Below are 461,373 nucleotides of genomic sequence, written 5' to 3'. Positions count from 1 at the left end.
CCGCAAGCCAGACATAGAGATCGTAATTCAGTGTGCGATCAGGAAAGAGCGCAATCTCCGGCGGCAACATCAATGTCGCTTCATCGCGCAGGGGGTGGTTCAGTTTTTCCTCGCCCAAAGCCATACGCTGCCGTAAGCCCAACCGATGCCCAGAGGTTCGGGCACGGGCTGGCGCAATCTGCACGGCGACATCGCCACCAAAACCGCGGAAGCAAATCGCAAGTCGCTGACGAATATCGGCAAGCTTTACGGCCTGATCGGGATATTGCGGCCATGATCCGGTCTTGCCGATAAGCCGATGCCAGGCACGGCCAACTGTTTCTTCAAGCTCCAGAAAATCCAGCATGATGTGCCTGCCTATTTCAACATTGCATCGGCGATTTCGAGCAGTGCCGCCTTTACATCCGGCTCATCGGTCAGCGGTTCGATCATCGCCGCACGCGCGGCCTCGCGCTGCGGCATACCAGCATCAATCAATGACGCGCAGTAGACCAGCAGACGTGTTGAAACACCTTCTTCCAGATCGTGGCCCTTAAGCCCGCGCAGACGATGGGCAAGTGCTACAAGCGGCGCCACTTTATGCGCGTCAAGGCCGCTTTCGGCACTCACCACCGCAATTTCCTGTTCTTTGGGTAAGAAATCGAACTCAATTGCTACAAAACGCTGACGCGTACTTGGCTTCAGGGATTTGAGCAGGTTTTGGTAACCCGGATTATAAGACACGACGAGCATGAAGCGATCCGGCGCTTCAAGCAGCTCGCCGGTACGCTCCAGTGGCAGAATGCGGCGGTCGTCGGTCAGCGGATGCAGGACCACGGCCACATCCTTGCGTGCTTCAACAATCTCGTCGAGATAACAGATGCCGCCTTCGCGCACGGCGCGGGTCAAAGGTCCATCAACCCAATGGGTGTCTCCACCTTTTAACAGATAACGTCCGGTCAGATCGGCAGCCGCCAGATCGTCATGACAGGAAACCGTCGAGAGCGGCAAGCCGAGCCTCGCTGCCATGTGGCTTACAAACCGTGTCTTTCCGCAGCCGGTCGGACCTTTAAGAAGCAGTGGCAACTTGCGCTTCCATGCCAGTTCAAACAGGGCGCATTCATTGCCGGATGGGCTGTAAGCGGGGATGGATGTATCAATTGTTTCTATATTCTTGAGAACGCTATTCATGGCCGTCTTCCTATTTGTTTAAGTGAAAAAGCCCCACCTTCTGGCAGGGCTTTTGCGTCGATTATTCAGCGGGCTGTACGAAGCCAGAGGTGCTCTCGCGGCGTTCCTTACCCGGAACCAGCACGGCCCAGATGAACATGAAAGCCGAGATCACCACCACGACGCCGGAGCCGAGACGTATCCAGTAGAAAAGTGCCAGCTGGTCCTGTACGACCATGAAGCTCTCGCCCAGAACACGCTGCAGATGGGTCTGCACCACGCCTGCAAAAGTGAGCGCAAAGGTCATGACGGACATCGCCGTGCACATGGCCCAAAAACTCACCATGGAGAGCATCTGATTGTAAGGCGCCCGTCCGCGCAGCTCAGGAATGGCATAGGCCATGACTGCGAGATTAAGCATGACATAAGCGCCGAAGAAGGCGAGGTGGCCGTGGGCGGCGGTAAGCTGTGTGCCGTGGGTGTAATAGTTGACCGAAGACAGCGTGTGCAGAAAGCCCCATACACCTGCACCAAAGAAAGCCATCACCGAGCAACCGATTGACCAGAGAAGGGCTGCACGGTTTGGATGTTTGCGACCAGCCTTCCATGTCATCACGAAAGTAAAGATGACCATGGTGAAGAAAGGAGCGACTTCCAGCGTCGAGAACAGCGAACCGATCCACTGCCAGTAGCCCGGCGCGCCGATCCAGTAATAGTGGTGACCTGTTCCGAGAATGCCGGAGAACAGCGCCAGACCGACAATGACGTAAAGCCATTTTTCGACAACTTCGCGGTCGATACCGTTGAGCTTGATCATCAGGAAGGCGAGGATCGACGCCATGATGAGTTCCCACACGCCTTCAACCCACAGATGGATGACATACCACCAGTAGAGCTTGTCGATGGCGAGATTGACCGGGTTATAGAAGGCAAAGAGGAAGAACAGAGACAGTCCCCACAGACCAAACAGCAGAATGTTGGTAACTGTCGTCTTCCGGCCCTTCAATGCCGTCATCGTGATGTTGAACATAAACGTGAGACAGACGACGAGAATACCAACCTTGATGATGAATGGCTGTTCGAGAAACTCGCGGCCTTCATGGATCTTGAAGAGATAGCCCACCACCGCAACACCTGCTGCGACAAAGAACATCCAGAACTGAATGACGGCAAGCTTGGTGCTATAGAGCTCAGTCTCTGTCTCTTCAGGCAGCAGATAATAGGTCGAGCCCATGAAGCCCATCAGCAGCCAGACCACCAGCGCATTGGTGTGGATCATACGAACGATGTTGAAGGGCAGAAGCTCGGAGAGCGTATTGGGCAGGACATAGATCGTCCCGGCCAGCACACCGAACGCGACCTGGGCTACGAACAGGACGAGTGCTCCGTAGAAATAGAGCATCGCAACCTTTTGGCTTTCATATTTCATATCATAAAACTCCGTTCATCCCGCGCCTTAGCCTGCCTCATTGGGCGGCCAGTCCTGCGTCTTGATGCGGCTGGTCCATTCCAGGAAGTCAGCCAGATCGTTGAGTTCCTGTTCGCTCAGGTTGAACTGCGGCATCTGACGACGCCCCTCAATTCCCGTAGGCTGCGCCTGCATCCAGGCTTTCATCGTCTCGCGTGCGCCTTCGGGATCATCTACACCGCCATAACGCTTCCAGACATTGCCGAGTTCAGGAGCAAAGTAAGCGCCCTCACCCAGCAGCGTGTGGCAGTTGATGCAGGAATTTTTCTCCCAGACGTGCTTGCCTCGCGCGACCCCTTCGGTGAGCGTCGATTCATCCGTGGATGTGGTTTTCATGTAGTAGTGGCTGTGCGCCGTCAGTCCCACGAAGATCGCGAAAAAGAAAATAGAACCGCCGTAGAAGACGTTTCGGGCGCCGGTCTTGGTTAGGCGTTCTGCCATCCCCTTCGTCCTTTCATTGGCCGAAGGCGGAGCCCCGGCATCAAATCCCCCGTCGATAGTGCGGCTGGTCAATCCCCTCGCCAGCATCACGGGACTGCATCCTTCTATCGGGCAGAGAAAAGACGTCTTTGCGTTTTGGCAAAGACCGGAGCATTTCCAGCAAAAGTGCGAAGCGGTTTTGCGTCGGATAATGCGTAAAAACAAAGACCGGAGCAGTTGTTCAGAGGAGGAGGCGCACTGCGACAGAACGCACCAGCGCCAGTGTGAGCAGAACGGCGGGCCACATCAGCAAGACAGGCTTCAATGCACCTTTGGTGCCGCGCATTTCCATGAAATCCAAAATGACGAACCAGCCTTTTGCAAAGGCAAGAATCAGCACAACAACAATTGCTGTAAGCATGTCGCCGCTGAAACCGGCGATCAGCGCACCACTCATTGCAAGTGCCAGCAAAATGAGAAGCGTGCGGTTGAGGGACGTGTGTTCGTCACTTTTCATTTGATAGCCTCACGCAAGATAAAGCACTGGGAACATCACCAGCCAGACGAGATCAATCGCGTGCCAGAGCGTTGTGATGAGCAGAACATTGGAAGCGGACGGTCGCCATGCGACGAGCGCCAGAATGATTGATCCGAACAGAACGTGCATGAGGTGAAAGCCGGTAAGGAGAAAGTAGAGTTCGAAAAACGCCCCCACAGCTTCATCGCCTACGAATTGGATTTCGTGCGAATATTCGACGAATTTGACGACCACGAAAGCAAGACCGAAAAATGCCGCTCCCAGGAGCGGGCGTCTTATCGCCTTTGCATTATGTCGTTGTCGCACAGCGATTGCGGCCTGCCAGCCGCTTATCAGCAGCACAACGGTGTTGGTTGCAGCCAGACCCGGGCTGAGATGCGCCCGCAACTGTACAACGCCTTCGGAATTGATGATCGACATCACCATGAAGGCGATCAGTAAAATCGCAAAAGTGACAAGCTCGCTCCAGACGAGAATCCAGAGCAGGAGGTTGTCCGCCGGTTCTTCATCTGAAATTGTTGCCGCGAAGGCAGTGTCTTCTGTTCCAAGCATGGATCTTGCCTAGCCCGCTCATCCCCCATCTTCTTTGCGTTGTGACAAAGAAAAATCATGTGCGCGGATGCATCGTTCCTTTTCAACGCAAGGAATGTTTCAATGACGGATGCACAGATCGGACTCATGGTTGCCACGCCTGCAATCATTGGCTTTTCACTGGTTCTTTATCGTATGGGGGCCTTGCAGGGTGCGGGCACGCTTTCAGCAGTTGCAGCATCTATCGTGATCGCTATCGTGCTGTTCTTTGGTCAATAGAGCACTTCCATTCTATGATGAATCATAGGAAATGCTCTATCTGATTGTTTTTATGCATGTCTTTATCCCAAAACCGGTTCCCACTTTTGGGAGACATGCTCTAGTTGCGAACAGGGATTGATCCAGAACAAGGCAGCTCTGTCAGAAAGCCATTACGACAGCTCCAGTTAAGACTGAAACGTTGGAACCCCTGTAACTATTTTTTGCGCATTATCCTACGCAAAACCGCTTCGCATTTTTTACTGGAAATACGGGAATTCGTTGTCTTGTTTGAGATGCATCAAAGCAGCATCGCATCGTCCAGATTAGAATAGCTCTCATGATGGCGCTGGCTGTCGTCATCATCTTTCGACAGTGACGGCCTTGGAAAACTATAATGTCAATCGAACCTGTTTCGGTAAATCCTGTCATCGACGTGCGCACCATTCCGCCCATCACGCGACATGCGACGATCTTTTCCATGATCGATGCGCTCGAGCCGGGCGATGCGCTGGAGATTGTCAACGATCACGATCCAGTGCCTTTGCGTCGCCAGCTCGAAGCCCGCAATCCCGGCGACTTTTCGTGGGTCTATAAAGAGACCGGCCCTATCTGGCGTGTCGAAATTGCACGACGCAAGCTCCATGGTTCAGACCATGAATGCACTTGCGGCAATCACTAACCTTTTTTCATGAAGGGTTGAGATGATCGGTGCCGCGCTTTCCCGCTGGACTTTGTCCTATTTTGCAGCCTCCCTCACCTTCCTCATAATCGGGGTTGGACTGATGGCAGGCGGCTTTGGCTATCCGTTCCACGGAATTCGGGCACCGGAAACTCTCATCCTCGTCCACATCATCGCTATCGGCTGGCTGGCATTGCTGATGAGCGGCGCGCTGCTGCAGTTTGTGCCTGTTCTGGTTGCAAAACCCCTTTGGGGAAGTTCCGCACAGCTGCCAGCACTTTTGTTGTTGCTCACCGGGCTGCTCGGACTGCTTTCAGGCTTCGCAGGCATGGCCGGGCTGCTCGACGATACGATCTGGCTGCTTCCCATATCTGGACTGCTTTTGATCGCAGGCTTTTCGCTGATCGTTCTGATGCTCGGAGTGACCATCTGGAAAGCACGACCTATATCGCTACCTACACGCTTTGTTGTCGTCGGCATCAGCTGCCTGCTGATCGTCGCCTGCCTCGGGGGGCTTTATACTTTCGTCCTTTCAGGCGTGACCAATCAGGTATTGGCCCTTGATATCAGCGGTTCGACCATATCCATCCATTTGGCGCTTGCACTTGGCGGCTGGATGACTTTCACCGCGATGGGCGTAAGCTACCGGTTGCTCACCATGTTCATGCTTTCGCCTGACAGCAACACGAAACGAACCAGACTTCTATGGTTGTTCGGCCTCGTCGCATTGATGATCCTTGGCCTCAGCATCGCAGTTTTTGCTTTCGGTATCGGTCAGCCGGAGATCGCATTATCCATCGCGCTTATTCCGGGCATCGCTTGCATTATTCTTTATGCTCTCGACGTGCGCGCTATCTATCGGCAGCGCAAACGCAAAGTCATTGAATTAAACAGCACTGCCAGTATTTCTGCATTTGCATCATTGCTGATTTCCATGGCACTCGCCCTGACAATGCTCTCAACTGGTATGACCGATCAGATGGTCTCTGCACTCATTTATCTCTTTGTCTTCGGCTGGCTTTCAGGCCTCAGCCTTGCACAGCTTTACAAGATCGTTCCGTTTCTCACCTGGCTCGAATGTTATGGCCCCGTTATGGGCCGCGTGCAGACACCGCGCGTTCAGGACATGGTGCGTGAGCACAATGCCCGCCACTGGTTCATCCTTTATTATGGGAGCGTCGGGTTTGGCACATTGGCACTGATTTTCAACTATCCAATCATTTTCAGACTGTCATCTGCACTCAGCCTCATCGCTATTCTAGCTTTGAGCATTCACTTTTTCCGCGCCCGGCGGCTTCTGGACGTACCGACCAGTTTGCGCCTGCCCAACGGCGTGACCCTACCCAACCTTATCCATGCCGGTACGCCCGTCTTCAGGAGGTCGAAATGACATTATCCATTCAGGAAATTGCTCATCGTGAGCTGGATGTGCGGCCCTTGCTTAAAAGCGGGGTGGAGCCGTTTCAGGCAATCATGGATGCCGCGGAAAATCTGCTGCCCGGCCAAAGCCTTTTGCTCATAACGCCGTTCAAGCCGGTTCCGCTCTTTGCGGTCATGGAACGCAAAGGCTTCCTTGCAGAGCCGCAGCCAATCGGCGAAGGCGACTGGCAAACGCTGTTTTCTCCGTCGCAGGAAACTGTGCTGGAAATACAGCTTTCCAACAATGTGAGTTCACCCGATATCTGGCCCGAACCTTCGCATTATCTCGATTGCTCAGACATGCAGCCACCAGAACCGATGGTTCATATTCTGGCAGAACTCGAACGCATGACAGGCGGTCAGGTCTTGTTCGCTCTGCTGCATCGCGAACCGCTCTTCCTGTTTCCGGAGCTTGAAAGACGCGGCCATGAATGGGTCGGCAATTTTGATGAAACCGGCAGCGCCTACCGCATCATGATCCGTGTTGGTGAAGCGTGAGGACAAATCCATGCAAAGCGAGAACGATGGCCAACTCGAATATGCCATTCTTGATGCGCTGCGGCTGATACTCGATCCGGAGCTGGGCGTTAATCTGGTTGATCTGGGCATGATCTACCACATTGAGATCGTGGGCAACGGAACGGTCAATGTGCAGATGACCACGACGACACCGGGCTGTCCTGCTGCCGGATTTCTCATTGAAGCCGTGCAAACATGCGTGGAAGCCGTTGACGGCGTCTCACGTGCCAATATTGAGCTGACATATGAACCTCCCTGGATGCCGGAGATGGCACTGCCGGAAGTTCAGTCTCGCTTCACGGGTCTCTCTTTATAATAAACATCGGCTCCGACCGCTTCACGAAAACCAGCGATTGAAATTTATCAATCGCTGGTTTTACTTCTGACAACACGCGTCGGCTGTAATCGTCCTTTGTGCTATCGCAAATAAGCGCTCGCAAATTTGGTTGACTGCATTCAACACATTGTAAATAAACGATAATTATTTTGTCGATTTATGATCTATGTTGATTGTGGTCAAGGAAGGAACCTGCCCGATCTCCTATACATACAACGACAGAGCAAAGAGCGCTCGGTCCTATCGTATAGGAGAGAATCGATGGCAGACCAGATGCAGATCAACCGCCGCACAATACTTGCAGGAGCAGCACTCGCGGGTGCGCTTGCGCCGGTGTTCGCAACAACATCCGCCTGGGGTAACGGCGCGATCCGGAAGGCCAGTGCAGCGGAAATTGCAGCACTTCCCCGGCAGAAAGTGGAGCTGGTGGACCCGCCATTCGTCCACGCTCACAGCCAGGTCGCAGAGGGTGGGCCGAAGGTTATCGAGTTTACGATGGTGATCGAAGAAAAGAAGATCGTCATCGATGATGCGGGGACTGAAGTTCATGCCATGGCTTTCAATGGCACGGTTCCCGGCCCGCTGATGGTGGTGCATCAGGATGACTATGTTGAGCTGACGCTCATCAATCCTGAAACCAACACGCTCATGCACAATATCGATTTCCATGCGGCAACCGGTGCATTGGGTGGCGGTGGGCTCACCGAGATCAACCCCGGTGAAAAGACGATCCTGCGTTTCAAGGCAACCAAGCCCGGCGTCTTCGTTTATCACTGCGCACCTCCCGGAATGGTGCCTTGGCACGTTGTCTCGGGTATGAATGGGGCGATCATGGTGTTGCCACGCGATGGACTGCACGACGGCAAGGGCAACAAGCTCTCATACGACAAGGTTTATTACGTCGGTGAGCAGGACTTCTATGTGCCGCGCGATGAGGCCGGTCAGTATAAGAAATACGACGCACCGGGCGATTCCTACGAGGACACCGTAAAGGTGATGCGTACCCTGACCCCGACACATGTTGTCTTTAACGGTGCGGTGGGTGCATTGACCGGCGACAAGGCAATGACCGCCAAGGTTGGCGAGAAGGTGCTGATCGTTCACTCGCAGGCCAATCGCGATACCAGACCGCATCTTATCGGCGGGCATGGCGACTATGTCTGGTCAACCGGCAAGTTCAACACGCCGCCAGATCTCGATCAGGAAACATGGTTCATTCCGGGCGGTGCAGCCGCAGCAGCCTTCTACACGTTCCAGCAACCGGGCATCTATGCCTATGTGAACCACAATCTGATCGAAGCCTTTGAACTGGGTGCGGCTGCGCACTTCAAAGTCACCGGCGAATGGAATGACGATCTGATGACCTCGGTTCTGGCACCGTCGGGCATGTAACAAAGAGATCGCGCCTTCCCCAAGCGGAAGGCGCGTTCTCCCGAACTGAAACTTCTTTGGTGATTATCGAATGAGGAAAGGCTCGGGGCCGTATCTGTAAAAAGACACGGCTCCCTGATACCGAATGACCAAAGGTAACAAGAAAAAGCACCTGCGCGATTTGGCCGTAGCTGTGCCCGCCGTTCTGCTGGCAGTGGTGGCTGGTCTGTTTGTAGTCGATGCTGCAGGGCGAGTGGACCGCACGTCTCAGGATACAAAATTTGAGCGCCCACAGACTGTTATCGTCGCTCCACGCAGCATGACCTATCGCGCCGATGGTGACTTTCAGAAAAACAACTATCCGGTGGATGCGCCACTGACGACGCGTAAACTCGCGCGGTCTTTTGAGATCATGAAATATCAGGTCAGCGCATCCGATTATGAGCGCTGCATTGCCGATGGCGGTTGCCAGCCAGCTGAGGCGCTGCCGCATAATCGAGACGGATTAAGCGTGGACGCACCAATTGTCGGTGTGAGCTACGATGACGCCGAAAACTATGCAAAATGGCTGTCGCAAAAGACCGGTGAAGTCTGGCATCTGCCAACCGACGAGCAATGGGCTTTTGCTGCCGGTTCCCGCTTTACCGATAACGCTCTTGGCATTGAGGATGATGATGCTACCAATCCTGCTTTAAGATGGCTCAAAGACTACGAACAGCAAAGCGCGCGCAAGCTCGAACGCAGCCCTGAAGTCCGTTCTGCGGGGGCATTTGGTGAAAACGAACTTGGCATTGCGGATGTTGCCGGTAATGTCTGGGAATGGACGCAGACCTGCCATCGTCGTGTGAATATCGATGCCTATGGCAAGGTCGTTGCGGAAACACCAGTCTGCGGTGTTTACGTGGTCAATGGCAAGCATCGCGCCGCCATGAGCTCTTTCATCCGCAACCCCAAGACAGGCGGCTGCAGCGTGGGTGTACCGCCCGACAATCTGGGCTTTCGTCTGGTTCGTGACGGTCGCTGGTATGCGGCCGTTCTGAAACGGCTGAAAGAATTCTCAATATGATGGTTTATGCCTGAATGCCCTATTTTATGCCCCCGAGACTATCCCTTCTTCCTCTTGCTGTGCTAAAGCGACGATGGGGATTTTTAGTAGGGGATGCGTGATGGCCACGATAGATCGCGGGCTTGTCAGAAAACTATCGTTATTCGCTAAAATGAGCGATGACGAGCTGGACAAGCTTGTATCTTACGCCTCAACGCGGCGTGTCATTGCTGGCGAAACCATTTTTGAGCAGGGCGACGATGCCGTCCTGTTCTTTTTGCTGCTTCACGGTCGCCTCAAGGTCAATCAGGTAACACCGGACGGACAGCAGATCATTGTTCGCATGGTTCATCCCGGCGATCTGTTCGGCTTCGCTAAGGCTTTGCAACGCAGCGACTATCCCGGCACTGCAATGGCCGTTGCCGAAAGCATTGTTCTGGCCTGGCCGACGGAGCTTTGGGACTATTTCGTTGAGCAGAATCCCGGCCTCGCCATGAATGCGATCCAGACCATCGGCAAGCGGCTTGAAGAAGCGCACACCCGCATTCGCGAAATGTCGACCGAGGAAGTTGAACGCCGCGTTGCACATGCTGTTCTCCGTCTTGCCCGGCAAGCGGGTAAGAAGGAAGACGACGGCATCCGCATCGATTTTCCGATCACCCGTCAGGACATTGCCGAAATGACCGGAACAACCCTTCACACGGTTTCGCGTATTCTCAGCAGCTGGGAGACAAAAGGGTTCGTTCGCGGCGGACGTCAAAAACTCACGGTTATCAATATGTCCGGCATCAAACGGCTTGCGGACGGCGATTCTTAAGGCACGATGTCCGTTTTGGCTGTTCGTATGCTTTGTTCTTCAGGCTTCATAAAAAACGCCCTGTCGCCGCCGACTTCAAACATCAAGCTCCGTTCAATCGCCGCAACGTAATCCGGCGATGACGCAATCTTTGCGATTAGGTTCCCACCTCTCCCGGAAAATTCATTTTGTACGGCAATTATATTGATGGTCGCTGCGGACGGTCGGATAGTATCAACGATGTCCCCAGCCGATATGTTGACTATTCTTCTGTTAGAGCCCCAGGAAGCAGCTTTCAGCTCGGCTAAAGCCGCATCTATCGAAAGCGAAAACGACCTTCTTTCACGAAGAAGGTCAGTTTCAGAACGATCATAACCATAAAGCGCAATTGTTCTGGCGGCTGCATCGGCATCCGCTTCACTGCAAATTTGCGACCATGGCAAGACAACCTCTTCCCTTTGCACCTCAGACCATTCGCGATAGGTGACTGCCACACACTGGTTCGGACCGCTGGTCATGACATTGTGCAAGGAACGCAATGCCGTAACATGTCCAGCACGCACCATCTGCACAGTGTCAGAATCCGGCAGGGATGATCGATCGACGGCAAAGACAATTGCAGCATCGACACGATCCGAGTGCCCCGGCTGATCTGCCACGGCTCGTCCGCTCCAAAACAATAACGATCCAAGCAGCATTGCAGCACCTGAGATCAGAACTTTACGAAACATGGTTGCCGCCCCAATCACCATCACCGACGACCCGTCAGCGGATTGAGCGGGACCATAATCCCCTGATGCGACTGCTAAAATACGGCATGTGCCGTATTTCATCCCGTCAGGTCGATTGATAGCTTTCGATCAAGAACAAAAACGTTTCCACTTTTGAGAGACATGTTCCGGCTTGAATAACGGCTCTGGCAGTTAGGGTGGCTACGCCAGCGCCGCAAATAGAATGATTATGCGGAGGGCAATCCGAGGCGCACGGCATAGGCTGTCAGTTCAACGCTGCTGTGTAGGTTGAGTTTACGCATAAGGTTTTCGCGGTGCTTGCGGGCGGTGAAAACACTTATCCCAAGCCGATCTGCAATTTCTTTTGTTTTAGCGCCTTGCGGGATGAGCGCCAGAAATTGCAGCTCTCGTCTGGTGAGAGGAACGGGGGACAGGATACCGATATTGGGTTCCGGCTCATGACCGTTCGGTCGATTGAGTGCGGTGGCTTGACGTGCGGCACCGCCACTGTTTCCGTTCTGAAGATTGGTAACCGTAGTCAGCAGTTCACTCGGATCGCCATCTTTGGTGAGATAGGCATCGGCACCTGAGGCAAGCGCTGCCCTGATGGACCGAGACTCGCTGTTAGCCGACAGAATGACGATCTTCAGTTTCGGATAAGTAGTCCGCAATTGCTCAATAAATTGGAAACTATGAAACCCCGGCATTCCAAGATCAAGCAAGACCATATCACAAGGTGTTTGCATCAGAACAGCCAATAATGAAGAACAATCTCCGACTTCTCCAACCACAACTGTTTCGCTTATAGTCGAAAGAAGCAGTTTAAGTCCTTCGCGGACGATACTGTGATCGTCAGCCAAGATAATCCGGTAATTTACCCTCATCGAAAAGATGCCCCTCAAAACCACAAGCGAATACAGGATAGCATTATGGTCGCATTAGCGCTCTCTGAAAAAGACGAAAAATCTGCGAGCGTTAATCCTGCCGATGAAGCGCGCATCAGGCAAGCGCTCGTCAATATCCTTTACAATCATTCGGCCGGGGTGCTGCTGACCAATATCTTCGTACCGATCCCCTCGCTTCTGATCTTCTGGGGCAAAGTCCCCAATGCATGGCTCATTGCATGGTGCCTTTCGGTTTATCTGCTGACAATTACCCGTGTCATTGTCACACGCGCCTTTTTTCGCCGTCCCAAAACGTCGGGCTCCTATTCAAAATGGGCATGGACCGCTGCCGGATTTTCCTGGTTATCAGGCATGAACTGGGGCTTGCTGGGATTGATCGGCTTCATGTCGAACGAGCCGCATCTGCTGGCCTTTGCGATGATCGTCATGACAGGGCTGACATGCGGGTCAGTTCCCACCTCGTCTGCATTTCTGCCGGTCCTTGTCGGTTCGCTGTTTACCACAGTGCTGCCGAGCACAATCTATTGCCTTCTGGCGGAAGGCGAAGTCTACAATGCCTATCTTTTCCTCGTCGCCTGCCTTGTCATCATCAACCTGCATCACGGTCGTGTAACCCACCGGGATCTGGCTGAAACGATCCGGTTACGGTTTGAAAACGAGACGCTTGTCGATCAGCTCAAGAGCGAGCGAGACAGAGTGGCGGCGGCAGATCGTGCCAAAACACGCTTTCTGGCAGCAGCCAGCCATGATTTACGCCAGCCCGTCCATGCGCTCGGCCTTTTCAATTCGACACTGGCGGCACTTGCGAGCAGAGGAAATGTCAACGCAACAGACGCAGGCAATATTGCCGGAAAGATCAAAAAAGTCGTTGCCAATCTCAGCTATCTGCTCAATGCGCTGCTCGATGTTTCGCGTCTCGACGCGCAGATCGTAACGCCCAACCGGGATGTCATTTCAATCAACGACCTGTTCGACAACCTTCGCAACGAGTTCGCAGGCCTTGCTGAAAGTAAGGGCCTGGAATGGAGGATGGTGAAATGCGCCTATCATACGGACAGCGATCCGATGATGCTGCGGCAGATATTGGCCAATCTGATCACCAACGCCATTCGCTATACCGAAAGCGGACGGATCCTTTTCGGGTGTCGCCGCAGAGGCGATGGTATCGAGATACAGGTATTTGATACCGGCGTGGGAATTTCGGCAAACCAACAGGTCACGGTTTTCGAAGAGTTCGTGCAGCTTCACAATCCTGAGCGGGATCGCGACAAGGGCTTAGGTCTTGGCTTGTCCATCGTGAAACGAACAGCAGAGCTGCTCGGTCATCCGGTTCGACTGGTGTCACAGCCGGGCAAGGGATCAATGTTTTCGGTCATGGTTCCGCTCGTCGCCGACCAGCGCCGATCTGAAAAAACTGTACAGACCCTGCCTCAAACCGGCGGAAACATATTCATCGTCGATGATGAGAGCACCGTATTGGATGCCCTGTCCGGTCTCGTGGATGTCTGGGGATATCAGGCCTATGCAGGACGCAATGCGGATGAAACATTTGTCGCCTGGCAAACTGACGAGGCCGCCATACACTCGCCCGCGGATCTCATTATCGTTGACTATCGCCTTGAAGGCGGGATGACCGGAACAGAAGCAGCCAGTAAATTGTTCAGGCATCTTGGGCGTAAGCTGCCAGTGATTATCCTCACCGGCGACACATCGCCCGAACGGCTGCGCGAAGCCTCCGCAAGCGGATACATGCTGCTTCACAAACCCATCGATCCAAATGAGCTGCTGCAGGCTATCCAGAAGCCGTCGCAGACCCCGATCCTGACCGCTGAAAGAAAAATTCCAAACCCGGCTTGAAACTGAAATCTCGCTTACTAACTGTTGGAGAGTGGACCGGGCCCCTCTGGCGGTTTTTTCAAACCGTGATGTCGGACCACTTCGAGCGCGCTCGAGGTCAGCCCGGAAATTCCCAGCCGACCTTGTGATATTTTGAACAGAGGTCGGATATGGAACTCTTTGCATCACTTTTTATGGGAACACCGGTCTGGATGTGGCTGGTGTTTATCGGCATTGTTCTGGCTTTGCTGGTGCTTGATCTTGGCGTCTTCAACAAGGAAGACCATGAGATCGGAATCGCTGAAAGCCTGAAAATGTCGGCTTTCTACATCACACTCGGACTGGCTTTTTCCGGCTTCGTCTGGTGGCAGTTAAGCAGCGAGGCGACGGCGCAGTATCTTACCGCCTTCGTGGTCGAAAAGACGCTGGCGCTCGACAATATCTTTGTCATCGCGCTGATTTTCAGCTTCTTCGCTATCCCGCGAAAATACCAGCATCGTGTCCTTTTCTGGGGCATTCTCGGTGTCATCGTTCTGCGTGGCATCATGATCGGCCTTGGCGCCACAATCGTCGCTAACTATCACTGGGTTCTCTATCTCTTCGCAGTGTTCCTCATCATCACCGGCATCAAGATGCTGTTTTCACGTGAAGATGACGAGCCGGATATGAGCCGCAATCCGCTGCTGCGCTTTGCCCGCAAACACATGCGCGTCACGGATGAGCTGCGCGGCAATGCTTTCTTCGTGCGATTGAAAGACAGCGCAACCGGCAAGATGGTACGTTTCGCAACGCCGTTGTTTCTGGCGCTCATCATGATCGAAGTTGCGGATCTGATCTTTGCGGTCGACTCTGTCCCGGCAGTGTTCACCATCACCACCGATCCCTTCATCGTTTACACGTCGAATATCTTTGCAATTCTTGGTCTCAGAGCGCTGTTCTTTGCGCTATCGGCCATCTTGCATCGCTTTGCCTATCTTAAATATGCGCTGTCGATCCTACTGATCTTCATCGGCTCGAAGATGTTCATTGCCGATCTTATGGGTTGGGAAAAGTTCCCGCCTGCATGGTCGCTGGGCATTACCTTCGCAATCCTTGGCACAGGCGTTATCGTCTCGCTTGTGAAAACCAAGGATGCGGAGAAGCCGGTGAGCCATTATCAGTCGTAAAGAATTTGCCCGGACCACAGAGGTCCGGGCATTTTCATGAAATCAATAGATTATCTCTACACCTGCTCTCTCCAGCGCGGCATAGACCGCACTCGGCGGTGGCTGATCTGTAATGACAAGATCGATGCTTGAGGTCGGCAGGATGGAAAACTTGTCCGAGCGTTGCAGAGCCGTATGGCTGGCAAGGACGACAAATTTTCTCGTCTGACGCCGCACAACCTGCGCCAATTGCAAATGGCGATCTGAAGGCCCCAACAGACCACGCTCCACATCAAAGCCGCTTGCGCCCATAAAGGCGATATCAAAAACGCGACGTGAGATAATCTCCATAGCTTCAAAGCCGAACGAAGCGCGGGAATGCTTGTCGAACTGCCCGCCACAAAGCGTGAGGTCCGTCTGACCACCCATAGCGAGAACGATCATGATATCGACCATCAAAGAAGTAGCGATGATTGGCGGTTCATGACGTGCTTCCCAAGCCGTCGCCAATGCGGTGGAACCGCCGCTGAAAAACACCGACATTCCCGGTTTAAGCATTCCATGAGCAAGCCGCGCGATGCGCTCTTTGGCTTCGCGGTCTGCCCCGATACGCAGGTCGATATGCGGCAGCCCTTTCGCCGTTACTGCTCGTGCGCCGCCATGGACGCGCATCGCCTGCCCCTTTTCCTCCAGCGAAGCGAGATCACGCCTTATCGTTTCTTCTGAAACCGAAAACATATCGGCCAGTTCTGCGCAGGTAGCGTCACCAAGTCTGATGAGACGATCACGAATCCGGTCCTGCCGGTCCGAGGGGCGGATAGGTCGTTGTGCCATTCTGTGGCCCTGTCATTGTTGCGCTGCGACTGGCCTACAGGGCTTATCTCACAGGAATACGACAAAGTTTCACGCAAATGGTCATTAAACGGTCAGTTATCGCAAAATCCGGACGAAACCCACAATTCGCATGTCATTCATGCCCGATAGTTTGTGCCCAAATCGGACACAGGAGTGACGGACATGGTAGAACTTTCAAGGCGCAGTTTTCTGACGGCCTCCGCTGCATTGGCAGCCACAAGTACCTTTGGCATTTCTTCGGCTTTTTCCGCCGATGCCAAAATTGAAATCTCCAGCATCTGGGGGCCAGACAAACCGTTTCAGAAAGTCGTTGATGCTTTCAATGCGCTGAAGACCGGCGTTACCGTCACCAACCGTTTCGATGGTGATTACGAAACAGCGACTGCCAAGGCACTCGCCGGTATCGCGGCGGGCAAGCCGCCAGCAATCATGGTGACAGGCTGGAAGTTCGGATATTTCGCACGTCGCACCCTTGGCGCACGCGATCTCAACGAAATCGATGCAGCAAAGGCGAAGGCCATCATCGCGAACTTCGTTCCTTCGCTTATGCCGCTGGTCACCATCGACGACGCCGTGATCGGCCTGCCATGGGCAATGTCCACGCCGATCACTTTCATCAACAGCGCTCTTTGGGCGGAAGCCGGTCTTGATCCAAACCTTCCGGATTATCCGGATACAGATTGGCTCTATAAGGCTGCGCGCACGCTCGATGAAAAGCTCAAAGGCAAACACGCGACCTACCGTTCGGCACTGGCTCTTTCCAACAATGAATGGACCAGCCAGTCCTTCATCCAGAATGCGGGCGGATACATCATCGACCCTTCAGGCAAGCTTGCACTGAACAGCGACGAGGCCGCAAAAGGCATGGAGCTTTTCTGCCAGCCAGCCCATCAGGGCCTCTGGACACCCGTCAGCGGCAAAGAACAGGATGCCGCTTTTGAAGCTGGCGCGCTTGCGATCTGCACCACAAGCTCGACACGCGCTGCCAGCTTCCCGTTTGGCAATGCCAAAGCGATCACCGCTCGCTTCCCTGGCATTCCGGGCCATGCCCGAAACATGAACAGCGGCGGAAATTTCCTCGCTGTTTATGCAAAGAACGACGAACAGGCCAAGGCTTCGCTTGCGTTCCTTGAATTCTGCGCCTCGCCTGAAGGACAGAAGATCTGGTCGGAAGTTGGCTATCTCAACACATCCGTTCACGATATTCCGCTCATCAACGACTTCATGAAACCCGCTGCGGGTCAGCTTACCGATGGTTTGACTGCCGAAACCATCTGGCCGGGCAAGCGCGGTCTTGAAGGCCAGAACATCTGGCGCAAATGGGTTTCACGCATGTTGACGAAAGAGACAGATATCAAAACCGGTCTCAAATCGGCTCACGACGAACTTGCAACCGTGCTGGTGGATGCCTGACGCGAAATGTCGAAACCTCTGTTTGCAAAACTGGCTCCGTGGATTTTCGCGGGGCCAGCCGTCCTTTCCGTGATTGTTTTCCTTTATGGCCCGATTGTAGCCTCGGCGGTTCTGTCGGTTGTCGACTGGAACCTGCTTTCAACCGATGTCAGCTTCGTTGGGCTCGACAATTACAAAAGCATATTTGCCGATGCTGATTTCCGGCTCGCAGCCTGGAACACGGTGCTTTACTGCATCATTCTGGTTCCAGCACAGATCATTCTGCCGCTCATCATCGCGGTGATGATCCATGCTGTGCAGGGCTCTAAACTCGAACGCTTCTATCGCGGGGCTTTCTTCCTGCCGACCATATTGGCCTATTCGGTCGCTGGCGTGACCTGGTCGTGGTTGCTCAATCCCGTCAACGGGCTTTTCAATGAAGTTCTCGTCTGGTTTGGTTTGCCGACATCAATGTGGCACATGGACCCCGATCTTGCGCTTCTGTCTGTTTCGGTCGTCACCTTCTGGAAGAGCTTTGGCCTCAACATGCTTTTGTGGATCGCAGCCCTTGCCAATGTTCCGCAATCCTTGCGCGAGGCATCACGGCTGGATGGCGCTGGCGCATGGCGGCGCTTCTTCACCATTGAGCTGCCGCTGATTACCCCGACCGCGTTTTTCATTTCGGTCACAACGGTATTTTCGGTGCTCGACGATATTGTGGGCGTTGTTGACGTTCTAACGGGTGGCGGACCAGCGGGCCGAAGCTCCAATCTTCTCTACTTCCTCTGGCAACAGGGCTTGCAGTTCTTCCAATTCGGCAGAGCAAGTGCCGTCGCCATGGTCATCATTGTTGCGGTTCTTCTCATCACATGTGCGCAGTTCCGCTTCGGCGAAAAGCGGGTGCATTACCAATGACCGCCAATTCTTTCAGCGCCACACTGCAGCGTGGCACACTTCACATTCTTCTCATCGTCCTGTCACTTATCACGCTGTTTCCATTGCTATGGATGGTAACATCTGCGTTCACGCCGAACGCGCTGATTGCGCAAAAGGCGCTGCGGTTCTGGCCCGAAGAGATCACCCTGTCGAATTTCCAGCTTGCGGCGGATCGTTATCCGATCTGGTTGTGGTTGTTTAATTCCGTCATCACCTCGGGTGCCATCACACTGGGCAAGCTCATCATCAGTCTTCCAGCGGGCTATGCCTTTGCCCGAATGGAATTTCGCGGCAAACATTTCCTGTTCTGGGTGGTGATTGCCACCATGTCCTTTCCGACGGTTCTCGCGATCATTCCCACCTATATCGCGGTGGTGAAGATACAGGCCTTCGATACCTATTGGGCCATGATCATCCCTTCGATCCCCTATATCGGCTTTTACGTCTTCTATTTCAGACAGTCGTTCCGCTCGCTTCCTGACGAAATGTTTGAAGCAGCGCGCATCGATGGTTGCGGTATCTGGAAACAGTTCAAGGATGTGGCCATACCCAACGTGCTGCCAGCCATTGCAGCCCTTTCCGTGATTTCTTTCATGGGTGCCTGGAACATCTATCTTTGGGGGCAGCTTGTACTGGAAGATACTGGCCGAAAGACACTCACCACGGGCATTGCCATGTTTGCTGATGTGGACGGCGCTGAAACCCCATGGGGACCACTGATGGCGACCAGCCTTCTCTCCGTATTGCCCGTACTCGGCATGTTTCTTCTGGCGCAACGTTACATCGTTGAAGCATTCTCTGCTGGCACAGGAGAGAAATAATGGCGCGTGTTCTGGTAATCGCACATCTCAACCATGATCGGATCTGGGAGCTGGACGGGCCGCTGAAGTCCGGCTCACGCATTTCGTGGGGAAAGCGTGAGACAAGGCTCGGTGGCGGTGGGTATTTCACCGGCTCACCATTTCTGGCGCTGGGGCATGAGGTGGCGCTGGTCAGCTCGCTTGGCAATGATGCGCTTGCTGAAACAGCCCACTCTGAGCTCTCAGAACTCGGCTTCGACATGCAGCATGTTTGCAAGCGAGATAGCGGCACTCACATCACGGATATTCTGCTTGAGCCTTCAGGCGAACGCACGATTTTAACACCGAGCCAGGGGCCGATGCGATTGTTCCGGCTTGATGGCGATGTCAAAGCCGATGCTGCCTATATCAATTGCTTCAACCCAGATGCGACGATCCTGAGAGCGCTCGATTCAATAGGTTTGGTGGCGTCTCAGTTTCCCTTGTCTGAAACCTCCGTGCCGCGACCAGCGGATTTGATGATTGGCTCAAAAGGCGATTTTCCAGAGCTTGATGACGATGCGCTCTGGCGCAAAGCCCACCATTTTTGTGGTCCCCGCCTGAAGCATCTCGTCATGACCGACGGTGCGCGCTCCATCACCATTCATGATGGCAAACAGGCACGCATTGTCACGCCCACAAAACGCGCGGTTGTTAAAAACACGATCGGCGCGGGCGATCATTTCAGCGCCAATCTCGTATCCGCGCTGCTTGCGGGAGCAGCGATTGAAGATGCTGCGCGCAATGCCAGCAAAGCAACCGCCGATTGGTTGGAACAGCGGGATCAGGAAAAGTATTAAGCGCTTTGGTCCTGTGTTGAAATCTCAAATTTGAAGATGCAAAGCGCATGACATTTTGCTTTGCGGAAATGGAGAAAAATGGCCGGTATCATCATGAAGGACCTCAAGAAGGTCTATGCTGGTGGAGTGGAAGCCGTGAAAGGCGTATCCATCGATATCCGTGCAGGTGAATTTATCGTTCTGGTGGGTCCGTCAGGCTGCGGAAAATCAACGCTGCTGCGTATGGTCGCTGGTCTTGAAGACATTTCAGGTGGTGAAGTCAGCATCGGCGGGCGCATCGTCAACGACGTTGAACCTGCTGATCGCGACATCGCAATGGTGTTCCAGAACTATGCGCTCTATCCGCATATGAGCGTTTATAACAACATGGCCTATGGCTTGCGTAACCGCAAAACGCCAAAAGCCGAAATCGAGGCGCGGGTTGCAGAAGCAGCACGTATGCTTGAAATCGAGCCCTATCTTGATCGCAAACCGAAAGCATTGTCGGGCGGTCAGCGCCAGCGCGTTGCCATGGGGCGCGCAATCGTGCGCAAGCCTTCCGTGTTCCTTTTTGACGAACCACTATCCAATCTTGATGCCAAATTGCGCGTTACCATGCGCGGTGAAATCAAGCGATTGCAAAGACGGCTGGGCACGACCTCGCTCTATGTAACGCATGACCAGCTCGAAGCCATGACCCTCGCGCATCGTCTTGTCGTGTTGAACAAGGGCAGTATCGAGCAGATCGGAACCCCGCTTGAGGTTTATCACAATCCAGCCTCCACTTTTGTCGCGAGCTTTATCGGCTCACCAGCCATGAACCTCCTCAATGCCCGGCTCGACGGCAACCGTCTGATGATCGATGAAGCTGTTCTGCAACTTTCAGGCAGTCTTCCCTCATCCGGTCCGCTAACAGTGGGGATCAGACCGGAGGATCTCGTTTTGGCGCAGAACGGTGTGAATGCACTTAGTTTCACACTCGATCATGTCGAAGAACTCGGCGCCCAGCGCCTCGTTCATGGTATGGTTGGTGAGCAGCGGATAACTGCAGCCTTTCCGCCTCACATCCCGATCAGCGATCATATGCAATTGACGGCAGCCACCGATAAGCTGCATTTTTTCAGCGCAGACACCGGCAAGCGGTTGGTTACAGCCCCAAGTCCGGTTGTTTCGCAGAGAACATCAGGCCTGTCGCTCGTCTGACGTCAGATGTGCAAACAGGCTCCTTGCCAGAGGCGTTAACGTCGTCTCATCTCGCACACAGACTGCCAGCTGGCGTGTTGCCCAACTGTCGGAAAGCTTGATGATCGCTATCGAAGAAGATCGCCGGAAACGCCGCGCCGCCGTTTCCGGTATGATGGCAACGCCCACGCCCTCGCCCGCCATCTGGCAGATACCCTCAAAGGTCCGCAATCTGATACGTGTTTTAAGCCGCAGGCCGATTTTTAGAGCCTGTGCATCGACGTGATCCTGTAACGCGCCTGTACCGAGCGCGATAAAGTGCTGGTCGAGCAATTCGTCGAGCCGGACGCTGTTGCGTAGGGCGAGCGGATGATCCCGCGCGCTAACCAGCACCAGCCGATCAATGGCAAAGGGTTGCAGATGCAATCCGCTGGTATCGACGGCATCGGACAGAATACCGATTTCAGCAAAACCTCCGGCGATACTTCTGGCAATTTGAATGCTCTGGCGCTCTTTCAGGTCGATATCGGCCTGAGGGTTGCGTGCGAGCCAGGGAGCAAGTCGCGCCGGAAGAAACTCCGTCATCGCAGCAGTGTTGGCCAGAACGCGGATTGTCCCGCGCAGGCCTTTTGCATATTCGCCAAGCTCGCCCCGCATCTGCGCGATCTGATGCAGGATCGCGCGCGCATGATGGACCAGCGCATCGCCAGCTTCAGTCGTCGTGATGCCGCGTCGTCCACGTTCAAGCAACATCACTTCGCTGAGCGTTTCCATATCACGAAGCCTCTCACTGGCTGCCGCCAGAGAAAGGCCGACATCGGCGGCACCATGGGTGATACTTCCAGCATCTACCACAGCAAGAAACAAACGAAGATCAGTCAGGTCAAAGCGCATAAGGCAAGACTATCGCATAATCAGGCTTCGGACCAGCCGAAGCCATGTTGCGGAACTTCCACATTGTTCCAGTGCCTGAGATGGTCCATGCAAAGCCATGTTTGATTTATCAACGACACTGATATTGACGATTGCAGCCACGTTCTTTGCTGCCGGTATTGTCAAAGGCATCACCGGCATGGGCTTGCCGACACTGGCAATGGGCGTGCTGGGCAGCCTCATCTCACCACTGGCAGCGGCAAGCCTGCTGCTGGTGCCGTCTTTCACGACCAATGTCTGGCAGATGATTGCCGGACCAAATTCGGTCGCGCTGGTCAGACGGTTATGGCCGATGATGCTCGCAATCATTGTCGGCACAATGCTCGGTGTTTCCTGGCTGACGAAGGGTGATACCACTATCACGACCGGTACACTGGGTGCCTGTCTCAGCCTGTATGCAGCCTTCACACTGCTGGCACATCCCTTCAAGGTCCCTCAGAAGCTTGAGACCTGGTTGTCACCGGTCGTGGGCGCGATCACAGGCTTTATTGCCGGAGCGACTGGCGTGTTTGTGATTCCGGCAGTACCGTATCTGCAAGCACTTGGACTTGAAAAAGACGAACTCGTTCAAGCGCTCGGCCTGTCCTTCACCATATCGACAATCGCTTTGGCTTTAGGGCTCGGGGTTCAAGGAGCGCTGGTTTTTGATCAACTCGCGATCTCCACCATGGCGATTGTTCCGGCACTCGCTGGAATGTGGGCCGGACAAGTCATTCGCAGGAAAATCAGTCCCGTCATGTTCAGACGCGGCTTTCTGATCTGTCTGCTGCTGCTTGGTTTGGAAATGTTGCTGCGGCCACTTTTTTAGATCATGAACGCAAAGCAGATGCCGGGCTCATGCGCAGCGTCATCAACGCCGGAACCAGTGAAACCACTGCTGCAACAGCAATAAAGCCAATAGCAAGCCAGACATCGCTCATCGCAAATTCCACCGGCATCCTGACTGCTGTTGTTGCTGTGAGCCATGATGTGATGGCCCGCGCTGCCGCATAGCCGATTGCCAGCCCAAGAAAGATTCCAAGCAGCAGCAGGAAAAACAACTCGCCCCAGACAATCGCCATGATGGAGCGAACCGGCGTACCAAGCGCCCGCAGCGCACCGATCTGACGTTTTCGCGCGCCGATATGCATGACCGCAACCAGCAACAAGGCGAAAACCACAATCACCTGCGTAGCAATGGCGATCCCAAGCAGCAGGCTGCGGGCATCACCCAATGTTGAGTAGAGCCTTGTGAGAACTTCTGCCGGGAAGATCGCCAATGTGCGATCAGAACGATATTCCTGCCGCAACCGATAGGCATCCGCAATGGTCTTTGGCTTTACAAGAATAGCCGGAACACCGGGGCTATCGGCATCGAAAGCCTCGTCAAGCGGCGCATTGACGTCGATTTCGTGATCATGATCATGCGGCTTTTCATTGATAAGCACACCAAATCCGTTACCCGGCTTTTCAGCATGGTCGTCATGCTCGTGCTCTTCATGAGCTTCCATGCCATGCAGCTGCCAGACCGTGCGAATGGGAACCAGAATGGACCGATCCCATGCAGTGCCGGTCGGATCCATTTTGCCAGCTACATGATAGCTGATCTCGGTATGTGCATGTCCGCCGGTTTCAACCGTACCATGCATTGGATTGACTTTAGCCCCGACAGCTAGATCGACTGCCGAACCGATAATTGCCTCGCCCAGACGTGCGAACATCGTGCCTTCGGCGAGCTGTGGTGACAGGGCGGAAACAAGCTCGGTTGTCGTGCCGACAATGGGAAAGCCCATCGCGCTATCGCCAAAGCCTATGGGTGCTGCGAAGGCCACACGCTTGTCATTGGCAAGTTTTTCCAGCATCGCACCCGACATCAGCGGCAGAGGCGATGGCTGCAAAAAGACCGACGAAAGTGTGAGCTGCGTGTCACTTCCTGCAGCACCGATCACAAGGTCAAACTTGTCAGATGCCCGCGCTGTGCCAAGCCGCACAGCCCGTTCCTGCAAGGTTACGACTGAACTTAATGCAACTGACAAAGCCAGCAGAACGATGATGGCGACGGCACCACTCCAGAAACGGCGCAGATCGGCAAGAATGAATGCGATCATGACAATTCCATCTCCGCGCTGTCGCTTGCAATTTTTCCACCTTCAAGGCGAATGCGGCGCTGCAAATATTGCATCAGCTGCGGATCATGCGTGACGACCACCAATGTCGCCTTTCCTTCGGTCGCAAGCCGCACCAGAAGCTCGGCAACATCGGCACCGGTTTTCTGATCAAGACTTGCAGTCGGTTCATCGGCCACGATCACGCCGGGCTTAGAAAGAAGCGCACGCGCGATAGCAACGCGCTGCATCTCACCGCGCGACAGCGTTTCGATATGTTGGTCCGGGCGGGTTATTCCGACTGTTTGAAGCAATTGAAGCGCGCGTGCGCGATCATCAGCCTTCACCCCAAAACTCAGTTTGAGCGGCAATAGCACATTGGACAGTGCGGAAAGGCCGGGAAACAAGTGAAAATCCTGCATCACCAGACCGATGTTGCGCGCACGAAACGCATCGCGCCTGAAAGAAGACAGGCTGCTGATTGCCGTTTCGCCCCAAACTACTTTGCCGGCTTTCACAGGTTCGAGACCCGTTATAGCGTTGACCAGCGTGCTTTTCCCCGAGCCGGAGGCACCGGTAATTGCCAGATGACCACCAGCAACCAGATTAAACTTTTCAATGGAAAGCACAGGGAGAGCCAACCCCGGAAAGCGCACTTCCAGATCGGCAATATCGAGCGACAGGCCCGATGGCTTGGCAAGCATCATCATCAGACCGTTTTGAAAGAAGCATTACGCAGGCGAAGCTGGCTGACGAAGCCCGTTTCAGGGTCTGTCCATGAACCATATTCCAGCGTGCCGCGCGTAAGGATCGGTGCATTGAACTGCACGAATGTCTGTTTGGATGCCAGATAAACGACCATGATATTGTCGGGCCAATCGGAATCTGACGAGCAGAACGGGCAGATCGACATCGGAATTTCGGTCAAAACGAAGAAATTGGCTTCAGCCTTGAGTGGCGGTGCCATGAACCCGCTGATTGCCACTTCCTTGCCGGAAGCACTCTTGACCTGATCGGAAAACTCCAGACCCAGCACGCCAAAACTTATATACAGATTGTCAAAGCCAAGCTGCTCTGCGGCTTGTGCCCTGTTTGCAATCCACATCAAAGGCGCAGTTGCCAATGCACCAAGCATGAGTTGCCTGCGATTGAAATGCTGTCCTGCGCGCATTTTGTGCTCCTGATGGAAAAGTGGACAGGCGAGAAACCCGCCTGCCCTTAATCAAACGAAGATTACTCAGACTTTGCCTTGCCGAGCGCAAAAGCGTCAGCGAGCACGCGATAAACATCGCTCTGTTCCATATAGCCGCGAAGACCTTCGGAACCCGGACCCGTTGCCTGCAGAACAACGTCATCGACCGCGTGAACGCCGGTGTCATCTTCCTTAGGGATGTTGCCCTGAACGAAGACGGCACCCGGAACGTCCTTGTAAGCCTCATTGGCTACATATTCGCCCTTTTCGTTCTTAACGGCCGGTACGAAAGCGCCATCCATCTTTGGACGGAAGGTTTCGTAATGGTCCGGGCCGTTATTGGCGGCGAGGAACAGACGACGCGAAACATCGATGCGATCCGGATAACCGTCGCCATTGGTGTCTTCGTAATTCGGGAATCCGGCGGCATCATAGGTGCCAACCTTTTCGCGCATTTCTTCGCCTGGCTTTTCATCATCAACTGTGCCAATGATGGCAACGCCATGGGTATGATCGCCGGTGACGATAATCATCGTGTCCGGGTTCTTTTCGGCAAATTCGCGGGCAACGCCAACGGCCTTGTCGAACTCGATAGTTTCGACCAGCGCGCGATCCCAATCGAGCGGATGGCTCATCTTATCAACCGATGCGCCTTCAACCATCAGGAAGAAGCCTTCCGGGTTCTTGGAGAGCTTTTCGAGAGCAGTCTTGGTCATTTCCACCAGACCCGGCTGGTTCGGGAACTTGTCAACCGTGCCTTTCTTGAGGAACTCGCGATCAAGCGTCACGTCCATATTGCCGGTATGGAAAAGACCGAGCAGCTTGTCCTGATTGGATGTGCCTGATGCAGCAAGCTCGTCCTTACTTGTGACCAGCGCGTAGCCTGCATCCTTGAACAGCTGGATATAGTCCTTGTCGTCCTTGCGCTTGGAGCCCGGAACGTCTTTTGCAAGGAAGTAAGCGGAACCGCCGCCCAAAAGAACATCCGGCTTCACATCATAGATCATGCCGACAATATCAGCCTTATCGGAACGCTTACGCGTATGAGAGACCAGCGCTGCAGGTGTTGCATCCTGAAGCTCCGAGGTCGAGACGATACCGATCGACTTGCCGGTTTCGCGGCGCATTGCTTCGGCAATTGTTTCGACCTTCGGGTCGTCCTGGCTGTCAGGCGTGCGGTCGGCATAAACGCCGAGTGCATTCACGCGTGACTTGTGGCCGGTCATGTAAGCCGACATGGTGTTGGCGCTGTCGGTCGCAATCGAATGGGTCGAAGAGGTGCCGATGAAAGCAACTGGCGGGATGTCATCCATAGCAAGACGGCCATTGGCCTTACCTTCGCTCATGCCCTTGGACATGATGCGCGCACCGGTGCGGTGGGCAACCGAAAGACCATCAGCAATCAGGAAGATGATGTTCTTGGCCTTGGCTTCATTGCCGGTCGAGTAAACATCCCAGTTGACCGACTTTGTTTCATCGCCAGCAGAGACTTCAACCTTGTAATCGCCGGCCTTGCCGATTTTCAGACCGCGCAGAATAAGGGCAGAACCCAGAACCTTGTCTTCAGCGCCTTTTTCTTCAGCAGTGAATTCGGCCTTGCTGCCAAATACAGCTTCGTAGTCCTGGCCATTGACGGTAACTTTCACGTCCTCTGGCTTGACGACCTTATCGAACTCAACCTTGAAATCGAACGGCGAGTTGACAAGGATTGTCGCCCGGTCAATCGGATAGACGGTTGCAGCATCGGCTGCCGTCGTCAACATAGTTGCAGAGGCGAGATCAAGAAGCAGTTTGCGCATATCAGAAATCCCCACTGTGTAATGTGTGCGAGGCTCAAATAAGAAAATTAGATGACACTGGTATAACAGCCAGCTGTTTTATTCGTAAATTTTAGTTTGCCGGCTATTTTGATCGCTCGACAATTTTAAGCGTGCGTTTCATGCTGAAGTTTCATGCCTCCTTTCATGTCAGTGTAAAAAACGTCGGCTATTTGTCTGCGGATCAATCAGACTGGTGACATTATGATACGCAACACGCTCTCGATCATTCCTTTGGCTGCACTTCTGTTCGGCACAGCGATGCCTGTCTTTGCACAAGACCAGACCCCTGCTCTGATTGGTGAGTTTGTTCTGCCGACCGGGCTGAAACTCAATGGCATTGAATTTGGCGGCATTTCCGGCCTTGATTATGATCCGGCCCAGAATGTCTATTATGCGATTTCCGATGACCGGTCGGAGAAGGCTCCTGCCCGATTCTATAAGCTCAAGCTCGATATTGATGGAGCTGGCATTCATGGGTTGGATATTCTGGAAACGAATACCCTGCTTGATCCAGAGGGAAAGCCTTTCGCAATCAAGGATGTCGATGCGGAAAGCATCCGCTTTAATCCGGCGAGCCAGACGCTTTACTGGTCCAGCGAAGGCGATCGCACAGGAAAGCCGTCTGTCCGTGCAATGAAACTCGACGGCACTTTTGTTCGCGAGTTCAAACTGCCGGAAGCCTATCTGCCGGATGAAAATAAAACACGCGGCACCCGAAACAACCTGGCTTTTGAAGGTCTTGCCATCACTGCGGACGGTAAGACGCTTCTGGCTGGCACAGAAAACGCGCTGGCTCAGGATGGTGACATTGTCACACTCGAACAGGGCAGCAAATCGCGTATTATCTCGTTCGATATTGCGACAGGTGAGGCAACCGCCGAGCATGTCTATGAAACCGATCCCATTTTTGCAAAGGCAACGCTTCCACCTTTCTGGAACGATAATGGATTGAGCGAACTTGTAACGGACGGCCCGAACCTTCTCACGGTCGAACGAAGCTACGCTCACGGTGTGGGCAACCGCATCAGCATTTATCGCGCATCCTTCGATGGTGCGACTGATGTGAACGGCAAATCATCGCTTGAGGGGATCGCCGCAACACCGCTCAGGAAGGAACTGCTTCTGCGTCTCGATGAAGGTACGTTCGGTCTCGATATCGACAATATCGAATCCATCACTTGGGGCCCGGAAATTGATGGTGCCAAAACGCTGGTGATTGCATCCGACAATAATTTCAATGCCGGTCAGTTCACGCAGTTCGTGGCAATCAGAATTCCATAGGACCTGTCATCAAACCTTTATCGTGATGATAACCACGCGTCACAGGGCACCTTTAAGGACCATTGCGTTTGTTTCCGCAATTTGAGGGGTTCCCTATGCGCCTTGGCTATCTTCTTGCTTCCATTGCAACAATTGCTATGACATCTTCGGCAATGGCTGAAGAGACATTTACCGCAAAACTGGCAGGTCATGCCTATCTGCCAGCTCTGACTCTGATTACACCGCCTGCAGATGCTCCCCGTGATGCATGGGTTTCCGGCAAGTTCACCGGCAAGACCCGCAACGACAAGCCGATGACCGTCATGGGTGATGTCGGCAAGGCCTATGGCAGCCACACCACCGGCATCTCCCTTCCCTTCATCGGCCAGCCTGTGCAGGGCATGTCGGGCTTTGCGATGAACCGTGCAGCCGATGGTAGCATCTTTACCCTGACCGACAACGGTTTCGGCACCAAGGCAAACAGCCCCGATGCGCTTTTGTTCTTCCATCGCATGAAGCCAGATTTCGAAACCGGCAAGGTTGAGCGCGTGGAATCGGTATTCCTGCGCGACCCCGATAAGAAGGTGCCATTCCGTATCGCTTATGAAGGCACCGATGGTCGTTACCTGACCGGTGCTGATTTCGATCCGGAAAGCATTCAGTATCTCAATGACGAGATCTGGATCGGTGACGAGTTCGGCCCATACATCATTCGCGCTGGTCTCGATGGCCGTGTGAAAGCCGTCTACCCAACCATGCTCGATGGCAAGCAGCTGATGGGTCCGGATACACCGGGCATCGTGGTGCCTGCGGTTGCCGGCAAGGATTATCGCGTTCAGCGTTCGGGCGGTTATGAAGGCATGGCGCTACAGCCAAAGACCAATCAGCTCTGGGCCATGCTTGAAAAGCCGCTTTCTGACGAGAACGGCAAGCCGGAAGGCGATTTCCTGCGTGTGATTACTTTCGACACCGACAAGGGTGAATGGACCGGCAACAGCTACCGCTTCCGCCTCGCTGAAGGTGCGACTGCTATCGGCGACTTCAACTTCATCGACGACACCCGTGCGCTGGTCATCGAGCGTGACAATGGTGAAGGCGATCCGAGCCTTGAGTGCAAGACCGATGACCTTTCGGCCTGCTATCCGTTGCCAGCCAAGGTCAAGAACATCGTTCTCGTCGATACATCCAAGATCGATGCAGACGGCTATATCCACCGCATCGGCCATATCAATCTGATGGACATTCAGGACCCGGACAACAAGGCGATCCTGAAGACCGCAGCAGCACGCGACCTCAAGGGCAAGTTCACCTTCCCGTTCTTCACCATCGAAGACGTAATGCGCGTTGATGACACGCATATCCTGATCGCCAACGACAACAACCTGCCATTCTCAGGTGGTCGTCAGATCGGCGAAGCTGCGAACAACGAGTTTATCCTGCTCGAAGTCGCAGATTTTCTGAACGCCAAATAATCGCGCCGAATTGATCCTACTTTAAAATCGCTGACGGGCACTGCATCTTGCAGTGCCCGCTTGCGCATTCTGCGAAATGAAGACATTGCTCAAGCGCATAGCCGATGGACCGCAAAGAGCAGAGAAGCAAAATGAGCGTGAGAGAGATCCTCAAATATCCGGATGCAGGTTTGAAGGCGATTGCCGCGCCCGTCACGGTTTTTGATAAAGATCTGCGCATTCTCGCGCAGGACCTGCTCGATACGCTGCGGGCAGCTCCCGGCATCGGTATCACTGCCCCGCATATTGGTGTTCTGACACGCGTGGTGGTGCTCGAGCTTTCTGGCCCCGACAGTGCCAGGACCTACATCAACCCCGAAATCATCTGGGCTTCCGATGAGAAAATCCGCCATCAGGAAGGCAGCGTGTCCATGCCGGGTGTCGTGGATAATGTTGAAAGACATGCCCGCATCCATATCCGCTATCAGGACATGGACGGCAATGAGCAGACAGAAGAATCCGACGGTTTGCTCGCGGTCTGTCATCAACATGAGATCGACCAGCTTAACGGCATTTTCTGGATACAGCGTCTGTCAAAGCTCAAGCGCGACCGGCTCATCAAACGCTATCAGAAACTCGGAAAGTAAGCGTTCGGGAATCGCGCAAATAGCGTCTCTACGAGGAGTTTTTTGATCGTTACGCCTTAGCCGGGAGACACCGATGGTGCTGATTGTTCCAGTATGGGGGGTGTGATTTTTTGATCAGGAGACGCAATTAAAGGACCGAGATTTTCCTTGTTCGCCGTGACCTCAAAGTTTTGGAATGCAACAAAGTTTTGAATCATTCAGCGCCGACTGATTCAAAACATTCATTGGATATGATCTGAGCGGTAAATCAAACTCCCGTGTATGAATAATTCAAATTATCTGCACGTCGATCTGCTACGCAGAAATCCGTCACAAAACATGGCGCGTTTTTATGGCTTGTCTGTTGAGCCTGATCTGGTTGGTGTCTGGGTATTTACTCGTAACTGGGGGCGAATAGGCAGCTCCGGCCAGTCAAAGTGCCAATCATTTGATAGCTCGCAAGATGTCTAGGCTGCGTTAGATCGCTTACATCTTCAAAAAATAAAACGGGGCTATACGCCAGTCTGATCAAGCGTTCTTTGATATGCGATAATCCTGTGCCTAATTCGTGTTGGCCTGACACTGCTGCGAACACTTCAAATTTTCTAATGACCGAATTACCTCGACGAGTTAGATCGGGTGACAGAACATTCCCGGCATAGCGCAATCGCTACAAGTGTGCTAATGTGGGTTTGTAAAATTGTACGGAAATCGCCCATGAGCCGCCTGACGATTGATATTTCCGATAAGCAGCATCAGAGCCTGAAGGCCCTTGCTGCCTTGCAAGGAAAAACCATTAAACAATATGCTTTAGAGCGGTTGTTTCCCGGTGACAACGATGCCGACAAAGCCTGGCAGGAATTAAGAGCCATAGTGAAAACCCGGGTCGAAGAAGGACTTTTGGGAAAAGTTTCGAATAAGACTATTCGTGAGATTCTAGATGAAGAACTGATCGAAGGCCGCACTTGAAAAACTATCTTCTGACCGCGAAAGCCGAAGGCGATTTGAGAAGTATTATTCGGTATACGCGTAAAGAGTGGGGAGACACGCAAACCCGTCGCTACATAGACAAACTGGAGCAGGGAATTATGAGTCTCACTGATGGTAAAAGTGCGTCTCGAGATATTGGCGATCCGTATCGGTACATTCTATTTTAAACTGCAACATGCCAATGAATTCATGTGGTTAGCCATGGAGGAAATTGGATGTCAAATTGCTATTCACAGATCACTTGCCGGAACGTCGTCGGTTATTTGAGCTTAAACAGCTTAAAGTCCCTCTCGGCGATATAGCGCGACTGATGGGTCGTCATCGCTCAACAATCTATCGCGAGATCAAACGCAACAGCTTTCGGGATACTGAGATTCCAGACTATAATGGCTATCATAGCGTTGTTGCCGACAACATCAGCAAAGACCGCAGAACACGGTTGCGCAAGCTCAGACGTCACCCAGAGCTGCGCAAGTTCGTCATAGAACAATTGGAAGCCCATTGGTCGCCGGAACAGATCTGCGGACGACTGGTTAGCTATGGCCTGAGCGCGATACGACTGTGTGCCGAAACAATCTATCGCTTCATCTATTCAAAGGAAGAATACGCTCTGAAGCTGTATGAACACCTTGCCGAGATGCGAACAAAACGCTGCCCACGCGATACCAGACGATCGCGCAGTTCCCGCATTCCAGAAGCGTTTCGCATTCATCAACGTCCTGATTTTATTGGCAATCGGTTGCAATTTGGCAATTGGGAAGGTGATTTGATTATCTTTGAACGTGACCTTGGAGAAGCCAATGTCATGACGCTTGTTGAACGCAAAAGTCGTTATTGCGTCATCATCAAAAACAACAGTCGGCATTCAAAACCTATCATGAACAAAATCATTCAGGCCTTTGCAGCTCTACCTTATCATGCACGTCGCAGTTTTACTTTTGATCGCGGTTCCGAGTTTATGGGGTATAAAGCTTTGGAGGATGGAATGGGGGCCAGAAGCTGGTTTTGTGATCCAAACTCGCCATGGCAAAAAGGTGCTATTGAGAACATCAACAAGCGCATCCGACGCTACTTACCCAGCAACACTGACCTGACGCAGGTCAACCAGGCGCAGTTGACTGCCCTCGCCCATGATCTCAACGCAACCCCGCGCAAGTGTCTTGGATTCAAGACACTTGCTGAAGTGTTCGCCTCCCTTTTGCAGGAAGCAGCATAATCAGATAGCCTCATCAACGGTAGGATGCACTTGGGATAGCTTCTCCAAGTCTGCTGATCCATGTTATGGGGGAAGAAATTAAGAATTAAGACGGCGGCTTTCTGAGCGCTTCGTATTATTGATAGCCATCCAACAACGCTCATCGCTATAATCGTCTTGTCCCAGAAACGGTTCCTAGTTGTTTCCTTTCGAAAGGAAACCAGCTCTGTAGGATAAACGATCCTGTTCACGCAGGTCGAGCGAACTCCATGTGATCGCGCGATAATTCGAAGGTAGCTTCATTTCGTATGGGGCAACTCGCCCTTAGGTAGTAGCAACCAGCACAAATATCAGAACGCCGGTATAGACAGTAATCTGATTAGGTTGTGTACAATGACGAAACCGATGCCGCTGATGGCCAAAGTGGAAATCAACTGGTCCATTATGCCCTCCCTGCCTGAAGCGACAATTGTACTACTTTAGTCTAACATTGCAAATCGGGAAAACAATATCCGCTACGCTCCAACGCATCTTGTAAACTACTGATTAGAGCGAAAGTCTGACGGATAGGAGCGCGAACCAGCGGCTTGCATGATGCGGATCGTATGAACGAATTCCATCTATTCTCCTCGCCTTATCATCGTAGAATCGCTGGACATCGTAGCTTCAGCCATTTAATGGCCGCTTTTCCAAACCTCATTCCCAACGAAAATCGTATGCTTTGAAGTCGGACGGAATACCGTCCCACATAGTCTATGTCGCTGGCGCGCCAAACTGAAGAAAGCAGAACACATTGCCGACTATCGGATCTGGGAAAATCCCACACTCCACTCAAGCGTGAACTGATTTGATTAATTATAATTTTAGAGTTATTGTTCCGAAATGAAACGGGACGGGGAAAATACTTATCTAGTGCTCCTATATGCCGTGCGTGTGAACAGGTCTCTACAAGAGCCATTTACACCGAAAGACGTAAGGCGAGTTGCGCCTGGGTGGCCTTACCCAAGATATTTTTCTTATCTTGCGAACAACTGTAGTGATAATCGGCCTCCAAATGCTGCTTTATTTGTACGAGTTGCTAGAGGGAAATACATACTGGCCAAGTAAATCAATTGACCTGTTAACCCCGAGTTGATAAATCAAAACAGCGTCGATCCATGACTGTTGCTGGAAGCGGTTTATTCTGCTCGAAAATATTCATTCTGAAGGCTCACCTGTGACGCGAATTTAAGGACCTTTGCTTTCCTTCGTTGCCCCACCAGATCAACATGCGCGCTGTCTAAGGATATTCGGTGCAGGTGCCCAAGAATGGGCTTGTCCAAGCAATCACGGCTACAGCACAATCTTGCTGAATTTGGCGTGAGAAAAGACTGAAGATTCTTTTGCCACGCGCGCGTGGTGAGAGAATGGCGACAAGGCATGGAGCAAGTCTGCGACAACCACGCTTAAAAGATGTGGCACCAACACCGTACTAAACATAGATCAGCCATAACCGTCGCCATCCAAAAGCCCTGTTGGAATGGTCGCACCAAACTTGCCCCGCTTCGGGCGCGACTCAAGGTGAAAACAGATAAAAATCGCCACCAAATATGCGTCGGATCTAAATGTAAGTGGCGCGCTTCACATAAAAGTTACCTTCAGCGAGCGGCACCAGCGGATCAAAGAATACGAATGAATATATCCAGCTATCGTTGTGACTTCCAATGATGCATATCCCCACCTTCAACAGCCGCACGGCTTTGGTGTTAGCGCAAACATCTGTTGATATGCAGCGTCATGGTAACTTAACCTTGATTTTATTTAATGTTTGGATCCTTATTCATTCATCTAGTATTCACTCCTACCACCATACGTTCATATCAACACAAAAGGAGTGTTCCATGTTTAAGAAAGCTATTCTTGCTGCCATTGCATTTTTCATTTGTTGGCGCGCTTATTGCTCAGGCACAAAACTACAATCCACCACGTAAGCCGGTCATCCATAAGATAGAACCGTCTCGTGCTGGTATGGCCAAAGCACCTCAGAAGTTTGTTCAACGCAAACAGACCCCTTCAAGACATTTCAACAAAGGGCAGCATTATAGTGACTGGCGCCGCCATCAGGAAATCAAGGATCACAAGCGTTTTGGCCTTCGCAAGCCTGGTCGCGGCCAGCATTGGGTAAAGGTCGACAATCAGTATCTTCTCATTGCCGGTGCAACTGGCCTCATTGCTGGCATTCTTGCCACTCGATAAAATCAAGCGGGGCTTCGGCTTTACATCTGTGTAAATTGCATTAGGTTCAGTGTGTTGCAGGTCCAATCGCAACAGGCAGTCTCGGTCCCTTGAAGACAACCAAGTGGGGACTGTCGACCAATTCGAGACTGTAAATTGAAGTGTGTCCGAGCATTTTTTCATAGTTCAGCGATGGGCATTCTGTCGTCGTCGAACATGATGTGGAAGCTTTGCACAGCAGGCTTCCAGAAGTGAAGGGCCTTCCAATTCCTCGCAGCTTAATTGATAGCTGGATAGAGCAGTTTTAGCACGGAGAACGTCGTTTGGGAATATCCTTCAGTGGCAGGTGAGCTTCCGCATGGACATGTTAAGCGATTCAATAGCGTTCATGGTATAAATCACCTTGCGGATCTCTGGCATGAACTGGATGATGTTATCCGAATTGCCACGCCAAAGCCGCACGACAGACTTGTATTTGGTGCCCCACTTGGCCTCGAAAGCGTCGAGTTCCAAAATCGCCTCATCGGCTGTTGCCGACAGATAGATGCGCTTGAGAGCTGCCACGTGTCTGCCGTTGTCATATAGCGTAGGCTGGCGCGAACCAGATGCACGACGCAAAATTGCGTCAGCGTCTTAGGGAACACCGCATTGACGCCTCTGGCAAGCCATTCAGTCCTTCCATGCAGGCAATGAAGATATCGCATACACCGCGATGGCACAGTTCCGTCAAAACCGGAAGCCAGAACTTGGCGCCTTCATTTTCCGCAAGCCACAGGCGCAGCTGTGAGATCGTCACGCCCTAAAGCTCGACCAATGCCTCCTCTACATCGCGCGGGGTCAGCCATTGGCGTAAAGAGCCAGGATATTGTCTTCCATTCCGGCCAGCCGCACGTGCCGCTTATTGGCCGGGCTGCCCAATTCGCCATGTCAGCGCCAAGTTGCGCCATCAGTTCGGCATCCAGGCTGCGATTGATCATGTGTTGCAGCATCTGAGCGTAAACGCCGCTTGTCTCTTCGGGCGTTCATATATCCTTGGTTAGTGCTTCCAGCTGTGTCTTGTCCAACTTCCTAACAATTTCCGCACGGTTCAATCCGTCATAGCTGGGCGATTACTCGAACACACTTCATTTTACAATTTCACTAGTTCTTTAACATTTCCTACCGCATGTTCCACAAACTTTGCGCCCCAAGGTTGCTCACGACAGTCCTCTGGGATCTGTCTGGCGGGATGTTCCTACACTTCCAGCCACCATACTTCAGGTGTAGTCGTCCGCATTACTCAATTGTTCTTGGATGTTTCCTAAAGTTTTGAGGCTATGTTTAGGCGGCGGTTCGGTTTGACAGTCGATCAAGCGCAGCCCCTCTATAGCCCGCGCGAGCTCCTGACCTAGGGTTGAATGTTTGTCCTTATTGCAACATTATGATGCAGGGAGGCTTTTATCATGCAGTGGTATATGTGGGTTCAAGCGATAATGATCGCCGCATTCGTCGCTCTTCTTGCCTGGATGGTATGGACCGCGCGCAATCGCAAATGATCAGCATTAATCTTGTGGCCTCAGGTCACAATTTACTCATAATAATCGATCGTCAAGAGGAGGTTCAGCGAACTAAATGATGTTTCAATCCTGTTCCCTGTATGGGCATACTGTGACTGAAAACGGATCTTTCAAAAATGTTTCACTTCTTCCGCGTTAAGACGCAGTGACGCGATCTGAACGCATACTTCGATGGTTTAAGTTCTTATTCCGAGTCAACAACGTACCTTGGTGAAGCAGGTTGATGCTCAATCTTAGTCGAGAGCAACCGGACCGAGCAATCCGACCTTCAGCTGTTTCATACGCTATTGCAACCCTATTCCGGGGATCAGCCCTCGCCAGAGCGATTTTGTCTTTTCGATAAATTTGACAACCCGGATTAATCAAATGGCAAATTATATCCGATACTTTTTTCCAAATCGAAAATTACAGTTGACGATATGCGCAATATTGAAATATCAATACCTCACAAAAATAATAAGGGGCAACTGAATGCGTGCACTTTTAGATAAAATTGACCGGAAGCTTGTTAAGCTTCTGTCAGATGATGCACGCGATGGTGCCAATCAGATTGCTGACCGTCTGGAACTTAGCCCGCCAACGATCCGCGCACGCCTCAAAAGCCTGATCGAGAATAAGCTTTTTCGGATTTCGGGCGTCGTTAATGTTTCGGAGCGTCCTGAGCTTATCGTTGCAATTTTAGGTATTCATGCCAATGGGCATGGTCGCCTGAATGAAATTGCGCGGAAAATGTCCGAACTGCCATTCGTCACATCCGTCAGTATTGTAACCGGCCGATACGACCTTCTGTGCGAAGTGCTGTTTGAAGGCGACATGGAAGAACTATACCGGGTGACGAGCGAATTGCTTCCCGGCCTGGCTGAACCTGGTGTCATTCAGGGCAGCGAAACTTTTGTTGTCATGAAATCCCATAACAAATGGCTGAGTTTGCCACGCGGCGTATGGGAAGATGAAGAGAGCGACAAACCCGCTCCTTAGCCTAACGACACAATGACCATTCTAATTGGCCGCCTTGCGCGGACATGGACTACTACTGCTCAAATGAGGGAGAACTCAAAAAATGATGAAAAAAATCAATGCACTCATGGCGTCAGCTATGTTTATTGCGCTAATGGGAACCACTGCGCAGACCACTCCTGCGTATGCTGGAATGCTTGACGATATTGTCGCCCGCGGCGAGTTGCGCGTAGCTGTTCAGACGCAGGGCCCTCCTTATTCCTTTATGGACAAAAACGGCAATCGTGCAGGCAGTGCAATTGATATGACCGAGCTTATGGCCAAGGAGATGGGCGTTAAGGTTACATATCTTGATTTCGATTGGGATGGTCTCATTCCGGCACTACTTTCAGGAAAAGCTGACATTCTGGCAGCCGATATGACAGCCACCATGAGCCGCGCAACCAAGGTAGCTTTTACCCAGCCATGGATTCACGTTGGTTCAGTCGCTTTCACTGCTGCTGGTGGTGACTTCAAAAGCATTGAAGACTGCAAAAAGCCAGGAACGACTATTGCGGTCATTCTCGGATCAACTGCCGAAAAAAATATGCCTAAGTTTTTCCCTGAAGCCACCGTCAAGGCGTTCAAGGGTGGAGGAACAGTGGTGCTCGATGCAGTTGCATCCGGTCAAGCCCAGTGTGGCGTGAATGATAACACAGCCGTCGCTGCACAGGTTCAAAACTACCCTGAAGGTACGTTCGAAGTATTTTCTGAAATGCTCAGCTCAGAACCTCTTGCCTATGCCGTCAGATATGACTCGCAAGATCTGATGATCTGGACAAACCTGTTCCTCGACAACATCAAACTAGATGGTCGCTTGAAAGAAAACCTTGATTACTGGGTTAATTCAAACAAGTGGCAGGCTGATCACTGATGTCGACGGAGGTGCAGGAACCGTTCATTCTGCACCTCCGATCAAAATCCGAATGTTACCGGTGAACCATGTTTGGCAATCTGAACATAAGAGTCATATCGGAATATCTGCCTGAACTCTGGCAGGGTTTTCTGAATACATTGATGTTGTCAGCCGCAGGGTTTACCGGCGCGTTGATCATCGGCATCGTCGCTTGTGCTTTAAGCATTCAGCCTGTGCGCTGGCTGCGCAGGATCGGCATTGCCTATATCGACCTCGTCCGCGCGACGCCTTTGCTTGCACAACTCTACTTCCTCTATTTTGGCCTGCCACGTCTTGGCATCCTCCTTCCGGAGATCGTGATAGGCATTATAGCTCTCTCACTGAACTCCGGAGCTTATGTGGCTGAGATCATTCGCTCAGGCATTCTCTCTATTCCGCGTGGTCAGTTTGAAGCTGCTTTAAGCTCTGGATTTACCTATCTACAACGGATGAGGCTCGTTATTCTGCCCCAGGCGGTCAGGCCAACGATTTCACCAATGATCGGTCAGGCAATCGTGCTGGTGAAAGACTCCTCGCTTCTTTCGCTGATTTCCGTTGTTGAACTCACACGTGTCGGGCAACAAATCGCGCTTGATCGCTTCATGCCTGTCGAAGGCTTTGCCGCAACTGCCGCCGGATTTCTGTTGATCTATTATCTCCTCAAAGCGCTCGCCGGAACATGGTCGCGGTTCAACCGCATGCCGGAAAGATAACAGGGGAAGCATATGTTTTGGTTTCAAGTCGAACGCTTATGGAATTTCTGGCCCATTCTTTTGAAGGGCCTCGGAATGACCGTTTCGCTATCCTTGCTCTCTCTGATCATCGGGGTCATTGTGGGCCTGATATTTGGTGTGCTTCGCGCCAGCGGCAATCGATGGCTTTCGGGCGTAACCGGGCTTTATATTGACCTGTTTCGCGGCACGCCGTTTCTGGTACAGGTCTTCATCTGTTTCTTCATTCTGCCATCAATCGGCATCGAACTATCGGCCTTTAGTGCTGGAGTGATTGCGCTTTCGAACCTGTCGGCCTGCTTTATTGGCGAAATTATTGCCTCTGGCATTATGGCTGTTCCGCGTGGGCAAACAGAAGCTGCGATGGCATCGGGCTTCACTTATTCGCAGCAGCTTCGATTAATTGTCATGCCACAGGCATTACGCATTGTAAGACCATCTCTGGTGGGACAGTTCATTCTGCTGGTGAAAGATTCCTCCGTGGTTTCGGCCATCGGGATTATGGATCTTACACGCTCAGGATGGATGATCGTTCAGAACATCCCCAACGGCCTGCTGGTCTTTGGCGTCGTTGGCATCGGCTACTTCACCGTCTGCTATCCGATGATTTATCTCTCGCGCCGTATAGAGCGTGGCACTCAGTCTCCTATTTTGTAACTGGACAGGTGTAATGATTGAATTTCAGGGTCTGAACAAATGGTTCGGCAGCGCGCTTCACGTGCTTAACAATATTGATCTGACAGTCAGCAAAGGCGAAGTCGTCGTGGTTTGCGGTCCTTCCGGTTCAGGTAAAAGCACACTGATCCGATGCGTTAATGGATTGGAAGCCTTCCAGTCAGGTAAACTCATCGTTGATGGTATTGATCTCAGCGCGAAGAATGCAGCCTTGCGTGAATTGCGAATGGAAGTCGGCTTTGTTTTCCAGCAATTCAATCTATACCCCCATAAGACTGCGCTGGAGAATGTAACACTTGCACCTATCCACGTGCGGGGATTGTCAAAAGCTGAGGCGGAAAAGCGGGGCAAAGAACTGCTGGCTAAAGTCGGCCTCGCTGATCGTATGAACAATTACCCAAGCCAGCTGTCTGGTGGCCAGCAGCAGCGTGTGGCTATTGCACGTTCTCTTTGTATGCAGCCAAGAATTATGTTGTTTGATGAACCCACCTCGGCACTGGATCCGGAGATGATCAATGAAGTGCTCGATGTTATGGTTAGTCTCGCCAAAGAAGGCATGACGATGATGGTGGTCACCCATGAAATGGGCTTCGCCAGAAGTGTTGCTAATCGTGTTGTCTTCATGGATCGTGGGGCAATCCTTGAAAGCGGTGAGCCAGAGAACTTCTTCAGAAACCCTCAGAATGAGCGTACTCGCGACTTCCTGAGTAAAGTTCTCCACCACTGACGCGACCCAATTAGTCACGCAAATAAGATAGATTGATTATCATGGAGCATCGTCAAAAAAGCGGTGAGCGGCTTTCTGTTGCCATCATTGGCGCTGGAATTGTTGGCTGCAGCACGGCCCTTGCGCTTAGCAAAGCTGGCTATAGTGTCACCATATTCGGCAATGAAGAACCGGGCACTGGAACATCCTATGGTAATGCTGGAGCCATTGTCACAGGGTCAATAACACCGACAGCGACACCCGCGGTTATCAGGTCTTTGCCCAGCTATATGTTCAACCGCAATTCACCGGCAGTCTTGCGGCTTCATCATACGATCGCAGCATTGCCGTGGATAGGACGCTTCATCACAGCTGGTACAGCGAAAGCTGTCGATCGAATTGCTGCAGCAATGCATCCCCTTGTTTCAGAAGCACTTAAAGCGCATCGGGAACTTGCTACAATTGCCTCAGCAAGCGACATGCTCACGCAAGAAGGCTGGCTGAAAGTCTATAGTGACAGCATGGATTTCGAAGATTCGGCTCTTGAGCGCAGACTTATGAGCCGTCATGGTGTCGTTCACACAGTTCTTGATCGTTCAGCACTTCTGGACCTTGAACCTGCGCTTGATCCGGCATCCTGTTACAAAGGTCTCTACCAGCCAAATGCTGGTAATGTCCGCTTTCCTCAGAAGATCGCTCAGATTTATCTGGAAACGGCTCAGAAGTTTGGCGCGGTATTCATTCGTGACACTATTACCTCGGTTCAACCGGCAGAACACGATGTGTTGCTGAAATCAGAGTCCCTGAATAAGCGCTTTGATCGTATCGTCATCGCATCGGGTGCATGGTCCACCGCACTGACCAAACAGCTCGGTGATCGTGTCTCACTTGAAAGCGAACGTGGATACCACATCAGTTTTGGTCCAGGGTCGGAGACATTGCTACGCGGACCGGTGGTCTTACCCGGCAAGGGGTTTGTTCTATCACCAATGCATGACGGTTTGCGCCTGGTGAGCGGCGATGAACTCGCAGGCCTTAAAGCGCAGCCGAATTACAAACGCATTCGCAGTTTGCTGCCAGAAGCAATTGGAGTCGTGCCGGCTCTCAAGTCATGGAAACCCGCCACCGAATGGATGGGACACCGTCCATCGACCCCTGACACACTGCCCGTCCTTGGCAGATCGGGCAAATGCCGGAATGTCATTTACGCTTTTGGCCACGGGCATCTGGGGGTCACCCTTTCTGCAATAACAGCCAGACTCGTCAGTGAGCTCATCAGCGAACAAACGCCAGCTATCGATCTGGCTCCTTATAGTCCCAAGAGATTTTGATACTTAAATGTCCGAATTCCCAATCAGTATGAACAATCCAGCGCAGTTCGACGGCCCTCTCCCCGAGGCTGTCGATGTCACTATCATTGGTGGTGGCATTATCGGCATTATGACAGCCTGGGAACTTCAAAAGCGAGGATTAAAAGTCCTTGTTTGTGAAAAAGGGCGTATCGCCGGCGAGCAGTCAAGCCGCAACTGGGGCTGGATTCGCCAGCAGGGGCGTGATTACGCAGAGCTGCCAATTATGATGCACTCAATTCATCTCTGGAAAGGCATTAACGAGAAAATTCGCGAAAAAATTGGCTTTCGTCAGAACGGCATCACTTATCTGGCGCGCAATCAAACAAAGCTTGAAGACTTCACTCAATGGCTTGATGGCGCGCGCGCCTATGGTATCGATACGTGTATGCTGTCTCAGCGGGAAGTCAGAGCTATGGTGCCGGACAGTACGGCCTGGATGGGGGGAATGACCACGCCATCAGATGCGATAGCAGAACCATTCCTGACTGTTCCAACAATCGCAGAGGTTGCGGCAGAAGATGGCGTTCTTATTCGCGAGAACTGTGCTGTCCGGACATTGGATGTCACCAGCAATCAGGTGCAGGGCGTTGTAACCGAAAAAGGCTATGTAAGATGCGAGCGCGTACTTGTCGCGGCTGGCGCCTGGAGTACATTGTTCCTTAAACGGCATAATATACGTATTCCGCAGCTTTCTGTCCTTTCTTCCGTGATGCAGACCGAACCCATGAACTCGCTGCACGATGGCGCTGCCGGGGATGACCAGATAGCGTTTCGTCGGCGGGCTGATGGTGGATACACATTGACGCCATGGTCCACACATGACTTCTTCATAGGACCGGACGCTTTCAGAAACTTTTGCGCCTATATACCGCAACTGCGTGAAGACTTTACGAGCACGCGTTTTAAGCTTGCTGCTCCGCAGAATTATCCTGACGCGTGGCGAACAGCAAGACACTGGTCACAGAACGATGAGACACCATTCGAACGGTGCCGGATACTGAACCCCAAACCGAACCATAGAGAACTCAACCGTGTGCTAAGCCAGTTCACAAAGGCGTTCCCTCAAACAGACAAGCCACGTATTGTAAGAAGCTGGGCAGGTATGATCGATACAATGCCTGATGCCTTACCGGTGGTCGATTATACACCAATTGGCGGCTTAACAATCGCAACCGGAATGAGTGGCCATGGGTTCGGGATTGGTCCTGGAATGGCTCGCATCGTCGCCGATCTGGTCGAGCTACGCCAGCCGAAATATTCGATGGAACCATTCAAATGGGGACGATTTTCCAAATAAGCAGCAAGCTGCTACGCTTCAACCATAGCAGCAGTTCTTTCGCCGGTTCCACTGGTGCTTGGGCTAAGACTCAAACACTGGATTGACCATTTTCAGTAGTTGCGCTCTGCCGCTTCTCCAGATTGCCAGTCAAGAACCCATGCTCTTTCAATTCTGACGTCCGGAATAAGGTCCGAGGCGGCCATTCAGCTTTTTTGCTGTGAATTGGAATAGCTGCCGTCAGGATATAACGCCGCCAGCCCCGAATGCATAAAATCTCGCCTGGGTTTTCAGACGGGCTTGTGATTTGCGACTGGAGGGGTAATGGTCGGCTCCCGCCCTCTAGCCTGTTTTGCCTGTGACAGCCCTGGTACAGGCAAGCACCATACCTTGCGCCGTTTCCTAGGCTTTTATTCGCGGTCAACTTGTTATAAGGTTTTGGCAGAAACTTATAACGCTGCTAACGGTAAGACTGGCTATAAGGTTTTTGGCAAGAACTTATAACGACATAGTTCAACTCGCCGCCGGTACGACCAACTCATTCGAAAAGGCCAAGGATGAAAGAGATCGACATCAGCTATAGAACGATGTTCGCGGAGTTGGCGCAGCGGACAATGGATGCACAATTCGTAGCAGACTTCCCTTTAGAAGGATGGTTTGTGACCGTAACCGTCAAAGATCGCGATTATTGGTATTTCGATCTCCCCACCCCCGAGGGCAAAGACAAACGAAGCTACGTCGGCCCCGCGAGTGACGAAGCTATCACTAAGCGGGTAAGAGCCCACAAAGAGATCAAGGACAACATCCGAGAGCGCAGACGCATGGTTAGCACGCTGCGACGCGCCGGTCTTCCCGGTCCTGATCCCTTCGCTGGGGACGTCACAAAAGCCTTAGCCGATGCTGGGTTGTTTCGGCTGCGCGCCATCTTGATTGGGTCGGTGGCATTCAGCACCTATGCTGGAATGCTTGGTGTCCGGCTGCCCTCTGCCGCGCTGCAGACAGGCGACGCAGACTTCGCTCAGGACTTCGCAATATCGGCTAGTGTCCAAGATAGTCTCCCGCCAATCCTCGAAATCCTCCAGTCAGTCGACCCTGAATTCCGAGCGGTTCCGCACCAAGCCGATAAGGCTAAGGTGGTCGCCTTCGTGAACGCCAAAGGCTATCGGGTGGAGTTCCTGACCGGAAATCGGGGATCAGAAGAATACACTGGCAAGCCATCGCCCATGCCCGCCCTCGGCGGCGCGTCGGCGGAGAATCTGCGGTTCCTTGATTACCTGATCTACGAGCCTATCCGCACAGTGCTTCTTTTCCGCGAAGGCATAAACGTTCTCGTTCCTGCTCCCGAGCGGTATGCCGTCCACAAGCTGATTGTGTCGTCGCGAAGACTCACTGACACGTTGGGGCGTTTGAAGGCTGACAAAGATCTAACGCAAGCCGCTTTGCTCTTCGAAGCTCTCGTGGAAACGCGCCACGGCAATGAGCTAAGCGATGCTTGGGAGGAAGCATGGGAGCGCGGTGATGCGTGGAAAAAGGGCATCGTCAGTGGCTTATCTAGACTACCCAAAAACGGAGTGGAAGCGTTAAGAGAGGCACTCGGTTCCGATGTTGTAGAAGGCTTACTGAAAAGGTGATTGACAGATTTCGCGAGAAACGAAAGACGGCGACAGACCAGTCTATGATTGCCAGTCAAGAATCGCCAAGTCGAAGCGAAACTTGCAAAGGTTGAACATTTTTTGGGAGGGAAACGGCGACCAATAATCGCCGGGCATAAACTCACTGCTGAATGCGGGAGAGAGTTGGAACAGCGTCGATGTGTTTCCCCCTCAAGCTTTGATCGAGCCGACATCTTAGCGTAACAAACATACTTCGCCCGCCTACTTCAGAGGTTCACGGGTAGTTTGCCGCCGAGAACTGGGGTCCTTCTGGTCGCTGGCCCCAACGTCATTTCACTAAATAATGCAGCTTTCCGGCCAATCCCGGCAGGAGTGTCGTGCGCAACTTGTTAGCGAAATACCTGTAACCAAGATATCGGCGATCACGGCAATTCTTCATAGTGTGGCATTCTTCAATGCGTTGGCTCCCGTTCAAAAAGTGGTCTCGATTTGAACAAAGGTAAAAAGTTGCGACACCGGTCACGTCGGGTAACGCTGCGTTGTCATTTGGACAGAAAAACTGAAAGGATATTTCCGATTTTTCTCTGCATCTTGATGCATACAAGATATGAGACGCATAATTGCGGAGCGATTTTAGGGGTGAATTCAATCAAATCAGACGACACATTGCCACAATCAAAGCGTCAAATCGTTGTCGAACGTCCGGGCTAATTTTCGGGCAGCTCATTCTCCAGTCTAAGCAACAAATCATCCGAGAGATTACGAATTGCCCGCGTCACTTCGAGAGCCGTCCAACCGGCGTTTTTAGCGATATCAATGAGTTCGACTAATCGGGCAGAAATCGACACTTGGCAGTCTATCTCTCTGTCTGGGTATCCTCCATCCCTTTTGGGACCGAATATCATTCCTGGCGGTGCACTCACTAGAGCCTCCTCAAGAAAGTCGGCTTATCGATGATAGATCTCATGACGCTCACAAGCCGAATTTCTCCACTATGCAAGAGTTTAGCACAATTTTTTGTTGCAGCTATCTATACATATCCATTCAAGCCATATTCTGAACCATCATCGCGATGCATCAATATTTATATTAGCATAATCATCCCACGGACGCGTCCAGCAGATTAAGAATCGAGCTCGCACATTGCTATTTATTGTGAAGTTTGGGCTGGTGATCACGCAAACGCTAAATCATCACTGGGTAAACATCTAGAATTGTATGTGCAAAACCGTTATAAGCGGCTCGGTCCGAAGAAAACCAGTTCTCTTAACAGAAGTCGATAAGGCGCCGATGACGCAGCGGGCAGAACGCATTTCGTACGTTCTTCGCCCTTATTCGACGGGAATATTGAGGTTCAGCGTGCGCGCGCTGTCCATCAAATTGGCCTCAAAACCTTCCCTCTCCAATTTCTATAGCAGGCGGACCAAACCGATTTGCATAGTGATCGCCTTTAACGAGGCCCATCTCAATGATGGTCCATAGTGCGATCAGATTGCCGGCGAATCCTGCGTACCACAATTGAAAATAAATACTCGCGTATCCAGGCGCCAAGGCAGCCAACGGTCCAGCATTAATACCATATTCCTGACTTTCCGCGATCATGACAGCCCTTGATCCCAGCTGCCAAATACGGCCACGCGCAGGCAATCCAACCCAACGCGCTCATTCGCAAAACATGTATTGGGCCGTATGCATCCGAGCGGGTTGTGGCAAACAACCACCAAACAACCCAGTTCAGGAAAACGAAGGCGAGAGGGATTGTTATCGCAAGATAAAAAAGCCGTCCAATACGGCCTTGGAATGAAAACAGGGAAAACATTGTGTCTCCGCTTGGCAACAATCTTGGATTTAAATGGCCATCAAGGTATAAACATCGCCACCGCGGCGACTCCCATTACCAGGGTTGCGATCCAGCCCAAAATTATAAGCGGTAACCCTACTCGGTAGGCGCCCATCACGGATTTATTTGAAGCAATCAGAATGACCACTACCATCAAAGGAACGGCCACAACCCCGTTTATTACCGCGCTCCAAAACAAAGCCTTCATGGGACTTATAGGCGAATACTGAATTACAAGAGCGAGCAAAACACTAACTGTGATAACGCCGTAAAAGCCCCGTGCGTCAGTTGCTTTGAGTTCAAGACCGGATTTCCAACCCAGAGCTTCAGATAATGCGTAAGCACCGGATCCGGCCAGCACCGGCACGCCAATGAGACCGACACCAAGAATGCCGAGTGCGAACAGAATATAGGCAAAATTGCCCGCCAGCGGCTTAAGCGCAGAGGCCGCTTGGGCAGCGGTTTCAATGTTTGTTATGCCCTGTACGTTCAATGTGACCGCGGTAGCCAGTATGATAAAGAAGGCCGTGACGTTGGAATATAGCATACCACTCCAAGTATCCCACCGGATGCGCCGAAGCTCCCTAGGGGCGGCGGCGGCATCCCTTGAAAGAGGAGCTGCGTGATTTCTCCCATGCATTTCTTCCACTTCCTCCGAAGCTTGCCAGAAAAAAAGATAAGGACTGATCGTAGTGCCGAAAACAGCGACGATCATAGCAGCTGAATTAGAATTCAGGGCAAATGTCGGCCACATCGTCCGCCGCGCCACTTCCGCCCACGGAACGTGCACAGCGAATAAAACACCAGCATACGCCAGTAAGGAGAGTGTTAGCCACTTAAGGAGATAGACATAGCGATGATACGGGACGAAGATTTGAAGCAAGAGCGTCGCAACTACAAATAAGGCTGTCATCAGATGGCGGTCGACACCACTGACCAGTTCGGCAACTTCACCCATGGCTGCGACATCGGAGGCTATATTAAGTACGTTGGCGATTAAAAGCAGCAAGACAACGCTTCTGACAACAATCGGCGGATAGGTCAGCTTGATATTGGCGGCCAAGCCCTTTCCTGTCACGCGGCCAATGCGACCGCACATGGATTGCATTGCCGCCATCAGCGGGAAGGCAACAGGCATGGTCCACAGCATATTGAAACCGAACTGAGCGCCAGCCTGAGAATAGGTTGCAATTCCACTAGGGTCATCGTCCGCCACCCCAGTAATCAGTCCCGGCCCTACACGCGACAAGGGGTGCTGTTTTAATCGTGACCAAAGAAACTCAAACCGGCTCCCTGTTTGAGGCTTCTTCATGCTTTCTCTGCCAAGTGCCATGAGCCCGCCCCTAGATCAGTCTAAAACCAATTCGGGTATTCTTCGAATATCAGTTCTACCAGATTACAGACGTCAAAGTCCGCTTCGCTTTAGGAAAAAACCATCGCGACTGTATTCTGTTTAAGCTAGACCTTTGCGCATAGTTCTGGCAACCATACTCAAGGTAGATCCGTTTTTCGAAGGATCCGTGGGCCGTCGAGCTCGCTCTTAAGCGTGAACGAAGCGATCAACTCACAGAAACACCGCTTTATTGCAGTATATCCGCACAAAGGACGGCATTGCACACACGATTGAAAGCGATGGCACGAGCATGCCTGAATGTGCATATCGCTCCTGAGATCTAAAAGCTCTGATTTAATTTGATCTCATACAATGTGCCGCAATTTCGGAGCTGTTATTGCCTATGGTGTCGGCAGAAATTTCGGACTAAATTTATTAAAACGGAGCGTGAGAACAATAATCTAAATAGCATTGTGCTAGTGTAATCGATCTGAAGCAAAGGAAATGCGGCTTGGATAAGCAGCTGATTACTTTCAATGCCGGTTCTTCCAGCGTGAAAATCGGTTTTTTCGCCTATGATGGGGAACAGATCGTAAAATTCTCCAGAGGTGAGATCGATCTGAACGGCTCACCCTTAACCTTTCGCTTACGGGGAGAACTTTGCAACCTAGATATCGTATTAGATACATCTGGTGCAGATGAGGTCGCTGTAATCGTTGAAGAACTTTTCTCGAGGCTCTCGACGCATACAAATCTCTCCCGTATGCTGGCAGTTGGCCACCGGGTGATTTTCGGCGGTGACCAATTCATCCAGCCAATCTTGGTCGATGATAAGCACATCAACGCAATTGAAAGATTGTCTAGTTTTGCTCCGTTGCACCAAGCGAAAAGCGTCGCTTTGATCAGAGCGATCCAGCAACTCTTTCCGCAAGTCAAGCAAACCGTATCCTTTGATACCGCGTTTCATCAAACTATCCCGGAAGTCATTCGCCGCTTCGCGCTTCCGCGTGAATTCCACGAGCGTGGCTTAAAGAGATATGGCTTTCATGGCCTGTCCTATAAATCGATAATCGGCAGTTTTTCCCAAAAGGAGCCCAAGCTTTCTGTTGGAAGGATCGTTGTTGCCCATTTGGGTAGCGGAGCCAGTCTTTGCGCTATCGAAGGAGGCAAAAGTATGGATACCAGCATGAGCTTCTCAACACTGGACGGTATTCCGATGGCGACCCGTTGCGGGACACTGGACCCGGGCTTGCTTCTTTATTTTCTCCAACAAGAGAACATGCTTCCAGATGCGCTATCAGATTTGCTCTATCATCGCTCGGGCCTTTTCGGACTTTCGGGAATAAGCGGAGATACACGCGATCTCCTTGAAAGCAACGCACCGCAGGCCCGTGAGGCTCTTGAAGTATTCACTCTGCGTATAGCTGGTGAAATTGCCCGTCTTGTTTCCACGCTTGGTGGTCTTGATGCCCTGATCTTCACTGCCGGAATTGGGGAACACCAGCCAGAGATTCGCGCTTCGGTTTGCCGACGCCTCTCTTGGCTGGGCATCGATCTTAATACCAGTGCCAACAATCGAAATGCTTTCCGGATCACCACCAACTCGAGCCGTGCAGCTGCGTTTGTTCTTGCTACCGACGAAGAACGGATCATCGCCATGGAAACGCTTCAGGTTCTTGGGAACAGCTCCATGTAAACCGTATGTGATATGACTGCCAACAATCGTGAAGGAGACAAAGCATGAGTCGTACATCACCTCAAGGCCCTCTTAACTCCACGCAGCTTTCGCTAATTGACCGGTATTGGCACGCGGCCAACTATCTATCGGTAGGGCAGATCTACCTGATGGAGAACCCGCTCCTGCGCAAACCGCTTGAACCGGAACATATTAAGCCCAGATTGCTCGGCCATTGGGGTACAACACCTGGCCTCAATTTCATTTATGCTCATCTTAATCGCATTATCAAGCAACAGGCTGCCAATGTAATCTACATATGCGGCCCCGGTCACGGCGGTCCGGGCATTGTGGCGAACACCTATCTCGAAGGAGTGTACTCGGAGATATATCCCGCGATAAGTCAGGACGAAGCAGGCATGGGCAAGTTATTTCGCCAGTTTTCATTTCCTGGCGGCATACCAAGCCACGTCGCGCCTGAAACACCGGGTTCAATTCATGAAGGCGGAGAGCTTGGATATTCTCTGGTGCACGCTTACGGAGCCGCTTTCGACAATCCAAATCTGGTGGTTGCTTGTGTCGTAGGCGATGGCGAAGCAGAAACAGCAACGCTTGCTGCTTCATGGCATTCAAACAAGTTTCTCAATCCCTCGCGCGATGGCGCAGTCCTGCCGATCCTGCACCTCAATGGCTACAAGATAGCTAACCCCACTATACTCGCGAGGCTAGCAGATAATGACCTGACGAATTTGTTCATCGGTTATGGCTATGAACCGTTCTTCGTCGAGGGCAGCGAGCCTGAAGCTATGCATCAGAAAATGGCGCAAACACTTGATACGGTCTTCGAACGTATTGCTACGATCAAGAAGAATGCCGATGTAAAATCACCAGAACGTCCGTTTTGGCCCATGATCATCCTGCGAAGCCCGAAAGGCTGGACGGGTCCCAAAACAGTCGACGGTCAAATTGTAGAGAATTACTGGCGCTCGCATCAGGTGCCTGTTGCTAACTGCCGGGAAAACAGTGGACACAGACAAATCCTCGAAGATTGGCTGAAAAGTTACGCTCCGGAGGAACTCTTTGACGAGAAAGGTGCATTGAAAGCCGAACTGCGCGAACTCGCTCCAAAGGGCGAGCTACGCATGGCTGCCAATCCACATGCAAACGGAGGATTGCTGCGCATCGAACTTCACACACCCGATATCCGTGATTATGCTGTGGCTGTGGATCAACCTGGCATGATCCAGGCACAATCGACCAAGATTCTTGGTGAATATTTCCGGGACGTCTTAAAGCTCAACGAGCATGAAAAGAACTTTCGCATATTTGGTCCAGATGAAACAGCTTCCAATCGTCTCAGCGCTGTTTTTGACGTCAGCAACCGTGTTTGGATGGCGGAAACGCTTGATACAGATGATCATCTTTCGTCAGACGGGCGGGTAATGGAAGTATTAAGCGAGAACTTGTGCCAAGGTTGGCTCGAGGGCTATTTGCTGACCGGCAGGCACGGGTTCTTTTCTTGCTACGAGGCTTTTATCCATATCGTGGATGCGATGTTCAATCAGCATGCGAAATGGTTGCAGGTTGCGCAAAAATTAAAATGGCGAAAGCCTATCTCGTCCCTCAATTATCTCCTGACGTCTCATGTGTGGCGTCAGGATCATAACGGTTTTTCCCATCAGGACCCAGGCTTCGTTGATCTCGTCGCAAACAAAAGCGCGGACGTAGTTCGAGTTTATTTCCCACCGGACGCAAATACTTTGCTGTGGGTTAGCGATCATTGTCTGAAGACTTGGAACCGAGTGAACGTGATAGTGGCGGGGAAGCAGCCAGAACTACAATGGCTTGCAATGGAGGACGCCATACGCCATTGCGAAGCGGGTCTGGGCATATGGGACTGGGCTGGGACGGAAGACGGTCTGGAGCCAGACATCTTGATGGCTTGCGCGGGGGATGTCCCGACAATGGAAACCCTTGCTGCTGTTGATCTTCTACGCCAGTCACTGCCACATCTGCGAATCCGCGTCATCAATGTCGTGGACTTGATGGTTTTACAGTCACCGCAGCATCACCCGCACGGTGTTAGTGATGAACATTTTGATCAGATTTTCACAACCCACCGTCCGGTTATCTTCGCTTATCACGGCTATCCTTATCTCATTCACAGGCTCATTTATAAGCGCGTCAACCACCCTAACTTCCACGTGCGAGGCTTCATCGAACAGGGAACAACAACAACGCCTTTCGATATGGCGGTTCTCAACGAACTGGACCGCTTTCATCTGGCGATTGAGGCGATAAGACGTCTGCCATTGAATAACGACGTTGCGCTACCTCTGATTGCCAGTTTCGAGGAAAAACTGACATTGCATAAGAAATACGTTTGCGAGCATGGCGAGGACATGCCGGAAATCAGGGATTGGAAATGGCCTTACACCAGATGAACCAGGAAACCTCAAAACGGCCCACGAAAACAGTATCGAATGATTGAATCCTCTGGCCCCTTAAGAAGGGAGACAAACTGCGCTGGAGCTGTTTCGGCATCGGCGAGTATGTTGGAATAAACGTACTCGGCAAAAATAAAACCTATCAGGTTGATAGAGTTGAAAAGCGTTGAATGCATCTATTATATTGGCTTCAAGCAATTCTTCACTGAACGGACGCCGGCCAAGCATACGCTCTTAAAGGAGATCAGAATGTTCAAGCATATTCTTATTGCGACGGATGGATCCGAACTTGCAGAACGATGTGTTGGCCAAGGGCTCTCATTGGCCCAATTCCTGCGATGCAGGGTAACTATTGTAACTGTAACAGCACCATATAGCAATTCAGGCATATTTGGAGGTATGCTTGATGATGACGATATTGTCGTTAGATATAATCAAAGCTGGGAAAAATTTGCCTCCAAGGTTCTGGGTCACGCAAAGGACTTGGCAAACGACCTACAGGTTGAAACCGATGTTGTGCACCTTATAAATCCCATTCCATCGGATGCAATAAGCACGACAGCTGACTCGCTCCGCTGTGACCTAATTGTGGTTGCAACTCACGGTTATTCGGGAGTGCAACGCCTTGTTCTGGGCAGCCAAACCAATGAAATCATTACGCAAGCGAAAACATCAGTGCTCGTTGTTAGGTAGTCGCGAAAAGGCTTTCAACGACTAGCACGGCGGCTCCGGGATTAGAGTTATTTGTTCATTTTCATTTAAAAGTGATGGCGCTGGCCGCAAAAGAGTCCTTATTTTTTTCGCCAACCTTCGAGAATTGCCATACGGTTCGTCGAAACTGGCTCCGTTGCGATACAGGATATATGCCGCCACGATGAAGATGATCCCTGCGAATATGCTATTGAAGGCGTTCATGTATGCACTCAATCGCGTGGCGAGCATCATTCCGAATACCCCTCCTATGATGCCACCTCCGATAAACTCAGCTGCAAGCCACCAGTCGATTAGACCGGAACTGGCATAGTTCAAAGCCGTGGCCTGTCCGAAGGCCCCCACGGAGAGAAGGGACGTGCCGATTGCGTTGATCATCGGCATACCTGTTGCCAACATCAAACCGAGCACAATCAGGAAACCCCCGCCGATACCGAAGAATCCGGATGCTGCGCCAGAGGCAAGAGCTATAGCTGCTGTAACGAGACACATTCTTAAATCGATCGGGCGGCACTCGACGTCCAATCTCTTTTTGGGCTTCAACATGAACAGCCCAATGACGATCATGAGGATGCCGAACAGAAAGATGAGACGATCACCGTCTCAAGCTTTTCCAAGACTGGAACCGATAAGTGCCCCGATAACGCCTAGTGCTGAGAAGACAGCGCCACAGCGCCACCAGACGTGCCCCTTCAAGGCATGGCTCGTAAAATTCGCGAACGCGTTGAACGAAACCGCAAGTGCACCCCTACCGATGGCGACATGGGGCCGGCTCACACCGACAACATACAGGAGCAACGGTGTCGCAAGAATGGAGCCGCCGCCACCGAGCAATCCCAGCATAAAGCCGACAATACCGCCAGAACCTATTGCCAAAAAGATAGAATTGCTCAACTCTGCCTGCTCCAGATTCTGTCGTGCACGATCATCCCGACCAGCATGGCAATGACGAAGAGAACAGTTTGAGGCAGCCCCATCGACAATGACGCGATAGCGGGACCGGGACAGAAGCCGCCAATACCCCATCCCAGACCGAACAGTGCCGAGCCAATGATAAGAGGGGCATCGATCCGTCGACGCGTTGGCACATGAAAACTGTCGTCGAATGTTGGATGCTGCATCCGCTTCGTTATTTGAACACCAATGGAGGCGACGATAACCGCGCCACCAAGAACAAAGGCAAGACTTGGATCCCATACGCCGAAAATGTCGAGAAAGCCTCTTACACGAACGGGATCGAGCATTCCAGACATAGACAGTCCAAAACCGAAAATGGCACCTGAGGCAAGAGCGCTGCAGAATTGATAAAACTTTAGGTTCATAGCCCCAGACCTCGCAGCACAGTAACAGCAATCACTCCTGTTCCCAGAAAGGTAGCAACCGCTGCAATTGATCGCGGTGACAGACGAGCCAGCCCCATCACACCGTGCCCGCTCGTGCAGCCAGATCCCATGCGCGAACCGAAGCCGACAAGAAGTCCGGCGACGATGATCAGTGGCCACCCAGTAGTAATTTGAACGGTGGGCCAGGTGCCGAAAACGGTCAGATAAAGAATCGGCCCGATTACCAGTCCCACGACGAACGCAAGGTTTGTTAACGACGCGCTTCTCTGTAAAAGTCGCCCGACGATTCCGCTTACTCCAGCAATCCTGCCGTTAAGGATCAGAAGCATCGCTGCTGAAATGCCGATTAGCGTCCCGCCGATAAGCGAGGATAGATAAGCGATCATTCTACGTTCTCCTCGCAGAAAATGTCATAAAGGGAGGCGACCAGTTTCGCTGCCTTGTCTTCTGTGAGGCGATAAAAAATCTGTTTTCCATCGCGTCGCGTTTCGACTATTCCGGAGTTGCGCAACACTGTCAGGTGCTGCGACAGGTGCGGTTGACCAACCCCGATTTTTTCTTCAAATTCACCTACGGAATACTCGCCTTCCACAAGGCTGCAAACGATCATCAGACGCGCTGGATGGGACAGTGTCTTGAGCAGGTCTGCCACTTCGCCCGCGCGCAGAGATAGTTCAATGGAAGATCGCCCCGCTTTCATTATTGCCATCCTGTCCACGATCATTCCCATGCGGCCCCTTCCAACGCGTCCAGTGGAAACTTCAGATAGCGCTTACCGTTGGCTTCTGGCTCAGGCAGTCGCCCACCACGTGTGTTCACCTGCAGCGCATGCAGGATGAGCTTTGGCATTGGCAGCGTTTTGTCGCGCTTGGTCCGTAAGGCAACGAACGCTTCTTCCGATACGCCCGCCAGGTGCGGATTGTGCTTCTTTTGAACAGCCCCTGTGCTTTCCCACCGAGGCTCACGACCGCACGGCTGGTAATCATGTCCGGTGAATAGCCGCGTCTCATCGGGAAGTGCTATGATATTCTGGATTGACTCCCACAATGCTCGCGCATCGCCGCCGGGAAAATCGGCCCGCGCCGTACCGCTGTCTGGCATAAAAACTGTGTCATGCACAAAGGCGGCATCGCCCACCACGTAAGTGATGGAGGCGAGCGTATGCCCCGGCGAGAACAGAACCCTGGCATCAATGGAACCGATCTTGAACGTCTCGCCATCGGCAAACAGCCGATCCCATTGTGAGCCATCGGTGGCAAGCTCGGGCCAATTATATATCCCCTTCCACAGCTTCTGAACGTCGGTTACATGCTCACCTATCGCTGTCTTGGCGCCGGTTTTCTGCTTGAGGTACTGAGCTGCGGAAAAGTGGTCGGCGTGTGGATGGGTGTCGAGAATCCATTCGACTGTCAGTCCACTATCACGGACGTATTCGAGAATTGTGTCTGCATTGATCGTCGCCGTTGACCCCGACTTTTCATCAAAGTCGAGAACGGGATCTACAATTGCGCACATACCGGTCATCGGATCGGACACCACGTACTGAACACTGGAGGTTCGCTTATCGAAAAAGCCTTTTACCCGCGGGCGACGGTCAGCGAAGCGTTTAAGCCATACTGCAGCGACACTGGTATCAAAGCCGATCTGATGTCCGAAGTGTACAATATCGTCAACAGACATGCGTCCGTCCAATACTTCACCGATGAGATGAAGGGTGAGCGAACACGTACCTGTTTTGCAATGCGCAAGCACGGGACCCTCCGATTTTCTGACCACCGTCTGAAACGCATGCACATCGGCTTCCGTGATCGTATTCATCGTGACCGGAATATATGCATAAGAAAGATCGCGTTTGTGAGCCACATCTCGTTCAGCCTGGTTTCCGGGCTGGTCTGCGCTTTCATTATCGGGACGGTTGTTGATTAGCGTTTTGAAGCCGCTTCGATCGAGTACACTGAGTTCTTGCGCGTTTGGCTGCGTTGATATCGACAGTTTCTCAGTTATTTTCGTGACGGGCATCTTTGCCTCCGACGTTAACATTATATATAATATATTATAATGTATAATGTATTATATATAATGTGAAGGTTTTCAAGCCTGCCTCGAAAATGCAGATTTTCAAAATCCGCGCAGGAGCTCTAACAAAAACGGCAAAAAGCCCGATCGCCGGAGAAGAATTCTATACTTCTAATTTTCAGGCCACTGGCAAAGGGTCTCGATAGAGGTATGATGATATGTATACAATGTCCGGAGGTACCTCAATGAGCCGATTACATACAGAGAACCACCTCGTATCCCGGATCGGATGGCTTCGCGCAGCGGTACTCGGCGCCAATGATGGCATTGTCTCAACGGCCAGCCTCATTATGGGCGTCGCATCTGCTTCAACGGGAACGACGCAGATAATGGTCGCGGGCATCGCGGGCCTTGTCGCAGGCGCGATGTCCATGGCGGCGGGAGAGTATGTTTCTGTCAGCTCTCAATCCGATACGGAGTTGGCAGATCTTTCCAGAGAGCGCAAGGAACTCGAAACTCAGCCCGAAGCAGAGCTCGATGAATTGATACAAGCCTATATTGATCGCGGCCTAGCCCCGGAACTGGCGCGGGAGGTGGCAATACAGCTGACCTCACGCAATGCTCTGGATGCACATGCCCGTGACGAACTGGGAATTGTCGAACACATGGAAGCACGGCCTGTGCAAGCAGCGCTGACCTCAGCGGTCACGTTCTCGATCGGGGCCGCCCTACCCTTACTGATGGCGGTCATCGCACCTCCCTCGATCTTGCTTTACGCGGTTGCTATCTCTTCCTTGCTGTTTCTGGCGTTTCTAGGTGCAATCGGCGCCAAGGCGGGAGGAGCTAATGTGCTTAAGGCGACCGTTCGTGTTACTTTTTGGGGTGCTTTGGCGATGGCAATCACGGCTGGTATTGGGGCCCTGGTCGGCACAGCGGTCTGACCGTCAATCTGAGTATTAAGGGAATACATATGTAAAGAAGAATTATCGTAGTCGGTGAGAGGCGGGACCTAAAATTTACTCATTCTGTAGGTCGGGAAGACTATGAAGATGCTGTTCTCGGTTGAAGATCGATCAAAAACAATCCTGCTGGTTTTTGCCTTGTGCGGACTTGTGATGGGGCTCGGCCTGCACTTTTCCGGCTACTCGTCGGGAGCACGGATAATCTGGGCAATTGCCACTTTGCCAGTGCTGGCATCTTTGCTCGTCGAGATTCTCCGGAGTTTATGCCGAAAGGAGTTTGGGCTGGATATCGTCGCCGCGATGTCTATGTCGGCCGCACTGGCATTTGGGGAAATGCTGGCGGCTTCGATTGTCGCCCTCATGTATACTGGCGGAGCCTTTCTTGAGAGCTTTGCCGAGGGACGAGCACGCCGTGAGATGCATGCTTTGCTGTCCCGCGCACCGCGAACAACAATGCGATATGTCGATGATCATCTCGAAGAGATTGCCGTTGAAACTATTCGTCCCGGTGACCGCCTTCTGATCCGTCAGGGAGATGTCATCCCCGTCGACGGAAGTATCACTTCCGTAAAAGCTTTCGTAAACATGTCTGCTTTGACGGGAGAGTCACTTCCGATTTCGCTTGCGTCGGGAGCAGAAGTGCTAAGCGGTTCAATGAATGCCGGCGATGCTTTCGATATCCTTGCTAAGCACGAAGTGAAGGATAGTACCTACGCTGGCATCGTTCGCCTCGTGGAAGAGGCACAGCATTCCAAGGCTCCAATGTCCAGACTGGCAGACCAGTGGTCTGTCGGCTTTCTGATCGTGACCGTCATAATCGCCTTCGGAGCATGGTGGTTCACGGGAGACCCGATAAGGTCGGTCGCCGTTCTCGTCGTGGCGACACCATGTCCTCTCATCCTGGCCGTGCCCGTCGCCCTTGTTGCGGGACTGTCGCGTTCCGCTCATTTCGGCGTGCTGGTAAAGGGTGCTCGTCCATTGGAGAACATGGCTCGTATCAACACGTTGGTGCTGGACAAGACTGGAACACTGACAGATGGCCGCCCACAAATTACTTCAATCAACGCGCAGCCAGGATTGAGTGAAAATGACCTACTGCGTTTCGCCGCCTCCCTTGACCAGGTGTCCAAACACCCAATGGCACAGGCTCTCGTGGTGGCCGCTCAGGAACGGGGTATAGAGATTGTAATACCGACCGACGTGAGCGAACTGGCCGGGGATGGTGTGACTGGCTTCGTCGATGGCAAAAGCGTCATTGTCGGCGGACACAGCTTCGTTGAGAGACAAGCCAACGCAAAGCTTATCGAAATCCCCAATGCTGAAGCTGGCGCAGTCCTGGTTGCAGTCGCAATAGACGGCAGGCTTGCGGGCTATATCATTATGGCCGATCCCTTGCGAGCCGATGTGATCGATACGTTACGCGGTATACGCAAGGACGGCGTAAAGCGAATAGTGCTGGCGACAGGTGATCGTGCTGCAGTGGCCAAACGCATCGCCAAGGGTTTGGGGCTTGATGCCATCTACTCCGAACTTTCACCCGATCAAAAGGTGCTGACCGTGCTCAGCGAGCGTAAGAACGGCCCCGTGATGATGGTCGGAGACGGGGTCAACGACGCGCCCGCACTTGCAGCGGCTGATGTTGGCGTTGCCATGGGTGCGAGGGGAGCGGCAGCCTCGGCAGAAGCGGCCGATGTCGTTCTTCTCGTAGATAGAATAGACAGACTTCGCGCCGGGATAGAAATTGCCAAGCAATCAAGGCGCATTGCTGTCGAAAGTGTTGTGGTGGGGATTGGTCTCTCTGTAATTGCCATGATCGCAGCAGCGTTCGGTTATCTAAAACCTGTTCACGGTGCATTGCTCCAGGAGCTGATTGACGTCGCTGTCATCCTCAATGCGCTTCGGGCGTTGAGAACCTCACCCAACATTGGCTAAAGGACGTCATTGTACACCAGAATGTGAACGGGTGCACATGGACGAAATCTGTCTGTCAGCAAATGTCGACCCAAAATTTTCACCTGGCTACAGTTTTGTCCAGATTGCCTCGCAAACGATATTGATCCCTATTTTCGCACTGAATGGCGACTTGCAACACGCATTTCATATTTTTTTCATAGAAAACGTCTGCGTGATAGATGCCCCACTTGTCTGCGCGGAATTTCGCTCCTCGCTCAGAAGCGTCTCATACCGCAGCACGTTGGCTGGACGCTTTGATCGATGCGCAACTAAAGGCACGAGAAAGCACGGACTATTTCGGCAAGTTGCTACTTTCCCTACAAAAACTGCCGGCTCGCCTTAAACAACATTCGTCTTCGTCATTATCGAGTTTATCAACAGCAGCTCGTGCGCAGTGTTTCCAGAGCCTGGGTGAAGATGGGTTTGAGCGACTGTTCCACGGAACTGCAATGCCCAATTTCAGAAAGCACCCAAATGCCGCTGAGCATCCAGATCTTTGATTGACAGCATCGTTATATCCGTTATTCTCGATATATGGAAAACGAAGCTGCAATTACGGCGTTGGCCGCCCTCGCCCAATCGACAAGGCTCGACACCTTTCGACTGTTGGTGAAACACGAACCAGACGGTATTCCTGCCGGTGAACTGGCGCGTATGCTGGATGTGCCACAGAATACAATGTCTGCGCATCTGGCGACATTGTCTCGTGCTGGACTCGTGAATGGCGAACGTCAGAGCCGCTCGATCATCTATCGCGCTGATCTCGACCGGTTTCGAGAACTGACCCTTTTCATGATCAAGGACTGCTGTGGCGGTAGTGCCGAGCTCTGCGCACCTCTTATAAAAAGTCTGACACCCTGTTGCGAACCGAAAGCGCTCACCCAGTAACACAAGGCCGCTGAATTCGGCCTTCCATAAACGGACTGATAAAATGAAAGACCGGATCTACAACGTGCTCTTTTTGTGCACGGGCAATTCCGCACGCTCAATTTTGGGCGAGGCAATTCTGAACAAGGATGGCGAAGGACGTTTTCACGCCTATTCGGCTGGTAGTCGGCCAAAAGGCGACGTTCATCCTCTCGCAATCAAGGAACTGGACGCTCTCGGCTATTCCACCGAGAATCTGAGCTCAAAAAGCTGGGATGTGTTTTCAGTTAGCGACGCCCCTCAGATGGATTTCATTTTCACCGTCTGTGATAACGCAGCCGGAGAAGCCTGCCCTGTCTGGATTGGCCATCCTATGACAGCCCACTGGGGCATTGAGGACCCTGCCGCTGTTGAAGGAAACGACGCAGAAAAGCAGCGCGCCTTTGCACAGGCGGCCCGTTTTCTGAAGAACCGGATATCAGCATTCCTGAGCCTTCCCCACGCCACGATAGACCGCATTGCGATTCAAAATCATCTGAAAGAAATCGGCACCATGGAAGGTAGCACACAGACAAATGTGGAGAATAACTGATGTCCACATTCGAACGTTATCTGACTGTCTGGGTGGCTCTTTGCATTGTCGCTGGCGTAGCTCTGGGCCATTTCTTTCCAACAGTATTCCATGCAATCGGATTTGCTGAAGTCGCCAGGGTCAACATTCCAGTCGCTATTCTCATCTGGCTCATGATCATTCCGATGTTGCTCAAGATTGATTTCAACGCCTTGAGACAGGTCACTGAGCACTGGCGTGGCATCGGCGTCACGCTGTTTATCAATTGGGCCGTCAAACCATTCTCTATGGCGCTTCTCGGTTGGTTGTTCATTGGCTGGTTATTTCGCCCTTATCTGCCTGCAGACCAGATCGACTCCTACATTGCTGGGCTGATTATTCTGGCGGCCGCCCCTTGCACGGCAATGGTGTTCGTCTGGTCCAACCTGACCAAGGGCGAGCCGCATTTCACGCTGTCGCAGGTCGCCTTGAACGACGCGATCATGGTTGTGGCATTTGCTCCTATCGTCGGGCTACTGCTCGGATTGTCGGCAATTACCGTCCCGTGGGATACGCTCGTTTTGTCGGTTGTCCTTTATATCGTCATTCCGGTGATTATCGCGCAAATCCTGCGCAGAAGCATTCTCGGCAGCGGGGGAGAACGAGCTTTCGATGCAATGCTCAGAACGCTACAGCCGCTGTCTCTGATTGCGCTTTTGACGACACTTGTTCTGCTATTCGGGTTTCAAGGAGAGCAGATCATCGCACAGCCCATGATCATTGCGATGCTAGCCGTCCCGATCCTCATCCAGGTCTATTTCAACTCTGGCCTGGCTTATCTGTTGAATCGCATTACAGGCGAGCAACATTGCGTCGCCGGTCCCTCAGCGTTGATTGGCGCGTCCAACTTCTTCGAGCTGGCAGTAGCAGCCGCAATCAGCCTTTTCGGCTTCTCATCTGGCGCAGCACTTGCAACAGTTGTTGGCGTTCTTGTTGAAGTGCCTGTCATGCTCTCCGTTGTCTGGATCGTGAACCGTTCCAAGGGCTGGTACGAACGCGGTTCCAATCAAAAGCCAGTCACCGAAACAGGAAAACTCTGATGTCAGTTACGATCTATCACAATCCGAACTGCGGCACGTCTCGCAACACATTGGCCTTGATCCGTGCCAGCGGCGAAGAGCCTGTTGTCATCGAATATGTACAACATCCGCCTTCGCGAGAACAACTGGTCGAACTGCTCACTGCGATGCAGATGACGCCTCGCCAACTCCTTCGCGAGAAAGGCACACCATATGCCGAGTTGGGGTTGTCCGATCTAAACTGGACCGATGATGAACTGGTCAACTTCATGATGGCGCATCCTATCCTGATCAATCGTCCAATCGTGGAAACGCCGCTTGGCACCAATCTGTGCCGTCCGTCAGAACTGGTTCTCGACATTCTGGAAAACCCGGTGTCTTCATTCACCAAAGAGGACGGAGAAGTCATCATCTATGAAAGAAAGTCGCGCTGACATGGACCTGCCGAACCTCGATCAGAATTCCTTCGCATTGCCCAACCTGGATGCACTACGCGCCGACTTTCCAAAGCATAAGCCTCGTATCCTTTTGCTCTATGGCTCACTTCGTGATCGTTCCTATAGTCGGTTTCTGACGCTGGAAGCGCAGCGCCTTCTCGATGCAATGGGCGCTGAAACGCGTGTCTTTCATGCCAATGGTCTTCCCTTGCCAGACGATGGTTCAGCAGAGCATTCGAAGGTTCAGGAATTGCGTGAGGCAATGCTTTGGTCTGAAGGCCAAGTCTGGACCAGTCCCGAACGTCATGGAGCCATGAGCGCTGTCATGAAATCGCAGATCGACTGGATTCCTTTGCCGGGTGGAGCAATTCGTCCGACGCAAGGCCGAACTTTGGCATTGATGCAAGTTTCAGGCGGATCGCAGAGCTTCAACGCCGTCAATCAGATGCGCATTCTGGGGCGCTGGATGCGAATGATCACCATTCCAAACCAGTCATCCGTCGCAAAGGCATGGCAGGAATTTGACGACGCTGGACGGATGAAACCCTCGTCGTTCTATGATCGCGTGGTCGATGTGATGGAAGAACTAATGAAGTTTACACTTCTGACGCGCGGCATCTCGCATCATCTCACAGACCGTTATAGCGAGCGCAAGGAAGAAGCGGCCAAACTCGAAAAGCGTGTTTCGTTGAAATCAATATGAGCGCTGAACGGCTTCCCATTGCGGCCTTTGCCGGTCTCGGATTGACCCAGAATATCGGTTACGGCACTTTATATTATTCCTTCAGCATTCTCGCGCCGTCCATGGCGCGGGACTTCTCCGTTTCCAACGAATGGATTTTCGGAGCGCTGTCGGTTGCTCTGCTAGCCGGGGGCTTTCTGGCTCCCTGGTTAGGCAAATGGATTGATCGTTACGGCGCAGGTCGCATGATGACGATAGGCTCGATACTGGCCGCCGTCTCTCTCATACTGTGTTCGCTTTCTCCAAATGCTTTGATGTTTGCAGGTGCGCTAACGATCATCGAAATCGCCGCAAACCTCGTCCAATATGGAACAGCCTTTGCATTATTGGTGCAATTAGCTCCAAATGTTGCCCAGCGTAGCATCACCTATCTGACATTGATTGCAGGCTTTGCCTCGACAATTTTCTGGCCCATTACAACAACCCTTCAACATTGGCTTACCTGGCAACAGACCTATTTGCTGTTCGCTTGCCTCCATTTGTTTCTCTGCGTGCCGGTACACCTTTTGCTCGCGCGTTCTATTGCAAAGAGTGGTCGGAAACGATCAACGAATGAAACAGTCACAACCGCCTTTTCAGGTGATCTGCCTGCCCATCAACGGCGCAAAGGTTTCGTACTGGTACTCGTGGCATTCTCGACGCAGGCTCTCGTTGCAGCGGCCATTCTGGTCCATATGGTGCCGATGTTGAGCGCGCTCGGTCTTGCAGGTTCTGCAGCATTTATTGGCGCGATATTCGGACCTTCTCAGGTAGCCAGCCGCCTGATCAACATGCTCGGTGGCAAAAACCTCGCTCCGATCAGTCTGGCAGTAATCTCTGCCTCCTTGATGGGGCTAGCCCTCATTGTTCTGCTATTCGGAGCCCCATCCATTATTGCGACGATGATGTTTGCCTGTCTTTTTGGCTTCGGAAACGGTCTATTCAGTATTGTCTCCGGAACGTTGCCGCTGTCTCTATTCGGCAGTGACGGCTACGGTGCCATGCAAGGCAAGATCATGTCAGCCAGACTAATCATTTCGGCCACTGCGCCATTCGCGATGGCTTCCAGTATAACGAACGTTGGTGCGAGCTGGAGCCTTACTATTCTGGCTCTTACTGCCGCTTTAGGCGTCGCGTTTCTCACAGGATTGAAGTTGCTTCGTTGATGTCTGCTTACAGGCAAATGTGGTTGGAACGAAACCACGGCAGTAAAGCGCAATTCGCCCAACCCGGAAGCATCAAGCTGATCGATACAGTAAAAATCGAGGCCCAAGCCAAGCCGCAGACCCCCCATCCAAACCATCGAGGGACTTTCTGCTATGTCCACATCGCCTGCTTCTGCCAGTTTGCCGGGCGTGTAATTCGTTCATCGCCGTGACATAGTCACTTGATATTATCGAAATTCGATAACGATACTCGATGGAATGGATGCATTGGATCATGTGGGCATATGGAACATCAATATCTGCTGAATGGCCTCATTCGCCTTCACGTTCTGCATCATGCGACCGAAGGCGAGGGGCTCTGTCGCAAATTTTTTAGCGGGTTATAGTCTGCCTTCTCTGCGGACACACTTATGCTGCGAGTTCCGCAAAGACCTCGAATGGCGAGCGGTTGTCATTTGCAAATTGGTTCTTGCGGATCATATGTGCGACTTCGATGCCTGCGATTGTTGCTGAAGCTGAATGCAACGCTTTGAAGCCCATCATCGGCTTTGTGATCCGCTTGATGAACCGATGATCCTGCTCAAGGATGTTATTGAGATATTTGACCTGAAGAATTTCAATCATCTTGCTGTGCCCCGTGATTTTCAGGATATTGTTTACAGCCTGGGCTCCGGCGAGATTGGCGCCGCTTTTATCAATGACAATCTTCGTTGGGATGCCGTTGCTTGCCATGGCCTTCTTGAAAAAACGCCGTGCAGCACCGAGATTTCGGCGTTCAGAGAGCATGAAGTCCAGAGTTTGACCATCACGATCAACCGCCCGATATAAATATGTCCATTTCCCTTTGACCTTTATATAGGTCTCGTCAATACGGGTTCTGTCGCAAAATTTTGTGCTGGTTAAGTGCGCCTTATCACTGGGCACAATTATGCTGCAAGCTCTGCAAAGACCTGAAAAGGCGAATGGTTGTTGTTTGCGAATTGGCCTTTGCGGATCATATGTGCCACTTCAATGCCCGCGATTGTCGCTGATGCGCTGTGAAACGCCTTGAAGCCCATCATTGGCTTGGTGATCTTCTTGATGAACCGATGGTCTTGCTCAAGAATATTGTTGAGATATTTCACCTGAAGAATTTCAAACATCATGCCGACACCAGTGATTTTCAGGATCGTGTTTGCAGCCTGTGCACCGGCCAGGTTAGCCCCGCTTTTATCAATGACAACCTTGTGCGGAACACCATTGCTTGCGATGGCTTTTTTAAAGAAACGCCTTGCCGCACTAAGATTTCGGCGCTCAGAGAGCATAAATTCCAAGGTTTGGCCGTCACGATCAACAGCCCTATACAGATAGGTCCATTTCCCTTTGACCTTTATATAAGTCTCGTCAATACGCCATGAGCCAAGAGTTAAACGCTTACGTTTCTGTGCCTGCTCTGCAATCTGTGGAGAATATCGTACAACCCATCGGTTCAGTGTTGCATGGTCAACATCGACACCACGTTCAGCCATGATTTCCTGAAGATCGCGATAGGAAACTGGATAACGGACATAAAAGAACACAGCATAAAGAATGACACTTGTGGGGAAATGAGCTCCCTTGAAATCCACTGTCACCCGCTAAGACCTCATGCAGTTTCCCGTACTGATAATGACATAGATCACCAAAAGTGAAAAATTTGCGACACAGCCAGATCAATTGTTGGGTCCGGTGTCTAGGAAAATACCTTAGCTTCCCGAGGACAGTTTCATGAAATCTGTCGGCTTCTGTCAGAAAACTCTCACTTTACCGCCAACCCGGGCGCGCTTGTAAAGATCAATCACATCACTATTGGTTATGCGAAAGCAACCGGACGACGCGGCAGTCCCTATGGTTTCCGGCTTATTGGAGCCATGGATGCGATAAAGCGCTCTTGCACCAAGCGGATTATCGGGACCGCCAGCCATATGAGCGGGCAGGTCGGGCCTGTGTTCCCGCATTGATGCAGGTGGACGCCAGTCGGGCCATTCGCGCTTGGCGGTGTGGTCTGCCCCCATCGGGTGATCCGGGTTTACTGTTAGTGCATGCTGGGTCGACTTGCCACTGTTGGTGTTGACGCTGGGCCATTTTGTTTAGGCCAGACGACTGTTTCGGGTGCCGGTGGCTTGTAGCCCAGTGATGAATGTGGCCGCACTGTGTTGTAATGCTGTCTCCAGTTTTCTATGATGATCTTCGCTTCCTTGAGCGTGTAGAAGATTTCGCCGTTGAGCAGTTCGTCACGGAGTTTCGAGTTGAAGCTCTCGCAATAGCCGTTTTCCCATGGACTGCCCGGCATGATGTAGGCGGTTTTGGCACCGACTGCTGCGATCCACTCCCGAAGTGCTTTGGCGATGAACTCCGGGCCATTGTCCGAACGAATATGGGTGGGGATGCCGCGTAGGATGAAGAGGTCGGAAAGCACGTCGATAACATCGACTGCCTTCAGCTTTCTCTCGACCCTGATGGCGATGCATTCCCGCGTGAACTCATCAATCACGTTGAGCATGCGGATTCTCCTGCCGTTGTGCGTCCGGTCCTCGACAAAGTCGTAGGACCAGACATGATTTGGGTATTCCGGTCGAAGCCGAATGCACGAGCTGTCGTTCAGCCACAAACGGCTGCGTTTCGGTTGCTTGTGCGGCACTTTCAGCCCCTCCCGCCGCCAGATGCGCTCAACCCGCTTGACGTTCACGATCCAGCCAGCCTGGTGCAGCATCGCCGTGATGCGACGATAGCCATAGCGACCATATTGGAGGGCGAGCGCTGTGATGTCCGCAGTCAACGCTGCTTCATCATCCGGGGTCTTGGCGATCTTGCGCTGCGTGGAACGATGCTGACCCAAAACTCGGCACGCCCGTCTCTCGGACACCTTCAGTTCATTGATCACATGGTCCACGCAAGCGCGGCGACGGGAGGGGCTCAGAAGTTTCCCTTGGCAGCCTCGGCAAGAATCATCTTATCCAGCGTGAGATCAGAAACAGCCCGCCTCAGCCGGGCATTCTCTGCCTCCAGTTCCTTCAGCCGCTTTACCTGATCGCCCTTCAAGCCACCGTATTCGGAACGCCATCGGTAATATGTAACTTCTGTAACGCCTATCGACCGGATCGCTTCCGCCATCGATTTTCCTTGCGCATGTAGAACGTCAACCTGACGAAGCTTCGTGACGATCTCTTCTGCCTTATGTCTTTTCGCTGCCATTTCAATGTCCTTCTACGGCTCATAAGCCATACTTCATGAAGGATCACTTTTCAGGGGGCAGACCAATTCGCATCGAGCCTTTGCTACCAACGACGTGCACGGCAAGCCGCGTGTAGATTTACGCTTGGGCTAGTGTACGGATTAACTGTCTACGAAAACAAGATGGCCGGTGAGAAATGAATGTCTCACCGGCCACAACTTTGCTCAATAGGGCTTAGAACTTTACGCTAAGCTTGGCCTTACCCGAGTTCTGATTAAAGCTCGAACCATATTGGCCGGAATATTCAAGACCCAGCGTCGTCTGATTGCCCAGATCAATATCAAGGCCAGCCTTGATAATCGCGGTGTCCTTCGCAATTGGTGCACCGGCCAATTCAAATACCGTTCCGGCATCGAACGAGGCTGCTGTCGTCGGAATGGTATCGCCATAGGCGTGCTGCCAGCCAGCCGTACCGTTAAGCCTTGCATTCATACTGCCGAATACGACTGGAGCAGAAGCCCGAAGACCAATTGTGGTAAACGTGGTTGTCGCCGTTTCTTTTCCAATCCGGAGCGCGGCATTCCCCCCATGTTCATCGAACCGCCCAGTTTGCAGGCGCACCACCGCAACATTTGCAAATGGCTCAATCGCCGTTCCGTTCACATCAAAACGATGCGAGAGTTCGCCGAATGCCTGAAAGGTGTCTGCGCTGTAATCGGCATCAAGACTTTCTGAAAAGCCCGGGAAAGCGACAAGGCGATCAGTTTCGATCTTGTGCCAGCTATAGGCAAGACCTGCCTTGAGCGCAGTCGCGCTCCACTGGGTGCCCCCATAGATACCCAGATGATAGTTGTCACTGTGGCCAGACGAGTTGCGATCATTCACATCGAAACTGGTGCGGCTATAGCCCGCGAGAGCGCCCAGCCTCCAATTCTCGACGACTTCCGCGTCATAGCCTGCAACAAAGCCGCCCGTTGATTGCTTCAGCTTGCCAGCATTTCCATCCGCGCCGGTTTCACTCCACTGGCCAAGTGCCTGTCCCCAGATCGCGGCGCGCGGTGCCGAAACCTGCGATGAAGCCATGTCTGTTGCGACGGATGATGAGGCAGCACTCTGCCCACTACCGCCAAACGCCGCGTCAACGCGTTCCATGACGGCATTGCGAATGATCGAGCTGTCATTGATGATCGCAGTTCGCATCGATGCATGAACTTCACCTGAGAGTGCATTGAATGCGCGACGCGCATTGTCTTCGTTGTCCTGCATGACGACCGTGTCGTAAACAGCATTGCCAGCACCAAGCGCTTCGACAGCGACAGCTACCGACTTCTGATTGCCTGTCTTTGCCGTAGCAGCGAAGTCGATGTCGTTGCGTGCGATGTTGAGGTAGACTGCGTTGGGATCATAGGCCAGGCCAAGATCGACGAAAGGCATGTTCTGGCTCAAATCGCCAAACGTACCCACGATGCCGCCTTCAGCACTTAAAATGGTGTAGCTCTTGCCGGGCATATAGGTGCCGGCGGCTTTTTCTATATAGACCTTCGCGCCACCAAGCGTCGCCGTTCCACTCACATCGATGCGATCGCTTTTACCGGAAGCATCAATTTCCGCAACGTAATTGGCTCCCGCATCAAAGGCCAGATTGCCATCGACCTTCAGCGTGCCGATAGAATTGCCCGGTGCGATGATACTGCCAGCGCCGGCATAAAGGCCTCCGACTGAACCTGCGCCAGCCAGATATGCGCCGTTTTCAACGCTGGCTGTGCCGACAAGGAATGCACCTGAATGGGATGCATCGCCAATGACCAGCCCACCTTCTTTCACAGTCGTGCCGCCTGTATAGGTGTTGGCACCGTTCAGGACCAGAACACCAGTGCCGGACTTCGTGAGACTGCCAGTACCATCAATATTGCCGTCGAAACGGGTATTGGCGGACTGGTCTACGGTCAGAGCTGCCGAGCCGAGGCTCAATGTCCCGCCCTCGCCCATCAGCGACGACATGCTCACATTGAAATTGTTGAGATCGAGCTTGCCACCATTCACCGAGAAGGCCGTATTGTCGACGAATGCCCCGTCCACGCCAGCCTGAAGCACTCCGCCTTCCACCAAGGTTCCGCCCGTGTAGCTGTTTGCCTGGCCCAGAACGAGCGTACCGGCTCCGCGCTTGAGCAGCGCCCCCTCTCCTGTGGCTTGCTGCAGCAGCGTCACGCGGTTGTCTGCATCCGCGATGTCGATCCATCCAAGTCCCTCAAGGGACACGGTGCGATCCAGCGTTTTCATGTCGCTGCCCGTTATACGCAGACCGCCATCAATGAGACGCAGCCGAGCATCGGCATTGCCAAGAGCCGCATCTTCGCTGACGAGGATCGTCCCGCCGTCGGTGACAGCCGTTTCACCGATAAAGGAATGATCGTCGATACAATAGTCCTTGATGGCCTGCTGGAAGCGCGCATCCGTGCTGTCGCAGTTCAGCAATGTCTTCTTTTCGTCAAGCGTCAGATCGGTCAGAATCGGTTTGCCATTGGCATCCGAAATCTGGCCCAGATAGAGATCCCTGCGTTGATTGTTTCGGGTTAGAACAAATTCCTTGTTCTTTTCCGCGAAGCCGTAAGCATTGGCGCCCCAAACGAGACGCGTTTTGCTCGTTTCATTTTCCGAGTAAGTCTGGAGCTGCGGGCCAACCCATCGAAAATCATGCGCAACGGGTTCATGGTCGGAGATCGCTTCCGGCTGACGGCCCGGCCGAGTGACTTTTACGTCCTTGATCACTCCGGTGTAGGGATCATTGGGATCATCCACAATCTCATACCATTTTCCGAATGGCCGCGAGACGAGGAAATGATCGATCTTGGCACGGTCCCAGCTCGCCCAGGTATTGGTTGCGTCCTCGCCTGCCGACGGCCATGTGGTGCTGCCATCGTTGAGATCATGCGGCCTGAAGTCTTCGCGGACCGCATCCGTCTGGAGCAGCATGTACTGCTTCTTGAGCACATTCATCGTAACCGGCGTGTTGTTGGCAACCGCATAGGTTTCGTCTTGCAGCCCGACATTCTTCCCGGCCTTGTAGGCGGCGGAAAGAGCGTCGCCCCATTGCTTCCACGACAGGGTGTCGATGTCCTGTCCGACATATGCTTCCTGAATGACCGAACGCATCGTCTGCTGATCGGCGTTGAGAACATATTGCCGCGTCAGATCGCGATAAAAGGTGTTGCCGTCAGATTGCTGCATCAGTCTGATCTGCGCATCGATGTGATGAAGGCCGCGCTCGGAAACATCCCCCGCATTGAAGTCGCCCATGACCATGATCGGCTGGGTGGCTCCTTTTGCCCATGTGTTGAGGGCTTGGGCTTCATTCACGCGACCGGTCGATCCATCTGCATAATCGAGATGAACCGTGCCGATGAGTGTCTGCGGACGGGAGCCCTGGGCGTCCAGCTGAGTATAGCTGACATAGCGACCTTGCGTATTTCCGCCCAGATTGATCGTGCCGAATTTGCCCGGCAAACGGGAAATGATACCCACATCGCCGACCTGCACATTACCGTAAGTGCCGCGACCCGCAGTTTGAAGGAAATCCGGTATGCGCGTAACATAGGTACTACCGTTGACTTCCTGCATCCCGAGCACGTCGAAATTGGCTGCTGCCATAAAGTCCGCTGTCAATTCCGGGTTCTGTTTGAACTTGTTCCAGATGTTGATCGTCATGACGCGAATGTCATAGCTATCGGCTGCGCGCGCCGGAGCGGCAGCAATTCCTGCGACTGCGACACCGCATAAAAGCTGCGCAGTCAGAGCCAAAAGTTTTCCGTTGCGTTTGGTCGTCCCCGTTACCATCCCTCGGTCCTTTTCCTGGAAGATGCTTCCATTTCATCAATGTGACAGCCGGATTGATCATCCAACTTCAATCGATGCTGAAATGACAGAGTTCAATGTCACTTTTATTACATTTTACTCCCGACCGGGATGCGAGGACTCCAAAACCTGCGGTCCTTAATAGTAAATGTCATTAATATTACATTTTTATTCGCTAATCGATTCACCCAGATATTGCTATTTTAACCCCACGATTTCCTCGCCTCATTCAACCTGGAAATGAGAGATGGATCTGAGTGATCAGGCGCATAAGGACATAACGACAACCATGAGCGAACTTTCCGGTCCCGGTGGCAACAAGAAGGAAATCCGGCAGCAGGCGTTGTTGCAATGGATTGAAAACAGCCATTATGTTTCTCTTGAAGAGATCGCAGAACGGTTCCATGTCACCACTCAGACGGCGCGGCGCGACATTGCGGACCTGGAACATAGGGGCAAAGTCCGGAAACTGCATGGCGGCGTGTCGCAACTGACGCCACTCGATCCCGTGACCTACCGTCAGCGCAGACATGATCGGGCCGACGAGAAGGTGCGAATTGCCGAAGCTGTCGTCGCGCTCATTCCCGATGGCGCCACTGTTTTCCTCGATACCGGCACAACATGCGAAGCGATTGCCAATACCCTTATCAGCAGAGAGCGCCTGCATGTTGTCACATATAGCCTGCGATCAGCAGCCATTATCAGTGAGAAAACAGATTTCACGCTCGCTGTTCCTGGTGGCTTTGTTCGACCCATCGATGGCGGGATGTTTCAGGAAGATACACCGGAATTCATCCGACGCTTCAAGTTCGACTATGCAATCATTTCCGTCAGCGGCGTTGATGATGACGGTGATCTTTGTGACGACGACCATACGGAAGTGGCTGTCGTTTCAGCCGCATTGCGACAAGCGGCACACAAGCTGCTCGCAGTTGACAGCTCAAAATTTGGCAAACGAGCGATGGTCAGACTTGGATCGGTTCACGACATTACGACCGTGATCACCAATGAAATGCCTGCCCCTGCTCTATCAGCCGTTCTGAAAAAAGCCGCCGTTCATATCCATCTTGCTCCCGAACCTGACTGAAAATCAACCATATTCACAACCCGTAACTTTGGTTTGCCCGTCACGGTTTTATAATTGCGACATCCCGGATCAACGCGCTTGAGACAGAAGGAGTTTAAGTCGAGCAGATAGACACCGCAAACCAGCAAGAAAGCGCTATAGTTGGCATATTCTCGGGAAAACGCGGAGGCTCGCCTGCATCTGAACCAAGCCCGCCAATGATCAGAGCAGGAACCGCGACCGAAGGATAATCCTCGAGTGCTTCGCGCAACATGTCGATGCAGCCGACCACCAGGCTGACCCTGCTGCCTGCTGCTAGTCACAGCGCACTCGGAATCGATGAACGCACGTTCACCCACCGACAATGCCTAAAACGGAGTGGCTGCTTTCGACACTTCGGATGGTAGGTCCAACGCTGAAACGAACATGCAAAACTTCGACCGACTACCTCGCAACAATCTTATAATCTATCGCTTTCTTTCAGAAGCCAGGCCGATGTGATCTGTGCGGGCGTTGCGCCTTTCTCATCGGTGAATTTGACGAAAGACGCGGAGATGGTGCAGACGGGACACCGCTTGTCCCGTATTACGCTTGTCGGATGATGTGTTAGCTATCGCTGCCTTCTTCTGAGGCCAATACAACCGTCAATCCATTCCACTTTCTCAACAGACTTCGAGCTTTGTAGATCCGCCAATACGATATCTCGTAGCTCTTGCGGCATGTCTGCAGCCCGTGGATATTGTCCCTGTCGACTTATGTGCATCAGGAGCTGTTCACAGAGCGCCAATATTTCTCCATTCGCATTGAGCAATCTCATGAACACATGCAAACGCTTACAATCAGCATCGATCAGGGTCAGCTCTACCTGCAATGTTTCATCTGCATGGCACTCTTTCAGATAGCCGATACGGCTGTCGAGCGTGTAGAGCGTGGCCTTATTTGCCTCGCGATAGGTAGCATCGATGCCAATTCGATCCATATAAGCGGTCGCCGCATCAGAAAAAACAATGGCATAGGCATAGTCCCCCATATGCCCATTATAGTCGATCCAATTCGATGAGACTGTCGTGCTATAGGTGAATAAAGCGCCGTTCATTCTCACTTCCTCCGTTCAAACCAGGCATAGAACTCTCCGACGATACCTTTACGGAAGAGGATGACGCATGCCATGAAGATGAGGCCAGTGACGATTGTGACTGGGAAGTCGGATGTTGCGAGATAGTTCTGGAGGGCGACGACGAAGGCTGCGCCGACGATGGGTCCGATCAGCGTGCCGATGCCGCCAAGCAGCGTCATCAGGATGACCTCGCCCGACATCTGCCAGCCAACATCGGTCAGCGTTGCAAACTGGAAGACGAGCGCCTTCATGCCGCCTGCAAGGCCCGCAAGGCCAGCCGACATGACGAATGCGGCCAGCTTGTACTGATTGACGGAATAGCCGAGCGATATGGCGCGGCTTTCGTTTTCGCGCACCGATTTCAGGATCATGCCGAAGGGCGAGTTGGTGATGCGCCAGATGGCGAAGACCCCAAGCACGAACACGGCCAGCACGAAGTAATACATGTTCATCTGGTTGTTGAGATCAATGAAGCCGAACAGATATCCGCGCGGCACGCCCTGCAAGCCGTCCTCGCCATGGGTGAAGGCCGCCTGCAGGCAGAAGAAGAAGAACATCTGCGACAGCGCAAGCGTGATCATGGTCGAATAGATGCCCTGACGGCGAATGGCCAGATAGCCGATGACAAGGCCAAGCGCTGCGGCGGCAAGAACGCCGAGGATCAGCCCCACTTCCGGCGTCACGCCCCATTCCTTCACCGTATGCGCGGTGATATAGGCAGCGCCCCCGAAGAAGGCCGCATGGCCGAACGAGAGAATGCCGGTATAGCCAAGCAGAAGATTGAAGGCAGAGGCAAACAGCGCAAAACACAGCATCTTCATCAGGAAGATCGGATAGACCACGAAGGGTGCGGCGGCCAGTGCGATGATGGCGATGACGAGAATGACCGCCGACAGGCTGTTGATCGCAGGCTTGCGGGATGAAGCGGTGCCTTGGCTTGCAGCCGTTGCTTTAAGAGCGGTATCAGCCATATCAGGCCTCCTTCCCGAACAGTCCGGCGGGTCGCACCAGAAGGACGATAGCCATGATAACGAAGATGACGATGCTGGAGGCTTCCGGATAAAAGACCTTGGTGAGCCCTTCTGCCAGCCCCAGCACATAGCCGGTAATGATGGCGCCGAGGATCGATCCCATGCCGCCGACAACCACCACGGCAAAGACCACGATGATGATGTTGGAGCCCATCAGCGGGCTGACCTGATAGATCGGGGCTGCCATGATGCCGGCCACGCCTGCAAGACCCGCACCCAGCGCATAGGTGAAGGTGAGAAGCAGCGGCACATTGATGCCGAAGGCTTTGACCAGTGTCGGGTTTTCGGTGGCGGCGCGCAAATAAGCGCCAAGCTTGGTCTTTTCGATCAGAAGCCAGGTGCCAAGGCAGATGATCAGCGAGGCCACGACCACCCAGGCGCGATAGTTCGGCAGGAACATGAAGCCGAGATTATGCCCGCCAGCCAGCGATGGCGGCACCGCATAGGGCTGTCCGGCAGCGCCATAATAATAACGGAACGTGCCTTCGATCACGAGGGCAAGGCCGAAGGTGAAGAGCAGGCCATAGAGCGGATCGAGATTATAAAGCCGTGACAGCGCCACGCGCTCGACGATCGCCCCGCCAAGACCGACGATGATCGGGGCCAGAACAAGCGCTGGCCAATAGCCGATGCCAAGCCAGCTCAACAGCAGATAGCCGACAAAAGCGCCCAGCATATATTGTGCGCCATGGGCAAAATTGATGATGCGCAACAGCCCGAAGATGATGGCAAGGCCAAGGCTCAGCATGGCATAGAACGAGCCATTGATGAGGCCAACCAGCAACTGCCCGAGAAGCGCCTGCAGGGGAATACCGAAGATCATTGTCATGTCAGACTCCCAAGGCTTCGTTCAGGGCTGCCATGCGGTCGGGCAGCTCGGCGGTCGGGAAGTTCTCCGTCACCACGCCATGATCCATGAGATAGAAGCGGTCTGCGACCTTGGCGGCAAAGCGGAAGTTCTGCTCGACCAGAAGGATGGTCATGCCGCGCTTCTTCAATTCCACCAGCACATCGCCGATGCGCTGCACGATGACAGGCGCCAGACCTTCGGTCGGCTCGTCCAGCAGCAGCACCTTCACGCCGGTGCGCAGGATGCGCGCAATGGCCAACATCTGCTGTTCGCCGCCCGACAGTTTGGTGCCAGGGCTGTTGCGCCGTTCATGCAGGTTCGGGAAAAGCGCGTAAATCTCGTCCAATGACATCAGGCTCTGCTCGCCTTTTGCGACGACCGGCGGCAGCAGCAGGTTCTCATGCACGCTGAGCGAGGCGAAGATGCCGCGTTCTTCCGGCACGAAGCCCAGACCCGCATGGGCGATGCGGTGCAAGGGCACGCGCATGATATCCCGACCGTCCAGCGTGATCGTGCCGGTACGCTTGCGGATGATGCCCATGATGGCGCGCAAGGTTGTCGTCTTGCCGACGCCGTTGCGGCCCAGAAGCGTGATGGTTTCGCCCGGCCAGATGTCGAGATCGACGCCATGCAGGGCATGGCTTTCGCCATACCAGGCATTCAGTCCGCGCACGGACAGGAGCGGTTGGCCTTTATTCATGTTCGGTTCCCATATAGGCGGTGCGCACGCGCTCGTCCTTCGAGACGTCGGCATAGCTGCCGGAGGCGAGGATCTCGCCGCGTTGCAGCACCGTGACATGGTGGGCGATATCGGCCACCACCTTGAGATTGTGTTCCACCATCAGCACGGCGCGATCCTTCGCGACATCGGCAATGAGGGCGGCGATGGTGTGGACGTCTTCATGGCCCATGCCGGCCATCGGCTCATCGAGCAGCAGCACTTTCGGATCGAGCGCCAGTGTGGTGGCGATTTCCAGCGCGCGCTTGCGGCCATAGGAGAGATCGGCAGCCAGTGCATGACGGGCATCGGCAAGGCCGACGCGTTCCAGAAGCTCGATGGCTCTCGCGTCCAGCCGGTCCAGCGCCGAGAGCGCACGCCAGAATTGCGTGGCAAGGCCATTCGGGCGCTGCAACGCCACCTTGACGTTTTCCAATACGGTCAGATGCGGGAAGGTGGCCGAAATCTGGAACGAGCGCACCAATCCCATCCGCGCTACTTTGGCCGGATCGGTTTTGGTGATCGTTTCGCCCAGAAGCGTGATCTCGCCGCTTGTCGGCTGCAAAAACTTGGTCAGGAGATTGAACACCGTCGTCTTGCCAGCCCCGTTCGGGCCGATCAGCGCATGAACACGGGCATGTTCCACATCAAGATCGACATTCTTCACCGCGTAAAAGCCGCCAAACGACTTGCCAAGTCCCCGCGCCGACAAAACATGACGCCCAGAACCCTGCCGCGAATTATCCGAACCAGACGGCCCTGCCTCACGCAGAGCCGCATCTCTCACAGTCGAAGCTTCCATCCAATCAGCCTCTTACTGCTTTACCAATGGACAGCTGCCCTTATCGAGCGGACGGAACGCTTCGTCGCCCGGAATGGTGCGCAGAACTTTGTAATAGTCCCATGGTCCTTTGGATTCCTCAGGAGATTTGACCTGAACAAGATACATGTCGTGTACCATACGACCGTCTGCACGCAGCTTCGCATTGCGGGCGAAGAAGTCGTTGATATCCATCGTGCGCATCTTGTCGAGCACTACCTTGCCACTGGTGGACTTTGCCGCCTCCGACGCCTTGAGATAATTCATGACAGCCGAATAAACGCCAGCATGAACCATCGTTGGCATTTTGCCGTTCATTCGTTCGCCGAACCGCTTCGACCAGGCGCGGGTTTGATCATCATAATCCCAGTAAAAGCCGGTAGTGAGTGTCAGGCCTTTTGCCGTTTCAAGGCCGACACTATGGACGTCGGAGAGAAACAGCAGCATGCCCGCGATCTTCTGGCCGCCCTGAGTAATGCCATATTCATTGGCTTGCTTGAGAGCCGTCATCGTATCGCCCGACGAGTTGGCAAGAGCGATCACGTCAGCGCCCGATGCTTGCGCCTGAAGCAGGAAAGATGAGAAGTCAGTGGTTTCACGTGGGTGACGAACAGAGCCCACAACTTCACCGCCGCTTGCCTTGACAGCTTCTGTCGTATCCCGTTCCAGGGCATGACCGAAGGTATAGTCAACGGTAATGAAGTACCACTTCTTGCCACCTTCCTGCGTCATCGCGCGACCGGTGCCATTGGCAAGCGAATACGTATCCCAAGTCCACTGCGCCGTCGTTGGCGAGCAGGCTTTGCCCGTCAGGTCCGAGGAACCTGCGGTGGATGCCAGAAAAGCTACGTCCTTGTCGCGCGTGATTTCTTGAACTGCCATGGCGACCGACGATGTCGGCACATCGATAATGGCTTTGACATTCTTCTCGTCAATCCAGCTGCGCGCCAGCGTGGAACCGATATCCGGCTTGTTCTGATGATCGCCGACGATGACTTCGATGGACTCCCCATTCAACTTGCCCCCGAAATCCTCGACGGCCATCTTGGCCGCAACGACTGAGCCTTCGCCAGCAAGATCGAAATTCATGCCGGACATGTCCGTCAGCACACCCAGTCGAACTGGCTCCGCCAAAGCCGGGCTCGCAAGCATCATTGCGGCAAATGCACCCGAAAGCATCATTGATTTCATTGTCATGGTTTTCCTCCTCCCAAATAATAACGGTGTCAGCCCGACTGGCTGTTACTTTCTGCAATCAGCCTCGCCAGATAGAACTGGTCTGCTTCATAGGGCGCAGCCCAATTGGCGCGGTGTTCTTGATCAATGGCCCTCTTGGTCATCCGCAGGGCTAAAGGCGGGCATTCCGCAATTGTCTGCGCGAAGAGTTTTGCAGCTTCGACCGCGCCACCCGCAGGCGCAATCTTGTCGCAAAGCCCCATATTGAGCGCGTCCTGCTCGCCGATCCGCTCATTGGCGAAAAGCGCGCGCTTGGCACGTGTCGGACCGATAAGCGACGACAGGAGGGGCAAACCGCCCCAACCCAGCGTCATGCCCAGACGGACTTCGGGAAACTGAAAGAATGCGCCGTCAGCCATAACGCGAAAATCAGCAGCCAACGCGAGAATGCCGCCGCCACCAACAGCTGGGCCTTCGACCGCTGCGATGGTGATCTGCGGCAACAACCGCCATCGATCACACATGACACCGCCGAGCGACATAGCCGCGTGACGAGAAACGGCGTCCGCATTGTTGCGCCACAGATTATCGTCCTTCAGATCGACACCACCCGAAAAGCGACTTTCGGTGCCAGTAATAATAACGACCTGAACCGTGTCATCCGCCGATAACTCATCCGCCGCTTCTATGAGCGCCTTGATCGCTTCTTCATTGAGAGCATTGGCCTTGCCGCCACGGTCATAGCGCGCCACCGCAATCGGTCCTTCGCGCTGGATATCGACTATGGCCATTTCCATCCTCCCAATTGTTTTCGCTTTGACATACTACCGAGTATGTTGCATATTCCAAATAGGTTTGCAACTGCCCTCTTTTGAGGTTTAGTTGCGGCCCGGGTAGGAGGAATTCAGAATATGACGCCAGACCAGCGTGCGCTCGACCGCAACCATTCCGTGTTGCGATATCTTCTCGATCAATATGCAGCGGAGCGCCCCACAGCACCATTCGTGCATTTTTGGCCATCGACCGAATGGGATTACAAAACGACCCGGGACCGCGTTCGCCAGCGTGCGGCGACATTGAAATCCCACGGCGTGAAACGCGGCGATCACGTCCTTTGTTTTATGGGCAACGGGCCGGACCTACTCACCACCTGGTTCGCCATCAATTACATCGGCGCGGTCTATGTGCCGATCAACACCGCAGCCCTCGGTCGCCCGCTGGAACATATTCTGGATGACGCGGATGCGCCACTGATGGTCGCGCACGCCGATCTGGTAGAACGATTGCAGGAGGTCGCTCCGGGCAAACTGCGTAAAGTCTTGGTGGTCGAAGGTGTCGTAAACCACGCCATCTCTGGCGTGGAAATCCTGCCTTTGACTGACGTAGAAACCGTCAGCGAAACCGAACTCGTTCTCGACACGCCGATTGAGCCATGGGACACGCTTGCCATCATGTACACGTCGGGTACGACGGGCAATGCCAAGGGTGTCGTGACCTCTTATGTGCAGCTTTATACGATGGGGCCAGACGCCTTTGATTGCGTCGATGAAACGGACCGTTGCATGATCTGCGGTCCGATCTTTCATTGCGGTTCCACGCTCTATGTCTATGCAATGCTGGCGCGCGGACTATCGATTGGTATCATGCGCGAGTTCAAAACACAGCACTTCTGGCAAGCAGTGCGGGAAACAAACTCGACCTACTGTCTGTTGCTGGGTGTGATGGCCAGTTTTCTCTTAAAACAGCCGGTTTCATCGGATGATCGCAACCACCCGCTGCGTCGTGCCTTCATCACGCCATTTGGCGAAGACGGTCCATTATTCGCCGAGAGATTTGGCGTGGAGGCATGGACCATCTACAACATGACCGAAATCGCCAGTCCGCTTGTTGCCGGTCCCGGCATTACCCAAAAGGGCATCGCGGGGAAGCCGCGCCCCTGGTATCAGTTGCGTGTCGTCGACGAAAACGACATCGAAGTGCCGGATGGCACAGCTGGTGAACTTGTCATTCGCTCCGACCGTCCATGGGCTTTGATGAAAGGCTATTACAACAATCCGAAAGCCACCGTGGAAGCCATGCGCAATGGCTGGTTTCACACCGGGGACAGCTTTCGCAAGGACGAAAACGGCGTTTATTTCTTCGTTGATCGTCTGAAAGATGTCATTCGGCGACGCGGCGAAAATATCTCGTCTTTCGCGTTGGAGGCCGAAGTCCTTTTTCACGACAGCGTCAAAGAATGCGCGGCTATCGCAGTACCAAGTGAATTGAGCGAAGATGAAGTCCTGATCGCCGTGACGCCGGTGGACGGACAAGAAATTGTCGCCGAAGAGTTGCTGGATTTTCTTGCAGGCCGCCTACCCCGCTTTATGGTGCCGCGCTATGTGCGGATTTTGGAATCTCTTCCGAAGACATCGAGCGGTAAAATCCAGAAGCATATTTTGCGCAGCGAAGGGGTTACCGGAAACACGATCGATCGCGAGCTGAAGGTGAAGCGCGCAAGTTGATTTGCAGAAGCGCGACACCGATAAATCGAAAGAACTGAACACATGGAAAATTTCGTTTTCAACACAACGCCATCCATCGTGCTGCAGACCGGTGGTCTGGCGAAGATCGCCGATATTGCTGGGCACCTGTTGGGCAAGCGCGTTGTGATCGTGACTGACAAGGGATTGCGCAAGCTCGGACTTCTGGACCCTGCAATCAATGCGCTGGAACAGGCAGACATTGCCGTTTCGATCTTTGACGACGTGCAGGCTGATCCGCCAGAAAGCAATGTTCTCGCGTTGAAAGATCACATCCTGGCGCATGAAGCGACAGGCGTCCTCGCCATTGGCGGCGGCTCCTCAATGGATGTTGCAAAGGTTGCAGCCCTGATCGCAAAGAGCGGTGAAACGCTCAACGACATTTACGGCGTCAACATAGCGCACGGTCCGCGTCTCCCGCTTGTTCTGGTGCCGACAACAGCGGGCACCGGGTCAGAAGTCACACCGATTTCGATCATCACCACGGGTACATCGGAAAAGAAGGGCGTCGTTTCTCCGCTCCTGCTGCCGGACATGGCAATCCTCGACGCGGATTTGACCGTGGGTCTGCCAGCAGCGGTAACTGCCGCCACCGGCATCGATGCGATGGTGCACGCCATCGAGGCCTATGCGTCAGCGTCTGCCAACAACAATCCCCTGTCGCGCTCATTGGCACGCAACGCCCTGCAATTGCTTGGCTCCAATATCCGCACAGCGGTCTTTGATGGCCAAAACCGCGATGCACGGGCTGCCATGCTGCTTGGCTCGTTGCTTGCCGGTCAGGCCTTTGCCAATTCTCCGGTGGCTGCGGTTCATGCACTCGCCTATCCAATTGGCGGGCATTTCCATGTTCCGCACGGCCTGTCCAATGCGCTCGTGCTTGCGCATGTATTGCGTTTCAACCTGCCGGAAGCGAGCCATATCTACGCGGAAATTGCAGCGGATGTTTTCCCGGAACTTGGCGCCGTGTCGGCGGAGAAGCGCGCTGAAGCCTTTGTCGAAAAGCTCGCAGATCTCAGCCGTGAGCTTGGCGTACCGCAGACATTGCGTGAGGTGAATATTACCGAAGATGATCTGCCCCTGCTTGCGCGCGACGCCATGAAACAGACCCGCCTTCTGGTCAACAATCCGCGCAAGGTAACCGAGGCCGACGCTCTCGCGATCTATAAGGCCGCATATTGATCAAGCCTCAACTGGGATCAAAAAAAGGCCGGTTAAACCGCCCTCAGACTGCTGACAAACCCCTGGCTCTAACCAGGGGTTTGTGATTCACTGGGTCATGTTGAAGAAACCTGCTCCCGAACAGACGGCTCTCGAGATGGTGACGCTCGACAGCCTGGTGCCCAAGGATCATCTGCTTCGCAAGATCGATGCGGTGATAGACTTCTCCTTTATCCATGATCGGGTTGCGGGGCTTTATTGCGCCGACAACGGTCGTCCGCCGCTCGACCCGACCTTGATGTTCAAGGCGCTGTTCATCGGCTACCTGTTCGGCATCCGCTCGGAACGTCAGCTGGCGCGCGAGATCGAGGTGAATGTCGCCTATCGCTGGTTTCTGAGGATGAAGTTGACCGATGGCGTGTTCGATGCCTCGACGCTTTCCCAGAACCGCCGCCGGCGCTTCAACGACACTTCGGTCGCCCAGAACATTTTTGACCATATCGTCGAGCAGACGGTAGATCACGGTCTGGTCGACGGTACGGTTCTCTATACCGACTCGACGCATCTGAAAGCCAATGCCAACAAGGGCAAATACGATCTGGAGATGGTGGCCAAGTCGCGCTCCGACTACTGGGCCGATCTCGACCTGGCGATCGAAGCCGAGCGGGTGTTGCACGGCCAGAAGCCATTGAAGGAAAAGGAGCGCGAAGCCGAGGTCAAGCAGACCAAGGTCAGCCGAACCGATCCCGACAGCGGCTACATGGTACGCGACGGCAAGCCGAAGGGCTTCTTCTATCTGGATCACCGCACGGTGGATGGCCGTCTTGCGATCATCACCGACACCCATGCGACGCCGGCCAACGTGCATGACAGTATCGTCTATCTCGACCGGCTGGACCGCCAGCGTGAGCGGTTCGGCTTCGACGTCGGTGCTGTCGGGCTGGATGCCGGCTATGCGACGGCCGGTATCGCCAAAGGCCTGGAGAACAGGGATATTCTCGTTGTTACCGGCTACCGCAATCCGACCTCACCCAGAGCCGGCATGATGCGTAAGTCGAAGTTCGTCCATGACAGCGAACAGGACGGCTATCGTTGCCCGCAAGGCCAGCTTCTCACCTACGCCACCACCGACCGCAACGGCTACAGGCACTATACATCCGACCCCACCATCTGTGGCGGCTGCCCGCTTCTGGCGTCGTGCACATCCAACAGCAAGGCGGTGCGCACCATCACCCGTCATGTCTGGGCCGATGCCCGCCAGCGCATCGATAGCCATCGCCTCACCACCTGGGGCAAAGCGATCTACAAGCGCCGCAAGGAGACCGTCGAACGTTCCTTCGCCGATGCCAAGCAACTGCATGGCCACCGCTATGCCGCCTCCGAAGTCTCGTGCGCGTCCAATGCCAGTGCCTGCTGGCCGCAGCCGCCCAGAACATCAAGAAGATCGCAATCGCCCTCACCAAGGCCAGCCAACCAAGCCCCACATGAGAAAAGGGGCATCTGAACGGCCTGGTCAAAACAGCCGATCCATCTCGCAGCTCAACACAAAATAAAACCCCGCCAAAAAAATGACGAGGTTTGTCAGCGGTCTGAGGCCGCTTGAAGCGGCCTTTTTTCGTTTCAATCAACAAATCTCAAACAGGCCTGCTGCGCCCATGCCGCCGCCAACGCACATGGTCACAACCACATAACGTCCATTGCGCCGCTTGCCTTCGATGAGGACATGCCCTGTCATACGCGCACCCGACATTCCGTAAGGATGGCCAATCGAAATAGCGCCGCCATTCACGTTGAGCTTCTCATTGTCGATACCAAGCTTATAGCGGCAATAAAGCACCTGTGCTGCGAAGGCCTCGTTCAGCTCCCACAGATCGATATCATCGACCGTCAGGCCATGCTGCTTTAGCAGCTTTGGCACGGCATAAACCGGACCAATGCCCATCTCGTCGGGCTCGCATCCCGCAACGGCCATCCCGCGACAAATACCGAGCGGAGACAGGCCACGCTTTTCCGCTTCCTTCGCTTCCATCAGCACGGACGCGGAAGCACCGTCCGACAGCTGCGAGGCGTTACCTGCGGTAATAAAGCCACCCTGCGATATTGTTTGCCCCCCGGAAAAGACCGGCTTCAACCCGCGCAAGCCTTCCAGTGTGGTTTCGGGGCGATTACCTTCGTCCATGGCCAGCTCAACGGTTTTCGCGGAGACCTCGCCCGTAGCCTTGTCCTTGACAAGCATCGTGGATTGGATCGGGACAATCTCGGCGTTCAGGCGGCCTGCGGCCTGTGCAGCCGCAGTGCGCTGCTGCGATTGCAGCGCATATTCATCCTGCGCCTCGCGCGATATACCATACCGCGCCGAAACGATCTCCGCCGTCTCGATCATGCTCATATAGGTGGCGGGCAGATGCTCCGTCAGCCAGGGATCACGCCAGCGATAGACGTTCATATGCTCGTTCTGCACGAGCGAGATCTGCTCCACGCCACCGCCAATGGCAATCGTCATACCATCGCCGGTGATCTGCTTGGCGGCTGTTGCGATAGCCATCAGCCCCGACGCGCATTGACGATCCATCGACTGGCCAGGAACTGAAACCGGAAGGCCAGCCCGCAACAAGGACGTGCGGGCGATATTCATGTGGGTCGTGCCTTGCTGAAGCGCAGCACCGAGAACCACATCCTCTACTTCCGCGCCATCAATGCCCGCGCGCTTGACGGCAGCGGCAATCGCATGGCCAGCCAGCGCTGGCGCAGTCGTGTCGTTGAAGGCTCCACGATAGGCTTTGCCAATCGGTGTGCGCGCAGTTGATACGATTACAGCTTCTCTCATCAGAGCTCCTCCACTGACGCTGGAACGTAAAGCCTTTCAGCTAATTCTCTCAGTTCCGGGGTCAGCGGAACAGGCCGTCGCGTGTCTCGGTCTACATAGACATGCACATATTCACTTACAGCAGCGGTCAGCTCTTCGCTATCCTTGAAGATGCCAAATCCCCACAGCAGACTGGTATTGCCGATATGCTCGACACGAACCCCGACAACGACATTGTCAGGATAGGAAATCTCGGAGAAATAATTCGTTGAATTGCGTGCAACGATACCAATGGGGCTGGAGCCATTCAGCTCCAGAGCACCAGACGCAATAAGCGACCGGTTCAATGCTGCATCGCAATATTGCATATAGACCACATTGTTGACGTGGCCATAAATGTCCATATCGCTCCAGCGCGTCTGCATCTTGTAGAACTCCCGGTAGCCTGACCGGGGTTCAGCCTTCGGGCGCGCTTTGGAGGCCGTCATTCGATAACCTCATTAGCACGCGACGTCGCGATGATGCGATCCACATGCGCCAAACCAGCGTCAGTCTCGATGAAATTGGTCATGTCGTCAATCTTTGTGAACGCAGCAGCAACGGCTTCCGGTGTCCGCTCGCTTTTCGGCAGATAAACGCCTTCACTTTCCACAATCGCCATACGGGCCACAGTTCCGGCCCCTGCCAGAAGCACTGTGCGGCTTGGCGCCTGTTCGCTGACAAGGAAGAGAGCAGCGGGAACGACATTTTCAGGTGCGAGACGCACCAGCATTTCTTCATCCAGCACGTCACCGGTCATGCGCGTTGCAGCCGTGGGCGCAATTGCATTGACATGGATGTCGTATTTGTCGCCTTCAAAATGCAACACATTCATCAGGCCGACGAGTCCCGCCTTGGCCGCACCATAGTTGGACTGGCCGAAATTCCCATAAACGCCCGACGTGGAAGTCGTCATCAGGATGCGGCCATAGTTCTGGCCTTTCATGATGTCCCACACAGCGCGACTGGCATTGGCCGAGCCAATAAGGTGCACGTCTACCACGGCGCCAAAATCGCACATTTCCATTTTCGCAAAGCTCTTGTCGCGCAAAATCCCGGCATTGTTGATGAGAATATCAATGCGACCGAATTCTTCGACCGTGTGCTTCGCCAGCGCCTGCATGTCTTCGAACTTCGTGACGTTGCCAGCGTCGGCAATGGCGACACCGCCCTTGGATCGAATTTCCGCAACGACCTTTTCGGCTGCCTCCGATGCCCCGCCGGTGCCGTCGCGGCTGCCACCGAAATCGTTCACGACGACCTTTGCGCCGCGCGCTGCCAGTTCGAGGGCATAAGCGCGCCCAAGCCCGCCGCCTGCACCCGTTACAATTACAACACGATTTTCAAAAGAAATGGCCATGTGATCTTCAACCTACTGTCAGTATGAGCCAGTCAGCGGCGAGTGCTGGCTTGGTTTCGTCTTTGATTTCAACAGTCGCTCCAAGGATCTGGAGCTGGCCATTGCCCTTCGGCTGAACAGATTTCGAATTGAACGCACCACGAATGAAAGAACCCACCTTCACCGGCGCGAGAAAGCGGACTTTGTCGAAGCCATAATTGATTTCAACCGTACCCGCGGCAACCTCCGGCAAAACCTCGCGACTGAGCTTGGTCAACAGGCCAAGCACGAGAAAACCGTGTGCAATAGTGCCACCAAAAACACTTTCCGTCGCTGCGCGTTCCGGGTCTGTGTGAATGAATTGATGATCATCGATCACGTCCGCAAACCGATCCACAAGCTGTTGATCGATCTTGATCCAGTCCGAGTACAGGAGCTGGCGTTCTGCGTTTGCAATGAGTGCTGACGCAGCAGAATTAGGGCTAATTTCCAAAATTACATCCTCCAGGCGTCGAGAAATGGACTGTAGCCGCATTAATCAACAACATACTGAGTAGTATGCACTTGAACATGGCTTTGTCTAGTGGCATTTTGGCATCGAAATTTGCTAGGCTAGGCTGCCGCTTACCTATGCATAAATCGGAGTAGAAGATGGCTGACAGCCGCCGAAATAACCGAACGGACAGTACCGGAAATGTCTTAATCCTGGAAACCGCCGCTCAGTGCTTCATGGAGCAAGGCTTCGCCACAACAAGCATCGATGATGTGGCGCGCAGGATGGGTTCGACCAAAGGGCGCATTTATCACTACTACTCATCGAAGACGGATTTGTTCTTCGACGTGCATCGTGAAGGTATGGATCGACTGTTCAAGGCTGTCGAACCGGTCATGACGATGAACGGCTCGGGCCTGCACCGACTTGAGGAGATGCTCATGGCGCATGCGCTAGCCATGATGACCAACGTCGCTTTCGAAGCCGTGGTGGTGCAAGGCGTCCATATGCACAAACTGGCGGCAACCACGCCAGATCAACGCCGCACACTCAACGAGCTTATTTCCATCCGACGCCGGTTCGAGGATTTGTTCAAGCAGATAATTCGCGACGGGATCGATGACGGCAGTATTCGGGAGGTCGATGTATCGATAGCTGCCAAAGCCGTACTCGGCGCGATCAACTGGTTGTCCATCTGGTATCAGCCGAGAAGCATTCAAACTGAGAACGACAAAATTGCCTTGGCCAAAGAGATCGTGAATATCCAGATAAATGGGCTTCGTCCATCCAACTAGCTGTGAGCTTTCAAGAGGTTGTCCATTTGGAGCGGATTTAGGAGACTGAAGGGTAGCGTCGCCTTAACATTTGCGGGGGTATTTGCGGACATTAGCCCGACCCCACTGACCGATGTTACGACGCAGCGCTACAAGCGTCATTGTTTTCCCGCTGAGATCATAGCGCATGCGGTGTGGTTCTACTTCCGCTTTCCGCTAAGCCTGCGTCATGTAGAAAATCTGCTGGCGGAGCGCGGCATTGAAGTCTCGTTCCAGACTGTCGCGGAATGGGCTGCCAAGTTCGGCCAAGAATATTCCCGGTCCATCCGACGTCGACCCAGGGGAATTTTGCCGACAAATGGCATCTCGACGAAATGGCGGTTGCTTTCAACGGCAAGAGATACTGGCTGTGACGCGCCGTCGATGCCGATGGTTATGTTCTTGATGCTTTGATCCAGAGCCACCGCAACAAGAAGGCAGCCCTTCGGCTGATGCGAAAGTTACTGAAGGGCCAGTGCGTCACACCGCGTGTCATGTCACCGATAAGCTCAGATCCTAGGCTGCACCCAAAAGGGAAACCATACCCGGTGTCGAGCATCGTTCGCATAAGGGGCTGATTAACTGAGTGGAGAATTCGCACCTGGCTGTTTCAAGTCGACACAACAATGCCAGCGTTTCGTCTCCATCCATGGCCCGATCGCTAACCTCTTCCATCTTCAACGCAATAAGACGACCACTGCCGAACATCGAACACTGCGAAACGCTGCCATGAACATGTGGGGCGAAATCAACATGTCAATCGCAGCAAAACCGACCCCATCTTGGCCATCCTGTGCTCAATCCAAGTTAAGGCGACGCTACCCTTCGACGTGTTGGCTATTCCGTGGTTTTGAACCGTTGTTTGGTTGGATAACCAGCATTATCAACTGGCGATTGTAGAGCCGGGCATTCCAGTTCTTGGTCCATCTGCTTCATACTCCAAAACTTCGGTTCCAATGTTCCTGCACGAAGCATCTGTCTCGTCATCAACTGAACCTGTATTGGTAATCTCATCTGTCTGTTTTTCCATCTTGGTCCGAGAGCACGACATGTGAGGCACAACTGAATATCATCTTCCGCATGAAATCTTGTCAGCTTAGCCGACAATTCTTGTGGTTACTGATACCCCAAATAGGCTTTGCGAACTTCCTCATGATTGAGCAATGATGCGCTGTCGCCTGAGAGGCGGATTTCACCGTTCACCATCACGTAGGCACGTTGGGATAGTCTAAGGGCATGATTGGCGTTCTGCTCGACCAGAAAAATAGTCTTGCCCATCGCGGAAATTTCTCCCAGAACCTCGAAGACACGCTTCACCACAAGCGGCGCAAGCCCCAGCGAAGGCTCATCGAGCAGGATCAACTCAGGCCGCGCCATCATGGCGCGCGCAATGGCCAGCATCTGCTGCTCGCCGCCAGACATGGTGCCCGCAACCTGATTGCGGCGCTCCTTGAGGCGGGGAAACAACTCGAACATGGTCGCGCGGTCCGCATCAAAATGCGCCATGCCGACAGGTGTGGTGCCCATCATCATGTTCTCCTCGACCGACATTTCCTGATAGATCTGCCGCCCTTCCGGCACCAACGCCACACCCCGCCTGGAAATACGGCTTGTCGCCAGACGGGAAATGTCCTCGCCTCGATGCACGATCCTGCCTTTCGACGCGCGCGGCGTACCGAAAATCGTCGAAAGCAATGTTGTCTTTCCTGCGCCATTGGCACCGATCAGGCTGACAATCTCGCCCTTGGAAATATGCACGTTGACCGAGCGCAGCGCTTCCACCGCACCATATTGCGCGTGAACATCCACCAGTTCGAGAAGCTTATCCGATGTACCCTGACCGTTTGGTTCTGTCGCTTGGCTCACGATTGCACCTCTTCTTCGCTGACACCGAGATAGGCGGCGATGACCGCTGGATCGTTGGCCACCTGTTCGGGCGTTCCATCGGCAATGACCTCGCCGTGATCCAGTACAACAATGTGGTTCGATATGCGCATCACGAGGCTCATATCATGCTCGATCACCAGCACGGTCAGTTCCTGCTCGGCGCAAAGCCGCTGAATGATCTGGGAAAGCTCATGCGTTTCGGAAGGGTTGAGCCCCGCTGCCGGTTCGTCGAGACAGATGAGCTGCGGCCCGGTACACATGGCGCGGGCAATCTCCAGTCGCCGTTGCCGGCCGTAGGGAAGCTCACCCGCAAGCCGGTTTGCGTCGTCAAGCAGGTTCATCTGACCGAGCCAGTAATAGGCGCGGTCCACCGCCTCGGTTTCCGTCTTACGGAAGGCCGATGTTTTGAAGATGCCGCCCAACAGCCCGTTGCGGGTGACAAGATGCTGGGCAACGAGCAGATTCTCCACCACCGACATTTCCTTGAACAGTCGGATGTTCTGGAATGTGCGGGCGATGCCCGCCCGCGTCACCTGATGGGAGCCGCCAGTGATCGGCTTGTCCATATAAGCGCCGATGTCGCGCAGGCCTTCCGGACCGTTGAGCACGATGCGGCCTTCGCTAGCGCGATAAAAGCCGGTGATGCAGTTGAACATCGTCGTCTTGCCAGCGCCGTTGGGACCGATCAGCGCTGTGATACCGCCTTTCGCCACCGAGAAATTGACGCCGCGATTGGCGACGATGCCGCCAAAACGCATGGTAACATTCTGAACCTCGAGAATAGGCGCGTTCATCGGCTGGCCTCCATGGTCAATTGGTCCGGCTTGGAGGAAAACCCCACCGAAACCGCCGCCTCCGAGGACGGGAAGAACGCCGGGCGTGTGACCCGCACCAGTCCGCGCGGCTTCCAGATCATCATGACGACCATCAGCACGCCGAAAATGAAGACGCGATATTCTGCGAAGTCGCGCAGCAGTTCCGGCAGGATGGTCAGGACCAGCGCGGCCAGAATGACACCCACCGTAGAGCCGAGACCGCCCAGCACCACGATGGCGAGGATGAGCGCGGATTCGAAGAAGGTGAAGGATGTCGGGTTCACGAAGCTCTGATGCGCCGCGAAGAATACGCCTGCAATCCCGCCCGTCGATGCGCCAAGCATGAAGGCGGAAAGCTTGATGAAGACATGATTGACGCCAAGCGACCGGCAGGCAATCTCGTCCTCGCGCAACGCTTCCCACATGCGCCCCAGCGGCATGACGCGCAGGCGCTCCACCGTGTAGATCACCCCGCATACGACGAGGAACAGCACAAAATACAGGAACCAGAACTTGTAATCGGAATTATAGGCGATGCCGAAGAAGTCATGGAAAGGCGTGCCGCCCTGCTTTGCGGTCCGGCTGAACTCCAGCCCGAAGAGCGTGGGGGCGGGCGCGGGGGCGCCGTTCGGTCCTCCGGTGAAGTCCAGCCAGTTGTTGAGCACAAGGCGGATAATCTCGCCGAAACCCAGCGTCACGATAGCCAGATAATCGCCGTGCATCTTGAGCACCGGAAAGCCGAGGATCATGCCGCAAAGGCCCGCGAGAAACGGCGCGATAACCAGCGCGCTCCAGAAGCCCAGCCCCAGATATTGCGAGCCGAGCGCCAAAAGATAGGCACCCACCGCATAGAAGGCCACAAAGCCGAGATCGAGCAGGCCAGCCAGCCCAACAACGATGTTCAGCCCCAGACCCAGGAGGCAATAGATCAGCGCCAGAATGGCGATGCCGAGGAAATATTTGTCGGCTACGAAAGGCAGCGTCAGCCCTGCCAGAAAAATCACCGCCAGCAGCGGGACTGCGGATTTTTCCTTGCCGGTCCTGACGGTTACGCCGCCACTATTGCTGGACAGAAGGGCTTTCAGCCTCGCACCGAGCGGGCTCATGCCGATCAGCGAGAATATCAGCCGCCCGGCTGTGACGATGGCGGCCAGCGTGACGGCCCGCATCAATTCATTGCGGAAGGAGAAGCCGTCCAGCACGAGACCGGAGATCGGCCCAAGCAGGATCAGCGAAATGGTGAAGGTCAGCAGCGCTTCCTTGAAAAGCGCGAGAAGACGGTCGTTCAGCATGGTTTCCGGCCTCCCCTCAGACTTTCTGGATTTCCGGACGGCCGAGCAGGCCGTAAGGCCGGAAGAACAGAAGAACAATCAGCAAGGCAAAGGCGAAGACGTCCTTGTAGTCCGTGCTGACATAGCCAGCGAACAGCGCTTCGGTGAGGCCGAGCAATATGCCGCCGAGCACTGCGCCCGGCAGAGAGCCGATGCCGCCAAGCACTGCCGCCGTAAAGGCCTTGATGCCCATCACGAAGCCGATAAAGAAATTGAACGAGCCATAGTTGAAGGTCACCAGCACACCGCCGACGGCGGCTGTTGCTGCACCGATCACGAAGACCGTGGAGATGGTGCGGTCCGTATTGACGCCGAGGATTGCAGAAATGCGGATATTCTGCTGGGTCGCGCGGCACTCACGGCCAATGCGCGTATAGCCGATCACATAGGTCAGAATGCCCATGGCGACCAATGAGGCCAGCAGGATCACGGTCTGCATATAGGTGATCTGGGCAAAATGCTGTTCAGTGCCGAACCGGAAAGCGCCCTGGATCAGCGTCGGCACGCCCTGATCGCGCGCGCCTTGCGAAATCTGAACATAGCTTTGCAGCATCAGCGATATGCCGATTGCCGAAATTAGCGGTGCCAGCTTGGTGGAGCCGCGCAACGGCCTGTAGGCCACGCGCTCGATCACCCACCCATAGACCGCCGTGATGGCGCAGGTGATGATCAGGATCGAAATCAGCGCGAACGGAACCGACTGAACGCCGAAGAAGCCCAGCACCGCAAGCGTGATCGCGGCAATATAGGCCGACACCATATAGACGTCGCCATGAGCGAAATTGATCATGCGGATGACCCCATAGACCATCGTGTAGCCGACGGCGATCAGTCCGTAGATAGCGCCCAGCGTGACACCGTTGATCAGCTGCTGGGCCAGAATATAGAAGTCCATGGCAACCCCTTTTGCATTCAGAGCGACATGCGATCTGAACTCTTGGTCCGACGCATCCAGCCAACCAGCGTGACGTGCTGCGGATGCGGTTCAGGCAAGGAGGAACCAGCCAGACAGCAGGGTCTGGCTGGAGCTGGCAGAGCCTTAATTGACGAGAACTGGGGTTCCCTTGTCGTCGAAATTATAGAAGACGAACTTGAAGTCCTTGATGTCGCCCTTCTCGTCCCAGGTGATCTTGCCAATGGCGGAATCAACCGTGTTGTTGCGCAGCCAGTTAGTCTGGGTCTTGATGTCTTCGCCCGCCTTCAAGGCAGCCACGATGGCCTGCGCATTGGCATAGCCATAGAGCGTGTAGTTGGCTGGCGTGATATTCGCCTTCTTCAGCGCATCCTGAACGCCCTTGGTCGACGGGTCGGCCAGTGGGTCCGGTGTTGCCGAATAATAGACGTTCTTGAGGTGGCTCTGTCGCAATTTTTTTAGCGGGTTATAGTCGGCCTTCTCTGCGGACACACTTATGCTGCGAGTTCCGCAAAGACCTCGAATGGCGAGCGGTTGTCATTTGCAAATTGGTTCTTGCGGATCATATGTGCGACTTCGATGCCTGCGATTGTTGCTGAAGCTGAATGCAACGCTTTGAAGCCCATCATCGGCTTTGTGATCCGCTTGATGAACCGATGATCCTGCTCAAGGATGTTATTGAGATATTTGACCTGAAGAATTTCAATCATCTTGCTGTGCCCCGTGATTTTCAGGATATTGTTTACAGCCTGGGCTCCGGCGAGATTGGCGCCGCTTTTATCAATGACAATCTTCGTTGGGATGCCGTTGCTTGCCATGGCCTTCTTGAAAAAACGCCGTGCAGCACCGAGATTTCGGCGTTCAGAGAGCATGAAGTCCAGAGTTTGACCATCACGATCAACCGCCCGATATAAATATGTCCATTTCCCTTTGACCTTTATATAGGTCTCGTCAATACGCCATGAACCGCGTGTTGGGCGTTTACGTTTCTGTGCTTGATCTACGATCTGTGGCGCGTAACGAACGACCCAGCGGTTCAGTGTTGCATGGTCAACGTCTACGCCTCGTTCAGCCATGATTTCCTGCAGATCACGATAGGAAACAGAATAACGGACGTAAAAGAAAACAGCATAGAGGATGACGCTTTTGGGGAAATGTGCCCCTGTGAAATCGATCGCCATCCCCATTCTCCTCGCTCGAATATCCGCATCAAACGTATAATAGCGAAGAAAAGGTCAAAATTTTGCGACAGAGCCACCGCCCATCGGCATTTACCGGTCCGCCACCGAAATTGACGGCTTCCTTATGTCCTGCGGGATCGATCCTGGCGACGAAGTGGGTTCGCGACTGCCAAAGCTACGCGCCAACCTTGCCAAGGCTGCAAGCACGGACAACGGCCTCGGTCTTGACCGCATCAGCCGCTGTATCGAGAAAGTTACCGACCCGAGGGGGTATGTCGGCAAACCAGACAAAGCGGAAGCTGTGTTGGAGTCGATGAACATCAGTCTCAAAGGGGACGGCTACGAAGTTGTCGTCATCAATGGTCGATCCAACTTACGCCAGATCGGAGCCAGCAGCTCGGTTCTTCAGGAGCTATCGTCCAAAACGATGACTTTGGACTTCGATACCGTCAGCCATGAAATCGACCGCGCGCTCAAAGGCGTTGAAGACGACCCCGAGGACAGCGTAACCGCTGCTTGCTCGCTCATTGAAGCGGTATGTCGCTCGATCTTGATCGAATCCGGCCTTGATCTGCCCGCCAAGAAAGACGTGGACGGCCTCGTTAAAGCAGTTCAAGGTCCGCTTAACCTGTCCCCCGGACGGTCAAACTGTGATTAAGCATGGAATAAGGACCCCATTTAAGGGGTTATCGGCATCCAAACGGGACCCCTTATTTAAAGGGTAACATGACCTTCGATTTCAATCGGAGGTTTTCTATTGGATGCTTATTGTGGAGACTATTTCGAAGATACGACGTCTTGCTCATGTGCAGGGCAAAACGATCAAAGCGATCTGTCGGGAACTGGGCGTTTCGCGCAAGGTTGTGCGGAAGGTTCTGCGCAGTGAAGAGACTGAGTTCAAATACGAGCGCTCCCGTCAACCGCAGCCAAAGCTCGGTCCCTGGCGTCACCATCTTGATGGAATACTGCTAGCTAATGAGGCGAAGGCCTCGCGCGAACGCCTGACGCTGATCCGGATAATCGAAGATTTACGCGATCTGGGTTACGCGGGTGGCTATGATACGGTCCGGCGTTATGCACGCTCATGGTCGAAAGAGCGTGGGGCCGTGACGGCGGAAGCCTATGTGCCACTTTATTACGCACCGGGCGAAGCTTACCAGTTCGACTGGAGCCACGAGATTGTTGTTCTGGGCGGTGTGACGACGACCGTGAAGGTTGCGCATGTCCGGCTCTGCCACAGCCGGATGATGTATGTGCGGGCCTATCCGCGCGAGACGCAGGAGATGGTCTTCGACGCCCATGACCGGGCATTCGCCTTTTTTGGCGGGTCCTGCACGCGCGGCATCTACGACAATATGAAGACCGCAGTGGAAACGGTCTTCGTCGGTAAAGAGCGGCAATACAATCGACGCTTTCAGCAAATGTGCAGTCATTTTCTGGTCGAGCCGGTGGCCTGTACACCGGCGTCGGGCTGGGAGAAGGGTCAGGTCGAGAACCAGGTTAATCTGGTCCGGGAACGCTTCTTCACGCCACGGCTACGCTTCAAATCTTACGATGAGTTGAACGGCTGGCTACTGGATAAATGCATCAGCTACGCGCGCGCTCATAAGCATGTCGATCAGACGGAGCGCACGATCTGGGAGGTATTCGAAGAGGAGAAGGCTCATCTGGTCGGTTATCCCGGCAAGTTCGATGGCTTCCACGCAATACAGGCCTCGATCGGCAAGACCTGCCTCGTGCGTTTCGACAACAACAAATATTCGGTGCTATCGACTGCCGTTGGCCGCCCGGCCGAGATACATGCTTATGCCGACCGCATCGTCATACGGCAAAATGGTGTCGAGATCGGCCAGCATGAACGCTGCTTCGGCCGTGGCGAGACGATTTATAATCCATGGCATTATGTTCCGGTCCTGACGCGCAAGCCGGGAGCACTGAGGAACGGTGCACCATTCCTTGATTGGGTCCTGCCAGCCTCCATGGAGCATGTTCGGCGAAAGCTCAAGGCCATGCATGATGGGGACCGGCAGATGGTGTCGATCCTGGAATGTGTCAGTATCGACGGCCTTCCTGCAGTCGAAGCGGCCTGCCAGGAGGCGCTTGATCAAGGCGTATTCTCCGCCGCTGTGATCATCAACATTCTGGCTCGCAAGCGAGACCCACAGCCCGCCGCCATTCTTTCCATCCCCGATGCGCTGCGCCTGACCCATGAGCCTGTGGCAGACTGCGCACGTTATGACAGCCTCAGGAGGGCAAGCTGATATGGAACGATCCCAAATCTTCGACATGATGAGCACGCTGAAGCTTTACGGCATGCGAAGCGCCTATGACGAGATCATGGCCTCTGGCATCAAGCGCCAGCACGAACCACCGCGCATTGTCGGCGACCTGTTGCAGTCAGAGATCGCCGAGAAACAGGCGCGCTCGATTAAATACCAGATCACCGTCGCAAAGCTGCCGCTGGCCAAGGACATCGACGACTTCGACTTTACCAACACGCCGGTCAATGAAGGACTGGTGCGCCAGCTTGCGAGCGGAGCTTTCCTTGCCGAGCAGCACAATATCGTTTTCGTTGGAGGAACTGGCACTGGAAAATCCCATTTGTCCATCGCACTTGCCCGTGCCTTGATCCGCAACGGCGCGCGCGCGCGCTTCTACAACGTCGTCGATCTCGTCAATCGTCTTGAAACGGAAGCGCGTAATGGTAAGCAGGGGCGTCTTGCCGACTTTATCTCCAGGCTCGATTTCGTCATTATGGACGAGCTTGGCTATCTTCCGTTCGCCCAGGCCGGCGGACAGTTGCTGTTCCACCTCATCAGTAAGCTCTACGAGCGGACTTCAATCATCATCACCACAAACCTGACGTTCGGCGAATGGCCGACAGTCTTCGGCGATGCAAAAATGACCGCCGCTCTGCTCGACCGGCTTACCCATCATTGCGAGATCGTTGAAACGGGAAATGAATCGTGGCGCTTCAAAAACCGCTCTCAAAGCTCACATGAGGATTTCGTCGTCAAGATCAATCATTGTTCCATAGCTTGTCCCCTTCGATTTTGTATCGAACCCATGGTCTGAGCCATCTTGCTTGACGCGGCACGTTTCCGTCACCGGTTCAAACTCACATACGGTCGCCGTTTTGTCCGGCAGCACCATCATCCCGCTTGCGTAGCGGCAAGGCTCAGGAGAACGGGACCAATCTAAAGCGCGGCATTTGAAGCCCGACTTTGAGGCGGTTCGCTCACCTGGATCCGCCAGGAGTGATCAGTCCTGGAAGATTTGTGTATTCGGTAATTTTTTGGTCGTCACGCAGTCTTCATGACAGCCCCCTCGATGACAACACCCGCAGTGACAAACTTCCACAGCGCGATAAGGAGTTTGCGCGCCAGGGCAACTATCGCGGCTTTCTTTAAGCGTCCACCATTCGACTGAACCCGATCCACAAACCAACGGCTGAGCGCTGATGCTGGCTGATTGCGTAGCCACAACCAAGACAGTTGAATCATCGTGGTGCGCAGCCGAGGGTTTCCTGCTTTTGAGACACCCTGTTCGTGATCGATGGTCCCGCTCATCCATGGGGTTGGTGTCAAACCGGCATAGGCGGCAATCTGCCGCCTATTATCAAAACGCCGGGACAGGGCTTCGGTCCAAAGGACGGCGGCAAACTCAGCGCCAATCCCCTTCAGGGACAGCAGCATCGCCGCGGGCGAAGTTGCCTCAACCGCTGGCTGCTCATACGTTGACAGGAGAGAATTCCGCTCGCTCTCCACTGCAGCAATCTGTTCCAGCAGCAAGTCGAGACGGTCGAGTTCGCGATTAATTTGAGCCTTCAGGTGTTTCGGTAACTCACGCCCATCTCCGGTCTGGAGCTCCTCCAGCCGCCGACGGCGATCTTTACGGAGCGGTTGATAGCCGCTGACGCCTTGAGCAAAGAGTAGCCCCTTAACGCGATTGACATGCCTGACCCGCTCAGCAATCAAAACTTTGCGTTCCCGGCATATCCGACGCCGATCTTCGTCCTTCGGATCTGGCGCTTTAACCATCGCACATACGCGTGGCTCGCCGCGCTTGAACGCAAGCAATGTGCGCGTCAGAGCCTCTCCATCAATCTTGTCGGTCTTGGCACGCCGACGTCGACGAGACGTCGCGATCGAAGCTGCGTCTACGACGTGACTCTCGATACCATTGGCCTTCAGCACCCGGTGTATCCAGAAGCCGTCCAATCCTGCCTCTTGGATTGTTACGATAGGAAACAACGTTCCTGTTCTCAACCGCGCTTTGTGCTGTAGCTGCTCAAATCGATCCAGCAGCTCTGCCACATTGCCACCGGCCACTACATGCTTCGACATCTTCTCGCCACTGCCCGGCGACAACGAAGTGATCAACCAAGTCGATCGGCTTAGTTCCAATGACACAAAAATTGCGCCAAGATCAGTGCGGACAGCGGTCGGATGAATGGATGCGGGTTCCATAAATTGCTCCTCCTGAGCGAGTGTTTTGATGCAACCTCACTCTGCCAGAGCGACGGCCGCTGTTCACTCCTCATGGGATCTAAAGCCGAAGAACGCTAACGACCCGCGCGCGCAGACCCTGCACTAAATTTAAAGTTCCGGGCCCGCGCACGCTAAACCTTGCAACCTAAAGGAGGGGTACTTTTTGGACGCCGATAAGGGGTCCCGTTTAAACGCCGATTGACAGCCTGCTCGATCTTATGCACGACATTGAGCAGGTCGCGCGTGCTGCGGAGCGGGGTTGCGTGGAGCCGACAGCGTCAGCGGATTAGAGCCTGGCTCAAAGGCCAGCTTGTTCGTCCTCTTCAGTAGGCAGTCACAAGGTTGCCTTAGGATCGATCGGTTCGAATCGAGCCAATCTGTCAGATTGGGTAAAGGTTTTGAGTATAGTGCCCGTTGTTTGCGGACGGCAGCATCACTCGTCCCTCAATGCAACGGGAAGTTTGTAGCCGATGGAAGGGTCGATCGTAAGGACCACACTCTCACTGATAAGCCCTGGAATATTGCTGGTCTTTGGGATCGCTTTCATCTGCGCGTGGCTTATCGAACGAAAGCACAGTTACCTCCTTTTTTTGGCGAGTGCCTGCGCCCTATTCGCCTCCGGCGCTGTGTCCCAAATTTTAGGCTGGCCCTCGGACACCGGGTTGAATGCGATAATATCTAGCGCTCTCTATACGTCGGCCGTCTTGGCGGCAGTTGAGGGTCTTCTCCTGCGCTCAGGAAAAATGCTTGGCCTAGCGACGGACGCGGCGGTTGTGGTCGGGTTCACGCTTCTGCTGGCGTATTTCTTCTATGTTGACCGCAACCTTCTAGCCCGTGTCTACATCCAGAATTTCGGCTACGGCATCATCCTCTTCATTACCGCAATACGGCTCTTATCGTTGGCACGCGGCCGGTACGTCGACAGAGTGCTCTTTTGGGTTCTGCTTGCTTTTGCCGTGCATTTTTTCCCACGGACCTTGTTGACGATCGGATTCTCGGCGCCTTTTGACAAAGCCGCCTTTGGAAATTCGATGTTCTGGCAGGCACTTCAGCTTTCCCTCGCCGTGCTCGGCACAGGCCTTGCTTTGGCAATCCTCGCCGCCGCAATTGCTGACGTGATCGACGATCTTCGCCAGGAGCGCGATATCGACTCATTGACCGGCATTCTGAACCGGCGGGGGTTCGAAGAACGAGTCTTTGCCCATCTACAAAAGCATGAAACAGGCGGCGTATCGCTTGTTCTGTGCGACATCGACAATTTCAAAAGCATCAACGACACATACGGTCATGCCACCGGCGACAGTGTCCTCAGAGAGGTCGGACATGTGCTACGTAAATCGGCGCGCAGGGGCGATATCGTTGGCCGGCTTGGCGGCGAGGAATTTTCTGTGCTCCTTCCTGACACCGATCACCGGGAAGCCTATGAATGCGCCGAACGACTGAGGACCGCCATTGAGAGGAACAGATTTTCCGGGGTGGCAAGCAAAGAGCAACTCACCGCGAGCTTGGGTGTGGGGACGCTCAAATCAAAGGATACCTGGTTGAGCTTATACAAGCGGGTCGACGCAAGGCTCTACGAGGCGAAGCGGACTGGACGCAATCGTACGATTGCCCGTGTTGCTAGCTCCTAAGGCGGTGCCGAAATCAGATTTATGCACTGCGAGCCTTGGCGAGAAAGCGCGAAATGGTCGATCGCGAAACCCGCAACACCTGGCCGATATCCGCATGGCTCTTTTCCTCGCCGGCCAGGCGCAGGACCTCGGTCTGCTGAGCGGGCGTGAGAAGAGGACGCCGGCCTAGCCGCTTTCCCGCCTTCACAGCTCGGGCGCGGCCCTCGCTGGTGCGCTCCTTAATCAAGGACCGCTCAAACTCGGCGTGCCCCCCAAGAACCGTCAGCATCAGCTTTCCGGCTGGGGTAGTCGTATATCCGCTCGTCCTGAAAACCTTCCTGACCGGGAACGGCTATTGGCGGATCGGCTCCGCCATCGAGATCGGCGGGCAGTTGAAAGACCTCGCCCCTTCAATCAAGGAAACGGACGCTTGCGATGCGCTTAACGAATGGACCCGCATCCACGAAACATGGGGCTACAAGCTCTCCGGCAATCCGGGCGATCTTTGGGAATGGCTACTGGAACAGCCATTGCACGATCTTCTCGAACTGCTGGCGGTCGTCACCGCCGCCAATATCAACGCAGTCGAGGCCAAGCACGATCATGACCGCGAGCGGCTGGCCCATGCCGATCAGCTGGCCGCAGCCTTGAAAATCGACATGAACAAGCATTGGGAGGCTAGAGCACCCTTCCTCTCCCGCTTGTCCAAGGCGCAGATTGCCGAGGTCGTGGAGGATGCTGGTTGCGCAAAAACCGCCATCAAGGCGGCACTTAAAGCCACCAAAGCGGAAGCCGTGACGTCGGCCGAAAGGGCGCTGGTCGGAAAGACATGGCTCCCCGGTCCTCTTCGGCTCCCCATCGAAGACGACCATATCAATGAAGATTCGTCATCGTAGAGGCGTAAGGTTGGGTTATGTCGCAAATTTATCATGATGTTAGAAGCGGCCAGATCTTCAGACGCAATTATGCTGCGAGCTCCGCAAAGACTTTAAATGGCGAGCGGTTGTCATTTGCGAACTGCTTCTTACGGATCATATGCGCCACTTCTATGCCCGCGATTGTCGCTGCGGCTGAATGAAACGCCTTAAAGCCCATCATCGGTTTGGTAATTCGCTTGATAAACCGGTGATCCTGCTCAAGGATGTTGTTGAGATATTTAACCTGCAGGATTTCAATCATTTTGCTGTGACCGGTGATTTTCAGGATTGTGTTTACAGCTTGTGCTCCGGCCAGATTGGCTCCGCTTTTATCAATGACAATTTTGTCTGGAACACCGTTGGCTGCGATGGCTTTCTTGAAGAAACGCCGTGCTGCAGCCAGATTCCGGCGTTCGGAGAGCATGAAATCCAGTGTTTGGCCATCTCGGTCAACGGCTCGGTACAGATAGGTCCATTGACCACGAACCTTGATATAGGTCTCGTCAACACGCCAGGAACGGGCCGTGGGTCGCTTGCGCGATTGCGCCTGGGCAGCGATCAGCGGTGAGTACCGGACAACCCATCGGTTCAAGGTCGCATGATCCACAGCAATGCCGCGTTCTGCCAGAATTTCCTGAAGGTCACGATAGGAAACCGGGTAACGCACGTAAAAGAAGACTGCATGCAGGATGATACTTTTTGGAAAATGGGTACCTTTGAAAGCGACCGTCATTCGCATTCGCCTCACTCAATTATGCGCACTGACGCTCACATAGCTCAGCAGAAGTGAAAATTTTGCGACACAGCCGCTTCTAGCATCCGATAAGTATAGCTTATCGAAGCTTATTGATTTGAAGCCGCAGATCAGTGAAAGTCGTGCCCAATCCGCGTTGCTGAAGGCCCGTTTTCAGGCCCACCAAGTAGTTTTTTGCCCGTGTCATCACCGAAAGTTTCTTCTGAAGAACAGCGCGCCGAAACGCTCGACACAATTGCCGCCGTCTTGCCGATGAACCGGCGCGATATGCTGGCATGTATTCTAAGCGATGAAGATGTCGAAACGCTCCGCCATCTCGTCAATGAGGGCATGGGCGAAAACACCCTGCGCGCACTGACTTCAGACCTGGCCTATCTTGAAGCCTGGTCACAAGCTGCAACCGGCAGCCCCCTCCCCTTCCCCGCACCCGAAGCCTTGCTACTCAAATTCGTCGCGCATCATCTTTGGCGTCCACAACAACGCGAGATCGAACCTAATCATGGTATGCCTTCCGGCGTCGCAGAATAATTACGTCAACAAGGATTCTTGCGCGTATCCGGGCCGCACGCACCGGCAACCGTCCAACGCCGTCTGGCCAACTGGTCAACACTGACCCGCTGGCGCGGTCGGGAGGGTGCGTTTTCGTCACCAGCTGTCAAATCAGCCATCCGCCTTGCAGTGCGCGCGATCAACCGGCCTTAGAGCCCGCAAGAGTGCCAATGCCATTACCGGCGATATTCTGACCAAACTCTTAGCCACCTGTTCCGGCGAGGATCTCACCGCCTCGCGTGACCGAGCCATCCTGATGGTGGCCTTTGCGTCCGGCGGCCGTCGCCGCAGCGAAATCGCCGGTTTGCGTATAGAACAGCTCGTCAAACAGTCGCCTGTCACCGACGAGGATGGCCCCCCCTCCCCTCGCTCGCCATTCATCTTGGACGCACCAAAACCAGTGGCGTCGACCAAGACGAAGTCGTCTATCTGACTGGCCGTCCTGTTGAAGCCCTCACCCGCTGGCTAAAAGCAGCACGGATCGACAAGGGCAGCGTGTTTCGAAAGATTGATCGCTGGGGTAATGTTTCCGCACGTGCGCTGGAACCGAGCGCCATCAACCGGATCGTCAAGCAACGCGCGCAAATGGCTGGCCTGGATGCAAGGGAATTCTCTGCGCACGGGCTGCGCTCTGGCTATCTTACCGAAGCGGCCAATCGTGGCATTCCGCTGCCGGAAGCGATGGAACAATCCCGCCATCGCTCTGTGCAGCAGGCGTCCGATTACTATAACAATGCCAAACGGCGCAGCGGACGGGCGTCAAGGCTGCTCTGAAGCCCGAATGCACCATAGCAAGATTGATTTGCAGATGTCGGAAGTTGAGTTGTTATCGGTTTGGCAGGATTCCGGCAGCCGATCCTAAACGCCGACAAGACGACTTCAAACAAAGCGATTGTGCAGGTCATAGGATTGCCCAAGTGAGCGACTATCCTAAAGGCCTTTCTAGTGACCACCATTTCCTGCAAGTCCAATTCCAGCAATCAGCGCGCCCCACACCTTCAGGCGCAGGCCAACAGCCTTTATAACGCCTGTAGCCGCAATGAGGTGTCCTGTAAATCCACCAAGATTGTTGGTATAGGTTTGAACAAGGCAACCAGTGCCGTCGAGCATAATCTTCTCTTGTTCTTTATGCTCAAGCTCAAGGTAAACAAGTAGCGATCCGCGTGGTGCTCGCGCATTAAGTTCAACCAGTCTTCCTCCCGGCACGATCTGACCTGTTGAGATTGCGGGCTGGATGTGAACGACCCTTGCAGGCAGAACTGTGTTGCTGAAGGACAAGCCGATATTGCTGTCACACGCGATTTCTGCGGGCATCCCCTCATAGATTGTCGAGCGTGTCACTTGTGAAAAGCCCGCTGTAATCCTGAGCGGCAAATCGTCGGGACGATCGGGAATAATCACCATCGCTGGACTCAATATGAGAGTTGACGCGGGACTTCCTACGCTCAAGGATAATTGGGTTACGACACCGCCGGTGAACGAGCGAACCTCAGTCATGCTTAGCGCGACCCTGGCGCTTTCGACTGCCGTCTCGGTTACTTTGCGTTGCGCGGGAAGCGATTGAGAGATTTCCAATTGTGCCAGGCTCAGCTGGGCCTGTGCCGCCGCCAGATCTGCCTCGCCAATCTGGAAAGCCGATTCTGCTATGCGCACAGTATCCTTCGTGCCGGCGTTCTTGGCGAACAAGGCCTGCGCGTTCTTGAGATCACCTCTCAACTTTTCGAGCGATGCTCTCGACTCGACCACGCTTGCCTGCGCAACCTTCAAGGCGTCAACTGCTTTCGCTTCTGCGGCAGCAATTCGGTCGAGTTCAGCTTCGACTTGCTTTAGCGTCGCTTTCTGGGCGCTGTTTTCAATCCGGAAGAGTAAGTCACCGGCAGAAACCCTCTGCCAGTTTCGTACGGCGATTTCTGTTACAGGACCACTAGTTTGCGCCACGATTGACGCGGTACGAAAAGGTACCAGGCCAGAGTATGACTTGGGATGAAAGTAGAAGATCACGACAAAAAGGAAAAAGGCAAGCACGGCCCACAAGAACACCGCGGTCCGCATGTTCCATACCGTCATGGATTCGCCACGACGTCTCAATTGGTAGTACCGGATAATGACCGGAAAAGAAGTAAAGAGAAGCTCAAACATTCTGGGGGGCCTCCGGCGTGGCGGGGCCAATAACGTCGTCAGTCAGTTCCGGCGAGACTACCGCCGGCGAAGCAGTTGTGTCGGACGCTACTTCCTGAACACTGGGCAGATGGAAGCGCGACCAGTCCGCCAACAAGGCAAGAAGGATCGCGGTTAACGGAAGAAAAACGTGGAAATGCTCAAGCGGAAAGATCTCGTAGAGCAGGGCAATCGTCAACAATGTCGGGATTGTCTTAGCCAGGGGGGTGCCCTTCGACCTGTGTTCGGCCCAGCGATCGAACACTGCATAAAGGGTCACAATCCCATAGAGAGCGAGGCATATCAGTGTCAAAGCCACCCACGCCAGCATGTCCGCATCACCCGGAGCAGTAAACCAGGATGGACTTGCATGTCCGAGGCCATCTTCAATCCCCATCAATTAACCCCCAGAAAACAATTGCCGGAATTAGTATCGAGTAGTAGGACAATAATTACAATACTAAGATTAGCTTTAAAGTCGAGAACGAGTTTTTCTGTCGACTGGTGCGCAACATTTCCAAGCCACTGCGATACTTTTTAGATTTCTGCCCGGGCGACAAGAGCCAAAGGGTAATTACATGCGCTTTAAGCGAAAGTCGGTGAGCATCTCCTGTCGAGAATACAAGTGATCAACCATTCTTGACTATACGACAATGCCAGTCGGCACAGTTTTTCAAGGCTGCTTTGAAGTCAGGCAATCTGGTGCATTTGTCTAAAGCTTCTCCCATGCGCTAGTATCTGGATACCTGTTGCAACAGACTTTTATCGGTAGGATGCCACGCCAAACGTTATCGATAGCCGTCTCGTCAACGCTTTCCTTGATAATGCAAGCTTGTCGGAAACCGATCTTTTGCCGGATACAATCTCTGGTCAGATTGATGAGCGTCGTCATAGGCAAGGTGGATTGTGGGTAGGGGGCAAGTGCGAACTGACAGCCGCCACTCTGAGTTTCCGCCCAAACGACATGAACCGGGCATTGCATGCTCATCCTGACGAATTGCGTGTTGAAATACATTTGAATGACATCGTCGGGATTTCAATTCAACGCAGACTGATTACAGACGCCATAACCGTCAAATTTGCTAACGGGGTACTGAAAATCCGATGCTTTAGGGCCAAATCCTTTACTGCGGCAATCGAGGCTGCGCGACTGGCCATGCATGAACAGGCCGTCAAAACGGAGCAGGGACAGCCCAATCGATAGAAACACGATTAGGAAGACCAGACCGGAAGGGGGCTCACAACAGTGCCCCCTCCCCTTGTTGACAAAAGAAAAGCCGTTGAGTTTCTGAAACACCCACCAACGCGGAGATGGCATTCATCAGGGTGCGGCCAAAACGCAGGCCATTACCTATGCTCTCGAAGCAATAATCGAAGAAAGCCTTCTTGAGGATTTTCAGGTACAGGGAAAGTATGGCAAGAGGAGCGGTGGTCTTTTCGTTGGCGAGTAGAAAACGGACGGACGCCATGGCATTGTCGCGGCTATGACAGATGAACCCAATTTGCACTTTAGCGGCTTTTCGCTTTGGATAGATAGACGCCAGTTCCCGAATGTGTTGGACTTCTGGGATGGGAATTGGCTGATGGTTCGCGCGCGCATGGAGGCTAAGGGCGCACATGTCGAATGTGCAGGGCCAATCCTGATGACTACGGACATCAGGAAATTCTGCGATCAACTAGATGTGATGGCGACCCCTTTGGCAGGCGTAGCCACACTCAAGGGCTTGGAACCGGAAATCAATGTCGTTCTGACAATGCAGAAGTTGGGTCATGTTGAAGCGGTGATTGAAATTACTGCTGATCACATCAATCAATATCATCGTTTCATCGTGGAGGGAGACCAGTCCTACCTGCCCGGACTTATCCGTTCATGCGATGCCATTCTCTGCAAGTTTCCGGTCATCGGAAAGGAGAGTGTCTGATCGAAAGGCAACCAGCCAGTTTAGCTATTACTAACTAAAACCGCCGGGTTGAGGTGGGAAACGGTCAGTCGGCTTGCAGGCAGGGAGGGCAGAAGCGGCATGTAGTGCCGCAAAAATCTGCCGTGCAAGTCGGACTTTCACGTCCGACTATCGCGACAGAAGTTCCCGTGAGAATTCAAAGTTAGCGCGTCCCGATGCAAAGTTCAGGATTTCCGAGACAAGTTAGCCGCATACCGCACGGAGTTCGGCGATCATGTCGGTGAGAAATCCATCAGATGGCAGGATCAAACAACTAATTTTGCGGCGAACGGAGCAGGCAGAACTCTTCACCCCGGAAGCGAAGTGCAACATAGCTGCATTGGTTCATATGATCGATCAGACAGGATTGCTCTGGTGCTGCCATTTCTTCCATCGTGCAGCGCTCCTGCGCACATACCTTACTATAAATCTGACCGGTGGGAACATACGCGACGAAAAGAGAGGTCTTCGGACCCTTTGGGTCGAGGCTTTCATATGCGGCTATCAATCTCTCGAAAGTCGCACGATCCTGCCCCACAGGGTTAAGTTCGATCCCCATTTCACCAACTTGTCCGACCATTTTCATGTAGCGCAGATGCTCTAATTGAGAACAAACAAGTCGATCAGCCTCAGCCGGGATCGTATACGTCATGACAATGGCAGTGAGGATAATCGAAAACTTCCGCATCATTTCTCTTTCCGTCAGGTGCTTGAGGGCCGTGTAAAGTTTTGGTTTCGCTGTCTTTGCCACGTCAAACATCAAAATTCCGACAAACGGCCGCAATTAAGGTCGCCATCATCAGCTTGGACAACCCAGGAAGCAATCACTCCGTTTGCACGTTGGAACGAATGTCTCATTATAAGAATCATTCATTTTGCGAGCTTCTTAGGTGTATTCGAGAGGCATCTGTTCGGCGGCGGCCAGGTGAAAGCTTCGTTAGCGCATTTGCGAGCAGCTGCCCAACAGGCAAAGTTGCACGGATCCGACCCGTAGGACGAGATTCCGTTGCTAATTTTCCCCACTTGTGAAGCTCGCTTTTCAGCCTCTAACCACTGACTTGCCAGATGGTGAACATTCTTGAACTGAGAATGTCCATTCGGCGAAACGTGGCTCTGACGCACTTTTGCTGATGTACAGCCCCTACGAAACGCCGATCAAACGTGCCTGGAGCAGATCGAGTTTTACTCTCCTATACATCTGACGTTTGGTGAGCTTCAGTCGCGTGATCTAGTTTGACCAAGGTGAGATGATGGCGGTTCTGACCGCGGCGATGTCTCTTGCGACGCCGCCTGCAAACGATTCCACTAAGCTGTCCTTTGAGCTTGGAGCCATTCGCCGAGCCTTCCTGCCGTTTTCGAGCGGATCATGGATTGGAAGTCGCCACTAGACGTTCAAGCGATCACCAGTTCAGGTATGTTCACTTCCAGATCGCAGACGATCGTCCTGTAGGTTTGGCCCGACCTGAAGGCAAAATCATCAATGCCTATAACGCTGAGCTCATCGCTCTGATCGGCGATACGGCGGCGAATTACTCGCAACGGTGTATCGTTGCTCACTGGCACCCTCAGACAATCCGCAAATGCCGCTGCCGGTCTGCCGCCGAGCACCAAACCAAGGTGGTGCACGATGGACTCCAGCCGTTGGGTGCACCGACCGTAACGTGACAACACACCATTATCGAACTGTTCGAAGAAGATGCGACAACACAGAACGACATCGCACCAAAAGCGCCGCGCCACGATTAGCAGCTCCACTCGCTGACCACTAAAGGGTAAGTCAGCAGGCCGGCGTAGATATCGGCTTTAAACTCGGCGGCTCTGTCGCCCGCATGTCGGGCATGTCCCCGAGAGCGGGCGTGATCGATCCGAACTTGAACGCGTTCTGCGACAACCGTTACCTCATCGACTGCAAAGTCAGACGGAGCGAGGCTTGCCTGTTGAAATCGTCGTTGCATAGCCGATCCTCCAATGAATTGGCCAAAGCACCATCTGCAACAGCAGCAAATGTAACTCAGAGCCCAAATCTGCCCCGCTTACCCGGTTACGCGTGCGCATCGGATCAATATGTCATAGAGCTATCTTTTTGAAAAAGAACAATCTATCGCGCTTTAATCAATCTAAATGAGATTTTTGTTTAGCCACTCCGACAAGTGGGTGGGAGGCTTATTTTTCTCAGAATACGCGTGAAGAAGTCTCGGAAATGGCCAGTCTTCATTGAAGGGTAATATAGGACGATTTGGTTAAGAATGTCTACGCCTAACATGAATAACTTCACGCACCCCCCTCGCTCGTTCTAATGCTGTCTCTCTACCGTCACTTAATAACTGCCCCGCCTTTGAACGCTTTTCAGGAAATTGCTCAAAACATCCTGCCGCAATAATAATGCCATTTGCCGGGGATATCGCCTCGTGACGCGGCCAATCTGTGCGCCCTGTACAATAAGAGACCGTTTTGAAACTAAGCTGCGCATTCGAATATAACATTGGAGGATCGATCTACTTCAATCCTATAGCGTTGCGCTCCAACCGGCTTCTCATCAATCCTATTTTGCGCCACCGCCAGCATATTCAGTTTAGCCGTCTGTTCGATACGAATGCTGAGTGCGGGAAATTGCAGAGCACTTATTGAAGGGCATCTAAACAAGAGACTTCTACTTACTCCTTTGCAATAAGCTACTCATTGAGGAACGATGCCTACACGATAATTGTCCGCTAAGGCATGTCGCGCCCAAATGGATTCATTTAGCGTTTGCGGACATACAACAACTCAAAGAAGCTGGAGCGAGCGTTATGGGTGCGAGTGAACGCGGCATGCTCTGAGCTCCCTGACTACGCCAACAGAAGAACCTTTCCAACTCTGCCGCGACCAGCGCGTCCTATGCATAATGGGCTGTTTTACTGTTAACGGGATAGAAGACCGATTCTCCCACAAGTTTTGTTCCCCGTATTGCCGATCTCGCTTGAAAGCCGAAGAGAATCTCATAATTTTAAACCACAGCCTTGAATAGACTGCCGTCTATTATCCTTAATTCTCTTTATATTCAGTTAGATAGGGTTATTTCGATTCCAATGGACATAGATTCCAGACCGGCCCGCCCGCGATGCTAACTGTTTGTTAATATACGCCCCTTGCGGCAAAATAAGAATCGGACATAATGACGGTATTTAGACGGTATTAGTTCCAGTGCCGTCACTAGGGATCCCAAGTCTATGAATATCGCAAATAAAGCAGAGCAAGTGTCGTTTGACGACATGATATTGACGCAAGGGCGAGAGATCTCGCGTAAGCTCAATCTGCTGCGTCATGAAAACTTCCCGCCTGATGCGCGCAAAAACTTGCGCCAGTTTTCTATGGCTGAAGCGGCTTACTTCCTTGGTGTATCGCCGAGCAATCTGAAGAAACTGCACCTCGAAGGAAAGGGGGTTGATCCCATCATCCTTTCCGGCGGACGCCGTGCTTATACGATCCAGCAGGTTCAGGAACTCCGTCATTGGCTTGATCAGAACGGTCGTGCCGAAGTGAAGCGCTATGTTCCGCATCGCCGTGGCAATGATAAATTGCAGGTTATCGGTGTTGTGAACTTCAAGGGTGGCTCTGGCAAGACGACCACCGCCGCGCATCTGGCGCAGCATCTGGCGCTGACCGGCCACCGCGTGCTTGCAATCGATCTTGATCCGCAGGCGTCCCTTTCAGCGCTCCACGGCATCCAGCCGGAGCTTGATGAGTTCCCATCGCTCTATGAAGCTGTTCGCTATGACGAGCAGCGCAAATCCATCCGCGAAGTTATTCGCAAGACCAATTTCCCCGGCCTCGACATCATCCCTGCGATGCTTGAGCTGCAGGAATATGAATATGACACACCGCTTGCGATGCAGAACGGCGGCGAAGGCAAAACCTTCTGGAATCGTATTGCGTCAGCACTTGCTGAAGTGGATGCGGAATATGATGTGGTCGTCATCGATTGCCCGCCGCAGCTTGGTTATCTGACGCTGACCGCCCTTTCAGCGGCAACGTCGGTTCTCATCACAGTTCATCCGCAGATGCTCGATCTAATGTCGATGTCGCAGTTCCTGCTTATGCTTGGCGATATCCTCAAGACGGTGCGTCAGGCTGGCGGTGCAGTGCAACTCGATTGGTTCCGCTATCTGATCACCCGCTATGAGCCGACCGACGTACCACAGGCACAGATGGTTGGTTTTATGCAAAGCATGCTGGCATCCCACATGCTCAAGCATCAGATGCTTAAATCGACTGCGGTATCGGATGCAGGTCTGACAAAGCAGACACTCTATGAAGTTGAGCGTTCTTCCATGAACCGCGGAACTTATGATCGCGCTATGGAGGCTCTTGAGGGCGTTAATTCGGAAATTCGCGGGCTTATTCATGAAGCCTGGGGTCGTTAGACGGCAGTCTAATTCGGAAAATATAAAATAAAATCAGGCTTATGACTGGTTTGAGGATAAAAGAATGGCACGGAAGAACATTTTTCAGAGCGTAATGCAGACAGAAGAAGCGGAAGAAAAGCCCGTTTCTCCGGTCGAAAATGTTTCGCGTCGTTTTGGTGCTGCAAAGTCTCTCTCTGCGTCAATCGATGAACTAGCCAAGCAGGCTTCCCAGAAGCTTGATGGTGAAACCATCGTCGAACTCGATCCTCAAGTTCTCGATGCATCTTTCATTGCTGATCGTCTGCCTGAGGCTGATGATCAGGAATATGCTGAGCTTTTGGAAGCTGTTCGTGAACGTGGACAGGATAGCCCTATTCTTGCGCGCCCTCACCCCGAGACCAGCGGTCGTTTCATGATCGTATTCGGTCATCGTCGGGCAAAGGTTGCGCGTGAGCTTGGGATCAAGGTCAAGGCCGTCATCAAGCCTCTCGCTGATCTTGAACATATTCTGAGCCAAGGTCAGGAAAACTCTGCTCGTGCCAATCTCAGCTTCATTGAGCGTGTGCTGTTTGCAGCACGCCTTGAGGAACTGCAGTATAGCCGTGAAGCTATTCAGGCCGCTCTTTCCATCGATTACCAGACCCTGTCGAAGATGCTGACCATTCCACGCGCAATCTCCGAAGATATGCTCGTTGCTATCGGACCAGCGAAAGGTATTGGTCGTGACCGCTGGCTTGAACTGCGCAAGCTGATTGAAATGCCTGGTAAGGCTGATGCGGCGCGTGAGTTGATGGCAACCGATGCCTTCAAGGCAGCACAGTCTGGCACACGCTTTGAGCAGCTCTATGGTTATCTCAAAGGTTCGAACCAGAAGAAGCCCGTTACGAAGGCAGCTTTACGCCCCGGTTCGAGCTGGACTGCAGCTGACAAAAGCGTCAGTGCGACCATCAAACAGAATGGCAAAACAGCAACCCTGGCGCTCAGTGCAGCCAATGGTCCGCGTTTTGCTGAATGGATTTCGCGTAATCTGGATGCGCTTTATGCGTCATTCAGTGACGACGAGAAGTGAGTAAGCGTATCGGGTGAGGGCACTTATCCCCCACCTAATCAGCGTATCGTATAAAAGTGGAAGAGTGCAGGTGGTGGTCATCTGCATAATTTGACGAAGAGGAAACAGCAGCAAAAGAAAAAGGCCCCCAAACGTCGCCGCGTGGAAGCCCTTCTCATTGGTTTAGCAGCTAGAGAATCGCAAATCTACGAATCACTGTCAAGTGTAATTAGCGTCATTTTGGCGGGTGGATTTCTTTTGCCTTGTGGAAGGTGAAAGAAAATGGAGTCTCAATTCGGACTGACGCCTTTTGGCAGTCAGCGGATGACGCATGCCTTGTTAGCAGTGCATCAAAAAGCTCGGAAAATCCCTCAGGGAGCTGCTGCTGATAAGTGGCAGCTTCATCGTTGGCTGTGCGAAGGCAAAAATATCATCGGCATCAGTGATCGTTCTTTGGCGGTTCTGTCTGCTTTGCTGTCATTTTATCCTGAGAATATGCTGGTCGAAACCGGCGCTCTGGTGGTTTTTCCGTCCAACAAGCAGCTGGCCTTGCGCGCGCATGGCATGGCCGATGCAACATTGCGTCGTCATCTGGCAGCGCTGGTCGAGGCCGGTATCATCACTCGTCAGGATAGCCCGAATGGCAAACGCTATGCTCGTCGCAGCAAATCCGGTGAGTTAAAGGTTGCCTTTGGTTTCTCGCTTGCACCACTTTTGGCGCGTGCAGATGAGTTTGAGGCTGCTGCCGAGCAGGTCAAATCCGAGAAACTCGCTCTGCGTGAAATCCGGGAACAGCTGACTTTGCTGCGTCGCGACATATCAAAGCTGCTCGATTATGCAATCGAAGCATCGCTTGTTGGTCCATGGGATGAACTCAAGGTCGAGTTTCGTGCAGTTGTCGACAGCATTCCACGTCGTGCAGAGATGCTCGAGCTGACAACACTCGTCACAAAACTGCATGAAATTCGTGGTTCTGTTGATAAAGCTTTGAATAATAATCAAAAAGTTCAAAATCTGAGCGACAATGAATCCCAAAATGAGCGGCAGCTTAATGAATCAAAACCAGATTCCCATTTTGATAGGAACGTCACAAAGTCAGACACAGTTGCGATCACGACGATAACCGATTGCGCGATTAATGCCGGTATTTCTCTCGATATGGTTCTGCGAGCCTGTCCAGAGATCAGCACTTACGCATCAGTTCCGATAAGCCAATGGGAACATCTGATGGCCACAGCAGAGAAGGTGCGAAGCTTTATCGGCATCGATACCAAACTCTATGAAATGGCTCTGAAAATGCTTGGAAGGCAGAATACCGCTATCACAATTGCCTATCTGCTCCAGCGCTATAACGATATTCGCTCTGTGAGTGGCTATCTTCGCATTCTCACGGAAAAAGCTGCTGAAGACGCGTTTTCGGTAAAGGCGCTCATGGTCAGCGCTCTGCATATTCAACAAAGGCAACTGCAATGAATTGATACTTGCTCCTATGTCCTGATAGCAGTTGGAAACAGGATTTGAGGGGAATGTTGGCTCCGTCGCTGTGTGGAAACTTAACGAAGAGTTAACTTTCACAAACTGGTGATGGCCAAGCGAATAGGGGCTGATACGAACACGCCGATACGAACACCGGCCATTGAATTGTTTTGTACCAAATAAGGTCTAGACATAGGCAATGTGATTGTATTGATAATCTGTTCTGAGATTGCAGATCTGGTTATGGCTTAGGAGAAGAAAGTATGTATTTCCAATTGGGTAGCTTGATAAGCGCAAGCTTGATTTTTTTGACAGCGCCAGTGGCTGCCGAAACTTTGAAGGTCCGTGATATCACCAATAAGCAAGAGATATCAGAACGTGCCGCTGATTTTGAGAACGATCTCAATCAGCTTGGTATTGCAGCAAAGCTGAACTGCAATCTGCTCATTGGAAGTCAGGGCGAATCTGGCCACGAAAGCTTCGGTGCGATTTGCGATATGAATATTTCGGGCAAAAAGCCCACTTCCATAATGCTGTGTAACGATATGATGATCGGCAAGCTCACCATCAAAGCTTTCGGCTTTAGCGAGAATAAAAACGAGCTCGCTGCCTTTACCGAGATGAACTGCCAGCCAGGTGGCTAATGCTAACCATGAACCCTCCGGGCACATTGCGTTATCGCTGATAATGCAGGAACTTGTTTCCATGTGCTCTAGGAGGCGTGCTTATTCTTATAAAGAAGGCTCTTCTGCTAGATCTGCGTAAACGAGATAACGAAGCGGACCTTGCGTAACAGCATCAAAGGGATAGCAGGTCGCAAGAACCAGATGAGAGCCTGCCGCGTGAACATCGATCCGGGCTTCATCCCAGCGCGTGACAGTCATCTGAGTGGCGCGATATGTATATGTTTTGCCGTCATTGCGGGTAACGCGGATAAGGTCGCCTTGCTCAGTATCTTTGAGAAAAGCAAAATGCGTGTCGCGATGCGCAGCATAGACTGCGGTTCCCTGTTCACCAGCTTGCGGTGTGTTTTGCAGATGGCCCGGACCAAAAGCCAGTGCTTGTCCACTTGCACCATTAAGAGCGATTGCTGACGCAGCCAGTCGTGGTGCCTCGATACGCGCTACCGGCCATGTGTCCGCCCATGCCCAGGGCTTAACCTTTTCACCTGTCGCAATGCTCTCGGAGAAAGCGCGCTCAAGAAGAATTTGAGCCGCATAAGCTTTGGCGTGAATCCAGAGGCCTTGACCGAGAAGAAAGAGGCCGCAGACCATAACAGCGATCGAAAGAAGGGCGAGGGGGGAGCGCAACCAAGCGCGCTCCTTTGCCTTTGAGTTCTGTGCTACGATGACACTCATCATGCATTCTCCTTGCGGCGTGAAAACCAGAAGATGAGAAACCCAATCGACAGAGCGACCGATCCCTGAAGCATATTAAGCGTTGCCGGAGTTGCGGTTTGCGGCAGAGGCATTGCAGGGGCTGAAACATCGGGCGATGCAGGACGATCATTGCTTCGAGCCAGTATCTGCTCCTGACCTGCATCGGCATGATCAAGCACATTACGGTCAGCACGGATACCAAACAGCGCGTCAAAATCCCATCCGGCAGGAAGTTGCAAAGGAATGTCTGCACGGGTGAGGGGGGTATTCGCCGGGCGGGTTGGCGTCTGATCCACTGCAACAAGGCTTGTAAGACGCGTTACCAGATGATGCTCAAGCGCAAGGTTGAGGATACGCGTGTCGGCTGCCAGTCCTGTGATCTTGCCAAGCTTCATGTCCACCTCAGCATCATCGATCTTGCGACGGGCCCAGATCTTGGAAATGCCTTCGGCGGGGCTTGCCGCATCAAGCGGTAAGGTCACTGTCCATGGGCGCCGTCCAACTGTACCTTCAATTGTAATGGTGCCAGTTGCCTGTTTTGTGCGGGCAGCGATCACCAACGGTTCGCCCTGATAAAGATCGGGAAGAAGTCCTGGCGTCAGATTGACACCCTCTTGCGAGAAGCTGGCTTTTACGTTTGTTACGACCGGATTTTCGAGCTTAGCGAACAGTTCACGCATGCGCTGGTCGACCTCTTCAACAGAGCCGATATGTGTAAAGGTGCCACGGCCAAGTTCAGATGCCTTGTTCATCAGATAGGTGTTGGGAGCTGAACCAATACCGACCATGAAGAGGCGCGAGCGATCCCGGCGCGATGCGATGACATCAAGCATTTGCTGCTCGTTGCTGATCTCGCCATCAGTCAGGAACACGATCTGGCGCAAACCATCCTTCTGGTGGCTGTCATCAAGAGCCGCATGCAATGCGGGCAGCATTTCTGTTCCGCCGACCGCGTCAAGCGTGGCCACATATTCGCGGGCATCGGTAATATTGAGTGGTGTAGCAGGGACAGAGTCATCAAATACCTTGGTCAAAGTGTCATCGAAACGAATGACGTTGAAACGGTCGGTGGGTTTTAAGCGAGAGAGGGCATAATCAAGACTGGCTTTGGCCTGCTTGATCGAAGTTCCGCCCATCGAACCTGAATTGTCGATGACAAACACGATTTCTCGCGACTGATTTGCAGAGCTTTTGACAACCGGCGGCGTGACATAGGCCAGCACATAGTCGTCATTTCCCACGCCTTCGCGAAACAGGCCGACATTGGGCATAGCGGTTTCAGCAGTCTGCCATTCGAGAACGAAATCACGATCAGCTGTGGCCTTGCCATCCAGAACAATCTTCGATGTCTTCTCGTCCTGCTGGTCGATTTTGACAGGGTGATAAAGGCTCTTGATATCGGTTGCCGGGAAACCGGGCTTGAGATTGACAGTGATCGTCACTGGATTGGTGCGGTCTTCGCCCGGCATCACGAGAGGCGTTTCAATGGCGCCATTGTCGGGACCATGGGTTGGTTCCGTTTTCTGCTGTCCCCAGCCGCCCTGAATATCAGCGGTTTCAATAATCGGGTCGCTGTTTTCAGGATTATAGCGCGGTGCAACAACAAGTGGCACACGTAGAGAAAAACGATTATCGCTCAGGCGAACCGCCTGCTGATATTCAATCTGAATGACGACTTTTTCATTCGGACCGAGATTTGCAACTGCATTGGTGAAGATGTTGGGGCGCTGCTGTTCGATGAGAGCTGCCTTCTTGCCTTCGCTTTTTGCCTTCTCATAGATTTCACGCGCTGCCTGCTTTTCCTTGATATCGGCGACGATAACCTTGTCACCGACAATCATCTTCAGGGAATAGACCGCACTGTCTTCAGGCAGAGGGAAGACATAAAGCCCTTCGACCCACCCGCTGGTCGGGTTTTCAAAAACCTGACTGAGACGGGCGCGGGCGGTAGGACCACTGACATCAATGTTGAAATCAGTGGCAAGCCGTGGCGCTTCGACATATTGGCCAGCTTCACTGCTCTGAAGCAGGAGGCTGCCGCTCTGCACGGCATTCGGTGTTACATAGGCTGGCTTTTCCGCACGGGCCGCAGCCACGTTGAGAAGTGAAAGAACAACGGCCAGGATTGGCAATATCAGCATATTTACAAACCAGATGAGTTTGCAGAATTGCGAGAGGCTGATTGCCCTTGCGTTGTTATGAGAGTGTCTGAAGGCAGGCGACATTGTGCGCTCCTGTATCTATCGGATAACTGGACACAATTTGCGCCGGAGTGCTGTTTCCTCGCCAGCGTAAGCTTTGCCAAGTTTTGTCCGGACTTTGCCGCAAGCCACCTTGCCGGTTCCGCTTATGTGTGGAATTGTGAAGGAAAGTACGGATTGAGGAAGTTTTCATGTCTCAGCAAGATGCGGTTTTGCCCGATCAGTTGAATCTCCGCGTTGCTGAACGGGTCCGCGAGGAGATCGCGCGCCGCAGAATTTCGCGCCAGCATCTGGCCGATGAGGCACGTATCAGCCTCTCGACGCTCGAAAAGGCGCTGTCTGGACACCGTCCCTTTACGCTTGCCACCATCATCCGGCTTGAGCAGGCCATGGGATTTGAACTGCGCGATCAGGTGGAAACAGAGAAGCCAAAGCCAGCGGCTCCCCACGGACATGCTGCGGAAGAACTTGGCGCTTATTCGCGCGCCGCCGTTTCCTGGCTTGAGGGAACGTTTCTCACTTTGCGTCCGTCATTCGGCAATCGAAACGACATCTTCGCTTATTGCACTCATATCAGCTGGGATGCGGAGAACACACATCTCAAATTCGAGGAGCGCGAACGCACTGATACGTCGTTTTCGCAGTATGGGCGGGTTTCTGTTCCACATCTTTCAGGCCATGTTTATCTTGTGACCAATACATCCGGGCAATACCGGATGGCGGTTCTCTCGCGCCCAAGCATTGCGGGCGAAATGTATGGAATTCTCACGACCTTGCGTGCAGGGCAGGGTGCACAACTGACGCCTGTATCCGTACCTTTGGCACTTATCCCGATGAAGATGTTCGAAACACCGGTTTTTGGTCGGATAGCCCCGGCTGACCCGTTTTATGGCCAGTATTCCAGCTTTATCGACAAGACACTTGGCGATGGCTATGCAAGTTTTGTGACGTCCGAAAAGTGAATTATTTTGTCTTACATGCTTTATTCTATTTACTACTAAATATGTCTGATTAACTGCTTTCCTGATATCTATTTCTCTTAAAATATTGAAATAGAAACAAATTATATAGGGCATATTTCCTTAATTACATTCAAATAACCACCTTGCCTAATATAAAAAATACCTCATTATCACTTTGCCGCCGCTGGCTGCAAAATGGAGAGGGCCAATGAAGCATCGTGTAATTTGTCCCGCCTTTGTAACTTTTCTTTCAAGTGCAGTCATTGTTACAATCAGCGGTTTTATACTGAAAGCAGGTCCAGCTTTAGCGGCGTGTTCGTTCTCTCCCACGCTGGGTGACGATACCTATATTTGCGATAGTGGTACATCAATTGGCGGTTTGACCGATACGAATGGCAATAACACCTTGCTGTTGCCTTCCGGCGGAAGTGGCACAGTCAATGGAAATGTAACATTTGGCGCAGGCACCGACCGGATTGAAGTTCATTCCGGCACGATCGCGGGCAATGTCGTTCAGGGTGACGGTGCCGATGCTTTCGTGATTTCTGGCGGAACCGTGACCGGCAATATCCAGCAGGGCCTCGGTATTGATGATTTTCGCATGACGGGCGGCGAGATTGGCTCGCTTAATCAGGGCGACGCGCTCGATAGGTTCTTCATGTCTGGCGGCCGCATTGTCGATGCTTTTGATGACGGCGATTACGCCGTGATGACGGGTGGCCGCATCGGCCGCGTCAACATGAAGCTCGACGACAACTATTTCAACATGTCTGGCGGCACCATTGATCGTAATCTGGTGGCAGGTTTTGGTAATGACACGATCATTATTTCCGATGGCATGATCGGAGGCAATATCAGCGTCAGCGGCGGGACGGATAGTGTCACGATTACTGGCGGTACGGTGGCCGGCGACGTTCTTATGAGCTTCGGCAATGACCAGTTTACCTGGAATGGCGGCGGCATTGTCTATGGCAATATCGATATGGGCGCTGACAGTGATACGGTCGTTCTTGCCAATCTGACTGATGCTAATATTGGAGCAACCAAGCGCCTGACTGGCGGCGAGGGCGTCGATGCGCTGACGTTCAACAATGTTAAAACAGGCAAGGTTGGTCGGTTTGACAGTTGGGAGACGATCAATCTCACCAACGACACCCGTCTGACGTTCGACACCACCCTCACCCTGGGCGATGCTGGTACAGGCACCGGGACGCTGAATATCGATGCTGCCAGCACGATCTACGGTGGATCAGCACAAAGTGGCATCAATGCCTTTTCGGCCAGTCAACTTGCTTCGGTTTTCAACGCTGGTCGTATCGATCTGACCAATGGTGGTTCAGGCACAAGCGATACATTCACCATCAAGGGTAATTACACCGGTCATAATGGTCATCTGTTCGTTGATACCGTGCTGGGTGCCGATGCATCGCCATCAGACAAACTGGTCATTGATACCGGCAATGCATCCGGGTCAACCGGTATTGTCGTCAACAATGTTGGTGGCACAGGCGCATCGACGATTTCCGATGGCATCATGGTTGTGCAGGCACGGAACGGTGCGACAACCACAAGCGGGGCCTTCGCGCTCAACGGACGCGCGGCTGCCGGGGCTTACGAATATTTCCTGTTTAAAGGTGGCGTTTCCGCCAACACCAATGAAAACTGGTATTTGCGTTCGACCTTGGTCAGCGGTAGCCAACCTGCGCCTGTTATTCCGGAAGCACTGACACCGGAAGCCCCTGAAACTTCCGCGCCTCCACCAGCACTGGAACAGCCGCCAGCACCATTGCCGATCGATCCGAATGACCCCGATCCTGAGGATACGTCTGCGCCAGTGACGGAAAGCTCACCTCAACCAGAAGCGCCTCCGGCACCGCCTCCTGCTGAGGCTGCAAATCCACCGGCTATCTCCAATGGACAGGCGGTAACGCCGCAGATCGGCTTTGAGGGTGCGGTCCCGCCATCGCCGGGTGCCACACGTGTCGAGGGCGATGTCGTTCCGCTTTATCGTGTCGAGGTTCCCGTTTACTCCGCCTTGCCTCCGGTAGCGCATCATCTGGCACTCACAACACTCGGAACATTCCACGAGCGCCGTGGCGAACAGGATCTTCTCAGAAGCGGCGGTTATCTGCCTGCGACCTGGGCGCGTCTGTTTGGGCAGGATATCGATACAAAGTGGAAGGGTACAGTTGCACCGGGCCTTGATGGCAAGCTTTTTGGCATTCAGGCTGGTCAGGATCTTTGGGGCCGCGAAACGGATAGTGGCCATTCCGACCGCTTCGGCCTGTTTTTTGGCTATGCCCGTGTGACCGGCGATATCACAGGTCAGGCGCTCGGCTGGAATGATCTTGCCGTGGGTGATCTCGAAATAACCGGCACCAGCTTTGGCGGTTACTGGACGCATATCGGCCCGCAAGGCTGGTATCTCGATGCCGTGCTGATGGGCACATGGTATGGCGGCGATGCGAGTTCGAATGAAGGGCAGAGCATCGATGTCGATGGTCATGGCGTAACGGCTTCGCTGGAAGGCGGATACCCGATTGCGCTGAGCGAAAGCTGGACGCTGGAGCCGCAGGCGCAGCTCATCTGGCAGAGCCTCTCGCTTGATGATCAGGCAGACCGTTATTCATCTGTATCCTTTGATTCAGACAACGCCTGGACCGGACGTATCGGGATGCGCTTACAGGGCGCTGAGGACACATCCATCGGCAAGCTGCGTCCCTATCTGAAAGCCAATCTCTGGCAGAATTTCTCATCCGATCAGACTGTGCGTTTTGCCACTGATCCGATTGTGACGGACTTGAAAGGCACTTCGCTGGAAGTTGGTGGCGGCCTCACCCTCGACATCACCGAGAAAGCAAGTCTTTACGCGACTGCCGATTACACCACCAATCTCGGTGGTGAGCGCAACCGCATATGGGAAGGCAATATCGGTTTGAACGTGAAGTGGTGAAAACACTATCTTGCTGCGATCACGCCCGCGTGATAGTGGCGTCTCCTGCCAGATTTTAGGAGCATGCCATGGAACGACTGATCGAACGCAGCCTTTTCGCCAGTCGCTGGCTGATGGCACCCATGTATATTGGCCTCGCTTTGGCGTTGGTCATTCTGGTGTGGGTTTTTATGGTTGAGCTATGGCATTTGGCGTTGATCATCCCGTCGATGACCGTCAATGATGCTGTTCTTGGCGTGTTGGCGCTGATCGATCTCAGCCTTGCTGCCAATCTCCTGATGATCGTGATTTTTGCAGGTTATGAAAACTTCGTCAGCCGCATGGATCTCGCCGATCACAAGGACCGTCCTGATTGGCAGGGCGAAGTCGATTTCTCAGCGCTCAAGCTGAAGCTGGTCGCCTCCATCGTGGCGATTTCAGGTATCCATCTTCTCAAAGTCTTCATGGACGTTGCCAAATACTCCGCCGACCACATCAAGTGGATGGTCATCATCCATTTGGTTTTCGTAATTTCGGGTGTGCTTCTGGCGGCCATGGACTGGATTTCCAATCACGGCAAGGCGCTCAAAAAGTCCAAAACGACGAAAGCCTGATCAGGTGCCCATTGCGTCGGCTTCGCGCAGGCGATAGCCGACGCCTGTTTCCGTCAGAATATAATGCGGCTGATCGGGAGATTTCTCGATCTTCTGGCGCAGCTGGCGGACATAGATACGCAGATATTGCACATCGGCTGCCGGTCCCCAAACATGGCTCAGAATATATTGATGCGTCAGCACCTTGCCCGCATGCTGCACGAGCAGGCGCAGGATTTCATATTCTTTTGGCGAGAGCTTTATCTCTGTCTCATCCAGCTTGACGATGCGCCTCACCAGATCGACTGACAGACCATCGCTCTGAAAAACCGGCTTCTCGCCCTGCTGGTGCAGTTTATGGCGCAGTGCTACCCGCGTTCTTGCTGCCAGCTCCTTCATGCCGAAGGGCTTGGCTACATAATCGTCTGCACCGGTTTCAAGTGCGCGCACAATGCCTGCCTCATCGGTACGGCTTGAAAGGATGAGGACTGGCAGCGTCAGTCCCCGCTCGCGCCATAGACGAAGGAGTTCGTGGCCGTCCGTGTCGGGCAGACCAAGGTCAAGCAGAACGAGATCGGGCTTTTCGCTCTCGAGCAGCATTTCTGCTTCTCGCGCAGTGGCCGCTTCAATGATCGTATAACCTTCGGTCGTAAGCCCAACCCGCAGCAATTTGCGAATGGGTGGCTCGTCATCGACCACCAGAATTTTCGGCTTGGGGTCGTTCATGCGTTCTTGTCCGTTTCTTGAACCGGCAGCGGTATGGTTAATGTGAAACATGCACCGGAACCGTCAGCTCTGTTTCCGGCACGAATGGTTCCGCCCATTGCTTCAGTAAAGCCACGTGCGATGGAAAGACCAAGTCCGGTTCCTGCCTGCACATGATCACCCTTGCGCACGCGATAGAACGTATCGAAAATCCGTTCAAGATCGACATTGGGAATGCCGGGGCCATGATCGCTGATTTCGAGCGTCACACGACCACGTTCGACATGCGCTTCAAGGGCGATTTCTGAACCTTGCGGCGCGTATTTTGCGGCATTGTCCAAAAGATTGAACAGCACCTGCTCGAACAAAACCGCATCGAGCCGCACCATAGGAAGGTCAGTTGGCACCGCCACCTGAACCTTATGATGCGCCAAAATCTTGGTGGCACGATGAAGCGCTGTACCCACAATATCGCCGAGATAATACAGCGACAGATTGGGCTCCATAGCGCCCGATTCAATCCGCGTCATGTCGAGCAGATTGGCAATGAAACGATTGAGCCGCTCGGATTGCTCGACAATGGTCGAGAGCAATTCGGTGCGATCATTATCCGGCAGTGAACCAGAATAGTCGCGCAATGTGGTGGCAGCACCCATAATGCCCGCAAGCGGGGTTTTAAGATCGTGCGATATGGAGGTGAGAAGCGCCGAGCGGAGCTTGTCTGCCTCTGCTGCAAGCTTGGCGCGTTCAACATCGCCCACAAGCTGCACACGCTCGATGGCAATGGCCGCCTGATCACTGAGCGCTTCAAAAAGCCTTTGCTGTTCCGGCGTAAGAATTGGCCCCTGCCGATCATTGTCGAGGCCGATCACGCCCACGGAGGTTCGCGCGGTTTTAAGCGGAAGATAAAGCCGCTTGGCGCCGGGTAAGGTATCTGCGCCGCGTCCCGCCGGCAGTTCATGCTCCCAGGCCCAGTGAGCTGCTGCAATATCGGCGTCGACAAGGCTGTCATCCGGCGGATAGCCCGCGCGAACGGCGATGCTTTCGCCTTCCGGCAGCAGGATGACGACCCGCACTTTGAGCATGGAGGCTATCTGAAAGGCGGTCGCCCAAAGTACATCGTCGAGTGAGCCGGTTCCCGCGAGCTTTTTGCTGAACAGATAAAGGTCTTCCGTCATGTGTGCACGCTGGCGTGCGGCCGTGGCCTGTCTCTGGACGCGGCTTGCCAGATTGCTGGCAACGAAGCTGACAAGCAGGAAGAACGAAAGCGCCACCACGCTTTCGGGATCGGCGATGGATAGTGTGTAGAGCGGGGAGAGGAAGAAGAAATTATAGGCAAATGCGCTTAAAACCGAGACAAACAACGCTGGCCAGAGGCCGAGTGTGACCGCAACGCCGAGAACGCCCACAACGAAAACCAGAGCGATGCTTCGCACATCGAGAAACTGGTCGAGCAGAAGCCCGACACCAAGCGCGCAGGCTGTAACAAGAGATGCTGCGAGATAGGGCTTAACGTTGTATCCGGTTGAATGGCTGACGGTTTTAATGCTGCGGGCGGAACCGGCATTGTCGCGGTCAGCGGCAGCAGTGATATGAACGTCAATTGCGCCGGATTGGCGGATCAGTGCATGTCCGACTGAGCCTTCGATTGCCTCACGCCATCGCGGTTTGGCCGATTTTCCGGCAACGATATGCGTAAAATTATGCGTTGAAGCATAGCGCACGAGCTCTTCGGCAATGCTTTGGCCGGGAATGATGATGGTCTCGCCGCCAAGCTGCTCGGCAAGTCGCATGGTTGCCGCAAGCCGATCCTTGGCTTCATCGGAAAGACTGGCGGAACGCGGCGTCTCGATGTGGATGGCAGCCCAGGGTGCACGCATCCGGTCGGCAAGCCGCCGCGCATAGCGGACCAGTGAAGCGCTGTTTGCGCGCTGGTCGACCGCAACAAGCACCCTGTCGCCGGCAGCCCATGGCCCCTGTATGGCATTGGCGCGCATATGGGTTAGCAACTGCTCGTCAACCCGCTGGGCTGTGCGGCGGAGTGCCAGCTCTCGCAAGGCAGTCAGATTGCCGGGAGAGAAATAGTTGCGAATGGCGCGTTTTGCGGTTTTGGGCAGATAGATCTTGCCCTGATCGAGCCGCTTGATGAGATCATCCGGCGTGAGATCGATCAGTTCAATATCATCGGCCCGGTCAATAATGCTGTCTGGCACGGTTTCGCGAACGCGGATGCGGGTGATCTGAGCTACCACATCATTGAGGCTTTCGACATGCTGGATATTGAGCGTGGTATAAACATCGATCCCGCGTGCGAGAATTTCCTCGACATCCTGATAGCGCTTGGGGTGACGGCTGCCTGGCGCATTGGTATGGGCCAGCTCATCCACCAGAACCAGTTGGGGCTGTCTTTTAAGGATCGCGTCAATGTCCATCTCATCGAGCCGATGGCCATGATAGGAAATTTCGGTGCGGTCGATGATTTCAAGCCCATCGACGAGAGCTTCGGTTTCCTTGCGCCCATGCGTCTCGACAATGCCGATCACCACATCAATGCCGTCAGCCTTGCGCGCGCGTCCGGACATCAGCATTTCATAGGTCTTGCCGACGCCGGGAGCTGCTCCCAGAAATATCTTCAGACGGCCACGCGTTTCGCGCTCTGCCTGTTCAAGCAGCGCATCGGGGGAAGGCCTTATATCGCCAAGGCGAAGATCGTCCGATACCAAGCGTTGTTTCCTCAAAATAAGAAGGCGGCGGGAAAACCCGCCGCTATTCTACTCTAGTTATTACTCGTTCTGTCCAGAACAAGATTGAGCTTCAGCACATTGACCACCGGCTCGCCCAGAAAACCAAGTTCGCGCTGTTCGATCTGCTGTTCGACGATACCGCGAAGGCTTGCTTCATCAAGGCCGCGCGCGTTGGCAACACGTGGCACCTGAAAAAGGACTGCTTCCGGCGAGATATGCGGATCAAGCCCGCTTGCCGATGTTGTGACGAGGTCCATCGGCACCTCAGCGTTGGGGTTGCCCTGTTTGAGCGCATCCGCATCGGCTTTGATGCGTTCGATCAGTGCCGGATTGGTTGGCCCAAGGTTGGAGCCACCGGAACTGGCTGCATCATAGCTTTCCTTGCCTGCCGCAGAAGGACGGCCATGGAAATAGCGGTCGCCTGCAAATTTCTGCCCGATCAGTTCGGAGCCGATTACCTTGCCGTCTTTCTCGATCAGGCTGCCATTGGCCTGTTGTGGAAAGATAGCTTGTGCAAGACCGGTCATGCCAAGCGGATAGATCAACCCGGTGATGACGGTAAGAGCAACGATTATGACGAGTGCTGGACGAAGTTGTTTCAGCATTTTCTAGTTCCTTAAACCAGACCGAGGGCAACTATGGCCACATCAAGGGCCTTGATGCCGATGAACGGAACAACGACACCGCCAAGTCCATAGATCAGCAGATTGCGAGACAGCAGCGCACCTGCTCCAACGGGCTTGTATGTGACGCCCTTCAGCGACAGTGGAATCAGCGCGACAATGATGAGTGCATTGAAGATGATCGCCGAGAGGATCGCGCTTTGTGGCGTTGCAAGCCCCATGATGTTGAGCGCGCCAAGCTGCGGATAGAAGGCGAGGAACATCGCCGGGATGATCGCAAAATACTTGGCAATATCATTGGCAATCGAGAAGGTCGTGAGAGCGCCGCGCGTCATCAGCAATTGCTTGCCGATCTCGACAATCTCGATGAGCTTGGTCGGATCGCTGTCGAGATCGACCATATTACCGGCCTCTCGCGCGGCAACCGTGCCGGTATTCATGGCAACACCGACGTCTGCCTGTGCGAGGGCAGGCGCGTCATTGGTGCCGTCGCCGCACATGGCCACGAGCTTGCCTTTGGCCTGTTCCTCACGGATGAGTTCGAGCTTGTTTTCAGGCGTTGCCTGCGCCAGAAAATCATCGACACCGGCTTCCGCAGCAATTGCAGCTGCCGTCATTGGATTATCGCCGGTGATCATTACCGTGCGGATACCCATACGGCGCAATTCAGTGAAACGCTCGCGGATACCACCCTTGACGATATCCTTGAGGTGAATGACGCCAAGCAGGCGTCCATCCTTGGTGACGGCCAGCGGCGTTCCGCCGGTTTTGGCTATGGTGTCGGCAAGGGCTTGCAGTTCATGGACGGTCTTCTCATCCGACGTTGTATGTTTGAGTACGGCATCAACCGCGCCCTTGCGGATTGACGATCCATCAATATCGACACCACTCATCCGGCTTTGTGCCGTGAAAGGCACGAAACTGGCATTGAGACTCTGCATATCGCGGCCGCGAATGTCGTATTTTTCCTTGGCCAGCACGACAATGGAACGGCCTTCCGGTGTTTCATCTGCGAGCGAGGCCAATTGTGCGGCATCGGCCAGTGCCAGTTCATTCACACCGCTGACCGGCATGAAAGCGGTTGCCTGACGATTGCCGAGCGTGATGGTGCCGGTTTTGTCGAGCAGCAGGGTGTCAACGTCACCGGCAGCTTCCACCGCACGACCAGACATCGCAAGCACATTGAAGCGCACCAGACGGTCCATGCCGGCAATGCCGATTGCTGACAGAAGCGCGCCGATTGTGGTGGGGATCAATGTTACAAAAAGAGCCACCAGCACGATGACGGGAATATAGCCGCCAGCATAAGAAGTGAAGCTCGGGATTGTCACAACTGCCAGAACGAAGATCAGCGTCATGCCTGCAAGCAGGATGTTGAGGGCGATTTCGTTTGGCGTCTTCTGGCGTTCAGCGCCTTCGACAAGGCTGATCATTTTATCGATGAATGTCGAGCCCTGTGCTGCCGTTATGCGAACCTTGATCCAGTCAGACAAAACCTGCGTACCGCCTGTAACTGCAGAGCGGTCACCACCCGATTCACGAATGACCGGGGCGGATTCACCTGTAATGGCTGCTTCGTTGACGGACGCTACACCTTCGACGACTTCGCCATCCGATGGAATGATATCGCCTGCTTCAACGATCACCACATCGCCGATCTTGAGGCTTGTGCCAGGCACAGTCGTAAAGTCTTTCTGGCCTATATCACCAAGCAGTTTGGCCTGTGTTTCCGTGCGAGTACGGCGCAGGGATTCTGCCTGAGCCTTTCCGCGCCCTTCGGCAACGGCTTCGGCAAAATTGGCAAACAGCACCGTGAACCAGAGCCACAGCACGATCTGGAAAGAAAAGCTGATATTGGCTCCGCCGGTCGCAATGTCCTTCAGCAGAAGAACGGTGGTGAGCAGCGAGACGACTGCCACGACGAACATGACGGGATTGCGCGCAAGGCTCTTGGGGTTGAGCTTGCGAAAAGCATCGCCGATAGCGGGAATGAGGATGCGGGCATCAAGCATGCCGGTTTTAACTACTTTGGCGGATTGGGACTTGCTCATAGGGAACTCCAGAAAAGCGGACCCAGAAATTCTGCAGCAAAGACAATCATCAGCACTGCTGCAAGGATGAGGAGAATGAGGTTTGAGGGGCTAATCATTGAAATGTCTGCCCGTTAATCATCGCAAGATGTTCAGCCACAGGTCCGAGCGCCAGCGCAGGGAAGAAGATCAGACCACCCACAACGAGAATGACACCGATCAGAAGGCCGACAAAAAGCGGTCCATGGGTCGGGAATGTCCCGGCAGATTCGGGCGCTGATTTCTTGGCAACCAGTGAACCAGCAATTGCCAGTGCCGGAACGATGACCAGAAAGCGGCCCATCAGCATCGCAAGACCTATGGTGATGTTATACCAGGGCGTGTTGCCCGAGAGGCCGCCAAAGGCCGAGCCATTATTGGCCGTGCCTGACGTATAGGCATAAAGAATTTCCGAAAAGCCGTGCGGTCCGGGATTGGCGATGGATGCAAGGCCAGTCGGTATGACCGAGGCAATAGCGGTAAAGCCAAGGATCGACAGCGGCAGGCAGAGGACGGCAAGCATGGCCATCTTTACTTCTTTGGCCTCGATCTTTTTACCGAGATATTCCGGCGTGCGTCCGACCATCAGACCAGCAACGAAGATTGCGACGATCACAAACAGAATGATGCCGTAGAAACCTGCGCCCACGCCGCCGATGATGATTTCGCCCAGCATCATGTTGATCATCGGGATCATGCCGCCAAGCGCCATCATGCTGTCATGCATGGCGATAACCGCACCGCAGGACGCAGCCGTTGTGACCACAGCAAACAATGCCGACATGGTTATGCCGAAGCGGGCTTCCTTGCCTTCCATATTGCCGCCATCAATGCCAAGCGCATGGATCAGCGGGTTGCCCGCGGCTTCTGCCCAATAGCAAATAGCAACACCGGCCACGAAGAGCACGCCCATTGCAGCGAAGATCGCCCAGCCCTGCTTTTCATTGCCGACCATTCGACCAAACACATTGGTAAGGCCTGCACCGATGGCAAAGATCGCGACCATCTGGATCATATTCGAGATGGCATCGGGATTTTCAAACGGATGTGCGGAGTTGGCATTGAAGAAGCCACCGCCATTGGTGCCGAGCATTTTGATTGCGAGCTGCGAGGCAACTGGCCCAAGCGCTATGACCTGACGCGCACCTTCCAGTGTGGTGGCTTCGACATAGGAGCCGAGCGTTTGCGGCACACCAAGCGCCACAAAAGCCAGTGTCATGACGATGCATAACGGCAGCAGAATGTAGAGAATGCAGCGTGTGAGATCGACCCAGAAGTTGCCGAGCGTCTTCATAGATTTGCGCGAGAAAGCGCGAATGAGCGCAATCGCAATGGCCACACCCGTTGCAGCCGAAACGAAGTTCTGGACCGTAAGGCCTGCCATCTGGGTGAGGTAGGACATGGTGCTTTCGCCGCCATAGTTCTGCCAGTTGGTGTTGGTCACAAAACTTGTTGCCGTGTTGAAGGCCAGGTCCGCAGGCACATTGCTCATGCCCATCGGGTTGAAGGGCAGAGAACCTTGCGCGCGCTGCAGAAAGTAAAGAAGCAGGAAGCCCGCAAGATTGAACAGCAGCATGGCGGCCGCATAGCTCGTCCAGTGCTGTTCCTCGCGCTCGCTGGTACCCGCCAAGCGAAAAAGCCCCCGTTCGATGGGAACGAGGACAGGCGATAGAAACGTGCGCTCGCCAGTGAAAACGCGCGTCATATAGCTGCCAAGCGGCTTTACGAGCGCGATGATGATCCCGCAAAAGATGAGGATCTGTATCCATCCATTGATTGTCATGGTTTTTCCCAAGCCTGATCAGAGCGCGTTTCGATCTGATTGAAACAGATCGGCGCGATAAATCTTTGGTTTAACGCGCATCTCATCCGAAAACCGGTTCCCACTTTTCGGGACGCGCTTTAGAGCGCCGGGCGTCCAATAGGACGCCCAAAGGTCGCTCTGACACTTTAAAATCAGAGCATAATTTTACCTTAAACTGATCTAGGTTTAAGGAATTATGCTCTAGGCTCAAATCCGCTGCTTATTCAGAACCGTTCTGGACGAATGAGCGCGTAAAGAAGGTAAGCGACAACAAAAGCCGCGACCAAGGCGCCCGCGATATATTCAATCAGCATGGCGGGTTCCTCAAAGCCTCTCGCAAAGACGCAAATAGCCAAACAGCATTGCGAAGAATGCGATGCCGATACCAAGCACGGCGATATCCATTGTCATTTCTATTGCCCCCGGCCTGATTGCCTGTGGGGCTCCCTGTTTCACGCGGGTATTATGCTGCCGCTGTGCATAGGGTTTCGAGAGAGGGGAAAAGGCTGAAATATAAAAAAGTCATATATGTTTTGGCGTCGGGTGAGGGCCAGAGCGCATCCCGAAAAATGGCGACCTGCTTTCGGAACAAGATATGCGTGAAAACAAAAAAGCGCGCCGTAGGGAACGACACGCTTTAGATTCTCTCGTGGTTGCGGATGAGCTTTATGGGTTCAGATCGTCAAAAGCCTTTGTGATCGCATCTTTCGGGCTTTTGCTGGCAATAAGGCTTGCCAGAAGAATACGCGCCTGACCGGGCCGCAGGGTCTGTGAATGTACAGCACCGGCTGCAACCAGATCATGACCGCCACCACCGCCACCATAACCTGGCACCAGCACGCCCGTTGGAACGCGGCTTGAAACCACGACCGGGATATTGCGTTTCGTGCACTGCTTCACGGCTTCAACGATTGTCGCATTGGCATTGCCGGAGCCGAGCGCTGCCAGCACAATTCCATGGCTTCCCGCCTGAATGCTCGCCCGAAGATGCACGTCATCACAACCCGGATGAATGGCAACAATATCGACCCGTGTTGCGCTTACAGATGCGGGCAGGCGGATAGCATCTGGTCTTTCCAGATCGCGCACCGACCGGAACGCATCGGCGTGATCACTGCTGAACTTGAATGCGCCCCATGCAGGCACAATCCGGCCGCCAAAGGCGATAAGCACGCCTTTTTCCGCATTGGCCGGGTCTGCAGCCAGATGGATTGCGGTCGTCAAATTGGATGGACCATCGGCATCGGGGTGATCTGCAGTGAACTGTGCGCCGGTGAAGATCACCGGCTTGGAAAGATGGCGCTGCAGATGCACGAGCAGCACCGTTTCTTCCATGGCGTCAGTGCCATGCAACACGACAACGCCATCGATTTCCGGGTCCGCGATCTGCGTTTCAACAGCATCGCTGATGGTCTGCATGTCGATCAGCGTCAGGCTGGATGAATCCTTCGCCATCAGATCGATCGGACGCAATCGTGCATCGACATGGCCCAGTGTTGCAAGCAGATCGTCGCCATTCAGCGTCGGCGTGCTTGCGCCATCTTCCCCGCGTTTGCTTGCAATAGTTCCACCGGTGGCGATGACCGCCACCAATGGTTTGAATTGCCTGTTATTCACTCTTTCCCCCCACTCAGCTGCTTTTCTTTGTATCAGCCGCGCGTTGTTCCGCCAGACGATAGATTCGGTCTCGCAGACAATACCAGCCAATAACCAGTGCGGGTATAATGATAATCAGCGAACCAATCGTATAGGAGCCAACGGGGTAATCCGCAGCCATCAGAACCAGAACGCCGAAGAGGAACAGAAGCGTCAGAATGCCGGTGTAAGGTGCGCCGAACATGCGGAAATCTGGACGGGCAATTTCACCCTTGCGTGACAGATGCCAGAGTTTGAGCTGGCAAAGGATGATCACACCCCAGGCGGTGATGATGCCGAGCGAAGCAAGATTGAGCGCAATTTCAAAAGCTGCGGCAGGCACAACGGCATTGAGTGCAACACCGATTGCGGTGACGACAGCGGTAACGGCAATACCGCCATAAGGCACGCCGTTCTTGTTCATCTTGGCAAGTGCAGCGGGTGCGGAACCCGAGACAGCCATTGAGTGCAGAATGCGCCCGGTCGAATAAAGACCCGCATTCAGCGATGACAGAACCGCAGTCAGCACGACGAGGTTCATGATGATATCTGCACCCTGAACACCGATCTTGCTGAAGAAGGTCACAAACGGGCTTTCACCACCCGAATAAAGTGTATGCGGTAGCAACATGGTGAGCAGCAGAACCGAGCCAACATAAAAGACGATCAGGCGGAAAACGACGGTGCGGATTGCGCCCGGCATGATCTTGCGCGGGTCTTCTGTTTCGCCAGCCGTGGTGCCGATCAGCTCGATCGAGGCATAGGCGAAGACGACGCCCTGTATGATCACGAGCGCGGGCAAGATGCCGTTGGGGAAGAAACCGCCGCTCTCACGAATGAGATGGAAGCCGGGCTGATGACCGTCAATCGGTGTGCCGGACACGACGAAATAAATGCCGACGATCAGGAAGATCACCAGTGACAGCACTTTGACGAGGCTGAACCAGAATTCCAGCTCACCGAAAACCTTGACCGAGAGCAGGTTCATCGAAAGAACGAGGATGAGCGCGGTCATTGCAAACATCCATTGGTCGATACCTTCGAGCCATGGAACATAATGCTTGAAGAAATTCATATAAAGCGCGACGGCGGTCACGTCGGCAATCGATGTCATGGCCCAGTTGAGCCAGTACATCCAGCCTGCCGCAAAGGCCATCTTCTCCCCGTAGAACTCACGGGCATAAGAGACGAATGAGCCGGAGCTTGGGCGATGCATGATCAGCTCGCCAAGGGCGCGCAGCACCAGAAATGCGAAAAAGCCACACACGGCATAAACGAACACAAGTGACGGACCAGCCTGTGCCAGACGTCCGCCTGCACCCAGAAACAGACCCGTACCGATTGCTCCCCCGATGGCAATCATCTGAATCTGACGCGGCTTCAGCGCCTTGTGATAGCCGCGGTCTTCTTCGGTGAAGACTTCGCGTTCGGCCGGTGTGGCCTTGATAAATTCCGTTGTCATCGCTCCTCCCTGAGAGCTCAGTTTTGAATAAAGGCTATAGCTTTACGCAGTACCCGCAACGAAGAACGGCATTTTTGAAACAGTCAGATACATGGAGCTCGTGCACGGCCCGGCAATGCATCTTTTGTTTTAATTGAAAGCATTGTTGAGAAAAGAAACCTCACCACCCCAGGGGGAGCAGGCTTTTGAACATGCTTCAATTCGTTCCCGTTGCATTTTCTGTAAAGCTGCATGACAGATTTGATTGCGGCTTTAACGCATATCGGAAAACACGAGTCAAGTTCACAACTGTGTTGACGGCTGCCGTAAGGAGGAGTAACCGAGTTAAATCTGTCATGCTGTCGGACAGATTTAACGTTTCGAGTTCAGGAGGACAAAGTGGTCGGAACGCGCGTTGAACATGATCTGCTTGGTGCAAAGGAGGTGCCCGCAGATGCTTACTGGGGCGTCCATACGGCGCGAGCAGTTGATAATTTTCAGATCACAGGTGTAAGCATCGGGCGTTATCCTTATCTGGTCCGCGGCCTGACTTTCGTCAAAGAAGCCGCAGCGCTGGCCAATCATGAGCTGGGCCTTCTAAGCCGCCAGCACCTCGATGCAATTGTCAGTGCCTGCCGCGAAATTCGTGATGGCGCGCTGCATGATCACTTCGTCGTTGATGTCATTCAGGGCGGTGCGGGCACATCCACCAACATGAATGCCAACGAGGTTATCGCCAATCGTGCGCTGGAATTGCTTGGGCATGAAAAGGGCGATTATGCGCATCTGCATCCCAACGACCATGTCAATCTCAGCCAGTCGACCAATGATGCCTATCCGACCGCGATTAATGTCGGTCTGATTGAAGCCATTGATGAACTGGCCGATTGCATGGAAATTCTTCAGGCATCGTTTGAGCGTAAAGCGCGCGAATTCGACAAGATGCTGAAGGTCGGGCGCACCCAGCTTCAGGACGCTGTTCCGATGACGCTCGGTCAGGAGTTTCGTACCTTTGCGGTGATGCTCGGCGAGGATCGCTTACGGCTTCTGGAATCGGCCAAACTTCTGCACGAGATCAATCTTGGTGCCACGGCAATCGGTACCGGCCTCAATGCACCGAAAGGCTATGCAGCGCTTGCCTGTGAGCACCTTTCGCGTCTGACAGGTCGCCCGCTGGTCACGGCCAGCGATCTGATTGAAGCAACTCAGGACCCCGGCGCCTTCGTGCATCTTTCGGGTGTTTTGAAGCGCGTTGCAGTCAAGCTTTCCAAGACCTGTAATGATCTGCGGCTATTGTCCTCTGGTCCGCGCGCTGGCATTGGCGAAATCAACTTGCCCGCCGTTCAGGCAGGCTCCAGCATCATGCCGGGCAAGATCAATCCGGTAATCCCGGAAGTGGTCAATCAGGTGGCTTTTGCGGTTATCGGCAGCGACATCACGATCACAATGGCAGCCGAAGGCGGTCAGTTGCAGTTGAATGCATTTGAGCCGATCATCGTGCGCTCTTTGTCTGAAAGCATCAGTCATCTTGGTGCCGCCTGCCGCATTCTTGCAGAACGCTGCGTGGATGGCATTACCGCGAACCCGGAAATCATGGCGCGCCGCGTGGAAGAATCCATCGGTCTTGCCACAGCACTTAATCCGCTGATCGGCTACTATGCTGCCACCAAGGTTGCGCAGGAAGCGCTTGCCACCGGTCAGACGGTGCCGGAGGTCGTGCTTGCGCAGGGACATATGACCGCTGAGCAATTGCAGCAGGCACTCAAGCCTGAGCATCTCACCAATCTGGTGGTTGAAGCCTGATAACCGTGTGAAAGGTTCGCCTGATCTTTATTCCGGCGACCCTTTTTCTTTGGCGATGATCGTGGTGACGGCCAGCTTCACCTGTCCGAGATGGTTCTGCATCGCAAGACGTGCCTGTTCCTCAGAACCGGCCTTGATAGCCTCGGCAATCTGGCGATGCTCGATATTGGAAGCCTCACGCCGACCGGCCATCAGATTGACGAGTTCCGACTGGCGTGAAAGTGCGACGCGGGCATCTGCGACGATCTTCGCAAACATCGCGTTGCCTGACGCCAAAGCAATCATGCTGTGAAACTCGGTATCGAGCAGCACCCATTTATGCGGATCGGTCTGCTTGTCCATGCGGTCGCAAAGATCGATCAGCTTGGCCAGTTGCTCTTCAGTATGGCGTAGGGCTGCCCAGCCAGCTGCCGGCACTTCGATGAAAGGGCGAGCTTCGATAAGATCGCGCGCGGAATAACCGCCGTAGCTCAGTTCCGGTCCGGGGGCAGCTTTGAGTACATAAGTGCCGCTGCCGGTGCGTGTCTGGGTGAGGCCAAGTGTTTGCAGAGAACGCAGCGCCTCGCGCACGATGGGGCGGCTGACACTGTATTTTTCGGCCAATTGGGCTTCGGAGGGCAGACGTGTTCCAACGATCAGCCGTCCGGTCGTAATCGCAGAGTGGATATCCTCGAACACGATTTCAGCCGCACTTTTCCGATTTACCGGGCTGCTATTGGCCAACCATTCAATCACGACGCCGAACTCTCCCACTTCTATGCAACTTGTCTAACAGCTAGGCAATTTATGACAGCAGGGCAACAAATGTTTCAAGCAAGTTGTGGGTTTAAGCGGAACTTGGACCATGTCTCCCAAAAATGGGAACCGGGTTTGGGAGACATGCTAGCGTTTGAGGGCGTGATAGCGTCCGTGATGATAGACGAGCGGCTCTCCCTCGCCAGTGACGATCTTGAGCGCACGACCGATGACGATGGCGTGGGTATGACGCTCGATGATCTCTTCGACCTCGCAATCGATAGAGGCAAGCGCGCCTTTCAGTGCCAGCGCGCCGCTTTCAAGCGCATACCATTCCGCACCTTCATAGCGCGCCGTACCCTTTTCGCCATTCCGGCCTGCAAAACGGTCGGCGATTGCCTGCTGCTCGCCCGAAAGAATGTTGAGGCAGAAATGACGTTCTGCATTAATTGTCGGCCACACCGATGCGGTCAGATTGATATTGACGATGATTGTCGGCGGTTCGACGGAAAGAGCGGTCGCAGACGTGACGGTTGCGCCGGTCTTGCTATCACCGGTTCCTGCGGTCAACACGCTGATGCCGGCAGCAAGCTGTCGCATCGCAGCTTTCAATTCATCCGCCGTGGCCGTATCGGGGCGTAAATCAAGCGCTGCTGAGTTCAGTCTGTTCGGGTGTGCCATCAATCATGCCAACCGGAAACCTTGGGAGCGCTTCCGGCCTTTTGTTTGGGGGATATAAATATTGCAGCCGCACCGTATGCTTGGGGGAGGAGGACGATGCGGCTACTTTCTTTATGTATGCTTTATTTCAGGCCGAGCAATATTGAGATGATCACGTAATGTCGAGCCCGTATATTCAGTGCGGAACAGACCACGTTCCTGCAGGATCGGCACAACCTGTGTGTTGAAGTCTTCAAGACCGCCCGGGAAATAAGGCGGCATCACATTGAAGCCATCAGCAGCTTTGCCCTCAAACCATTCCTGCATTCGGCCGGCGATCTGCTCAGGCGTGCCAAGAACGATATGGTGGCCACGGCCAGCAGCGACGCGAAGCGCCAGATCACGGATGGTGAGATTCTCACGGCGTGCCAGATCGCGCAGAAGTTCTGCACGGCTGCGAAGCTGATCGGAAATTGGCAGATCAGGCAGCGGATCGTCGAGATCGTATTCGGCAAGGCTATGACCAATGCGCTCTTCGAGAAGCGGCATGGCGCTCTTGATGTCCGTCCAGCGGTTAAGTTCCTTGAGCTTCTCCGCAGCATCTTCAAAACTGTCGCCGATCACCGGCATGAAACCGGGCATTACTGCAACGCTGTCCGGGTCGCGACCGGCTTTCGCCACGCGTTCCTTCAGGCTTGCATAGAAGGCCTGTGCTTCGGCAAGGCTTTGCTGTGCTGTAAACACAATATCTGCAATACGCGCTGCGAGATCCTGCCCCGGGCCGGACGAGCCTGCCTGAATGAGAACGGGATGGCCCTGCGGAGAACGCGGAATGTTGAGCGGACCCTGAACCGAGTAATATTTGCCCGCATGATTGAGCACATGCACTTTGTTGGGATCGGCATAGACGCCGTTTTCCTTGTCTTTCGGGAAAGCGTCGTCGTCCCAGCTGTCCCAAAGACCGCGCACGACATCGACGAATTCCTCGGCAACGGCATAACGCTCGTCATGTTCGGGATGGCTTTTCGAGAAGTTGTTGGCGGTGCGGGCATACGATGTGGTGACGATGTTCCACGCAGCCCGTCCGTGGCTCAGATGGTCGATAGACGCGAATGCGCGTGCGGTATGATAGGGCTCGCCGTAAGTGGTCGAAGCGGTGGCAGCCAGGCCGATCTTGTCTGTGACCATGGCAAGTGCAGAAAGCAGGGTCAGCGGTTCAAAACGCGCAACCATCGATGGGTGAGCGTCAACGCCGCTGGTCAGGCCATCAGCCAGAAATATCATGTCGAATTTCGCGTCTTCCGCTTCTTTCGCCACGCGGCGCAGCAGATCGAAATTCTCGCTGCCCGCTTCTGCATCCGGGTGCCGCCAGCCTGAAATATGGTGGCCTGCGCCTTGCAGGAAGAGGCCGAGATGCATTTGTTTCTTGGTCATGTCTTTTACTCCGGGGATTGGTTGAGCCACGAGATGAGCTTTTGCAAGTCGTCTGCGCTGGTCATGGATTGGACGAGGTCCGGGATACCTGCAAAGCGCGGATCATCCTTCGTTGCGTCCTTGAATTTGTCGGTTGGATCGCTGATGCTCGGCAGACCATCGACACGCTGCGAAAGCCTTGAGCCGTCCTTGAGCGTTACATCGATGATGATGAAGCGGGTTTTAGGATCGGGCGAGAGCCGCGGCGCATTCTCGTCATGGCGTCGTGTTACCTTCGCCGCAAGTTGTGCCAGATCGGCATCGACCGGACGATCATCGAAATGAGCAATCGCCAGCTTTCCGTCGCGCAGTGCAGCCGCAAAGATATATTCCGGGCTGAACCGCGCATCGATCCCCGTCACAGGCCTGGTCGTCACAAGTGCAGCGTCGCCGCCGGGCGGAAAGGTGATGGAAACGGCTGCGACATGATCAGGTTGCAGCGCCTTGTCATTGCGCAACGCCAAAGCGCCAACGCCAACCGGATGGGCGGCGGTGCAACACGGGAAGGCTTTGAGTGTCAGTCCCGGCACGATGATCTGCCATGGTGCGCCCCAGCCTTGCGTGACGCGTGACAGATCTTCCGCACCAAAGGCAAAAGCTTTGAAAAAACCGTTTGCGCTGTCGACGAAATCCGCTGCACCAAGGAAACCGGCTTCGGCCAGTCGGGCGGCAGTGAGACCTGCACGCGCGGCAAATCCTGCATGAAGCGGTTTTGCATCATAGCCAAATTGCAGTCGAAGCCCTGCCGATTGTGTGGCGGCCAGACCGAGCGCAACGGCGGTGGTTGGTGCATCGAATTTGAGAAGATGCGCGATGGCTGCTGCAGCTCCTATTGTGCCGAGCGTTGCGGTTGCGTGAAAGCCGGTTTCATAATGTTTGGTGCCCATGGCAAGGCCGAGCCGGGCCATGGTTTCAAGCCCGACAATATAGGCAGCAACAAACGCGTCTGCACGAACGTTGTTTTCAGCTGCAACGGCCAGAAGGGCTGGGACGATGGCAATTGTCGGGTGTCCGCGCACGCTGCCATGCACATCGTCATAATCAAGCACATGGGCTGCATGGCCGTTGATCAGCGCTGCCGTGAAAGGATCGGCTGTGCCGCTACTTCCAATCAACGCGACATTGCCGCTGGCACCCAGAACCTTTCTGACAAGAAGCGTGCTGCGATCATTCGCTCCACCAAGCGCACAGGCAAGAAAATCAACAATTGCCGTGCGGGCAAGAGCGATTGCTTCTGGCGATGGCTCAGAGCCGATAATAGCCTGACTTAGGGTCTTGGTTACATGATCGGTCATGTCAGATCCCTTCGCCACCTTCATTGACGCGGCTTGCATTGCCGCCAAGCCCGTTGACGAAGGCGCTTATGCGTGGGTTCGTTGACTTATAAAAAAGCTGCTCTGGCGAGCCTTGTTCGATGATGCGACCGTTTTCTGTGAAGACAATCGTATCGCTGATTTCTTCGGCAAAGCGCATTTCGTGGGTCACGAGAATGCTGGTCATGCCTTCATTGACGAGGTCGCGAATGACCGACAGCACTTCGCCGACGGTTTCTGGATCAAGTGCGGAGGTGACTTCATCGAACAGAACCAGTTCCGGCCGCATGGCGAGCGCGCGGGCAATGGCGACGCGCTGTTGCTGACCGCCCGAAAGCTCACCCGGATAGGCATCCGTCTTGTGTTCAAGCCGCACTTTTTTCAGCAGTTCTTTTGCGTGGCGCTCGGCTTCGGCTTTAGGCGTACGCAGGATTTTGACCGGTGCAATGGTGATGTTTTCCAGAACCGTCAGGTGCGGAAACAAGTTGAACTGCTGGAACACGATGCCGATGCGCTTGCGCAGCGTAATGCGTTCAGCTTCGGTTTTAAGCTCGTCCACGCGGGTTGAGCCCACGGTGATCTTGCCAGATTGCGGGATCAGCAAACCGTTGATGCAGCGCAGGATCGTTGATTTTCCAGAACCCGATGGTCCGATGATCGAGACTGCATCGCCCTTGTTGATCTTGAGGTCGATGCCCTTGAGCACTTCATTCTGTCCAAAAGACAGATGAACGTTCTCCAGTTCGACCAGTGTAGTTTTGGTGGTGTCGCTCATGTGAATTTCAGATCCTTGTCAGCGGGAGGAGAGCCGCTTTTCGAGCCGCTGCGTGAAGCGCGACACGGGATAGCAGAAGAGGAAGAACGCCATCAGCACGGTCAGATAGATGATGACGGTGAAGTCATTGCGCTGGACTGCGGTGCTTGCATCGGTTGCCGAATGCAACAACTCATGCACGCCCACAAGCGAGGCCAAAGCCGTACCCATGGTGATAGACGTATAAAGGTTCATCCAGGGCGGCAGCGAACGCTTGACGCATTGCGGCAGGATGATCCAGCGCAGCGATTGCAGGCGCGAAAAGCCAAGGCCCTGCGCCGCTTCCCACTGTGCGGTCGGGATCGACTGGATGGAGCCGCGAGTGATTTCCGCGATATGCGCGCTTGCCGGAATGGCAAGGCCGACAACCGCTTTGATCCAATCGGGGAAAGCGATGTAATTGCCGAAGATCACCAGCTCGAACGGGAAAATATAGGTTGCAGCAAAGATAAGCACGAGATGCGGTGCGTTGCGGAAAATCTGCACATAGGTCACAGCGGGTGCGCGGATGATCTTGTAAGGTGCCAGCTCCATGATGCCGAGCAACACGCCCGCAAAGGTGCCAAGCGTAATCGCAAAAACGCTGATCAGCACGTTCATGGCAAAGCCTTTGCCAAGATAGGGCAGCCAGTCGAGCCAGACCTGACCAAGCGACGGATCAAGATAGAACCAGAGTGCAGTGGCCAGAATGATGGTCGTGAATGTGAGGGTCGCAGGCGACAGCCAGATGCTGGGCTTTTGTTCGATAGCGATGTTCATTGGCCATATCCCGGAATTGCAAGACGCTTTTCAAACCAGTAGCCAACGCGCGCGACGATGAGATTGATGATGCTGAAGAACAGAAGAATGACCAGCATCAGCTCGACCACATTATCGCGCTGTGTCCAGATCAGGATCGAAGCGTAAGTGATTTCACCGACCGCAATGGCCGAGCCAACTGTCGTGAGCTTCACCAGATTGACGAGATTATTGACAACAGCCGGAAGTGCCGTGCGGATTGCCAGCGGCAGCTCGACATAGATCAGCACCTGAAACGAATTGAAGCCGATGGCGCGTGCTGCTTCGATCGTGGTGCCGGGAACAGCTTCAATACCGCCGCGCAGCGCTTCCGCATGCAGGGCTGCAATATGCAGACCCGTGATCGCAACCAGCCAGAAGAATGGTGTGAGCGGATTGTTCTGTGCTCCGCCGATTGCGTTGGAAATCAGCATATTGAGCACGAGAAAGCCGCACATCAGCTGAACGAGTGTAGGCGTATTGCGGGTGAGTTCGACATAGCCGCGTACCGGCACGGACAGCCAGCGCTTGCCGGATGTCAGAGCGCCTGCGAACAAGACGCCGAAAAACAGGCTGAGCGGAATGGTGATCGCGACCAGCTCAAGCGTCGTGACCATGCCATTGAGCCACATATCAAGCTCATAGCCACTATTGAGAAATTCATAATTGAGGCCGATTGCGCTGGTGAGCTCGATGAAGCGCGAAATCAGAGCTTCTTTCATTGAAATGATCCGATTGCGTTTTAGAGCGTTGATCTGATTGCATAAGATCGGCGCTCTGAAATTGCGGACGGATGAACCGCCCGCAAATATTCTGACAAGGTAGCGTTTTGAGGTTTACTGGCTCTTGAGCTTGTTGTGCTCTTCTTCGAGATAGCCCAGGTTCGGCAGACGGTTTGCCTTCGCGATTTCGATCATCTTGCCTGACGCGTGCAGATCACGGACAATCTTGTCGAGAGCGGCCTCCGTGTCGTTCTCGTCCTTTTTCAGCCAGATGACTGAATCCGAAGGGATGAGGTCGGTCGGGATCAGGATACCATAATCCTTCCACTCCTCAGCACGGTCCTGAAGCATCAATCCGAGTGTTGCGCTGACATGCACGGAAACGTCGCAATTGCCGCCCTTGAGCGCCAGCATTGATTCCGGCTGGCTTGGCAGCGCCTTAACGTTTGCGCCATATTCTTCGATCAGCGGCTGGGTGTAGTTAGAACCCTGCGAAACGCAGGCGATCTTACCTTTGAGGTCTTTCCAGTCCTTGATGCCGCTATCCTTGCGGCCAATCGCTGCCCCACCCATACGATCATATGGCGTCTTCACATAGCCGAGCGACTTGGCGCGTTCTTCCGTATATTGCATGTTGGCGATCAGAATATCGACCTTGCCCTGCTGGAGGAACTGCACGCGGTTTGGCGGAGTAACGGTCTGCGTTGCAAGTTCAACGCCGAGGCCTTTCGCCAGTTCCTTGGCGATATCAATATTGAGGCCCTTCTGTTCCTGCGTCTTGGAATCAATATAGCCGAATGGTGCGCCTGAAAGGATGATGCCAACGGTCAGTTTGCCTTTGGCTTTGATGCGATCCAGTGTTGCGTCTGCATGGGCCGCACCCGACGCGGCAAGGGCCATGAGAGAGCCCGCAATAAGGGTCTTGGTGAGGTTTTTGACGCTGAGGATCATGGGGGGACTTCCTTCGATTAAGCTGGCGCGAATTTACAGGAAGGAGAACCCTCTTTACGACGAACGGAATTCCATTGCTGGAAACTGAATTAGAATATCATTCTAATATTCCTGAAAATTGGCATGAATTTCTGGTCTGCCGATTAAGCTACAGCTAAAAGAAGCCTTGTCTGGTCAGGTTAGTCCTGTATCAGAGTCTATTCAGAAGTTCAGACACGAATCCAACTATCCAGCTCTGGATAAATTGATAAGGTCTGTTCTGGAGAGCGTGCGGTTCCGGGTTGACGACAACTGCACGGGATGAGGGACAACTACAGAAGAGTGACATTCATGTCTGTTCGGTTTAATAGGCTGATACTGGCCTTTACGACTGCGTTCTGCTTGGCGACATCATTCGGATCATCTTTTGGGGCGAATGCCGCCGAAACACGACGCATAGAGACCACGCAGGATGCCGATTATTTCGGCTTTGATCTGAGAACCGAGAAAAATGTCTCGCTCGAGCAATGCAAAAGCATCTGCCTTGGCGATAATTCCTGTCTGGCCTTCACCTATAACCCGAAGGTCAAATGGTGCTTTCTGAAAGCCGATTTCAACAAGCTCAATGAATCTGTCGGCTCAATTGCCGGCAATGTTGTGATGGAAGCGAAAGCCGCCAAGGGCAAAGATCTTGGCGCGGCACCCGCAATCTCGTTCTTCGCCGCCAATCTGATTGATGAAGCCCGTCGTCTGAAGCGCGAAATCAGCGGCCTTGAAAGCTCCGACAGCCTACGCACTTTACGAAATGAAGCAGGTGCGGCGGGCCTGAATGGCGATCCGCGCACGGCAATGGAAAAGTTCCGTCTCGCTTCCAGCATGTCCCCCGATGAGAGCGACATCTGGGCCGGATATGCGCTTTCAGCGCTTGCAACCGAGCCGTCCAATGGCCAGGAACGTTCCAAGTTCCAGCGCGATGCGACGTCTGCCTCGTGGTTTGCCTACCAGACCTCACGCACCAAGGATGAGCGCGCGCAAGCGCTTGCCGTCATGGCGCAGGCACTGGAAAAGCGCGATGCATCGCGCCCGGCATTGCAGGCCTATGAAGCCAGCCTTGATCTCGTCAATTCCGCATCCGTTCGTGCAGCCTATGAAGATCTGAAAGCCCGCAAAGGCTTCCGCATTGTCAACAACACTGTTGATAATGACAATGCAGCACCACGCATCTGCGCGCAATTCTCGGAAGAGCTGGTGAAAAGCGGTGTCGATTATTCTAGCTTCGTCAGGCTCGACAATGGTTCCCCGCAGGCGGTTGAGGCCAAGGATCGCCAGATTTGCGTTGAGGGTCTGGAACATGGCCGCAATTATACAGTGACGTTCCGTCAGGGTCTGCCATCGGCTGTGGGCGAAGTGCTGCCAGCCCCGGTTAATCTCTCGATCTATGTGCAGGATCGTGCGCCATCCGTACGCTTTACCGGCGACAGCTTCGTGCTGCCTGCCAAGGCACGTCGCGGCATTCCGCTGGTCAGCGTCAATCTCGATGCGGCCAAGGTCAAGCTGTACCGTGTCGGCGACCGTTCGCTCGCACAGCTTCTTTCCGGTTATCAGTTCCTGCGCCAGCTCGACAGCTACGACCTCAGCACGGTTTCCGAACAGATGGGCGCGCCTGTCTGGCAAGGAGAGATCGAGGTTGCAGGCAACGAGCTGAACAAGGAAGCGACAACCAGCTTCCCGGTCGATGAAGCGCTGCCGGAACGCAAACCGGGCGTTTATGTGCTGACCGCCGAGCCGCTGGTCCAGAAGTCCGATGACGAATACGGCACCAAGGCAACGCAGTGGTTTGTTGTCTCCGACATCGGCCTTTCGACCTATACCGGACAGGACGGCATCAATGTGTTTGCCCGTTCGCTGGAAAGCGCAGACCCGCTTAAGGGCGTTAAGCTGACGCTGCTTGCCCGCAACAATGAAATACTGGGCGAAGCGACCACCGACAGCGATGGCCGTGCAACGTTCACGCCGGGCCTGACCCGCGGCACGGACGGCATGGTGCCAGCGGTACTGATGGCCAGTCAGAATGATGATGATTTCACATTCCTCGATATGGCGCGTGCTGGTTTTGATCTTTCCGATCGTGGTGTGACAGGCCGTGCAGTGCCCAAGGCGCTTGATCTTTATGCATGGACCGAGCGTGGCATCTATCGCGCTGGCGAAGTTGTGCATGTAGGTGCGCTGGCGCGCGATGATCGTGCTGAGGCAATTGACGATCTGCCGCTTACCTTTATCTTCACGCGTCCTGATGGTGTGGAAGATCGCCGTCTTGTTTCCGACAGCAAGCTCGCCGGTGGTCGTGCTATTGATCTGACATTGCCGACAAATGCCATGCGCGGCACATGGAATGTTTCGATCTATACCGATCCAAAACAGCCAGCCATCGCATCGCAGATGTTCCTGGTTGAAGACTTTGTACCGGACCGGATCGAGTTCGATCTGGCGTCTGACAAACCGGAAATCGCCGTGGGTGAAACCGCGAATATCACCGTTGACGGTCGTTTTCTCTATGGTGCGCCTGCCGCCGGTCTTGCGCTTGAAGGCGAAGTCACGCTTTCGACCAAGCGTCAGTGGGACCGCTTCAAGGGCTATTATTTCGGCCTCGCCGATGAAGAACAGGGCGAAGCCATGCGCCTGCCGCTCGATGGCTTGTCAAAAGTCGATGACAACGGCAAGGCGACTTTCCCGGTTGCAGTCGATGAGATGCCATCGACGACACGTCTCGTCAACGCAGCCGTGACCGTTCGTATGCGTGAAACCGGCGGTCGTGCCGTTGAGCGCAAGCTCGATGTCGCTATCCAGCCGGAAACTGATCTCATCGGCATTCGTCCCGATTTTTCCGGCGATGAAGTCCCGCAGGGCGGAACGGCGAAGTTCAGCTTGATCGCATCCGACAGCAAGGGTGATCGCAAGGCGCTTGATGGCGCACAATGGTCGCTGGTCAAGATCGAGCGTAATTATCAGTGGTATCGTAGCGGCAACAGCTGGAATTACGAGCCGGTGACATTCACCAAGGCCATCTCCAACGGCAAGATCGATCTCAAAACCGATAGCGAGGCTGAAATCAGCCTGCCAGTCGATTGGGGTCGTTATCGTCTGGAAATCGAAACTGCAGATGCTTCGGGGCCGACCACCAGCTATGAATTCGATGCCGGCTGGTATGTCAGCTCGACCTCGACCGAAACACCTGACGGGCTCGAAATTGCGCTCGACAAGGAACATTATGCAGTCGGCGATACGGCTGAACTGAAAGTGTCTCCGCGTTTTGCCGGTGAGCTGCTCATCACCATTGGCGCGGAAAAGTTGCTCAAGACAATCACCGCAAGCGTGCCGGAAGGTGGCACGACCATCGAAATTCCGGTGGGTGAGGATTGGGGTGCGGGCGCCTATGTTACGGCAACGCTGTTCCGTCCGGGTGAGGCGATTGAAAGCCGTATGCCTGCGCGTGCGATTGGCCTTAAATGGCTGAAGGTCGATCCTGCCGACAAGCAGCTTGCTGTCAAGCTGACCCCGCCTGAAAAGATCGTTCCGCGGTCCACACTTTCCATCCCCGTTTCAGTTGAAAATGCGGGTGGCGAGCAGGCCTATGTGATGGTAGCAGCGGTCGATGTTGGCATCCTCAATCTGACGCGTTACCAGCCGCCGAACCCTGAAAACTGGTTCTTCGGTCAACGTCAGCTCGGCCTTGAAATGCGCGATATGTATGGCCGCCTGATCGATGGTTCGCTCGGTGTTACCGGCAAGCTGCGCACAGGTGGCGACGGTGGTAATATGGCAGCCGAAGGCAGCCCGCCCACCGAGAAGCTGGTCGCGCTGTTCTCCGGTCCGGTTGAACTCGACAGCGATGGCAAGGCGAGCATAGACTTCGACATACCGCAGTTCAACGGCACCGCGCGTGTTATGGCGGTGGCATGGACCAAGAAGGCCGTCGGCCACGCGGTTACAGATGTCATCATCCGCGATCCTGTGGTCATCACCGCTGGTCTGCCACGCTTCATGGCCCCCGGCGATCAGGCCAATATCCGCTTCGATATTGCCAATACCGATGCGCCAGACGGCAATTATCGTGTGAGCCTTGAAACTACCGATAATCTCGGTGTCGAGGTTGGCTCCTATCCCGAAACAATCGCACTTGCCGGTGGCAAGCGGCAGTCAATTGCCGTGCCGCTCAATGCGGTGGCCACGGGTGCCGGTGGTGTGACGATCCGGCTTTCCAACGATGCAGGCCTCTCAGTCGAACAGGCCTTGGCATTGCCGGTGCGTCCGGTCGATCTGCCGGTCACGAGCCGTCATGTCGTCAATCTCGCGGCCAATGGCGGAAGCCTCAAGGTTGATGGCGGTCTTCTGTCTGAAAGCCTGCTCGATGGTGCTTTTGTCAGCGTTGGCGTCACGCGCAGTGCAGCCTTTGATGTGCCAGCTTTGTTGATGGCGCTCGACCGCTATCCTTATGGTTGCACCGAGCAGACCACGAGCCGCGCATTGCCGCTGCTTTATTTGAGCGAAATGGCGGCAGGCACAGAAGCGGCAGCGGGTCTGGAAAGTCAGGAAGAACTTAAAAAGCGCGTACAGGATTCCATCTTCCGCGTGCTGAACAACCAGTCTTCGAGCGGTTCGTTTGGCCTGTGGTCTCCGGGATCGGGTGATCTCTGGATGGACGCCTATGTGACCGACTTCCTCACGCGTGCTCGTGAAAAGGGCTATAACGTTCCGCAGCAGGCGATGCTGTCCGCACTTTCTAATCTGCAAAATGCGCTCGGCTACACCACCGACGTCAAGGAACGCGGCAACGACATTGCCTATGCGCTTTATGTTCTGGCACGCAACAAGAAGGCTTCAGTTGGCGATCTGCGTTACTTTGCCGATACCCAGCTTGAAAACTTTGCAAGCCCGATGGCCGTTGCCCAGCTTGGTGCGGCCCTTGCTCTTTACGGTGATCAGCCGCGTTCGGAACGCATGTTCAATTCGTCGCTCCAGCTCGCAACCAGCCAGTCCAGCTACGATTATAATCGCTCCGATTATGGTTCGCCTTTGCGTGATGGCGCGGCCATGCTGGCCTTGGCTTCTGAAACCAAGCCTGCGCCGAAAGTGCTTCCCGCCCTTATTACGCTGGTCGAATTCCAGCGTGAAAAGGCGCGTTACCTCAGCACGCAGGATCAGGCATGGATGCTGCTTGCAGCACGCGGGCTTCAGGATGACAATGGCGCAATCAGCCTCGACATCAATGGCACAGCGCATCAGGGCGCGTTCTCCGAGCGCCTGAACGGTTCAGCGCTTGAAGCACAGCCTTTGGTCGTTACCAACACCGGCAAAGGCTCGGTCGATGCTGTTGTGACGGCGGTCGCACCGCCTGCACAATCGCTGCCAGCAGGTGGTGAGGGTTTCAACATCGAGCGCACTTACTATACGCTTGATGGCGAACCGGCCAATGTCACAGGCGTCAATCAGAATGAACGCTATGTGGTTGTTCTGAAAATCGACGATTTGCAGCAATGGCAGTCGCGTCTGCTTGTGACCGATCTGCTGCCAGCTGGTTTCGAGATCGACAATCCGGGTCTTGTTTCGAGTGCTGATCTTGGTAATTTCCCATGGCTTGAAAGCACACAGGCAGCGCATCTCGAATTCCGCAACGACCGTTTTGTGGCTGCTTTCGACCGCTCCGCAGGCGAGAAGAAGCCGATCACGCTGGCCTATGTCGTGCGTGCGGTGACGCCGGGGCTCTTTACCCATCCGGCAGCAACCGTTGAGGACATGTATCGTCCGCAATTTGCGGCGCGCACGGCAACGGGCATGATGGAGGTGGCGGCACCGTAAGCCATGATCCCGAAAAGTGGGAACCGGTTTTCGGACAAGATCATGGCTAAACAAATGAAAAGGCGTTGGAAAATAGCGATTGGCGGTGCCGCATTCTATGGCATCGCCGCACTCGGAACCGTGGTCGGGCTTGACTGGCTCGACGGCGCTTTCCCTCCGCCTTTGCCTGAACGGGCGACCATTTCCACCGAAGTAATGGATCGCGATGGCGCTTTGCTGCGCGCCTATGCAACGCCGGATGGCTATTGGCGTCTCAATACGCGGATCGAGGATGTCGATCCGAAATTCGTAAAAATGCTGATCGCCTATGAGGACAAACGTTTTTACGATCACGGCGGCATTGATTTTTGGGCATTGGCGCGGGCGGCAACACAGCTTGCAAGCAGTGGGCGCATTGTGTCTGGCGGCTCCACCCTTTCTATGCAGCTTGCCCGCCTGATCGAGCCGCGCGAAAGCCGTAGTTTTGGCTCCAAGTTCCGGCAGCTGGCACGCGCAATCCAGATCGAACGGCGCTTAAGCAAGTTTGAAATTCTCGAACGCTATCTGACACTCGCGCCCTATGGCGGCAATCTGGAAGGTGTGCGGTCGGCATCACTTGCCTATTTTGGCAAGGAGCCGTTGCGCCTCACCACATCGGAGGCCGCATTGCTTGTGGCTTTGCCGCAATTGCCAGAACGCCGCCGCCCGGATCGCGAGATGAAGAACGCGGTTGCCGCGCGGGATCGTGTGTTAAATCGCATGGTAACGTCCGCTGTGTTCACGGCCGAGGAAGCCGAGCGTGCATCGCGTGAGCGCATATCCGCTACGCGTCATCCTCTGCCCGCATTGGCTGCCCACTTTGCCGATCTCGCATTGAAACAGGCACCGACCGAGGCCCGGCATCACCTGGCGCTTAAAAAATCGGTACAGGCGGGACTGGAAACGGTGGCGCGGGAAGCCGCCGCCAAGCTTGGGCCAAAAGTATCGGTCGCCATGGTGCTGGCCGACAGTCGCAATGGCAATATTCTGGGTGAGGTTGGCTCCGCTGATTACTTCGATGGCAAGCGGCAGGGCTGGATTGACATGACCCGCGCCGTACGCTCGCCCGGTTCTACGCTCAAGCCTTTCATCTATGGGCTGGCCTTCGAGCAGGGACTGATTGCGCAGGAGACCATCATCGAGGACCGCCCGCAGGATTTTGCGGGCTATCGTCCACGCAATTTCGATATGAGCTATCAGGGCGATGTCAGCATTCGTCAGGCGCTGCAAATGTCGCTGAATGTCCCGACCATCAGCCTGCTTGATGCTGTCGGTCCTGCACGGCTCACCACGCGCATTCGTCAGGCGGCGGTCAATCTGCAATTGCCGAAAGGCGAAGCGCCGGGCCTTGCCATCGGCCTTGGCGGCGCGGGCATCAGCCTGCGCGATCTGGTGCAACTTTATACTGGCCTTGCCAATGGCGGGCGAGGGGCAGCCCTTCGTGACGGCACCGAAGGCTCAGAACCTGTTCAGCCATCAGCTCCTGTTCTGAGCGAGCAGGCATCGTGGCAGATTGGCGATATTCTGGCCGGCGTCGTGCCGCCGCAGGGTGCTAAACGCCTCGGCCTCGCTTACAAGACCGGCACGTCCTACGGTTATCGCGACGCATGGTCGGTCGGCTACGACGGTCGCTATGTGCTGGGTGTCTGGGTCGGTCGCGCCGATGGCGGTTCTGTGCCGGGCCTTGCTGGCTATGTTTCAGCGGCTCCCATCCTGTTTGAAGCCTTTGTGCGTTCGGGCGTAGCGTCAGTGCCGCTGCCGCGTGCACCGGCTGGTGCGTTTCGCACGGCGCGCGCCGATCTTCCGGTGACCCAGATACGCTTTTCGTCTGCGAGCGACCCCCTGCCTGTTCTCAAAGCCTCGATTGAACCTGCGCCGCGCATCGTGTTTCCACCTGATGGCGCGCATGTGGAGCTGAAAGCGCTCACTGACAATGCATCGCCGCTGGTGCTGAAATTACAGGGCGGACGCGCGCCGTTCCGCTGGCTTGCCAATGGCAAACCTATTTCCGAACCAAATCGCCGCCGCACGGCGACATGGTTGCCGGATGGCACCGGCTATTCGACATTGACCGTTGTTGATGCAGGCGGACGGGCTACAAGTGTGAAGGTTTTCATTGAATGAGGATAGTCAATACAGGCGGCTCAAGCGGGAGAATTGATAGTTGGAGATTTTAATGCGTTTTCGTTCTCTTTTGATCCCTTTCGTATTGGTGCCTGCGCTTTCAATCGCGCTTTTTTCCACGTCATTGGCCAACGGTGCAGGCACTCAGGCCGAGGTTCCTGCAGGCGCAACGTCATGCGCGTTCAATGCATGGACCAACAATGATAAGGCCTCGATTGAGGTGCGCGCGGCGCCGTCTGCCGACGCTCAACTTGTGGGGCAGATACCGACGGTTTCCGCTGCCGGAGAAGCTGAATATGCCTACAGCATCAGCTTTGATGTGCTTGAAGCGAAAGACGGTTGGCTGAAAATAGCCAACGCCAGCGACGCCTATAATGAAGAGAGCGACGATTATGTCCCGCGCGAGGTCTACAAGGGCGGAGGCTGGATAAAATCAGACGAAGCCAGAGTGGGCATTCAGTCGGCGCGCGGCTTTCTCAAACCAGATCCTGAAAGCGAGCGGCTGCTTGATATTGGCAGCGACTGGCTGACAGAAATGGGCAGGATCAACAACATCCTCGCCTGCCACGAGAATTGGGTTCTGTTGGATTACACGGTGCTGCGCAAGCGCATGGCGGGTGAAGAGCTTGTCGAACTTGCCAGCGATGAACAGTTGGCCGGGCGCGCCTGGTTTCGGGGTCTGTGTTCCAATGCAGAAACAACCTGCGATATGAAGTCAGTTGATCAGTAACTTTCAGGTATTTGACATGAATTTGAAACACTCCGCTCTGCGCCTTTCCGTTCTGGCTGCTCTGTGTGCTTTGTCCGCACCGGCATTGGCAATTGATTGCAGCAAGGCACAAACGCCAAGCGAAAAGCTGATCTGCTCCAGCAAATCGCTTCAGAAGGCCGATAGCAGGCTGAATAAAACCTATGCAGCAACGCTGAAGGCTGCTCTCGATGAGGAAACCCGCGCTATGCTGGTAACGAGCCAGAAGCGCTGGATTGCAGCACGAGATAAGTCACTGGAAGGCATCATTGAAGAACCCGATAGCGCTTCGGATGGTAAAAGTGCGGTGCAGATTGCCGACAGCATGATTGCCGAACGCACAGCACAGCTTGAGGAAAAGGGCAGGAGGAGCCTCATTGAAGTTGCTCGCACCCAGCGGGCTTTCCTCAATCAGTTCAGTGGTGGTGACTATGCGGGCTATGAGACATCCTGCGATATGCTGCCGCCTGACCAGGCCTATAACTGTTTTCCAACGCGCCATTATCAGAATGGTGATCGCGTGTGCAGCGTCGAGGAGTATTGGGCGACCAATACCGGGTACATGAAGCGCTTTATCGCTAATATCATCGATGGCAAACCAAAGCTGATCGCCAGCTGTTCATTCAATGGCGATGACAACACTTGCCCCACGACGAGCGGAGAAGAGCAAAGCTGGAATGTGAAGCCGAAACCGCAGCCCACACTCTACAGTTCAACACCAGAGCTGAAACTTGACGGCGAAGTCAACGATAGCGACGACTATGACTGGCTCAAGACCTGCCTGACGGACAAGAGTTTCCCTGTTGCTGATCCGACGCGTTCCGGCGTTGCGGAATAATCTGTTCAGGAGAGAGCAGCTTGCAATTCGGTCTGGCGGGAAGCGGTTAAGCTTTCTGCCGACTGCATCCCAAGGCGATATTTGCGATAGGCGACAAAGCCTGAGAGATAGTGCTCGACATCGTCGATGCGCACGCGAAAAGCGTGGTGACAAATGAAAAAACTGCCATTGATCCGCTCGGGGTTTGCATAAAACATCGCAAGTTCTGGCCAGAAATGGCCATTGAGTAAGTGATGCGCTCGTCTTTCCAGCGCGAAATAAAACTTCTTGAGATCGACATCTTCCAGAAGTGGTGCGAGCTTTGGATCGGCCTCAATCCTCTTGACCATCTGCTGCGCTGCCATCATCAGTTCGAGAAGAGTCGGGAAAGTTGTGATGCGGTTGCTGACGAAATCCAGATAATCCGCAAAATTACGGATGCCGAATTCGTAATATTTCTGTTGTGGTCGATAACGGGTCAACTCATTGACGGAATAGGAAAGCCAATGATCATGCGCCTTCCAGTGATCGGCTTCGATGAAATGCTGAAAAGCTTTTTCCACCGCGTCCAGCCATCGGGCGTCGTGGGTTAGCGAATAAAGTCGCATCAGCCCGAATGCTGCTTCGCCATCGTAATAGATGATGCGGAAAGGTTCTTTGACGCTCAGCGATGGATAATTGAGGACGTGGTTGAATTTTCCCGTTTCCCGATCCTGCATATGCAAAATGCCGAGCGCGAGTTTTCCAGCAATGGCAGATAGCGGTCGGTTCCCGTCAACTCGCTGTATTTGACCAGAGCCAGCAGGCAAACGGCATTGCCGCCAAGTTTGATTTCGCCATTCTCTTCCGTGAGAAAAGCCAGTTCCTTATCATCGTTATCGACTGTCTTGATGAGCTTGGTGGTGAGATGCATAAGCCCGCGCTCAATCGCATCTTTCAGCGCGACGTCTCGGGTGACTTCCCAGGATTCAAGCATTGCATAAAGCGTGCTCGTGTGGCGGAGCGTGTTGTAGGTCTTGATCTGATTGTCGAAGCACGGATGCCAGCCATAGATAAAGCGTCCGTCCTCACCCAACTGGCTTGTGAGAAACCGACTGCCGCGTTCAATCAGCCCGCCGACATCGGCGATATCCATCATTTCGACTGCTCTGCGTCCGGCGTTCGGCCCCGAACCGGGGATCAGATGGACGGTATCGTCGTCATCAGTCGTGAACAGCGCTTTTGTGGAGAAAACATAAAACTGCTCCACTTCAGACACCGGGATTTTCTCAAATCCCCGCGAGCGCTTTGCATAGCGGTTGAAGTTCGCTTCATTGAGAATTGCGGTCGGGATCGATGGACCGCCGTAAAGCATGGCGTTGCCATTCAGTTCAGTTTCGAGAAAAGCCGTCTGAAATCGCGCATCGAGTGCGATGCCATAGCGGAAATAATTCCGTTTGACTTGACCAAGACGCTTGATCAGTTCCTGGTCATCGATCTCTTCAACGCTTTCCACCCAATCGACCGCAGCCATTTTATATCGATTTTCGACTTGGCGATGGTCTGTCGCAATTTCTCCAGGCCTGCATTCCAGCAGTCTTTGAAGCTTCCGGCGGTGGCGGTCAGTGTTTGTGCGCGGGATTTTGTGTCGGTGAAAGAAAAGAAAAGAATAAAGGGAGGCGTTTGCCCATTGAGTGGCTGGATATCTCGTTCAATTGCCAGATGAACACGCGAAATCATGTTCTGCAGCTTGTCTGATACCTTGCCAGCATCTCCCAATGTGTTTTTAAATCTTTCGGCATGCGTTTCCGAGATTGTAGATATAATTGGGCAAACGGCAATTACGATTGTTCTGCCGATCCCGCGTTCTAAGCGAGATCAGTTTTAGCAAAGTCATTACCTTTATAGATAAGCGGTAAGCGGTGGACTTTGGCCGCAGCATAAGAAAAACAGTCCCCAAAATTCAACGCCGCCGGATGACCGGCAACCTTCCCATACTCGGCCGCAGCATCCAGTGCGCGGTTTCCAATCGCGGCATCGATCGCGATTTCTTTAGCTTCGAGCGCCTGTATGAAATCGTCCACGACTTCTCGCGCCGCAGTAATAACTTTGGTGCGATCAATTTTATCATTAGCCGCTGTGATGTGTATCCGTGAGATGGCCATCACAGCTTCAAACCGTACAAGCGAGGTTATGTAAAAGCGTGCCTTGGTATCGTTCAGTCGCTTCTCAATCTCTTCAAAGCCGGGTTCCTCATTAATAATAGCCACGATAGCCGATGCATCAACGAAGCTCATTCACCGTTCTCCCAAAGATCGTCCATAAGCTTCTTTTGATCCACACCGGCTATAGGACGACCAAGGAGGTCGCTACGCTTATCTCTGATAGCAGCGAACTTGTCGCGCAATGGAGTGTTGCGGCTTATGCGTTCAACCTCATGCTGCAGGGCGATGCGAACGGCATCAACTTTTGTTTTAACGCCTCCCTGTTTCATGATTTGATCGAGTAGATTCTCTACGTTAGAATCCTTGATATAAAGAGCCATGTGTATATCCTTTTTGATATATATACCATATCTTGTTTTATATATATCAAGTCATTTAGACAGAGTAAACCTGTCTCATCCATTCAGTTACGGTCGGATCTGTTGCAAACTTTTCAGTCAGTTAAAAGCGTGCTTATCCTTGGGCACACTTATGCTGCGAGGTCCGCAAAGACCTGAAATGGCGAACGGTTGTGGTTGGCGAATTGGTTCTTGCGGATCATGTGGGCTACTTCGATTCCTGCGATGGTGGCCGAGGCGGAATGGAATGCCTTGAAGCCCATCATTGGCTTGGTGATCCGTTTGATAGAGCGGTGGTCTTGCTCAAGGATATTATTGAGGTATTTTATCTGCCTGATTTCGATAATATCACCTGTTCCGGTGAATTTCAGGATGGTGTTAACAGCTTGAAGGCCAGCCAGATTGGTGCCGCTTTTGTCAATGACAACCTTCTCGGGAACGCCGTTAGTTGCAATGGCTTTCTTGAAAAAGCGCCGCGTCGCAGCCAGATCCCGACGTTCAGACAGCATGAAATCAAGCGTTTGGCCATCGCGGTCGACAGCTCGATACAGATAGGTCCATTTACCCCGAACCTTGAGATAAGTTTCATCGACACGCCAGGAACTGGCCATGCGGCGTTTGCGTAATTGAGCTTGCTCCTCGATCTGCGGTGCATAACGAGTGACCCAACGGTTCAAGGTTGCATGATCAACGGCTACTCCGCGTTCGTTCAGAATTTCCTGAAGGTCACGATAGGAAACCGGATATCGTACGTAAAAGAATACCGCGTGCATACCCAAAGATGACGCCAGCGGCCGCGCCCCGCCAAGCGGCCAGCAACTCTTAACTCGCGAGTTGACGCGGCGTACGCTACGCCCCTAAGTCCGAGGCGGCTGACCCACCGGCCATCAAACCGGCCATTTCTGCGGTATATCTTCCGCTGTCAATTTAATTACGCCTATGATATCATTAGCGAATTGAACGATAAGAATGCGGCCATTAAAGCGGCCAGAAAGCCAGCCTTACTATGCCAATCCGAGACGATGGCGAAACAACAGGACTATTCGAGCCGCTGCTGGTTTCAGAAAGCTCGAAACACCGCGGGAAGCTGGCCGATCTTGCGTTAGAGCTTGCTACGCGCTCCGAAGGATTCCGCCGGAGCCTGCCCGTCTCCATAGCAACGGCGCTGGCCGATCTCGTGCGGTCGATGAACTCCTATTACAGCAATCTGATCGAGGGGCATAATACCCATCCGGTCGATATCGAGCGCGCGCTGCATAATGACTACAGCGCCGACCCCGAAAAGCGCAATCTTCAGCTCGAAGCCAAGGCCCATATCACTGTTCAAAAGTGGATTGATGATGGCGGCATTATCGCGTCCCCGACTAATCCAGATGTTATTCGGGAGATACACCGGCGCTTTTGTGCGCTTTTGCCCAAAGAGCTGTTGTTTGTGAATGACCTGACCACCGTAGAGGATGTCGAGGTCATTCCCGGCGCGCTACGCGAGCGCGATGTGCAGGTCGGACGGCACATTGCTATCAGCGCCGGCGCGGTGCCGCGTTTTCTGGCGCGCATGGATGCCGCCTACTCCAAGCTTGGCAGGGTTGATGCAATCCTGGCCGCTGCCTCTGCTCATCATCGATTGCTATGGGTTCACCCGTTTATTGACGGGAACGGACGCGTTGCGCGTTTGATGTCCTATGCCATGCTGCTTAAATCGCTGGATACGCGCGGCCTTTGGTCCGTAGCACGGGGGCTCGCTCGCCGAGAATCCCGCTACAAGCAGCATCTTGCCACGTGCGATATGAAACGGCGCAACGACATGGATGGGCGCGGCACGTTGAGCGAAGAGACGCTAGCGGAATTTACAGCCTTCTTTCTGGAAGCCTGTATCGATCAGGTCAGTTTTATGGAAGAACTGATGAAGCCGGAAAGGCTGCGTGATCGGATCATGATTTGGACAGAAGAGCAAATTAGGGCCGATGCATTGCCGCCCAAGTCCGATATCGTCCTCAAGGCCATTCTGTACCAAGGCGAATTGCAACGTAGCGAGATCGCGCCGCTATTGGGATTAAGCGACCGCGCAGCGCGTCGGGTTACGTCAGCCCTGATCGACATCGGCGCGGTGACATCGGAAAGCACACGCGCGCCGCTCTACCTTGCTTTTCCTGCAAAATTTGCAGACCGCTGGATGCCAGGTCTTTTCCCCGAACTTTGAGATAGGTCTCGTCAACTCGCCAGGAACTGGCCGTGCGGCGTTTGTGCAATTGAGCTTGCTCCGCGATCTGCGGTGCATAACGAGTGACCCAACGGTTCAAGGTTGCACGATCAACGGCTACTCCGCGTTCGGCCAGAATTTCCTGAAGGTCACGATAGGAAACCGGATATCGTACGTAAAAGAACACCGCGTGCATAATGACGCTTTTGGGGAAATGTGCGCCTTTGAAATCGACCGCCATCCGCTTCCGCCTCACTCAAGTTCTACATAGTTTCATGTGATAACTCATCAGATGTAAAAAAATTGCACATAACCTGTACCTTCGAATGGTCCATCGCGATACCGCGCTCAGCCATCATTTCATTCAGATTGCGCAGGCTCAGATTGTAAGCCAAATACCACCGAACACACAGAAGGATGACGGACTTATCGAAATGGCGGCCTTTGAACATCGAACAACCCAGCGTTTTGAAACCTAGAAACTTATATCGTGTTCATTGACGAAAAGTTTGCAACACAGCCAGCAACAATGGGCCTCGCCTCAGCGACACCACTTTCTCTCAAGCAGCAGTTTACAGCGCTCGCAGCATAACTACGTCCAAAGTTAAGCCGTGTTCTGTGCCAAACTAATTTTTGCAGCGGAACCCTTGCGCCATGGCATGGAAGTTTGCCACAACCGACGCTATGTTCGGCGGTAATTGCAATCGTGGAGAATTCCATTGAAGATATTCATTTTCGGCAGTGTGAACGTGGATGTAAGCGCCAGAATGGCAGCACTGCCGCGTCCCGGCCAGACACTCAATGCGTCGGGCTATGGCATTGGCCTTGGCGGTAAGGGTGCCAATCAGGCGGTAGCTGTGGCAAAGCTTGGCGGTGACATTCGCTTTGTCGGTGCGGTTGGTAACGATGCTTTTGGCGAGATGGCTGTCAAAGAGATGCAGCAGTTTGGGCTGAATACCGACGGTGTCCGCATGATTGATGGTGTCGATACCGGCATTGCGATCATTCAGGTCGAAGAAGCAGGGCAGAACACGATTGTTGTTTGCGCAGGTGCCAATGCACATTGGTCGGCTTCCGATGTCGATGCCTATGCGTCTGATATCGCCAAGGCAAAGATCACGCTGTTACAGCGCGAAGTCCCGCATGAAGCCAATCTGGCTGTTGCAAAGGCTGTGAAAGCTGCTGGTGGCACCGTGCTGCTCGACCCCGCACCTGTGGGTGATGCAAGCCGCATGGCTGACTTGATTTCCTTGAGCGAGATCATTTCGCCCAATGAAACGGAAGCGGCTGAAATTACTGGCATTGAACCCACCGATATTGCATCGGCAGAAGCTGCTGCGCGCAAGCTTCTTGAACGTGGCCCGAAGATCGTGATCGTCAAGCTTGGCGGGCGTGGCTCATTGCTTGTCACTGCTGACGAGGTCAAGCACTTTGAACCGTTCAAGGTGAAGGTGGTCGATACGGTTGCTGCCGGTGACAGTTTCAATGGCGGTTTTGCCGTTGCTTATTCGCAAGGTCAGTCGCTGCATGATTGCGTGCGCTTTGCGTCTGCTTCCGGTGCGATTGCTGTTACCCGTGTTGGTGCTGGTTCAGCTGCGCCAACGGCTCAGGAAGTGACGCAACTTCTGCAAAATAATCGGTAAAACTGCGAAAAAATCACGAAATATTGAAGCAAAGAAGCCGCAAGATTCATAATCTTGCGGCTTCTTTTCGGGTTTCCTTGTGATTTTGGGCACATCCCGAAAAGTGTGTAACGGTTTTCAGGATGCGCGTAAAAATTTAAAGCGTGGCGAGGCGTTCTGTGAGTAGCGCGAAGAAGCCATCAGCATCGACGTCCTTAATGAAGAGTGCGTTCTTCGGACGATCGGTCACTTCCCACCAGTCGACGACTGTTTCGCCGATGGTCAGCTCCGAATTGATCTCGATTTCCACGTTGCAATGACGGCCCGAGTAAAGTTCAGGCTTCAGCAGATAGGCGATGACGTTCGGATCGTGCAGCGGGCCGCCATCGGTGCCGTATTTCGCTTCGTCATAGCGCTCGAAGAATTCGAGCCATGCTGCAACCACTTCGCTGACATGCGTGCCGATGCCGCGAATGGCGGCGATGCGCTTTTCGGTCGTCAGTACCTTGTGGGTGACATCGAGCGGCATCATGGTGATCTGGATGCCCGATTTGAAGACAACCGCAGCAGCATGTGGATCAACATAGATGTTGAATTCTGCCGATGGCGTGATGTTACCACCTTCAAAATAGCCGCCGCCCATCAGCACGATTTCCTTGACGCGTTCGGCAATCTTCGGCTCGCGGATCAGCGCAGATGCGATATTTGTGAGAGGGCCAAGCGGGCAGAGCGTAACGGTGCCAGCTTCTTCCTTCATCAGCGTTTCAATAATGAAATCAACGCCATGTTGCGCCTGAAGCGGCATGGTTGGCTGTGGCAGATCATAGCCATCTAGACCGGTTTTGCCATGGACGTTTTCAGCCGTTACCAGCGGACGCACCAGAGGGCGGATCGAACCGGCGAAGACTTTTGTGTCCGGCTTTTTTGCCACTTCGCAAATGGTGCGGGTGTTGATCTCTGTACGCGCCAGCGGGCCGTTGCCAGCCACGGCTGTGATGCCAAGAATATCGAGTTCCGGGCTTGCGAGTGCCAGAAGAATGGCGACTGCATCGTCCTGACCTGGATCGGTGTCGATAATGATTTTACGGGCCATGAAGGGTTCCTGCGTTAAAGCTTTTCCTGCAAAAGTGGGAAGCGATTTTGCGTTCGGAAAAGCGTGAAAAAGATTTAAACTGCGTTGCGCGCTGCATCAACGGTCTGGTCGACGAGCGCTTTGAAGGAGATTTTCGCCGGACGGCGCATATAGGTGACAATGTCGTCGGCCAGAAGCGGTTTTGACCAGCGTTCCGCAATGATGCCGGGGCCGTGCTGGATGGCGATCATGCTTAGAATCTGTGCTGCATTGCAGTCGACATCGTGGCCTATGCCGCAGACGATTTCGAGCGTGCGATCAAAATCACCTTCGCCAAACCAAAGTGCCACCACTTGTGCTGCGGCGTTTGGTGTGACGTGAATCCAGTTATACTCGGCATATTCCGCATCGCATTTTGCCCATGCATCCTGCCATTTATCGGCAGAGCGGCAGGCATTCAGCGCAAACGCCAGCACCGCACCATATTCGGTATCGTTCGAGAAAAGCGCTGCCGTGGAGACGAGCAATTCGCGTGTATCGCTCACTGCAAAGGCGCGTGCGGCCATGACGGCATTGAAAACTTCGCCCAAGATTCCGTTTCCGGCGTGCGAAATTTCCGCGTCCATCCACGCGAGGCGGGCTGCTTCGCGTGCCCGGCCCGGCACGACCATGCCGCAGATTGTGCCGCGCATCTGTGCGCCGATCCATTCATCGAATGGATTGTCAGATGTGCCGGTTTCAGGCGCTGTAAGCCCCCGACGCATGTTGGAAAGTGCGATTGCCTCCGCAGACCAGCCAAGCGGGATGAGCGACGTCCAGCGTTCAGCAATGTCGGTACTGGTAACGGCAGCCCCCTTGTCGCCAAAGGCTTCGAGAAAGGCGATCTCGAAGGTGATATCGTCATTATAGGTGTTGGGTTCGCGTACATAATCGCGGATTGGGCCGAAGACTTCGGCGATGTTTTCGGCTGTATAGCCTTCAAGGGCCGTGCCAGCGGCTGCCCCCACCAGCTGTGCCATCCACGCACCCGAGGTGCGCGCGCGGAAATCATCGGAGCTAAGATCATAAGCCACGTCTTCCGGCCATTTGACCGTTGCGTCAAAACCTTCCCATGATGCAAAACGCGTAGTCTTTTGCGATGGGTGGTTCGGGTCCGGCTTTGCCGCCCGCATCAGCACGCGCAAACGCATATCGATGCGATAAAGCGTTTCAAAGTCGCCGCGCTCCAGCGCTGCAAGCCCATCGCGCAGAAGCTCCGCATATGGTGCAAGCACATAGCCCTTGTTCTCCAGCGATTGCAGCGCGCCAGCCATCAGACATTCAGGCGCTGCCGATCCCGGCACATTGCTTTTCCAGAACATTGCCATGAGGTCGTCCTGCGCCTTCATGACTGCACTTGCATCCCATGTCTGTTCTTCTGCTGTGCGTATGACAGGTTTGGTGTCGCGCAACAGATCGCGTGTAAGCTCCCAGGCTTTCATGTTTTTCTCATTCTTATGCATGTCAGGATTTCTTCAATTGTCTTGCACGCCGCTGTCTTCTGGCGGCATGCACTGTCAGCACCACGACGGGCACGAGATAGGGGATCATCTGCATCAGCTCGAACGGAAGTCCGAGGCTTTGCAGCGTAATGGCAAGAGATTCTGCTGCGGCCAGTACAAGGCTTGCGGCCAGTGTCCCCCACGCAGTTCCCTGTCCCATAACCTCCGCTGCAATGGCAATGAAGCCGCGACCGGCCGTCATGTTCTGGCCAAACCATGTGACATAGCCGAGCGAAAGATAAGCACCCGCAGCACCGCCAAATATGCCCGAAAGCACCAGCGCCTGCATTTGCACACGCTTGACGTGAATGCCTGCCGCACGTGCGGATTTGGGATCAACGCCCGTTGCACGCACATGAAGGCCGAAGCGTGTACGCATCATCATGAGGCTAACAGCAGGCACAGCGAGCAATGCTGCAAAGCTCAGTATGTGGATATTGCCGATATAAGGTATGGCAAAGCTTGGCAGTGCGCCGCTTTTCAACGCGCCTGACATGCCCTTGTCGCCGGTGGCAAGAAAAAGCCCCAGCGTGGTGCCTGCTGCTGCCGCAATGTTGAGCGCGATACCGGTCATGATGAGGTCAGTACCGAGCCGGTTGACCGACAAGGACATCAGCCAGCCAAGGAACGCCCCCACAATAAGAGCTGCGAGCAGGCCGATGGCAGGACTGCCCGTTGCAGCACTTGCGAGAACTGCAATCAATGCTGCAATCAGCATCATGCCTTCCATGCCGATATTGAGCACGCCTGCGCGGTCAGAGATCATCACGCCCAATGCCGCCAACAAAAGAGGCGTGGCCACACGCAGAATTGTTGCGATGAAGGAAGGATCGAGAATTTGTGCAAGAACGGCGCTCATGACTGTTCTCCTTCCCGGTTGCGCAAGTTTCGGATCAGACGCAGCACAGTTGGATGATTGTGAATGACACTGGCCGTTGCACCCACCATGATGGCGGCGGTGACAAGTCCCACGACTTCGGTCGGAATATTCATGTTCCGTGCCAGAAGATCGCCACCTACCTGAACAAAGCCTAAGAACAATGCTGCCGGAACGACCAGAAACGGGTTTTCGCGTGCGAGAATTGCAACGACAAGACCAGTCCAGCCATAACCGGGCAGATCGAGCCATGCGAAACGATTGTGCAGGCCCAGAACTTCGAGCGCACCAGCCATGCCTGCCACTAGACCGCCAATGATCTGCGCACGCATGACTATTCCCTTGAGTGGCAGGCCAAGATGGTTGGCGAGGCCGGGGCTGGACCCTGCAATACGGATATTGAGGCCCGAGCGCGTCCAGTAGAGCCAGATGCCGCCTGCGATGCAGGCGAGGATCGCAATGATCGAGCCGCTGTTAAGGCGCGTGCCTGCCAGAAGTCGTTCGAGCTTGGCGTCAGGCGGAATGCGCATGGACATCATACCGCCGGCTGCCGGATCACGGATCACGTAATTGAGCACGAACAGCCCCAAAAACAGGAAGGCATAGTTCAGAACCAGTGATGTCACCATTTCGGATGCGCCAAAGCGCAGGCGCAATGCCGCTGGAATGGTGCAGGCAAAGCTACCCGCAACCGCACCGCATAAAATGGCGACAGGCAGCGAGAACCAGCCAAGCGAAGGCAGCAGAACCGCACCCGCAACCGCACCCAGACCACCGAGGTAAAAGCCGCTTTCTGCGCCGAGATTAAACAAGCCAGAGCGGAACAGAATGGTGATAGCAAGACCTGTAAGCATGATCGGCGTTGCGGCTTCAACCACATTACCCATATGGCGAATGCTGCCGAAGGGGCCGAGGAAGAAGGTTCTGAGAACGCCTGCCGGATTATCCTGCATCAATGCCAGAGGCACCAGCAGGGCCGCCATGATGACGCCGATTACCAGCACGGTCAGAAAGAAGGGAATAAGATAGGATATAAATCTACGCATCAGGCAACATTCCTCGTGCCAAGCATATACGGGCCGAGAACCGCTGGAGTGATGTCTGGTCCATTCTTGAGAACGGCAACAATGCGACCATTGAAAAGCACGACGATACGGTCGCTGAGCCGCAGCAATTCATCAAGATCAGCACTGACGAGAAGCACAGCACAGCCACCCTGCGCAACCTCATCAATACGACGATGCAGGAAGGCTGCTGCTGAAACGTCGATGCCACGTGTAGGCTGGTCGGCGATCAGAAATTTCGGATTGGTGGCGAGTTCGCGTGCAGCGATGAGCTTCTGAGCATTGCCGCCCGACAACGAGTCGAGCCGTTCGGTGATTGCGCCTGCACGCACCGAATATTGTTTGATCATGCCGCTGACGCGTGCCTTGATCGCATTCCAGCGCAGGAAAGGACCCCAATAGATTGGGGGACCTGCGGTCTTGTTGTGACGACCGGTTCCGGCAATTGCGTTTTCCGCCAGCGAAAGACCGGGCGCACCGCCCTGCGAAAAGCGATCGGCTGGCAGATAGGCGAGACCCTTTTTGCGCCAGCTTGCGGTTTTGGCAGCAAGCATGTCTGCGCCATTCAGACGAATAGCCCCGCTGCTCGCTTCCATAAGACCTGAAAGGACCGAAACAAGTCCGCGCTGTCCGCTGCCATCAACGCCTGCAACGCCAACGATTTCGCCCGCGCCGATCGTCAGGCTTACATCGCGGATACGGTCGGCAGGGTCGAGCGCCAGTGTGGTAACGCCCTGCATTTCGAGAACTGTTTCCGTCGGCCCCTGCTTATGGGCGCGCTCAGGAATATCGACAGCGTGACCCATGACCATTTCCATGATGGCATCATCAGGCACGTCGGCGAGCTTTTCGGTGCCAGTGACCATGCCCGCACGCAACACAGTGACGCTTTCAGCAAGTTCGCGCACTTCGTTGAGCTTGTGCGAAATGAAGAGAATGGTGATGCCTTCGTCGCGTAGCGCTTTCAGCCTGCGCATCAGCTCTTCGATTTCCGGTGGCGAGAGAACAGCGGTCGGTTCGTCAAGGATCAACAGGCGCGTGCGCCGCGACAGCGCCTTGAGAATCTCGATCTTCTGTTGTGCAGCAACAGATAGCGTACCTGTGATCGCGTCCGGGTCGGCATGCAGATCATAATGCTGCATCAGCTCTTCGACCATTTTACGTGCGCTTACACGGTCAATAAAGCCGTTCTTCACCGGCTCATGGCCGAGGATGATATTTTCAGTGACGGTCAGCGTCGGCACAAGCGAGAAATGCTGGTGCACCATGCCAATGCCCTTGGCGCTGGCATCTTCCGGCGACCAGGAAGTAATATGCTGGCCATCGATGATGATTTCGCCTGCGGTGGCGTTCTCGATGCCGAACAGGATTTTCATGAGTGTGGATTTGCCAGCGCCGTTCTCGCCGCAAATGGCGTGGATGGAGCCTGCGCGGATCGAGAACGACACATCACGTAAAGCCTGCGTGCCGTTCGGATAGACCTTGCTCACATCGCGGAAGGCAACGATTGGGCGGAAGGCGACGATTGCATCGCCGCCTTCATTGTTTTCAGCTTGTTTTTCCACGATCAGGGACGAACCTTGTTGCGGATCGCGTTGAGATCCTCGGTGCTCATGCCAAATGCGGTTGGAACCGTGATCTTGCCTTCGGAAATCTCGTCGGAAGCCTTCTTGATGGCATCCTTCATGTCCTGCGAGGCCATGGACGCCATATTGCCGTCCTGTACGATGCCCACAGCGCCTTCCTTCAGGCCGAGCGCTTCCGCTTTGCCGAATGGCAGATTGCCCTCCTTGAAGCGGTCATAGGCCTGCAAAAGACTGACATCGACGTTCTTCAGAACGGAGCTGACAACCTGCTTGGCCATCGCCGGATCGCTGTCCTTGAAGATGCCTTCCTGATCGGAATCCACACCCAGAACATATTTGCCGGTTTCTTTCGCTGCTGAAAGCTGGCCAAGGCCGGTCTGCGAGGCAACGACGAAGCCGAGCGCCACATCGGAGCGATATTGTGCGAGGCCGAGTTCCTTGCCCTTTGCCGCATCCATGAAGGAGCCTGCATAGGAAATGGCGATTTTCACGTCTGGCGAAATTGCCTGAGCACCGGCAACATAGCCGACGAGGAAGTCGTTGATAACCGGAATGTCCATGCCGCCGAGGAAGCCGAGATTCTTGCCAACATCACCAAGCTTGCCTTGCTTGAGAAGCTCTGCCGCAAGCATACCGCCGAGGTAAGAACCTTCGTTCTGCTTGTACTGGATCGAATAGACGTTGTCGTAGCCGCCTTCTTCATAGGGCACGCTTGCGTCATAAAGGACATATTTCTTGTCAGGATACTGCTGCGCGACCGAGCCTACGGTTTCCGACATCTGATAGGTGCCGCCGATGATCAGGTCCCAGTCCTGTTCGGACGCATCGAGGAAAACCGGCTCCCATTTGGTCGGATCGTCGCCGATTTCCAAAATCTTGGTCTCGACGTCGTCGCCATATTTGTCCTTGATCATCTTCATGCCATTGGCAGCGGAATCGAAGAAGGATTTATCGCCGAGCGCGCCATTGACGATGAGCAGGATCTTGTCCTGCGCTTGCGCTGCCGTGGTGGCAACAGTGCTCATCGCTGTTGACGCAGCGAGCGCAAAAGCAAGATGAAACATTCCCCGTCTGGTGGACTTGAACACAACAGAACTCCATTTTTATAACACTATAGAGATGGAATTTCTGCTTTGGGCTTATCGCCTCGTTCTACAGATCCCCCACACTTGCCCGATCAAACGACGGCGCATGGTGCAAGTCAATCTCCAATTTAGGGGCCCGCTGTGGACAAGGTAAGGCTATTGCGTCGAAACCTGTTAAAGCTTTCGATTATTTCACAAATGCCTGGCTTGGATGGCGCAGAGTGGGATCAAAAGGATTGAGTTTCTCGGTAATAATGGCTGCTTCCTTGCGCAAAAGCTCGGTGATCGTGTGCTGACGTTTTTCTGTTAATCGTGAAGCCAAAGTGCCGATACTGAGCGCCGCTACTGCTTCGCCATTGCGATTGAGCACAGGAACGCCGAGGCCTGCCATGCCATCGATCATGTTGAAGTTGAACGTGGATGCACCGGTTTCGCGCACTTCCGCGATCATGATGCGAAGATCAACTTCGTCAATGGTGGCCTTGTCCAGAATGCGGGGCATGTTGAAGCGAATGATGGCTTCGCGCTCTTCTTCCGGCAGAAAGGACAGAATGGCGAGACTGCCCTGACCGATGCCGAGCGGCACTTTACCGCCGATATCGCCGGTATAGGAGCGGATCGGAAAAGGACCTTCCACGCGATCAAGACAGACGGCATCGAAATTGCTGCGCACCAGCAAGAAGACCGTATCGTTGAACGTCGTTGAAAGCCTTAAGAGCGATGGGCGCGCAAGGCTCAGAATGCCATCACGCTGACGGGCCTGTGCTGCCATGGCGAAAAAGTCCAGCGACAGGCGATAGGCTTTCTTGTCGGGAAGCTGCTCGACAAGGTCCTCGGCAATCAGCGTCTTCAACAATCGATGTGCCGATGGCTGGCTCAATTCGAGATCCCGCGCCAGATCGATGAGCCGAACTCCGTCTTCCGTGCTTGCCGCCAAACCCTTCAAAATATGAATTGCCTTCACCAGACTTGAGTTAAGCGAGGCACCAGATTTCGTATTCTCTGATATATCATCCATAAAGTTGCTTCCAAATTCTGTATTTTGAAAGAAATATATAATTTATTCCGAAATTGAAAATTATAATTTGTAATCGTTCAAAATTTTCTGCCATTTGAAATCGTCGCCAATGGGAAGGTCAGGCAAGGCATTGAATGGATGCCGAGCGGATCGGCGGTATTTGCTTCAGACTTGGGGAACGCTGCGGCTGCACAAGCGGTCGAACGGTCATGCGTTCAAACAATCAGGTCCGATAAGCGCTCAAATGCGCGATCAAGCCGCTCCCCTCAGCCAGTCCTATGAAGAGGCGACGTGAACCAATATCGCGGCGCTTCCGTTCCCCCACTTTGACTGGCGGAAGTCTTGCCGAGAGGGAGACGCAATGAGCTTTTTGACCCTTTCCAATATTTCCCGTTACTACGGCAAGTTCGCAGCCGTTGATAACTTCAATCTGGAGATTGAAAAGGGAGAGTTCATTTCACTTCTCGGCCCGTCGGGTTGCGGCAAAACCACGACCTTGCAGATGATCGCCGGTCTTGTGCCACCATCGTCGGGTGCGATTACGCTCGATGGAAGCGATATCACCCGGCTGGCTCCTGCCAAGCGTGAATTGGGTGTGGTGTTCCAGAGTTATGCGCTGTTTCCGCATATGACGGTTGCGCAGAATGTCAGCTTCGGTCTGGAAATGCGCAAAGTGCCAAAGGCGGAACGCGAAAAGCGTGTACGCGATGTGCTGGAACTGGTTCGCCTCAGCGCATTGGCCGAGCGCTATCCGCGCGAAATGTCGGGCGGTCAGCGTCAGCGCGTCGCCATTGCGCGCGCGCTGGTCATCAACCCGCCGGTGCTGTTGCTCGATGAACCTCTGTCCAATCTTGATGCGCAGCTGCGTGAAGAAATGCAGTTTGAACTGCGTCGCATCCAGCGCACGGTTGGCATAACCACTATCATGGTGACCCACGATCAGGCCGAAGCGCTGTCGATCAGCGACCGCATCGTGGTGATGGAAAAGGGTGTGATTACGCAGGTTGATGCGCCTTACAAGCTCTATGAGCACCCGCATAACCACTTTATTTCCAACTTTGTTGGCAAGTCGAACTTCCTGAAGGCGCAGGCCGATGGTGCGACTGTTTCGGTTGCCGAAACCGATATTCGCTTTCCGTCAGCTGACCAGAGCGTTTCGGGTGAAGTTTCAGTATTCATTCGCCCGGAAAAAGTCCATCTCGTTGATGCCGGCGAAGGCCAGATCAGCGGCGAGGTGACAACACGCTACTTCATGGGCAGCCAGTGGCTGCTCGGTGTATCGACCAAGGCTGGTCAGCTTTCCGTGGCTTTGCCAAATCTGGGCAATCCACCGCCTGCGGAAGGCACAACGGTTGGCCTTGCCTGGAACCATGAAGATTGCCGCATCCTGAATGCGGGAGCGAACTGATCATGAGTGCCGTTTCGCAGACAACGACCGGGGAAACAAAAGAGCGGCGGAATTATTTGCCGTTATTCCTGACCGGACCTTCCACCCTTTTGTTCTTCGCGTTGGTGCTTTTGCCCCTGGCGCTGACCGTCATGTTGTCGTTCAACTCGTACAGCTATGACAAGGGCATTCAGGACGTCTTCACCGTCGCCAATTACACGCAGGTGCTTCAGGACCCCTATTACCTGAACATTTTCTGGCGCACATTGCGGCTTGCGCTGATTACCACGGTGATTGCAGTCATTATCGGTGTGCCGGAAGCCTATATTCTCTCGAACATGCGCGCGCCTTGGCGCTCGATCTTCCTGCTGGTCATCATCGGGCCGCTTCTGGTTTCGGTTGTGGTGCGTACATTCGGCTGGAGCATGCTTTTAGGCCGCAACGGTCTCGTCAACAGCACGCTTGAACTGCTGGGCCTGCCCGCAGCGCAGATCCTTTATACCGAAACGGCAATCGTGATTGGTCTTGTGCATATCATGCTTCCATTCATGGTGATCCCGGTCTGGACCGTGCTGCAAAAGCTTGATCCGACGGTTGAAGCTGCGGCGCTGACACTGGGTGCCTCGCGTTTTACAGCACTGCGTCGCGTGGTGTTCCCACAGGCCGTTCTTGGCATTTTGTCGGGTAGCCTGATCGTCTTCGCGCTCTCGGCAAGCTCGTTCGCAATCCCCGGTCTGTTGGGTGGTCGCCGTCTCAAGATGGCGGCAACAGTTGTCTATGATGAGTTCCTGATCGAGCTCAACTGGCCGCTTGGTGCTGCCATCGCGATCATCGTTCTCCTCGCCAATCTCATCATCATGATTGCCTATAATCGCATGCTCGAAGGGCAAGCGAGAAAGAAGCTGGGGTAACCGCAATGACAAAGAACGGTCCTTTCGCACTCTTCTTTCACACGCTGGTCGTCATATTCATGCTGGCGCCGATGGTTGTGGTCTGCCTCGTGGCGTTCACGCCGGAAAACACGCTGTCCATGCCATGGAATGGCTTGTCGCTGCGCTGGTTTGAGGCAGTCTTTGCGCACAATGACTTTATGACCTCGTTCTCCAACAGCCTGAAGCTTGCAATCTTCTCGGCGACGATTTCAACACTGCTTGCTGTTCCTTCCGGCCTTGCAATCGCTCAGTACAAGTTTCGGGGCCGTGATGCGCTCAATGCGTTGTTTCTCTCGCCGCTGATCATCCCGCATCTGGTGCTGGGCGTCGCGTTTTTGCGCCTGTTCTCGCTGATGGGCCTGACCGGCTCGTTCGCCTGGCTGGTCGCAACCCACGTGATCGTCGTCACACCTTATGCGTTGCGTCTGATCCTGGCATCGCTGAGCGGTATGGATCGCAATGCGGAAAATGCAGCCCGCACTTTGGGTGCTGGTGAATGGACAGTGTTCCGCCGCGTTACGCTGCCACTTTTGCTGCCGGGATTGTCGGGCGGCTGGTTGCTTGCCTTCATCAATTCGTTCGATGAACTGACCATGTCGATCTTCGTCACCTCGCCATCAACCGTCACATTGCCGGTGCGCATGTATATGTATGCAAGCGAATCCATCGATCCGATGATGGCTGCGGTGTCGGCGCTGATGATCCTGGTTGCGACTGTGACCATGGTGATTATCGACCGCCTGTTTGGTCTCGACCGCGTCCTCGTGGGCAAGGGCTGATAGGGGCGCACATATCATGGCGGTTACAGTTTCGCCTTTAACGGCTCAGTTCCGCAGGCGGTATCGTCTCAATGAACAGCCGGTTGGCTTCCTGCTCGATGGCGTCCCCTTTGAGGGACGCCGTGGAGACACGGTGCTGACAGCTATTCTCTCGGTGCAGGGTAAAGTGCGTCATACAGAATTTACCGGTGAGCCGCGTGCAGGCTTCTGCCTCATTGGTGCGTGTCAGGATTGTCATGTCATGACGGTGGAAGGCAAACGCCTGCGCGCTTGCACAACGCTGCTTGAAGACGGCATGGAATTTGTGACGGAGCCGTTCGCATGAGTACGTTTCTCAATCCGGTGATTGTGGGCGCTGGTCCCGCAGGCATTCGCGCGGCTGAAATGCTGATCAAAGCCGGTCATCGTCCGATTGTGCTTGATGAAGGCATGCGCGCTGGTGGGCAGATTTATCGCCGTCCGCCGTTCGACGATGGCCGCAGCTATAAAGCGCGTTATGGTTCGGAAGCCCATAAGGCGGAAGCGCTGCATAAGACGTTTGATCACTTACGCGATGCGATTGATTATCGTCCGGAAACGCTGGTCTGGAACATTTCACGCGATGAGACCAACCGCCTTGATCTGATGTCGGGCGGTGTTCATGTGCAATTGCCTTACAGCCATCTGCTGCTTGCAACGGGGGCGACGGACCGTGTGTTGCCGTTTTCCGGCTGGACAAAGCCCGGCGTCTATACGCTTGGAGCCTCGCAGACGGCATTGAAAGCACAGGACTGCACCATTGGCGAACGCGTGGTGTTCATGGGTTCCGGCCCGCTGCTTTATCTGGTGGCATGGCAATATCATCATGCCGGCGCGAAGGTTGCAGCGGTTCTCGACACGGCATCCTTCAGTTCAAAATTTCATCTGGCGCATTTGGCCCTTCATGCGTCGCGCATTGTGGCACTCGGCGCTTATTATGGCTTGCGGCTGAAGCTTGGCGGCGTGCCGATCCATTATAATGTTCGGCCAGATGAAGTACTGGGCGCGGGCCATGTTGAAGGCGTTCGCTATCGCTCAGGCAAGCGTCAGCGCGAGATTGAATGCGATGCACTGGCTTACGGTTTTGCGCTGCGGCCTGAAACCCAGCTTGCCGATCTTGCGGGCTGTGATTTTAGTTTTAACGAACGTGACCGGGCATGGTTGCCGGTGGCGGATGCTCTTGGCCGTACGAGTGCCAATGGTGTTTATGTGGCGGGCGATGGTGCCGGAATTGCAGGTGCGGATGCAGCTGAAATTCGTGGGAAGCTGGCGGCAATTGCCATGATCCGCGATCTTGGTGGCACGGCGGATCCGGCGCTCGAACAGCGTCTTATCAGTGAACTGGATGCGATCTATCGTCAGCGTCTGATTTTGGAGAAGGCATTTCCCTTCCCGCATGACTGGTTTGAAACCGTCGGACAGGATGTCACGCTCTGCCGTTGCGAAGAGATTAAGCTCAGCGAAGCCCGAGCGGTCATCAGTGACGGCAATACAAGTGAGATCAATCGACTGAAAGCGTTGAGCCGTGTGGGTATGGGGCGTTGTCAGGGCCGTATGTGCGCGGCTGCTGCGGCCGAACTTCTGGCAGCAATGCAGGATAAATCTCCATCGGAAGCAGGCCGCATTCGTGCGCAGGCACCGGTCAAACCGATCCCGCTTGGCTTCGGCGCAAAATCTGCGCACGAGGTGCGGTCATGACAAAGCGCCTTCAGGCTGATGCTTTGATTATCGGCGGTGGAATTGTTGGCGGTTCAGCGGCGCTTTTCATGCGTCAAGCCGGGTTGTCGGTTATCCTTCTCGACAAAGGCTTCTGCGGCGCGCAGGCAAGCGGCGTCAATTATGGCGGCGTGCGCAGGCAGGGTCGCGAACCTGAGCAAATCGCCTTGTCGCAGCGCTCGTTTGATATCTGGGCGCGTCTGCCTGAACTCATTGGCATCGACGGCGAGTATATTCGCAGTGGTCATTTGAAACTTGCACGCACGCCAGAGAGCTTTGCGTCTCTTGAAGCCTATGCGGAACGGGTCAGGCCGCTTGGACTTGAGCTGGAACTGATCGGTGGCAATGCCGTGAAAGAGCGCTTTCCATGGCTGACGGGTGATGTGGCTGGCGCCTCGCTTTGTGCGGAAGACGGTCACGCAAATCCGCGTCTTGTTTCGCCTGCCTTTGCGCGCGCTGCAAAGGCTCTGGGTGCAACGGTACTGGAAAATACGCCTGTCCACGAAGTGCAGACAACAGGTGATGGTTTCGCGGCGCTGGCGGGTGACGGCATCGAAATTCGTGCGGGCATGGTCTTTAATTGCGCAGGTGCCTGGTCGGATCGCTTTGCAGCATCCTTTGGCGAGCCGGTTCCATTGAAGCGGATTTATCCCTCGATGGTGGTGACAGAGCCGATGCCGCTGCGTCTGCCCATGAGCCTCGGCGAAGAGGGCGGCGGTTTCTATGGTCGTCAGGTGACGCGTGGCAATTATATCATGGGCGGCGGGCGCGGAACACCGCTTGAAAACCCGGATTTCTCGCGTCCTTCGGTCAATGCCGCATCGTCCGTGATGCTGCGTGCCATCGAACTGTTTCCGCATCTTCAACATGCACAGGTCATCCGCTTCTGGTCGGGGACGGAAGCAGAGATGCCGGATGATAATCCGGTTATTGGGCCAAGTGGCCGCGTCAAAAACCTCTTTCATGGCTTCGGCTTTAACGGTGCGGGTTTTCAGACCGGACCTGCCGTCGGCGCTGTGCTGTGCGATCTGGCCGTCAAAGGCGAGACAGAAACACCGATCGAGGCTTTCTCGATCAATCGATTTAACCATCCAACCTCAAATCACAAAGGGAACTAGCATGAAAAAGCAACACATGACTGCAATGTCCGCACTGGCGCTTGGCCTGTCCGCAGCTTTCGTTTCGGGCGCGTCCGCTCAGACTAAGACGCTTTATATTGGCATGAATGGTGGCAATATGGAGCGCGCTTATACCGAGAACGTGCTACCGGAATTCGAGAAGGCCAACAATGTGAAGGTCGTTGTCGTGCCGGGTACATCTGCCGATATTCTCGCCAAGGCGACCGCGCAGAAAGACAATCCGCAGATGCACGTTATGCTGCTCGATGATGGTGTGATGGTGCGCGCAATCAATGCAGGCCTTTGCCAGAAAATCTCTGATGATCCGGTTCTCGCCGACATTCAGCCTGCGGCACGTCTCAAGGACGACATGGCAATCGGCGTGGATATGGGTATGACCGGCATCGCTTATAACAAGAAGCTGTTCGACGAAAAAGGCTGGACCGCTCCAACGTCATGGATGGATTTCGCCGACGAGAAATACAACAAGGCTGTTGTTTTCCAGTCTGCGTCCGCTTCGACCTTCGGCCTTCATGCATTCCTTATGTTTAACCGTATTCAGGGCGGCGACGACAAGAACCTTGAGCCGGGCTTCGAGAAGTTCCCGGACCTGATCGGCAAGAACGTTCTGGAATTCATCCCGTCATCGGCAAAGATTTCGGAAATGGTTCAGACCGGTGAAGCTGCAATCTTCCCGCTGACACCAACCGGTGTGAACAACCTCAAGGACAAGGGCATTCCGGTTGAATACGCTCAGCCGAAGGAAGGCTCAGTCGTTCTCGCTGTGACCGAATGTGTGCTGGCTGGCAACAACGAACCAGAACTGAGCCAGAAGCTTGCGCATTATCTGCTTTCGGCTGATGCACAGAGCAAGGCGCTTGATCATGGCAATGTGATCCCATCGAACCAGAAGGCCACGGCCGGCTCGCCTGAAGCGCAGGCCAAGCTCGATGCTTTCAATGGTTACATGAAAACAGCCAATACGCTTGACTGGGATGCAGTGAACGAAGGTCGCCAGCAGCTCAACAACCGCTGGAACCGCACAATCGAACAGTAAGATCGTCTTCCTGTTTTGACGCGCATCTTTTTCCGAAAACCGTTTCACACTTTTCGGGATGCACTCTGATTTAAAGAAAAGCCCGCCTTGAGAAATCAAGGCGGGCTTTTTGTTATGCTGCGACTTTGGCTCTCTGTTTTCTGGCGGATTGCCAGACCAGCGGCACAAGAATGAGCGCAACTGCCGGGAAGATCAGCCAGTTGATCGTCTGCCAGCCGGACGAATGTAGCAGTGAACCGGCAAAGAAAGATGCGCAGGCGACCGTGCCGAAGACGAGAAAGTCGTTTGCACCCTGCGCCTTGCCGCGTTCTTCTGGCGTATGGCATTCGGCAACCATAGCGGTCGCACCAATGAAGCCAAAATTCCAGCCGATGCCGAGCAGGATCAGCGAAATCCAAAAATGCGTGAGATCAAGCCCCGATAATGCAACAATTGCCGATAGAGCGATGATCAGCAAGCCAACAGCTGTTACACGTTCCTTGCCAAAGCGGGTAATCAGCAATCCTGTGAAGAAGCTTGGCCCGAACATAGCTAGCACATGCCACTGAATACCCAGCGCTGCGTGATTGACGGAATGACCGTGGCCAACCATGGCAATCGGCGCTGCGGTCATCACGAAGGTCATCAGGCCATAGGAGACGACACCAGAAGCCACCGCCAGCATGTAACGCGGGCTTAGCAAGATCTCCTTGAGCGGGCGTCCGTTGCTTCCGCTATTGGCAGATTTTGCGGCTTTGGGTGAGCGCAAAAGCATCAAGACAGGTATTGCCATCAGCGCGAGAGCGGCCTGACTCAGAAAGCTGCCAGCATAGGGCGTGTTGGGCAGTGCATCCCGCGTCCAGATGACAAGTTGCGGGCCGATGATGGCTGCGATCAGACCGCCGACCATAACCCAGGAAATGGCGCGGGCCCTGAGCGGTCCTGTTGCGGCATCAGTTGCAGCAAAGCGATAGCTCTGCACATAAGCGGCATAAAAGCCCGCGATGAAAGTGCCGAAGCAGAAAATGATAAAGGACGCCGAGAAGATGCCGAAAGCGGCGACCAGACCGGCCGTCATGCCAAAGCCAGCGCCGAGCAGATAGCCATTGCGACGTCCGAAGGATCGCATGATAAACGCCGCGGGCAGAGTTCCCAGCGCCAGACCAAGATTGAACAGGCTGACAGGAAGTGTGACCAGTGCCGGATCAGAAGAAAGCTGCTGCCCGACCAATCCACCCAGCGAAATGATGATCGGTGGGCTTGCTGCACCCAGAGCCTGTGCCGCAGTCAGCACGAGTATATTGCGTCTGGCGATTGTCTGGTCGGTCATGTCTGCACTTCTTCAAAGTTGCCTTGATAATCGTGCCGGGCCTATTCAGCTGGCACCTGGAAATGTGTGCAAATCACCGCCATCACCTGCCGCGCTATATCGCTTTCAACGCGATACCAGATCGTTTGCCCGTCGCGACGCCCGGCAATGATGCCATCACGTCGCAGCAAAGCCAGATGCTGCGAGACCGTGGAGGCACGCAAGCCGATCAGTTCGGCAAGCTGCCCCACTGACTTCTCACCACCATGCAACCGGCAGAGGATCATGAGCCGGTGATTGTTGGCGATTGCCTTGAGGAATTCACTTGCCTCGTCGGCCGCAAGATGGGTTTTTACGCCGGGGTCGATTGGGTTAGGCTTATTCATGTCTTCGTATCTACGAAACTATGAAGATATAGTCAATCTTACTGAAAAGCGGGTATCAGGAAATTTCATTCCGATTTCCGTTTCAAACTGTAAGCGGTGGTGAAAGCGCTTCTGTCTGCAGCAATGATATTGTAGCGTTGACGCCTTGCTGTTTTTGGGTCGCGCTATTTTTTGGGTTGGAGTCGTCGTGCGTATATCGGTCTTGTGGGTTGTGTTTGGAGTTTTATTGTCTGGTCAGGCACATGCGGAAGATGACTGGAAAGCCGTCGAAGTTATAAAACCCTATGCAATTACTGGCCGCACCGGCGCTGAGCTTTATGAATCCATCGGCGAGCGCGGCCCTAAAGCCGGCAAATCCCGCGTGATCGCGCACACGACCTTTGTGTTGACCTGGGACCGCAAGTTCGACAATTCCAACAATGGCTGCACAATTGTTTCGGCCAAGCCCAAGCTGAAAATCACCTATACGCTGCCCAAGCCTTCACAGAAGCTGTCCTCTCCGGTGAGAGAGAACTGGGAACGCTTCTATGATGGCATCTACAAGCACGAGCTTGTTCATGGCGACACCGCCAAGGACATGACGCGTGAAATCGTCCGCACAACGGTTGGGCTTTCGATCCCGAATGATCCAAAGTGCCAGAAAATGCGCCGGGAACTGATCAATCGCATTACTGCGCTGGTCGAGGTTCAGCGCCAGCAAGGCCGTGATTTCGACCGTGTTGAAATGGGGTCCGGCGGCAATGTCGAGCAGCTCATTCTGGCGTTGGTGAATGGAGGCTAGAATTTCCAGCAAAAGTGCGTGAGCCTTTTGCGTCGGATAATGCGTTATGAAAAAGATAGAGCGGTTCCCAATTGGAGCCGCTCTGGCCCGTGCCAGCAATCCGGCATGGGCTTTTGTGTTTAAATGAGTTCGGCGCGTAGCGCTTTCGCTGCCGCCACCATGTTGACGAGGGCAGGGCGCACCTCGTCCCATTTGCGGGTTTTCAAACCGCAATCGGGATTGACCCAGAGCTGTCCATCGGAAAGCTGTTTGCGGGCAAGCGCCAGCAGGTCAGTCATTTCACTGACTTCCGGCACGCGTGGTGAGTGGATGTCATAAACGCCCGGTCCGATATCATTCGGATATTTGAACGACTTGAACGCATCGAGAAGCTCCATGCGTGAGCGTGAGGTTTCAATCGAAATCACGTCGGCATCCATATGAGCAATGGCGTCGATGATGTCATTGAACTCCGAATAGCACATATGGGTGTGGATCTGTGTTTGGTCGGCTACACCGCTTGAACACAGACGGAAGCTTTCGACAGCCCAATCGAGGTAGGTCGACCAGTCAGCGCGACGCAGCGGCAAGCCTTCGCGCAAGGCGGCCTCGTCGATCTGGATCATGATTGCACCGGCACCTTCCAGATCGCTCACTTCGTCACGGATGGCGAGCGCGATCTGTCGGCAGGTTGCGGCGCGCGGAATGTCATCACGAACAAACGACCAGTTGAGGATCGTCACAGGCCCGGTCAACATGCCCTTCATAGGCTTATCCGTCAGTGACTGCGCGTATTTCCACCAGGCAACCGTCATCGGCTCAGGACGGGAAACGTCACCGAAAATGATCGGAGGGCGGACATAGCGCGAGCCATAACTCTGCACCCAGGCGTATTTTGTGAAAGAGAAGCCCGAGAGCTGCTCGCCAAAATACTGAACCATGTCGTTACGCTCGAACTCGCCATGCACCAGTACATCGAGGCCGATTTCTTCCTGCCAGCGAATAGCGGCTTCAGTTTCGCGCTGGATGAAGCTCTCATATTGCGCATCGGTGATCTCACCTTTGTTGACCGCTGCGCGTGCTTTGCGCACTTCAGGGGTCTGCGGAAAAGATCCGATTGTCGTGGTGGGGAAAGCGGGCAAGCCGAGCTTGTCGCTTTGAATTTTGCGTCGCTCGGTGAACACGCTGTTGCGCTTCTTTTGAGCTTCCGTGACAGCGGCAACGCGCTGTTCAACAGCCGGACTGTGGACCTTTGGCGATGTGCGGCGGGCTGCAATGGCCTCACTTGCGGCTTTCAGTTCTGAAAGAACCGTGCTTTTGCCTGACGAAAGCGCACGTCCGAGGATAGCAATCTCATCGATCTTTTGTGCTGCAAAAGCGAGCCAGTTTTTAAGTTCTGCATCGAGCCCGGTTTCCAGTTCAAGATCAATCGGTACATGCAGGAGCGAGCAGGATGGGGCAATTTCGATGCGTTCCAGCCCGCGCTTTTCAACGATGGGCTGAATGCGGTCGATGATGGCATTGAGATCGGCGCGCCAGATATTGCGGCCATCAATTACACCGAGAGAAAGATGCTGATCGGGGCGTGCTTTCGCTACAATGTCGTTAAGCTGATCTGCGCCGCGTACCAGATCGACGTGAAGACCCGCGACCGGCAAAGCCAATGCAGTGTCGAGATTGTGGCCCAGCTCACCGAAATAGGTAGCAAGCAGGATTTTCGCGTCGGAAGCAGTGGCAAGACGCTGGTAAGCAAGTTCAAATGCAGCTTGTTCATTTGGGATGAGATCGAGAGCCAGCGCTGGTTCGTCAATCTGCACCCAGTCGGCACCGGCATTTGCAAGTTCACGCAGCAACTCTTCATAAACAGGCAGCAGCTTTGGCAGCAAGGCTACAGGATTGAAGCCTTCAGCGGTGGATTTAGCCAGCTTCAGGAATGTAACCGGGCCAAGAATAACTGGACGTGTGTGGATACCCAGTGCCTTGGCTTCGAGGAAGTGTTCGACCGGCTTGCGGGACGAAAGCCTGAACTCCTGATCATCGGTGAGTTCTGGCACCATATAGTGATAATTGGTGTCGAACCACTTGGTCATTTCAAGCGCAGTCACACCATGACCATGCCCATGTTCTTGATTGCCACAACCGCAATTGTTGCTTGTTTTGCCTTCGCTGCCACGCGCCATGGCGAAATAAGTCTGGAGCGATACGTCGCCGCTTGACCAGCCGTAACGGGCAGGGATGGCGCCGACCATTACAGCCGTATCAAGCACATGATCGTAAAGAGAGAAGTCGTTTGATGGAATTTTCGTGATGCCGTGATCGCGCTGTTCGGCCCAATTGGCCGCGCGCAAAGCGCTGGCAATAGTGAGCAGTTCTGCTTCAGACGATTTACCTGCCCAGAAAGCTTCGAGTGCAAATTTCAGTTCGCGATGACGGCCGATGCGCGGTACACCAAGGGTGGCGGTAGCGACGGTGGTTTGTGACATGGCTATATATACCCCGATATAGATGGGGGCGCGGGTTCACAGACGTGCGCGAAAAGGCTGCTTCTGGCAACCAGACCTGCAACACTCCGGGACACCCCGCCCGTGGACGTTGTTTTGTCATGGCAGGTCTCCTGGCTCGCGGGTCAGCGCCTCGATCCGCCTTCCCGGAATGTTTCGTTCCAGTGGCATGATGGATCAAGGCTCGCCGCTTACAGTTGCGGGGGCAGCACCGGTTTTGTCTTCAACGCACCGGTTTCCCTCTTAGCTTTCATCTGAAGTCTGACGAAAGAACCATAACGCCGCTCAGTCTGCCGGAAGCTTCACTGCTTGTCAATATTATATAAAGAAATGTTTATGTGTTTATGTCTAGAAAATGCCCGCACTTATTGCTTAGCCGAAAGTACTAAGTGCTCAGAACGAAGATCGGATGGCTTGTGTGAGAGAAATTGAATAAAAACAGATAATTAAGGGATCAGCGCGTAATCTTCGTGAGCGTGGGAAATATCAATTGATATGGCCCTGCGCGGGGACTCGTGCTAACGGTGCCACTATTGGGCTGGTTATATGGTCGGATATCTGAGCTAGATATCTGATTTCACTGATTAAAAAAGAGTTGGGTTTAGCCGAATCCTCAACGGCGATTATTCGCATTTTCGCCTTGAGGGGGCAGGATATGTTCGTATGAGTTTCAGATATCCCTGGCAGAGGCTGGCTTTGTTACCGCGTATTGGTAAGCAGATCATACTGCTGCTGAGCGACTGCCTGTTGTTGCTGCTCAGCGCCTATCTCGCCTTTGTCATGCGGCTTGGCTTTGTTTTTGTCCCGACGCAGACGCAGATTTTCCTGATCGCCATCGCTCCGGCTCTCGCAATCCCCGTCTTTATTCGTTTTGGTCTTTATCGGGCAATTATTCGCTATCTGGCCGAGCGAGCCATCTGGCCAATCTTTCAGGCGACCGCTATTGCAGCCCTATTCTGGGTGGCGCTGGTCTTTCTTATGGAATCATACGGCGGTGCTGGTTTGCCGCGTTCGGTTCCTCTTCTCTACTGGCTTTTGAGTACGGTGCTTATCTCTGCCAGCCGCTTTGGTGCGAAATGGCTGCTGCGCAGTGCTGAATCCAATAAGACCTATTCGAGCACAGCCCTCATCATTGGTGTTGGTGAGCCAGGACGTCAGCTGGCAACCGCACTTCGCAGCCACAGTGATACACATGTGGTCGGTTTCGTTGATCCAACTGGCCAGCTTGGCGGCATGGATATCATTGGTCTCCGGGTCTATGACATTGCAGCGATCCCGCGTTTGATCGAGAATTTTGGCGTTCGTCAGGTTGTCATATCCGAACCGGAAATCGATCAGAAGCAGCGGCAGGAACTTGCACGTCTGCTCGGGCGTCTGCCGGTTAGCACCCGCATTCTGCCGCCTATTGCTGATCTGACGGCTGGCAAATATCTTGTCAGTGCTCTGCGCAATGTCGAGATTGACGATTTGCTTGGGCGTTCGCCTGTGCCGCCAGATGTCGATTTGCTCCGCGAAGTTGTTGAAGGGCGACGCATTATGGTTACGGGCGCTGGCGGGTCGATTGGCAGCCAGCTCTGCCGCACGATTGCGCAGTGGAACCCAAGCTGCATCGTGCTTTTTGAATCGAGCGAATTCGCGCTTTATCAGATCGAGCGACAGTTACGGCAGATTGCGCAATGCGATGTCATTCCGGTGCTTGGCACGGTGGCTCATCGGCAATGTGTTGAAAAAGCTATCCGCGCCCACACCGTTGACACGGTTTATCATTGCGCAGCTTATAAGCATGTGCCGCTTGTCGAAAAGAACCCGCTTGTCGGTATCTATAACAACGTGTTCGGCACGCTGAACGTGGCTGCCGCAGCTTTTGCGACCGATGTCGAACGGATGGTGCTGATTTCATCCGACAAGGCCGTGAGGCCAACAAATGTTATGGGCGCAACAAAGCGTTGGGCCGAACTTGTCGTTTATTACTACGGGACACTCGCCGAAAAGGCGGGTCATCATAAATCGTTCTATTCCGTCCGCTTCGGCAATGTTCTGGGCTCTAACGGTTCAGTGGTTCCGCTTTTCCGCGAACAGATCGCCAATGGTGGACCCGTCACGCTCACGCACGAAGACATGACGCGTTATTTCATGTCGATCAAGGAAGCGGCCGAGCTCATCGTGCAGTCCGGCGCGATTGCCAAATCCGGTGATACCGTGCTTCTTGAGATGGGCGATCCAGTCAAAGTTCGAGATTTGGCCGAGAACATGATCCTGCTTGCTGGATTGACTGTACGCAACGCAGAGAATCCTGATGGAGACATTGCCATTGAGGTGACGGGTATTCGCGAAGGCGAGAAGATGTATGAAGAGCTTTTCTACGATCCTTCTCAAGCTCAGACGACGCGCCACCCCAAAATTATGCGTGCACCAAAGGGTCAGAAGGTTGCTGTGGACGTCCCTAAAAGCCTTGATACTCTTCGGGCTGCGATGGAGACAGAAGATGCCAACGCTGCCCGCAAGGTTCTGTTTGACGTCATAACTTCCTGAAGCGTCCGCGAAAATCGAGCAGCAGCAAAAGCACTGCGACCGCGGCGGTGAGCACGAATATAATCTGCGAAAGCATATGGTCGAAAACCATAATTGCAGCCGCACATGTTATCAGAATGATATTGAGCAGTGCGACGTGGCTCACCACCTTCGACACGCTCCACCCGGCCCGTTTGGCGACCTGATAGGCATGTTTTGAATGTGCTTTCAGAATGTTCTCGCCTGCCAGACCGCGTAAGATGATCGTCGTGCCAGCATCAAGCACGTAATAGAGCGGCAGAATAAGCGCGACCGCTATATGCGTTTCCCGTGCCAGAAGCAGAAGCGCGGTTCCGGCAAGCAGCCCCAGCGGAAAGCTGCCGGAATCGCCCAAAAAAACGATTGCGGGTGGACGGTTGTAAAAAGCAAACCCGAGAAGGCCGCCTGCTATGATCGCGGCAATTGTGCCGCTTTCAACGCCTGCGAGCTGAAACGCTGCCAGCAGCGCAATTCCAGCCATGGGTACGCCGATGCCTGCGACAGTCATGCAATCCAGGCCATCCATAAAGTTTGTGACATTGATTGCAGCGACAAGCGTGATGACGATCAGCGTGATCTCAGCCCAATGAGGCAAAAGCTCTGGCAATAGTCGGAAATCGGGGCCGAGCCCATAAACCACCAGGCATGCGGCTACAAACTGCGAGCCAAAGCGTGTTGTGACGGAAAGCTCAAAACGATCATCCAGTCCACCGATAACCCAAAGCAATAAACAGGCACCGCTGAGACTGAGAACCAGATCAATAGTCAGCCCAAGATCTGTGCCGAACATTAAAAGCGAGACAATAATCGCCGGTATGAGCGCAAGGCCGCCGATTTGCCGGGCAGCTACGCTATGGTTGGAGCGCGCGTTGAATTTTGCCGCAAGAAAGCTTGCTGGCAGAAGTGCGGATAAAACATAAAGACCGACGCCGCAAAGAATGGCGCTTGCAAGAAAGGAGACCAGCAACAAGATCATTGCAACAACCAATAAAAAATGACTCTATCATCGAATTACCAGCTTTGGATGCGAAGGCAAATCCCTGTGCTTGGCTGATTTGCGTCACTGATCATACTCTGAGGAAATTCTTTATCCCCAGTCCTTGTAAAGCTTGTCAGATTTCGTCGATAGGCGATTGCACTTGGCGCGGGGAGCGGCTATAAGCCCGCCCAATCGATCGCATAGATCTGATTTGTTGGGGCGTAGCCAAGCGGTAAGGCACCGGTTTTTGGTACCGGCATCCCCTGGTTCGAATCCAGGCGCCCCAGCCATGAATAGCAATCAAAATCAAAGGCCTATTGATTCTGCTTATCTTTCCGCTTAGGTGAAACTCTTCAGTTTTCTCATACTCGCCGGATGTGCCCTTAACTGCGGCACAGAGCAATCACACATGCCGATTCTTGTGAATTTCGGTTTCGTGTCAGCTCCAGACCGCGGATATGACATGACAGTCAGACATCAGGTTCAGAATCTTCAGCGGCGCGGAAATATTTTCTATTGGCGTCCGCGTCTCCCCGCACATTTGGGATGTAATATTGGCGTGCGTCACCTTGTTGTCAGTCTCAAACAATCTGATCATCAGCAGGCAGGCTACATGGTCCGCAAGCTCAATCTGATGCTGTTTGAAATCGCAGAAAACCAGCGAAGTGCATTGATGTCGAAAGAGCCCTTCAACGATTGTTCCAGCCCGAAATTGTGCGGATGAACGATCATGTGGAAAATCTTCAGTTCGCTGGCCAACGCGCAGAGGCAGGCTTTCACCAAATCGATAATATTGGCGCTGATCTGGAAGTGGGCTGGGCATACAGGTGAATTGAAAAATTTGGTACCCTGCATGTTCTGTTTGAAAGCGAAACCTGTCAGGGCTGGCGTTTCCTTAAGCAATCAAATGTGCCACATAGTCACCGTCAGGATATGGTCACAACATATCATCAGGAACGCGTTGACGCGGAAGTTTCGCGGGAGAGATATCCGCGTTATCACGGAAAAGCACGGATTGGCATATTCGATTTTTAATCTGGAGAACGCCAAAGCTCAGTATTTTAAAGCCCCACGGCGATCTGCTGCTGAATAAGCAAGAGCTTTACCTAATCGAGTTTCCTGCTGAACAGGTTGACGTGGGAGGAGGACAGACATTGCTCTCGATGGAACCTTGTGATCATTGACTCAGATGAGCGTAGGGATGACGATCTAAATATAAAAATGAAAGCACGTTTAATGATCTTTGTCGAGTTTTCACATTGTGGACAAGCACAAATGCAGCAATAGACCCCAAAAGAGCCTGATTCAATGATAACCACGCAGTTGACTTAGAAGCGCTATTTCTTCAATTACGCTATAACGCATTCATAAAAATATTCGAGAAAGTGGCAGTCGTGACAAATAGAAGATTGGCCCAGATAAGATCATGAGTACCGACATTTCAGCAGCAAACGTAACCCATGAGGTTGTAATCGCCGAGCCAACAAAAGGTGCAGGGGTTGCCGTTCGTGATATCTCAGAAGCTCTATCGAAATATCGATTGGCTTTGATATTCGGATGGCAAGATGTCGCTCAACGATATCGCCGATCGCGTGTCGGCGCTTTCTGGTTAACGTTGAACATGGCCGTATTTATTGGCGCGCTCGGACTGATCTTTGGAACACTTTTTCAAAGTGAGATGCGAGAGTTTCTGCCCTATCTGTGTGCTGGTGTTATTACGTGGGGTTTTATCTCAACCTGTTTAAATGAGGGATGCACAACATTCACTTCTTCGGATGGCATAATTCTGCAAGTTCGAATGCCTCTATTTACGCACGTAATGCGTGCTATATGGAGGAATGTAATAATATTCGCTCATAATATCGTTATTTTTCCTGTTCTTCTTTTAATCCTAGGTAAAATGATTAGTCTGAATGCGCTTTGGGCTGTTCCTGGATTCATATTATTGTGCCTCAATCTATCGTGGATGATGCTTATTTTGGCTATTCTCTGTGCTAGATTTCGCGATATGACTCAGGTTGTAACGAATATTCTGCAAGTTCTGTTCTATGCTACGCCAATTATGTGGATGGTTAAAATTCTACCTGATCATGTTTCACGCGTATTCATTGAGTTGAATCCGTTTTATCATTTTATCGAACTTGTAAGAGCGCCGTTATTCGGCTCACCACCATCACCGCTGGATTGGGCCTTTGGGTTTGCGTGCGCGATAATCGGTTGGATCGTCGCAATTATATTTTTCGGGCGGTATCGTTGGCGCGTAGCGTATTGGTTGTAGAAAATGAGTCTAATTCAGCTTCAAAATGTTAGCGTCGAGTTTCCGATCTATAACTCGACAAGCCGTTCGCTTAAAAACCGTGTTCTTAGCATCGCGACGGGCGGGAAGATCGAAAGGCGCAGCGATCGTCTGGTGATTGTACGTGGTCTCGACAATATTTCCCTGACATTTAGGGATGGGGACCGAGTCGGGCTGATCGGCCATAATGGGTCGGGAAAAACCACATTACTTCGCGTTTTGTCGGGAATTTATACGCCAACGCATGGAAGTTCCGTCATCAATGGCAACTGTGTCTCGTTGATTAACATCAATCTTGGAATAGATCCAGATGCAACGGGGAAAGAGAATATTCGTCTGCGCTCCGCAATGATGGGTATGCCGCCTGAGGAAGTTGCTGAAAAATTTGAACAAATTGCTGATTTTTCGGGTCTTGGCGAATTCTTGGATGTTCCGTTCCGCACCTACTCTTCTGGCATGCAGTTAAGGTTGGCGTTTGCGACTTCAACTGCTGTTCGACCTGAAATCCTGATAATGGATGAATGGCTTTCAACCGGTGACGAGGATTTTAAGGAGCGAGCCAATGCACGTATGCGCGAACTCGTTGATTCAACAAAAATACTCGTTCTGGCAAGCCACTCAAAAGATTTGATGAAAAAGAACTGTAACAGAATAATCTGGCTTGAACACGGAAGAGTTAAAATGGATGGCCCACCTGACGAGGTCCTCCAAACCTACTTCGGCGAATAACAGAATTGCGTCTGTATTTCTAAAAATCAAAAGCGTATTGAAATAGATTAAGAACACAATACGCCTTTGTATATCACATGTTAAATGCCAAAAATTCGTTTGGCGTTTAAGGTCGGAATCACTAGCCCTTTTTATATGTGGAGTGCGCGGGTAGCTGTTAACACTGAAAACTACCAGTGTGTCAGTTTTCGTTTCCATTGCAGGATGTTTTACAACTATGCCAAAATTCGCTAGTCGTTTCAGACAGTTAACAAATGCATTGCGCTATCTGGCTCGCGGAGACTTTTCAGGACTGGCGAACCGTCTGAAGTGGTATGGACGAGAATACTCTCATGTAAAATTGCGTCGACGGCTTGCAAATGGAAACGGCATTGTTTGGGGTATTCTTTGCACCCCTCATACCCTGTTTATTGCACGAACAATAGCTGATCGTTTGGCGTTCCATGGAATCGAAAGTGAAATCATGATGGGCTCTGTGAAGAGTTTTAATCATGATCTTTATGTCGTTCTGTGCGCACAGATGTTCAAACGTCTTCCCCCCGCAAACAAACGTGTTATATTTCAGCTCGAGCAATCCGTCAGTTCAAGATGGTTTACGCAAGAATATATGAAGACACTTACGGGTTCTCTGGGTGTTTTGGAGTACTCTCTAACTAATATCGCTTTCCTTTCAAAGAATGAACTTAAGTATCCTAACGTACATTATCTGCCTATAGGTTCTTCTAAAGATGAGACATTTACAGATAATGCAGTGACAAAAAAATATGATTTTATTTTTTATGGCGATAGTTTGAGCAGTGAAAGGAGACGCAAATTTATCGAAAAGCTGCAAGAAAAATATACCGTAAAAATATGCAATGATTTGTTTGGTCGTGAACTTTACGCGGCTATTCAGGAAGCCAAAGCTGTTATCAATATTCATTACTATGAAGGCGCTTTATTAGAAATGCCTCGCATATGCGAGTGTATTTCATTAGGTGTACCAGTTCTTTCTGAAGGCACGAGTGACCAGAACGAGTATCCAGAACTCGAAGGTGCTGTAGCATTTTTCGATGAGGGCTCAATTGACAGCATGTTGGCTGCAGCGTCTGAGATGCTGAATAACATTGAAGCCATAAATGAAACCATCACAGGTGCGGTCTCACTGAGCGCGGCACGTTTCAACTTTATGTTTGACCGCTTTCTGGTGGCAGTTGGAGTCGTTCCGGCCAACATTATTCTTGATGAGCAAATATATTTGGCTCGTAAAAGTGATTTTTTTGCTCTGTCGTTGCCAGAAACGATTGAACGACGCAGGGCTATATCTAAGTCACTACCGGATGGTTGCGAATTATTTGATGGCATTCGAAACAATTTGGGCTGGATCGGCTGTGGTAGCAGTTTTAGCGCCTTATCGCGTTATTCACTTGCAAATAGTATAAATAGGTTGACCGTTATTGAAGATGACGTCGACCTTCCTGTAGATTTTAATAGCGTACTTCATGAGGTGAACGGATACCTCGAAACACGAAAAGAAAGCTGGGATATTTTTTCGGGTTTGATGGCCGACTTACACCCCAAAGCAAAAATTTTATCTGTTGAGAAGGTTGGTGGACGCACCTATGTCACCATCGACAAAATGACGAGTACCGTTTTCAATATATATAATACAAGTGCACTGAAAATTTTGTCACGATGGAATCCCCTCGATGCCGATGCTGTCACAAATACAATAGACAGATATCTGGAGCGTCAGGAAAATTTGCGAGTTGTTGTCGCCTTACCGTTTATTGCGGGCCACAAGGAAGATGCGACATCAACTCTTTGGGGCTTCGAGAACACGCGTTACACCCCAATGATTGCAGAAGCACAGAAGAAGATAGAAGCTTTGGTGCACGATTGGCGACTTTCACAGTAGCAAATGCGGGGACGTCGTTCCTGCTGTATTAGACAGGTAGTGTTTCATCCATTTCAATTCTCTTTCTGATTGGTGACTTTTTGAGAGCATCTTTCACCGAGCGCAATGTTATACATCCATAATCATATGACATGGGAGATGCAAAACGAACAAGGCAGTAGCTGTTGGTTGTCAAAAAAACGAAGAATTTAGGTTTTGGCAATGGTGGTGAAGATATTAGAGCAAGGACACGGGATGATTGTCCATGCAGAAAGACAAGTCTCAAATGACAGGTCCGACTATGCTAGGTTAGCACTCCAAAATCAAAGCCTACAGTCCGCCTTAGATGTCTTGATTCAGAAAATTGCGGAGCGACTTATTAAATTGGTATATAGCCGACATAATAAGCAATCCTATCTTAAAGATTTTGCAGAAGCTCCTTGGTATGAAAGAGTGTAGTAATAAAATGACCACCGTTAGCGTGATTATTCCTTATTATAATCAAGGAAAATATCTTCAATCTGCTGTGCAGTCAGCGCTGTCCTCTTATGAAGGGGATATTGAGGTGCTTGTTGTCAATGATGGCAGTACTGAGGGCCATGCTAAACATTATTGCAATCAAGCCGAAAATCTTGATCCCCGAGTTCGGGTTATTCACAAAGAGAATGGTGGACTTTCTTCAGCAAGAAATGTTGGTATTCGTGAAGCTAAGGGTACATATATACAACTTCTCGACTGCGATGATGTTGTGTTACCTGGAAAAATCCAACGTCAGGTAGCTCAGCTAAAGTATTCCAGAGACAAAATCGTTTCTATATGCGGATATTATATTTCGAACGAGTGGATGAGAGGGCTGCGGGATGACACCCATTCGATAAACCGATTTCCATTCACACTCGAAAGCTTCCTATTTGTGTGGGAACGCGGTTTTTCAATACCGATTCATTGCGGGTTATTTCATCGTTCTGTTTTTGAGGAGCTGCTTTTTGAAGAAGAGCTTTATGGAAAAGAAGATTGGGTGTTCTGGTCTACTCTAGCCGGCAAACGGCGGAATGGTTTCATTTACAGTCCGTTTATAGGAGTAATTTATCGCTTACACGATAGCGGCATGACAAGATCGCTCAATAAAATGGGAGAATCTTGGCTACAGGCTTCCCAAATACTGGACAAACGCTTCGCTACCCAATTTCCAAAATTTGCAAACGCCTCAACCGATTGGCATAAGAAATTCTATCAAGGTCGCAAACTGTCCAACGAAGAAAAAATCGAGCTCTCTGCCAGCAGATATGTTTCGGGCGAAAGCCAGAAACGAAAAAGCTCTGTAGCTGACTCTGATCCCACCGTTACCTCGAAAAAGGAACACGGATCGTTAAACGATGTCGCGCCCCTTGTGTCGTTTGTCGTCCCGGTCTTCAATCACCGAGCTTACCTGAAGCAGTGTATAGACTCCCTTGCCAATCAAAAGACCGAAATTCCATATGAAATCATTGTTGTCGATGACCGATCTAATGAGGTTGGGGTAGTTGACACTCTGTGCGGCATGGATACTGGTTTAATACCGTATAAAGTTTTTCAGAATGATGAAAACTATGGTATTTCAGTAACACAAAATTTGGCGGTGCAGCAGTGTAGAGGTGAATACATCGCCTTTGTGGACTGCGATGATTATGTTTTGGATACAGCTATTGATAGAATATCCGAGGTGATAGCAGAAACATCTGCAGATTATATTTTTACCGATAAGGACCATATAGACGAAAACGGAAAACTTATATCTCGCTTTAATTACGGCGGGTATCCGTGGATTACGCCCTCAGCGTCAATCGAAAATGATGTTTTACTTGGAATGGTCGCTTCCCATCTAAAGGTTATCCGGCGCCAGCTTTATTTGAAGCTTGGAGGAAGTGATCATAATTATTCTGGTGTCCAAGATTGGGACCTTGCATTACGCACCATTGGCAAAGGTAAATTCCATTACCTTAACAGCGCATTGTATCGACACCGTATCCATAAAAACTCTGTCACGAGCTCCGGATCTGTTACACAATTCTGGATGACAAATGTGTTGCGTAGAAAATATCTGGAAAAATTCAGTAGTGAGAAAAAGCTGTCGATGATGATTGAATTAAACAACATCGATACAAAAGACATCTCACATATATCTGAACTTTTCAAAGAAGGTGTACGCTACACTTATCGAACCAACCGAGACTCCCTTTCAAATAGACAGATAGACATGCTGCGCGAGTTTAATACATACTTCGACCGGATTTTAGTATCACCGGGAGATGCTGCCTCATTGATGGGTTATTTATGGGACCATCGGATAATCTCTGGAAGCTCAAACAACTATAATAGAGAATCGATGATACATTGTAAATCTTGAGTATTTATATTTTGCGAGCTTGGGTTAGATTGATTTTGCCATAAATTTGTCCACTTTCGTCCACATGGGCACCTACGGAGCCCATGTGGGGATTACCGATACGTGCGCGACCTCGGTAAAGTGCCACGGTAAAATGTTTCGGAATATTCCGCCTGGTAACCGCCCGATTGTTACCGTGGGGAATATGTCTTGACACGTTCGACGACTTCTTGGTCATCGACAAAGCATTCGAGGAATTCTTGCCATTTTTCGGCTGATTGACGCGCGTCGGCGAGTATCTGTCTGAGTTCATCGATACCGTCGTCCGTTAGAGCGGAAGTGGTTTGATCCTCGCCGGTTACGACAGTGACTATATTTCCATAGGTCAGGTTATCGTCATTGCGGATGATCGCATACAGAAGGTCAGCATCCTCGTTGAGCATTTCGGCGACATAGTCTGTGTTGTAGACAAACGTGACCGTCGCCATCATGCTGCCTTTGCATGTTCTGCTGCGAGAGGCATCCAATTCCATGGCAGCAATTCATCGAGCCGATTGATTTTGTGATCGTGAATGCGGTCGAGCACATCGGCCAGATAAGCTTGCGGATTGAGACCGCTCATCTTCGCCGTTTCAATGATCGTCATGGCGCGTGCCAGAGTTTCCGCGCCAGTATCAGCGCCTGCGAATAACCAGTTGCGGCGTCCTACTCCTATTGGCCTCAGGGCTCGCTCCGCAGCGTTGTTGTCTATGGCCACACGCCCGTCCTCCAGGAACAGGGATAATGACGGCCATCTGCTCAGCCCATAGCGCAAAGCCTTCGCCAGTTCGCTTTTGCCCGGAATGCTAAGCAACTGCTTTTCCGCCCATGCGCGCAGTTCCTCGACCTTTGGCTTGCTGTGCTTTTGACGCGTGGCGAGCCGTACATCGGCGGGCCGGCCTGCAATATCCCGTTCGATATCATACAGCACTCCGATCCAGTCGAGAGCTTCGCGCGCAATCCCGGATTTGTTCGCGACCCAGATATCATGAAAGTCACGCCGCCAATGCGCCCAGCAGGAAGCCTCGCGGAAGCGGCAGTTCCCACCCGCATCAGGTTCGTATAGTTTTGCGTAGCCTTTATAACCATCAGCCTGGAGGATGCCGCTCGCTTCTCGCAGATGATGATGGACGTGCTCTTCCTTCCAGTCGGGAGCGAAGTAATAAACCGCACCCGGCGGTGCGCCGCCTGCCCATGGACGCTGATCGCGGACATATGTCCAGATCCTGCCCTTCTTCACACCTTTGCCCAGTTCCTTGTCGCGCAGTGAGCGATCCAGCACCCGGATCGGGGTATCGTCAGCATGGAGGAGATCACTTTTCATGATCTCCTTCTCAATTCGCTCGATCAGCGGCCGAAGCACTTGCATGGCACGACCGCACCAGTCCACCAATGTGCTGTCAGGTATATCGGCACCCATCCGCGCGAAGATCTCGTTGAGGCGATAGAGCGGCAGGGGATCATCGAACTTCGAGACCAGGATATAGGCCAGAAGCCCGGCACCCGCCATACTGCCGGGTATTGGGCGGCTGGGCGCAGGAACTTGCACCATTTTCTCGCAGCAACGGCACGACCTCTTTGGTCGGGCGATCTCAATGACCTTCATCGTCGCTGCGATCATGTCGAGGATTTCGCTGACATCCTCTCCGACAAGGCGCAATTCTCCGCCACAGGCAGGACAACAATGACCGGGATCAAGTTCCCGGCGTTCGCGAACGGCATTTTCCGATACGCGCGGACGTCGACGCAGAGGCCGGGGCTGTGAAGTCTCCTCCGGGACGCAAGCCATCTCGTCTTCAAGCTCTTCAACGGGCGCAGCCTCGTGTTCGGCACTGGCGATCAACAGATCCTCCAGCGCCAGCTCCAGTTGCGCAATTTCCCGCTCAATCTTTTCAGAAGACTTGCCGAAGACCTGTTTCTTCAGCCGGGCAATGCGCAGCCTCAAACCCTGGATCAGGTGATCATGCGCTTTCAACGCCGCCGACATCTTCGCATTCTCCGCCTGCAAGGCGGTGATCATCGCCTTCAGAAAGGCTGGATCGTCAGGAAGAATTGAGCTCGCATTCGACATGATCCTGACTAGCATAAGTCAGGGCAGAACGCCATAAAAACAAGTAGTTTCAGTAAGATAAAAATCAACCGACACGTGCCGGCGGAGCACCCCAGTCCGAACGCCTCCAGTCTATTCCTTCCCATAGCATCGCCAGTTGCGCGGCTGTCAGTCGAGCCGTCCCATCGGCCGCTGAAGGCCAGGGGAAACGGCCTTTCTGCAGAATTTTATAGTAAAGGCAAAATCCCTGGCCATCAAAATACAGGAGCTTCACCCGATCACCACGCCGCCCGCGAAAGGCGAAGACAGCTCCACCTGTCGGCTTCTGGCGCAAGACATCCTGTGCCAACATCGAAAGGCCCTCAATGCCCTTCCTCATATCTGTGACGCCGCAGGCAAGGTAAACCCGAACGCCGGTGCCCGGTCCAATCATGCCTGTTCCACCGCCCGGATGAGCCGCGTCAGCACCGCGCCTTCCACTTGGCTGTCAAAACAAAGACGGCGGCCGCAGCGCAATTGCAATTCAACCATTGAGGATGAAGCATCGACGGAACTGTTCGCCTCAGAGCCGGACGGAGCGGCAGTCATGTCAACGGGAACAAACAAGGGCTCCGGCGAGCGAGGCAGAAGCCCCTTCCTCTTCAACTCGCTACGCCACATATAAATCTGCGGACGCGATACATCGTGACGTAGCGCAACTTCTGTTACGGTCGCGCCATCAACCCCAACCGAATTGACTATCGCAAGCTTCTCTTCGGCCCGCCACCGACGTCGGCGTTCGTGGCCCAGTATCTCCATCCGCATCGTCTACCTCAATCTCAAGACACGTCATTAACGACGTCGCTAAAGACGTGTCTTACGTCACGAGGCCTTGCTTAAACAGGCGGTAGCAATCGGGCCATTACGGTTTTCAGATGGATTTTGGTTCCGAACCCTCTACCGGAACGGCCGAGCGCTTGACCTTCCGGAGATTGATCGCGACTTTGCGGCAAGATATTTTTCGGCGGAATAGAGTTCGATTTCCTACATCTCGGAGATGCCGCGAATTTCAGGGGACACGAGCCTCATAAATTATACCGTCCAGATTGTTGCTTATCTTCGCATCGGGTTAGTATAAGAAATCCATGCGCGCCTCACAGCACGACTATATCGTCCATTGTCGGCCGCCTGTGATCGCTAAGTTATACTGTGTGAATAAGGGAAAGCGCAATGGCCAGCAGCAATGGTGCTACTAAAGCAAAAACATCGCAGCCATCGACTGATGAATTAGTCATGGAAAACGCCGCGTTAAAACTCACGGTTGAGAATATTATAAAAAGGATGTCGGATCAGAACGCCGACTACAGAATTGCTCTTTCGAAAGCAACCGCTTTGGCAACAGTGTATGAACGTAGAGCGCGTGAGGCCCAGACGAAGTTAAATGCTTTTGAGAACAGCCAAGCATGGCGGGTCGTGAACGCTCTCACAAATAGGCTAAATAAAGTTCCAATATTAAAAAAGCTTATTTTTCGAAGCTTAAAAGTCGCCAAATGGACTGCTAATGGTCAGCTACTATTCAAAGTTCGCCAATACAGGTCCGCTCGAAAATTTTTGGAAAAAAGTGGCATAGACGATGAAAATACAGCTGCTCCACCGTCGGCGTACATATCCAAGAGGAACGCACTCCCGCTTCCTTTGCTGGATAAAATCATGTCTTTCATGAGGTCAAATGGCCCTATTGAACTTTTAATGGCGATTAATTTTTATGCGGGTGGCGGTGCAGAATCCGCCGCCTTAGAATATGTAAAGACTTATGCAGAGAAGAAGCCAGAGCAATCAGTTTTAGTATTGATGACTGATAATGGACCGAGGAGCAGATTGCCTGATTTACCAAATAACATCATCGTTATTGATCTAAAAGATATTGATGCTGCTGACCCTTTAGTCCGCGAAAGTATTTTATATTTAATTATAAGGTCTATTTCGCTCAAAATGATCCATATCGTTAATTCGATCCTCGCTTACAATCTTCTACAAAAAATTCCGATTAGGTTTCTTGACGACATTAATATTGTGGCGAGTGTGTACGCGTTGCAGTTCGACCCAGCGGACAACACGAAAATCATTGGATACGCGCAAGATTTTCTTCCACCAACAATTGAAAAAATCCAAACAGTCGTGACGGATAATGCCCGCTTTGCTATCGAGGCACCGATTAAACTCAAAATTACAGAGCACGCGAGCAAGTTTTTGACTGTTTATAACAAGTCTAAACTCGACACTGCCGTCAGCCTTGAAGAGTCTTTAGCGCTTTTGCGCGCCCGCCTAAAGAATTTAAAAGGACATCCGCGACTTAATGTTGTCTGGGCTGGCCGCTTGGATAAGGAAAAGCGTGTTGACCTTCTGTTAGAGATTGCAAAACTTACTGTGGATTTTTGTGACTTTTATGTCTTTGGAAGTTCAGTGGTCGACAAAGATTATGAATCTCATCTCGAGCAGACAAAAAATCTGTTTCTATGTGGCCCGTATAAAACACCTTTGGAATGGGACGAACAAGTTCGAGGTAACGCCTTTTTGTTTACGTCAATATGGGAAGGTATGCCTAACACGTTGATTGAAGCTTCTTATCTTGGCTATCCGGTTGTTGCTGCAGATGTTGGCGGGGTTTCGGAGTTGGTGACTAGTGAAACAGGATGGCTGATTGATAGGTTTGGTTCAGCACAGCATTATGCTGATGCGTTAACCTACATCTATTCAAACAAAGACGAAGCGGAGGCACGTACTAAAGCTCTGATCGACCTTGCCCATTCTCGCCATAACAGTAAAGCCTACTCTGCAAGCCTATCAAAAGTCACTGGTTACGGCTTTGTCGGGGATTAGAGAACACGATATGTCGCCAAGAAACCCCTTCCTCAAAAATTTTTAGAAGTTTAAATCATTTAAGCCGTAAGCGTACCCTGATCCCCACCTTCCAATTACAGTTCTGATTGTCGCATTAGACTTTTGAGATGATCAGGACGGAGTTTCTCCATGGACACTACATTGGAGGTTCTACGAGTTGGTGGCGGAAGCTGCGGGAACCGAAAGTGGCCGGATGAGGTGAAGGCGCGTATAGTGGCAGAAACGCTGCTGCCTGGCGCTACGGTGAGTTCTGTTGCGCGTCGGCACGGTTTGCTTGCAAATCATGTATCGACGTGGCGGACTCTTGCGAAAAAGGGGCAGCTGGTGTTGCCTGCGCCAGAGGATCCGGTGGAGTTTGCAACCTTAATGGTTGGGTCGACCACTAAAGCAGCGTGCATTGATGTTGATGTTCCCTCACGCCCGGAAATCGTCGCAGGCGCAGTAGTCATTCGTCTGGAGGCTGGCGCTTCGGCGGATCGGATCGTATCGATGGTGCACGCCTTGGCTAACTGCCCATGATATTTCCTTCCAACCGGGTACGGATCATGGTTGCGACGAAGTCCATCGACTTCCGCAATTATGCGCCGACGATTACTATGCGGAGTCGGAGACGCCGATTGGCGCAGCGGTCGGCATTTCGACATCGATCGACTCCACATAACCAGGCGCTATCGCGTGGCAAGCATAGCGATCAGTTTATCAGGCGGGCGGAATTTTCCTGGCTTGATACCAAGCGGCACCAAAGCGTCGAGCATCTCGAGTTTTTCGGTAGGATCTGCACGCAGGTAAATCTCTGTGCTTTGAAGGCTGGAGTGGCCCAGCCACAGCGCTACCTTGCGAATGTCGCGCGTTGCCTGAAGCATGTGCATTGCGCAGCTGTGGCGCAGGACATGGGGCGATATTGACTTTGTCGCCAGCGAGGGTTCAGCATTTGTGGCGGCGGCCGCGTGCTTTTCGAGGATGTATTCGAAGCCGGATCTTGTCATCATCCTGCCAGCGTTGTTCAGGAAGAGCGCTGTGTCACCATCCTTGGGTCTAACCGCGATCCAGGCGCGGATCGCGGCAGCAGTCTCCTGCCAGAGCGGAAGCACGCGCTCTCGTCTTCCTTTGCCGATGATACGGATGCTGGCCGGTGGCCGCCCGTCGAACTGTTCGAGGGTGAGACCGACGAGTTCGGAGACGCGCAGCCCGCCGGCGAAAGCCAGATGTAACATGGCCCGATCGCGAATGCCTGAGGAGGTTCGCCCATCCGGAGCATTGAGCAGCGCCTGCACTTCGGTACGCGAAAGCGAAGCGACGAGCGCCTCGTCAATCTTCTTCATCGGAATGGCGTGCACCCGAAGGGCCTGATCCAGCACCGCGGGTGCGCGATGTTCGAGATAGCGGAAGAAGGACTTCACAGCAGCCAGCCTGGCGTTGCGCGATCGGGCCTTATTGCCGCGCGTCTCTTCGATGTGCTCTAGAAAGGCGAGAATTATCGGTACGTCGATATCTTCGATCTGCAGCAGACACGGTCGCTTGTTTAATCTTCTTGCGGCGAACGTCACCAGCAGTTGGAAGCTATAGGCATATGCATCGCAAGTGTGAACGCTTGCGCGTCGTTCCCGGGAAGATGCTCTTGCAGGAAAGCGGTGAGGTGCTGGGCAAGCTGGGTCATGCTGTTACTCCTCGATGCAATGCCTCGCCGGCTGCCGACATATGCGCCATCAGTTCCGGCGTTGACTGAAGATACCAGTATGTATCGGTCACATGGGCATGTCCCAAATAGGCGCTCAGAGCAGCAATATGCCGCGCCACCGCCTTGGAATCGTGCGCACAGCGTTCGAGAGAGCGGACGGCGAACGTGTGGCGAAGATCGTGGATCCGCGGCCCTCGCGATCCTGCCGCGCCTCGCAAGCCGATTGATCGCATGATCTGCAGGAAGACTGTTATTACCGTCGGATAAGCGAGCGGCGTTCCCTGATGCGAAATGAAAAGCGCATCGCTCTGACTTGCCGCATTCAGGCGGGTCGCGAGGTACCTGTCCAAGGCGCGTCGGGTCGTCGTGTGTAGCGGCAGCAACCGACTCTTCTTGAACTTAGTCTGAGCAATGATCAACCCGTCGTCTGTCACGTCGGGTAATCGAATCGCCTCCGAAACACGCATGCCGGTCGCTGCAATCATCTCGAACATCGTAGCGTAGGTGAGAGATCGGATTGAATTGTCGGAGCCAAGTCGCTGAGCAGCGTCAATCAACCCTCTAATCTCTCCGGGACTATAAATATACGGCGTGCGGCGTTTGCAACTGGCGCCACCGAAAAGATCAGCAGAGGGAACTTCGTGGCGCGGATCTTCGGCATGCAGCGAGAGCGCGAAACGACGGACCGCCAACAGGCGGTTGCGACTTTGTTCGCGTGAAGGTGCCTGTAGCGCCCACTCGTGCACAGTTGCCGTCGTTATAACATTCTCACCGCGATGCTCAGCAAACGCGACGAAGTTGCGCAATAGAATGCCTGGCGTCCGAAACTTGAACCCCAGAGCTTGGTGCAGCGCCGCATGATCGGCGAGGAGCTCACTCAGCATGGGAGCTCTCCCGGCCAGGGCTGAGCAACCTGCTCCAGCATCGCGACATCGACCTTAGCGTAATGTGCGGTCATATCGAGCGAACGGTGACGCAGCACCGCGCCAATAGCTTCGAGTGTGGCCCCCGAACGGAGCATTGAGGTTGCCGCGGAGTGGCGCAGCAAGCACGCTCCAGACGACGGAGAATCGGAAATGCCCGCACGTTTTAGCGCCAGCGCCACGATCGTGGAGACATGACCGGAATGCGCAAACGACCGGTAGGGGGCAATCATTGTAAGAAAAACCGCCTCTTGAGGCACGCACGGTCGTTCCTGCTCAATGTATGCTAGAAGTGCATCGCCGACGTCTTGCGGTAATGGCAGCCGAACTTGCCGGCGCGCTTTGCCGCTCAGGCGCAGCATACCAGACGTCCATTCGATATCGTCGAGCCTCAGCCCGGCCACGTCGCCGGCCCGCAGTCCCAGACGAGCCAACAGGAGCAGCACTGCACGGTCCCGCAGGCGGCCTTTGGCCAGTCGATCGCATGATGCAATGACGCGTTCGACGTCGGCGGCTGCCAGATACCGCGGCAACGACGAAAGGCGCCACTGCAATACCGGCGGAATGGCGTTATCAAGGTTGGGGCGGCACAAGCCAGCACCCGCGAGGTAGCGAAGATAACTACGCAAGGCGCTTGTCATGGTCCTCAGATTAGCCGGCCCGGTGCGCTCGCGCCACTCTCGGACGACATTACGGATCAGGCCAGCATCATAGTCGAGGGTCGTCGTGCCGAGCAACGGCAACAACTTATGGAGGTCGCGAAGGTGGCGGGCGATCGTTCGTTCCGCCAGTCCTCGGTGGAGGCGCAACCAGCTCTGATATCCATCAAACAAGGGATATGGCGACGCGACCTTCAAAGGCGGACATACGACACCTGCCCGTTGCAGGAAAACAACGAACCTCCCGGCACGACGCGAGTATTTTGGCGAGACCCGCAGCCATTGTCGCCCACCAGGACATTCACACCGATGTTTGGCAAAACAACGAACAACATCGTCATCGATGGCGTCGATCGAGATACCCGCTTTACCAAGCCAGAAATGGGTGATGAAACGCGCGAAGGTTTGAAAGAGACAAATAAACGTCTTGATCAGATGCTGGTCGTTCTGGCGCAAGATAAGAAGTGAAAAAAGCTCGCCCCGGTGTGGTTTTTGTCATTTCACTTTTGCTAGAAAGACAGCCTAATCGTTAAGTCCGTCTGAGCTGATAACGACTGATGTTGCATAGTTGAAACCGAACAGTCAGGATGCTAACCGTTGCAAGCGGGTTCGTTTAATAAGGTGGGTTGCACTTTGGCGGTTGAAATTTCCTACTGGCTGAAATCCGAAAATATTCAGAATTTCGGAGATTTTTTATCGGAGTTCTTTTTAGAGGAATTATTCTACCCTTTAGGATTCCCCGGACGCATTCATATTGTTGGCAGCGTGATTGATAATTTATTTATACCGGGTCCAGACGGTGATCAACATGAGCGCGTGTGGTTTTGGGGGGCTGGTGTAAGGGAAAAAGACGCCGTTACTCAAGAATATCAAAACCTGGCTTCGATTTTGAGTGTTCGCGGTCGATTGAGCGCATCAGAATTAAGATTAGGCGACTCGGTTCCGATCGGGGATCCAGCATTTCTGATTCCTGCATTATATACGCCGAAAATAAAGCCTCAATTTAAAGGAAAGTCGGTTTGTATCCCGCACTTCCACGATAATCGAAAAGATGAAGAAATAAAGAATCTAACTGGATGCGATGTTGTATTGCGCCCAAATATTCCAAATAACACTGCTGAAATTCGGCGTTTTATTGACGCGATATATTCCTGCGAGTTTGTACTAGCAGGGGCTATGCATGGAGCAATTATTGCAGCTGCTTATAAAAAACAGTTCGCCTATTGGGATTCGGAGAAGGTAGATCTCCCGTTCAAGTGGCAAGATCTTTCCGACTCTTTGGGTATTCAAACAGCTTTTTGTAAAGATATTAAGTCTGCTAAGAAACATTACAAAGAACAAATTGCACCATCAATAAAAATACCATCATTGTGGGGGGCTCTAGCATTATCGCCTCTTTTAGTAAGACCTAGCGCACTTTTGAAGGTCGCTAAGTATGAACTTAGTGAGTTAGCTAGTAAGGAGGTTATCAGTAGTTTTGATGAGCTTATTGCTGGATATTCGTCCAATTTAGCTTCTAGTGACAGAATAGCGGGTATTATAAGCAATAAAATAACATATGATAGTGATTTGATAAAAAGTCTTCAAAAGAAAACTATTTCTTCAGAAAAAGAATTTATCGATAGAGTCTTTAAATTTAAAAACGAGTTGGAAGAACTTCGCCTACAGATATCAGATTTGAAGTTGAAAAATAGCGCGTTGGAAGCAAGAGCTGATAAGGATGTTGCATCCGCGCTCCGACAGTCTGCAGTGAAGGCTTCTGAAATTGAAGTCATTAGAAGTCAGCTGAACGAAAAAGATGCCCAAATTCTGTCGCTTTATAACAGCACCTCATGGAAGATTACGTCTCCCATTCGATCCGTGATGATGCGGTCTCCTGAGTCTGTAAGACGATTCTTTAGAAAATCTGCGACTGCGGTATGGTGGATAGCTACCCTGCAGTTTAGGAGGCTCGCGAAACGCGTATTTTCAAACAATAGCGGACAGGTCGCAGCATCGGCTGTTGTTGATACGAACGCTCTGCAGGAACTGCCCTCGGTTTCACATGCGGTGCCCCTGTCTTCTGAAGATCCATTTAGCCGCATAATGGCTGGAGGAGATTGGTCGAAACCAGTCGTTTTAATAATTGATAGCATTTTCCCTCGTCCTGACAAAGATTCTGGATCGATTGATGCCTTGAATTTTGTAAAGTCATTTCAGAGAATTGGATATCAAGTTATATTTCTCGCGTCGAATGCCCCCGAAGACGCTCATTACAAAACGTCTTTAGAAAAAATGGGCGTCATTTGTGTTTCACAGAATGAGCATCAGCCTATTGACGCATTTTTCCGGCGCATCAGTCATATAGTTGATCTTTGTTTCCTATCGCGTGTCGATGTGGGCGGCGCATATATTGAAACTCTCAAGAGAACTTTTGATCACGCCAAAATAATCTTTAATACTGTTGATCTTCATCATATTCGTGAGGAACGTCAGGCGCGGCTTGCTGGTGATCGAGTGGGCATAAATAGAGCACTAGCGACCCGAGAGCGTGAATATGCCGTCATTGCGTTGGCAGACGCTTCGATCGTGGTTTCTGAGGAAGAGCAAAAGATACTCGCATACGAGCGACCAGGTGCGCTGGTGGAGATGATTCCGCTTGCGCGTGATTGTCCCGGTCGTATAAATCCATACCTCCATAGAGCAGGCATTGGATTTGTTGGAAGCTTTCAGCATGCACCAAATCTCGACGCCGTAAAATATTTTCTTGATTTTATCTGGCCTCTCGTAAGGTCGGGCCTGCCTGATGTGGATTTTTATGTAATTGGAGCCAGTATGCCGGACGAGCTTCGCGAGCGAACTGATTCTGGCTTAGTATGCGTCGGATATGTTGATGACTTAACTGAGCAATTGGAGCGCTTAAGATTAACGGTAGCGCCGTTAAGGTTTGGTGCGGGAGTTAAAGGAAAAGTGGCCTCAAGTCTCGCACACGGTGTCCCATGTGTCGCCACAGAGCTAGCTGCCGAGGGGATGGGGCTAAATAATGGCGAAACGATCGCGGTAGGAAAGACGCCGGAAGAGTTTGCTCAGCTGATAGTCGACTTATATAAGGATCAGCAAAAATGGACTCGTGCGTCTGACGCTGGTATCGCGCATATTTCTACAAATTATTCTTTTGATCGATGCCATAACTTGTTGGTTAAACTTTTAGCTGAAATTGGAGCGCCTGTGACTGAAGACTTTTCCTCGAAGGTTGATGCGAACAAGGTGGCTTGAGTATGATCGTATTTACAATTTGTTCGAGAAACTTTCTGAGTTACGCGCTCACACTTTATCGCTCACTACAAGAAAACCATGGACCCACTAAATTCTATGTTGCTCTCTGCGATACCGCGTACGAGCCAGAGTTAAACGGGTTTGAATTTGAAGTGTTGACACTTAATCAGCTTGGAATTCCAAATTTCCAAGAAATGCAAGAGCGGTATAATATTACCGAACTCAATACGTCGATTAAGCCTTTTGTTTTTTCTTATTTGTTTGAAAAGCATGCGGGTGAAGAGATCGCGTATTTTGACCCAGATATATACGTGTACACTAAGATGGTGGAACTTGAGGAGGCATTTTCCTCTGGCGCAAACTGTGTACTGACGCCCCACATACTGGAACCTGCTGAGTTCGCCGAAATGGAAGATAAGCAGTTTCTTCGTTACGGCGTATATAATTTTGGCTTTTGCGCTTTCCGGGATACTCCAGAGGTGAGGCGTGTCGTATCGTGGTGGGGTAGGCGGTTAGAAAAATACTGCGTAATTGATTTGGAGGGAGGGCTGTTCGTTGATCAAAAATGGGGGGACTTGTTTCCATCTTTGATATCAAACATAGCAATACTCAGACATCCTGGGTACAATGTGGCATATTGGAATCTTTCGCAAAGGCGGATTTCGAAAGATGATGCTGGTTGGACTGTGAATTCTGAACCTCTAAGGTTTTTCCATTTTAGCGGTAATAAGATCGAAGATGAAACGATCTTTTCTCGCCACAGTCAGCAGTTTCGACTTAGCAACACTCGTCATTTAACAGAATTGCTTGATGGCTATAGAAAGAACATCAGGTCGAACGGTCATGATTACTATTCCAGAATTCCGTATGGTTTTGATTGGAATGGTAGCAGCGGGCGGAATGAGCATACCCCAAAAGCGGAAATGTTGACTCGTTTGAGTTCAAAATTTGATGGGTTGCCGTTTCTCCCCTATTTGCGTTCTGAGTCCAAAAACGAATTCGATATTGCTCGTTTAAAAACAGAAGGAGTTATACAAAATCGGACTCACAGAGAAAGACAATTAGTGCCTGAAAATGTTGACGCTTTCACTTTGGATGGCTTTTGTGTTTGTTGTGGTGAACCGAGAACTTTTCAAGTTAGTTCAATGTATTCAAGCCGTTCATATGATGACGGCCGTTACATCCCGAATTGGCGTGAGCACCTGAATTGCATGCAGTGTTCCGTAGTAAATAGGGTTCGAGGATCGCTTCATTTATTCCAACAGGTATTTAATGTCGATCAGTCCCATAAAATTTATCTTACAGAGAATGTAACTCAAAATTACAACTGGCTAGCTCAGAGGTATCCACATCTCCAAGGGAGCGAGTATTTCGTCGGTGACTTCAAATCTGGAGATTTGAACAATGGAATTCTACATCAAGATGTACAGAATCTTTCGTTCCAAAACGACACATTTGATTATGTTTTGTCTTTTGATGTTTTGGAGCATGTTCCTGAACCTGAGGCGGCATTCTGCGAATTTTACAGGGTTTTACGACCAGGTGGCAGTTTGCTTTTCACAGTTCCGTTCAGCTCAACAAAGCAAGATCATTTGATAAGAGCTCGTTTAGAGGCGGATGGGTCTATAGTTCATTTTGAGAAGCCAGAATATCATGGAAACCCGGTCGATATGGAGGCGGGATCTTTATGTTACCGCTATTTTGGGTGGCAAGTTCTAGACGATCTTAGAGCTGCGGGCTTTGAGAAAAGTGCTGTTTTAAGCTACTGGTCGGAGGAATTTTGTTACCTAGGTGATCCACAGATTGTTATCGTGGCCACTAAGAATAGCTAGACTACCGGCGGATCGTAACTTCTGGTCGCCTGCTTCTTTGTTGCGGGGGTCTTCACCATCATCGCGACCCTAATTCCGAGCCCCTGCTTTTCGTAAAGTTTATGACACAGTCCAAGCAGAATATTAAAATATTTTAAGACCATGTATGCTAAAAAACTTAATTGCAGACCGCATGAAGACATTGATATGCCAGAATCCTTTTTTGGAGGCGTGACCACCTGCATGCACTACTCGTATTGTGGGAAGATAAGCCGTATCGGCAATTTTACGCGATCTCAAAGCCAGATCAAAATCTTCAAAATATAAGAAGAACTTATCACTAAAACCGCCTAAATTTTTTAAAGTAGCACCTTTGAAAAACATGAAGCACCCGCTGACAATTGGAGGGTTCCAATAAACGACGTCTTGTGTTTCAGCTTGCATCTCGTATCGTGCCAATCGAGCGGAGAAAAGCGAACGTATACTTCTTGGTGCAAATCCTCTTAGAATTAAATCAAAGACAGCTGGATAGCGCTTACAAAGGTATTGTCTTTGTCCATTTGGCCAAGAGGCATGGGGGCTTAATATACCGCAGTTTTCGTTTTCGCGCATGAAAGCGAGAGCGTTTACTAGTGCATCTGGGGCGAGTTGAATGTCTGGATTGAGAATGAGATGAAATTCACCTATCTGTCGCATAGCTATATTGTGAGCTCTGCCAAAACCAATATTACCTTGCCCATGGATTAATTTGACCGGCAATTCTGCATAATTGCGCATTAAAAATAATGCAACCTCATTACTGTCGGAGTTGTCTACGACTGTGATCGAGAAAGTTTCATCTGCGATACCATTGAGTGCAATTTTCAGGCTATTTAACGTTTTTTTGAGTTCAACAAAATTCGGATTAAACGTCACAATTGATATTGTCAGCAATGATTGCTTATTGGTTGGTTGATATGTAGCTGAAACACTATTATTCATTCTGTTAATTCTCGATTCACAAGGCAGGGATCGGCTTTAAATTAATTCGATAAGTTGAAGTTTCTGTTCGCCGTGTGGTTTCGTTTATCTCCGCGTTATAGTCTGGTTATGGCCAAAACGAAGCCATTATCTTGAGCATTATGTCTATCTATATTAACGATGTGAGAGAAGTAAGATGTTAGGAAATGAATTCGTATGAAGGGGATTATTCTCGCCGGTGGCAGTGGTACAAGGCTGTACCCTCTGACAATCGCGGTCTCGAAACAGATTCTGCCGATCTACGACAAGCCAATGATCTATTACCCGCTTAGCGTTCTGATGCTAGCCGGAATTCGAGACATTCTTGTCATCTCCACTCCACATGATCTACCGCTTTTCAAAAAGCTACTCGGTGATGGAAGTGAATTTGGCATTAATTTCTCGTACGCCGAGCAGGCACATCCTAATGGTCTGGCTGAAGCATTCATCATTGGTCGAGAATTCATCGGCGATGACAGCGTAGCCATGATCCTTGGGGATAATATTTATTTTGGTGATGGCCTTTCGAAGCTGTCTCAGCTTTCTTCCGAGCCAATGAAGGGCGGGACCGTTTTTGCTTATCGCGTCGATGATCCGCAACGTTATGGTGTCGTGGAGTTTGACAACACGACCGGCCAAGCAATATCGATTGAAGAAAAGCCGGAAAAACCCAAGTCACACTGGGCTGTGACGGGTCTTTATTTCTACGACAATCAAGTCGTCGACATTGCAAGTTCGATCAAACCATCAGCACGCGGGGAGCTTGAGATCACTACTGTTAATAATGTGTATCTCGAACGAGGTGAACTGAATGTTCAGCGTTTCGGACGGGGATATGCCTGGCTGGATACGGGTACTCATGACAGCCTCCATGAAGCATCCTCATTTGTTCAAACCATTGAAAAACGGCAGGGTATCAAGATAGCTTGCCCAGAGGAAATTGGGCTGGACAAAGGTTGGTTGAGTAGCGAAGCCGTATTGGAGCGTGCAGCCAAGCTTGGTAAAACTGAATATGCAGCTTACCTTCGTCGACGTGTCGATGAACTAGGAAAAGATTAATGGAAGTCCGCGCGTTACATTTAGACGGTGTTTTTGAGATCATTCCGCGTAAATTCGGCGATGACCGTGGTTTTTTTTCCGAAACTTATAAGGTCAAGGCACTCGTAGAGGCTGGCATCGACCTGAATTTCGTTCAGGACAACCATTCTTATTCCGCTGCAAAAAGCGTGGTGCGAGGTCTGCATTATCAGTTGCCACCCTTTGCACAGGATAAGCTGGTTCGTGTGACACGCGGTGCGATCCTGGATGTTGCCGTCGATATTCGCAAAAGCTCACCAAATTTTGGCAAGTGGGTGGCACTCGAAGTCTCGGCTGACAAGTGGAACCAGATTCTGGTACCGAAGGGATTCGCGCACGGCTTTATCACGCTCGTTGAAAATACCGAAGTGATTTACAAGGTGACGGATTATTACTCTCCGGAGCACGACCGCTCAATCCGCTTTGATGACCCAGCTATTGGTGTCGAATGGCCTATTGCAGCAACTGGTGTGCAATTGTCCGATAAGGACGAGAAAGCCCCGCTGCTTGCCAATGCAGACGTTTTTGATTGAGGAATCATATGAACATTCTTGTTACGGGTGGAGCAGGTTTCATAGGTTCTGCAGTGTGCCGCCATCTCGCTGCCGACCCGAAAGTGAATGTCGTTAATCTGGATAAGCTGACTTATGCGGGGAACCTAGCTTCTCTGCGCCAGATTGAAAACTATCCTAATTATAGCTTTTTTCAAGCTGATATCTGCGATGACACTGGCGTTCTGGAAGCCTTGCGCGCCAACGAAATCGACATCGTCATGCATCTGGCGGCGGAAAGCCATGTCGACCGTTCAATCGATGGTCCTGGCGCATTCATCGAAACGAATATTGTCGGCACGTTCCGTCTTTTGAATGCAGCACTCGCCTATTGGCGCGAGTTGCCGGAGCCGCGCAAATCGGCTTTCCGTTTTCATCACATTTCAACGGATGAAGTGTTTGGCGATCTGCCTTTCGATAGCGGTATCTTCACGGAGGAAACCCCGTATCAGCCATCGTCACCTTATTCCGCATCGAAAGCCGCATCCGATCATCTGGTGCGTGCCTGGCATGAGACCTATGACCTGCCGGTCGTGCTGTCCAATTGCTCGAACAATTATGGGCCGTTCCATTTCCCGGAAAAACTAATCCCATTGGTCATTCTCAACGCACTCGATGAGAAACCTCTGCCCGTTTATGGTGCAGGAGCGAATGTGCGTGACTGGTTGTTTGTCGAGGATCATGCACGTGCGTTGGCATTGGTTGCAACAACGGGCAAATTTGGTGAAAGCTACAATATCGGCGGACGTGCAGAACGCACCAACCTGAATGTAGTGCAAACGATCTGCGCCATTCTCGATAAGAAACGGCCTCGCGCAAACGGCAAGAGCTATGCGGATCTGATCACTTTCGTAACGGATCGTCCCGGTCACGACCGCCGTTATGCGATTGACGCGTCAAAGATTGAGCGTGAATTGGGCTGGAAGCCAAAGGAAACCTTCGAGACAGGTTTGGAAAAAACCATTCAATGGTATCTCGATAATGGTTGGTGGTGGGAGCCGATCCGCAGTGGCAATTACGCGGGTGAACGGCTTGGCAGTGTGGTGGCAAAAGAGGCCAAGGCATGAAAATCGTTGTCACGGGACGGGAAGGACAACTTGTCCAGAGCCTTTTGGAGAGGGCAGCGCGACAACCCAATCTGCAAGTGATTGCACTGGGTCGCCCGGAACTGGATTTAGCGAAGCCGGAAACCGTGCGCAGCGCCATTGGCGCGATCAAGCCCGACCTCGTAGTCTCCGCTGCCGCCTATACGGCAGTGGATCTGGCTGAGGATGAGCCTGAGTTGGCGCTCGCTGTAAATGCAACTGGCGCGCAAGCAGTTGCTGAAGCAGCAAACGCTAGCGGTGTTCCGGTCATCCACATCTCGACGGATTATGTTTTTGCGGGCGACGCTGGCGAACCGTATGTTGAATCGGATGTCACTGAACCTCGCAGCGTCTATGGAAGCACCAAGCTTGAAGGCGAGCGTCTGGTTGCGCAAGCCAATCCAAAACACATCATTCTAAGAACGGCTTGGGTCTATAGCCCCTTCGGCAAGAATTTCGTCAAGACGATGCTGAAGCTGGCGGAGACGCGAGATGGTCTTTCCGTTGTTTCTGATCAATGGGGCAATCCAACCAGTGCACTCGATATTGCCGATGCGATTGTCCAGATAGCGGCTCAACTGGCGGTAACGTCAGACTTTTCCGCTTATGGTGTTTATCACTTCGCCGGTACGGGCGATACGAACTGGAGTGGCTTTGCACGCGCTATATTCGATGAAAGTTCCGAGCTTGGGGGACCGTCAGCAACTGTTTCCGATATTGCAACGGTCGATTACCCCACAAAAGCTGTGCGTCCTGCCAATTCCCGTCTGTCGACTAAGAAATTTCAGGAAGTGTTCAACTGGTCTGCACCCAATTGGCGGGTGTCACTAAGAGATGTCGTAACCAGACTGGCTTAGCATCCAAATGGCATGAGATCTAACGCGACATCGTTCAAAGATCGGTGTCGCGTTTTTCGCTTCTGCGGAAAACATTTCCGCCTTTGAAGCGGTTCTCCTTGATATATTTGGCGATCCACTGATAAGAGATGCGCTTAGTGGCTCGATTTTATCTAACTCTCCGGGAAAGATTATCAGCGCGGCTGTGTAAACAGAAAACCTTAAGATAAGATGCGGAGCCATACGTTTCATCGAACCAAATTTTACTTGCATCACTAACCATGTGCAGCGCAGTATTTAGTTGTTCATGTACTCCTTTTCCAAAGTTGAGAATATTCTCAATGGAGACCGTTTACAGAACGTGCCGCAAGAAAAAACGGCTGGCTTTCTTTCTGTCATTACGCAGGAAAATGCTCGGCTACAGCTTTCTCCAATCAGTGATGCCATTGTGCGACTTGAAACAATTGATGGCGTGAAACTGCTTTTCGCCTCCGGCAACGCCGTCCACTATCGCGCATCAGGCAATGCGCCCGAACTGCGATGCTATGTCGAAGCAACAACGCAGATGAAGCGACAAAACTATTGACCTTGGGACTTGAAATCGCTCGTAACGCAACGAAGGATGCTAACAGAAAATGAGCTTTATTCCGGTTATCATCAGCGGCGGCTCTGGCTCCAGACTTTGGCCGCTTTCACGCGACGCTCACCCCAAGCCGTTTATAGAATTGACTGAGGGCGGCGGCACGCTGATCGGCAAGACCTATGCCCGCGCATCGCATCTCGAGGAAGTTGAGCAGGTCCTCACCGTTACGAATCGTGATTTCCTGTTCCTGACGCTTGACGCCTATGCAGCTACAGACGCACGCAAGATCAACAACACGTTCCTGCTGGAGCCTCTGGGTCGCGATACAGCACCCGCCATCGCACTTGCAGCACTTCAATCTGTATCAACCTATGGGCCTGGGGCGACTTTGTTGGTGATGCCTGCGGATCATCTGATTGAAGATGAAGCTGCTTTCGGTGAAGCTGTTGTGAAAGCGCGTAAGCTTGCAGATGCTGGCCGCATTGTGACTTTTGGCATTATTCCCGATCATCCAAAGACGGGCTTTGGATATATTGAAGTCAGTGGTGACGATGTCCTACGCTTTGTTGAAAAGCCAGATGCCGCTACGGCGCGGACTTATGTCGAGAGTGGCAGCTATTACTGGAACTCCGGCATGTTCTGCTTCAAAGCAGCAACCATGATTTATGCCATGCAGCGTCACGCGCCGGAAGTTCTAGCCGGCGCAAAAGCAGCACTGGAGCATTCGCGCCGCGGCGTTAATGGCGAAACCAAAACGCTTGAAATTGCTAAAGACCAGTTTGCAGCAACGCCAGCAATCTCAATTGATTATGCCGTCATGGAAAAAGCAGACAACATCGCTTGTGTTCCGGTTTCCTGTGGATGGTCGGATATGGGCTCTTGGGCCGCAATGGCTGATCTTGTCGAACCTGACGCGAAAGGCAATCGTCTGCGCGGTGAAACCTTGCTTGAAGACACGACCAACAGCTTTGTTCTTTCTGAAACCCGTCTCGTGAGCCTCGTCGGCGTTCATGATCTGCTGGTCGTCGATACACCAGATGCACTTTTGGTTACGCATCGCGACAAGGCTCAGGATGTACGCAAGGTCTTTAACAAACTACGTGGGCAGGGTCATGAAGCGGCAAAGCTGCACCGCACCGCGCATCGCCCATGGGGTACTTATACTGTTCTTGAAGAGGGTGATGGCTTTAAGATTAAGCGGATAGAAGTAAAACCGGGAAGCCGCCTCAGCTTGCAGGCGCATCACCATCGTTCAGAACATTGGATAGTGGTTTCGGGCACCGCGAAAGTTGTTAATGGTGAACAAGAAATCCTGCTCACCAACAATCAGTCCACCTACATTCCATGCGGTTTTAAACATCGACTGGAAAATCCGGGCATTCTACCCTTGGTTCTGATCGAAGTGCAAAGCGGCGAATATCTTGGAGAAGACGACATAGTGCGTTTCGACGATATTTATGGGCGGGTATGATCAATTGCCAATCAGAATTTGTCGCTTTTACAACTACTTCCGTCTATCTCGTTGGGGTTGAGCGGTCGCCAAATATGCTGGTCTGCCCTCTGCAAAGTGGTCTTAGTGGAAGTATGACTTATTGGTGTTGATTTCCACGTAGAAGTGATGGTGTGGGGGTATTTGAAGCTGTCGCCACAGACGAGGGCTGCCTAATTGTCGAGCGAGAGCCACTGGGTGTCTTTGGATGCGGTGGAGGAATAGACGCCTGAGAATGTCTGCTCTGTCATATTAACGAACACGCCAAGCGTTTCGCGAATGAAGGCCGAGCCTGAATGTTCTTGAACCTCTCGGAGCATTGCAAGCACTGATGGCTCTGGTTGAGAAACGATCTGACGCAGGCTGCGCAGATTACGCTGGCCAGAAAATTCTGGTGACAACATCACATGGGCCAGAAGCCCAGTTAGAAGATTATGTGCCTGGTTCTGGAAGTAGGAGGCGGTTGAACTTTCAAAGCGCGCGCTTTCCGACAACAGCATATGGGCTTTTCCGCCATGTCCCCATGTGGAGCGGTCATTGGGATCAAACGGCAGTCCATGGACGAGTTGCTTGTCGACGCGATAGCGTTCATCGATGACGATTTCGCCATCTTGGGGAAAAAGCCGTGCTGCCGCCGACAGGGTTAGCCAGCCTGCATTCCCAAAGACTGCACGCCTTGCGCGTCTGACCGGTTCAGGTACCACGTTTGCGATGCGGGCTGATACCGCGACTGCGAGAAAGCCCATTGCCGCACTTATGACTGCAATCATATCGAGGAAGGATAGTGCTTCTTCCCATCTCACCGCTCCACTCTTCACAAAGGGGAAGAGACGAGTGAACTCGCGCAGTGCGTAAAAGCCAGCCACGAGCAAAAAGCAAAGGACGTTTGCCAGGGCAATGGGTCTGCGTCGGTGCAGCGGGAGCACCCAGACGATCAAGAGGCCGGTGAGTGATCCAAAAACAAGCGCCGGCATGGGGGACGCGCGCAAGAACCAGTATTGCACTCTGCCTGACATGCCATTGGCCAGTTCAGACCAACGCCAGTTTGCAACATAAAAGAAAAAGCAGGAAAGGACGATTGGAACGAGAATGAGTAATACACTCAAACAGCGTTTTCCTCGTACCGTCATTGGGCTGCATCTGCATCTGTAACATCTCCGCGCTCAGACATAGGGGATCGGAAAGCGATCTCGCCCAAATCCTGCAAGCGTTGATATTCTGATGTTGCGGGTGACAATCTCGCCAGTTCCAGAAGTCCGCCCAGCAGGAATGCCCGATCGACATTTGATAAACCCGCACGAATGACGATACTACCGAGCAGGAATTTCTCTCGGGCCACTTTTTTGCGATCAGTTGCCATGAGGAGCCTCCGCCGCCGCTCCAATCTCGCCATTTGTCTGTTTACGCGGCCAAGTTGTTTCCCCATTGGTCTTCTTTGTTGGCGCTTTACGAAATCGCGCGGCGATCTTTTCGAAGATGCGATCGATGTCCTCATCGCTCAGTTCCATTTCTGCTAATCCTGCCTTTGTTGCAGCACGCGCAGAGCGGTCAGCCGATTTGACTATCAAGAGTTTTCGATGTTCACGCAGCTTCTCGATTTGTGTGTCGATATCGATGATTGATGATTTGGATGCCATGACGTTTCGTCCTCCATATATCGATTTTATCCAACAGGTATTTAACTAATTAGAAAAAGATAGTAAAATAAGGTACATTATGCAACTCTCCAAATTGGTGATGTCGGAATTCTTAGCTGAGCCGTCTTCCTAAAAAGCAGCATCGGGCTGAAAGCCTGATCGATTTGAGGATGCAATAAATGTCGCTCACGCGACTCGCTTGGCAGATTGGAGACAGTCGTGGCGATCATGTTCTTACGAGCACAGGTGATAAGTCGGGGGGCGGGACGCAGCGTCGTCTCGGCGGCCGCTTATCGTCATCGCGCTCGGATGTTTGACGAACAGTCTGGAACTGCGTTCAGCTATCGTGGTGGCGCCAGTGAACTGAAGCATGAAGAATTAGCGCTTCCGGACCAGGTCCCAGCGTGGCTGAGATCCGCAATCGACGGCAGAAGTGTCGCTGGAGCAAGTGAGGCATTATGGAACGCGGTTGATGCGTTCGAGACGCGGGTGGATGCACAGCTTGCGCGTGAACTTATTATTGCGCTGCCGGAGGAACTGACGTGGGGGGAGAACATAGCCCTTGTCCAGGAATTTGTTCGGGACAATCTGACTTCAAAGGGGATGATTGCTGACTGGGTTTATCACGACAAGGACGGCAATCCTCACATCCACCTGATGACGGCCTTGCGGCCGCTGACCGAAGAAGGGTTCGGGCGAAAGAATGTCCAGGTGCCTGGGCGTGATGGCCAGCCGCTGCGTGTTATGAGACCGGATCGACAGAATGGGAAGATCGTTTACAAGCAGTGGGCTGGCGACAAGGAGACGATGAAAGCCTGGAAGATCGCCTGGGCGCAAACAGCCAATCGGCATCTGACACTTGCTGGCCATGACATTCGTCTTGATGGACGCTCCTATGCTGAGCAGGGCCTCGATGGAATTGCCCAGAAACATCTTGGGCCGGAGAAAGCAGCGTTGGCACGCAAGGGTATTGAGATGTATTTTGCACCGGCGGCCCTTGCCCATCGACAGGAGATGGCTGATCGCCTCCTGGCCGATCCCGGCTTGCTGCTGAAACAACTTGGCAACGAGCGCTCGACCTTTGATGAAAAGGATATGGCGAGAGCTCTGCACCGCTATGTCGACGATCCATCCGATTTTGCCAATATCCGTGCGCGGTTAATGGCATCGGACGATCTTGTCTTGTTAAAGGCGCAGCAAGTGGATTGGCAAACTGGCAAGGTGACTGAACCCGCAATATTCACCACGCGCGAAATTTTGCGCATCGAATATGACATGGCGCGCTCGGCGGAAGTTTTGTCACAGCGGAAGGGGTTTGGGATTGCGGACGCAAAGATTGCGAGGGCTGTCCGGAGTTTTGAAACGGCTGATCCGAACAAGTCTTTGGTGCTTGATCGTGAACAGGTTGAAGCCGTCCGTCATATTTTGGGGGAGAACGGCATTGCGGCCGTGGTGGGGCTTGCCGGGGCTGGCAAGTCGACATTGCTTTGCGCTGCACGCAACGCTTGGGAACGTGGACATCATCGTGTTTTTGGCGCGGCACTCGCTGGCAAAGCGGCTGAAGGACTGAAGGAGAGTTCTGGTATCAAATCGCGAACCCTTGCCTCGTGGGAACTTGCCTGGGAAAATGGTCGTGATCTGCTCAAACAGGGCGACGTGATGATCGTTGATGAAGCCGGTATGGTGTCCTCGCAACAAATGGCGCGCGTGTTGACGGCGGCAGAGAATGCTGGTGCGAAGGTGGTTTTGGTCGGTGACGCGATGCAGCTTCAGCCCATCCAGGCGGGTGCTGCTTTCCGGGCCATAGCGGAGCGCATTGGCTTCGCTGAGCTCGCCGGTGTTCGCCGTCAGCGAGAAACATGGGCACGTGATGCCTCACGAATGTTGGCCCAGGGCAAGGTCGGGGAGGGGTTGGATGCCTATGCGCAACACGGGCATATATTCGAAGCTGAGCGGCGTAGCGAGGCCATAGAGCGTATTGTCGCTGACTGGAGCAAGGCGCGCCAACAGGCAATTGCGACCTGTGTTGCCGCGCGAAACGGCGGACGACTGCGCGGCGATGAGATGCTCGTGCTTGCCCATACCAATGAAGATGTAAAGCGGCTCAATTCCTCCCTTCGTACTGTGATGAACAGGGAAGGCGCGTTAACAGAGGTTCGAGAATTCCGGACCAAGCGGGGTGTCCGCGAATTTGGCTCTGGTGATCGGATCATCTTCCTTGAAAATGCTCGTTTTGTTGAAAAGCGTGCAACCCGCCCTGGTCCACACTATGTCAAGAACGGCATGCTCGGCACGGTCGTTTCCACCGGTAGCAAGCGCGGTGGCCCACTGCTTTCAATCCGTCTCGACAATGGAAACGATGTGGTCCTTAGTGAGGACAGTTATCGCAACATTGACCATGGCTATGCGGCGACGATCCATAAATCGCAAGGGTCGACCGTTGATCGGACCTTTGTGCTCGCCAGCGGCATGATGGATCAGCATCTGACCTATGTGTCGATGACCCGCCATCGTGATCGGGCTGATCTTTATGCAGCGCGTGAGGACTTTGAACCAAAACCGCAATGGGGCAGGAAATCGCGTATCGATCATGCCGCAGGCGTTTCCGGGGAATTGGTTGAAACCGGAATGGCGAAGTTCCGGCCACAAGATAAGGATGCGGATGAAAGTCCCTATGCTGATGTGAAGACGAATGACGGGACAGTGCATCGGCTCTGGGGCGTCAGTCTGCCCCAGGCACTGTCCGACGGAGGCGTATCGGAAGGCGATACTGTTCTTTTGAAAAAAGATGGCGTTGAAATCGTCAAGGTCAAAATCCCTGTCACAGATAAGGAAACTGGCCGGAAGAGTTTTAAGGAACGCGAGGTCGAGCGAAACGTCTGGACAGCAAAACAGCGCGAAACTGCCATTATACGAAGTGAGCGGATTGAGCGTGAAAGCCACCGTCCGGAACTGTTCGGGCAACTGGTTGAACGTCTTGGCCGTTCAGGTGCAAAAACCACGACGCTCGATTTTGAAAGTGAAGCTGGTTATCGGGCGCATGCGCATGACTTTGCCCGCCGGCGTGGTATCGACACGCTTGCCGGAGTTGTCGCGAGCATAGAAGAGCGTGTCGGACAAAAGCTGACGTGGCTTGATGACAAGCGCGGGCAGGTGGCAAAGCTTTGGGAACGGGCCGGTGTGGCGCTCGATATCATGATCGAACGCGAGAAAAGCGTTTCCTATAACGAAGAACGTTCGAAACACCTTGCAGCACGATCACCGGAAACATCAGAGCAAGGCGACGACAACGGGTCCTATCTCATTGCGCCGACCATCCGGTTTGGCCGTAGCCTCGAAGAAGATGCCAGACGTGCGCAATTACATTCGGATCGCTGGAAGGAACGTGAAGTCATTCTTCGCCCTGTGCTGGAGAAGATCTATTCGAAGCCTGACAGGGCGCTGGCCAGGCTCAATGCCCTTGCTTCGAACGGCCAAATAGAGCCGCGTGGCCTTGCCGAAGATATTGCCGCTAAACCAGAACGTCTTGGCCAGCTCCGGGGATCGGATCGCCTTTTTGACGACGGTGCTGCCCGCGATGAACGCAAGGCTGCGCTTGGCGCTCTTTCGGAACTTGGTCCTCTGGCGCGTGCGCATGCGACAGAATTCCGGCGTCAGGCAGAACGCTTTAGCAAGCGCGAAGAGCAACGCCGCGTCTATATGGCCCTATCGATCCCTGCGCTCTCTGAATCAGCAATGGCCCGCCTTGTCGAAATCGAGAACGTGCGCGAAAGCGGTGGACCCGATGCCTATAAGACGGCTTTTGCCCATGCTGCGGAAGATCGTCTGCTGGTTCAGGAAGTGAAGGCAGTCAATGAGGCGCTGACAGCACGCTTTGGCTGGTCGGCCTTTACGAATAATGCTGATGCCGTGGCTGAACGTAGTATCCTCGAGCGCATGCCGGAGAACTTCGATCCAGATCGGCGCGAGAAACTGGCGCGTCTGTTTGCTGTTGTGCGCCGCTTTGCAGACGAGCAGCATCTTGCGGAAACGAAGGACTGCTCGAAAATAGTTGCAGCTGCCAGCGTTGAGCCTGGCAAGGAGAGCACTCTCCGTCTTCCGATGCTTGCAGCCGTGACAGAGTTCAAAACGCGCGCTGAAGATGACGCTCAAACGAGGGCGCTTGCCGCCAACCTTTATAAGCACAATCGTGCAGCTCTTGCCCAAACAGCATCCAGCATCTGGCGTGATCCAGCAGATGTCGTCGACAAGATTGAAGCCTTGATCATCAAAGGTTTTGCGGCTGAGCGCATCGCTGCGGCAGTCGCCAACGATCCCGCAGCCTATGGCGCATTGCGTGGCTCTGGCCGCATCATGGATAAGTTTCTGGCATCCGGGCGTGAACGAAAGGAAGCGCTTCTGGCTGTGCCGGACGCAGAAAGCCGCATCCGGTCAATGGGGGCAGCTTACGTGACGGCGCTCAGTAACGAGACCAAAGCAATCACCGGGGAGCGCCAGCGTATGGGAATTGCTATTCCAGGATTGTCGCCTGCGGCTGAAGATGCGCTGCGTGAGCTTACAGCGGGGATCAAAACGAAGGAGACCAAGCTAGATATTGCCGCAAGCTCACTCGATGCCAGAACCTGGCAGGAATTTACCCGGGTAAGCCGGGCGCTCGATCTCAGGTTTGGACGCGATGCGATCTTGCGCGGTGAGAAGTCGGTCGTCAACGTCGTACCACCGCAGCAGCGCCAAGCATTCGAGGCCATGCAAAAGCGACTTAAAACTTTGCAACAGGTCGTTCGCATGGAAAGCGCTGAGCAAATTGTAGCGGAGCGTCAGCGCCGGGTCGTGGAACGCTCGCGCAGTCTCAACCAATAGCCATTTCGGAGGAACTAAACGGAAAGCGTGTTTGCTTTTTTCATGCGCCAGACAGCCTTGCTTTGGTGACGCGGGAAACCCGACTTTTTGCAGTCGGGTACAGGTTAGCATCACGAGGTTCGTGACGCCTTAATACGATCTGTCGTTCAGTTCGCAATCTCTAGCATTTGGCTTGAGTTCTTTCGTTATTGCAACTGGCACAGTACTAGTCGCATTAAAAGAGATGGATCACAATAAAGCATCTTTTGTAACTACAATCTGCGCAATTGTTTGTCGCAAATTGCGAAACCAGTGGGGCTCCTGCATCAGACCTTCTCGGTGATCAGCTGCATGCCAATAAGCCAACTGCTCTGATCTGAAGCTGTACGGAGCACTATCAACTCCAACCGACGAACCGCGTCGACAGCGACGATGCTCCTACTACTCTTAGTTTCTTGCTGTCCAACGCCTGAATATGGGAATTGGTTCGTTTTTACCTCAACACTATGTTTGGGCCGGGAGGAATAGTTTTCGCCTTTGCCATTCGATACCTTCGCCCGAGACTGTTATGATTGTGGAAAGATTTGCCTGCAAGACCATTCGAATGCCATAGAACATGGCGAGATCTTGAGCCTCGACGCGGATCGTTAATTGTTTTTTGGTTGGCCTCAGGATCGCACGGGCATGATCGAAGGCTAGAAGCTTGTCAGCGCCAACTGCTCCGCTCGACAGGCAATGGTCGCGGCATCGGATGCTGAGCTTTTCGGCTACGCATGCGGCGTCGGGGACCGGCACTAATGCTTCGGCAACGTGTTTGAACTTTGCAATAACTCTCAAGCATCGAAATGCACAGACCGACAGCTCTTCTGCTGGGTCGAACGGAGTATTGGTCAAGCCGAGAGCTTCCTAGGCTCAGGGGTGATACACTGCGTAAAAACAGGGCGTCGATAAAGGGGGGCAACAACCTTGATTTTGTGGCGCATCGTGACGAGAACACGTTTTGAAACTTCGAAGGCACCGCAGCAGACGGGAACTCGGCCAAATCTGTGGGAGCGACCGAGTTCGTCGAATTCGGCACCGACTTTCTGATAGATGCGCTTCATATATGGTTCATAGTTTGAAATCATAGTGTTTATACCATTGTCGAGTGCTACTTCGCACACGGCCAATAGGAGTAAACAAAATGCTCGATTTGGGTGCATATCCTGGAAGTCGCGCACGATTGCATCTTCGTCGACACACATGCGTGTTCCCTCCCATATGTCGGGTGCGACCAGGTTGCAAGTATCAGGGAAAGTTTCACGAAAGATGTCGTAGAGGAGTGTAGGGCCGGTTGTTGGCATCAACCGGACGGAGCCGTAAAGCTGGGTACGGCTTTCGTCACACCACAAGAGGTAAGCAGGGTGGAGGTCGTCGTAATGGTCTCGCTCGCGGAATCCGGAAACGGATACGTTCCAGCCGAGCCGGTCTGCGAAAATCTTCTTTCTGAGTCGGAACGACTGGTCGAGCAACCCGGCGTACTGCTGATATTGGTGTGCTTGAATAAGGAGATACATGCCTGCTTCCATCTGTTGATCGAAAGCAGCATGCAATTTGGTAAGTGCCCGATAAATCTCCTGAGATAGGCCCCCTTACTTATGGGTATTGCTGTAGGGATTAATAAGGCGAAGTTGAATCGCGAGGGATGCTGCGGAGGCGATTGTCGCCGCGCCGAGTTTGTTTCTCGCAGAAGTCAAATAAGATTGCGTAGTATGCTCAGAAAGCCTCAGTATGGCCGCTATGTCCTTGCTATTGTTGCCGAGGGCAGTCCAGTAAAGGCACTCTAATTCCCGTTTGCCAAGATTTGGCACTGGATCGTACTCGCCATGCAATTCGAAGATTGCTTTCCTGTGAATAAGGAGCGCAAGTTCCAGCCATTCACCCCGGAACTGATCGACCATTTTTCTCCATCCAGCGGACGGTTTTTTGGAATTCAAAGAGAAGAGCGCGCGCCGCTTTTTGTCAACGACGGGGATTGAATAACCGTTGGCACCGAGACCATACTCCCTAGCTTCGAGCAGAAAATTGACCGCATTCTCCGAGGCTTCAAGGTCACGCCAATCGAATGGCATTTGTCTGACGAGGCCTTCCCGAAGCACGGGGTCGATCTTCACATATCCACTCAGGAGATAGTGAGAAACCCACCTGTCCGGGTAAGTTGTACGAACATACGGCGTGTCCACGGCGTCTGCTACGGTCAAGGTAAGATGGTAGGTCGCGAAGTCGACGTCATAGGCGACCTGGATTGCCTGTAACGCCTCGAGAACAGACGAGGCCATCTGGATGCTGATGGCTATGTTTTGATATCTAGAAAGCATTTCACGCGGCTCCATCAAAACTCTCCGCAGAGAACGATCCGGATCTAATTTCACTGCAAGAAGAGAGGCAGGATAACTGAGTCAGCATTACTGAGATCCACAAAATTTTTTCAGAATAAAGAACAGCAGATTCGATGCAAGCATAAATGTGACAGTAATGTCAGGAGTAATATATATTTAAACTGCTATGTTGATTCCTGAATCATAATGAATACAAAGACATAAGCCTGTCGTAATGCGGTCGATGTTTGCAGTGTATTTCTATTTTTCAGATAAGAAGACAGTTTTTTCGAAAGTCGTTTGTTAGTCTGCTACATCGCCTGATCTTGCGCCGGTGCGCTCGACGGTTCGTCTGCGTGGTAGAAACTCGAAGCCGCTATCCTGGTTGAACCATTTGACGATCTCCAGCTGGAGAATTCCCAACTTTTTTAGCTTGTCCTCATGCTTTGGTTCCGCAATTCCTGCCATCACACCGACGAAAGATACGTGGGGTAGCCTACCCGCTTACCAACTTCGTCAGTGGCACGCCTTAGGTCACGAGGTTGGAGCGCATACATTGGATCACTGCCTTCTCCCTCAATTATCTTTCCGAGAAGCGCGTCGGCAGATTTCTGACTGCAAGGGCGCCCTAGAAGATATTCTGGGGTCAGAAGTATCAAATTTTTGCTATCCGTACGGTGGAAATGATCCAGTGCATAGGCAAATTGCCCGAGAGGCCGGATATAAAAGCGCGACGATAACAGCAAGTAGACGAGCTACTTCCAATGATGATGTGTTTGGTGTCCCTCGCATTTACATCCGGTATACGCACTCAACATTGGAAGCGATCTTACGCGTAGCGTTAAAATGACTCTTTGATAAAAGCCTCAATAATCCTGTCAGGATTTGATATAAATTTTTTCCGGATATGCATCTACGCTGTCGAAACGTATTGGTTGGGAAAAATACGAACCCTGTCCGTGTGATGCTTTCAGTTCTTTAATCAGCGAATATTGCTGTTCAGTCTCTATTCCATTCACAACCACAATAGGAGCGACACTGGTCGCGAATTTTATTATACTTTCCAGAGATGCCACCTTTTGAAGATGATTTTTGACAAATGACGGGTCGATCTTTATGAATTCGATATCCAAATCTCATAATCTCAACGGCGTAATGTATCCGCTTCCGAAGTTTTTAATTCCGATGCGAACGCCCATTGGTCTGCCCCCATCGGGTGATCCGGGTTTACTGTTAGTGCATGCTGGGTCGACTTGCCACTGTTGGTGTTGACGCTGGGCCATTTTGTTTAGGCCAGACGACTGTTTCGGGTGCCGGTGGCTTGTAGCCCAGTGATGAATGTGGCCGCACTGTGTTGTAATGCTGTCTCCAGTTTTCTATGATGATCTTCGCTTCCTTGAGCGTGTAGAAGATTTCGCCGTTGAGCAGTTCGTCACGGAGTTTCGAGTTGAAGCTCTCGCAATAGCCGTTTTCCCATGGACTGCCCGGCATGATGTAGGCGGTTTTGGCACCGACTGCTGCGATCCACTCCCGAAGTGCTTTGGCGATGAACTCCGGGCCATTGTCCGAACGAATATGGGTGGGGATGCCGCGTAGGATGAAGAGGTCGGAAAGCACGTCGATAACATCGACTGCCTTCAGCTTTCTCTCGACCCTGATGGCGATGCATTCCCGCGTGAACTCATCAATCACGTTGAGCATGCGGATTCTCCTGCCGTTGTGCGTCCGGTCCTCGACAAAGTCGTAGGACCAGACATGATTTGGGTATTCCGGTCGAAGCCGAATGCACGAGCTGTCGTTCAGCCACAAACGGCTGCGTTTCGGTTGCTTGTGCGGCACTTTCAGCCCCTCCCGCCGCCAGATGCGCTCAACCCGCTTGACGTTCACGATCCAGCCAGCCTGGTGCAGCATCGCCGTGATGCGACGATAGCCATAGCGACCATATTGGAGGGCGAGCGCTGTGATGTCCGCAGTCAACGCTGCTTCATCATCCGGGGTCTTGGCGATCTTGCGCTGCGTGGAACGATGCTGACCCAAAACTCGGCACGCCCGTCTCTCGGACACCTTCAGTTCATTGATCACATGGTCCACGCAAGCGCGGCGACGGGAGGGGCTCAGAAGTTTCCCTTGGCAGCCTCGGCAAGAATCATCTTATCCAGCGTGAGATCAGAAACAGCCCGCCTCAGCCGGGCATTCTCTGCCTCCAGTTCCTTCAGCCGCTTTACCTGATCGCCCTTCAAGCCACCGTATTCGGAACGCCATCGGTAATATGTAACTTCTGTAACGCCTATCGACCGGATCGCTTCCGCCATCGATTTTCCTTGCGCATGTAGAACGTCAACCTGACGAAGCTTCGTGACGATCTCTTCTGCCTTATGTCTTTTCGCTGCCATTTCAATGTCCTTCTACGGCTCATAAGCCATACTTCATGAAGGATCACTTTTCAGGGGGCAGACCACCATGCGCCGTAGCTGGTGAATTTTTCTTTTTAACCCGAATGCGTTGCCAAGTGGGCGTGTTTCAGAAACTTCCAGAAACAATCTGTCAATATAAGGTTCGTTCTTTATTAAATATCTATAGAGCTTTTGCCAGGGAGCCGTTTCAACCAAGCAATCGGAAGATATATTATAGCCTAACACAGCAAAGCGATCATTCTTAAGTTCCTCGAATATTCTTTCGATAACCTTCAAATCAAGAATGGGACATTTTCCAGTGAGTTCCAAAAAAGATTTAACGTCTTCGACAGGAATGAGTTGGGATGATGTATTGTGAATCACCGGTAAGACGTCGCCGTAAAGGATGTTGTCAACGTCATTTATATCATGAACGGCCTGGATTTCGGCTGCGATTGGTTGCTCTTCAATGGCAGCTATTATTCCGTTCTCCCAATTCATATGCTCGCTACTCGACATGCTATCCCCTCCCTGAATAGGACATAGTCGAAAAAATGTCATCTTTCTGATTTTTCGTAAAAAGGAATGATGATCACGAATAAACTAGACTAAAATAATTTAATTTCTAGGCGAGAACTGAGCATCTATATACTAATTTTCAAAACTTTTTATCTTTAACGCAGTCTTTTCATGCAGGTGCCGGTTGTGTAAGAATTACCTGCAATTTGCGGGGTAGTTATGTTTTGGATTAATGTTTCCTTAGCTGTTATCGGTGGGTCGATAGTCCTTGTTGCCTGTTATGGCTATATAGTGATGCACCTAGAAATAGAATGAATCAAAATGCCTTTGATAGGGACTTGAACTAGACTCTTAAGTTTCAAAAATGTAATGATTTTTGGCTGACGAATTCGGTGTGTGGCGATTAGGCCACAGTGTCAATTCTATTTCATTATTTGTCATTGTAAGCTTTGCCTATAAGAGTTTGTTGACTATTTTTGACTTAAGAAATTCGCGACTGAAATTAAATAAGGAATGGTTAGATGAAATTAATCGCGCCCATCGCAGCCGCAGTAGTTCTGTCAATGCCAGTTGCAGCGTTTGCTGCTGATGCCATCCAGGATTATGCACCACCTGCTCCTGTGGTTGAAGTTGTACCTTTCAGCTGGACTGGCGGCTATCTGGGTGTGTCGGCTGGTTATATGTTTGACAACACAACCAGAGCCACAGCTTCCGATCTGGGCGGTGACCAGTTTTCTCGTCGTTATATTAAAGGCACAGACGGTTTCGTCGGTGGTATCTTTGGCGGCTACAACTTCGCATCAGATAATTTTGTATACGGTCTAGAAGCGAATATCGACTACGCTGACAGCAAGAATAGCCGCGATACTTTCCGTGGTGCAGCAACAACTCATTCTGACATTGGCTTCAACGGTGCGCTACGTGCTCGTTTGGGTTATTCTATCGACCGTGCATTGATTTACGCAGCCGGTGGTCTTGCTGTGGCTGACATTGAATATAAGGCACGCGATATCAGTGGAACGGCTAAGAAGTCGTCGACTGAAGCTGGCTATACCGTTGGCGGTGGCGTTGAGTATGCTGTAACTGATAATCTGCTTTTGCGCACGGAATACGCCTTCAGTGATTACGGTGATAAGTCTATTTCGACTGACGTTGCGAAGTATAAGTTCGAAACAAAGACGCATACACTCAAAATCGGTATTGGTTATAAATTCTAATTGTCTGTAAGATCTGCTTTAAAGCCCCGGACGCCTCCGGGGCTTTTTTGGTAAAAGAATTCAGTGGCTATTCTTTCTGATTTATGTCGCTAGTGAGCGCTTTCGCAATCGTCTGCACTTGATATCAGAAAACAATTTGAAAAATATTCTAGGGCCGAGGCTGATGTTCAACAATGAAATAATGGCGTTGGCCTTAACATTTTTTGTGGCAATCGTGATCATAGTTTCACTTCGTTGGAGATGTGGAAAACGGGGTAAATAATTGAAGTATTATCGTACTTTCGAGAAAAAAGTTAAGCATGGAGTTATGATTTACAATTCACGACCATTTTTGCCATTTCCAGTAAAAGTGAATTCGTTGATTGTTGATACAACGAGCCTGCCTGACGGAAGTGAATATGGTTTTGAATTGAGCGATTTAGGAGAACTTTTGTCAAAAGGTTGGATAGGAAATTCGAAGGTATTTCGCTTTCCAAAGCCTTTAAGAATTGGCATCGGGAAACATGAGTTCAAGATAATTATAAGCGGTCTTACGGATCTGTCGGAAATTGAGGGAAAAATAGCGATAGATTATTCTCTGACTATCTAGTTTCTTGTGTCTTTGCGTTGTGTCGTTAATTTAAGTGGGAATGCTAGAATCTGAACACTTTGGCAGGGCAATTGCGACTAAAATATAAGTTGCGCCGCAGTCATACAATGACTACCAGTCACTTTGATTCAGTTTGTTTGTCACTTCTGTAGTCTGCGTTACCACATGATGTAATGCTAAATAAGTGACGATTTTATATTCTGCCAGGGGGTGCTTTTGTCCAGGAATAATAACTCCAAGTTGCCCGATGAGGTCATCGGACTGCCACGGAAAGTTATTTCTGCACGTTTCGGCAGGAAAGTACGTAAGCTTGGATCAAAATCATCTTTGCGCGTACTTCTGCTCCAAGGGCCTGTGGGGCCGTTCTTTAATGAATTGCAATCGTCATTAGGACAAGATGGTTACGACACCTGGCGGATTTGTTTTACCGCAGGGGATCGCTATTTTTCGAAAAGAACTAAAAGAATTAACTTTGGCCAAGGATTGGATCAGTGGCCGGGTTGGTTAGATCAATTTTTAGCATACTCAGATTTCGACTGTATCGTATTGTTTGGATGTGAAAGGCCAGTTCATTCTGTCGCGCGTGAAGTAGCAAAAAAGAGGAATATCCCTGTCATTTCTTTGGAAGAGGGATACATCAGACCTGGTTATGTAACGATCGAGCGAGAAGGCAATAATCGCCACTCGCCTTTAGCGGGAAAGCTGCCGCCTGCAAAATTCGACACCCCCCCCGTTATTAAGAACCAAAAGAACTTTTCTGACTCATTTTCACGAATGTGCTGGTATGGATTTAAATACTACTCGCTAAATCTTCTTAGCGGCTTTAGTCAGCGTGGAACATTTCATAAAAAGCGATCCCTGGGAGGAGAAGCGTTTTATTGGAGTCGTAATTTGGTCCGTAAAATCCTGCATCAGGGACGGAATTTCGCGACGATCGAACGACTCCTTGAACATCATGATCGAAACTTCTTTGTTGTACCACTTCAAGTAGCTGACGATAGCCAGCTGCGAGGTGCTGCAAAAGGCTGGACTAACGAAAAGCTGATAATAGCAACGATTTCGTCGTTTGCAAAAAAAGCTAATGATGACAAGCGGCTGGTGTTCAAAGTTCATCCGTTGGCTCGGGGGCATAGCAATCATAAAAAGCTAATTGAATCTCTTTCGGCGCTTCATGGAGTCTCGGATCGTATTGATGTTATTGATACCGGCTCTCTGGGTTTGCTGGTCAGGCATTCAGTCGGAATGATCACAATCAACAGTACCTCAGGTCTATCTGCCATTGCGCATGCTATACCGCTACTGGTAACTGGAGAAGCTATCTATTCTGGTACAGTTCTTACAAGAACTGCTAAGACAACGGATGATTTCGACGCCTTCTGGGAAGAGAGCGTTAATCCAGACAGAGTGTTGTGCTCGCGGTATCTTTCATGGTTGAAGACGAACTCTTTAAAAAAGGGTGATTTCTATGCACGTGAAGGACTTCCAATGGCAGTTCACGAAGTGAAAAAAATAATTGGAGATACGATATCCGAAAATAAGCTTCTTGATGTTGAAACAATAGACAACAAAGATATTGTTAAATTTCCTAATCAAAGAAGCTACTACGATAAGAACAAAGCGCAATTGAAAATCTTACGAGGATGAACGTGGAGAACCTGATTACTTTGAGCGTAGAAGAATCTTCAAAAGACTCTCTACTGAATGTTTGCAAGAATGCTATTAAGGCTGAAGGACTAGCTGTCTGCAATTTTGCAGACCAAATCAACGGTGACTTTTCAAAAGCAGTTGAATTGATGGCCAGTGCAAATGGGCATGTAGTTGTCGCAGGGATAGGTAAGTCAGGACACATCGCTCGTAAGGTTGCATCCACTTTGCGCTCAATTGGAAAACCATCAGTTTTTCTTCATGCTTCCGAAGCGAGTCACGGTGATCTGGGATTAGTGGGCTCTGATAGTACTTGTCTGGTTTTTTCGAATTCCGGTGAAACGTCGGAGCTGTCAGATCTGATCTTTTATTGCGAAGCGCATAGTATCCCGATCGTTGCTGTGACGGCCTCAAAAGAAAGTACCCTGGGAAAGTGCGCCAAGTACACAATCGCCTATGGGAAAGTCGAAGAAGTGTGCCCAAATGGCTTGGCTCCAACTACCTCGACAACTCTGTCACTTGCGATAGGTGATGGATTAGCTGTGGGGATTGCCGAGTTTTTAGGGGCTACGTCCGAAGATTTTCGCAGATATCATCCAGGTGGCAAACTTGGGGCAAAACTTTTGCGAGTGCGTAACTTGATGCACTTGGGTGATGCTTTGCCTTTGGTTGATGTTGACACGCCCATGAATGAAGTCGTGATTAAAATGTCTGAAAAAGGCTTTGGTATCGCTATTGTTACATCTGCTGATGGAATTGCCGGCGTAATCACGGACGGGGATATGCGGCGACGTGCCGGTGAATTGTGGACCAGTCGCGCGCGAGATATGATTCTCGGTAAGCCCCTGACTATTTCGCAAGACTGCTATGCTTTTGAAGCGCTGGAATTAATGACGGCCAAGAGCGTGACGTGTCTTGTTGTAGAAAATGGGACTGACGATCGTCCCGGAATTATCCATATTCATGATTGCTTGAGAGCGCGAGTGCAGTAATGTCTGAAAACGTTATCATAATCCCAGCTAGATACGAATCTTCAAGATTTCCGGGAAAGCCGCTTATCGGGTTGCGTGGCAAGGATGGAGTAGTTAAATCACTCATTCATCGCACCTGGGAAAAAGCCTTGGCGGTAGAAGACATTAGCGCCGTTTATGTTGCCACTGACGATGATCGTATTGCAGATGCCGCAAAAAGCTTTGGAGCTGAGGTCGTTATGACTAGCAGCAGTTGCAAGAACGGCACTGAGCGTTGTGCCGAAGCTATTAAGAACCTTGCTATCACCCCGGAAATCATTGTTAACCTTCAAGGGGATGCTCCACTCACGCCTTCTTTCTTCTTAGATCGTCTAATCAAAGGATTAAAGGACGATAGCGCATCGGACGTCGCCACTCCTGTTCTGAGGTGCAATTCCGAAACGCTATCGCGTTTTGTTGAAGACAGGGCAAACGGGTCTGTCGGCGGAACAACCGGCGTTTTTGATCGGAATGGGCGCGCTCTTTATTTCTCCAAAGAAGTTATTCCTTACAGAAATCCAGGGCAGACTTTTGATCCTATTCCCGTCTTTCACCATGTAGGCGTCTACGCATATCGGTATGATGCCCTCCAAAGATACACGGGACTTGGTGAAGGTATTCTGGAAAAGCTTGAAGGACTGGAACAGCTTCGGTTCCTTGAAAACGGACTTCCTATACTGTGTGTCGAAATGCAAGACGATAAGCAGGAGTTTTGGGAAGTCAATAACCCTTGGGATATCGAACGGGTTGAAGCCGCATTGTAATCGAAAGCGTGAAAGTTAGCGTAATGAAACCGGTAAAAATTGACGACATAACAATTTCTAATGATCTACCCTTCGTTTTGATAGCTGGGCCATGCCAGATCGAAGGGCTGGATCATTCCCTGATGCTGGCCGAAAGAATTTCAAAGATTTGCCAAGATTTGAAAATTGAGTTCATTTTCAAATCTAGCTTCGACAAAGCCAATCGCTCCTCTGGGGCATCGGCACGCGGTATCGGTATAGATAAAGGCCTCGAAATTCTCGCGCGCGTCAAGGCTGAGTTCGGCTGCCCTATTTTAACAGATATTCACGATGCTGTTCAGTGTAAAACTGTTGCTGAAGTTGTAGATGTTTTGCAAATTCCAGCGTTTTTGTGCCGTCAAACGGATCTTCTTTTAGCAGCTGGTGAAACCCAGAGAGCAATCAACGTCAAAAAAGGACAGTTTTTGGCTCCATGGGATATGTCAAATGTTGCAGCAAAGATTGCTTCAACAGGCAATGAAAGAATTCTCTTATGCGAGCGAGGCACCTCGTTTGGCTACAACACGCTTGTAAACGATTTCAGAGCCCTCCCGATCATGGCGGAGATGGGGTATCCAACAGTCTTTGATGCAACACACTCCGTGCAGCAACCGGGCGGACGCGGCACGTCGAGTGGTGGTGAAAGAAAGTTTGTAGGATCACTGGCCAAAGCGGCTGTTGCGATTGGAGTAGCCTCCGTTTTCATCGAAACTCACGAAGATCCCGAAAATGCGCCAAGTGATGGCCCAAATATGATACCAATCAACAACTTGAGCGCTCTATTGGGTGATATCCGTGCGATTGATCGGTGCGTGAAAGGTTACTAGTTAATCCGTCCCCGGATTTACGACTTATTTTTTGAGAATAGCGGGTGCCATCTCAGCTGGCATCCGCATATAACCATCTAATCCACGGAAAATATATTTCGAATATACTAGGTAAGCAGCCGCAAAGATTTCGTTTAAAGATGCTTTGCGTGTTCGACGATTACATACAATTTTATCGTCGGTCAGTCCCCATCCCGCATAGAATGGTAAACCGAAGCATACGACCTTTTTCTTGCGAATTAGAGCTTCTAGACCCATTAGCGATGTCAGTGTCCAAACCTCGTCACATATATCCAGAACGTAACTAGTTGATATTTCGCTAGCTATATAGTCGGCATATTCCAAGATGTTGTGAGATGAGATGCGGCCATAACGGTTTCCCGCCTCGACATCGGGATGCGGTTTATAGATAATAAAAGCATCCGGATTAGCGAGGCGAGTAGCCTTTAACAATTCCAAGTTGGTTCTAACCAGACCCAAGGATGCCCCAAGGCGGATCGATGCATCATCACTCACCTGCCCCGGTACCAGAATAATAGATTTTTCGCCTTCCAAAGGCAGGTTTTCAATTACTCGACCTTCTCCAACATTATACTTCGTCAAACCAGATCGGATAATCTCACGCTGTATTTCGGCAGCAGAAATGAGCGAACTTTCTTTAAAATGCCCCTGCTGGATAATGGTTTCTAATTCCGAAGGTCGGGTCGGGTCATAATAAATACCATCACCATCAAGAACGAGTGAAAGTGGCGGGATGAGATTGGAACCCAATCCCTTCGAACGTAAGAAACCATCTTCCATCTTTAGCAGGCTGACGCCCTCAGCTTGGCACTGCTCTGCAAAAGAATCCTGACTTTTGGATGCCCATATCACCAACCTGCCATTGCTGGCTTTGGCTTTTTCTAAAGCTTTTGATGGCGATCGCAAAAATATAGGCTCTTGATGTGTGGAACGCAAAAACGCAGCAACGCTCGGTTGCTTCCATTTGCTCATTCCCAAACAATAGGTCTTTGCTCGGTTCTGCTCATTTTCGTCACGTAGAAATGCAAGCGTCTCAATCGTTTGCTCGAACGTGGTAATTCTGTCTTTGTAAGGGTCATAATAAATCGGATATTCCAGATAGGCAGCAGAGAACAGGCTTTCCAGTGAAACGTTCTTGGATCTTCGATGGAGTTCAAGCTCGTCATGCGTGAGCCCATAACCCGCATAATATGGAGCTCCAAAGCATCTAACAGGCTTTCCAGCTATCAATGCTTCCATACCCATGCCGGATGTGACCGTATAAACTTTCGACGCGCCTTCCAGAAGGATCCACGGATTAATATCGTCGACCAGGAATTCAACTTGGTCCACGTCGGGAGAATAGTGTCCTTTGGCTACTCCCGCCAACACCCCTGGGTGGGTCTTTATAACAATTTTTTGACCCGGATTTTCATGCTTCGCTGCGATTAGCATATCGGTGAACGTTCTGGAGGATGCTAATCCATAAGTGATCGAGGGATCATCTTTGGTCTGATCGATAACCAGAACATAACCTTCTTGTTTCACGCCTAAACCGGCATTCTTACCCGTCTGGTTGTATTTAGATATCCGTTCAGCTTTCAAAACGTTCATGGCTGCACTGGCGCGTTGAGCGTCGAAGCTCTCCGCGCGATTTGAATCGTTCAAGCGTAACTCAAGATCGGAAGGTTGCGTGGCATCATAATAAATGCCGTTCGCATCCATAATGATACTGAGAGGCGGTTCGCCATATTGGCCTAAACCAACTGAACGAACGAAACCATCCTCGAGAGCAAAAAACGGTCGATTTTTTTGATTGGCTAGTCTCAGAGCATTCAGTCCGGACGGCTTTCTTCCCCATCCACCATAAGCGTCTACCCCAGATTTCGCGGAACTTGCTGTCCAACCCCGTAGCTCAAGTATGCGGCAGAGCTGTCTTTGCTTTCGTATACCGCTATGGAGATTAATGACCTTTTGCTCATCCATCAGTGGTTCGCGGGCATAGCCACGATCGCTGAAATTTGATGCCAACTGTAAAAGGCGACGTAAGGTCACTTAGAAAGAACTGGCGCTACGGGCCACGCCAAGAGGTGTTGAAACCATTCGAAGGAACTTCAGCAAATCGGTAGCAGGGTGCCGCGAAAGGTACACGACATCTTTATTGTTCACTGGAAACGTCTGACCGAGCAAATAGCTTTGAGGTTTTGTCATATCTATCCGATATACGATCGGATAGTGGCCATCACGATTAGGATACATTCCTCGCTGAAGGCTATGATTGAAACGAGCTTCGCCCAAAACTAATCTCGCAATACGTTCATTTTCATAACGAAATACGAAATAGCCTTGCGGATCGGCGAGGTTCCCATCGCTACCTCCAGCCAAAGCGGCAGCTTCAATCAAGCTCAGATCAGCCGCATTAAAGTGCACCTGACCCACCTTCCCAACAGATCCCAACGCAGTAAATGACTGGGGATCATAACTTACATAGATCTGATCGCCAGGTTTAACGTAAATATTCTCGCGAGGATTATCGATAAGCGTCTGAAAAAGCACCTTGCTAGTAGACTTCCCGCGCGTCAGCGATACATACGAATCGTAAGGCGCCTTCGTAGGGCCACCAGCTTTCGCTATTACTTCAGTCAATTGCTCGCCTTGCAAACCGAGTGATACAACGGATGCAGTTGCAACTGAACCATTTATTGATACGGTTCGCGACGAATTACCAGCAAGCGTGATAATAACGTCAGGCTCGACCGCCTTCCCTTCAAGAGCAGCTTTGATGCCCCTGCGAGCGGTTTCTAAGGTCTTTCCAGCGAACTTAAATGATCCAACATACGGGATCGCAGCATAACCATCAGGTTGGACGACTACGCCAATAGTTACCTGTTTCTGTTCTGCCGATGAGAACAGACCGTCAGGACCAGCTTCAAAAATGTTTATGCTTAGTCCGTCGCCAACACCGATAACGGGTGTGGACGCAGGCCCGCCAAAGCCGAACATTTTTTCGAGGGCAACAGGCTTATAACTTGCTACATAATTGGCAATTCTCAGGTCGACATCCACGACGTCATAGACAAACGAATTCGTGGAAATATCTTTCGTTGCATCTTTTATAACGTCGGATTTTAAAGGACCATCGGTCGGAACGGCACCGCAACCAGCTAAACTGAGCATAAGCGCAATAACGCCACTTTTTGCGCTAGCTTTCATCATATAGTGCGTCCCTACCTAATACCAAAACTGAATAAGCCACAATTAGCCTGTAGATTATTAACAAGAGCTTGCAAACTCAGGCATAACTGACCGCAATGACGTGGCATATTTTTGAATGCGTTGAAAGAGTTAACGATCAGTTAGCTGTCAAATTCAGGAAGTTGTTGTCCGTACGCCACTGTTTCATGTATGAGACCATATAAATATGCTTAATTTACGAGGCAGAGAGTTCCTTTGAATCACGTTATCAAAAAAATCAGAACACTCGCTACGAAGAAAAAACTTCGATGGCATATGTCGATCACTGCCGCATCTTTCGTCTTGATGGTTGTTATTCCCACTGTTTTGGTGGGGTTGTATTATACCTTTGTCGCGAGTGATCAGTATCGTTCGGAAACATTGTTCGCAGTACGCGGAACGACCACTTCACCTCTTTCGGCCTTAGGCCTCGCCGCCTTGCCTGGAGCGAATGTTCAGTCTGGCGACTCTTATATAGTTTCTGATTACATAAGATCCACCCAGATTGTACTCGATGCGCTTAATCAAGTCGGCGTCGACTTAAGAGAATATTTTTCTAATGATCAAGTAGACTTTTTCTACAGGATCGATCCAAAGATGCCTTTTGAAGAATTTGTCAAGTATTGGCGTAATCGATCGGCTGTCGAATTTAACTCAACTACCGGCATCACCACATTCACGGTGAAGGCATTCTCGGCTAAGGATGCCCACGATATATCACAAATAGTAATTTCGGTAGCTGAGAAACTAGTAAATCGTCTCTCAGACAGTGCACGCAAGCAATTGATATCTACCGCTCAAGATGAAGTGTCGCGCACAGAAGCGCGGTTAAAGAGCGCCCGTAGCTCTGTAGAAGATTTTAGGAATAAAGAACAAGCTCTTGATCCTCAGTTGGTTGCTCAATCGGAACAGGCAATTATAAAAGAGTTGCAGGTGTCATTAGTCGAAGTTCAAGCGCGCCGTTCAGCGTTAGGGCAAACTACAAAGGATAGTCCTACGCTACGAGTACTAGATAGGCAGATTAGTGCAATTGAAAAGCAAATTGAAGAACAAAGGAAAAGAGTCGGTTCAGGCGCGAACGTATCAGGTGTTAATGATTCGGCGAAACAGCAGCCGAATTTAAGTAGAATTTATACTGCCTATAGCGGCTTACTTTTAGAACAAGAATTCGCTGAGAAAGCCTATACCGCTGCATTAACAGCGCTAGAACAGGCGCTGGTTGAGGCCCGTAAACAAGAGCGATATTTTGCAGTTGTCGTTGATCCTACTCATCCTGATGCCGCATTATATCCTCTTTCCTTCATAAATACTTTTTTAACGTTGGTCGGCTTGTCAATTATATGGATTATTTTTTACCTAATTATCCAATCGGTTCGTGATCATGCTATTTGATAAAAAAATGACAACGTTAAACCTCTTTAGAGGTTTAGGTACAATGAAGCGAGTTATAGTTGCGCTGATGCTGCGCGAAACTAAAACGCGTTTCGGAAATAACAAATTGGGTTACTTATGGGCCTTTATCGAACCATCGGTATATGTTGGAATTCTTTTGTTTATAAGAAACGAAATGCATTCTTCTGTGCCATTCGGAGAAAATCTATATTTATTTATTTTAACAGGTATATTAGTTTACAGAATTTTCATATCGATTGGTAGTAGGGCGACTAATTCTATCAGTGCCAATCAAGCACTTTTGACATATCCAATTGTAAAGCCCATAGATACAATAGCTGCTCGTATTATTCTCGAAATAATTACAATGTTGGTAGTATTGGTAGTATTTTTTATGCTTTTGTCCACTTTTTCCGATAGCACTATTATACACTTTCCTCATATATTTTTTCAGGCGATAATGGCTGTAATGTTATTAGGGGCTAGCGTTGGAGCGTTCAATGCAGTAGTAGCTGCTGTGTTACCTGCTTGGGAAAGGCTTTGGGGATTGCTTAAATTTCCAATTTTATTTCTTTCGGGAGTTTTTTACATCCCCAAAGGAATGCCGCCATTAGTTCAAGAGATCATAAGTTGGAATCCTGTCCTCCATTGTGTCGAATGGTTTCGTTATGGAGCATACTTAGACTATGATCCGCTGTTAAATCAGTCGTATGTAATTTGGTTTTCATTGGTATTATTAGCTGTAGCGCTGTTAATAGAACGTGCATTTAGATATAGTTTGGTCCGACAATGATTAAATTCCAAAATGTTTTCAAGTATTATCCTACGCGTTTCGGAAAACGGCTCATATTGGACGACCTAAATATCGAATTCGACAAAGGCGTAAATGTTGGGTTGCTCGGTAAAAATGGTGCCGGTAAATCCACCCTTTTTCGGTTGTTAGCAGGCAGCGAACCATGTGACTCTGGTACGATAGAAAGAAATGGAACTGTGTCTTGGCCTTTAGGTTTCAGTGGGGGATTCCACGGTTCGTTGTCCGGTAGAGAAAACGTCAGGTTTGTTTCTAAAATTTACGGTCAAAATAGTGCTTCGATATTTAATTTCGTTTCAGATTTCTCAGATTTGGGAAAATATTTAGATATGCCAGTCCGATCGTATTCGAGTGGAATGAGGGCACGTTTAGCATTCGGTTTAAGTATGGCTATTGATTTTGACTTCTATTTAATCGATGAAGTGATTGCTGTAGGGGACGCTGCATTCCGTAAAAAATGCAAGGAAATGTTGGATCAAAAGCGAAGGAGATCAACCATTATAATGATCTCACATAGCAATAGTATACTACGCGAGTTTTGCGACACAGGGGCCGTTCTAAATAATGGAGCATTGTCAAGCTTAACGTCGATAAGCGAGGCAATACAAATACATGAGCGTATACAGTTTTCGAACGGATAATGAGTGGAGACGTTTAAAATCGGTATATTCTATTGTTTTGATAAGTAGTATTGCTTATAGTTCAGCGCTACCCAAAGCATTGAAGCGCGTTCTATCCCAGAAGTGTAGAGAGTATGATGCACCTAAACCATGGGGCTAGTGTTGCCCATTCAAAACCGGTAATAAATGGCTTATCGAGCTGGCATTTCCTTAATATGAATGAACGGAAGGCTATGCGTAATTATGCAAAAAAGAAATCGAGTTCAAAACTATATGGAAATCCATGTGTAAATAAGGGCTATATCTCGTTTGGCGCTAACAGTTACCTTCAAACTGATGCCCACGAGACAAACGAAATGACAATTTTTTCTGTTATAAGATATCAGGGTGGCTTTCCAGTTGATGGGGATGGCCCTATTTTTTATAGCAATAGAGATATTGGTGCGTCGGGTTGCGGTCTTTTTATCAGGCAAGCATCTTCGCAACTTTGGCATACCGGCTCGCATTTTTTAGACGATCAAAAATCACGGCAGACAGGCATGCCAGCTTACTTACAACTCGCCGATATAAACATGGCGAGTTGGTCACTAATAGTTGGGCGTGTCGAGCTTAAAACTAATGAACTGTTTAATTTTACTAGTAATAATAGATTTTTGTCAAAGAGCAATGATAATGATAGATCTCCTTCGCCAAAAACATTTCGGATTGGCAATGACTATAGTTCGACCCCATCGAGTCTTAGTGTAGACATTGCAATGTGGGCTTTATATTCTAGGGCTCTTTATGACGATGAAATTTTACAGAATGTAGAACTGATACGTAACTACATGCGACCTTTGGATATTAATGTTTAAAACAAATGCTTATTAATTAGAGCGTGTCCGCTTTACTCGGAGTCATATCCGCACGATTTGAAGTAGTTAGCGCATTCTTGTGGTTCGAACAGCGTGACGATTTGGCCAACGGTATTCCATAAGCCGTCGACCGTTCGCTCGGCTTTTGCGCGCAAGACGGCCTTGAGCTTCGCGAATGCCTTCTCGATGGGGTTGAAGTCGGGACTGTATGGAGGAAGGTAAAGCAACCGGCATCCGGCGTCTTCGATTGCGTGACGTACTCCTTCCGCTTTGTGTGCAGGCAGATTATCCATGATGACGATGTCGCCCGGCACTAAGGTTGGAATGAGAACCTGCTGGACATAGGCCTGGAATGCTGCCCCGTTCATCGCGCCGTCCAAAACCATGGGTGCGGTCATTCCAGATAGCCTGAGGGCTCCGGTAAACGTCGTCGTCTTCCAATGGCCGTGCGGGACCGGTGAGCGGCATCTATCTCCGCAAGGAGCTCGTCCACGAAGCCGGGACATCTTCGTGCTCAGGCCGGTTTCATCGATGAAGACGAGCCGCGCCGGATCGAGATCGAGTTGGTCGTCGAACCAATCCTGACGACGTTTCAGCAGGTCAGGACGCTCCTGCTCCAGTGCATGCGCGGTCTTTTTTTGAAAGTCCAGCCGCGCTTTCGCAGCCAGACGTCAAGCGCGCTGCGGCCGATCGATACGGCTCTGTCCTCACGCAATCGCAGAACCATCTCGTTGAGCGTGATATCCTTTTCCTCTTCGATTATGCGGATGATGAAGTCCTCGTGAGCATCAAGGCGTGAACCACCACGTCGGCCCTGCTTGGCAGGCGTAAACTGGCCCGCCCGTGCGCTGGCAATCCAGGCGATGGCCGTTGAAATGCCAATTCCAAATCGGGCTGCCGCTGAACGCGCCGACATGCCATCCCGTGACGCAGCCAGAACGCGGCTACGCAGATCATCACTGAAAGCCCGGGTCATATTGCCTCCGACCAAATCACCAGTCGAAGCGATAGAATCATAATTCGGCGGCCAGGGGAATCTTCAACGCGATTCCGCGTTCAATGGACGTGCTCTAGTTATGATGCACCCGATCTCTTATTCCATTAGGTAATCTCCCTGCGATGTCTAGATTTTACAAGTAAATTTGCTGTGGCTCAATAATCGAAGCGATTGTTGACCAAGGTCAGGAGATTTGTGAGCGTCCGGTGAGTGGGTTTTGCTAATGGAGCCATTTGGGCGATGTTCTGTGAGCGTCCGGTGAAGGGATTTTCGCTTGGTCGAGAGGTGCAGCTATATGCTTCGCTTAGCCTCGTCTGCCATGACACGCTCAATCATTTTGGGATCGCATAGTTGATCGAGGAGGAAGTGGTGTATCCCACCGTCCCATGTCCGTATATCTGCGAGGAGGCTTTTAAGGTCATCAATACCATTTTCGGTTAGGCCTCTTGTACCATCTTCGCTGCCATCAAGGACATAAACGAGTTCACCCTCAGCAATATTGTCGGAGTTGGCGGTCACCTCTTCGATTAATTCGAGGTTTTCACTGATCCTGAGTGCGACTTCTTTAAGCGTATAGATGAATCTCGAGCGCGCCATCAGCCAGTCTTCTGCAGATCGTTTACCGCCCATTTCCATGGCAGTAGTTCCTCCAGGCGATCCTTTGGATGACCCTGGATTCTGGTCAGGACATCTGTCAGATAGACCTCAGGATTATGACCATGAAGCTTTGTAGTCTCAATGATGGTGAGGATATTGGCGATGCACTCCCCGCCTTTGTCCGAGCCCGCAAAGAGCCAGTTCTTGCGGCCAATCCCCAGCGGTCTCATGGCCCGCTCAGCTATATTGTTATCGATTTCAACGCGTCCGTCATCAATGTAAACGCTTAGTGCTGTCCACCGTGACAGGGCGTATCGCATTGCTTCCGCCAGCTTTTGCTTTTGCGGCAATGTCTGCTGCACACCCTCGATCCATACCTTCAAATCAGCCAGAATAGGTTTGGCGTGTTGCTGGCGCAGCGCTCGCCGCTCTTCTGGCAGCATGCCTCGGATACGATCCTCAATATCGTAGAGCGTTCCAATACGTGCCAGCGCCTCTTCGGCGATTGGTGATGGCTTCAGCTTGATCACATCATGGATCTTACGGCGTACATGCGCCATGCAAGCTGCCTCGATGATCTGGTTGCCGTAAAGCTTCTTATAGCCGCCATAACCATCCGCATGCATCACGCCACTAAAATTGGCGAGATGATCGGCCGGATGTGCGCCTTTGCGATCAGGACTATAATAATAAGCAATAGCTCCGGGATTGGTATCCCGATAGCCGCTACCATCGAAGACGTAGACCCACACCCTGCCTGTTTTGGTCTTTCCTCGCCCAGGGTCGAGAACATCGACGGGGGTATCATCCGTGTGTATTCGATCGACTGCTGCAATATGTGCTCTGATCAGCAATATAAGTGGCGTAAGCAAAACCGATGCGCGGCCAACCCAATCCGCCATGACGGAGCGCGAGATGTCTATTCCCAGCCGGGCATACATCTCCGACAGGCGATAGAGCGGGATATGATCGTCGAACTTGGCGACCATGATGTGCGCGAGCAATCCCGGTCCGGGCTTGCCGCGCTCGATGGGCAAGGTTGGCATTTCGCCAGACACTGTTGTATCGCAATCTTTGCAGACCATGCGCTTTTCAACATGCCGCACAATCTTCACGGATGCCGGAACGTGCTCCATCACCTGTACGACCTTGTCAGCCGCCTTCAGGAATGAAGTTCCGCCACAGGCCGGACAATTGCAGGGCGCTGAATAAATCCGCTCTTCAGTCGGAAGGCCATCCGGCAATGGTTTGCGCTTCGGCTTTTCGGATGTGTCGTCCAGCTCTGGCAACGGAGGTTTTCCAGACTGCGCTTCAGCCTCAGCGCGTGAAGCCTCGATCTCCTCCAGCATCAGTTCGAATTGCTCGATCTTGCGAGCAATTTTTTCAGAAGAAGCACCATGCTGGCGATGCCGGAGCAGCTCCAGCTGTGCACGCAGAAGGTCGATAATGGTATCACGCTTTGTAACTTCGACTTGTTGTGCGCTCAGTTTCGCCGCCTGTTCAGCGACGAGCGCACGCAATGCCAATAGCTCATCCTGAGTGTCCAACGGCGTTGTTTCCATACCCAAAAACATAGCCGATTTGCACCGCAAGCGCTAGAAAATTTCTAAATTTTCCTAACAAAAACAGTAGCTTTTAGCCCGCCCTCCCAGGAGCGGAAGTCCATGCCGGTCGACGCCAATCAATCCCTTCTACCAACATCGAAAGCTGTGCCTGCGTCAGATGTGCAACGCCCTCTTTTGCCGTTGGCCAGGGGAAGTATCCGCGCTCAAGGACCTTGTAGAACAAGCAAAAGCCCTGACCATCCCACCATAAAAGCTTGATCCGGTCGGCACGTCTTCCGCGAAAGCCGAAGAGCGCGCCAGAGCCCGGTGCCTCCTTGATAACACCTTCGACCAGTGCAAACAGGCCATCAATTCCGCGCCGCATATCGGTCACCCCACAAGCCAGATAGACCCGTACATTTCCTGAAGGCCCGATCATGATGCTTCCACACAGGCAATAAACGATGCCAGTGTCTTCCGCTCAATATCCGAAGGAACTTTCAAAACTCGACCGTTGCGCAGCACAATCTCGATAGATACGCGTCTCGCCTCAGCCGAAGTCGGCTGCTCCTGAGCTTCCTCTTCAAGCAGTTGCACAGGGACGAATGATGACGGTGCATCGAATGGACTGAATACTCTGCGCCATACGCGGATCTGGGCCGGGTAAATATCATGGCGGCGGGCAACATCCCCAATACGCACTCCTGGCTGATCCGCTTCAGCCAAGATCTCCAGCTTGGCTGCTTTAGACCATCGCCGTCTGCGCTCAACGCCCGAAATAATCTCAATGCGAGCCATGCCAACCTCTAAGTTCTGGTATTAATGTCAGCACTAATGCTGGTTCTAATGCCAGAACATCGCCCAAATGGCTCCATTAGCAAAACCCACTCACCGGACGCTCACCTTAAACAGGCGGTAGCAATCGGGCCGTTACGCCAGACCTTTGAATGGCGCGGCAAACCCCGCATGTTGATTTTTACGTAGAAGTGAGCCGGAGCGGCTACGGAAGAACATATGGGGCTCCTTGGACCGCGCCGCTATAACATTAACAAGGAGCCCAGACTTGGTATGCCACCGATACCAACGCTCTCGAACCTCTGTGCGGAGGGTCTTTTGTCGTCATTTTGCACAATGAGGACAGCCCTCATTAGGCTATCGGATATTAATTACCGATTGCCTTGCATAACTCCGGTGGCATATTCAGCCAGTCATTGAGGTTGTAGCCGGAAAATTAAAATCAACGGCGATTCGATGTTGGGACTTACACCGAAGCCAGCTATCTTCTTCTATAATAACCATTTTATACGGTGTCTCAGAAACTCCATTTAACCAAGCGCGTAAAGCTAAATATTTCTTAGTAACTCCTCATCGCACGCGATTTGAGAAAGGTCTTCAATCTCATCCTTGTTAGATTCAGTGACATCATCTATCGATCGTTCGCTTTCGCTACCATCAGTACTAGAATTAGTCATACGTTTCAGAAATAGACGCATCACATGGTCAACGCCAGCGTCTTTCACTAGTCTGAGGTCTCCCTCGTAGTATTCGCCTTTCGTGAAATTCCCAGTTATTATCTCATAGGAAGGAAAGTACATTACGTCTTTATATGCTCGCTCGAACATATCACAGCAAACACGTAAAACGGATTTTGAATAAGTGGTTGAGACTAAAACATGTCTGTCCTCTTTAGTAGCCATCAATGGAACTGGAGAGACAGTAACCAGTACGCGGCAGTTCCTGTTGACCGTTTTAAGAAGTTTATAGAACTCTTCTAAGTCGTGATAAACCGCAGCTACATCGAAATTGACAAATTCGTGTTGATCTTTATCAAACTCTCCCCCAGCGACACCGGGAGCTACAGGATAGACACTACCATCAAATTTATTAACGAAAGTTTCTGTTAACCCAAGAGTGAAAACAAACCAATCTGCACGCTCGAAAGCGGTACGGACCGCATTGTAGTGAACTTCTCGATCAGCAACTAACTCCTCTAAGCTATTGAAGCCACCTGGTTGAATCTGTGGCCGAAAGGGGTCGATAAACCGTTGCTTTTTGTCTAACCAATAGTTCTCTACCGGATTAAAAATACCGTAAGCTCGCAAGAACAGTTGCAAAAGCTGTCGCGGCGTATAAATATTTCCGTAGCGGGCGGTATAAGTACCATAATTATGTTTATCAATTATATCTTTTGGAGCGAACTTATTTAATGTTTCTGGTAATTTTTCCGTTACTAAATAATTATAACCACTTTTAGCCAAACGACGTGAAATATGCTGAGCAAAGCAGCTGCCTGCCGTAACAATTGCATCTGCTTTTCCAATCTTGATATTGCTATCTACTGTTGGATCGACATCCCGTATTTCCACACCTCGAAATGACCGGACCCAGTGCTGATAATCTTTAATATCGTTGTATGGGTGCATTTTAGCGCGAGCCTTTTATAATTTCGAGTACTTTTTTACCATATAGTGTGTTTGCATGCGAAGGGTCGCCTCCATAGTATTCTGGCAATAAATATCCTTCGTCCGTTACTCCATCGTTAGGAGCACTAATGAATGTTATGCCATGCTTTGTACAAATCTCAATGAGAAGTTCTTCATGTAATCGCCAGAGTTTGAGCCGAACTCTCGCATCTGCCAACCCATGATCCTCAAACTGTTGTTTGAATGGTCCCGGATTATTTAAAATATAGTCCGGATCTGCTATGGGGGGCGGCGGTGAGATGTGCAACATGCGAGATACTGGCACCCTTTCCCGAACCACGAGCATTAGACGTAACCAATCTTCGATCCGACGGTTCAATGCTGCTTTTACCAAAGGCCTCGGTATGATCATATGGTTCGGTGCAAAACCCTGATCATTCGAATCGAAAAAGTCGATAGGTGGAGACATGTTTACCAGGCCCAGTATATTGTGGCCATTTCCCCCAATCACTGAGACAACGAGTTCCGCTGGTTTCAACTGATCATCTAATAATTCTTCTAATGCTGAATTTAAAGCTGGACCATTCGCGGTTCTCCTAAATGGCGGCACATGCCTACCATCCATTTGTATGAAACTTGCCTCTCCTAATTCTTGTGCCTCATCATTCGATAATGCTTTGTAAGCCCTTTCAATCGCCGCGAGGTGACTATTTCCAATAAATAATATCATTCTATATACCCAACCCTAAAATCACTTTGATTTTCTATTGTAGACTATATGGCCGACGTTTCGCATAAGTCTCCATTTGCTATCAGAAAAATATCGACCCGCATCTTGTTGGAATTTAACTGCTTTTCGATCATCTTTAGCAGTTATGACAGTGTTCAGCACCGAGTGAGCTTGCTTCCTCCAACCGGTTAAATGCCTTAACGGGGTTTCATTTTGGGTACGGATACGCTTCATCGCTTCATTCCATATTCCCGGTTCGCTAATTCGATGATCGAATGGCGGCACGATCCAGCGGGAGACCCTACCACTATACGTATTCTCGAATGACAAACCGGAGAATATTTGAATATCATTCATAAACGCGCAATTCAAAAGCTCATTGTAACTTTTTGTGACATCCGATCCTGCGGCATTCATAAGCTCTATATGATTTGGAAACGCACTCGTGAGATCTTCTATAAACCTCACTATGTTATCGTGTAAATCATCAGCAAACTGCTTGCGTTTTTCATCATTTACTGAGTCGACAAATGAGAAACTTCTTTCACTGCCGATTGACGTAATGTGCGAGAACGACTCCTCCGAGTTTAAAAATAAAAGCTCATACATCAAAATATTTTTTACATATGGAAGCTTCTTATTTGTTGAACTCGCATCCTTTAAGAGATAGCCATTCGAGTCATGGCCATTGACTGGTAGCTTTTGACGAATATCGTCAAAAGTCGCGAAATACAGACCGAGGGATCGTTGCAATCCCATTATTCTAATAATCGCAGACTGGATCGTCCCTGAATGGCCAATATCGACTAAGCCTACAAATTTTGTCGCGTCCATTCCGGACTCTTTATAGTAATCAATTAAATGCGCACGTTCCTTCTTGGAGTTTTTCAAGATGGAACTTACTACAGCCTTCTCGCTGAAAAATTCGCGTATCCTCTCTTCAGCAACCTTCCAATCCGCAATGGATCTTTCGTCATTAAACCCATGTTTTAAAAAAATATCATCACTGATAACGGACGCATCAATTCCGAATCGGTTCTTAAGCAAGTCACCAATAGGCGAAGGACTAAAGCTCGTCTCGAGCGTCTTTTGGATATCTTCCGACGCAAACAATTCGGCCACGCGGGTAGAGCGACGAGACGCGTAAACATATTGGCTCGGCGGAGCATCCGGGCAATGCTTAGCGATTATATCGTAGCACCTTTTAATGATGTGCCCATCTCTCGATAGAAAAAATAACTTATCAATTCCTTGTTCGCGTGCGTTATCGAGGATCCACTTAGCAAATCCAAAGAATATTGGCCCGGCGATACAATAGCCAAACTTATCTACATCACCGCCAGTGAAAGATTTCGAACTCCCAACCATGTCTTTTGTAAACTCGGTTCCAACGAGACCTTGAGTTGCACTGCGTAGCAAGCCGTTAGCGATATCTTTATAAGAAGAATTTAAAGGAACATAGCTGTCAACTATTTCCGCTCGCTCAGGAACGTGTAAAGTAGAAATACCTTTTGCGGCTGCATTCTTTATATCGGATATCAAATTATCTCCGATGTGTAAAATCTTCTTAGCTTTAAATTTTTCATTCTTTAAAACAATGTCAAACAACCGACCTGAAGATTTTGTGGAATTGTGTTCAGACGAAAGGTATAGATGATCCCAGTGCGCGTATCCATTCCTTAAAAGAATTTCTTCAATGAAATTTCTATCAAAATAAGTATCAGATGTAAAAATAATCCTCTTACCAACCTCTCGAGCGTGCTTATACATATGTTGACCCATAAATTTTGATCTACACAATTTGCGCTCATAATCTAATTCACGAAGCATCAGTTCGGTTATGTCCGCTTGGCTCAGCCCCAACCGTTCTTTAATCGCCTGATATCGGTCTGCCAAAGGAACCTCATCAATATAAGATCCCTTGGAAAAGGCCCAGCCTCTCGCATTAGCCCTTATTTGAGAAAACCCCTGATATTTACCATAAAAAATCTCTTGAAAGTCTAATTCCATATAATCAAATATATCAGACGGCTTATCAATAATGCGCTCAATAAGTGTTTCAAATATATCGAACGATATCACCTCGTACTTCCTAAAACTCTTTAGTATCTCATCAGTATGCTCTATCGTTTGCCTAAATTCTGGACGTTCAGAAACCTTCTGCTTTACTGTCGCCACAGGAGAAGCAGGCATAACTGCCCGCCTTTTATCAGTACCCACTCGCATTTCTTCGATTTTGTCAATTTCTTTATAACTCCAGTAAAATCCAAGCATATCACGAATTTTATCCTTCCCCGATAAGAATAAACTTTGTGTACAATCGTTGGTTTCAATAACTGAAGATAACAAATCTGACCAAAAGGCTGGATTAACTAGATCGTTATATATACTAGCGTAATAGTCACTTTTTTCGACAGGCTTGTTGATATTGATGACCGGTTTATACAAAATCTTGCTTTTTTTACCAAAATATTTTGCTTCAATTAGAACTGATGACGATACGCCCATAACAGTTTTAATGTTTTTATGAGACAATAACGAATAAGTTGGTAAATCAGTAGTTGTAACGTTAGGAAATGAAAGTACATACTTAAGTATATCTTCATCTCCGCGCCGAATATAAGGATGCCTACTGTACAAAACATTCTCATGGGTTTTGACTAAATTGGTGAATTCATCTTGGAAATCGAGTACTGATAACATCCTCCCGTCACAGCAGATGGATTTATCGTTTAGCATCTGACCGACAAAAAGTGCAGAGTTTGCAGGCACATTAATTTCGCTTCGCGCCCAACCTTTATAAGCTTGTACTCTTAACCTGTCAGCATACATATAATATTGATATTCATCAGTATCGTACTCAAGTAAGCTGCTTCGTATTTCTTTAACATTGGAGCCAATGCCGAAAATAATATCGTCCAGATAGCGGATCGGGTGAAGCCAAATATCAACATATCTTATATCCGCCCTATCGAATATAGATCTTGTCTGCTCAGACAACTCATACCCTATGTAGATGGTTCCCATCGGTATAAATTCTTTTAAATAAACAATTGAATCCTTAGAAATATTATCTGGATTATAATAAAAATGTGTGCTATCTATATCCAGTTTAATGCCACTCAATTCAAAAAACTTACGTCTATCAAACAAGTTATTCTGCGTTAATGATGACGTGAAATTATTTGCGCGAATGTTCGATGCAGCAAAGATCGGACGTTCTAACACGTCTTTCAACCATCGGCGATTTGAAAACTGCTCCTTTTCCTTTGTTGCGATAGGGTCGCTGCCAATAAATATTTTCTGATCACTCATTACCATGGAATTACCTTCAGCGCCCTGAGATTTTGATTTAACAATATTCGAACTTTTAATCGCTAAAGATCGGTGATTCAATACCCGGCAGATTGAAACATGTCGGATCTATCGATTTCACTCACAATCTTCGGCGCAGTGGAGCGGATAATTCTGGTATAGATTCACGTTTTTGATTAAAACGACGGTTTTCTCGAATTACTTGAGCCATTTCTGACAACGTTAGAGCGAAGGAATTCAGCGTTCGGCAATACATTTCCACGCAGAGACTAATAACCCACATCGAGAGCGAAGCCCTTCTACATACAAAGTATACACTTACTGACTTTTCTAGCCTGCAATTCAGCTTTGCTTTCGCGTATCCGCCGTCAATACATGTGTGCCGAAGCTAATGCCAAAGTTTGAAATTGGCAGCGATTTGATCAGTAAAAGTCTTTGGCGGGAGAAGCGATTTAAAAGAGTGCCGTCCCCCACTTCTCTCAGGTTCGCCTTTCGAGGGCGGAGTGATCACGCTGGTTGCGCTTGGGGGAATTTACAATTTGGGCCGAATAAGTCTGGACGTTCAGGTTCAGCAAACTGTCAACGCTTCATTGATTGGACGTACCAAGGGCACCATTAATACCGTAGCCACAGGGGGCGGCTTAGTCATCTTTACCTTGCTTGGGTTCGTTAGTGACAGGCTGACATCCTCCAGTCTTTTTGCATGTTATGGCTTGTTCGTCGTCGGCGTTACCGTTTTACTGATAGTGGCTTCGAGCATCAGGTTCCGATACCATGGTTCAGACGAGAGCGACGAATGTTGACGCCCCCTCGTGAGATCCGCCGCGCATTGGATTGTCTGGTTCCTCTGGTGAAGCGGTACTGGGAGCGGCCAGTACAAGCCTATGCGTCTGCTCTTTATGACAGGTTCGAACTGAGCGATGCTGAAGTCAGGCGAGATGCGTTTATCAAACTGTGTAAGCTTCTCCGGGATAGGGCGATCAGATCCGGACATAGTGAAACTGATGTTCAACAATTGATCGGATTAATCCGGCGTAGGCCTGTAATACAGACCGGACCACATTGCCATCTTATTATTGAACCGGATGCCTTTTACATAGTGTAATCGCGGGTTGGGAATACCGGCGGGTTTTTTGCTTCGCATTGGAAAGGTGGTTGCCTCCCGATAAGATGAAATACGGGCTCACGACTGGACGCCGGGCCCAGCATCAAACAGGAGGCAACCATGAAACAGTTTATCGGTCTTGATGTCTCATTGAAAGATACATTCATCTCGGTGCGTGAAGAAGGGCGACGGGTTTGGCGCGGAAAGTGCGCATCTGAGCCGAAGCTGATAGCAGATGTCATTCGCAAGCGAGCGGTGAATGCTGAGCGCGTCGTGTTCGAAACGGGGCCTCTGTCGACCTGGTTCTATCATGGGCTGACGGCGGAGGGGTTGCCGGCAGTCTGCATTGATGCCCGCCATGCCAAGGCAGCACTGGATATGGCGCCGAACAAGACCGATGCCAATGATGCCGATGGGCTCGCGCATCTGGCCGAGGTCGGCTTTTATCGTGAGGTCCGGGTGAAGAGTTTTGACAGCATGCTGGTTCGTACGCTGATTGCAGCGCGCAGCCAGCTGCTCAAGATGACAACCCAGATGTCGAACCAGATCCGCGGCCTGATGAAGACCTTCGGTCTGGTGGTTCCGAAGGGTGCTGGACGCGTGTTCGAGGAGAATGTGTGTAGCCTGCTGGCGACGAATGCGGGGCTGGAACAGATTATCAGGCCCTTGCTTCATGCCTGGAAAGCCATGCGGGCCCGCACAGCCGAATTGAGCAGGCAGCTTGTCGCTTCTGCGCGCGCCAGTGAGCAATGCCGACTTCTTGCATCGATCCCGGGTGTTGGTGCGGTGACGGTTTCCTCTTTCGTTGCAGCGATCGAGGATCCGGCAAACTTCAGAAAGTCGCGCTCGGTTGGCGCCTGGATCGGCCTGACCACCAGAAGCTATCAATCGGGAGAAGTCGATTACGACGGCCATATATCCCGACGGGGCGACAACCATCTTCGCGGGTTGTTATATGAAGCGGCGACCGTGATCCTCACGCGCACCAGGACCGACAGCGCGCTGCTCAGATGGGGTTTGAAGCTCAGGGAGAAGATCGGGTTCAAGCGAGCTGCCGTTGCAGTCGCGCGCAAGCTTGCCGTGATCATGCATGCCATGCTCCAGACCGGCGAACTCTTCGAGCCTTCCATCAATGCTGAAGCCTGACATGCACAACAAGCTGCCAAGAGGAGCAAATGCTCTTGTGATCTAACTATTAATGACGTTTGCGTCCGCGCTGCAGACGCGACGATCGTCCCTGTCGGGACGCGGACAGGATCATTCCGTTACGTGGGCTGCACTTGAGGCCATTCTCGCAGCAAAGTGCGTCTTTTACATTGGAAGATCCGCTCCACGAAGAACCATCCTGCGGCGAGCCTGTCCCGACCGCGTAAACGACCCTGTACCCGACAAACGGTATCGCCGCACTCCGAAGCGCAAGGCACATTCACGAAATGAAAGTAATGATTAAAACAGGCTTGACGGAGATGCGATTAAACGACACCCACCTGTTCGCTCTGATGGGGTTAAACGCGCATTCTGAAGGCTGGTACATCAATTATTCTGTCTCGACCGTGAAATTCACTGAAAAATCCAAAAAAGGTCCGGGCTGGCTTTGGCTTGATGGGCAGCATGTAAACGTGTTCGGATTGTCCCGTCGAAGAATGGAACCTTATAGCATTTGTGGACGTTACGTTCCTTGCCATTTTGCGTTGAAGCCGACCGATGATCAGATTAGTCACCCTGCACTCGATCTATTGCGAGCCGTTCTTCCGGTGCAGGAATTCAGCTCAGCAGCTGAGGCGATTAAATCCGCAAACCACGATCTCTGGCGACATTGCTTTGGTGAGACAGTTAAGTCTCTGCAACTCGACGACGCCGATGTAGCTTTGCTTATCATTGATCATCTAAGGGACCGCAATTCCTGGCTGTCACGCTATTTTATCGATGCACCTGATATGGTTTCAATGCTTCTACAATCTGTGCGAGAACTCAACGACGGCCCTTGGGACGGTTGGTTCAAATTCAACACGGATTTTTTCTGGTTCATGTCGGAAGGACGGCTCAGGCCGTTAAGATTGGAGGGCAACACATTAAGCGATGCCACCGGCTCGTTTAAAATGGGGTTCAATCCCAGCTCTCTGGCAAATTCGGTGGAAGCTGGAGGAATCGTGCCGGGCCTCTTTCTCGTTTTTCTTGTTATTGCCATCCTTCCGGGACTGCGTGCAATGGGAGGCAGTCGGCAAGTTGTATACTATCCCCTCATGCGCCACGCCTTGCTTAGGGCACTGGATCGTTCATCGGCTCTGATAGACAAAGAACTGGCAAAAGATATCCGATCAGATCACATCATGAACGTTTGGGGGCATCGGACAATCGTTCCAATCTGCGCTGATCCGTGGCGGCTTTTTATAGCTAATGATCCTGCCACATGTGCGTCATTGTCCCAATCATTCGCAACCCAGACTTTAACTGAAACAAGCGGCGGGTTTCCTGGATTTGTGAACGATGAGCTCTGGTCACAATGTGCCGGCGAAGATTTCCTCGAACGCCTTAAAGGTTTCGGCGAAATGATAGCGTCTGCAAATCGGGAGCCGGGTCATTGGCAGAACAAAAGATAACCATCCTTCGAGCCGGACCCGCCGATATAAATGCGTTTCGGCGTATTCGGCTGGAGACACTTCGCTCAGAGCCGGCTTTCTTTGCAAGCACATTTGACGATTGGGACACTTTGCCTGACAAAGCCTGGCATCGACGATTGAACAATCCGGTGTTCATTGCGTTTCTAAGTGAAGAACCTGTCGCTCTTATCGGTCTGCTGTGGGAAAAAGGCTCCAGATCGGCTCATCGAGCAACAGTTGTCATGGTTTATGTCCGAAAAAGTCTTCGCGGGCGTGGTGTAGCGAGCGACCTCTTCAGTACGGTCGAAAATTATGCACGGGATATCGGAGTGACGCAGCTGGAATTAACTGTAAGCGCTGAGAACTCTGTGGCAATAAGCTTTTATCTCAGGGAAGGCTTTATAGAGATCGACCGAATTCCTAGTGGTTTTATATACAAAAGTAAAGAAATTGATGAAGTTTTAATGGTACGCCGCCTTCCAGTTTAACGTTTCCGAGGATATTCCGTCGAGACAGATTTTGTAATACTCCAAGAAAAATTGAAACGGGTTCACATCTGCCGTCATAGACGGTTACGGTCAACAGAAACAGCAAGGCTGATAAGCTTGCCTGACGATTATTAGTTCTACCGAACGCGTGCGTTTTGACCGATTTGTGGAGTTTACTCCGTAGAGGAATGCACCGCAGTGCGCATGACTGCGATAATGAATATTCGTGAGATTTTTGCGCGCAACCTCAGATTGTTGCGACACGCCAGGGGGCTGTCGCAAGAGAAACTTGCACATTTGGCCGGTATTGACCGGACCTATGTTAGTTCGCTGGAGAGGTGCATCTATAGTCCCACCATTGATATGGTTGCGACACTTGCGGAAATCCTCGAAGTTGCACCAGCTGATCTATTGGAGGCAGATAACAAAGATTTGCATCCGTAGGCATCCCGGACCGGCAGGAGAGTTAGTAGTTCTTCAGCAACGGTGTGGGGCACCTACATAGAACCTCAGCGCCAATCGCTGCCATCGACACCGTCTTCTTGTGCTATGGTAAGCGTGGTTATATAGGCGTCATAGAATGGGTTTATGGAAAATCTCTGGGCGCGATCATTGTCTACATCGGTTCGCTTACGCCTAACTGCTTTTTATAGCCACAAGCTCAGCAAAGCCTCAGGTCACTTGGTCAGGATTGATTGTTGAGCGGTTGGTGACACGATTATATATGCACTCCATCCACCGAATCTAAGTTTCAGCTATGTCGTGCCTGAACTGCACCCCGTTTCGATCGGACAGTCGGCATAAGCAGAGAGGCTCAAGCACATGCTTATGTCTAACGAGTATCGACACGTCGAATTGCTGACAGGAGATGTCCGCCGCAGGCGGTGGACAACCGAGCAGAAGCTGACAATTATTGAGCTGTGTTCCCAATTTCAACTAACGCTGATTGGCCGCTAGCTGGCAAATCGTGGCTACAACCTCGAAGGATTTGACGAAGGCTGGTATCGGCAAGAACTCAAACCTTGAATGAAAGTTGTATGCACCCGTAAACATATTCGGGGTTGGGATTCCGCGCTCTGACAGAACCGCACCATCAGTGCCTCCGCGCATAGAGATAAGTTTCGGCTTGACCTTCACACTGTCAAATGCCCTCAGGAGGAGAGACATCGCCCTTGGATCATCTGAAAGATAATCACCGACGTTGCGGTAACCGTCAGCAAATGAATGTTGGATATCGCTTGAAGGGTATCGGTTTCGTGTCGTGACTACAGCTGCCGTAATTTTCTCTTTGCGAGCGATAAAAGAAGCATTGTCGAAATCACGTATAAGAACCTGCAATGTTGCTTTGCTGTCGTTTGCAACAAGATCGGTCATCCAGAAAAAGCCCGCCCTGTCTTCGGTATGTTCAGGTGTATCCGCCCGGTCGAACTGACTGATGAAATCCTGTGCCATAAGAATTGGATTTACCAATTTGTCTTTTGCTGACATAGGGTGCGCGCTGATCCCCTCGAAGACCACCTCGCAGGACGCAGCATTGAAGTTTTCGGTGACCACTTCACCCAATTCGCAGCAATCGATAGTGTAGGCGAAGTCGCAGGAAAACCGTTCAAGATCGAGTGCCCTGGCGCCTCTTAAGCCGATTTCCTCATCGGGAACGAAGGCGATTGCAATGTCACCATAAGTTCCAGTCTCGTCCAATCTGGCAAGGAGTGTCATTATCAAAGCTATGGCGGCTTTATTATCTGCCCCAAGCACGCTTGTGCCATCACTTGTAATGATGTCCTGGTTTAGCCATTGGCGGATCTCGGGAAATTGTTCCACCCGCAGCCAGATATTTTCCTCGCGGTTCAGGCAGAGATCGTCGCCCGAAAAGCGGTGGATCTGAGGGCGAACAGATGCTGAAAGCCCAACATCTGCTGTATCGAGATGAGCGATGAAGCCAATTCGCGGTGCATCTGATCGCGTACCGCGCCACACGCCTGTGACAATTGCGCTATCATCAACAACAACGTCACTGACCCCCAGTCCGACCATTTCTTTCGCCAGAAGACGAGCCAAGGTGAGTTGGCCTGAAGATGATGGTAATTGCGATGATTTGACATCGCTTTGACTTGCGATTGCGGCGTAACGGAAAAAGCGTTCTGTTAATTCCTGACTGATAGCCATATTTATAATTTCCCGATCAACAAGCGGTGGAGAGGATAGGCGCGGAACGTTCTCGGCCTTTAGGGCCGGACGAGTCCGTAACCGTCGCAAATCGCGGTGTTGGTGCCAAAAGCAGACGACCGATCTGCGAGTTGACGCAGAATTCGATTGGCGTTCTTGCCCCTAGCAAGTTCAGGGACAAGGCGTTGTTCAAAGGTTGAACCGTTCAGCGCATGCTCACCACCAATAATTACGGGATGAAGAAGAGCTTGCGTCAGGTTATTGTCATCATCAAATGAGCAAGCGCCGATGATGCTCTCCCATACTTCCGGTGCACGCCATGTGCCTTCCTCGGACGGCACATGAAAGATGAAGTTCCCAAGGCTATAGAATATCGGACGTTTCTGATAGATTTCCATCCCTTGCAGAACAGGAGCGCCGTGGCTGACAAAAACCGCCGCCCCCGCATCGATACATTGTTTTGCTACGCTGCTGACCCATTCAGGCACCTCAAGCCAATCGGTTGCCCAATGGTGATGATGCAGATAGGCAATTACAAATCGGCCATCCTTAGCGGCATCGCGGATCGAAGCAAGGTTGCGGGCAAGGTCGGTTTCGTTGATCTTAACGCTGCGCCTGAATTCTTTTGATCGACGGAATACTGCCCGTCCGATGCAAACCTCTTTTGTCTCGTCGACGGGATATGGATCGTTCGGCTGACTGTCATTGGTCAGGGCAAGCTCTGTATAACCAACCTTGTCGCGTATCGAACGAAGCTCCTGGAATGTATCGTTGTCGACATCGATGATCTGGGAGATGCCCAGCCGATTGATACCGGGGCGTTCCGGACGTCCAATCCCTGAATCATCGGCATACATGAAATCGGGGCCAGGGCCGCCATCCATAGCGACGATAGCGACTTTACGCTGACCAATTTGACCAAGGCCGGGGCAGGCCGCTTCGCGGTGGTTGCGTCCAATGCCGGCGTGCAAAAAGCCCCGCTGATCGACCTCCTCGATCGTTGACAGTATGCCCGACGGCCCCAGGTCAAATGCGTGATTGTTGGACAACGACAGCGCACGAAAGCCAATATCCTGTAATGCATCCAGAACCATCGGCTTGCTGCAGTCAAAAAATGATCCCTTCAGGGGCCAGCCGCCATAACGGCCCAAAATGGTGCCTTCAAAGTTCGTAAAAGCCAGGTCGGTGTTTTTGATTAGTGTAGAGACATCCTGAAATCCGGGATTGGAAACGCCACGTGTATCCTGCTTGATCAGAGACTGTCCGGTTACCGTGATGGTGAAGCTACCGCTCATGATTGTCCTCATTTTTGGAATAGCGACTGACCTCCGGCAATCTGGCGCGGTGTCATTCCGCCCAGGCCGGTCGGCCGCCCTTATGGATTTGGTGGACTGTTCTTACTGGATAAATCGCTTCGACCGTGCCTCGACCAGGCTTCGCGTGTAAGCATTTTTCGATTGCGAAAAGATTGATATCGATGGGCCGCTATCTTCGACACGCCCGTTTCGGAAAATATAGATGTGGCTGCAAATATCCTGAACGACGGCGAGGTCGTGGGAGATGAAGATCATTGAAATATCATCTTCAATAATCCGTTCCTTCAGTAGTTCAACAATCTCCGCCTGAACGGAGACGTCGAGTGCTGAGGTTGGCTCATCGGCGACGATGATTTGCGGCTGAGCAAGGAGTGCCCTTGCAATGCAGACACGTTGTTTCTGTCCACCTGAGAGCTGATGTGGGTACCGGGTGAGAAAGCTTCTGGCGAGATTGAGCCTGTCCATCATCGGGCCAATACCGAGTATTGTCCGTTGTCCAGTAACATTGTTAATCGACTGAACGGCTTCGTTCAAAGCATCACCGATGGTCATGCGCGGGTTCAGTGAGACAGACGGATCCTGAAAGATCATCTGCACTCGCCCGAGGATGCCACTGGTTCGCCCTTTCTTCGTGACGTCGTATTTTTTCTCACTGATCGAAACCTCGCCATCGCTTGCGGTTTCCAGCCCCGCGATGATCCGACCGATAGTGCTTTTGCCGCTTCCACTTTCACCGACAATGCCTGTGATTGTGCCGCGCTTTAGGCGGATCGATACATTCTTAAGTGCTTGCTGCGGTACCGCACTTGCTATAGGCCATGGCGCGCCCCCTGAACGAAAGCTTTTCGAGATATCTGTGGCAACAAGAATATCGGCAGAGCGCCTAATCCCTTTATTCTGTGCCTCATTCCCCTCGCTTGTCGTCGCCCCATTACCCCGATGCTCGCCACCGGAAACATGAAGTCTTGGGACTGCCGCCAACAATTTGCGCGTATAGTCATCTTGGGGTGCCTCAAGGATGGCGCTCGTCTGGTTCTGTTCGACGACCCTGCCGTGGCGCATCACCAGAACTTTGTCGGCAATTTCTGCGATAACGCCCATATCATGGGTAACCAGAATAATTGACACCTCGGTTTCATCAACTAGCTTCCGCAACAGTGCAAGAATCTGTTTTTGTACGGTGGCGTCAAGAGCAGAAGTTGGCTCATCGGCGATGATGATTTCAGGGGATCCCGCCAATGCGATAGCAATAACGATACGCTGACGCTGACCACCCGAAAACTGGTGCGGATAGTCGTTATATCGTAGTTCTGGATGCGGAATTCCAACCCGCTCGAGAATTTCGATGCCGCGTTTTCGAAGTGCTCCACGTGAAAGACCCTTTTGAAACAAACTGATGGTTTCACCGAGCTGTGCACCAATACTCATCAGAGGATCAAGCGAGGCGGTGTGATCCTGGAAGATTGCCGATATCCGGCGTCCTCTGATATGTTTTTCTTCGTGCGCATTGATCCCGTCAAGGGGCTCCCCGGCAAATCGGATGGAGCCGGATGTGCGTTTGAACTGTGGTCCCAACAATCCAATCACAGCATTACCGAGGGTCGATTTCCCAGCGCCTGATTCTCCAATAACGCCCAGGATTTGGCCTTTTCCGAGTGATGTGCTGACATTGTCCAGGATTGGTACAGGACCGTTTGCTGCACAAAATTGCAAAGAGAGGTTCTCAATCTCAAGAAGGTCAGTGCTCATATTTTTAATCATCGTGTTGTGTTCCTTGGATCAAAGCGGCGTCGAATATCCTCACCGACGAAGTTGACGCTTGCGATCAGCCCGAACAGGGCAAGACCCGGAAAGAAACTGATCCAGTACTGGCCGGTCATCAGATACTGGAAACCGTTTGCAACGGCGGAGCCAAGCGAGGGTTGATCGACTGGGACGCCAAGTCCGAGAAAAGACAATGTCGCTTCAAGTGCGATGGCGTGACCAACCTCGATCGGTACCAGCGTGAGTGCTGGAGCTATGCTGTTGGGCAGAAGATGCCGGAATATGACCGTGAAGGTCGGCAATCGCAGCAGATGGGCGGCGTCGATATAGGATTTGCCTCGTTCACTCAGCGCCACAGCGCGGGCGACACGCGCATAATTGGCCCATTGGACAATGATAAGAGCCAGTATAATACGGTCGATGCCAGGGCCGAGTGTAACGATGGCTATCAGAGCGATCAGGATCGAGGGCAGGCTCAAAAACAGATCAACCGTCCGCATGATGACGACGTCGACTTTGTTGCCGAAATAAGCCGACATCACGCCTGCTGTCAGTCCGATCATTCCGGCGATCCCAGTACTGACAAGCGATACGATGAGACTGACGCGCAAGCCGTAAAGGATGGTGCTCGCAATATCACGTCCCAGACCGTCGGTGCCAAGAAGATAGACATAGCCACCACTTCCCGTCGTACCAGGCTGAGAAGAAGCCTCCCAGCCGAAAATCTGTAGGGGATCATAGGGGTTTTGTGACGCAATGAGCGGCGCTGCAATTGCGAAAAGGACAAAGATCGCGAAAATAACTGTCGACGGCGTTCGCGGAAGCCAGGAAGGGCTCTTCCATAATTTCCGGAGAGTTTCGGTTTTCATGGCAGTTTACCTTTGTGAAGAATGGCGTATGCGTGGATCAATAATCGCGTGGAACAGATCAACGAGTGCGTTGAGAACGACGAATGTGACGGATACAAATGTCAGGGTGGCCATCACGACAGGTCGGTCGAGAAGTTGGATCGAGTCGATGAGCAGCTTGCCAACACCGGGCCATGCGAAGATCGTCTCGACCACCACTGCGAAGGCTAGCAATGCGCCAAATTGCAGGCCTATCACGGTTACGATCGGCACACTGATATTGGGCAGCGTATGTTGAAACAGAATCCGTTTGGGTGAGAGACCCTTCGCCCGGCAGAACCTTATGAAGTCGAGGCTTTCCACTTCTACTGTACCGGCGCGCGTCAGCCGGGCAATCAGCGCAATGTTGGGAATTGCCAACGAAAGAGCGGGGAGGATGAGATGCTTCAAACCGTTGCCGGTCAGAACGCTCCATTCTATCCCCAATAATCGTGCTGTGTCGCCGCGGCCGCCGGAAGGAAACCAGCCCATCATGACCGCACCTGCAAGGATCAGAACCATGCTCAGCCAAAAGGCAGGTATACTGAGGGCAAAGACACTTGCCCTCAGAACGGTTCGGTCGATGAGCGATCCCTGCATGCGACCGGCAAGGAGGCCAAGCAGAACTCCTGTAGGTGCTGCAATCAGCATGGCAGTCGAAGCAAGTTCAAGCGTAGCAGGAAGCTTGATCATCACCAGCTGAAGTGCCGGCAGATGATAGATGTATGAGGTTCCGAATGCCCCCGTGAGCAGGGACTTCAGAAAAATGAGGTATTGTTGCCACATGGGCTGATCGAGTCCGAGCGCGATTGTAGCGTTACGAATATCTTCCGCGGTAGCGGTCTCCATATTCACAATATTGAAGACCGGGTTTCCAATGCTGTGTATTCCGACGAAACCTATGAGGGACATAACGAACAGCAATATAATAGCTTGTCCAAGACGACCGGTGATGGCAGCGATCAGGCTCATGGTCACTCTCCCGCCGGAACGGCTTGCATGGCCGTCGTCCATCCGCGGGGATGAACATGATATGAGGCGACACGCTGTCCGTATCCGGCAATATGATGGAAATGGTAGAGCGGAATGATTGGATACTCACTCATCACCAGTTCTGTTGCCCGGGCGACAGCTTCGTCCCGATCTGGCCCAACTTCGATCATTTCTGCTTTGGCAAGGGTGTCATCGAACTCGGTGTTGCGATAATCGCCATAGTTCAACGAGCCGGTTTTTCGTTCATCATTCTTTGATGCCACTACCGCATCAAGACAGATTGTTACTGCATCACCGGAACAGCCGGCATACCAGACGGGATAATCACCCTGGGTGAGCTTGTTTGCGTAAACCGAATAAGGCGCGACGACTGGTTTCACTCTGACGCCTATACGCGCCCAGTTTTGTGCTACCGACTGCAGGGATTCACTGTCTCCGGGGTAACGGCCTCCGGGACCGCCGAGCTCAAGATTGAAGCCGTCCCCGAAACCCGCTTGTGTCAGCAATTCTCTGGCACCGTCATAATCAGGTTGTGTTGCCAAGAGCTTCTCAGAGGTGCCGGGCATGCCGGTTGGAAACAGTTGCGACGCGGGGCTGCCGTAGCCCATCAATATCTTCTCCGCGAGGAAATCGCGATCAGTTGCAATTGTGAGAGCTTTCCGGACGCGCACATCACGAAACGGGTTCGCGATAGGCTCGCCGGATTTGTCTGTCACGCCAGGCAGTTTCTGCCGACCAATATCAAATTGCAGGAAGTTGGAACGGGCGGCACTGGTGCTCTCAATTCTGGCGCCGCGCCGCTTAAGCATTTTCACATCGCGCGCCGGGATAAAATCGGCAAGATCAACGTCACCTGTGGTGAGTGCTGCAACGCGAGCAGCAGGGCTTTCGACAATCCTGAGCGTAACATCAGACCAGGCCGGTCGCTTGCCCCAATAATCATCGTTACGAACGAGTTTCAGTGTTTCTCCGGACTGCCAGCTGTCGAACTTATAAGGCCCGGTACCAATCACCGCCGCTCCACGGTTCATTTCATCGGTGGTTTTGAAGCGGTTGTCGTCATGTTGGACGATGAAGATGGAAGCAAGTGACAGCGGTAGGGTCGGAGAGGCTTCATTTGTTTCGAACACGACCGTATGGGGATCAGGTGCTGTGACCTTGCTGATTGCCTGCGTGTAGGCCGCTAATCCTCCGCTTGGCGGCTTCAGAAACTGCTGAACCCGCTCAATAGTTGCGATGACATCCTGCGACGTAAACCGCGATCCATCATGAAACTTCACGCCCTCGCGAAGCCTGAATTCCCATTTTTTGTCTGAAAGTCGTTTCCAGGACGTTGCAAGCCCTGGCTTTGGTTCCATAGTTTCGTCCTGATAGACCAGACGCTCGAAAATATGGGAAAGAAGTGAAGTGTTTTCGTTGAGATCCGCATAATGCGGGTCCAGAGTCATCAGTTTGTATGCCGTCGCGACTTTTAGTGTCTGCGCGTCCGCTGCAGTGACTGCCAGACCTCCAAGCATAGAAATGCCCATACCCGCGCTAAACAGCGCGCGGCCAATAATGTCAAAAAATGTCATCGGATTGCTCCCTTAGGTGTTTCGCTACACGCCCTCACTTGGGGCAATGCATCTCCCGCGAATAAATTTTCCTCCTAGACCGGGCATCTTTTTCCCGGTCGACTAGTGCTCATGTACGATTGTAGAGTTTACTCTGTAGTGGAATACTCGACATAGCGCAATAAGTTCACGGATGAAAGAGCGTGATATCTTTGCCAGGAACCTGTTTCAGTTGAGAAGCGACCGAGAACTCTCTCAGGAAGAGCTGGGTTTTCGCGCCGATCTACATCGCTCAACGATCCAAAAACTGGAAAACAGCAAGCACTCGCCTACTTTGAAGAACCTCGTCAAGCTGGCAGCTGCGCTTGAAGTCACCGTCGATGAACTGATCAAAGATCGTTAGGAGAACCGGCGTTTGTTTCCTCAGCCATCCTCATCAGATCAGCAAGCACGGAACGCAGTGGTGGCCAGGGGAACTCGTCACAATCAGGGGCAAGCACGCCCAGCGTTATCAGAACGTGCAGTTTTGCCATCGCGCCCAGTACGGACAACGACGGCGTATTCCAAAGCTCCCGCGCTGTTGCCTGTTCACGATCGGAAGCTTCACTTTCTGCTCGAAGTGCGCGACTATAGCCAGAAAGAATGTCCGCCGCATTGCGCAGGGAGAAGTGCTCTTTCAGTCGATCCTTTGCTTCCGCGCAGGCCACAGCCTGCTCTGGACCAGCAAGAAACATTTCAATGTGTGTGTCGCTGGATACAGAAACCAGTCCATGCCCAGGCGCATCAATCTGGATATAGGGCTCGCCAACTTCAGCGAGCATTTTTCTCTCAAGAAATTGCTGCAGCCGACAGAGCTGGCAGAATTCCGCGTAGGCGTGCTGCCAGATTTCCCATTTTTGCACTGCGGGGTCAGTATCGCGATCAGGTCTGTTCGGTAATGACTTGCGGGAGAGGAATTCTTCCACTGAGGAAAGAAGGTTTCTATGGGTACGTGAAGGCAAAGTTCTGCTATTCTCAGAATCAGCCATGATCCGAGCTCCTATAAGCTTGGTTGTGGTCAGGTCGTTCAGGTGTTCGCGCACCTGTTCGACCGATTTTTTATATATAGTCACTACAAAATGATAGAAGTCAATCGGAAAGTATGCCTTGGAAATTATTCTTCTAATGGAGCAGTGTCGTGGGGCGCGTGCGATTCTCGGTTGGAGCCAAGCGGAACTTGCGAGAGCCGCAAACGTTTCTCGACAAACAATTGCAGATTTTGAGCGTGGCGCGCACGTACCCATTTATAATAATCTCGCTGGAATCGTAGCGGCTTTTCAAGCGGCCGGAATAGAATTCACTTCTGACGAAGACGGTCGTGGTTTTGGGATTTCGATCAGAAGGCCTGCAGAATAGGGGAACAGGAGTGGGTCGGTCGAAGCCAATCCAAAATTTTATTGAAACACCTATAGAACAAATGACTGCGTTTTTCTCTACTTGCAGAGATACATGTTAGAGGTTTAGGCCACATTGGAAACGCGTAGTAATAATGGTTCAATACAAAATATCAGACTGTAATTGCTCAGAATTAGAGGCCGAGCTTATTCGAGTAACCACATCTTGTAATTTCAAATCCGGTCCCGTGACCTGAGCCCCTAAACTCCCTCCAAAATCTCCAATTTCTGTTAGCAATATCCAATAACAGTTGAATACGGCACCAAATAATATATTGAGCGATTTACTCAACTTTTAGCCAGCAAGTCCCGATAGGCAAGCCAGCGATCATGCAATGCTTATCTCGGGGACATCATGCTGGGGACTTCGTCTTTCCAAAAAACCGCCAACCGTCGTTGGTTGAAGATGCTTTCTGCCTCTGTCGCGCTCTGCGTGGCCTCGCAGGCACATGCTCAAACAGCCCAGAAAGTGGAAGCTGTTCAGCAGAACCAGCACGCCGATGGCGAAAGTTCTGAGCCTATCAAGCTCAAGACAATTACACTTTCTGCCGAGCGCGCTGCCAAAAACCTGCTTGATGTTCCAATGTCCATCAGTGTGATTGATCGTGATACGCTCGACCGACACCAAGTGCGCGATATTCAGGATATGGTGCGGTATGAGCCGGGCGTGAGCGTTGATCGTCAGACATCGCTCACCAATCCTTTTGGACAGCTCAACGGCTTCAATATTCGTGGTGTTGGTGGCAACCGTGTGCAAATTCTGGTCGACGGCGCACGCGTTCAAGAGCGCATTACCGATGGTAGCCGAGATTTCGTTGATCCCTTCAATATGAAGTCTGTAGAAATCACACGTGGCCCGAATTCAGTTCTGTGGGGAGCTGATGCTCTGGGTGGCGTTGTGTTCTTCCGGACACTGGACCCTGAAGATTTGCTTGATGGTACCAAGCCTTGGGCCGTCGAAACCAAGTTCAGCTATGACAGTTTCGACAAGTCGTTCCGTAAGCAGATTACCGGCGCGGCTGAGGCTGGAGATTTCAAGGTCCTGGGTAGTTTCGGACATATGAGTGCGTCAGAACCGGACATGCGTAAGGCGCGCGCCGACGGCGGCATCTGGGGTTGTCCGCGTGAATCCATCTGGCCATGCAATAAAGCCTCTCCCATGGATACGGATTCCTATAACAGCCTGATGAAACTTCAGTGGAATCCTTCTGCCGATCATGAGTTCAAGCTGACCGGCGAATGGTTCGAGCGCAACACTGATGTGGATCAGAAATATGATTCCGGTGCAGCCAATCCGCTCTATGCGAGCATGCCTGCTTACTATGGCTTTTATTATGAGAACGAGAGCTGGGACCGTTCGCTGAAAATGCAGCGGGCACGGTTTGCCCTTGATCATCGCTGGACGGTGGGCGCATCGTGGCTGGATGAGGTGAAATGGAACATTTCCTATTCACCGCAAAAGCGCGATACGACCAGCACTCAGATCCGCAATTATTCGCTTCTTGCCACTCCGCGTCGCGAAAGGCGCATCCAGATCCGCAATTACAGCGAAGATTTTCTGCAGGCTGATGTTCAGCTGACATCGTCATTTGATCTTGGTCAGACAAGCCACAAACTCATTTATGGCTTCGCGGGCGATATCACCAAGAGCAATTATGATGGTGAAAATATCACCACCAATCTTAATACCGGCGTTACGACCGTTACGCCACGACAGGGGTTCAATTTCCCAAAAGTCGATACAATCCGCGCCGATTTCTATGTTCAGGATGAAATCAAGCTGTTGGATGAGCGTCTGACGCTTACGCCGGGCCTGCGTCTTGCAACTTACTCAATCGATCCGACCCAGGATGGTGACTATGTCCCGCTCGAAGGTTTTGATCCTGAGAAGACGGACAAGACCCGTTTGATCAAGCGCCTCGGTGCGATCTATAAGCTCGACGATACTTATTCGGTTTTCGCCTCCTATGGCGAAGGTTTCAAGATGCCGACGGCCCAACAGCTGTTCGTATCGTCCACCTCGATCGGTGCGACGAGCATGGTTGAGGTCATTCCAAACCCTAACCTGAAGCCGGAATTCGTTCGTAGCTATGAAGTTGGTCTGCGTGGCGAATTTAAGCGCGGCTATTTCAGTGCTTCCACATTCTATTCGGACTACAAGGACTTTATCCGTGGTCTGCAGCCCGTTCCGGGGGAAGCAGATAAATACACCTCCGACAATGTGGAAAGTGTGAAGGTCTGGGGTATTGAGTTCGGGGGCGAATACGAGGTCTACAACAACGTTTTCGCCAATGCGGCGCTTTCTTATATGCGTGGCGATCAGCGCGTGGATGCCGGTTCCGAGAAGACGCCGTTTGATGGTGCTTCGCCGCTGACCACGGTTCTTGGACTGCGATACATCATTCCAGACTGGAACCTTGAAACCGAGTTCATTGGAACTTTCGCATCTGGTGTAAAACGCCGCGCTGACGAAAATGCTTTCAAACCGTCAAGCTACACGGTGTTTGATGCCTATGCGAAATGGTCTCCAACCAAGCATATTGATGTGAATTTCGGTGTCGAGAACATTTTCGACAAGCGTTACTTCCCTAATACGCTGACGGGCTATGCCAACACGCCTGAGACGTCGTCGGTGGCGAATGTCAATCCGCTCGAAATGCAGGTTGCACCGGGCCGTACCTTCAAGGTGGGTGCAACGATGCGCTTCTGATCGTCATCGATGATCAACATGCCGGAGCGGTTGGAAAACGGCTCCGGCTTTCTCATGTCAGTATCGGTTGATTATGCTTATTGTTCTCAGACAGTTTTGGCAGCTACTCAAATATTGCAATGCAGGGCCGGGAAGGGTGCTCAGTTGGTCGCTGCTCGCCGTAATTTTCGCTTTGGAACTGGTGGGCATTTATACAGGTTTGTGGCTCATCAAATGGACAGCAGATTTTTATAATGCTCTGGAACAGCGAAATGTTGCGGGTGCCATAAATCAAGTCGGAATTTTCTGGCTTATCGTCCTCATCAACACATGTATTAGCCTCAGCGGCGAATACTTGCAGGGCACATTGAAAATCCGCTGGCGGCAGAAACTTACAGAGACCGTTATTTCCGCGTGGATGGCGAACAAAGCCTATTGGCATCTGGCAATCCGCAAGGAGGGACAGACACCAGATAATCCGGATCAGCGTATCGCCGAAGATTGCGAGCTGTTTGTCAAACATACCTTGATGGAAGGTATGGGGCTGATCACGACGATTATCGCGCTGTTTTCCTATATCATCGTGCTCTGGGGACTTTCCACTTATGCGCTGAGCTTCAGTGTTTTTGGCATTGATCTCACCATTCCACGTTACATGCTCTGGGCAGCCTTCCTGTATGTGTTCATCTCGTCATTCATGACGCATTTCTTTGGGCGGCGACTGAAAGCAACCTTCGTTCAGCAACAGAAGAAAGAAGCAGACTTTCGCTTCGCTATGGCGCATGTGCGGCAGCATGCCGGCGATATTGCCGTGATGAATGGTGAATCGCGTGAGAAGCAGATCCTGGCAGACAGGTTTTCCGCAGTGCGGCAAAACTGGTTCCGTCTGGTGGCGCGACAGGTACAATTGGGCTTGTTCACCTTCCCTTATCGTCATAGTATTTTTCGTATTCCTACATTTTTCGGCTTGCCAGCATATTTTGGAGGTGCATTGACCTTCGGTGGCCTTATGCAGCTTGGGCAAGCCTTTTCGCAAGTTTCTACAAATCTCTCTTGGTTCATTTTCAACTATAGAACGTTGGCTGAGCTTGTGTCGGCGGTTTCGCGCTTGTCGGGATTTATCACTGCCATCCAGAGCGTCGGCGACGAGGGCAGCGTCTCCATCGCCCAGCCCACACAACCATCGCTGCAATTGCGCGATGTTTCATTGAAAACGCCTGATGGGCAGAACCTCCTGAACATATCCGAGCTTGAAATCGAACGCGGCAAAACTGTGTGGCTGCGTGGCCGCTCAGGCCTTGGAAAGACGACATTGCTCCGTTTGATTGCGGGTGCCTGGCATTTTGCAGGTGGAACAATTCACCGACCTGATGCCTCAATGCTGGTGCTTTCGCAAAAGCCTTACATGCCAAACTCGGGTCTATATGATGCGGTTTCCTATCCGCTCCCAGCAGAGAACTTTGATCAGACTCAAATCGCTGAAGCACTTGAAAAGGTCGGGCTTTCGAAACTGTCGCCGCATGCGCGTTCAGACGAACATATCGCGCCGGGAACACTCTCTGGCGGTGAGATGCAAAGGCTGTCTCTTGCGCGGGCAATCCTGATTAAGCCTGACTGGCTGTTTCTCGATGAAGCCACCAGTGCACTGGACAAGATTGCCGAGGCCGAGTTGCTGGAGCTTTTGCGGAAGGAACTGCCCACTTCAACCATCGTCATTCTGGCTCATCACGAGCCTGCAAATCTTGTCATAGACAGCGTCATCGACCTTGAAACTTTTAGCACTACGCAAAAGCGGTCCGAGATGTCTGATCTCCAAACAGCATGAGGAAATTATGAGCGAACAACCAATCCGCGTAAAACTTCTGGCCGATGCGGCTGATGTTCTGGAGACGCTGCCCTCCATGGGAAAGCTCATGATCAACTCCAAAAGTGGCGGCGCGACACATGAGCGTATCGGTGTCGTGGAGCAGGTTGAGGTTCGTGACGGCTGGATTTACTTCTGCGGTAGCGAGCACCATTCGCGCATCGATCTTTCAGCAATTGCGTCGCTTATCGCTGATCGCAGCAGTGTGATGCAGGAAAAAGTCTATCCGCGTATCGACCTGCTTGCTGAAGATGAGAGTGTAATCGGCAGCGTGATCGGCTTTGATGGCGCGGAGCCGTTCGACCAAGCTCTGAATGGCTTTGCGTTCTTGGCTCTTCCACCCAAAGACAAAGATCGCAGCACTGGCAAAGCGCTGGAAGTCGGTGATGATGAACCCGGTTTGAAGCCTTTTGCGGCAGCTCAGCGCAATAAGGCCGAGATACGCGTCGCGCTCGAATTGCCTGCTTTCAAACAGGAGTGGAGCGGTGAGATGCCAGAGGTACGGCCATCCCGCGGTTTTATCAATGTGATGAAGCCTGATTTCCATCTACATCTCAAAGCGGGCCACGTTGCTTCGTGGCATGAGGTAGAAGAAGGGGATGAGTATCGCTTCTACGCTCTCAATGAGACAGGTCAGCAAACGGGTCTCGTCGTGTCGGGGAAAAAGGATGCGTTTCGATGAGCTTAGAGTCTTTATCGGTACAAGCCGGGCAATGGATTGATTCAAAATCGCCAGAAGTTCGCACGCATCAATCGATCATGCTTGAAATGGCCAAGAAGCGCGTTGTGCTTCTCGGCGAACAGCATGATCGGCACGATATTCATCGCTGGCAGGTGAATGTTTCTGCTTCTCTTCTTGCCCTTCGCGATGAGCTTGCCGTCGGCTTTGAGATGTTTCCGAGAAGAATTCAGCCAGTGCTTGATGAATGGGTGGCAGGCAAGCTTGAGGCCGAGCAGTTTCTGGAGAAAGCTGAATGGGGCAAGGTTTGGGGCTTTGATGCAGATCTTTACTGGCCGCTTTTCCACTTCTGCCGCGAGTTTCGCGTTAAAATGTTGGCGCTCAATTGTCGTCGCGACCTCGTAACTCGTGTAGGCAAAGAAGGCTGGGAAGCGATTGTGGAAGAAGATCGCGACGGTTTGACCCCGGCACGTCCTGCGAGCCTTGCGCATCGCGAACATCTTCTGCGTCTGACCAATGGCGGGCCGCCGGTCATGCAGGGAAAATCTGCTGACGCACCTGAGTTTGACCGCTTTGTCCGCGCCCAGCAGACATGGGATCGTGCCTTCGCCTGTAATATTGCGGCTTATCTCAATGAAAAGCCGGAAGCACTGGTTGTCGGTATCATCGGACGCGGGCATATGGAATATGGCTTTGGCACGCCCGATCAACTTGATGACCTTGGCATCAATCAGGTTGGTGTTCTCCTGACAGAAGATGTGGGGGATGCGGCATCGACGCTGAAAGTCGCGGAAATTCCGGCTATCGCTGATGCAGTTTTTGGGTTGGCCGATTCCTGATGGAATATTGCGACCATCATTGCTGGAGAGCATGGTTGTCGCTGACCATAAAACATCGAATGATTGAGAATTTGAGGATCATGAGAATGCAAGATCGTACCAGTTTCCGCCTTATCATGATGCTCGGTTCTGTACTGGCGGTGACGGCATACACCATGCCGTCAGTTGCGCAGACTGGACCGCGTGTTACAATGACGCCCGCCGCATCTGAAACCGCAGACGTGCCGTCCATTACCAATCAGGCAGAATGGCAGAATGCTGTCGTGCTTATTCTTCAACGCTATGGTCAGCTTTTGGCGCGCGAGCTTGCTCCTCTGGAGCTGGACGGTGTTTTCAAGCCGAAAATCAGCTTCTTTCTTTCTCCAGACGGTACTGTGTCGGATGTCAAACTTGTCGAAAGTTCGGGCGACGATCTGGTTGACGCGGCGGCTTTGAAAGTTCCGACTGCTGGTGCGGCCTTCCCACCCTACACTCCAGACATGGCGGGTGACAAACCTAAAAAGCTTATTGCCCCGTTCGAGGTTCGTCTCCACAAGCCCGAGCCAGAAACAACAAGCAATCCCGCGAAGGCGAAATAGGACTAAGCGACTTTCAGCTCTCCAATTGGCAGGCCGGTGTCAGTCATCTTGTTATCGACACCGTTTTCATCAAGAAACTGCTTCATTTCGGCATAGGTTTCAAACCATGCGCGGTTGTATTTATCGAACAGCGATTGATCCCAATAGTCTTCCAGACGAAATGGCTTTTCGCTGAAGACATCATAGCTCGGGATTTTGTAGGTTTCGGCAAACTCAGCCGTGCGGCTGTCATAGGTGAAATAGATAGACGGAATGCCATTGGCGAGCGCCATCAAGTTGCCATGCAGGCGATAGCCAAGGACTAGTTGCTGCTCACGCACGAGATTTTCGTAATCCGCCACGACATCGGAATAAAACATGCGATGGCGATAGAGGTTCTCGATATCGTCATCGAAATACCAGTCAGCCGTCCAGCGATGTGCTTTGAGTGCCGCTATCGCTTCTTCCTTCTGTTCGGGCGTTCCAAACACCAGTTTCTTCTCTTCAATCTCGCCCTGAGCCATTAATGTCACATCGAAGCGTCCAGCCATTGTGCGGATAAGATCGCGATGGCGGGTCAGATAATGCTCGATATCCTGTGCGTAGGCTGGCGAAACTTCGCGGCGGACCGTAACGCCGACCTGTTTCACATCTTCGAGCGGTGGCAGTTTGATGCGCAGATGTTGATTGTTGCGACGAAACGCGGTCGGACAGCCAATGATACGGACATTCTGAATGCCGATATCGTTGAGCACTTGCGCTGTATAAGCTCCGCGTACACCGACAGAAACAGCTGAATCGGAGATCATGCGCAACACGGCCTTCGTTTCTTCAGAAAGCTGGATTTCGCCGCGCACCGGCGCCTGCGCACCAACGCCAAAGGCAATAACAGGCAGTTTCAACCGCTGGAGCACCGGGATCGTGTCGCGCCAGTTCATATCTTTGTTGATGTAGTTCGAGCCGCGAAGGATCACATAATCATATTCTTCCCGCAGCTGATCAATCTTTTCGGGTGAGAAATTGGTGATCGGCAGCTCGGACGCCTTCTCGTAATTCATGAGTTTCAATGAGGATTCAAAAACGAAAGCATCGCCAATATTGTGATAGTGGTTGATGCTGCCCTGCACGTCAGTATGACGATACCAGCGGACATTGTCGTGATCGTACACTTCTCCTGCCGGGATCATGACGAGGGCGCGTGCCATAGGCTATTCCTTCTTTTATAAGTAAATGCAAACAAGCCAGGTTCAGCTTGCCTGAGAAAGTTCGGTTTCTGTGACCGCTGGTTTCAGTCTGCGAGGTTTGGCCTCGCGCAATTGGCTGTAAAGTTCGAGATGCGCGCTTGCACAATCGACATAATGAACCGGTTTGCGGATGGATTGGTGCAAGCGGTTCCAGATATTCTGATCGCTCAGCACTTCGGTGAAACGGTCAGCCAGATCTTCCGCACTGCGGACGCGGAAATGAAGACCATCCTCTCCATCGCGAATTTTTTCAGCCATGCCGCCAATGTTGGAGCAGATGACGGGTCGCCGATGATGCAGCGCTTCCTGAATGACGATGGGTGAGTTTTCCCACCAGATCGACGGCATAACTACCCAATCTACCGACTGCATGAGACGTGGCATTTCGGCATTCTGATAAGCGCCATAGAAGCGAACGCGCGGACCTGCCTCCTCAATCAGCTTCTGCATGCGTTCCTGAAAGGCTGGCGGTTGCTTTTCGAGATTGCCGCCAAAGATCATCAGGCGGGAATCCTCGCCCCAAACCTGTTCGGGGACGCGCGACACTGCATCGATAAGTACATCGATACCCTTGAATGGATTGATCTGTCCGAAGAATGCAAAGCGGCTGCGCCGCGGGTCAGGGCCGGTCAGTTCCCGCGGTGGCGTTGTCTGCGTGATTGCGATGCCATTTTCGATGACCGTCATCTTTTCGGGATTGATCCCCCATTCGCGATAGCGATTTGCCAGAAATTCACTGGGTGACACAAAAGCATCAGCGAGTTCCAGCATGCCGCGCACAAAGCGCTCGCGCTTCAAAAAGCGGGCAGGCGGTATCTGCGGAAAGCAGGCGTGGCAATCAATCGGAGAAGCTTCATTGCAGAGCTTTGATGTGCCCGCTTTCACCATCTGCCCGTCATTGTTGCAGATGGAAAGGAACTCGTGAAAAGTCACCAGAATGATGCGATCCGGCAAAGTCTCGCGGATGGCATAAAGCGTTTCGAGACCGAGACCGAGCACATGATGGAAGTGAACGATATCCGGGTCGAAATCGCGCACGAACCGCAAAAGATCGCGGCGGATTTCGTCGGTGTTCTTGTTGGACAGATAAAAGTGATCATATTCGTCGGCGTGAAACAGAATCTCGTCACTGGCACGCCGCATGCTCATCAGTGCTGTGGTGCCGTGGCGGGGGATAGGGTGGCTGGCTCGTGCCAGATAAACCGACTGCACGCCCGGTGTCGCATTCAATCCCTTGTGCAGATTGTAGGATGCGATTTCACCGCCGCCGAGTGAGATCGATGGGTGGGCATGGGAAATGACGAGAACACGGAGTTTTTCGCTCATGCGGGCTCCTCCAGCGCGACCTTGCGCTTGCCTGCAAGAATTGCAGACCAGCGTGCATCAAAAACCTGACGATCTATGCGCTCAATAAGCGCGATGGTGGATGCTTTATCCGTTACCGAAACGTCATCCGCGCCGAGCATCTGTGCGGAAGGCAGCCAATAGGAGCGCAGGCCGGATTGCTTGAGTTTCAAGCCGAGGTCGAGACCCTTTTCATGGGTGCCGAGATAACCGCGGGTAAAACCACCAGCGGTGAATAAAGCTTCGCGGGGCATGATGCAGCATTCGAAGGTTGCAGTTGCCACTTCCGTCAATTGCATGCCCGATATGGCATCAATCGGATAACCAGCATAGCGGCTGATAAGGGCGCGATCCGATTGCGGGCCTGCCACCCATGTTCCCGCCCAGCGGATCGAGTCATCTTCATAGGCAAGTGTCGGCGAAAGTACGCAATCCTTATGCGTTTCATAGGCGCTCACGAGTTTGTTGAGCCAGCCCGAACGGCGCGGCAACAAAGAGCCAGCGAGAAAGATGACCTGATCAGTGGAAACTGTTCGTGCGCCAACTTCAAACGCATCATAAAGATCTTCCGAGCCGTTGGCCGAAACCAGTCGGATACGTAGTCGATAAAAGTCAGCAAGCCGCCTGATCTGTACGCCGATACGGTCGATGATTTCGGTCGCAGCCGCAATCACAATTGGCGCGATCCGCGTTTCAGGATCAAGTGCCAGCAGAGCAAGCAGCGGTTCGATTTCTTCGACGCGTTCGTCAATACCAATGATAATAGCCGGGCCGATTGCATCCTCAAAGGGGCCAAGGTCAACCACACCGAATACTTCCGGCGCCGGACGGTTGACGCCGCGCAACAATGGCACGAGCTGCTGATCGACGATGTGGCGCAACGCCCATGCATTCGGATCGGTAGCACGCAGTTGCCGAACGATGGCATCGCGCGACGTTACACGGGTTGGGGTGAGCGGAAAGAATGCGCGGCGACCATCGCTGATTGCCAGTTCCAGATAGAAAGGAGACGTGCTGTCGCCTGCAAGCTCCGGCGCAAAAGCTACAAAACCATGGGCATGGCGGCTTGGATCAAGGCCCGCATTGAAGGGCGGATGATTGTCAAACTCGCGCGTCACATCGGAGCGGTCGATGCGCGTCCACGTCGTGTCGATCTGGATGTCGCCGCGATGGCGCCGAAGCCGCACGCTTTCAACGTGATTGTCGGGATCAAGCAGCCAGCCCGAGATCAATATGCCACTGCCTTCAACCCGAAAGACATTGTCGATGCCCATGCGAACGGGAAAAGGCAGGGCGGAGACGGTATCAGCACCATCGAAACGATTGGCGGCAGAACGCAGGCGCAGAAGAATATCGGTGGAACTGCGTACGCGCGGCAGGATAGCGCGGATATGGGCCGGTGTTTCGCGCGAGCCTGAGAGAAGTCTGCGATCATAAACTTCCGTAAAGCGCCAGCCGCGACGGCCGCGAAACAAAATACGCTCAATATCATTGGCCTCGACCGGCTCATTGGCGAGAAGAAGCCCGGCAAAGCCAGAGGCTTGTTCTTCAAGATCAGGGCGCGCAAAAACACTGATGGAGCATTCGGCGAGTGATGAGTTTTTACCGCTGATCAGAAGCCGTGTTACCGCAGGCGTTAAATCCTGCGCCCAGCCCTGGACGAAAATATCGCCTTCGTCGCTGCCGCCAATCAGTTCAATGCATCCATCCGAACGCGCACCCGCCTGCAGCAGAACGGTGATCGCGGACAGTTTTTTTCGACTGATCGGCCCCGATATCAAACCCTCAACGAGTTCATCGATGACGCCTGAAAGGCTCGGTCCGGATAAATCTCCGATCATCGCCACGAAATCCGGAACAGACGCCGAGCGCGATGCAAAATTATAGCGCGCAACCTTTGCCCGATGCTGGAACATGATGGTCTTGAGGATACCGCGACGCAACACATTCGTCGGCACGATGGCGACAAAGCCATGTGTTCCGGCGGGTGACGGTTCTTTCAAGGGCCAGGTTATGAGGTTCGTTTTCACGCTCATCGCCGGGTCGCCATTGAGAAACGCTGTAACCTGATCAGTGGTGGCACTTCCAATGCCGAGCACCAGGACGAGCGTGTCCTCAATCACGCACCCCACCACCATTTCGCCTTCCATGATCATGGGAGGGCGCTCGGTCGTGCGGCCATTTCTGGCTGCGGATTGTATATTCGGCCTTTCATCCTGTGTCATGCGGCGACCCTCAGGGCATGACGGCGAGTGTGAGGAGAGCGCCAGCGACAAAGCCGGTCAAGACGGCGGCGAGCACGAAGAGAACTTTGATGTCGCCGCTGCTCCGCTTGCGTACGTCTTCCATACGCTGTTCAAGACCGGCCACCACGCCGTCCATACGCATGATATGCACATCAAGCTCGGTCATGCGCTGGTGCAGGTCTGTGCGCAGGTTATCGACCGAACCGGCAATGTCGAGCAGGTCCGTGGGCGAAGCGTTGCCAGTGCTGTCGATGGTGGGGGCCGCGCGCTGCAGCGAACGCTGGTTCACCTGCAACTGACGCTGGGATGCCATCAGCATGTCGAGCTTGTCGAGGATGCGGGTCATCGGCGCTGCGATCAGCGCTTCGGCGGCCTGTTCATCGGGTTTTGGCACGCGCAGTTTCTGTTCTATGCCTGCTGCATTGGCGGCAACCACGACCAGTTCGCCTGCGCGAGCGACTGCAAATTGCGGCAGCATCACCTCAAACGCATGCATGCCGTCGCCGATGCCATTGCGCTTCAGATCGGGTCTGTCCTTATCTGCAGGCGCTTCGGCAATTGGCTTGTCATCGAGCAGAACGCGAATAATGAGCCGCTCTGTCGGGTAGGAAGGATCGAACGCCCAGCCGTAAAGGCGGCCTTCTTCGATGGCGTCAACGCGTCCTTTCATGGCTTCAGCCCTTTGAGGTGTCGGCGAAGCGCTCTGCGCTTCAGCCGGCTTTTGTGCCCCCTCGGATGGAATTTTGGTCGCGATGTTCATGATCTACCTCTTATGCTGCCTCGACACGAGCCGCGCGCAATGACCCGATCATGTCGAGATAGCGGGCTGCTGTGGTGTCGATGGTGTCCGGGTGTCGTGCGTTTTCGCCAAGCGATTGGCGCAGGTCCGGGTTTTCCGCCATGCGTCGCATTGCTTGAGCAAGCGCCAGCGGATCATTGGGCGGAACGGTGAGGCCATTGATGCCATCAGTGATCATTTCGGCCATTCCGCCAATATTGCTGCAAATGACAGGGCGGTTCTGCCCCTGTGCTTCCTGAATGACGAGCGGCGCATTCTCCCACCAGATCGAAGGCATGATTGCGCAATCGACAGACTGGATGAGTTGAGCGATGTCTTCGCGGCGATAAGCGCCGCGACGCTGCACGACCGGCCATGTATTCGTAAAAAGCTGGTCGATTTCGTTGACAAAGCTTTCGCTCTGAAAAGGTGCTGCTCCGTGAACACGCAGCTCGAAATCAAAGCCTTCGGAAATGAGTTGTTGGGCCGCCTCAAGCAGGACTGTTGCGCCCTTCCATGGATTGAGATTGCCGAAATAGCCGAAGGTTGGCTTTGTCCGTTCCTGCTGTCGAAATTCGACTGCTGGCCGTTCGGGCTGCCCATTGGGAATGACCTCAATGCGATCTTCTGCAAGGCCCCATTCGACATAGCGTTGTTTGAGAAATTCGCTCGGTGAGACAAAGGCATCGACGGCGCTGAGCAGCGATTTGATGTGCCTTTCACGCAATACGAATTTATCGAGCGCAATGTCTTTGAAGCAGGCATGGCAACGGTCAGGGCTTGCACCATAGCAAAGTTCCTTGCCGGTGGTGCGAACCATCAGGCCGTCATGGTGGCAGATGGGATAATAATCATGCAGTGTCAGGACGATGCGGCAATCGGGCAGTGTGCGGCGCACGATATGTGGGAATTCTGCGCCCAAAAGCAACAGATGATGCAGATGCACGACATCGGGCCTGAAATCGCGCAGCAGTTCGACGATATCCGGCACAATGCCGTAAAGATCGATCTGGCTCATATAGAAGCGATCAAAGTGCCCCGACCACAGCAGAATTTCGTCGCCGCCATTGCCGATGCTCTGGAAGCTTGTGCCGGGACGTGCTTCACGATGCACCTTGTTGGTAGCACCCATGAACATCGCTTCGCATCCCGCGCGCTGGTAGGCACGAAACAGGTCATGGGCGAAAATTTCCGTTCCGCCCGGATGAAGCGATGGATGATTATGAGCTGCAATGAGCACACGAGGAGCCATCAGGCGACACCTCCGCGCGAAGCGATGAAGATATCCTGATAATGATCGGCATTGATGCCACGCCAATGACCGAAGGATTTGGTCTCAAGTTCCAGCCTGGCGCCTGCAAGAGCACGGTCGAGAAATCCGTTCTCAAAACCAACAGCTGCAAGGGGTGGAAGTTCCGGCACAAACCAGCATGGCCCGGCTCCATGACGTTCAAAGGCGAGGCGCTTGTCGCGTTTGCCAAAGCGGTCGCGGGCTGCAACATCATCAACAACAAATGCTGTCATGAAGAGTTTTCCGCCCGGTGCAAGCACGCGTGATACCTGCTCAAGATAGGTCTTCACTTCATCCGATGGCAGATGCGTGACCACAGACGTCATGATGACAAAGTCAAAGCTTTTGTCGGCAAAGGGAAGTGTCAGGCTCAAGCCGTTCACAGTGCCTTTCGGATTGTAGAGGTCATGCGCGATATCAATATGACGGAATTCGAAATTCGGGTAACGCGCGGTGATATTCTGTCGGCACCAATTGACGCCGCCTGATACCGGATCGATACCGGCATAGCGCGCTTTCGCCATATCGAGATATTGTGTCAGCGGCACCGCCATGCGGCCAATGCCCGATCCAATATCAAGCACGCGTGCATCGGGTTTCAGGCCGCCTTTGCGGATGAAATGGCCGAGAAACTCAGCGCCAACCGCACGATAATCTCCATCGCCGACAAAAACGCTGTTCGGGTCGGGCGAAGGCAGAAAGCGGTTCTTCAAAACAGATTGTGTCAGCCAGTCAATCTGTTCTTCGGGTATTGCTGGTTTGGCTTTAAGTTCTGGCTGTTTCAGCATTACCACTTCGGTCAAGCGGCGCTCCTTTCAGATTTGGCCACGATCACATTCGAAGGAGCCATCATTGGGTTCTCTTCTTGGGGTGGCGTCATCAGTTCTGTGATTTCTTCATCCCAGCGCTGCGTGTGCAGCCAGGAATTATATTGGCTGGCGAGACCGCGCATATAATCCGCACTGCGGCGGATTGAGCGGCGCTCGAAATGGTAAAGGGCGACATCTGGTTCGTAGAATATCTGGAAGCCAAGCTGGCGGATCTTCAGACACAGATCGCTGTCTTCGTAGTCACCGATGACATAATCCTCGCTATAGCCGCCCACGAGATCGAAGATATCCTTGCGGGTGATCAGGCATGCGCCGGTGACACCCGGAACGTCGCGGGCACGGCGCGCCGGTGCGTAATTACCGGGCATGCCCTTGTGATAATGATGGTTAAGCCAGATACCCTGACGATCACGGGCGAAATAGAGCCCGGCATGTTGCAGAGAGCCATCTTCGAACAGAAGACGCGGTCCGATCGCGCCAAGCTTCGGTTCATCAAACAAGGGCTGGATGAGCTGCTGCAACCAGCCATGTTCAGACGGCACCACATCGGAGTTCAGCATGACGATGGTGGCGCCGGTTGCAAGGCTTGCACCCGCATTGCAGGCGCGGGCATAACCGCTATTGCGGTTCATGATCGCGAGCTTGAAGGGCATATCATGAAGGATGTGCAGGCCACCCAGCATATGCTCTGTGTCGTCCTGAATTTCAGGAGAATCGAGCACGAAGATGAACTCGGCGTTTTCCATCAGCCAGGGATCGGTTGCCATTGATGAGAACTGAAACCGCAGAAAATCGAGATTGCGATAAAGTGGGATGACGATGGAAGCGAGCGGAGAGGCGGGCGTCTCTCCAAACTCTTTGATCTCAGAAATTCGCACTGTCGCGCCGAGCTTCTTTTCAACTTCTGTCAGGGCTGGAGCCAATATTTGCTCAAACACATGCGGCCGCGCTTGCTGTGGCGGAACAGATCGTAAGATTCGCATGCGTTGCGCGGATGGTTCAAAAGGTTGCGGCGCTGGCACCAGAGGTGCTGTTGTGCCGGACGAAAGGCGCATCTGAAACCGCGGCTGTAGTAGCGGTCCGAGGTTTTTTGCCGATGGCAGCCAGGCAACAAAACCCGTTACATCTTGCTGTGGCGTATCTTCACGCTTTGCGACCTTGCCTGCAAATTTATGAAAATGCGGCTTCAGGGAAACTGCGCTGCCACTTTCGGGCAGATGCTCGATATCAGCAAGCAAATTGGCAGGATCGTGCATCCAGCCACCAACGATCAGCCCGCCATCCAGTGCCAGTGCGAGGTCGATTTCGGCTGCCGGATGGGTGGCTGATTGTGCGATTTGACGAACGGGGAGCGGAGAGCGTGTCTGCAAATCAATCGCCACGGCAGTGCCTGCAGCACTGAGTTTTCCCAATTGGCGAACAAGGAACTCGCGTAAATCGCCATTTCCCTGCCATTTGCTCCACCATTTGGCGAAGTCCGTCTGTTCAGGTGAGCGCGCCGCCAGTTTGCGGACAGCGACGCCTTTTTGACCGGCTAAGATTAGTAACAGGGAAGATGGCAGATCCTGCGGGGCTTCCACCAGCAAGTGGCACGGTTGCCACGCGTTGCGCGCTTGCTTGCCTGCGACGAAACGCGGAGGGATCACCATCACACTGCCCGGTGTGACGCCGTAAATAGCTGAAACGTCGCCGAGCATCGGATCGACGGCGGTCTCCAGCAGATGATGGCCTTGAACGGGTTCGCCGCAATATTGCGCTTCACGCGGTTCTGGTGTTAACGCGAAAGTCAGATCACGCACGAGGGATGCAAATGTCTGATTGCGCGAGAGCCTGAATGTGCTGCGCCATGTCGTGAGGATATTGGTCAGAAGCTTGATATGACCGGGCAAAGTGAGATCGCTGACGACGTGATGCACGTCGAAAGCCGCAAGTTCGTTCGCCGGATAAAGGATTGCTTGCGCCGTAGGTCCGAGTGAGCCTGCGGACAGCGATAATTCGATTGGTTCGATGCCGGTCCGCATGGCCCAGAACATGCGCACGCCACCACTTTCGAGCGGAATGCTGATGCTGAGCAGGGGGACGGGCTGGACAGGCATGTCCAGCGTGCATTTGGTCGTTGAGCGAGCCGGGCCGGGAATATCCCAGATGACCACAGCCACATCGGCGCAAAGACGGCAAATGGAGAGGTTCTCAGTTTTGCTTTCAGTGTCCGCCGAATGGTCGAGGTTCAATGTGAGCGCCCTTTCATTCTTGTTGGAAATGCAAACCCGGACGCATTGCTAAGCAGAATGCGGCAGGCCAAAGATTGAGGTCAAAAGGCAGTTGAAGAAGGAACGTGCCCGACGGGAGGATGTCGGGCACGCACTCAATCGTTCAATCAGTGAACAGTGAAGTACTGGTCGGGATGGGCCGTTACGTCGTCTGCACTGGTATTCACGAGGGTAACGGTGTCGCCGTTGCCGAGGTCGACAACAACATTTCCACCAACCTGCGTGACACGATCTGCAAGGTCATCCGCCGAATTGACATCAAGGCCGTTAATGCCCTGCTGAATCTGGAGGATGTCTTCACCTGGGTTGAAATCAAGGATGACGTCGTTTCCGCCGCCGCCATTGAACAAGAAGACGTCACTACCGGCACCGCCGATAAGGATGTCATCGCCGGCGCCGCCATCGAGGATGTCATTGCCGTTTCCACCTTGCAGGATATCGTTCCCATCGCCGCCAAAGAGAAGGTCTGAGCCATTGCCGCCCTGGAGAACATCGTCTCCAGCGCCGCCAAACAGCACATCGTTCCCATTGCCGCCGCTTAGGACGTCGTTTCCTGCATCACCGAACAGAACGTCATTTCCATTTCCGCCGAAAAGGAGGTCATCACCGTTTCCGCCGAAAAGGATGTCATTCCCGTTATCGCCGAAGATGGTGTCATTGCCATCACCTCCGAATACGAGATCATCACCGCCATGAGCGCGGATGAAATCGTCAAAGCGGGAACCGAACAACACGTCGTCGTAGGCGCCGCCTTCTAAAGTGGCCATCTGCTTCTCCTTGTGTTCCTGTATGGGGTGTTCCTGTATGGATTTACAAAAAGGCCGGAAAATGGTCCGACCATTATGCTTGTAGTAGTCTGCGCCGCATCAATTACAATTGCAACATTATTAGTTGGTATAAATTTGGCAGCAATAAGTAACAAATTATTACGAATAATTTATATTACAGTTTTATAAACAGAAATATAATATATATTTATAATCATTATAATTTCTATTTAAATTTTATTTGACTGCAAATTAATTCCAAATTTGAAACATCGCCCATGAGAAATAATAATTAATATATTTCAATGGTATGGCAGCAGGCACATCGTGCCTCGCGTTAAATGAACCTGTTGGAGAATTTCAACCTATGGATGATCTATATTGCGAAATACTCTTTCTGGCAGGCTACTGATCTGAAGCTCAAATCAGTAGCCTGGTTGAAGTTAGTCTTCGCGGAAGGCCCTGTTGAGGCTGTCTGTAATAGGCGAAACGAGGTAGTCGATTGCTCTGCGTTCTTTGTGAACGATGATGATTTCAGCAGGCATCCCCGGATAAAGCCTTGCCGTTGGATTGGCGGCGATTGCTTCGGGTGTAATCTCGGCGCGCGCCACGAAATAGGCTGAATCTGTCTTTTCATCGAGCGATTGATCGGCCGCAATATAGGTAAGCCTGCCATCCAGAGGTGGCATTGAGCGCTGATTATATGCGGTTAGCCGAATTTGTGCGCCTGCTCCCACCGAGATGCTGTCGATATCTCGTGGGCTTATTTTCATTTCGACGACCATTGGTTCGTTTTCAGGCACGATATCCATAATCGGTTCGCCCGGAGCTACAACGCCACCCGGTGTGCGCAGCCTGATATTGGCGACAATGCCTTGCTGTGGGGATCGAACTTCGACACGGCGCATGACATCCCTGGCTGCAACGATCCTCTCTTGCACGTCTGAAAGCTCGACCTGACTTGAGGTGATTTCGCCGGCAATTTCTGACTGCAGGTCGCTCTCGATGCCAGTGAGTGCAAATTCTGCACCGGCTTTTGCCTGTCCGGCTTTGGCCTTGTCACCAGCATATTCGCCGCGATCACCTGCAAGCTGGCTCAAGCGTGTATCGATTTCAGTGAGCTTCGACTTTTGAGCGAAGCCTTTTTCAACAAGGCTTGCAATCGCCCGACGCTGTTCGCTGATCAGCTCAATCTGACGATCTGTGGCGGCAATCTGCGAGGTCGAGGCCTTCTCCTGTTCGGTATATTGCTCAATGGTTTTTTGTTGAATGTCGATTTTGCTCAGCTTCTGAGCAAGGCGCTTTTGAAAGAAGATATTCTCGGCTCGTATTGCGTTTTCCGCATTTTCCCCACCCTCGGAAAACTGGTCCGGAAAGGTGATTTCCTTGTCGCCCGATTGTTCGGCCCGAAGGCGTGCGAGCTTGGCAATCAGTCCAATACGACGGCTTTCCAGCGATTGCAGTTCGGAGCGTGCTTTGGTTGCATCAAGCTGGAGCAGCGGCTGGTTAACGGTAACGATGTCGCCTTCCTGCACCAGCAATCGATCGAGAATTCCGCCTTCGAGATGGCTGATCGTCTTGCGCTTGGAATCAACGATTACCGTGCCAAGCGCTACTGCGGCACTGCCGAGATTTGCCGAATAAGCCCAGGCGAAGAAGCCGCCAAAAGCAACGCCTATCGTGGCAAGGCCTGCAATGATGAGACTCCGCAAGGGTGATTTGGAATCTTCCTGTTCAATGTCATGTGCCCATTCAGGCTTTACGGAACCAAATCGGGTGAGCGACTTGTGATCGGATGATTCTGCACGCGGCGCGAGCAGGCTGGAAACACGACGCGGAATAACGGACTTGCCTATCATGCGCTTGCCGCTCCCATTTGAGGGCCAGTACCGGCCGGAGTGAGTGAGGAGACCACGTCCGTTCGTGGACCGAACTGCGTGATGCGCCCATTGTCGAGCACGAGAAGCTTGTCTGCGACCTGCATGATAGATGGGCGATGTGCAATCATGATGACGATAGCTCCATCGTCGCGCGCATGTTCGATGGCGCGCATCAACGCACGTTCACCGACCGCATCGAGATTGGAATTCGGCTCATCTAAAACGATCAGTCGGGGTCGATTGTAAAGGCAGCGTGCCAGTCCGATGCGCTGACGCTGACCGCCTGAGAGTGTCAAGCGACCATCGCCAACCGGGGTGTCATAACCGAGCGGCATTCGCCCGATCATTTCATGCACATCGGCAAGGCGCGCTGCTTCGAGAACCCGTTGCGGATCGCTGTCGCCCATGCGTGCGATATTGTCCTTGATCGTTCCGTCCAGCAGAGAAACCGATTGCGGAAGATAGCCAGCAATCTCGCCGAATGAGCCTCGTTCCCAGAGATAGACATTGTTGCCGTCCAGAAAGACGCCGCCTGAGGTTGGTTTGACGATACCGATCAGCAGTCGTGCCAAGGTGGATTTGCCCGCAGCAGAAGGCCCAACGATCCCGAGAACCTCGCCGGGCGAAATGGCGAAAGAAATCCCCTTGATGATCGGCACATCGACGCCGGGGGCGGCATAAATCAGCTTGTCGACGACCAGATCGCCGTTGGGGCGCGGGGTTGGCATGGTCTGACGGACAGCAAGATTTTCGGAAAGCAACGACTGAACACGTTTCCAGCTTGCGATTGCGCTCACCCATTGGCGCCAGTTTTCGACAATGCGGTCGAAAGGCATCAGCAAGCGGCCAATGATGATACTGGTTGCGATCATTGCGCCAGCCGTGATTTCCTGCTGCATGGCGAGAAGTGTGCCAGCTCCAAGTGAGCCGATCTGGACAATGAAACGTGCGGTTCGTGCGATGGACGACATGGCGCGGGCGCGTGTTCCGCCGAGATCAAGCACGTCAAGCGCCTGTACCTGCATCGTACGCCAGCGCCGGGCCAGTGCGGGAAGCATGCCCATAGCTTCAATCGCTTCCGCATGTCGCAGACTGCTGCCGATTTTTGCAACAGCTTCGACATTGGCCTGATTGGCTTCCTGAATGAGATTGCGGGTCAGAAGATCGGTCAACACGCCACAAGCTACCAGGATGATCACTGCAACAAGCCCGATCAGACCGAGCATCGGATGCAACATGAACAGCACACCAAGGAAGATTGGTGACCAGGCAGCGTCGAGCGGCGCATTGATTGCAGGCGAGGTCAGAAAGCTGCGCAGTTCCGTCAGATCGCGCAGTGTCTGGGTCGCTTTTGGCAGTCCCTGATTGACGGAAGCCTGAACGGCTGCGGTGAGAACTGCGAGGTTTAGCCGGCGAACCAATGCACTGCCCATGGCCTGAAATGACAGGGCCCGGATGTATTCCAGCACACCAAACACCAGCATGGCCCCGATCGCAAGAATCGTCAGCATGGTCAGTGTGTCCATGCTTCGGCTGTTCAACACCCTATCATGCACCTGCAACATATAGAGGGGCACAGTGAGTTGTAGCAAATTGATACAGGCACTCAAAAGCACTGCATAAAGAAGACCTGACAGGAAAACGCGCCGGGCCTTGAAAATAAGGCTTTTGGACGTAGTTACAGAATCGTCTGGCCTTTTTTTATCCGCTGGGCTCTTGCCAATTGGATTGTTTTCGCGAGTATCATTCATACGCGATCTGCCTTGTAATGGTCACAGGTGGCGGATATCCCTAAAAAGTGTGGTCTAGTTCTCAAGTTCAGTAAAGTAATACTGCAGAGAATGTGACAGAAAAAAGTTTTTGCGGCGGGGAAATGCGAAAGGAGACAAATAAATATAACTGCAAATTTCTTCAAAATTTGAAGTAAAATTGAAAAATGGAGAGCAAGAGATGCAAAAACTTCTGCACGAGGGAGTGGAAGTCGAAACATCAGTTGATGGATTTACTTCCGTTGACTTTCCTGAAGTTACCGCCGAAAAACAGGAACGCAGACATCCAGTCCATACTGTCGTAATTACGCATTTCGAACTGGCGCGGATGATAGAGCGAGTGAACCGCCGCTTTGTAAGCCTTCTGAAAACGGAGCTTACCAAGTTAGGCGTGGAAGACATCGGGCCTGCTCAGACATTGGTTCTGATGGCTATTGGTGATGTCGAGCTCACTGTGGGTGAACTACTGGATCGCGGGCATTATGTCGGATCCAACATTTCCTATTATCTTAAACAACTTACGGATGGCGGATATGTCGATCGTGTTGCCTCTCAGAGGGACAAACGATCAGCGCGAATTCGCCTGACGGACAAGGGTGAACGGCTGTGCACAAGCTTGCGAAATGCGAGCAGAACCTACAGCCATGTGCTTGCCCGTGATGACGATGATCTCCGAAATCTGGAGATTGCTTACCAGACCTTGCACCGGCTTGAGCTCGTGTGGGGCAATGCTGCTCGTTATGGCATCTGATGCATAGCGGCAGGTTTTTGGCCAATAACCGGACACATTTTGTGACATGCGTATAGCTTTTGTGCACAGGCGCGGTTTTGGTCAGTTTGCTGCGTTGGCCGAGCATCTGGCTACCAGTGGACATGATGTCAGCCTGATTTGCGAGACAGTGGACCGTCGCCTCCCAGCGGTCCGCGTCATCCGCCACCGAGTAGAATCTGCGCCTCGCACCAAAGGTGCGATGGCCAGATATCTGGAGGTGCCCGATCATCACACAAGGATCGGGCATCGGGTGGCTGAAACATTTGAAACCATGGCACAGCATGGACAAGCGCCTGACATTGTAATCGGTCACATAGGTTGGGGCAGTATGATGTTCGTCAAAGATGTACTGCCCACAACGCCCGCACTGGGCTATTGCGAGTTCTTCTATCGTGCTCACGGTGCCGATGTCGGTTTTGCACCGGATGACCGGCCAGATGCCGAAACGCGCAAGCGGCTGCGTCTTCGCAATATGGCTCAACTGGTGACACTTGATGGTATGGATGGCGGTTTCAGCCCGACACATTGGCAGAAGAGCCTTTATCCAAAAGCCGTTCAAAACCGGATTGCTGTTGTGCATGAAGGCGTCGATACAAAGCTGTTCTATCCAGACAAGCATGCTTCAATCCTGTTGCCAGACGGGCGGACGTTGAAGGCAGGTTCTTCACGCGTCATCACCTTCGTCGCTCGTGATCTCGAACCCTACAGAGGATTTCCGCAAGCGCTTGAGGCTGCAGCAAAGGTTATCCGGCAAAATGACGATGCGATCTTCGTTTTCGTTGGTGGCGATGGCGTAAGCTACGGCACGCCACCGCCCGGAGGCGGCTCATGGCGGGAGCATCTGCTGAGCAAGATGGATTTGCCACCTGATCGAGCTGATCGCATTGTGTTTCCCGGCACCGTGTCCCATGCGCAATTGCGCAAACTCTACCAGATATCCACTGCACATATTTATCTGACATATCCGTTTGTTCTGTCGTGGTCTGTGGTGGAAGCCATGGCCTGTGGGGCACTCATTATCGGCTCGGACACACCGCCGGTGCGTGAAGTCATCCGGTCGGGTCAGAACGGTCTGCTTGTGCCTTTCTATGATACGGATGTGCTGGCAGAAACTATTCTGAATGTCCTCAGAGATCCTGATGCTTGCCTTCAGATGCGCGCAGCGGCACGCAGAACGGTCGAAAAACGCTTTCGGTTGTCGGAATGTTTACAGCAGCAAAAAACCTTGATCGATGCAGTATTGAACGGCAGATAAGTAGTATGTGGCGACAATCGGGCATACAAGGCCTGATGATATAATATAAAAGCCCGTATTTCTGCGTGTTTATGGCATATATCCAATATGCATTCATATTGTTTCAAATTTTGAATTAAACCAGTTCCAAATATTCGTAATATTATCATATAGTCTTCGTTATATTACTGTTGACAATACATGGTCTGTATTTTCTGATTGTGCATAGAAGCCGAACCTCCCAAGTTGGCTCTTACACAATGGATGACTATGTTGAGCACACCACTTCCTGCGATCTCGGCGCGGAAAGCCCGCCGTTATGCCATTGCTTCGATGCGTGATCGTGAAGCGCTGGAATCGACTGCTCTTGGCGCATTGACTACTTTTGTCGAAAATGACGGCAAGTTGCTGCGGATGGCGAACACGTTTCCCCTTGTTGCTGTCGCGGCCTCTGATGAAGGTGCAAAAGATCTGAGTTCCGTCTTGCAGCAGCTCTACCGGATGCGCACCATTCCTGAGGTGCCTGTCATACGTGTTGATGAGGCATCACCGGAAAGCATTCCTTTGCTGGTTTCGCAATTGCTTGAGAGCAGCCTTGATCGTCTCGTCAGCCATGTCAGCAAAGTTCATACCGAGCTTGCCATGTTGCGGCGTGAGCGCGAAACGATGTTCGAGAATTACCGGGCCATCGAAGATGCATTTCACGCGCGCAACTGGGACTCTTCGACAGAGCTTTTCTCTCATGCGCCTTTGGTTGATCCGAAGGATGAGGGCTTTGCCAAGTTGCTGCGCGAATCGGAAATTGAACAGCTGTTTCCGGTTTCGAGCTATGCCGTCTCCGGCTTTGCACTCCATTTTCGTGATCTGCCCGCCAATCGCAACGGTCAGTTGATCGTAACGCTCGACTATCTTGAAAATGGCGAGGGCATTGCCGAATGGCTCGTACCTTATGCCACGCTACATTCAGAATGGAATTTCTTCTCGCTGCCTAAGGCTTGCGATGGTAGCCACCGTACCCTGCGTCTGCGCATTTCGGCGACCGGCGGTGTGCCACCAGAACTCTCGTTGGGCAATGTGATTGCCAATGAACGCTATGCGGCACGTGCCCGCATCCCGCATGGCGATCTTGATATGCGTCCGCTGGCACTTCGTATTTTTACGGGGCTTCCGGGCGTTCGGCCAGCATCATTGCCCAACGCAATCGTGCCGACCTCGCTCATCAATGGCCGCAAGGTCGATGATTATCGCATGCCCATCGAGCTGCTGCGCAATGTGGCCAATGTATCCGTTACCCCACTTACACCGGATTTTCCGACTGTGCGGTTTCTGGAGCATGAAGATGCCATCGGTTGCCATCCGCTCGAGGAGGGCATTACCGCAGCGGCGATCCGCAGGGTCGTAGCACCTGGAACAGTGCGTATTTCCGCGCGTGCAGTCATTGATCATCCGGAAGGCCAGCCCTGTGTGGCGGGGCTGCTGCTGGTCAACCTTGCTTCCGATGTGAAAGAGGAAATCGACGCGATTTCCAGTCTTGATCGCCGCCGCCAGCAGGTCCTGTTCAGTGGCTGGTCGGAAGTGGCACCCAACCGTCCGATTGATATCAACTTCATGCTTGAAGAGCCGATTGATCGAACGATGGATTTGATCGTGCTGAGCAAGGCTGCAGGAGATTCTGTCGACTTCTCCTGGCTGAAAATCTTCAATTTCCGTCTCGTGAAACATGTTGAAGCCCGCCCTGTTCAGACAATAGTCAAAGAGGTTGCGAATGTACGATAGGTCCAGGGATTTGATCGTTGTCGCAATGCCGCTTTACGGCCACGCGGCACTCGCACTTGAGGCGCTGGAAACTCTTCTGGCATCGGAAACGGTATTCCGCACACAGATCGTGGTTTCGGTGGATGGAGATCCACGCCGCGAGGTCTTTGATAGCCTCGCGCTTTATGCGGCAGCGCATCCCAATATCCACGTTATCTTCGGAGAGAATGCTGGTCCGGGGGGCGCTCGCAATCGTGCTGTCGACTATATTCTCGAAGAGATGCCGGATGTTAAAGCGGTCTATTTCGTGGATGCCGACAATCGGGTGCAGCCGCACACCATCGATACGCTTTATCGTAAGCTTCTGGCGTCGAATGCGGGCTGGGTCTACACCAATATCGACACTTTCTCGGTCAACTGGCGTGCGCATTATGGCGACAGCTATTCGCGCCTGATCCACTGCATCACCGACAATATCTGCGATACCGGATCGATGATCTCGGCGGAGGTTTTCAGAAGCGGTGTACGCTTTGACGATGATCGCCAAAACGGATTCGAGGATTGGGAATTCTGGCTTTCTGCCATTGAGGCGGGCTTTGTCGGGACACCTTGCCACGATACCGGATTTGAATATCGTCTGCGCGCCGAGAGCCGCTTCAAGGAAGCTAATCGCGACCGTTCAGGCTCAATCAACTTTCTGCGCAAACGGCACAAAGCATTGTTTCGCCGTCCGACGCTCGTGGGCTTTGAGCACGAGGAATGCCCGCGCTACGGTGTGATCCGCGCAGGTGAAGGGACTGTCAGTCTTTTCAGCGATCTCAGCCTTGGTACGAGTGATCTCAAGTTTGATGACGCAATTCGCGCCTTCTGGGGCAGTGTTTCCGAACCAGACAATTTTCACTTCCCACCGTTTCTGGCCTCCTCGAACACGGAGACCTTGAAGCTTCTGGCGCGCTCGCGATTGCTGCCAAATATTTTATCGCGACTGGAGAAACTGGCCGAGGAGGCCAATATCGTTTTCGTCGAACTAATCAATGTCGAGGACGAGCGGCGCATCGATACAGAAATCATGCCATCAGGTGCGCGGCAGGCACCTGCCGATCTGATTTTTGTTTCAACGCGGCTCATGCGCGAGATTATCGAAAACGATGCTTTGAGCTGGTTTGCCTCGCTCGGCACGCAGCAATTGTGGCCGACATCCGCGCGCATGAAGGTGCGGTTCCCGTTTCCACGCGTGCGTCAACGCAGAGCTTTGTCACGGCCTGAACAATCGATGCTCAATCTGGTGACGTCGATTGCCACAAGCCCGCTCAAGCAAAGTGCAGCCATGCGCTGGACATGGCGCCCACGTCGTCTGCCCGCTCTTTGTGAAATGTATCAGGTGCTGCGCAACGAACTTGGCGGCGGGCCGGTGCTGCCGCTTGCGCATAATGCAGCAAGGAAAAAGACAGCAGCCGTTCTGGTGCCGAACGCTTCCTTCGGGGGGGCCGAAAAGGTCGCCTATGCCGCCGGTCGCGAGTTGAAGAACCAGGGTTTTGAAACCCACCTTTTTGTGCTCGGCAATGAACGCATGGATGTGTTGGACGAGTTCGACCAGTCCTTCGACTACCTGCATTTCTGGAAAGATGGCATTCCGGCATGGGGCGATACCAATCGCTTTTTGGGACAGGATTTTATCACAGACGATCATCCGCTTGATTGGGGCATTCTGCGCGGCCAGCTTTCAGGCTTTGATCTGGTGGTGAACAATCACGTGATGGCAGCGCATCCTCTGATGGGCAAGCTTCGCTCCGAAGGCACAAGAACTGCCTGTTATCTTCATGTGGTGGACGAAACGGTTTTCCGCCGTCAGGCAGGGCAACCCTATGCGGCGATTGCCTTTGAACACGCCTATGACGCTTTTCTCACCTGTTCGGACCAGCTCAAAATCTATCTGCACAGCTTTGGTGTGCCGTTCGAGAAGGTGTTTTCGGTGCCCAATGGTGCAAGCTTCTCCATTGATGCGAAGCTGCGTGCGCAAGTCACATCGGCGCGCAAGGAAGAGCGCAAGGGTAAGCCGATACGCATGCTCTATATGGGTCGCCTTGATCGCCAGAAAGGTATCGACCGTCTGCATGATGCGATTGTGAAGCTGAAAGAACAAGGCATCCCGTTTGAGGCGCAGGCCATCGGTGGCGAAATTCTCTCTGACGATCCAAGTGCCTCATGGATGACACGTCTCAAGGATGCAGGTGTGAAGGTTTCACCACCGGTTTTCGACGGCAGAGACATCGCGAACCATCTCGCATGGGCTGATGTTCTCTTGATGCCGTCGCGATGGGAAGGCGCGCCTTTGATGATCGCTGAAGCGCAACAACTCGGCTGTGTGCCGGTTGCAACTGCGGTGGGTGCTGTCGATGAACTCATCAATCATGGTCGCGACGGTATTCTCATACGCAATGGCAATGATGCGCAGATCGTGGCCGATATGACCCGCATCCTGACCATCCTTGCGCAGGACCGTGAGGCTTTGAAGCGAACTGCGGAGGGTGCACTCGCTTCGGCAGCGCATCGCACATGGTCTTCCGCATTTTCCGAATTCACGGACTGGGCCAATGAAATCAGCCCGGTTTACCCGCAATCCCGGCCCTCCCAGCCGGAGACACCCAATGATGCACGCTCTGTCGCCATCCTCCCAGGTCGCGCAGTTGCCTAAGTGCATTTAATTGAAATTCAGAAAGGCCGCCTCATGAGCAAGAGCCCACGTATTCTTGTCACCGGTATTCCAAGCTATCTGACGCGTTTTATTCAGCGCGCGGACAAGGCGCAAATTTACTATTCCGAAAAGCAGCCGAACTCGGAGCCAAAGGATAAGTTTATTCAGGAGCTGAAAAACATCAGCAATACTGGAAATTATCTGATCGGCGAGGGTGCGATGACAGCCCTTCTGCCATCGGCGAAGCATGTTCCCTTCTGGCACCTGTATAATTGTGTCAACAACGGCACCGGCATGGAGGAGATCAACAAGGAATTCGATATCTGCGTCTTCACCTGCGCCAATCTCTTGCGCAAGGGCTTGTCTGCGGATGCGGAAGCGCTTGTTCTGTCCAAGCTTGATATGCCCGTCGTGATGCTCGGTATCGGCATCCAGAACCGCCCTGACATCGAAGGAGAAGACGGTCTGCCTGAGGGTACAAAGAAGCTTTTGGAAGTGCTTAAATCCCGCGAGCATTATTTCCTCACGCGCGGAGAAAATGCAGCCGGATATCTTCGCGATCAAGGCTTTTCCTATGTCCGTCCTGTCGGCTGTCCGTCGCTTTATTTCCGCCCGGACAACATGCGCAAGGCCATCAGTCGTTTGCCGGATGTGAAGGTGGGCGAGGGCCGTACCGTTTTCACCGGCTATATGGGTGCGGAGCTTGAAACAATTGGCGATATGAACGCGCTGAGTGCTGACGACGGGCGTTCAGCCTACGTCATTCAGGATGAGCTTCTGCACTTTGACATGCAGATCGAAGAGGACGCAAACGGCCGCGCTTACGATTCCACAACCGGCGAACTGGTTGGTCCACTCACTTATAAGGGATCAGGTGATCTTAAGAAGAAGATCGGTGTTCACGCCTTCCTTGATACCAATCAATGGCGCGCCTGGTGTTCGACGATGGACTTCTCGTTTGGTCGTCGCTTCCACGGCAATATCATCTCGATGCAGGCAGGTGTTCCAAGCCTGATGGTCGCGGTTGATGATCGTATGCGTGAGATGCTGAATTTCTCAGGCCTTCCAAAAATCGATGCGCGCGATCTCAACGCTGCCAATGATCGCCGGGCCTTCGTCAGCGATCATATCGCGGCAATGAACATTCCTGACGTGATCGAGAAATATTCCGCACGCGAACGCAATTTCCGAAGCGTGCTTTCAGAGATTGGCGTTGGATAACTCCCATATCTGACAGCCGTTCTGAAGCAGGCTTCAGAATTTATTTGTTCGCATGTCTCCCAAAACCGTTCCCACTTTTGGGAGACATGCTTTAACTCCAGCGAAGATGGATCACCATGCGCATAATGATCACCGGCATCCCGTCCTATTTGATGCGGACAGTCGAAAGTGTGTCCGGGGCGAGCGTAAAACATCGCCCCTATTTCGAGCCCATCCGTACGAAGAAGGATGTGATCGATCAGGTCAAGAAGATTGCCAATACGGGCAATTACCTCATTGGTGAAGGTGCTGCCAATGCCGTGCGCGGCCATGATGTAACCTATGTCCCGTTCTGGCATCTGGCCAACAGCCTCAATTCACCGGATACCTATGCGAAGCTCAACGAAAGCTTTGATCTTTGCCTGTTTGCCTCAGCCAATCTTCTGCGGCCCGGCTATGCGGCAACGACGGAATCCTTCGTCTTTGAAAAGCTGAATATGCCGATTGTGGTCATGGGCATCGGAATTCAGAAGAAGGAAAATCTGAAGGCGGAGTTGCCGGAAGGCACGCGCCGGTTCCTCGAAATTCTGCGCCGCAAGGAAAGCTTCTTTCTCACGCGCGGACATTTCACCGAAGAGTTCCTGAAAGATGCGGGCATGAAATATGTCCGCCCGACGGGCTGCCCGTCGCTTTACTATGCACCTGATCAGATGAAGCTCTCGCTAAGCCGCCTTGCCGATCCAAGCCTTGCAGACGCGCAGAAGATCTCGTTTGGCGGTTATCTCGGCAGCGTTGCAGATACGATTGTCGACGCCCACGCGCTGCTCGAAAAAGATAGTGTTGCAAGCTATGTCATTCAGGACGAGGTGATCGTCTACAACATGAACATGGCGGGTGAAGATCATTCCGAAGCCTATGATCAGGCCGCAAGCCGCATCACGGCACCGGTCGATTACAAGCACATGGAAAAATGGCAGCGCAAGAACGAGCTGCTGGTGTTCTTTGATACGCACAAATGGCGCAGCTGGATTTCCAGTCAGGATTTCGGTCTGAGCCGCCGCTTCCACGGCACGATCATCGGAATGCAATCGGGTGTTCCGGGGCTGATGATCGCGGTCGATGACCGTATGCGCGAAATGTTGGGCTTTGTCGGCTTTCCGCATATCGATGCGAGCGTCTGGAACCGCGAGCCGCAGAAAAAAGCCTATCTGCGCGACTTCCTTTCCAAGATCGATGTGCCCGCAGCCATCAATCGCTATTCGGAATGTGAAGCCAATTTTAACGGCGCGCTGAAGGATATCGGTATCCGATGATGGAAACGCGCAAGAGCATCGGGAGTGGGAAACAGGCAGTCGCAGCCTTGCTTGGCGCTGCCCTGCTTGCCATCGCCCCCATTGGTGCCCTTGCGGATACGCGCTTTGGCGTCAACAGGGTCAACATGGCCTGGCTCAAGCCGGCAGAGCGCGAGAAAATCTTCGATCAGATGGTCGAAAACGGTGTGGTGGCGGTTCGGCTGTCACTCACACGACCGGTTGATCAGAGTATAGATGCCGTGCGTCTTGCCCATGAAAAAGGTCTCGCGATCCTGCTCGAAATTTCGCTCAACAATGCGGATTTTTATCCCGAAGGAACGAAGCCTCGTTCCGGTCGCGGGCGCATCTGGGATATGTATCGGCTTTCCGACACATCTCCCGAGCGCTTTCAGCAGGCAATAGGCGATGCCTTGCAGAAGATCGATGCACTGGGGGTGCCGCTGGTCGCCGTTGAACCCGGTAATGAGATCAATTGGGGTGCTTATAATGGCGATCTTGCCATTCTGCCCAAGGAAAAGATGAAGACTGCCCGCTCTTTAAGCGAGATGGAGGAGCTTCCTCTGGTCGAAAAAGGTGCAGAGAAATACGTCGAACTTCTGCGTATTGTTCGGACAGAGTTGGCGAAAACCAGGCACAGCACCAAGGCAAAGGTCGTATCTGCGGGCTTGTCCGATATCCCCTTCATTGATGCCGACCGGCGCGGAATAGACACTGTTGACCCCGCCGTCTTTACCGACCTCCTCAAGAAGTATGGTCTTAATGACGCTGCTGATGGCTACGGCATTCACATCTATCCCGGCAGCAGCGGCACGCGGGCTGCGCGCGCGAAGCATATCAGCAGCGCACTTTCTTTCTGCGGTGGAGCAGATGGCAAGCCTTGCTGGATCACCGAATGGGGCTTCGCAAATACCTCAAAAGCCTGTCCGGCCAATGACAATAATCGTGAACAACTGGTCGAGAAGGCACGCGACCGTTTTCGGCAGATGATGGACAGCGGCCAGATAGCAGCCGCTTATTATTTTGATTGGGATGCAAGCACTTACGGTGTGTGGCGTTGCGGTTCGCTGACGCCAGCCGGTAAAGCTGCAACGGTGACGAAATGAAACTCAAGACTGTAATCATCGGTGGTTCAAACACCGTCATGCTGCCCGGCTATCTGCCGACGCTTCTGTCGACGATGGCAAAACGCGGGGCGGAACTGGATATCGTGGCCGATCTGGCCGTCGGTGGTACAACAAGCGCGCTCGGGCTTTATCAGCTCAAGCAGTTTGAGCAGCTCGAAGATTGTGAACTGTTGCTGATCGAATATGCGATCAATGATGCCTTCGTTTATGGCGATGAACGGCGTCCATTCCGTCATTGGGCGCGGTTTTACGAAGGGATCATTCGTTACGCGCTTGAACGCAATCCAAACCTGCGGGTCGCAACGCTCGTGTTCGGCGCACGCAATGGCTCATTTCTGAATTCCGTTCCCTCGATTGATGCAGGCATCAATTACATTTCGCAATGGTATGGAACGATCTCAGCCGATGTCTCGCGAATGCTGATGCAGCAATATGGCCGTGATGTCGTAAGCAATCCGGCTTTCTATCTCGATCAGGGCCATTATGCGCGCCCAGTTTCGACAACCATCGTTGCGAACTTGATTGCAGATGTTCTCGAACCGGCCTTGTCTGTTCCGCATCGTCCGAAGGCGCTGCCATTCGCCATCGATCCGGACCATTTCGCCAATGCGCGTGCCTTGAGCGGCGAGCAGCTTTGCAAGCGGCTGGGGCGCGTGCCGGTCCAATACAGCAATCGCCGATTCTCGATCTCGGCGCTTGATCTCGGTTCAGACAGAATGCATTTTGAGGTTGATAACGGACAACTGCTGGCGCTTGGCTATGTCTGCGACCCCCGCATTCCACCGCTTGATGTGGCGATGGGCGGGGAGGTGCATCGCGCCGCCATGATGAAGGGTGGCGTGCGCGATGGAACCTATAAATTCCTCGTTTCAATGCTGAGCTTTGAGTTTCTGTATGGAGCGAAACTTTTGGAAGCACGCGGGAATGTGTCGCTTGTCATGTCGGGTGCTGAAGACGGAACCGAACACAAGCTGCATGTTCCGAAAGACAGCACCCATCATGAAGCGCTGCCTGCGGAACCAGTTCTGCCGATCACCGGCATTCTTTTTTCAGGTAATCTCAAGACCATGACGCTTGAGAAAAAGACCCCTGTGATACCCATCATCACAGAAGCCGCGCAATAATTTAGCTCAGTAATTTGAAGATAAGTGATTAGGCCGTCTGGTTCGAAAGTGCCAGGGCGCAGTCTCTCCACGCACTGACTGCAGTTCCCTGCGTCGCATTTTCTACAACAATATGCTTTCCATCAAATACACCCGATGCAATCCAGTGGCGTGCTTCTCGCTGATACACATCGATCGTAATACCCAGCTGTTCTACTTTGGCTTCTGCCAGCATATATTTTGCTCCACGAATGATGAATCTTGGGCGAAGGTCGCAATATAGACCAAATCCGCGACAATCCGATGTCACGTTTGTGCTACCGGAATGTGAATGGCATTTTCAGTACAAACAAACTTTTGTTATGGAATGTTGGTTCCCAATTGCGGAAACAAACATTCAACAAAACGCGCAGCTGTGGGCTGCGGTTCATGATTGGCCAAGCCAGGCCGCTCATTGGCTTCAATGAACACATATTCCGGTGTCTCGGGTGACTTCACCATGAAATCGATGCCGACTACCGGAATTTCAATTGCGCGCGCTGCCTTGCATGCAGCATCTACCAATGTTTTGTCCACGGTCGCCGTCACATCGTGAATCGTGCCGCCGGTGTGAAGGTTAGCCGCTTTACGAACGGTAATTTCGCGTCTGTCTGCAAGTACATCATCAAGTATCAGACCTTGCTGCTCAAGACAACGCTTGGTTTCAGCATCTATCGGAATACGGCTCTCGCCACCCGTGGCGGCAAGGCGGCGACGAGACTGCGTTTCGATAAGCTTACGTATGGTCGATTTTCCATCGCCAATCACGCGTGGAGGTCTGCGCACGGCGGCTGCAACCAGCTTGTAATCGATAATCACCAGCCGCAGATCTTCGCCCTCGAAACAGGCTTCGAGCAGAACATTATCGCAGACCTCGCGCGCCTGCCTGATCGCTGCCCGCAGGTCTTTCATCGTTGAAATGCCAACGGAAATGCCGCGCCCTTGTTCACCACGGGCAGGTTTCACAACCAGCTTTCCATGTTTTTCAAGAAAAGCGTCGAGCGTTTCGTCTGAGCCGTCAGCTGGAATTTGTTCAGGCACGACAAGTCCTGCCTTGGCGACCGTGCGTCGTGTGACCGCCTTGTCGTCGCAGATCGACATGGCGACGCCGGAGGTCATTTCAGACAGGCTCTCGCGGCAATGGATCGACCGTCCGCCATGGGAGAGGCGGAAAAAGCCTCCCTTGGCATCGGTGATGTCCACATGCACGCCGCGCCGCAACGCTTCATCGACGATGATGCGCGCATAAGGGTTGAGTGCATCGACGGAACTGATTGGAAGTGCGAAGAACTTCTCGTTTATTGCATTCTTGCGTTTTATGGCAAAAAGCGGAACGCGGCGAAACTTCAGCTTTTCATAAAGCCTGATCGCATTGTCATTGTCATAGAGAACCGACAGATCGACGTGATTGAGCCCACGCGCCTGAAAATGCTCGGCCAGTTTGCGAACCAGCTTCTCACCAATGCCGGGCTGGCGTGCCTGCGGATGCACCGCCAGACACCAGAGCGAACCGCCCTGATCAGGATCATTGAACAGGCGTTGGTGATTAATGCCGGTGACTGTACCAACAATTTCGCCTGTTGCATCATCCTGTGCCACAAAATAAGTGACGGCGCGATTATCGCGCTCGCTGGAAAAGAAATCAGCACGCAGTTGCACCATACCGCAAGCCGCATAGACGGCATTGATGCCGTCTGCATCTATTTCGGATACCGCACGGCGAATGCTGATCCCGCGTGTGCGACGGCCACCGGCGCGATAGTTGGAAAGTTCAAGCCGAAAAGTGTGTGACGGATCAAGGAAGATTTCCTGTGGTGCCTGCGACAGCAGCACATGCGGATCGCTGACATAGAACAGGATATCGCGGCTGGCCGGGGCTTCTGCCCGCAAAGCTTCGATGATCGCTTCATTATTCTCAAAGGTTTGCGCGAAAAGCAGCCGCCCCCAACCGCAATCCAGAACCACATTGCGGTTGGCGGAGCTACCTTCTTCCTGATTACCCCCATGCAAATGCTCTTGATAAAAGCCCGCGCTTTCCGGCGTACGCAACCTCGTGAGCCTGTGCGAGAAAGCGTTTTTGCCCCTTGCTTTCTGCCGGGTCCTTTCAACCTCACTTGTCTTTTTCATTTTATTCCTCCCCACCTCAGGCTTCCTGAGTCTGAAGCCACATTTCCAGAAGTCCGGCCTGCCAGAGTTCTGAACCGCGCAGAGGTGTGATGTGTTCGGAAGGATTTGCGAACAGGCGATCAAGATAATCGCGCTGGAATAGTCCTCGTTCACGCGCTTTCTGTGATGACAACGCATCGCGCAACATGTCGAGATAGGGGCCAGCGATATATTTGAGCTGCGGCACCGGGAAGTAACCCTTCTTGCGGTCGATCACAGCGCTTGGAACGATCTTGCGCGCCACATCCTTCAGAATACCTTTGCCGCCATCGCGCAGCTTTTCCTCTGGTGGCATACGGGCGGCCAGCTCGACGAGTTCGTGATCCAGAAACGGCACGCGGGCTTCCAGTCCCCAGGCCATGGTCATGTTATCGACGCGTTTGACAGGGTCATCGACCAGCATGATGTTGCTGTCGAGACGAAGCGCGCGATCAACGGGTGTATCCGCGCCGTCGCGCAACAAATGCTCTTCGATGAGTTCGCGGCTATAGTCGCGATCCGGCATCCAATCAGACGAAAGCTGGGTTTTCAGTACTTCATGCGAGCGGTCGCAGAAAGCCTTCGCGTAATCGCTGACCACATCGTTGGAATCGACCAACGGCGGATACCAGTGATAACCGGCAAAGACCTCGTCGGCACCCTGACCGGATTGCACGACCTTGATATGCTTGGAAACTTCCTTCGACAGCAGATAAAAGCCGACATTGTCATAGGAAACCATTGGTTCCGACATGGCGGCAATTGTGCCGGGAAGTGCATCCATCAGATCGGATGAGGGCACGAAAATCTTGTGATGGTCGGTGCCGAAATGCTTGGCAATCAGGTCGGAATAGACGAATTCGTCGCCCTTTTCGCCATTGGCTTCTTCAAACCCGACCGAAAAACTCATAAGGCCGGTCTGGCCGGCTTCTGCCAAAAGACCGACGATGAGGCTTGAATCGACGCCGCCCGACAGCAGAACGCCAACCGGAACGTCGGAGATCATGCGGCGTTTGACGGCAACGCGCAGCATGTCGAGCAGCTGCTCCTGCCAGTCTTCACGGCTCAATACGCTGTCACCAGCCAGACGGCTATGCGGCGGCTGCCAATAGATGCGATCACGAAACTCGCCATTGGCCTGATAGACACGAATGGTGGCAGCGGGCAGCTTCCGCACGCCATTGTAAATGGTGCGCGGCGGCGGAACCACAGCATGAAAGCTCATATAATTATGCAATGCTGCGCGGTCGATTGATGTATCGACACCGCCAGCCTTTACCAGCGCAGGCAAAGACGAGGCAAAACGCAGCGCGCCACTAACCTCTGCCAGATAAAGCGGCTTGATGCCAAAACGGTCGCGGGCAAAAATCAGTCTGCCTGTATCGCGCTCATGGATGGCAAAAGCGAACATGCCATAAAAGCGGGAAACGCATTCCTCGCCCCAGGCGTGCCAAGCCTTGATGATGACTTCGGTGTCACCATCGGAAAAGAAGCGGTAGCCTTTGGCTTCGAGCTCAGCGCGTAATTCGCGGAAATTGTAAATACAGCCGTTGAAGACAACGCTGATACCCAGATCGGCGTCGATCATGGGCTGCTGGGATTTTTCAGATAGATCGAGAATTCTCAATCGCCGGTGTCCGAAGCCGACATTACCACGCACAACGATGCCAGACGCGTCTGGCCCTCTGGGGGCAAGAATATCTGCCATTTTCGAGATTGCCGTAACCGATGGCATACCGCCATCGAACCTGACTTCTCCGCAAATTCCACACATAAAAAGGGTCGAAACCTCCATTGTCATTCACAACAAGCAAGGCCGTCGCGTGAGTTCTGGCGGCGGCCTGCATATTGGCTAATGCATGCGCGCCGGGATGGTTCCGAAATTTCTGATTTTTATGTGGTTGCAGCCTTTTTCAGCTCATTTTCCTTGGAAATCATATATTTTTCGGCAGAAATCATATGTTCCAGCGCGATTTTGCGCGCATCTTCGGATCTATTCTCCATCAAAGCGGTTAAAAGCCGATGCTGAAAGAGCAGACCTTCTTCACGCGTTGCAGGCGTCGGATCGGCATAAATTGAGCGGGCGACCGGCATATTGCGCAGCAGATTATGTGTGAGGCCGCACATGAAGCCCAAGAGCCGGTTTGGGCAGAGTTGCGCGAGCTGTGTATGAAAGTCCAGCTCTGCCACGCGTTGCTGAAACTGGTCGTCCAGATTGGTCGGTGGGCGATCATAAAACCGCATCGTATTGTCTAACTTCTCCAGATCGTCCTGGCTCAGTTTGCCCGCAAGGGAGGCCGCGACTTCCGGCTCAAGCAGCTTGCGGATGGAATAGATTTCCTGAAGACCCGGCTGGTCGAAGAAGAAATAATTGCCGAGCATTTCCATTGCATGTTGCGCGGATGGTTCGGCTACGAAGACGCCGCCACCGGGGCCGGTGCGCGTGAATAGCAAGCCTTGGGTTTCAAGTGCCTTCATCGCCTCGCGCACGGTGCCCTTGGCGGCTTTGAACTGGTCGATCAGGTCTTTTTCTTGCGGCAGCCGGTCGCCGGGTTTGAGATGATCCGTCTGGATAACGTCCTTGATACGGTCCGCAATGACCTCAGGCCGTCGCTTTGATTTGGTCAGCGATGCAGTTTCCGATTTGCTGCGGCTGTTCCGGGCCATGCCTACTCTCTTTTCATACGCGGTGCGCTGTCTATCAGCTGACGTGTATAGGCATGTTGCGGCTTGGCAAAAAGAGCCTCCGCTGTGGCTTCCTCGACGATTTCCCCATAATACATGACGGCGACGCGGTCGCTGATGGCTTCCACCACCGCAAGATCATGGCTGATAAAGAGATAGGACAGGCCGAACTGCTGTTTGAGTTCATCAAGCAGCAGCAGCACTTGCGCCTGAACAGAGACATCAAGCGCGCTCACCGGCTCATCCAGCACGATGATTTCGGCATCTGCCGCAAGTGTGCGGGCAATGGCGATGCGCTGGGCCTGCCCGCCGGAAAACTCATGCGGATAGCGCAGCAGGGTATCTTTTGGCATCTGCACGGCATCGAGCAGTTCTTCCATGCGCTTCTGGCGCTGGTTACGATCATGTTGACCAAGCAGCTTCAGTGGTGTTTCCAATATCTGCCGGATGGTCTTGCGCGGGTTGAGCGAGGCCACAGGGTCCTGAAACACATACTGGACTACTTTGCCAAAAGCCCGCGGACCAGAGCGGCGAAGCGCGCTGGCATCCTGTCCGGCGATTTTCATCGTGCCCTCGCTCGGCTCTGTCAGCCCAACCAGCATTCGCGCCAGAGTGCTTTTTCCCGAGCCGCTTTCGCCTACGATTGCCAGTGTTTCACCGCGCGCGAGATTGAGCGACACGGACTTGACCGCTTCAACAGCATGGCGCTGTTTACCGAAAAACGTGCGCCCGCCACCAAAAGTTTTGCTCAGATTATGGACGCTGATTGCAGCCTGGCTCATGTGGCGGCCTCCGTCTGTTTGCGGCTGAACAGCTTTGCCACGCGCTCATAGAAATCTTTGCCGTGGCCAAGTTCTGGCACGCAGGCAATCAGCCGCTTGGTATAGCTGTGTTGCGGATTGGCGAGCACCTCTCTGGCGGTCCCGGTCTCGACGATCACCCCGTCTTTCATGACGGCAACGCGATCGCAGATTTCGGAAACGACGCCGAAGTCATGGGTGATGAACAAAAGCGCCATGCCGCGTTCGCGCTGGAGATCGCGTAACAGCTCAAGAATGCGCGCCTGTACGGTCACATCAAGTGCAGTGGTCGGCTCATCTGCGATGATGATGTCGGGATCATTTGCAAGTGCCATGGCGATGCCGACACGCTGACGCTGACCACCGGAAAGCTGGTGCGGGTAATGATCTGCACGCTCCTTTGCATCCGGAATACCCACTTTTTCCAGCAAGGCGATGGCTTCTGCCCGGCGTTCGGATGCGCTGATCGACTTATGCGCAGCGATTGCCTCTTCCACCTGTTTGCCGATTGAGTACATCGGGTGCAGCGTGGTCAGCGGGTCCTGAAATACATAGGCGACCTTGCTGCCGCGCGTGGCGGTCAGTTCGGTTTCCGTCATGTCGAGCACGTCTTTACCGTCCAGATAGATAGCGCCGCTGCGGATCAAGCCGGGCGGGGAGGCGACCAGCCCCATGATGGAAAGCGCAGTCACGCTTTTGCCTGAGCCGCTTTCACCAATCAGGCCAAGACATTCGCCGCGATTGAGATGCAACGAAACATTACTCACCGCAGGCGTGTAGCTGCCATTGTTGACGAAGCCTGTCTCAAGTGTCTCAACGGCCAAGGCTGCATCCAGCGTCTTGGTTTTAGGGGTGGTTCTGTTTTTGGCGACTGCCGTTACAGAGCCGGGGCGGGCAAGAGCACCGGAGCGCAAACGGGGGTCAAGCACATCGCGGATGCCGTCGCCCAGCACATTGAGGCTGATGACAATCAGAAAGATCATCAGGCCCGGCACGATGGAAACATGCGGTGCCGTGAACATCTGCGCGCGGCCTTCGCCGAGCATCGAGCCAAGATCAGCCTGTGGCGGCTGCGCGCCAAGACCCAGAAAGCTGAGGCCTGCCGTTTCAAGGATCATCCAGCCTGCCGTTGTCGACATGGTGATGACGATAACCGGCAACACATTGGGCAACACTTCGGTAAGCAGGATTGAAATGTGCCCTTTACCGGAAAGCCGGGCGGCATCGACAAATTCGCGATTGGCAAGGCCGAGTGTTGTGCCGCGCACATTACGTGCAAAGAACGGGATATTGACCACGGCAATTGCATAAAGCGCATTCATCAATCCCGGTCCGAGCGCGGCCACGATTGCAAGAGCCAGCAGGATATAGGGGAAGGCCATCAGCATATCGATGCTGCGCATCATAAGGTTGTCGGTGCGCCCGCCCGCATAGCCTGCGACGACACCGATAGCCGAGCCGATCACGGCGGCAATCAGCGTGGCTGCAAAGCCAACCGCGACCGAGACGCGTGCGCCCCAGAGAAGGCGGCTCAGAATATCGCGTCCAAGCTGGTCGGTGCCCAGCAGATGACCTGCAGAGAAGACCGGTTGTAGCCGGTTTGCGGGTGCTGTCGCATCCGGGTTTGGCAATGGCAGAATTGGCACGAGTATTATCAGCACGCAGATGAGCGCGAGCAGGAAAAAGCCAAAAGCTGCCAGACGATTGCTCATCAGCAGACGCCATGACGACAGGCGTGCAAGAGTGGCTGGGGTGTAGGTTTCCGAAACGGCACTCATGTGCGTATCCTCGGATCAAGCATGGTCTGAAGGACATCGGCAAGCAGATTGAACAGCACATAGCTGGCTGCTACGATCAGCACACCGCCCTGCACAAGCAGGATGTCGCGGGTCGAAATTGCCTTTACAAGCATGGCGCCGATGCCGGGCCATTGAAACACGGTCTCGATATAGACCGCACCGCCCAGCACAAAGCCTGCCTGAATGCCGATGACGGGAATGACACTGACAAGGGCTGCACGGAAGGCGTGGCCGTAAGTCACGCGACGCTCATTGAGCCCTTTGGCGCGCGCGGTGCGGATATAATCCTGACGCAGCACTTCAAGCATTGCGCCGCGCGTCAGCCGGGCAATTACGCCAGCTGCAACCACTGCAAGTGTCGATGCAGGCAGGATCAGATGCCAGATCAGGTCTTTGAGATCACCGCCGCCATAGACCGCATACATGCCCGATGCCGGAAGGATACGCCAATGAACGGCGAAGAGATAAATCAGCAGAAGGCCAAGCCAGAATGACGGGATCGAAATGCCAGCCAATACAATGAATGTGATCGTGCGGTCCGCCCAGCCGAACTGGCGCACGGCTGAGACAATACCTGCGAAAAGTCCGAAGATAGAGCAAAGTACGAGTGCAACGCCTGCCAGAATGAGCGTGGCCTGAAAGCGTTCCAGCACCTCATCGAGAACGGGGCGATTGAGCACGAAGGAGCGGCCGAAATCGCCCTGCAACAGATTGCCGATCCAGATGAAATATTGCTGGACCAGTGGCTTGTCGAGGCCGAGATCGCGATTGATACGCTCGACATTTTCCGGCGTCGCATAAGAGCCGAGCAGCGCTGTGGCGGTATCGCCGGGAATTGATGCCATCACCAGAAAAACGATGATGGACAGCCCGAAAAGTACGGGAACGACCGCGATGAGCCGCTTGAAGATATAGGCTGGCATTGGCCCTCCCTCGCTTCGTTTTGGCAGAACCGCGCCAGCGGTTTTAATGCTGGCGCAATGTTTTATTGCTTGGTCACATCTTTGAGATGCAGCAGGAATGACGGCTGCAGTTTGAAGCCCTGAACCGCCGCTGTTGTGACAGCATTCTGCTTCCAGTTGGCCACGAAGAGCCATGGCGCATCGTCGTGAACGATAGATTGAATCTCGCCGTAGAGCTTGCCGCGCTCTGCCTGATCGGTCGATGTGCGCGCCTTGGTCAGCAATTCATCGACTTTCGGATTGGAATAATAGCCTGAGTTAAAGCCGCCCTTGTCCGGCAGGGCTTCGGTGCGAAGCGTGAGATATGGAACTGTGTCTGGATCATTGGTCATCCACGCCATTTCAGCCATGTCTGCCTTGCCATCGAGGCCGGAATTCACACGACCAAGAAAGGTGTTCCACTCGTAGGTTTCAATCTTCACCTTGAAGCCGACGGCCTGAAGATCAGCCTGAATAGCTGCGCCCATATTGATCGGGTCAAGCATCCCCGAGCCACCTTCTGTCACATAGAAAGTGAGTTCAGGATTGGTGGCGCCTGCTTCCTTTAACAGCGCCTTGGCTTTTTCCGGATCGTAAGGATAAGGCTCGGTTTTATCATCAACCCAGTTGAATGCAGGTGGCACGGGACCGGCCGCGACAGTAGCCGAACCTTGCAGGACATTATCGACCAGACCCTGTTTGTTGACTGCATAATTTGCAGCCTGACGGACTTTCTTGTCGGCGAACGGTCCGCTTTTGGTGTTGAGAATGCTGAACCAGACATGCGGTCCCGCCTGTTCTGCGACAGCGAAATTTGCATCCTGCTTGAAGGTTGCGAGATTATCCGGTGGCACCTCGACCATGATGTCGATGCCACCTGCCATCATTTCAGCAACGCGGGTATTGGCGTCGGTGATGGGACGGAAAACAATCGCGTTCAAGGTCGGAGCCTTATCCCAATAGTCGGGATTGCGCTCGACCACCACGCGCTGGCCAGACTGCCATTCGGCAAATTTGAATGGGCCGGTGCCCGACGGATGGCGACCAAATTCAGCGCCATACTGTTCGACGGCGGCTGGCGAAACGATGAGGCCGGTGGGATAGGCGAGGTTTGACAGGAAGGGCGCGAACGGCTCTTTCAGTTTGAACTCGACGGTGTTTGCATCGACCGCATTGACGCTTTCAATGGATTCAAAGTTGAAGGAGAGGGGGAACGGGCCGGTATTATAGAACGGATGATTCTTGTTCAGCATCCGCTCGAAATTGAATTTGACCGCTTCCGCGTTGAAATCCGAACCGTCATGGAACTTCACGCCCTGTCTCAGCTTGAATGTATAGGTCTTGCCGTCATCCGAAATGGTCCAGCTTTCAGCGAGTGCCGGTTCGATTTCCAGCGTGCCATCCTTATAGCGGACCAGACCGTCATAGATGTTCACAAGGATGCGGAAATCATTGGTTGCCGTGACCGTGTGCGGGTCAAGCGATTGCGGTTCGGCAATCTGCCCGACAATCAGAACATCGGGCGGTGTCTGCGCGCCAGCGTGAAATGTCGCTGAACCCAGAACCAGAGTGGCCGCTGTCAAAACGGCGCGAAATAACCTCTTCATCAGCGGTTCCTTTCGTTTAGGCCAAATCTGTCAGACTTTAATTTATAGGGAGAAATTCACTATATCAATAAATTATCATAATTAATTTGAATGAAATAAAGGCGGGATGAACCCGCCTTCAAATTGCCGGTGCCGTTTTCGGCTATTCCGTCGGCGTGTCTTCCGGCTTCAGATCCTGTTCGGCGGTTGTCGACTTCTGATGCGTAAAACCCTTGATGCCCCTGGCTGTTTCCTCGGCGTCTCGCTTGATCTCAACGTCGCTCATTGCATAGTGAACAGTGAGCTTTGCAATGGATGTGAGAGCACTCAAATGAATACGCTCATAGCCGTGCGAGGCATCGACACCGAATGTGAGAAGTGCCGTGCGAACATCGTGACCAGCTTCCACGGCTGAGGCTGCATCAGAGCGGTAATAGCGGAAAACGTCTTTTTGAACGGGTATTTCATGCTCACCGCAAAGCTCGTAAAGCTTCTTGGTCAGGTGATAATCGAAGGGGCCGGTCTGGTCAGCCATGGCGAGGGTTACGCCAAATTCAGACGAATTCTGGCCGGGTGCGGTGGTGCCATTGTCGATAGCCACGAGTGAGGCTATGTCTGGCACCACAACAGCAGAAGCGCCGACGCCGACCTCCTCGCCGATAGTGAAAAGCCAGTATGTATCGACCGGTGTTTTGATTTTGAGGCGTTGCATGGCTTCAAGAGAAGCCAGCATGATGGCAACCCCTGCCTTGTCATCCAGATGTCTGGAAACGATGAAACCGTTATCGATGAATTCCGGCATTGGATCGATGGCAACGATATCGCCAACATCGATGCCCAGTTCGATCAGATCTTCCTTGTTGCGGGCCAGAGCGTCGACGCGCAACTCGATATAAGTCCAGCCAACGGGAAGCGTATCCACCTCTTCATTGAAAGTATGGCCGGAGGCTTTCAGCGGCAGGATCGAACCGCGATAAGTGCCTTTGGATGAGAAGATCGAAACGCGCGCACCTTCGGCAAAACGTGCTGACCAGTTGCCGATTGAAACAAGCTCCAGCCGCCCGTTCGATTTGAGATATTTGACCTGTGCGCCAAGCGTATCGAGATGGGAAACGATGCCGCGTGCTGGTTTGCGGGAATCGCCGCTGCGGCGGGCACGGATAGCACCGCGCCGTGTCAGCATCACCTCGAGACCGAGCCTCTCCAGTTCGCGTGCAACATAGTGCACTGCTTCATCTGTAAAGCCCGTTGGACTTGGAATTGCCAGCAGGGCGCCTAGTTTTTCGAGCAGATAATCTTGATCAATCACAATATTTGTCATGGTCAGTTAATCTACGGTCCGGATATGCAACGTCAACCTCAGGCGTGGATTTAAACTGAAATCCCGAGAATAGGCCGATATTATTCGTAGGACAGGTTTGCCGATTGGTTTGATTTTCTTGATAAATTAGATGCCTTATGCATTGGCTTCGCACCAGGACTTGTGTAGCTTTGCTAAAACAACGGGGAGCGTTGATTTGCTGCTTGGGGACATTCATCCTAATGATAAAGCTGCGTACCAACGGGGATCGGTGGTTTGTTGCATTCGTCGCGTGTATCGGCGTCGCAATAACCATTCTCTTAGGACAGATGGAACTTGTCCGGCTTTCATATATCCGGCTTAACGACTATCGGGACAATCTTTTGTCCCACTCAGTGAATGTTGCGAAATCTGGCCGTGATACTCTGAGTGTTGTGAATGATACGAGCCAAACCTTGTGCTCCGATGACAATCTGAAAGAGTTGCGCCTTCTCACATTCAAAGCACACTACTTGCGCGATATCGGACGAGTGTTGAACAATCATATCGTCTGCACTGCGCTTTGGGGACGATTGTCTCCACCTGCTGAACTACCCACTGCAGACAGGGAAGTGGACGGTGGTCATCGTTTATGGGGGCAGGTCGTAGGCATAGGTAGCCACCTGACTGCGGTCGATATGGTCATGCATGGCACAGCTGTGGTCTTCACATCGCCGGTCGCCTTTGCCTTATACGAACGCCCGCAATCCAATCTGAGTGCGCATGTCATCAGTCAGGATGGCCAATATATCTATAGGACATTTGGTGATGCGAGCCAGTTAACGACGCAGCGGCCAGAAAAACTCGCCTGGTATGATTTGCGCTCACATCGACTTGCGTCAAGCTGCTCCAATGATCTTGATATATGTGTGATAGCAGCGCTCACAGGCGTCAGCATATTGCAACAGGCGCCAGGTGTTTTACTGGCACTTGTTGCTTTTGGTGGCCTCGCGGGCAGCGGGTTAGGCGTGGCAGCCGTCCAGTGGCGGCGCGGTCATTCCTCGCTTCCTCAACAGGTTAAGCGGTCTATCGCGGAAGGGCGGGTAAGCGTCGTCTATCAGCCATTGGTGCGATTGCGTGACGGGCACGTGAATGGTGCGGAGGTGCTGGCACGTTTGTCGGATGATCACGGAGACCCGATCGCGCCCGATGTGTTCATTATGATTGCAGAGGAACACGGCGTCATCAAAGACATTACGCGTATCGTTGTGCGCAAAGCGCTGGACGACATGCAGATGCGACTGCAGAAAAGCGGGGACTTTTATCTCAGCCTGAATTTGTCGGTGGATGATGTGATTGATCCGAACACGCTTGAGTTCCTGGATGAAGAGGTCAAAAAACACGGTCTTTCGTCACGACAAATCGTGCTGGAAATCACCGAGCGCTCGACCGCCCATCATGAGCGCCTCATTGAGAGCATGAAATCATTTCGGGCACGGGGCTACGAGTTCTTCATTGATGATTTCGGGACCGGTTATTCCAACCTTGCCTATCTTGCAAAGCTGCCGATCAGTGGCATTAAAATCGACCGCATGTTCACGCAGGCCATCGGAACCGAAGCAGTCAGCGCCGAGATTGTTGAGAACATTTGCAACATAGCGCGGCGAATGGAGCTTAAGCTGATCGTTGAAGGCGTGGAAACGCAGGAGCAGGCGGCTTACGTTCTTGCACTGCATCCAGAGGCGGTGGGGCAAGGTTGGCACTTTGGTCGTCCAGTGCCTGCCTGGGGGCTCCCCCCGGCTGCCTGAACGCTTACGGGCAGGAATATAGCAATATTAAGTTGACTATTTTAATCATATATAACAGTAAGGGTGAACACTGCCGCAACAGGCCTGCCAGTGGGTTTTGTAATCGGCCCATGCCGGACCGATGCCGAGAAATTTGCGCGTTTCGAATGAGTTTCGATTAGAGCGCGTTTCGATCTGATTGAAACAGATCGGCGCTCTAACTATTTGTTTTAACGCGCATCTTTTCCGAAAACCGTTTCACACTTTTCGGGATGCGCTCTAATGTGGAATCTGCAACGCCTTTTCCAGAACCATGCGCGGGAATTGAACCGCTTTTTCCGGCGTAGAGGACATAATGCAGAAACGGCCGCGGATCTGACGCAGGACACTTTCGTCCGGGTTATGTCTGCAACGTCATCCGGGTCATCGGACAAAGATAACAATCCTCGTGCCTATCTCCACCAGATCGCGCGAAATCTGTCCATCGACCTTTATCGCCGTGAACGTATTGTCGAATATGTTGATATGCCCGATGAGGAATGGGGTCGCGTTGCCGATGCAACACCGACGCCAGAAACAATCGTCTATGACAGGCAGCGTCTTATGATTATCGAAAAAGCGCTGCTTGAGCTGCCTGAACAGACACGTCGGGCTTTCGAGCTTCATCGTCTCGAAGAAAAGACGATTGCCGAGGTGGCGCGTGAATTGGGGCTTTCCGTGTCGCGGACATGGACGCTTATCAAACGCGGCTATGTGCATTTAAGAGCACGTTTGCTGGAGGTTTCTTCCGGCTTATGAGGGAGAAAATTCTCGCCCTTCATTCGTTATAATCAATAAGACCTGCTTTATGAGAAGCTGTTCGGCTGTGTGAAACGGCTGAATTACGAGGATAGACGCTGAATGGATGACAAACTATCGAAAAGCGAAAAGCTGTTCGAGGAAGCTCTGGATCTTGTCATCCGCATTCAGGATGACCCCGACAATCCGGTCGCGCATGATCTTGTCAGTCGCTGGCGTGCACGCAGTCCTGAGCATGAAACAGCTTGGCGTGAGGCAATGGAGATTTACGGCATGGCTGGCAAGGTCATGCAGGCTCAGCGCCGTGCGGTTCGTCCGAAGATGACGCGGCGCTCGATTTTGACTGGCGGGGCGGCAGGGCTTGCCGTTGTCGCCAGTGGAGCGCTTTTCGGACCACAGCTTATTTTGCAAGCGCAAGCCGATTACATGACCGCTTCCGCTCAATTGCAGGATGTCTCACTCTCAGATGGCAGCAAAGTAACCCTTGGCCCTGATAGCGCCATTCGCTTGAAGTTCTATACAAACGCTCGTCATGTCGAGCTGCTTGCAGGTATGGCGTTTTTCGACGTGAAGCCCGATCCAGATCGCCCTTTCAGGGTCGAAACCGGAAATCTCGTTGCGACCGCTTTGGGAACTGCCTTTGATGTCAGCAGTGATGCGGGCTATCTCACAGTGTCCGTGGATCATGGGCTTGTTGCGGTCCGGCCAACCGGTGCGCACGATACGCTGACACCGCTTGGCGAGGGTGACTGGCTCACTTTCAATGAAGGAAACCATGATTTTGAACGCGGCAATCGCGATACATCGCAAATCGCGGCCTGGCGTCAGGGCATTATCGTTGCCGAACGCGATACGATAGCCTCTGTTGTGGCACGTATTGCGCGCTGGCAGCAGGGGCGTGTGCTTCTCGCTCAACCGGGCTTTGGGGCGCAGAGGATCAGTGGCGTTTTTGATCTCAAAAATCCTGTTTCCGCACTTGAAGCTGTTGTCGAACCCTATGGCGGTAAGGTCCGCCAGATATCGCCTTGGCTGACTGTCATATCATCAATTTGAGAATTGTATTTTTTCCTGATTTTTTTGGTCCGGGGGAGAAAATCGCCGCGCTCCATTCGTTTTAAGCATCAGGGTCGGACGTTAGCTGCTGCCATACAACCGCCTTTTCACCAATTGATGGAGTGGTTGAGCGATGGGGCTTCGTGTCGGGAATAATGTTGTGCAGCGGCTGGGAATGCGGGTTCTGACCGCTACGCTTTTGGGGTCGACATGCATTTATGCCTTGTCACTTTCGGTGACAATAAATGCTCAGGCACAGGCCCAAAGACAGGTTTCATTCAATATTCCTGCAGGTTCACTCGCTTCGGCACTGGCAAGCTTTGGTCGTCAGGCCGGAATGCAGGTTACTTATCAGCCGCAAATCGCCGCTGCCAAGCAGGCGCAGGCTGTATCGGGAACAATGTCGCCGCAAGATGCTTTGTCGCGCATTCTTTCCGGATCAGGACTTTCCTATCGTTTCACCGGAAGCAATACGGTAGCACTTTCCGAACCATCGGCAGCCATGCAAGCCCCGCAAGTTCCTTTGGCAGCTGACGGCACAACATTGCTTGATACGATCACCGTCACAGGTGGAAGCGGTGTGGTGGGTGCCGATGCTCCATATTATACTCCGGCTCCGACATCCTATATTTCCTCGGAAACCATCGAGCGTTTTCGTGGCTCAAGCCCAGCCGATATATTCCGTGGCACACCGGGTGTTATGTCAGGTGAAGCGCGCAATGGTGCAGGTTCTGTAGATGTCAATATTCGCGGCATGCAGGGCATGGGTCGTGTTGTGACTACCATTGATGGTGCTGAAAACAGTGTGACGGTCTATCAGGGGTATCAGGGCCTTTCCAACCGTACCTATATTGATCCTGATCTGATTGCAGGCATTGATATCAATAAAGGTTCGGATGCGTCCTCACGCGGTATTGCTGGCAACGTCGCTATTCGAACTCTTGATGCTGACGATATCGTCAAGGAAGGCGATAATTGGGGTATGCGCGTGAAAGGTGAGTATGGATCGAATTCCTCCTCGCCTCATGCGGGTGCAAAAGGCGGATATGCATGGCCTTATTCGCCACGCGACGTCCCGGAAGTTGTTGGATCGCCAGACGGAATGGATCGCCCGTCTTTCCTGACGCCGACCAATGGTTCTGCGAGTGTTGTTGCCGCGATAAAGGAAGAGAATTACGACATCTTCGCAGGCTATGCCTATCGCAAGCGCGGCAATTATCATGCAGGCAAGCATGGTCCATCGGCTGATCCCGTGAATATCGGACCTGCGAGAACCTGTAATACCTCCGGCTCTTGGTGCCAGAACTGGCCCGAATATATCGAAAACGGCGGACTTACGAATTACCGTGCAGGCGAAGAAATTCTCAATACGCAGCTTGAGACAAAATCCTTCCTGACAAAAGCGACGCTGCGCTTTGATGGCGGTCACACGCTCAAGCTAGGATATACGGGTTTCCGTGGCGAGGCTGGCGATCTGCTGGCATCCCGCTTCACAGGGGATCGTAGTCAGCCGGTGCAACAGGAGCTGACATCCGGTTCCAAGCTCGATACGGGCACCATGCGTTACTATTGGAACCCGGATGACAATGAGCTGATTGATCTGAAAGCCAATCTTTGGGTAACAAAACTGGAACTGCGCAATCCACGGCGCGGCAACATGATACCGACATCGGAGTCGCTCGGTCTTTCGCCGGATTTCCGCACGGGGTCCAATACGATCATGTGGGGCGGTGACGTTGCCAATACATCGAAGTTTTCATTTGGTGATTATGGCGATCTCGATCTCAACTACGGCATTTCCTATCTCAGGGAGGATACGCGACCCAGCGCCTATACGAATGAACTGGAAGGCTGGCTTAATCTGCGTGATGCTTATCGCGATGAATTGGGTGTCTTCACCAAGGCGGCCTATAAGCCGGTCGACTGGCTGACGCTGAATGCAGGCCTGCGTTACTCGCATTACTGGTCGCATGACCGGCGCACTCAGGCCAACGATGCAGTGCAGCTCAACCCCGAGCCAAATCGCGATTCAGGTGGCTTTAGCCCATCGGTTGGCGTGACGGTTGAACCGTTCGATGGCAGCCAGCTTTATGTGAACTATTCCAATGCGCTGCGCTATCCGAGCCTGTTTGAATCCGTCTCGGCATTCACCATCGTTCCGAATGCTGCTTTGCAGCCGGAACGTTCCAGCAATTGGGAAGTGGGTGCCAATTTCACCAAAGACGGTCTGCTCAATGACGACGACCGAGGCATGGTCAAGTTCAGTTACTTCAATTGGGACGTCAAAGACTACGTTGCACGCGCATTCCGCGACTTTTACGACGATAGCGGCAAATTTTCGTTCTCCGGCATGCAGGTCTATAATATCGACCGCGCACGCTTCTCAGGTCTTGAATTCTCAAGTCGTTATGAGGCGGGTGGGTTCGCAGCCGATTTTTCGGCAAACTATTATCTTGATGTAGAGTTCTGCCGTACCGCTGATACTTGCGGTGCCAAATCGCTTTATGGTGACTACGCAACCAATCAGGTGCCGCCAAAATATAGCGTGGATCTCACAGTTTCGCAGAAGATGCTGGAAGACAGACTGACCCTTGGCGGGCGTGTTTCTTATATCGGTCCACGCGCTATCGGTCATGGCGATGTTACGGCCGTTGGTGCAGGTGAATTTATCTCGCTGACCCGCTGGAAGCCTTATACGCTGGTCGATGTTTTCGCCGAATACAAGATCACTGACAGCCTGACGGCGACCGCGCGCATCGAGAACCTGACGGATCAGTATTATGTCGACCCGCTTGGTCTGGTGAACCAGCCGGGACCAGGCCGCACGTTCTATGCTGGGCTGACGAGTAACTTTGGTGGCGATCAGCGTTTGCCGCAGCTTTCGCCATTTTCGCGCTCGCAGGGCGGGGCGCCCGGCATCGACTGGACCGGTTTCTATGGCGGTGTTCATGCAGGCATGACATCAGGCCGCACATGGGGCACCACGACAGCGTTGGACGGCTCCACTGATCCGATTTCAAACAGTGAATCTGCCGACCGTGGCTTTGGTAACTCTGCGCTCTTCGGTGTGCAGGCTGGTTATAATTATCAGCTCAGCAACCGCGTGGTGGTGGGTATTGAAGCCGATGTGAGCAAGACCCGAATGAAGGGTGCGCAGGCAGCGTTCATGCAGGAAGACTGGATCGCCGCACAGAAGGATATTGCCGGTATTCAGGCCAATACGCACTACGATATCGACTGGACCGGATCTGTTCGTGGGCGCCTTGGCTATGCATTGGATAATCGCTGGCTCGTCTATGGTACGGCAGGTATCGCCTTCGCCCATGAAAAACAGACCCGCGACCAGTATCGCTATGCGGAAGATATCATGGGTCAGCCGAACTCGAGCCTCTTCTTCGTTGATAAACAATCTGGAATGCGTGCGGGTGTAACGGTTGGCGGCGGTGTGGAATATGCAATCAATGATCGCTGGTCGTTGAATGCTGACTATACCTATAGCCGTTTCGGCAACCGCAGCTTCAATTTCGAAAATGCACGCGGGGGAACAGGAGCTGACTATACAACGCGGGAGCAAGTTGGTGTTGAAATCATCGATTACAGTAAAGACCCGAATATGTCCTGGATATGCGACTTTGATCCCGATGCTTGCATTCCCTATGAAGTCCCAATCTACGGAAACATCAATCATTCGGGCGGTTCGAGTGTCGTGAATGGCCGTAAAGCTTCCAATTCGCTGGATACGCACACGGTTAAGCTCGGCCTCAACTTCCACTTCTAACTCATTTGAGGTGCGGCATTTTGTGCAAAGGCAGATTTTTTTGCCTTTGCATTGCAAAAAGCAGCTCCCTCAAACGTCTTAGTAATGAGAGAGGCTGGTGGTCTGGTTCCGACATTTGCATCCCTCGATACAGGCATTCAACAAATGTCGGAACCAGACCACCAGCAAGCATTTGAATCTAGTGGATTTTTCGAGTTTGACGTTTGAAACAACACTTGTGTCAGTCGGGAATCAAACGTCAAATTCAATCCACTAGCGTCTTGCTCATATTGATCAGACCCCGCTTGCCAATAGGGATACACCACATGACTGACGCCACTGTCCTTGAGCAACCGGTTGCTCTTCCTCGTTCGAAGCGCTTGAAGGCGCGCACGACCGGAACGCATGAACGCCTTGATCAGAGTATTATGGCAGGCGATCCGTTTGCCAGCCGTGAGCGCTATGCTTTGTTTGTTGAGGTTCAGTATCAGTTCCATCGCGATATTGATGCGCTCTACGATGCTGCGGTGCTGGATAGATTGCTGCCCGATTTGGCTGGTCGTCGTCGCTTCGCGCTGGTGGGGCAGGACCTGATTGATCTCGGTTTCGACCTGCCAGTCGCAGACGGAGTGCCTGCTTTCCCAGCTGGTAGCGATGTTGATCTGCCAACCGCTCTCGGCTGGCTCTATGTCGCGGAAGGCTCCAACCTTGGCGCGGCCTTTTTGCTCAAGGAAGCGCTGAAACTCGGCTTGTCGGAAGAACTCGGCGCACGTCATCTGGCTGGTGCGCCGGAGGGCCGTGGTCTCCACTGGCGCACTTTTACCGCAGCCCTTGATGAGATCGAGCTGACGGATGCGGAAGAGGAGCGGGTTGTTGCTGGTGCGGAAGCTGCCTTTCGCCGCGTTCATGCACTGGTGCGGACAATCTTTCATGACCGTCTCTGACGTAGCTTCGGAGAGCGGCAGGGCTACCTCGTCTTCGCGACAGAGCATCTATCCGGATGAACGTCAGCGGGCGGGCTATCTCGCACTGGGGCTTTTGCTGATTGCTGCAGCCCTGGTCGGTTGTCAGGTACGGTTGATGCCATCAGCCTTGTTTGTCTTTGGTGCCTTGCTTTGCTTCGTGCAGCTTTCGTCCAAAGCTTTGTGCTGGCTGGAAACGAACAGGATCACACGCCGTCTTATCGGTGCCTGGCGAAGGCTCAATGCATGGCCGCGATTGTATCGGGTCTATCTGCTTGCCGTCTTCGCCGTGGTCTGTCTGGCGACGCTCATGTTTGTCCCTCGTGCGCTGTGTCTGGAATTTGCGATCAACGGAATATTTTGTGCGGGCCTGTTGCTCTTTGTGGGGCCTCAACGCCGACAACTTAAACATGTTTCAGAATAAAGATTGTTGTCATGCGATTTACCCGACAGGCTGAGCTTTCGATTGAGTTTCTCGTTCTTTGTGCCCGGGCATCGGCAGAGAGTGCCGTGACGACACGCACAGCGGCAGAAGCAACGGGTACCACGAAAGATCACGCTGCGCAGATTGTATCTGAACTTATCCATCATGGTTTTCTGGTTGGTTCACGCGGGCGCGGTGGCGGTATTCGCCTTGTGCGTCCAGCAAAGATGATCAACGTAGGAACGGTTTTGCGGCTGATGCAGCCGGGCTTCGACGAGCAATCGACAAAGCAATCGGGATCAGGCTCCGCATTCGGCATGTTGCTACAGGCTGCGATGCGTTCCTTCGTGGCGGCGTTCGATGATTTCACCATTGCCGATCTTGCGATTGAGAACAGCGATGGACGATTGGCCTGTCTTGATTGCGATCTGCGCAGTTTGATCCATCACGGGCAGATGCTGTCTGAGCTGCGTCGCAGAAGCGATCACGCAGGTGCACCTGTCTGGGCAGGCGCATCATGAACGGCGCTACCGATAGCAACGGTCTGCGTGGAGGCGTAAGTGAGCTTGCACTTTGGGCGGGGGCAAGCCTTATCGTACTATCCTTGCATGTAGGAGCTGCGATTTGGCTTCTGCGTGAGCCGGAAATGATAGCGGCCGACAACGCGCCGCCAGCCGCCATCATGATCGAACTGGCTGAAACACCGGAAGCAATTGAGACCGAAGAAAATGAAATAACGCCCGATGAGGTGATGTCGGACGCGAGTGCTGCGGCTGAGAAAGTTGAAGAGCCGGTCGATGAGCCAGAAGTTGAGCAGGAAGTGGTTCAGGACGAACCGGAGCCTGTTGAAGAGGAGCAGCAGGAAGAACTGACACAACTCGACAAGGTCGAGGTTCCGCTGCCAGTGGCCAAGCCAAAACCTCCGGAACCCAAAAAAGAGATCGTTAAGACGAAAGAGCAGAAGAAGCAGCCGGTCAAGCAGCGGCAGCAGGAACAGGCATCTTCCAAACAGGCCGTCAAAGCACAGGCTCAGGCTGCGCAAACGAACCGCAATGCGGCACGGCAATCGGCATCGGGTCTGTTCGCCTCATCAATGACGCCAGCGCGGTGGCAGTCGCGCCTGATGGCGCATCTTGAGCGCCGCAAGAAATATCCTTCTGGTGCGAAGTCTCGTCGGGAAGAAGGCGTTGTCTATGTCCGCTTCCGCATCGACGATACCGGCAAAGTGCTGTCCGCTTCACTTGCACGATCATCAGGCTGGCCAGAACTTGACAATGAGGTGCTGTCGCTGGTCCAGCGTGCCTCTCCCGTTCCCACTCCGCCACCGGACGTCAACAAGACGATCACGGCACCTGTAAAATTCAGCAGACGATAAGAAGATGCGCCGGAAAACTTTCCAGCGCATCTTCATTTTCAGAACTTACGGCTGAAAGAAACTTTCAGATTGCGGCCCGGCATGGCTGTAATGCCATCCGTCAGATATGGTTCGTATTCTTTGTCGAATACGTTTTCCAATGCGAGACGCAGTTCGGAATCCTTCATGAAACCTTGCGTCGGGGTCCAGTTGAAGAACAGGTCGTGTACGGCATATCCGGGAGTCTTTGGTCGATTGTAGCTGAGGTCACCTTTGACGTATGAGGTTCTGTCCTGCTTGTCGACAAAGGTTCCCGTCCAGCCAAAATTGATATCCTGATCGGGAAGTTTATAGCCGAGTGTCGTTACAACCGTCGTCGGCATGATGTCATTGATATAGCTGTCTGGTCCATGGATATTGTTGACCGTGCCCTGACGTCTGCCGATCATGTAAGTGAGGCTGGCGTCTGCGAACATGAAATCGTTCTCATAATGGGCTTCCAGTTCCACACCGCGCGAATAGTAGGACGGCATGTTCCAGTAAAATGGCACTTCGCCGTCTTTCAGGCCAACCTTGTTTGCGCTGCCCACACGCCGCGCCACAGGATTGGTGACGTGGTTGTTAAAGAAGGAACCGCGCACCATCAGCATATCGGTACTGGTAAAGATACCGCTGAACGAAGTATCCGCGCCGATGTTGATCGTGTTGTTGCGCTCGACTGCAAGATCCCTGCTGGTTCCTGATGTCTGGGTGCGCCCGCTCTGTACCGAGTAGATTTCATCGATATTGGGAGCGCGCATGGCGTAAGCCCAATCGGCAAAAAGCCGGGTGCTCGGCGTTATCTGATACGATGCGCTGATGGCTGGTGTGAAACCATGATGAGATGCCGACGAATAGTCGTGTCCGGCTTTTGGATCGTTATAGATCGCAGCAGCATTTGGCTCGCCTTCGGAGCGAACATAGTCATAGCGGATGCCGGGCGTGATGGTCAGCTTGTCAGTAATAGCCATGCGATCACGCATGAAGAAGGACGTCACATCCTGTTTGCCGCCTGGCATGATCCACGGCGCGTAATAGCCGTAATTATAACTCTTGTCGTTCTTCTTGGTGATGTCGAACATCGTCACGTCGCGAACGTGGTGATTATATTGCACACCGTAGTTCAGGCTGTGATCGATGCCGCCAAGTTCGAAGTTGGAGGTGTTTTCGGCCTCAATATGAAAATCCGAATATTTCGCATCATTCTCGGTGCCGCCAAGAGAGGCTGTCCCATTCACACCAGTAGCACGTTCTGCATGCATGTCGGTTGAGGAATAGCTTGCCATGATACGCGTGTTTACGAGGTCGCTATCGCCATCATAGGTGTGCTCGAATACCGAAGTGAAGTCTTTCAGCTCACGCCATGCAAGCAGCCTGCGCATTGCTTCCTTATAGGCGGGCGTACCCGGAACGAGACTGTTGCTAGTCGGCTGAAGCTGGCCGCGAATGGCAGCGAGTGGACCCCAATTGGCACTTTCACCATAAAGAACCGAAGCCTTTAGCTTGTGTCCGCCATACTCGCCGGAAAGTTTGCCAGAGAAGGAAGTCAACTCGGAACTTGAATAATTATAAGTCTCACCGCCGCCAACGCGCATGTTGTCGCCCTTGCGCCAGGTCAGACTGGCAATGCCATCGAAAGTCATGCCCGTGCCGAGATTGGAGCGACCATAAACTGCACCGGTTTCCAGAAACTGCTTGTTGGCCGTCTGGTAGGCGGTTTTCCCCCATGCGCCCCAGCTTTCGCCATCGCGCAGCATATCGGCTGCGTCCTTGCTCTCAAGTTTCACGGTGCCGCCGAAGCCACCATTGCCATAACGAACCGAGGTCGCACCCTTTTCAATCTCGACGCGCTTGAGCAGTTCAGGTTCGACGAAGATGGTGCCCTGATCGTATTTTTCGAAGTTCTTTGGGGCACCGTCGAGGAGAACGCGAACATCACTTTGGCGCGAAAAGCCGCGGATCGAAATCGACTGACCTTCGGTGCGTACCCCGCCCAGCATTGCGACACCGGGTGTCTTTTTGATAAGTTCCGGAATTGTCGAGGCCTGTGCCTGCTGCATCTGTTCAGGGGTAATCTGAGAGACGCGTGGGTCCAGATCAGAAAAATTTACGCCGGTGATCTGCGAAAAGCTGATCGTGTCGAGCTGCACGGCACCATCGACAGCGGGTAAAGCCGCGTTGTTTCCCGTTGCTTCTCGTTCCAGCCGCACCGTGCGGTTGCCGGTGAAGCGATACTGGATATCGGTGTTGCGCAGCAAAGTGGAAAGCGCGTCGGCTGGTGCCATGGTTCCGCTAACGCCCGAGGTGTTGAGCCCGCTGGTCACGGATGCATCAAATGCAATCTGCAGACCCGTTTGCACAGCAAGACGATTGAGCGCGGTTGAAAGCGCACCGGCCGGAATGTTGACAGCGACGGATTGCGCTGCAGCCTGTGCAAATGCAGGTGTGGTCAGGATGGGGCTTAAAACCGTACCGCTTAAAAGCAGTGATGCAAACAAGGGGTGTGCGCAGCCAGTGAGAATGCGCGAAGCGGGGCTTTTCATGTTGTTTCCAGTCTCAACGTTCAAGGCGTTGGGCGTTTTGGTGCCGAGGCTCTCGCGCGGGTTGCGCAAATTGCCTTTCATGGACTGGACGAATGAAATTAGATGTTTGGGACATTCGGCAGAAAATTAATTATGCAGCACTGTGAGCAATGAACCCACGCGCACCACCTTCAAATCGAAAGCTGTGATAAAGTCATCAAGTGCTGTCGATGGGGCAGAGAGATCGAAGGTGCCGGTAATCCGGCGTTCGGCCAGATCGCTGCTCGCAATCATCACCCGACCGGGAAGGTGGCGTGCAATATCTTCGACTACATGTTCCAGAGGTTGGTTCTCAAAAACCAGACGGCCACGACGCCACGATGCAGCGAGTTCTGGATCGATCATGGCGACCTGCCCAATGCCATTTTTATTGTCGTAAAAGACACTGTGTCCCTGCTCAAGCTGAAGCATGTCGAGCGGATTCAGGGCGGATGACGTGGCGCTGGTCTGTACCTGAACAGCATGTTCCGTGACAACCACATCGGCACCGCCGTCTTTCAGCTTCACGTCAAACTCGGTGCCAAGCGCGGTTACCTCACCATTGGCGGCTCTGACCGTGAATGGCCTCTGTGGATCTGGCGCGACGATGAAATAGGCTTCACCGCGAAGCAGCTGAACCTGACGTTCGCTGTCCGTTATATCGAAAGCGATTGCCGAGCCTGCATTAAGCTGGACGGTCGAGCCATCCTCAAGTTTGATGATCGGCATTTCGTTGCTGGCCGACATGGCATCTGCGCGCAGCCGCATCGGGCCGTCGTAAGCGATAAAACCACCTGCGAGAGCACCAAATAAAAGCATGGAACTTAAAGCCGCGCGCACCGGATAACGCGGCTTTCGGGCAGCGGTTCGGGCGAAATCTGTATCTTGAAGGAGCAGAAAGCGCGTGTCGCTGAAAACGCGTGAAGCTTTGGCAAATGCCAGCTCATGCCGTGCATCGCTGGCGCGCCAGAGTGCGCAAGCTTCGACGATTGCCGTATCTTTGGGCGAAGCCTGAAGCTGCATCAGCCAATCGACAGCCTGTTCCTGGATGAGGCGCTCGGCCTTATCCAGTTTTTTTACGGTCGCGCGCTTCATGCCTGATCCAGTTCGTCGAGCCGTATGAGGCAGTATATAAGCGCTTTCCGGAGATGCCTGTCCACCATATTGCGAGTAATTCCAAAGCGTATGGCTATTTCGTCGGGTTGCAGGTTGCCAATCCGGTTTGCGATGAAAACGCGGCGCTGGCGCAATGGCAACTCCATGATCGCATCGCGCAGACAGGCGAGGCGTCGCGGCATATCCAATGTCAGATCGGGGTCTGCGTCCCTGCTAACAATGTTTGCGGCCTCTTCTTCCGTGCCGGAAAACAGCTTCGCTTCAAAATGTTCGCGCCGGAACCGATCGAGACCGAGATTAATCGCAGCGCGTGTTAGAAAGGCGCGTAACGACGACTTGCCTTCCAGGTCGGTCCTGCGCTCTTTGAGCCTTACATAGAGATCATGAACAATTTCGTTGGCGTTTGAAGATACGTGTCCGCGCCGACGGACTGCACGACACAGTTCGTCATAATAATCTGTAATGGCGGCATCGATGTCAGCGATTTCCTGCAGAGGAAAGGCCGAAGTCAGATTGGATTTGTCAGATTGGTTCACGGCGGGCACCACATTTTCGTGGCGGCACCATAGTTACGCGCTTATTTAAACGCAATAATATATGAGCAATAAACTCATCTTAAGTGGGGGCTGTTGCATTTCGCCTACAACTCCCGTTTTGCCGCAACGATGGAGAGCACTCCACCGCAGCGACAAAAGGAGCAAAGCCTTATTTCGGCAACTGAGCCGCGGCCTGCTTGATGGCCGTTGTGATCTGCTGGCAGAAAGGCTCGACGCTTTTGCCAGACGTCTTGGCATAGTCCTCAACGTCGGTTTCCTGACCCATTGACTGGACAACGCCCTTTTTGCCGGCCGCCTGTGCTTCTTCAAGGCCAGACTTGTCGGCTGGTGCCTGCATAACCTTCATGATGGACTGCTGGCTGTCGATGTCGTCCTGTGTCGCGAAGCCTTTGTCCCTGCAATATTCGACGATACCCAGCTGGTTCTGTGCTGCTTTATAGAGCGCTTCCGGTGTCATCTGCTGTGTGGCCTGGCCTTGCGCCATGGCGCTGCCTGCGGTGACCGATGCCAGAATAAAAGCGCAGATACCTGCATTTTTCATCGTTTCAACCTTTCAATTCTTTTGCATTTCCCATCCGGGCAAACAGATAGAGCGAGTCCGGCGAAACGGAACCCGCCCTGAAAGGCTTAAAGGTCATAAAAGGCATCGCGAAATAAAGACCTGCTAACCGGGGTAACAAGTTTTTACTACTGCCGGGGTTTCAGCGGCTTTGTTTCGTCACATTCGGGAATGTGAGAGTTACGCCCAGAAGTAGCGCACAATGTGGAAGAACACTGGCGCCGAGAAGACGAGACTGTCGGCACGGTCGAGCATTCCGCCATGTCCTTCGATCATATGGCCCCAGTCCTTGACGCCGCGATCGCGCTTGATGGCGGAGGCAACAAGCCCACCGAAGAAACCCATGATGCATGATGTGGCCGCAAGGGCGCCAGCCTGCACAGGGGAAAACGGCGTCAGCCAGGCTAGACCGGCTCCCAGAAGAGAGGCGCTCGCGACACCGCCGACAAACCCTTCCCAGGTTTTGGACGGTGATATGCTGGGCGCGATGCGATGTTTTCCAAACAGCTTTCCGAAAATATACTGCAGCACATCGCTGCCCTGCACGGTGGCCACCAGAAACGCGATCAGCAGCAATTTTTTGCCTTCAAAGCCCGGAATGTCCAGTGTCATCAGCGCTGGCACATGGCTGATGCAATAGACCGAGAGCATGATGCCCCATTGCTGCTCGCTGATACGCTCCAGAAAGCGCGACGTGTCCCCGGAAAGGGCTGTCAGAACCGGCATGGCGAGGAAGCAATAGACCGGGATGAAGATGGAATAGAGCCCATACCAATCAATCCAGATCAGATAATATTGCACCGGAATGACCAGCAGGAACATGCCGAGCAGCACGCGATGGTCGGCGCGTCGTGTCTGCGTCAGCGTCGCATATTCGCGCAAGGCGGCAAACGATATCAGTGCAAACAGCACGATCACGCCACCCTTCCCGAACAGGAAGGCGATACACATAGCGCCGACCATAATCCACCATGCCTTGATGCGGGCATTGAGATTGACCAGCGTGGATGAAAGCGGCTTCGGCGCGCGCCATGAAAGAACACCGGCAACGGCGCTTGCCGTTATCAGAACGCTCATGAGGCCAAGGAATAATCGGGTCGTTTCACTCATGAGTGATTACCATTCTGGGGCTGAATATCGAGAAGGCTCTGACGGGCGCGGGCGAGAAATTCCTTGCGGTCCTCACCCTCGCCAAGCTGCACCGGCGCACCGAAAATGACACGGCAAAGAAGCGGCACCGGCAGCATGGCGCCCTTGGGCAGCACGCGCGACATGTTTTCGATCCAGCACGGCACCAGTTCGACATCGGGGCGCGCCAGCGCCAGATTGTAGATGCCGGAACGAAAGCGTAGCAGCGCTTCATCGGTCATGTTGCGTGTGCCTTCGGGAAAGATGATGAGTGAATGACCATCGGCCAGCGCTTTCAGCATCACTTCCATCGGGTCTTGCGTGCGTTCCACCCAGTTGCGTTCGACAAGCACGGTGCGCAACAGAACTTCGGCCATGAACTGACGCACGCGGTTGCCCCGCCAGTAATCGGCGCCAGCAACAGCACGGGTACGCGCGCGTTCTTCCTGATCAAGACAGGAAGAAAGCAGGATGAAATCGCCGTGGCTTGTGTGATTGGCAAAATAGATACGCTGATTGCGCGACGGACCGGTGCCGCTCCAGATGGGCCGCACGCCGGTAATCCCGCGCGACAGGATTGCCAGAAACGAGCCGAAAGTCGATTGCACCTGATGGCGGATCAGTTCCCGCATGTTACAGCCCCTGACCCAATGGCACCGTGGCCAGCAGAATGAAAAGTACGATACCCAGCCCCATGAAGAACCGCAGACGCCCCATGATGCGTCGCGAGCCTTCTATCCTTTTCGCAAGTGGACGGACCACGCCGTCATTGGAGCGCAAACCCATGCGCTCAAGAATGCTGTCTACCTCACCCAAGCCCGTTTCACCGGAACCGGCGATCAGCTTGAAAAGTGCTGCATCGAACAGGAGGTGCGCAGCGATACCCAGCACGATCAATGCGCTTACCAACAAAAGCGGCCAGATCAGCCAGAAGGCCAGATCATGCACCGGGCGCATGAAGGGCACGACCGCAAGCAAAGCCACGGCGACAACGATGCCGAGAAAGGCATTGCGGCGCAGGATAATCGCTATGGACGCTGCAGGCGTATTCATGCCAGCTCCTCGGTCAGATGCAGACGGACCGGCCAGCCTCTGGAACGGATCAGCACTTCGGCTTCTCGCGCATTGGCGACACGGCCAGTAGAGACGAGCCACGCCACCGCAACCGTTGCGCTGCGCTGAAAACCAAGCGCGCAACAGACAAGAACCGGGCCGTGATGGCGTGCTGCTTCAACGGCATCGGAGGCCAGTTGCACCTTTTCCGATGACGGCGCGACCAGATCAATCGTGCCGAGACTCTTCCATTCTATAGAATGGGGTGGCGGCACCATTTCAGCGGCAAGATCAATGACCGTAGCAAAGGAAGAAAGTTCTGCGGCTTTTGGAAAACGTCCGAGAAACACCCCGTCGGCCAACTCGACATGCGGCGGCAGCTTGCGTGTCCAGAACCGTACATTCAGCCGGGCAAAGAAGCGGTAAGGCCAAAGCAGCCAACGGCTTGCGAGACTGACCGATCCATCTGTCTGCTTCTGGAAAATGCCAGCACCTGCACCGAAATAGCCAAGCGCTACAATGGTCAGTGCCGTTGCTGGCCAGAGCCAGAAAATTGCATAGCCGGTGATGGTCAGGCCTTGGATGGCGAGTACCAGAAACAGGATTGCGCCTGCCAGATAACAGAACCCGATCCTTCTGGCTTTGGGGTCTGATGTGAACTGAAACTCTGCCAGCGGCGAAGGACCGCTGCGCGGGAAAAGCCACAAGGCAAACAGGCCAAGCAACGCGCCTGCCGGAATATCGACGGCATGATGCTGATAGGTGGTCAGCACCGACAATCCGATCAGCAGACACCACAAATGCCAGACCACAAGCATTACATCGCCCATCACGCGGCGCATCTGATCCCAGATGATGATCAAGAGCGCGATATGCAGCGAGGGCGCCTGATTAAAGGGTTTGTCGAAGCCACCAAGCACATCGAACATAAAACCCGGAAGACCGGCTGTTGCCGGTTTTACGAAGGTTGCGGTCAACGGAAAAGCGACGAAGCAAAGAACCGCGATAATCTGTGCGGTGAGATAACGCTTTGCCAGCCGGTCCACTTGTTCCGGACTGTCATTGACGAAGAGCGCTATCACATAAAACAGATTCACTGACCAATAGGGAACTATGCTCCACGCGATGAACGGAACTTGGCTTTCCCATCCGAAAGCAAGGTTCGGCACATGACCTTGCCGCGATGCGAGCCAGTTGGCCGTGCCATAGGTCAGATAGAAAAACGGTCCAAGAAACAGAAGCCAAGCGATTGCGCGGCGGATCACAGGCCGCCGCGAGAAACCATCAAGCTCCGTCAATTGCGTGGTCACGCTTCAGCGTCTCCGATGCGTTCGGCAATCGATACGGTAAAGATGCCCCATTGATCGGTGCGCTGTTCGATCTTGCGATAGCCCGCCTTTTCGACAAGTTGATCCATTTCGCCCTGTGTGCGGCGGCGCATCACCCATGCCTGTCCGCCGCGATGTGACGTGAGCGCACGCGCGATCATTTCAAGCTGCGGATGCCATGGCTGGTTGGTGTAGATCAGCAGTGAGCCGGGTTTCTGCACACGGGCGAGGCCCGAAAGCGACCGGTTAATGAGCGCATTGTCCGGGAAAAGTTCATAAAGACCGGACACGATGGCGAGGTCTGGCTGTGGTGTGACCGTTGCCAGACTTTCTTCATTGAACGCATCGCCTTCTTCCATATGAGCGATTGCTTCAAGACCGCGATCCTTGATGAGCTTACGGCCAGCCAGCACATTGATCGGCGAGTAATCGCGAAGATGAATGCTGTCTGGCAATTCGCCTGCACGCACCACCGCATCAATCACATAGCGGCCATGACCGCATGCAATGTCGAGGATATTGGTCGATCGACCTTCGCTTTCAAGCCGCCTGATGGCGTGTCTGATTAATTCCTCAAGATGCACTTTGCGCTGGCGAATGCCGCGCCAGCCGATGGCTTCCAGAAACTGCTTGTCGATGAGCTTGCCGCCGGGGCCCAAGCCTCGTGCTTCATTCTCATAGACATAATCAAGCGTGGAGCCTGAATCGAAACCGGTGCGGCGACCAACTTTCAGACCTTCCGACAAAAGCGAGCCAAAGCCGATAGACGCGCGCGTCGACGCCCAATAAAGCCCGCGCGGTGAAAGCAGCGGTAGCGGGCTTGATAGTTTGTCAGCCTCATCGCGCGTATGGCCTGCAATATGCGCATCCGTCAGATCGGCGCGTTGTGGTGCTTCCGCAAAACGCGCCTCGATGAAATCGTGGATCAGCGCGAGAGCCGGTTTGCGATCCCGTTCACCCAGCGTGTCATGGTAAAAACCTTTGAGCACATGGCGCTCTTTAATGCGGCTGCCGAGGTTCTCAAAAAAGCGATGCTGTGGCGTTGGTCGCACGACAAAATCGCTGCCGGAAATGAGAAGCTGTGTCGGAACGGTAATCGCCCGCGCATCATCCACCACGCGCTTTGCCGCCTCATAAAGCTGAAGCAGAATATGCGAGGCGATTGGCCGTGTAATCAACGGATCGGTGCGATAGGATTCAATGCGCTCCCGATCATGGGTCAGAAACTGCGGTTTGACGTAGGAATTGACGAAGAACGTGCCTTTGAGTTTTTGCCAAAGCGCGATGCCCTCTTTGGCGAAAGGCACATAAAGCTTGATGTCGAAGGCCGGCGACGCCATGACAAGCGCACGGATATTGGGCGCATAGTCATGCACCCAAGCGCTCGCCAGAACAGCGCCGACGCTCTGCGCAATCAGCGCGACGTCTTCGTTTCTTACGCCGGTTTCATTGCGGATATGGGCAACGAAACTATCAAGATCGCGGATCGACGCGCCGAAGGACGGCGAAAAGCCGCGCACGCCCGGAGAGTTTCCGTGGCCGCGCGCATCCCAGGCATAGAACGCATAATCATCAAGGCCAAGCTCATCGACGAGATGGCTCACACGTCCGCTATGCTCGTGGCCACGATGCAGGAGAACGATAACGCCCTTCGGCTTTTCAGAGCGGGCAGGCCAGAAACGATAGAACAGCGAAGTGCCGTCATGGGTGACGAAATGGGATTCTTGCGGCTCACGATGTGACGCCGCTTCATGCCCCGGCAATTCTGTGCGCTGGCTCATCATTTCTCCTCTCAACAGGCCTTCTCCCATTTTTCGGGATGAACTCCAGGTTATTCGACCCAATTACTATTGAGTAGAATAGAATGTTTGAATAAACGAGCTAAGGCCGGTCGCAAATAGCTGATTTCTACATAATCGTCATTTCCAAAAGTTTCCCGAAAGTTTCTTATGTCTGTTTATCAACTTAAGTCCCGTTTCCAGAACTTGTTGAGACCTCTTGTCGTGCAGCTTGCAGCAAAAGGTGTGACGGCCAATCAGGTCACGATTGGAGCTGCACTGGTCTCAATTGTTCTTGGTGCTTTTCTTGGGCTGAACGGGAATGCGATCTGGTTTGCGCTGGTGCCGGTCTGGCTATTTCTGCGCATGGCGCTCAATGCAGTTGATGGTATGCTGGCGCGCGAACATGGTCAGAAGTCTATGCTTGGTGCCTATCTCAACGAGATCGGCGATGTGATTTCCGACGCGGCGCTCTATGCGCCTTTTGCAATCATCGCACCGTTTTCGGCGCTCTGGATTTTCGCGATTATCTTTATCGCAACCTTGACCGAATTTGTCGGTGTGACGGCAGCCTCGCTTGGATCAAGTCGCCGCTATGATGGTCCGATGGGCAAGAGCGACCGCGCTGTGGTCTTTGGTGTGCTTGGTGCCTGGATTGCCATTGATGGCATTCTGCCACAATGGATGTTCTGGTTGCAGCCTGTGATTTGTGCGCTTTTGATCCTCACCGTCATCAAGCGAATCCGTAATGGAATGAAAGAAGCCCCGAGCTCGTAAGATCGGGGCCTCATTCTGCATCAACTGCTCTCGGTTAATTAGTGTGCCGAAACAAAAGCCGACATGCTGGTAATCAGCAGCATGCCGACGGTTGCGCCTGCGTCCTGAAGACCGATGGTCTTTTCCTGAAAAGCTGCGGCCTTGCCGTGTTGGGCAACCATCGTTTTAGTCGCTTCAAGCGCATCTTCGGCAGCTTTGGCGGCGGCTGCAAGCGCATCAGTAAGTGATGCACCAGCTGCAGCTTGTGCTTCAAGCGTTACAGCGATTGGATCAAGCACATCGAGAAGTGTCTTGTCGCCAACCTTTGCCTTGCCGCGTTCGGCAATACCATCACGATAGGCGCGCCAGAAAGCGGCGATCTCCGCGGTGCCCAGCTCGTCGATACCGTCACAGGCCTTGCTTGCACGCAGGAAACCGGTTGCGGTCAGCGTACCCATGGTCGATGGCGCAACGCGCGCCATGGTGGTTCCAGCCGTGCGCAACAGCTTGGAAACACCAGCGGCTTCGCCTTCCGCATGGGCTGCTTCCGCAGCCGCTGCAAAGGCTTTGCTCATGGTGATGCCGAGATCGCTATCGCCAACCTTGCCGTCCAGCGCGATAAGGAATTCGCGCTGTTCTGCAAAAAGCTGCTTCCAGCTGTCGAAGAGATTGATCAGATCAGATGCTTTAATGACGTTCATGACTGCACCTCAACCTGCAAAATGCTTGAAGAATGGGGTGTTAGCGGAAGCAGCAACCAACGGCTCCAGTTCTTCATCCAGATGCAGCACGGAAACCGATGCGCCAGCCATTTCCATGGACGTGGCAAACTCGCCGATCCAGACATGCTTGACCTTGACGTCACGCTCATCAAACAGCTGCGAAACGCGGCGGAACATGATGTAAAGTTCTTCCAGTGGCGTGCCGCCGAGACCATTGACCAGCACGGCTACTTCATCGCCCTTGGCATAGGTCTGTTCGGCGAAAATGCGTTCCATCAGTTCGTCGATAACCGCATCTGCACTGGCAAGCTTCTTGCGGCTGATGCCGGGTTCGCCATGGATGCCCATGCCGATTTCCATTTCATCTTCGCCGATGGAGAAGGTTGCGTGACCGATTTCCGGCACAACGCAGCTCGAAAGAGCAACACCCATGGTGCGGGTGCGCAAACGTGCCTTGTCGGCAAGACGCGTCACTTCATCAAGCGACAGGCCGTTGGCGGCGGCGGCACCAGCTGCCTTATAGACAAAGAAGATACCGGCAACGCCACGACGCTTGTGTTCCTCACCGACAACCGAGGACGCCACATCATCATTGCCGACAACCTGCTTGACGGTAATGCCATCAAGATCGGCAAGTTCTGCAGCCATATCGAAATTGATAATGTCGCCGCTGTAATTGCCATAGATGTAGAGAACGCCAGCGCCCTGATCGATAGCCTTGGTGACCTGATACATCTGTTCCGAGCTTGGCGACTGGAAGACGCCGCCGACAGCCGCGCCATCGATCATGCCTTCGCCGATATAGCCCAAGAACAGCGGCAGGTGGCCGGAGCCGCCGCCTGTTGCAATGCCGACCTTGCCGGATTTGGTATTGGCTGTGACCATGCAACGCTTGTCATTATCGACAAAGGTAAGCTCGGGATGTGCCCGATAGATGCCTTCGAGCATCTCATCCACGAAATTGACGGGATCGTTCAGGAATTTCTTCATGATTTCCTCTTGAGAGTATCGGGTTATTTCTTGCGTTGGCGGGTGACGAAGAAGGCAGCAGCCAGCAGGATGAAGCAGCCGACGACGAGACGCTGCCATGTGCTGGGGATGCCGACGAGCACCAGAACACTGTTGATGACGGTGATGAGCAGAACACCGAGAAGGGTGCCGAAGACGGTGCCGGTGCCGCCGGTGATGCGTGCACCACCGAGAACCACGGCGGCGATAACGGCGATTTCGGTTCCAACGAAGTCGAACGGGCTCGACTGGCGATTGGCGCAGACATGGATGATGCCTGCAAGTCCGGCCAGACCACCTGCATAGCCGAACAGGAAGATATGGATGGTGCGCAGATTATAGCCGAGACGGCTTGCGATCTGGCTGTTACCACCCATCGCAAAAATCGCGCGGCCCATCAAAGTGCGGTTCAATATCCACCAGGTCAGGATTGCAGCCGCAGGCAGCACCAGAAAGTAGAATGGCATGGTGATGGTGGCGCCGGTTGCCGATTCAAACTGGAACAGTGGGAGGCGACCGAAAGCACCCATTGTCGGAGGCAGGGACATGATCCAGACCGTGCCGACGAAAGCCAGCAGGAAGCCACGGAAGAGATACTGCGTGCCGATGGTGACGATCAATGACGGCACATTGAGGTAATGCACCAGCAGACCGTTGAGAACACCAAGGAAAATGCCACCAGCAATCGCCATCAGAATGATGAAGATGATCGGCAGTTCCGGCATATAGGACTGCACCAGAAGCGTCAGCGAATAGACTGTCGTGGCGGCAATCGCCGTAAAGGAAACATCAATGCCGCCAGCGGCGAGAATGATGAAGACGCCAAGCGCAAACAGGCCCATCACCACACTGGCACGGCCAATATCGATCAGCGTCGAGGCTTGCAGGAATGCAGGGTTGATGATCGAGACAATCGTGCAGATTGCCACGAGCAGGAAGAAAGTGATCGATTCCGGGCGCCTGCGAATGAAGTCACCCAACCTGAAGGATTGGACTCGACCCAGATCCTGTTGATACTGCGACGCACTCATTAGGCAACTTCCTTCTGCGACGACATCATGGCTTGATAGAGCTGATCTTCGGTGGCCTGTGCAGCATCCAGTTCTGCGACGATGCTGCCTGAGTTCATGACGAGAATGCGGTCGGCATTCTGCAGAAGCTCCGGCAGGTCATCGCTGACGATGATGAGGCCCATGCCAGCTTCGGCCAGCGCCTGAATTGCGCGGTAAATCGTGTCTTTTGATCCCACATCGACGCCGACGGTCGGACCGTGCAGCACGAGCAGCTTCGGGCCAATGCTCAGCCAGCGACCAATCAAAACGCGCTGCTGATTGCCGCCCGAAAGCGCACCAACCGGCAGGTCGAGATTGGTTGTATTCAGCCGCATCTCTTTCATGAGCGAGGCGGCGATGTTGCGGCCCTGTTTCTGATCGACGATGCCAAGGCTGTTGCAGAGCTTTCTGAAGATCAGAGCGATCTCGTTTTGAAAGATCGACTTGTCAAGGAACAGACCTTCCGCAAGCCGGTCTTCCGGCACATAGCCAATGCCACGCTCGATGGCTTCCGCCGGGCTTTTAACTTCGGTCTTCTGACCTTCGAGGCGGATTGAGCCGGAATGCGCAGGCGCTACGCCGGTGATTGCCATGGCCAGCTCGTTGCGTCCGGAATCTGCAAGGCCGGTAATGCCGAGGATTTCACCCTTACGAAGGGTAAAGCCAATGTCCTTGAAGCCCGATGCGGTAAGGCTGTCGAGTTTAAGCAGTTCGGCATCGCCGGGCTGTGCCGTGCGATAGCGCTCGGCATCAATTTCTCTGCCGATCATCAGCTCGGAGAGCTGCTTTTTGGTGTAGTTTTCGATCGGGCCCTGTGCAACGCACTGGCCATCGCGGAAGACAACCGCATTACCGCCGATGCGATAGCATTCATCAAGCTTGTGGGTGACGAAAAGTACGGCGACGCGCTCAGCGCGCAGGCGTTCAACGACTTCAATCAGATTATCCACTTCGCGACGGGTCAGCGATGTGGTCGGCTCATCCATGATGACAAGCTTGGCGCGCGTTGCAATGGCGCGGGAAATGGCAACCAGCTGGCGCATGGCAAGCGGCAGCTCGGAAACGATTGTGTTCAGAAAGGCTTTGTCGGTTGGCAGGCCAACCGTGCTCAATGCCCGTTCTGCAGTCTCGCGGAGCTGCGAAAGCTTGACGCTACGGAACAGTCGGCCATTGCCTTCAACGAGCTGCTCATTCAGCGCAACGTTTTCAGCGACAGTCAGATTGGGGATAAGCGACAGATCCTGATAGACGGTTTCGATACCGGCTGCCAGCGACTGGATCGGGTTCAGCGAAGTATAGGTTTTGCCATCGAGAATGATCTCGCCTTCGCTGGGAGCGTGTGCGCCGGACATGATCTTGATGACCGTGCTCTTGCCGCAGCCATTTTCACCCAACAGGTGGTAGGCCTGGCCAAGATCGATTGTCAGATCAATGCCGCGCAGCGCGTGAACGCCGCCAAACCGCTTATGGATGTTGCGCAGTTCGAGAAAACGATCCGGAGACCGGTCGTTGCTCGTCCCATTCTTCGTCGTAGTTGACACGTTAAATTCCTTTGTCGCCGCACCGCTCGCCAAAGCGATTGGGCTGGCTGTAGGACCGGTTGGCTTTCGTTCGCCACGCGCTAATGTCTTGATTTTTTGATGGTTTGTTTGGTCCAGGTGCCCGGATGCAGCGGGGGCTGCATCCGGGTTTTTGAAACCATCGCGCGAGGCTGAACGATGTCCGCACACGATGGTCAGGCAACCTGTGCGAAACGACTAGAACAGGTGTTCCTTGTAGGTCGCCTTGTCAGCAATCACCATGCCGTTGCCGATCACGAGAAGGCCTTCACCGGCACCCTTCTTAACGCTGACTTTATTATAGCCTTCAACGCCGAGATCGGTGCCTTCCGTAACTTCCTTCTTTTCGAGCAGTAGCTTGGCAACCGCATTCATCGCCATGCCAGCCTTCTGCGGATCCCAGAAGCCGATTGCGGTGATGGCGCCGGATTCAAGAAGATCTGCCGACGGGTTCGGAAGGCCGGTGCCGACGAGGCAAACCTTGCCGCTCAAGCCGGCTTCGTCGATTGCACGGCCAACGCCGAGAACGTCGTTACCGGCAGAAGTCTGGAAGCCCTTCAGGTCAGGATGCTTGCGCAGGATTTCCTTGGCCTTTTCATAGGTGCCGTTGGCATCGTCGAAGGATTCGTTGTTCGGATCGACGAGCTGCATGTCAGCATATTTCTTGGCATTTTCTTCAGCCGAGCCAACCCACTGCATATGCGTACGGCTACCGAGCGAGCCAACGAAAGTGGTCCACTTGCCACTCTTGCCCATGCATTCTGCGAGACGCTCATTGAGTGCTGTGCCGTAATCGGCATTATCGAAGGCTTCGACGTCAGCCATCGTGTTGACCTGGTTGTCAGCTTCGTGCGTCACAACAATGATGCCACGTTCCATGGCGCGCTTGAAGGTGCCTTCAAGAACAGCCGGATCCATTGGGACGACTGCAAGTGCGTTAACGCCCTTGGCAACGAGGTCCTGTACAATCTGAAGCTGCTGTGCGGCGTCTGCCGTTGCTGGTCCGCTCTGCGTAGCGACCACATCAGGATTGGCCTTCTGGTAGGCTTCAACGCCTGTGTTCATACGGTCGAACCAAGGAATGCCACTGATCTTGACGACCGTTGCGATAACCGGCTTTTCCTGTGCGACGAGCGCACTTGCGCTGCCAGCGACAATCGCTGCGCCAATGACGGTTCCAGCGAGCAGTTTCTTCGTTACTGATTTCATGATTTCCTCCACGCTAACATTCCCCCAATGTCTATGTTCGGGTGCCTGAGGGTTGAGCACCGATGTTTCCCTTTTGGCGATTGCCGAGGGTAAAGAATCCCGCGATGTCGTATTTGCCGATTGCAAGGAAGGCGAGCAGCAGCAAGCCCCAGGCGAAATCGCGGACGAAGTTGGAAAGGCCGCCGAAGTTGAGCAGGCTGGACATAAGCTGCAAAGCAATAGCGCTCAGCACCACGCAGATGACACGGCCATAACCACCTTCAGGCTTCACGCCCGCCATGACGGCGATGAGAATGGCGACCAGCAGATACGAGCTGCCATAGTCGAACTTCACGTTGACGTTGCGTGCTGCAATGATGATGCCTGCAATCGCTGCCAGAAATCCGCTCGTTGCATAGGTCGCAATCAGCACGCCATTGCGCGGGAAACCAGCGAAGACAGCGGCTTTCGGATTGGTGCCCATCAGCATCAGCCAGTAGCCGTATGGGGTAAAGCGCACGACCGCTGCGATCAGCAACGCGACTGCGATAAAGATCAGGAAGCTGATAGGAACCGCCAGAAACATGTCGTTGCCGATGCGCGACAGCAGGTCCGGGCTGCCGACCATGACAGCGCGACCGCCAGAGACAACAACGGCAAGACCCGTAAACGCCATCTGCGTGCCAAGCGTGCAGAGGATCGGGGTGATGTTGAAGCGCGCAATCAGGATTCCATTGACGATGCCGCCCGCAAGACCGATCACCAGTGCCAGTCCAATGAAGGCAAGGCTGAAGCCAAGCTGGTTTTCGGCGCTTGAGATGAACATCGAAACGATGACGGCTGAAAGCACACCGGAAAGGTTGGCCAGCGCAATACCCGAAAGATCGATCCCGCCATTGCCAGCGCACATAGCCAGCATGACGCCGATTGCCAGCAACCCGAGTTCAGGCACCTGACCCGCCATCGACTGCAGATTGAACAGGGATAGGAAAGATCCTCCCGAAATATACGCGCCAAGCACGAGCAATCCGAGATTGATGACAACAAGCATAGCAAGCTGATTGCTTGTTTTCTGCATGGTCTCCTCCTCCCATGTTTAGTAAACAAAACTGTTATTCACTAAATAAATGAACATAAGCTTGGGGGTTGTCAAGCGCATTGTCGGGGAATTATGGTTGCCTAACACAGGGAATTACCCTAATCGTTTTAAATCACAGCGCTTCTGTTTACTAAACGACAACTCAGTTTGCCCCCAATATCGAAGTGTCACCCGGAAAACATGAAAAAGAAAAAGTCCTTTACGATCAGAGATATTGCCGAGAACGCAGGTGTTTCGCCCGCAACGGTTTCGCTTGTTCTGAATGGCAAAGGCGAGATTTCAGGAGAAACGCGAGCGCGCGTTCTTGAGTCGGTATCCCGCCTCAATTATGTGCCGCGCGCGGCCAAAACCGGGACGGGCGGTGGGGAGACCATCCGCTTTCTGAAGATTGCCAAGCATGGTGAAACAGTTAATCGCGATCACAGCATTTTCGTCTCTGATTATATTGATGGCATGTCGTCGGAAGCGACGCGCCGCAACTACACGCTTGAAGTGGTCAGTTTTGAAGGGCAGCCGATCAGTGCGGTTGCTGAATCGCTGGCTGGTGCACCGATCCGAGGCGTGATCGCGCTTGGGACCGAGCTTTCGGCGGCAGATATCCACATGATTCAGGGGCTCGGTCTGCCCACGGTTTTCATCGATACGTTTTATGAAGTCATTGAAGCCAACTTCGTCGACATGAACAATGAGGATGCCGTCTTCAAGGTTCTGTCACGTTTCAAGCAACTTGGCTTTTCGCGGATTGGTTTTGTTGCCAGTCATACTGAAACGACGAATTTCCGTCTTCGCCGCGATGCGTTTTTCAAGAATATGCAACGTCTGGACCTGAACGTTCAGGAGCGTGACATTCTCTCGGTCGAATCGACTTATGAGGGTGCGCATCGTGATACCTGTGCGATGCTGCATTCGGGGCTCGATCTGGCCGAGTGCTATTTCTGCACGAATGATATCATCGCCTATGGCTTCATTCGGGCGTTGAAGGGCAAAGGCCTTCGTATTCCAGACGACGTTTCTGTCATCGGCTTCGATAATTTGCCGCAAAGTGCGACCATGGAGCCGGGTCTCACAACCGTTGAAGTCTCCAAGCGCAAGATCGGCAATCTTGCTGTGACTGTTCTGGACGATCTGATCAACACAGCTGAAACGCAGCCGCCTGTCAAAATCCTGGTGGGTGCGAACCTGGTTATCAGATCGAGCGATTCCGGCGTTGCTGTAAAGGCCGTGACCCCAAAAGCAGACGCGTTTACGAGCTAATCCCGTAAAAATAGTCCATGAATTTTGATCGGTGGTGGGCGCAAGCCGACCGCTGATTTCGCACGTCTTTTTGTCTCTCTTTGCTCCTTGAGATCAATCAACTCCTCCGGCGCTTTGTTCAAAGTGCCGCGTGGGCGGCTATCCACACCTCCCCATCGAGTAGATAATTACTCTTGTAATTCTAATTATACATCTGTATTCAAGAGTCGAGTTCGCTATGGGCTGGAGGCAGAGGAGCCTTCCCGGGTGATCTTTCAAGCAGTCAGACGGGAGGAAGTTTCGTCTGATTTCCAAGGGAGGAATATATGAAAAAGCTTGCTTTGCTGGCGGCTGTTGCTGCCTTTTCGTTACCTGTTTCGGTCATGGCGCAGGACGCGCCGGGTACTGTCAAAAAAGACAGCTATCGCTTCGTCATCGTGCCAAAGGTTGTTCATCCCTGGTTCGATAAGGTGAATGAAGGCGCGCAGCAGGCCGCTGCCGCCCTTAAGGCGCAGACCGGCGCCAATGTTGAAATCGTCTACTCAGCACCACAGAGCGCAGACGTTGTTCAGCAGAACCAGATTATCGACAGTGCACTTGCAACCCGTCCGGACGGTCTCGCACTCGATCTGCTCGATCCATCGGGCAATCGCGCCTCGCTTGAAGAAGCGCAGAACCAGAAAGTTCCGCTGGTGCTGTTTGATTCCGTGCCGCCTGAAGGCATGAGCATCACCCATATCGGTTCAGATTTCTGCGAGCAGGCCAAGATTGCTGCCCGTCGTCTGGTCGAAGTGCTGGGCGGTGAAGGCGAAGTCGCAATCATGATGGGCGTGCCAACTGCACCAAACCATTCGATCCGCGCTGATTGCCATCGCGAAGTGTTCAAAGAACATCCGGGCATCAAGGTCGTTGCTGAAGGCATCGACAATGACAGCATCGAAATCGCGCAGCAGCAGGCAGCGGCCATTATGCAGGCCAACCCGAACCTCAAGGGCTGGGTTGCTTCGGATGCGGCTGGCCCGATTGGTATCGGTCAGGCAATCGTTGAAGCTGGCAAGCAGGGCAAGGTTACGCTGGTCGGTCTCGACAATCTGCCGGAAATGCTCGAAATGATCCGCAATGGTGTGGCTGACAGTTCGTCCGCTTCGCAGCCTGAACTTCAGGGTTACTGGTCGGTGATGACGCTCTGGGCACAGGCAACCGGTGCTCCGGTTCCGGGTTATATCGACACCGGCAATGCATTCCTGACCAAGGAAAATGTAGGCAACTGATCTGATCCCGTTCAGGTCCGATCTTGTTGCAGGAGCACGGGTTCTCCCGTGCTCCATTCTTTCCTGTCCTATCGGCTTTGACCGGCAGCATGCCGGACACGCACCGATAGTTTTCCAAGGTGTCCATCATGGCTTATCTTGAAACAAGCGGATTAGGCCGGGACTTTCCGGGCGTAACCGCGCTGGATGGTGTTGACCTGAAAATCGAGCTGGGTCGCACGCATATTCTTGCTGGCGAAAACGGCGCCGGTAAATCCACACTTGTAAAAATTCTGACCGGAACCGACAGCGCTTCGCGCGGTCAGGTGCTGATCGATGGCCGCGATCCGGTTGCCGATCCTTCGCTCTATAAGAATGTCGCTTATGTTCCGCAGGAGCTGACGCTGTTCCCACAGATGAGCGTTGCGGAAAACCTGTTCATGCCGTTTAACCGAACAGGCCATGGCGGCTTTATCGTCAACCGCAAGGCGTTGATGGAAGAAGCGAAATCCTATCTCGACCGTTTCGGCATTGAGGCGCGACCAGACGATCTGGTTGCGAATATTTCCGTGTCTGATCAGCAGCTTCTGCAGATTGCACGTGCCTGCACCAATGAACAGATGAAGGTACTGATCCTTGATGAACCGACTTCATCGCTGACGCGTGTTGAAGTCGAGCGTGTCTTCAAGGTCATTCGTGGTCTTCTTGACCGCGATCATGCGATTGTTTTCATCAGCCACAAAATGGAAGAAGTCTTTCAGATCGGCGATGATTATACGGTTCTTCGTAATGGTACGAAGATTGAAAGCGGCCATATCAAAAACGTCACCGAATCCGATCTGATCCGCGCCATGTCTGGCCGCGATCTTTCCTTTGACGAACATTTCCGCCCGTCCAAGCCTACCACTGAAACCATTATGGAAGTGCGCGGGCTTTCGGGATCGCGTTTTGAAGACATCAGTTTTGATCTTCGCAAAGGTGAGATTCTCGGCTTCGCCGGTCTGGTCGGAGCAGGACGCTCCGAAGTGATGCAGACGATCTTCGGTTTTCTCAAAGCCAAAGCAGGCACCGTGAAGGTCGAAGGCGAAAGCTGGACACTCAACGATACATCGCGCTCGGTTTCAAGCGGCATGCTCTATCTTTCCGAAGAGCGAAAACATCACGGCATTCTGCCGTTACTGTCGCTGCGCGAGAATATTGGTATTTCGGTGCTGTCGCTGACCAGCGGCAAGCTGGGCATCAGCGATAGTCGTGAGCGCAATATCGTGCAGAAGATCATCGATGATTACGGTATCCGCACGTCCGGAATGGGCAAGCGCATCTCGCAGCTTTCCGGCGGTAATCAGCAGAAGGCGATTATCGGCCGCTCAATGGCCACGCGCCCGCGCGTGCTGATCTTTGATGAGCCGACCAAGGGCATCGATATCCGTACCAAATCCGAGATTTATCGCATCATGAAAAATCTCGCCGAAGAAGGCGTGGGCGTCATCCTCGTCTCCTCGGAACTCAACGAATTGCAGAAATGCGCAAGCCGTATCATCACAATGCATAACGGCCATATCACCGGTGAGTTCTCCACCACCGATACCAACAATGAAACACTCGTGGGCGCGATCTTTGGAACAGAGGTAAAAGCCGATGCAAACTAACCCCCTTTCCAATCTCATTCGTACGCCGCTTGCCGGTGTCTTTATTGCCCTGCTGGTGATCTTTGCCCTTTCGGCAATCCTGTCGCCATACTTCCTGACGCCTTACAATCTGTCAGTTGTTGCTCGTGGTCTGGCCTTTGTTGGCCTCATCACGATTGCCCAGTCGATGCTGATGGTGCTGGGTGAGCTTGATCTGTCACTCGGCGTGATTGGTGGGCTGAGCGGCGTTGTTTCCGGTATTTTAATGATGCGGATGGGTTTTGAACCCTATAGCGCAATGTTCCTCGCGATTTTGCTTGGGCTTTGCCTTGGACTTTTCAACGGCTTCCTCGTCACCTTCCTCCGCCTACATTCGCTGGTGCTGACTATCGGTACGGCGGGCATCTTTGGCGGCGCCAATCTGGTGCTGACGCGCGGCGTTGCCATCACTGGTATCCCACGTGAAGTGCATTTCCTTGGTCGTGGCGATCTCTTTGGCATTCCGGTGCCATTCATCATCATGTTTTTTGTACTGTTGATAGCGACCTTCGTGATGCTGAAAACACCGTTCGGTCGTTACATGTATGCCATCGGCAACAACCGCGACGGCGCCCGTATGCTGGGTATTCGTGTGGATCGTGTACGTCTCATGGTGTTCGGCGCTGCCGGTGCTATTGCAGGTCTTGCAGGTGTGCTGATGGTTGCGCGTCTTGGTACGGCACAGCCGTCGATTGGCGACAGCTGGGTTCTGGCTCCAATTGCTGCTTCCGTCATTGGTGGCGTTGCCACAACAGGTGGTATCGGTAGCCCGATTGGCGCGATCCTCGGTGCAGGTATCATCGCTATTATTGAAAACATTATCGTTCTGTTTGGTGTCTCTCCCTATTGGCAGGGCATTGTTTCGGGTGCAATCGTCGTGCTGGCAATCTCGTTTGATGCCATATCGCGTCGTTATCTGCGCCGGGATGCCCATTGATCAAGCGACGCGTTTAAGAAAGTTAAAACTATGAGTGAACAAGTCAAAACCAAAAAGCTGATCAACGCGCCGGAAAACATCATTGCAGAAATGATCGAAGGCATGGTCGGCGCGCATCCCGACATTCTGCGCGTTGAAGGCGAAACGGGCCGCGCGGTTGTTGCAGTCGATGGTCCGCGTGAAGGCAAGGTTGGCATCGTTGTGGGCGGCGGTTCTGGTCACGAACCAGCCTTTGCGGGTTATGTCGGTCGCGGTCTTGCGGATGCAGCGGCGGTGGGCAATGTGTTTGCTTCGCCATCGCCTGCCCATATTGCAGAAGCGGCACGGGCTGCGGATGGCGGCGCTGGCGTGCTGATGCTCTATGGCAATTACACCGGTGACGTTCTCAATTTCACCATGGCTGCGGAAGAACTCGCGCAGGATGGCATGGACGTGCGCCATGTCGCTGTTGCGGACGACGTGGCGTCGGCTCCGCTTGATCGCAAGTCGGAGCGTCGCGGCATTGCCGGTGATTTCTTCGTGTTCAAGGTTGCAGGTGCTGCTGCTGATCTGGGTGAACCTCTGTCGCGTGTTGAAGCGCTGGCGCAGGCAGCCAACGAGGCCACCCGGTCGATGGGCGTGGCATTGAGCCCTTGCTCGCTGCCACAGACGGGAAAGCCGAATTTCACCATCGGCGACGATGAGATGGAAATCGGCATGGGCCTGCACGGCGAACCGGGCATCCGCCGCCAGAAGCTCGCGCCTGCCGATGAAGTGACCGACGAACTGATGGCCTCGGTTGTGGAAGAACTGGCGCTCAAGGCGGGGAACCGCGTTGCGGTTTTGGTCAATGGCCTTGGTGCGACCACGCATATTGAACTTTACCTGATCTTCCGTCGCGTGAAACAGATTCTGGATGGTAAGGACGTTCAGATCCATGCCTCATGGGTCGGTGAATATGCGACGTCGCTCGAAATGGCTGGTGCGTCGGTGACGCTGATGAAGCTCGATGCAACCTTGCAGGCGCTTCTGGATCATCCATGTCATACGCCAGCGCTGACCGTTGGTGCTGTGCAGGCAGGCGACCGCGAGCCGACGTCGCACCGCAAGGCTGCACGCGCAGCCGAACACAAGGAAACGGCATCGGACGCGCCGCGCGCACTCATCACCGATGGTGATGTGACGCCCGCGCTTTTCAAGGCGATGATGATGAATGTCGGCAACCAGATCATTGCCGAGAAGAACTGGCTATCGGAACTCGACGGCGTAATTGGTGACGGTGATCACGGCATCACCATGGAAATCGGCTGGAAGGCTGTTCAGCATGCGCTCGAAGATGAGCAGGGCGACGAAACCATTGAAGCCATTTGCAAGCGCATGGCCAAGGCGTTTCTGGATGCCGTTGGCGCTTCGTCGGGTCCGCTTTATGCGACAGCGTTCCTGCGCGCAGGCACGGCCGTCAGCAACCGTCTGAACCTTGACGGGAACGGCATGACCGAATGGCTTGCAGCGGCCTCGCAAGGCATCCAGGATCGGGGCCGAGCCGAGCCGGGCGACAAGACGATGATTGATGCGTGGGTGCCAGCTGTTGAAGCTGCAACTGCGGCGGCCGGAAACGGTAAATCGACGCTGGAAGTGCTGATTGCGGCACGCGATGGTGCCGAAGCTGGCATGAAGGCGACAGCTGCAATGGAATCTCGACGCGGACGTTCAGCGAAGCTTGGCGAGCGTTCAATCGGCCACATCGATCCGGGTGCGGCCTCGACATTCGTCACGTTGCGCGCCATGACCGAAACGCTTCAAGCCAAGGCTTAATCAAATAGAACAGGGGCCGTATCTTAAAGCGGCCCCTGTAATAGCGCGCGCGCCACGCCTTCATTGGTGACGAGGCGATTGACATAACCACCGCGCAGAATGGCACGGATAATCGGGATTTTATTCAGCCCGCCCGAAACCAGAACGGATGCTGGTTTAAGCTTGAGCTTGTCCGGCGGGAGGGCAATGATTGAATCATTGAGGAAATGGTCGATCGGGCGCCCCTGAGCATCAAGAAAATATCCCAGAAACTCTCCAACGGCTCCAAGTTTCAGCACCGCATCAAGATTGTCCTTTACGACGCGAATATGCGTGAGCGATGTTTCCGAGGTCAGCGGTCCGCAGGATACGAGGCCGATGTCGGCGATTTCAGTTCTGGCGAGCACGTCCGTCAGCTCGTCGCTCAACAGGATCGCATTGCGGCTTTCGCGATTGGCGCAGTAAATCGGTGCGGTCAGATAGTGACACTCGACGCCAAGCGCACGGGCAAAATCTGTCGCAACTTCAAATGTGTTGGTTGATGAGCCGCTGGTGACGCCACCGGTCAGCCCAACCACCCAGCTTTCGGGCTTGGGTTTCGCACGCAAACTCCGCACAGCAAAGCTCAGTGTTCGCCCGGACGCTATTCCTACACCCATGTCGCGCCCATCAATCAGCTCGCCAGCCATGGTTCCGGCAGCTTCACCAATAACGCGCTTTTGCTCCAGAAAATCGTCAAGATCAGGAACAACCACTGCATCTGCGAGGCCATAGCGCGCTGCGACTTTTTCTGCCAGTTCAACACAATCCGACAGTGGCAGGCTGACGCTGATCTGGATCTGGCCGGACTCCCGCACCTGTCCAATGATTTTATTGACCTTTAGCCGGGTAATGTTGAGCCGCTGCGCAATTTCCTGCTGGGTCTGGCCACCGATGAAGTAAAGCCAGGCGACGCGCGCGCGCTCCTGTTCTTCATCGACTGACACGAAATTCTCGTTCATTCACTGGCCCTTAACAATCACGCGTGCGGCAGAATACCCTTGTGAGAGAATGCTGCAAAGCATCAAATCCCGCGCTCTTTATAATACGCATCTTGTTCGAAAATCGTTTCACCCTTTTCGGGATGTGTTTCTAACTCATTTCATAAGTGGGGGGCGGGCCGCAACGAATTTTGACAAAGCGGGATATTATTTGTGGTCTGTTGAGGCTGAATATTTCACAGCTTTTGTATCCGAATTTAACTTGACTAAAACTATCATGTTAACTAGAAGTTGCGGCGGGGGAAATCCCTGACGGCGGGTAATGTCATGTATAACAAAGATAGTCAGAAGTCGGCGCTCCATCGTTTTGTCGAAGGGGACGGATTCTGGGTAGCCTATGCTGGTTTATTTGCGGTGATTGTCATCGTCGCAAATCTTTACCTTTGAAAATTGTCAGTCTGTAAACTGCAATGTTTGCAGGCCGACCACGCATATCAGCAGCAAGCAATAGCTCTCAGGTAGCCAGCCACTGATTTCCACTTTTGCGAGGAAACAGTGAAGAAAATACACTCCAAACACTACGGCATTCTTTTAATCGGCGTGGCGTACAGCGCGTTCATGATGGGCACGATCGCGTCTCATGCGCAATCAGTCAGCGCTACTCAGCGGAATGCAGAAGCGAGCGACAAGCCTCAGGAAAAGAAGGCGCCGGGCGCAGTCGAACTTCAGCCGATCATCATCAGCGCTGGTATCGATATGGACGCACCTTATCTGACGCCGGGCGGTGTCAGTGTTATCGATGGCAATATCGTTCAGGAAAAATATGGCGGTGATGCGAACGCGATTGTTCGTTCCATGCCGGGCACATTCACACGCATATCATCAAGCCAGCCGGGTGTGGCGGTCAACATTCGTGGCTTTGAATCGGATGGTCGCGTCAACACCATGATCGATGGTGTCCCGCAAATGTTCAGAAATACGGCGGGCCACGCGTCAACGGGCGGCGAATTGCTTTACATCGATACGAACCTTTTGGCAGGCGTGGGTGCAGAGCGTGGTGCCGTCAATGGCGCGCATGGCATGGGTTCCCTTGCAGGTGCCGTCAACTTCAGAACCATTGATTTCGAAGACGTTGTTCTTGAAGGACAGGATCAGGGCGTCAAGACTATCATGAAGGCTGGGAATAATGGCTATGGCCTTTCGGGGATGATTGCCGGTGGAGCGCGGACAAATATTCCGGGGTCTGGAACGGCGTCGATCATGGGTGCGTTCAGCTATAGCGACCATGAGAATTACCGAAGAGGCGATGGTGTCTATAATACGCCTGACGCCAGCAATAAGCCGGGTTCAGGATTGCTGAAGTTCCATTTCCAGCCTGACGATGTGCATGATCTGAAGCTTGGTGCGCGCTGGTACAAGAACAACTTCCTGGTTTCAGGTTATGAGTGGGGTGTAACGAATTCCACTTACACCGCCAACTATACCTATAACCCTGACAATGACTGGATCGATCTGAAGATCAACGCTTATTATAATCGCACGGACATGTCTTATGACCCCACAACTGGTGGCTCATACCGGCAGCGTCAGACGCGGGACAACGGCTATGGGTTCGATGTGACCAATACGAGCCGCTTCGACATTACGGACGAGCTTAGTGTCCGGTGGGAATACGGTGCGGCCTATTCCTCCGACGACTACAAAGTCAACAACTACCGCGGTGCAAATCCTCCCGGCAGAATGCAGAAGGCGCGTGCTTTTACTGATATTACCTTGTCGCAAGGTATTTTCGAATTGAGCACAGGGCTGAATTACGATTATTGGACGCTGAGCGGGCATCAAAGCCCATGCACGGCCAATGTTGGTTTCTGCCCGCCAACAGGCGGTAATGTGGATGTTTCGCGCAATGAAAATGCGCTCAACCCTAAGATCACTCTGTCTGCAAAGCCGGTCGACTGGCTGCAGCCCTATGTGACCTATGCCCATACTTTCAGGCCGCCATCAGCGCGAGAAGCGCTTTGGGCACTGGTTCCGATTGGCGCTGGCATCGGTGGTGGCCAGTTTTCCAATTTCTATCTCGATCCCGAAAAATCCAAGGGATGGGAATTTGGGACTAATGTCATCAAAGACGATCTGCTGATCGCAGGCGACGCGTTGCGGTTAAAGGTCAATTACTTCCGATATGATATCGAAAATTACATCGTGAACAATCTCATGACCTTGCCAGGCGATCCTTATGAAAGGGCGATCTGGGTCAATGTACCCGGGACCACGAAGTCGCGGGGCTTCGAGATCGAAGGCGGATACGATGCGCGATTTGCCTATGTGAACCTCTCTTATACCCACGCAAGCAATGATCAACCGGTTGGCTGGGGTGCAGGCATCGGCAATGGCGACTCGACATTTCTGCCTGAAGATTATGTCACCGTCGATGTCGGCGTCCGGGCACTTGAAGAAGCCTTAACGGTTGGCGGGACAATGAACCATGTCGGCGGTAGCCGTTATGCTGTTGGATTTGGCGATACTGAGAAAAAGGAAGCCTATACGCTTTACAACCTCTATGCCTCCTACAAGTTCAATAAGCACGCGACTGCTTTCATGAATGTCGAGAACCTGACGGATGTGGCTTACAGCCCGGCAGTATCGGGCGAAATGGCAGAAAAGACTGGTCGCGGCCGTACCTTTATGGTCGGCCTCACGACACAATTCTGATCTGTTTCAAATGAGAAAATCAAATGGCTGGATCATTCCAGCCATTTGAGCCTATGCGCGATAGGCCTGGTCACTGTGACCTTCATACCAGGATTGCCGTCGAGTTCTTCCATCGCTGCGCTTTTCAAAGGCGCTTCATTTTCCAGCGTCACCCTCGGTTCACTGAATAATGCATAACCCGGGCCAATCCCGGCATGAACGGTTGGCGCATCCTGAAACAGCGCTTGCAATCAGGATCATGCAAATGGCTATAGCCAGAGGTTTCATACTTCCTCCCATTTTTCGATGACTGATCCTCACCATAGCTTGATTCCGATTCTACACAACAAGCTCTCGCGGGGGGTATTGAAACATCAACCGCTCAGCGGATGGTTGAGTTGCCTGGACCACCGAACGATTTTCCCTGCAAACCTGATGATGACGATATCGATAATCTGGAATATGCGATCAAGTTTTATGCAACGGAGCGAAGCATGGAGCACGTCTTGAAACAAATGGCGATAACCATTCTCCCGGTCATCGTCGCTATACGAAAACACTCTGAAGATTTGGGCCTGTTCCACAAGTGAGGTTCAGTGAACCTGAAGAGGACCATTCGTTAGTCTCTCTGGTTCTATCCAACATGTTGTAATGTTTGGGGGATCGAATGGTGGGCGTAACAGGGATTGAACCTGTGACCCCTACAATGTCAATGTAGTGCTCTCCCGCTGAGCTATACGCCCATTCGATGTGGCGCATACACCATATCACGCTGCGCCCGTCAATGCTCTTTTTTGAAGTTTATTCGTCTTTGTTGTTGAATAGCTTATCGAGGCCGGGAAAGCCGCTGATCGCCTTAGGCGGCGATCAGCATTTTTTCGATTTCATTCACCAGGTCACGCAGGTGGAAAGGCTTGGAAAGCACTTTCGCATCGCGCGGCGCGTCCGAATCGGGGTTGAGTGCGACTGCTGCGAAGCCGGTAATGAACATGATCTTGAGGTCTGGGTCTATTTCGGTCGCGCGGCGTGCGAGCTCGATGCCATCCATCTCCGGCATGACGATATCGGTCAGCAGCAGCGAGAATGGTTCTTCGCGCAGCCTTTCATAGGCGCTGGCGCCATTGTCGAAATGGGTGACGTGATAGCCCGCTTTTTCCAGTGCTTTCACGAGGAAGCGACGCATATCGTTGTCGTCTTCAGCTAGCAGAATTCTTTTCATTGGTCCGTCCGAATTTCATGTCGTTCGTTCGCGCATTTCGGCGCAGGTAACGACTCAGCTCTCGCACTAGAAAACGCGTTTTTGGTAAATATGAAATGAATGCTCGCGCAAATGTTAATTGTTATGGCCACTGTTTGGCAACAAGCTGTTATGTGTTACAGCTTTTTATAGTTTTGCGAGCCAGTCCATAGAGGGAGAGGCGGGTTTTGCAATTTCGGGTATTGTATCTGGCCGGACTGACATAAGATGCTGCTTTTAAAGCAAAACTATCATTTGGCCGGTCGAAAAAAGCAGTCAAGACGGGTTGAAGTATGAGTCTGGAACGTGATTTTCATCTGATACCCCCTTATGAGGTCTGCGCGCCTGCGCAGCAGCGAATTCCCTTCGTTTTTAATTCGCCTCATAGCGGACGCGCCTACCCCAAGTCGTTTCTTGAAGAATCACGGCTCGACTCACTGGCGATTCGGTTCTCAGAAGATTGCTATGTTGATGAGCTTTTTGCAGACGTGCCGCGTTTGGGTGCGCCTTTGCTTAAAGCGCATTTCCCCCGCGCATTTCTCGATGTGAATCGCGAACCCTTTGAACTTGATCCGCGTATGTTCGTGGAGCCGCTGCCGCCTTTTGCGAACAGCCAGTCTGCACGCGTGGCAGGTGGTCTTGGAACCATTCCGCGTCTGGTTGGCGAGGGGCAGCTCATTTATCCGGGGCGCATATCGCTGCAGGAAGCCTTCTATCGGATTGAAGACCTCTATAAGCCATATCACAATACGCTCGATACTCTGTTGCAGACGACCCATGAACGTTTTGGCTATTCGGTGCTTATCGATTGCCATTCCATGCCGGGCGGCACGCGATCAGGTGATATCGGCGGGCGGCCCGATTTCATCATTGGTGATCGTTTTGGCCGCTCTTGCAGTGAACAGTTGACGCAAGCTGCTATCGAACTGCTTCAGGGGCTTGGCTATACGGTTGCGCATAACAAGCCCTATGCCGGCGGCTTCATCACCGAGCATTATGGCAGACCAGCAGCGGCTTGCTATGCTTTGCAGATCGAGATCAATCGCAGCCTCTATATGAATGAGCAGAGCTTGCAGAAGCTGGTTGGTTTCGATGCGCTTTGTGCCGACCTCTATCAGTTTCTGAGCGATCTGACATCGTTGCCGGATGAGCTTCTGGTCGTGCCGCCGCTTGCAGCTGAATAACAATTCACGCTTTTCAATCGCCGAAGGTTGCGGAACATCTCACATAAAATGCTGATAAAAAGAGCCGCGCTCCTATGAAGAAAGCGCGGCCAAAGACTAGGGAGGAAATGCCCCGAAAGGCACCGACAGGACAGCCTGTCTGACCTTTAAGCTACGCTGCAAAGCCTTATGCGTCAAGGAATTACGCATAAATTTTGAGCTAAAAAATAGACGGCTCAAATTATGGGCAATATTAGTACGGGTTGCATATTAATGCATCATCTTATGGAAATGGGAGATTGGGATTGCTGATCGATAGGGCATTTTTTTCCGAAGTCGCTTCGGTGGCTGCAGCTGAAACCTTGCCGCGATTCCGCCAGTTCACGGCGATCGACAATAAATATACCTCTGGATTTGATCCGGTGACGGAAGCTGATCGCGCAGCGGAGCGTGCGATTCGTGCGGTGATCGGGCGCGAGTTTCCAGACCATGGCATTCTTGGCGAAGAATATGGCCCGGAAAACATTGATCGCAGTCATGTATGGGTCATCGATCCGGTTGACGGCACGCGTGCCTTCATATCCGGCCTGCCAGTGTGGGGAACGTTGGTTGGCCTGACAGTCGAGGGGGATGCCAAGGCTGGGATGATGTCACAGCCTTTTACGGGTGAGCTGTTCTACAGCGACGGTGACGGTTCTTATCTGGTGCGTGATGGTGGAGAGCAACGTCGACTGGCAGTGCGTTCTCAGGCAAAGCTTGAAGACGCGACCATGTTCACGACAACGCCCGCGCTCTTCAAGGGGGATCTGCGTAAAGGTTTTGACCGACTGGAAAGCTCGGTGCGCCTGTCGCGTTATGGTGTCGATTGCTACGCTTTTGCCATGCTTGCAGGTGGCTTTGCCGATATCGTGGTGGAAGCGGGCCTCCAGCCTTATGACATCGTGGCACTGATCCCGATTATCGAGCAGGCAGGTGGTATTGTTACGCAACGCGATGGTGGTCCGGCAGAAAGGGGCGGCGATATTGTTGCCGCTGCATCTCCCGCGCTGCATCAGGCGGCGCTTGAACTTATAAACGGGTAACTACGTCTGATCGGGATTTGCAGGTTCTGTGGTTTCTGGTGGCGCATCAATTTCCGAGGTTCCGGGAATGAAAGCATCAAAAGCCGCCAGAACCTGCTCCCGGTAGAAGTCGGCTTCCTGCAATAATTCATGGCGTCCGCCATCGACGACGACCAATGAGATATTGCGCGTGCTTGCAGCAAATCGCTCGATTGCCGGAGTGGAAACCACCCGATCGGCACCCGCCGCGATTATCAGCACAGGGATTGCCGGACCCTTATAAAAATCGGGCCGGTTGATGAGGGATGCGGTTTCAAGTGCACCCGCAAGCCAACGCACTGTGGGACCACCAAGTGCCAGATCAGGATTGTTGCGAACAACTTCCATATTGCGTGTAAAGCGCGCCGGATCGCTGGTCAGTGGATTGTTGGCGAAAGGCCGGTCAATCATCTTTCGCCCTGCTGCAGCATAAAGCCTGCCGAAGCCGAACCAGCGCAGACCTGTCGTGATGCGGCGCATCTTGTCATCGCTGGACTTCGATCCCCCAAGCCCCATCAATGGTGCACAGAGCACCATACGGGTAATTCGCGAAGCAAGCTTCGGTATCGACGAATAAGCAATCAAAGCCCCCGCGGAGTGGGCAAAGATATAGAAGGGCGGCGGGCAGTCGGGCAGAACAACATCTGTCAGAAACTGGTCGAGATCGCCGGTGTAATCGCTGAAACGACCGACATAGCCGCGCAGGCGATCCTTGAGCAGCCTGTGCGAACCGCCCTGACCACGCCAGTCGAGGGTGGCGACGGTGAAGCCCCGATCTGAAAGGTCGGACATGGTCTCGAAATATTTCTCGATAAACTCGTTGCGACCTTGCAGCAGTACGACCGTGCCGCGTGACGGCTTGGTTTGCGACTTGAGGAGCGCATAGCGCAAGCTCTTGCCGTCCCGTGTTTCAAGCATGCCAGATCGCGTTCCCGGCGGTATGGGGTTCGCATCGGTCTCAAAAAGAAAATCTGGCATTCAAGCTTTTGTCCCAAGTTACATTCTGCACCGCAATATAATGGGATAAAGGATGATAAAAAGTAACCGGAAGTTTGCGAGCAAACTTCCGGTTCAGGAAACAACCCGTGCAAGGGACGTTACACAGGTTGATCTGTTGGTTCTGGCTGGAATTACCAGCCGCGACCGGCCCGACGCTCATCGATGATGCGGCCGCTGAAAGCGTCAACCACCACAATCACGCGACGACCGCTCGGACGTGTAGCCTTAACGAAATAGGCACCGCGATCACGGCGTATATCGCCAACATCATAGCCGCGGCGTTGCAATGAACGGGCAACCTGGCGGGGGCCAAGCGTATCGCGTCGTCCATAGTCGCCACCCCAGTCGGGTCCGCGACCCCGTCCATGATTGGGTCCACGGTCATATCCGCGATCTGGTCCATCCCAATCCGGGCGTGGTCCGCCGCGTGGCGGCATAGGCGGACGATAGCCATCATCGTCGTAATATTGAACCTGAACGCGCAGCCCATTGTCGGCTGCGTGGGATGTCGTCGCGATCCCTGTCGCGACGGTGGCAAGTGCGGCAAAAGCAAGAAAAGCTTTTTTCATAACCGTAATCCTTTGATGAACCCGCCTCTCAGCAGGCATAGGGGAAGATTATTCCCAAGCACCTGAACGCTCGCCGAAGATGATGTTCATTTTGGGTTCATTGCGTGGCGAATCCCCCAATTTGCAGGCCCCAAACGATCAGGAGTTGTTACGTCAGGTGATAAGCCGTGTAACGCTATTCTCTGGTTATACGAGGATGGCTGGCAGTGTTTTCTGCAATGCACTTTCAAATCAGCCTTGAAATGAAAAAGCGGCATTCCCAAATGAGTTTTGCGGTCGCCGAATACGGGATCGCCGGCACGAGGAATTCGCCAGAATGGGAATTCTGCCGCCAATATAATGCATTCTTGTCGCTCTTAAGGAGGGCTTACATATGCGTCACGTTGATTTTTCCCCGCTCTATCGTTCCACCGTTGGTTTCGACCGTCTCTTCTCTTCGATGCTTGATACACTCGCATCTCCAGAAGGTACGCAGTCCTATCCGCCATATAATATTGAGCGGACCGGTGAGAACACCTATCGCATCACCATGGCTGTTGCAGGCTTTTCGGAAAGCGAACTCGAAATCGAAGCACATCGCAATCAGTTGACCGTCAAGGGCCAGAAGGCCGAGAACGATGCTTCTGAAACCGGTGAAGTGCTTTATCGCGGCATTGCTTCGCGTGCTTTTGAGCGCCGCTTCCAGCTTGCAGACTTTGTTGAAGTGGCCGGTGCCAGCCTTAAAAACGGCTTGCTCCATATCGATCTCAAGCGCGAAATCCCCGAACAGATGAAGCCACGCAAGATCGAAGTAAGCCAGGCATCGACGGCTGATGCCCAGCAGATTGAGGCGAAAACCGCCCACTAATCTCTGTTGAGACTGACATATAAAGAAAGCGGCGCATTCAGCGCCGCTTTTTTTGACTTTTGGGAGGCATGCTTTAAGCGATAAGCTTGCCGAACTGATCGACTTCTTCTTCCGTGTTGGCAAAGCTTGTCACGAAACGTGCGAAAATCTCGCCTTCGCTGATGCGATTGACTTCCGAATGCGGAGGGTTCCAGTCGTAGAAAATCGCGCCCGCATCGCGCAGGCGATCATAGACCGACTGCTTCATGATCGCGAAAACCTCGTTGGCTTCCGGCTTCCATGCAAGCCGCATCTGGCTTGATGCATCGATATGGCGGGCAAGGCGTGCGGAAAGCGCATTGGAATGCTTTGCCAGCTCAATCCACAGACCATTTTCGAGATAGGCATCAAACTGCGCTGCAATGAAGCGTGTTTTTGAGAAAAGCTGTGCGGCACGCTTGCGAATGAAAGGAAGGTCGCGTGCGCGGGCAGGGTCCATAAAGACCAGCGCTTCCGCACACCAGCAACCATTCTTGGTGCCGCCAAAGGAAACAATATCGACGCCCTGTTTCCATGTCATTTCGGCAGGCGTCATATCAAGGGATACAAGCGCGTTTGCAAAACGTGCGCCGTCCATATGCAGGGGCAGGCCCGCATCGCGGCAAATCTGCGAGATCGTCGCGATATGTTCAGGCTGGTACAGCGTGCCGACTTCTGTGGCCTGCGTGATGCTGACCGCCATCGGCTGACCGGCATGGACGAAAGCCGGATTGAAACGCTTGAGTTCGCGCTTGAGCAATTCAGGATCGATACGTCCCATCGCGCCATCAATCGGGTGCAGACGTGCGCCGCCGGTGAAATATTCAGGCGCACCGCATTCATCTTCGATCACATGGGCTTCTCTATGTACAAGCGAAACGCCGCCGGGACGATTGACACTTGCAAGCGCCAGTGAGTTGGCCGCTGTGCCTGTGCCGACGAAGAAGACAGCGACTTCCCGTTCGAACAACTCGTTAAAACGCTGCTCTACACGCTTGTCGATCTCGCTGGCACCATAGGCGGCTGCAAAGCCGTTGGCATGAAGTGAAAGACTTTCAGCGATTTTCGGATGGGCGCCTGCCCAGTTGTCTGAAGCAAAATACACGTTGTTCTCCGCCAGCAGTGGGACCTTATAGGAGAGGTCTATAGCCGGACTCGGCTACAGGTGTAAGGCCTGCGGGCGTTAAAAAGCGAGAGGCCAGTGTCACTTTTTAGAGCTTCCCGTGAGGAGCGCCAGGCGCGCCAAACTGACGCAACTAGCATCAAACGTAATTAAATGATGCAATGGTGAATGTATGCGACACTTTGTTTCGCAATTGGCTCGAAAAAATCATGTTTCCATCTTGTGAGCGAATTTGAATTCTGTCATACGTGATTAGGACAGCAATGCTGACTAATTCACCCTTGCTGTCCAATTCATCACTGTGATCGTCAGGTTTCTTGTCAAAGCTTCCGTCAGTTGCAGAAAGAAGGTGCCGTGCAGATCGGGATAACCCGGCGGAATGCGGCACTTAAAGAGGCAGGGGAGTTTGGTGCGCCATATGGCGGGCTGAGGTCGCTTGTCCGAGCCTGAAAGACTAAGGCGCCAAAACAATATTCCTTTCGATGGCTGAGCCATCGGTCACGGAACGTCGTCCAACGCCTTTTCGATAAGGCTCCCACACACAAAAAGTTCACTTAAGGAACGAATAGCCGTTCCGATTCATTATCGTATCGCGTGCAGGGTTGCGCGCTCACTGGAGGGAATGACGATGCCGCATTTGACGCCATCTGTATCGCATGTGGATTTACACAACGGTCAGAACGGATCGGTCAAAGCTGCGACCAATTCCACCACAGCAACCCGAAAAACGCGAACTTCGGCGGGCACTCCCCCCGCCCAAGGCCTCTATGATCCGCGTAACGAGCGTGACGCCTGCGGCGTTGGCTTTATCGCACATATGAAGGGCCAGAAGTCCCATCAGATCGTAGAGAACGGTCTTAAGATGCTTGAAAACCTCACCCATCGCGGTGCGGTTGGCGCCGACCCTTTGATGGGCGACGGTGCGGGCATGCTTGTGCAGATTCCAGATCGCTTCTTTCGCGAAGAAATGGCGCGTCAGGGCATCGACCTGCCACAGCCGGGCCACTATGCCGTAGGTTACCTCTTCATGCCGCGCGATGCTGAACTGCGCGCACATATCGAAGAGATCATCAAGGAAGTCATCGCCGCTGAAGGCCAGACTTTCATCGGTTTCCGTCAGGTGCCGGTCGATAACTCTTCGCTGTCAAAGGCGCCGGATATTGCCGCGACCGAACCATTTCATATGCAGGTTTTCATCGGCCGCAGTGCGACCATTGAAACCGACGATGATTTTGAACGCCGCCTGTTCGTGCTACGTAAGGTCATTTCCAATCGCATCTATCAGGAAAACGACGGCGACGATAAGGGCTTCTATATCGTCTCTATGTCGGCACGCACCGTTGTTTATAAGGGCATGTTTCTGGCCTATCAGGTCGGCGCTTATTACAACGACCTGAAAGACCCACGCTTTGAAAGTGCTGTGGCGCTCGTTCACCAGCGCTTTTCGACCAACACGTTCCCTTCATGGCGTCTGGCGCATCCTTATCGCATGGTTGCGCATAACGGTGAAATCAACACGCTGCGCGGCAACGTCAACTGGATGGCTGCCCGTCAGGCATCGGTGGATTCGGAGCTATTCGGTAACGATATTTCCAAGCTCTGGCCGATTTCCTATGAAGGCCAGTCGGATACGGCCTGCTTCGACAATGCACTCGAATTCTTGCATCAGGGTGGCTATAGCCTTGCGCATGCAATGATGATGCTGATCCCGGAAGCATGGTCGGGCAACAAGCTGATGTCGGACGAACGCCGCGCGTTCTACGAATATCATGCAGCGCTCATGGAGCCATGGGATGGTCCTGCTGCCGTTGCTTTCACCGACGGTCGCCAGATTGGTGCGACGCTTGATCGTAATGGTCTGCGTCCCGCCCGCTATCTTGTGACGGATGATGATTTCGTCATTCTGGCTTCCGAAGCAGGTGTATTGCCGGTCGAGGAAAAGAAGGTCGTCAAGAAGTGGCGTCTTCAGCCGGGCCGTATGCTGCTGATCGATATGGAAGAAGGCCGCATTGTCTCGGACGAGGAAATCAAGTCCCAGATTGCGCAGAAGCATCCATACAAGCAGTGGCTTGCCAACACGCAGCTCATTCTGGAAGACCTGAACCCGGTTGAACCTCGCGCGCTACGCAAGGATGTAAGTCTCCTCGACCGTCAGCAGTCATTCGGTTACAGCCAGGAAGACACCAAGCTTCTGATGTCGCCAATGGCCACCACCGGTCAGGAAGCCATCGGTTCGATGGGCACGGATACGCCGATTTCGGCCATGTCCGACAAGTCGAAGCTGCTTTACACCTATTTCAAGCAGAACTTCGCACAGGTCACGAACCCACCGATCGATCCGATCCGCGAAGAGCTGGTGATGAGCCTTGTCTCCTTCATCGGTCCGCGCCCGAACATCTTCGATCTGGTTGGCACCTCGCGCCGCAAGCGTCTGGAAGTACGCCAGCCGATCCTGACCAATGGTGATCTCGAAAAGATCCGCTCCATCGGTCATACGGAAGATCGCTTCGACACCAAGACGCTCGACATCACCTATAATACGGGTGAAGGCGCTGCCGGTATGCATGGAGCGATTGAACGCCTGTGCGACCGTGCGGAAGCAGCTGTTCATGGCGGCTACAACATCGTCATCCTGTCGGATCGTCAGGTTGGTCCGGACCGCATTCCGATCCCGGCTCTGCTGGCAACGGCTGCTGTCCACCATCACCTGATCCGCAAGGGTCTGCGCACGTCGGTCGGTCTGGTTGTTGAATCGGGTGAGCCGCGCGAAGTGCATCATTTCGCGTGCCTTGCAGGCTATGGTGCGGAAGCAATCAACCCATATCTTGCCTTCGACACGCTTCTCGACATGCATCGCCGCCGCGAATTTCCGCCGGAAGTTGACGAATATGAAGTGGTCAAGCGCTACATCAAGTCGATCGGCAAGGGCATTCTCAAGGTCATGTCCAAGATGGGCATCTCGACCTACCAGTCCTATTGCGGCGCGCAGATTTTCGATGCCGTCGGCTTGCAGACCCGCTTTGTCGATCAGTTCTTCTTCGGCACAGCAACCAGCATCGAAGGCGTTGGTCTGGAAGAAATCGCGGAAGAAACCGTGCGGCGTCATACCGATGCATTCGGCAACGATCCGGTTCTGCTGACCGCACTCGAAGTCGGTGGCGAATATGCCTACCGTATGCGTGGCGAAGCGCATCTCTGGTCGCCCGATGCGGTTGCAAAGCTGCAGCATGCCGTTCGCACATCAAACCCGGAAACGTTCACCGAATATACTTCCATGCTCGACTCCAAGTCGGCGCAGGCAAAGACCATTCGTGGCCTGTTCGATATTCGCTTTGCGGAAACCAGCGGTCGCAAGCCGGTTGCAATCGAAGAGGTTGAATCGGCTGTCGATATCGTCAAGCGCTTCTCGACAGGCGCTATGTCCTTCGGTTCTATCTCGCGTGAAGCGCATACCACGCTTGCGCGTGCGATGAACGCCATTGGCGGCAAGTCGAACACGGGTGAGGGCGGTGAAGAGCCGGATCGTTTCTATCCGCTGCCGGATGGTACACCGAACCCTGAGCGCTCTGCGATCAAGCAGGTGGCATCGGGCCGTTTCGGTGTGACGACGGAATATCTGGTTAACTCCGATCTTATCCAGATCAAGGTCGCTCAGGGTGCAAAGCCGGGTGAAGGCGGTCAGCTGCCGGGCCATAAGGTTGATGCGACGATTGCCAAGACCCGTCACTCGACGCCGGGCGTTGGCCTCATTTCGCCTCCGCCACACCATGACATCTACTCGATCGAAGATCTGGCACAGCTGATCTACGATCTGAAGAACGTCAATCCGGCGGCTGATATTTCGGTCAAGCTGGTGTCGGAAGTGGGTGTTGGTACGGTTGCGGCCGGTGTTGCGAAAGCGCGTGCTGACCACATCACTGTGTCCGGCTATGATGGCGGCACAGGTGCGTCTCCGCTGACTTCGCTCAAGCATGCCGGTTCGCCATGGGAAATCGGTCTTGCCGAAACCCATCAGACGCTGGTGCTGAACGGTCTTCGCTCACGCATCGCGCTTCAGGTCGATGGCGGTCTTCGTACCGGCCGTGACGTGATTATCGGTGCACTGCTCGGTGCCGACGAGTTCGGTTTCTCGACGGCTCCGCTGATTGCCGCTGGCTGTATCATGATGCGCAAGTGCCATCTCAACACCTGCCCTGTGGGCGTTGCCACGCAGGACCCTGTTCTGCGCAAGCGCTTCAAGGGCACGCCTGAGCATGTCATCAACTTCTTCTTCTATCTGGCAGAAGAAGTGCGCGCATTGCTGGCGCTCATGGGCTTCACCAAGCTTGAGCAGATCGTCGGCGAAACGGAACTGCTCGAAAAGCAGACCATGATCGATCACTGGAAGGCCAAGGGTCTCGACTTCAGCCGTATCTTCTACAAGCCGGAAGCCGAGAAGCACGAAATCTACTGGACTGAACGTCAGCATCATCCGATTGAAGATGTTCTTGATCGCACGCTGATTGCTCAGGCCATGCCTGCGCTGGAAAACAAGACGCCGGTCAAGATCGATGTCGACATCAAGAACGTTGATCGTTCTGCAGGTGCGATGCTTTCGGGCGAAGTGGCCAAGCGTTTCCGCCACAAGGGTCTGCCGGAAGACACCATTGCCGTTACCCTGCGCGGTACGGCTGGCCAGTCGTTTGGTGCGTTCCTTGCGCGCGGTATCTCGTTTGAACTGATCGGCGATGGTAACGATTATATCGGCAAGGGTCTTTCGGGTGGCCGCATTGTCATACGTCCGCCAGAAGATACGCGTATTGTGGCTGAAGACTCGATCATCGCAGGCAATACCGTGCTTTATGGTGCGCTTGAAGGCGAGTGCTATTTCCGCGGTGTGGCAGGCGAGCGTTTCGCAGTGCGTAACTCCGGTGCGGTTACGGTTGTCGAAGGCGTGGGCGACCACGGCTGCGAATATATGACTGGCGGTGTCGTCGTGGTTATCGGCCAGACTGGCCGTAACTTTGCAGCCGGCATGTCGGGCGGCGTCGCCTATGTGCTTGATGAAGTCGGTGACTTCGCACAGCGCTGCAATATGGCGATGGTCGAGCTGGAACCGGTGCCGGAAGAGGATGATATCCTCGAAAAACTGCACCATCACGGCGGTGACCTGATGCACAAGGGCCGTGTGGATGTCTCGGCAAACATGACGCGCCACGACGAAGAACGTCTGGTGCAGCTGATTGCCAACCATCTGCATTACACGGGCTCCACGCGCGCCAAGGACATTCTCGATAACTGGGAGAGCTATCGCCCGAAATTCGTGAAGGTCATGCCGGTCGAATATCGCCGCGCTCTGGAAGAGATGGAGCGCATGCAGATCGGTGTAGCAGCTGAGTAAACTTTATATCGAAACGCGGAACTTGTGCGCCTGAAATGGCGCACGGTGATGCGAGAGGAGCATAGAATAATGGGTAAGGTTACTGGTTTTCTTGAGATCGACCGGCAGGTAGCAAAGTACCAGCCTGCATCGGATCGCATTCGTCACTTCCGCGAATTCACGCTGCCAATGACGGATGGTGAAGTGCAAAAGCAGGCGGCGCGCTGCATGGATTGCGGCATTCCGTTCTGCCATGGCCCAACGGGCTGTCCTGTGCACAATCAGATCCCGGACTGGAATGATCTCGTCTATAACAACAACTGGGATCAGGCGATCCGCAACCTGCATCTGACCAACAACTTCCCGGAATTTACGGGTCGCGTCTGCCCTGCGCCTTGTGAAGAAGCCTGCACGCTGAACCTTGAAGACACACCTGTTGCGATCAAGACCGTTGAACAGGCACTGGGTGACAAGGCCTATGAGCTTGGTCATGTCGTGCCGCAGCCAGCAGCACAGAAGACGGGCAAGTCGGTCGCAATCATCGGTTCTGGCCCGGCTGGCCTTGCAGCAGCGCAGCAGTTGGCACGTGCTGGTCACATGGTCGATGTCTATGAACGCGAAAGCCGTCCGGGCGGTCTGCTGCGTTATGGCATTCCTGACTTCAAGATGGAAAAGCACCTGATCGACCGTCGCGTCACGCAGATGGAAGGCGAGGGCGTTCGTTTCCTGTGTGGCGTCAATATCGGCGTCGACAAGCCGCTGCGCGGTCTGCTCGATACCTATGACGCCGTGCTTTATTCGGGCGGTTCGGAAAAGCCGCGCCCAGCGGGTATTCCGGGTGCGGACCTTGAAGGCGTGCATGATGCCATGCCTTATCTCGTCCAGCAGAACCGTCGTGTTGGGCGCGAAAACATTGAATCAGTCGCATGGCACGAAGCACCAATCCTTGCTGGTGGCAAGCACATCGTCGTTGTCGGCGGTGGTGATACGGCATCTGACTGCGTTGGTACGGCTTTCCGTCAGGGCGCGGTCAATGTCACGCAGCTCGATATTCGTCCGCAGCCGCCTGAAAGAGAAGACAAGCTCAGCGTCTGGCCTTATTGGGCAACCAAGATGCGTACGTCTTCCAGTCAGGCAGAAGGTGCAAATCGCGAGTTTCAGGTGGCAACGCTTGAGTTCATCGGCGAAGACGGCAAGCTTACCCATGTGAAGTGCTGTCAGGTTGACGAGAAGCGCAAGCCGATTACTGGCTCTGAGTTCTACATCAAGGCTGATCTTGCGTTCATCGCAATCGGCTTTTTCGGTCCGGCTGAAAACAGCGTGGTGAAAGAACTTGGCGAGAAGCTGGAGATCGCAACGGATCGCCGCGGCGGAACTTCGGTGAAAGCCAATGAGCAAGACTACCGCACCAATGTCGACAAGCTCTATGCAGCAGGCGATGTGCGCCGTGGTCAGTCGCTTGTTGTCTGGGCAATTCGCGAAGGCCGTCAGGCAGCCCACGCAATTGATGCGGATCTGATGGGATCGTCCGTATTGCCTCGGTAATTAAAACGTCGTCTCAATAAAAAGCCCGGCTTTAAGCCGGGCTTTTTGCTTTTTATGTTAGCTCTGCTGGCGCTTTTTGCGAATTGCCAGATAGATAATGCCCAGAAGCACAAACCAAACAGGCGTTACTTTCAGAGCAACAGCGGTATCCGGTTCTTGTGCCAGCGCCCAAAGGATGAAGGCGAAGAAGGCAAAGACCATGACAACGGAAGCGCGTCCGCCTGGTAGCTTGAAGGTCGACTTTTCATGCAGATCAGGACGCTTGCGGCGATACTGAAGATAGGACGCAAGAATGATCGACCAGATGAAGATGAAAAGAAGCGCTGAAATCGTCGTGACGATGGTAAAGGCTTCAATGATGCTCTGGCCTGCATAAAGCAGCACAACGCCTGCAAGCAGGAAGATGCAGGAGAAGAACAGCGCATTCACCGGCACCTTGCGGCTGTTAAGCTTGCCGAGTGTCTGCGGTGCGAGGCGTGATGTTGCCAGACCATAGATCATGCGCGAGGTCGAGTAGATGCCGGAATTGGCGCTCGATGTTGCCGAAGTCAGCACCACGAAATTCACGACATGAGCGGCAATGCCAAGACCCGCCAGCGAGAACATGGCCACAAACGGGCTGGAGTTTGGATCGACCTGATCCCACGGAATGACCGTGATGATCACGAACAACGCACCAACATAGAAAAGTACGACGCGGATCGGGATAGAGTTGATCGCCTTTGGTAGATTGCGCATCGGATTTTCGGTTTCGGCGGCAGCTGTGCCGACCAGCTCGATACCGACAAATGCGAAAACTGCGATCTGAAAACCAGCGACAAAGCCGAAGAACCCGTTAGGGAAGAACCCGCCATGTGCCCACAGATGTTCAACCGATGCCCTTGTGCCATTTGGCAGCATGAAACTCGTAGAAAGCATGTAAACGCCCGCAATTATCAGGGCAACGATGGCGACGATCTTGATCAGCGCGAACCAGAATTCAATTTCACCGAAGTTGCGCACATTTGGCAGGTTGAGCAGCAATAACACTCCGATCAGACCAAGTGCAGGGACCCAAAGGGCCAATTCCGGATACCAGAAGGATACATAGCCCGAAACGGCCACCACATCGGCGATGCCGGTGACAATCCAGCACAACCAGTAGGTCCAGCCGGTAAAAAATTGCGCCCAAGGGCCAAGATAATCACCTGCGAAATCGGCAAAAGACCGATATTCCAGATTGGACAGAAGGATTTCACCCAGCGCACGCATCACGAAGAACAGCATGAAACCGATGATCGCATAAACCAGCAGAATGGATGGTCCGGCCAGTGAGATGGTCTTGCCGGAGCCCATGAAAAGGCCGGTGCCGATAGCGCCGCCAATGGCGATCAGCTGGAGATGTCGATTGGACAGATTGCGTGCAAGATGGGTTTCCTCCTCCCGGTTTTTATCAACGGGAGGCTTCGATGCAATATTCATTCAGATGCCTCTTATGCAATGCAGCGATGCGCGCTGAAGACCCGGTCGGGCCGCGCGACTTTCTGATAAACGAGGAAACCTGAAATGTGAACCACGAGAAATATAGCATTTAGGCTGATAAATGCCGCATATTTCCCGGTATTATCGGGCTATTGCGGGCTGCTTCATTGCTATTAATCTTATTATTCAGGGATTTACGTTTTTCGGCGGCCACGAGAAATCATCGGCACGACCATGGGTCGGTTTTTGCTCGTTGGACGGTTTTTTGTCATCTTTCTTGCGAGAAGCCAGTGCTCCACCCAGCAAAACCCCGCTATCGTCGCGGTCGATGTCGCGCAGACTCACCGGAGCAATCCGATCCACGGGTTTTAAAGGGTCCTGTTTTCCAGCGGTTGGCAACAGTTGCTCATTGTCCCGAACATCGCCGAAGAGCGCTTTCAAAGGCTTTTCCGCATAGAAAGCGAGTTTGCGTTTGCCTGCGGATGTAGTGTTTATCCCGTCATTGCCGCGCAGACGCGCTGTCTGGCCGTTGATATCAAAGCCGGTTTGGCTGAAATTGCCTTCTTCATCAACAAAACCGTCCCATACATCAACAAATTTTGCGCCAGCTTTTTCAGATGTTGAGCGGTAGATTTCATTGAGTGCCAGCATATCCTGCGACATGCCACGAGGACGAAATGGCGGCTGTCCAACCCAGATCAGTGGGTAGTTTTTATCCGTGATTTCCTTCATGAATTTGGAAACGCGGCTTTGATATTCCGCTGTCCATTCTGGGGAGCGGGCGGCCAAACTCTGCCCTTTTGCGGTGATCGCCTGCCGGTCGTTTGAGCCAATCATCACGACCACGGCTGCAGGCTTTTCCTCATCGAGAATTTTTCCGATATTTGCGGGCCAGTCGAAATGGTCATCGCGCACAAAGCCGGATGAGCCATTGATGCGGCTCACGATCCGTATGCCTGCACTGGGCGCAAAGGCAACGTCGAGCCCTTCCGCAAGACCGTTGCCGATAAAATCGCCGACGACCAGAACCTTTTTGGCGTTGGGATTCTTTTCAACGAAATTCACTTCGGGTTTTATGTCCGGAATGCTTGCTGACCGGGCGGCGGCATTTACAGGCTTTGCTGTGCGCTTAGGTTTGGCCGGGCGTGTTCTTTTGGGTTTCGGCTGTTCATATTGGCGTTGTGGCTGCGCTTGTTTTGAGCCGAAGAGAAGATCGAAAAGCGTGCGTGGGCGTTCTTGTGCCGATGCGGAAGACATGGCAGTCAGCATCATCGCAAAGGCAACGAGCATCGTCATCAGAACGCCGCTTGCTTTGCTTTTGAACTGGCTTGCCTGCATTGGTTTCACCTTCCTGCGTTGAGGATTGTACCGCCCTTTGCCAAGAAGAAAAAGGAGAGCACATCTGATGTGCGCTCCCGATTGTATCGCAAAACGCTTAACGGCGACGAAGAACTGTCAGCACTTCCTTGCTTGGATGTCCGTCAGGCTGCAGGCCATTGCGCTGCTGGAAGGCTTCAATTGCCTTGCGCGATGTAGCACCAATCTTGCCGTCAATATTGCCATCGTAATAGCCGAGCGCCTTGAGATGCGTCTGTAATTCTTCGCGCTCGTTCATGGTGATTGGGGTGAACGGGCGGTTCCAGTCCTGACGCAGACCCTGATAACCACCGATTCGATCCGCAAGCAGGCCGACGGCAAGAGCATATTTATCGGCATTGTTATAGCGCTTGATGACGGAGAAGTTCTTGGCCATCAGGAAAGCCGGTCCCTGGCGTCCGTCGAGAACTTTCAGTGTAACCTTCTCATTGGCATCCGGGAAAGGACGGCCATTGGCACGAACGACACCAAGTCGTTGCCATTCGGCGGCCGAGAGCGAACCAGATGGGAATTTGCGACCGGCAGGAAGGACAACTTCGTAGCCCCATGTGCGGCCCGGCTGCCAGCCATTGCGGTGCAGAAGATTTGCGGCAGTACCAAGCGCATCGGGAACCGAGTTCCAGATGTCGCGCTTGCCGTTGCCATCCATGTCGACGGCATACGCCTGATAGCTTGTCGGAATGAACTGCGTGTGGCCCATCGCACCTGCCCAGGAGCCGGTCAGGTGGCCGCGGTCAATATCGCCGGTCTGGAGAATTTTCATCGCGGCAATGAGCTGTGTGCGACCAAACTTGGCACGGCGCTGATCAGCATAGGCCAGCGTGGCAAGCGAACGGATCGTGTCCATCATGACATCGTCACGCTTGAGAATCTCACCGTAATTGCTTTCCATCGACCAGATGGCCAGCAGGATATTGCGGTCAACAGAAAAGCGCTGTTCGATGCGCTGGAGCCATGGGCCCCATTTTTTCGCCATGCTCTGGCCGACAGCCACGGAATGCTCATTCACGCGATTGTCGATATAGTTCCAGACAGGCTCGCTGAACTCCGGCTGAAAGCGCGCTTTGCGCAGTACTTCCGGATCGGGCGAATCGACACCTCTGAAGGCGCGGTCGAATGTCGATGGTGATACGCCATTCTGGATAGCTGTGGTGCGGAAACTGGAAACCCATTTTCGGAAATTGGCATCAGCAAAAGCGCTGCCTGTCGTCAGGCCAGATACGAGCATTGCCACCGCAACGGTCGCTGTAATCCTGGCGCGCATTCCTCGTCCCAGAGTGAATGGAAATCGCAGCATTCTGTGTTTCCCTTCTGCAATCATGTTTCTGCCGTGTCGAACGGCGAGTTGCCTGTCATGCCGGGCCTGCTTCAATCAGATTGCATCAAGTTGTTAATACTATCCAGTGTTGAATTTGGGGCCGACCCTTTTCAGGTTCACATTAGAGGCTTCAGGTTAGCATTTGGTTTACCATGGCGAGATTGGCGGAAAAATTGCAGAAAGTTTCAAGGAATTTTTGAATCAAGTAAGATTAAGGTAAGGTCATCGAATGTGATGGGGGAAAAGACAGAACTTCGCCATTCCTTAATGAAAACGCCGTATTTGAAATGCAATGGTTTCAATGCTTTGATAGCGCAACGCTGTTTGTAACAAATCGAGGAGACGAATGAGTTCGATCCGCAAAATCCGTAAGGCAGTTTTCCCCGTCGCCGGTCTTGGGACCCGCTTTCTTCCAGCGACCAAGTCCATCCCCAAGGAAATGCTCACCGTTGTCGACAAACCCGTCATCCAATATGTGGTGGATGAGGCACGCGAAGCGGGTATCGAACATCTGATTTTCGTCACCGGACGCAACAAGGCTGTGATCGAAGATTATTTCGATGCACAGGTGGAGCTCTATTCCACGCTTGCCGAACGTGGCAAGAAGGCAGAGCTGGAGCACCTGCAGGAATTGCAGCCACAGCCCGGCACCACCAGCTTTACCCGCCAGCAGGTTCCGCTCGGTCTTGGCCATGCGGTCTGGTGCGCGCGCGAACTGGTTGGCGACGAGCCTTTTGCACTGCTTCTGCCGGATATGGTCATGCAGTCGAAGAAGGGTTGTCTCAAGGAAATGGTCGAGCTTTATGAGCAGACCGGAGGCAATGTCATCGCGGTTCAGGAGTGCGACCCTGAAGAAGCGCATAAATACGGTATTGTCGGCAAGGGCAATGCCATTGGCAACGGCTTTGAAATCAACCAGATGGTTGAAAAGCCTGCCAAGGGCACGGCACCTTCCAATCTCTATATCAATGGCCGCTATATCCTTCAGCCGGAAATCTTCGAGCTGCTGAGCAAGCAGGAGAAGGGGGCTGGCAATGAAATTCAGCTGACTGATGCGATGCTGAAGCTTGCCGATGCACAGAAGTTCTTTGGCTTCGATTATCATGGTCGGACATTCGACTGCGGCTCAAAGTCCGGCTTCATTGAAGCCAATGTGGCTTTTGCCCTGTGGCGGAAGGATATTCGCCCAACGGTCGAAGTTTCGATTGCCGATCTTCTCAAGACGATCAAGCCAGAATAGGCCTGGAGCATCGGTCCAGAAATCGAAAACGATTTTTGGAAAGCACGATGCATAGATTCAATAATTTAGAGCACCGTGTGTCCGAAAGGACGCACGGTGCTCTAACCGTCATTCAAAACCAAATGAAACCCGCTTTCAGAAATGAAGGCGGGTTTTTTGGTTCAAAATGGACGGCAGTTCCTTTGGCATGAAATTCGCTTCCTGAGAGCGAGAAGGCGAGAGCATCATCGGAACATGACAATAGCAAATGATCATCTGAAAGCGCTTTCAACGCAACGCGCTAATGGGCTGGGGCAATTGTCGCTTCAGTTCAAGGAAGGGCGCACGCGTGTTGCAGGACTTTATCAGGAGGGTGCAGCCAAGATCCGTATGCCGCGAACGGCAACTGATCCACTTGAGGCTATCCTCATCAATACATCGGGTGGTTTGACCGGCGGCGACCGTCTGAGATGGGATGTGGAACTGAGCGGAAATGCATCTGCTGTCGTTACCACACAAGCTTGCGAGCGGATCTATCGTTCTGGCGGCGGCGAGGCCCGCATTGCAACAAGTCTTAAACTTGCAAAAGGCACACGTCTTGCATGGCTCCCACAGGAGACCATTCTGTTCAACCAGTCTGCGCTCACGCGCAGGCTCGATATCGAGATGGAGAAAGGTGCGGAGCTTCTGGTGGTGGAAGCAAATGTGTTTGGGCGTCTTGCCATGGGCGAAACGGTTGAGCGCGCCTTGTTTCATGATCGCTGGCGTGTGCGGCAGGAGGGGCGATTGATCCATGCGGAGGAATTGCGCCTTGGGCCGGACGTTGCAGAGCAATTGCAGGCGCGGGCGGTGGCAAATAAGGCGTTGGCAATTGCCACGGTTTTGATGGTTTCGGAGCAGGCCGAACGGCATCTTGATACGGCGCTGACGATTGTGAGTGAGGATGGCGGTTGCAGCCTTGTGGATGCGAACCAAGCGCCCAAGCTGATTGTTCGGCTCATTGCCCCGGATAGCTATGAGCTGCGTAAGCGATTGGTGCCGTTGTTGGCGCTGCTTAATGGAAAGGCAGGGCTGCCTAAAGTTTGGTCACTTTAAGATGGGTGCGGCTGTGCCGCCTTTCATGAAAAACGATTTGGAACAAAGTTATGAATTTGACGCCAAGAGAAAAAGACAAGCTTCTGATCGCCATGGCCGCCTCGGTCGCACGCCGTCGTCTGGAACGCGGTGTGAAGCTCAATCATCCTGAGGCAATCGCGCTGATCAGCGATTTCGTGGTGGAGGGCGCGCGTGATGGGCGTTCCGTCGCGGATCTCATGGAAGCTGGAGCGCATGTCATTACGCGTGAACAGGTGATGGGAGGTGTGGCCGAGATGATCCACGACATTCAGGTCGAAGCGACCTTCCCTGACGGCACCAAGCTAGTCACCGTGCACGAACCAATTCGCTAGAGCATTTCCAGCAAAAGTGCGAAGCGGTTTTGCGTCGGCTAATGCGAGAAAAACAAAGAGATAGAGCATTTCCAATGATTCAAGAAAAACAGGAAATACTCTAGTGTGGTGGATTTGAAGTTCAGATCCGTAAACCACACTAGATTCAATATCATACCAGTATGGCGAACCCGAAATTCGTCACACTATAAAGCAACCGTTTGTACGAATTTCGGGTGCGCCATACTAGAGCGAGAAGACACAAAAGAGGGAATGAAAATGAAGAAATCAATATTTCCTGCGGCAGTAATGGCGCTCACCGCAAGTCCGGCTTTCGCGCATTTGAACCCTGCAGAGCATGGCTCATTTGCTGCGGGCTTCACGCATCCTCTTTCGGGTGCTGATCATATACTAGCGATGGTAGCAGTTGGTCTATGGGCTGCAATGCTCGGTGGGCGGGCGCTGTTCGCCGTGCCTGCGGCCTTTGTCGGCCTAATGCTGCTCGGCTTTGTTGCGGCACTCGCTGGCCTTCCAGTGCCATTCGTTGAACCTGTTATCCTCGCTTCGGTGGTTGTGATTGGTCTGCTGGTCGCTTTGGCGCTTCCAGTCTCGGCGGTTGCCAGTGCCATGATTGTCGGCTTCTTCGCATTCTTCCACGGTCATGCTCATGGCGGCGAAATCGGTGGGGCGGCTTTCCTCTCCTATGGTGCTGGTTTCGCATTGGCGACGATCCTGCTTCATGCCGCAGGCATTGGCATGGGCCTTGCTGCCGGGCGTTTGATGGCCGGGCAAAACGGACGTCTTGCACTGCGCGTTGCAGGTGGTGCGACGGCACTTGGCGGTCTCATGCTGATGGCTGGATGAGGTGAGCGATGATACCCGGAGAAATCATTACGGTTGATGGCGAGATGGAGCTTAATCAGGGGCAGCCGATTGTAACTATCAAAGTCGCCAATACGGGGGATCGGCCGATCCAGGTGGGCAGCCATTATCATTTCTATGAGGTCAATGCGGCGCTGTCTTTTGATCGCGAACAGGCACGGGGTTTAAGACTCGATATTGCAGCGGGCACGGCTGTGCGCTTCGAGCCGGGGCAGGAGCGTGACGTGACGCTGGTGCCGATCTGCGGGAAGCGCGAGATTTATGGTTTCCGTCAGCTTGTCATGGGCAAGCTCTAACCTCGGGAAAAGGGGAATTTCATGCCTGCCAGAATTAGTCGCGCAACCTATGCGCAAATGTTCGGGCCAACGACCGGCGACAAGGTTCGGCTTGCTGATACGGAGCTGTTCATCGAAGTTGAGAAAGACCTGACTGTTTATGGTGAGGAGGTTAAGTTCGGGGGCGGCAAGGTGATCCGTGACGGCATGGGACAAAGCCAGTTGTCACGCGCGCAAGGTGCGATGGATACCGTCATCACCAATGCGCTGATCCTCGATCACACTGGCATCTACAAGGCTGACGTCGGGCTGCTTGATGGGCGCATTGCGGGCATCGGTAAAGCAGGGAATCCCGACACTCAGCCAGGTGTGACGATTATCATCGGGCCGGGTACGGAGATTATTGCAGGCGAAGGCCGTATTCTGACGGCGGGCGCAATAGATTCGCACATTCACTTCATTTCGCCGCAGCAGGTGGAAGAAGCACTTACTTCCGGCGTCACTTGTATGATCGGCGGGGGTACGGGTCCTGCGCATGGCACGCTTGCAACCACCTGCACGCCGGGGCCGTGGAATATTGCCCGTCTTATTCAGTCCTTTGACGGCATGGCGATGAATTTCGGTGTCTTTGGTAAGGGCAATGCTTCGCTACCGGGCGCGCTTGAGGAAATGGTGCTTGCTGGCGCCTGTGGTCTGAAACTGCATGAGGACTGGGGCACAACACCGTCATCTATCGATAATTGCCTTGCAGTCGCAGATCGTTTTGATGTGCAGGTGGCAATTCACACTGATACGCTCAATGAATCGGGCTTTGTCGAAGACACGCTTGCGGCTTTCAAAGGCCGCACGATCCACTCATTTCACACGGAAGGTGCAGGTGGTGGGCACGCGCCAGATATCATCCGCGTCTGCCAATATCCGAATGTGTTGCCAGCATCGACCAACCCGACGCGGCCTTATACGGTTAATACGATTTCCGAGCATCTCGACATGCTGATGGTTTGCCATCACCTGTCGCCATCCATTCCTGAAGACATTGCCTTTGCTGAAAGTCGTATCCGTAAGGAGACAATCGCGGCGGAAGATATTCTGCACGACATGGGAGCTTTCTCGATTATTTCGTCCGACAGTCAGGCAATGGGTCGTGTTGGCGAAATGGTCATCCGCTGTTGGCAAACTGCCGATAAAATGAAACGACAACGTGGTTCTCTTTCCGACGATGCACCGGGTAATGATAATTATCGCGTTCGCCGTTATGTGGCGAAATATACGATCAATCCGGCAATCGCTCATGGCATGTCGCATGAGATAGGCTCGGTGGAAGTTGGAAAGCGCGCTGATCTGGTGTTGTGGAATCCGGCATTCTTTGGCGTGAAGCCGGACTTCGTTTTGCTTGGTGGTTGGATCGCGACCGCGCCGATGGGCGACCCGAATGCATCCATCCCGACGCCACAACCCATGCATTACAGGCCGATGTTCGGTTCGTTCGGCAAGGCACGCACCAACAGCTCGGTTACATTCGTATCTGATGCTGCGATGAATGCGGGATTGCGTGAGATGATTGGTGTCGACAAACAAATGATTGCAGTGAAGAATACGCGCGATGGCATTGGCAAACACTCGATGATTTTGAACGATGCGATGCCACAAATGGAAGTCGATCCAGAAACCTATGAAGTGCGTGCCAATGGCGAGCTTTTGACCTGCGAACCGGTCGATGTCGTCCCGATGGCACAACGCTACTTCCTGTATTGAAGGTTTGAAATGATAAAAGTAAAATCGATAATCCGTGCTCACGAAGTGATAGATGCTGTGCCTGCTGGTCACGCAATTCTTGAGCGCGACGAGCGTCATCTGCGCCGCAAAGCCATTGCGCTTGAGGATGGAGAGAAAATCTTCGTCGATTTTGCCGAGCCTGTGGTTCTCGACCATGGCGACCGGTTGGTGCTGGAAGATGGGCGCGAAATCGAAATCCGTGCTGCCCGCGAAGCGCTTTATGAAGTCCGCGGCCGCGATGCGCTCCATATTGCTGAACTTGCATGGCACATTGGAAATCGGCACCTGGCTGCACAGATCGAACCTGATCGCATCTTCATTCTGCGTGACCATGTGATCAAGGCCATGCTCGAAGGGCTTGGCGCGAAAGTCACGGATACGAATGAAATCTTCAGCCCATTGCGAGGTGCCTATTCCGGCGGGCATTCGTCGCATGATCATCACCACCACGATCATCATCATGACCATCACCACCACGATCACGACTGATCAGAACATTGCACTGCTACGTCTGATGGCCTGGCTGTCGCCGGTCTTTCCGGTGGGTTCTTTCAGCTACAGCAATGGGCTGGAGCGCGCGGTGCATGATGATCTGGTCACCGATGTCGAAAGCCTGCAGGCGTGGCTGCGATCGCTTGTTACCTATGGCTCCGGCTGGAATGATGCGGTGCTGTTTGCCGAAAGCTGGCGACAGGCCGTTTCAGGCGGCGATTTGCGGGAGGTCGCAGAGCTTGCCGAGGCGCTTGCTGGTTCACGCGAGCGGCATATGGAAACCATGTTGCAAGGCTCTGCATTTATGGTCGCTGCCGGAAGCTGGGGTCATGTGGCTTTCGAGCGCTTGCCGTCCGAATGTGCTTACCCCGTTGCAGTTGGGGCCGTCGCTGGTGTGCATGGCATTCCATTGACATCAGCGTTGAGCGCCTATCTTCAGGCTTACTGCATTAATCTTCTGCAAGCATCTATCCGGCTGTCAGTCACCGGGCAGAGCGGCGTGACCGACTTGATGGCCGCTTTGGAAAATGCTCTCATAATAACGGCTGCACGGGCTGCTCAATCCACACTTGATGACCTTGGCTCTGCAACGTTCCTTGCCGATATCACGGCCATGAAACATGAAACTCAGCATTCGAGGCTTTTCCGCTCATGACACAGAAAAACGGACCTTTGCGTATTGGTATTGGCGGCCCTGTCGGCTCAGGCAAGACGACGTTGACGGAGAAACTCTGCAAGGCGCTGCGCGATAAATATTCCGTCGCGGTCATCACCAACGACATCTATACGCGTGAGGACGCGCTTATCCTCGCAAAGCATCAGGCTTTGTCCGAAGACCGCATCATGGGCGTCGAAACCGGCGGCTGTCCGCACACGGCAATCCGCGAAGATGCTTCGATCAATCTTCAGGCAATTGCCGAGATGAACAAGCGGTTTCCCGATCTTGATATCGTCTTCATCGAATCGGGTGGTGACAATCTTGCCGCAACATTCTCGCCTGATCTGGCTGATCTGACGCTCTATGTAATTTCGGTCTGTCAGGGCGAGGAAATACCACGTAAGGGCGGGCCGGGTATTACGCGGTCCGACTTTCTCGTCATCAACAAGAGTGATCTCGCACCCTATGTCCATGTGGATCTCGATGTCATGGAGGGTGACGCAGCGCGGATGCGCGGCAAGCGTCCTTTTGGATTTACCGACCTCCATCGCGGTAAAGGCGTGCAGGAGGTTGTGGATTTCATCCTGGAGAACGGTAATCTTTAGGGTGTATCCCGAAAAGTGTGAAACGGCTTTCGGAAAAGATGCGCGTTAAAACAAACGGTTAGAGCGTCCTATGTCAGCCCATGGCGATGAAGCTGTTAACCGCCTGTGAGCTTCGCCCAAGTATATCGCACGTTGCAGTTCTTTCGGATGCGACTATGGTGACGGCAGAACCTATATGAGCAAGCTGACATTTACATGGTAACAGACCCGCAGCGCGGATCGATATTCTCTGATCTGAAAATAAGCCGCCGGAAAGCCCTTGGCGTTCTGGCGGCTTTGGCTTTGCCAAATGTGGCGCGCGCCAACCCATTTTCGCGCATTGCGGCCATCGACTGGGCTATGCTGGAATGCCTGATGGCATTGGGCGTTACACCAATAGCGGCAACTGAGCTTATCCGGTTTCGCGAAGATGCAGTTGAGCCACCAATACCCTCTTCTGTCGTCGATCTTGGTTTGCGCGGTTCACCAAATTTCGAGCTTCTCTATCTGCTCAAGCCAGACTTGATCCTGAGTTCTCCTTTTTACACGCAGCATGAGGATGCGTTGAAATCGATAGCACCGATCATGTCGTTGCCGTTTTATGTGCATGGCGAGGGGCCTTATGCGAAGTCGCTGGAAGCTGTAACGGCGCTCGGTGAAAAGCTTGAACTCAGCGCCAAAGCAGCAAATGTCATTGAGGTTCAGGCGAAGTTTATCGCCGAGACCAAAGAAGCGTTAAAGCCTTTTGCATCCCGCCCGACCTATCTCATCAACATTGGCGACGCGCGCCACTTCCGTGCTTTCGGCAATGACAGCATGTTCGGTGATGTGCTGGAAAGGCTAGGCTTGCCGAATGCCTGGACGGATCGTTCGCGCTTTACATTTGCGGCACCAGTTCCGCTGGAAAATCTGGCGGCAAATCCTGATGCACGCATCATAATCATCTCGGATATTCCGGTTGAATCGCGCAATGGTCTGCGCAACAGCGTGATATGGCGGTCGCTTAAGCCCGTTCGGGAAGGCCGGGTTTATATGCTTGATAACATCAATCCCTATGGCGGCATAACTGCGGGATTGCGGTTTGCCCGGCTTCTGAAAGATGCCTTGCAGGCAAGCGGGGAGACATCCCTGTGACCACTGGCAAACTCATTTCGAGCGCTTTAATCGGCGTTGTAATTGCTCTTGTGCTGTTCCTCTGGAACGCCAACGCATTTCTGCCATTTGGCGAGTGGCCTGCGCTGCCGTTTAATCCGCAAAATATGACCACCGAACAGGTCATTCTGGCCTATGCGCTGTTTCCGCGTGCCTCGGTTGCGATTTTTGCCGGCGCAGCACTCGGATTGGCCGGTGCCTTGTTGCAGAGGCTTCTGAACAATCCGATTGCCGACCCATCGACGCTTGGCGTGTCGTCGGGTGCACAGCTGGCGATCGTTACGGCAACGCTTTTCTTCCCTGCTGTGCTGGATCAGTTTCGTTGGGTGGTGGCGCTTTCAGGTGCCGGTATTGCGACTGCAATCGTCTTTCTGCTTGGCTGGCGCAACCGGCTTGAGCCGGTCACGATGGTCGTTTCAGGCCTTCTGATCGGCGTAACCTGCAGCGCACTCTCCGCTGCAATGACGCTATCGCAGGGCCAGTATCTCATGTCGCTTGTGACATGGAATGGTGGCTCGCTGAGCCAGCAGGACTGGTCGTCTACGGTGGCGCTTGCCCTGCAATTCCTTGCCTGCCTCATTGCCGCAATCATGCTGAGCCGTCCGCTGACGCTTGCAGGCCTTGGCGATAGCAGCGCTCGCTCGCTGGGTGTTCCGCTGGCATGGCTGCGTGTGGCGGTCGTTGCCGTTGCGGTGGTGCTGAGCGCTGGCGTTGCGGCCAATGTCGGTCTTGTCAGTTTCATCGGTCTGGCGGCCCCTGCAATCGTGCGTGGCTTCGGCGTCAGAAAGCCGGGTTCAATCCTGCTGGCGTCGCCCTTTGCTGGTGCCGTGCTGCTCTGGATCTGCGATGGAGCGGTACAGTTTTTCGGTGCCAATCTTGGCGAAACGTTCCCGACAGGTGCCGTCACAGCACTGATAGGCGGGCCTTTGCTGCTGTGGCTCATTCCGCGTGTTCGCACAGCCACATCGCAACAGTCTTCGCCTGTACATGTCATCAAGCGTGCATCCAATGTGAAACTAGCTGCGCTGCTCGCGGCGTTGCTGGTTGCAGCATTTTTTGCTCTCGCACTGGCGCGAACGCCGCAAGGCTGGCTGCTTCTGATGGGTGAAAATCTCCGCGATATTTTGCCTCTGCGCTGGCCGCGCCTTTTGGCCGCCGCTGCTGCCGGTAGCCTGCTTGCGCTGGCGGGAGCCGTCCTGCAGCGTCTGACTGGTAATCCCCTTGCAAGCCCTGAAGTGATAGGCGTCAGTGGCGGAGCGGGCATAGGCTTTGCGATGGCACTCACGATTTTTGCGGCACCGAACAATGCGCAACTGCTGCTTTGCGCGGGCATTGGCGCATTGATTGCCGTGCTTGTGGTCTTGAGCTTTGCGAGCAGCAGAAGATTGTCATCCGCACGCCTGCTGCTTGCCGGTATCTCGGTGGGTTCGCTCGCTTCAGCCATATTGAGTATCTTCCTGTCCATAGGCGATCAGCGCTCATGGCAAATCCTTGCATGGCTCAGTGGGTCATCGGCGACGGCAACGCCGGAAAGCTCGCTTTTCCTTGTCGTGCTGACGTTCGGTGTGATTGGGCTGGCATTGCTTGCTTCCCGCTGGCTGACGATCCTGCCGTTGGGGCAGACGATTCCGGTCTCGCTAGGCTTGCCGGTGCGGGCTGCGCGAATACTGACGATCCTGCTTGCCGCAATCGCCAGTGCCGCCGCATCGCTGCTGGTCGGACCTTTGAGCTTCGTGGGGCTGATGGCACCGCATATGACGCGCCGTATGGGCTTTGATCAGGCACAATCGCATGTGATTGCATCAGCCGTGCTCGGAGCGCTTTTTATGGTGATTGCCGATCTTGGTTCGCGCAATGTGACTTTCCCCTATGAATTGCCTCTGGGCCTTTTTGCAGCACTCGTTGGTGCGCCCTACCTGGCCTGGGCTCTCGCATCGGCCCGGAAATCGTGAATGATTTTCGGAAAGGATGTCGCTCCATGCTTAAAGTTTTGCCGCAAGGAAGTCGATAAAGGCGCGAATGCGTGCGGCAAGGTGAGGGTGGCCGGGGAAAACTGCATGGATTTTCTCGGGCTCCGCAGGTGACCATTCCGCAAGCACCTCTACCAGTCGCCCGGTTGCCAGATCGTTGGCAACAGTATGTTCGCCGGTCTTCATCAAACCGCCGTCTTCGATGCAAATACGTCTGAGGATGGTGCCGTCACTGCCAAGAAAATTGCCGGAAACCACCTGTCGAACGCTCTCACCTGTTTCGGGATCAGCAAACTCCCATTCACTTGGCTGGAAATTATAGCGCAGGCAATTATGCGTTTTCAGATCCTCGGGCCTTTGAGGCGTACCATGTTTTTCCAGATAGCCGGGCGAGGCCACCACCAGCCGTCGCATCAGTGTGATGGGGCGGGCTTTTAAAGCCGAATCCTTCAACGCACCTGAGCGGATTGCCAGATCGGTGCGCTCCTGCCAGAGATCGATAATGCTGTCGTTGAGCGTTATGTCGAGTTCGACCTCTGGATAAAGCTTCAGAAACTCCGGCACCAGCGGCATGATCACCGTTGCACCGAAGCCAACTGTTGAACTGACCCGCAACGGACCGCGCACGGCTGCCTGTGCACCATCGGTAATCCGAGCTTCCATTTCTGTGAGTTTGTCGAGCAGGCTGCGTGCTTCCGCCAGATAGAACTCGCCTTCCGGTGTTGGGGTCAGACTGCGTGTGGACCGCACCAGCAATCGCACCTGCAGGCGATCTTCCAGCCGCGAGACAAGGCGGCTGATTGCTGAAGGCGTCATGTTGAGTTGACGCGCGGCAGCGGAAAAACTGCCCGTCGCCACGGCACGCGCGAAAACTTCCATTTCACCGAAACGATTATCCAAAACATCACCTGTGAATCTAATGAACAGCTATATACAATATTATCAGTCTTATCATTTGATATCCAGAGAGCGATATGAGGGCAACATTAAACAACAGGAACTCCTGCCATGCCTGTCGCTCTTATCGCTCTTACGATCGCGGCCTATGCGATCGGGACAACCGAATTTGTGATCGTTGGTCTCCTGCCGACGGTTGCTTCGGATTTGCATATTACTCTTCCACTCGCCGGACTGATCGTCAGCGTTTATGCGCTTGGCGTTACCTTCGGCGCTCCTATCCTCACTGCTCTGACCGGTCGTCTTGAACGCAAGCCATTGTTGCTTGGCCTCATGGCGCTGTTCATTGCAGGCAATATGGTGGCAGCCTCAGCACCAAGCTATGAAATCCTCATGATTGGACGTGTGCTTTCGGCCTTTGCCCATGGCGTCTTCTTCTCGGTCGGTGCAACGATTGCCGCCGATCTCGTGCCTGAAAACAAACGCGGTTCTGCCATCGCCATGATGTTCATGGGCCTGACGGTTGCAATCGTAACCGGCGTGCCGCTTGGTACCTGGATTGGTCAGAATTTCGGCTGGCGCGCAACCTTCTGGGCTGTCTCGGCAATCGGCCTCGTCGCACTTGTCGGTATTGCTGCTCTCCTGCCGCGCAGCCTTCAAAAGGCTGAACCTGCATCGCTCATGGATCAGTTGCGTGTGCTTGGCTCCGGACGCCTGCTGATCGTCTATGGTATGACAGCGCTCGGTTATGGTGGCACTTTCGTTGCCTTCACCTATCTCACACCGATCCTGCAGGACATTACCGGCTTTGCGGAAGGATCCGTCAGCTACATTCTGGTGCTCTATGGCATTGCGATCGCTATTGGCAACATCGTTGGTGGCCGCATTTCTAACGACAATCCAGTTCGTGCCCTGACGGTGCTGTTCGTGTTGCAGGCCATTGTGCTTGTGCTGTTCAGCTTCAGTGCGGTGTCGCCATTCTTCACACTGATCACACTTGCAGCGCTTGGCTTCCTGCAATTCGCGAATGTACCCGGCCTGCAGCTCTATGTCGTACAGCTCGCCAAGGAATACCGTCCGGGCGCTGTCGATGTCGCCTCCGCGCTCAATATTGCAGCCTTTAATCTCGGTATTGCGCTCGGCGCCTGGCTCGGTGGTGTGGTCGTTGAAAGCCAGCTTGGTCTCATCGCAACCCCTTGGGTCGGTGCAATTCTCGTCGGTGGCGCTCTGGTTCTCACAGTCCTAAGCGGCGTGCTTGATCGCCGTACCGAAACCCGTGTCGCTACCGCATAAAATCAAAGGAACTAGCATGCATAACGTAACAACAAATAGTGCCTCCATTCCCGCCCTTGGCCTTGGCACTTTCCGTATGCCCGGCGAAGATGTGCTTCGCATCGTCCCTTACGCGCTCAAGGCTGGTTTTCGCCATGTCGATACCGCGCAGATTTATGGCAATGAAGCCGAGGTCGGTGAAGCAATTGCGACTTCCGGCGTTCAGCGTGGCGACATCTTTCTGACCACAAAAGTCTGGGTAGATAATTATAAGCATGATGCTTTCATCGCATCTGTCGATGAAAGCCTTACCAAGCTTAAGACCGAGTATGTCGATCTGCTGCTTCTGCATTGGCCGAATGAAGCTGTGTCGCTTGCCGAACAGATCGGTGCACTGAATGAAGTGGCAAAAGCTGGCAAGGTTCGTCACATTGGTGTGTCGAACTTCAACACGGCATTGATGGCAGAAGCAAAGGCGCTTTCCGATCTGCCGCTGGTGACGAACCAAATCGAATATCATCCATATTTGAGCCAGCGCAGCGTGATTGAAGCAGCTCATGCGGCTGGCATGTCGATCACTGGTTATTATGCGATGGCCGACGGAAAAGTGTTCAGCGATGCGGTTCTCAAGGATATCGCCGCAGCCCACGGCAAGTCGGTTGCGCAGGTGGTTCTTCGCTGGCTGGTACAGCAGGATAATGTGATTGCACTATCCAAAACAGTTAGTGAGGCACGAATTCTGGAAAACCTGGCCATTTTCGACTTTGCATTAAGTGAGACCGAAATGCAGGCAATCCACGCGCTTGTCAAACCCGATGGCCGTATTGTCAGTCCGGATGGGCTAGCCCCTCAGTGGGACTGAAAATAAGAAGGACGGCGAAAGCCGTCCTTTTTCTTGTTTGGTTTAACGCTGCACTTTCATGCCGACATAGACACTGTTGGCGCGATATTCTCGATCCGAGATTTGGCTGGTCTGGAATTCATGACGCAGTCGCGCGTCAATGCCGACATAGCGATTGATCCAATATGTTCCACCGATCTGCGCCCCGATTGTGTAGTCGGTTCCGGTGCCATCCTTATTGTCACGGACATTGAGGTCGAGCTTACCGTTGAGGCTCAGATCCGAGCGCACGCGCCGCGTGACCTCGAGGCTCGCAAAATGCAGAAGCGCGCCGGAAACGCCGGGTGTTGTCGAGGTGTCGACCATGGTTTGTGCATAGAGCTGCATATCGGTTCCGCGTAGCGGCGACCAGTTGATGGCAGCTGCAAGTGATGGTCCACTGACATCGCTCAGACGGGAATCATCACTATTGGCGCGCATGAAGCCAGCGGAGAATTCACCGTTGAATTTTTCTCCGCGATCAAACATCAGGCCACCACGCACCGCATATTGCGAGCCGCTGCGCTCATAACCGTTGCTGTCCACCCGCTCATCGAACATGCGCTGGCCCAGTTCAACTTCGGCAAAAGGCTTGAGTGCGGGTGAAATGGCAAAACCACCACGCAGTGTTATGCTGGCATAGGTGTTATCGCGATCTTTCTGGCTGACAGTGCCGCCTGAAGACAGTTCTGCATCGCCATAGATTTCATGCTCGACGCGGCCCGTTGCGCGACCGAAAAGCAGGCCAGTGTCGCGTTCGATGCCAAGGCTGCCATTGAGGGTGTGAACAAGCGGGCGTTTGAGAGCATCGGTTACGCCGTTGGGACTTGATGCACTTTCGCGGCGCAGTTTGTAGCCGGCACCGGCATTGATGGTTGTCTGGTCACTGAGATCAAAGCGCAGGTTGCCCTGAATATCGGCGCGTGGTTCCGACACGTCCTGGCCGGAAATCGATTTGCTGAGTGTGCCTGAGGCATCCAATGTTGCCTGATGGCGTCCCCAATCGGATTCTGCATTGAGGCGCAGCGTCGTTTCCGAGAGGATGGCGCTCGAGCCGGTCGAACTGTTATCGCCATTCGTTGTAGCGCGAATGCCTTGCTCAAGCGTCGGACGCAGCATGAATGAGCCTACGCGAACGCCTAGTGGCGCAAAGGGATCAGCTTCCGGTGTGGCGCGGCGACCCTGTTCAGGAATGGCGGGAAGGTTTTCGCGACGTACGCGACCAGTGTCATCCTGATCTTCAGTTGTGATCGCACCAACGCGCATGTTGTCTGTCGAAAGGAAGGGCTGAGCGTCCTCCTCCACAGTTGGTGCTGCCTGCGCCGGTTCGGTAGGCTGTGACTGGGAAGTGCTGTCGGCAGGCGGCGTGTAGGAACTATCTGCGAAATCAACTGATGCGGGCGCATTCGGATCTGTCGGATCAGTATCGCTATTGGCGGTCTGGTCAGGTGAAGAAACGGAGAGGTTATCTTCATCCACACTGCCGCGCAGCTGGGCATCCTGAGAAAAGGCTGGCGAGTGACTGATTGCCAAGGCGCACCCTGCCAGCAACAGGCATCTCAACCTGCGGGCAAAAGGCGATGATCCGCCGGATGAGGAATTGGCAAAAAGCATATTGTCTTCAAACCGTTGCAACGTGGTAATTGAACGGTAAACGGACATGGTTAATTGTTTACTAATTATTGCTTTCGAAGTGCCTGGATTGTGCGGCAACAAATGCTTGGACAACCGGCTTTTAAGGCGCTAACCCTGTGCGCCATGACCCAGTCCGATATGACAAAGCTCGACACCACAAATGAAACCGCACGCGCGGAGGATTTGATTGCCTCGGCTCTGCGCACGATCAAGACCGAAAATGCTGGCCTTGTGGCGCTTGAAGAAGCCTTGAATAATGGCCTTTCGGCTCCATTCGCAGAAGCAGTCAGGACGATTGTTGCTTCAAAAGGCCGGCTGGTTGTTACGGGCGTTGGCAAAAGTGGCCATATCGGCACCAAGCTTGCAGCGACTTTTGCCTCAACCGGAACATCGGCCTTCTTTGTGCATTCTGCTGAAGCCAATCATGGCGATCTTGGCATGGTCGGCTGCGATGATGTGATCCTCGCCCTTTCATGGTCGGGTGAAACGGCTGAACTCAAAGGTATTGTCAATTATTCGCAGCGCTTCCGCATTCCGCTGATTGCTATTACGGCAGGCGAAGAATCGGCCCTTGGAAGGGCAGCAAGCATCGCTTTGATTCTGCCAAAGGCACAGGAAGCCTGTCCGCATGGGTTAGCGCCTACGACATCGACAATGATGCAGCTTGCTATTGGCGATGCGCTTGCAATCGCTCTTCTGGAAGCGCGTGGCTTCAGCCCGACAGATTTCAAGACTTTCCATCCAGGCGGTTCGCTTGGTGCGAGCCTTACCCATGTTCGCGAGATCATGCATAGGGGTGAACGTCTGCCGCTGGTCAGGGCGGGCACATTGATGCCGGATGCCATGAAGGTTCAGGCTCAGAAGAGCTTCGGCTGCGTGATTGTCGTCAATGACGATGGCACATTGGCTGGAATTATCACGGACGGTGATATTTCACGTAATCTGAGCCGTAATCTGTCTGAACTTGCTGTCGATGATATCATGACACGCAAGCCCAAGACGGTAGATCAGAATCTGCTCGCCAGCGCTGCTTTGAGCATCCTCAATGAGAAACATATCGGGGCATTGATCGTGGTTGAGGACGATCGACCGATCGGCCTCGTGCATTTCCACGATCTGCTGCGCATTGGGGTTGCCTGAGGCATAGAATAGGATCAGGGGGATAGGGTTTTAAGAACGCTTATTCCCTACAAGCCACCTATACTTCCACTTCTACTTCCAGAGTGATTGGGTCAAAGGACACCACACGCACTTCCGTGCCTGCAGGGAGGTCGGGGCCTTTGATGCGCCATGTTGTGTCGTTGATATGGATACGTCCGCGCCCGTTGACGATAGGCTCATTCAAAGTGGCGCGCTGCCCGACAAGCTGCTCTCCTCGACGGTTGAGCAACGGCTCGTCCTGCTGATCGTTGACGCCGAAAAAGCGACGGCCCGCCAGCACGAACGCAATGGCGAGAACCAGAAACAGCACGGTCTGCACTTGCCAGCCAAAACCGATTAATGAGCCGAGCAGGAAGGCGAGGCCGCCCGTGACAAGGGCTGCAAGGCCAAACCAGATGAAGAAGAAGCCGGGCGCCATAATTTCCAGGATGAGCAGGACAAGTCCTAGAACGAACCAGCCCCAAAGCCCAAGCTGTGACAGGAAATGAATGATCATGACGCCCTGCCTCTTTAACGATTGGTGGTGGGTACGCTGCGGGTGCGCGGGTTTGGTGTAGTCGGGGTTGGCTCAACCGTGGAGCTGCTATCGCCAAAAACTTCTTTGGCAATTGCACCAATACCAGCCAGCGAACCGATCAGCGAACTTGCTTCAAGCGGCATGAGAACCACTTTCTGGTTCTTGGCGCTGGCAATGTTGCCGAGCGCTTCGGTGTATTTTTGCGCCACGAAGTAATTGAGCGCCTGAACGTTACCGGCAGACACGGCGTCAGAAACGAGTGTGGTTGCCTTGGCTTCCGCTTCGGCCAGACGTTCACGGGCTTCTGCTTCGCGCTTGGCGGCTTCAAGCTTGCCTTCTGCTTCCAGAATCTGCGATTGCTTCTGGCCTTCCGCACGCAGAATTTGTGCATTGCGGTCGCCTTCCGCTTCCAGAACCTGCGCACGTTTGTCGCGCTCAGCCTTCATCTGGCGTGCCATGGAAGTGACGATGTCTGCAGGTGGATTGATGTCCTTGATTTCCACGCGGGTCATCTTGAGGCCCCATGGATGCGCGGCTTCATCGACAACACGCAACAGACGATCGTTGATGGCATCGCGGTTGGAGAGCAGTTCATCAAGGTCCATCGAACCCATGACGGTACGGATGTTGGTCATGGTGAGGTTCAGGATTGCATATTGCAGGTTGGAAACCTGATAGGCGGCCTGAGCCGCGTTCAGCACCTGATAAAAGGCGACACCGTCAACACCGACGATGGCGTTGTCGCGGGTGATAACTTCCTGTGTAGGAACGTCAAGCACCTGCTCCATCATATTAAGCCGTGCGCCGATCCTGTCGAAGAATGGAACGATCAGATTGAGGCCAGGCATAAGAGTGCGGGTGTAACGGCCAAAGCGCTCCACGGTGTAGTTATAACCCTGCGGCACAGTCTTGATCCCGGCAAATAGCGTTGCCAGAACAAGTGCGGCCAAAATCAGTAGCGTGATATCAAAGCCAGTCATTATGTAGTCCCCTTAGTAAAGGCGGTAAGGCAGTGGGGGCAGGGCGAATATGATGCCCCTTTGCGCCATGGCCTTAGACCCAACCCTGCAACTCGCGGCGAACGAGCGTCTCAATAACTTTCATGCCTTCTTCGCTATCGTTGAGGCATGGAATGTGGCTGAAATTCTCGCCGCCGGCCTCGTGGAAAGCCTCAGCCGCTTCGTGACCGATTTCGTCGACGGTTTCCAGGCAGTCTACCACAAAGCCGGGATTGAGTACGGCAACTGACTTGACGCCCTGCTTGGCTAATTCTTCCAGTGTCTCGTCCGTATAAGGCTGGAGCCATTCTTCCGGGCCGAAACGAGACTGGAAGGTGGAGCGGAACTGTTTGTCATCCATGCCGAGGCGCGCACGCAAAAGCCGTGATGTTTCAAGACATTGAGAGCGATAAGGGTCGCCCTTGTCCGAATAGCTTTTGGGGATGCCGTGATAGGAAGCGAGGATCACTTCCGGCTTGAAATCGAGCGTCGCAAGATGCTTCTCAATCGAGCGCGCAAGCGCCTCAATATAGACAGGTTCCACTTCATAGGAAGGGATCGTGCGGACCGCTGGCATAAAGCGCTTTTTCATCAGCACTTCGAAGAATTTGTCATTCACCGTGGCCGTGGTGGTCGCTGAATATTGCGGATAGAGCGGGAACATGACGATGCGTTCGCAACCCTGCTTCAACAGGCGATCCGTCACTTCTTCAATCGAAGGCTGGCCATAACGCATGGCCCAGTCCACGATGACGTTCGGATGATCTTTGAGCGCAACGGCGAGTTTTTCGCCTTGTGCACGGGTATAGGTGCGTAAGGGCGATTCATTCTTCTCGCGGTTCCAGATACGGTCATAGAGCGCGCCGGAACGCTTTGGGCGTGTGTTGAGCACGATGCCGTAGAGGATCGGATACCACAAAAGGCGCGGCCATTCGATGACACGACGGTCGGAAAGGAACTCAGCCAGATAACGCCGCATCGGAGCGTAGCTTGTACCATCGGGCGTGCCGAGATTAACAAGCAGAACACCCACTTTAGGTTGCTTTATTCCGCTGGTGCTCAGATTGGCGGTCACTTTTTCCGTCTCACTCATATTCCGTCTCCTGCTTTGCCGGAAAACTAGACAAAAACAGGCAAATTACAATCCTAACAATAGGGGCGACAGTCGAATTGTCGGGTAATCGATCAAACAACCCATAAAAAAACGGCACACGCTAAAAGCGTATGCCGTTTGGAATGCTGTTTTGGCGTATTTTAAGCGCGGCGGGTCAGCGAGAAGCGCGAGCCTGCCGACGACGTGCAGTTGAGCTGGTTCTGTGAAACGAGCGCACAATTCACGCGTGAAGAGGTGCCACGTACGATCGAACGCATATCGATCTCAACAAGCTGAGGCGACTGGTAACGGTAGTTACCTTCTGCCAGCTTTTCATTGGTGTCGGTTGAGCGGGTTTCAAAAATGCCGCCATTGAAGGACGACACGATGCCGTTAGGATCGACCCATTTGCCGTCGATACCGGATGGCGCACGATTAACGACAGGGACATTGCCACCACCGCCAGGGCCGGTAGCAACACATCCTGCAAGCGCGAGCGATACGATTGCCGTAGAGCCAATGATGCGGAAGCGTTTCATGTCCATCTTCTCCGTTCGAGTGTTTACCGTGTGATGGATGGAAATTTACACGAATACAAGCCCCTTTGAAGAGGATAGCAGGAATGTTGCGAAACTGCCGCATTCGCGATTACCCGACCATGGCCGGGCAATCTGGCTATTTCATATCAAGGCGTTGAGATGCTGACGCATCAGCCTTGAAAAAGTTCAATTGCCACCCGGACTTAACCAAAGACCAATGATTGGTCTTTGCGATTAGCGCACCAGAATGTTGCGAAACTGCCAAGGGTCCTTGGTGTCGATATCTTCTTCAAACAGCTTGCCACGACCTTCAAGCGGCGTCCAGTCGGTGTAATAGCCTTTGACCGGGCCGAGATAAGGCAACTGCACTTCGAGGCAGCGGCGGTAATCGATTTCGTCAGTTTCAACGATACCGCTCTCAGGATTTTCCAGCGCCCAGACCATGCCGGCCAGCACTGAGGATGAGACCTGCAATCCCGTTGCATTCTGGTAAGGAGCAAGTTTGCGTGCTTCTTCGACGCTCAGCTGCGAGCCGTACCAGTAGGCATTCTTGTCGTGACCATAGAGCAGTACGCCAAGCTCATCCGAGCCGTCGAGGATTTCAGATTCGTCCAACACATGCTGTGCTGGCTGTGCCTTGCCATTGGCACCAAACATTTCATCCAGTGACAGGATGGCGTCGTTGCAAGGGTGATAGGCATAGTTGCAGGTCGGGCGGTACTCGAGCTTGCCCTTCTTGTTGCGAACAGTGAAGAAATCCGCGATCGAAATGGCTTCATTGTGCGTTACGAGCAGACCAAATTGCGCACCATGCGTGGGGCACCATGTACGAATGCGAGTGCTGCCGCCGGGCTGCTCAAGGAAGATTGCTGCCTTGTTGCCCTTCTTCTGCTTGCGCGCATTCTTGGGCTTCCAGTTTTCATGACTGCCCCAGCCAAGTTCGGCGGGCTGCAAACCTTCCGCGATGAAACCTTCGACGGACCAGGTGTTCCAGAACGTATCGAACGGCTTTGGCTCTTTGGCGCGCTGGGTATCGCGTTCGGCAATGTGAATACCCTTCACTCCGGCCTTTTTCATGAGTTTGGCCCAGCCCTGACGATCATCAGTCGCAGGTTCTTCAAAGTCGAGCTTGAGTTCGGTCGCGAGATCGATCAGCGCTTTCTTCACAAACCAGGAAACCATGCCGGGATTGGCTCCGCAGCAGGAAACAGCTGTCGGTCCACCGGGGTGCTTGCGCTTTTCGGCACGTACAGTTTCGCGCAATGCATAGTTTGTGCGCGAGGCATTGTCGGCCTTTTCGTCGAAATAAAAGCCCAGCCAAGGTTCGACGACTGTATCGATGTAAAGCGCGCCCTGTTCGCGGCTAAATCGCAGCAAATCAAGCGAGCCGGTATCAATCGACAGGTTGACGATGAATGGCTGACCGCCTCCGTCCTTCAAAAGCGGGCCAAGCACGTCCTTGTAATTTTTAGGGGTGATTGCTTCATTGATGAAGCGGATATTCTTCTCATCGAGAATTTTACGGTTCTTCTCCGATGGGTCGATAACGACCATGCGGGATTTGTCGAATTTGAAGTGGCGTTCGATCAGTGGCAGGGTACCGCGCCCGATCGAGCCAAAGCCGATCATGATAAGAGGGCCGGTAATTTCGCCATAGACTGGCCATTTCGCTTTCGCCATTTTTTCTCTCTCCTGCTGCAAGGTGCAGCGCTTGGCATTGTCACGAGTTGGACAATGCTAATTTGCCACGATAGCACAGGTTCATAGAAAGAAAGAAACGTCACAAGCCTATGACATGAATACGTGTTTAACGAATTTACATCGTGACCAGTTGCGCGCGGATCATTCCACGCAAGGAATTGCCGACAAGAATGTTGCGCGCGCGGCTGAGGTCATCAACGGTGACAACGGCTTCCTGAACAACTCCATTGTTCAAAAGTTCGCGTCGCAGAACACCGTCGAGAAGCCCGCAGGAGAGTGCAGGGGTGACGCAAGTGGTGCCGCCGATATCGAGAAAAATCGAGGTGATTGTGCCTTCGCAAACTTCATCACGATCATTGAGGAGGATGACCTCATCGACTTCTGCTGTCGAATATTCTTCCCGGGCAGCGATATAGGCCTGGCGACGTGTGGTCTTGTGACGAAGCAGCGGATCATCATGGTCGAGGTGTGTGCGTGCAACGGCAATGCGCCAGACGCTCTGAGGCTGTAGTGGCACATAGGGCAGGGCTGCAACCGTAACCAGTCCGTCGGGTGCCAGTGTAAGCCGCAGCTTGAGCGGGTTTTCACCCGCACCGATTTCTGCAATTTTCTGATGCACGGTCTCCATATTGTAATGGAAACCAAGCTCACGCGCCGAGTTTTCAAGCCGCGCCATGTGCAGACCGCAACGCAGGATGCCGGATAACGGCTCCCATCGCATTGTTTCGATCAGTTGGTAATCGGGTTGCGCATTGCTGGCACTTGACCCGTCGCGAACCGCGCTTTCAGAAGACATTCCTCATACTCCGCTTGCGCTGTGGAATCGAAGACCACACCGCCCCCGACATTGAAAATCGCACGATTTTGGCTGTGAAGCGAGAGCGTTCGAATGGCGACATTGAATCGCATCCGTCCGCCCGGTTCAATCCAACCCAGTGAACCGCAGTAAATGTCACGTGGACCAGTCTCCAGTTTATGCAGAATTTCCATGGCGCTGATTTTAGGGGCGCCAGTGATGGAGCCGCATGGAAAAAGCGCTGTAAAGAGCGAGCGTAGTGAGACATTGGATTTCAACTTTGCCCGCACACGGCTGATCATCTGATGAACGGTTGGATAGGTTTCCACCCTGAAAAGCTCAGGTACGTCGAGCGATCCGACTTCGCTCACCAGCGAAATGTCATTGCGTAAAAGGTCGACAATCATGCGGTTTTCCGCCTGATTCTTTGGGTCATGCATCAGAAACTGGCGGTTGTTTTCATCTTCTTCAGATGTCGCGCCGCGTGGCATGGTGCCCTTCATCGGGTGTGTTTCTATCCAGCCGTCATCATTGACTTCAAAGAACAGTTCCGGCGAGCGGGACAGGATGATGGGGCCGCCGAGATCGCAATAGGTCGCATAGCGAACCGGCTGGCGCTTTGCGAGCGCGTTAAACAGAACGAGCGGGTCACCGTCCCACTCAGCATCAACCGGGAAAGTCAGATTACCCTGATAGCAATCGCCTTCCCGTAAATGCTGATGGAGCCGTTCGAACCGTGGCGCATAGTCCTCAAAAGACCATTGGGCCACCGGCTCGCGCAGAAAAGTGATGTTGTCGTCGCTACGATGATGCAGTTCCGTATCTGCGGGGCCGTCAAAGACACCAAAGCATAAAAGTGGCGCTTTCCGACCATCAGGCAGGAGCGGCTTCAGTTTTGGCTCAAGCAGATATCCGGCCTCATAGGAGAGATAGCCTGCAAGCCACTTTCCATCTTCATGGGCGCGTTGCATCGCTTCCCATGCTGCGTCGAATTCTTCCGGTTCATCGGCACGGATGATTGCAGAAGGGGTCGTGAAGAAAACTTCACGACCCGCTTTGTCATCCCGAAAAAGGATGTGTGGCCTATTCAAACCCCTATTCAAACCCTTGTGGGTCACGAATTTGCTCAGTCTTCCATAGCTTCGAGTTCGTCGATGATGCCTTCCACCACCGACAGGCCCTTGCTCCAGAAATTCGGATCGGTTGCATCAAGGCCAAATGGTGCCAGCAATTCTTTGTGGTGCTTGGTGCCACCGGCCTTCAGCATGTCGAAGTATTTCTGCTGGAAACCCTTTTCCGAGTTCTGGTAGACGGCATAAAGCGAGTTTACCAGACAATCGCCGAAAGCATAGGCATAGACGTAGAACGGCGAATGAATGAAGTGCGGAATATAGGTCCAGAAGGTTTCATAACCCGGATTGAGATGGACAGCATCGCCAAGGCTTTCGCGTTGAACATCCATCCAGATTTCACCGATACGTTCTGAAGTCAGTTCGCCTTCGCGGCGTTCGGTGTGAACACGACGCTCAAACTGATAGAAAGCGATCTGGCGCACGACCGTATTGATCATGTCCTCGGCCTTCTGGGCCAGCATGGCCTTGCGTTCGCGCTTGTTGGTGGTGCGTTCAAGCAGCGAGCGGAACGTGAGCATCTCACCAAAGACGGAAGCCGTTTCAGCCAGTGTAAGTGGCGTGGATGCCATCAGCGCACCCTGTTCTCCAGCCAGAACCTGATGCACGCCATGGCCAAGCTCATGGGCGAGGGTCATCACATCGCGTGGCTTGCCCATATAGTTGAGCAGCACATAAGGATGGGCGGAAGGCACAGTTGGATGCGCAAAAGCGCCTGGCGCTTTACCGGGACGAACCGGCGCGTCGATCCAGTTCTTGTCGAAGAACTTCCTGGCGATCTCGGCCATTTCAGGTGCGAAATTGCCATAGGCGGAAAGTACGGTTTCGCGGGCTTCATCCCATGAGATCAGCGCCTGCGGTGTTTCCGGCAGCGGCGCATTGCGATCCCAGTTTTCCAGCTTTTCAAGGCCGAGCCACTTGGCTTTCAGCGCATAATAGCGGTGCGAAATACGCGGATAGGCTTTTTCAACGGCACTGCTGAGCGCATCGACCACTTCGCGCTCGACGCGATTGGCAAGGTGGCGGCTGTCGGCAATATCCTGAAAACCGCGCCAGCGGTCGGAGATTTCCTTGTCTTTGGCCAGCGTATTGGTGATCAGCGTGAAAGTACGCAGGTTTGCGCCAAAAGTCTTGGCGAGCGCTTCCGATGCCTTTTTGCGCACGGCACCGTCTGCATCCTGCAGCATGTTGAGGGTCTGCTCGATGGCCAGTTCTTCGCCATCGACATCAAAGCGCAGGCTCGACATGGTTTCATCAAACAGGCGGTTCCATGCGCTGTAGCCGGTGATCGACTTTTCGTGGAAAAGCTGTTCGAGCTTGTCTTCAAGCTCATATGGCTTGTCGAGGCGCAGATCCTCCAGCCATGGGCGGTAGTGGCCGATGGCCGGATTGGAGGCCATCGCTTTTTCAAGCACGTCATCATCGATGCGGTTGATTTCGAGGCTGAAGAAAATGAGCGGCGTGTTGGCGTCTGTCAGTTTCTGCTGCACATCGCCGAAAAGCTTCATGCGCTTAGGATCGGTCGTGTCGCCGTAATAATACAGGCCCGCGAAAGAGGCGATGCGGCCCATCAGTTCACTGAGCGCTTCATATTCCTTGATTGCTTCAGCAAAATTGCCGCCATTGGCCTTTGCAGCTTCGTCTCCGAGTTTGCCCTTCCAGCGGGTTTCAAAATTGGCCGCATCTTTTGCAGCTTTTTCGAGATCGGCTTTCAGTTCAGCGCTCTCGGCAGAAGGATAAAGGTCAGCCAGATTCCATTCCGGCAATTTGCCGAGATCCGGCTTTTTGGCGGCGCCGGTGTCACCGGCTGGCAGATGAAGAGCAGCGTCAAACATGGTGGGCTTTGAAAAACGGTTCATCGCATTGGTCATTGGCATTCTCCTGTTGCCCCCTTCTCGCATGTCTTTTTCGTGACGCCAAGGGGGCGCGCTTGAGCTCGAAGGTGCGACACTATTCTGAGGATGATGCGTGAATGTCTGAGCATTGGGCTTGCATTAATCTGGAACGATGCTCCAAATGACGCGCCTGAAATATGACACATACTAAATATTGGGATGTTCCGGCACATACACCACTGGTAGTGAAGCACCCATGAGTACGCGTATTCTTATAGCGGATGATGATCCGATTCAACGCCGCAGCCTCGAAACGGCTGTGCTGCGCATGGGGCATAGAACCATTCTTGCGGATGGCGGCACAAGTGCATTCGGTTTCATCAGTAACCGTAAAGACATCGCGCTCATACTTCTCGATCTGACCATGCCCGACATGGACGGCTGCGCAGTTCTTACAAAAATGCGTGAAGCGGGCATCAATATTCCTGTCATCGTGCTGGTACAGAACGACGACCTCGAAAAAGCCATGCAGGCTATCAGGTTGGGTGCGGTCGACTTCATGACCAAGCCTGTCGTGTTCGAGCGGATGCAGGTTTCCGTCGCCAATGCTTTCAAACTCGATTCGCTGACGCAGGAACTCAAGCGGACGCGTTCTTCGCAGAAGTCGCATATCCTGCTTTCCGAAATGGTGACGAAGAGCCCGGAAATGGAGAAAGTGGCCATGCTTGCGCGTCGCGTGACGCCGCTTGATACGCCATTGCTCATTGAAGGCGAAGTCGGCACGGGCAAGGAAACGCTGGCGCGGGCGATCAGCAGCGGTGGCACACGCTGGCAGGGACCGTTTGTTGCTATCGATTGCCGGTCTCTCGCAAAAGGCAATGCCGATCAGGTGCTGTTTGGGCATTCGGGAACAGGATCGACCAATTCTGGTGAAGCCCCAATCCGGATCGCGGGTAAGATCGCAGAGGCGCAGGGCGGAACGTTGTTTTTTGATGAGATAAGCGCGCTGTCTTATCGCACGCAGCTTCGCCTCTTTGAAATCATGCAGGCATCGCAATATGCGGCCGCTGGTGACAGCGCCGATCTTTTGGCAGACACACGCGTCATTGCGTCAAATAGTCATTCCGTGACAGAGCTCGTGCATATGGGCCGGTTTCATCCCGGCCTTTATCACCTGATTTCATCGTTTTCGATTGAAGTTCCGTCGCTTAGAAATCGTCTCGAAGATATTCCGATTCTGGTGCATCAGTTTCTGATGCATTTTGCCAGCGAAGAGCGACTTGGGCATATCACCGGCATTACGCCCTATGCTTTGGAAAGCCTCAAGAGCTACGATTGGCCCGGCAATGTGCGTGAGCTAAAGAACGCGATCTATCACGCCGTCCTTTTGTGCGATGAACACGCGCTGACAGTCCGCGACTTCCGTCATATGGGCGAAGGAAGTGCGGCTCATTCTGGCAGGAATGCGGCCTTAAACCCGATGTCGGGCGAGAGCCTCCCAGTTCGGATCAAAGAAAATTCCAGTGCGGGGTCGATCAGCGGCATCACGCTCGAAGGGGAAGTTCGCACGCTTGCGGCCACCGAAGAGGAAATGATCCGCTTCGCAATCGCGCATTATGACGGCCAAATCAGCGAGGTCGCGCGGCGTCTGGGCATCGGAAGGACCACACTTTACCGAAAATTGAAGGAATATGGCATCGATGTGGCATCCATAGCTGGCAAGGGGCATGACGATGCAGATGACGAAAATGATACCGGTCAGAGCCGTGTTATAAACGGGTAAATGACCATTAACTTATTGAAATTTAGTAATTTACCGAACACTGCCTGTCGGTGTTGCCAGAATGTAAGCATCGACGAAGATTGTTAATAGTTTCTTTACCATGACGAAAATAGATGCGCCTGTGTGTCTTTTTTGCCATGGTGTTTCCTCATTTGTTGTTCACTAAGCGTCCATTAACCATTAAATCCGACAATCGGGGCTCATGCATATTCGTTTCTACGAGCTCTGATATGGCCCTTTGGGCGGACAACACGGTAAGGCGATATAATTCAATGAGCAGGATATCGACCATTAAAGCGCGCTTGGCGAAAGTCTGGAATGGCTGGACTGGCCAGACTGGCCAGACTGGATTGTCTGCTTCCGTATCTCGGGTTCGCTCTTCTGTTTCCGCATCTTTGGTTGCAGCCGCAGTCGTTACGGCACTTGCGCCGTCGCAGGCATCGGCTGAAACCCGTACGCTGAAGCTCTATTATGTCCATACCGGTGAGAAGGCAGAAATCACCTTCAAAAAGAACGGTAAGTTCTTGCCTGATGGTTTGAAGAAACTGAATGTCTTCCTGCGCGACTGGCGTCGCAACGAGCCGACCAGAATGGACCCGCGCCTGTTCGACCTTGTGTGGCAGGTTTATCGCTCTACCGGCTCCAACCAGTACATCACAGTTGTTTCTGCCTACCGTTCGCCTGCGACCAACAACATGCTGCGCTCTAAATCCAGCGGTGTGGCCAAGAAGAGCCAGCATACGCTGGGTCGCGCTATGGACTTTTTCATTCCCGGTGTACCGCTTGCAAAACTGCGCGGTATCGGGATGCGCTATCAGATCGGTGGTGTTGGCTATTATCCGCGTTCCGGCTCGCCTTTCACCCACATGGATGTGGGCAATGTACGCTCGTGGCCACGTATGAGCCGCCGCGAGCTGTTGGCTCTGTTCCCGGATGGCAAGACCGCTCACCTTCCAGCTGATGGCAAGCCATTGCCGGGCTATGAGCAGGCGCTTGCCATGATCGAAAAGCGCAAAGCTGGCGGTGGTGGCGTCATGATGGCCAGCAATTCAGCCCCTCGTAAGAGCAAGACGTTGTTTGGCGCATTGTTCGGTGGTGGCGGTGCTGACGAAGAAGAAGATAATGGCAATGATGCCGCGCCAGCCCCGGCGACGGTTCGTCCTGCCCGGGCTGCACCTGCTCGTCAGGCACCAGCGGTCGCGCCGCCTGCTCCTGTGCAGCAGCCGGAAGCTATGATTGCGGCCTTGCCGACCCGCGAGGCGCCGGTACCAATGCAGGCCCCACGTCCTGAAGCAACTGTTGAAGTGCCACAGCAGGCTGAGCAAGCGCCCGTAGTTGCCCTCAATGTCCCGATCCCGGCTCGTAAACCGGCAAATGCTGCTCAGGATGCGATTGCACTTGCGGCTGCACAGCCAGCCGACGCGACAATGCAAGAAGTCGCTGACGCTAGTCCTAACCCACTCATGACCGGTTTTGTTCCAATTCCGTCCATGCGTCCGCAGCAGGAAGTGGCTACGCAGGTCGCCGCTGCCGCAGTTCCGAGCGCCCGGCCTGAACGTGATGAGCTGAACCCGCAGGATGCGATCGCTCAGATTGTGAATAACAATCCGGATAGTGCAGCGACTGTCGCCGATGCTGGAAATGCAATTCAGCCGGGTGCTGCCGCAGCTTATCCTGTGCCGAAAGAGGCGCCGCGCGCTAATACGCAACTGGCCTTGCTCTCCAAAAAGGATGAAATCGGTGAGCTGATTGCGCCGCCGGAAGATGATTTCGACACGCAGCCTATAGCGTCAGCAAACCGTGAGCCTGCGAAGATTGCGCCTGTTAAGACGGCTTCGGTTGCCAGAGCTATTCCTGCTCCAGCGCGTCAGCGTGTTGCAACCAATGGTCATGGAACGAAAAGCAGCGCCCGTTCTTCGGGTAAAGGTGATCGCCATGTAGCCAGAGCAAATGCGCGTCCAAGTCCTGTCGTGCAGCCTGCTGCGATGCCAGCCTCTGCTGTCGCTATGTCATCCGATTCTGTTTCGCAGACCGCCCCAACGACCAATCCGGTCCTGCGTAACGATGCGATGCGCACTGCACCCGCAATGGTTTACACCGCAGGTTTCCAGCGTGGCGACCTGCCAAGCGAACGCGCCAATCAGTTCAGTGGCAATGCTGTCACCTTCCTGACGGTGGCAAAGTTCACCGAAACGAACTGATCCTCCAACAGATCAAAGAAAAGGGGCCTTTGAGGCCCCTTTTTTATTTCGCTTTCTTAAATTCAGCCTTTCAAGGCAGCGGTTTCTGCTGCGAGCTTGGTAATGCCGTCCCAATCACCAGCTTCGACCAGTTCCTTTGGCGCAACCCATGAGCCGCCTACGCAGATGACGTTTGGCAGCGAAAGATAAGTCTTCGCATTGGAAAGGCTGATGCCGCCAGTCGGGCAGAAGATCGTTCCGGCCAATGGCGATGACAGAGCTTTCAGGAATGGTGCACCACCTGCCTGTTCTGCCGGGAAGAACTTGAGATGTGTATAGCCTTCTTCGCGCAACGCCAGCATTTCGCTTGGCGTGATCGCTGCTGGCAGCAGTGGCACGTCGCTGTCGTTGGCTGCAGCGAGAATATATTTCGTAACGCCGGGGCTGACGATGAAACGTGAACCTGCCTTGGCAGCGTCTTCATAGTGCTTTGCATTGAGAATAGTGCCTGCACCGACGATTGCTTCCGGCACTTCCGATGCGACCGCGCGGATCGCGTCGAGTGCTGCAGCCGTGCGCAGGGTGATTTCGATTGCAGGCAACCCACCCTTTGCCAGTGCCCGCGCCAGCGGAACGGCGTGCTCGACCTTGTCGATCAGCAATACCGGAATAACTGGTTGGCCTTGCAGGACGGGAACGAGAAGATCGGTTTTCTGCGGCATGGGCTTGCTCTTCTGCTGATAAGTGAACGGCTAAAATCGATTTAAAGTGCATGGCCTTGTTTGTCTACCGCGCACATCAAAACCGATGCGCGGCGTGGTAGCGTCATGCCGCTTGCAATATATGGCCGAGGCTGCGGTTCCAGCGTTCAAAGGCTGTTGCCATGCGGGTATCATAATGGTTACGGGCGAAGGCTGGCCCGTTGTAGCGCCGCGCAAAATTGCGCCAGTCTTTCTCCTGCAGTGTCGTTTTCAATCCGGCTTTGTCGATGAAATTCAACATCAGCCTGACCTGTCCGCCAACAGAGCTGCGGGCTTCAGCCACCAGTTCATCAACGTTGCGATAGCTAAGCCATTCCCAATGGGCGCCCATGACCTGTCCTAACCCCCATGAGGTGGATTCAAGTGCTGCCTTTTTATGGATTGACATTGCCCGTTCGAGCAAAAGCCAGCGCTCGCGCTGGGTCTTGGGATTGCGTATGCGTCCCGCATCCGGCGTTGATAATCCGGCTTTACGCGCCTGGTCGCGAATACGGCCTGCAAGCCTGCGGTCGAAGTAATGGCCTTCAAAGCGGATGGCGGGTTCCTTTTTGCCATTGATATCAAAAAGCGCACGGCCACCACTTTCCACCTCTGCCACCGCCAGCAGGGCTGCCGGTTCAATCCCTGCTTGCCTCGCCAATGAGATGATTTCTGCAAAAGTTTCTGTATCGAACATCTGGTTTCTCCTCTTGCAAACCGTGTTTATCGAAGCCGGATTTTCGCTTGTCTTGAGAGGAGGGGGATAAATAACTTGAATTTGCCGCGTTCGAGGACTAGTTCGGAGGAAATTTGGAAGAGATCGAACGATGAGCAATCTGCCTTTTACTGTTGCTGCCCTTTATTGCTTTGCGCGTTTGCCGCAATATGAAAGCCTGCGCGAGCCGCTGGCCGAACTTTGCTGCTCTAACGGCATCAAGGGGACGCTGCTGCTGGCGGCGGAAGGCATCAACGGTACAGTTGCAGGAACAAAGCCAGCGATTGAGAAGCTCGTGGCTTACATCACGTCGATCCCGGAGCTTGCCAATCCGGAACTCAAATACTCTCATGCCAGCGAAATGCCGTTCTATCGCATGAAGGTGCGTTTGAAGCGCGAAATCGTCACCATGGGCGTCGATGGCATTGATCCGCTGAAAAGTGTTGGCACATATATTGCGCCCAAGGATTGGAACGCGCTGATTGCCGATGAAGACACGGTCGTCGTCGATACGCGCAATGATTACGAATATGCTATTGGTACGTTCGAGGGCGCGCTTGACCCAAACACCAAGACATTCCGCGAATTTCCGGAATGGGTGGAGCAGAACCGCGACAAGCTTGAAGGCAAGAAAATCGCCATGTTCTGCACCGGCGGCATTCGTTGTGAAAAGGCGACTGCTTTCGTCAAAGGTTTGGGCTTCGACGATGTGTTCCACCTTAAAGGCGGCATTCTGAAGTATCTTGAGGAAGTGCCGAGCGAAGAAAGCATGTGGAATGGTGAATGCTTCGTGTTCGATGAACGCGTGGCAATTGGTCATGGCCTGACCGAAAGCGATATTGAGCTTTGCCGCGCCTGCCGTCGTCCGATTACGGCTGAAGACAAGCTTTCCCAGTTCTTCGAGGAAGGCATTTCCTGCGCTGGTTGCTACGACGAACGCACGCCGGAAGATCGCGCGCGTTTTGCCGAGCGCGAAAAGCAGGTAAAACTCGCCAAGCTTCGTGGCTCAAGCCACAAGCACATTGGACGCTAGAATATAGGATGTTGGGGTTTCTTTTGCCGCATCATTCTTATCAGCACTAGCCAAAGCTAATACTCCCCTTTAAGGTGGCTATGTTTTCGGAACGATCTGAATTCGTTACGGAAATTCTGGGCGGCTTTTGCATGGACGCCCGTGTGAAAAGGGTCTGACGGCATCCGGGTCGCGTTTGCCTCCATCATACCCATCATCGCAAGTTAGAGCATCTGGACAGGTCTTGATGCTCGAACAAACGGCGGCGGATTTTTTCCGGCGCGTGATGGTGTTTGCCCGAAATACGGGCTCTATGGAGGTAGACAATGAAAAAACTTATCGCTGCGTTTCTTATCACGGTTGCAGCTGGTGCTGCATCGGTTGCTCATGCCGCCGAAAAGGTCACGGTCTTTGCTGCAGCCAGCATGAAGGATGTGATCGAGGAAGCCGCAAAGCAGATCAAAGCCAAGGACGGCACGGAAGTTGTGGCTTCCTTTGCTTCGTCTTCGGTTCTGGCAAAGCAGATCGAGCAGGGCGCTCCCGCAAATATTTTCATTTCTGCCGATCTTGACTGGATGGATTATGTCGAAAAGGCCGATGCCATCGACAAGGCTTCGCGCAAGGTGATTGCAGGCAATGCGCTGGTAATTGCAACGCAGAAGGAAACGCCGAAGGGTGACGCCAAGGAACTTTTGAGCGCTGGTCGTTTCGCAATGGGCGATCCATCCAATGTTCCAGCTGGCAAATACGGTAAAGCTGCGCTTGAAAAGCTCGACATCTGGAAAGACGTCGAAAAGAATGCCGTTTTCACCGAAAACGTGCGCGTTGCGCTGCAATATGTGAGCCGCGCCGAAGTGAAGGCGGCAATCGTCTATGCATCCGATCGTGCGGCTGCGCCTGAACTCGTTGAAGCCTATCGCTTCCCGGCTTCGAGCCTTGCTCCGATCCTGTATCCTGCAGCACTGATTGCAAAGAACGAAAATGATGCCGCCAAGGCATTCCTTGCGTTCCTTGAAAGCGATGCCGGTCAGGCGATCATCAAGGACAAGGGCTTCGTTGGCGCTGCAGAGGCCGCTCAGTAATGATGGAAGGCCCAAGCAATGGAAAGTAATGTCTGGCAGATTGTTGCTCTGTCGCTGCGGGTTGCCGGGATAGCGATTATTGTTGCTCTGCCAGTCGCCTTTCTTGTTGCGTGGATTCTTGCCCGGTTTAATTTTCCGGGCAAGTCTCTTGTGCAGGCCATTGTCACCATTCCGCTGGTTCTCCCGCCGGTGGTGACAGGTTATTTATTGTTGATCTGGTTTGGATCGCGTGGCGCGCTTGGAGTGCCGTTGCAGGAATGGCTCGGCCTTTCCTTTTCCTTCCGCTGGACCGGTGCAGCTCTTGCTGCAGGTGTCATGGCGTTTCCGCTGCTCGTTCGCCCTATTCGTCTTTCGATTGAGGGGCTTGATCGAGGGCTTGAAGAAGCAGCGCGCACGCTCGGCGCCAACAGGGTCATTGCTTTTTTCACGGTGATTTTGCCGCCTTTACTGCCGGGCATTCTGGCGGGTGCGGTGCTTGGTTTTGCCAAGGCGCTCGGCGAGTTCGGCGCGACCATCACGTTTGTTTCCAACATTCCGGGCGAAACGCAGACGCTTTCACTGGCGATCTATGCGCTTTTGCAGACGCCGACAGGCGACGCCGAAGCTTTCCGTCTGATAGCGATTTCTGCAGCCATTTCCATTGCTGCCGTGGTGTTGTCTGAATGGTTGCAGCGCAGGCTGGCGGGAGAAGCAAAATGAGCGGTCTTGAAGTTTCCGTCGCTGGCCGCAATGGCAAATTCGCGGTTGAAGCAGATTTTGCCGCCCGTTGGGGTGTCACGGCTCTGTTTGGCCATTCGGGCGCTGGCAAAACAACGCTTCTCAAGATGATTGCCGGAACGCTGCGTCCGGAAAGCGGGCGCATCGCAGTTGGTGATTTTACGCTTTTCGATGCCGAAAAGGGGATCAATCTGCCACCTGAAAAGCGCCGTATCGGTTATGTGTTTCAGGAAGCGCGGCTGTTTCCGCATATGAGTGTGAAGCGAAACCTCACTTATGCGCGCTGGGCCGGAAAACGCCAGAACAGCCGCAGCTTTGACGAGGTTGTGGCGCTGCTTGGTATCGATCACCTCTTGGATCGTCGTCCGGCAACTCTTTCGGGCGGCGAACGCCAGCGTGTGGCCATTGGTCGTGCGCTTTTGTCTGATCCAGCACTTTTGTTGTTGGATGAGCCGTTGTCCTCGCTGGATCATGCACGCAGGCAGGAGATTTTGCCCTTTATCGAGCGGCTTCGCGATGAATGCAATGTGCCGATCGTTTATGTCAGCCACGAAATTGACGAGGTTGCGCGCCTTGCTGATGAAATCGTTCTTCTATCGGGTGGCAAGGTGAAAGCCAGTGGCGAGGCTGCCGAGATCTTCCCGCTGATTGATGGGGACGGCGAGGGCGCTGGCGTGCTGCTGGAAGGCTCGGTTTCGGCTTATGATGAGCGCTACAAGCTTGCGGAAATCGATCTTGGCGGGACGACATTCCAGCTCAGCGATGCCGGGCTTAAACAGAACATGCATGTGCGTCTTCGGGTTCGCGCACGCGATGTCTCCATTGCGCGCAAGGCACCTGATGCGATCAGTATCCGCAACGTGTTGCCAGTTTCCATTGTGGCGATTGAAGCGGGAGAGGGCCCCAATGCCCACGTTGCGCTCGACTTTCAGGGGCGACGTCTGGGTGCGCGGCTGACGCGGCGTTCGGTCGATGATCTGGGCCTTGCAGTGGGCGATCAGGTCGTGGCGCTCGTCAAAGCGGTCTCCGTGGATCGCGCCGCAATAAGAGAGAAATGAGGGTGACAATTTTCCTGTTTGCGTAATCCACCTTTTATGCTCCTGTCTCTATTAGATGGGAGCATTAAATGACTGATTTGCGAGATTGGACACCACGCCCGAAGCCTGAACGCAAAGTGCTGGAAGGCCACTATGTCAGGCTCGAGCCACTGGATGCCGCCCGGCACGGTGACGAGCTGTTTTCGGCCTCTTCCGTTACTGATGCCGATCAGCGTTTCACATGGCTGTTCGAAGTTCCACCTGCAACGCGTGAAGCTTTTCAGCCGTGGCTCGAAAAAGTATCTGCGAGCGAAGATCCTTTGTTTTTTGCGGTCATCGACAAGGCCAGCGGTAAGGTCGCCGGTCGTCAGGCCTTGATGCGTATCGATCCGGTTCATGGTGCCATCGAGATCGGGAACATCTATTGGGGACCGATCATCTCGCGTAAACCCGCTGCCACCGAAGCGCAGTTCCTGTTCATGCAGTACATTTTCGATGAGCTGGGCTATCGCCGCTATGAGTGGAAATGCAACGATAGCAACGCGCCATCCAAGCGCGCGGCGGAACGTTTCGGCTTCCAGTTTGAGGGTACTTTCCGCCAGCATATGGTGACAAAGGGTAAAAACCGCGACACCGCATGGTTTTCGATCATCGACGCCGAATGGCCCGCGCTGAAACAAGCCTATCAGGCATGGCTTGAACGGACAAATTTTGATAGTGAGGGGCAGCAGAAAAAGAAACTCGAGGATTTCCGCAGTGGTGGCTGAACCGAAAAAGAGTAACCCGGCATTCGCCGCAGCCATTATCCTGGTCGGCTTCGGCGTGCTCGCCTATTATTTGCCGAGCATCATGATCGCTCTTGGCGAACGCTCGCATGTTGCGGCAGCTATTTTCGGAATATTGTTCGTACTCAGCTTTTTTGGAATATTCTGGCTGCGTTCGCGCCGCCAGAATAAGGACTAACCCACCAGCGAGGCACTGAGCAGCAGAGCGCCGGTCAGCGCAATAAATAGTGCTGCGCCCACTTCAATTGCTGCTTTCAGGTGACCTGACATGGCGCTGCTGCCCGCAAAGCGCAATGCCGTATTCTTGGCGGTTACGGCGAGGGTCGCGAGTATGGCGACGGTCAGGAATGTGCCGAAGGCCATCGCGAAGACCGAGAGCAAGCCACCAACCATCAGACCATTGAGAAGCGCGAAGGTGAGCACGATCAGCGCGCCGGAGCATGGGCGCAGGCCGACAGAGAAAATCGCCGACCATGCCGTCTTCCAGTTGAAATCGTCGCCAAGCGTCGATGGATCGGCAATATGGGCATTGCCGCAATCAGCGCAGATATCACCCTCACCGATGAAGACGTGATCTGTCGTGGTATTGGCGGGCTTGTAATTCAGCTTGACCGTGCTGCTTGCGGCGAGCGCACGTGTGCTTTGCGAAACGCTGCCCTGCCACGCTGGACCGCTGGCCATTGCCGTTTGCGGGGCTGCTGCAAAAAGTGCGCTTGTCGGTGAAGGTTCGGCACTGTCTCGCTTCTTGAATAGAAGTGGCAGTTTGCGCGCCAGAAGCCAGAGGCCGAAGAATAGCACCAGCCCGAAACTGGCAATCTCCATATAGCGCGCGGTCTGGTTCATCGAAATGCCGGTGCCACGCAGCACAAACCATGCCAGTCCGACGACAAAGACCGCCATGACCGCCTGAAGAAGCGACGAGATGAAGGACAGGAAGATGCCGCGTCTCAGCGCCGTTTCATTGGCGATCATGTAAGACGAAATGACCGCCTTGCCATGGCCGGGGCCAGCAGCATGGAAAATACCGTAAACGAAGGAAAGGCCAATCAGCACGGATGCCTGCCACGGGTCTTCACGCATGGCTTTAAGTGCATTGGTCATTGCGAGATAAAATGTGCGCTGCTGTTCATTCATCCAGAGAATGATATGCGCAAAAGGTCCGGTCGGTTTCATGGCGACTTCATTGGCACCGATGCCCAGAGATGATTGCGCCCAAGCTTGGGCGGCGATCAACACAAGGCTGACTGTGAGAATGAAACGGACCGTTTTTTTCATAAGGTTGATTATCCTTTTTTCTCGCAGTCTATCTCAAGGCGCGTGGCAAAAATCTTTGACATGTCTGTGCCTGCCGGATCATTGAAAAAGGCTTCCGTCAGCGTCCCCTGATTTTGCGCAAGCGCTTCATCGGGGTTAGGGCGAATGACCTCAGACTTGCAGCCTGCGGGCAGGCCTTTGACGACCAGCTCATTATCGCTCACATAATCAATGGCCGTATAAAAGGTCGGATCATAAACGCCGAAGCTGACCTTGTGTCCGGGTTCAAGCTTTAGCGGCTTTTCAGGCTTGCTGGTGAAAACGATCATCAGATGATTGTCGGAGAAGTCAGCTGCCAAGTCATTCGGACGTGCCATTTTAACATCTTTGCCATCGGCAAGCACGGTCTGGAAATATTTGAACTCGGCGATGGAGCTGTTGATGACATGGCCAAGATCAATCAGCTCATTCTTGTCGAGCTGCAAATCGCCATTCTTGTCGAACTCCATCAGCACGGTTGATGAAAACACATCATCGAAGCGCCAGATATGAGCAAGTTTCTCCACTGTGCCGTCCGGTGCAATTGTCAGTTCCAGCCTTGCATCGGCAAAGACATGCGGGTGCGCGCTCGCGGCCAGAGGCGCAAACACTGTCGCCAGTGTTACGGCAAGGCCAAGGGGGCTTTTCAGCCAAGAGCGCAAATTGAGCATATATGGATTCCGTGAAAGCTTATGCAAGCCATAAGGGTGAAGGCGGCGAAAGTGGGACAAGTGATACAGGTGCCGCCTTTTATACCGCGATCTTTTACAGTTTTGTGTCTTCGCGCAGTTCGCGTTCCTTAAACCATTGGGTCAGATAGTCGACCAGAGCGCGGATTTTGGCCGGCAGATAGCGACGATGCGGATAAACCGCGTAGATGCCGCCATCTCTCACAATGAATTCATCGAGGCAGGGAATGAGCCTGCCTCGCTCGATCTCTTCTTCGGCGATGAATGCTGGCAGGGAGCAAAAACCAAGCCCGGCAATGGCTGCAGTTTTGGTAGCAACAGGGCTATTGACCTCGATCGGGCCGTGAACGTTGACGGTCATCATCGAGCCGTCCGTATTGCGGAAATGCCAGTTGTTGCGTGAGCGTGCATTGGTGTCGATGATGCACGGCTTATCGGCAAGATCTTCGGGGCGTTCTGGCTTGCCCACGCGCGCGATCAGTTCAGGTGCGCCACACAGCACGGAATGGAACGGTGACAGCCTTTTGGCAATCAGAGAGGAGTCCTGCAGGCGCGTGATACGGATTGCGAGGTCAAAACCTTCTTCCACCAGATCGACAAAACGGTCATCCAACCGTACGTCGAGCACTATTTCCGGATGAGAGAGACAGAAATCGATCAGCGATTGCCCGATAACCGCATCGGCAAAGGTGCGTGGTGCTGAGAGTTTGATGCGGCCGCGTGCATCGGAACTGGTTTCACTGACGGCATCCTGCAACGCGTCAATTTCGCGAATGATCTCGATAGCGCGATGATAGTAGGTATGGCCTGCTTCAGTGAGCGAGAACTGTCGGGTTGTGCGGTTGAGCAGGCGTGCGCCAAGCTCATCTTCAAGTTCCCGCACATATTTGGAGAGCAGTGCCTTGGAACGCCCTATCTTTCTAGCGGCAGCGGAAAAGCCTTCCGCTTCGACCACATCGATAAATGCGCGCATACGTGTGAGGGTGTCCATGGCTCAGCCTTGTGTCTGAATAAGAATCTTTTGAGCGAGTGTGATCAGTGCGCGGTCACTGCCGCGTGGTCCGATGAAGGAAATGCCCATGGGCGCGCCGTGAACGGTTCCGAGCGGCACTGTAATCTGCGGCAAGCCTGAAAGAACGGAGAGGCAGAGAAGGCGTAGCGCCTGTTCGCGATAGGCCTGTAATGTCTCGAACGGCTCTTTGGCAAAAGGTGCGGCGCCCGGTACGGTTGGCAGCGCCAGTACCGCATTGTCACCGATGATTGTTTCCAATTCCTGAGTGAACCGCGTGCGACGGCTGCGGTGTTGCGCCAGGGCTTCTTCTGTGATTTCTGACCCGTAAGCAAAACGGTCGGCGACGCCGGGGCCGAGCTTGCGGTCACCTGATGAAATCCACGCGCCATGGGTTGCCCAGGCTTCTGCGCCCTGTATCTGACGAAAGGTGAGATATAACTCGTCTATCGAAAGCGTTGGCTGGCTGGCGGCCTTGAGACTTGCAAAATGTGGACGCACTTTCGCAAACATGGCGCGATAGCTGTCTGTTTCAGGATGATCGAGCAGCAGATGTTCCAGCAGCGGCATATAAAGAAGCTGCGAGAAGGCGAAAGTCTGCTTGTCCTCGCCGAGCAGAATCTTGCCGACTTTTTCATAAAGATCGATATCGCGCGCAAACCAACCTATCGTGTCGAGGGAAGGCGCAAGCGGCATGACACCTTCAAGCGGAATACGGCCGTGGGTGGTGCGCAGGCCAACAAGACCGCAGAAGCTGGCTGGTGCGCGGATTGAGCCTCCCGTATCGGAGCCGAGCGCAATATCCGCCAATCCACCTGCAACAGCTGCTGCAGAGCCGGATGATGAGCCACCCGTAACGCGGTCAGGGGCGGACGGATTTATGGGATAAGGGTAGTGGGAGTTCTGTCCCATCAGCGAAAAAGCCAGCTCGTCGGTCTGAGTTTTGCCGATGCAAGCGGCACCTGCTGCAAGCAGTTTTTCAACTGTCGGCGCTGATCTGGTGGCAACAGGTGATTCGGCTAAAATCTGCGGATTTCCGCAGCCGGTTTTCATTCCGGCCACATCATAGATGTCTTTGACCGCAAGAGTTGCACTTAGAAGGACGCCATGAGTTGCGTGAGCAGGCGCATTCTCAGTTTTCGCGATGATGGCGTTGAAGGAATCGAGGCGGGTCATTGTTCACGACTTGCTGCCGAAATCAGCATTTATGGTTAAAGAAAGGGAAATTAACGGGACGGATTGTTTCACTAATGTTGAACAATGGCAAGCGCACGCAGCAGCGAGTCAGCTTTAAAATTATTTTTGCGCACCCCGCATTTGTCATTGAATCAACACATGATTGAGATTATATCGCCCTTGCCCAAAGTCGCACGTGCCTGTGGGTGTCCGCCGATCCTCGAATGGTGAGGAATTCGGTACGGTACCTGGACCTAACCGCTCCAGTCGATCTGTAGGCCAACCGCCAGATCGAGGACATCTTGAAGCAACGACGGTGCGGGCCTTTCTGGTGTCTTTCGGCTGTCCAAAAGCCGGAATTACTGAAGAGGCACACCTTCATTGCCAAAAGTGCGGATGCGGTTCTCCAATTCCAATCCAAGGCAGACAAAGCGGAGTAACGCGGGTTTAGCGTTGTTCCACCGCCGCATGAGTTTTCGCGTGACCTCAGCATCTCCAAAGGCTGGCCTCACCGCGAATGCGCTTATGCATACTTTGTCTCTTAGAGAATTTCTTGGCCCATGGTGGGCTCGGTCAGATTCCCTAAGTGTTTTTTCTGCGCAATCTTTTTCTGGATTGCGCTCTAGATGCGGCAGATCAAGCCGCGCGGGAGAACGACCATGGCAACGCAGCGTATTATCGACTTCCTCAACACCCGCCGTCCCGATGGCCCTTGCCTCGTCGTCGACACCGATGTCGTGCGCGAAAACTATCAGAATTTTGAAAAGGCATTGCCTTACTCGCGCATTTTCTATGCTGTGAAAGCAAATCCAGCACCTGAAGTGTTGCGTCTCCTCGCATCGCTTGGCTCGTGCTTCGATACGGCATCGGTTGCCGAAATCGAAATGGCACTGGAAGCCGGTGCAACGCCAAACCGCATCTCTTATGGCAACACCATCAAAAAGGAGCGCGATATTGCGCGCGCCTTCGAGCTGGGCATTCGCCTCTATGCAGTTGATTGCGTTGAAGAAGTTGAAAAAGTCGCTCGCGCTGCTCCCGGCAGCCGTGTGTTCTGCCGTGTGCTGACCGATGGTGAAGGCGCTGAATGGCCGCTGTCACGCAAGTTCGGTTGCGTGCCTGCGATGGCTATCGACGTGCTGCGTCATGCAAAGTCGCTCGGCCTCGACTCTTACGGCGTATCGTTCCACGTCGGTTCGCAGCAGACAGACCTCTCTGCATGGGATCGCGCGCTCGGCGATGCAGCATCGGTATTCCGCACGCTGGCTGACGAAGGCATCGTTCTGCGCATGGTCAACATGGGCGGCGGTTTTCCTACCCGCTACCTCAAGGATGTACCGACCGCTCAGGCTTACGGCATGGCGATTTTCGATGCGCTTTCGAAGCATTTCGGCAACCGCATTCCGGAAACCATCATCGAACCAGGCCGTGGCATGGTTGGCAATGCAGGCGTCATCAAGACCGAAGTGGTTCTGGTTTCGCGTAAGTCGGACAACGACAATGTGCGTTGGGTCTATCTCGACATCGGCAAATTCGGCGGTCTCGCCGAAACCATGGATGAAGCGATCCGCTATCAGATCGTGACTCCTCATGATGGTGGCGAAACCGAACCTTGCGTGCTGGCTGGCCCAACCTGCGACAGTGCGGATGTTCTTTATGAAAAGACGCCGTATCCGCTGCCGGTTTCGCTGACCATCGGTGATGAAGTGCTCATCGAAGGCACAGGTGCATACACCACCACCTATTCGGCGGTGGCGTTCAACGGTTTTGAGCCGCTCCGATCATACGTCATCTGATCAATCGGGTTCTTCCCGATCGATCCTCTCAATCTGTCTGGTGTTGCAAGAGCATTTCCAGCAAAAGTGCGTAGCGGTTTTGCGTTGGATAATGCGACAAGCAAAAAGTTAGAGCGCATGGCGCTCCAACGCTGGGCAGGATGTGCGGCTGCCCATGCTTGGGGTGAGATGTCATGAACGCTAATCTGGAAATTCAGGAAAATATCGTAACCGGCCTGTCGCCGCTTTTTGCGCCTGCTTTCACCATTTCGGTCGAAGCTGTGGAGCACGCTGTCGCGCGCGAAGCTCTGCTTGATCGCGCTATGGGCGAAGGCCGTCGCAGAAAATCTTCTGAAAAGCTGCGCCGTGGTCGCCTGCCTGCGGAAGGTCTGGCTTTTTCCGCTGTTGGCGCGGATGGTTCGCTGGCAGGCACGGTGCGCCTGTGGAATGTCCAAGCCGGGCTTGATGCTTTCGGTTTTCCGGTTCCAGCTTTGCTGCTTGGTCCACTTGCAGTTGATCCATCGGCTGCGGGCTGTGGTATCGGTTCGGGGTTGATGAACTACGCGATCGCAGAAGCCAAACGGCTCGGCCATGGTGCTATTCTGCTTGTTGGTGATCCGGAATATTATGAACGCTTCGGTTTTTCAGCGAAACAGACCGCTGAACTTGCGATGCCTGGGCCGTTCGAAAAGCGGCGCTTTCTGGCAATTGAGCTGAAATCTGGCCATCTCGACGGAGCGCAGGGCATTTTGCGCGCAAGCGGCCGTAAGCTGCAGCGTGTTGAAACAGCTACGCGTCAGACAGCCTGACGCAGCGCTGGTTTGCGGAGACTGATCCTAGGACAAGCGCACCAGCCGTCCGAAGTTGCGGACGGCTGTAATGGCAAGACCTGCCAGAAGACCTGCGATCAGGCCTGCGATCACAATCAGCTTGCGCGAAGATCCAGCAGGATCAAGCGGTGGGCGTGCCTCAGAAATTACACGGACATTAGTGGTCGTGATGCCCTGCTGCTCGGTAGTTTCGCGTGAACGCAGGAGGAATGCTTCATATACGGAGCGCAGAGTTGAAGCTTCACGCTCCAGTTCCCGCAATTTCACCCGATCGTCATTGCTGTTGGCCTGCTGCGACTTGAGCTGTGCGAGGCGCGTATTGAGATCGCGTTCCTGCTGGGCAGAGCGTTGTACTTCGACCTGCAAGGACGCACGGATACGGCGCAGTTCGGCATCGATATCATTCAGGACGGTCTGCTTTTGCGACTGTAGTTGAATGAGTTGCGGGTGGCGCGGCCCAAGCTGAGTGGACGCTCCATTCGCGCTCTGGCTGGCCAGCGCATATTGCGCACGCAGTGCCGTCAGCGTGTTGGAACGCAGATCTTCCGGCAATGTACCGGAAATGACACTGCCCGTTGTCGCATCATTGAGAACCTGAACACGCGCCTGAAGACGCACGGTTTCGGCGCGCTGATTGGTGAGCTGATCATTCAGGCGTGTAAGATCGTTATCGCTGATCAGCTTGCCATCAACATCGACCAGATCACGTGACGCGCGAAAATCCGCTGTGGCCTGTTCCGCTTTCTCCACGCTTGCACGCATATCGGCGAGGCGCTTCGAAAGCTCTTCCGCATTACGGCGAGCGGCATCGGATTGGAGGGAGTCAAGCTCTGTCTGGAACACGGAACCGACGAGATTGGCAATTTCGGCCGATTTCTCAGGGCTGCGTGTCTTGACCGAAATCGAATAGATGAAGGTCTTGGCGTCGCGCCCGATCGTAAGGCTGTCGTAAAGATTATATAGAACGCGGGTTTCAAGTGCCTGACCCTCGCTCGCAGTATTTGGCTTAATCATGCCTTTAAGCTGCGCGAAAAAGCCGGCAATACCGGTGGGAACAAAACTGCCGTTGAACTCAGGATCTTTGGTCAGATCGGCCTGACTAATGACCTTGAGCAAAACACTGCTCGAATCAAGCAATCGCGCCTGGCTTTCAGCAATCGCCAGCGATGCATCGGTGGGCAATTGTCCCGGGGTCAGTTCGGTGCCCACGGTCTTGATGCTGCGCGGGTCGACCAGAATATCAGTCGAAGCAACATACATTTGTGGGATCGTCATAGCGTAGAGAGCTGCTGCAATGCCGCCGATCAGCGTCGTCGCAATCAGCAATTTGCGCGCGCCTTTGACGACTTCAATCGCTATGCGTGGATCGATAAGTGGCTTCCATTCGGTGTTCGACGCATCGCGCTTTGCGGGCCATGTATCATCCGTGACGATGGCTTTCGGTTCCGATGCGCTGACTTTGGCCACTTCATCCTTGGACGAACTGGCGCTCTGTTCGCGTTCCGCTATCTTGCGCTCAAGCTCCGCCTTTATCGAAGCCATACGACTGCGAAGCTCGGAAACTTCTTTTTCTTCCGCAGCTTTGCTTTCCTGCTGGGAGCGGAAAAGTTCTGCGCGTTCCTCAGGAGTGGCAGGGGGGGTCCATGGTGGAGTGATGGGGGGAGTGATAGATTGAGGGTCACGTTTGGACGTGTCAGATTCTTCGCGGCTTGTCTCGGGCGCGTCTGAAAATGCAAGAAGAGGCTTTTCCTCTCTTCCCTTATTGCGCTTGTCATTACCGCTCATCGTCAAAGATGTCCGTACCCCAGAATAGTCTACATGCTTTCGACTATAGGTTTTTTATGGAGAACAAATGGTTAAAATACGCATCGATTATCGGGTTAGTGCTTTTTAATTAAGTCTTTTTCGCTAAGTATCGCTCTATGGTCGACATATGCGGCTTAACAAGCAATAGGTAATATAAAGACGAGGCCCTTGGTTGATCGCGAAAGCCCTCCAGAAACTATCGGGTAGCCGAGGCTCAGTCGTGCGGGACTATTTCTCGCTCTTTTCTGGCTCTGCCGGGCGACTGGTTGTTTCCCTTCTTTATTTTATCGCACTTGCCAACACCTTGCCGACTGGAGACTTCGGTATCTTTGCCACCGCCTCAGGCACTGGTGTGGTTCTGTCGCGCCTTGTTTCACTGGGGTTCAGCTCGCCGCTTTATCGCATCTCGACAGTGAAGCCGCTGTTGCTTGGCACATATACAGCCGGTTATTTGGCGGCGGTTCTTGTTTCCCTGCCGCTTTTTGCGCTCTGTTCGTGGCTGGTTTACTTCGTCTTCTTCAGCCGGGACATTTCATTTTTGCCGTTCGCAGTTGTCGTCATTGCCGAAGCGCTTTTGTGGCGCTCGACGGAAATGATCATCATCGTCAATAACGGGCTGCGTCGGTTTGGCATTTCAGCGTTGCTTGTGATTTTCGGAACTGTAACGCGTGCTGTTGCTGCGGTCTTGTTCATGTTTCTGGCGACAACCCATGATGTTGCGCATTGGGCATGGTGGTATCTGGCGGCCAACGCCATGGCACTGATTGTCGCGCTTCGATTCTATCCACGGGTGAAATTGCGTTTTGAACCGCGCCTTTATGCCCGGCGTATATCTGATTCCATTGCTGTAATGGGTGCCGAGCTTTTGTTCTATATCCAGAGCGAACTCGACAAGCTTCTGGTGCTGAGCATCGGTGGGCCAACGACGGCGGGCATCTATGCGATTATCATGCGCCTTGTAGATTTGACGGCACTGCCGATCCGTTCCTTCAATATGATGCTTGTGCAGAAGCTAATGCGCACGCCCGATATGCTGGCATCGCTGCGCATCAGGGCCGGGTTGGAATTTGCGGTCTTTGCCATATCGGTGGCAGGTCTGGGCGCAATGGTGATCTTCCTGCAATTCTTCCCGAAAGCGCTGGGTGCCAGCGTCGCGCCAATTGTCGGGCTGCTGCCATTGGTGTTGCTGGTGCCGGGGTTCCGTAACCTGATCGAGTATCAGACAGAGATTCTCTATGCGCGTGGTCAGTCTGGTCTGCGCACATTGAACATGGTGCTGATGACTGCAGCCAAAGCTTTGTTCGTGTGGCTTCTGTTGATTTACTATGGTGACAGCAATGACTGGATTGCTGGTCTCAATTTCGTATTTGCGGGGATTTATATCCTGTCGCTGGTTTTCACCTATACGAGCATCAAGCGCCCCGCGAAGCGGGTGTAAAAGCCGGAACGCTTACGATGAGCGCTCCGGTTTCCTACGATTTCAACCACCTATGATGCGGCGGATATCATTGACCGACAGGCTGAGGAAGGACTGCATTCCGATGGCAACCTGATGCGGTTCCATCTCGGCAATGAAAGTCCGGAATTCTTCTTCCGTTGGCGGTGGTGCAAACCACTGCATACGGCACAGATCATGTGTGTCGTGAAAGTGGCCTGCACCTTCAAGAACATCATCGACATAGTGGCCGTAGATAAAACATTCCGAGAAGCGGCGGACATTGCCGATAGCCGCCACCCAATGCTGACCAGTGTGCTTTTCGATGCGCTCGCACATGCCGACAACTGAATCTCTGCGCCATGAAACAAGCTGGCCGATATAGTCATTCAGCGCGCTTTTACCATTTTTGACGCCAAGAAGCTTTCCGGCATTTTCCGCCCATACCGGATGCTCCGGCCATTCGGGATTAGCCAGCGCATTGGGTCGATAGAACAGGCGCAGTTTGTCCCCTTCCCACAACTTGCTGCAGTCGAAGGCGCGAACAAATGCCGTATCGGAATCGGTATAGAGAAGCCCGTCTTCTTCGACCTTGCTGGCCAGCGCAATACGCCGCAACTGCTGGACATGCCAGCCGCGCAAAGGCTTGGTTTTAAACGACAACCAGACACGACGGCGACCAAGATAGGTCGGATCAGGAAATGGACGAATCCATGAAGGCAGCAAATCACGTTCGTCGATGACGATGCGGTTTGCGCTCTCGATCTGCCGGAACAGGGCTACATCTTTGCTATCGACCAGGATGTAATGCTTCGTGAAACCGGTGACATGCTTGTCCATGGTTTCGCATAGGAGCTTGCAACGCTCAAAGTCCTGATCCCAGCTTGCAGTGACAATAGCTGTCTTCAAGGTTTACCCCCTGACAGCTTCTCCTTGGCAACGCGCCAGAGGAAAATCGGATTTCCGACGAGATAGCGCTTTGCCAGACGACGAGGCTCCTGCAACAGGCGGTGTACCCATTCCATTTTGAGTGTGCGGACCCAATGTGGTGCGCGCTGTACGCGACCGGTATGCAGGTCGAACAAGGCGCCGACAGCGCTTGCAATCGTGCAGTGTTCCGCCGTGATGTATTTGTCGATAAATAGTTCCTGCCGTGGGACGCCCATGGCGACCAGCAACATATCCGGACGATAATCGGCAAGCTGACTGAGGATGCCATCAATGTCAGCTGGCTTGAAATATCCGTCTGAGATCACGCGAAAATTATGCTGTGGTATTTGCTGTTTGAAAAGTTGTGCGGCTTCCGCAGCAACGCCAGGACCACCACCGAGAAGGGCGACGTTCATCGGGCGTTTGATGTGTTCCATCAGGCCCGGGATGAAATCCGTACCGTTCAGATTGGCCGGGAATTTCTCGCCATAGGCAACTTTGCTGGCGATATCGACGCCAATACCATCAGGCAGAATCAGGAAATCTTTCAAAGCAGTCATATAGGCCGGATCTTCATGCGCTATATTGGCATTGTTGGCATTAAGCCAGCCCTGCTTCATGAATTCGCGGTTTTCGATCCGCTTTTTGAAATAGGCGAACGAACTGTCCCAGTCGAAACAGACAACCTTGATGCCGAGAATATTTCGATATTCGAGTTTTTCGGGTGAACTATTCGTCATGTCAGTCTGCTTTTCCTGTCACATCCTGAAGTGTTTTAAGGCCTCGGGCAATCGCGCTGTCCATGCCTTTGATTTGTGCCTGTTTGAAGGCTTTGCCATCCAGTTTTTGACCGTCACCGTCGCTTATTACTTTTAGACGCTCAATAACAGCTGCTGCAAATTCCGCGGGCTTATCGGCAATCGTGCAATTTGCCGGAATATTGCCAATGCCACGGACCGAATGTGCAGTCGCGACGCTCGGCATGCCAAGTTCAAATGTCTCGATTGTTTTGAGCTGAACGCCAGTACCCGCACGACTGATCAGTGGTACAAGCTTCCCACTTTCTACAAACGCGGTCGCGTCAGGCACTTTGCCGACAAAATTGACGCCGGGCCATGCCGCAATCAAATCAGCCGGTGTATTTCCAGCAATCGCTATTGAAATGTCTTTCGGCAGCAATGGTTTTACTTCGCGCAAAAACCATTCAAGTCCGATGCGATTCGGGTGCCATGTCCATGTCCCGATCAGCGCCAGATCATATTTCGCCGATGGCGCCTTTGTGGCAGCACCGTTCCCTGGCATGACAAGCGGTAATGTCGCAAATTTTTCGGTGCTGAGGCCCAGCGCCGGACCGTCATCTTCCGCGAATGTGAAAACGAAACTCGCCTGTTTGCAAAGCCTGTTTTCCAGTCTTTTCAGAATGCGGGCTTCGCGACCGAACAGGAATTTCTGAACCTTGCCTTTGGCGTCTGCAGCATTTTCTTCTGCCGAACGATATTCGACATTATGTGCAACAAACAGCGATGGCTTGTTCTTAAAGATTTCTTCGAAGGCACCGGGCAGCGTGACACCGTTGAGGACATAGGCATCGAATTCGCCAAGTTCGGTGATCGCATTGTGCAATTCGATAGCAGAAATCACGCGCAATTTTGCCGAGGAGACCGTAAGCCCAGTGAGAAAGGATTTCAGCACCCATCCGATCTTGCGCTTGATGCCTGCACCTTCCGTGCGTACTTCCACCTCACCAAGCACGATTGTATCAGCACTTTCGGCAGCTTTATGTCCCGGCCACGTAAAACCCAACACGGTCACATGGGCACCTGCGCGACGAAGACCATCGATGACAGCGGCATTCGCAACTTCATAACCCGTTGACGCGACGGTATGAGGAACAAGTGACGTCACGAAGACAAGACGAAACGGTTGCAATTCAACTCCTGACGGCTCTTAATGAATGTTTATTGAAGATAGTGTCTACAGCCATGCGGTGAACTTTTCTTTAAGCGTTTATCAATAGTGGCAAGATAAACATAAAATCATAATTCTCTGAAATAATCGGAAGCTGAGATGCCAGATTTACCGGATCATATTGAAGTAATCGCTAAAACACCTGGTCTCGCCTATGACGAGATCGACATCGTCGTTTCGCTCCCGACATTTATGCGGCCCGAGCATCTGATACGCACGCTGGACACACTGAATGCACAGACCACCAAGCGTAAATGGGCTGTCGTTGTGATCGAGAACGAAACCGAAAAGAAGGAAGGCGCAACCGTTGCTGCCCCGCTTTTCGAAGCCGGTAAATATCGGGGTATGCTGATCGGTGAATCCCATCGCGGCAATTGCAACGCCTATAATGCTGGCTGGCTGACCGCGACTAAGTTTTTCCCGAATTTTAAATATGTCATCGTGATCGACGATGACGAACTGGCTGATCCTGACTGGATCGAAAACATGGTTTCGACCGCTGAGCGTTATAACGTTAGCCTGGTTGGCGGTCCGCAGTATCCGATTTTTGAAAAGCCGAATTCGGAACAGTGGGCAAAACATCCGGTCTTCCTACCGCATTATACTAAGACAGGCCCGGTTCCGATTATCTATTCGTCGGGCAATCTGCTGATTGCGCGCCCTGTGCTTGAAGCGCATGGTTATCCGTTTATGGATCTGAAGTTCAACTTCACCGGCGGCGGCGATTCTGACTTCTTGTCCCGCTCAATCGCTAAGGGCTTCAAAGTTGCCTGGTGTGCGGAAGGTATCGTGCGCGAAACCATTCCGGCACGTCGTCTCGAAAACGACTGGATCAGATCACGCGGCTTGCGCAACGGCGTTCTTTCGACCTTGATTGAACAGCGCAAGCGCAAGGACGAGCCACTCGGTCAGGTGCGCGTGTTCCTCAAGAGCCTCGCGCTTCTGGCTTATTCGCCGATCAAGGCTGTGAGAAGAGGTGTTGCCGCTGGTTTTGCACCTGTTGGTACCTACTTCATCCATATCGGTCTGGGCCGGGTGATGGCGCATTTTGGATATTTGAATGAGCAGTATCGCAACCCGGACAAGAACTAGTTCTGGTTCGTCCGATCCGATGCGAGTGACGATGCGTAAGACTGCGCTCGTCACCGCGACGGTCATATTCTGCATACTGCTGATTTCTTTTCGTCCGTTTTCACCGGCCGTTCCTGCCGATGGACAGCAGGCGGGTGATGCTGTCAATCAGCTCGGCTTTGGCCTTGTCGGGACCATTGCATTGGCGTCGCTTGCAATGTTTGCCGATCCTGGCAAGGTTTTGCGGCTTGTCAGTCTTGGCTGGCTTCTGATGTTCGGCCTTTTGCTGGCTTCAGCCTTCGTCAGTCCCGATCCGTCGACCGCCATTCGCGGCATCATGCTGACGCTGATCGGTGTTCTGGCTATCGTCGCTGTTCTTGCACTGCCCCAGGATGCAGATGGTTATTCGTGGATGCTGCTTGTTGTGGCATCTATTGTTATTCTCATTTCCTATGCTGGTGTAGTGCTTTTGCCCAATCTTGGCACGCATGGTGTTGACGCTGGCGAGCCGCAGAATTCATTTCTGTGGCGTGGTGTTTTCACCCACAAGAACATCGCCGGGCCCGTCATGGCGATTTTCGCTTTTGCGGGCATTTATCTCTGGCGGCGTGGCTGGCGGATCAGCGGGGCATTGATTGCATTGCTTGCGTTGTTCTTTGTCGTCCATACAGGCTCAAAGACCACTGCTGCTCTGGTGCCATTCGCAATGCTGCTGGTCATCGGCCCAGGCATGTTTGGTATGCGCGGACTGGCACCTCTGATGATTTTTGCTCTTCAGGTGGTGTTTGCTCTCTTCACCATTGGCACAGTGCTGTTTGAGCCATTGCATCAGATTGTTATGCAATTCTCGGTCGATCCGACATTTACAGGGCGCACATCGATTTGGGCCTTTGCGATAGAGGCATTGCATAACCGCCCATGGACCGGATTTGGCTATGAGAGCTTTTGGGGTGCCGAGCGCGTCAAGGAGGCAGCGAAACCTTATTATCTCGACTGGGATGTGCGCGGCATCGTGCACGGCCACAACGGCTATCTCGATATAACGCTTTCGATGGGGCTCATTGGTCTTATCTGCGCGATTGTCGTGATCATCATCATGCCGCTGGTCAATTATATGCGGTGCAGGCCGACGCGCGAAAATCTGCTTCTCGCGGATTTCTTTCTGATGTTTGTGTTTTTCGGCACGCTCAACGCGATGCTTGAAAGCTTCTTCTTCCGTCGCATGGACCCGGTCTGGCTCATGCTCATCTTTGCGATTTTTGGCCTGCGCATGACAGCCAAAGTCACCATCCCAAAACGGTCTGTCTAGAGCGGTTCCTGTTGAAAAAGAATCGTAGGAACCGCTCTATCTTTTTGTTTTTACGCATTATCCTACGCAAAACCGCTTCGCACTTTTGCTGGAAATGCTCTAATTGGAGTTACCATGAATATTGCGATCATTGGCACGGGCTTCGTCGCCGATTACTACATGACCACGCTGCGCAATTATCCGCAATTGAAGCTGCTGGGTGCCTTTGATCGCTCGGGTGAACGGCTCAAGGTATTTGCAGCACATTATAACGTGCGCGCCTATGAAAGCTTTGAGGCAATTCTTGCCGATAAAGACGTGCAGATCGTCCTCAACCTGACGACGCCGGAAAGCCATTATGCCATTTCACGCGCCGCCCTTGAGGCAGGCAAGCATGTCTATTCGGAAAAGCCGCTGGCCATGGATTTCAACGACGCCAAGGCGCTGGTTGAGTTTGCGGCGGCAAACGAACTGACACTGGCGGCCGCACCGGCCAATGGCCTCAGTGACGCGCAAAAGCTCGTTTCAAGCTCGATGAGCGAGATCGGCACGCCGCGTCTGGTTTATGCTGAGATGGAAGACGGCCCGGTTTTTCGTGACAAATGGGCGACATGGCGCTCGCAATCAGGCGCGCCTTGGCCGGGTCTGCATGAGTTTGAGATTGGCTGTACGCTGGAGCATGCAGGCTACGCACTCTCATGGCTGGTGTCGCTTTTCGGCCCCGTTGAAAGCGTAACCGCCTTCTCCTCGATCACCTTCCAGAACAAGGGACCGGGAACGGAGCATTTGCACATGGCTCCTGATTTTTCCGTCGGTTGCCTGCGCTTCAAATCCGGTCTGGTTGCGCGCCTGACTTCCGGCCTTGCAATGCCGAAGGATCGCAGCCTGACAATCGTGGCCGATAAGGGTTCCATTACCGTCGATGATCTCTGGGATAACCGTTCTGCTGTGCGGCTTGAATCGACCACCAGAAAACGTTCTATCCTGTCGCGTGTTTTTGGTCGCGTGGAAGCAAAACTCGGCAAGACGTTGCCATGGAAACCGGCTGTCGGCAGCAAGCTTACCTATCCAAAAGGCGATGCGGTGAGCCTGCCGTCATTTCCGTCGCAGATTGATTTCATGCGTGGCGTGGCTGATCAGGCGCGCGCCATTGAAACTGGAAAGACGGCGTTTTTCTCAGGTGCTGTGGCTTTGCACATCACTGAAGTAGCCCTTGCACTCAATAATGCTGGCGAAAACGCAGCACCCTATAAGGTGCAGAGCAGCTTCTAATCAGGTTGCTTTCCAAGCACAGTGCTGACGATTTTTGTCACCGCGGCGCTGTGTTCAAGCGGCATGATCGGGCTTGAAATCTCGCCGCGTGTCACGGCATCGCGCACGGCTTGCGCCTGAAACTGCAATCCGTTTCCAGCAAAAGCATAGTGTTCAACCGTTCTGCCCGGCAAAGGCAGGCGGTTCAGAACCTTACCAATCAGCCCACCCGGTCCTTTCGGACCAAGGGCTGAATTCAGCACGCTCGCGGAAAAAATCGTCAGACGCTGTGCTTTCAGAAACGGTGCGTGGATGAGGATTGCGCCGTCTGTGCCTTCAATCAGCATCTGGTTTTGTCCATCCCGATCAAAGCCGCATGAGAGCTCAGCTTTGGCAGTCGCATATGTCAGCGTGATTTCTGTTCGCATATCGACGCCGCTTTTGGCTTTAGTCCAGCGCCCGCTGACAGAGTCGGGCAGGCCCAGAAAACTCAGCGCAAGCGAAACCGGATAAACACCGAGATCGAAAGCGGCGCCACCGCCAAGTGCCGGATTGAAAAACCGGCTTTCAGGATCTTCTGCACGGAAATAGGAGAGGTCGGCCTCGATACGCTTTACTGTTCCGATCCGCCCGGTTTTTATATGCTCCCGGACCGCAGCAATCGCTGGAAGAAAGCGGCTCCACATCGCTTCCATGGCAAAGACATTGTGTGCTTTGCTTGCGGTTGCAATCTTGTTTGCGCCGTCTGCATCAAGCGTCAGCGGCTTTTCCGTGAGACACGCTTTGCCTGCGGCGATTGCCTGCAATGTCTGGGGGACATGCATGGCGTTGGGCGTGGCAATGTAAACGGCATCGAAATCGGGGCTGTTGAGGAATGCCGATGGATCGTCAAAGGCTTCATAAACGCCAATGCGGGTTTTAAAATTCTGGGCGCTTTCTATCGAGCGCGAGCAGACAGCACTCACACGCATGTCGCTGCTTGCCTGAATATCGGCTGCGAAGGCGTTGGCAATCGTGCCTGTACCCCAGATGCCCCAACGAAAATTTTTGCCGCCGCGCTGCTTACTCGTCATGGTTTTACCGCCAACCCCTTCGCGATACCCTTGTCATTTGTCTGTTGTATATCGCATGATATGCGGGATTACGACCGGCTTTGCCTGCCGTTTCCCTCTTCATGTGATCAAGGTAAAAATATGAGTGGAATTGTTGTAGCCGTTGCGCGCGACGCCGAGCATCGTTTCTCGAAACAGCTGGTTTCTGAGATAAGCATTGTTGCAGGGCAGGGCGTTGAAGGTGATGCGCATAAAGGTGTGACGGTCAAGCATCGTTCGCGCGTGAAGGCTGATCCGACTCAGCCAAATCTGCGTCAGGTCCATCTTATTCAGGCAGAGCTTTTCGACGAGCTGACCGAGAAAGGCTTTGACATTGCGCCAGCGCAGCTGGGTGAAAACATCACCACACGGGGGATTGATCTGCTCGCACTGCCCAAGTCGACCATTCTCAAAATTGGTCACGATGTTGTTCTTGAACTCACCGGCCTGCGCAATCCATGCTCGCAGATTGAAAATTTCGAGAAGGGGCTTTTGGGTGCTGTTCTCGATAAAACGGAAGACGGTGAACTGGTGCGCAAAGCGGGTGTCATGTCGATCGTTCTTACGGGTGGAAATGTGCAGGCTGGTGACAATATCGAGATTGAGTTGCCGCCGTTGCCGCATGAGAAACTGGAGCGCGTCTGAGCATTTAAATCGGTTAGTTTTTTAGATAAAGGCCTATCAAATTTGCGTCATATGCCCTAGATCATCCAACAATAGGATACAGACTGGCGCTTGCTGGCGCTAAATAGTGCGACGGCAGCAATTGCGGCAGCCCAGTCTGTCGGCTCTCTAATTCTGTATGACAAGCCAGTTGGCTGTGTTTCAAAAGGGCAAAAAATGGAAAAAGCAGATATCGGAATGGTCGGCCTCGGCGTCATGGGTTCGAACCTTGCGCTGAACATCGCCGAGAAGGGCTACACGGTAGCCGTCTATGACCGCGACGAGCCCGTCCTGAAAGCATTCATCGAAAAAGCTGGCGCGCTGCGTGACAAGATCATCCCTTGTGCCACCTTTGAAGAACTGGCTGACAATATCCGCAAGCCACGTCCAATCATCTTCCTGATCAAGGCTGGCGCGCCAGTTGATGCCGAAACCACCCGCCTCAAGGCTTATCTTGAGAAGGGCGACATCATGATTGATGCGGGCAATTCCGATTATCGCGACACGGTACGTCGTTTGAAGGCGCTGGGTCCAAACGATCCGACCTTCGTGGGTATGGGTGTATCGGGCGGCGCGGAAGGTGCACGTCATGGTCCTTCGATGATGGTCGGCGGTACAGAGGAAGCCTATGAGCGCATCGCGCCAATCCTCCTGGCTGCTGCTGCAAAGTATAAGGGCGAGCCTTGCTGCGCGCTGGTCGGCCCGGATGGTGCAGGCCACTTCGTGAAGACCGTTCACAACGGTATCGAATATGCCGACATGCAGATGATTGCCGAAATCTACGGCATTCTGCGTGATGGCCTCGGCCTTTCGGCTCCGGCAATCGGCGATGTATTCGAGAAGTGGAATGCGGGCCCGCTCAATTCCTACCTCATTGAAATCACTGCGAAAGTCTTGAAGGCAACAGATCCCGAAACTGGCAAGGCCATGGTCGATGTGATCCTCGACGAAGCCGGACAGAAGGGCACCGGTCGTTGGTCGGCTATCGAAGCGCAGATGCTCGGCGTTCCGGCAACAGGTATCGAGGCTGCAGTTGACGCACGCTCTTTGTCGTCGCTGAAGACCGAGCGTCAGGCTGCGGAAAAGGTTTACAATCCTGCTCCGCGCACGCTGGACATTGCCGATCAGGCTCAGTTCCTTGCCGATCTCGAACAGGGCCTTTTGGCTGGTAAGATCGCAGCCTATGCTCAGGGCTTTGCCGTTATGTCGGCAGCGTCGAAGGAATATGGCTGGAAAATTCCGCTGGCGACCACTGCCCGTATCTGGCGCGAAGGTTGCATCATTCGTTCGCTGTTCCTGGACGACATTGCACAGGCTTTTGAAGGTCAGGAAATCGAAAACCTTCTGCTGGTCCCTGCTTTCGTTGAACGCATGGGCAAGGCATCGAAGGGTCTTCGCAAGATCGTGGCGCAGGCAGCTCTCGCTGGTCTGCCGCTTCCGGCACTTGGTTCGGCATTGAGCTACTTCGACAGCTTCACGCAGTCGCGTGGCACGGCCAATGTTATTCAGGGGCAGCGCGACTTCTTCGGTTCGCACGGCTTCAAGCGTGTGGATAAAGAGGGTGATTTCCACGGCCCTTGGGGTGATTAAGCCCTGACAAGCTTTGGCTCTGATTGATGGAAAATCACATCAGGGCCATAATCTTGACGCTCCGTGAAAACAAGTTTCACAAAAAAGCCGCCCGAATGGGCGGCTTTTTTTGTTACGTTTTATCGATCAGATCGGCGCTCTAATCAGCCAACACCAGCAGATCATGTGAGGCAAAATGCACCGTCACTTTGTCACCACGCTGTGGCGGGGGCTGGGTCGGATCGTTGAACGTATCGAATGACAGCTGGTTCTTGCCAAGCGCCACGCGTGTACGAATAACCGAGCCGAGGAAGTGCACATCCTCAATGGTCGCATCGAGCGACGTATCGTGGCTCTTTCGTGCCTCCAGACTGACCGCTTCCGGACGCAAAGCCAGCGTGATTGCCTTACCTTTCGGATGCTGCCCAAGTTCTTCGTTCACTTTGATTGTGCGGCCATCAAGATCGATGCTGTTTTGTCCCGGTTCATTGACAGATGCTTCGAGCATGTTGAGCGTACCGACGAAGGATGCAACAAAACGCGAGGCAGGACGGTTATAGATATCAAACGGCGTACCGATCTGATCCGCCCGGCCGTCATGCATCACAACGATACGATCAGAGATCGATAGGGCTTCTTCCTGATCGTGGGTCACGAAGACAGTGGTGATTCCCAGCTTCTGCTGGATAGCACGGATTTCCTGACGTAGCGAGATACGGATCTTTGCGTCAAGTGCCGAAAGCGGCTCGTCGAGCAGAAGCACCTGCGGCTTGGTTGCAAGCGCACGAGCCAGCGCCACACGCTGCTGCTGGCCGCCGGACATCTGATACGGATAACGATCCGCAAGATGCTCAAGCTTGATGAGGCTGAGCATTTCCTTGACCGTCGCGTCGATTTCAGCTTTCGACTTGCCTGAAACGCGAAGACCGAATGCCACATTCTGTGCAACCGTCATATTCGGGAACAGCGCATAAGCTTGAAAAACCATGCCGATATTGCGCTGATTGGGCTTGAGATCGACTACATCCTTGCCGTCAATTTCGATTGCACCGCTATCAGCACCTTCAAAGCCTGCGATCATACGCAGGACAGTGGTTTTGCCGCAACCCGATGGGCCGAGAAAGGAGACGAACTCGCCTTTCTCGACGGCGAGGTTGAAATCGTGGACGACGGTATTGGCGCCGAAGCTCTTTTTCAGGTGCTTGAGATTGAGAAAAGCCATGAATGTTACCCGGCGTTTGTCTTGAATTTGTTGAGGCGCGAGACAAGCTGCAGCATGATGATGCTGAGCCATGTGATGCCAAACGAGATAATCGCCAGCGCTGACGGTTCATAAGCGCGGTTGGCGCCGACGAGCTGGAGATAAGGGCCGAAGGCTGGGCGATTGAGCAGGGATGCCAGCGTGAACTCACCGATGACGATAGCAAAGGTGATGAAGGCACCGCTCATGACGCCCGACATTACATTGGGGAAAATCACCTTGAACATGATTCGTCCCCAGCCAGCGCCAAGGCTCTGTGCTGCTTCGGTGAGAGTGCGGACATCAATCGTGCGCATGGCCGTATCAACAGCGCGATACATATATGGCAGCGACAAAGTCATATAGCCGAACATCAAAAGCAGATCAGTTGCCCGCGTTGATGAGGTGAACGGCAGCCATGACGACGAGTTATAGATGCGCAGATAGCCGAACACGATGACGATTGCCGGAATAACCAGCGGCATCAGTGTGATGAACTCGATCAGCGGGCGCAAATGCGGCAGGCGCAGGCGAACCCAATAGGCTGTCGGCACCACAAGCAGCACGCCAAAAATGATGGTCAGAATGCCAAGCAGAATCGAATAACTAAAGGTTGCCTGGAAATTCGGATCACTGAAAACAACCCGGTAAGCGTCGAAGGAATATTCACCGCGGCGCATGCGCAGTGAAAACTCGAAAGTGCCAATCAGCGGCACAAGGAAGTAGATCGCGCCGATCAGGAAGGCGATCCATGCACCGATCTTTTGAACGTTAAAGGCCTTTTTCATCGCTGCCACCTTTCGGCCCGGATACGCAGCCAGATGTAAAGGAGGTTGGAAAGCCCGGTTATAACGATCATACCAAGCGCCAGCGCATAGCCAAGGTTCTGGTTATGCAGAACGTCGCCGCGGATCTGTGCAAAGAGCAGGATCGGAACGATGTTGAGCGATGAACCCGTGAGCGCGTAGGCAGTAGCAATCGCCCCAAAAGCGTTTGCAAACAAAAGCAGTGTCGTGCCGAGCAGGCTTGGCCAGAGGATTGGAAACGCAACCATACGCCAGTATTGAAGATTGGTGGCGCCCAGGATCGAAGAAGCTTCGCGCCATTCTTTCTTCAGGCCGTCCAGTGCAGGTGTCAGAATGAGCACCATCAGCGGAATCTGGAAGAACAGATAGGTGATGGTCAGGCCGAAGAAGCTGAGAAGATTAAAGCCGGTCGAATAAAGATTGAAGCCGAACCACTCACGCAACAGGATGGTCACGAAGCCGGTACGGCCAAGGGTCGCAAGAAATGCGAAGGCCAGTGGAACACCGGCGAAATTCGATGCAACGCCTGAGAAGGTCAGAACGGTAGGACGCAGCCAGCGCGGCAGATTGCCAAGCACCACAGCCCAGGCCAGAAAGAAGCCGATCAGCGCGCCGCCAAGGGCGGAGGCGAGGCTTACTTTGATCGAAATCCAATAGGCACTCAGAATCTGAGGCTGGAAGAGATCACGGACATTCTGAAGCGTGAAATTGCCGTCAGGGTCCTGAAAGGCGCCGATGATGAGATACATCGTCGGCCATAACAGGAAGAGAATGGCAAACAGAAAGAAAGGCGCGACGCCAATCCACGATAGTGGCAATTGACGCTTACGCACCCCGCTGATTGGTGCGGTTGTTTCGGCTGATGAACTCATGCGTTCTTTCTTTAGAGCATAATCTCGAAAGCATACACGTTTTCGGATGCGACTACGCGTGAAATTAAGAGACGGAGTATCTCTGTCGGCTAAGATTCAATCAAATGCCCGACTGTTCGGGAAACACTGCGACGACCATTTCTGGTCGTCGCAGGCATAAACAGGGCGAGATGAAATCGCTTACTGGACGTTTGCGCCGACGACGCTATCCCAGTTCTTGGTGATTTCTTCCTGAGCGGCTTCAATCTGTTCCAAGGTTGGGAAGATAGCCTTTTCGTAAGAATCGGCCGGTGGCAGCTTATCGAGCAGTTCCTGTGGGATCTTGCCAGCCTTCGCCATTGCGTTGAAGCGGATCGGATGGCAGTAGCCCTTCAGGTAGCCGAGCTGGCCTTCATCCGAATAGATGTGCTCCATCCAGAGCTTTGCAGCATTTGGATGCGGTGCATAAGCGCTGATCGCCTGAACGTAAACGCCAGCAATAACGCCCGTCTTTGGAATCACGGTTTCAATTTCCGGATTGCCCTTAAGCGTATCGCGGTCGGCGAGAGCGTTGTAATCCCAGCGGATGACGATTGGGGTCGAGCCCTGTGCCAGCGAAGCGGCCTTGCCGATGACCGGAACGAAGTTGCCATTGGCATTGAGTTCCTTGTAGAATTCAAGGCCCTTCTTGCCAGCTTCTACACCTGGTTCCGAACCACGTGCGATACCTGCGGCGTGAACACCGAGGATTGCCTGAGCGGAAACGCGTGGATCACCAGCGAGAGCAACCGAATTGGCATAATCGCTCTTGAGCAGGTCTTCCCAATCCTGTGGGACGTCCTTAACGATGTCCTTATTCACTTCGAAAGCGAGAACACCGTAATAGTCGCCATACCAGTATCCTTCAGCATCCTTGGCGCTATCAGGAATTTCGTCCCAGGTTGCAACCTTGTAAGGCTGGATCAGACCGTCTTTCTTGGCGGTGGTGCCGAAAGCAAAGCCGACGTCGATAACGTCAGGAGCCTGTGGACCCTTGTTATCCTTGTTGGCCTTGATGGCTTCGATTTCGTCGCCCGAACCCGCATCTGGGTTCAGTTCGTTGACCTTGAGGCCATACTTGTCTTTGAAGCTCTTGATGATTTCGCCGTAGCCGCACCAATCATGCGGGAGAGCGATGGTGGTCAGTTCGCCTTCGGCCTTCGCCGCAGCGATCAGTTCGGCCGATGGTTCAGCAGCAGCAATAGAAACCCCACCAACGGCGATTGCCGTCGAAAGCGACAGCAGACGCGCAGTAAATGCAAGCATTGTTTGACTCCCCTGTTAAAGTCGGGCGAACGCTCCCGGTCGATTCCAGTGTTCGCGCACTCCCGATAGCCGTCCTAGATGACGGTTGGATGACAGTTTGCGGATTGTCACAAAATGTCAACGACAGAAAGTGAAACACGTTTTCAGGGACTTAGCAATTGATCCATAAGGGTTAACTGCATTTTTATGACAATAAATATGACAAAGGTTTCGTGACTGTCACATTTTAAAAAGACGCGTTTCTCAAAACGACAGGGGTTTGCCTGCGCGCGGCATGATGCGTGCTAGTGCTTGATAAACGAAAATTTGTGAAATACTGGCGAAGCAGATTCAGTTTCGTTTGAAATCGAATCTTGTTGCTTGGGAAGCGAGCTTAATGCCCGCCGCCACCGCCTCCTGCTGCTTGTTTTGGTTTGCGCAGCAACACTGCACAGACTGCGAGCGTGCAGAACATCATCGTCAGGATGAAGAAGACATCGATGAAGGACATCAGTGTCGCCTGTTGGCGTACCATGCCTGACATTTTGGCAATGGCGACAGTTGCGCCATCCATGCCTGCCGCATTGTACTTGGCAGTCAGGTTGGCGAGCATCTGCTCAGCTTCCGCATTGCCCCAGCGCACATGTTCAGCCAGCCGTTCATAATGCATATCGTTGCGGCGCATCAGGATCGTGTTGATGACAGCCAGCCCGACAGCGCCGCCAAGATTTCGTGTCAGGTTGAACAGGCCGGAAGCGTTCTTCATGAGAGACGGCGGCAATGTGCCAAGTGCAAGATTGTTGATCGGCACCATGCAGAGCATCAGCGAACAACCACGCAGAATTTGCGGCAGCAGAAGCTCGTAGAAATCCCAGTCTGCAGTAAGCCCCGTCACCATCCAGGTGCCAGCCGCAAAACCAAGGAAGCCGATCATCATCATCAGGCGCGGGTCCATACGCGTGGACAGGAAACCGGCAAGGGGAGCGGTAAAGAACATGGCAAGACCGCTCACAAATAGCGCTTCGCCGATCATCAGCGCATCATAGCCGCGTATGCTGCTCAGATAGAGCGGATAAAGATAGGTCAGGCCATAGAGGCCGACACCCATCACAAAGGAAAACAGGGAGCCAAATGCGAAGTTGACGTTCTTGAAGGCTCGTAGATCCACGATCGGTTCTTCGGCTGTAAAAGCGCGATAGAAGAAGACGATGCCGCCAATCGTCATGACGCCAGACAGGATGAAGATCGCGTCATCCTGAAGCCAGTCATTGCGTGGGCCTTCTTCGAGAACATACTCCATCGAACCGAGGAAAGCTGCCATGCCGGCGAGGCCCCACCAGTCAAACTTGCTCAGAAGCGAGCTGTCGCCTTCATCGAAGTCGATGAGGTTCCATGCAGCGATTGTGACGAGGATGCCGGGGCCGACATTAACCAGGAACAGCCAGTGCCAGGAAAATGCGTGGCTCAGATAGCCGCCAACGGTCGGGCCGATGGTTGGCGCAAGCGTTGCGACAAGGCCGATCATTGGTGAAACGATAGAGCGCTTGGATGGCGGGAAGATCGTGAAGGCGGCTGCAAACACGCTTGGGATCATGCCGCCGCCAATGAAACCCTGAATGGCGCGATAAACGATCATCTGATCGATGTTGGTCGCAGTCGCACAGAGCATGGAGGCAAGCGTGAAGCCAGCGGCGGAAACGGTAAACAGCACGCGGGTGGAGACAAGGCGTCCGAGGAAGCCCGACAGCGGAATCATGATAACTTCCGCAATCAGATAGGATGTCTGCACCCAGGAGATTTCGTCGGAGCTGGCGCTGAGGCCTGCCTGAATTTCAGACAGCGAGGCAGACACAATCTGGATATCCAGAATGGCCATGAACATGCCAAACACCATCGCAAGAAAAGCAATCGCCTTCTTGGGATCGATGCGATCTTCTGCAGGAGCCATTGGCCCCATCGTGGTGTTTGCAGCCATGAAGGCGCACTCCGAATAGGAAGAGGAAAGGGGCGCGAAAGCTGTTTGCCGCGCCACCACATGTTCTAATGATCAGTTCTCACACGCATCCCGAAGAGCGTTATCGCGCGTGTCAGTTGGCCTTGTCTTCAGGCGCTGTGCGCGTGTCCACGTCAACCGTCACGCTGAGACCAGCGCGGATCTTGCCGGAATCGAGCGCTTCCTGAGGGATCGTGATACGAACCGGAACACGCTGAACGATCTTGGTGAAGTTGCCGGTGGCATTCTCAGGAGGCAACAGCGAGAACACGGCACCCGATGCAGGGGCTACCGATGCAACCTTGCCTTCAAAGTAAGGGCCATCGATGGCATCAACATAGATACGTGCTGTCTCACCGGTTTTGATGTGGCCGAGCTGCGTTTCCTTGAAATTGGCATCGATGTAGAGCTCATTCACAGGAACAAGCGCTGCAATCTTTTGACCCGCAGAAACGAGATCGCCTTTCTTGCCGGAGAGATTGCCAACAACGCCATCAAACGGTGCGCGCAGTGTAGTAAACGCCAGATCGCGGGCAGCCTTGTCACGTGCAAGCTCCAAAGAGCGCATGCCGCTTTCCGCTTCCTTGTACTGTGCGTTCAGGACTTCGATATTGGCATTTGCCGAAGCAATCTGTGCATCCGATCCGGCGAGCTTGGCCTTGGCCTGATCAAGCGCGGACTGCGCATTGTCGAGTTCGGACTGCGCAGAGAACCGTGTGTCGTGGAGCTTCTGAATACGGACCATTGTGCTTTCGGCATTTTTCAGAACAGCCTGTGAAGCCTGTTTATCTGCCTGAGCCTGCTGCAGCACGGCCTGTGCTGCATCGATTTCAGCATTAATCCGTGCAAGTGTCTGCTTCTGTGTACCGAGCTTGGCTTCCGCTTCATCAAGCGCAATCTGATAATCCCCCGCATCGAGCTGGAAGATCACATCGCCAGCCTTGATGTGCTGGTTTGCAACAACTGGAATGTTGTCGATATAGCCGGTGACTTTCGGCGCAATAGACGCAATGTCGCCCTGCACGTAAGCGTCGTCCGTTGAAACCATGAAGCGGCCAACGGTCCACCAGTTATAGCCATACCAAAGGCCGCCTGCGACAGCAGCAATAAGAACGACTGGCAGAACAACGCGTTTGCCGACGCCCTTTTTCTTGCTGCTCTTTGCGGTGTCAGGTGTTGCGCCAGGTGCAGCTGTATCCGGGGCTGTTTGCGGTGCTGGCCGTTCGCCCAGGGGTTCTGTATTCACTCTGGACTGTTCTCCCTGAGCCGTAGGCGTTGGGAATGGGCGGATATCAGCCGTATCAACAGACTTATGGGCGGACATTTGGAAACTTTCTTTATAACCGCTTCAACGAACCGCTTGGTTCGATGTTGACTTAGAGCAATAAGTTGACCATATCAAGTGACATCGAACCGATTGGTTCGAGAAAATTATGAGTTTTGTACAATGAATCGTGAACATCGGATAGAACAGAGCGCTGCAGCTGCCTTGGATAGCAATGAGGCCAGTGCATTTGCGGTCGAGCCCGATGCGGACGGCGGACGTACCCGTCTGGCCGCAGGTCGAGACCCAATAAAGCGCCAGCAGATTCTTGAGGGTGCGCAAAATGTGTTTCTGCGCATGGGGTTTGATGCTGCGAGCATGAATGACATTACGCGTGAAGCGGGTGTCTCCAAGGGAACGATCTACGTTTACTTCAACAGCAAAGAAGATCTGTTCGTCGCCCTGTGCGAGCACTATCGGATGACGACTTTCAGCAAGCTTGTCGACAAGATCGACCAGGGATTTTCGACCCGCGAGGAGCTCGCTGACTTCGGTGTCACGCTGGTTACGCTCATAACATCGACCACTGCAATTCGTGCGCAACGCATCATTCTCGGTGTGAGCGATCGCAAGCCTGAGTTGTCGGCACGCTTTTATGAGCGTGGTCCCAAACGCAGTCATTTGATCATGGCGGATTATCTTTCCAAAATGATCGAGGCAGGCGAACTGGAACCATTTGACCCACTGGAGAAGGCTTATCAGCTTTCTGATCTTTTTCTTTCCGGCCTCTATCGACCGCGCCTTTTTGGCGTATTAAGCGAACCTCCTTCGAGGCAGGCAATTGTTAAAAATGTCGAATCTGCGCTCGATTTTTTCTTCAGGGCTTACGGCAAACGAAGCCCGGATGTTTCAAAATAGTACATCCGCCCTTCGAGCGAAGGGCTAAACACGTATAATAATGTCGGTAACGCAGTTTTCATTTGCGGGAGCCATATTTAGGCACGGTTCTTGTGTGTAATAGGTAGCAATCAATTTATTGCGGGTTGCAACGCAACCCATTTTTTATGTGACTTATAAGTGATTGAAGGCCCGAAGGAGTCGATTCGCCACCCATTTTTTGTGGCATCAGATGAAGCTCTTTTTCCTTTATTACCAAGGATATTACGCAATGACTCTCGACTTGATTCATTTTCCGAATTTTAAAAAGACCTTCTTTGGCACCTCGTTCCAGGGCGACACGCTTGCGCTTCTAACGCGGATCCGTGATGAGATTGGGTGCAAGTACATTATGCACACATATCGCGGGCGTATGGGGGATTGTACAAAGACAAACTCGTCCGATCTTACTGTAGTGATGACTTTTCCATCCAGCTGGGCGACCCGATATTCAGCAAAGAATTACTTCACAATTGATCCTGTCTTCCAGGATGACGCTCCCTATTATCGAAATGATTCCAGTGGCATCGTTCGCGATCTGAAGGAAGATGCTGCAGCATGCCCCGATATCGCCGACATGCTGCAGGATGCTGAAAAGCATGGACTGGGAAATACTTTTATAGCGGTCTCGGCACGCAATCCTAAGGGCGCTGTCGGCTGTACACTTTTCTGCTTTGAGCTTGAGGATCAAGCTACACAGGAAGAATTTCTTCTCAAGATTCGACCACGTCTGTTGAGTGTTTCAGGTATTATTCACAATACGCTGTGCGGTTGTGAGAATACAAAATCAGCAGCATCTCTTCTGACGCCACGTGAGATTGATTGTCTGCGATGGGCGGCCAATGGCAAAACCGACGGTGAAATCGCTGAAATTCTCAACATCGCTCGCTGGACGGTCGTAACCTACCTTCAGAACGCGAAGATCAAGCTTAACTGTTCAAACCGCACCTCTGCGGTGGCGACAGCGCTTTCGCTCGGCATTATTGAAATGCCGGAAGTGCAGCATTTGATGTGATGTCACGCTTGTACGAGAACCACAATTACACCGGATGCTTAAAACTTCCGGTGTAATTTCTGCAATACAGTCTGGTTTGGGTTAAGCCGTCTTCAGCATAGGCAACCGGGCATTGTCTATGGCGTCAATCAGACGGGCGGTATTCTGTGCGGGATCGTCATCCGGGTTCTCGAATACGATGTGGCTTAGTTCAACGCTTGCCGTCTTGCCTGATAGTGTCAGGCGGAAATAAGCGTAGACGCCCTTATTGCGAAACTCCATGTCGAGAACGATGGACGGATTTGTGAACCAGTCACATTGAAACTCACCGCCATGCCCGAGTTCGAGCGTGCCGGGGAAAAAGTGCAACTCAGTTGCCGAGTGGACGATATCTGCAATGTTGGCGAACAGCTCGCAGCGGATGAAAGCGATATAGTCGGCCGGATCGACCAGCCGAAGTTCAGCAACAACTTCGCGAATGTTCTCGGCAATGATTGCTTCACGTTCGTTTGAGAATTGCAGGCTCTTCATCTTGCTACCGCCGATCCGGAAGAACAGGGATATAATATATCAGAATATCCTAAAGTCATCTCAAAACCTATCAATGTAATGCATGGCGAGCATTGATGACACGGATGAGTTCGGCAACAGCCTTGTAGAATTCAGGTGCAATCATCTGATCGACATTCACCTGTTTATAAAGTGCGCGTGCCAATTGTATATCCTCGAAAACCGGGATCGAATTTGCGGCTGCTACTTCTCTTATTTTAAGAGCAATCAAATCTTGTCCTTTCGCAACAACAATTGGGGCCGCGTCCTCATTGGGTCGATAGCGTAGCGCCACGGAAAAATGGGTCGGGTTGGCGACAATAAGTGTAGCGGTTGGCACGGCGTTGATCATGCGGCGGCGCGCACGATCACGTCCCAGCGAACGCAGACGTGCTTTTACCAGCGGATCGCCCTCCGACTGTTTGTGCTCATCTTTCACTTCCTGCTTGGTCATGCGCAATTCCTGCTTCCAGTGAATGCGCGACCATGCGAGGTCGAAACCAGCAATTGCCGTGATTGCCAGCACATTGGCGACGAGAAGCCTGACCAGATTTTCTCGCAGAAACTCTGGCAGTGCGCTCGGATCGGTCGCGACGGCATCGGTGAAAAGATTGTTACTCTTGAAGAAGACGAAGAAAACAATGACGCTGGCGGCAAGAAATTTCGCCAGCGACTTCAGAAATTCCACCTGACCAGCCCGGCCGAAAATGCGCTGCCAGCCTTTGATGAGTGATATCCGGGAAGCCTGGGGGCGGATACGCTCACCCACCATGCGCGGTGCGTTCTGAAAGGCCGAAGCCGCAATGCCCGCTAGCGGAATAATGATGAAGATCGGAATGAGCGCCATACCAACTGACAGGGCCAGAATGCCAAACAGATGGCTTGCGTCCTCTGCACTATTGAGTGTCCAATCCTCCGGACGGTCAATCAACTCGCGCAAAAAGACAGCGAGTTTTGTCGTTGCGGGAGCGGCGACAAAGACAGCGATGACCAGAAAGGAAGCGATGCCAGCAAGAATGGGCATTTCGCGGGAAAAGGGCATATTGCCCTTATCGAGAGCGTCGCGGATTTTCTTCTCGCTCGCTTCCTCTGTTTTACTCTCTTTGTCTGTATCATCGGACATGTGTCACACGCGTTCTAGGAGCATTTCCTGCAAAAGTTTGAAACAGCTTGGCATGAGGATAATGCGTGAAAACAAAGAGTTATAGTTTTCAGGACAGTCGGGAGTGCCTATTCCGTACCTTCACCTGTATCGAGCGTGATGATGCCGCGCTCTGACAGATCGATTGCGATGCGGGCAACCGCTCGCCTTGCATCTGCGATGTTCTGGCTGGTGATATTGCCCTGTTCGGCGGCCAGTTCGCTTTCGACCATCCGGCGTCCACGCGCGGAAAGTGACGAGAGCACGGTTTCCTGAAGGGCTGCATCTGCGCCGCGCAAAGCTGTTGCGATCTGCTCGGTCTGTACGTCATCGAAGAGCAGAAGACGGGCACGTTGCGACAGGCGTTCGATATCTTCGAAGTTGAAGAGCTTTGCCTTGATGCGGGAAATATCGTCATGGCTGAGATCTTTGAGGCTCGCCATGAGCTCTTCCATTTCCTGCCGGTCGAGCTGGTTGAAGATGTTGGCAATCTGGCCGTGATGAGCCTTGACTGGGCCGGCATCACTGCGTCCGAGAAGATCGCGACGGAGCACATCTTCCAGGAGATCAGCTGCCGCAGGGGCAACATTGCCGATATGCAACGAACGCTGGACCACGGCACTCCGCAGCTGCGGAGGCAGTCCAACGAAAATGCGTGCCGCGAGATCGGATGGGAGTTTGGAAACGATGTAGGCGATGATCTGTGGGTGCTGATCCGCGAGATAGGCTTGCAGCCCTTCTATCGGCAATCTTGCAAGCCCTGCCCATACAGATTCCTGAACGAGCTGCGGCTGAACGCGCTCTTCAAACACGGCGTCTGCTTCATCCTGTGGGAGCGCTTCGCGCAGCAGACCTTCAAAGCGCTGAGCTGCTTCGGAGACGGGAGCACCTTCGGCAAAGGAATCTTCGAACTGCTTTACGAGCTGTTCGAAATCAAGCGGCGAAATGGGTTCAAGCGTTCGGGCATGACCGGCAAGCTTACGCAAATCTTCCGCATTGAAATGCTTGAGCAGACGTGATGCGGATGGACGGCCAATGGCAACAAGGATTGCAGCCGCTTTCTGTGGACCGGTGAGTGTATCGATCAATCCGCTTACGCTGTCGTCGGAAGGCTTTTGTGCTTCATTATCGGCCATGGTCGATCCGTTACTTACCGATGATTTCGGTGAGGCTGACGCCGAACCGCGAAGAATCGTCTTCGAGCACGATGACTTCACCGCGCGCAATTACACGTCCATTGACGACGATATCGACTGGATCACCGATTTGCTTGTCGAGCGTGATGACAGCACCGCGACCGAGCTTCATGAGGTTTGCGACAGGCATGGTCGTGCCACCGAGAACCACCTGAACATCAACCGGGATGCCCATGATCAGTTCGAGATTGGGCTTTGACGCACCAGCTTTGGCGCTGCGCGGTTTATCTTCGCGCAATTCTTCAATCGCCTCTTCCAGCTCATGCTGCATGTTTTCGTCCTTGTTCCCGGTGCTCATGCCTGCCCCGCAATTTCAACGGTTGCCTTCTTGACCGCACGGCGCACGAAGACCGGCAAAGCTTTTTTTTCTTTTGGTGCGGGTTCGCTTGCGGGCGAAAACACCTTCTCATCGATACGTGCTGTAGTTTCCGTGACGTTACGAGCCTGACGTATATCGCGCGTGAGTGCTTTACGCAGTCGGTTCAACTCTTCGATTGCTTCGTCCATCTCGCGGCGTACGCGGCTTGTCTCGGCAAGGCGGGCTTCCAGCTTGAGTGTCTCGTCTGACAAGTCGGCGCGCTGGTTCTGCAACGATTTGGCCACACGCTCCAGACCGTTGGAGGCCGCAGCCACTCGCAGCGTCAACAGTTTGCCAAGCTTGATGGTCTCGTTGGCCTTGCGACCCACGATGATGAGTGCGCCAAGCGAGCCGAGGGCCATAAGCGTCGATAGTAAATTAGCCAGCAACAAGCTCATCGATGAGGTCCTCTTCCTGATTGACCGGATCGCCAACCTTGACTGTAAAGTGAATGCCGGACTTGCCGAGCGTGCATTTGAAGAGCTGCTGATCGCCAGCACGCAGCCGTACCTGCTCCATCGCATCGACGGGGAGTTTCAGCACCTGTCCAATTTCAAGCTTTGAAAGGGCATCCAGCGTCATGCTGCCCTGTTGAATGAATGTCTCAAGCTCAATGCGTGCACGGCTGACTTCATTGCGCATCTTCTTCGACCAGGCAGGGTCAGCCTGGTTCACTGGACGGCGCAGAAAAGCAGCGATGGCATCCTGCATTGGCTTGTGTGTGGCTCTGGGGAGAAGAAGATGCAGTGCGCTGGTCTTGCCCGCAGCGACAACATCGATGCGACAGACAAAGAGGCGAGAGCGGTCAAGGTCTTCACTATTGAATTCGGCTGTATCCATACATTCTCCGGGTGTGAAAAGCGATTGTCCACCACCTGTAAAGACCTGATCCAGTGCCGCCGACATATGGGATGTCAGCTGGTTGGAAATCTTGCGTTCGAGCATGCCAAAGGGCCGTTCAAGATCAAAACTGCCAAGATTACCCTGCGCGCCGAACATGGTTTCGATGACAGAAAACACCAATGTTGCGTCGGCTGTCAGATAAAGCGTGCAGCCCCAGCGGTCGGCTTTGAGTGGTGCAATAATTGCAGCCTGATCGAGAATAGCATTGATCGCGGCATCATCAGCCTTTTCTACCTGACCAGCTTCGGCATCAAACGCAGCAGCGCTTCCCTGCTTGAGACGGCCGCAAAAATGAGATGATGCATCCTTGAAGACATGTGCGAGCGATTTGAGATCGTCGCCGGAAAGTCCTGCCGCACGTAAAAGGTTTTCTGCAAGCACGTCGTTTTTGCGGTTCTGGTCCAGAGAAGTCATATCACGCCGCCTGCTGGATCGGCGTGGTCGCCATGGTTTCCTGTTCAACCACGTCGATGCTTGGGCGCTCATAGGCCGAGATGGTCTTGCGGCCATATTCGAGCGCGATCTGCGGCAGCGAACCATTCATGTAGGCAAGCAGCGTCTGTTTTACGACGGTATATAGGCGGTTTTGCTTGTCTCGGGTAGACTTGATCTTGGTAGCGATTGGACCGACGACACCATAAGAGAAGAAAATACCGGCAAACGTTCCGACAAGTGCCGCACCGATCAGATGGCCAAGCACTTCCGGTGACTGATTGAGCGCCCCCATAGCCTTGATAACACCCAAGACTGCGGCCACGATGCCCAGCGCGGGCAACGCTTCCGAAATCGTCACCATCGCCTGATATGGCTTCAGCTTGTCACGCGAGAGCGTGTGAATTTCTTCATCCATCAGCGATTCAATTTCATGCGGACGCACATTACCGACAATGATGAGGCGGCAATAGTCGCAGATGAAGTGCATCAGGTCGTCGTTTTTCAGAACACTTGGATAGGCCTGGAAAATTGCGGACTCTTTTGGGTTGTCGATGTGGACTTCCACTTCGTTGCGCGATTTTGCGCGCAATTCCCGCATCAGACTATAAAGCAGGCCCAGAACGTCGAGATAATCGCGCTGCTTTGGCACCTTATTGGTGAAGGCTTCCATGCAGGCCTTGCCCGTATCCTTCACAAGCGAAAGGGGGTTGGCGACAAAGAATGTGCCGAGTGCTGCGCCCAGAATAATGACGAATTCCCACGGCTGGATAAGCACACTGACGTGACCGCCCATGGCGATGAAACCGCCGAGCATGCAGCCCAGTGTGATGGCGAGGCCGATGAGAATACCCAAAGCGCAAGACTCCCGTTGGTTCGAACTTATTTTTGCACCTTAAGGAATGCGCCTTGCGCGAAGCTTGTCACATGACACCGGAATGCATCAGCTTCGGACAAGCTTGAGACCGCATAAAGGGAGAGAAAAATTGCAGGGGGTTCTCGCATGGTCAACACGATGATGAGTTATCGGCTGATCGCGTCCGATATGACGCGGTCGTTGCAACGCGTCTCGAAGGAGCCTGTGGTTGAGCGGGAAACGGCTTACTACAAAGAGAATATCGGCAAGGTGAAATCGATTGACGATTTCATGTCCGATACCCGGCTTTATAATTATGCGATGAAGGCGTTTGGCCTCGAAGACATGGCCTATGCGAAAGCTTTTGTTCGCAAGATCCTCACTGAAGGCGTCAAAAGCGATGACGCCATGGCGAACAAGCTGACGGACAAACGTTATAAAGAATTCGCAACAACGTTTGATTTTGAAGGTAAAGGCGACAAGGCGACCGAAAGCACTGATGCGCAGCAGGGCGTGATGGATAAATATCTCCGCCAGACACTGGAAACAGAAGCAGGCAACCAGAATGAAGGTGTTCGTCTGGCACTTTATTTCGAGCGCAAGGCATCTACCATCACCAATGCCTATGAAATCCTTGGCGACAAAGCATTGCTTACGATGATGCAGACGACCTTTGGCTGGCCTTCAGCCATGTCGAATGCCGACATCGACAAGCAGGCCAAGATGATCGAAGCCAAAGTCGACTTCTCCAAGATGTCCGATCCAGACTATGTGTCGAAGCTGATTTCACGCTTTACAGCCATGCATGAGATGAACAACCCAACGGGAAGCAGCCCCGCTTCCATTGCGTCACTCTTGTTGGGTGGAACGTCGTCAGTTGGCATATCGGCCAGCATTCTGACCACATTGCAAAACTTCAAGCCGGGCGGACGCTGATCTATGCAGAATAATTCCATCTATGTCGGGCTTTCTTCGCTCGTAACGCTCGAGCGTCGGATGAACGCCATTGCACATAATGTGGCGAATATTTCGACACCGGGCTTTCGTGGCGAAGGCACCAAGTTCGATACCATCGTTTCCAACAAAGCCAGCGAAGATGTAAACTTTGCCACGGCTGGCAAGAGCTTCATCCGAACCGAAGCTGGCTCGATGCTTGAAACCGGTAATCCATTCGATGTTGCCGTCAAAGGTAATGTCTGGATGTCCGTGAATACACCACAGGGTTTGGTCTACACGCGTGACGGGCGCATGAAAATGATGCCGACTGGCGAGCTGGTGTCTGTAACCGGAAACTCCATTCTGGATGTCGGCGGCGCGCCGATTGTGCTCAATCCGGATGGCGGCGCGCCCAAAATTTCAAGCGATGGTGCGGTCTATCAGAACGGTGCGCAGATTGGTGCAATTGGTCTGTTCTCAATTCCTGCCGATGCGGATTTGAGTTATGCGGGCAATTCCGGCGTTGTGCCAAACAAGCCGGCACAGCCCGTCGTCGACGATATGAGCGCAGGCGTTGTGCAGGGCATGATTGAAGGCTCGAATGTTGATGGCATGACGGAAATGACGCGCCTGATCAGCGTCAGCCGTGCTTTCGAGCAGGTCGACAATCTGCTTGGCCAGCAGGAAAACACAGTCGCTGAAGCCATCAGAACGCTGGGCTCCAAAAACGGATGACGCCTGACCTTCCGCTCGCGCGGCTTGCCGCCTTTGCACGTCAGCAATCGATAGCGTCAAAGCCACTAACCGGCATTGGTGGCACGGTGAGTGATGTGTCGCGTTCGGCAATTGCTGTGCGCGGGCTGTCGCGCAATGCGCGTTTGGGTGATGCGGTAGCTATCCGTGCTGATGGCGGACAAAGTCTGGCGGAAATCATCCGTGTGGCAGACCGTCAGGTGCTGGTGAAGCCTTTCGACGACCGCATTATCCCTTCACTTGGAGCTGCTGTTTTCGAGGAAGGCCCGCTGCGCATCCGCCCGGCGCCGGAATGGCGTGGACGGGTTATCAATGCTCTTGGCGAAGCGATCGACGGTAAAGGCGCTCTTCAGCCCGGCACACGGCCCATGGCGTCCGAGAATCTTGCTCCAGCCGCATTGCGCCGCGCCCGCGTCGATCGCGGATTGCGCACTGGCGTCAACGTGATTGATATCTTCACACCGCTCTGTTTTGGACAGCGCATAGGCATTTTTGCGGGTTCTGGTGTGGGCAAATCGACATTGCTTGCTATGATGACCCGCGCTGGCGATTTTGACACTGTGGTTCTGGCTCTGACTGGCGAGCGTGGTCGTGAAGTGCGCGAGATGCTTGAAGAGACCATGGCCGGGCATCTCAATAAGACCGTGACGGTGGTCGCCACTGGCGATGAAAGCCCGATGATGCGTCGCCTTGCACCCAATACAGCAACGGCGATAGCCGAATATTTTCGCGATCTTGGCCAGAACGTGCTGTTGATTGTGGATTCCGTTACACGTTTTGCACATGCGGCGCGCGAAGTGGCGATTGCCGCTGAAGAGCCGCCGGTTTCGCGCGGTTATCCGCCAAGTGTTTTCAGTCAGCTACCCCGCCTTCTTGAGCGTGCAGGACCGGGTATCACCGAGGCAGGCGGTAGCATCACCGGCATTTATTCGGTGTTGGTCGATGGTGACGATCACAATGATCCAGTCTCCGATACCATTCGTGGCACGCTGGATGGGCATATTGTTCTCGACCGCGCGATTGCCGCTCAGGGGCGTTTTCCGGCAGTTGATATTCCTGCGTCGGTATCGCGACTTGCAAAGCACAACTGGACGCCGGAACAGCGTAAGCTTGCGGGCCAGTTGCGCAGCATGGTGGCGCGTTTTGAAGAAACGCGCGATCTGCGCGCGATTGGCGCTTATCAGAAGGGCAATGACGGGTTGCTGGATCAGGCGGTCGATTTTGTTCCGCGTATTTACGATGCGCTGCAACAATCACCCGAAACGGGCTTGTCGGAAGATCCTTATCATGACCTTGCCGCAGCGTTACGCGGAGAAAAGCAGACATGAAGAACATGATGAAGGGTTCTCGCAACAGACGGGAAGAGGATATTCTCGCCGATCTTGCGGCAGAGGTAGAAGCCGCCACCGCAAGCGAAACCAAAAAGCCGCAAAGTCAGGTTGACCGCTATCTAAAAATCGCGGCGATCACGCTCGCTGTTGGCTGTGCGATGCTTCCTTTCATCACCTATCTGCAACGTGTCGATCTCGGCCCAGACAAAAAGGCCGATAGTAAAATTGTCGATCCGCTCGACCGTTCGGAACAGAAGACTGTGCGCAGCTTTCCATCGTTTCGCCCGAATGATCAGGTTGCGCCGAATGAGAGCATCGATACCACGACAACCGGTTCGGTTATGTCCAATGGCAAGGGATTGCCCGGAACAGGGGCTGGTAATGGTGGCGATGGTAATGGCGAGGGTCAATCGCTTCCAAAGCCGATTTTCGCTCTGCGCGAAGTGGTTGGCGGCATGGCGATGATCGAAGACACATCAGGCTACTGGTTCGTTGAAAAAGGCTCGCTTCTGCCTGATGGTAGCCATCTCGTTTCAATAGGGCGCGGTAATTCAGCAGGAACATGGAAGCTTACGACGTCCGCTGGCGATGTGATTGAGATGCGCAAATAGAGCGCGGGACAGGCTGTTTTCTGCGCGCGTTTCATCAAAAGCGGTAGTTTCTCTTTCCGCCTACGTCTTATGGCTTAAGCTACGCAAGCTTGACGCAAGTTCCGACCTTTAAGTTAACAAACTATAAAGGCGGGAAACTCCATGAGCTCCATTCATCTTTTCGATCTGGCTGCAAGGCAGGCACAGTGGTTGTCGGTACGACAGGCCACTGTTGCGGGCAATGTTGCCAATGCGAACACGCCGGATTTCCGGGCGCGTGATGTTCAGCCCTTTGCGGATGTGCTCGACAAGACCCAGCTCACCATGGCTGCAACAAGTCCACAGCATCTGGAAGCCGAAGCAAATGGTATTGCTGGTGCACGTTTGCGTCCCGAAGATATCACTGAGCAGACCCATTCGGGCAATACGGTCGATGTTGAACGTGAAATGATGAAGGCCGGCGAGGTTGCCCGTGAATATTCACTCAACACAAGCATCGTGAAGGCGTTTCACCGCATGATGCTCTCCGTGGCGAGGGGGTAAGCTATGTCGGATGCTTTGCAGAATACCTTGAAGATTGCCGCATCGGGCCTTTCCGCACAATCGACCCGTTTGCGCATTGTTTCAGAAAACCTCGCCAATGCGCAGGCGACAGCCAAGACGGCAGATGCCGATCCTTATCGTCGCAAGACTGTATCTTTCCGCACGGAAGTCGAGCAGGGCACAGGCGCTGCCGAGGTGCGGGTTGCAGAAGTCGGCAAGGATACCTCCGCTTTCATCGAAGAATACGATCCAAGCCATCCGGCTGCGGATGCGCGCGGCTATGTGAAATATCCCAATGTCAACATGGTCGTCGAAATGGCGGACATGCGTGAAGCCAACCGTTCTTATGAAGCTAATTTGCAGGTCGTCAAACAAGCGCGTGAGCTGATCTCGATGACCATCGATCTCCTGAGGAGCACTTAATGTACGACTCAATTATGAGCGTTTCGGCGCGCAACGCCCTGTCGCGCCTTTCTGAAACAGTTGCCGAAAAGAGCGTTGGCTCGACTTCTGCCCCGCAGGCTATTCCCACTACTCCGGGTGCTTCGTTCGGGGAAGTGCTTTCGCAGATGACGGATTCGGTTGGCCAGAAGCTGCAGGCCGCCGAAGCCAACTCCATCCAGGGCATCAAGGGTGATGCTCCGCTGCGCGATGTGGTCAGCTCTGTCATGGAAGCCGAGCAGTCACTTCAGACGGCGATCGCCATCCGTGACAAGATCGTGCAGGCCTATCTCGAAATCAGCCGCATGCCGGTTTGAGTGCTCTCACTGAATAAGGACCTGCCATGAAAGCCCTGACGATAGCCGCCACCGGCATGAACGCCCAGCAGCTCAATCTGGAAGTGATTGCTAACAATATCGCCAATATCAACACAACGGGCTTCAAGCGTGCACGCGCAGAATTTTCTGATCTTCTGTACCAATCGGAACGGACGGCGGGCGTGCCCAATCAGGCCAATCAGGCAATTGTGCCTGAAGGTGCTTTGGTCGGGCTTGGTGTACAGACTGCAGCGGTACGCAATCTTCATATTCAGGGAAGCTTCAACCAGACCGGCAATCCATACGACGTGGCTTTGACGGGTCGTGGCTGGTTCCAGATTCAGAGCCCGACAGGTGAAACGCTTTACACACGCGCTGGCGCATTCAACAAGAATGCTGACGGTCAGCTGGTAACGCTCGATGGCAACGCGATAGAGCCAGCCATCACTATTCCGCCTGACGCTATTGAGGTAACGATTACCGAAACCGGACAGGTCTTTGCCAAATTGCAGGATCAGGTCAATCAGGTCGATCTTGGCCAGCTTACACTTGCAAACTTTACCAATGAAGCTGGTCTGGAACCATTGGGCGGCAACCTTTACCGCGAAACGGAAGCATCTGGCGGACCACTTGTCGGTGTTCCCGGTGATCCCGGCTATGGCGCGATCAAGCAGGGCTATCTCGAAGCATCCAACGTCGATCCAGTGAAGGAAATCACCGATCTGATCACGGCACAGCGTGCTTATGAGATGAACTCCAAGGTCATTCAAGCGGCCGATGAAATGGCTGCGACCGTATCGAAGAACCTTCGCTAAAGCATAGAAATGCTTTATCTTTTTGTTTTTACGCACATCCTGGTCCGAAAACCGGTTCCCACTTTTCGGGATGTGCTCCAACGGTGATGGCGATGAGTTATACGAAGGCAATTTCCCGGAATACAAGGCTGGCAATCACTGCCGGCCTTCTGCTGTTCGCACTCACTGGGGCGGCAGTAACGGGTGCGAGCGCTGCCGACCGCATTGCCTTTGTCGTGCCTTCGGCGATTGTCTATCCCGGTCAGATCGTGAGCGATACGGCACTTCTCGAAAAGCAGTTTTTCATCAGTGCGCCTGCCGCGAGCCAATACGTCCTTTCGCAGGATCAGGCTACGGGCAAAGTCGCACGCAAGACGCTACTTCCGGGCAAGCCCATTCTCGTTTCCGCACTTGGCGAACCATCGCTGGTGAAGCGCGGCGTTCCCGCGCCGCTGGTGTTCACGTCCGGCACGCTCGTTATCACCGCTATGGGCACACCGCTTGAATCGGGTGCGGCTGGCGACTTCATCAAAATCCGCAATATCGACAGCGGCATCATCGTGTCTGGCACAGTGCTTGCCGATGGTCGCATTCAGGTGGGGATGCAGTGAAAAAAGCGCGCGTAGCCCTCATCGCCCTTTTGGCCATAGCACTCCAGCCTATCGCTGGTTTTGCCGATGAGTCTTCGAAAAACGCACGAGAGTTTGGCAACGCTGTTGAAGCTGACGCTGACTGGCTTGGCTCTGGCGGCGATCCGTCGAAAATGGCTTATGCCGAGCTCGGCAGGGGTAGTGCGGTTGCACGTCTTAAAGACATTGCGACCATTCAGGGCGTACGTGAAAACCAGCTTGTCGGTTATGGTCTTGTTATCGGTCTGAAGGGCAGTGGCGATAGTCTGCGCAATTCGCCTTTTACCGAGCAGTCCATGCGTGCCATGCTCGATAATCTTGGCATCAGCGCACCGCGCAATTCGACCCGTTCCAAGAATACCGCAGCCGTTATCGTGACGGCCAATCTGCCCGCATTTGCGGGAACTGGTTCGCGTATCGATGTGACTGTCTCGTCGCTTGGCGATGCGACGTCGCTGCAAGGCGGTACGCTGGTCATGACGCCCCTTATGGGTGCTGATAATCAGATTTATGCGGTGGCGCAGGGCAACATGATCGTTTCGGGCTTTTCAGCCGAGGGCGAGGCCGCAAGCATAACGCAGGGCGTTCCGACGTCGGGCCGTATTCCGAATGGCGCGTTGGTCGAGCGCGAGGTTGCAGGCAATTTCGGCAAAGACAGCGAAATGGTTGTCGAGTTGCGTGATCCTGATTTCACGACCGCCGTACGCGCCGCCGATACGATCAATGTGTTCGCCAAGCGTCGTTACGGACGTGGGGTGGCGATTGCGCGTGATGCTAAGACCATCCGCCTGCAACGGCCGAAGAATGTTCCCGCGGCGCGCTTCCTTGCCGAACTTGAAGGTCTGCCAATTACGACCGATGAAGTGGCCCGTGTGGTGGTGGATGAGCGCACTGGAACAGTCGTTATCGGTGAGAAGGTACGTATTTCCAAAGTGGCAATCAGCCATGGCAGCCTGACGGTGCGGGTCACAGAAACGCCGATGGTCGTACAGCCTGAACCTTTCAGCTATGGCGAGACCGAAGTTGAGCCGAATACCGATATTGCAGTCAATCAGGCTGACGCCAAGATTGGTATTCTGACGGGGGCTAATCTCGAAAATCTCGTGAAAGGCCTGAACCAGATTGGTGTCAAGCCGAACGGTATCATTGCCATTCTGCAGGCCATCAAGACGTCCGGCGCACTTCATGCAGAACTGGTGGTGCAATGACTATGGTTAGAAACATCATCGGTTATGGTTCAGCTGTTGCGATGCTCGTAGGTGCAAGCGTTTCGGCTTTCGCACAGCAGCCACTTCCGCCTGTCCCAACGACTGCACAGGCAGAAGCGCCAGCAACTGCCGCGCAGCAGCTTGCGGCTTCGGCGCCAATTGGCAATCTCGATGAAATCCGCAAGTTTTGCGGCAATATTGATGATCAGGCGGCAGATGCGCGGTTTGCACTTCAGACCAAGCAGCTCAACGATCTCAAAGCCGATGTGGAAGCTCGTATGCGTGCGCTGGAAGACAAGCGCAAGGAATATGAGATGTGGTTGAAGCGTCGCGACGAGTTTGTCAGCAAGGCGCAGGATTCACTGGTCGATATCATTTCCAAGATGAAACCCGATGCTGCGGCAGCTCAGATGTCGCTTATCGGCGACGAGGCTGCTGCCGCTCTGATCCTCAAACTCAACCCACGGGTATCGAGTATCATTCTCAATGAAATGCCGCCTGAGAAGGCGGCCAAGCTTGCACGGGTCATTGTTGGTTCGCAGCGCACGGCTGCGGCACCTCAATCCAACAGGGCTCAGAGCGCTCAGGCTGAAACCGGGAATACAGTGCAATGACGAGAAGCATGAACAAAGCAATCCTTGCAACTGCGATGCTGGCTCTTCTGGCTGGTTGTGCCACCAAGCCCGAAGAAATCGGCCGTGCGCCAGACCTGTCGCCTGTGGCTGCCAATCTCGGCATGAACAACAATCCGCAATATAGCGGCTACCCCATTCGTCCGAGCAAGGCGTCATACTCGCTGTGGGATCAGCGTTCGACCAATTTCTTCAAGGACCCGCGTGCGGCTGAGCCTGGGGATGTGCTAACCGTCATCATCTCGATCAATGATCGGGCAAATATGGATAACAAGACCGACCGTGAGCGTGTGTCGAAAGGCCTTTATGGAGCGGGCGCTTCATTCGATACCAGCAGCCTTTCTGGCGCAGCAGGCGGTGGCGATATTGATGCATCGGTCAATACCCGTTCCAACAGCGCGTCCAAGGGCAAGGGTAAGATTGAACGCAGCGAAGACATCCGCCTGCAGGTCGCTGCCATCGTCACCGACACTCTGCCCAATGGTAATCTGATTATTCGAGGCTCGCAGGAAGTCCGCGTAAACTTCGAGTTGCGCGTCCTGAATGTCGTGGGTGTTGTGCGTCCGCGCGATATTTCCGGAAACAATACGATTTCCTACGACAAAATAGCCGAAGCCCGCATTTCCTATGGTGGGCGCGGGCGTCTGAGTGAGGTTCAGCAGCCACCCTATGGTCAGCAGATTCTCGATCAGGTTTCTCCGTTCTGAAGTTGAGCAGGCATGAGCGATACGGCAATCGATAAAGACGGAAAAGCAAAGACCTCGATAGTGGGGCTGCTGGCTGCTGTCGCTGTGCTGACCGCAATTGCTGGCGGCGGCGGCTGGTATCTTGGCGGGGTAATTTCCGCCGATCAGCAAGTTGCCGCCAAATCGACAACGAAAGATGACAAGCCGAAGCAGGGCGATTTCGAATCCCGCTCCATCGGTACAATCGTCCCGTTGCCGCCGATTGTCACCAATCTCGGCATCCCGCAGACCACATGGGTTCGGCTTGAAGCCTCTCTTGTCGCGAAGCCGGGACGAGAGATTCCTGCAGGTGTGGCGGCAAGTGTGGGCGATGATTTTATGAGCTTCCTGCGCAGCGTCAATCTCATGCAATTGCAGGGTGCGGCAGGGCTGGCTTATTTGCGTGCTGATCTTGAAGAGAGGGCGCGCATGCGTTCGGAAGGCGCGGTGGACCGGGTCTTCATTTCGACGCTGGTAGTAGAATGAAAAAGATTATCACTCTTACAAGCCTGCTGACGCTGGCATTTGTTTCTGCCGCTCATGCGCAGGCCTTGTCGCTGGATAATCTGTTGCCTGCGGGAAGCGGTACGGCGAGTGGACAGATTGTTCAGCTGTTCGGGCTTCTGACGGTACTGTCGGTAGCGCCTGGCTTGTTGATCATGGTTACAAGTTTCACGCGTTTCGCAATTGCGTTCTCGCTTTTGCGTTCGGGACTTGGGCTACAGACTGCTCCCGCCAGTATGGTTATGATTTCGCTGGCATTGTTTATGACGTTTTACGTTATGGCACCGGTTTTTGATCGCGCGTGGAACAATGGCGTTCAGCCATTGATGCGCAACGAGATCACGCAAGAGGTGGCTTTCCGTGAAATTTCCACTCCGTTTCGTGAATTCATGATGCGCGAAGTGCGAGACAAGGATTTGCGCCTGTTTGAAGATCTCGCGGACCCGGCTTTCCGTACAGGTGAAGATGGCATTGTGGATTTCCGTGTACTGGTCCCAGCCTTCATGATCTCGGAATTGCGTCGCGGCTTTGAAATAGGCTTTCTGATCGTTCTGCCGTTTCTGGTGATCGACCTTGTGGTTGCAACACTCACCATGTCGATGGGCATGATGATGCTGCCACCGACGGTTATATCCTTGCCGTTCAAGATATTGTTCTTCGTGCTGATCGATGGCTGGAACATCCTCGTGGGAAGCCTGATACGATCATTCTCGTAAATGATGCCCGGGGCAAAGGGATGTTTCGAGGCGCCCGTGGTTCTATCTCAACGGGTCGTTAAGCATCCTGACGAGATGCGCCTCCCGAAAACCGTGGTTCGTTAAAAACGTCCGCATTATATTAATATATTCTTAACAATTGGGTTATAGTGCTAGCAGCCATAGTGGGTCTCCACGCGTTTCGTGGAGACAGGCATGATGCCGCTCCCCTATGCCGGTAATATTCAATCCGGCCTGTCCCTCAGTTTGTTTTCCCAAGGGGCAATACAATGGCTAGCATTCTTACCAACTCTTCAGCTCTCACCGCTCTTCAGACTCTTTCCTCGACCAACAAGTCGCTGGAAACCACGCAGAACCGTATTTCGACCGGCCTGCGGATCGGCGAAGCTTCTGACAATGCATCGTATTGGTCGATTGCGACCTCGATGAAGTCCGACAACAAGGCCAACTCGGCTGTTCAGGACGCTCTCGGCCTTGGCGCTGGCAAAGTTGACACTGCATACTCCGCGATCAACAAGATCCGCGAAGAAGTCGACAAGATGAAGACCAAGCTTGTTTCCGCTATGGGCGCAAGCGCAGAAGATCAGCTGAAGATTTCAACTGAAATCGAAGCAATTCAGAAGACCATTGGTTCGGCAATTTCCAATGCCAACTACGCTGGTTCTAATCTTCTGAACGCGCCAGCAGGTGATCTCAATGTCGTTGCTTCTTACAACCGCACAGGCGCAACAGTTACTGTTGACACCATCAGCCTCGAAGCAGCTGACACTGCAGTTGCAACGACTGCAGGAACTGCCGGTACGCCAGCTTCGGGCGGCATGATTGGTGGCCTGTTGTCAGCAACCTTCTTTGCACCAGCTGCAGGCACAGCCGTATCCGACGCGGACATCAACACCGCTCTGAACGCTGTTGAAGATTCGCTTGGCAAACTGGCTACCGGTGCTGCTAAGCTTGGTGCTGCCAAGTCGCAGATCGACAGCCAGAAGAGCTTCCTCTCGGGTCTTTCCGACTCGATCGAAAAGGGCGTTGGTACGCTCGTTGATGCCGACATGAACAAGGAATCGGCTCGTCTGTCGGCTCTGCAGGTTCAGCAGCAGCTCGGTGTTCAGGCTCTCTCGATCGCTAATTCGTCGAGCCAGTCGATCCTGTCGCTGTTCCGCGGCTAATAGCTTAGCTGATACGGCTTATATTTGGAGGGCGCGGGGTTCATTCCGCGCCCTTCTTCTTTTTTAAAATGCCCCCGTCATCCAGGCCGACACTTTCGCGCAAGCTTCGCGATCTATTTTGCTCGCATCAGGATGGCGGTGGTATTGATGCAGCAGAATTTCCAGCAATTACTCGAACAGCTTAAGGCAACGCTCGGCAAGCTTGGCGCGCGAAAACTTATAGCGCTCGGACTTGTGGGAGCAGCATTGATGGGCGCGATCCTGTACACAAGCGTTTATCTGAGCCGCCCCTCCTATGAAACACTCTATGTTGGCCTCTCACGCGATGACGTAAACCGCATGGGTCTGGCACTTGGTGAAGCTGGTATTGCTTTTGATGTCAAATCCGACGGTTCGTCGATCCTTGTCCCGATTGGCAAGGCTGAGCAAGCACGCATGTACCTGGCAGAAAAAGGTTTGCCGACCTCGAACAATGCCGGTTACGAGCTGTTCGACAATATGGGTTCGCTCGGCCTCACATCATTCATGCAGGAAATCACTCACGTTCGCGCGCTTGAAGGCGAAATCGCCCGCACCATTCAGGCAATTCGCGGCGTGAAGGCCGCACGCGTTCATATCGTACTTGCAGAAAAAGGCTCGTTCCGTCGTGGTGATCAGAAACCATCGGCTTCCGTTGTCATTCGTGCTGAAGGTGGCTTTGCCGCTGAATCTGCCCAATCGATCCGCCAGCTGGTTGCAGCCGCAGTTCCTTCGCTTGATGCATCTTCCGTGACCGTTCTCGATACCAATGGACGCCTGTTGGCATCCGCTGGTGAAGCCGCCAATGGCGCAGCGCTTATGACCGCATCGCTTGAGCAGCAGGTGGCTGCGAATGTTGATGAAAGCATCCGTAAGGCGCTCGCTCCCTATCTTGGTATCGGTCATTTCCAGAGCAGCGTTCAGGCGTCACTCGATACAGACCGCCGCCAGACCAACGAGACAAGCTTTGATCCTGAATCACGCGTCGAGCGTTCCGTGCGTGTGGTTCGAGAAAGCGGCGATTCCCGCAATTCCCGCAATGACAACGCGACGGGCGTTGAGCAGAATATTCCGCAGGAAGAAATTCAGAGCCGTAATGGTGATAGCTCCACGGAAAAAACCGACCGTCGTGAAGAACTGACCAATTATGAAATGAACACCAAAACGGTGTCTACGGTCAGCGATGGTTATGCCGTTAAACGTCTGTCTATTGCTGTCGTTATTGATCAGACGCGTTTGCTTGAAACTGCCGGTACGACCCCGCCGCCCGCCGATTTTGTTGACCAGCAGATTCTGAAGATCCGTGATCTCGTTGCCACCGCCGCCGGTCTCAACGCTGATCGCGGTGACGTTATCAACGTGACTGCTGTCAATTTCCTCAATCCTGCAGGCGCGGATATGGACCCGGTTTCGACGCCATGGTCCGAACAGCTGATGCGTCAGAGCGGTTCTTACGTTACTGCGCTGGCAATTCTCGGTGCTGTTGCCCTCCTGATCTGGTTCGGCGTGCGTCCGCTGCTGCGCGATCAGAATGCCAAATCGGCAGGAACTGAAGTTGCCCTGCGCGAAGCCAGTGAAGCTGGTGTGCCAAACTTTGTTGGCGATACACAGCAGGCCATCGCAGGTGAGGGCGCCAAAGCGGTGATCGGTGGGCCGGAAGCCTATGCCGATCAGATGAAGACGAGCCTCAGCGATCTGCGTCAGCGCATGCGCATGCCTGCCAAGTTGCGCCTCGAACAGATGATCGAGATGGACGAGGAGCGTGTGGCTGCCGTTCTCAAGCAATGGATTCATGAAACTGCCATCAAACAGGAGGCCGCATCGACGCAGCGGTCGGCCCAGCGATCTGCGATGCCGGAGCTTGAGGCAGCCTGATTATGAGCACGCTCACGCTTAGCCGCTACCTTCCCGATTTTTCAACGCATCCGGTTGCTGATGATGCGGTCGAGATCATTGCGGCGCCTGCGCATCCCCTGCCGCTTTCCGAGCACCCCAAGCGGGCAGATGCACCAGAGACGTCGGCGGCAGAAAAAGCGGCGTTTACCGAGCAGGCCGAAGTCGCTCACGCTATTGCTGTTGAGGAAGAAAAGCGAAACGCATTCGAGGCCGGTCGAGAAGACGGCCACAAGGAAGCCGAGGCTCTGTATGAGGCCGAAAAGGCCAGGCTTTTGCGTGAACACGAAGCTGAAATCGAGGCATTGCGCGCCAGCTTCTCCCGCGAACAGGCAATTTTGCTGGCGGGTGCATTGACCGAGGCTCTGAGTGGGCTGGAAAAGAGCCTTTCTGCGCAGATTGCCGATGTTTTGGCGCCGCTTCTTGCAGCCAAGCTGGAACGGGATGCCGTTTCCGGTTTCGCGCAGCGTATCAGTACACTTGCTCTTGAGGCGCGCGCGCCGGAAATCGCAGGGCCGCTGCATCTTCTTGAGCCGCTTCGGAAGCATGCCGATCTCCTGCCAGCTGAATGCCGGTTCACAGAAACCACATCCGGCGAACTCTCATTTTCCTTTGGTGAGCGCGTGCTTGAAACGCGTGTTGCGCCGGTTCTGGAAGAATTAAGGGCTGCCGCCAGATGAGCATCGATCCGGAAAGCAAACGCGAAATCATTATCGTTCGTCGTGGTAGGCACGATGATCATGACGGTCATCATGGTGGCGTCTGGAAGATTGCATATGCCGACTTCATGACTGCGATGATGGCCTTCTTTCTCGTCATGTGGCTCATCAATGCCGCAAACGAGGAGAGCAAGGCTGCTGTTGCCAGCTACTTCAATCCTGTCAAGCTGATGGACCGTCATTCGAGTCCCAAGGGCGTGCAGGATATTGATGAGAAAAACGGCAAGGTTCGCTTCGAGAGCGACAAACAGATAGAAAACAGCACCAAGGTCATCAACGACAATGCAACCTCTCTGCCGATTGAGCAGGAAGAGAGCCGCATGTTCCGCGAGCCTTATGCGGTCTTGTCCGAACTTGCACATGAGACGGGCGTTTTGCAAAACCAGTCCACCAAGGGCGACGGCGGCAGTTCTCAGGCTGGCACGCAAACTGGCGCTGATGGTGGCGACGCTTATCGTGATCCATTCAGCCCGGACTATTGGTCGAGCAAGGCTGCAGAAGAACTGACGCAGCCAGAAGCAGCGCCTGCAACACCGCCGCAGCAGACTGTTGACGCGAAGGTCGAGACAAAGCCGGAGGACGCTGAAAAACCTGCTGAAAGCCAGGAGCAGCTGATTGCGGATCTGAAGAAAGCTGCAGACGGAGAGGCTCAGTCAGAACGCGGGGAGGCAGCGAAAGCTGAACCTATGCCTGATGTGACGGTTGTTCCTGTCGAAGGCGGCGTCATGATCCAGCTGACCGACAAGGTCGATTTTGGTATGTTCACGATTGGCTCCGCCAAACCCGACGCAAGGGTTGTGCAGATGCTCGAACGCATCGCGCAGGTTATTTCGCGGCAGCCGGGCGAAGTTATCATCAGTGGCCACACCGATGCACGTCCTTTCAAGAGCGCGACCTATGATAACTGGCGTCTGTCTTCAGCACGTGCGCAAATGGCCTATTACATGCTTGTGCGTGGTGGCCTGGATGAAAAGCGTGTGTTGCGTGTTGAAGGTTATTCAGACCGTCAGCCCAAGAATGCAGCCGATCCGAACGCTGCTGAAAACCGTCGCATCGACATCTTCCTCAAGTCCACCCCATGAAGAAACTGGTAACGCGCTCTTTGCTGGCACTTGCTGCGAGCCTGCCGCTGATAAGCGGGGGAGCGGTTTCCTATGCCCAGACAGTGGTAGCGGAAGAACGGCAGAGCTTGCCGGTGCTTGAGCCATATAAGCTCGTTCGTTCGCTGCGCATGTTGCAGGATCAGCTGGTTTCGGGGAAGCCTGAAGCAGTCGTCATGCTCAACAGGCTTCTCATTTTCGTCAGTTCCGACATGGAGCGTGCTCCTAAGGAACTCTGGCAAAAGCCTGAGAATATCTACGCGGCGATTATCTATCTCTTCAATGGCGGCAATCCGGAAGCAGTGCGCAAGGTGCTGGCTGGTCTGGATGGCGAGACCGTCCCGCCAGAGCTTGTCAAAGGCGCCTTGGCTTATGCTTCGGGTCAGGACATTGAGGTGGTAAAGCTGTTTTCAGTTCCGCTGTCACAACAACTGCCAGCAGAGCTGCGCTCCTCCATCATTTTGGTTACTGCAAGCCAGATGACAGCCTTTGATCCTGCCACCGCACTTCTGCGTCTTGATCAGGTTCGGCTTGAGAGCCCAGGGACGCTTTTTGAAGAAGCTGCAATTCGCCGCTCAATGCCGATTGCGGCCAAGCTGGGCGATGCTGACAAGATACGCACGCTATCGCGCAATTATCTGCAGCGCTTCCCGCGCTCGCCCTATATGCGCGATTTCATGAAGCAGTTCGTGGATGCTGCGCTAAAACTCAATGATCGGATCGGCAATGCCGAACTGACCAAGCTGATTGGTACAGCTGATCCCGTTATGCAGTATTCGCTGTATTTGCAGATTGCGCGTGGTGCTCTGGTAAATGGCCAGACTGAACGCGCCCGTTTCATGTCGGGTGAGGCACGTAAACTGGCGGATCATCTGAAGACCGATCCAAGCCGCGCCAATCTCTATGCGGCTGCAAGCGATGTTGCATCCGATTCTGCCGGAAATGCTTTGCGGGAACTGTCGCAGATTTCACCAGATCGACTGCAGGAGCGCGACAGGCAGCTTTTGCAAGCGGCGGAGGCTGTCGGTTCAGTTGTCACGCGTACGCCTGCCAGCATGGCGGATAAGGCGAAGCCGGGCAAAACTGAGACTGACATCCCTGCAATGCCAATTGCGGATGCGGAGGAAGAGCCAGCGCCGGCTGCCGCTCAGGAAGTTGCGCCAGCAGTTGGCTGGAAGCCATCTCAGCCCGCACAGCCCGAAGACGATTTGCAGAAGACCATGGATGACGCGCGGCGCAAGCTTGCAGAGATTGATGCCTTGCTAGGGAAGACCATTCAATGAGCGTAGATGTTTTGCTGAATGCGGCTGGAAGGTTGGCTTCGCTTGCCAAGGGAAATGGTGCGCAGCAGGGCACTGTGGCGAAAGTGAATGGTGAAAATCAGGAACAATCCGAGCCTGCAAAATTGTTCGGCGCACTTCTCGAAAAGCCGCAGAACAAGCTGTCGCCGGATGGCGAACAGAAGGACGGCGATACAGGGTCGGATGATAGCGATAAGACAGAACGCGAAGCACAGGCGCAATCTCCTTCCCAATCTCCGGTCTATGGCGCATCGCAGAACCTGCTTGTTTTGGCAGCAGGATTGACCAGTTCGAGTGGAGATAGTCAGGTCGCAGCAGCCAGCAATGCGGCCAAGCCGGGGGCAAATATATCCGCACTGGCTGATGCGGCGGCGGCTGATCAGGGAATGGCTGTCGATAACGTATCCGACATGCCAATGCCGGAAGCGCTGTCAAAGAAGGACCAGCCAGGGAAGGATCAGCCAGAGAAGGATCAGAAGGACAGCGCCGAGGCGAGCAAGAAGAACCCGGCTTCTGTTGATCCCAAGGGTGCTGCAAAGGCTGAAAATGTTGTCAGTCACAATCAGCCTGCTGCAACAGCAGCTAAGCAGGCTGATAGTCCGGAAGAAGCTTCGTCCGTGTTACCCAAGCCAGAGCTTTCGGCTCAGTCGAACAATGCTGCAGAACCAGACCGTCCAAATGTGCAGCCACAACAGCAGTCCGCGAAATCGCCTTCCGTGGTTGATGTTAAGTCTCCTTTGCCAACGGCTTCAACAGCGGCAACGCGCATAGCAGACATTCAGCTGGTATCGGAACGCAGCTTCGGCGCGGTGAAGACCTTGCAGATCAGGCTTGATCCGGTGGAGCTTGGCGCTGTGACTGCGCGTATTCGCTTAGTCGCTGATAATAGCGTCGAAGTTCATCTTGTGGCTGACAAGGCTCATGGGGCGGAGGCGCTGGCAGCTGATCGTTCAATGATTGAAAAGGCACTCAAAGTTGCTGGGATCGCCGATGATGCGAAAATCTCGGTGACGGTCACAGAACGAGGAGCAGTCAGTGCTGTTCAGCATAGTTCAGCAAGTCAGAGCGCCGGGCATCAGCAGGCAAGCTCTCAACAGCAAGGCCAGCAAACCTTTGACATGCAAAACGGCTCGGACGGTCGGGGCAATGCGCAGGGACAGTCGCAAGCGCAGTTCATGGGCGGAGAGGGCAGGCAGAATGGCGAATCCGGTCAGGCAGAAAGCAATAATGCACGCGCTCGCATGTCGACTGAAGCCAATGAGCGTGAAATGTCTGGCGGTCCTGGTGGCCGTAATCGCGGCCTGGTCGTTTAATTTATCAATAGCTAAAGCAGAGAATACTTGCGAACGGGAAATGCATCGAGCATCCGCCCGTTATGGCGTGCCACTTGGTATTCTTTATGCTGTTGGCTTAACCGAAACCGGGCGCAAAAACTCGCTTCAGCCCTATGCAATGAACATTGAAGGAAGGGCCGAGTTTTTTCCGTCTCAGGCTGCAGCTCTAAGGCGCTTTACCCAGGTACACGCCGAAGGTGCAAAACTGATCGATCTGGGCTGCATGCAGATCAATCACTATTATCATTCGAGCGAATTTCCGTCGGTTGGCGCGATGCTGCAACCAAGCCTCAATGTTGATTATGCTGCACGCTTTCTTAAGCGTCTGCGTGAACGCGAAGGCAACTGGACGATGGCAGTCGCGCGCTATCATGCAGGTCCCAATAATGATCCTGCGCAGAAGCGGTATGTATGTCGCGTGATGACAAATATGATCGCTGCAGGCTTCGGAAACTGGACGCCGCAGGCAAAAAGTTTTTGCGCTGGCTGATTGTGAATCCAGGAAAAATGCCGGTTGTAGAGGGGTGCTCTATACACGTGCGGATTCGGCATTCAATCTTTGGTTGCAAAGGTTTGAATGAGGTGTTTTAGAGAGTAAAATTTTAAGTGCTTGTAAAGAATCGTAAAACTTCGTGAGCGCATTAACCAATCGTTAAGGTTTTCAGACGAAGAGTGGGCGGGCGATGCAATCATCGCGATTCCCTTTAAATTAGATTTTTCTAAATTACCTCCCAATATATTGCGGGCAACTTTTTGTCATTGCCGCCGACTCCTCCTGCCCGTTACTTCTGTCTTGCTTGGGTTAACATATTGATTCGGAAGGCGGGCCGATGATCGTAGTCGTAGATGAGCGGAATATTGTGACTGAGGGGTACTCCTCTTGGTTCAGTCGAGAAGGCATCACGACAACCGGCTTTACACCAGATGATTTCAATGAATGGGTCGAGAGCGTCCCCCATCAGGATATTCTGGCAGTTGAAGCCTTTCTGATCGGCGAATGTGAAGCTCAGAACGGGCTTCCAGCCCGAATTCGTGAACGCTGTAAGGCGCCGGTGATTGCGGTAAATGACCGCCCGTCACTGGAGCACACTCTGGAGCTTTTTCAATCCGGAGTTGATGACGTGGTCCGCAAACCGGTTCATGTCCGCGAAATCCTCGCCCGCATCAATGCAATTCGTCGCCGTACCGGTGCGTCTGGCTCATCAGGCAATGATGGGACCGAGCTTGGACCGATCCGGGTTTTCTCCGATGGTCGTGATCCACAGATAAATGGTGTGGATTTCCCGTTGCCCCGCCGTGAGCGCCGGATCCTTGAATATCTGATCGCAAACCGTGGTCGCCGCCTCAACAAGGCGCAGATTTTCAGTGCGATTTACGGCATTTTCGACAGTGAAGTCGAAGAAAATGTCGTCGAAAGCCATATCAGCAAGCTCCGCAAAAAATTGCGCGAAAAGCTTGGTTTTGATCCTGTTGATTCAAAACGTTTTCTTGGATACTCAATCAATATCGAATGAGATTCGTATCCGGTCTGTCGGGCTTTCAAAAGCTCAAATCCAGTAATTCGCGGTTTTTAAAGGTAGTCCCTTCCGGGCACCCCTGAAACTGATCGAGTCCTCAGTAAAAGCGTAAAAATCCTAAAGGCTACAGTTTCACGCAAGCGTGGCCCGTTAGCTTGTCTGCGGATTCTCAAATTCTCAGGAGTTGCCAATGAGCCTCTACGGTATGATGCGGACCGGCGTTTCGGGTATGAACGCGCAGGCCAACCGCTTGTCTGCAGTCGCGGATAACATCGCAAATGCGAGCACGGTCGGTTACAAGCGCGCTGATGCGCAGTTCTCGTCTCTGGTTCTGCCCAACACCGCAGGTCAATATAATTCTGGCAGCGTGGAAACCAGTATCCGCTACGGTATTTCCGATCAGGGCGGCATTCGCCCGACGTCTTCAACCACTGATCTTGCTATCGATGGTAACGGTTATTTTGTAGTTAGCGATGCCGACGGCACGCCTTTCCTTACGCGCGCTGGTTCGTTCGTTCCTGATCAGTATGGCAATCTTGTCAATACGTCCGGCTACTACCTGATGGGCTATCCAGCAGACGCGAACGGCAATGTTACTACAGTGGCCAACAGCTTCGACGGTCTGGAGCGTGTGAACGTCAAGCAGTCCGATCTGGTCGCCACGCCAAGTACATCTGGCAATTTCACGGTCAATCTGCCTTCGACGGATACAGTGCCTGCTACCGGCGAGTTTAATCACAAAACATCGCTGATCGCTTATGACAACCTTGGTGGCAAGATCACGCTGGATGTCTATTTCACCAAGACCGGCGACAACACCTGGGATGTTTCGATCAAGAATGCCGCGGATGGCGTGGAAGTCGGAACAACCACTCTGAATTTTGACGGCACGAACGGTAAGCTGCTTTCCGGCGGCGACGTTGCTGTTGATCTCACTGCCTATAATGGCCAGTCATTGGATCTTAACCTTGGTTCATCCAAGCAGCTTGCCAAAGACTATACGATCAGTGAAGCCGTTATCAACGGTCAGGCGCCTTCGTCCATCAAGGGCGTGGATATTGGCAAAGACGGTTCCGTTGTGGCGCTTTATGAGAATGGCGCGCAGAAGCTCCTCTACCGTATTCCGCTCGGAACGGTTGCCAGCCCTGATCGCATGTCGGTTATCAGCGGCAATGTGTTTTCGCCGAGTGCCGAATCCGGCAACATCCAGCTTGGGTTCCCTGAAGGCGGCGGCATGGGCAAGATTTCGTCCGGCGCGCTGGAAGAATCCAACGCTGATATTGCGCAAGAGCTGACCGACATGATCGAAGCTCAGCGCAGCTACACCGCCAATTCGAAGGTCTTCCAGACCGGTTCCGAACTGATGGACGTACTGGTTAACCTGAAAAGATAAATTGAAGCGGTTCCGGGGAGGTGGTCAGTCTCCCCGGAATTGCAGTTTTAAAACTGGACTGTTTTCGCAACAAAAACGGTTCGACGTAGGATGGGGATAAGATGTCGCTTAGTTCTGCTCTTCTGACGGCCAAAAGTTCGCTTGCGGCAACGTCCAAGCAGACGTCAGTCGTCTCTCGCAATATTGCGGGAGTCAATGATCCTGATTATTCGCGGCGTACGGCCTCGCTGGCTTCCGGGCCGTATGGCTCGCTTTATGTGAATATCAGCCGGTCCGCTGATGAGGCGTTGTTCAACCGCTTTATTCAGTCGAACAGCACGGCATCCTCTTCTTCTATTCTGGCAGGCGGGCTTGACCGCCTTTCGTCGCTTTATTCGGTGGATAATTTTTCAGGTTCGCCTTCGGCCCTGATCGGCGATTTGCGCGATGCGCTCCAGACCTTTGCTGCCTCTCCCTCCAATTCGACACTTGGCGATAGCGTCGTATCGACTGCGCAGGCGCTGGCCGATGCCCTGAACGATGGCACGAAGCAGATCCAGTCTCTGCGCACCGATGCAGATAATGAAATCGCGGACTCTGTTGCCAACATCAACGACGTGCTGGCCAAGTTCGAAAAGGTGAACCAGCAGATCGTCAGCGGCACGCGTGCAGGCAGTGATGTGTCTGATTTTCTTGATCAGCGCGATTCACTGCTGAAGCAGCTTTCCGGCGAACTGGGTATCACGACCATGGTGCGCGGCGACAATGACATGGTCATTTTCGCAGAAAGCGGCGTAACGCTGTTTGAAACAACGGCACGTAAAGTCAGCTTCGAATCCTCCGGCGGTCTCGCAGCGGGTGTTGCAGGCAACGCTGTTCTGGTCGACGGTGTGCCACTGACGCACGACACATTCGATCAGCCTTACGGTACAGGCCGCTTGAGTGGACTCTTGCAGTTGCGTGATCAGATTGCACCGCAATACCAGATGCAGCTTGATGAGATCGCACGCGGTCTGGTGTCGATGTTCGCGGAAACTGATCAGACTGGAGCAGGCCCAAATCAGACCGGTCTGTTCGGCTGGGCCGGATCGCCAGCTGTTCCGGGTACGGGCGTTACAGCTGGCCTTGCGGGCACGATCAAGGTGTCGTCCGCATTTGTTGCATCAGAAGGCGGCAGCTCGCTTCTCTTGCGTGATGGCGGTGCGAATGGTGCCAATTATAAATATAATGCAACTGGTGCGTCCGGCTTTAGTGATCGTCTGCGCGCTTTGAACGAAGCTTTCACGGAGCCACTGACTTTTGCGTCGTCTGCAGGGCTTAATTCCAGTGCAAGCCTTATTGATTACAGCGCTTCTTCGATCAGCTGGCTGGAAGGCAAGCGGAAAACGGCTAATTCCAACTTCTCTTACAATCAGACCGTCGCTGTGCAGGCCGATCAGGCGCTTTCCAATGCCAATGGTGTCGATATCAACACTGAAATGGCGCTGCTTCTTGATCTTGAACATTCCTATCAGGCCTCGAGCCGGGTGTTGACGACGATCAACTCCATGCTCGACGATCTTCTCAACGCGGTGTGAGGCTTATGAAAGCGCAATCGATTTCCACTTATGGTGCAGCTTCAGCTCTCAAGGTCCTCGTAGCGAAGACTAAGGCTGAGCTTGGGAAAGCTCAACAGGAAGCGACCACTGGTATGGTGTTCGATGTTGGTTTGGCGCTCGGTTCCAAGTCTGGCCAGACCATATCCTTGCGCAAGGAATATGATCGTCTGACTGTTCTGACCGATATGAACAAACTGCTGCAGCAGCGGATGACGACGACGCAGAGCGCGACCACGACCATTATCGAAAATACGCAAGATTTTCTCGGCGATCTGACGGGAGCCAACAGCACCGTTGAAGCTGCTGAAACGGCTGCAAAATCTGCGCAGTCTTTGCTCGATTCCGTCACCGGTTTGCTTAATACCAGCTATAATGGCGAATATATTTTCTCTGGTGTGAACACCGATGTGAAGCCGATTGCCGACTATACAGAAGGTAGTGCCGCCCAGACAGCGGTGCGCCAGGCATTTGAAGATCATTTCGGTTTCGGCATGAATGATCCGCGGGTTGCCAATATTACCGGCGATGAAATGAAATCCTTTCTCGAAGGCGATTTTGCTGAACAGTTCAATGATGCCAACTGGGATGCTAATTGGTCGAATGCGTCTGACACGGTGATTAAGAGCCGTATTTCACCCAGCGAAACGGCTGCGACATCGATCTCTGCCAACGCAGACGGTTTCCGCAAGACAATCATGTCGGCGGTGATGGTTTCTGAATTTGCGACCATCGGTCTGAACAATTCCGCGTTTCAGGCGCTCACCACACAGGCTATGCAGACAACGACGCAGGGGGTCACGGGGATGACCTCAGAGCAGACGACGCTTGGTCTTGCGCAGCAGCGTACGAATGCAGCCACAACACGCATTGCAGCCCAGCAGAAGATTCTCAATGAATCGGTTCTTAATCTTGAGGAAGTCGACCCTTACGAGGCTGCAACACGCGTTAATGCATTGATGACACAGATCGAGACATCCTATGCGCTGACAGTTCAGCTGCAGAATATGAGCCTGCTGAACTATTTGAAATAGTTCGATCATTAGAGCGCCGTGCACCCTTTGGGGTGCACAAATGACGCTTTGGACTATTAAATCGACGCATTGTTCTTTCCAAAAATCGGTTCCGATTTTTGGGCGATGCTGTGGGGCGCTTATCCGCCCCGAAGTTGAACATCACGCACTGGGCAGCATGAGGCGGCCTGTAAGTGTGATGCCGGAGAACGGAGACTACATGTATCAGCTGCGCTACGAAGACGTCATGAATGATGATATGGCGAGCGCCAAGGAACGGGAGCGGATGCTTTTTGACCGTTCGATCGAGATGCTTGCCGCTGCCAGGGCCAATGGAGCCGGATCGCGCGAAGGCATCGATGCTGCCTACTTCACCACCAAACTCTGGACCACGATCATCGACGATTTAGGGTCGGACGAGAATGTGCTCCCGAAGGAACTCAAGGCGGCCATCATTTCAGTAGGGATCTTCATCCTCAAAGAAATGGAACTCATTCGGCAGGGCGAAAGCAGTGATTACGATACCTTGATCGAAATCACCGAGTCCATCCGGGATGGTCTGTGACATGACGACCAATAGTGGCAAATCGGCAATTCGTCTTTCGCTGCGTGCGGGTGAGAAGATCTACATCAACGGCGCGGTTCTGAAAGCAGACCGGAAAGTATCGCTCGAGCTGTTGAACGACGCGACTTTTCTACTGGAAAACCACGTTCTGCAACCTGATGAGACAACGACGCCGCTGCGCCAACTCTACTTTGCAGCACAGATGATCCTGATCGAGCCAGCTCTAAGAGAACAGGCCCGCAATACCTTTGCGCAGATGCTGAAAGGCATGTTTGCGGCATTCAAGGATGCGGAAATTCTCAATGCGCTCAAATTTGTTGATGAGCTGGTTCACAACGGACGTGTTTTTGAAGCATTGAAGACAATTCGTGCGCAATATCAGCGCGAGGCCGAGCTGATGGGCGAAACAGTCCCGGTCGTGCCTGTCAAACAATCCGAAAAGCCTGCGGAGGCAAGTCTATGACCACCACATCGACAGTCGGTGCGAACAATACGACGAACAACACAGCCAACTCGTCGAGCAGCAATGCTGCTGCCAAGGCCAGTGTAGATTACAATTCCTTTCTGAAGCTTCTGGTTACGCAGATGCAGAACCAGGACCCGACGCAGCCGATGGATGCGACGCAATATGTCTCGCAGCTGGCCACCTTCTCCAATGTGGAGCAGGCAGTGCAGATGAACAGCAAGCTTGAAACGCTGATTGCCAATTCATCTTTGTCGCAAGCTGAAGGCTGGATTGGCCGCACATTGACAAGCGCTGACGGAACAGTCTCCGGTGTCGTCAAATCCGTGACCATTCAGTCGTCGGGCATGCTCGCCGAACTGGAAGACGGCAAGACGATGCTGATCGGCCAAGGCGTCAAGATCAGCTAAGGAAAACGGTTTTGAACGAAGCTGATGCGCTCGATATCGTCAATTCGGCGGTTTGGACCGTGCTTATGGCCAGCGGCCCAGCTGTCCTTGCAGCAATGCTTGCGGGCATCGGTATTGCGCTGTTTCAGGCTTTGACACAGATTCAGGAAATGACGCTGACTTTCGTGCCGAAAATCATCGTCATTTTTGTTGTTCTGGCCTTTACCGCGCCGTTTGTCGGAGCGCAGATCAACTCCTTTACGCTGTTGGCCTATTCGCGCATCGAAAAAGGATTTTAGAACCTATTCCAGAAGAGGCTGCTGTTTTTCCGACGTAGCCCTCGCGCAAGCTTCGCCGTTTATGTTCCGTCCGACAATAGGAGACGGACGTGCAGCAGGCAGCGGCTAAGCCATTAACAAAGCGTGGAATTCTGACAGGCAGCGACTTGGGTCTTGCTGCTGGCATTGTCATTATTCTGACCGTGCTTTTCCTGCCTGTGCCCGCAGTTGTGCTGGATATCGGTCTGGCCTTTTCAATTGCCTTCTCCGTTCTTATCCTGATGGTTTCGCTGTGGATTCAGCGCCCGCTCGATTTCTCGGCTTTCCCAACCGTGTTGCTGATCGCAACGATGATGCGTCTGTCTCTCAATATTGCGACGACGCGTGTGATCCTCACACATGGCAATGAAGGCTATCTGGCAGCGGGCCATGTGATCCACGGCTTCTCGCAATTCGTGATGGGTGGCGATTTCGTCATCGGCCTTGTCGTTTTCTCGATCCTCATCATCGTCAATTTCCTTGTCATCACCAAGGGTGCGACGCGTATCGCAGAAGTGGGTGCACGCTTCACGCTCGACGCTATTCCCGGCAAGCAGATGGCAATCGATGCCGACCTCTCCTCTGGTCTGATCGATGAGAAACAGGCACAGCATCGTCGTCGTGAACTGGAAGAGGAAAGCTCGTTCTTCGGTTCGATGGATGGTGCATCGAAATTCGTGCGCGGTGATGCGATTGCCGGTCTGATCATCACGGCAGTCAATATTTTCGGTGGCATCATCATTGGCGTAACCCGCCATGGCATGGATATTTCCGAAGCAGCCGACGTTTTCACCAAGCTTTCTGTAGGTGACGGTCTGGTTACACAGATCCCGGCGCTGATCGTCTCTCTTGCAGCCGGCCTTCTTGTTTCCAAGGGCGGCACACGCGGCTCGGCCGATCAGGCGATTTTCGGACAGCTCGGCGCTTATCCAAAAGCCCTTCTGATTGCATCATTCCTGCTGTTTGTTCTGGGTGTTATGCCCGGATTGCCAGCATTTCCGTTCTTCCTGTTGGGTGGCGCCATGGCGTTTGTGGGTATCGCAGTGCCGCGCCGTCAGGCCCGCCAACGCGAGGCTGAAGCAGCAGAAGAACAGTCCAAGCAGCGAGATGTGGAAGAGCAGGAGCGCAATTCCGTCAAGGCTTCGCTGGAAACCACTCAGATCGAGCTTTGCCTTGGCAAGCAACTCTCGGCGCGTCTCATCGCATCGCAGCAGGAGCTGGCACATCGCGTGGCGAAGATGCGCAAGAAGTTCGCCCAGGAATACGGTTTCGTCATCCCCGAGATCAAGGTAACTGACGATATTTCGTTGCCGCCAAAGAGCTATCGTATCAAAATTCACGGTACTGCGGTTGCAAGCCATGAACTTCGGGTCGGTGAAATTCTCGTCGTATTGGGCGAACGCCCGATTCCGTCTATTCCCGGTGAAGAAGTTCGCGAGCCAGCCTTTGGCATGCGTGCCTATTCGGTGCCGGAAACATTTGCGTCAGACCTGCGTCGCGATGGCTACATGACTGTCGATAATCTGTCGGTTTTGCTGACACATTTGAGCGAGATTGTGCGCAACAATCTGGCACAGCTCTTGTCCTATAAAGACATGCGGATTCTGCTTGATCGTCTCGGGCCGGAGTATCGCAAGCTTCTTGAGGATATCTGCCCGGCAAATATCTCCTATTCAGGGCTTCAGGCTGTTTTAAAGCTGCTGCTCGCGGAACGTGTTTCAATCCGCAACCTGCATTTGATTCTTGAATCAATTGCCGAGATCGCACCTTTGGTCCGCCGCCCTGAAATGATTGTCGAACACGTTCGCATGCGTATGGCGCAGCAGATATGCGGTGATCTATCAGATAATGGCGTGCTCAATGTGTTGCGTCTTGGCAACCGCTGGGATCTGGTCTTCCATCAGAGCCTCAAGCGAGACAACAAGGGCGAAATCGTCGAGTTCGATATCGACCCGCGTCAGCTAGAGCAGTTTGGTACCGAAGCCACGGCCGCCATACGCAAGCATTTCGATAGCGGCGAACGTTTTGTGCTGGTGTCATCTCCCGAAGCGCGCCCATATATCCGCATGATTATCGAGCGCCTGTTCGCGACTTTGCCTGTTCTGTCGCATGTCGAGATCGCACGTGGTGTCGAAGTGAAATCGCTCGGCGCGATTTCCTGACGGGGAGGGGACCCGTTGCCCATTACGCAACTGCCGATCAACGAACTCGTCTTCGCAGCCATGCTGGCATTCTGCCGTGTTGGCGCGTGTTTGATGCTGATGCCGGGCATTTCGAGCGGGCGGATACCGTTGCAGGTGCGGTTGTTCATTGCGCTCGCCTGTTCATTCGCTGTGCTGCCATTGGTGATTGAAACCATCACACCCAGCCTTGATGGCACACATCCGCTGGCGATGTTTCGCCTCATGCTGAGCGAGATGTTTATTGGTGCGGTGATTGGAATTCTGGCACATATTTATTTCTGGGCCCTGCAATTCATGGCCAATATGATGGCGATGGCAGTGGGCTATTCCGGTACGCCAGCGGATGCGATTACTGAACCGGAGCCGCAGGCAACGCTCGCAACCATTGTTACTTTCAGTGCGCTGTTTCTGTTTTTCGTCACAGACATGCATCTGGAGATTTTGCGGGCGCTGCTGAGTTCCTACACAGCTATACCCGTTGAAGGTCATTTCAGACCCGATGCAGCGATGATCGATATCAGCGATGCCCTTTCGGGTGCATTTTTGGCAACCTTGCGTATTGCAGCGCCGTTTATTGTCTTCGCGATTCTGGTCAATTTCGCCATTGGACTGATCAACAAGCTGACGCCGACGATTCCTATCTATTTTGTGTCGATGCCATTTGTGCTGGGCGGCGGATTGCTAGTCGTCTATTTCATTTTACCGGAACTGCTGCGTTTCTTTATCGGCGAAACATCAACGCAGATGCGCAATCTGTTCTGAGGAATTCATGGCTCAAACCAATGCCCGTAATCTTAAAAAGCTGATTGCATTGCAGAAGTTGGGTGCTGCCCGGCTCGAAGCATCTCTTGCCGTAACGAACAATCGCAAGACAGCACTTGATGAAGAGCGGGAAGCGCTTATCGCCATGCAGGATCGGCGATACGACGGCAGTTCATTCACAGTCGATCCCGCACTGCTTATCAAACGGCTTGGAGGCAATGCGTCAGAAAGCGAGCGCATTGAACAGCAGCTCGAATCACAGCGTAGCGGTCTCCTGAAAGAACAACGTCGGGTAGAACTTCTTGAAGATCGGCTGGAAACGGTACGAAACGATACCGAAAGACGAGAACTCGCAAGCCTCATTGGAGAGTTTATCAGCCGGAAGACATCTACGGCGTGATCGATGATATCGCGGGTACTGAGAGTTAATTTCATATTATAACAAGTACTTACAAGAAATCTGGTGAACTTATCCAGGCGACGTTGACCCTGTGTCTGTCATAAAACTGACGCTGATTCGTACCGCAAGCTTCAGTCAAGTTTGGCAAACTATGGTGCAATCAAGAGATGAAGAAGGACGAGTTGTATGGCGATCAATCCGCCGTCAGACCTGGTGATGGACGTGGCGCGGGCGGCCGATCCGCAAGCCTATCGCCTGGCGGCGGAACGTCTGAAGTCGATATCGGCTAACACAGGTCCGATGGGGGCTGGTGCCGATACAGGTTTGCCGCGGAATTTTGTGAGCTTTTCTGAAAGTCTGGGTTCAGGGGTTAGGGTCAATCCCGAAAGCCAGAACGCAACCAACCCGGCCTATCGAAAGTTTGAAGCTTTCATGCTGCAGTCTTTCGTCCAGTCGATGTTTACCAGCGATACAACGGCCACTTTTGGCAAGGGCATCGCAGGTGAGTACTGGAAATCGATGATGGCTGAGGCCATGGCCAATAAAATGGCAGATACGGGCGGTGTAGGCATCGCCCGTATGCTCGAAGCGCAAGCAGCAATGAAGCAGCGAGCGGAGAATTCGGCAACGTTGGCTTTGGGAGACGTCGTTAACGATCTGGGACAGGGAATGAGCAAGGACGCCGTGTCGAAGGATATCATTCACGGATTTGAACGCCAACTCATTCAGAAGCAACTGGAAAACAATGAAAGTGGAGAACGCGCTTAGGGCTGATCCGCCTTTACCGAAACCGCTCTAGCGAGTGAACGAGAGCGCGACCCGCTGATACATATAATTGAGGAAACCTGAACATGACCGACACAAGCTCCGAAATCAGCCTGCTGCCGCAAGCGCCGGGAGTAGCACTGGATGTCAATCCAGCAGAGGAACTGGAGCAGCAGCCTGTACTTAAGCCGGTTGTGCGGGCTATTCAGCGTCTTGAAGACGTCATCGATACGGAAACTCGCCTCTTGCTTGAAGGCGGTCATCCAGATCTCGCTGACATCAACTCGCGCAAGAGCCGCGGCCTTTATGACTTCAACAAGGCAATCAAAAAGGCTGCAAGCCTTGCCGAGCCTGCCACGATGAAGGGATTGCAGCCATTGCTTGATAGTCTCAAGCAGAAGCTGGAGAAGAATTGCGAAGCGTTGCAACTGCACCTGCGTGCGGTTGGTGAACTGGCTGATCTTATCCGTGGCGCGCTGGAAACGCAGGATGCAGACGGCACCTACAGCATGCAGAGCGCGAGGCTCGGTCACGCCCGATGATCCGCATATTCGCAATCGGCCTTTGGATATGTGCAGTGGCCCTCGGATCGCTGTTCTTTGCTGTGCGCCAGAACGATGGGCCTTCAGGCGAGGTGCAAACGAATGGAGGCGCGTTTGGCGGGCTCGATTACGTCAAGACCGACGTGATGAGTGTGCCGATCATCTCCAATGGCAGCGTTGCAGGCTATGTCGTGGCGCAGCTGGTCTATACGGTCGATTCGAACATTCGCAAAAAGCTCACTGTGCCGCTTGAATATTTCATCAGTGATGAGATTTTCCGTAAGTTTTACGGCAGCTATTCGGACACCAAAGAAGTCGAGAAAGTGAACTTCGAGGCTGTGCGGGCGTCGGTCATCACCGATTTGAATGCGCGCTTCCCAGAACCAGTGATCAAGGATCTGCTGGTCGAACAATTCAATTACATTTCGGCAGCAGAGATTCGCGCCATGAATATGCGCGGCGGTGCTTCGTCGGAAATTGCTGGCAAGCAAGCGGCAGCCGCTTCATCTCACAGCGAATAGTATTTTCCCGCCAGCTGGCTCAAACGTTCTTCGTCAAGCGTGGGTATGGTGGGGTCCGTGATGAGCTGGACGCCGATCTCACGTTTCTCTCGCCAGACGATCTGGGCCAGAAGTGCACGCGCATAGAAGTCGTCAAACAGCCAGAAGCGTTCGGGGAGGCTCGGAACGTCAGTGATCCTTAGTCTTGCGCCATGCGGAGCAATGTCGCAGAACTGGCACTCAATGATAAAGCGCCCATCAAGGTCGATAATCTTACCTGATCGCAGCCGTGTGCGCTGTCGCTCTTCCCTACGTCGCTCGTGAGATGGCTTGTTGCGCACCATAAAATTTTGCCTGCTATATTTTCCCCTTGAAGGCGAAATATAGCAGGCATCACTTTAGTAAGCGTTACCTAAGTTCAATGTTCGCCGCATTTTTCACAGCGACCACGCAATTCCAGTGTTGTTTTGCGTGATTTGAAGCCACTTTGGACGCTCCACGCGCTGACGAGATTTTCGATGGCTGGATCGGAAAATTCCGTCACCTGTCCGCATTGTTCGCAAATGGCAAAAGCAATAAGGCCGTGCTGGTGGCATTGCGGGTGCGCGCAGGCAACAAAGGCATTCAGGCTTTCGAGGCGGTGCACCATCCCATAATCAAGCAGCTTTTCCAAAGCGCGATAAACCTGCAACGGAGCGCGAAAGCCATCGTCGCGGAGTTGGTCGAGAATCGTATAGGCGCTCAGTGGCCCATCCGCCTTGGACAGCACATCGAAAACCAGTGTCTGATTGCGGGTCAGATCATGCGATGGGTGACTATGCGCGTGATGATGGTCGTGGTGATTGCTCATTGTCCAGCGGTCCGTTTCGGTGAAGCCTCTCTCCTATTTAATGGCAGGAGGCTTAAAATGAAAATAGCCAGTGCGGCAACGACGATTGATGGGCCCGATGGCGTGTCGAATTCAACAGAACCGTAAAGCCCGCCGATAACGCCAACTGCCCCGATGATGGAAGCCATGATAGCCATTTGCTCAGGCGTTGAAGCAAACCGGCGGGCTGTCGCGGCAGGAATAATCAGAAGCGACGTTATCAACAAAATACCGACAATCTTCATTGAAATGGCGATAACAATTGCCAGCAGCAGCATGAAGATGATGCGCGACAAAGCGGGGTTCAAGCCTTCAGCCCGCGCAATATCTTCGCTGACGGTTGCTGCAAGCAGTGGGCGCCACAACCATGCAAGCACGGCGAGCACCAGAATTCCGCCGCCATAGATAAAAGCGATGTCGAGACGCGAAACTGCGAGCAGATCGCCAAACAGGAATGACAGCAGATCGACACGCACCCATGTCATAAAGGCGACGATGACCAGTCCCAGCGATAGTGTTGCGTGTGAAAGAATGCCCAACAACGAATCTGCTGAAAGCGAATGTCTTTTTTGCAGCAGCAGAAGAATTGCAGAAATGGCGACGGCTACGGCAAAAACACCAATCATCAGATTGATATCGAGTATCAGCGCTAAGGCTACACCCAGCAATGCCGAATGGGCCATCGTGTCACCAAAATAGGCCATTCGCCTCCACACGATGAAGCAACCAAGCGGGCCGGTGGTCAGTGCCAGGCCTATCCCGGCAATCAAAGCGCGGGTGAAAAAATCGTCAAGCATGGGGTTTGCCTTCCTCATGATGATGATGTTCACCGTCATGGTGATGACCATCTTCGGCATGGCAGTGATCTGTCACCGTGCCATCGGCGTGCAAGACGCGGCCATCAGGCAGATGTGTGTGATCGTGATGATGCTCATAAACGGCGAGAGGCCCGACTGCGCGGCTCCCGAAGAGGCGCAAATATTCCGGACTGGCAGTCACATCGCGCGGCGTTCCGCTGCAGCAGACATGACCATTGAGGCAGATGACGCGGTCGGTTGCCGCCATGACAAGATGCAGATCGTGGGAGATCAGCAGTACACCGCAGCCCGTGTCATCACGCAATTTGGCAATCAGCCCGTAAAGGGCTGCTTCGCCGGAAAAATCGACGCCCTGCACCGGCTCATCAAGCACCATGATATCAGGCTTGCGTGCGAGTGCACGGGCCATCAGCGCGCGCTGAAACTCGCCACCCGACAGATTGGTAATCTCTGCTTTGAGAAGATGCGTGATTCCAACGGCATCCAGTGCACGCACAATATCCGCTTTGGGTAGGGGGCCGGTCAGTGTCATCAAGCGCTCAACAGAAAGCGGCATAGTCCGGTCAATATTGATCTTCTGCGGCACATATCCGATCCGCAGACCTTTTATATGATGGACCTCGCCTTCATCGGGCTTGAGAATGTGCAGCGCCATTTTGGCTGTGGTGCTTTTACCCGCACCGTTGGGGCCGATAAGTGTGACGATCTCACCGCGGTGGATCGTCAGGTCAACATTGCGCACAAGCCATCGCCCGTCGCGATAAACGCCGGCACCTTTCAGGTCGATCAATGGTTCCCGCTTTGAATGTACGGGGAGGGCGGTTTTACGGGCCATATAAAATGAGCTTTCGCTGCCTTTATGAGAGCATCAACACTTTGTCTTAAGGGACAAAAGGCGCTCTCGAAATTCTTGTCTCAAGATGTGTGAACGATATGCCGATTCGTGTTCATTTGCGTTGCCCGGTTAAGCACTGTGAACAATTCTCCAAAAAGAGGTTGTGTCTCCTTATCGCAGACGTTATAGCATAACGCAAATGATGTAATAGAATAACATATCACTTGTATATGTTGTTCGCTTTTGCTGACTCTCAAGAGAGAACCCGAGAAAATATCATGAAACACTTCCGATCCCTGCTGTTGGCATCCGCATTTATGGCTGTTTTGGGTGGGGCGGCTTCTGCCGCCGAGCGTAGCGGCGTTGTCGTTTCGATCAAACCACTGCATTCCTTGGTTGCCGCTGTGATGCAGGGTGTCGGTGAGCCAAAACTGATCGTTCAGGGTGCAGGGTCGGAACATTCTTACAGCCTCAAACCATCTGATGCCCAAGCCATCGAGCACGCGAAGGTCATCTTCTGGGCCGGGCCTTCGATGGAGACTTTTCTCGATAAGCCATTCGATACCTTGGGCGAGGGCGCTAAAGTTGTAGCGTTGGGCGAAGCCGATGGATTGACGAAGCTCAAATTCCGCGAAGGGGATCCATTCGAGGCACATGATCATGGCGATGAAGGTCATGAGCACGAAAAGCATGGTGAGGCGGGTCATGACCATAGTGCGGGAGCTGGCTCTCACGATGGCCATGACCACGCAAAGGAAAGTGCTGAAAAGGCAGACGAACACCACCACCATGCCGAATTCGACCTCCACTTCTGGCTCGACCCGCAGAATGGCAAGGTTCTCGTTGGTGATATCGCCAAGGTTCTGAGCGAAAGCGATCCTGAACATGCGGCGCAATACGAAAAGAATGCAGCCGATTATGCCGAAAAGCTGGATGTACTGACCAAAGATATCGACAGCGAACTTCAACCTGTCAAAGACAAGCCGTTTATCGTCTTCCACGATGCATATCAGTATTTTGAGAACCGCTTCGACGTAAAAGCTGCGGGTTCGATTACTGTCAGCCCTGACAAAGCACCGGGTGCAGCCCGCATCAAGGACATCCATGAGAAGATCAAATCGCTCGGCGCTGTATGCGTGTTCTCCGAACCACAGTTTGAACCAAAGCTGGTCAACACTGTGATTGACGGCACCGAGGCCAAAACGGGTGTGCTTGATCCACTCGGTTCAGAATTAAGGGACGGTCCTGATCTCTATCCGCAACTCATTCGTAATCTGGCAGATTCACTGAAGAGCTGTCTGTCAGAGTAGCACTGGTCGCGCCCTTGTTCTGGAACCCCACCCGGAAGTGGCCAGTTCTTAGGGTCGGGCTGTTTGATTTCTCCGATGGTCCGACCCAACGATTCTCAACATACTTTGGAAAAGCTATCCAGCTTTTCTAAGACGTGTTTAAGTTTCTCAATCAGGTGGCTTTGCCGCCTCATTTTAGCCCAGTCAATGTAATGATATAACATTAATTATCCAGCGATACTGCGCTAGCAGCTTTTGTATCAACCGCAGCAAAGGAGATGCCATGAAAAGGCTTCCAGTCACCGTTCTTTCGGGCTTTCTCGGAGCAGGAAAAACCACGCTCCTTAACCACGTGCTCAACAACCGCGAAAATCGGCGTGTCGCGGTGATCGTCAACGATATGAGCGAAATCAATATTGATGCTGCTTTGGTGCGTGAGGGAGGTGCCGATTTATCGCGCACCGAAGAGCAACTCGTTGAAATGACCAATGGCTGCATTTGTTGCACATTGCGCGATGATCTTCTGAAAGAAGTGGCTCAACTCGCCTCGCAGGATCGTTTTGATTATCTCCTGATCGAATCGACCGGCATATCTGAACCTCTACCAGTTGCCGCCACATTTGAATTTCGCGATGAAAAGGGTGAAAGTCTCTCCGACCTTGCCCGTCTAGACACGATGGTTACGGTTGTGGATGCCGCCAATTTGCTCAAAGACTACTCTTCCAGCGACTTCCTGCGCGACCGTGGCGAATCTCTAGGAGATGAGGATGAGCGGACACTGGTTGATCTGCTGGTCGAGCAGATTGAGTTTGCAGATGTTGTCGTGCTCAACAAGGTTTCCACCTCAAGCGCGGAAGAACGTGATCTTGCGCGTAAGGTGATCAAGTCACTCAATCCCGACGCAAAAATAGAGGAAGTCGATTTCGGACAGGTCTCGCTTGATTCGATTCTCGATACACGCCTGTTCGATTTCAATCGCGCCCACGAACATCCGCTTTGGTATAAAGAACTCCACGGTTTCCACGAGCATGTGCCGGAGACAGAGGAGTATGGCGTCCATTCATTTGTGTATCGTGCCCGTCGTCCATTTGATCCAGCACGCTTTCAAAGTTTTTTTGATCGAAGCTGGCCGGGTGTGGTTCGCGCAAAGGGCTTTTTCTGGCTGGCAACGCGTCCTGATTATGTGGGCGAGTTGAGTCAGGCCGGCGCATTGGTCCGCACCAACAAGCGCGGTCGCTGGTGGTCGGCTGTTCCTCGCAGCTATTGGCCGGTCGAACCGGAATGGCATCAGGCGATGCAGCCTTATCTTGATGCTGAGTGGGGAGACCGCAGGCAGGAAATTGTATTTATCGGAGTTAGTCCGATGGATAAGGCTAATATGATTGCTGAACTCGATACCTGTCTGGTGCCTGAGCAGTTCTTTATGCCGCAAAACTGGCAAAAACTGGTTGACCCGTTTCCAAATTGGTCAGCGGCAGCCTAACCCAGATCCTATTCAGCCGACAGCGCGGTAATTTCAGATATCCTGCTGTCGGCAAGGGTGCGATGATCAAGCACATTGGCGATCGCTTCGCGCACGTCCAACATCATGTGCCGCACTTCGCATTCGGTTTCATCGCAATCGTCGCAAGGCTGATAATCGGTTTTGCTGGCGCAGGCGATAGGCGCAAGCGCCCCATCCAGTGCCCGAATGATATTGCCGATATGGATCTCGCTGGCGGGGCGGGCAAGGCAAAATCCACCGCCTTTGCCTTTGCGGCTCAATACAAAGCCTGCGTTTCGCAACTCGATGAAAATATTATCGAGAAACTTCCGCGGGATATGATGCCTTTCGGCAATCTCGCTCGCTGAAGCCAGCTGACCGTCCGATATATTGGCCAGGTGCACCATGGCTTTCAGGCCGTATTTGCCTTTTTTGGTTAGCATGGCATCCCTGCTGCAATGTCCAACGGACGGTCTAATTTCCCTGGTGATCGTATATATAATAAGAATTAGGGAGTTACGGCTGTTCCGGCAAGTTACTTTCACGTCGCACTATGTCGGCGTCGCCTTTTTTAACGCCAGCGCTAGCGCACCTTGCAGGCTGTCACCGAGTGGTTCCCGATAGAACTCCTTATAAGGAAAG

At 53.1% G+C, this 461,373-nt stretch carries 413 protein-coding genes, 2 tRNA genes, 13 pseudogenes and 1 riboswitch (2 of these 429 running past the window's edge); of the genes and pseudogenes, 218 read left to right on the top strand and 210 right to left on the bottom strand.

What is annotated here, in order from left to right:
• From ACSME1_RS13950 to ACSME1_RS13925, 6 genes are all read right to left on the bottom strand, one after another.
• On the bottom strand, positions 1 to 346 hold the 5' portion of the coding sequence (locus ACSME1_RS13950) for a nitric oxide reductase activation protein NorD (RefSeq protein ID WP_024895619.1). Its footprint begins 1,556 nt before the window's first position; the window shows 346 of its 1,902 coding nt (coding positions 1–346); its start codon is at positions 344 to 346; its stop codon lies off the left edge, out of view.
• A gap of 11 nt (positions 347 to 357) precedes the next feature.
• On the bottom strand, positions 358 to 1,170 hold the full coding sequence (locus tag ACSME1_RS13945) for a CbbQ/NirQ/NorQ/GpvN family protein (RefSeq protein WP_024895620.1): 813 nt from the start codon (positions 1,168 to 1,170) through the stop codon (positions 358 to 360).
• Positions 1,171 to 1,231: 61 nt separating this feature from the next.
• The gene (locus ACSME1_RS13940; RefSeq protein WP_024895621.1) at positions 1,232 to 2,578 is read right to left on the bottom strand and encodes a nitric-oxide reductase large subunit; all 1,347 of its coding nucleotides are present in this window, start codon (positions 2,576 to 2,578) and stop codon (positions 1,232 to 1,234) included.
• A 27-nt stretch (positions 2,579 to 2,605) separates the two neighbouring features.
• A complete protein-coding gene (locus ACSME1_RS13935) occupies positions 2,606 to 3,058 on the bottom strand; it encodes a c-type cytochrome (protein WP_024895622.1) in 453 nt (150 codons plus the stop codon).
• Positions 3,059 to 3,278: 220 nt separating this feature from the next.
• A complete protein-coding gene (locus tag ACSME1_RS13930) occupies positions 3,279 to 3,554 on the bottom strand; it encodes a cytochrome C oxidase subunit IV family protein (protein ID WP_024895623.1) in 276 nt (91 codons plus the stop codon).
• 9 nt (positions 3,555 to 3,563) lie between these two features.
• Positions 3,564 to 4,127, bottom strand: a complete 564-nt coding sequence (locus ACSME1_RS13925) for a cytochrome c oxidase subunit 3 (RefSeq protein ID WP_024895624.1) — start codon at positions 4,125 to 4,127, stop codon at positions 3,564 to 3,566.
• A gap of 102 nt (positions 4,128 to 4,229) precedes the next feature.
• Between ACSME1_RS13925 and ACSME1_RS13920 the strand changes: the two genes are divergently transcribed.
• The 8 genes from ACSME1_RS13920 (at position 4,230) to ACSME1_RS13885 (ending at position 10,554) form a co-directional block, all read left to right on the top strand.
• Complete coding sequence (locus ACSME1_RS13920) at positions 4,230 to 4,385, top strand: hypothetical protein (protein ID WP_007877560.1); 156 nt, start codon at positions 4,230 to 4,232, stop codon at positions 4,383 to 4,385.
• A gap of 376 nt (positions 4,386 to 4,761) precedes the next feature.
• Positions 4,762 to 5,046, top strand: a complete 285-nt coding sequence (locus ACSME1_RS13915; RefSeq protein WP_024895625.1) for a DUF2249 domain-containing protein — start codon at positions 4,762 to 4,764, stop codon at positions 5,044 to 5,046.
• Between the two features lie 22 nt (positions 5,047 to 5,068).
• The gene (locus tag ACSME1_RS13910) at positions 5,069 to 6,436 is read left to right on the top strand and encodes a hypothetical protein (RefSeq protein ID WP_024895626.1); all 1,368 of its coding nucleotides are present in this window, start codon (positions 5,069 to 5,071) and stop codon (positions 6,434 to 6,436) included.
• Positions 6,433 to 6,963 carry a DUF2249 domain-containing protein gene (locus ACSME1_RS13905; RefSeq protein WP_024895627.1) on the top strand — a complete coding sequence of 177 codons (531 nt, stop codon included), beginning with the start codon at positions 6,433 to 6,435 and terminating at the stop codon, positions 6,961 to 6,963. Before ACSME1_RS13910 ends, ACSME1_RS13905 begins: the two co-directional genes overlap by 4 nt.
• Before the next feature lie 10 nt (positions 6,964 to 6,973).
• Positions 6,974 to 7,300 carry a metal-sulfur cluster assembly factor gene (locus ACSME1_RS13900; RefSeq protein ID WP_024895628.1) on the top strand — a complete coding sequence of 109 codons (327 nt, stop codon included), beginning with the start codon at positions 6,974 to 6,976 and terminating at the stop codon, positions 7,298 to 7,300.
• A gap of 282 nt (positions 7,301 to 7,582) precedes the next feature.
• Positions 7,583 to 8,713 carry a copper-containing nitrite reductase gene (nirK, locus tag ACSME1_RS13895; protein ID WP_024895629.1) on the top strand — a complete coding sequence of 377 codons (1,131 nt, stop codon included), beginning with the start codon at positions 7,583 to 7,585 and terminating at the stop codon, positions 8,711 to 8,713.
• Between the two features lie 124 nt (positions 8,714 to 8,837).
• Positions 8,838 to 9,758, top strand: coding sequence for an SUMF1/EgtB/PvdO family nonheme iron enzyme (locus ACSME1_RS13890; protein WP_036566497.1), 921 nt, complete (start codon positions 8,838 to 8,840; stop codon positions 9,756 to 9,758).
• Between the two features lie 100 nt (positions 9,759 to 9,858).
• Positions 9,859 to 10,554 (top strand): Crp/Fnr family transcriptional regulator, encoded by a 696-nt coding sequence (locus tag ACSME1_RS13885; protein ID WP_024895631.1) that lies wholly within the window; start codon positions 9,859 to 9,861, stop codon positions 10,552 to 10,554.
• Here ACSME1_RS13885 and ACSME1_RS13880 read toward each other — a convergent pair.
• A complete protein-coding gene (locus ACSME1_RS13880; RefSeq protein ID WP_024895632.1) occupies positions 10,551 to 11,264 on the bottom strand; it encodes a DUF1194 domain-containing protein in 714 nt (237 codons plus the stop codon). The genes ACSME1_RS13885 and ACSME1_RS13880 overlap by 4 nt on opposite strands.
• A 227-nt stretch (positions 11,265 to 11,491) precedes the next feature.
• Positions 11,492 to 12,124, bottom strand: coding sequence for a response regulator (locus ACSME1_RS13875; RefSeq protein ID WP_244430427.1), 633 nt, complete (start codon positions 12,122 to 12,124; stop codon positions 11,492 to 11,494).
• 69 nt (positions 12,125 to 12,193) lie between these two features.
• Between ACSME1_RS13875 and ACSME1_RS13870 the strand changes: the two genes are divergently transcribed.
• On the top strand, positions 12,194 to 14,026 hold the full coding sequence (locus ACSME1_RS13870) for an ATP-binding response regulator (protein WP_435655410.1): 1,833 nt from the start codon (positions 12,194 to 12,196) through the stop codon (positions 14,024 to 14,026).
• A gap of 149 nt (positions 14,027 to 14,175) precedes the next feature.
• On the top strand, positions 14,176 to 15,171 hold the full coding sequence (locus ACSME1_RS13865) for a TerC family protein (RefSeq protein WP_435655409.1): 996 nt from the start codon (positions 14,176 to 14,178) through the stop codon (positions 15,169 to 15,171).
• A 42-nt stretch (positions 15,172 to 15,213) separates the two neighbouring features.
• Here the strand turns inward: ACSME1_RS13865 and ACSME1_RS13860 are convergent, their stop codons facing one another.
• Positions 15,214 to 15,984, bottom strand: a complete 771-nt coding sequence (locus tag ACSME1_RS13860) for a DeoR/GlpR family DNA-binding transcription regulator (RefSeq protein ID WP_084486640.1) — start codon at positions 15,982 to 15,984, stop codon at positions 15,214 to 15,216.
• Positions 15,985 to 16,167: 183 nt separating this feature from the next.
• On the opposite strand from ACSME1_RS13860, the gene ACSME1_RS13855 reads away from it, so the two are divergent.
• The 5 genes from ACSME1_RS13855 (at position 16,168) to ACSME1_RS13835 (ending at position 21,154) form a co-directional block, all read left to right on the top strand.
• The gene (locus ACSME1_RS13855) at positions 16,168 to 17,418 is read left to right on the top strand and encodes an extracellular solute-binding protein (protein WP_024895637.1); all 1,251 of its coding nucleotides are present in this window, start codon (positions 16,168 to 16,170) and stop codon (positions 17,416 to 17,418) included.
• A 6-nt stretch (positions 17,419 to 17,424) separates the two neighbouring features.
• On the top strand, positions 17,425 to 18,312 hold the full coding sequence (locus tag ACSME1_RS13850; protein ID WP_024895638.1) for a carbohydrate ABC transporter permease: 888 nt from the start codon (positions 17,425 to 17,427) through the stop codon (positions 18,310 to 18,312).
• Positions 18,309 to 19,154 carry a carbohydrate ABC transporter permease gene (locus ACSME1_RS13845; protein WP_435655408.1) on the top strand — a complete coding sequence of 282 codons (846 nt, stop codon included), beginning with the start codon at positions 18,309 to 18,311 and terminating at the stop codon, positions 19,152 to 19,154. The genes ACSME1_RS13850 and ACSME1_RS13845 overlap by 4 nt, the downstream gene beginning before the upstream one ends.
• Positions 19,154 to 19,972 (top strand): PfkB family carbohydrate kinase, encoded by an 819-nt coding sequence (locus ACSME1_RS13840; RefSeq protein ID WP_024895640.1) that lies wholly within the window; start codon positions 19,154 to 19,156, stop codon positions 19,970 to 19,972. Before ACSME1_RS13845 ends, ACSME1_RS13840 begins: the two co-directional genes overlap by 1 nt.
• Positions 19,973 to 20,050: 78 nt before the next feature.
• On the top strand, positions 20,051 to 21,154 hold the full coding sequence (locus tag ACSME1_RS13835; protein WP_024895641.1) for a sn-glycerol-3-phosphate import ATP-binding protein UgpC: 1,104 nt from the start codon (positions 20,051 to 20,053) through the stop codon (positions 21,152 to 21,154).
• Here ACSME1_RS13835 and ACSME1_RS13830 read toward each other — a convergent pair.
• Positions 21,134 to 22,027, bottom strand: a complete 894-nt coding sequence (locus ACSME1_RS13830; RefSeq protein ID WP_024895642.1) for a LysR family transcriptional regulator — start codon at positions 22,025 to 22,027, stop codon at positions 21,134 to 21,136. The two genes, ACSME1_RS13835 and ACSME1_RS13830, sit on opposite strands and share 21 nt — an antisense overlap.
• A 97-nt stretch (positions 22,028 to 22,124) precedes the next feature.
• Between ACSME1_RS13830 and ACSME1_RS13825 the strand changes: the two genes are divergently transcribed.
• On the top strand, positions 22,125 to 22,874 hold the full coding sequence (locus ACSME1_RS13825; protein WP_024895643.1) for a sulfite exporter TauE/SafE family protein: 750 nt from the start codon (positions 22,125 to 22,127) through the stop codon (positions 22,872 to 22,874).
• 1 nt (position 22,875) lies between these two features.
• On the opposite strand, the gene ACSME1_RS13820 is transcribed toward ACSME1_RS13825, so the two are convergent.
• The 4 genes from ACSME1_RS13820 to ACSME1_RS13805 form a co-directional block, all read right to left on the bottom strand.
• The gene (locus tag ACSME1_RS13820; RefSeq protein ID WP_435655407.1) at positions 22,876 to 24,153 is read right to left on the bottom strand and encodes an ABC transporter permease; all 1,278 of its coding nucleotides are present in this window, start codon (positions 24,151 to 24,153) and stop codon (positions 22,876 to 22,878) included.
• Positions 24,150 to 24,860 (bottom strand): ABC transporter ATP-binding protein, encoded by a 711-nt coding sequence (locus ACSME1_RS13815; protein ID WP_051514702.1) that lies wholly within the window; start codon positions 24,858 to 24,860, stop codon positions 24,150 to 24,152. Before ACSME1_RS13815 ends, ACSME1_RS13820 begins: the two co-directional genes overlap by 4 nt.
• Entirely contained in the window at positions 24,860 to 25,321 is a 462-nt protein-coding gene (locus ACSME1_RS13810) for a hypothetical protein (protein WP_024895646.1), read from the bottom strand. The genes ACSME1_RS13815 and ACSME1_RS13810 overlap by 1 nt, the downstream gene beginning before the upstream one ends.
• A 62-nt stretch (positions 25,322 to 25,383) precedes the next feature.
• Complete coding sequence (locus tag ACSME1_RS13805; RefSeq protein ID WP_435655406.1) at positions 25,384 to 27,141, bottom strand: alkaline phosphatase; 1,758 nt, start codon at positions 27,139 to 27,141, stop codon at positions 25,384 to 25,386.
• 222 nt (positions 27,142 to 27,363) lie between these two features.
• On the opposite strand from ACSME1_RS13805, the gene ACSME1_RS13800 reads away from it, so the two are divergent.
• The 8 genes and pseudogenes from ACSME1_RS13800 to ACSME1_RS13765 all read left to right on the top strand — a co-directional run bounded on the left by ACSME1_RS13800 (position 27,364) and on the right by ACSME1_RS13765 (position 34,919).
• Positions 27,364 to 28,443 (top strand): esterase-like activity of phytase family protein, encoded by a 1,080-nt coding sequence (locus ACSME1_RS13800; protein WP_024895648.1) that lies wholly within the window; start codon positions 27,364 to 27,366, stop codon positions 28,441 to 28,443.
• A gap of 95 nt (positions 28,444 to 28,538) precedes the next feature.
• Positions 28,539 to 29,894 carry an esterase-like activity of phytase family protein gene (locus tag ACSME1_RS13795; protein WP_024895649.1) on the top strand — a complete coding sequence of 452 codons (1,356 nt, stop codon included), beginning with the start codon at positions 28,539 to 28,541 and terminating at the stop codon, positions 29,892 to 29,894.
• A gap of 131 nt (positions 29,895 to 30,025) precedes the next feature.
• Positions 30,026 to 30,520: a peptide deformylase gene (locus ACSME1_RS13790; RefSeq protein WP_024895650.1), complete on the top strand. Its 495-nt coding sequence runs from the start codon at positions 30,026 to 30,028 to the stop codon at positions 30,518 to 30,520.
• 261 nt (positions 30,521 to 30,781) lie between these two features.
• The gene (locus tag ACSME1_RS13785) at positions 30,782 to 30,970 is read left to right on the top strand and encodes a WGR domain-containing protein (RefSeq protein WP_084486643.1); all 189 of its coding nucleotides are present in this window, start codon (positions 30,782 to 30,784) and stop codon (positions 30,968 to 30,970) included.
• Positions 30,971 to 31,216: 246 nt separating this feature from the next.
• Positions 31,217 to 31,468: an antitoxin gene (locus ACSME1_RS13780; protein WP_024895651.1), complete on the top strand. Its 252-nt coding sequence runs from the start codon at positions 31,217 to 31,219 to the stop codon at positions 31,466 to 31,468.
• Complete coding sequence (locus tag ACSME1_RS13775; protein ID WP_051514703.1) at positions 31,465 to 31,656, top strand: type II toxin-antitoxin system RelE/ParE family toxin; 192 nt, start codon at positions 31,465 to 31,467, stop codon at positions 31,654 to 31,656. Before ACSME1_RS13780 ends, ACSME1_RS13775 begins: the two co-directional genes overlap by 4 nt.
• A gap of 48 nt (positions 31,657 to 31,704) precedes the next feature.
• A pseudogene (locus ACSME1_RS13770) lies at positions 31,705 to 32,705 on the top strand (IS30 family transposase).
• 1,878 nt (positions 32,706 to 34,583) lie between these two features.
• Positions 34,584 to 34,919 (top strand): RcnB family protein, encoded by a 336-nt coding sequence (locus ACSME1_RS13765; protein WP_244430429.1) that lies wholly within the window; start codon positions 34,584 to 34,586, stop codon positions 34,917 to 34,919.
• A 158-nt stretch (positions 34,920 to 35,077) separates the two neighbouring features.
• On the opposite strand, the pseudogene ACSME1_RS13760 reads toward ACSME1_RS13765, so the two are convergent.
• Positions 35,078 to 35,920: pseudogene (locus tag ACSME1_RS13760) on the bottom strand (transposase); the annotation flags it as partial.
• A gap of 1,005 nt (positions 35,921 to 36,925) precedes the next feature.
• Here ACSME1_RS13760 and ACSME1_RS13755 point away from each other — a divergent pair.
• The 8 genes from ACSME1_RS13755 to ACSME1_RS13720 all read left to right on the top strand — a co-directional run bounded on the left by ACSME1_RS13755 (position 36,926) and on the right by ACSME1_RS13720 (position 44,716).
• Positions 36,926 to 37,432, top strand: a complete 507-nt coding sequence (locus tag ACSME1_RS13755; RefSeq protein ID WP_024895653.1) for an Lrp/AsnC family transcriptional regulator — start codon at positions 36,926 to 36,928, stop codon at positions 37,430 to 37,432.
• Positions 37,433 to 37,514: 82 nt separating this feature from the next.
• Positions 37,515 to 38,324, top strand: a complete 810-nt coding sequence (locus tag ACSME1_RS13750) for an ABC transporter substrate-binding protein (protein WP_244430430.1) — start codon at positions 37,515 to 37,517, stop codon at positions 38,322 to 38,324.
• A gap of 68 nt (positions 38,325 to 38,392) precedes the next feature.
• Positions 38,393 to 39,058 (top strand): amino acid ABC transporter permease, encoded by a 666-nt coding sequence (locus tag ACSME1_RS13745; protein WP_024895655.1) that lies wholly within the window; start codon positions 38,393 to 38,395, stop codon positions 39,056 to 39,058.
• A 12-nt stretch (positions 39,059 to 39,070) separates the two neighbouring features.
• Entirely contained in the window at positions 39,071 to 39,733 is a 663-nt protein-coding gene (locus tag ACSME1_RS13740) for an amino acid ABC transporter permease (RefSeq protein ID WP_024895656.1), read from the top strand.
• Positions 39,734 to 39,746: 13 nt separating this feature from the next.
• Complete coding sequence (locus ACSME1_RS13735; protein ID WP_024895657.1) at positions 39,747 to 40,478, top strand: amino acid ABC transporter ATP-binding protein; 732 nt, start codon at positions 39,747 to 39,749, stop codon at positions 40,476 to 40,478.
• 41 nt (positions 40,479 to 40,519) lie between these two features.
• On the top strand, positions 40,520 to 41,788 hold the full coding sequence (locus ACSME1_RS13730) for an NAD(P)/FAD-dependent oxidoreductase (protein WP_024895658.1): 1,269 nt from the start codon (positions 40,520 to 40,522) through the stop codon (positions 41,786 to 41,788).
• A 7-nt stretch (positions 41,789 to 41,795) separates the two neighbouring features.
• Complete coding sequence (locus ACSME1_RS13725; protein ID WP_024895659.1) at positions 41,796 to 43,106, top strand: NAD(P)/FAD-dependent oxidoreductase; 1,311 nt, start codon at positions 41,796 to 41,798, stop codon at positions 43,104 to 43,106.
• Between the two features lie 536 nt (positions 43,107 to 43,642).
• Positions 43,643 to 44,716: a nucleotidyltransferase family protein gene (locus ACSME1_RS13720; protein WP_024895660.1), complete on the top strand. Its 1,074-nt coding sequence runs from the start codon at positions 43,643 to 43,645 to the stop codon at positions 44,714 to 44,716.
• 1,368 nt (positions 44,717 to 46,084) lie between these two features.
• On the opposite strand, the gene ACSME1_RS13715 is transcribed toward ACSME1_RS13720, so the two are convergent.
• Genes ACSME1_RS13715 through ACSME1_RS13705 form a run of 3 tightly spaced genes read right to left on the bottom strand, consistent with a single transcriptional unit; the run spans position 46,085 to position 47,871 of the window.
• Positions 46,085 to 46,300 carry a hypothetical protein gene (locus ACSME1_RS13715; protein ID WP_435655469.1) on the bottom strand — a complete coding sequence of 72 codons (216 nt, stop codon included), beginning with the start codon at positions 46,298 to 46,300 and terminating at the stop codon, positions 46,085 to 46,087.
• A complete protein-coding gene (locus ACSME1_RS13710; RefSeq protein WP_152544435.1) occupies positions 46,269 to 46,517 on the bottom strand; it encodes a DUF805 domain-containing protein in 249 nt (82 codons plus the stop codon). The genes ACSME1_RS13715 and ACSME1_RS13710 overlap by 32 nt, the downstream gene beginning before the upstream one ends.
• Before the next feature lie 40 nt (positions 46,518 to 46,557).
• Positions 46,558 to 47,871 (bottom strand): NRAMP family divalent metal transporter, encoded by a 1,314-nt coding sequence (locus ACSME1_RS13705; RefSeq protein WP_024899788.1) that lies wholly within the window; start codon positions 47,869 to 47,871, stop codon positions 46,558 to 46,560.
• Between the two features lie 511 nt (positions 47,872 to 48,382).
• Here ACSME1_RS13705 and ACSME1_RS13700 point away from each other — a divergent pair.
• From ACSME1_RS13700 to ACSME1_RS13690, 3 genes are all read left to right on the top strand, one after another.
• Positions 48,383 to 49,567 carry an acetate/propionate family kinase gene (locus ACSME1_RS13700; RefSeq protein WP_024899789.1) on the top strand — a complete coding sequence of 395 codons (1,185 nt, stop codon included), beginning with the start codon at positions 48,383 to 48,385 and terminating at the stop codon, positions 49,565 to 49,567.
• 44 nt (positions 49,568 to 49,611) lie between these two features.
• Positions 49,612 to 51,990, top strand: coding sequence for a phosphoketolase family protein (locus tag ACSME1_RS13695; protein ID WP_024899790.1), 2,379 nt, complete (start codon positions 49,612 to 49,614; stop codon positions 51,988 to 51,990).
• A gap of 252 nt (positions 51,991 to 52,242) precedes the next feature.
• Positions 52,243 to 52,686 carry a universal stress protein gene (locus tag ACSME1_RS13690; RefSeq protein WP_024899791.1) on the top strand — a complete coding sequence of 148 codons (444 nt, stop codon included), beginning with the start codon at positions 52,243 to 52,245 and terminating at the stop codon, positions 52,684 to 52,686.
• 153 nt (positions 52,687 to 52,839) lie between these two features.
• Here ACSME1_RS13690 and ACSME1_RS13685 read toward each other — a convergent pair.
• From ACSME1_RS13685 to blh, 5 genes and pseudogenes are all read right to left on the bottom strand, one after another.
• Positions 52,840 to 53,613 (bottom strand): annotated as a pseudogene (locus ACSME1_RS13685) (sulfite exporter TauE/SafE family protein); the annotation flags it as partial.
• On the bottom strand, positions 53,595 to 54,026 hold the full coding sequence (locus ACSME1_RS13680) for a DUF6691 family protein (RefSeq protein ID WP_435655405.1): 432 nt from the start codon (positions 54,024 to 54,026) through the stop codon (positions 53,595 to 53,597). The pseudogene ACSME1_RS13685 and the gene ACSME1_RS13680, both read right to left, overlap by 19 nt.
• Complete coding sequence (locus ACSME1_RS13675; RefSeq protein WP_113159293.1) at positions 54,023 to 54,433, bottom strand: YeeE/YedE family protein; 411 nt, start codon at positions 54,431 to 54,433, stop codon at positions 54,023 to 54,025. Before ACSME1_RS13675 ends, ACSME1_RS13680 begins: the two co-directional genes overlap by 4 nt.
• Positions 54,430 to 54,777, bottom strand: a complete 348-nt coding sequence (gene bigR / locus ACSME1_RS13670; RefSeq protein ID WP_024899760.1) for a sulfite-sensing transcriptional repressor BigR — start codon at positions 54,775 to 54,777, stop codon at positions 54,430 to 54,432. Before bigR ends, ACSME1_RS13675 begins: the two co-directional genes overlap by 4 nt.
• Complete coding sequence (gene blh / locus ACSME1_RS13665) at positions 54,768 to 56,066, bottom strand: bifunctional sulfur transferase/dioxygenase Blh (RefSeq protein WP_435655404.1); 1,299 nt, start codon at positions 56,064 to 56,066, stop codon at positions 54,768 to 54,770. The genes bigR and blh overlap by 10 nt, the downstream gene beginning before the upstream one ends.
• A 242-nt stretch (positions 56,067 to 56,308) precedes the next feature.
• Here blh and ACSME1_RS13660 point away from each other — a divergent pair, with 242 nt between their 5' ends.
• The 8 genes from ACSME1_RS13660 (at position 56,309) to arsK (ending at position 63,798) form a co-directional block, all read left to right on the top strand.
• Complete coding sequence (locus tag ACSME1_RS13660) at positions 56,309 to 57,004, top strand: VIT1/CCC1 transporter family protein (RefSeq protein WP_024899098.1); 696 nt, start codon at positions 56,309 to 56,311, stop codon at positions 57,002 to 57,004.
• 108 nt (positions 57,005 to 57,112) lie between these two features.
• Entirely contained in the window at positions 57,113 to 58,957 is a 1,845-nt protein-coding gene (locus tag ACSME1_RS13655) for a heavy metal translocating P-type ATPase (protein WP_435655454.1), read from the top strand.
• A 555-nt stretch (positions 58,958 to 59,512) separates the two neighbouring features.
• Entirely contained in the window at positions 59,513 to 59,866 is a 354-nt protein-coding gene (locus tag ACSME1_RS13650; protein ID WP_024899212.1) for an ArsR/SmtB family transcription factor, read from the top strand.
• 43 nt (positions 59,867 to 59,909) lie between these two features.
• Positions 59,910 to 60,437 (top strand): arsenate reductase ArsC, encoded by a 528-nt coding sequence (locus tag ACSME1_RS13645; RefSeq protein WP_435655403.1) that lies wholly within the window; start codon positions 59,910 to 59,912, stop codon positions 60,435 to 60,437.
• A complete protein-coding gene (gene arsB / locus ACSME1_RS13640) occupies positions 60,437 to 61,495 on the top strand; it encodes an ACR3 family arsenite efflux transporter (RefSeq protein ID WP_435655402.1) in 1,059 nt (352 codons plus the stop codon). The genes ACSME1_RS13645 and arsB overlap by 1 nt, the downstream gene beginning before the upstream one ends.
• On the top strand, positions 61,495 to 61,908 hold the full coding sequence (arsC, locus tag ACSME1_RS13635; protein WP_024899209.1) for an arsenate reductase (glutaredoxin): 414 nt from the start codon (positions 61,495 to 61,497) through the stop codon (positions 61,906 to 61,908). The genes arsB and arsC overlap by 1 nt, the downstream gene beginning before the upstream one ends.
• Positions 61,889 to 62,614: an arsenical resistance protein ArsH gene (gene arsH, locus ACSME1_RS13630; protein ID WP_435655401.1), complete on the top strand. Its 726-nt coding sequence runs from the start codon at positions 61,889 to 61,891 to the stop codon at positions 62,612 to 62,614. The genes arsC and arsH overlap by 20 nt, the downstream gene beginning before the upstream one ends.
• The gene (gene arsK / locus ACSME1_RS13625; protein WP_435655400.1) at positions 62,611 to 63,798 is read left to right on the top strand and encodes an arsenite efflux MFS transporter ArsK; all 1,188 of its coding nucleotides are present in this window, start codon (positions 62,611 to 62,613) and stop codon (positions 63,796 to 63,798) included. The genes arsH and arsK overlap by 4 nt, the downstream gene beginning before the upstream one ends.
• A gap of 408 nt (positions 63,799 to 64,206) precedes the next feature.
• Here arsK and ACSME1_RS13620 read toward each other — a convergent pair.
• The 5 genes and pseudogenes from ACSME1_RS13620 to ACSME1_RS13600 all read right to left on the bottom strand — a co-directional run.
• Positions 64,207 to 64,671: pseudogene (locus tag ACSME1_RS13620) on the bottom strand (IS6 family transposase); the annotation flags it as partial.
• Positions 64,672 to 64,724: 53 nt separating this feature from the next.
• On the bottom strand, positions 64,725 to 65,411 hold the full coding sequence (locus tag ACSME1_RS13615) for an IS6 family transposase (protein ID WP_024899860.1): 687 nt from the start codon (positions 65,409 to 65,411) through the stop codon (positions 64,725 to 64,727).
• Positions 65,412 to 65,564: 153 nt separating this feature from the next.
• A pseudogene (locus ACSME1_RS13610) lies at positions 65,565 to 65,816 on the bottom strand (L,D-transpeptidase); the annotation flags it as partial.
• A 35-nt stretch (positions 65,817 to 65,851) separates the two neighbouring features.
• Positions 65,852 to 67,011 (bottom strand): IS3 family transposase gene (locus ACSME1_RS13605; RefSeq protein ID WP_435655313.1). Its coding sequence is split into 2 segments (ribosomal slippage): positions 65,852 to 66,747 and positions 66,747 to 67,011, totalling 1,161 coding nucleotides; the frame shifts between segments, so codons are not numbered across the junction.
• Positions 67,012 to 67,225: 214 nt separating this feature from the next.
• Positions 67,226 to 70,825: an autotransporter domain-containing protein gene (locus ACSME1_RS13600; protein ID WP_435655399.1), complete on the bottom strand. Its 3,600-nt coding sequence runs from the start codon at positions 70,823 to 70,825 to the stop codon at positions 67,226 to 67,228.
• 265 nt (positions 70,826 to 71,090) lie between these two features.
• Here ACSME1_RS13600 and ACSME1_RS13595 point away from each other — a divergent pair, with 265 nt between their 5' ends.
• Complete coding sequence (locus ACSME1_RS13595) at positions 71,091 to 71,930, top strand: DeoR/GlpR family DNA-binding transcription regulator (RefSeq protein ID WP_125302998.1); 840 nt, start codon at positions 71,091 to 71,093, stop codon at positions 71,928 to 71,930.
• 94 nt (positions 71,931 to 72,024) lie between these two features.
• On the opposite strand, the gene ACSME1_RS13590 is transcribed toward ACSME1_RS13595, so the two are convergent.
• From ACSME1_RS13590 to ACSME1_RS13555, 8 genes are all read right to left on the bottom strand, one after another.
• Positions 72,025 to 72,201, bottom strand: coding sequence for a hypothetical protein (locus tag ACSME1_RS13590; RefSeq protein WP_435655398.1), 177 nt, complete (start codon positions 72,199 to 72,201; stop codon positions 72,025 to 72,027).
• A gap of 318 nt (positions 72,202 to 72,519) precedes the next feature.
• Entirely contained in the window at positions 72,520 to 73,005 is a 486-nt protein-coding gene (locus ACSME1_RS13585; RefSeq protein ID WP_151558594.1) for a thioesterase family protein, read from the bottom strand.
• A gap of 2 nt (positions 73,006 to 73,007) precedes the next feature.
• Positions 73,008 to 73,997, bottom strand: coding sequence for a branched-chain amino acid ABC transporter permease (locus ACSME1_RS13580; RefSeq protein WP_125303004.1), 990 nt, complete (start codon positions 73,995 to 73,997; stop codon positions 73,008 to 73,010).
• A gap of 1 nt (position 73,998) precedes the next feature.
• A complete protein-coding gene (locus ACSME1_RS13575) occupies positions 73,999 to 74,886 on the bottom strand; it encodes a branched-chain amino acid ABC transporter permease (RefSeq protein WP_078341355.1) in 888 nt (295 codons plus the stop codon).
• 1 nt (position 74,887) lies between these two features.
• Positions 74,888 to 75,607, bottom strand: a complete 720-nt coding sequence (locus ACSME1_RS13570) for an ABC transporter ATP-binding protein (RefSeq protein ID WP_151654194.1) — start codon at positions 75,605 to 75,607, stop codon at positions 74,888 to 74,890.
• Positions 75,600 to 76,427: an ABC transporter ATP-binding protein gene (locus ACSME1_RS13565; protein WP_125303010.1), complete on the bottom strand. Its 828-nt coding sequence runs from the start codon at positions 76,425 to 76,427 to the stop codon at positions 75,600 to 75,602. The genes ACSME1_RS13570 and ACSME1_RS13565 overlap by 8 nt, the downstream gene beginning before the upstream one ends.
• 12 nt (positions 76,428 to 76,439) lie before the next feature.
• A complete protein-coding gene (locus ACSME1_RS13560; protein WP_125303013.1) occupies positions 76,440 to 77,642 on the bottom strand; it encodes an ABC transporter substrate-binding protein in 1,203 nt (400 codons plus the stop codon).
• A gap of 29 nt (positions 77,643 to 77,671) precedes the next feature.
• A complete protein-coding gene (locus tag ACSME1_RS13555) occupies positions 77,672 to 78,412 on the bottom strand; it encodes an enoyl-CoA hydratase/isomerase family protein (RefSeq protein ID WP_078341174.1) in 741 nt (246 codons plus the stop codon).
• Positions 78,413 to 78,532: 120 nt separating this feature from the next.
• Between ACSME1_RS13555 and ACSME1_RS13550 the strand changes: the two genes are divergently transcribed.
• The 3 genes from ACSME1_RS13550 to ACSME1_RS13540 all read left to right on the top strand — a co-directional run bounded on the left by ACSME1_RS13550 (position 78,533) and on the right by ACSME1_RS13540 (position 82,792).
• Positions 78,533 to 80,125, top strand: coding sequence for an AMP-binding protein (locus ACSME1_RS13550; protein WP_125303015.1), 1,593 nt, complete (start codon positions 78,533 to 78,535; stop codon positions 80,123 to 80,125).
• A gap of 42 nt (positions 80,126 to 80,167) precedes the next feature.
• Positions 80,168 to 81,325, top strand: coding sequence for an iron-containing alcohol dehydrogenase (locus tag ACSME1_RS13545; protein ID WP_125303018.1), 1,158 nt, complete (start codon positions 80,168 to 80,170; stop codon positions 81,323 to 81,325).
• A 97-nt stretch (positions 81,326 to 81,422) separates the two neighbouring features.
• Positions 81,423 to 82,792, top strand: a protein-coding gene (locus tag ACSME1_RS13540; protein WP_125303020.1) for an IS1182 family transposase whose coding sequence is annotated in 2 segments (ribosomal slippage) — positions 81,423 to 82,677 and positions 82,677 to 82,792 — 1,371 coding nt in all. Because the reading frame shifts where the segments join, the coding sequence is not laid out codon by codon here.
• Positions 82,793 to 82,928: 136 nt separating this feature from the next.
• On the opposite strand, the gene ACSME1_RS13535 is transcribed toward ACSME1_RS13540, so the two are convergent.
• Genes ACSME1_RS13535 through ACSME1_RS13520 form a run of 4 tightly spaced genes read right to left on the bottom strand, consistent with a single transcriptional unit; the run spans position 82,929 to position 85,981 of the window.
• Positions 82,929 to 84,131 (bottom strand): acetyl-CoA C-acyltransferase, encoded by a 1,203-nt coding sequence (locus ACSME1_RS13535; RefSeq protein WP_125303023.1) that lies wholly within the window; start codon positions 84,129 to 84,131, stop codon positions 82,929 to 82,931.
• The gene (locus ACSME1_RS13530; protein ID WP_125303025.1) at positions 84,131 to 84,598 is read right to left on the bottom strand and encodes an acyl-CoA thioesterase; all 468 of its coding nucleotides are present in this window, start codon (positions 84,596 to 84,598) and stop codon (positions 84,131 to 84,133) included. The genes ACSME1_RS13535 and ACSME1_RS13530 overlap by 1 nt, the downstream gene beginning before the upstream one ends.
• Positions 84,595 to 85,509 carry an SDR family NAD(P)-dependent oxidoreductase gene (locus tag ACSME1_RS13525; protein WP_125303028.1) on the bottom strand — a complete coding sequence of 305 codons (915 nt, stop codon included), beginning with the start codon at positions 85,507 to 85,509 and terminating at the stop codon, positions 84,595 to 84,597. The genes ACSME1_RS13530 and ACSME1_RS13525 overlap by 4 nt, the downstream gene beginning before the upstream one ends.
• A 7-nt stretch (positions 85,510 to 85,516) precedes the next feature.
• On the bottom strand, positions 85,517 to 85,981 hold the full coding sequence (locus ACSME1_RS13520) for a MaoC family dehydratase (protein ID WP_125303031.1): 465 nt from the start codon (positions 85,979 to 85,981) through the stop codon (positions 85,517 to 85,519).
• 158 nt (positions 85,982 to 86,139) lie between these two features.
• On the opposite strand from ACSME1_RS13520, the gene ACSME1_RS13515 reads away from it, so the two are divergent.
• Positions 86,140 to 86,775, top strand: coding sequence for a TetR/AcrR family transcriptional regulator (locus ACSME1_RS13515; RefSeq protein WP_125303034.1), 636 nt, complete (start codon positions 86,140 to 86,142; stop codon positions 86,773 to 86,775).
• Between the two features lie 105 nt (positions 86,776 to 86,880).
• Positions 86,881 to 87,561: pseudogene (locus tag ACSME1_RS13510) on the top strand (IS6 family transposase); the annotation flags it as partial.
• A 348-nt stretch (positions 87,562 to 87,909) separates the two neighbouring features.
• Here the strand turns inward: ACSME1_RS13510 and ACSME1_RS13505 are convergent.
• The 6 genes from ACSME1_RS13505 to ACSME1_RS13480 form a co-directional block, all read right to left on the bottom strand.
• Positions 87,910 to 88,659: an ABC transporter ATP-binding protein gene (locus ACSME1_RS13505; RefSeq protein ID WP_435655397.1), complete on the bottom strand. Its 750-nt coding sequence runs from the start codon at positions 88,657 to 88,659 to the stop codon at positions 87,910 to 87,912.
• Positions 88,656 to 89,474, bottom strand: coding sequence for an ABC transporter ATP-binding protein (locus ACSME1_RS13500; protein WP_435655396.1), 819 nt, complete (start codon positions 89,472 to 89,474; stop codon positions 88,656 to 88,658). Before ACSME1_RS13500 ends, ACSME1_RS13505 begins: the two co-directional genes overlap by 4 nt.
• Entirely contained in the window at positions 89,471 to 90,787 is a 1,317-nt protein-coding gene (livM, locus tag ACSME1_RS13495) for a high-affinity branched-chain amino acid ABC transporter permease LivM (RefSeq protein ID WP_435655395.1), read from the bottom strand. Before livM ends, ACSME1_RS13500 begins: the two co-directional genes overlap by 4 nt.
• A 16-nt stretch (positions 90,788 to 90,803) precedes the next feature.
• Entirely contained in the window at positions 90,804 to 91,721 is a 918-nt protein-coding gene (locus tag ACSME1_RS13490) for an ABC transporter permease subunit (RefSeq protein ID WP_435655394.1), read from the bottom strand.
• Between the two features lie 144 nt (positions 91,722 to 91,865).
• The gene (locus ACSME1_RS13485; protein ID WP_435655393.1) at positions 91,866 to 92,231 is read right to left on the bottom strand and encodes a hypothetical protein; all 366 of its coding nucleotides are present in this window, start codon (positions 92,229 to 92,231) and stop codon (positions 91,866 to 91,868) included.
• Between the two features lie 2 nt (positions 92,232 to 92,233).
• The gene (locus tag ACSME1_RS13480) at positions 92,234 to 92,920 is read right to left on the bottom strand and encodes an IS6 family transposase (protein WP_435655392.1); all 687 of its coding nucleotides are present in this window, start codon (positions 92,918 to 92,920) and stop codon (positions 92,234 to 92,236) included.
• A gap of 124 nt (positions 92,921 to 93,044) precedes the next feature.
• Here ACSME1_RS13480 and ACSME1_RS13475 point away from each other — a divergent pair, with 124 nt between their 5' ends.
• The 3 genes and pseudogenes from ACSME1_RS13475 to istB all read left to right on the top strand — a co-directional run bounded on the left by ACSME1_RS13475 (position 93,045) and on the right by istB (position 95,995).
• A complete protein-coding gene (locus ACSME1_RS13475) occupies positions 93,045 to 93,578 on the top strand; it encodes a hypothetical protein (RefSeq protein ID WP_435655391.1) in 534 nt (177 codons plus the stop codon).
• 103 nt (positions 93,579 to 93,681) lie between these two features.
• Positions 93,682 to 95,250 (top strand): annotated as a pseudogene (istA, locus tag ACSME1_RS13470) (IS21 family transposase).
• Positions 95,183 to 95,995, top strand: coding sequence for an IS21-like element helper ATPase IstB (istB, locus tag ACSME1_RS13465; protein WP_435655390.1), 813 nt, complete (start codon positions 95,183 to 95,185; stop codon positions 95,993 to 95,995). Before istA ends, istB begins: the two are co-directional and overlap by 68 nt.
• 227 nt (positions 95,996 to 96,222) lie before the next feature.
• Here the strand turns inward: istB and ACSME1_RS13460 are convergent, their stop codons facing one another.
• Positions 96,223 to 97,389, bottom strand: a complete 1,167-nt coding sequence (locus tag ACSME1_RS13460) for an IS110 family transposase (RefSeq protein WP_435655389.1) — start codon at positions 97,387 to 97,389, stop codon at positions 96,223 to 96,225.
• 764 nt (positions 97,390 to 98,153) lie between these two features.
• Here ACSME1_RS13460 and ACSME1_RS13455 point away from each other — a divergent pair.
• Positions 98,154 to 99,041 carry a GGDEF domain-containing protein gene (locus tag ACSME1_RS13455; protein ID WP_435655388.1) on the top strand — a complete coding sequence of 296 codons (888 nt, stop codon included), beginning with the start codon at positions 98,154 to 98,156 and terminating at the stop codon, positions 99,039 to 99,041.
• 19 nt (positions 99,042 to 99,060) lie between these two features.
• Here ACSME1_RS13455 and ACSME1_RS13450 read toward each other — a convergent pair whose 3' ends face one another.
• Positions 99,061 to 99,309, bottom strand: coding sequence for a recombinase family protein (locus ACSME1_RS13450; RefSeq protein WP_435655387.1), 249 nt, complete (start codon positions 99,307 to 99,309; stop codon positions 99,061 to 99,063).
• A 103-nt stretch (positions 99,310 to 99,412) separates the two neighbouring features.
• On the opposite strand from ACSME1_RS13450, the gene ACSME1_RS13445 reads away from it, so the two are divergent.
• Entirely contained in the window at positions 99,413 to 99,916 is a 504-nt protein-coding gene (locus tag ACSME1_RS13445) for a hypothetical protein (RefSeq protein WP_435655386.1), read from the top strand.
• Between the two features lie 67 nt (positions 99,917 to 99,983).
• Here the strand turns inward: ACSME1_RS13445 and ACSME1_RS13440 are convergent, their stop codons facing one another.
• The gene (locus ACSME1_RS13440; RefSeq protein WP_138787150.1) at positions 99,984 to 100,670 is read right to left on the bottom strand and encodes an IS6 family transposase; all 687 of its coding nucleotides are present in this window, start codon (positions 100,668 to 100,670) and stop codon (positions 99,984 to 99,986) included.
• Between the two features lie 201 nt (positions 100,671 to 100,871).
• Between ACSME1_RS13440 and ACSME1_RS13435 the strand changes: the two are divergent.
• Positions 100,872 to 102,014: pseudogene (locus ACSME1_RS13435) on the top strand (site-specific integrase).
• A gap of 168 nt (positions 102,015 to 102,182) precedes the next feature.
• Here the strand turns inward: ACSME1_RS13435 and ACSME1_RS13430 are convergent.
• Together ACSME1_RS13430 and ACSME1_RS13425 are read right to left on the bottom strand one after the other, a co-directional pair.
• Entirely contained in the window at positions 102,183 to 103,379 is a 1,197-nt protein-coding gene (locus ACSME1_RS13430; protein WP_435655385.1) for an HlyD family secretion protein, read from the bottom strand.
• Entirely contained in the window at positions 103,372 to 103,797 is a 426-nt protein-coding gene (locus ACSME1_RS13425; RefSeq protein WP_435655384.1) for a hypothetical protein, read from the bottom strand. The genes ACSME1_RS13430 and ACSME1_RS13425 overlap by 8 nt, the downstream gene beginning before the upstream one ends.
• A gap of 432 nt (positions 103,798 to 104,229) precedes the next feature.
• Between ACSME1_RS13425 and ACSME1_RS13420 the strand changes: the two genes are divergently transcribed.
• Positions 104,230 to 104,601: a hypothetical protein gene (locus tag ACSME1_RS13420; protein WP_435655383.1), complete on the top strand. Its 372-nt coding sequence runs from the start codon at positions 104,230 to 104,232 to the stop codon at positions 104,599 to 104,601.
• A 34-nt stretch (positions 104,602 to 104,635) separates the two neighbouring features.
• Here the strand turns inward: ACSME1_RS13420 and ACSME1_RS13415 are convergent, their stop codons facing one another.
• Positions 104,636 to 104,866 carry a hypothetical protein gene (locus ACSME1_RS13415; RefSeq protein ID WP_435655382.1) on the bottom strand — a complete coding sequence of 77 codons (231 nt, stop codon included), beginning with the start codon at positions 104,864 to 104,866 and terminating at the stop codon, positions 104,636 to 104,638.
• A gap of 15 nt (positions 104,867 to 104,881) precedes the next feature.
• Here ACSME1_RS13415 and ACSME1_RS13410 point away from each other — a divergent pair, with 15 nt between their 5' ends.
• Positions 104,882 to 105,319 carry a WapI family immunity protein gene (locus ACSME1_RS13410; protein ID WP_435655381.1) on the top strand — a complete coding sequence of 146 codons (438 nt, stop codon included), beginning with the start codon at positions 104,882 to 104,884 and terminating at the stop codon, positions 105,317 to 105,319.
• 292 nt (positions 105,320 to 105,611) lie between these two features.
• Here the strand turns inward: ACSME1_RS13410 and ACSME1_RS13405 are convergent, their stop codons facing one another.
• The 3 genes from ACSME1_RS13405 to ACSME1_RS13395 all read right to left on the bottom strand — a co-directional run bounded on the left by ACSME1_RS13405 (position 105,612) and on the right by ACSME1_RS13395 (position 107,292).
• Complete coding sequence (locus ACSME1_RS13405; protein ID WP_318579485.1) at positions 105,612 to 106,028, bottom strand: hypothetical protein; 417 nt, start codon at positions 106,026 to 106,028, stop codon at positions 105,612 to 105,614.
• Between the two features lie 701 nt (positions 106,029 to 106,729).
• Complete coding sequence (locus tag ACSME1_RS13400) at positions 106,730 to 107,077, bottom strand: hypothetical protein (RefSeq protein ID WP_435655380.1); 348 nt, start codon at positions 107,075 to 107,077, stop codon at positions 106,730 to 106,732.
• A 2-nt stretch (positions 107,078 to 107,079) separates the two neighbouring features.
• Positions 107,080 to 107,292 (bottom strand): hypothetical protein, encoded by a 213-nt coding sequence (locus ACSME1_RS13395; protein ID WP_435655379.1) that lies wholly within the window; start codon positions 107,290 to 107,292, stop codon positions 107,080 to 107,082.
• Between the two features lie 1,254 nt (positions 107,293 to 108,546).
• On the opposite strand from ACSME1_RS13395, the gene repA reads away from it, so the two are divergent.
• The 4 genes from repA (at position 108,547) to ACSME1_RS13375 (ending at position 112,890) form a co-directional block, all read left to right on the top strand.
• Positions 108,547 to 109,740, top strand: a complete 1,194-nt coding sequence (repA, locus tag ACSME1_RS13390; RefSeq protein ID WP_024896991.1) for a plasmid partitioning protein RepA — start codon at positions 108,547 to 108,549, stop codon at positions 109,738 to 109,740.
• 64 nt (positions 109,741 to 109,804) lie between these two features.
• Positions 109,805 to 110,791 (top strand): plasmid partitioning protein RepB, encoded by a 987-nt coding sequence (repB, locus tag ACSME1_RS13385; RefSeq protein WP_024896990.1) that lies wholly within the window; start codon positions 109,805 to 109,807, stop codon positions 110,789 to 110,791.
• Between the two features lie 261 nt (positions 110,792 to 111,052).
• Positions 111,053 to 112,243: a plasmid replication protein RepC gene (gene repC, locus ACSME1_RS13380; RefSeq protein ID WP_024896989.1), complete on the top strand. Its 1,191-nt coding sequence runs from the start codon at positions 111,053 to 111,055 to the stop codon at positions 112,241 to 112,243.
• Between the two features lie 266 nt (positions 112,244 to 112,509).
• On the top strand, positions 112,510 to 112,890 hold the full coding sequence (locus ACSME1_RS13375) for a hypothetical protein (protein WP_024896988.1): 381 nt from the start codon (positions 112,510 to 112,512) through the stop codon (positions 112,888 to 112,890).
• Between the two features lie 87 nt (positions 112,891 to 112,977).
• On the opposite strand, the gene ACSME1_RS13370 is transcribed toward ACSME1_RS13375, so the two are convergent.
• On the bottom strand, positions 112,978 to 113,604 hold the full coding sequence (locus tag ACSME1_RS13370; protein ID WP_084486765.1) for a class GN sortase: 627 nt from the start codon (positions 113,602 to 113,604) through the stop codon (positions 112,978 to 112,980).
• The gene (locus ACSME1_RS13365) at positions 113,604 to 115,766 is read right to left on the bottom strand and encodes a marine proteobacterial sortase target protein (protein ID WP_435655378.1); all 2,163 of its coding nucleotides are present in this window, start codon (positions 115,764 to 115,766) and stop codon (positions 113,604 to 113,606) included. The genes ACSME1_RS13370 and ACSME1_RS13365 overlap by 1 nt, the downstream gene beginning before the upstream one ends.
• 251 nt (positions 115,767 to 116,017) lie before the next feature.
• Between ACSME1_RS13365 and ACSME1_RS13360 the strand changes: the two genes are divergently transcribed.
• The 3 genes from ACSME1_RS13360 to ACSME1_RS13350 all read left to right on the top strand — a co-directional run bounded on the left by ACSME1_RS13360 (position 116,018) and on the right by ACSME1_RS13350 (position 120,334).
• Complete coding sequence (locus ACSME1_RS13360; RefSeq protein ID WP_435655377.1) at positions 116,018 to 116,788, top strand: helix-turn-helix domain-containing protein; 771 nt, start codon at positions 116,018 to 116,020, stop codon at positions 116,786 to 116,788.
• Positions 116,789 to 116,996: 208 nt separating this feature from the next.
• Positions 116,997 to 119,741: an autotransporter domain-containing protein gene (locus tag ACSME1_RS13355; RefSeq protein ID WP_435655376.1), complete on the top strand. Its 2,745-nt coding sequence runs from the start codon at positions 116,997 to 116,999 to the stop codon at positions 119,739 to 119,741.
• Between the two features lie 68 nt (positions 119,742 to 119,809).
• Complete coding sequence (locus ACSME1_RS13350) at positions 119,810 to 120,334, top strand: TIGR00645 family protein (protein WP_435655375.1); 525 nt, start codon at positions 119,810 to 119,812, stop codon at positions 120,332 to 120,334.
• Here ACSME1_RS13350 and ACSME1_RS13345 read toward each other — a convergent pair whose 3' ends face one another.
• The 9 genes from ACSME1_RS13345 to ACSME1_RS13305 all read right to left on the bottom strand — a co-directional run bounded on the left by ACSME1_RS13345 (position 120,335) and on the right by ACSME1_RS13305 (position 131,355).
• Complete coding sequence (locus ACSME1_RS13345; RefSeq protein WP_024896982.1) at positions 120,335 to 121,039, bottom strand: response regulator transcription factor; 705 nt, start codon at positions 121,037 to 121,039, stop codon at positions 120,335 to 120,337.
• Entirely contained in the window at positions 121,036 to 123,741 is a 2,706-nt protein-coding gene (locus ACSME1_RS13340; protein ID WP_435655374.1) for a DUF4118 domain-containing protein, read from the bottom strand. The genes ACSME1_RS13345 and ACSME1_RS13340 overlap by 4 nt, the downstream gene beginning before the upstream one ends.
• Before the next feature lie 53 nt (positions 123,742 to 123,794).
• Positions 123,795 to 124,367 (bottom strand): potassium-transporting ATPase subunit KdpC, encoded by a 573-nt coding sequence (kdpC, locus tag ACSME1_RS13335; protein ID WP_435655373.1) that lies wholly within the window; start codon positions 124,365 to 124,367, stop codon positions 123,795 to 123,797.
• An 11-nt stretch (positions 124,368 to 124,378) separates the two neighbouring features.
• Complete coding sequence (gene kdpB / locus ACSME1_RS13330; RefSeq protein ID WP_435655372.1) at positions 124,379 to 126,436, bottom strand: potassium-transporting ATPase subunit KdpB; 2,058 nt, start codon at positions 126,434 to 126,436, stop codon at positions 124,379 to 124,381.
• A 94-nt stretch (positions 126,437 to 126,530) separates the two neighbouring features.
• The gene (kdpA, locus tag ACSME1_RS13325) at positions 126,531 to 128,237 is read right to left on the bottom strand and encodes a potassium-transporting ATPase subunit KdpA (protein WP_435655371.1); all 1,707 of its coding nucleotides are present in this window, start codon (positions 128,235 to 128,237) and stop codon (positions 126,531 to 126,533) included.
• A 245-nt stretch (positions 128,238 to 128,482) separates the two neighbouring features.
• Positions 128,483 to 128,572, bottom strand: a complete 90-nt coding sequence (kdpF, locus tag ACSME1_RS13320; RefSeq protein WP_435655370.1) for a K(+)-transporting ATPase subunit F — start codon at positions 128,570 to 128,572, stop codon at positions 128,483 to 128,485.
• 10 nt (positions 128,573 to 128,582) lie between these two features.
• Positions 128,583 to 128,714, bottom strand: coding sequence for a hypothetical protein (locus ACSME1_RS13315; RefSeq protein WP_264232274.1), 132 nt, complete (start codon positions 128,712 to 128,714; stop codon positions 128,583 to 128,585).
• A gap of 210 nt (positions 128,715 to 128,924) precedes the next feature.
• Positions 128,925 to 129,875: an asparaginase gene (locus ACSME1_RS13310; protein ID WP_435655369.1), complete on the bottom strand. Its 951-nt coding sequence runs from the start codon at positions 129,873 to 129,875 to the stop codon at positions 128,925 to 128,927.
• Between the two features lie 13 nt (positions 129,876 to 129,888).
• On the bottom strand, positions 129,889 to 131,355 hold the full coding sequence (locus ACSME1_RS13305; protein ID WP_151091227.1) for an amino acid permease: 1,467 nt from the start codon (positions 131,353 to 131,355) through the stop codon (positions 129,889 to 129,891).
• Between the two features lie 378 nt (positions 131,356 to 131,733).
• Between ACSME1_RS13305 and ACSME1_RS13300 the strand changes: the two genes are divergently transcribed.
• The gene (locus ACSME1_RS13300; protein ID WP_435655368.1) at positions 131,734 to 133,137 is read left to right on the top strand and encodes an aspartate ammonia-lyase; all 1,404 of its coding nucleotides are present in this window, start codon (positions 131,734 to 131,736) and stop codon (positions 133,135 to 133,137) included.
• 27 nt (positions 133,138 to 133,164) lie between these two features.
• Here the strand turns inward: ACSME1_RS13300 and ACSME1_RS13295 are convergent, their stop codons facing one another.
• The 8 genes from ACSME1_RS13295 to ACSME1_RS13260 form a co-directional block, all read right to left on the bottom strand.
• Positions 133,165 to 133,872 carry a FadR/GntR family transcriptional regulator gene (locus ACSME1_RS13295; protein ID WP_435655367.1) on the bottom strand — a complete coding sequence of 236 codons (708 nt, stop codon included), beginning with the start codon at positions 133,870 to 133,872 and terminating at the stop codon, positions 133,165 to 133,167.
• Between the two features lie 147 nt (positions 133,873 to 134,019).
• Positions 134,020 to 134,553, bottom strand: a complete 534-nt coding sequence (locus ACSME1_RS13290; protein WP_151091230.1) for a flavin reductase family protein — start codon at positions 134,551 to 134,553, stop codon at positions 134,020 to 134,022.
• Positions 134,554 to 134,664: 111 nt separating this feature from the next.
• On the bottom strand, positions 134,665 to 135,966 hold the full coding sequence (locus ACSME1_RS13285) for an LLM class flavin-dependent oxidoreductase (protein WP_435655366.1): 1,302 nt from the start codon (positions 135,964 to 135,966) through the stop codon (positions 134,665 to 134,667).
• A gap of 5 nt (positions 135,967 to 135,971) precedes the next feature.
• Complete coding sequence (locus ACSME1_RS13280; RefSeq protein ID WP_435655365.1) at positions 135,972 to 137,300, bottom strand: MmgE/PrpD family protein; 1,329 nt, start codon at positions 137,298 to 137,300, stop codon at positions 135,972 to 135,974.
• Position 137,301: 1 nt separating this feature from the next.
• Positions 137,302 to 138,093 carry an amino acid ABC transporter ATP-binding protein gene (locus ACSME1_RS13275; protein ID WP_151091233.1) on the bottom strand — a complete coding sequence of 264 codons (792 nt, stop codon included), beginning with the start codon at positions 138,091 to 138,093 and terminating at the stop codon, positions 137,302 to 137,304.
• An 18-nt stretch (positions 138,094 to 138,111) separates the two neighbouring features.
• Entirely contained in the window at positions 138,112 to 138,891 is a 780-nt protein-coding gene (locus ACSME1_RS13270; RefSeq protein WP_095445190.1) for an amino acid ABC transporter permease, read from the bottom strand.
• A complete protein-coding gene (locus tag ACSME1_RS13265; RefSeq protein ID WP_134157579.1) occupies positions 138,888 to 139,631 on the bottom strand; it encodes an amino acid ABC transporter permease in 744 nt (247 codons plus the stop codon). Before ACSME1_RS13265 ends, ACSME1_RS13270 begins: the two co-directional genes overlap by 4 nt.
• A 114-nt stretch (positions 139,632 to 139,745) precedes the next feature.
• A complete protein-coding gene (locus tag ACSME1_RS13260; protein ID WP_435655364.1) occupies positions 139,746 to 140,582 on the bottom strand; it encodes a transporter substrate-binding domain-containing protein in 837 nt (278 codons plus the stop codon).
• Positions 140,583 to 140,912: 330 nt separating this feature from the next.
• Between ACSME1_RS13260 and ACSME1_RS13255 the strand changes: the two genes are divergently transcribed.
• The 4 genes from ACSME1_RS13255 to ACSME1_RS13240 are packed head-to-tail and all read left to right on the top strand — an operon-like array spanning position 140,913 to position 150,145.
• Positions 140,913 to 146,417, top strand: a complete 5,505-nt coding sequence (locus tag ACSME1_RS13255; RefSeq protein ID WP_435655363.1) for an alpha-2-macroglobulin family protein — start codon at positions 140,913 to 140,915, stop codon at positions 146,415 to 146,417.
• A gap of 42 nt (positions 146,418 to 146,459) precedes the next feature.
• The gene (gene pbpC / locus ACSME1_RS13250; RefSeq protein ID WP_435655362.1) at positions 146,460 to 148,559 is read left to right on the top strand and encodes a penicillin-binding protein 1C; all 2,100 of its coding nucleotides are present in this window, start codon (positions 146,460 to 146,462) and stop codon (positions 148,557 to 148,559) included.
• Positions 148,560 to 148,611: 52 nt separating this feature from the next.
• Positions 148,612 to 149,289 (top strand): hypothetical protein, encoded by a 678-nt coding sequence (locus ACSME1_RS13245; RefSeq protein ID WP_435655361.1) that lies wholly within the window; start codon positions 148,612 to 148,614, stop codon positions 149,287 to 149,289.
• Positions 149,290 to 149,305: 16 nt separating this feature from the next.
• Complete coding sequence (locus tag ACSME1_RS13240; protein ID WP_435655360.1) at positions 149,306 to 150,145, top strand: lysozyme inhibitor LprI family protein; 840 nt, start codon at positions 149,306 to 149,308, stop codon at positions 150,143 to 150,145.
• A gap of 5 nt (positions 150,146 to 150,150) precedes the next feature.
• Here the strand turns inward: ACSME1_RS13240 and ACSME1_RS13235 are convergent, their stop codons facing one another.
• From ACSME1_RS13235 to ACSME1_RS13215, 5 genes are all read right to left on the bottom strand, one after another.
• Positions 150,151 to 150,843, bottom strand: a complete 693-nt coding sequence (locus tag ACSME1_RS13235) for a hypothetical protein (protein WP_435655359.1) — start codon at positions 150,841 to 150,843, stop codon at positions 150,151 to 150,153.
• A complete protein-coding gene (locus ACSME1_RS13230) occupies positions 150,789 to 151,637 on the bottom strand; it encodes a hypothetical protein (RefSeq protein ID WP_435655358.1) in 849 nt (282 codons plus the stop codon). Before ACSME1_RS13230 ends, ACSME1_RS13235 begins: the two co-directional genes overlap by 55 nt.
• A gap of 334 nt (positions 151,638 to 151,971) precedes the next feature.
• Positions 151,972 to 152,400, bottom strand: coding sequence for a type II toxin-antitoxin system VapC family toxin (locus tag ACSME1_RS13225; RefSeq protein ID WP_435655357.1), 429 nt, complete (start codon positions 152,398 to 152,400; stop codon positions 151,972 to 151,974).
• Positions 152,397 to 152,648: a type II toxin-antitoxin system VapB family antitoxin gene (locus ACSME1_RS13220; protein ID WP_424577284.1), complete on the bottom strand. Its 252-nt coding sequence runs from the start codon at positions 152,646 to 152,648 to the stop codon at positions 152,397 to 152,399. Before ACSME1_RS13220 ends, ACSME1_RS13225 begins: the two co-directional genes overlap by 4 nt.
• A 149-nt stretch (positions 152,649 to 152,797) precedes the next feature.
• Positions 152,798 to 153,439, bottom strand: a complete 642-nt coding sequence (locus tag ACSME1_RS13215) for an IS6 family transposase (protein WP_435655453.1) — start codon at positions 153,437 to 153,439, stop codon at positions 152,798 to 152,800.
• Between the two features lie 233 nt (positions 153,440 to 153,672).
• Between ACSME1_RS13215 and ACSME1_RS13210 the strand changes: the two genes are divergently transcribed.
• Complete coding sequence (locus tag ACSME1_RS13210; protein WP_435655356.1) at positions 153,673 to 154,866, top strand: Fic family protein; 1,194 nt, start codon at positions 153,673 to 153,675, stop codon at positions 154,864 to 154,866.
• Here the strand turns inward: ACSME1_RS13210 and ACSME1_RS13205 are convergent.
• Positions 154,850 to 155,107 (bottom strand): annotated as a pseudogene (locus ACSME1_RS13205) (IS6 family transposase); the annotation flags it as partial. The gene ACSME1_RS13210 and the pseudogene ACSME1_RS13205 sit on opposite strands and share 17 nt — an antisense overlap.
• A gap of 76 nt (positions 155,108 to 155,183) precedes the next feature.
• A pseudogene (locus tag ACSME1_RS13200) lies at positions 155,184 to 155,318 on the bottom strand (IS6 family transposase); the annotation flags it as partial.
• A gap of 315 nt (positions 155,319 to 155,633) precedes the next feature.
• Here ACSME1_RS13200 and rbsK point away from each other — a divergent pair.
• Positions 155,634 to 156,509 (top strand): ribokinase, encoded by an 876-nt coding sequence (rbsK, locus tag ACSME1_RS13195; protein WP_435655452.1) that lies wholly within the window; start codon positions 155,634 to 155,636, stop codon positions 156,507 to 156,509.
• Between the two features lie 136 nt (positions 156,510 to 156,645).
• On the opposite strand, the gene ACSME1_RS13190 is transcribed toward rbsK, so the two are convergent.
• The 7 genes from ACSME1_RS13190 to ACSME1_RS13160 all read right to left on the bottom strand — a co-directional run bounded on the left by ACSME1_RS13190 (position 156,646) and on the right by ACSME1_RS13160 (position 164,731).
• Positions 156,646 to 157,581 carry a nucleoside hydrolase gene (locus ACSME1_RS13190; RefSeq protein WP_435655355.1) on the bottom strand — a complete coding sequence of 312 codons (936 nt, stop codon included), beginning with the start codon at positions 157,579 to 157,581 and terminating at the stop codon, positions 156,646 to 156,648.
• 74 nt (positions 157,582 to 157,655) lie between these two features.
• Positions 157,656 to 159,041: an ADP-ribosylglycohydrolase family protein gene (locus ACSME1_RS13185; RefSeq protein ID WP_435655354.1), complete on the bottom strand. Its 1,386-nt coding sequence runs from the start codon at positions 159,039 to 159,041 to the stop codon at positions 157,656 to 157,658.
• 22 nt (positions 159,042 to 159,063) lie between these two features.
• The gene (locus ACSME1_RS13180; protein WP_024896965.1) at positions 159,064 to 159,960 is read right to left on the bottom strand and encodes an ABC transporter permease; all 897 of its coding nucleotides are present in this window, start codon (positions 159,958 to 159,960) and stop codon (positions 159,064 to 159,066) included.
• A complete protein-coding gene (locus ACSME1_RS13175) occupies positions 159,957 to 161,024 on the bottom strand; it encodes an ABC transporter permease (protein ID WP_435655353.1) in 1,068 nt (355 codons plus the stop codon). Before ACSME1_RS13175 ends, ACSME1_RS13180 begins: the two co-directional genes overlap by 4 nt.
• Positions 161,024 to 162,607, bottom strand: a complete 1,584-nt coding sequence (locus tag ACSME1_RS13170; protein WP_435655352.1) for an ABC transporter ATP-binding protein — start codon at positions 162,605 to 162,607, stop codon at positions 161,024 to 161,026. The genes ACSME1_RS13175 and ACSME1_RS13170 overlap by 1 nt, the downstream gene beginning before the upstream one ends.
• A 2-nt stretch (positions 162,608 to 162,609) precedes the next feature.
• Positions 162,610 to 163,716, bottom strand: coding sequence for a BMP family ABC transporter substrate-binding protein (locus tag ACSME1_RS13165; RefSeq protein WP_435655351.1), 1,107 nt, complete (start codon positions 163,714 to 163,716; stop codon positions 162,610 to 162,612).
• A gap of 184 nt (positions 163,717 to 163,900) precedes the next feature.
• Positions 163,901 to 164,731: an IclR family transcriptional regulator gene (locus tag ACSME1_RS13160; RefSeq protein ID WP_024896961.1), complete on the bottom strand. Its 831-nt coding sequence runs from the start codon at positions 164,729 to 164,731 to the stop codon at positions 163,901 to 163,903.
• Between the two features lie 361 nt (positions 164,732 to 165,092).
• On the opposite strand from ACSME1_RS13160, the gene ACSME1_RS13155 reads away from it, so the two are divergent.
• Genes ACSME1_RS13155 through ACSME1_RS13125 form a run of 7 tightly spaced genes read left to right on the top strand, consistent with a single transcriptional unit; the run spans position 165,093 to position 171,738 of the window.
• Positions 165,093 to 166,139 (top strand): ABC transporter ATP-binding protein, encoded by a 1,047-nt coding sequence (locus tag ACSME1_RS13155; protein WP_435655350.1) that lies wholly within the window; start codon positions 165,093 to 165,095, stop codon positions 166,137 to 166,139.
• A gap of 2 nt (positions 166,140 to 166,141) precedes the next feature.
• On the top strand, positions 166,142 to 167,029 hold the full coding sequence (locus ACSME1_RS13150; RefSeq protein WP_318579441.1) for an ABC transporter permease: 888 nt from the start codon (positions 166,142 to 166,144) through the stop codon (positions 167,027 to 167,029).
• Positions 167,030 to 167,034: 5 nt separating this feature from the next.
• Positions 167,035 to 167,829 carry an ABC transporter permease gene (locus tag ACSME1_RS13145; protein ID WP_435655349.1) on the top strand — a complete coding sequence of 265 codons (795 nt, stop codon included), beginning with the start codon at positions 167,035 to 167,037 and terminating at the stop codon, positions 167,827 to 167,829.
• 16 nt (positions 167,830 to 167,845) lie between these two features.
• Positions 167,846 to 168,154, top strand: coding sequence for a (2Fe-2S)-binding protein (locus ACSME1_RS13140; protein ID WP_435655348.1), 309 nt, complete (start codon positions 167,846 to 167,848; stop codon positions 168,152 to 168,154).
• Positions 168,151 to 169,545, top strand: coding sequence for an FAD-dependent oxidoreductase (locus ACSME1_RS13135; protein ID WP_435655347.1), 1,395 nt, complete (start codon positions 168,151 to 168,153; stop codon positions 169,543 to 169,545). Before ACSME1_RS13140 ends, ACSME1_RS13135 begins: the two co-directional genes overlap by 4 nt.
• On the top strand, positions 169,542 to 170,681 hold the full coding sequence (locus ACSME1_RS13130; protein WP_435655346.1) for an NAD(P)/FAD-dependent oxidoreductase: 1,140 nt from the start codon (positions 169,542 to 169,544) through the stop codon (positions 170,679 to 170,681). The genes ACSME1_RS13135 and ACSME1_RS13130 overlap by 4 nt, the downstream gene beginning before the upstream one ends.
• A gap of 1 nt (position 170,682) precedes the next feature.
• On the top strand, positions 170,683 to 171,738 hold the full coding sequence (locus ACSME1_RS13125; protein WP_435655345.1) for an ABC transporter substrate-binding protein: 1,056 nt from the start codon (positions 170,683 to 170,685) through the stop codon (positions 171,736 to 171,738).
• Positions 171,739 to 171,850: 112 nt separating this feature from the next.
• Here the strand turns inward: ACSME1_RS13125 and ACSME1_RS13120 are convergent, their stop codons facing one another.
• Both ACSME1_RS13120 and ACSME1_RS13115 read right to left on the bottom strand, forming a co-directional pair.
• Positions 171,851 to 173,047 (bottom strand): MFS transporter, encoded by a 1,197-nt coding sequence (locus ACSME1_RS13120; protein WP_435655344.1) that lies wholly within the window; start codon positions 173,045 to 173,047, stop codon positions 171,851 to 171,853.
• Positions 173,048 to 173,088: 41 nt separating this feature from the next.
• Positions 173,089 to 173,412, bottom strand: coding sequence for an ArsR/SmtB family transcription factor (locus ACSME1_RS13115; protein WP_264232302.1), 324 nt, complete (start codon positions 173,410 to 173,412; stop codon positions 173,089 to 173,091).
• Between the two features lie 193 nt (positions 173,413 to 173,605).
• On the opposite strand from ACSME1_RS13115, the gene ACSME1_RS13110 reads away from it, so the two are divergent.
• The gene (locus ACSME1_RS13110) at positions 173,606 to 174,193 is read left to right on the top strand and encodes a DUF922 domain-containing Zn-dependent protease (RefSeq protein WP_435655451.1); all 588 of its coding nucleotides are present in this window, start codon (positions 173,606 to 173,608) and stop codon (positions 174,191 to 174,193) included.
• A gap of 119 nt (positions 174,194 to 174,312) precedes the next feature.
• Here the strand turns inward: ACSME1_RS13110 and metE are convergent, their stop codons facing one another.
• Positions 174,313 to 176,655, bottom strand: a complete 2,343-nt coding sequence (gene metE, locus ACSME1_RS13105) for a 5-methyltetrahydropteroyltriglutamate--homocysteine S-methyltransferase (RefSeq protein ID WP_435655343.1) — start codon at positions 176,653 to 176,655, stop codon at positions 174,313 to 174,315.
• A 104-nt stretch (positions 176,656 to 176,759) separates the two neighbouring features.
• Positions 176,760 to 176,966: riboswitch (cobalamin riboswitch) on the bottom strand.
• 370 nt (positions 176,967 to 177,336) lie between these two features.
• Between metE and ACSME1_RS13100 the strand changes: the two genes are divergently transcribed.
• Positions 177,337 to 179,205, top strand: a complete 1,869-nt coding sequence (locus ACSME1_RS13100; protein ID WP_435655342.1) for a polysaccharide biosynthesis protein — start codon at positions 177,337 to 177,339, stop codon at positions 179,203 to 179,205.
• Here the strand turns inward: ACSME1_RS13100 and ACSME1_RS13095 are convergent.
• Positions 179,192 to 180,199, bottom strand: coding sequence for a glycoside hydrolase (locus ACSME1_RS13095; RefSeq protein WP_435655341.1), 1,008 nt, complete (start codon positions 180,197 to 180,199; stop codon positions 179,192 to 179,194). The genes ACSME1_RS13100 and ACSME1_RS13095 overlap by 14 nt on opposite strands.
• Before the next feature lie 218 nt (positions 180,200 to 180,417).
• On the opposite strand from ACSME1_RS13095, the gene ACSME1_RS13090 reads away from it, so the two are divergent.
• From ACSME1_RS13090 to ACSME1_RS13060, 7 genes are all read left to right on the top strand, one after another.
• Positions 180,418 to 180,492, top strand: a tRNA-Gln gene (locus tag ACSME1_RS13090).
• Positions 180,493 to 180,665: 173 nt separating this feature from the next.
• A complete protein-coding gene (locus ACSME1_RS13085; RefSeq protein WP_435655340.1) occupies positions 180,666 to 180,926 on the top strand; it encodes a DUF6538 domain-containing protein in 261 nt (86 codons plus the stop codon).
• Positions 180,927 to 180,932: 6 nt separating this feature from the next.
• Positions 180,933 to 181,295, top strand: a complete 363-nt coding sequence (locus ACSME1_RS13080; RefSeq protein ID WP_435655339.1) for a hypothetical protein — start codon at positions 180,933 to 180,935, stop codon at positions 181,293 to 181,295.
• 333 nt (positions 181,296 to 181,628) lie between these two features.
• Complete coding sequence (locus ACSME1_RS13075) at positions 181,629 to 182,480, top strand: ABC transporter permease (protein ID WP_264232307.1); 852 nt, start codon at positions 181,629 to 181,631, stop codon at positions 182,478 to 182,480.
• Positions 182,481 to 182,483: 3 nt separating this feature from the next.
• The gene (locus ACSME1_RS13070; protein ID WP_264232308.1) at positions 182,484 to 183,227 is read left to right on the top strand and encodes an ABC transporter ATP-binding protein; all 744 of its coding nucleotides are present in this window, start codon (positions 182,484 to 182,486) and stop codon (positions 183,225 to 183,227) included.
• Positions 183,228 to 183,444: 217 nt separating this feature from the next.
• Positions 183,445 to 185,124, top strand: coding sequence for a methyltransferase type 11 (locus tag ACSME1_RS13065; protein ID WP_435655338.1), 1,680 nt, complete (start codon positions 183,445 to 183,447; stop codon positions 185,122 to 185,124).
• A gap of 445 nt (positions 185,125 to 185,569) precedes the next feature.
• Positions 185,570 to 187,489: a glycosyltransferase family 2 protein gene (locus ACSME1_RS13060; RefSeq protein ID WP_435655337.1), complete on the top strand. Its 1,920-nt coding sequence runs from the start codon at positions 185,570 to 185,572 to the stop codon at positions 187,487 to 187,489.
• A gap of 170 nt (positions 187,490 to 187,659) precedes the next feature.
• Here the strand turns inward: ACSME1_RS13060 and ACSME1_RS13055 are convergent, their stop codons facing one another.
• From ACSME1_RS13055 to tnpA (ACSME1_RS13040), 4 genes are all read right to left on the bottom strand, one after another.
• Entirely contained in the window at positions 187,660 to 187,956 is a 297-nt protein-coding gene (locus ACSME1_RS13055) for a hypothetical protein (protein ID WP_435655450.1), read from the bottom strand.
• Positions 187,956 to 189,578, bottom strand: coding sequence for an IS66 family transposase (tnpC, locus tag ACSME1_RS13050; protein ID WP_435655336.1), 1,623 nt, complete (start codon positions 189,576 to 189,578; stop codon positions 187,956 to 187,958). Before tnpC (ACSME1_RS13050) ends, ACSME1_RS13055 begins: the two co-directional genes overlap by 1 nt.
• 64 nt (positions 189,579 to 189,642) lie before the next feature.
• A complete protein-coding gene (gene tnpB / locus ACSME1_RS13045) occupies positions 189,643 to 189,990 on the bottom strand; it encodes an IS66 family insertion sequence element accessory protein TnpB (RefSeq protein WP_435655335.1) in 348 nt (115 codons plus the stop codon).
• Entirely contained in the window at positions 189,987 to 190,361 is a 375-nt protein-coding gene (gene tnpA, locus ACSME1_RS13040; protein ID WP_435655334.1) for an IS66-like element accessory protein TnpA, read from the bottom strand. Before tnpA (ACSME1_RS13040) ends, tnpB (ACSME1_RS13045) begins: the two co-directional genes overlap by 4 nt.
• A gap of 405 nt (positions 190,362 to 190,766) precedes the next feature.
• Here tnpA (ACSME1_RS13040) and ACSME1_RS13035 point away from each other — a divergent pair, with 405 nt between their 5' ends.
• Both ACSME1_RS13035 and tnpA (ACSME1_RS13030) read left to right on the top strand, forming a co-directional pair.
• On the top strand, positions 190,767 to 192,416 hold the full coding sequence (locus ACSME1_RS13035; RefSeq protein ID WP_435655333.1) for a glycosyltransferase family 4 protein: 1,650 nt from the start codon (positions 190,767 to 190,769) through the stop codon (positions 192,414 to 192,416).
• A 150-nt stretch (positions 192,417 to 192,566) separates the two neighbouring features.
• Positions 192,567 to 192,956, top strand: a complete 390-nt coding sequence (gene tnpA / locus ACSME1_RS13030) for an IS66-like element accessory protein TnpA (RefSeq protein ID WP_435655332.1) — start codon at positions 192,567 to 192,569, stop codon at positions 192,954 to 192,956.
• Between the two features lie 149 nt (positions 192,957 to 193,105).
• Here the strand turns inward: tnpA (ACSME1_RS13030) and ACSME1_RS13025 are convergent, their stop codons facing one another.
• The 3 genes from ACSME1_RS13025 to ACSME1_RS13015 form a co-directional block, all read right to left on the bottom strand.
• Positions 193,106 to 193,984, bottom strand: coding sequence for a tyrosine-type recombinase/integrase (locus tag ACSME1_RS13025; protein WP_435655331.1), 879 nt, complete (start codon positions 193,982 to 193,984; stop codon positions 193,106 to 193,108).
• Between the two features lie 106 nt (positions 193,985 to 194,090).
• Positions 194,091 to 194,999: a tyrosine-type recombinase/integrase gene (locus tag ACSME1_RS13020; protein WP_435655330.1), complete on the bottom strand. Its 909-nt coding sequence runs from the start codon at positions 194,997 to 194,999 to the stop codon at positions 194,091 to 194,093.
• Positions 194,993 to 195,775, bottom strand: coding sequence for a tyrosine-type recombinase/integrase (locus tag ACSME1_RS13015; protein WP_435655329.1), 783 nt, complete (start codon positions 195,773 to 195,775; stop codon positions 194,993 to 194,995). The genes ACSME1_RS13020 and ACSME1_RS13015 overlap by 7 nt, the downstream gene beginning before the upstream one ends.
• Positions 195,776 to 195,802: 27 nt before the next feature.
• On the opposite strand from ACSME1_RS13015, the gene ACSME1_RS13010 reads away from it, so the two are divergent.
• From ACSME1_RS13010 to ACSME1_RS13000, 3 genes are all read left to right on the top strand, one after another.
• Positions 195,803 to 196,165 carry a hypothetical protein gene (locus ACSME1_RS13010; protein ID WP_435655328.1) on the top strand — a complete coding sequence of 121 codons (363 nt, stop codon included), beginning with the start codon at positions 195,803 to 195,805 and terminating at the stop codon, positions 196,163 to 196,165.
• Positions 196,166 to 196,330: 165 nt separating this feature from the next.
• The gene (locus ACSME1_RS13005) at positions 196,331 to 198,952 is read left to right on the top strand and encodes a glycosyltransferase (RefSeq protein WP_435655327.1); all 2,622 of its coding nucleotides are present in this window, start codon (positions 196,331 to 196,333) and stop codon (positions 198,950 to 198,952) included.
• A gap of 2 nt (positions 198,953 to 198,954) precedes the next feature.
• Positions 198,955 to 200,784: a class I SAM-dependent methyltransferase gene (locus ACSME1_RS13000; RefSeq protein WP_435655326.1), complete on the top strand. Its 1,830-nt coding sequence runs from the start codon at positions 198,955 to 198,957 to the stop codon at positions 200,782 to 200,784.
• A 123-nt stretch (positions 200,785 to 200,907) separates the two neighbouring features.
• On the opposite strand, the gene ACSME1_RS12995 is transcribed toward ACSME1_RS13000, so the two are convergent.
• Entirely contained in the window at positions 200,908 to 201,744 is an 837-nt protein-coding gene (locus ACSME1_RS12995; RefSeq protein ID WP_435655325.1) for a glycosyltransferase, read from the bottom strand.
• A 195-nt stretch (positions 201,745 to 201,939) separates the two neighbouring features.
• On the opposite strand from ACSME1_RS12995, the gene rfbA reads away from it, so the two are divergent.
• From rfbA to ACSME1_RS12965, 6 genes and pseudogenes are all read left to right on the top strand, one after another.
• Positions 201,940 to 202,821: a glucose-1-phosphate thymidylyltransferase RfbA gene (gene rfbA, locus ACSME1_RS12990; RefSeq protein WP_435655324.1), complete on the top strand. Its 882-nt coding sequence runs from the start codon at positions 201,940 to 201,942 to the stop codon at positions 202,819 to 202,821.
• On the top strand, positions 202,821 to 203,372 hold the full coding sequence (rfbC, locus tag ACSME1_RS12985; protein ID WP_435655323.1) for a dTDP-4-dehydrorhamnose 3,5-epimerase: 552 nt from the start codon (positions 202,821 to 202,823) through the stop codon (positions 203,370 to 203,372). Before rfbA ends, rfbC begins: the two co-directional genes overlap by 1 nt.
• Positions 203,373 to 203,380: 8 nt before the next feature.
• On the top strand, positions 203,381 to 204,457 hold the full coding sequence (gene rfbB, locus ACSME1_RS12980) for a dTDP-glucose 4,6-dehydratase (protein ID WP_435655322.1): 1,077 nt from the start codon (positions 203,381 to 203,383) through the stop codon (positions 204,455 to 204,457).
• Complete coding sequence (gene rfbD, locus ACSME1_RS12975; RefSeq protein WP_435655321.1) at positions 204,454 to 205,332, top strand: dTDP-4-dehydrorhamnose reductase; 879 nt, start codon at positions 204,454 to 204,456, stop codon at positions 205,330 to 205,332. Before rfbB ends, rfbD begins: the two co-directional genes overlap by 4 nt.
• Positions 205,333 to 205,657: 325 nt before the next feature.
• Positions 205,658 to 205,950, top strand: a pseudogene (locus ACSME1_RS12970) (phosphomannomutase); the annotation flags it as partial.
• Entirely contained in the window at positions 205,947 to 207,365 is a 1,419-nt protein-coding gene (locus ACSME1_RS12965) for a mannose-1-phosphate guanylyltransferase/mannose-6-phosphate isomerase (RefSeq protein WP_435655320.1), read from the top strand. The pseudogene ACSME1_RS12970 and the gene ACSME1_RS12965, both read left to right, overlap by 4 nt.
• 194 nt (positions 207,366 to 207,559) lie before the next feature.
• On the opposite strand, the pseudogene ACSME1_RS12960 reads toward ACSME1_RS12965, so the two are convergent.
• The 3 genes and pseudogenes from ACSME1_RS12960 to ACSME1_RS12950 all read right to left on the bottom strand — a co-directional run.
• Positions 207,560 to 208,513 (bottom strand): annotated as a pseudogene (locus tag ACSME1_RS12960) (type IV secretory system conjugative DNA transfer family protein); the annotation flags it as partial.
• On the bottom strand, positions 208,510 to 208,743 hold the full coding sequence (locus ACSME1_RS12955) for a conjugal transfer protein TraD (protein WP_435655319.1): 234 nt from the start codon (positions 208,741 to 208,743) through the stop codon (positions 208,510 to 208,512). The gene ACSME1_RS12955 and the pseudogene ACSME1_RS12960, both read right to left, overlap by 4 nt.
• Positions 208,733 to 209,020: a TraC family protein gene (locus ACSME1_RS12950; RefSeq protein WP_435655318.1), complete on the bottom strand. Its 288-nt coding sequence runs from the start codon at positions 209,018 to 209,020 to the stop codon at positions 208,733 to 208,735. Before ACSME1_RS12950 ends, ACSME1_RS12955 begins: the two co-directional genes overlap by 11 nt.
• 219 nt (positions 209,021 to 209,239) lie before the next feature.
• Between ACSME1_RS12950 and traA the strand changes: the two genes are divergently transcribed.
• On the top strand, positions 209,240 to 213,880 hold the full coding sequence (gene traA / locus ACSME1_RS12945) for a Ti-type conjugative transfer relaxase TraA (RefSeq protein ID WP_435655317.1): 4,641 nt from the start codon (positions 209,240 to 209,242) through the stop codon (positions 213,878 to 213,880).
• Between the two features lie 483 nt (positions 213,881 to 214,363).
• Here the strand turns inward: traA and rctB are convergent, their stop codons facing one another.
• The 3 genes from rctB to ACSME1_RS12930 all read right to left on the bottom strand — a co-directional run bounded on the left by rctB (position 214,364) and on the right by ACSME1_RS12930 (position 216,231).
• Positions 214,364 to 214,753: an SMa0974 family conjugal transfer regulator gene (gene rctB / locus ACSME1_RS12940; RefSeq protein ID WP_435655316.1), complete on the bottom strand. Its 390-nt coding sequence runs from the start codon at positions 214,751 to 214,753 to the stop codon at positions 214,364 to 214,366.
• Complete coding sequence (locus ACSME1_RS12935; RefSeq protein WP_435655315.1) at positions 214,750 to 215,415, bottom strand: acyl-homoserine-lactone synthase; 666 nt, start codon at positions 215,413 to 215,415, stop codon at positions 214,750 to 214,752. The genes rctB and ACSME1_RS12935 overlap by 4 nt, the downstream gene beginning before the upstream one ends.
• A gap of 75 nt (positions 215,416 to 215,490) precedes the next feature.
• On the bottom strand, positions 215,491 to 216,231 hold the full coding sequence (locus tag ACSME1_RS12930) for a helix-turn-helix transcriptional regulator (protein ID WP_435655314.1): 741 nt from the start codon (positions 216,229 to 216,231) through the stop codon (positions 215,491 to 215,493).
• Positions 216,232 to 216,724: 493 nt separating this feature from the next.
• Between ACSME1_RS12930 and ACSME1_RS12925 the strand changes: the two are divergent.
• Positions 216,725 to 217,066 (top strand): annotated as a pseudogene (locus ACSME1_RS12925) (polysaccharide deacetylase family protein); the annotation flags it as partial.
• Positions 217,067 to 217,094: 28 nt separating this feature from the next.
• On the opposite strand, the gene ACSME1_RS12920 reads toward ACSME1_RS12925, so the two are convergent.
• From ACSME1_RS12920 to ACSME1_RS12910, 3 genes are all read right to left on the bottom strand, one after another.
• Positions 217,095 to 217,292 (bottom strand): EAL domain-containing protein, encoded by a 198-nt coding sequence (locus ACSME1_RS12920; protein ID WP_435655449.1) that lies wholly within the window; start codon positions 217,290 to 217,292, stop codon positions 217,095 to 217,097.
• Between the two features lie 157 nt (positions 217,293 to 217,449).
• Positions 217,450 to 218,609 (bottom strand): IS3 family transposase gene (locus ACSME1_RS12915; RefSeq protein ID WP_435655313.1). Its coding sequence is split into 2 segments (ribosomal slippage): positions 217,450 to 218,345 and positions 218,345 to 218,609, totalling 1,161 coding nucleotides; the frame shifts between segments, so codons are not numbered across the junction.
• Between the two features lie 33 nt (positions 218,610 to 218,642).
• Entirely contained in the window at positions 218,643 to 219,128 is a 486-nt protein-coding gene (locus tag ACSME1_RS12910) for a hypothetical protein (protein WP_435655312.1), read from the bottom strand.
• Positions 219,129 to 219,649: 521 nt separating this feature from the next.
• Here ACSME1_RS12910 and ACSME1_RS12905 point away from each other — a divergent pair.
• From ACSME1_RS12905 to kdsA, 6 genes are all read left to right on the top strand, one after another.
• Positions 219,650 to 220,345 (top strand): outer membrane protein, encoded by a 696-nt coding sequence (locus ACSME1_RS12905; RefSeq protein ID WP_435655311.1) that lies wholly within the window; start codon positions 219,650 to 219,652, stop codon positions 220,343 to 220,345.
• A 262-nt stretch (positions 220,346 to 220,607) separates the two neighbouring features.
• Positions 220,608 to 220,934, top strand: coding sequence for a hypothetical protein (locus tag ACSME1_RS12900; protein WP_435655310.1), 327 nt, complete (start codon positions 220,608 to 220,610; stop codon positions 220,932 to 220,934).
• A gap of 216 nt (positions 220,935 to 221,150) precedes the next feature.
• Positions 221,151 to 222,578, top strand: coding sequence for a capsular polysaccharide export protein, LipB/KpsS family (locus ACSME1_RS12895; protein ID WP_435655309.1), 1,428 nt, complete (start codon positions 221,151 to 221,153; stop codon positions 222,576 to 222,578).
• Positions 222,579 to 222,598: 20 nt separating this feature from the next.
• Positions 222,599 to 223,570, top strand: a complete 972-nt coding sequence (locus ACSME1_RS12890) for a KpsF/GutQ family sugar-phosphate isomerase (protein WP_435655308.1) — start codon at positions 222,599 to 222,601, stop codon at positions 223,568 to 223,570.
• Positions 223,570 to 224,352, top strand: coding sequence for a 3-deoxy-manno-octulosonate cytidylyltransferase (locus tag ACSME1_RS12885; protein ID WP_435655307.1), 783 nt, complete (start codon positions 223,570 to 223,572; stop codon positions 224,350 to 224,352). The genes ACSME1_RS12890 and ACSME1_RS12885 overlap by 1 nt, the downstream gene beginning before the upstream one ends.
• Before the next feature lie 23 nt (positions 224,353 to 224,375).
• A complete protein-coding gene (kdsA, locus tag ACSME1_RS12880) occupies positions 224,376 to 225,197 on the top strand; it encodes a 3-deoxy-8-phosphooctulonate synthase (protein WP_435655306.1) in 822 nt (273 codons plus the stop codon).
• Positions 225,198 to 225,221: 24 nt separating this feature from the next.
• Here the strand turns inward: kdsA and ACSME1_RS12875 are convergent, their stop codons facing one another.
• Entirely contained in the window at positions 225,222 to 227,183 is a 1,962-nt protein-coding gene (locus tag ACSME1_RS12875) for a capsular polysaccharide biosynthesis protein (RefSeq protein ID WP_435655305.1), read from the bottom strand.
• 69 nt (positions 227,184 to 227,252) lie between these two features.
• Complete coding sequence (locus tag ACSME1_RS12870; protein ID WP_435655304.1) at positions 227,253 to 228,413, bottom strand: polysaccharide biosynthesis/export family protein; 1,161 nt, start codon at positions 228,411 to 228,413, stop codon at positions 227,253 to 227,255.
• Positions 228,414 to 228,647: 234 nt separating this feature from the next.
• On the opposite strand from ACSME1_RS12870, the gene ACSME1_RS12865 reads away from it, so the two are divergent.
• The 4 genes from ACSME1_RS12865 to ACSME1_RS12850 all read left to right on the top strand — a co-directional run bounded on the left by ACSME1_RS12865 (position 228,648) and on the right by ACSME1_RS12850 (position 232,108).
• Entirely contained in the window at positions 228,648 to 229,823 is a 1,176-nt protein-coding gene (locus ACSME1_RS12865) for a hypothetical protein (protein WP_435655303.1), read from the top strand.
• Positions 229,813 to 230,616: an ABC transporter permease gene (locus ACSME1_RS12860; RefSeq protein ID WP_435655302.1), complete on the top strand. Its 804-nt coding sequence runs from the start codon at positions 229,813 to 229,815 to the stop codon at positions 230,614 to 230,616. Before ACSME1_RS12865 ends, ACSME1_RS12860 begins: the two co-directional genes overlap by 11 nt.
• Positions 230,613 to 231,275 (top strand): ABC transporter ATP-binding protein, encoded by a 663-nt coding sequence (locus ACSME1_RS12855; protein WP_435655301.1) that lies wholly within the window; start codon positions 230,613 to 230,615, stop codon positions 231,273 to 231,275. Before ACSME1_RS12860 ends, ACSME1_RS12855 begins: the two co-directional genes overlap by 4 nt.
• Positions 231,276 to 231,487: 212 nt before the next feature.
• Positions 231,488 to 232,108, top strand: a complete 621-nt coding sequence (locus ACSME1_RS12850) for a hypothetical protein (RefSeq protein ID WP_435655300.1) — start codon at positions 231,488 to 231,490, stop codon at positions 232,106 to 232,108.
• A 32-nt stretch (positions 232,109 to 232,140) separates the two neighbouring features.
• Here the strand turns inward: ACSME1_RS12850 and ACSME1_RS12845 are convergent.
• The 8 genes from ACSME1_RS12845 to ACSME1_RS12810 form a co-directional block, all read right to left on the bottom strand.
• A protein-coding gene (locus tag ACSME1_RS12845; RefSeq protein WP_435655299.1) for an IS630 family transposase occupies positions 232,141 to 233,084 on the bottom strand; the annotation gives its coding sequence in 2 pieces (ribosomal slippage) (positions 232,141 to 232,760 and positions 232,760 to 233,084; 945 coding nt in all).
• A gap of 312 nt (positions 233,085 to 233,396) precedes the next feature.
• The gene (locus tag ACSME1_RS12840) at positions 233,397 to 233,702 is read right to left on the bottom strand and encodes a hypothetical protein (RefSeq protein WP_435655448.1); all 306 of its coding nucleotides are present in this window, start codon (positions 233,700 to 233,702) and stop codon (positions 233,397 to 233,399) included.
• Positions 233,702 to 235,264 (bottom strand): IS66 family transposase, encoded by a 1,563-nt coding sequence (gene tnpC / locus ACSME1_RS12835; protein ID WP_435655447.1) that lies wholly within the window; start codon positions 235,262 to 235,264, stop codon positions 233,702 to 233,704. The genes ACSME1_RS12840 and tnpC (ACSME1_RS12835) overlap by 1 nt, the downstream gene beginning before the upstream one ends.
• A gap of 73 nt (positions 235,265 to 235,337) precedes the next feature.
• Positions 235,338 to 235,685, bottom strand: coding sequence for an IS66 family insertion sequence element accessory protein TnpB (gene tnpB, locus ACSME1_RS12830; RefSeq protein WP_435655298.1), 348 nt, complete (start codon positions 235,683 to 235,685; stop codon positions 235,338 to 235,340).
• On the bottom strand, positions 235,682 to 236,044 hold the full coding sequence (gene tnpA / locus ACSME1_RS12825) for an IS66-like element accessory protein TnpA (protein WP_435655297.1): 363 nt from the start codon (positions 236,042 to 236,044) through the stop codon (positions 235,682 to 235,684). The genes tnpB (ACSME1_RS12830) and tnpA (ACSME1_RS12825) overlap by 4 nt, the downstream gene beginning before the upstream one ends.
• Before the next feature lie 545 nt (positions 236,045 to 236,589).
• Positions 236,590 to 237,669, bottom strand: coding sequence for a GSCFA domain-containing protein (locus ACSME1_RS12820; RefSeq protein WP_435655296.1), 1,080 nt, complete (start codon positions 237,667 to 237,669; stop codon positions 236,590 to 236,592).
• Position 237,670: 1 nt separating this feature from the next.
• The gene (locus ACSME1_RS12815) at positions 237,671 to 238,399 is read right to left on the bottom strand and encodes a hypothetical protein (protein WP_435655295.1); all 729 of its coding nucleotides are present in this window, start codon (positions 238,397 to 238,399) and stop codon (positions 237,671 to 237,673) included.
• Positions 238,400 to 238,420: 21 nt separating this feature from the next.
• Complete coding sequence (locus ACSME1_RS12810; protein ID WP_435655294.1) at positions 238,421 to 241,714, bottom strand: HAD family hydrolase; 3,294 nt, start codon at positions 241,712 to 241,714, stop codon at positions 238,421 to 238,423.
• Between the two features lie 1,225 nt (positions 241,715 to 242,939).
• Between ACSME1_RS12810 and ACSME1_RS12805 the strand changes: the two genes are divergently transcribed.
• The 4 genes from ACSME1_RS12805 (at position 242,940) to ACSME1_RS12790 (ending at position 246,351) form a co-directional block, all read left to right on the top strand.
• On the top strand, positions 242,940 to 243,965 hold the full coding sequence (locus ACSME1_RS12805; protein ID WP_435655293.1) for an IS110 family transposase: 1,026 nt from the start codon (positions 242,940 to 242,942) through the stop codon (positions 243,963 to 243,965).
• Between the two features lie 287 nt (positions 243,966 to 244,252).
• A complete protein-coding gene (locus ACSME1_RS12800; protein WP_435655292.1) occupies positions 244,253 to 245,419 on the top strand; it encodes a hypothetical protein in 1,167 nt (388 codons plus the stop codon).
• Complete coding sequence (locus ACSME1_RS12795; protein ID WP_435655291.1) at positions 245,401 to 245,907, top strand: N-acetyltransferase family protein; 507 nt, start codon at positions 245,401 to 245,403, stop codon at positions 245,905 to 245,907. The genes ACSME1_RS12800 and ACSME1_RS12795 overlap by 19 nt, the downstream gene beginning before the upstream one ends.
• Before the next feature lie 216 nt (positions 245,908 to 246,123).
• Positions 246,124 to 246,351 carry a helix-turn-helix domain-containing protein gene (locus ACSME1_RS12790; protein ID WP_424577351.1) on the top strand — a complete coding sequence of 76 codons (228 nt, stop codon included), beginning with the start codon at positions 246,124 to 246,126 and terminating at the stop codon, positions 246,349 to 246,351.
• Positions 246,352 to 246,843: 492 nt separating this feature from the next.
• Here ACSME1_RS12790 and pepT read toward each other — a convergent pair whose 3' ends face one another.
• The 6 genes from pepT to ACSME1_RS12760 form a co-directional block, all read right to left on the bottom strand.
• Complete coding sequence (gene pepT, locus ACSME1_RS12785; RefSeq protein ID WP_435655290.1) at positions 246,844 to 248,073, bottom strand: peptidase T; 1,230 nt, start codon at positions 248,071 to 248,073, stop codon at positions 246,844 to 246,846.
• 59 nt (positions 248,074 to 248,132) lie between these two features.
• Positions 248,133 to 249,368 (bottom strand): CapA family protein, encoded by a 1,236-nt coding sequence (locus ACSME1_RS12780; protein WP_435655289.1) that lies wholly within the window; start codon positions 249,366 to 249,368, stop codon positions 248,133 to 248,135.
• Between the two features lie 102 nt (positions 249,369 to 249,470).
• Positions 249,471 to 251,138, bottom strand: coding sequence for a dipeptide ABC transporter ATP-binding protein (locus ACSME1_RS12775; RefSeq protein WP_435655288.1), 1,668 nt, complete (start codon positions 251,136 to 251,138; stop codon positions 249,471 to 249,473).
• Positions 251,139 to 251,146: 8 nt separating this feature from the next.
• Entirely contained in the window at positions 251,147 to 252,022 is an 876-nt protein-coding gene (locus tag ACSME1_RS12770) for an ABC transporter permease (protein ID WP_435655287.1), read from the bottom strand.
• Positions 252,023 to 252,028: 6 nt separating this feature from the next.
• Positions 252,029 to 253,012 (bottom strand): ABC transporter permease, encoded by a 984-nt coding sequence (locus tag ACSME1_RS12765; protein WP_435655286.1) that lies wholly within the window; start codon positions 253,010 to 253,012, stop codon positions 252,029 to 252,031.
• A 2-nt stretch (positions 253,013 to 253,014) separates the two neighbouring features.
• Entirely contained in the window at positions 253,015 to 254,607 is a 1,593-nt protein-coding gene (locus tag ACSME1_RS12760) for an ABC transporter substrate-binding protein (RefSeq protein WP_435655285.1), read from the bottom strand.
• Between the two features lie 172 nt (positions 254,608 to 254,779).
• On the opposite strand from ACSME1_RS12760, the gene ACSME1_RS12755 reads away from it, so the two are divergent.
• Positions 254,780 to 254,989 (top strand): helix-turn-helix domain-containing protein, encoded by a 210-nt coding sequence (locus ACSME1_RS12755; RefSeq protein WP_435655284.1) that lies wholly within the window; start codon positions 254,780 to 254,782, stop codon positions 254,987 to 254,989.
• Here ACSME1_RS12755 and ACSME1_RS12750 read toward each other — a convergent pair.
• Positions 254,976 to 255,614 carry a hypothetical protein gene (locus ACSME1_RS12750; protein WP_435655283.1) on the bottom strand — a complete coding sequence of 213 codons (639 nt, stop codon included), beginning with the start codon at positions 255,612 to 255,614 and terminating at the stop codon, positions 254,976 to 254,978. The two genes, ACSME1_RS12755 and ACSME1_RS12750, sit on opposite strands and share 14 nt — an antisense overlap.
• Positions 255,615 to 255,750: 136 nt before the next feature.
• Between ACSME1_RS12750 and ACSME1_RS12745 the strand changes: the two genes are divergently transcribed.
• The 6 genes from ACSME1_RS12745 (at position 255,751) to ACSME1_RS12720 (ending at position 262,668) form a co-directional block, all read left to right on the top strand.
• On the top strand, positions 255,751 to 255,981 hold the full coding sequence (locus ACSME1_RS12745) for a helix-turn-helix transcriptional regulator (RefSeq protein WP_024896050.1): 231 nt from the start codon (positions 255,751 to 255,753) through the stop codon (positions 255,979 to 255,981).
• Positions 255,982 to 256,374: 393 nt separating this feature from the next.
• Entirely contained in the window at positions 256,375 to 258,729 is a 2,355-nt protein-coding gene (locus ACSME1_RS12740; protein WP_435655282.1) for a TonB-dependent hemoglobin/transferrin/lactoferrin family receptor, read from the top strand.
• Between the two features lie 73 nt (positions 258,730 to 258,802).
• The gene (locus ACSME1_RS12735; protein ID WP_435655281.1) at positions 258,803 to 260,533 is read left to right on the top strand and encodes an ABC transporter ATP-binding protein/permease; all 1,731 of its coding nucleotides are present in this window, start codon (positions 258,803 to 258,805) and stop codon (positions 260,531 to 260,533) included.
• Between the two features lie 7 nt (positions 260,534 to 260,540).
• The gene (locus ACSME1_RS12730; protein ID WP_435655280.1) at positions 260,541 to 261,254 is read left to right on the top strand and encodes a hypothetical protein; all 714 of its coding nucleotides are present in this window, start codon (positions 260,541 to 260,543) and stop codon (positions 261,252 to 261,254) included.
• On the top strand, positions 261,251 to 262,090 hold the full coding sequence (locus tag ACSME1_RS12725; RefSeq protein WP_435655279.1) for a ChaN family lipoprotein: 840 nt from the start codon (positions 261,251 to 261,253) through the stop codon (positions 262,088 to 262,090). Before ACSME1_RS12730 ends, ACSME1_RS12725 begins: the two co-directional genes overlap by 4 nt.
• An 86-nt stretch (positions 262,091 to 262,176) precedes the next feature.
• On the top strand, positions 262,177 to 262,668 hold the full coding sequence (locus tag ACSME1_RS12720) for a TonB family protein (protein WP_435655278.1): 492 nt from the start codon (positions 262,177 to 262,179) through the stop codon (positions 262,666 to 262,668).
• Between the two features lie 2 nt (positions 262,669 to 262,670).
• Here ACSME1_RS12720 and ACSME1_RS12715 read toward each other — a convergent pair whose 3' ends face one another.
• The 10 genes from ACSME1_RS12715 to ACSME1_RS12670 all read right to left on the bottom strand — a co-directional run bounded on the left by ACSME1_RS12715 (position 262,671) and on the right by ACSME1_RS12670 (position 277,048).
• Positions 262,671 to 263,852 (bottom strand): polysaccharide pyruvyl transferase family protein, encoded by a 1,182-nt coding sequence (locus tag ACSME1_RS12715; RefSeq protein WP_435655277.1) that lies wholly within the window; start codon positions 263,850 to 263,852, stop codon positions 262,671 to 262,673.
• A gap of 42 nt (positions 263,853 to 263,894) precedes the next feature.
• Entirely contained in the window at positions 263,895 to 265,217 is a 1,323-nt protein-coding gene (locus ACSME1_RS12710) for a glycosyltransferase family 4 protein (protein WP_435655276.1), read from the bottom strand.
• Positions 265,214 to 267,460, bottom strand: a complete 2,247-nt coding sequence (locus tag ACSME1_RS12705) for a hypothetical protein (protein WP_105534800.1) — start codon at positions 267,458 to 267,460, stop codon at positions 265,214 to 265,216. Before ACSME1_RS12705 ends, ACSME1_RS12710 begins: the two co-directional genes overlap by 4 nt.
• A 10-nt stretch (positions 267,461 to 267,470) precedes the next feature.
• Positions 267,471 to 268,241, bottom strand: a complete 771-nt coding sequence (locus tag ACSME1_RS12700) for a hypothetical protein (protein ID WP_105534799.1) — start codon at positions 268,239 to 268,241, stop codon at positions 267,471 to 267,473.
• A 10-nt stretch (positions 268,242 to 268,251) separates the two neighbouring features.
• The gene (locus tag ACSME1_RS12695) at positions 268,252 to 269,511 is read right to left on the bottom strand and encodes a glycosyltransferase family 4 protein (protein ID WP_105534798.1); all 1,260 of its coding nucleotides are present in this window, start codon (positions 269,509 to 269,511) and stop codon (positions 268,252 to 268,254) included.
• Entirely contained in the window at positions 269,511 to 270,353 is an 843-nt protein-coding gene (locus ACSME1_RS12690; RefSeq protein WP_105534797.1) for a class I SAM-dependent methyltransferase, read from the bottom strand. The genes ACSME1_RS12695 and ACSME1_RS12690 overlap by 1 nt, the downstream gene beginning before the upstream one ends.
• Positions 270,350 to 272,611 carry a glycosyltransferase family 2 protein gene (locus ACSME1_RS12685; RefSeq protein WP_435655275.1) on the bottom strand — a complete coding sequence of 754 codons (2,262 nt, stop codon included), beginning with the start codon at positions 272,609 to 272,611 and terminating at the stop codon, positions 270,350 to 270,352. Before ACSME1_RS12685 ends, ACSME1_RS12690 begins: the two co-directional genes overlap by 4 nt.
• A 146-nt stretch (positions 272,612 to 272,757) precedes the next feature.
• On the bottom strand, positions 272,758 to 273,417 hold the full coding sequence (locus tag ACSME1_RS12680) for a calcium-binding protein (RefSeq protein ID WP_024896037.1): 660 nt from the start codon (positions 273,415 to 273,417) through the stop codon (positions 272,758 to 272,760).
• Positions 273,418 to 273,860: 443 nt separating this feature from the next.
• Positions 273,861 to 275,276, bottom strand: a complete 1,416-nt coding sequence (locus ACSME1_RS12675; RefSeq protein WP_105534795.1) for an HlyD family type I secretion periplasmic adaptor subunit — start codon at positions 275,274 to 275,276, stop codon at positions 273,861 to 273,863.
• Entirely contained in the window at positions 275,273 to 277,048 is a 1,776-nt protein-coding gene (locus ACSME1_RS12670; protein ID WP_100557450.1) for a type I secretion system permease/ATPase, read from the bottom strand. The genes ACSME1_RS12675 and ACSME1_RS12670 overlap by 4 nt, the downstream gene beginning before the upstream one ends.
• Positions 277,049 to 277,247: 199 nt before the next feature.
• Between ACSME1_RS12670 and ACSME1_RS12665 the strand changes: the two genes are divergently transcribed.
• The 8 genes from ACSME1_RS12665 to ACSME1_RS12630 all read left to right on the top strand — a co-directional run bounded on the left by ACSME1_RS12665 (position 277,248) and on the right by ACSME1_RS12630 (position 288,283).
• Positions 277,248 to 277,817 (top strand): MarR family transcriptional regulator, encoded by a 570-nt coding sequence (locus ACSME1_RS12665; protein ID WP_100557449.1) that lies wholly within the window; start codon positions 277,248 to 277,250, stop codon positions 277,815 to 277,817.
• 46 nt (positions 277,818 to 277,863) lie between these two features.
• Complete coding sequence (locus ACSME1_RS12660; protein ID WP_024896033.1) at positions 277,864 to 279,093, top strand: glycosyltransferase family 4 protein; 1,230 nt, start codon at positions 277,864 to 277,866, stop codon at positions 279,091 to 279,093.
• A gap of 249 nt (positions 279,094 to 279,342) precedes the next feature.
• Positions 279,343 to 280,848, top strand: a complete 1,506-nt coding sequence (locus ACSME1_RS12655; RefSeq protein WP_105534794.1) for a DUF6212 domain-containing protein — start codon at positions 279,343 to 279,345, stop codon at positions 280,846 to 280,848.
• On the top strand, positions 280,838 to 283,522 hold the full coding sequence (locus ACSME1_RS12650; RefSeq protein ID WP_105534793.1) for a glycosyltransferase: 2,685 nt from the start codon (positions 280,838 to 280,840) through the stop codon (positions 283,520 to 283,522). Before ACSME1_RS12655 ends, ACSME1_RS12650 begins: the two co-directional genes overlap by 11 nt.
• A gap of 33 nt (positions 283,523 to 283,555) precedes the next feature.
• The gene (locus ACSME1_RS12645) at positions 283,556 to 284,743 is read left to right on the top strand and encodes a polysaccharide pyruvyl transferase family protein (protein ID WP_105534792.1); all 1,188 of its coding nucleotides are present in this window, start codon (positions 283,556 to 283,558) and stop codon (positions 284,741 to 284,743) included.
• 116 nt (positions 284,744 to 284,859) lie between these two features.
• Complete coding sequence (locus ACSME1_RS12640) at positions 284,860 to 286,035, top strand: polysaccharide pyruvyl transferase family protein (RefSeq protein WP_024896029.1); 1,176 nt, start codon at positions 284,860 to 284,862, stop codon at positions 286,033 to 286,035.
• The gene (locus ACSME1_RS12635; RefSeq protein ID WP_105534791.1) at positions 286,032 to 287,138 is read left to right on the top strand and encodes a glycoside hydrolase; all 1,107 of its coding nucleotides are present in this window, start codon (positions 286,032 to 286,034) and stop codon (positions 287,136 to 287,138) included. Before ACSME1_RS12640 ends, ACSME1_RS12635 begins: the two co-directional genes overlap by 4 nt.
• Positions 287,135 to 288,283, top strand: a complete 1,149-nt coding sequence (locus ACSME1_RS12630; protein WP_105534790.1) for an SGNH/GDSL hydrolase family protein — start codon at positions 287,135 to 287,137, stop codon at positions 288,281 to 288,283. The genes ACSME1_RS12635 and ACSME1_RS12630 overlap by 4 nt, the downstream gene beginning before the upstream one ends.
• A 28-nt stretch (positions 288,284 to 288,311) precedes the next feature.
• Here ACSME1_RS12630 and ACSME1_RS12625 read toward each other — a convergent pair whose 3' ends face one another.
• The 9 genes from ACSME1_RS12625 to ACSME1_RS12585 all read right to left on the bottom strand — a co-directional run bounded on the left by ACSME1_RS12625 (position 288,312) and on the right by ACSME1_RS12585 (position 299,578).
• The gene (locus ACSME1_RS12625) at positions 288,312 to 288,497 is read right to left on the bottom strand and encodes a hypothetical protein (RefSeq protein ID WP_024896026.1); all 186 of its coding nucleotides are present in this window, start codon (positions 288,495 to 288,497) and stop codon (positions 288,312 to 288,314) included.
• Between the two features lie 125 nt (positions 288,498 to 288,622).
• Positions 288,623 to 290,428, bottom strand: a complete 1,806-nt coding sequence (gene ngg / locus ACSME1_RS12620; RefSeq protein ID WP_105534789.1) for an N-acetylglutaminylglutamine synthetase — start codon at positions 290,426 to 290,428, stop codon at positions 288,623 to 288,625.
• 16 nt (positions 290,429 to 290,444) lie between these two features.
• On the bottom strand, positions 290,445 to 292,220 hold the full coding sequence (locus tag ACSME1_RS12615; protein ID WP_105534788.1) for an N-acetylglutaminylglutamine amidotransferase: 1,776 nt from the start codon (positions 292,218 to 292,220) through the stop codon (positions 290,445 to 290,447).
• Between the two features lie 119 nt (positions 292,221 to 292,339).
• Positions 292,340 to 293,113: a FadR/GntR family transcriptional regulator gene (locus tag ACSME1_RS12610; protein ID WP_105534787.1), complete on the bottom strand. Its 774-nt coding sequence runs from the start codon at positions 293,111 to 293,113 to the stop codon at positions 292,340 to 292,342.
• A gap of 2 nt (positions 293,114 to 293,115) precedes the next feature.
• Positions 293,116 to 293,913 carry an ATP-binding cassette domain-containing protein gene (locus ACSME1_RS12605; protein WP_105534786.1) on the bottom strand — a complete coding sequence of 266 codons (798 nt, stop codon included), beginning with the start codon at positions 293,911 to 293,913 and terminating at the stop codon, positions 293,116 to 293,118.
• A complete protein-coding gene (locus ACSME1_RS12600) occupies positions 293,910 to 295,709 on the bottom strand; it encodes a dipeptide/oligopeptide/nickel ABC transporter permease/ATP-binding protein (protein WP_105534785.1) in 1,800 nt (599 codons plus the stop codon). Before ACSME1_RS12600 ends, ACSME1_RS12605 begins: the two co-directional genes overlap by 4 nt.
• Positions 295,706 to 296,653 (bottom strand): ABC transporter permease, encoded by a 948-nt coding sequence (locus tag ACSME1_RS12595; RefSeq protein WP_105534784.1) that lies wholly within the window; start codon positions 296,651 to 296,653, stop codon positions 295,706 to 295,708. The genes ACSME1_RS12600 and ACSME1_RS12595 overlap by 4 nt, the downstream gene beginning before the upstream one ends.
• Before the next feature lie 62 nt (positions 296,654 to 296,715).
• On the bottom strand, positions 296,716 to 298,278 hold the full coding sequence (locus tag ACSME1_RS12590; RefSeq protein WP_024896019.1) for an ABC transporter substrate-binding protein: 1,563 nt from the start codon (positions 298,276 to 298,278) through the stop codon (positions 296,716 to 296,718).
• A 142-nt stretch (positions 298,279 to 298,420) separates the two neighbouring features.
• A complete protein-coding gene (locus tag ACSME1_RS12585; protein WP_105534783.1) occupies positions 298,421 to 299,578 on the bottom strand; it encodes an osmoprotectant NAGGN system M42 family peptidase in 1,158 nt (385 codons plus the stop codon).
• A 221-nt stretch (positions 299,579 to 299,799) separates the two neighbouring features.
• Here ACSME1_RS12585 and ACSME1_RS12580 point away from each other — a divergent pair, with 221 nt between their 5' ends.
• The 8 genes from ACSME1_RS12580 to ACSME1_RS12545 all read left to right on the top strand — a co-directional run bounded on the left by ACSME1_RS12580 (position 299,800) and on the right by ACSME1_RS12545 (position 309,692).
• Positions 299,800 to 301,344, top strand: coding sequence for an EAL domain-containing protein (locus tag ACSME1_RS12580; RefSeq protein ID WP_024896017.1), 1,545 nt, complete (start codon positions 299,800 to 299,802; stop codon positions 301,342 to 301,344).
• Between the two features lie 261 nt (positions 301,345 to 301,605).
• Positions 301,606 to 302,121, top strand: a complete 516-nt coding sequence (locus ACSME1_RS12575) for an RNA polymerase sigma factor (RefSeq protein ID WP_024896016.1) — start codon at positions 301,606 to 301,608, stop codon at positions 302,119 to 302,121.
• Positions 302,122 to 302,223: 102 nt separating this feature from the next.
• A complete protein-coding gene (locus ACSME1_RS12570; protein WP_024896015.1) occupies positions 302,224 to 303,174 on the top strand; it encodes a FecR family protein in 951 nt (316 codons plus the stop codon).
• Positions 303,175 to 303,307: 133 nt separating this feature from the next.
• The gene (locus tag ACSME1_RS12565; RefSeq protein ID WP_024896014.1) at positions 303,308 to 306,952 is read left to right on the top strand and encodes a TonB-dependent receptor domain-containing protein; all 3,645 of its coding nucleotides are present in this window, start codon (positions 303,308 to 303,310) and stop codon (positions 306,950 to 306,952) included.
• Positions 306,953 to 307,257: 305 nt separating this feature from the next.
• On the top strand, positions 307,258 to 307,875 hold the full coding sequence (locus ACSME1_RS12560) for a biliverdin-producing heme oxygenase (protein ID WP_024896013.1): 618 nt from the start codon (positions 307,258 to 307,260) through the stop codon (positions 307,873 to 307,875).
• Complete coding sequence (locus ACSME1_RS12555; RefSeq protein WP_024896012.1) at positions 307,862 to 308,317, top strand: DUF454 family protein; 456 nt, start codon at positions 307,862 to 307,864, stop codon at positions 308,315 to 308,317. Before ACSME1_RS12560 ends, ACSME1_RS12555 begins: the two co-directional genes overlap by 14 nt.
• 11 nt (positions 308,318 to 308,328) lie before the next feature.
• On the top strand, positions 308,329 to 308,838 hold the full coding sequence (locus ACSME1_RS12550) for an Rrf2 family transcriptional regulator (protein WP_024896011.1): 510 nt from the start codon (positions 308,329 to 308,331) through the stop codon (positions 308,836 to 308,838).
• A complete protein-coding gene (locus tag ACSME1_RS12545; protein WP_024896010.1) occupies positions 308,835 to 309,692 on the top strand; it encodes a TonB family protein in 858 nt (285 codons plus the stop codon). The genes ACSME1_RS12550 and ACSME1_RS12545 overlap by 4 nt, the downstream gene beginning before the upstream one ends.
• Positions 309,693 to 309,730: 38 nt before the next feature.
• Here ACSME1_RS12545 and ACSME1_RS12540 read toward each other — a convergent pair whose 3' ends face one another.
• The 9 genes from ACSME1_RS12540 to ACSME1_RS12500 all read right to left on the bottom strand — a co-directional run bounded on the left by ACSME1_RS12540 (position 309,731) and on the right by ACSME1_RS12500 (position 319,793).
• Entirely contained in the window at positions 309,731 to 312,253 is a 2,523-nt protein-coding gene (locus ACSME1_RS12540) for a TonB-dependent receptor (RefSeq protein ID WP_036566647.1), read from the bottom strand.
• A gap of 126 nt (positions 312,254 to 312,379) precedes the next feature.
• Positions 312,380 to 313,366, bottom strand: coding sequence for a FecR family protein (locus ACSME1_RS12535; protein ID WP_024896008.1), 987 nt, complete (start codon positions 313,364 to 313,366; stop codon positions 312,380 to 312,382).
• Positions 313,363 to 313,923, bottom strand: a complete 561-nt coding sequence (locus tag ACSME1_RS12530; protein ID WP_321191684.1) for an RNA polymerase sigma factor — start codon at positions 313,921 to 313,923, stop codon at positions 313,363 to 313,365. The genes ACSME1_RS12535 and ACSME1_RS12530 overlap by 4 nt, the downstream gene beginning before the upstream one ends.
• 169 nt (positions 313,924 to 314,092) lie before the next feature.
• Positions 314,093 to 314,485: a hypothetical protein gene (locus ACSME1_RS12525; RefSeq protein WP_024896006.1), complete on the bottom strand. Its 393-nt coding sequence runs from the start codon at positions 314,483 to 314,485 to the stop codon at positions 314,093 to 314,095.
• A gap of 198 nt (positions 314,486 to 314,683) precedes the next feature.
• Positions 314,684 to 315,613 (bottom strand): phosphatidate cytidylyltransferase, encoded by a 930-nt coding sequence (locus ACSME1_RS12520; RefSeq protein WP_105534782.1) that lies wholly within the window; start codon positions 315,611 to 315,613, stop codon positions 314,684 to 314,686.
• Complete coding sequence (locus ACSME1_RS12515) at positions 315,610 to 316,263, bottom strand: lysophospholipid acyltransferase family protein (RefSeq protein ID WP_011982634.1); 654 nt, start codon at positions 316,261 to 316,263, stop codon at positions 315,610 to 315,612. Before ACSME1_RS12515 ends, ACSME1_RS12520 begins: the two co-directional genes overlap by 4 nt.
• A gap of 1 nt (position 316,264) precedes the next feature.
• Positions 316,265 to 316,684: a hypothetical protein gene (locus ACSME1_RS12510; RefSeq protein ID WP_024896005.1), complete on the bottom strand. Its 420-nt coding sequence runs from the start codon at positions 316,682 to 316,684 to the stop codon at positions 316,265 to 316,267.
• Positions 316,681 to 317,994 carry a phosphatase PAP2/dual specificity phosphatase family protein gene (locus ACSME1_RS12505; protein ID WP_024896004.1) on the bottom strand — a complete coding sequence of 438 codons (1,314 nt, stop codon included), beginning with the start codon at positions 317,992 to 317,994 and terminating at the stop codon, positions 316,681 to 316,683. The genes ACSME1_RS12510 and ACSME1_RS12505 overlap by 4 nt, the downstream gene beginning before the upstream one ends.
• Positions 317,991 to 319,793 (bottom strand): bifunctional alpha/beta hydrolase/class I SAM-dependent methyltransferase, encoded by a 1,803-nt coding sequence (locus ACSME1_RS12500; protein WP_024896003.1) that lies wholly within the window; start codon positions 319,791 to 319,793, stop codon positions 317,991 to 317,993. Before ACSME1_RS12500 ends, ACSME1_RS12505 begins: the two co-directional genes overlap by 4 nt.
• Before the next feature lie 168 nt (positions 319,794 to 319,961).
• Here ACSME1_RS12500 and ACSME1_RS12495 point away from each other — a divergent pair, with 168 nt between their 5' ends.
• On the top strand, positions 319,962 to 320,567 hold the full coding sequence (locus tag ACSME1_RS12495) for a CDP-alcohol phosphatidyltransferase family protein (protein ID WP_024896002.1): 606 nt from the start codon (positions 319,962 to 319,964) through the stop codon (positions 320,565 to 320,567).
• Positions 320,568 to 320,605: 38 nt separating this feature from the next.
• Here ACSME1_RS12495 and ACSME1_RS12490 read toward each other — a convergent pair whose 3' ends face one another.
• From ACSME1_RS12490 to ACSME1_RS12465, 6 genes are all read right to left on the bottom strand, one after another.
• A complete protein-coding gene (locus ACSME1_RS12490) occupies positions 320,606 to 321,247 on the bottom strand; it encodes a dihydroxyacetone kinase family protein (protein WP_024896001.1) in 642 nt (213 codons plus the stop codon).
• 9 nt (positions 321,248 to 321,256) lie between these two features.
• The gene (locus ACSME1_RS12485) at positions 321,257 to 322,258 is read right to left on the bottom strand and encodes a dihydroxyacetone kinase subunit DhaK (RefSeq protein WP_024896000.1); all 1,002 of its coding nucleotides are present in this window, start codon (positions 322,256 to 322,258) and stop codon (positions 321,257 to 321,259) included.
• A gap of 23 nt (positions 322,259 to 322,281) precedes the next feature.
• Complete coding sequence (locus tag ACSME1_RS12480; protein ID WP_024895999.1) at positions 322,282 to 323,307, bottom strand: ABC transporter permease; 1,026 nt, start codon at positions 323,305 to 323,307, stop codon at positions 322,282 to 322,284.
• Positions 323,307 to 324,869, bottom strand: coding sequence for a sugar ABC transporter ATP-binding protein (locus ACSME1_RS12475; protein WP_024895998.1), 1,563 nt, complete (start codon positions 324,867 to 324,869; stop codon positions 323,307 to 323,309). The genes ACSME1_RS12480 and ACSME1_RS12475 overlap by 1 nt, the downstream gene beginning before the upstream one ends.
• Before the next feature lie 216 nt (positions 324,870 to 325,085).
• On the bottom strand, positions 325,086 to 326,096 hold the full coding sequence (locus ACSME1_RS12470) for a substrate-binding domain-containing protein (protein ID WP_024895997.1): 1,011 nt from the start codon (positions 326,094 to 326,096) through the stop codon (positions 325,086 to 325,088).
• Between the two features lie 31 nt (positions 326,097 to 326,127).
• Positions 326,128 to 327,153, bottom strand: coding sequence for an ABC transporter permease (locus ACSME1_RS12465; RefSeq protein WP_024895996.1), 1,026 nt, complete (start codon positions 327,151 to 327,153; stop codon positions 326,128 to 326,130).
• Positions 327,154 to 327,354: 201 nt separating this feature from the next.
• Between ACSME1_RS12465 and ACSME1_RS12460 the strand changes: the two genes are divergently transcribed.
• The 5 genes from ACSME1_RS12460 to dhaL all read left to right on the top strand — a co-directional run bounded on the left by ACSME1_RS12460 (position 327,355) and on the right by dhaL (position 334,055).
• Positions 327,355 to 328,428, top strand: coding sequence for a LacI family DNA-binding transcriptional regulator (locus tag ACSME1_RS12460; protein WP_024895995.1), 1,074 nt, complete (start codon positions 327,355 to 327,357; stop codon positions 328,426 to 328,428).
• 305 nt (positions 328,429 to 328,733) lie between these two features.
• On the top strand, positions 328,734 to 329,678 hold the full coding sequence (locus ACSME1_RS12455) for a substrate-binding domain-containing protein (protein WP_024895994.1): 945 nt from the start codon (positions 328,734 to 328,736) through the stop codon (positions 329,676 to 329,678).
• Between the two features lie 128 nt (positions 329,679 to 329,806).
• Positions 329,807 to 331,306 carry a sugar ABC transporter ATP-binding protein gene (locus tag ACSME1_RS12450; protein ID WP_024895993.1) on the top strand — a complete coding sequence of 500 codons (1,500 nt, stop codon included), beginning with the start codon at positions 329,807 to 329,809 and terminating at the stop codon, positions 331,304 to 331,306.
• Entirely contained in the window at positions 331,296 to 332,261 is a 966-nt protein-coding gene (locus ACSME1_RS12445; protein ID WP_024895992.1) for an ABC transporter permease, read from the top strand. The genes ACSME1_RS12450 and ACSME1_RS12445 overlap by 11 nt, the downstream gene beginning before the upstream one ends.
• Positions 332,262 to 332,291: 30 nt before the next feature.
• Positions 332,292 to 334,055 (top strand): dihydroxyacetone kinase subunit DhaL, encoded by a 1,764-nt coding sequence (gene dhaL, locus ACSME1_RS12440; RefSeq protein WP_024895991.1) that lies wholly within the window; start codon positions 332,292 to 332,294, stop codon positions 334,053 to 334,055.
• Between the two features lie 23 nt (positions 334,056 to 334,078).
• On the opposite strand, the gene ACSME1_RS12435 is transcribed toward dhaL, so the two are convergent.
• The gene (locus ACSME1_RS12435; protein WP_024895990.1) at positions 334,079 to 335,035 is read right to left on the bottom strand and encodes a sugar-binding transcriptional regulator; all 957 of its coding nucleotides are present in this window, start codon (positions 335,033 to 335,035) and stop codon (positions 334,079 to 334,081) included.
• A gap of 597 nt (positions 335,036 to 335,632) precedes the next feature.
• On the opposite strand from ACSME1_RS12435, the gene ACSME1_RS12430 reads away from it, so the two are divergent.
• On the top strand, positions 335,633 to 337,726 hold the full coding sequence (locus tag ACSME1_RS12430; RefSeq protein WP_321194005.1) for a TonB-dependent receptor domain-containing protein: 2,094 nt from the start codon (positions 335,633 to 335,635) through the stop codon (positions 337,724 to 337,726).
• A gap of 32 nt (positions 337,727 to 337,758) precedes the next feature.
• On the opposite strand, the gene ACSME1_RS12425 is transcribed toward ACSME1_RS12430, so the two are convergent.
• The 3 genes from ACSME1_RS12425 to cpdR form a co-directional block, all read right to left on the bottom strand.
• A complete protein-coding gene (locus ACSME1_RS12425; RefSeq protein ID WP_024895988.1) occupies positions 337,759 to 337,956 on the bottom strand; it encodes a hypothetical protein in 198 nt (65 codons plus the stop codon).
• A gap of 417 nt (positions 337,957 to 338,373) precedes the next feature.
• Positions 338,374 to 338,448 (bottom strand) — tRNA-Val (locus tag ACSME1_RS12420).
• A 113-nt stretch (positions 338,449 to 338,561) separates the two neighbouring features.
• Entirely contained in the window at positions 338,562 to 338,924 is a 363-nt protein-coding gene (cpdR, locus tag ACSME1_RS12415) for a cell cycle two-component system response regulator CpdR (RefSeq protein ID WP_007877205.1), read from the bottom strand.
• Between the two features lie 311 nt (positions 338,925 to 339,235).
• On the opposite strand from cpdR, the gene ACSME1_RS12410 reads away from it, so the two are divergent.
• Both ACSME1_RS12410 and hisN read left to right on the top strand, forming a co-directional pair.
• Entirely contained in the window at positions 339,236 to 340,126 is an 891-nt protein-coding gene (locus tag ACSME1_RS12410; RefSeq protein WP_024895986.1) for an N-formylglutamate amidohydrolase, read from the top strand.
• A 284-nt stretch (positions 340,127 to 340,410) separates the two neighbouring features.
• The gene (gene hisN, locus ACSME1_RS12405; RefSeq protein WP_100557411.1) at positions 340,411 to 341,187 is read left to right on the top strand and encodes a histidinol-phosphatase; all 777 of its coding nucleotides are present in this window, start codon (positions 340,411 to 340,413) and stop codon (positions 341,185 to 341,187) included.
• On the opposite strand, the gene ACSME1_RS12400 is transcribed toward hisN, so the two are convergent.
• Together ACSME1_RS12400 and ACSME1_RS12395 are read right to left on the bottom strand one after the other, a co-directional pair.
• Positions 341,188 to 342,183: an alpha/beta fold hydrolase gene (locus ACSME1_RS12400; protein ID WP_024895984.1), complete on the bottom strand. Its 996-nt coding sequence runs from the start codon at positions 342,181 to 342,183 to the stop codon at positions 341,188 to 341,190.
• A 152-nt stretch (positions 342,184 to 342,335) separates the two neighbouring features.
• Entirely contained in the window at positions 342,336 to 342,773 is a 438-nt protein-coding gene (locus tag ACSME1_RS12395; protein ID WP_024895983.1) for a PepSY domain-containing protein, read from the bottom strand.
• A gap of 373 nt (positions 342,774 to 343,146) precedes the next feature.
• Here ACSME1_RS12395 and ACSME1_RS12390 point away from each other — a divergent pair, with 373 nt between their 5' ends.
• Positions 343,147 to 343,620, top strand: coding sequence for an Hsp20 family protein (locus ACSME1_RS12390; RefSeq protein ID WP_024895982.1), 474 nt, complete (start codon positions 343,147 to 343,149; stop codon positions 343,618 to 343,620).
• Positions 343,621 to 343,693: 73 nt separating this feature from the next.
• Here the strand turns inward: ACSME1_RS12390 and ACSME1_RS12385 are convergent, their stop codons facing one another.
• A complete protein-coding gene (locus ACSME1_RS12385) occupies positions 343,694 to 344,743 on the bottom strand; it encodes a threonine aldolase family protein (RefSeq protein WP_024895981.1) in 1,050 nt (349 codons plus the stop codon).
• 646 nt (positions 344,744 to 345,389) lie between these two features.
• Here ACSME1_RS12385 and gltB point away from each other — a divergent pair.
• Both gltB and ACSME1_RS12375 read left to right on the top strand, forming a co-directional pair.
• On the top strand, positions 345,390 to 350,141 hold the full coding sequence (gene gltB, locus ACSME1_RS12380; protein WP_435655274.1) for a glutamate synthase large subunit: 4,752 nt from the start codon (positions 345,390 to 345,392) through the stop codon (positions 350,139 to 350,141).
• 69 nt (positions 350,142 to 350,210) lie between these two features.
• Positions 350,211 to 351,665: a glutamate synthase subunit beta gene (locus tag ACSME1_RS12375; protein WP_024895979.1), complete on the top strand. Its 1,455-nt coding sequence runs from the start codon at positions 350,211 to 350,213 to the stop codon at positions 351,663 to 351,665.
• Positions 351,666 to 351,722: 57 nt separating this feature from the next.
• On the opposite strand, the gene ACSME1_RS12370 is transcribed toward ACSME1_RS12375, so the two are convergent.
• The 3 genes from ACSME1_RS12370 to ACSME1_RS12360 all read right to left on the bottom strand — a co-directional run bounded on the left by ACSME1_RS12370 (position 351,723) and on the right by ACSME1_RS12360 (position 355,800).
• Complete coding sequence (locus ACSME1_RS12370; RefSeq protein WP_024895978.1) at positions 351,723 to 353,126, bottom strand: amino acid permease; 1,404 nt, start codon at positions 353,124 to 353,126, stop codon at positions 351,723 to 351,725.
• A gap of 186 nt (positions 353,127 to 353,312) precedes the next feature.
• On the bottom strand, positions 353,313 to 354,464 hold the full coding sequence (locus ACSME1_RS12365) for an SGNH/GDSL hydrolase family protein (protein WP_024895977.1): 1,152 nt from the start codon (positions 354,462 to 354,464) through the stop codon (positions 353,313 to 353,315).
• A 97-nt stretch (positions 354,465 to 354,561) separates the two neighbouring features.
• Positions 354,562 to 355,800, bottom strand: a complete 1,239-nt coding sequence (locus ACSME1_RS12360) for a lytic murein transglycosylase (RefSeq protein WP_024895976.1) — start codon at positions 355,798 to 355,800, stop codon at positions 354,562 to 354,564.
• A 367-nt stretch (positions 355,801 to 356,167) separates the two neighbouring features.
• On the opposite strand from ACSME1_RS12360, the gene galU reads away from it, so the two are divergent.
• From galU to fhuB, 11 genes are all read left to right on the top strand, one after another.
• Entirely contained in the window at positions 356,168 to 357,061 is an 894-nt protein-coding gene (gene galU, locus ACSME1_RS12355) for a UTP--glucose-1-phosphate uridylyltransferase GalU (protein WP_024895975.1), read from the top strand.
• Between the two features lie 234 nt (positions 357,062 to 357,295).
• Complete coding sequence (locus ACSME1_RS12350; protein WP_024895974.1) at positions 357,296 to 358,135, top strand: urease accessory protein UreD; 840 nt, start codon at positions 357,296 to 357,298, stop codon at positions 358,133 to 358,135.
• A gap of 50 nt (positions 358,136 to 358,185) precedes the next feature.
• Positions 358,186 to 358,488, top strand: coding sequence for an urease subunit gamma (locus ACSME1_RS12345; protein WP_024895973.1), 303 nt, complete (start codon positions 358,186 to 358,188; stop codon positions 358,486 to 358,488).
• Between the two features lie 258 nt (positions 358,489 to 358,746).
• On the top strand, positions 358,747 to 359,331 hold the full coding sequence (locus tag ACSME1_RS12340; RefSeq protein ID WP_036566632.1) for a HupE/UreJ family protein: 585 nt from the start codon (positions 358,747 to 358,749) through the stop codon (positions 359,329 to 359,331).
• An 8-nt stretch (positions 359,332 to 359,339) separates the two neighbouring features.
• A complete protein-coding gene (locus ACSME1_RS12335) occupies positions 359,340 to 359,645 on the top strand; it encodes an urease subunit beta (RefSeq protein WP_024895971.1) in 306 nt (101 codons plus the stop codon).
• Positions 359,646 to 359,666: 21 nt separating this feature from the next.
• Positions 359,667 to 361,379 (top strand): urease subunit alpha, encoded by a 1,713-nt coding sequence (ureC, locus tag ACSME1_RS12330; RefSeq protein WP_024895970.1) that lies wholly within the window; start codon positions 359,667 to 359,669, stop codon positions 361,377 to 361,379.
• Between the two features lie 9 nt (positions 361,380 to 361,388).
• The gene (ureE, locus tag ACSME1_RS12325) at positions 361,389 to 361,889 is read left to right on the top strand and encodes an urease accessory protein UreE (protein WP_024895969.1); all 501 of its coding nucleotides are present in this window, start codon (positions 361,389 to 361,391) and stop codon (positions 361,887 to 361,889) included.
• Positions 361,861 to 362,547: an urease accessory protein UreF gene (locus ACSME1_RS12320; RefSeq protein WP_024895968.1), complete on the top strand. Its 687-nt coding sequence runs from the start codon at positions 361,861 to 361,863 to the stop codon at positions 362,545 to 362,547. The genes ureE and ACSME1_RS12320 overlap by 29 nt, the downstream gene beginning before the upstream one ends.
• Positions 362,544 to 363,155 (top strand): urease accessory protein UreG, encoded by a 612-nt coding sequence (ureG, locus tag ACSME1_RS12315; RefSeq protein WP_024895967.1) that lies wholly within the window; start codon positions 362,544 to 362,546, stop codon positions 363,153 to 363,155. The genes ACSME1_RS12320 and ureG overlap by 4 nt, the downstream gene beginning before the upstream one ends.
• 195 nt (positions 363,156 to 363,350) lie before the next feature.
• Positions 363,351 to 364,268: an iron-siderophore ABC transporter substrate-binding protein gene (locus ACSME1_RS12310; RefSeq protein ID WP_024895966.1), complete on the top strand. Its 918-nt coding sequence runs from the start codon at positions 363,351 to 363,353 to the stop codon at positions 364,266 to 364,268.
• 29 nt (positions 364,269 to 364,297) lie between these two features.
• A complete protein-coding gene (fhuB, locus tag ACSME1_RS12305) occupies positions 364,298 to 366,238 on the top strand; it encodes a Fe(3+)-hydroxamate ABC transporter permease FhuB (protein WP_435655446.1) in 1,941 nt (646 codons plus the stop codon).
• Between the two features lie 30 nt (positions 366,239 to 366,268).
• Here the strand turns inward: fhuB and ACSME1_RS12300 are convergent, their stop codons facing one another.
• On the bottom strand, positions 366,269 to 367,156 hold the full coding sequence (locus ACSME1_RS12300; protein ID WP_024895964.1) for a LysR family transcriptional regulator: 888 nt from the start codon (positions 367,154 to 367,156) through the stop codon (positions 366,269 to 366,271).
• Between the two features lie 108 nt (positions 367,157 to 367,264).
• On the opposite strand from ACSME1_RS12300, the gene ACSME1_RS12295 reads away from it, so the two are divergent.
• Both ACSME1_RS12295 and ACSME1_RS12290 read left to right on the top strand, forming a co-directional pair.
• Positions 367,265 to 368,446 (top strand): MFS transporter, encoded by a 1,182-nt coding sequence (locus tag ACSME1_RS12295; protein ID WP_024895963.1) that lies wholly within the window; start codon positions 367,265 to 367,267, stop codon positions 368,444 to 368,446.
• A gap of 16 nt (positions 368,447 to 368,462) precedes the next feature.
• On the top strand, positions 368,463 to 369,287 hold the full coding sequence (locus ACSME1_RS12290; protein ID WP_024895962.1) for an aldo/keto reductase: 825 nt from the start codon (positions 368,463 to 368,465) through the stop codon (positions 369,285 to 369,287).
• A gap of 42 nt (positions 369,288 to 369,329) precedes the next feature.
• On the opposite strand, the gene ACSME1_RS12285 is transcribed toward ACSME1_RS12290, so the two are convergent.
• Positions 369,330 to 370,919, bottom strand: a complete 1,590-nt coding sequence (locus tag ACSME1_RS12285; RefSeq protein ID WP_105534779.1) for an outer membrane beta-barrel protein — start codon at positions 370,917 to 370,919, stop codon at positions 369,330 to 369,332.
• Positions 370,920 to 371,078: 159 nt separating this feature from the next.
• Between ACSME1_RS12285 and ACSME1_RS12280 the strand changes: the two genes are divergently transcribed.
• The gene (locus ACSME1_RS12280) at positions 371,079 to 372,080 is read left to right on the top strand and encodes a KpsF/GutQ family sugar-phosphate isomerase (RefSeq protein ID WP_024895960.1); all 1,002 of its coding nucleotides are present in this window, start codon (positions 371,079 to 371,081) and stop codon (positions 372,078 to 372,080) included.
• 58 nt (positions 372,081 to 372,138) lie between these two features.
• Here ACSME1_RS12280 and ACSME1_RS12275 read toward each other — a convergent pair whose 3' ends face one another.
• The 8 genes from ACSME1_RS12275 to ACSME1_RS12240 all read right to left on the bottom strand — a co-directional run bounded on the left by ACSME1_RS12275 (position 372,139) and on the right by ACSME1_RS12240 (position 380,734).
• Entirely contained in the window at positions 372,139 to 372,597 is a 459-nt protein-coding gene (locus ACSME1_RS12275) for an NfeD family protein (protein ID WP_024895959.1), read from the bottom strand.
• A 14-nt stretch (positions 372,598 to 372,611) separates the two neighbouring features.
• The gene (locus ACSME1_RS12270) at positions 372,612 to 373,598 is read right to left on the bottom strand and encodes an SPFH domain-containing protein (RefSeq protein ID WP_024895958.1); all 987 of its coding nucleotides are present in this window, start codon (positions 373,596 to 373,598) and stop codon (positions 372,612 to 372,614) included.
• A 73-nt stretch (positions 373,599 to 373,671) separates the two neighbouring features.
• Entirely contained in the window at positions 373,672 to 374,709 is a 1,038-nt protein-coding gene (hemH, locus tag ACSME1_RS12265; protein WP_024895957.1) for a ferrochelatase, read from the bottom strand.
• A gap of 161 nt (positions 374,710 to 374,870) precedes the next feature.
• Entirely contained in the window at positions 374,871 to 375,248 is a 378-nt protein-coding gene (gene omp10 / locus ACSME1_RS12260) for an outer membrane lipoprotein Omp10 (protein ID WP_024895956.1), read from the bottom strand.
• 234 nt (positions 375,249 to 375,482) lie between these two features.
• A complete protein-coding gene (locus tag ACSME1_RS12255) occupies positions 375,483 to 376,928 on the bottom strand; it encodes a homospermidine synthase (protein ID WP_024895955.1) in 1,446 nt (481 codons plus the stop codon).
• Between the two features lie 136 nt (positions 376,929 to 377,064).
• Positions 377,065 to 377,745 carry an aminotransferase class IV family protein gene (locus tag ACSME1_RS12250; protein WP_036566636.1) on the bottom strand — a complete coding sequence of 227 codons (681 nt, stop codon included), beginning with the start codon at positions 377,743 to 377,745 and terminating at the stop codon, positions 377,065 to 377,067.
• On the bottom strand, positions 377,679 to 378,836 hold the full coding sequence (locus tag ACSME1_RS12245) for an aminodeoxychorismate synthase component I (RefSeq protein WP_425427566.1): 1,158 nt from the start codon (positions 378,834 to 378,836) through the stop codon (positions 377,679 to 377,681). Before ACSME1_RS12245 ends, ACSME1_RS12250 begins: the two co-directional genes overlap by 67 nt.
• 35 nt (positions 378,837 to 378,871) lie before the next feature.
• Positions 378,872 to 380,734, bottom strand: coding sequence for a M3 family oligoendopeptidase (locus ACSME1_RS12240; protein WP_100558039.1), 1,863 nt, complete (start codon positions 380,732 to 380,734; stop codon positions 378,872 to 378,874).
• A 232-nt stretch (positions 380,735 to 380,966) separates the two neighbouring features.
• Between ACSME1_RS12240 and ACSME1_RS12235 the strand changes: the two genes are divergently transcribed.
• Together ACSME1_RS12235 and ACSME1_RS12230 are read left to right on the top strand one after the other, a co-directional pair.
• A complete protein-coding gene (locus ACSME1_RS12235; protein ID WP_024895951.1) occupies positions 380,967 to 382,493 on the top strand; it encodes a sigma-54-dependent transcriptional regulator in 1,527 nt (508 codons plus the stop codon).
• A gap of 272 nt (positions 382,494 to 382,765) precedes the next feature.
• On the top strand, positions 382,766 to 384,694 hold the full coding sequence (locus ACSME1_RS12230) for a DUF882 domain-containing protein (protein ID WP_024895950.1): 1,929 nt from the start codon (positions 382,766 to 382,768) through the stop codon (positions 384,692 to 384,694).
• A 62-nt stretch (positions 384,695 to 384,756) separates the two neighbouring features.
• On the opposite strand, the gene ACSME1_RS12225 is transcribed toward ACSME1_RS12230, so the two are convergent.
• Both ACSME1_RS12225 and ACSME1_RS12220 read right to left on the bottom strand, forming a co-directional pair.
• Entirely contained in the window at positions 384,757 to 385,395 is a 639-nt protein-coding gene (locus ACSME1_RS12225; RefSeq protein WP_024895949.1) for a 2-dehydro-3-deoxy-phosphogluconate aldolase, read from the bottom strand.
• A 103-nt stretch (positions 385,396 to 385,498) separates the two neighbouring features.
• Positions 385,499 to 386,110, bottom strand: coding sequence for an N-acetylmuramidase family protein (locus ACSME1_RS12220; RefSeq protein ID WP_024895948.1), 612 nt, complete (start codon positions 386,108 to 386,110; stop codon positions 385,499 to 385,501).
• A 130-nt stretch (positions 386,111 to 386,240) separates the two neighbouring features.
• Here ACSME1_RS12220 and ACSME1_RS12215 point away from each other — a divergent pair, with 130 nt between their 5' ends.
• The 6 genes from ACSME1_RS12215 to ACSME1_RS12190 all read left to right on the top strand — a co-directional run bounded on the left by ACSME1_RS12215 (position 386,241) and on the right by ACSME1_RS12190 (position 390,939).
• Entirely contained in the window at positions 386,241 to 387,161 is a 921-nt protein-coding gene (locus tag ACSME1_RS12215; RefSeq protein ID WP_024895947.1) for a rhodanese-related sulfurtransferase, read from the top strand.
• Positions 387,162 to 387,466: 305 nt separating this feature from the next.
• On the top strand, positions 387,467 to 388,222 hold the full coding sequence (gene modA / locus ACSME1_RS12210; protein WP_024895946.1) for a molybdate ABC transporter substrate-binding protein: 756 nt from the start codon (positions 387,467 to 387,469) through the stop codon (positions 388,220 to 388,222).
• An 18-nt stretch (positions 388,223 to 388,240) separates the two neighbouring features.
• A complete protein-coding gene (modB, locus tag ACSME1_RS12205) occupies positions 388,241 to 388,921 on the top strand; it encodes a molybdate ABC transporter permease subunit (RefSeq protein WP_024895945.1) in 681 nt (226 codons plus the stop codon).
• Positions 388,918 to 389,997 (top strand): molybdenum ABC transporter ATP-binding protein, encoded by a 1,080-nt coding sequence (gene modC, locus ACSME1_RS12200; protein ID WP_024895944.1) that lies wholly within the window; start codon positions 388,918 to 388,920, stop codon positions 389,995 to 389,997. The genes modB and modC overlap by 4 nt, the downstream gene beginning before the upstream one ends.
• Positions 389,998 to 390,065: 68 nt before the next feature.
• A complete protein-coding gene (locus tag ACSME1_RS12195; RefSeq protein ID WP_024895943.1) occupies positions 390,066 to 390,743 on the top strand; it encodes a GNAT family N-acetyltransferase in 678 nt (225 codons plus the stop codon).
• Positions 390,736 to 390,939 (top strand): hypothetical protein, encoded by a 204-nt coding sequence (locus tag ACSME1_RS12190; protein WP_024895942.1) that lies wholly within the window; start codon positions 390,736 to 390,738, stop codon positions 390,937 to 390,939. The genes ACSME1_RS12195 and ACSME1_RS12190 overlap by 8 nt, the downstream gene beginning before the upstream one ends.
• On the opposite strand, the gene ACSME1_RS12185 is transcribed toward ACSME1_RS12190, so the two are convergent.
• The 4 genes from ACSME1_RS12185 to ACSME1_RS12170 all read right to left on the bottom strand — a co-directional run bounded on the left by ACSME1_RS12185 (position 390,936) and on the right by ACSME1_RS12170 (position 394,928).
• Complete coding sequence (locus tag ACSME1_RS12185) at positions 390,936 to 392,036, bottom strand: nickel/cobalt transporter (protein WP_024895941.1); 1,101 nt, start codon at positions 392,034 to 392,036, stop codon at positions 390,936 to 390,938. The two genes, ACSME1_RS12190 and ACSME1_RS12185, sit on opposite strands and share 4 nt — an antisense overlap.
• Positions 392,037 to 392,044: 8 nt before the next feature.
• Entirely contained in the window at positions 392,045 to 392,725 is a 681-nt protein-coding gene (locus ACSME1_RS12180) for a DUF1007 family protein (protein ID WP_024895940.1), read from the bottom strand.
• Positions 392,726 to 392,819: 94 nt separating this feature from the next.
• A complete protein-coding gene (locus tag ACSME1_RS12175) occupies positions 392,820 to 393,734 on the bottom strand; it encodes a LysR family transcriptional regulator (protein WP_435655273.1) in 915 nt (304 codons plus the stop codon).
• A 3-nt stretch (positions 393,735 to 393,737) separates the two neighbouring features.
• Positions 393,738 to 394,928, bottom strand: coding sequence for an amidase (locus ACSME1_RS12170; RefSeq protein WP_435655272.1), 1,191 nt, complete (start codon positions 394,926 to 394,928; stop codon positions 393,738 to 393,740).
• A gap of 659 nt (positions 394,929 to 395,587) precedes the next feature.
• On the opposite strand from ACSME1_RS12170, the gene odc2 reads away from it, so the two are divergent.
• Together odc2 and ACSME1_RS12160 are read left to right on the top strand one after the other, a co-directional pair.
• Entirely contained in the window at positions 395,588 to 396,721 is a 1,134-nt protein-coding gene (gene odc2 / locus ACSME1_RS12165) for an ornithine/lysine decarboxylase (protein ID WP_128094125.1), read from the top strand.
• A gap of 173 nt (positions 396,722 to 396,894) precedes the next feature.
• Complete coding sequence (locus tag ACSME1_RS12160; protein ID WP_435655271.1) at positions 396,895 to 397,509, top strand: GNAT family N-acetyltransferase; 615 nt, start codon at positions 396,895 to 396,897, stop codon at positions 397,507 to 397,509.
• Between the two features lie 27 nt (positions 397,510 to 397,536).
• Here ACSME1_RS12160 and ACSME1_RS12155 read toward each other — a convergent pair whose 3' ends face one another.
• Positions 397,537 to 399,315 carry a GumC family protein gene (locus ACSME1_RS12155; RefSeq protein WP_435655270.1) on the bottom strand — a complete coding sequence of 593 codons (1,779 nt, stop codon included), beginning with the start codon at positions 399,313 to 399,315 and terminating at the stop codon, positions 397,537 to 397,539.
• 193 nt (positions 399,316 to 399,508) lie between these two features.
• On the opposite strand from ACSME1_RS12155, the gene ACSME1_RS12150 reads away from it, so the two are divergent.
• The gene (locus ACSME1_RS12150) at positions 399,509 to 400,774 is read left to right on the top strand and encodes a lipopolysaccharide biosynthesis protein (RefSeq protein ID WP_435655269.1); all 1,266 of its coding nucleotides are present in this window, start codon (positions 399,509 to 399,511) and stop codon (positions 400,772 to 400,774) included.
• A 42-nt stretch (positions 400,775 to 400,816) separates the two neighbouring features.
• Here ACSME1_RS12150 and ACSME1_RS12145 read toward each other — a convergent pair whose 3' ends face one another.
• From ACSME1_RS12145 to ACSME1_RS12135, 3 genes are read right to left on the bottom strand one after another with little or no spacing between them, the layout of a single operon-like run.
• Positions 400,817 to 401,680 (bottom strand): DUF6492 family protein, encoded by an 864-nt coding sequence (locus ACSME1_RS12145; RefSeq protein WP_132229538.1) that lies wholly within the window; start codon positions 401,678 to 401,680, stop codon positions 400,817 to 400,819.
• Positions 401,677 to 402,441, bottom strand: a complete 765-nt coding sequence (locus tag ACSME1_RS12140; RefSeq protein ID WP_435655268.1) for a WecB/TagA/CpsF family glycosyltransferase — start codon at positions 402,439 to 402,441, stop codon at positions 401,677 to 401,679. Before ACSME1_RS12140 ends, ACSME1_RS12145 begins: the two co-directional genes overlap by 4 nt.
• Before the next feature lies 1 nt (position 402,442).
• Entirely contained in the window at positions 402,443 to 403,630 is a 1,188-nt protein-coding gene (locus ACSME1_RS12135) for a glycosyltransferase (protein WP_435655267.1), read from the bottom strand.
• 138 nt (positions 403,631 to 403,768) lie between these two features.
• On the opposite strand from ACSME1_RS12135, the gene ACSME1_RS12130 reads away from it, so the two are divergent.
• From ACSME1_RS12130 to ACSME1_RS12120, 3 genes are all read left to right on the top strand, one after another.
• Entirely contained in the window at positions 403,769 to 404,761 is a 993-nt protein-coding gene (locus ACSME1_RS12130) for a glycosyltransferase family 2 protein (protein ID WP_024895930.1), read from the top strand.
• Positions 404,730 to 406,049, top strand: coding sequence for an O-antigen ligase family protein (locus ACSME1_RS12125; protein WP_435655266.1), 1,320 nt, complete (start codon positions 404,730 to 404,732; stop codon positions 406,047 to 406,049). Before ACSME1_RS12130 ends, ACSME1_RS12125 begins: the two co-directional genes overlap by 32 nt.
• Before the next feature lie 114 nt (positions 406,050 to 406,163).
• Positions 406,164 to 407,300, top strand: a complete 1,137-nt coding sequence (locus ACSME1_RS12120) for a Gfo/Idh/MocA family protein (RefSeq protein ID WP_435655265.1) — start codon at positions 406,164 to 406,166, stop codon at positions 407,298 to 407,300.
• Here the strand turns inward: ACSME1_RS12120 and ACSME1_RS12115 are convergent.
• Positions 407,297 to 408,352, bottom strand: a complete 1,056-nt coding sequence (locus tag ACSME1_RS12115) for a Gfo/Idh/MocA family protein (protein ID WP_435655264.1) — start codon at positions 408,350 to 408,352, stop codon at positions 407,297 to 407,299. The two genes, ACSME1_RS12120 and ACSME1_RS12115, sit on opposite strands and share 4 nt — an antisense overlap.
• Positions 408,353 to 408,472: 120 nt before the next feature.
• On the opposite strand from ACSME1_RS12115, the gene ACSME1_RS12110 reads away from it, so the two are divergent.
• Together ACSME1_RS12110 and gndA are read left to right on the top strand one after the other, a co-directional pair.
• Positions 408,473 to 409,015: an MOSC domain-containing protein gene (locus ACSME1_RS12110; RefSeq protein WP_435655263.1), complete on the top strand. Its 543-nt coding sequence runs from the start codon at positions 408,473 to 408,475 to the stop codon at positions 409,013 to 409,015.
• A gap of 195 nt (positions 409,016 to 409,210) precedes the next feature.
• Complete coding sequence (gene gndA / locus ACSME1_RS12105; RefSeq protein ID WP_036566624.1) at positions 409,211 to 410,623, top strand: NADP-dependent phosphogluconate dehydrogenase; 1,413 nt, start codon at positions 409,211 to 409,213, stop codon at positions 410,621 to 410,623.
• Positions 410,624 to 410,762: 139 nt separating this feature from the next.
• Here the strand turns inward: gndA and ACSME1_RS12100 are convergent, their stop codons facing one another.
• From ACSME1_RS12100 to ACSME1_RS12075, 6 genes are all read right to left on the bottom strand, one after another.
• Positions 410,763 to 411,824, bottom strand: a complete 1,062-nt coding sequence (locus ACSME1_RS12100; protein ID WP_435655262.1) for an ABC transporter ATP-binding protein — start codon at positions 411,822 to 411,824, stop codon at positions 410,763 to 410,765.
• A 5-nt stretch (positions 411,825 to 411,829) separates the two neighbouring features.
• Complete coding sequence (locus tag ACSME1_RS12095) at positions 411,830 to 412,630, bottom strand: ABC transporter permease (RefSeq protein ID WP_036566622.1); 801 nt, start codon at positions 412,628 to 412,630, stop codon at positions 411,830 to 411,832.
• Positions 412,627 to 413,520, bottom strand: a complete 894-nt coding sequence (locus ACSME1_RS12090) for an ABC transporter permease (protein WP_100557373.1) — start codon at positions 413,518 to 413,520, stop codon at positions 412,627 to 412,629. Before ACSME1_RS12090 ends, ACSME1_RS12095 begins: the two co-directional genes overlap by 4 nt.
• 180 nt (positions 413,521 to 413,700) lie before the next feature.
• Positions 413,701 to 414,804 carry an ABC transporter substrate-binding protein gene (locus tag ACSME1_RS12085; RefSeq protein WP_024895921.1) on the bottom strand — a complete coding sequence of 368 codons (1,104 nt, stop codon included), beginning with the start codon at positions 414,802 to 414,804 and terminating at the stop codon, positions 413,701 to 413,703.
• A 373-nt stretch (positions 414,805 to 415,177) separates the two neighbouring features.
• Positions 415,178 to 416,758, bottom strand: a complete 1,581-nt coding sequence (locus ACSME1_RS12080; protein WP_435655261.1) for a DHA2 family efflux MFS transporter permease subunit — start codon at positions 416,756 to 416,758, stop codon at positions 415,178 to 415,180.
• Positions 416,759 to 416,870: 112 nt separating this feature from the next.
• Complete coding sequence (locus ACSME1_RS12075; RefSeq protein WP_435655260.1) at positions 416,871 to 418,100, bottom strand: HlyD family secretion protein; 1,230 nt, start codon at positions 418,098 to 418,100, stop codon at positions 416,871 to 416,873.
• A gap of 123 nt (positions 418,101 to 418,223) precedes the next feature.
• Between ACSME1_RS12075 and ACSME1_RS12070 the strand changes: the two genes are divergently transcribed.
• Positions 418,224 to 418,958, top strand: coding sequence for a TetR/AcrR family transcriptional regulator (locus tag ACSME1_RS12070; protein WP_024895918.1), 735 nt, complete (start codon positions 418,224 to 418,226; stop codon positions 418,956 to 418,958).
• A 250-nt stretch (positions 418,959 to 419,208) separates the two neighbouring features.
• A complete protein-coding gene (locus ACSME1_RS12065) occupies positions 419,209 to 419,991 on the top strand; it encodes a helix-turn-helix transcriptional regulator (RefSeq protein WP_024895917.1) in 783 nt (260 codons plus the stop codon).
• A gap of 81 nt (positions 419,992 to 420,072) precedes the next feature.
• Here ACSME1_RS12065 and ACSME1_RS12060 read toward each other — a convergent pair whose 3' ends face one another.
• The 7 genes from ACSME1_RS12060 to motA all read right to left on the bottom strand — a co-directional run bounded on the left by ACSME1_RS12060 (position 420,073) and on the right by motA (position 425,405).
• The gene (locus tag ACSME1_RS12060; protein ID WP_024895916.1) at positions 420,073 to 420,501 is read right to left on the bottom strand and encodes a hypothetical protein; all 429 of its coding nucleotides are present in this window, start codon (positions 420,499 to 420,501) and stop codon (positions 420,073 to 420,075) included.
• Positions 420,502 to 420,571: 70 nt separating this feature from the next.
• On the bottom strand, positions 420,572 to 421,642 hold the full coding sequence (locus tag ACSME1_RS12055) for an EscU/YscU/HrcU family type III secretion system export apparatus switch protein (protein WP_435655259.1): 1,071 nt from the start codon (positions 421,640 to 421,642) through the stop codon (positions 420,572 to 420,574).
• A gap of 107 nt (positions 421,643 to 421,749) precedes the next feature.
• On the bottom strand, positions 421,750 to 422,796 hold the full coding sequence (locus tag ACSME1_RS12050) for a flagellar motor switch protein FliG (RefSeq protein WP_024895914.1): 1,047 nt from the start codon (positions 422,794 to 422,796) through the stop codon (positions 421,750 to 421,752).
• 10 nt (positions 422,797 to 422,806) lie between these two features.
• Positions 422,807 to 423,154, bottom strand: coding sequence for a flagellar motor switch protein FliN (gene fliN / locus ACSME1_RS12045; protein ID WP_024895913.1), 348 nt, complete (start codon positions 423,152 to 423,154; stop codon positions 422,807 to 422,809).
• Complete coding sequence (locus ACSME1_RS12040) at positions 423,151 to 423,612, bottom strand: BAB2_0123 family type IV secretion system effector (protein ID WP_435655258.1); 462 nt, start codon at positions 423,610 to 423,612, stop codon at positions 423,151 to 423,153. Before ACSME1_RS12040 ends, fliN begins: the two co-directional genes overlap by 4 nt.
• Complete coding sequence (locus ACSME1_RS12035) at positions 423,593 to 424,531, bottom strand: FliM/FliN family flagellar motor switch protein (protein WP_435655257.1); 939 nt, start codon at positions 424,529 to 424,531, stop codon at positions 423,593 to 423,595. The genes ACSME1_RS12040 and ACSME1_RS12035 overlap by 20 nt, the downstream gene beginning before the upstream one ends.
• 1 nt (position 424,532) lies before the next feature.
• Positions 424,533 to 425,405 (bottom strand): flagellar motor stator protein MotA, encoded by an 873-nt coding sequence (gene motA, locus ACSME1_RS12030; protein ID WP_024895910.1) that lies wholly within the window; start codon positions 425,403 to 425,405, stop codon positions 424,533 to 424,535.
• Between the two features lie 147 nt (positions 425,406 to 425,552).
• On the opposite strand from motA, the gene ACSME1_RS12025 reads away from it, so the two are divergent.
• The 35 genes from ACSME1_RS12025 (at position 425,553) to ACSME1_RS11855 (ending at position 455,459) form a co-directional block, all read left to right on the top strand.
• A complete protein-coding gene (locus ACSME1_RS12025) occupies positions 425,553 to 426,341 on the top strand; it encodes a DUF1217 domain-containing protein (RefSeq protein WP_424577417.1) in 789 nt (262 codons plus the stop codon).
• A 3-nt stretch (positions 426,342 to 426,344) separates the two neighbouring features.
• Entirely contained in the window at positions 426,345 to 427,076 is a 732-nt protein-coding gene (flgF, locus tag ACSME1_RS12020; RefSeq protein ID WP_435655256.1) for a flagellar basal-body rod protein FlgF, read from the top strand.
• The gene (gene fliI, locus ACSME1_RS12015; RefSeq protein ID WP_424577418.1) at positions 427,073 to 428,422 is read left to right on the top strand and encodes a flagellar protein export ATPase FliI; all 1,350 of its coding nucleotides are present in this window, start codon (positions 427,073 to 427,075) and stop codon (positions 428,420 to 428,422) included. The genes flgF and fliI overlap by 4 nt, the downstream gene beginning before the upstream one ends.
• A 5-nt stretch (positions 428,423 to 428,427) precedes the next feature.
• On the top strand, positions 428,428 to 429,036 hold the full coding sequence (locus ACSME1_RS12010; RefSeq protein ID WP_424577694.1) for a hypothetical protein: 609 nt from the start codon (positions 428,428 to 428,430) through the stop codon (positions 429,034 to 429,036).
• 141 nt (positions 429,037 to 429,177) lie between these two features.
• Positions 429,178 to 429,558, top strand: coding sequence for a flagellar basal body rod protein FlgB (gene flgB / locus ACSME1_RS12005; RefSeq protein WP_024895905.1), 381 nt, complete (start codon positions 429,178 to 429,180; stop codon positions 429,556 to 429,558).
• Positions 429,559 to 429,561: 3 nt separating this feature from the next.
• The gene (gene flgC / locus ACSME1_RS12000; protein ID WP_024895904.1) at positions 429,562 to 429,981 is read left to right on the top strand and encodes a flagellar basal body rod protein FlgC; all 420 of its coding nucleotides are present in this window, start codon (positions 429,562 to 429,564) and stop codon (positions 429,979 to 429,981) included.
• Positions 429,981 to 430,316 carry a flagellar hook-basal body complex protein FliE gene (locus ACSME1_RS11995; RefSeq protein ID WP_007877059.1) on the top strand — a complete coding sequence of 112 codons (336 nt, stop codon included), beginning with the start codon at positions 429,981 to 429,983 and terminating at the stop codon, positions 430,314 to 430,316. The genes flgC and ACSME1_RS11995 overlap by 1 nt, the downstream gene beginning before the upstream one ends.
• 26 nt (positions 430,317 to 430,342) lie before the next feature.
• Complete coding sequence (gene flgG / locus ACSME1_RS11990) at positions 430,343 to 431,131, top strand: flagellar basal-body rod protein FlgG (RefSeq protein WP_024895902.1); 789 nt, start codon at positions 430,343 to 430,345, stop codon at positions 431,129 to 431,131.
• 92 nt (positions 431,132 to 431,223) lie between these two features.
• Positions 431,224 to 431,721, top strand: coding sequence for a flagellar basal body P-ring formation chaperone FlgA (gene flgA / locus ACSME1_RS11985; protein ID WP_424577420.1), 498 nt, complete (start codon positions 431,224 to 431,226; stop codon positions 431,719 to 431,721).
• Complete coding sequence (locus ACSME1_RS11980; RefSeq protein ID WP_435655445.1) at positions 431,616 to 432,947, top strand: flagellar basal body P-ring protein FlgI; 1,332 nt, start codon at positions 431,616 to 431,618, stop codon at positions 432,945 to 432,947. The genes flgA and ACSME1_RS11980 overlap by 106 nt, the downstream gene beginning before the upstream one ends.
• A complete protein-coding gene (locus ACSME1_RS11975) occupies positions 432,944 to 433,561 on the top strand; it encodes a MotE family protein (protein ID WP_435655255.1) in 618 nt (205 codons plus the stop codon). Before ACSME1_RS11980 ends, ACSME1_RS11975 begins: the two co-directional genes overlap by 4 nt.
• Positions 433,558 to 434,286, top strand: coding sequence for a flagellar basal body L-ring protein FlgH (gene flgH / locus ACSME1_RS11970; RefSeq protein WP_024895898.1), 729 nt, complete (start codon positions 433,558 to 433,560; stop codon positions 434,284 to 434,286). The genes ACSME1_RS11975 and flgH overlap by 4 nt, the downstream gene beginning before the upstream one ends.
• A 12-nt stretch (positions 434,287 to 434,298) precedes the next feature.
• Positions 434,299 to 434,790 (top strand): flagellar basal body-associated FliL family protein, encoded by a 492-nt coding sequence (locus ACSME1_RS11965; RefSeq protein WP_424577422.1) that lies wholly within the window; start codon positions 434,299 to 434,301, stop codon positions 434,788 to 434,790.
• Positions 434,787 to 435,524 carry a flagellar type III secretion system pore protein FliP gene (gene fliP, locus ACSME1_RS11960; protein WP_024895896.1) on the top strand — a complete coding sequence of 246 codons (738 nt, stop codon included), beginning with the start codon at positions 434,787 to 434,789 and terminating at the stop codon, positions 435,522 to 435,524. Before ACSME1_RS11965 ends, fliP begins: the two co-directional genes overlap by 4 nt.
• A gap of 269 nt (positions 435,525 to 435,793) precedes the next feature.
• Positions 435,794 to 436,690 (top strand): flagellin, encoded by an 897-nt coding sequence (locus tag ACSME1_RS11955; protein WP_024895895.1) that lies wholly within the window; start codon positions 435,794 to 435,796, stop codon positions 436,688 to 436,690.
• Between the two features lie 132 nt (positions 436,691 to 436,822).
• Positions 436,823 to 438,583: a flagellar basal-body MS-ring/collar protein FliF gene (fliF, locus tag ACSME1_RS11950; protein ID WP_435655254.1), complete on the top strand. Its 1,761-nt coding sequence runs from the start codon at positions 436,823 to 436,825 to the stop codon at positions 438,581 to 438,583.
• A gap of 2 nt (positions 438,584 to 438,585) precedes the next feature.
• Positions 438,586 to 439,281: a hypothetical protein gene (locus tag ACSME1_RS11945; RefSeq protein WP_435655253.1), complete on the top strand. Its 696-nt coding sequence runs from the start codon at positions 438,586 to 438,588 to the stop codon at positions 439,279 to 439,281.
• Entirely contained in the window at positions 439,278 to 440,402 is a 1,125-nt protein-coding gene (locus ACSME1_RS11940) for a flagellar motor protein MotB (protein WP_435655252.1), read from the top strand. The genes ACSME1_RS11945 and ACSME1_RS11940 overlap by 4 nt, the downstream gene beginning before the upstream one ends.
• Positions 440,399 to 441,703 (top strand): chemotaxis protein, encoded by a 1,305-nt coding sequence (locus tag ACSME1_RS11935; RefSeq protein ID WP_435655251.1) that lies wholly within the window; start codon positions 440,399 to 440,401, stop codon positions 441,701 to 441,703. The genes ACSME1_RS11940 and ACSME1_RS11935 overlap by 4 nt, the downstream gene beginning before the upstream one ends.
• Positions 441,700 to 443,034 carry a flagellar hook-length control protein FliK gene (locus ACSME1_RS11930; RefSeq protein ID WP_435655250.1) on the top strand — a complete coding sequence of 445 codons (1,335 nt, stop codon included), beginning with the start codon at positions 441,700 to 441,702 and terminating at the stop codon, positions 443,032 to 443,034. The genes ACSME1_RS11935 and ACSME1_RS11930 overlap by 4 nt, the downstream gene beginning before the upstream one ends.
• Positions 442,979 to 443,545, top strand: a complete 567-nt coding sequence (locus ACSME1_RS11925) for a transglycosylase SLT domain-containing protein (RefSeq protein ID WP_036566614.1) — start codon at positions 442,979 to 442,981, stop codon at positions 443,543 to 443,545. Before ACSME1_RS11930 ends, ACSME1_RS11925 begins: the two co-directional genes overlap by 56 nt.
• A gap of 340 nt (positions 443,546 to 443,885) precedes the next feature.
• Positions 443,886 to 444,569 (top strand): flagellar transcriptional regulator FtcR, encoded by a 684-nt coding sequence (gene ftcR, locus ACSME1_RS11920; RefSeq protein ID WP_024895888.1) that lies wholly within the window; start codon positions 443,886 to 443,888, stop codon positions 444,567 to 444,569.
• Positions 444,570 to 444,762: 193 nt separating this feature from the next.
• On the top strand, positions 444,763 to 445,965 hold the full coding sequence (locus ACSME1_RS11915) for a flagellar hook protein FlgE (RefSeq protein WP_435655249.1): 1,203 nt from the start codon (positions 444,763 to 444,765) through the stop codon (positions 445,963 to 445,965).
• A gap of 101 nt (positions 445,966 to 446,066) precedes the next feature.
• A complete protein-coding gene (flgK, locus tag ACSME1_RS11910) occupies positions 446,067 to 447,521 on the top strand; it encodes a flagellar hook-associated protein FlgK (RefSeq protein WP_435655248.1) in 1,455 nt (484 codons plus the stop codon).
• Between the two features lie 5 nt (positions 447,522 to 447,526).
• The gene (locus ACSME1_RS11905; protein ID WP_105534776.1) at positions 447,527 to 448,573 is read left to right on the top strand and encodes a flagellar hook-associated family protein; all 1,047 of its coding nucleotides are present in this window, start codon (positions 447,527 to 447,529) and stop codon (positions 448,571 to 448,573) included.
• Between the two features lie 199 nt (positions 448,574 to 448,772).
• The gene (gene flaF, locus ACSME1_RS11900; protein WP_024895884.1) at positions 448,773 to 449,117 is read left to right on the top strand and encodes a flagellar biosynthesis regulator FlaF; all 345 of its coding nucleotides are present in this window, start codon (positions 448,773 to 448,775) and stop codon (positions 449,115 to 449,117) included.
• A 1-nt stretch (position 449,118) separates the two neighbouring features.
• Positions 449,119 to 449,580, top strand: a complete 462-nt coding sequence (flbT, locus tag ACSME1_RS11895; protein ID WP_435655247.1) for a flagellar biosynthesis repressor FlbT — start codon at positions 449,119 to 449,121, stop codon at positions 449,578 to 449,580.
• Positions 449,577 to 449,990 carry a flagellar hook assembly protein FlgD gene (flgD, locus tag ACSME1_RS11890; RefSeq protein WP_024895882.1) on the top strand — a complete coding sequence of 138 codons (414 nt, stop codon included), beginning with the start codon at positions 449,577 to 449,579 and terminating at the stop codon, positions 449,988 to 449,990. Before flbT ends, flgD begins: the two co-directional genes overlap by 4 nt.
• Before the next feature lie 11 nt (positions 449,991 to 450,001).
• Complete coding sequence (gene fliQ, locus ACSME1_RS11885; RefSeq protein WP_024895881.1) at positions 450,002 to 450,268, top strand: flagellar biosynthesis protein FliQ; 267 nt, start codon at positions 450,002 to 450,004, stop codon at positions 450,266 to 450,268.
• An 89-nt stretch (positions 450,269 to 450,357) separates the two neighbouring features.
• Positions 450,358 to 452,448: a flagellar biosynthesis protein FlhA gene (flhA, locus tag ACSME1_RS11880; protein ID WP_435655246.1), complete on the top strand. Its 2,091-nt coding sequence runs from the start codon at positions 450,358 to 450,360 to the stop codon at positions 452,446 to 452,448.
• A gap of 15 nt (positions 452,449 to 452,463) precedes the next feature.
• Entirely contained in the window at positions 452,464 to 453,231 is a 768-nt protein-coding gene (gene fliR / locus ACSME1_RS11875) for a flagellar biosynthetic protein FliR (protein WP_111787528.1), read from the top strand.
• Positions 453,232 to 453,238: 7 nt separating this feature from the next.
• The gene (locus ACSME1_RS11870) at positions 453,239 to 453,631 is read left to right on the top strand and encodes a hypothetical protein (RefSeq protein WP_435655245.1); all 393 of its coding nucleotides are present in this window, start codon (positions 453,239 to 453,241) and stop codon (positions 453,629 to 453,631) included.
• Positions 453,632 to 453,817: 186 nt separating this feature from the next.
• Entirely contained in the window at positions 453,818 to 454,399 is a 582-nt protein-coding gene (locus ACSME1_RS11865; RefSeq protein WP_435655244.1) for a rod-binding protein, read from the top strand.
• 83 nt (positions 454,400 to 454,482) lie between these two features.
• On the top strand, positions 454,483 to 454,938 hold the full coding sequence (locus tag ACSME1_RS11860; protein WP_105707978.1) for a flagellar protein FlgN: 456 nt from the start codon (positions 454,483 to 454,485) through the stop codon (positions 454,936 to 454,938).
• Complete coding sequence (locus tag ACSME1_RS11855) at positions 454,935 to 455,459, top strand: hypothetical protein (protein ID WP_435655243.1); 525 nt, start codon at positions 454,935 to 454,937, stop codon at positions 455,457 to 455,459. Before ACSME1_RS11860 ends, ACSME1_RS11855 begins: the two co-directional genes overlap by 4 nt.
• Here the strand turns inward: ACSME1_RS11855 and ACSME1_RS11850 are convergent.
• The 4 genes from ACSME1_RS11850 to ACSME1_RS11835 form a co-directional block, all read right to left on the bottom strand.
• Positions 455,447 to 455,782 carry a PilZ domain-containing protein gene (locus ACSME1_RS11850; protein ID WP_132229596.1) on the bottom strand — a complete coding sequence of 112 codons (336 nt, stop codon included), beginning with the start codon at positions 455,780 to 455,782 and terminating at the stop codon, positions 455,447 to 455,449. The two genes, ACSME1_RS11855 and ACSME1_RS11850, sit on opposite strands and share 13 nt — an antisense overlap.
• Positions 455,783 to 455,856: 74 nt before the next feature.
• A complete protein-coding gene (locus ACSME1_RS11845) occupies positions 455,857 to 456,288 on the bottom strand; it encodes a Fur family transcriptional regulator (protein ID WP_024895874.1) in 432 nt (143 codons plus the stop codon).
• Positions 456,285 to 457,142, bottom strand: a complete 858-nt coding sequence (gene znuB, locus ACSME1_RS11840; RefSeq protein WP_435655444.1) for a zinc ABC transporter permease subunit ZnuB — start codon at positions 457,140 to 457,142, stop codon at positions 456,285 to 456,287. The genes ACSME1_RS11845 and znuB overlap by 4 nt, the downstream gene beginning before the upstream one ends.
• Positions 457,096 to 457,959, bottom strand: a complete 864-nt coding sequence (locus ACSME1_RS11835) for an ATP-binding cassette domain-containing protein (protein WP_435655242.1) — start codon at positions 457,957 to 457,959, stop codon at positions 457,096 to 457,098. Before ACSME1_RS11835 ends, znuB begins: the two co-directional genes overlap by 47 nt.
• Positions 457,960 to 458,237: 278 nt before the next feature.
• On the opposite strand from ACSME1_RS11835, the gene znuA reads away from it, so the two are divergent.
• Together znuA and zigA are read left to right on the top strand one after the other, a co-directional pair.
• Positions 458,238 to 459,269, top strand: coding sequence for a zinc ABC transporter substrate-binding protein ZnuA (znuA, locus tag ACSME1_RS11830; protein ID WP_435655241.1), 1,032 nt, complete (start codon positions 458,238 to 458,240; stop codon positions 459,267 to 459,269).
• 262 nt (positions 459,270 to 459,531) lie between these two features.
• The gene (gene zigA, locus ACSME1_RS11825) at positions 459,532 to 460,731 is read left to right on the top strand and encodes a zinc metallochaperone GTPase ZigA (RefSeq protein ID WP_435655240.1); all 1,200 of its coding nucleotides are present in this window, start codon (positions 459,532 to 459,534) and stop codon (positions 460,729 to 460,731) included.
• Positions 460,732 to 460,739: 8 nt separating this feature from the next.
• On the opposite strand, the gene ACSME1_RS11820 is transcribed toward zigA, so the two are convergent.
• Positions 460,740 to 461,174 carry an RrF2 family transcriptional regulator gene (locus ACSME1_RS11820; RefSeq protein WP_024895869.1) on the bottom strand — a complete coding sequence of 145 codons (435 nt, stop codon included), beginning with the start codon at positions 461,172 to 461,174 and terminating at the stop codon, positions 460,740 to 460,742.
• 108 nt (positions 461,175 to 461,282) lie between these two features.
• A protein-coding gene (locus ACSME1_RS11815) for a BadF/BadG/BcrA/BcrD ATPase family protein (protein ID WP_435655239.1) crosses the window boundary here: on the bottom strand, positions 461,283 to 461,373 show its final stretch. It continues 791 nt past the right edge of the window; only the last 91 of its 882 coding nucleotides appear in the window; the start codon falls outside the window, past its right edge — the gene reads right to left on this strand; the stop codon is at positions 461,283 to 461,285.

The organism is Brucella pituitosa, from assembly GCF_965577835.1.
Lineage (GTDB): Bacteria > Pseudomonadota > Alphaproteobacteria > Rhizobiales > Rhizobiaceae > Brucella > Brucella pituitosa.
Note: the sequence above shows the minus strand (reverse complement) of the source record. Positions and strands in the feature narration are given on the sequence as shown.

What these genes read in the sequence shown, in the direction of transcription:
- ACSME1_RS13945 (WP_024895620.1), bottom strand. Translation starts at nt 1,170, where the DNA reads ATGAATAGCGTTCTCAAGAATATAGAAACAATTGATACATCCATCCCC.
- ACSME1_RS13940 (WP_024895621.1), bottom strand. Translation starts at nt 2,578, where the DNA reads ATGAAATATGAAAGCCAAAAGGTTGCGATGCTCTATTTCTACGGAGCA.
- ACSME1_RS13935 (WP_024895622.1), bottom strand. Translation starts at nt 3,058, where the DNA reads ATGGCAGAACGCCTAACCAAGACCGGCGCCCGAAACGTCTTCTACGGC.
- ACSME1_RS13930 (WP_024895623.1), bottom strand. Translation starts at nt 3,554, where the DNA reads ATGAAAAGTGACGAACACACGTCCCTCAACCGCACGCTTCTCATTTTG.
- ACSME1_RS13925 (WP_024895624.1), bottom strand. Translation starts at nt 4,127, where the DNA reads ATGCTTGGAACAGAAGACACTGCCTTCGCGGCAACAATTTCAGATGAA.
- ACSME1_RS13920 (WP_007877560.1), top strand. Translation starts at nt 4,230, where the DNA reads ATGACGGATGCACAGATCGGACTCATGGTTGCCACGCCTGCAATCATT.
- ACSME1_RS13915 (WP_024895625.1), top strand. Translation starts at nt 4,762, where the DNA reads ATGTCAATCGAACCTGTTTCGGTAAATCCTGTCATCGACGTGCGCACC.
- ACSME1_RS13910 (WP_024895626.1), top strand. Translation starts at nt 5,069, where the DNA reads ATGATCGGTGCCGCGCTTTCCCGCTGGACTTTGTCCTATTTTGCAGCC.
- ACSME1_RS13905 (WP_024895627.1), top strand. Translation starts at nt 6,433, where the DNA reads ATGACATTATCCATTCAGGAAATTGCTCATCGTGAGCTGGATGTGCGG.
- ACSME1_RS13900 (WP_024895628.1), top strand. Translation starts at nt 6,974, where the DNA reads ATGCAAAGCGAGAACGATGGCCAACTCGAATATGCCATTCTTGATGCG.
- nirK (WP_024895629.1), top strand. Translation starts at nt 7,583, where the DNA reads ATGGCAGACCAGATGCAGATCAACCGCCGCACAATACTTGCAGGAGCA.
- ACSME1_RS13890 (WP_036566497.1), top strand. Translation starts at nt 8,838, where the DNA reads ATGACCAAAGGTAACAAGAAAAAGCACCTGCGCGATTTGGCCGTAGCT.
- ACSME1_RS13885 (WP_024895631.1), top strand. Translation starts at nt 9,859, where the DNA reads ATGGCCACGATAGATCGCGGGCTTGTCAGAAAACTATCGTTATTCGCT.
- ACSME1_RS13880 (WP_024895632.1), bottom strand. Translation starts at nt 11,264, where the DNA reads ATGTTTCGTAAAGTTCTGATCTCAGGTGCTGCAATGCTGCTTGGATCG.
- ACSME1_RS13870 (WP_435655410.1), top strand. Translation starts at nt 12,194, where the DNA reads ATGGTCGCATTAGCGCTCTCTGAAAAAGACGAAAAATCTGCGAGCGTT.
- ACSME1_RS13865 (WP_435655409.1), top strand. Translation starts at nt 14,176, where the DNA reads ATGGAACTCTTTGCATCACTTTTTATGGGAACACCGGTCTGGATGTGG.
- ACSME1_RS13860 (WP_084486640.1), bottom strand. Translation starts at nt 15,984, where the DNA reads ATGGCACAACGACCTATCCGCCCCTCGGACCGGCAGGACCGGATTCGT.
- ACSME1_RS13855 (WP_024895637.1), top strand. Translation starts at nt 16,168, where the DNA reads ATGGTAGAACTTTCAAGGCGCAGTTTTCTGACGGCCTCCGCTGCATTG.
- ACSME1_RS13850 (WP_024895638.1), top strand. Translation starts at nt 17,425, where the DNA reads ATGTCGAAACCTCTGTTTGCAAAACTGGCTCCGTGGATTTTCGCGGGG.
- ACSME1_RS13845 (WP_435655408.1), top strand. Translation starts at nt 18,309, where the DNA reads ATGACCGCCAATTCTTTCAGCGCCACACTGCAGCGTGGCACACTTCAC.
- ACSME1_RS13840 (WP_024895640.1), top strand. Translation starts at nt 19,154, where the DNA reads ATGGCGCGTGTTCTGGTAATCGCACATCTCAACCATGATCGGATCTGG.
- ACSME1_RS13835 (WP_024895641.1), top strand. Translation starts at nt 20,051, where the DNA reads ATGGCCGGTATCATCATGAAGGACCTCAAGAAGGTCTATGCTGGTGGA.
- ACSME1_RS13830 (WP_024895642.1), bottom strand. Translation starts at nt 22,027, where the DNA reads ATGCGCTTTGACCTGACTGATCTTCGTTTGTTTCTTGCTGTGGTAGAT.
- ACSME1_RS13825 (WP_024895643.1), top strand. Translation starts at nt 22,125, where the DNA reads ATGTTTGATTTATCAACGACACTGATATTGACGATTGCAGCCACGTTC.
- ACSME1_RS13820 (WP_435655407.1), bottom strand. Translation starts at nt 24,153, where the DNA reads ATGATCGCATTCATTCTTGCCGATCTGCGCCGTTTCTGGAGTGGTGCC.
- ACSME1_RS13815 (WP_051514702.1), bottom strand. Translation starts at nt 24,860, where the DNA reads ATGATGATGCTTGCCAAGCCATCGGGCCTGTCGCTCGATATTGCCGAT.
- ACSME1_RS13810 (WP_024895646.1), bottom strand. Translation starts at nt 25,321, where the DNA reads ATGCGCGCAGGACAGCATTTCAATCGCAGGCAACTCATGCTTGGTGCA.
- ACSME1_RS13805 (WP_435655406.1), bottom strand. Translation starts at nt 27,141, where the DNA reads ATGCGCAAACTGCTTCTTGATCTCGCCTCTGCAACTATGTTGACGACG.
- ACSME1_RS13800 (WP_024895648.1), top strand. Translation starts at nt 27,364, where the DNA reads ATGATACGCAACACGCTCTCGATCATTCCTTTGGCTGCACTTCTGTTC.
- ACSME1_RS13795 (WP_024895649.1), top strand. Translation starts at nt 28,539, where the DNA reads ATGCGCCTTGGCTATCTTCTTGCTTCCATTGCAACAATTGCTATGACA.
- ACSME1_RS13790 (WP_024895650.1), top strand. Translation starts at nt 30,026, where the DNA reads ATGAGCGTGAGAGAGATCCTCAAATATCCGGATGCAGGTTTGAAGGCG.
- ACSME1_RS13785 (WP_084486643.1), top strand. Translation starts at nt 30,782, where the DNA reads ATGAATAATTCAAATTATCTGCACGTCGATCTGCTACGCAGAAATCCG.
- ACSME1_RS13780 (WP_024895651.1), top strand. Translation starts at nt 31,217, where the DNA reads ATGAGCCGCCTGACGATTGATATTTCCGATAAGCAGCATCAGAGCCTG.
- ACSME1_RS13755 (WP_024895653.1), top strand. Translation starts at nt 36,926, where the DNA reads ATGCGTGCACTTTTAGATAAAATTGACCGGAAGCTTGTTAAGCTTCTG.
- ACSME1_RS13750 (WP_244430430.1), top strand. Translation starts at nt 37,515, where the DNA reads ATGATGAAAAAAATCAATGCACTCATGGCGTCAGCTATGTTTATTGCG.
- ACSME1_RS13745 (WP_024895655.1), top strand. Translation starts at nt 38,393, where the DNA reads ATGTTTGGCAATCTGAACATAAGAGTCATATCGGAATATCTGCCTGAA.
- ACSME1_RS13740 (WP_024895656.1), top strand. Translation starts at nt 39,071, where the DNA reads ATGTTTTGGTTTCAAGTCGAACGCTTATGGAATTTCTGGCCCATTCTT.
- ACSME1_RS13735 (WP_024895657.1), top strand. Translation starts at nt 39,747, where the DNA reads ATGATTGAATTTCAGGGTCTGAACAAATGGTTCGGCAGCGCGCTTCAC.
- ACSME1_RS13730 (WP_024895658.1), top strand. Translation starts at nt 40,520, where the DNA reads ATGGAGCATCGTCAAAAAAGCGGTGAGCGGCTTTCTGTTGCCATCATT.
- ACSME1_RS13725 (WP_024895659.1), top strand. Translation starts at nt 41,796, where the DNA reads ATGTCCGAATTCCCAATCAGTATGAACAATCCAGCGCAGTTCGACGGC.
- ACSME1_RS13720 (WP_024895660.1), top strand. Translation starts at nt 43,643, where the DNA reads ATGAAAGAGATCGACATCAGCTATAGAACGATGTTCGCGGAGTTGGCG.
- ACSME1_RS13715 (WP_435655469.1), bottom strand. Translation starts at nt 46,300, where the DNA reads ATGATCGCGGAAAGTCAGGAATATGGTATTAATGCTGGACCGTTGGCT.
- ACSME1_RS13710 (WP_152544435.1), bottom strand. Translation starts at nt 46,517, where the DNA reads ATGTTTTCCCTGTTTTCATTCCAAGGCCGTATTGGACGGCTTTTTTAT.
- ACSME1_RS13705 (WP_024899788.1), bottom strand. Translation starts at nt 47,871, where the DNA reads ATGGCACTTGGCAGAGAAAGCATGAAGAAGCCTCAAACAGGGAGCCGG.
- ACSME1_RS13695 (WP_024899790.1), top strand. Translation starts at nt 49,612, where the DNA reads ATGAGTCGTACATCACCTCAAGGCCCTCTTAACTCCACGCAGCTTTCG.
- ACSME1_RS13690 (WP_024899791.1), top strand. Translation starts at nt 52,243, where the DNA reads ATGTTCAAGCATATTCTTATTGCGACGGATGGATCCGAACTTGCAGAA.
- ACSME1_RS13680 (WP_435655405.1), bottom strand. Translation starts at nt 54,026, where the DNA reads ATGAACCTAAAGTTTTATCAATTCTGCAGCGCTCTTGCCTCAGGTGCC.
- ACSME1_RS13675 (WP_113159293.1), bottom strand. Translation starts at nt 54,433, where the DNA reads ATGATCGCTTATCTATCCTCGCTTATCGGCGGGACGCTAATCGGCATT.
- bigR (WP_024899760.1), bottom strand. Translation starts at nt 54,777, where the DNA reads ATGGGAATGATCGTGGACAGGATGGCAATAATGAAAGCGGGGCGATCT.
- blh (WP_435655404.1), bottom strand. Translation starts at nt 56,066, where the DNA reads ATGCCCGTCACGAAAATAACTGAGAAACTGTCGATATCAACGCAGCCA.
- ACSME1_RS13660 (WP_024899098.1), top strand. Translation starts at nt 56,309, where the DNA reads ATGAGCCGATTACATACAGAGAACCACCTCGTATCCCGGATCGGATGG.
- ACSME1_RS13655 (WP_435655454.1), top strand. Translation starts at nt 57,113, where the DNA reads ATGCTGTTCTCGGTTGAAGATCGATCAAAAACAATCCTGCTGGTTTTT.
- ACSME1_RS13650 (WP_024899212.1), top strand. Translation starts at nt 59,513, where the DNA reads ATGGAAAACGAAGCTGCAATTACGGCGTTGGCCGCCCTCGCCCAATCG.
- ACSME1_RS13645 (WP_435655403.1), top strand. Translation starts at nt 59,910, where the DNA reads ATGAAAGACCGGATCTACAACGTGCTCTTTTTGTGCACGGGCAATTCC.
- arsB (WP_435655402.1), top strand. Translation starts at nt 60,437, where the DNA reads ATGTCCACATTCGAACGTTATCTGACTGTCTGGGTGGCTCTTTGCATT.
- arsC (WP_024899209.1), top strand. Translation starts at nt 61,495, where the DNA reads ATGTCAGTTACGATCTATCACAATCCGAACTGCGGCACGTCTCGCAAC.
- arsH (WP_435655401.1), top strand. Translation starts at nt 61,889, where the DNA reads ATGAAAGAAAGTCGCGCTGACATGGACCTGCCGAACCTCGATCAGAAT.
- arsK (WP_435655400.1), top strand. Translation starts at nt 62,611, where the DNA reads ATGAGCGCTGAACGGCTTCCCATTGCGGCCTTTGCCGGTCTCGGATTG.
- ACSME1_RS13600 (WP_435655399.1), bottom strand. Translation starts at nt 70,825, where the DNA reads ATGGTAACGGGGACGACCAAACGCAACGGAAAACTTTTGGCTCTGACT.
- ACSME1_RS13595 (WP_125302998.1), top strand. Translation starts at nt 71,091, where the DNA reads ATGGATCTGAGTGATCAGGCGCATAAGGACATAACGACAACCATGAGC.
- ACSME1_RS13585 (WP_151558594.1), bottom strand. Translation starts at nt 73,005, where the DNA reads ATGAACGGCGCTTTATTCACCTATAGCACGACAGTCTCATCGAATTGG.
- ACSME1_RS13580 (WP_125303004.1), bottom strand. Translation starts at nt 73,997, where the DNA reads ATGGCTGATACCGCTCTTAAAGCAACGGCTGCAAGCCAAGGCACCGCT.
- ACSME1_RS13575 (WP_078341355.1), bottom strand. Translation starts at nt 74,886, where the DNA reads ATGACAATGATCTTCGGTATTCCCCTGCAGGCGCTTCTCGGGCAGTTG.
- ACSME1_RS13570 (WP_151654194.1), bottom strand. Translation starts at nt 75,607, where the DNA reads ATGAATAAAGGCCAACCGCTCCTGTCCGTGCGCGGACTGAATGCCTGG.
- ACSME1_RS13565 (WP_125303010.1), bottom strand. Translation starts at nt 76,427, where the DNA reads ATGGAAGCTTCGACTGTGAGAGATGCGGCTCTGCGTGAGGCAGGGCCG.
- ACSME1_RS13560 (WP_125303013.1), bottom strand. Translation starts at nt 77,642, where the DNA reads ATGACAATGAAATCAATGATGCTTTCGGGTGCATTTGCCGCAATGATG.
- ACSME1_RS13555 (WP_078341174.1), bottom strand. Translation starts at nt 78,412, where the DNA reads ATGGCCATAGTCGATATCCAGCGCGAAGGACCGATTGCGGTGGCGCGC.
- ACSME1_RS13550 (WP_125303015.1), top strand. Translation starts at nt 78,533, where the DNA reads ATGACGCCAGACCAGCGTGCGCTCGACCGCAACCATTCCGTGTTGCGA.
- ACSME1_RS13545 (WP_125303018.1), top strand. Translation starts at nt 80,168, where the DNA reads ATGGAAAATTTCGTTTTCAACACAACGCCATCCATCGTGCTGCAGACC.
- ACSME1_RS13535 (WP_125303023.1), bottom strand. Translation starts at nt 84,131, where the DNA reads ATGAGAGAAGCTGTAATCGTATCAACTGCGCGCACACCGATTGGCAAA.
- ACSME1_RS13530 (WP_125303025.1), bottom strand. Translation starts at nt 84,598, where the DNA reads ATGACGGCCTCCAAAGCGCGCCCGAAGGCTGAACCCCGGTCAGGCTAC.
- ACSME1_RS13525 (WP_125303028.1), bottom strand. Translation starts at nt 85,509, where the DNA reads ATGGCCATTTCTTTTGAAAATCGTGTTGTAATTGTAACGGGTGCAGGC.
- ACSME1_RS13515 (WP_125303034.1), top strand. Translation starts at nt 86,140, where the DNA reads ATGGCTGACAGCCGCCGAAATAACCGAACGGACAGTACCGGAAATGTC.
- ACSME1_RS13500 (WP_435655396.1), bottom strand. Translation starts at nt 89,474, where the DNA reads ATGAACGCGCCTATTCTCGAGGTTCAGAATGTTACCATGCGTTTTGGC.
- livM (WP_435655395.1), bottom strand. Translation starts at nt 90,787, where the DNA reads ATGCTGAACGACCGTCTTCTCGCGCTTTTCAAGGAAGCGCTGCTGACC.
- ACSME1_RS13490 (WP_435655394.1), bottom strand. Translation starts at nt 91,721, where the DNA reads ATGGACTTCTATATTCTGGCCCAGCAGCTGATCAACGGTGTCACGCTG.
- ACSME1_RS13480 (WP_435655392.1), bottom strand. Translation starts at nt 92,920, where the DNA reads ATGGCGATCGATTTCACAGGGGCACATTTCCCCAAAAGCGTCATCCTC.
- ACSME1_RS13475 (WP_435655391.1), top strand. Translation starts at nt 93,045, where the DNA reads ATGTCCTGCGGGATCGATCCTGGCGACGAAGTGGGTTCGCGACTGCCA.
- istB (WP_435655390.1), top strand. Translation starts at nt 95,183, where the DNA reads ATGGAACGATCCCAAATCTTCGACATGATGAGCACGCTGAAGCTTTAC.
- ACSME1_RS13460 (WP_435655389.1), bottom strand. Translation starts at nt 97,389, where the DNA reads ATGGAACCCGCATCCATTCATCCGACCGCTGTCCGCACTGATCTTGGC.
- ACSME1_RS13455 (WP_435655388.1), top strand. Translation starts at nt 98,154, where the DNA reads ATGCTTGGCCTAGCGACGGACGCGGCGGTTGTGGTCGGGTTCACGCTT.
- ACSME1_RS13450 (WP_435655387.1), bottom strand. Translation starts at nt 99,309, where the DNA reads ATGCTGACGGTTCTTGGGGGGCACGCCGAGTTTGAGCGGTCCTTGATT.
- ACSME1_RS13440 (WP_138787150.1), bottom strand. Translation starts at nt 100,670, where the DNA reads ATGACGGTCGCTTTCAAAGGTACCCATTTTCCAAAAAGTATCATCCTG.
- ACSME1_RS13430 (WP_435655385.1), bottom strand. Translation starts at nt 103,379, where the DNA reads ATGTTTGAGCTTCTCTTTACTTCTTTTCCGGTCATTATCCGGTACTAC.
- ACSME1_RS13415 (WP_435655382.1), bottom strand. Translation starts at nt 104,866, where the DNA reads ATGGCGTCCGTCCGTTTTCTACTCGCCAACGAAAAGACCACCGCTCCT.
- ACSME1_RS13410 (WP_435655381.1), top strand. Translation starts at nt 104,882, where the DNA reads ATGACAGATGAACCCAATTTGCACTTTAGCGGCTTTTCGCTTTGGATA.
- ACSME1_RS13405 (WP_318579485.1), bottom strand. Translation starts at nt 106,028, where the DNA reads ATGATGCGGAAGTTTTCGATTATCCTCACTGCCATTGTCATGACGTAT.
- ACSME1_RS13395 (WP_435655379.1), bottom strand. Translation starts at nt 107,292, where the DNA reads ATGCAACGACGATTTCAACAGGCAAGCCTCGCTCCGTCTGACTTTGCA.
- repA (WP_024896991.1), top strand. Translation starts at nt 108,547, where the DNA reads ATGAATATCGCAAATAAAGCAGAGCAAGTGTCGTTTGACGACATGATA.
- repB (WP_024896990.1), top strand. Translation starts at nt 109,805, where the DNA reads ATGGCACGGAAGAACATTTTTCAGAGCGTAATGCAGACAGAAGAAGCG.
- repC (WP_024896989.1), top strand. Translation starts at nt 111,053, where the DNA reads ATGGAGTCTCAATTCGGACTGACGCCTTTTGGCAGTCAGCGGATGACG.
- ACSME1_RS13375 (WP_024896988.1), top strand. Translation starts at nt 112,510, where the DNA reads ATGTATTTCCAATTGGGTAGCTTGATAAGCGCAAGCTTGATTTTTTTG.
- ACSME1_RS13370 (WP_084486765.1), bottom strand. Translation starts at nt 113,604, where the DNA reads ATGAGTGTCATCGTAGCACAGAACTCAAAGGCAAAGGAGCGCGCTTGG.
- ACSME1_RS13365 (WP_435655378.1), bottom strand. Translation starts at nt 115,766, where the DNA reads ATGCTGATATTGCCAATCCTGGCCGTTGTTCTTTCACTTCTCAACGTG.
- ACSME1_RS13360 (WP_435655377.1), top strand. Translation starts at nt 116,018, where the DNA reads ATGTCTCAGCAAGATGCGGTTTTGCCCGATCAGTTGAATCTCCGCGTT.
- ACSME1_RS13355 (WP_435655376.1), top strand. Translation starts at nt 116,997, where the DNA reads ATGAAGCATCGTGTAATTTGTCCCGCCTTTGTAACTTTTCTTTCAAGT.
- ACSME1_RS13350 (WP_435655375.1), top strand. Translation starts at nt 119,810, where the DNA reads ATGGAACGACTGATCGAACGCAGCCTTTTCGCCAGTCGCTGGCTGATG.
- ACSME1_RS13345 (WP_024896982.1), bottom strand. Translation starts at nt 121,039, where the DNA reads ATGAACGACCCCAAGCCGAAAATTCTGGTGGTCGATGACGAGCCACCC.
- kdpC (WP_435655373.1), bottom strand. Translation starts at nt 124,367, where the DNA reads ATGCTGAAACAACTTCGTCCAGCACTCGTCATAATCGTTGCTCTTACC.
- kdpB (WP_435655372.1), bottom strand. Translation starts at nt 126,436, where the DNA reads ATGAGCAAGTCCCAATCCGCCAAAGTAGTTAAAACCGGCATGCTTGAT.
- kdpA (WP_435655371.1), bottom strand. Translation starts at nt 128,237, where the DNA reads ATGACAATCAATGGATGGATACAGATCCTCATCTTTTGCGGGATCATC.
- kdpF (WP_435655370.1), bottom strand. Translation starts at nt 128,572, where the DNA reads ATGCTGATTGAATATATCGCGGGCGCCTTGGTCGCGGCTTTTGTTGTC.
- ACSME1_RS13305 (WP_151091227.1), bottom strand. Translation starts at nt 131,355, where the DNA reads ATGACAACGGAATTTATCAAGGCCACACCGGCCGAACGCGAAGTCTTC.
- ACSME1_RS13290 (WP_151091230.1), bottom strand. Translation starts at nt 134,553, where the DNA reads ATGGCACACCCGAACAGACTGAACTCAGCAGCGCTTGATTTACGCCCC.
- ACSME1_RS13285 (WP_435655366.1), bottom strand. Translation starts at nt 135,966, where the DNA reads ATGACCAAGAAACAAATGCATCTCGGCCTCTTCCTGCAAGGCGCAGGC.
- ACSME1_RS13280 (WP_435655365.1), bottom strand. Translation starts at nt 137,300, where the DNA reads ATGACCGATCATGTAACCAAGACCCTAAGTCAGGCTATTATCGGCTCT.
- ACSME1_RS13275 (WP_151091233.1), bottom strand. Translation starts at nt 138,093, where the DNA reads ATGAGCGACACCACCAAAACTACACTGGTCGAACTGGAGAACGTTCAT.
- ACSME1_RS13270 (WP_095445190.1), bottom strand. Translation starts at nt 138,891, where the DNA reads ATGAACATCGCTATCGAACAAAAGCCCAGCATCTGGCTGTCGCCTGCG.
- ACSME1_RS13265 (WP_134157579.1), bottom strand. Translation starts at nt 139,631, where the DNA reads ATGAAAGAAGCTCTGATTTCGCGCTTCATCGAGCTCACCAGCGCAATC.
- ACSME1_RS13260 (WP_435655364.1), bottom strand. Translation starts at nt 140,582, where the DNA reads ATGATCCTCAGCGTCAAAAACCTCACCAAGACCCTTATTGCGGGCTCT.
- ACSME1_RS13255 (WP_435655363.1), top strand. Translation starts at nt 140,913, where the DNA reads ATGTCTGTTCGGTTTAATAGGCTGATACTGGCCTTTACGACTGCGTTC.
- pbpC (WP_435655362.1), top strand. Translation starts at nt 146,460, where the DNA reads ATGGCTAAACAAATGAAAAGGCGTTGGAAAATAGCGATTGGCGGTGCC.
- ACSME1_RS13245 (WP_435655361.1), top strand. Translation starts at nt 148,612, where the DNA reads ATGCGTTTTCGTTCTCTTTTGATCCCTTTCGTATTGGTGCCTGCGCTT.
- ACSME1_RS13240 (WP_435655360.1), top strand. Translation starts at nt 149,306, where the DNA reads ATGAATTTGAAACACTCCGCTCTGCGCCTTTCCGTTCTGGCTGCTCTG.
- ACSME1_RS13235 (WP_435655359.1), bottom strand. Translation starts at nt 150,843, where the DNA reads ATGCAGGATCGGGAAACGGGAAAATTCAACCACGTCCTCAATTATCCA.
- ACSME1_RS13230 (WP_435655358.1), bottom strand. Translation starts at nt 151,637, where the DNA reads ATGGCTGCGGTCGATTGGGTGGAAAGCGTTGAAGAGATCGATGACCAG.
- ACSME1_RS13225 (WP_435655357.1), bottom strand. Translation starts at nt 152,400, where the DNA reads ATGAGCTTCGTTGATGCATCGGCTATCGTGGCTATTATTAATGAGGAA.
- ACSME1_RS13220 (WP_424577284.1), bottom strand. Translation starts at nt 152,648, where the DNA reads ATGGCTCTTTATATCAAGGATTCTAACGTAGAGAATCTACTCGATCAA.
- ACSME1_RS13215 (WP_435655453.1), bottom strand. Translation starts at nt 153,439, where the DNA reads ATGCACGCGGTATTCTTTTACGTACGATATCCGGTTTCCTATCGTGAC.
- ACSME1_RS13210 (WP_435655356.1), top strand. Translation starts at nt 153,673, where the DNA reads ATGCCAATCCGAGACGATGGCGAAACAACAGGACTATTCGAGCCGCTG.
- rbsK (WP_435655452.1), top strand. Translation starts at nt 155,634, where the DNA reads ATGGCAGCACTGCCGCGTCCCGGCCAGACACTCAATGCGTCGGGCTAT.
- ACSME1_RS13190 (WP_435655355.1), bottom strand. Translation starts at nt 157,581, where the DNA reads ATGGCCCGTAAAATCATTATCGACACCGATCCAGGTCAGGACGATGCA.
- ACSME1_RS13185 (WP_435655354.1), bottom strand. Translation starts at nt 159,041, where the DNA reads ATGAAAGCCTGGGAGCTTACACGCGATCTGTTGCGCGACACCAAACCT.
- ACSME1_RS13180 (WP_024896965.1), bottom strand. Translation starts at nt 159,960, where the DNA reads ATGAGCGCCGTTCTTGCACAAATTCTCGATCCTTCCTTCATCGCAACA.
- ACSME1_RS13175 (WP_435655353.1), bottom strand. Translation starts at nt 161,024, where the DNA reads ATGCGTAGATTTATATCCTATCTTATTCCCTTCTTTCTGACCGTGCTG.
- ACSME1_RS13160 (WP_024896961.1), bottom strand. Translation starts at nt 164,731, where the DNA reads ATGGATGATATATCAGAGAATACGAAATCTGGTGCCTCGCTTAACTCA.
- ACSME1_RS13155 (WP_435655350.1), top strand. Translation starts at nt 165,093, where the DNA reads ATGAGCTTTTTGACCCTTTCCAATATTTCCCGTTACTACGGCAAGTTC.
- ACSME1_RS13150 (WP_318579441.1), top strand. Translation starts at nt 166,142, where the DNA reads ATGAGTGCCGTTTCGCAGACAACGACCGGGGAAACAAAAGAGCGGCGG.
- ACSME1_RS13145 (WP_435655349.1), top strand. Translation starts at nt 167,035, where the DNA reads ATGACAAAGAACGGTCCTTTCGCACTCTTCTTTCACACGCTGGTCGTC.
- ACSME1_RS13140 (WP_435655348.1), top strand. Translation starts at nt 167,846, where the DNA reads ATGGCGGTTACAGTTTCGCCTTTAACGGCTCAGTTCCGCAGGCGGTAT.
- ACSME1_RS13135 (WP_435655347.1), top strand. Translation starts at nt 168,151, where the DNA reads ATGAGTACGTTTCTCAATCCGGTGATTGTGGGCGCTGGTCCCGCAGGC.
- ACSME1_RS13130 (WP_435655346.1), top strand. Translation starts at nt 169,542, where the DNA reads ATGACAAAGCGCCTTCAGGCTGATGCTTTGATTATCGGCGGTGGAATT.
- ACSME1_RS13125 (WP_435655345.1), top strand. Translation starts at nt 170,683, where the DNA reads ATGAAAAAGCAACACATGACTGCAATGTCCGCACTGGCGCTTGGCCTG.
- ACSME1_RS13120 (WP_435655344.1), bottom strand. Translation starts at nt 173,047, where the DNA reads ATGACCGACCAGACAATCGCCAGACGCAATATACTCGTGCTGACTGCG.
- ACSME1_RS13115 (WP_264232302.1), bottom strand. Translation starts at nt 173,412, where the DNA reads ATGAATAAGCCTAACCCAATCGACCCCGGCGTAAAAACCCATCTTGCG.
- metE (WP_435655343.1), bottom strand. Translation starts at nt 176,655, where the DNA reads ATGTCACAAACCACCGTCGCTACCGCCACCCTTGGTGTACCGCGCATC.
- ACSME1_RS13100 (WP_435655342.1), top strand. Translation starts at nt 177,337, where the DNA reads ATGAGTTTCAGATATCCCTGGCAGAGGCTGGCTTTGTTACCGCGTATT.
- ACSME1_RS13095 (WP_435655341.1), bottom strand. Translation starts at nt 180,199, where the DNA reads ATGATCTTGTTGCTGGTCTCCTTTCTTGCAAGCGCCATTCTTTGCGGC.
- ACSME1_RS13085 (WP_435655340.1), top strand. Translation starts at nt 180,666, where the DNA reads ATGACAGTCAGACATCAGGTTCAGAATCTTCAGCGGCGCGGAAATATT.
- ACSME1_RS13080 (WP_435655339.1), top strand. Translation starts at nt 180,933, where the DNA reads ATGTGGAAAATCTTCAGTTCGCTGGCCAACGCGCAGAGGCAGGCTTTC.
- ACSME1_RS13075 (WP_264232307.1), top strand. Translation starts at nt 181,629, where the DNA reads ATGAGTACCGACATTTCAGCAGCAAACGTAACCCATGAGGTTGTAATC.
- ACSME1_RS13070 (WP_264232308.1), top strand. Translation starts at nt 182,484, where the DNA reads ATGAGTCTAATTCAGCTTCAAAATGTTAGCGTCGAGTTTCCGATCTAT.
- ACSME1_RS13065 (WP_435655338.1), top strand. Translation starts at nt 183,445, where the DNA reads ATGCCAAAATTCGCTAGTCGTTTCAGACAGTTAACAAATGCATTGCGC.
- ACSME1_RS13060 (WP_435655337.1), top strand. Translation starts at nt 185,570, where the DNA reads ATGACCACCGTTAGCGTGATTATTCCTTATTATAATCAAGGAAAATAT.
- ACSME1_RS13055 (WP_435655450.1), bottom strand. Translation starts at nt 187,956, where the DNA reads ATGGCGACGGTCACGTTTGTCTACAACACAGACTATGTCGCCGAAATG.
- tnpC (WP_435655336.1), bottom strand. Translation starts at nt 189,578, where the DNA reads ATGTCGAATGCGAGCTCAATTCTTCCTGACGATCCAGCCTTTCTGAAG.
- tnpB (WP_435655335.1), bottom strand. Translation starts at nt 189,990, where the DNA reads ATGATTGGACCGGGCACCGGCGTTCGGGTTTACCTTGCCTGCGGCGTC.
- tnpA (WP_435655334.1), bottom strand. Translation starts at nt 190,361, where the DNA reads ATGCGGATGGAGATACTGGGCCACGAACGCCGACGTCGGTGGCGGGCC.
- ACSME1_RS13035 (WP_435655333.1), top strand. Translation starts at nt 190,767, where the DNA reads ATGGCCAGCAGCAATGGTGCTACTAAAGCAAAAACATCGCAGCCATCG.
- tnpA (WP_435655332.1), top strand. Translation starts at nt 192,567, where the DNA reads ATGGACACTACATTGGAGGTTCTACGAGTTGGTGGCGGAAGCTGCGGG.
- ACSME1_RS13020 (WP_435655330.1), bottom strand. Translation starts at nt 194,999, where the DNA reads ATGCTGAGTGAGCTCCTCGCCGATCATGCGGCGCTGCACCAAGCTCTG.
- ACSME1_RS13000 (WP_435655326.1), top strand. Translation starts at nt 198,955, where the DNA reads ATGATCGTATTTACAATTTGTTCGAGAAACTTTCTGAGTTACGCGCTC.
- ACSME1_RS12995 (WP_435655325.1), bottom strand. Translation starts at nt 201,744, where the DNA reads ATGAATAATAGTGTTTCAGCTACATATCAACCAACCAATAAGCAATCA.
- rfbA (WP_435655324.1), top strand. Translation starts at nt 201,940, where the DNA reads ATGAAGGGGATTATTCTCGCCGGTGGCAGTGGTACAAGGCTGTACCCT.
- rfbC (WP_435655323.1), top strand. Translation starts at nt 202,821, where the DNA reads ATGGAAGTCCGCGCGTTACATTTAGACGGTGTTTTTGAGATCATTCCG.
- rfbB (WP_435655322.1), top strand. Translation starts at nt 203,381, where the DNA reads ATGAACATTCTTGTTACGGGTGGAGCAGGTTTCATAGGTTCTGCAGTG.
- rfbD (WP_435655321.1), top strand. Translation starts at nt 204,454, where the DNA reads ATGAAAATCGTTGTCACGGGACGGGAAGGACAACTTGTCCAGAGCCTT.
- ACSME1_RS12965 (WP_435655320.1), top strand. Translation starts at nt 205,947, where the DNA reads ATGAGCTTTATTCCGGTTATCATCAGCGGCGGCTCTGGCTCCAGACTT.
- ACSME1_RS12955 (WP_435655319.1), bottom strand. Translation starts at nt 208,743, where the DNA reads ATGGCAACTGATCGCAAAAAAGTGGCCCGAGAGAAATTCCTGCTCGGT.
- ACSME1_RS12950 (WP_435655318.1), bottom strand. Translation starts at nt 209,020, where the DNA reads ATGGCATCCAAATCATCAATCATCGATATCGACACACAAATCGAGAAG.
- ACSME1_RS12935 (WP_435655315.1), bottom strand. Translation starts at nt 215,415, where the DNA reads ATGTATCTCCTTATTCAAGCACACCAATATCAGCAGTACGCCGGGTTG.
- ACSME1_RS12930 (WP_435655314.1), bottom strand. Translation starts at nt 216,231, where the DNA reads ATGGAGCCGCGTGAAATGCTTTCTAGATATCAAAACATAGCCATCAGC.
- ACSME1_RS12910 (WP_435655312.1), bottom strand. Translation starts at nt 219,128, where the DNA reads ATGTCGAGTAGCGAGCATATGAATTGGGAGAACGGAATAATAGCTGCC.
- ACSME1_RS12905 (WP_435655311.1), top strand. Translation starts at nt 219,650, where the DNA reads ATGAAATTAATCGCGCCCATCGCAGCCGCAGTAGTTCTGTCAATGCCA.
- ACSME1_RS12885 (WP_435655307.1), top strand. Translation starts at nt 223,570, where the DNA reads ATGTCTGAAAACGTTATCATAATCCCAGCTAGATACGAATCTTCAAGA.
- kdsA (WP_435655306.1), top strand. Translation starts at nt 224,376, where the DNA reads ATGAAACCGGTAAAAATTGACGACATAACAATTTCTAATGATCTACCC.
- ACSME1_RS12875 (WP_435655305.1), bottom strand. Translation starts at nt 227,183, where the DNA reads ATGGATGAGCAAAAGGTCATTAATCTCCATAGCGGTATACGAAAGCAA.
- ACSME1_RS12870 (WP_435655304.1), bottom strand. Translation starts at nt 228,413, where the DNA reads ATGATGAAAGCTAGCGCAAAAAGTGGCGTTATTGCGCTTATGCTCAGT.
- ACSME1_RS12860 (WP_435655302.1), top strand. Translation starts at nt 229,813, where the DNA reads ATGCTATTTGATAAAAAAATGACAACGTTAAACCTCTTTAGAGGTTTA.
- ACSME1_RS12855 (WP_435655301.1), top strand. Translation starts at nt 230,613, where the DNA reads ATGATTAAATTCCAAAATGTTTTCAAGTATTATCCTACGCGTTTCGGA.
- ACSME1_RS12850 (WP_435655300.1), top strand. Translation starts at nt 231,488, where the DNA reads ATGCGTAATTATGCAAAAAAGAAATCGAGTTCAAAACTATATGGAAAT.
- ACSME1_RS12840 (WP_435655448.1), bottom strand. Translation starts at nt 233,702, where the DNA reads ATGGCGCGCTCGAGATTCATCTATACGCTTAAAGAAGTCGCACTCAGG.
- tnpC (WP_435655447.1), bottom strand. Translation starts at nt 235,264, where the DNA reads ATGGAAACAACGCCGTTGGACACTCAGGATGAGCTATTGGCATTGCGT.
- tnpB (WP_435655298.1), bottom strand. Translation starts at nt 235,685, where the DNA reads ATGATCGGGCCTTCAGGAAATGTACGGGTCTATCTGGCTTGTGGGGTG.
- tnpA (WP_435655297.1), bottom strand. Translation starts at nt 236,044, where the DNA reads ATGGCTCGCATTGAGATTATTTCGGGCGTTGAGCGCAGACGGCGATGG.
- ACSME1_RS12820 (WP_435655296.1), bottom strand. Translation starts at nt 237,669, where the DNA reads ATGCACCCATACAACGATATTAAAGATTATCAGCACTGGGTCCGGTCA.
- ACSME1_RS12815 (WP_435655295.1), bottom strand. Translation starts at nt 238,399, where the DNA reads ATGATATTATTTATTGGAAATAGTCACCTCGCGGCGATTGAAAGGGCT.
- ACSME1_RS12810 (WP_435655294.1), bottom strand. Translation starts at nt 241,714, where the DNA reads ATGAGTGATCAGAAAATATTTATTGGCAGCGACCCTATCGCAACAAAG.
- ACSME1_RS12805 (WP_435655293.1), top strand. Translation starts at nt 242,940, where the DNA reads ATGAAACAGTTTATCGGTCTTGATGTCTCATTGAAAGATACATTCATC.
- ACSME1_RS12800 (WP_435655292.1), top strand. Translation starts at nt 244,253, where the DNA reads ATGAAAGTAATGATTAAAACAGGCTTGACGGAGATGCGATTAAACGAC.
- ACSME1_RS12790 (WP_424577351.1), top strand. Translation starts at nt 246,124, where the DNA reads ATGAATATTCGTGAGATTTTTGCGCGCAACCTCAGATTGTTGCGACAC.
- pepT (WP_435655290.1), bottom strand. Translation starts at nt 248,073, where the DNA reads ATGGCTATCAGTCAGGAATTAACAGAACGCTTTTTCCGTTACGCCGCA.
- ACSME1_RS12780 (WP_435655289.1), bottom strand. Translation starts at nt 249,368, where the DNA reads ATGAGCGGTAGCTTCACCATCACGGTAACCGGACAGTCTCTGATCAAG.
- ACSME1_RS12775 (WP_435655288.1), bottom strand. Translation starts at nt 251,138, where the DNA reads ATGAGCACTGACCTTCTTGAGATTGAGAACCTCTCTTTGCAATTTTGT.
- ACSME1_RS12770 (WP_435655287.1), bottom strand. Translation starts at nt 252,022, where the DNA reads ATGAAAACCGAAACTCTCCGGAAATTATGGAAGAGCCCTTCCTGGCTT.
- ACSME1_RS12765 (WP_435655286.1), bottom strand. Translation starts at nt 253,012, where the DNA reads ATGAGCCTGATCGCTGCCATCACCGGTCGTCTTGGACAAGCTATTATA.
- ACSME1_RS12760 (WP_435655285.1), bottom strand. Translation starts at nt 254,607, where the DNA reads ATGACATTTTTTGACATTATTGGCCGCGCGCTGTTTAGCGCGGGTATG.
- ACSME1_RS12755 (WP_435655284.1), top strand. Translation starts at nt 254,780, where the DNA reads ATGAAAGAGCGTGATATCTTTGCCAGGAACCTGTTTCAGTTGAGAAGC.
- ACSME1_RS12750 (WP_435655283.1), bottom strand. Translation starts at nt 255,614, where the DNA reads ATGGCTGATTCTGAGAATAGCAGAACTTTGCCTTCACGTACCCATAGA.
- ACSME1_RS12745 (WP_024896050.1), top strand. Translation starts at nt 255,751, where the DNA reads ATGGAGCAGTGTCGTGGGGCGCGTGCGATTCTCGGTTGGAGCCAAGCG.
- ACSME1_RS12740 (WP_435655282.1), top strand. Translation starts at nt 256,375, where the DNA reads ATGCTGGGGACTTCGTCTTTCCAAAAAACCGCCAACCGTCGTTGGTTG.
- ACSME1_RS12735 (WP_435655281.1), top strand. Translation starts at nt 258,803, where the DNA reads ATGCTTATTGTTCTCAGACAGTTTTGGCAGCTACTCAAATATTGCAAT.
- ACSME1_RS12730 (WP_435655280.1), top strand. Translation starts at nt 260,541, where the DNA reads ATGAGCGAACAACCAATCCGCGTAAAACTTCTGGCCGATGCGGCTGAT.
- ACSME1_RS12725 (WP_435655279.1), top strand. Translation starts at nt 261,251, where the DNA reads ATGAGCTTAGAGTCTTTATCGGTACAAGCCGGGCAATGGATTGATTCA.
- ACSME1_RS12720 (WP_435655278.1), top strand. Translation starts at nt 262,177, where the DNA reads ATGCAAGATCGTACCAGTTTCCGCCTTATCATGATGCTCGGTTCTGTA.
- ACSME1_RS12715 (WP_435655277.1), bottom strand. Translation starts at nt 263,852, where the DNA reads ATGGCACGCGCCCTCGTCATGATCCCGGCAGGAGAAGTGTACGATCAC.
- ACSME1_RS12710 (WP_435655276.1), bottom strand. Translation starts at nt 265,217, where the DNA reads ATGAGCGAAAAACTCCGTGTTCTCGTCATTTCCCATGCCCACCCATCG.
- ACSME1_RS12705 (WP_105534800.1), bottom strand. Translation starts at nt 267,460, where the DNA reads ATGACACAGGATGAAAGGCCGAATATACAATCCGCAGCCAGAAATGGC.
- ACSME1_RS12700 (WP_105534799.1), bottom strand. Translation starts at nt 268,241, where the DNA reads ATGAACATCGCGACCAAAATTCCATCCGAGGGGGCACAAAAGCCGGCT.
- ACSME1_RS12695 (WP_105534798.1), bottom strand. Translation starts at nt 269,511, where the DNA reads ATGGCTCCTCGTGTGCTCATTGCAGCTCATAATCATCCATCGCTTCAT.
- ACSME1_RS12680 (WP_024896037.1), bottom strand. Translation starts at nt 273,417, where the DNA reads ATGGCCACTTTAGAAGGCGGCGCCTACGACGACGTGTTGTTCGGTTCC.
- ACSME1_RS12675 (WP_105534795.1), bottom strand. Translation starts at nt 275,276, where the DNA reads ATGATAGGCAAGTCCGTTATTCCGCGTCGTGTTTCCAGCCTGCTCGCG.
- ACSME1_RS12670 (WP_100557450.1), bottom strand. Translation starts at nt 277,048, where the DNA reads ATGAATGATACTCGCGAAAACAATCCAATTGGCAAGAGCCCAGCGGAT.
- ACSME1_RS12665 (WP_100557449.1), top strand. Translation starts at nt 277,248, where the DNA reads ATGCAAAAACTTCTGCACGAGGGAGTGGAAGTCGAAACATCAGTTGAT.
- ACSME1_RS12660 (WP_024896033.1), top strand. Translation starts at nt 277,864, where the DNA reads ATGCGTATAGCTTTTGTGCACAGGCGCGGTTTTGGTCAGTTTGCTGCG.
- ACSME1_RS12655 (WP_105534794.1), top strand. Translation starts at nt 279,343, where the DNA reads ATGTTGAGCACACCACTTCCTGCGATCTCGGCGCGGAAAGCCCGCCGT.
- ACSME1_RS12650 (WP_105534793.1), top strand. Translation starts at nt 280,838, where the DNA reads ATGTACGATAGGTCCAGGGATTTGATCGTTGTCGCAATGCCGCTTTAC.
- ACSME1_RS12645 (WP_105534792.1), top strand. Translation starts at nt 283,556, where the DNA reads ATGAGCAAGAGCCCACGTATTCTTGTCACCGGTATTCCAAGCTATCTG.
- ACSME1_RS12640 (WP_024896029.1), top strand. Translation starts at nt 284,860, where the DNA reads ATGCGCATAATGATCACCGGCATCCCGTCCTATTTGATGCGGACAGTC.
- ACSME1_RS12635 (WP_105534791.1), top strand. Translation starts at nt 286,032, where the DNA reads ATGATGGAAACGCGCAAGAGCATCGGGAGTGGGAAACAGGCAGTCGCA.
- ACSME1_RS12630 (WP_105534790.1), top strand. Translation starts at nt 287,135, where the DNA reads ATGAAACTCAAGACTGTAATCATCGGTGGTTCAAACACCGTCATGCTG.
- ACSME1_RS12625 (WP_024896026.1), bottom strand. Translation starts at nt 288,497, where the DNA reads ATGCTGGCAGAAGCCAAAGTAGAACAGCTGGGTATTACGATCGATGTG.
- ngg (WP_105534789.1), bottom strand. Translation starts at nt 290,428, where the DNA reads ATGAAAAAGACAAGTGAGGTTGAAAGGACCCGGCAGAAAGCAAGGGGC.
- ACSME1_RS12615 (WP_105534788.1), bottom strand. Translation starts at nt 292,220, where the DNA reads ATGTGTGGAATTTGCGGAGAAGTCAGGTTCGATGGCGGTATGCCATCG.
- ACSME1_RS12610 (WP_105534787.1), bottom strand. Translation starts at nt 293,113, where the DNA reads ATGGCCCGGAACAGCCGCAGCAAATCGGAAACTGCATCGCTGACCAAA.
- ACSME1_RS12605 (WP_105534786.1), bottom strand. Translation starts at nt 293,913, where the DNA reads ATGAGCCAGGCTGCAATCAGCGTCCATAATCTGAGCAAAACTTTTGGT.
- ACSME1_RS12600 (WP_105534785.1), bottom strand. Translation starts at nt 295,709, where the DNA reads ATGAGTGCCGTTTCGGAAACCTACACCCCAGCCACTCTTGCACGCCTG.
- ACSME1_RS12595 (WP_105534784.1), bottom strand. Translation starts at nt 296,653, where the DNA reads ATGCCAGCCTATATCTTCAAGCGGCTCATCGCGGTCGTTCCCGTACTT.
- ACSME1_RS12590 (WP_024896019.1), bottom strand. Translation starts at nt 298,278, where the DNA reads ATGAAGAGGTTATTTCGCGCCGTTTTGACAGCGGCCACTCTGGTTCTG.
- ACSME1_RS12585 (WP_105534783.1), bottom strand. Translation starts at nt 299,578, where the DNA reads ATGACAAATATTGTGATTGATCAAGATTATCTGCTCGAAAAACTAGGC.
- ACSME1_RS12580 (WP_024896017.1), top strand. Translation starts at nt 299,800, where the DNA reads ATGATAAAGCTGCGTACCAACGGGGATCGGTGGTTTGTTGCATTCGTC.
- ACSME1_RS12575 (WP_024896016.1), top strand. Translation starts at nt 301,606, where the DNA reads ATGTGGAATCTGCAACGCCTTTTCCAGAACCATGCGCGGGAATTGAAC.
- ACSME1_RS12570 (WP_024896015.1), top strand. Translation starts at nt 302,224, where the DNA reads ATGGATGACAAACTATCGAAAAGCGAAAAGCTGTTCGAGGAAGCTCTG.
- ACSME1_RS12565 (WP_024896014.1), top strand. Translation starts at nt 303,308, where the DNA reads ATGGGGCTTCGTGTCGGGAATAATGTTGTGCAGCGGCTGGGAATGCGG.
- ACSME1_RS12560 (WP_024896013.1), top strand. Translation starts at nt 307,258, where the DNA reads ATGACTGACGCCACTGTCCTTGAGCAACCGGTTGCTCTTCCTCGTTCG.
- ACSME1_RS12555 (WP_024896012.1), top strand. Translation starts at nt 307,862, where the DNA reads ATGACCGTCTCTGACGTAGCTTCGGAGAGCGGCAGGGCTACCTCGTCT.
- ACSME1_RS12550 (WP_024896011.1), top strand. Translation starts at nt 308,329, where the DNA reads ATGCGATTTACCCGACAGGCTGAGCTTTCGATTGAGTTTCTCGTTCTT.
- ACSME1_RS12545 (WP_024896010.1), top strand. Translation starts at nt 308,835, where the DNA reads ATGAACGGCGCTACCGATAGCAACGGTCTGCGTGGAGGCGTAAGTGAG.
- ACSME1_RS12540 (WP_036566647.1), bottom strand. Translation starts at nt 312,253, where the DNA reads ATGAAAAGCCCCGCTTCGCGCATTCTCACTGGCTGCGCACACCCCTTG.
- ACSME1_RS12535 (WP_024896008.1), bottom strand. Translation starts at nt 313,366, where the DNA reads ATGAAGCGCGCGACCGTAAAAAAACTGGATAAGGCCGAGCGCCTCATC.
- ACSME1_RS12525 (WP_024896006.1), bottom strand. Translation starts at nt 314,485, where the DNA reads ATGAAAAATGCAGGTATCTGCGCTTTTATTCTGGCATCGGTCACCGCA.
- ACSME1_RS12520 (WP_105534782.1), bottom strand. Translation starts at nt 315,613, where the DNA reads ATGAGTGAAACGACCCGATTATTCCTTGGCCTCATGAGCGTTCTGATA.
- ACSME1_RS12515 (WP_011982634.1), bottom strand. Translation starts at nt 316,263, where the DNA reads ATGCGGGAACTGATCCGCCATCAGGTGCAATCGACTTTCGGCTCGTTT.
- ACSME1_RS12510 (WP_024896005.1), bottom strand. Translation starts at nt 316,684, where the DNA reads ATGAATACGCCTGCAGCGTCCATAGCGATTATCCTGCGCCGCAATGCC.
- ACSME1_RS12500 (WP_024896003.1), bottom strand. Translation starts at nt 319,793, where the DNA reads ATGAGCCAGCGCACAGAATTGCCGGGGCATGAAGCGGCGTCACATCGT.
- ACSME1_RS12495 (WP_024896002.1), top strand. Translation starts at nt 319,962, where the DNA reads ATGTCTGTTTATCAACTTAAGTCCCGTTTCCAGAACTTGTTGAGACCT.
- ACSME1_RS12490 (WP_024896001.1), bottom strand. Translation starts at nt 321,247, where the DNA reads ATGAACGTCATTAAAGCATCTGATCTGATCAATCTCTTCGACAGCTGG.
- ACSME1_RS12485 (WP_024896000.1), bottom strand. Translation starts at nt 322,258, where the DNA reads ATGAAGAAATTCCTGAACGATCCCGTCAATTTCGTGGATGAGATGCTC.
- ACSME1_RS12480 (WP_024895999.1), bottom strand. Translation starts at nt 323,307, where the DNA reads ATGAGTGCGTCGCAGTATCAACAGGATCTGGGTCGAGTCCAATCCTTC.
- ACSME1_RS12470 (WP_024895997.1), bottom strand. Translation starts at nt 326,096, where the DNA reads ATGAAATCAGTAACGAAGAAACTGCTCGCTGGAACCGTCATTGGCGCA.
- ACSME1_RS12465 (WP_024895996.1), bottom strand. Translation starts at nt 327,153, where the DNA reads ATGCAGAAAACAAGCAATCAGCTTGCTATGCTTGTTGTCATCAATCTC.
- ACSME1_RS12460 (WP_024895995.1), top strand. Translation starts at nt 327,355, where the DNA reads ATGAAAAAGAAAAAGTCCTTTACGATCAGAGATATTGCCGAGAACGCA.
- ACSME1_RS12455 (WP_024895994.1), top strand. Translation starts at nt 328,734, where the DNA reads ATGAAAAAGCTTGCTTTGCTGGCGGCTGTTGCTGCCTTTTCGTTACCT.
- ACSME1_RS12450 (WP_024895993.1), top strand. Translation starts at nt 329,807, where the DNA reads ATGGCTTATCTTGAAACAAGCGGATTAGGCCGGGACTTTCCGGGCGTA.
- ACSME1_RS12445 (WP_024895992.1), top strand. Translation starts at nt 331,296, where the DNA reads ATGCAAACTAACCCCCTTTCCAATCTCATTCGTACGCCGCTTGCCGGT.
- dhaL (WP_024895991.1), top strand. Translation starts at nt 332,292, where the DNA reads ATGAGTGAACAAGTCAAAACCAAAAAGCTGATCAACGCGCCGGAAAAC.
- ACSME1_RS12435 (WP_024895990.1), bottom strand. Translation starts at nt 335,035, where the DNA reads ATGAACGAGAATTTCGTGTCAGTCGATGAAGAACAGGAGCGCGCGCGC.
- ACSME1_RS12430 (WP_321194005.1), top strand. Translation starts at nt 335,633, where the DNA reads ATGATGGGCACGATCGCGTCTCATGCGCAATCAGTCAGCGCTACTCAG.
- cpdR (WP_007877205.1), bottom strand. Translation starts at nt 338,924, where the DNA reads ATGAAAAGAATTCTGCTAGCTGAAGACGACAACGATATGCGTCGCTTC.
- ACSME1_RS12410 (WP_024895986.1), top strand. Translation starts at nt 339,236, where the DNA reads ATGAGTCTGGAACGTGATTTTCATCTGATACCCCCTTATGAGGTCTGC.
- ACSME1_RS12400 (WP_024895984.1), bottom strand. Translation starts at nt 342,183, where the DNA reads ATGCCAGATTTTCTTTTTGAGACCGATGCGAACCCCATACCGCCGGGA.
- ACSME1_RS12395 (WP_024895983.1), bottom strand. Translation starts at nt 342,773, where the DNA reads ATGAAAAAAGCTTTTCTTGCTTTTGCCGCACTTGCCACCGTCGCGACA.
- ACSME1_RS12390 (WP_024895982.1), top strand. Translation starts at nt 343,147, where the DNA reads ATGCGTCACGTTGATTTTTCCCCGCTCTATCGTTCCACCGTTGGTTTC.
- gltB (WP_435655274.1), top strand. Translation starts at nt 345,390, where the DNA reads ATGCCGCATTTGACGCCATCTGTATCGCATGTGGATTTACACAACGGT.
- ACSME1_RS12375 (WP_024895979.1), top strand. Translation starts at nt 350,211, where the DNA reads ATGGGTAAGGTTACTGGTTTTCTTGAGATCGACCGGCAGGTAGCAAAG.
- ACSME1_RS12370 (WP_024895978.1), bottom strand. Translation starts at nt 353,126, where the DNA reads ATGAATATTGCATCGAAGCCTCCCGTTGATAAAAACCGGGAGGAGGAA.
- ACSME1_RS12365 (WP_024895977.1), bottom strand. Translation starts at nt 354,464, where the DNA reads ATGCAGGCAAGCCAGTTCAAAAGCAAAGCAAGCGGCGTTCTGATGACG.
- ACSME1_RS12360 (WP_024895976.1), bottom strand. Translation starts at nt 355,800, where the DNA reads ATGCTGCGATTTCCATTCACTCTGGGACGAGGAATGCGCGCCAGGATT.
- galU (WP_024895975.1), top strand. Translation starts at nt 356,168, where the DNA reads ATGAGTTCGATCCGCAAAATCCGTAAGGCAGTTTTCCCCGTCGCCGGT.
- ACSME1_RS12350 (WP_024895974.1), top strand. Translation starts at nt 357,296, where the DNA reads ATGACAATAGCAAATGATCATCTGAAAGCGCTTTCAACGCAACGCGCT.
- ACSME1_RS12345 (WP_024895973.1), top strand. Translation starts at nt 358,186, where the DNA reads ATGAATTTGACGCCAAGAGAAAAAGACAAGCTTCTGATCGCCATGGCC.
- ACSME1_RS12340 (WP_036566632.1), top strand. Translation starts at nt 358,747, where the DNA reads ATGAAGAAATCAATATTTCCTGCGGCAGTAATGGCGCTCACCGCAAGT.
- ACSME1_RS12335 (WP_024895971.1), top strand. Translation starts at nt 359,340, where the DNA reads ATGATACCCGGAGAAATCATTACGGTTGATGGCGAGATGGAGCTTAAT.
- ureC (WP_024895970.1), top strand. Translation starts at nt 359,667, where the DNA reads ATGCCTGCCAGAATTAGTCGCGCAACCTATGCGCAAATGTTCGGGCCA.
- ureE (WP_024895969.1), top strand. Translation starts at nt 361,389, where the DNA reads ATGATAAAAGTAAAATCGATAATCCGTGCTCACGAAGTGATAGATGCT.
- ACSME1_RS12320 (WP_024895968.1), top strand. Translation starts at nt 361,861, where the DNA reads ATGACCATCACCACCACGATCACGACTGATCAGAACATTGCACTGCTA.
- ureG (WP_024895967.1), top strand. Translation starts at nt 362,544, where the DNA reads ATGACACAGAAAAACGGACCTTTGCGTATTGGTATTGGCGGCCCTGTC.
- ACSME1_RS12310 (WP_024895966.1), top strand. Translation starts at nt 363,351, where the DNA reads ATGGTAACAGACCCGCAGCGCGGATCGATATTCTCTGATCTGAAAATA.
- ACSME1_RS12295 (WP_024895963.1), top strand. Translation starts at nt 367,265, where the DNA reads ATGCCTGTCGCTCTTATCGCTCTTACGATCGCGGCCTATGCGATCGGG.
- ACSME1_RS12290 (WP_024895962.1), top strand. Translation starts at nt 368,463, where the DNA reads ATGCATAACGTAACAACAAATAGTGCCTCCATTCCCGCCCTTGGCCTT.
- ACSME1_RS12285 (WP_105534779.1), bottom strand. Translation starts at nt 370,919, where the DNA reads ATGCTTTTTGCCAATTCCTCATCCGGCGGATCATCGCCTTTTGCCCGC.
- ACSME1_RS12280 (WP_024895960.1), top strand. Translation starts at nt 371,079, where the DNA reads ATGACAAAGCTCGACACCACAAATGAAACCGCACGCGCGGAGGATTTG.
- ACSME1_RS12275 (WP_024895959.1), bottom strand. Translation starts at nt 372,597, where the DNA reads ATGATCATTCATTTCCTGTCACAGCTTGGGCTTTGGGGCTGGTTCGTT.
- ACSME1_RS12270 (WP_024895958.1), bottom strand. Translation starts at nt 373,598, where the DNA reads ATGACTGGCTTTGATATCACGCTACTGATTTTGGCCGCACTTGTTCTG.
- hemH (WP_024895957.1), bottom strand. Translation starts at nt 374,709, where the DNA reads ATGAGTGAGACGGAAAAAGTGACCGCCAATCTGAGCACCAGCGGAATA.
- omp10 (WP_024895956.1), bottom strand. Translation starts at nt 375,248, where the DNA reads ATGAAACGCTTCCGCATCATTGGCTCTACGGCAATCGTATCGCTCGCG.
- ACSME1_RS12255 (WP_024895955.1), bottom strand. Translation starts at nt 376,928, where the DNA reads ATGGCGAAAGCGAAATGGCCAGTCTATGGCGAAATTACCGGCCCTCTT.
- ACSME1_RS12250 (WP_036566636.1), bottom strand. Translation starts at nt 377,745, where the DNA reads ATGTCTTCTGAAAGCGCGGTTCGCGACGGGTCAAGTGCCAGCAATGCG.
- ACSME1_RS12240 (WP_100558039.1), bottom strand. Translation starts at nt 380,734, where the DNA reads ATGAACCGTTTTTCAAAGCCCACCATGTTTGACGCTGCTCTTCATCTG.
- ACSME1_RS12235 (WP_024895951.1), top strand. Translation starts at nt 380,967, where the DNA reads ATGAGTACGCGTATTCTTATAGCGGATGATGATCCGATTCAACGCCGC.
- ACSME1_RS12230 (WP_024895950.1), top strand. Translation starts at nt 382,766, where the DNA reads ATGAGCAGGATATCGACCATTAAAGCGCGCTTGGCGAAAGTCTGGAAT.
- ACSME1_RS12225 (WP_024895949.1), bottom strand. Translation starts at nt 385,395, where the DNA reads ATGCCGCAGAAAACCGATCTTCTCGTTCCCGTCCTGCAAGGCCAACCA.
- ACSME1_RS12220 (WP_024895948.1), bottom strand. Translation starts at nt 386,110, where the DNA reads ATGTTCGATACAGAAACTTTTGCAGAAATCATCTCATTGGCGAGGCAA.
- ACSME1_RS12215 (WP_024895947.1), top strand. Translation starts at nt 386,241, where the DNA reads ATGAGCAATCTGCCTTTTACTGTTGCTGCCCTTTATTGCTTTGCGCGT.
- modA (WP_024895946.1), top strand. Translation starts at nt 387,467, where the DNA reads ATGAAAAAACTTATCGCTGCGTTTCTTATCACGGTTGCAGCTGGTGCT.
- modB (WP_024895945.1), top strand. Translation starts at nt 388,241, where the DNA reads ATGGAAAGTAATGTCTGGCAGATTGTTGCTCTGTCGCTGCGGGTTGCC.
- modC (WP_024895944.1), top strand. Translation starts at nt 388,918, where the DNA reads ATGAGCGGTCTTGAAGTTTCCGTCGCTGGCCGCAATGGCAAATTCGCG.
- ACSME1_RS12195 (WP_024895943.1), top strand. Translation starts at nt 390,066, where the DNA reads ATGACTGATTTGCGAGATTGGACACCACGCCCGAAGCCTGAACGCAAA.
- ACSME1_RS12185 (WP_024895941.1), bottom strand. Translation starts at nt 392,036, where the DNA reads ATGAAAAAAACGGTCCGTTTCATTCTCACAGTCAGCCTTGTGTTGATC.
- ACSME1_RS12180 (WP_024895940.1), bottom strand. Translation starts at nt 392,725, where the DNA reads ATGCTCAATTTGCGCTCTTGGCTGAAAAGCCCCCTTGGCCTTGCCGTA.
- ACSME1_RS12175 (WP_435655273.1), bottom strand. Translation starts at nt 393,734, where the DNA reads ATGGACACCCTCACACGTATGCGCGCATTTATCGATGTGGTCGAAGCG.
- ACSME1_RS12170 (WP_435655272.1), bottom strand. Translation starts at nt 394,928, where the DNA reads ATGACCCGCCTCGATTCCTTCAACGCCATCATCGCGAAAACTGAGAAT.
- odc2 (WP_128094125.1), top strand. Translation starts at nt 395,588, where the DNA reads ATGGCAACGCAGCGTATTATCGACTTCCTCAACACCCGCCGTCCCGAT.
- ACSME1_RS12160 (WP_435655271.1), top strand. Translation starts at nt 396,895, where the DNA reads ATGAACGCTAATCTGGAAATTCAGGAAAATATCGTAACCGGCCTGTCG.
- ACSME1_RS12155 (WP_435655270.1), bottom strand. Translation starts at nt 399,315, where the DNA reads ATGAGCGGTAATGACAAGCGCAATAAGGGAAGAGAGGAAAAGCCTCTT.
- ACSME1_RS12140 (WP_435655268.1), bottom strand. Translation starts at nt 402,441, where the DNA reads ATGACGAATAGTTCACCCGAAAAACTCGAATATCGAAATATTCTCGGC.
- ACSME1_RS12130 (WP_024895930.1), top strand. Translation starts at nt 403,769, where the DNA reads ATGCCAGATTTACCGGATCATATTGAAGTAATCGCTAAAACACCTGGT.
- ACSME1_RS12125 (WP_435655266.1), top strand. Translation starts at nt 404,730, where the DNA reads ATGAGCAGTATCGCAACCCGGACAAGAACTAGTTCTGGTTCGTCCGAT.
- ACSME1_RS12120 (WP_435655265.1), top strand. Translation starts at nt 406,164, where the DNA reads ATGAATATTGCGATCATTGGCACGGGCTTCGTCGCCGATTACTACATG.
- ACSME1_RS12115 (WP_435655264.1), bottom strand. Translation starts at nt 408,352, where the DNA reads ATGACGAGTAAGCAGCGCGGCGGCAAAAATTTTCGTTGGGGCATCTGG.
- ACSME1_RS12110 (WP_435655263.1), top strand. Translation starts at nt 408,473, where the DNA reads ATGAGTGGAATTGTTGTAGCCGTTGCGCGCGACGCCGAGCATCGTTTC.
- gndA (WP_036566624.1), top strand. Translation starts at nt 409,211, where the DNA reads ATGGAAAAAGCAGATATCGGAATGGTCGGCCTCGGCGTCATGGGTTCG.
- ACSME1_RS12100 (WP_435655262.1), bottom strand. Translation starts at nt 411,824, where the DNA reads ATGGCTTTTCTCAATCTCAAGCACCTGAAAAAGAGCTTCGGCGCCAAT.
- ACSME1_RS12095 (WP_036566622.1), bottom strand. Translation starts at nt 412,630, where the DNA reads ATGAAAAAGGCCTTTAACGTTCAAAAGATCGGTGCATGGATCGCCTTC.
- ACSME1_RS12090 (WP_100557373.1), bottom strand. Translation starts at nt 413,520, where the DNA reads ATGAGTTCATCAGCCGAAACAACCGCACCAATCAGCGGGGTGCGTAAG.
- ACSME1_RS12085 (WP_024895921.1), bottom strand. Translation starts at nt 414,804, where the DNA reads ATGCTTGCATTTACTGCGCGTCTGCTGTCGCTTTCGACGGCAATCGCC.
- ACSME1_RS12080 (WP_435655261.1), bottom strand. Translation starts at nt 416,758, where the DNA reads ATGGCTGCAAACACCACGATGGGGCCAATGGCTCCTGCAGAAGATCGC.
- ACSME1_RS12075 (WP_435655260.1), bottom strand. Translation starts at nt 418,100, where the DNA reads ATGTCCGCCCATAAGTCTGTTGATACGGCTGATATCCGCCCATTCCCA.
- ACSME1_RS12070 (WP_024895918.1), top strand. Translation starts at nt 418,224, where the DNA reads ATGAATCGTGAACATCGGATAGAACAGAGCGCTGCAGCTGCCTTGGAT.
- ACSME1_RS12065 (WP_024895917.1), top strand. Translation starts at nt 419,209, where the DNA reads ATGACTCTCGACTTGATTCATTTTCCGAATTTTAAAAAGACCTTCTTT.
- ACSME1_RS12060 (WP_024895916.1), bottom strand. Translation starts at nt 420,501, where the DNA reads ATGAAGAGCCTGCAATTCTCAAACGAACGTGAAGCAATCATTGCCGAG.
- ACSME1_RS12055 (WP_435655259.1), bottom strand. Translation starts at nt 421,642, where the DNA reads ATGTCCGATGATACAGACAAAGAGAGTAAAACAGAGGAAGCGAGCGAG.
- ACSME1_RS12050 (WP_024895914.1), bottom strand. Translation starts at nt 422,796, where the DNA reads ATGGCCGATAATGAAGCACAAAAGCCTTCCGACGACAGCGTAAGCGGA.
- fliN (WP_024895913.1), bottom strand. Translation starts at nt 423,154, where the DNA reads ATGAGCACCGGGAACAAGGACGAAAACATGCAGCATGAGCTGGAAGAG.
- ACSME1_RS12040 (WP_435655258.1), bottom strand. Translation starts at nt 423,612, where the DNA reads ATGAGCTTGTTGCTGGCTAATTTACTATCGACGCTTATGGCCCTCGGC.
- ACSME1_RS12035 (WP_435655257.1), bottom strand. Translation starts at nt 424,531, where the DNA reads ATGACTTCTCTGGACCAGAACCGCAAAAACGACGTGCTTGCAGAAAAC.
- ACSME1_RS12025 (WP_424577417.1), top strand. Translation starts at nt 425,553, where the DNA reads ATGGTCAACACGATGATGAGTTATCGGCTGATCGCGTCCGATATGACG.
- flgF (WP_435655256.1), top strand. Translation starts at nt 426,345, where the DNA reads ATGCAGAATAATTCCATCTATGTCGGGCTTTCTTCGCTCGTAACGCTC.
- fliI (WP_424577418.1), top strand. Translation starts at nt 427,073, where the DNA reads ATGACGCCTGACCTTCCGCTCGCGCGGCTTGCCGCCTTTGCACGTCAG.
- ACSME1_RS12010 (WP_424577694.1), top strand. Translation starts at nt 428,428, where the DNA reads ATGATGAAGGGTTCTCGCAACAGACGGGAAGAGGATATTCTCGCCGAT.
- flgB (WP_024895905.1), top strand. Translation starts at nt 429,178, where the DNA reads ATGAGCTCCATTCATCTTTTCGATCTGGCTGCAAGGCAGGCACAGTGG.
- flgC (WP_024895904.1), top strand. Translation starts at nt 429,562, where the DNA reads ATGTCGGATGCTTTGCAGAATACCTTGAAGATTGCCGCATCGGGCCTT.
- ACSME1_RS11995 (WP_007877059.1), top strand. Translation starts at nt 429,981, where the DNA reads ATGTACGACTCAATTATGAGCGTTTCGGCGCGCAACGCCCTGTCGCGC.
- flgG (WP_024895902.1), top strand. Translation starts at nt 430,343, where the DNA reads ATGAAAGCCCTGACGATAGCCGCCACCGGCATGAACGCCCAGCAGCTC.
- flgA (WP_424577420.1), top strand. Translation starts at nt 431,224, where the DNA reads ATGAGTTATACGAAGGCAATTTCCCGGAATACAAGGCTGGCAATCACT.
- ACSME1_RS11975 (WP_435655255.1), top strand. Translation starts at nt 432,944, where the DNA reads ATGACTATGGTTAGAAACATCATCGGTTATGGTTCAGCTGTTGCGATG.
- flgH (WP_024895898.1), top strand. Translation starts at nt 433,558, where the DNA reads ATGACGAGAAGCATGAACAAAGCAATCCTTGCAACTGCGATGCTGGCT.
- ACSME1_RS11965 (WP_424577422.1), top strand. Translation starts at nt 434,299, where the DNA reads ATGAGCGATACGGCAATCGATAAAGACGGAAAAGCAAAGACCTCGATA.
- fliP (WP_024895896.1), top strand. Translation starts at nt 434,787, where the DNA reads ATGAAAAAGATTATCACTCTTACAAGCCTGCTGACGCTGGCATTTGTT.
- ACSME1_RS11955 (WP_024895895.1), top strand. Translation starts at nt 435,794, where the DNA reads ATGGCTAGCATTCTTACCAACTCTTCAGCTCTCACCGCTCTTCAGACT.
- fliF (WP_435655254.1), top strand. Translation starts at nt 436,823, where the DNA reads ATGGCGGTGGTATTGATGCAGCAGAATTTCCAGCAATTACTCGAACAG.
- ACSME1_RS11945 (WP_435655253.1), top strand. Translation starts at nt 438,586, where the DNA reads ATGAGCACGCTCACGCTTAGCCGCTACCTTCCCGATTTTTCAACGCAT.
- ACSME1_RS11940 (WP_435655252.1), top strand. Translation starts at nt 439,278, where the DNA reads ATGAGCATCGATCCGGAAAGCAAACGCGAAATCATTATCGTTCGTCGT.
- ACSME1_RS11935 (WP_435655251.1), top strand. Translation starts at nt 440,399, where the DNA reads ATGAAGAAACTGGTAACGCGCTCTTTGCTGGCACTTGCTGCGAGCCTG.
- ACSME1_RS11930 (WP_435655250.1), top strand. Translation starts at nt 441,700, where the DNA reads ATGAGCGTAGATGTTTTGCTGAATGCGGCTGGAAGGTTGGCTTCGCTT.
- ACSME1_RS11925 (WP_036566614.1), top strand. Translation starts at nt 442,979, where the DNA reads ATGAGCGTGAAATGTCTGGCGGTCCTGGTGGCCGTAATCGCGGCCTGG.
- ftcR (WP_024895888.1), top strand. Translation starts at nt 443,886, where the DNA reads ATGATCGTAGTCGTAGATGAGCGGAATATTGTGACTGAGGGGTACTCC.
- ACSME1_RS11915 (WP_435655249.1), top strand. Translation starts at nt 444,763, where the DNA reads ATGAGCCTCTACGGTATGATGCGGACCGGCGTTTCGGGTATGAACGCG.
- flgK (WP_435655248.1), top strand. Translation starts at nt 446,067, where the DNA reads ATGTCGCTTAGTTCTGCTCTTCTGACGGCCAAAAGTTCGCTTGCGGCA.
- ACSME1_RS11905 (WP_105534776.1), top strand. Translation starts at nt 447,527, where the DNA reads ATGAAAGCGCAATCGATTTCCACTTATGGTGCAGCTTCAGCTCTCAAG.
- flaF (WP_024895884.1), top strand. Translation starts at nt 448,773, where the DNA reads ATGTATCAGCTGCGCTACGAAGACGTCATGAATGATGATATGGCGAGC.
- flbT (WP_435655247.1), top strand. Translation starts at nt 449,119, where the DNA reads ATGACGACCAATAGTGGCAAATCGGCAATTCGTCTTTCGCTGCGTGCG.
- flgD (WP_024895882.1), top strand. Translation starts at nt 449,577, where the DNA reads ATGACCACCACATCGACAGTCGGTGCGAACAATACGACGAACAACACA.
- ACSME1_RS11870 (WP_435655245.1), top strand. Translation starts at nt 453,239, where the DNA reads ATGGCTCAAACCAATGCCCGTAATCTTAAAAAGCTGATTGCATTGCAG.
- ACSME1_RS11865 (WP_435655244.1), top strand. Translation starts at nt 453,818, where the DNA reads ATGGCGATCAATCCGCCGTCAGACCTGGTGATGGACGTGGCGCGGGCG.
- ACSME1_RS11860 (WP_105707978.1), top strand. Translation starts at nt 454,483, where the DNA reads ATGACCGACACAAGCTCCGAAATCAGCCTGCTGCCGCAAGCGCCGGGA.
- ACSME1_RS11855 (WP_435655243.1), top strand. Translation starts at nt 454,935, where the DNA reads ATGATCCGCATATTCGCAATCGGCCTTTGGATATGTGCAGTGGCCCTC.
- ACSME1_RS11850 (WP_132229596.1), bottom strand. Translation starts at nt 455,782, where the DNA reads ATGGTGCGCAACAAGCCATCTCACGAGCGACGTAGGGAAGAGCGACAG.
- ACSME1_RS11845 (WP_024895874.1), bottom strand. Translation starts at nt 456,288, where the DNA reads ATGAGCAATCACCACGACCATCATCACGCGCATAGTCACCCATCGCAT.
- znuB (WP_435655444.1), bottom strand. Translation starts at nt 457,142, where the DNA reads ATGACGGTGAACATCATCATCATGAGGAAGGCAAACCCCATGCTTGAC.
- ACSME1_RS11835 (WP_435655242.1), bottom strand. Translation starts at nt 457,959, where the DNA reads ATGGCCCGTAAAACCGCCCTCCCCGTACATTCAAAGCGGGAACCATTG.
- znuA (WP_435655241.1), top strand. Translation starts at nt 458,238, where the DNA reads ATGAAACACTTCCGATCCCTGCTGTTGGCATCCGCATTTATGGCTGTT.
- zigA (WP_435655240.1), top strand. Translation starts at nt 459,532, where the DNA reads ATGAAAAGGCTTCCAGTCACCGTTCTTTCGGGCTTTCTCGGAGCAGGA.
- ACSME1_RS11820 (WP_024895869.1), bottom strand. Translation starts at nt 461,174, where the DNA reads ATGCTAACCAAAAAAGGCAAATACGGCCTGAAAGCCATGGTGCACCTG.